The sequence below is a fragment of the Vreelandella sedimenti genome (assembly GCF_013416325.1).
GTDB classification, from domain to species: domain Bacteria; phylum Pseudomonadota; class Gammaproteobacteria; order Pseudomonadales; family Halomonadaceae; genus Vreelandella; species Vreelandella sedimenti.
This window is the reverse complement of the sequence record NZ_JACCGK010000001.1, coordinates 115,343-446,393: the sequence shown is the minus strand read 5'-3', so window position 1 is coordinate 446,393 and position 331,051 is coordinate 115,343. Positions and strand designations below refer to the sequence as shown.

At 56.0% G+C, this 331,051-nt stretch carries 301 protein-coding genes, 3 pseudogenes and 1 riboswitch (1 of these 305 only partly in view); of the genes and pseudogenes, 157 read left to right on the top strand and 147 right to left on the bottom strand.

What is annotated here, in order from left to right; genetic code table 11:
• Positions 1-344 precede the first annotated feature (344 nt).
• From HZU72_RS02000 to HZU72_RS01980, 5 genes are all read left to right on the top strand, one after another.
• The gene (locus tag HZU72_RS02000) at positions 345-1,364 is read left to right on the top strand and encodes a TRAP transporter substrate-binding protein (RefSeq protein ID WP_022521929.1); all 1,020 of its coding nucleotides are present in this window, start codon (positions 345-347) and stop codon (positions 1,362-1,364) included.
• Between the two features lie 97 nt (positions 1,365-1,461).
• Positions 1,462-2,073 (top strand): TRAP transporter small permease subunit, encoded by a 612-nt coding sequence (locus tag HZU72_RS01995; RefSeq protein WP_180090107.1) that lies wholly within the window; start codon positions 1,462-1,464, stop codon positions 2,071-2,073.
• Complete coding sequence (locus HZU72_RS01990; protein ID WP_009287507.1) at positions 2,073-3,374, top strand: TRAP transporter large permease; 1,302 nt, start codon at positions 2,073-2,075, stop codon at positions 3,372-3,374. Before HZU72_RS01995 ends, HZU72_RS01990 begins: the two co-directional genes overlap by 1 nt.
• A gap of 42 nt (positions 3,375-3,416) precedes the next feature.
• The gene (gene araD1 / locus HZU72_RS01985; RefSeq protein ID WP_180090105.1) at positions 3,417-4,415 is read left to right on the top strand and encodes an AraD1 family protein; all 999 of its coding nucleotides are present in this window, start codon (positions 3,417-3,419) and stop codon (positions 4,413-4,415) included.
• Between the two features lie 30 nt (positions 4,416-4,445).
• The gene (locus HZU72_RS01980) at positions 4,446-6,020 is read left to right on the top strand and encodes an aldehyde dehydrogenase (NADP(+)) (protein WP_180090103.1); all 1,575 of its coding nucleotides are present in this window, start codon (positions 4,446-4,448) and stop codon (positions 6,018-6,020) included.
• 109 nt (positions 6,021-6,129) lie between these two features.
• Here the strand turns inward: HZU72_RS01980 and HZU72_RS01975 are convergent, their stop codons facing one another.
• The 4 genes from HZU72_RS01975 to gbd form a co-directional block, all read right to left on the bottom strand.
• Positions 6,130-7,623 (bottom strand): tripartite tricarboxylate transporter permease, encoded by a 1,494-nt coding sequence (locus HZU72_RS01975; protein WP_180090101.1) that lies wholly within the window; start codon positions 7,621-7,623, stop codon positions 6,130-6,132.
• Positions 7,611-8,105: a tripartite tricarboxylate transporter TctB family protein gene (locus HZU72_RS01970; protein WP_180090098.1), complete on the bottom strand. Its 495-nt coding sequence runs from the start codon at positions 8,103-8,105 to the stop codon at positions 7,611-7,613. Before HZU72_RS01970 ends, HZU72_RS01975 begins: the two co-directional genes overlap by 13 nt.
• 9 nt (positions 8,106-8,114) lie before the next feature.
• On the bottom strand, positions 8,115-9,041 hold the full coding sequence (locus tag HZU72_RS01965) for a tripartite tricarboxylate transporter substrate binding protein (protein WP_223828101.1): 927 nt from the start codon (positions 9,039-9,041) through the stop codon (positions 8,115-8,117).
• 189 nt (positions 9,042-9,230) lie between these two features.
• Complete coding sequence (gbd, locus tag HZU72_RS01960) at positions 9,231-10,364, bottom strand: 4-hydroxybutyrate dehydrogenase (protein WP_180090094.1); 1,134 nt, start codon at positions 10,362-10,364, stop codon at positions 9,231-9,233.
• A gap of 551 nt (positions 10,365-10,915) precedes the next feature.
• Between gbd and HZU72_RS01955 the strand changes: the two genes are divergently transcribed.
• From HZU72_RS01955 to HZU72_RS01935, 5 genes are all read left to right on the top strand, one after another.
• Complete coding sequence (locus tag HZU72_RS01955; RefSeq protein ID WP_180090092.1) at positions 10,916-12,445, top strand: UxaA family hydrolase; 1,530 nt, start codon at positions 10,916-10,918, stop codon at positions 12,443-12,445.
• 28 nt (positions 12,446-12,473) lie between these two features.
• The gene (locus HZU72_RS01950; protein WP_180090090.1) at positions 12,474-13,439 is read left to right on the top strand and encodes a GntR family transcriptional regulator; all 966 of its coding nucleotides are present in this window, start codon (positions 12,474-12,476) and stop codon (positions 13,437-13,439) included.
• 113 nt (positions 13,440-13,552) lie between these two features.
• A complete protein-coding gene (locus HZU72_RS01945; RefSeq protein ID WP_180090086.1) occupies positions 13,553-14,431 on the top strand; it encodes an NAD(P)-dependent oxidoreductase in 879 nt (292 codons plus the stop codon).
• Positions 14,432-14,469: 38 nt separating this feature from the next.
• Positions 14,470-15,525 (top strand): Ldh family oxidoreductase, encoded by a 1,056-nt coding sequence (locus tag HZU72_RS01940; RefSeq protein WP_180090084.1) that lies wholly within the window; start codon positions 14,470-14,472, stop codon positions 15,523-15,525.
• Positions 15,526-15,593: 68 nt separating this feature from the next.
• Entirely contained in the window at positions 15,594-16,490 is an 897-nt protein-coding gene (locus tag HZU72_RS01935; RefSeq protein WP_180090082.1) for an NAD(P)-dependent oxidoreductase, read from the top strand.
• A gap of 48 nt (positions 16,491-16,538) precedes the next feature.
• Here the strand turns inward: HZU72_RS01935 and HZU72_RS01930 are convergent, their stop codons facing one another.
• From HZU72_RS01930 to HZU72_RS01915, 4 genes are read right to left on the bottom strand one after another with little or no spacing between them, the layout of a single operon-like run.
• Positions 16,539-17,477 (bottom strand): Gfo/Idh/MocA family protein, encoded by a 939-nt coding sequence (locus HZU72_RS01930; RefSeq protein ID WP_235975912.1) that lies wholly within the window; start codon positions 17,475-17,477, stop codon positions 16,539-16,541.
• Positions 17,478-17,512: 35 nt separating this feature from the next.
• On the bottom strand, positions 17,513-18,283 hold the full coding sequence (locus HZU72_RS01925; RefSeq protein ID WP_180090078.1) for a FadR/GntR family transcriptional regulator: 771 nt from the start codon (positions 18,281-18,283) through the stop codon (positions 17,513-17,515).
• A gap of 31 nt (positions 18,284-18,314) precedes the next feature.
• Positions 18,315-19,259: a DMT family transporter gene (locus HZU72_RS01920; protein WP_180090076.1), complete on the bottom strand. Its 945-nt coding sequence runs from the start codon at positions 19,257-19,259 to the stop codon at positions 18,315-18,317.
• Positions 19,260-19,276: 17 nt separating this feature from the next.
• Complete coding sequence (locus HZU72_RS01915; RefSeq protein ID WP_180090074.1) at positions 19,277-21,079, bottom strand: IlvD/Edd family dehydratase; 1,803 nt, start codon at positions 21,077-21,079, stop codon at positions 19,277-19,279.
• 327 nt (positions 21,080-21,406) lie between these two features.
• Here HZU72_RS01915 and HZU72_RS01910 point away from each other — a divergent pair, with 327 nt between their 5' ends.
• Entirely contained in the window at positions 21,407-22,483 is a 1,077-nt protein-coding gene (locus tag HZU72_RS01910; protein ID WP_180090072.1) for a TRAP transporter substrate-binding protein, read from the top strand.
• A 55-nt stretch (positions 22,484-22,538) separates the two neighbouring features.
• Here the strand turns inward: HZU72_RS01910 and nanR are convergent, their stop codons facing one another.
• The 8 genes from nanR to HZU72_RS01870 all read right to left on the bottom strand — a co-directional run bounded on the left by nanR (position 22,539) and on the right by HZU72_RS01870 (position 30,696).
• Positions 22,539-23,261, bottom strand: a complete 723-nt coding sequence (nanR, locus tag HZU72_RS01905; RefSeq protein ID WP_022521913.1) for a transcriptional regulator NanR — start codon at positions 23,259-23,261, stop codon at positions 22,539-22,541.
• A 64-nt stretch (positions 23,262-23,325) separates the two neighbouring features.
• The gene (locus HZU72_RS01900) at positions 23,326-24,402 is read right to left on the bottom strand and encodes an Ldh family oxidoreductase (protein ID WP_180090070.1); all 1,077 of its coding nucleotides are present in this window, start codon (positions 24,400-24,402) and stop codon (positions 23,326-23,328) included.
• A 62-nt stretch (positions 24,403-24,464) separates the two neighbouring features.
• A complete protein-coding gene (locus HZU72_RS01895) occupies positions 24,465-25,844 on the bottom strand; it encodes a TRAP transporter large permease (RefSeq protein WP_180090068.1) in 1,380 nt (459 codons plus the stop codon).
• A 38-nt stretch (positions 25,845-25,882) separates the two neighbouring features.
• Positions 25,883-26,416, bottom strand: coding sequence for a TRAP transporter small permease (locus tag HZU72_RS01890; protein WP_180090065.1), 534 nt, complete (start codon positions 26,414-26,416; stop codon positions 25,883-25,885).
• A 127-nt stretch (positions 26,417-26,543) separates the two neighbouring features.
• A complete protein-coding gene (locus tag HZU72_RS01885; RefSeq protein ID WP_180090063.1) occupies positions 26,544-27,545 on the bottom strand; it encodes a sialic acid TRAP transporter substrate-binding protein SiaP in 1,002 nt (333 codons plus the stop codon).
• 198 nt (positions 27,546-27,743) lie between these two features.
• The gene (locus HZU72_RS01880; RefSeq protein WP_180090061.1) at positions 27,744-28,937 is read right to left on the bottom strand and encodes a four-carbon acid sugar kinase family protein; all 1,194 of its coding nucleotides are present in this window, start codon (positions 28,935-28,937) and stop codon (positions 27,744-27,746) included.
• Entirely contained in the window at positions 28,934-29,935 is a 1,002-nt protein-coding gene (gene pdxA / locus HZU72_RS01875; RefSeq protein WP_180090059.1) for a 4-hydroxythreonine-4-phosphate dehydrogenase PdxA, read from the bottom strand. Before pdxA ends, HZU72_RS01880 begins: the two co-directional genes overlap by 4 nt.
• A complete protein-coding gene (locus HZU72_RS01870; RefSeq protein ID WP_180090057.1) occupies positions 29,932-30,696 on the bottom strand; it encodes an SDR family NAD(P)-dependent oxidoreductase in 765 nt (254 codons plus the stop codon). Before HZU72_RS01870 ends, pdxA begins: the two co-directional genes overlap by 4 nt.
• A 237-nt stretch (positions 30,697-30,933) precedes the next feature.
• On the opposite strand from HZU72_RS01870, the gene HZU72_RS01865 reads away from it, so the two are divergent.
• The 3 genes from HZU72_RS01865 to HZU72_RS01855 are packed head-to-tail and all read left to right on the top strand — an operon-like array spanning position 30,934 to position 34,869.
• On the top strand, positions 30,934-32,097 hold the full coding sequence (locus HZU72_RS01865) for a fumarylacetoacetate hydrolase family protein (RefSeq protein WP_180090055.1): 1,164 nt from the start codon (positions 30,934-30,936) through the stop codon (positions 32,095-32,097).
• 46 nt (positions 32,098-32,143) lie between these two features.
• Complete coding sequence (locus HZU72_RS01860) at positions 32,144-33,445, top strand: L-fuconate dehydratase (RefSeq protein WP_180090053.1); 1,302 nt, start codon at positions 32,144-32,146, stop codon at positions 33,443-33,445.
• Entirely contained in the window at positions 33,445-34,869 is a 1,425-nt protein-coding gene (locus tag HZU72_RS01855; RefSeq protein WP_180090051.1) for an FAD-binding oxidoreductase, read from the top strand. The genes HZU72_RS01860 and HZU72_RS01855 overlap by 1 nt, the downstream gene beginning before the upstream one ends.
• 14 nt (positions 34,870-34,883) lie before the next feature.
• Here the strand turns inward: HZU72_RS01855 and hpaI are convergent, their stop codons facing one another.
• From hpaI to HZU72_RS01830, 5 genes are all read right to left on the bottom strand, one after another.
• Positions 34,884-35,654, bottom strand: coding sequence for a 4-hydroxy-2-oxoheptanedioate aldolase (gene hpaI / locus HZU72_RS01850; RefSeq protein ID WP_180090049.1), 771 nt, complete (start codon positions 35,652-35,654; stop codon positions 34,884-34,886).
• A 16-nt stretch (positions 35,655-35,670) separates the two neighbouring features.
• Complete coding sequence (locus HZU72_RS01845) at positions 35,671-36,966, bottom strand: TRAP transporter large permease (protein WP_180090047.1); 1,296 nt, start codon at positions 36,964-36,966, stop codon at positions 35,671-35,673.
• Complete coding sequence (locus HZU72_RS01840; RefSeq protein ID WP_180090045.1) at positions 36,963-37,505, bottom strand: TRAP transporter small permease; 543 nt, start codon at positions 37,503-37,505, stop codon at positions 36,963-36,965. The genes HZU72_RS01845 and HZU72_RS01840 overlap by 4 nt, the downstream gene beginning before the upstream one ends.
• 140 nt (positions 37,506-37,645) lie before the next feature.
• Positions 37,646-38,626, bottom strand: coding sequence for a TRAP transporter substrate-binding protein (locus tag HZU72_RS01835; protein ID WP_022521900.1), 981 nt, complete (start codon positions 38,624-38,626; stop codon positions 37,646-37,648).
• A gap of 312 nt (positions 38,627-38,938) precedes the next feature.
• Positions 38,939-39,835: a LysR family transcriptional regulator gene (locus tag HZU72_RS01830; RefSeq protein ID WP_180090043.1), complete on the bottom strand. Its 897-nt coding sequence runs from the start codon at positions 39,833-39,835 to the stop codon at positions 38,939-38,941.
• A gap of 148 nt (positions 39,836-39,983) precedes the next feature.
• Here HZU72_RS01830 and HZU72_RS01825 point away from each other — a divergent pair, with 148 nt between their 5' ends.
• On the top strand, positions 39,984-41,189 hold the full coding sequence (locus HZU72_RS01825) for a CaiB/BaiF CoA transferase family protein (protein ID WP_180090041.1): 1,206 nt from the start codon (positions 39,984-39,986) through the stop codon (positions 41,187-41,189).
• Positions 41,190-41,224: 35 nt separating this feature from the next.
• Positions 41,225-42,166 (top strand): hydroxymethylglutaryl-CoA lyase, encoded by a 942-nt coding sequence (locus tag HZU72_RS01820; protein WP_180090150.1) that lies wholly within the window; start codon positions 41,225-41,227, stop codon positions 42,164-42,166.
• Between the two features lie 22 nt (positions 42,167-42,188).
• On the opposite strand, the gene HZU72_RS01815 is transcribed toward HZU72_RS01820, so the two are convergent.
• The 4 genes from HZU72_RS01815 to speB (HZU72_RS01800) all read right to left on the bottom strand — a co-directional run bounded on the left by HZU72_RS01815 (position 42,189) and on the right by speB (HZU72_RS01800) (position 47,749).
• Positions 42,189-43,634 (bottom strand): aldehyde dehydrogenase family protein, encoded by a 1,446-nt coding sequence (locus HZU72_RS01815; protein ID WP_180090039.1) that lies wholly within the window; start codon positions 43,632-43,634, stop codon positions 42,189-42,191.
• 9 nt (positions 43,635-43,643) lie between these two features.
• Complete coding sequence (locus tag HZU72_RS01810; protein WP_235975910.1) at positions 43,644-45,302, bottom strand: 5-guanidino-2-oxopentanoate decarboxylase; 1,659 nt, start codon at positions 45,300-45,302, stop codon at positions 43,644-43,646.
• A 10-nt stretch (positions 45,303-45,312) separates the two neighbouring features.
• Positions 45,313-46,695, bottom strand: coding sequence for a YjiH family protein (locus HZU72_RS01805; RefSeq protein WP_180090037.1), 1,383 nt, complete (start codon positions 46,693-46,695; stop codon positions 45,313-45,315).
• A 103-nt stretch (positions 46,696-46,798) separates the two neighbouring features.
• Complete coding sequence (gene speB, locus HZU72_RS01800; RefSeq protein ID WP_180090035.1) at positions 46,799-47,749, bottom strand: agmatinase; 951 nt, start codon at positions 47,747-47,749, stop codon at positions 46,799-46,801.
• Positions 47,750-47,971: 222 nt separating this feature from the next.
• Here speB (HZU72_RS01800) and HZU72_RS01795 point away from each other — a divergent pair, with 222 nt between their 5' ends.
• Positions 47,972-49,393 (top strand): sigma-54 interaction domain-containing protein, encoded by a 1,422-nt coding sequence (locus tag HZU72_RS01795; protein ID WP_180090033.1) that lies wholly within the window; start codon positions 47,972-47,974, stop codon positions 49,391-49,393.
• Positions 49,394-49,446: 53 nt separating this feature from the next.
• Here the strand turns inward: HZU72_RS01795 and HZU72_RS01790 are convergent, their stop codons facing one another.
• Positions 49,447-50,358, bottom strand: a complete 912-nt coding sequence (locus HZU72_RS01790) for a LysR substrate-binding domain-containing protein (protein WP_180090031.1) — start codon at positions 50,356-50,358, stop codon at positions 49,447-49,449.
• A gap of 103 nt (positions 50,359-50,461) precedes the next feature.
• Between HZU72_RS01790 and HZU72_RS01785 the strand changes: the two genes are divergently transcribed.
• The 15 genes from HZU72_RS01785 to HZU72_RS01715 all read left to right on the top strand — a co-directional run bounded on the left by HZU72_RS01785 (position 50,462) and on the right by HZU72_RS01715 (position 65,323).
• Complete coding sequence (locus tag HZU72_RS01785; protein ID WP_180090029.1) at positions 50,462-51,286, top strand: phytanoyl-CoA dioxygenase family protein; 825 nt, start codon at positions 50,462-50,464, stop codon at positions 51,284-51,286.
• Positions 51,286-52,314, top strand: coding sequence for an isopenicillin N synthase family dioxygenase (locus HZU72_RS01780; protein ID WP_180090027.1), 1,029 nt, complete (start codon positions 51,286-51,288; stop codon positions 52,312-52,314). Before HZU72_RS01785 ends, HZU72_RS01780 begins: the two co-directional genes overlap by 1 nt.
• A complete protein-coding gene (locus HZU72_RS01775) occupies positions 52,311-53,087 on the top strand; it encodes a hypothetical protein (RefSeq protein ID WP_180090025.1) in 777 nt (258 codons plus the stop codon). The genes HZU72_RS01780 and HZU72_RS01775 overlap by 4 nt, the downstream gene beginning before the upstream one ends.
• 39 nt (positions 53,088-53,126) lie before the next feature.
• Positions 53,127-54,266, top strand: a complete 1,140-nt coding sequence (locus tag HZU72_RS01770) for an ABC transporter ATP-binding protein (RefSeq protein ID WP_180090023.1) — start codon at positions 53,127-53,129, stop codon at positions 54,264-54,266.
• A 58-nt stretch (positions 54,267-54,324) separates the two neighbouring features.
• Complete coding sequence (locus tag HZU72_RS01765) at positions 54,325-55,434, top strand: ABC transporter substrate-binding protein (protein WP_180090021.1); 1,110 nt, start codon at positions 54,325-54,327, stop codon at positions 55,432-55,434.
• 22 nt (positions 55,435-55,456) lie between these two features.
• Positions 55,457-56,293, top strand: a complete 837-nt coding sequence (locus HZU72_RS01760; protein WP_180090019.1) for an ABC transporter permease — start codon at positions 55,457-55,459, stop codon at positions 56,291-56,293.
• Positions 56,294-56,303: 10 nt separating this feature from the next.
• Positions 56,304-57,116 carry an ABC transporter permease gene (locus HZU72_RS01755; protein ID WP_180090017.1) on the top strand — a complete coding sequence of 271 codons (813 nt, stop codon included), beginning with the start codon at positions 56,304-56,306 and terminating at the stop codon, positions 57,114-57,116.
• Between the two features lie 18 nt (positions 57,117-57,134).
• On the top strand, positions 57,135-57,905 hold the full coding sequence (locus HZU72_RS01750) for a class II aldolase/adducin family protein (protein ID WP_180090015.1): 771 nt from the start codon (positions 57,135-57,137) through the stop codon (positions 57,903-57,905).
• Positions 57,906-58,029: 124 nt separating this feature from the next.
• Positions 58,030-59,160, top strand: coding sequence for an ABC transporter ATP-binding protein (locus HZU72_RS01745; protein WP_180090013.1), 1,131 nt, complete (start codon positions 58,030-58,032; stop codon positions 59,158-59,160).
• Positions 59,161-59,189: 29 nt separating this feature from the next.
• A complete protein-coding gene (locus HZU72_RS01740) occupies positions 59,190-60,470 on the top strand; it encodes an ABC transporter substrate-binding protein (RefSeq protein ID WP_180090011.1) in 1,281 nt (426 codons plus the stop codon).
• A gap of 63 nt (positions 60,471-60,533) precedes the next feature.
• Positions 60,534-61,418: a carbohydrate ABC transporter permease gene (locus HZU72_RS01735; protein ID WP_180090009.1), complete on the top strand. Its 885-nt coding sequence runs from the start codon at positions 60,534-60,536 to the stop codon at positions 61,416-61,418.
• A complete protein-coding gene (locus HZU72_RS01730) occupies positions 61,415-62,257 on the top strand; it encodes a carbohydrate ABC transporter permease (RefSeq protein ID WP_180090007.1) in 843 nt (280 codons plus the stop codon). The genes HZU72_RS01735 and HZU72_RS01730 overlap by 4 nt, the downstream gene beginning before the upstream one ends.
• A gap of 64 nt (positions 62,258-62,321) precedes the next feature.
• On the top strand, positions 62,322-64,148 hold the full coding sequence (gene recQ, locus HZU72_RS01725) for a DNA helicase RecQ (RefSeq protein WP_180090005.1): 1,827 nt from the start codon (positions 62,322-62,324) through the stop codon (positions 64,146-64,148).
• A gap of 96 nt (positions 64,149-64,244) precedes the next feature.
• The gene (locus HZU72_RS01720) at positions 64,245-64,646 is read left to right on the top strand and encodes an MbcA/ParS/Xre antitoxin family protein (protein ID WP_180090003.1); all 402 of its coding nucleotides are present in this window, start codon (positions 64,245-64,247) and stop codon (positions 64,644-64,646) included.
• On the top strand, positions 64,643-65,323 hold the full coding sequence (locus HZU72_RS01715) for an RES family NAD+ phosphorylase (protein ID WP_180090000.1): 681 nt from the start codon (positions 64,643-64,645) through the stop codon (positions 65,321-65,323). The genes HZU72_RS01720 and HZU72_RS01715 overlap by 4 nt, the downstream gene beginning before the upstream one ends.
• A 3-nt stretch (positions 65,324-65,326) precedes the next feature.
• Here the strand turns inward: HZU72_RS01715 and mtnA are convergent, their stop codons facing one another.
• Positions 65,327-66,352, bottom strand: a complete 1,026-nt coding sequence (mtnA, locus tag HZU72_RS01710) for an S-methyl-5-thioribose-1-phosphate isomerase (RefSeq protein ID WP_180089998.1) — start codon at positions 66,350-66,352, stop codon at positions 65,327-65,329.
• A 118-nt stretch (positions 66,353-66,470) separates the two neighbouring features.
• Between mtnA and mtnB the strand changes: the two genes are divergently transcribed.
• From mtnB to HZU72_RS01695, 3 genes are read left to right on the top strand one after another with little or no spacing between them, the layout of a single operon-like run.
• Positions 66,471-67,061, top strand: coding sequence for a methylthioribulose 1-phosphate dehydratase (mtnB, locus tag HZU72_RS01705; protein WP_180089996.1), 591 nt, complete (start codon positions 66,471-66,473; stop codon positions 67,059-67,061).
• A complete protein-coding gene (mtnC, locus tag HZU72_RS01700; RefSeq protein WP_180089994.1) occupies positions 67,058-67,744 on the top strand; it encodes an acireductone synthase in 687 nt (228 codons plus the stop codon). Before mtnB ends, mtnC begins: the two co-directional genes overlap by 4 nt.
• A gap of 11 nt (positions 67,745-67,755) precedes the next feature.
• Entirely contained in the window at positions 67,756-68,304 is a 549-nt protein-coding gene (locus tag HZU72_RS01695; protein WP_180089992.1) for a 1,2-dihydroxy-3-keto-5-methylthiopentene dioxygenase, read from the top strand.
• Between the two features lie 212 nt (positions 68,305-68,516).
• Here the strand turns inward: HZU72_RS01695 and mtnK are convergent, their stop codons facing one another.
• Positions 68,517-69,779, bottom strand: coding sequence for an S-methyl-5-thioribose kinase (gene mtnK / locus HZU72_RS01690; protein WP_180089989.1), 1,263 nt, complete (start codon positions 69,777-69,779; stop codon positions 68,517-68,519).
• A 63-nt stretch (positions 69,780-69,842) separates the two neighbouring features.
• Positions 69,843-71,087 (bottom strand): GGDEF domain-containing protein, encoded by a 1,245-nt coding sequence (locus tag HZU72_RS01685; protein WP_180089987.1) that lies wholly within the window; start codon positions 71,085-71,087, stop codon positions 69,843-69,845.
• 194 nt (positions 71,088-71,281) lie between these two features.
• Between HZU72_RS01685 and HZU72_RS01680 the strand changes: the two genes are divergently transcribed.
• On the top strand, positions 71,282-71,566 hold the full coding sequence (locus HZU72_RS01680; RefSeq protein ID WP_180089985.1) for a YrhK family protein: 285 nt from the start codon (positions 71,282-71,284) through the stop codon (positions 71,564-71,566).
• Between the two features lie 14 nt (positions 71,567-71,580).
• On the opposite strand, the gene HZU72_RS01675 is transcribed toward HZU72_RS01680, so the two are convergent.
• On the bottom strand, positions 71,581-71,847 hold the full coding sequence (locus HZU72_RS01675) for a DksA/TraR family C4-type zinc finger protein (protein ID WP_180089983.1): 267 nt from the start codon (positions 71,845-71,847) through the stop codon (positions 71,581-71,583).
• A 79-nt stretch (positions 71,848-71,926) separates the two neighbouring features.
• Positions 71,927-72,679 (bottom strand): DeoR/GlpR family DNA-binding transcription regulator, encoded by a 753-nt coding sequence (locus HZU72_RS01670; protein WP_235975908.1) that lies wholly within the window; start codon positions 72,677-72,679, stop codon positions 71,927-71,929.
• Positions 72,680-72,813: 134 nt separating this feature from the next.
• On the opposite strand from HZU72_RS01670, the gene HZU72_RS01665 reads away from it, so the two are divergent.
• Genes HZU72_RS01665 through HZU72_RS01645 form a run of 5 tightly spaced genes read left to right on the top strand, consistent with a single transcriptional unit; the run spans position 72,814 to position 78,152 of the window.
• Positions 72,814-73,818: an ABC transporter substrate-binding protein gene (locus HZU72_RS01665; protein ID WP_180089979.1), complete on the top strand. Its 1,005-nt coding sequence runs from the start codon at positions 72,814-72,816 to the stop codon at positions 73,816-73,818.
• Positions 73,819-73,820: 2 nt separating this feature from the next.
• Positions 73,821-75,551 carry an ABC transporter permease gene (locus HZU72_RS01660; protein WP_180089977.1) on the top strand — a complete coding sequence of 577 codons (1,731 nt, stop codon included), beginning with the start codon at positions 73,821-73,823 and terminating at the stop codon, positions 75,549-75,551.
• Positions 75,539-76,630: an ABC transporter ATP-binding protein gene (locus HZU72_RS01655; protein WP_180089974.1), complete on the top strand. Its 1,092-nt coding sequence runs from the start codon at positions 75,539-75,541 to the stop codon at positions 76,628-76,630. Before HZU72_RS01660 ends, HZU72_RS01655 begins: the two co-directional genes overlap by 13 nt.
• Positions 76,627-77,718 carry an MBL fold metallo-hydrolase gene (locus HZU72_RS01650; protein WP_180089972.1) on the top strand — a complete coding sequence of 364 codons (1,092 nt, stop codon included), beginning with the start codon at positions 76,627-76,629 and terminating at the stop codon, positions 77,716-77,718. Before HZU72_RS01655 ends, HZU72_RS01650 begins: the two co-directional genes overlap by 4 nt.
• Entirely contained in the window at positions 77,706-78,152 is a 447-nt protein-coding gene (locus HZU72_RS01645) for a phosphatase domain-containing protein (RefSeq protein ID WP_035561221.1), read from the top strand. Before HZU72_RS01650 ends, HZU72_RS01645 begins: the two co-directional genes overlap by 13 nt.
• On the opposite strand, the gene HZU72_RS01640 is transcribed toward HZU72_RS01645, so the two are convergent.
• From HZU72_RS01640 to HZU72_RS01630, 3 genes are all read right to left on the bottom strand, one after another.
• Positions 78,149-79,312, bottom strand: a complete 1,164-nt coding sequence (locus HZU72_RS01640; protein WP_180089970.1) for an MFS transporter — start codon at positions 79,310-79,312, stop codon at positions 78,149-78,151. The genes HZU72_RS01645 and HZU72_RS01640 overlap by 4 nt on opposite strands.
• Positions 79,303-80,310 carry a GlxA family transcriptional regulator gene (locus HZU72_RS01635; protein ID WP_180089968.1) on the bottom strand — a complete coding sequence of 336 codons (1,008 nt, stop codon included), beginning with the start codon at positions 80,308-80,310 and terminating at the stop codon, positions 79,303-79,305. Before HZU72_RS01635 ends, HZU72_RS01640 begins: the two co-directional genes overlap by 10 nt.
• Positions 80,311-80,430: 120 nt before the next feature.
• Positions 80,431-81,114 (bottom strand): GntR family transcriptional regulator, encoded by a 684-nt coding sequence (locus HZU72_RS01630; protein ID WP_180089966.1) that lies wholly within the window; start codon positions 81,112-81,114, stop codon positions 80,431-80,433.
• A 155-nt stretch (positions 81,115-81,269) separates the two neighbouring features.
• Here HZU72_RS01630 and dctP (HZU72_RS01625) point away from each other — a divergent pair, with 155 nt between their 5' ends.
• The 19 genes from dctP (HZU72_RS01625) (at position 81,270) to HZU72_RS01535 (ending at position 101,603) form a co-directional block, all read left to right on the top strand.
• On the top strand, positions 81,270-82,265 hold the full coding sequence (gene dctP, locus HZU72_RS01625) for a TRAP transporter substrate-binding protein DctP (RefSeq protein ID WP_180089964.1): 996 nt from the start codon (positions 81,270-81,272) through the stop codon (positions 82,263-82,265).
• 100 nt (positions 82,266-82,365) lie between these two features.
• Positions 82,366-82,887 (top strand): TRAP transporter small permease subunit, encoded by a 522-nt coding sequence (locus tag HZU72_RS01620; RefSeq protein ID WP_027957005.1) that lies wholly within the window; start codon positions 82,366-82,368, stop codon positions 82,885-82,887.
• 2 nt (positions 82,888-82,889) lie between these two features.
• Positions 82,890-84,224: a TRAP transporter large permease gene (locus HZU72_RS01615; protein WP_180089962.1), complete on the top strand. Its 1,335-nt coding sequence runs from the start codon at positions 82,890-82,892 to the stop codon at positions 84,222-84,224.
• An 11-nt stretch (positions 84,225-84,235) separates the two neighbouring features.
• Complete coding sequence (locus HZU72_RS01610; RefSeq protein ID WP_180089960.1) at positions 84,236-85,639, top strand: malonyl-CoA decarboxylase; 1,404 nt, start codon at positions 84,236-84,238, stop codon at positions 85,637-85,639.
• Positions 85,636-87,174, top strand: coding sequence for a malonate--CoA ligase (locus HZU72_RS01605; protein WP_180089958.1), 1,539 nt, complete (start codon positions 85,636-85,638; stop codon positions 87,172-87,174). Before HZU72_RS01610 ends, HZU72_RS01605 begins: the two co-directional genes overlap by 4 nt.
• A 158-nt stretch (positions 87,175-87,332) precedes the next feature.
• The gene (locus HZU72_RS01600; RefSeq protein ID WP_235975897.1) at positions 87,333-87,791 is read left to right on the top strand and encodes a DUF2170 family protein; all 459 of its coding nucleotides are present in this window, start codon (positions 87,333-87,335) and stop codon (positions 87,789-87,791) included.
• A gap of 63 nt (positions 87,792-87,854) precedes the next feature.
• Positions 87,855-88,550: a PspA/IM30 family protein gene (locus HZU72_RS01595; protein WP_180089954.1), complete on the top strand. Its 696-nt coding sequence runs from the start codon at positions 87,855-87,857 to the stop codon at positions 88,548-88,550.
• A 44-nt stretch (positions 88,551-88,594) separates the two neighbouring features.
• Positions 88,595-89,317: a DUF2491 family protein gene (locus HZU72_RS01590; protein ID WP_180089952.1), complete on the top strand. Its 723-nt coding sequence runs from the start codon at positions 88,595-88,597 to the stop codon at positions 89,315-89,317.
• A gap of 43 nt (positions 89,318-89,360) precedes the next feature.
• Positions 89,361-89,774, top strand: coding sequence for a DUF350 domain-containing protein (locus HZU72_RS01585; RefSeq protein ID WP_179916319.1), 414 nt, complete (start codon positions 89,361-89,363; stop codon positions 89,772-89,774).
• Between the two features lie 25 nt (positions 89,775-89,799).
• Positions 89,800-90,408: a DUF1190 domain-containing protein gene (locus HZU72_RS01580; RefSeq protein ID WP_180089950.1), complete on the top strand. Its 609-nt coding sequence runs from the start codon at positions 89,800-89,802 to the stop codon at positions 90,406-90,408.
• Positions 90,409-90,427: 19 nt separating this feature from the next.
• Complete coding sequence (locus HZU72_RS01575; RefSeq protein ID WP_180089948.1) at positions 90,428-91,594, top strand: glutathionylspermidine synthase family protein; 1,167 nt, start codon at positions 90,428-90,430, stop codon at positions 91,592-91,594.
• Between the two features lie 160 nt (positions 91,595-91,754).
• On the top strand, positions 91,755-93,797 hold the full coding sequence (locus HZU72_RS01570) for a methyl-accepting chemotaxis protein (RefSeq protein WP_180089946.1): 2,043 nt from the start codon (positions 91,755-91,757) through the stop codon (positions 93,795-93,797).
• Between the two features lie 12 nt (positions 93,798-93,809).
• Complete coding sequence (gene cheB / locus HZU72_RS01565) at positions 93,810-94,877, top strand: chemotaxis-specific protein-glutamate methyltransferase CheB (RefSeq protein ID WP_180089944.1); 1,068 nt, start codon at positions 93,810-93,812, stop codon at positions 94,875-94,877.
• Complete coding sequence (locus tag HZU72_RS01560; protein WP_180089942.1) at positions 94,874-96,316, top strand: CheR family methyltransferase; 1,443 nt, start codon at positions 94,874-94,876, stop codon at positions 96,314-96,316. Before cheB ends, HZU72_RS01560 begins: the two co-directional genes overlap by 4 nt.
• A 2-nt stretch (positions 96,317-96,318) precedes the next feature.
• Positions 96,319-98,445: a hybrid sensor histidine kinase/response regulator gene (locus HZU72_RS01555; RefSeq protein WP_180089940.1), complete on the top strand. Its 2,127-nt coding sequence runs from the start codon at positions 96,319-96,321 to the stop codon at positions 98,443-98,445.
• A 69-nt stretch (positions 98,446-98,514) separates the two neighbouring features.
• Positions 98,515-98,871 (top strand): response regulator, encoded by a 357-nt coding sequence (locus tag HZU72_RS01550; protein WP_180089938.1) that lies wholly within the window; start codon positions 98,515-98,517, stop codon positions 98,869-98,871.
• A 69-nt stretch (positions 98,872-98,940) separates the two neighbouring features.
• Positions 98,941-100,620, top strand: coding sequence for a diguanylate cyclase (locus HZU72_RS01545; RefSeq protein WP_180089936.1), 1,680 nt, complete (start codon positions 98,941-98,943; stop codon positions 100,618-100,620).
• Positions 100,610-101,170 (top strand): chemotaxis protein CheW, encoded by a 561-nt coding sequence (locus HZU72_RS01540; RefSeq protein ID WP_180089934.1) that lies wholly within the window; start codon positions 100,610-100,612, stop codon positions 101,168-101,170. Before HZU72_RS01545 ends, HZU72_RS01540 begins: the two co-directional genes overlap by 11 nt.
• Position 101,171: 1 nt before the next feature.
• Positions 101,172-101,603 carry a hypothetical protein gene (locus HZU72_RS01535; protein ID WP_180089932.1) on the top strand — a complete coding sequence of 144 codons (432 nt, stop codon included), beginning with the start codon at positions 101,172-101,174 and terminating at the stop codon, positions 101,601-101,603.
• Here the strand turns inward: HZU72_RS01535 and HZU72_RS01530 are convergent.
• The 11 genes from HZU72_RS01530 to HZU72_RS01480 form a co-directional block, all read right to left on the bottom strand.
• Positions 101,600-102,805, bottom strand: a complete 1,206-nt coding sequence (locus tag HZU72_RS01530; protein WP_180089930.1) for a molybdopterin molybdotransferase MoeA — start codon at positions 102,803-102,805, stop codon at positions 101,600-101,602. The genes HZU72_RS01535 and HZU72_RS01530 overlap by 4 nt on opposite strands.
• The gene (gene moaB, locus HZU72_RS01525; RefSeq protein WP_180089928.1) at positions 102,798-103,319 is read right to left on the bottom strand and encodes a molybdenum cofactor biosynthesis protein B; all 522 of its coding nucleotides are present in this window, start codon (positions 103,317-103,319) and stop codon (positions 102,798-102,800) included. Before moaB ends, HZU72_RS01530 begins: the two co-directional genes overlap by 8 nt.
• 5 nt (positions 103,320-103,324) lie before the next feature.
• On the bottom strand, positions 103,325-103,657 hold the full coding sequence (locus HZU72_RS01520; RefSeq protein ID WP_180089926.1) for a DUF1244 domain-containing protein: 333 nt from the start codon (positions 103,655-103,657) through the stop codon (positions 103,325-103,327).
• 104 nt (positions 103,658-103,761) lie between these two features.
• Positions 103,762-104,862: a formate dehydrogenase subunit gamma gene (locus HZU72_RS01515; protein ID WP_180089924.1), complete on the bottom strand. Its 1,101-nt coding sequence runs from the start codon at positions 104,860-104,862 to the stop codon at positions 103,762-103,764.
• Between the two features lie 11 nt (positions 104,863-104,873).
• Complete coding sequence (gene fdh3B, locus HZU72_RS01510) at positions 104,874-105,488, bottom strand: formate dehydrogenase FDH3 subunit beta (RefSeq protein ID WP_022521832.1); 615 nt, start codon at positions 105,486-105,488, stop codon at positions 104,874-104,876.
• A gap of 64 nt (positions 105,489-105,552) precedes the next feature.
• Entirely contained in the window at positions 105,553-108,405 is a 2,853-nt protein-coding gene (locus tag HZU72_RS01505) for a molybdopterin-dependent oxidoreductase (protein ID WP_180089922.1), read from the bottom strand.
• Positions 108,406-108,429: 24 nt separating this feature from the next.
• Positions 108,430-108,630 (bottom strand): twin-arginine translocation signal domain-containing protein, encoded by a 201-nt coding sequence (locus HZU72_RS01500; protein ID WP_180089919.1) that lies wholly within the window; start codon positions 108,628-108,630, stop codon positions 108,430-108,432.
• Between the two features lie 93 nt (positions 108,631-108,723).
• Positions 108,724-109,353: a TorD/DmsD family molecular chaperone gene (locus tag HZU72_RS01495; protein WP_180089917.1), complete on the bottom strand. Its 630-nt coding sequence runs from the start codon at positions 109,351-109,353 to the stop codon at positions 108,724-108,726.
• Positions 109,354-109,357: 4 nt separating this feature from the next.
• Positions 109,358-111,085, bottom strand: coding sequence for a 4Fe-4S dicluster domain-containing protein (locus HZU72_RS01490; RefSeq protein WP_180089915.1), 1,728 nt, complete (start codon positions 111,083-111,085; stop codon positions 109,358-109,360).
• Between the two features lie 208 nt (positions 111,086-111,293).
• Positions 111,294-111,932 (bottom strand): DUF3306 domain-containing protein, encoded by a 639-nt coding sequence (locus HZU72_RS01485; RefSeq protein WP_180089913.1) that lies wholly within the window; start codon positions 111,930-111,932, stop codon positions 111,294-111,296.
• Entirely contained in the window at positions 111,929-112,369 is a 441-nt protein-coding gene (locus HZU72_RS01480) for a DUF3305 domain-containing protein (RefSeq protein WP_180089911.1), read from the bottom strand. The genes HZU72_RS01485 and HZU72_RS01480 overlap by 4 nt, the downstream gene beginning before the upstream one ends.
• A gap of 211 nt (positions 112,370-112,580) precedes the next feature.
• On the opposite strand from HZU72_RS01480, the gene HZU72_RS01475 reads away from it, so the two are divergent.
• Genes HZU72_RS01475 through HZU72_RS01455 form a run of 5 tightly spaced genes read left to right on the top strand, consistent with a single transcriptional unit; the run spans position 112,581 to position 117,416 of the window.
• Positions 112,581-113,456, top strand: a complete 876-nt coding sequence (locus tag HZU72_RS01475; RefSeq protein WP_180089909.1) for a formate dehydrogenase accessory sulfurtransferase FdhD — start codon at positions 112,581-112,583, stop codon at positions 113,454-113,456.
• Positions 113,453-114,079: a molybdenum cofactor guanylyltransferase MobA gene (gene mobA, locus HZU72_RS01470; RefSeq protein ID WP_180089907.1), complete on the top strand. Its 627-nt coding sequence runs from the start codon at positions 113,453-113,455 to the stop codon at positions 114,077-114,079. The genes HZU72_RS01475 and mobA overlap by 4 nt, the downstream gene beginning before the upstream one ends.
• Positions 114,076-115,347, top strand: a complete 1,272-nt coding sequence (gene moeA / locus HZU72_RS01465) for a molybdopterin molybdotransferase MoeA (protein ID WP_180089905.1) — start codon at positions 114,076-114,078, stop codon at positions 115,345-115,347. Before mobA ends, moeA begins: the two co-directional genes overlap by 4 nt.
• Complete coding sequence (moaA, locus tag HZU72_RS01460) at positions 115,344-116,396, top strand: GTP 3',8-cyclase MoaA (protein ID WP_235975888.1); 1,053 nt, start codon at positions 115,344-115,346, stop codon at positions 116,394-116,396. Before moeA ends, moaA begins: the two co-directional genes overlap by 4 nt.
• Positions 116,397-116,399: 3 nt before the next feature.
• Positions 116,400-117,416: a CobW family GTP-binding protein gene (locus HZU72_RS01455; RefSeq protein ID WP_180089903.1), complete on the top strand. Its 1,017-nt coding sequence runs from the start codon at positions 116,400-116,402 to the stop codon at positions 117,414-117,416.
• Here HZU72_RS01455 and HZU72_RS01450 read toward each other — a convergent pair.
• Positions 117,413-120,121 carry a bifunctional diguanylate cyclase/phosphodiesterase gene (locus HZU72_RS01450; RefSeq protein WP_180089901.1) on the bottom strand — a complete coding sequence of 903 codons (2,709 nt, stop codon included), beginning with the start codon at positions 120,119-120,121 and terminating at the stop codon, positions 117,413-117,415. The two genes, HZU72_RS01455 and HZU72_RS01450, sit on opposite strands and share 4 nt — an antisense overlap.
• 204 nt (positions 120,122-120,325) lie before the next feature.
• Here HZU72_RS01450 and HZU72_RS01445 point away from each other — a divergent pair, with 204 nt between their 5' ends.
• The gene (locus HZU72_RS01445) at positions 120,326-121,228 is read left to right on the top strand and encodes a LysR family transcriptional regulator (RefSeq protein WP_180089899.1); all 903 of its coding nucleotides are present in this window, start codon (positions 120,326-120,328) and stop codon (positions 121,226-121,228) included.
• Between the two features lie 31 nt (positions 121,229-121,259).
• Here HZU72_RS01445 and HZU72_RS01440 read toward each other — a convergent pair whose 3' ends face one another.
• Complete coding sequence (locus tag HZU72_RS01440; RefSeq protein ID WP_180089897.1) at positions 121,260-122,777, bottom strand: NCS1 family nucleobase:cation symporter-1; 1,518 nt, start codon at positions 122,775-122,777, stop codon at positions 121,260-121,262.
• Between the two features lie 585 nt (positions 122,778-123,362).
• Here HZU72_RS01440 and HZU72_RS01435 point away from each other — a divergent pair.
• The 6 genes from HZU72_RS01435 to HZU72_RS01410 all read left to right on the top strand — a co-directional run bounded on the left by HZU72_RS01435 (position 123,363) and on the right by HZU72_RS01410 (position 131,982).
• Complete coding sequence (locus HZU72_RS01435) at positions 123,363-124,229, top strand: nitrilase-related carbon-nitrogen hydrolase (RefSeq protein ID WP_035580851.1); 867 nt, start codon at positions 123,363-123,365, stop codon at positions 124,227-124,229.
• Between the two features lie 62 nt (positions 124,230-124,291).
• Positions 124,292-125,731 carry a dihydropyrimidinase gene (gene hydA, locus HZU72_RS01430; protein ID WP_180089895.1) on the top strand — a complete coding sequence of 480 codons (1,440 nt, stop codon included), beginning with the start codon at positions 124,292-124,294 and terminating at the stop codon, positions 125,729-125,731.
• Between the two features lie 47 nt (positions 125,732-125,778).
• Positions 125,779-127,158, top strand: coding sequence for an NAD(P)-dependent oxidoreductase (locus tag HZU72_RS01425; protein WP_180089893.1), 1,380 nt, complete (start codon positions 125,779-125,781; stop codon positions 127,156-127,158).
• A complete protein-coding gene (preA, locus tag HZU72_RS01420) occupies positions 127,155-128,489 on the top strand; it encodes an NAD-dependent dihydropyrimidine dehydrogenase subunit PreA (RefSeq protein ID WP_208457906.1) in 1,335 nt (444 codons plus the stop codon). The genes HZU72_RS01425 and preA overlap by 4 nt, the downstream gene beginning before the upstream one ends.
• 175 nt (positions 128,490-128,664) lie before the next feature.
• Positions 128,665-129,516 carry an ABC transporter substrate-binding protein gene (locus HZU72_RS01415; RefSeq protein ID WP_180089891.1) on the top strand — a complete coding sequence of 284 codons (852 nt, stop codon included), beginning with the start codon at positions 128,665-128,667 and terminating at the stop codon, positions 129,514-129,516.
• Positions 129,517-129,768: 252 nt separating this feature from the next.
• Positions 129,769-131,982, top strand: coding sequence for a TonB-dependent hemoglobin/transferrin/lactoferrin family receptor (locus HZU72_RS01410; protein WP_180089889.1), 2,214 nt, complete (start codon positions 129,769-129,771; stop codon positions 131,980-131,982).
• Between the two features lie 237 nt (positions 131,983-132,219).
• Here HZU72_RS01410 and HZU72_RS01405 read toward each other — a convergent pair whose 3' ends face one another.
• Both HZU72_RS01405 and HZU72_RS01400 read right to left on the bottom strand, forming a co-directional pair.
• Positions 132,220-135,267, bottom strand: coding sequence for an efflux RND transporter permease subunit (locus tag HZU72_RS01405; RefSeq protein ID WP_180089887.1), 3,048 nt, complete (start codon positions 135,265-135,267; stop codon positions 132,220-132,222).
• Between the two features lies 1 nt (position 135,268).
• The gene (locus tag HZU72_RS01400) at positions 135,269-136,363 is read right to left on the bottom strand and encodes an efflux RND transporter periplasmic adaptor subunit (protein ID WP_180089885.1); all 1,095 of its coding nucleotides are present in this window, start codon (positions 136,361-136,363) and stop codon (positions 135,269-135,271) included.
• Positions 136,364-136,543: 180 nt separating this feature from the next.
• Here HZU72_RS01400 and HZU72_RS01395 point away from each other — a divergent pair, with 180 nt between their 5' ends.
• Positions 136,544-137,167 carry a TetR family transcriptional regulator gene (locus HZU72_RS01395; RefSeq protein ID WP_180089883.1) on the top strand — a complete coding sequence of 208 codons (624 nt, stop codon included), beginning with the start codon at positions 136,544-136,546 and terminating at the stop codon, positions 137,165-137,167.
• Positions 137,168-137,268: 101 nt separating this feature from the next.
• Here HZU72_RS01395 and HZU72_RS01390 read toward each other — a convergent pair whose 3' ends face one another.
• The 3 genes from HZU72_RS01390 to HZU72_RS01380 are packed head-to-tail and all read right to left on the bottom strand — an operon-like array spanning position 137,269 to position 140,530.
• Complete coding sequence (locus HZU72_RS01390; RefSeq protein ID WP_235975885.1) at positions 137,269-138,171, bottom strand: amino acid ABC transporter substrate-binding protein; 903 nt, start codon at positions 138,169-138,171, stop codon at positions 137,269-137,271.
• A 12-nt stretch (positions 138,172-138,183) separates the two neighbouring features.
• Positions 138,184-139,077 (bottom strand): amino acid ABC transporter substrate-binding protein, encoded by an 894-nt coding sequence (locus tag HZU72_RS01385; RefSeq protein ID WP_180089881.1) that lies wholly within the window; start codon positions 139,075-139,077, stop codon positions 138,184-138,186.
• A gap of 10 nt (positions 139,078-139,087) precedes the next feature.
• On the bottom strand, positions 139,088-140,530 hold the full coding sequence (locus tag HZU72_RS01380; protein ID WP_180089879.1) for a diguanylate cyclase domain-containing protein: 1,443 nt from the start codon (positions 140,528-140,530) through the stop codon (positions 139,088-139,090).
• Positions 140,531-140,806: 276 nt separating this feature from the next.
• On the opposite strand from HZU72_RS01380, the gene codB reads away from it, so the two are divergent.
• From codB to HZU72_RS01365, 3 genes are all read left to right on the top strand, one after another.
• Complete coding sequence (gene codB / locus HZU72_RS01375; RefSeq protein ID WP_180089872.1) at positions 140,807-142,072, top strand: cytosine permease; 1,266 nt, start codon at positions 140,807-140,809, stop codon at positions 142,070-142,072.
• A 15-nt stretch (positions 142,073-142,087) separates the two neighbouring features.
• Positions 142,088-143,341: a cytosine deaminase gene (gene codA, locus HZU72_RS01370; protein ID WP_180089870.1), complete on the top strand. Its 1,254-nt coding sequence runs from the start codon at positions 142,088-142,090 to the stop codon at positions 143,339-143,341.
• Positions 143,342-143,431: 90 nt separating this feature from the next.
• Positions 143,432-143,908 carry a YbaK/EbsC family protein gene (locus HZU72_RS01365; RefSeq protein ID WP_180089868.1) on the top strand — a complete coding sequence of 159 codons (477 nt, stop codon included), beginning with the start codon at positions 143,432-143,434 and terminating at the stop codon, positions 143,906-143,908.
• 21 nt (positions 143,909-143,929) lie between these two features.
• On the opposite strand, the gene HZU72_RS01360 is transcribed toward HZU72_RS01365, so the two are convergent.
• Positions 143,930-144,379 carry a GNAT family N-acetyltransferase gene (locus tag HZU72_RS01360; RefSeq protein ID WP_180089866.1) on the bottom strand — a complete coding sequence of 150 codons (450 nt, stop codon included), beginning with the start codon at positions 144,377-144,379 and terminating at the stop codon, positions 143,930-143,932.
• 92 nt (positions 144,380-144,471) lie between these two features.
• Between HZU72_RS01360 and HZU72_RS01355 the strand changes: the two are divergent.
• The 4 genes and pseudogenes from HZU72_RS01355 to HZU72_RS01340 all read left to right on the top strand — a co-directional run.
• Positions 144,472-145,350 (top strand): annotated as a pseudogene (locus HZU72_RS01355) (aminotransferase-like domain-containing protein); the annotation flags it as partial.
• A 312-nt stretch (positions 145,351-145,662) separates the two neighbouring features.
• On the top strand, positions 145,663-146,346 hold the full coding sequence (pcsA, locus tag HZU72_RS01350; protein WP_371829531.1) for a phosphatidylcholine synthase: 684 nt from the start codon (positions 145,663-145,665) through the stop codon (positions 146,344-146,346).
• Between the two features lie 14 nt (positions 146,347-146,360).
• Complete coding sequence (locus tag HZU72_RS01345; protein ID WP_180089862.1) at positions 146,361-146,963, top strand: DNA-3-methyladenine glycosylase I; 603 nt, start codon at positions 146,361-146,363, stop codon at positions 146,961-146,963.
• A gap of 21 nt (positions 146,964-146,984) precedes the next feature.
• Positions 146,985-147,389: a VOC family protein gene (locus tag HZU72_RS01340; RefSeq protein ID WP_180089860.1), complete on the top strand. Its 405-nt coding sequence runs from the start codon at positions 146,985-146,987 to the stop codon at positions 147,387-147,389.
• Between the two features lie 8 nt (positions 147,390-147,397).
• Here HZU72_RS01340 and HZU72_RS01335 read toward each other — a convergent pair whose 3' ends face one another.
• Both HZU72_RS01335 and HZU72_RS01330 read right to left on the bottom strand, forming a co-directional pair.
• On the bottom strand, positions 147,398-148,354 hold the full coding sequence (locus HZU72_RS01335) for a zinc-dependent alcohol dehydrogenase family protein (protein ID WP_180089858.1): 957 nt from the start codon (positions 148,352-148,354) through the stop codon (positions 147,398-147,400).
• 95 nt (positions 148,355-148,449) lie between these two features.
• The gene (locus HZU72_RS01330; protein ID WP_180089856.1) at positions 148,450-149,892 is read right to left on the bottom strand and encodes an aminotransferase-like domain-containing protein; all 1,443 of its coding nucleotides are present in this window, start codon (positions 149,890-149,892) and stop codon (positions 148,450-148,452) included.
• Between the two features lie 166 nt (positions 149,893-150,058).
• Here HZU72_RS01330 and HZU72_RS01325 point away from each other — a divergent pair, with 166 nt between their 5' ends.
• Positions 150,059-150,271, top strand: coding sequence for a YjiS-like domain-containing protein (locus HZU72_RS01325; RefSeq protein WP_180089854.1), 213 nt, complete (start codon positions 150,059-150,061; stop codon positions 150,269-150,271).
• Positions 150,258-151,130, top strand: coding sequence for a PhzF family phenazine biosynthesis protein (locus HZU72_RS01320; RefSeq protein WP_180089852.1), 873 nt, complete (start codon positions 150,258-150,260; stop codon positions 151,128-151,130). Before HZU72_RS01325 ends, HZU72_RS01320 begins: the two co-directional genes overlap by 14 nt.
• Before the next feature lie 79 nt (positions 151,131-151,209).
• Here the strand turns inward: HZU72_RS01320 and HZU72_RS01315 are convergent, their stop codons facing one another.
• From HZU72_RS01315 to HZU72_RS01300, 4 genes are all read right to left on the bottom strand, one after another.
• Positions 151,210-151,608, bottom strand: a complete 399-nt coding sequence (locus tag HZU72_RS01315; protein ID WP_180089850.1) for an Hsp20/alpha crystallin family protein — start codon at positions 151,606-151,608, stop codon at positions 151,210-151,212.
• 37 nt (positions 151,609-151,645) lie between these two features.
• A complete protein-coding gene (locus HZU72_RS01310; RefSeq protein ID WP_180089848.1) occupies positions 151,646-152,107 on the bottom strand; it encodes an Hsp20/alpha crystallin family protein in 462 nt (153 codons plus the stop codon).
• Between the two features lie 189 nt (positions 152,108-152,296).
• Positions 152,297-152,572 carry a PAAR domain-containing protein gene (locus HZU72_RS01305; RefSeq protein WP_180090141.1) on the bottom strand — a complete coding sequence of 92 codons (276 nt, stop codon included), beginning with the start codon at positions 152,570-152,572 and terminating at the stop codon, positions 152,297-152,299.
• A 113-nt stretch (positions 152,573-152,685) separates the two neighbouring features.
• A complete protein-coding gene (locus HZU72_RS01300) occupies positions 152,686-153,738 on the bottom strand; it encodes a class I fructose-bisphosphate aldolase (RefSeq protein WP_180089846.1) in 1,053 nt (350 codons plus the stop codon).
• Between the two features lie 321 nt (positions 153,739-154,059).
• Between HZU72_RS01300 and HZU72_RS24100 the strand changes: the two genes are divergently transcribed.
• The 4 genes from HZU72_RS24100 to HZU72_RS01280 are packed head-to-tail and all read left to right on the top strand — an operon-like array spanning position 154,060 to position 156,172.
• Positions 154,060-154,803 carry an iron chelate uptake ABC transporter family permease subunit gene (locus tag HZU72_RS24100; protein WP_328735687.1) on the top strand — a complete coding sequence of 248 codons (744 nt, stop codon included), beginning with the start codon at positions 154,060-154,062 and terminating at the stop codon, positions 154,801-154,803.
• Positions 154,734-155,624 (top strand): ABC transporter substrate-binding protein, encoded by an 891-nt coding sequence (locus tag HZU72_RS01290; protein ID WP_180089406.1) that lies wholly within the window; start codon positions 154,734-154,736, stop codon positions 155,622-155,624. The genes HZU72_RS24100 and HZU72_RS01290 overlap by 70 nt, the downstream gene beginning before the upstream one ends.
• Before the next feature lie 24 nt (positions 155,625-155,648).
• Positions 155,649-155,945: a hypothetical protein gene (locus tag HZU72_RS01285; protein ID WP_235975876.1), complete on the top strand. Its 297-nt coding sequence runs from the start codon at positions 155,649-155,651 to the stop codon at positions 155,943-155,945.
• A complete protein-coding gene (locus HZU72_RS01280) occupies positions 155,930-156,172 on the top strand; it encodes a hypothetical protein (RefSeq protein ID WP_180089404.1) in 243 nt (80 codons plus the stop codon). The genes HZU72_RS01285 and HZU72_RS01280 overlap by 16 nt, the downstream gene beginning before the upstream one ends.
• Here HZU72_RS01280 and HZU72_RS01275 read toward each other — a convergent pair.
• On the bottom strand, positions 156,144-157,106 hold the full coding sequence (locus HZU72_RS01275; RefSeq protein WP_180089844.1) for a LysR family transcriptional regulator: 963 nt from the start codon (positions 157,104-157,106) through the stop codon (positions 156,144-156,146). The two genes, HZU72_RS01280 and HZU72_RS01275, sit on opposite strands and share 29 nt — an antisense overlap.
• Before the next feature lie 159 nt (positions 157,107-157,265).
• Here HZU72_RS01275 and HZU72_RS01270 point away from each other — a divergent pair, with 159 nt between their 5' ends.
• The 7 genes from HZU72_RS01270 to speB (HZU72_RS01240) are packed head-to-tail and all read left to right on the top strand — an operon-like array spanning position 157,266 to position 163,400.
• Positions 157,266-158,093: a transporter substrate-binding domain-containing protein gene (locus tag HZU72_RS01270; protein WP_180089842.1), complete on the top strand. Its 828-nt coding sequence runs from the start codon at positions 157,266-157,268 to the stop codon at positions 158,091-158,093.
• Positions 158,094-158,142: 49 nt separating this feature from the next.
• A complete protein-coding gene (locus HZU72_RS01265) occupies positions 158,143-158,799 on the top strand; it encodes an amino acid ABC transporter permease (protein ID WP_180089840.1) in 657 nt (218 codons plus the stop codon).
• 13 nt (positions 158,800-158,812) lie between these two features.
• Positions 158,813-159,511, top strand: a complete 699-nt coding sequence (locus HZU72_RS01260) for an amino acid ABC transporter permease (protein WP_180089838.1) — start codon at positions 158,813-158,815, stop codon at positions 159,509-159,511.
• Positions 159,498-160,316: an amino acid ABC transporter ATP-binding protein gene (locus tag HZU72_RS01255; protein ID WP_328735679.1), complete on the top strand. Its 819-nt coding sequence runs from the start codon at positions 159,498-159,500 to the stop codon at positions 160,314-160,316. The genes HZU72_RS01260 and HZU72_RS01255 overlap by 14 nt, the downstream gene beginning before the upstream one ends.
• Positions 160,317-160,373: 57 nt before the next feature.
• Complete coding sequence (locus tag HZU72_RS01250; protein ID WP_180089836.1) at positions 160,374-161,093, top strand: DUF1989 domain-containing protein; 720 nt, start codon at positions 160,374-160,376, stop codon at positions 161,091-161,093.
• 20 nt (positions 161,094-161,113) lie between these two features.
• On the top strand, positions 161,114-162,403 hold the full coding sequence (locus HZU72_RS01245) for a M20 family metallo-hydrolase (protein ID WP_180089834.1): 1,290 nt from the start codon (positions 161,114-161,116) through the stop codon (positions 162,401-162,403).
• Between the two features lie 10 nt (positions 162,404-162,413).
• Positions 162,414-163,400 carry an agmatinase gene (gene speB, locus HZU72_RS01240; RefSeq protein WP_180089832.1) on the top strand — a complete coding sequence of 329 codons (987 nt, stop codon included), beginning with the start codon at positions 162,414-162,416 and terminating at the stop codon, positions 163,398-163,400.
• A 129-nt stretch (positions 163,401-163,529) separates the two neighbouring features.
• Here the strand turns inward: speB (HZU72_RS01240) and HZU72_RS23725 are convergent, their stop codons facing one another.
• Positions 163,530-163,958, bottom strand: a complete 429-nt coding sequence (locus HZU72_RS23725) for a hypothetical protein (protein WP_235975874.1) — start codon at positions 163,956-163,958, stop codon at positions 163,530-163,532.
• A gap of 20 nt (positions 163,959-163,978) precedes the next feature.
• A complete protein-coding gene (locus HZU72_RS23720) occupies positions 163,979-164,452 on the bottom strand; it encodes a nucleoside recognition domain-containing protein (RefSeq protein ID WP_235975872.1) in 474 nt (157 codons plus the stop codon).
• A gap of 125 nt (positions 164,453-164,577) precedes the next feature.
• Here HZU72_RS23720 and HZU72_RS01230 point away from each other — a divergent pair, with 125 nt between their 5' ends.
• Positions 164,578-165,036 carry an Lrp/AsnC family transcriptional regulator gene (locus HZU72_RS01230; protein WP_180089830.1) on the top strand — a complete coding sequence of 153 codons (459 nt, stop codon included), beginning with the start codon at positions 164,578-164,580 and terminating at the stop codon, positions 165,034-165,036.
• Positions 165,037-165,326: 290 nt separating this feature from the next.
• Here the strand turns inward: HZU72_RS01230 and hydA (HZU72_RS01225) are convergent, their stop codons facing one another.
• The 12 genes from hydA (HZU72_RS01225) to aptA all read right to left on the bottom strand — a co-directional run bounded on the left by hydA (HZU72_RS01225) (position 165,327) and on the right by aptA (position 179,628).
• Positions 165,327-166,736, bottom strand: coding sequence for a dihydropyrimidinase (gene hydA, locus HZU72_RS01225; RefSeq protein WP_180089828.1), 1,410 nt, complete (start codon positions 166,734-166,736; stop codon positions 165,327-165,329).
• 84 nt (positions 166,737-166,820) lie between these two features.
• The gene (locus HZU72_RS01220; RefSeq protein WP_180089826.1) at positions 166,821-167,222 is read right to left on the bottom strand and encodes an allophanate hydrolase-related protein; all 402 of its coding nucleotides are present in this window, start codon (positions 167,220-167,222) and stop codon (positions 166,821-166,823) included.
• 15 nt (positions 167,223-167,237) lie between these two features.
• Entirely contained in the window at positions 167,238-168,119 is an 882-nt protein-coding gene (locus HZU72_RS01215; protein WP_180089824.1) for a DMT family transporter, read from the bottom strand.
• Positions 168,116-171,088, bottom strand: coding sequence for an FAD-dependent oxidoreductase (locus HZU72_RS01210; RefSeq protein ID WP_180089821.1), 2,973 nt, complete (start codon positions 171,086-171,088; stop codon positions 168,116-168,118). Before HZU72_RS01210 ends, HZU72_RS01215 begins: the two co-directional genes overlap by 4 nt.
• 9 nt (positions 171,089-171,097) lie before the next feature.
• Positions 171,098-171,976, bottom strand: a complete 879-nt coding sequence (gene dapA / locus HZU72_RS01205) for a 4-hydroxy-tetrahydrodipicolinate synthase (RefSeq protein WP_180089819.1) — start codon at positions 171,974-171,976, stop codon at positions 171,098-171,100.
• A gap of 19 nt (positions 171,977-171,995) precedes the next feature.
• Positions 171,996-173,276: a TRAP transporter large permease gene (locus HZU72_RS01200; RefSeq protein WP_180089817.1), complete on the bottom strand. Its 1,281-nt coding sequence runs from the start codon at positions 173,274-173,276 to the stop codon at positions 171,996-171,998.
• The gene (locus tag HZU72_RS01195; protein WP_180089815.1) at positions 173,273-173,794 is read right to left on the bottom strand and encodes a TRAP transporter small permease; all 522 of its coding nucleotides are present in this window, start codon (positions 173,792-173,794) and stop codon (positions 173,273-173,275) included. Before HZU72_RS01195 ends, HZU72_RS01200 begins: the two co-directional genes overlap by 4 nt.
• 53 nt (positions 173,795-173,847) lie before the next feature.
• Positions 173,848-174,819, bottom strand: coding sequence for a TRAP transporter substrate-binding protein (locus HZU72_RS01190; RefSeq protein ID WP_180089813.1), 972 nt, complete (start codon positions 174,817-174,819; stop codon positions 173,848-173,850).
• A gap of 260 nt (positions 174,820-175,079) precedes the next feature.
• Complete coding sequence (locus HZU72_RS01185) at positions 175,080-175,745, bottom strand: GntR family transcriptional regulator (protein ID WP_180089811.1); 666 nt, start codon at positions 175,743-175,745, stop codon at positions 175,080-175,082.
• A gap of 251 nt (positions 175,746-175,996) precedes the next feature.
• Positions 175,997-176,617, bottom strand: coding sequence for a TetR/AcrR family transcriptional regulator (locus tag HZU72_RS01180; protein WP_180089809.1), 621 nt, complete (start codon positions 176,615-176,617; stop codon positions 175,997-175,999).
• Positions 176,618-176,711: 94 nt separating this feature from the next.
• Positions 176,712-178,208, bottom strand: a complete 1,497-nt coding sequence (locus HZU72_RS01175; protein WP_180089807.1) for a CoA-acylating methylmalonate-semialdehyde dehydrogenase — start codon at positions 178,206-178,208, stop codon at positions 176,712-176,714.
• A 46-nt stretch (positions 178,209-178,254) separates the two neighbouring features.
• Entirely contained in the window at positions 178,255-179,628 is a 1,374-nt protein-coding gene (aptA, locus tag HZU72_RS01170) for an omega-aminotransferase AptA (protein ID WP_180089805.1), read from the bottom strand.
• A gap of 325 nt (positions 179,629-179,953) precedes the next feature.
• On the opposite strand from aptA, the gene HZU72_RS01165 reads away from it, so the two are divergent.
• Genes HZU72_RS01165 through HZU72_RS01145 form a run of 5 tightly spaced genes read left to right on the top strand, consistent with a single transcriptional unit; the run spans position 179,954 to position 185,303 of the window.
• Complete coding sequence (locus HZU72_RS01165; protein ID WP_041158699.1) at positions 179,954-180,196, top strand: hypothetical protein; 243 nt, start codon at positions 179,954-179,956, stop codon at positions 180,194-180,196.
• Positions 180,197-180,211: 15 nt separating this feature from the next.
• Positions 180,212-181,735, top strand: coding sequence for a sodium:solute symporter family protein (locus HZU72_RS01160; protein ID WP_180089803.1), 1,524 nt, complete (start codon positions 180,212-180,214; stop codon positions 181,733-181,735).
• Between the two features lie 11 nt (positions 181,736-181,746).
• Positions 181,747-182,613, top strand: coding sequence for a FadR/GntR family transcriptional regulator (locus HZU72_RS01155; RefSeq protein ID WP_235975869.1), 867 nt, complete (start codon positions 181,747-181,749; stop codon positions 182,611-182,613).
• Between the two features lie 18 nt (positions 182,614-182,631).
• Positions 182,632-183,906 carry a Zn-dependent hydrolase gene (locus HZU72_RS01150; RefSeq protein WP_180089801.1) on the top strand — a complete coding sequence of 425 codons (1,275 nt, stop codon included), beginning with the start codon at positions 182,632-182,634 and terminating at the stop codon, positions 183,904-183,906.
• Positions 183,907-183,908: 2 nt separating this feature from the next.
• Positions 183,909-185,303, top strand: coding sequence for an amidase (locus tag HZU72_RS01145; protein WP_180089799.1), 1,395 nt, complete (start codon positions 183,909-183,911; stop codon positions 185,301-185,303).
• On the opposite strand, the gene HZU72_RS01140 is transcribed toward HZU72_RS01145, so the two are convergent.
• The 7 genes from HZU72_RS01140 to frdA form a co-directional block, all read right to left on the bottom strand.
• Complete coding sequence (locus HZU72_RS01140; RefSeq protein ID WP_180089797.1) at positions 185,300-186,706, bottom strand: AMP-binding protein; 1,407 nt, start codon at positions 186,704-186,706, stop codon at positions 185,300-185,302. The genes HZU72_RS01145 and HZU72_RS01140 overlap by 4 nt on opposite strands.
• Positions 186,703-187,665, bottom strand: a complete 963-nt coding sequence (menC, locus tag HZU72_RS01135; protein ID WP_180089795.1) for an o-succinylbenzoate synthase — start codon at positions 187,663-187,665, stop codon at positions 186,703-186,705. The genes HZU72_RS01140 and menC overlap by 4 nt, the downstream gene beginning before the upstream one ends.
• The gene (gene menB / locus HZU72_RS01130) at positions 187,665-188,525 is read right to left on the bottom strand and encodes a 1,4-dihydroxy-2-naphthoyl-CoA synthase (RefSeq protein ID WP_180089793.1); all 861 of its coding nucleotides are present in this window, start codon (positions 188,523-188,525) and stop codon (positions 187,665-187,667) included. The genes menC and menB overlap by 1 nt, the downstream gene beginning before the upstream one ends.
• A gap of 47 nt (positions 188,526-188,572) precedes the next feature.
• Positions 188,573-188,968 (bottom strand): fumarate reductase subunit FrdD, encoded by a 396-nt coding sequence (gene frdD, locus HZU72_RS01125; RefSeq protein ID WP_235975864.1) that lies wholly within the window; start codon positions 188,966-188,968, stop codon positions 188,573-188,575.
• Positions 188,969-188,985: 17 nt separating this feature from the next.
• Positions 188,986-189,381 carry a succinate dehydrogenase/fumarate reductase transmembrane subunit gene (locus tag HZU72_RS01120; protein ID WP_180089789.1) on the bottom strand — a complete coding sequence of 132 codons (396 nt, stop codon included), beginning with the start codon at positions 189,379-189,381 and terminating at the stop codon, positions 188,986-188,988.
• A 180-nt stretch (positions 189,382-189,561) separates the two neighbouring features.
• On the bottom strand, positions 189,562-190,314 hold the full coding sequence (locus tag HZU72_RS01115) for a succinate dehydrogenase/fumarate reductase iron-sulfur subunit (RefSeq protein ID WP_180089787.1): 753 nt from the start codon (positions 190,312-190,314) through the stop codon (positions 189,562-189,564).
• On the bottom strand, positions 190,311-192,098 hold the full coding sequence (gene frdA, locus HZU72_RS01110) for a fumarate reductase (quinol) flavoprotein subunit (RefSeq protein ID WP_180089785.1): 1,788 nt from the start codon (positions 192,096-192,098) through the stop codon (positions 190,311-190,313). The genes HZU72_RS01115 and frdA overlap by 4 nt, the downstream gene beginning before the upstream one ends.
• Positions 192,099-192,360: 262 nt before the next feature.
• Here frdA and HZU72_RS01105 point away from each other — a divergent pair, with 262 nt between their 5' ends.
• The gene (locus HZU72_RS01105) at positions 192,361-193,830 is read left to right on the top strand and encodes an anion permease (RefSeq protein WP_180089783.1); all 1,470 of its coding nucleotides are present in this window, start codon (positions 192,361-192,363) and stop codon (positions 193,828-193,830) included.
• A gap of 6 nt (positions 193,831-193,836) precedes the next feature.
• Here HZU72_RS01105 and menH read toward each other — a convergent pair whose 3' ends face one another.
• The 3 genes from menH to HZU72_RS01090 are packed head-to-tail and all read right to left on the bottom strand — an operon-like array spanning position 193,837 to position 197,646.
• On the bottom strand, positions 193,837-194,589 hold the full coding sequence (gene menH / locus HZU72_RS01100; protein ID WP_286902319.1) for a 2-succinyl-6-hydroxy-2,4-cyclohexadiene-1-carboxylate synthase: 753 nt from the start codon (positions 194,587-194,589) through the stop codon (positions 193,837-193,839).
• Positions 194,579-196,315: a 2-succinyl-5-enolpyruvyl-6-hydroxy-3-cyclohexene-1-carboxylic-acid synthase gene (gene menD / locus HZU72_RS01095; RefSeq protein ID WP_180089778.1), complete on the bottom strand. Its 1,737-nt coding sequence runs from the start codon at positions 196,313-196,315 to the stop codon at positions 194,579-194,581. The genes menH and menD overlap by 11 nt, the downstream gene beginning before the upstream one ends.
• A 5-nt stretch (positions 196,316-196,320) precedes the next feature.
• Entirely contained in the window at positions 196,321-197,646 is a 1,326-nt protein-coding gene (locus tag HZU72_RS01090; protein WP_180089776.1) for an isochorismate synthase, read from the bottom strand.
• Between the two features lie 226 nt (positions 197,647-197,872).
• Here HZU72_RS01090 and HZU72_RS01085 point away from each other — a divergent pair, with 226 nt between their 5' ends.
• Entirely contained in the window at positions 197,873-198,799 is a 927-nt protein-coding gene (locus tag HZU72_RS01085; RefSeq protein WP_180089774.1) for a 1,4-dihydroxy-2-naphthoate polyprenyltransferase, read from the top strand.
• 62 nt (positions 198,800-198,861) lie between these two features.
• On the opposite strand, the gene hmuQ is transcribed toward HZU72_RS01085, so the two are convergent.
• Entirely contained in the window at positions 198,862-199,164 is a 303-nt protein-coding gene (gene hmuQ, locus HZU72_RS01080; RefSeq protein WP_180090135.1) for a heme-degrading protein HmuQ, read from the bottom strand.
• A gap of 144 nt (positions 199,165-199,308) precedes the next feature.
• Between hmuQ and HZU72_RS01075 the strand changes: the two genes are divergently transcribed.
• Positions 199,309-199,968 (top strand): deoxyribodipyrimidine photo-lyase, encoded by a 660-nt coding sequence (locus tag HZU72_RS01075; RefSeq protein WP_235975862.1) that lies wholly within the window; start codon positions 199,309-199,311, stop codon positions 199,966-199,968.
• Here the strand turns inward: HZU72_RS01075 and gabT (HZU72_RS01070) are convergent.
• Together gabT (HZU72_RS01070) and HZU72_RS01065 are read right to left on the bottom strand one after the other, a co-directional pair.
• Positions 199,965-201,236, bottom strand: a complete 1,272-nt coding sequence (gene gabT, locus HZU72_RS01070) for a 4-aminobutyrate--2-oxoglutarate transaminase (protein WP_180089772.1) — start codon at positions 201,234-201,236, stop codon at positions 199,965-199,967. The two genes, HZU72_RS01075 and gabT (HZU72_RS01070), sit on opposite strands and share 4 nt — an antisense overlap.
• 11 nt (positions 201,237-201,247) lie before the next feature.
• Positions 201,248-202,699, bottom strand: a complete 1,452-nt coding sequence (locus tag HZU72_RS01065) for an NAD-dependent succinate-semialdehyde dehydrogenase (RefSeq protein WP_180089770.1) — start codon at positions 202,697-202,699, stop codon at positions 201,248-201,250.
• Positions 202,700-202,837: 138 nt separating this feature from the next.
• Between HZU72_RS01065 and HZU72_RS01060 the strand changes: the two genes are divergently transcribed.
• The 5 genes from HZU72_RS01060 (at position 202,838) to HZU72_RS01040 (ending at position 207,643) form a co-directional block, all read left to right on the top strand.
• Complete coding sequence (locus tag HZU72_RS01060; protein WP_180089768.1) at positions 202,838-204,256, top strand: aminotransferase-like domain-containing protein; 1,419 nt, start codon at positions 202,838-202,840, stop codon at positions 204,254-204,256.
• Positions 204,257-204,393: 137 nt separating this feature from the next.
• Entirely contained in the window at positions 204,394-205,098 is a 705-nt protein-coding gene (locus HZU72_RS01055; RefSeq protein ID WP_208457905.1) for a transglycosylase SLT domain-containing protein, read from the top strand.
• Between the two features lie 11 nt (positions 205,099-205,109).
• Positions 205,110-205,850 carry a sulfite exporter TauE/SafE family protein gene (locus HZU72_RS01050; protein WP_180089766.1) on the top strand — a complete coding sequence of 247 codons (741 nt, stop codon included), beginning with the start codon at positions 205,110-205,112 and terminating at the stop codon, positions 205,848-205,850.
• A gap of 69 nt (positions 205,851-205,919) precedes the next feature.
• Positions 205,920-207,107: a M24 family metallopeptidase gene (locus HZU72_RS01045; protein WP_180089764.1), complete on the top strand. Its 1,188-nt coding sequence runs from the start codon at positions 205,920-205,922 to the stop codon at positions 207,105-207,107.
• 161 nt (positions 207,108-207,268) lie between these two features.
• Entirely contained in the window at positions 207,269-207,643 is a 375-nt protein-coding gene (locus HZU72_RS01040) for a hypothetical protein (protein ID WP_180089762.1), read from the top strand.
• Between the two features lie 114 nt (positions 207,644-207,757).
• On the opposite strand, the gene HZU72_RS01035 is transcribed toward HZU72_RS01040, so the two are convergent.
• On the bottom strand, positions 207,758-209,314 hold the full coding sequence (locus tag HZU72_RS01035; RefSeq protein ID WP_180089760.1) for an RNA/DNA-binding domain-containing protein: 1,557 nt from the start codon (positions 209,312-209,314) through the stop codon (positions 207,758-207,760).
• Positions 209,315-209,562: 248 nt separating this feature from the next.
• On the opposite strand from HZU72_RS01035, the gene HZU72_RS01030 reads away from it, so the two are divergent.
• Genes HZU72_RS01030 through HZU72_RS01020 form a run of 3 tightly spaced genes read left to right on the top strand, consistent with a single transcriptional unit; the run spans position 209,563 to position 212,989 of the window.
• Positions 209,563-210,957, top strand: coding sequence for a YfcC family protein (locus HZU72_RS01030; protein WP_144809517.1), 1,395 nt, complete (start codon positions 209,563-209,565; stop codon positions 210,955-210,957).
• 18 nt (positions 210,958-210,975) lie between these two features.
• Positions 210,976-211,677, top strand: a complete 702-nt coding sequence (locus HZU72_RS01025; RefSeq protein WP_180089758.1) for a DUF1028 domain-containing protein — start codon at positions 210,976-210,978, stop codon at positions 211,675-211,677.
• A 52-nt stretch (positions 211,678-211,729) separates the two neighbouring features.
• Entirely contained in the window at positions 211,730-212,989 is a 1,260-nt protein-coding gene (locus HZU72_RS01020) for an allantoate amidohydrolase (RefSeq protein WP_180089756.1), read from the top strand.
• 20 nt (positions 212,990-213,009) lie between these two features.
• On the opposite strand, the gene HZU72_RS01015 is transcribed toward HZU72_RS01020, so the two are convergent.
• Complete coding sequence (locus HZU72_RS01015; protein ID WP_180089754.1) at positions 213,010-213,765, bottom strand: FadR/GntR family transcriptional regulator; 756 nt, start codon at positions 213,763-213,765, stop codon at positions 213,010-213,012.
• A 53-nt stretch (positions 213,766-213,818) separates the two neighbouring features.
• On the opposite strand from HZU72_RS01015, the pseudogene HZU72_RS01010 reads away from it, so the two are divergent.
• Positions 213,819-214,007: pseudogene (locus tag HZU72_RS01010) on the top strand (alkene reductase); the annotation flags it as partial.
• Between the two features lie 72 nt (positions 214,008-214,079).
• Here the strand turns inward: HZU72_RS01010 and aguA are convergent.
• From aguA to HZU72_RS00995, 3 genes are all read right to left on the bottom strand, one after another.
• Positions 214,080-215,210 carry an agmatine deiminase gene (gene aguA, locus HZU72_RS01005; RefSeq protein ID WP_180089753.1) on the bottom strand — a complete coding sequence of 377 codons (1,131 nt, stop codon included), beginning with the start codon at positions 215,208-215,210 and terminating at the stop codon, positions 214,080-214,082.
• The gene (locus tag HZU72_RS01000; RefSeq protein ID WP_180089751.1) at positions 215,207-216,553 is read right to left on the bottom strand and encodes a Na+/H+ antiporter NhaC family protein; all 1,347 of its coding nucleotides are present in this window, start codon (positions 216,551-216,553) and stop codon (positions 215,207-215,209) included. Before HZU72_RS01000 ends, aguA begins: the two co-directional genes overlap by 4 nt.
• 74 nt (positions 216,554-216,627) lie before the next feature.
• Entirely contained in the window at positions 216,628-218,028 is a 1,401-nt protein-coding gene (locus HZU72_RS00995) for an aminotransferase (protein WP_180090131.1), read from the bottom strand.
• A 160-nt stretch (positions 218,029-218,188) separates the two neighbouring features.
• Between HZU72_RS00995 and HZU72_RS00990 the strand changes: the two genes are divergently transcribed.
• Together HZU72_RS00990 and HZU72_RS00985 are read left to right on the top strand one after the other, a co-directional pair.
• Complete coding sequence (locus tag HZU72_RS00990; RefSeq protein ID WP_180089749.1) at positions 218,189-219,436, top strand: M20 family metallo-hydrolase; 1,248 nt, start codon at positions 218,189-218,191, stop codon at positions 219,434-219,436.
• Positions 219,433-220,932, top strand: coding sequence for an aldehyde dehydrogenase (locus HZU72_RS00985; protein WP_180089747.1), 1,500 nt, complete (start codon positions 219,433-219,435; stop codon positions 220,930-220,932). The genes HZU72_RS00990 and HZU72_RS00985 overlap by 4 nt, the downstream gene beginning before the upstream one ends.
• Before the next feature lie 4 nt (positions 220,933-220,936).
• On the opposite strand, the gene HZU72_RS00980 is transcribed toward HZU72_RS00985, so the two are convergent.
• The gene (locus HZU72_RS00980; protein ID WP_180089745.1) at positions 220,937-221,782 is read right to left on the bottom strand and encodes a helix-turn-helix transcriptional regulator; all 846 of its coding nucleotides are present in this window, start codon (positions 221,780-221,782) and stop codon (positions 220,937-220,939) included.
• Positions 221,783-221,949: 167 nt separating this feature from the next.
• Here HZU72_RS00980 and HZU72_RS00975 point away from each other — a divergent pair, with 167 nt between their 5' ends.
• Positions 221,950-222,417, top strand: a complete 468-nt coding sequence (locus HZU72_RS00975; RefSeq protein WP_180089743.1) for a TspO/MBR family protein — start codon at positions 221,950-221,952, stop codon at positions 222,415-222,417.
• A gap of 29 nt (positions 222,418-222,446) precedes the next feature.
• Positions 222,447-223,049 carry a cell division protein ZipA C-terminal FtsZ-binding domain-containing protein gene (locus HZU72_RS00970; protein ID WP_180089741.1) on the top strand — a complete coding sequence of 201 codons (603 nt, stop codon included), beginning with the start codon at positions 222,447-222,449 and terminating at the stop codon, positions 223,047-223,049.
• A 30-nt stretch (positions 223,050-223,079) separates the two neighbouring features.
• Here the strand turns inward: HZU72_RS00970 and HZU72_RS00965 are convergent, their stop codons facing one another.
• Both HZU72_RS00965 and HZU72_RS00960 read right to left on the bottom strand, forming a co-directional pair.
• Positions 223,080-224,669: an ABC-F family ATPase gene (locus HZU72_RS00965; RefSeq protein ID WP_180089739.1), complete on the bottom strand. Its 1,590-nt coding sequence runs from the start codon at positions 224,667-224,669 to the stop codon at positions 223,080-223,082.
• Between the two features lie 114 nt (positions 224,670-224,783).
• A complete protein-coding gene (locus tag HZU72_RS00960) occupies positions 224,784-225,638 on the bottom strand; it encodes a sirohydrochlorin chelatase (RefSeq protein ID WP_180089737.1) in 855 nt (284 codons plus the stop codon).
• 130 nt (positions 225,639-225,768) lie between these two features.
• On the opposite strand from HZU72_RS00960, the gene HZU72_RS00955 reads away from it, so the two are divergent.
• Positions 225,769-226,341: a gamma-glutamylcyclotransferase gene (locus HZU72_RS00955; RefSeq protein WP_180089735.1), complete on the top strand. Its 573-nt coding sequence runs from the start codon at positions 225,769-225,771 to the stop codon at positions 226,339-226,341.
• 107 nt (positions 226,342-226,448) lie between these two features.
• On the opposite strand, the gene HZU72_RS00950 is transcribed toward HZU72_RS00955, so the two are convergent.
• Positions 226,449-226,742: a hypothetical protein gene (locus tag HZU72_RS00950; RefSeq protein ID WP_133731554.1), complete on the bottom strand. Its 294-nt coding sequence runs from the start codon at positions 226,740-226,742 to the stop codon at positions 226,449-226,451.
• A gap of 228 nt (positions 226,743-226,970) precedes the next feature.
• Between HZU72_RS00950 and HZU72_RS00945 the strand changes: the two genes are divergently transcribed.
• The 7 genes from HZU72_RS00945 to HZU72_RS00915 all read left to right on the top strand — a co-directional run bounded on the left by HZU72_RS00945 (position 226,971) and on the right by HZU72_RS00915 (position 235,215).
• Entirely contained in the window at positions 226,971-228,644 is a 1,674-nt protein-coding gene (locus HZU72_RS00945; protein WP_180089733.1) for an isovaleryl-CoA dehydrogenase, read from the top strand.
• 143 nt (positions 228,645-228,787) lie between these two features.
• Positions 228,788-228,889: riboswitch (glycine riboswitch) on the top strand.
• Positions 228,890-229,053: 164 nt separating this feature from the next.
• Positions 229,054-230,316 carry a D-amino acid dehydrogenase gene (locus tag HZU72_RS00940; RefSeq protein WP_180089731.1) on the top strand — a complete coding sequence of 421 codons (1,263 nt, stop codon included), beginning with the start codon at positions 229,054-229,056 and terminating at the stop codon, positions 230,314-230,316.
• 67 nt (positions 230,317-230,383) lie between these two features.
• Entirely contained in the window at positions 230,384-231,310 is a 927-nt protein-coding gene (locus HZU72_RS00935) for a LysR family transcriptional regulator (RefSeq protein WP_180089729.1), read from the top strand.
• Between the two features lie 127 nt (positions 231,311-231,437).
• On the top strand, positions 231,438-232,517 hold the full coding sequence (gene dctP, locus HZU72_RS00930) for a TRAP transporter substrate-binding protein DctP (RefSeq protein ID WP_371829530.1): 1,080 nt from the start codon (positions 231,438-231,440) through the stop codon (positions 232,515-232,517).
• A gap of 111 nt (positions 232,518-232,628) precedes the next feature.
• Entirely contained in the window at positions 232,629-233,120 is a 492-nt protein-coding gene (locus HZU72_RS00925; protein ID WP_180089727.1) for a TRAP transporter small permease, read from the top strand.
• Positions 233,117-234,391, top strand: a complete 1,275-nt coding sequence (locus HZU72_RS00920) for a TRAP transporter large permease (RefSeq protein ID WP_180089725.1) — start codon at positions 233,117-233,119, stop codon at positions 234,389-234,391. The genes HZU72_RS00925 and HZU72_RS00920 overlap by 4 nt, the downstream gene beginning before the upstream one ends.
• A gap of 62 nt (positions 234,392-234,453) precedes the next feature.
• Positions 234,454-235,215 (top strand): M15 family metallopeptidase, encoded by a 762-nt coding sequence (locus tag HZU72_RS00915; RefSeq protein WP_208457904.1) that lies wholly within the window; start codon positions 234,454-234,456, stop codon positions 235,213-235,215.
• Positions 235,216-235,244: 29 nt separating this feature from the next.
• Here HZU72_RS00915 and HZU72_RS00910 read toward each other — a convergent pair whose 3' ends face one another.
• The 4 genes from HZU72_RS00910 to HZU72_RS00895 form a co-directional block, all read right to left on the bottom strand.
• The gene (locus HZU72_RS00910) at positions 235,245-236,012 is read right to left on the bottom strand and encodes an amino acid ABC transporter ATP-binding protein (protein WP_180089723.1); all 768 of its coding nucleotides are present in this window, start codon (positions 236,010-236,012) and stop codon (positions 235,245-235,247) included.
• On the bottom strand, positions 236,005-236,670 hold the full coding sequence (locus HZU72_RS00905; RefSeq protein ID WP_180089721.1) for an amino acid ABC transporter permease: 666 nt from the start codon (positions 236,668-236,670) through the stop codon (positions 236,005-236,007). Before HZU72_RS00905 ends, HZU72_RS00910 begins: the two co-directional genes overlap by 8 nt.
• 24 nt (positions 236,671-236,694) lie before the next feature.
• The gene (locus tag HZU72_RS00900) at positions 236,695-237,336 is read right to left on the bottom strand and encodes an amino acid ABC transporter permease (RefSeq protein ID WP_071694451.1); all 642 of its coding nucleotides are present in this window, start codon (positions 237,334-237,336) and stop codon (positions 236,695-236,697) included.
• A 65-nt stretch (positions 237,337-237,401) separates the two neighbouring features.
• Positions 237,402-238,259: a transporter substrate-binding domain-containing protein gene (locus HZU72_RS00895; protein WP_180089719.1), complete on the bottom strand. Its 858-nt coding sequence runs from the start codon at positions 238,257-238,259 to the stop codon at positions 237,402-237,404.
• A gap of 271 nt (positions 238,260-238,530) precedes the next feature.
• Between HZU72_RS00895 and pdxR the strand changes: the two genes are divergently transcribed.
• Complete coding sequence (pdxR, locus tag HZU72_RS00890; protein WP_180089717.1) at positions 238,531-240,018, top strand: MocR-like pyridoxine biosynthesis transcription factor PdxR; 1,488 nt, start codon at positions 238,531-238,533, stop codon at positions 240,016-240,018.
• An 8-nt stretch (positions 240,019-240,026) separates the two neighbouring features.
• On the opposite strand, the gene HZU72_RS00885 is transcribed toward pdxR, so the two are convergent.
• Positions 240,027-241,373 (bottom strand): aspartate aminotransferase family protein, encoded by a 1,347-nt coding sequence (locus HZU72_RS00885; RefSeq protein ID WP_208457903.1) that lies wholly within the window; start codon positions 241,371-241,373, stop codon positions 240,027-240,029.
• A 223-nt stretch (positions 241,374-241,596) separates the two neighbouring features.
• On the opposite strand from HZU72_RS00885, the gene HZU72_RS00880 reads away from it, so the two are divergent.
• On the top strand, positions 241,597-242,358 hold the full coding sequence (locus HZU72_RS00880) for an SDR family NAD(P)-dependent oxidoreductase (protein WP_180089715.1): 762 nt from the start codon (positions 241,597-241,599) through the stop codon (positions 242,356-242,358).
• 129 nt (positions 242,359-242,487) lie between these two features.
• Here HZU72_RS00880 and HZU72_RS00875 read toward each other — a convergent pair whose 3' ends face one another.
• Together HZU72_RS00875 and HZU72_RS00870 are read right to left on the bottom strand one after the other, a co-directional pair.
• Complete coding sequence (locus tag HZU72_RS00875; protein ID WP_180089713.1) at positions 242,488-245,595, bottom strand: efflux RND transporter permease subunit; 3,108 nt, start codon at positions 245,593-245,595, stop codon at positions 242,488-242,490.
• Positions 245,582-246,742, bottom strand: coding sequence for an efflux RND transporter periplasmic adaptor subunit (locus HZU72_RS00870; protein ID WP_180089711.1), 1,161 nt, complete (start codon positions 246,740-246,742; stop codon positions 245,582-245,584). Before HZU72_RS00870 ends, HZU72_RS00875 begins: the two co-directional genes overlap by 14 nt.
• Positions 246,743-246,843: 101 nt before the next feature.
• Here HZU72_RS00870 and HZU72_RS00865 point away from each other — a divergent pair, with 101 nt between their 5' ends.
• The gene (locus tag HZU72_RS00865) at positions 246,844-247,512 is read left to right on the top strand and encodes a TetR/AcrR family transcriptional regulator (RefSeq protein WP_180089709.1); all 669 of its coding nucleotides are present in this window, start codon (positions 246,844-246,846) and stop codon (positions 247,510-247,512) included.
• 16 nt (positions 247,513-247,528) lie between these two features.
• Here HZU72_RS00865 and HZU72_RS00860 read toward each other — a convergent pair whose 3' ends face one another.
• The 10 genes from HZU72_RS00860 to ltnD form a co-directional block, all read right to left on the bottom strand.
• Positions 247,529-248,401: an NAD(P)-dependent oxidoreductase gene (locus tag HZU72_RS00860; RefSeq protein ID WP_180089707.1), complete on the bottom strand. Its 873-nt coding sequence runs from the start codon at positions 248,399-248,401 to the stop codon at positions 247,529-247,531.
• Positions 248,402-248,429: 28 nt separating this feature from the next.
• Positions 248,430-249,887, bottom strand: coding sequence for an aldehyde dehydrogenase family protein (locus HZU72_RS00855; protein ID WP_180089705.1), 1,458 nt, complete (start codon positions 249,885-249,887; stop codon positions 248,430-248,432).
• 50 nt (positions 249,888-249,937) lie between these two features.
• Positions 249,938-251,215, bottom strand: a complete 1,278-nt coding sequence (locus HZU72_RS00850; RefSeq protein ID WP_180089703.1) for a TRAP transporter large permease — start codon at positions 251,213-251,215, stop codon at positions 249,938-249,940.
• Positions 251,212-251,775: a TRAP transporter small permease gene (locus HZU72_RS00845; RefSeq protein WP_180089701.1), complete on the bottom strand. Its 564-nt coding sequence runs from the start codon at positions 251,773-251,775 to the stop codon at positions 251,212-251,214. Before HZU72_RS00845 ends, HZU72_RS00850 begins: the two co-directional genes overlap by 4 nt.
• Positions 251,776-251,835: 60 nt before the next feature.
• Entirely contained in the window at positions 251,836-252,855 is a 1,020-nt protein-coding gene (locus HZU72_RS00840; RefSeq protein WP_180089699.1) for a TRAP transporter substrate-binding protein, read from the bottom strand.
• Between the two features lie 104 nt (positions 252,856-252,959).
• Positions 252,960-253,922 (bottom strand): D-erythronate dehydrogenase, encoded by a 963-nt coding sequence (gene denD, locus HZU72_RS00835; RefSeq protein ID WP_180089697.1) that lies wholly within the window; start codon positions 253,920-253,922, stop codon positions 252,960-252,962.
• A gap of 63 nt (positions 253,923-253,985) precedes the next feature.
• Positions 253,986-254,783 carry a 2-oxo-tetronate isomerase gene (otnI, locus tag HZU72_RS00830; protein ID WP_180089695.1) on the bottom strand — a complete coding sequence of 266 codons (798 nt, stop codon included), beginning with the start codon at positions 254,781-254,783 and terminating at the stop codon, positions 253,986-253,988.
• 43 nt (positions 254,784-254,826) lie between these two features.
• Positions 254,827-255,486, bottom strand: coding sequence for a 3-oxo-tetronate 4-phosphate decarboxylase (gene otnC, locus HZU72_RS00825; protein ID WP_180089693.1), 660 nt, complete (start codon positions 255,484-255,486; stop codon positions 254,827-254,829).
• Entirely contained in the window at positions 255,483-256,781 is a 1,299-nt protein-coding gene (gene otnK / locus HZU72_RS00820) for a 3-oxo-tetronate kinase (RefSeq protein WP_180089691.1), read from the bottom strand. The genes otnC and otnK overlap by 4 nt, the downstream gene beginning before the upstream one ends.
• Before the next feature lies 1 nt (position 256,782).
• Positions 256,783-257,718: an L-threonate dehydrogenase gene (gene ltnD, locus HZU72_RS00815; RefSeq protein WP_180089689.1), complete on the bottom strand. Its 936-nt coding sequence runs from the start codon at positions 257,716-257,718 to the stop codon at positions 256,783-256,785.
• Between the two features lie 194 nt (positions 257,719-257,912).
• On the opposite strand from ltnD, the gene HZU72_RS00810 reads away from it, so the two are divergent.
• A complete protein-coding gene (locus HZU72_RS00810) occupies positions 257,913-258,962 on the top strand; it encodes a LacI family DNA-binding transcriptional regulator (protein ID WP_180089686.1) in 1,050 nt (349 codons plus the stop codon).
• A gap of 13 nt (positions 258,963-258,975) precedes the next feature.
• On the opposite strand, the gene HZU72_RS00805 is transcribed toward HZU72_RS00810, so the two are convergent.
• From HZU72_RS00805 to HZU72_RS00780, 6 genes are all read right to left on the bottom strand, one after another.
• Entirely contained in the window at positions 258,976-260,376 is a 1,401-nt protein-coding gene (locus HZU72_RS00805; protein ID WP_180089684.1) for an amidase, read from the bottom strand.
• Positions 260,377-260,399: 23 nt separating this feature from the next.
• A complete protein-coding gene (locus tag HZU72_RS00800; RefSeq protein WP_180089682.1) occupies positions 260,400-260,867 on the bottom strand; it encodes a RidA family protein in 468 nt (155 codons plus the stop codon).
• A gap of 40 nt (positions 260,868-260,907) precedes the next feature.
• Positions 260,908-262,182, bottom strand: coding sequence for a TRAP transporter large permease (locus tag HZU72_RS00795; protein ID WP_009285971.1), 1,275 nt, complete (start codon positions 262,180-262,182; stop codon positions 260,908-260,910).
• 15 nt (positions 262,183-262,197) lie between these two features.
• Positions 262,198-262,719 (bottom strand): TRAP transporter small permease, encoded by a 522-nt coding sequence (locus tag HZU72_RS00790; protein WP_039857381.1) that lies wholly within the window; start codon positions 262,717-262,719, stop codon positions 262,198-262,200.
• Between the two features lie 62 nt (positions 262,720-262,781).
• A complete protein-coding gene (locus tag HZU72_RS00785; RefSeq protein WP_180089680.1) occupies positions 262,782-263,783 on the bottom strand; it encodes a TRAP transporter substrate-binding protein in 1,002 nt (333 codons plus the stop codon).
• Between the two features lie 77 nt (positions 263,784-263,860).
• Positions 263,861-264,856 (bottom strand): asparaginase, encoded by a 996-nt coding sequence (locus HZU72_RS00780; protein ID WP_180089678.1) that lies wholly within the window; start codon positions 264,854-264,856, stop codon positions 263,861-263,863.
• Positions 264,857-265,072: 216 nt separating this feature from the next.
• On the opposite strand from HZU72_RS00780, the gene HZU72_RS00775 reads away from it, so the two are divergent.
• Positions 265,073-265,831 carry a FadR/GntR family transcriptional regulator gene (locus tag HZU72_RS00775; protein WP_180089676.1) on the top strand — a complete coding sequence of 253 codons (759 nt, stop codon included), beginning with the start codon at positions 265,073-265,075 and terminating at the stop codon, positions 265,829-265,831.
• A 68-nt stretch (positions 265,832-265,899) separates the two neighbouring features.
• Here the strand turns inward: HZU72_RS00775 and HZU72_RS00770 are convergent, their stop codons facing one another.
• Entirely contained in the window at positions 265,900-267,195 is a 1,296-nt protein-coding gene (locus HZU72_RS00770; RefSeq protein ID WP_180089675.1) for an amidohydrolase, read from the bottom strand.
• A gap of 15 nt (positions 267,196-267,210) precedes the next feature.
• A complete protein-coding gene (locus HZU72_RS00765) occupies positions 267,211-268,080 on the bottom strand; it encodes a GNAT family N-acetyltransferase (protein ID WP_180089673.1) in 870 nt (289 codons plus the stop codon).
• Between the two features lie 235 nt (positions 268,081-268,315).
• On the opposite strand from HZU72_RS00765, the gene HZU72_RS00760 reads away from it, so the two are divergent.
• The 9 genes from HZU72_RS00760 (at position 268,316) to HZU72_RS00720 (ending at position 280,285) form a co-directional block, all read left to right on the top strand.
• A complete protein-coding gene (locus HZU72_RS00760) occupies positions 268,316-269,791 on the top strand; it encodes an aldehyde dehydrogenase family protein (RefSeq protein WP_180089671.1) in 1,476 nt (491 codons plus the stop codon).
• A gap of 52 nt (positions 269,792-269,843) precedes the next feature.
• Positions 269,844-271,175: an NAD(P)/FAD-dependent oxidoreductase gene (locus HZU72_RS00755; RefSeq protein ID WP_180089669.1), complete on the top strand. Its 1,332-nt coding sequence runs from the start codon at positions 269,844-269,846 to the stop codon at positions 271,173-271,175.
• Between the two features lie 168 nt (positions 271,176-271,343).
• Entirely contained in the window at positions 271,344-272,018 is a 675-nt protein-coding gene (locus tag HZU72_RS00750) for a haloacid dehalogenase type II (RefSeq protein ID WP_180089667.1), read from the top strand.
• Between the two features lie 34 nt (positions 272,019-272,052).
• The gene (locus HZU72_RS00745) at positions 272,053-273,327 is read left to right on the top strand and encodes an NAD(P)/FAD-dependent oxidoreductase (RefSeq protein ID WP_180089665.1); all 1,275 of its coding nucleotides are present in this window, start codon (positions 272,053-272,055) and stop codon (positions 273,325-273,327) included.
• Positions 273,328-273,504: 177 nt separating this feature from the next.
• On the top strand, positions 273,505-275,145 hold the full coding sequence (locus HZU72_RS00740) for an ABC transporter substrate-binding protein (RefSeq protein ID WP_180089663.1): 1,641 nt from the start codon (positions 273,505-273,507) through the stop codon (positions 275,143-275,145).
• A 104-nt stretch (positions 275,146-275,249) separates the two neighbouring features.
• Positions 275,250-276,206, top strand: coding sequence for an ABC transporter permease (locus tag HZU72_RS00735; RefSeq protein ID WP_035581174.1), 957 nt, complete (start codon positions 275,250-275,252; stop codon positions 276,204-276,206).
• Complete coding sequence (locus tag HZU72_RS00730) at positions 276,203-277,111, top strand: ABC transporter permease (protein WP_180089661.1); 909 nt, start codon at positions 276,203-276,205, stop codon at positions 277,109-277,111. The genes HZU72_RS00735 and HZU72_RS00730 overlap by 4 nt, the downstream gene beginning before the upstream one ends.
• 4 nt (positions 277,112-277,115) lie before the next feature.
• Entirely contained in the window at positions 277,116-278,774 is a 1,659-nt protein-coding gene (locus tag HZU72_RS00725; RefSeq protein WP_180089659.1) for an ABC transporter ATP-binding protein, read from the top strand.
• 50 nt (positions 278,775-278,824) lie between these two features.
• Positions 278,825-280,285 carry an NAD-dependent succinate-semialdehyde dehydrogenase gene (locus tag HZU72_RS00720; protein WP_180089657.1) on the top strand — a complete coding sequence of 487 codons (1,461 nt, stop codon included), beginning with the start codon at positions 278,825-278,827 and terminating at the stop codon, positions 280,283-280,285.
• Positions 280,286-280,359: 74 nt separating this feature from the next.
• Here HZU72_RS00720 and HZU72_RS00715 read toward each other — a convergent pair whose 3' ends face one another.
• The gene (locus HZU72_RS00715; protein WP_180089655.1) at positions 280,360-281,286 is read right to left on the bottom strand and encodes a 2-hydroxyacid dehydrogenase; all 927 of its coding nucleotides are present in this window, start codon (positions 281,284-281,286) and stop codon (positions 280,360-280,362) included.
• Between the two features lie 336 nt (positions 281,287-281,622).
• On the opposite strand from HZU72_RS00715, the gene gabT (HZU72_RS00710) reads away from it, so the two are divergent.
• The 3 genes from gabT (HZU72_RS00710) to HZU72_RS00700 all read left to right on the top strand — a co-directional run bounded on the left by gabT (HZU72_RS00710) (position 281,623) and on the right by HZU72_RS00700 (position 284,151).
• The gene (gene gabT, locus HZU72_RS00710) at positions 281,623-282,915 is read left to right on the top strand and encodes a 4-aminobutyrate--2-oxoglutarate transaminase (protein ID WP_180089653.1); all 1,293 of its coding nucleotides are present in this window, start codon (positions 281,623-281,625) and stop codon (positions 282,913-282,915) included.
• A 37-nt stretch (positions 282,916-282,952) separates the two neighbouring features.
• The gene (locus HZU72_RS00705) at positions 282,953-283,597 is read left to right on the top strand and encodes a hypothetical protein (RefSeq protein WP_180089651.1); all 645 of its coding nucleotides are present in this window, start codon (positions 282,953-282,955) and stop codon (positions 283,595-283,597) included.
• A gap of 65 nt (positions 283,598-283,662) precedes the next feature.
• A complete protein-coding gene (locus tag HZU72_RS00700; RefSeq protein WP_180089649.1) occupies positions 283,663-284,151 on the top strand; it encodes an Lrp/AsnC family transcriptional regulator in 489 nt (162 codons plus the stop codon).
• 3 nt (positions 284,152-284,154) lie between these two features.
• Here HZU72_RS00700 and HZU72_RS00695 read toward each other — a convergent pair whose 3' ends face one another.
• The gene (locus HZU72_RS00695; protein WP_180089647.1) at positions 284,155-285,048 is read right to left on the bottom strand and encodes a LysR family transcriptional regulator; all 894 of its coding nucleotides are present in this window, start codon (positions 285,046-285,048) and stop codon (positions 284,155-284,157) included.
• A gap of 187 nt (positions 285,049-285,235) precedes the next feature.
• Between HZU72_RS00695 and HZU72_RS00690 the strand changes: the two genes are divergently transcribed.
• Complete coding sequence (locus tag HZU72_RS00690) at positions 285,236-285,571, top strand: hypothetical protein (protein ID WP_180089646.1); 336 nt, start codon at positions 285,236-285,238, stop codon at positions 285,569-285,571.
• A 108-nt stretch (positions 285,572-285,679) separates the two neighbouring features.
• Here HZU72_RS00690 and HZU72_RS00685 read toward each other — a convergent pair whose 3' ends face one another.
• On the bottom strand, positions 285,680-287,815 hold the full coding sequence (locus HZU72_RS00685; RefSeq protein WP_180089644.1) for a PhoX family protein: 2,136 nt from the start codon (positions 287,813-287,815) through the stop codon (positions 285,680-285,682).
• A gap of 210 nt (positions 287,816-288,025) precedes the next feature.
• Here HZU72_RS00685 and hemP point away from each other — a divergent pair, with 210 nt between their 5' ends.
• The 7 genes and pseudogenes from hemP (at position 288,026) to HZU72_RS00650 (ending at position 294,539) form a co-directional block, all read left to right on the top strand.
• Entirely contained in the window at positions 288,026-288,196 is a 171-nt protein-coding gene (gene hemP / locus HZU72_RS00680; protein WP_180089642.1) for a hemin uptake protein HemP, read from the top strand.
• A gap of 119 nt (positions 288,197-288,315) precedes the next feature.
• Positions 288,316-290,292 carry a TonB-dependent receptor domain-containing protein gene (locus HZU72_RS00675; RefSeq protein WP_180089640.1) on the top strand — a complete coding sequence of 659 codons (1,977 nt, stop codon included), beginning with the start codon at positions 288,316-288,318 and terminating at the stop codon, positions 290,290-290,292.
• Positions 290,293-290,324: 32 nt separating this feature from the next.
• Positions 290,325-291,380 carry a ChuX/HutX family heme-like substrate-binding protein gene (locus HZU72_RS00670; RefSeq protein ID WP_180089638.1) on the top strand — a complete coding sequence of 352 codons (1,056 nt, stop codon included), beginning with the start codon at positions 290,325-290,327 and terminating at the stop codon, positions 291,378-291,380.
• Positions 291,377-292,261, top strand: coding sequence for a heme/hemin ABC transporter substrate-binding protein (locus tag HZU72_RS00665; RefSeq protein WP_180089636.1), 885 nt, complete (start codon positions 291,377-291,379; stop codon positions 292,259-292,261). The genes HZU72_RS00670 and HZU72_RS00665 overlap by 4 nt, the downstream gene beginning before the upstream one ends.
• Positions 292,258-293,298 (top strand): FecCD family ABC transporter permease, encoded by a 1,041-nt coding sequence (locus tag HZU72_RS00660; protein WP_180089634.1) that lies wholly within the window; start codon positions 292,258-292,260, stop codon positions 293,296-293,298. Before HZU72_RS00665 ends, HZU72_RS00660 begins: the two co-directional genes overlap by 4 nt.
• Positions 293,299-293,351: 53 nt before the next feature.
• A pseudogene (locus tag HZU72_RS00655) lies at positions 293,352-294,053 on the top strand (ATP-binding cassette domain-containing protein); the annotation flags it as partial.
• 111 nt (positions 294,054-294,164) lie between these two features.
• Complete coding sequence (locus tag HZU72_RS00650; protein WP_235975860.1) at positions 294,165-294,539, top strand: YbaN family protein; 375 nt, start codon at positions 294,165-294,167, stop codon at positions 294,537-294,539.
• 7 nt (positions 294,540-294,546) lie between these two features.
• On the opposite strand, the gene HZU72_RS24095 is transcribed toward HZU72_RS00650, so the two are convergent.
• On the bottom strand, positions 294,547-295,053 hold the full coding sequence (locus HZU72_RS24095; protein WP_180089630.1) for an Lrp/AsnC family transcriptional regulator: 507 nt from the start codon (positions 295,051-295,053) through the stop codon (positions 294,547-294,549).
• 203 nt (positions 295,054-295,256) lie between these two features.
• Between HZU72_RS24095 and HZU72_RS00640 the strand changes: the two genes are divergently transcribed.
• The 3 genes from HZU72_RS00640 (at position 295,257) to mgtE (ending at position 298,164) form a co-directional block, all read left to right on the top strand.
• The gene (locus HZU72_RS00640) at positions 295,257-296,273 is read left to right on the top strand and encodes a 1-aminocyclopropane-1-carboxylate deaminase (RefSeq protein ID WP_180089628.1); all 1,017 of its coding nucleotides are present in this window, start codon (positions 295,257-295,259) and stop codon (positions 296,271-296,273) included.
• A 125-nt stretch (positions 296,274-296,398) separates the two neighbouring features.
• Positions 296,399-296,740 carry a DUF6482 family protein gene (locus HZU72_RS00635; protein ID WP_180089626.1) on the top strand — a complete coding sequence of 114 codons (342 nt, stop codon included), beginning with the start codon at positions 296,399-296,401 and terminating at the stop codon, positions 296,738-296,740.
• Positions 296,741-296,808: 68 nt separating this feature from the next.
• A complete protein-coding gene (gene mgtE / locus HZU72_RS00630; protein ID WP_180089624.1) occupies positions 296,809-298,164 on the top strand; it encodes a magnesium transporter in 1,356 nt (451 codons plus the stop codon).
• 67 nt (positions 298,165-298,231) lie between these two features.
• On the opposite strand, the gene HZU72_RS00625 is transcribed toward mgtE, so the two are convergent.
• From HZU72_RS00625 to HZU72_RS00585, 9 genes are all read right to left on the bottom strand, one after another.
• Positions 298,232-299,353 (bottom strand): Gfo/Idh/MocA family protein, encoded by a 1,122-nt coding sequence (locus tag HZU72_RS00625; RefSeq protein ID WP_180089622.1) that lies wholly within the window; start codon positions 299,351-299,353, stop codon positions 298,232-298,234.
• A 250-nt stretch (positions 299,354-299,603) separates the two neighbouring features.
• Positions 299,604-301,106, bottom strand: a complete 1,503-nt coding sequence (locus HZU72_RS00620; RefSeq protein WP_180089620.1) for a CoA-acylating methylmalonate-semialdehyde dehydrogenase — start codon at positions 301,104-301,106, stop codon at positions 299,604-299,606.
• A gap of 33 nt (positions 301,107-301,139) precedes the next feature.
• A complete protein-coding gene (gene iolE / locus HZU72_RS00615) occupies positions 301,140-302,042 on the bottom strand; it encodes a myo-inosose-2 dehydratase (RefSeq protein ID WP_180089618.1) in 903 nt (300 codons plus the stop codon).
• Positions 302,043-302,073: 31 nt separating this feature from the next.
• A complete protein-coding gene (iolD, locus tag HZU72_RS00610) occupies positions 302,074-303,921 on the bottom strand; it encodes a 3D-(3,5/4)-trihydroxycyclohexane-1,2-dione acylhydrolase (decyclizing) (protein WP_180089616.1) in 1,848 nt (615 codons plus the stop codon).
• 1 nt (position 303,922) lies between these two features.
• Positions 303,923-305,881, bottom strand: a complete 1,959-nt coding sequence (locus HZU72_RS00605) for a bifunctional 5-dehydro-2-deoxygluconokinase/5-dehydro-2-deoxyphosphogluconate aldolase (protein WP_180089614.1) — start codon at positions 305,879-305,881, stop codon at positions 303,923-303,925.
• 100 nt (positions 305,882-305,981) lie between these two features.
• On the bottom strand, positions 305,982-306,779 hold the full coding sequence (locus tag HZU72_RS00600) for a TIM barrel protein (RefSeq protein ID WP_235975858.1): 798 nt from the start codon (positions 306,777-306,779) through the stop codon (positions 305,982-305,984).
• A gap of 9 nt (positions 306,780-306,788) precedes the next feature.
• Positions 306,789-307,679, bottom strand: coding sequence for an ATP-binding cassette domain-containing protein (locus HZU72_RS00595; RefSeq protein ID WP_180089610.1), 891 nt, complete (start codon positions 307,677-307,679; stop codon positions 306,789-306,791).
• A 1-nt stretch (position 307,680) separates the two neighbouring features.
• Positions 307,681-308,811, bottom strand: coding sequence for an ABC transporter permease (locus HZU72_RS00590; protein WP_180089608.1), 1,131 nt, complete (start codon positions 308,809-308,811; stop codon positions 307,681-307,683).
• Between the two features lie 54 nt (positions 308,812-308,865).
• On the bottom strand, positions 308,866-309,822 hold the full coding sequence (locus HZU72_RS00585; protein ID WP_180089606.1) for a sugar ABC transporter substrate-binding protein: 957 nt from the start codon (positions 309,820-309,822) through the stop codon (positions 308,866-308,868).
• A 238-nt stretch (positions 309,823-310,060) separates the two neighbouring features.
• Here HZU72_RS00585 and HZU72_RS00580 point away from each other — a divergent pair, with 238 nt between their 5' ends.
• From HZU72_RS00580 to HZU72_RS00565, 4 genes are all read left to right on the top strand, one after another.
• Positions 310,061-310,924 carry a MurR/RpiR family transcriptional regulator gene (locus HZU72_RS00580; protein ID WP_180089605.1) on the top strand — a complete coding sequence of 288 codons (864 nt, stop codon included), beginning with the start codon at positions 310,061-310,063 and terminating at the stop codon, positions 310,922-310,924.
• Positions 310,925-310,967: 43 nt separating this feature from the next.
• Positions 310,968-311,963 carry an inositol 2-dehydrogenase gene (iolG, locus tag HZU72_RS00575; RefSeq protein WP_180089603.1) on the top strand — a complete coding sequence of 332 codons (996 nt, stop codon included), beginning with the start codon at positions 310,968-310,970 and terminating at the stop codon, positions 311,961-311,963.
• A gap of 89 nt (positions 311,964-312,052) precedes the next feature.
• Positions 312,053-312,856 (top strand): 5-deoxy-glucuronate isomerase, encoded by an 804-nt coding sequence (iolB, locus tag HZU72_RS00570; RefSeq protein WP_180089601.1) that lies wholly within the window; start codon positions 312,053-312,055, stop codon positions 312,854-312,856.
• A 105-nt stretch (positions 312,857-312,961) separates the two neighbouring features.
• On the top strand, positions 312,962-313,705 hold the full coding sequence (locus HZU72_RS00565; RefSeq protein WP_035583564.1) for a sulfite exporter TauE/SafE family protein: 744 nt from the start codon (positions 312,962-312,964) through the stop codon (positions 313,703-313,705).
• A gap of 11 nt (positions 313,706-313,716) precedes the next feature.
• Here the strand turns inward: HZU72_RS00565 and HZU72_RS00560 are convergent, their stop codons facing one another.
• The 9 genes from HZU72_RS00560 to HZU72_RS00520 form a co-directional block, all read right to left on the bottom strand.
• On the bottom strand, positions 313,717-314,610 hold the full coding sequence (locus HZU72_RS00560; RefSeq protein WP_180089599.1) for an EamA family transporter: 894 nt from the start codon (positions 314,608-314,610) through the stop codon (positions 313,717-313,719).
• The gene (phnX, locus tag HZU72_RS00555) at positions 314,607-315,425 is read right to left on the bottom strand and encodes a phosphonoacetaldehyde hydrolase (protein ID WP_180089597.1); all 819 of its coding nucleotides are present in this window, start codon (positions 315,423-315,425) and stop codon (positions 314,607-314,609) included. The genes HZU72_RS00560 and phnX overlap by 4 nt, the downstream gene beginning before the upstream one ends.
• On the bottom strand, positions 315,425-316,561 hold the full coding sequence (locus tag HZU72_RS00550; protein WP_180089595.1) for a 2-aminoethylphosphonate--pyruvate transaminase: 1,137 nt from the start codon (positions 316,559-316,561) through the stop codon (positions 315,425-315,427). Before HZU72_RS00550 ends, phnX begins: the two co-directional genes overlap by 1 nt.
• A 63-nt stretch (positions 316,562-316,624) precedes the next feature.
• A complete protein-coding gene (locus HZU72_RS00545) occupies positions 316,625-318,319 on the bottom strand; it encodes a putative 2-aminoethylphosphonate ABC transporter permease subunit (RefSeq protein ID WP_180089593.1) in 1,695 nt (564 codons plus the stop codon).
• Positions 318,316-319,440, bottom strand: coding sequence for a putative 2-aminoethylphosphonate ABC transporter ATP-binding protein (locus tag HZU72_RS00540; protein ID WP_180089591.1), 1,125 nt, complete (start codon positions 319,438-319,440; stop codon positions 318,316-318,318). The genes HZU72_RS00545 and HZU72_RS00540 overlap by 4 nt, the downstream gene beginning before the upstream one ends.
• Before the next feature lie 45 nt (positions 319,441-319,485).
• Positions 319,486-320,517, bottom strand: coding sequence for a putative 2-aminoethylphosphonate ABC transporter substrate-binding protein (locus HZU72_RS00535; RefSeq protein ID WP_180089589.1), 1,032 nt, complete (start codon positions 320,515-320,517; stop codon positions 319,486-319,488).
• 119 nt (positions 320,518-320,636) lie between these two features.
• On the bottom strand, positions 320,637-321,347 hold the full coding sequence (locus tag HZU72_RS00530; protein ID WP_180089587.1) for a UTRA domain-containing protein: 711 nt from the start codon (positions 321,345-321,347) through the stop codon (positions 320,637-320,639).
• Complete coding sequence (locus HZU72_RS00525; RefSeq protein ID WP_180089585.1) at positions 321,340-322,065, bottom strand: HAD family hydrolase; 726 nt, start codon at positions 322,063-322,065, stop codon at positions 321,340-321,342. The genes HZU72_RS00530 and HZU72_RS00525 overlap by 8 nt, the downstream gene beginning before the upstream one ends.
• Before the next feature lie 101 nt (positions 322,066-322,166).
• On the bottom strand, positions 322,167-324,842 hold the full coding sequence (locus HZU72_RS00520; protein WP_180089583.1) for a bifunctional diguanylate cyclase/phosphodiesterase: 2,676 nt from the start codon (positions 324,840-324,842) through the stop codon (positions 322,167-322,169).
• A gap of 197 nt (positions 324,843-325,039) precedes the next feature.
• Between HZU72_RS00520 and HZU72_RS00515 the strand changes: the two genes are divergently transcribed.
• On the top strand, positions 325,040-326,122 hold the full coding sequence (locus tag HZU72_RS00515; RefSeq protein WP_286902326.1) for an HDOD domain-containing protein: 1,083 nt from the start codon (positions 325,040-325,042) through the stop codon (positions 326,120-326,122).
• A gap of 89 nt (positions 326,123-326,211) precedes the next feature.
• Here HZU72_RS00515 and HZU72_RS00510 read toward each other — a convergent pair whose 3' ends face one another.
• From HZU72_RS00510 to HZU72_RS00495, 4 genes are all read right to left on the bottom strand, one after another.
• Positions 326,212-327,516, bottom strand: a complete 1,305-nt coding sequence (locus HZU72_RS00510) for a TRAP transporter large permease (protein ID WP_180089581.1) — start codon at positions 327,514-327,516, stop codon at positions 326,212-326,214.
• 110 nt (positions 327,517-327,626) lie between these two features.
• Positions 327,627-328,190, bottom strand: coding sequence for a TRAP transporter small permease (locus HZU72_RS00505; protein ID WP_180089579.1), 564 nt, complete (start codon positions 328,188-328,190; stop codon positions 327,627-327,629).
• Between the two features lie 168 nt (positions 328,191-328,358).
• Positions 328,359-329,342, bottom strand: a complete 984-nt coding sequence (locus tag HZU72_RS00500; RefSeq protein ID WP_180089577.1) for a TRAP transporter substrate-binding protein — start codon at positions 329,340-329,342, stop codon at positions 328,359-328,361.
• 56 nt (positions 329,343-329,398) lie between these two features.
• Positions 329,399-330,379: a LysR family transcriptional regulator gene (locus HZU72_RS00495; protein WP_180089576.1), complete on the bottom strand. Its 981-nt coding sequence runs from the start codon at positions 330,377-330,379 to the stop codon at positions 329,399-329,401.
• Between the two features lie 353 nt (positions 330,380-330,732).
• Between HZU72_RS00495 and HZU72_RS00490 the strand changes: the two genes are divergently transcribed.
• Positions 330,733-331,051, top strand: the 5' portion of a protein-coding gene (locus HZU72_RS00490; protein WP_180089574.1) for a 5-oxoprolinase subunit PxpA. Its footprint extends 434 nt past the window's final position; only the first 319 of its 753 coding nucleotides appear in the window; its start codon is at positions 330,733-330,735; the stop codon falls past the right edge of the window.

Genomic DNA, 331,051 nt, shown 5'->3' with positions numbered 1-331,051 from the left:
GGTCGGGGATGCCCTGGTTTTTCATCCAACTGCGGTACATAAAACCGTTCTTATCAGCCGTGCCAAACCATTCAGCACTGCGCAGCGGACGTTGACGTTGGCCCATGAGGTTAACTCCTTGTTTTAGTTAGGTGACGGCTGACGACCTGAGAGTTGGCGTCGAGAGTGGGTGCCGAATGCGCAAGACACTAAACTACCTCGCCAATATAGTCGACCATACAAAAGTATATGTTGAACAATTGCTCTTAATGTTCAACATTACTCTCCCACGTGGGTCATTGGCCCGTTGCATTACAGCGTTAACCACCACGCTCTCCACAACAAAAAACTTGAGGAATAGTGCTATGCTCAAATCGAAATACAGCTCGCTACTCACTGGTTCCGTGCTACTGCTGGGCCTCTCTGCGGCCCAGGCAGCCGAGTACGAATGGAAATTTCAGGCGTCAGAAACCTCGGGCGAACCCAGCTTTAAGATCAAACAAGAGTGGGCCGAGCGCATTACGGCAATGACCGATGGCCGTGTTGAAATCGAGGTAATGCCGATTAATTCCGTGGTTGGCCCTACTGAGACATTGACCGCCGTTAGCTCAGGGATTCTGCAGGGTCATATGACCGACCCCAGCTACTTCTCTGGCCAGGATCCGGCTTTTGGTATGCTCGGCAACCTTGTCGGTGCCTGGCAGAACCCCTACGATTTCCTGGAGTACATGAAATACGGCGGCGGTGAAGAGCTTTACAACGAACTGGTCGAACCCTATGGCGCCCACTTGATCAGCGCAGCGACCTTTCCGTTGGAGTCGGTACCCTCCACGGTGCCCATCGAATCCATCGCTGACTTTGAAGGGCTAAAAATCCGTGCCCCTCAAGGCATGGTGTACAACATCTTCGAGCGCATTGGCGCCACGCCCGTCAACCTGCCGGGCTCTGAGGTGTATACCGGCCTGGAAAAAGGCGTTATCGACGCCGCGGACTCCACGGTGCTCTCGAATAACGACGCCATGGGCCTGCACGCTTTCGCCCCCTACCCGCTCTACCCTGGCTTTCACTCCATGCCCATGATCGCTGTGTCGATCAATAAAGACATCTGGGATGGCTTGCCCGAGGAGCTACAGACGACCCTCAATACCGCCTTTGATGGCATGGCCTACGACCTGATTGCCCGCCTCAAGGAGCAGGATATTGAGACCCTGCAGCGGCTTCAGGATGACCCAGACGTTCACCCCTTCAACTTACCCGAAGAAGAGCGTCAGAAATTCCGCACCGCGGCTGAGCAGGAGTGGCAAGAGTGGGCGGGTGAAAATGAGATGACCCAGAAGATTTATGACTCGGCGACCGCCTTTTTGCGCTCGCGCAATCTGCTCTAACTCTGTGCTCTCAACTCTCTGCTCACAACCGGCCTCATTAATCTAACCAACGCAGCGCTCGGGCAAACACCCCGAGCGCTGCGCGTAGAGTCGCGCCATGTCTCAAAAAACGCCTGACAATCAAACCTCTTCGCCGAATACCCAGGATCTCCCCGAGATCCTCGAAACGGTGGAAGAGGTGTCTCCCGAACGTAATGCTTTAGACCGCTTAATTGCACGGGGCGGCCGTGCCGTTTCCTGGCTCGTGCTGGTCGCGATGGGCATCAGCGTCGTCGAAGTCTTTATGCGCTACGGTTTCAACAACCCCACCTCCTGGGTACATGAAACCGTCGTGTTTCTGATCGCTGTTATCTTTGTACTGGGCGGCCCAGCGGCCATGGCGCGCAATAGCCATATCCGCGTCAAGGTGCTTTACGACAGCGCCGGGCCTAGGTTGAAATGCTGGATGGATCGTTTCAACGACCTGCTCACCCTGATTTTCTGCCTGACGATGAGCTATGCCGCCTTTCATATGTTCTGGGGAGCTTCGCATAACCCGCTCGGTGAGTGGTCGCTGGAGCGCTCCGGCACCTCTTGGAATCCGCCCTTTCCCGCTATGGTCAAGGGCATGATTCTGTTTGCTCTGGTGTTGATGACGCTACAGGCCTGCCTGCATCTGTGGGAATCGATTAAAGCGAAACCCGCTGCCAACATCGAGGAGGCGCGCTGATGGATATTTCAACCGCAACGATCCTCATGGTCGGGGCCATTTTCGCGCTACTGGTCACCGGTCTGCCGCTGGCGTTTATCACCGGCTTGGTAGCGATGGCGTTCACCTTCGGCTGGTTCGGCGAAGCGGCGCTGCCCCTGGTCACCAGCCGCGTTTATGGGTTTATCACCGAGTATTCGCTGGTGGCGGTGCCCATGTTCGTGTTGATGGCATCACTGCTGGATCGCTCCGGAATCGCCAAAGACCTGTTCAACGCCATGCGCGTCTTCGCCGGTCGCCTGCCAGGTGGCGTGGCGGTGCAGACCATCGTGGTAGCGTTCTTCCTGGCCGCTCTTTCGGGCATTATCGGTGGTGAGATCGTGCTGCTTGGGATTCTGGCGCTGCCCCAAATGCTCCGCCTGGGCTACGACAAACACCTCTCTATTGGGGTGGTGTGTGCCGGGGGCGCCCTGGGCACCATGATGCCGCCCTCAATCGTGCTGATTATCTACGGTCTGATCGCCAGCGTATCGATTGCTGACCTGTTCGCCGCAGCCGTGACGCCAGCGGTGATTTTGATGGGTTGCTACATTGCCTATGTGCTGGTGCGCTGCCTGAGAAATCCCGCACTGGGACCACCGTTAGATAGAGATACCCAGGATAACCCTTTCGCCACTAAGCTGGACGCGGTTAAGGCCATTCTGTTACCAGGGCTGATCGCTTTTTTAGTGCTGGGCACTATCTACGGTGGTATCGCTTCGGTCACCGAAGCCGCGGCCATGGGTGTTTTCGGTGTACTGCTCGCCACTATTGTTCGCGGCGAATTCACCCCGGGTATGCTGCACCATAGCCTTGGGCAGACCATGAATACCTGCGGCATGATCATCTGGATCGGCATCGGCGCCGCCGCCCTGGTGGGCGTCTATAATTTAATGGGCGGCAACCGTTTTGTTTCGAGCTTGATCCTGGGACTCGATGTAGCGCCCATTGTGATCATTCTGGTGATGATGGCGATTATGCTCGTGCTGGGGCTATTCCTAGACTGGATCGGGATCGCCATGCTGGCTCTGCCGATCTTTCTGCCTATCGTTATTCAGCTCGGTTTCGATCCGATCTGGTTCGGCATTCTATTCGCCGTGAATATGCAGGTATCGTTTCTGTCGCCACCCTTTGGGCCCGCCGCCTTCTACCTTAAAAGCGTGGCACCGCCGGATATCAGCCTCAAGGATATTTACCTGTCCGTACTGCCCTTTATGGCCATTCAGCTGTGCGTACTCGCGGCGCTATTGATGTGGCCGCAACTGGCCATTTGGCCACTATGATGACCGCTACACTATTGACTGACTCTGCATAAGGAGACCGCCATGCGACTGATTCAGTGTGACCATCAGGGCCAGGTTCGTGCCGCCCTGGTCGAAAGCGAAGAGCAGGTCAGACTGCTCGACTGCGACACTTACACCCTGGCCAATCGGGCCATTGCCGCCGGCAAGCCACTTAGCGACATGCTGACGGAAGCATTGACCGACACACGCCTGGATTATCAAGCGCTGGTCGACAATAAGCGGCTGCTACCCCCGCTGACGCATACCGACCCGGCCCACTGCCTGGTCACCGGCACCGGCCTTACCCACCTGGGCAGTGCCGACACCCGCTCGGCGATGCACGCCTCTTCTCAAAAACAGGCCCAAGCTGCTGAAGAGGATATGACCGACTCCATGCGCATGTTCAAGCTGGGTGTGGAGGGCGGCAAACCCGATACAGGCCAGTTAGGTGCGCAGCCGGAGTGGTTCTACAAGGGCGATGGCCAGTGCGTGGTGGCGCCAGAAGCAGAGATTCCATCCCCCGCCTTCGCCGAAGATGCAGGCGAGGAACCTGAGTTGGCGGGCCTCTATGTGATTGGTGATGACGGCCAGCCCTGGCGGGTCGGCTACGCCCTCGGCAACGAATTTTCTGATCACGTGACCGAGCGCTTCAACTATTTGTGGTTAGCTCACTCCAAGCTACGCGCCTGCAGCTTTGGTCCCGAACTGTTGATCGGCGAACTGCCTGCTCATCTGGAAGGCACCAGCGCTATTCATCGCAGTGGTGAAACAGTGTGGGAGAAACCCTTTCTCACCGGCGAGGCCAACATGGCCCATAGCCTGGCCAACCTGGAGTATCACCACTTTAAATACCCGGGCTTCCGCCGCCCCGGCGATGTGCATGTGCACTTTTTCGGTACCGCGACACTGAGCTTCGCCGACGGCATCAAGGTGCGCGAGGGCGATCGCTTTGAGATCAAAATCAATCAGTTTGGTCGCGCCCTGCGCAACCCACTACGGGTGGAAGCAGACGCACCGACCATCAGCGTAAAGTCGCTTTAACGTACTCTAACCACCCCAGCAGGAGGAAGTATGACTCTGGAAGGTAAACTACTGATCGGTCAGCAGGCCATCAGCGGCCAACAGGCTGACATTCATGCGGTAAACCCCGCCACCGGCGAAACACTGGCGCCCGCCTACCCCGGCGGCAGTAAGACCGAGGTCGAACAGGCCTGCGCATTAGCCGAGGCGGCTTTCGATAGCTATCGCGAGACCACCTTAGAGGCGCGGGCCAGCTTTCTTGAAACCATTGCCGTCGAGATCGAAGGGATCGGCGATGAACTGATCGAGCGTGCCATGGCCGAAACCGGCCTTCCCCGCCCGCGTTTAGAGGGCGAACGTGGGCGTACCTGTGGCCAGTTGCGGCTCTTCGCCTCGGTAGTGCGTGCAGGTGAATGGCTGGATGTACGTATCGATCCGGCCATGCCCGATCGTGAGCCGCTTCCCCGCGCAGACCTGCGTCAGCGCCATATCGGCCTGGGCCCGGTGGCAGTGTTTGGCGCCAGCAACTTCCCGCTCGCCTTTAGCGTTGCCGGTGGCGATACCGCCTCCGCGCTGGCCGCCGGCTGCCCGGTAGTGGTCAAGGGCCACTCTGCCCACCCCGGCACCTCCGAGCTGGTAGGCCGCGCCATTCAACGCGCGGTTGCCAAGTGCGAACTCCCCGAGGGCGTTTTCTCGCTGCTGTTTGGCTCGGGCCGCGAAATCGGTCAGGCGCTGGTTGCCGACCCTCGAATCCAGGCAGTGGGCTTTACCGGTTCACGCAGCGGCGGCACGGCGCTCATGGCCACCGCCCAGGCGCGGCCGCAGCCGATCCCGGTCTACGCCGAGATGAGCTCCATTAACCCGGTGTTTCTACTTCCGGAAGCCCTCAAGGCACGCGGTAAAGCGATTGCTGAGGGGTTTGTCGGCTCACTCAACATGGGTGCCGGGCAGTTCTGCACCAACCCTGGGTTGGTCATTGCGGTTCAGGGCCCTGAACTGGACGCCTTTGTTGCGGCGGCCGGGGAAGCGGTTAAGGGCAGTGCTGCCCAGACCATGCTGACGCCGGGTATCCATGATGCCTACCAACAGGGCGTAGGCCGACTCGCCAGCCACGGCAAGGTGACCGAGGTGGCACGCGGCCAGGCAGGTGAGACAGCTCACCCCAGCCAGGCCGGACTGTTCGTTACCCAAGCCGAGGCGTTTCTGAGTGACCCCGCGTTACAGGAAGAGGTGTTCGGTTCGACGTCATTGGTGATCGCCTGTGCTGACACCCAGGAAGTGGCCCGTGTTGCGGCTCAGTTGGAAGGTCAGCTCACCATTACACTGCAGATGGATGACGGTGACTTGGCGGCTGCCAAACAACTGCTGCCGACGCTGGAGCGCAAGGCCGGACGTATCCTGGCCAACGGCTGGCCGACGGGTGTAGAAGTGTGCCACGCCATGGTGCATGGCGGCCCTTATCCTGCCACCTCGGATTCACGCACGACCTCAGTAGGTAGCGCAGCGATTTTCCGCTTCCTGCGCCCAGTGTGCTATCAGGCACTGCCGGAAGGGCTACTGCCCGACGCTATTCGTGATGGCAATCCTGCAGGAGTATCGCGTCTGGTCGATGGCAAGCGTGAATAATGTAATAAAGCCAGCGATGGCTTCACGATAGCCTTATAAAACAAACTTACGAACTAGCGCAGCGAGGCCATATTTGCCTCTCTGCGCTTATTTCATAGTAACTGACAGACTATCCTGATTTATGCTGCTGATAGCGATAAGCTTTGATCAAAAGCGGTGAGCACCATAGTAGAATCACCGCAATGCCAAGCCCCGCACTGATTGGTCTTGCAAAGAAGCTCGTTAAGTCACCACCGGTACGCAACATTGCGCTCATGAAATTATTTTCAACAACGGAACCCAACACTAACCCAAGAATGGCTGGCGCCATTGGAAAGTCATTCACCGCCAATACATAAGCCACTAGCCCTACAATAAGCATTAACCAAATATCCACAACGCTATTATTGATAGCGAAAGCCCCCACAATGCAAAAGCATAATATTATGGGCATGAGTACCCGGCTGGGTGTTAGAATGAAAAACTTTGAAAGTCGGATAGCCATATAGCCAATAGGCAGCATCATCAAGTTAGCTAAAATAAACACCATAAACAGCGCATAGATCAACCCACTCCCATCCATAAAAATAGTGGGCCCAGGATTCATCCCTTTCATATATAAAACGCCAATTACGATGGCCGTAATAGAGTCACCAGGAATCCCAAAGACTAAAGCGGGCACCCATGCACCACTGATACCGGAATTATTAGCGGAGCTTGCATCCATGATGCCTTCTATATTACCGGTGCCATATTTGGCACTCTCTTTTGACCTACCCTTTCCCACACCATACGAGATCCAGGCCGCAATATCTGCACCCGCGCCCGGCAGTGCACCAATCAACGTGCCGATTGAGCTACCACGTATCATGTTACGCCAGTAACGTTTAATATGCCCAGGTACATTGTGGAAGACACTATCGTTATCGACGATACTGATTGTTTTCTTCTCAGATTTTGAAGCGTAATAGCTCATCAGTTCATTTAGAGCAAACATACCAATCATAACGGGTATAAAGTTAATACCGGCCATAAGGTCGGGCACTCCAAATGTAAAACGTGGAGCACCACTCATCATATCAAGCCCTACGGTTGAAAGCAGAATGCCAAAAAGAAGTGAGAGAAATGCTTTTGTTCTAGAACCAACTGAAATAAAAATTGAACAGCTTAACCCAAGTACCGCAAGCCAAAAGTACTCAAATGCACTGAACTGCAGCGCTACCTCAGCAAGGGATTGAGCTACAACAATTAAAACGATGGTGCCAAAAATACCGCCAAAAACAGAACATACTAAATTAATACCTAAGGCCTCTCTTGCCCTACCTTTTTTCGCTAATGCGTAGGACTCCCCTACATAAGCAGCCGATGCAGGCGTGCCCGGTATATTTAGATAGGTGCCCGGGATATCACCCGCAAAGATCGCCATCGCCGATGTCGTTACAATGGCAGCAATAGCCGGGATGGTATCCATGTAGAAAGTCAAAGGTACTAATAGTGCTACTGCCATTGTCGCAGTAAGGCCGGGGACTGCACCTACAAATATACCAAACAGTGACGCCGCTAAAATAACCAGCAAGGTTTCAAAGTTTAAAACCAGCCCAACCCCATTCATTAAGATATCCATGGCAGGCTACCCCCTAATAGAAGACCTTGCGGCAATGGAACGAGCAAGTAGCGCGAGAAGATAAAATAAATAGCTGACGACACTACTAGAGACGTTGCCAATGCTATGTAGGGTGATGTTTTTCTTAATAACATTAGCAAAAGCATAATGATCATTATCGTCAACATTGCACCAAGGTAGTCGCTTGCCAGGATATAAAAGACAATCGATATTGGTGGCAACAACATTGCCCAATTCGTTTTCTCAGGCAGTGAGCCAGCGAGGGATGGACTACCGTGTGCTTCTTGCGCGACAGCTTTTTTTCTAAGCCATAATGCATTTAAGGCAAGTACAGCCCCACCGAGGCAAAATCCCCCCCCTATGAGGGAGGGGAAAAGCGAAGGTCCATACTGAAGGCTTGGTAGAGTAGGAAACTGCTGGGCAGTAATGATCGTAACAATCCCAGCAATAACGAACCCTATTCCGGCGAAAAAATCCCGCATTGTCATTCCTCAGTTAGCTAAGCCAACTTGTTCAACAATTTCACCGAATACGCTATCCATATCTTCCATGAGTTGGCCAAACTCTTCCGCGTTACGCCACTCGGTACCAAAACCTTGCTGACTCATAAACCCTTGATAAGTATCACTGTTGTAAGCAGCCTCTAGTGCTGATTCAAGTGTTGCTACTACTTCTGGATCCATGCCTTTAGGCCCTGCAATTCCACGCCACTCGCCCACTTGATAGCTACTACCGATTAACTCATTAGTGGTGGGAACATCAGGGAAGCTGGGTATACGCTCTGGAGACATTACCGCAAAGCTCTTCACGCGACCGGCCTCAATCATTGAGCGGGCTTCGGGTACCGAGCTTGGTACAATATCAATCCCTCCAGACACCAGCTCAGTCATCGCTGGTGCTGCTCCTTCACTAGGAATCCAAATCACTTGGTCGGCGGGAATACCTTGATCCATCAAAAAGCCAGCAAAGGCTAGATGCCACACACCGCCTTGGCCAGTACCCGAAGCAGTAAACGTGCCTTTAGGCTCAGAGCGTATCGCTTCAAGGAGCTCTTCAAGGGTTTCATAAGGAGAGTCGGCTGCTACCTGTATGCCTGGAAAGTCATAGTTGATTTGAGCAATGGGCGTAAAGTCTTCATACGTAAGGTTCGTTAAACCCAACCAATGCATCATGTTAACTTCGCCAGTAGCCAAGCCAATCGTATAACCATCTGGCTCAGCATTTATCATGGCGGTATGACCAACAACGCCACTGCCCCCGGTTCGGTTAACAACATTAACGTTTTGGCCCAGTTCTTCTTCCAGAGCACGAGCGATAGTTCGCGCCGTCGCATCAGTGCCACCACCAGCAGCCCAAGGCACAATCAACGTGAGGGGGCGCTCGGGGTAATCCGCAAGGGCAGAGCCAGACGCTGTCATAACAGCTGCTGCTATACTTGAAGCAAAAATAGCTTTAAGGGAATGGTTTGTAATTATCATATTCATTTTCCTTTAGTAATGTATTGCTTACAATTAATTATCATTTTTGGAACTGTATGCCTTATTACTTTACCTTTTTCTTGCCAAAGACCTCCTTCACGGACTATTAAGTGGATAAAACTTTATTTATCAGAAAACTTCTTTGAGCATGTCATAAAAGTCTTCCTTAGAGGGCACACGCGGATTGGTCGCCGTGGAATGGTCTTCCAATGCCCACTGAGCTAGTCGATCCAAGTGCTCTTCCATGACGCCCATTTCGCTCAAGCTAGCAGGCATCCCCAATTTCACATTGAGCTTTTCAAATGCTTCAGCTAAATCGTCGTTAGGATTGAGACCCATCGCGTCTTTGAGGCAAGCATATTTTTCCTCACAGCCGGGGTGGTTAAACCTTAGAACAGTCGGCAACAACACAGCATTGAGCGTACCGTGGTGAAGTTTTAGTTCGTGCAGACCGCCTAGCGCATGGGATAAGGAGTGCACTGCACCCAGCCCCTTCTGAAAAGCCATAGCGCCTTCAAGGGCTGCCATCATCATTTCATTTCTAGCCGTTAAGTTTTCGCCGTTTTCAACTGCCTCTACTAGATATTTGCTAGCGCGCGTCAGCCCATCCAAAGCAATCGCGTCAGCCGGAGGATTCACCTTGGGGCTTAAAAAGGTTTCAACGCAGTGAGCAATCGCATCCATACCCGTGGCGGCGGTCAAAAAAGGTGGTAGACCTAGCGTCAAACGCGGGTCACAAATAGCGACCGAAGGAATGAGATAAGGAGAAAGAAAGCCAAGTTTGCGATTGTCTTTCATGGTAATCAATGAGGCTCTTCCCACCTCACTACCGGTTCCCGCCGTTGTCGGTATTGCTATTAATGGCAGCACATCGGCTTTAATTTTTGTTACACCTCCTTCAATCGCAGCGTATTGGCGTAACGGGCCAGGATGATTAAAAAGTAAGGCGACCGCTTTAGCTAAATCAATGCTGGAACCACCGCCAACGGCAATAATGCCATCACATTTGCTTGCACGCAGGTAAGTAAGCGCTTGCTCTACCGCGACTTCCGTAGGGTTGGATGGCGTATCATCGAAAACAAATGCGCTATCATCAAGCTGAGCAGACTCAATAACGTGTGTGATAAGAGGGGTAGCACTGAGCCCCTTATCAGTCACAAACAATGGTCGCTTTATCTTCAGCAATTGCAGCTCATTGGCTAATTCCGTAATAGCACTATCACCGAACTGAATTTTTGTTAAATAATTGATTATGTGGGGCATTGTCACTTCTCATTATTGTTTGGCTCGTGAACCCAGTAATCGTCTTAGCAAAGGTGTCATACAGTATGACTGCGTGACAACAGTTTAGTAATGTATTTTGCAGCTGCCAAGGCCTTTACAAAAAACGCCTAGCAAAACTGTGAACGGTGGCTCAAAGATGAGCATGTTCACGCTGCCCATCCACCAAGCGGATTACCTTCAGGGGATTGCTGTCCTTCAGCGCCTCCGGCAGCAAGGCCATGGGGAGATCTTGGTAACACACAGGCCGTAAGAAGCGGTGGATGGCCGCGCGGTATCCAAATCTACATCATCCATCTGCAGCGTAATGTTGAGCTGACCTTCCAACTGAGCAGTAATCGGCAATTAGCGTTGTGGGCCGTGTGTATGAAAGCAATCTAGACCAGATGACTATTGCGCTCAATGATCATTATATAGAACAATAGTCTAATCGACGTACGCGGCCGGCTTGCTAGAGTGCATCCACAATGATCGCTTTTAAGCTTGCGCCTGGCCCTTGCAGCAAAAGCCCAATAATCAGCTTGAGGTAAACGATGAATCTCATTAATTCCCCGTCAGTTATTATTCATCTCAATCCGCGGGATAACGTAGGTGTTGCCTCAAAAGCAGTTCCAAAAGATATACCCATTGATAAAAAGGGCACGCTTGCTCAAGAAAATATTGATGCGGGACATAAAGTTGCGCTCACGCATATCAAAAATGGCGAGACCGTTTTTAAATATGGCCAACTGATTGGGCTGGCTGCGCGGGATATTGATCCTGGTGAGCATGTGCACACCCACAACCTCACCATGATTGAACTCAGTTCTTCATTGGAAGATTTTCAGCCCCATCAAAAAACCGTCACCGTTAGCCATTCACGAACGTTTCAGGGCTACCAACGGGCTGATGGTAGCGTGGGAACGCGTAACTATATTGGTATTCTCTCTACCGTGAACTGTTCTGCCACGGTGGCTAAAGCCGCTGCGGACGTGCTCAATCAGTCTGGGGAATTAAGCCAAATGGGGTTCGATGGTGTAGTGGCCATTACCCATGGTTCTGGTTGCGCCATGAATACTGACTCAGAAGGTTTTGCCTTTCTTGAGCGTGTTATCGCGGGGTATGCCCAGCACCCCAACTTTGCCTTTGTACTCATCATTGGCCTGGGTTGTGAGACCAACCAGGTAAAAACATTAGTCAAAAGAAAGGGGTTGGAAGATGCCTCGCGGCTGGCTTACTTTAATATTCAAGACGCGGGAGGGACACGCACTAGCATCAAAACGGCCTGTGATCACATCATGCAAATGGCCACCCAACACGGCCAACAACAACGCACGCCCGCCTCTCTTGAACATTTAGTGGTTGCATTGCAGTGTGGCGGGTCAGACGGCTACTCAGGTATTACCGCGAACCCAGCTTTGGGCCATGCCGCCGATCTTATCGTGCAACATGGTGGCAGCGTTATACTCGCCGAAACCCCCGAAATCTATGGCGCTGAAAACCTCCTGATAGACCGCTCCATCAATGAGAACGTCGCCCAGAAACTACTCGATCGGATTACCTGGTGGAAACATTACACCGAGATAAATGGCGCTGAGCTAAACAACAACCCTTCCCCAGGCAATAAAGCGGGTGGGCTATCAACTATCCTAGAGAAATCATTGGGCGCGGTAGCTAAAGGCGGAACGTCGAGCCTTAACGACGTGCTGCTGTATGCTGAGAAAATGACCACGCGCGGTTTTAACTTTATGGATAGCCCTGGCTATGACCCGATTTCGGTCACGGGACAAATAGCCTCCGGTTCTAACGTAGTCTGCTTTACCACTGGACGAGGTTCAGTCTCAGGCTTCAAACCCGCCCCCTGCCTTAAGCTCGCAACGAATACCTCCATGTATGAGAAAATGCATGAAGACATGGATATAAACTGTGGCGTTATTGTTGATGGCACCGACAGTGTAGAGAGTGTTGGAGAGCAGATTTTTGAGCGCATTATTGCCATCGCTTCGGGCGATATGAGCGCCAGCGAATCACTGGGTTACGGTAATAATGAATTCGTTCCCTGGCTGGTAGGTGCCGTCACCTAAACACCCATTAAAGAGCAATTAACTGACTATGACACAAACGCTGCGCGACCAGCTCTACACGGCTCTTAAGCAGAGTATTGTTGGGAAACGTCTTGAACCCGGTTTAGTACTGCTTGAGGGAAATATAGCGGAGCTGTTTGGTATTAGCCGCTCGCCCGTTCGGCAAACATTAAGCCGGTTGCACGAAGAGCAGTATATCTGCCGTTTTGAGGGGCGCGGCTATTTAGTAGGCGCATCGCCAGGTGAGGTAGTGCGGCGTGCGCTCAGTGAGCATGATTTCAAACAACTTGGCCATGCCCCAAAAGTAGACCGTATCGTTTCTTGGCGGGCGCATATCGACAGCGTTGAACATGACATCGTTTTATGTTCGATTAAGGGTGCGTTTGAACTCAATGAGCTGCAGCTTTCCAAAACGCTCAATGTCAGCCGCACGGTCACTCACCAAATCTTGCTCTATTTACAGTCTATCGGTTTAGTCGAAAAGATTAAATATAACAGCTGGAGCGTGGTGCCTCTGAATGATCAGCGGTTACATAATCTTTATGAAGCACGTCGCCAATTAGAGCCTTATATGATTGCGCGAGCCACACAACATATGCCAGAAAGTGCCATTAAAGGCTATATCACCAAACTCAAACACGCTGCTGAGAGCTATCCTGATATAAAGGGGGAGCTACTAGATGAGTTAGAAAACGACCTCCATCATGCTGCCGTTAGTTTAGGTGATAACCAGGAGGTCATGAATATGCTCCGGCGCACGCATCCTATCTTATTAGTCAGTAAACACCTGCTTGGACGAGTACTAAAGCTTCCCGATCAAGACCCTTTCTTCGATGAACATTTATGGATATTTGAAAAAATGCGCCTGCAACAACCTGCGCAAGCAGGCGAAGCCTTGGCAACCCATTTAGAGCGTTCAGAATCCAAGGTGCTCGACCGGCTAATTAACTTCCGAGAATCAGGTGATATCGATATACCGCTTTACCTACGCTAATAATCAAATAACGAACGTGGATGCCCCATCTCTCCAATTGAAGCAATGTATCGACCTGCTAAACAAGGATTACGGGAAGCCTTGACGGGCTCATCTAGATAGAGGAACTAATAATGACAACGTCACGTACTATCGGATTTATTGGCACGGGCATTATGGGTGCGCCGATGGCAGCACGCTTGGCACATGCAGGACACCAAGTGCTTGTCTGGAATAGAACAAAAAGCAAAGCCAACCGTTTAGAGTCGGTGGGTGCCGCCATCGTAGAAAAGCCCGAAGAGGCCGTTGCCGAAAGCGATGTCGTTATCGTTATGCTTAGCTCTGGGCCTGTGTGTGATGAAATGCTGCTGGGCCCTAACGGCCTACTCAATGCCATGCAGCATGACGCCACACTTATTGTCATGAGTTCAATACCTGTCGAAACCGCTCGCCGTCAAGCAGAAGAAGCCGCCAAGAGCCAGATTAATTACTTTGATGCGCCGGTTTCTGGCGGTGAGCGGGGAGCGATCGACGGCACACTGGCCATTATGGTGGGCGGAGATGCCGTAAGTTTTAAAGCAGTAGAACCCATACTCTTATCTCTCGGCAGGCCCGTTTATGTTGGCCCTGCAGGTAGCGGGGAACTTGCTAAGCTCGCCAATCAAATGATTGTGGCCAACACCATTGCTACCGTGGCAGAAGCCATACTATTGGCAGAACAGGGCGGGGCAAGCCCCGAGCGAATGCTCAGTGCGCTTGAAGGTGGGTTTGCTGACTCGACCATTTTGCGTATACACGGTCAGCGTATGATTCAAGAAAACTTTACCCCGGGTGGGCCAGCGAAATGGCAATTGAAAGATACTCAGACCGCGATGGCTTTTGCCGACACGCTACATCTTAAGCTACCGGTTTCGTCATTGGTCAACACACTTTTTGAAGAGCTCGTCGATCAAGGGGATGGCGAGTTAGACCATAGCGCCTTAATCAATCAACTCAGACGGCGCAATGATTAAGAGAGCCTGACAACAACAAATTTAGGAGAATAAATACAATGAACCACCATTACGACGTTCAGGAAATTACGCAATTCAGCACCGCTTTACTTGTGGCAGCCGGGCTCGATGAAGAAAAGGCTCAAGCAGTTGCCGAGATACTCGTCGAAGGCGATTTGATGGGACACACGACTCACGGGCTTCAGCTACTATCCCCTTACCTTGGCGAGATTCAGTCTGGCCGGATGCCTGTGTCAGGTGAGTATGAGGTAATCTCCAAACGCGCTGCCGTGCAGACATGGGATGGTCATTATCTTCCCGGCCCCTGGTTGATCATTAAAGCAATGGAAACCGCCGAATTGATGGCCCGCTCCTGCGGCACAGGGACGGTCGTGATTCGATGCTCAAATCATATCGCCTGCTTGGCGGCCTATCTGAAACGTGCCACTGATCAAGACCTAGTGGTGGTGATCGAGTCATCCGATCCTGCGACTAAGTCGGTTGCCCCATATGGCGGTTTGCAAGCGACACACACCCCTAACCCTATCGCTGTGGGCTACCCGACAGCTTCAGGCCCGGTTCTGTTAGATGTCAGCACATCCATTACCACTAATGGCATGGTCGGCCGACTTCACAAACAAAACAGCCAACTGCCGTACCCGTGGCTTAAGGATCACCAGGGCAATGCGACCGATCAACCTACCGTGCTGTTCGATGAGCCTAAGGGGAGCATCATGCCAATTGGTGGTCTTGACCATGGCCACAAGGGATATGCGCTGGGGCTAATGGTGGAAGCCTTAACGTCTGGGCTCGCTGGATTTGGCCGTGTGCAGGCGCCTTCACAATGGGGTGCCTCGGTCATGGTGCAGGTCATGGATCCCGAAGCCTTTGGTGGGCTCGATGCCTTCAAACGCGAAACCGGCGCTTTGGTGGATGCTTGCCGTAACAATCCTGTTGAGGAAGGTAGCCCTCCAGTACGAATTCCTGGCGAGCGTGGGCTTGCCCTCCATAAGCGTTATGCGCAGGAGGGCGTGCCTCTTCCAGACGGTGTTCCCGAAGCTCTAGCCGATTGGTCGGAACGTCTGGGGGTTACTTTCCCTCAGGCGCTGCAGTAACAGCCGCTCATGCGTAAGTCTAGTGGGCGATATTTCAGGTGTGGTGAACCAACTCATCAGAGGCGACTATGAAACATGAACGCATCGGATTCATTGGGCTTGGCTTAATGGGCAAGGAAATGGCCAGACATATCGTACGTAACGATTATCCGCTAACGCTGATGGCCCATAGGAATCGATCCCCCCTTGAAGCGCTATGCAAGGAAGGCGCGACGGAAGTTAGCACTCCCGCAGAGATCGCAAGAAATAGCGATATTGTTTTTATCTGCGTGAAGACATCCGAACAGGTTAGCGAAATCGTCAGCGGGGCTGACGGTTTAATGGTGGGAAGCCATGAAGGGCTTATTATTGTCGACTGCTCTACGGCTCATCCCGAATCAACTGAGCGCCTTGCGAAAACCGTAGAACATCAAGGGGTGATACTCGTTGACGCGCCTTTAGCACGTACACCTCGTGAAGCCAGAGATGGACGGCTAAATGTCATGGTGGGTGGCGATGCCTCCACAGTGGCGCGCATTACGCCTGTCATGGAAAGTTTCGCGGAAAACATCTTTCATGTGGGTAAGGTTGGTTCAGCGCATAAACTGAAACTGATTAATAATTTTCTCTCGTTAGGGGCTGCTGCTCTAGTCAGTGAGGCGGCCACTATGGCGGCTGGCATGGACGTTTCACAAGACAAACTCCTGGAAATTTGCTCACAAGGGGGAGCCAACAGCGCGATGCTCGCTCCCGTTATGGAGTGGGTACTGCAGAAGGAGTGCACGAAGTTACAGTTCAGTCTTGGTAATGCTGAAAAAGATATGCGCTACCTGACTGAAACGTTAAACGCCTATCAGCTAGCCCCCCATATGCTGCCACCGCTTTGCGAGTTTCTTACGTTAGCTCGATACGACGTGGGGGAAGATAGCTTCGTTCCCCAAGCGTACGACAGCTGTATAAAACGAAATAAGATCGTATCCGATTGAGGCCACTAAGATAGCTTCTTGGCTACCTCATATTTTCATATAAAGCCTTCACTCGATAAACGCTTCGGTAGCCTCACGGTGACCGTATAGAAACGCATCGGCGACCTGGCGCAGCGGGGCCACATCCACCTCGCTGCGCCCGCTTGCGACCAGCTCGGCAAAGCGCGCGTAAAGGCCTTGATATTCGCGCTCCTCCTCTTCAATGATCAGCTCATTGTCGATGGCCAATCGACAGCCGCCCTGAGTGAGACTTAGACGGCTGCCATCACTGTCGATATGCATATCCCACGTTGGCGGGCCGCTTTGTAAGAAGTCGAAATCAGCTTCGATCACCGCGCCTTCTGGGTCTGTAAAGGATAGCTTTGCCGCAATCGGAGTTTGCGCATTGCTCGGCACCAGCAGCCGCGCCCGTTGCAGGAAAAACGGTTGAGGCAAGATGGCGGTCGCAATCGACAGTGCATTAATACCGGGGTCGAAAACACCCATGCCACCGGGCTGCCAGATCCACGCCTGGCCTGGATGCCATACCCGCACGTCCTCTTTCCATTCAATCTCCACCCGCTGAACCTGGCGATCGGCTAACCACTGCTGGGCCTGAGCCACTCCGGGGGCAAACCGCGAGTGCCAGGCGGCAAATAGGCTAACGCCCTGCTTCTGAGCGCAGGCAATCAAGTCCTCCACTTCGCTTAACGTCGCCCCTGGCGGCTTCTCAAGCAGCACGTGCTTGCCACGCATCAGCGCTGCCCGCGCCTGGGAGTAGCGCAGGTGCGTCGGCGTGCAAATTGAGACGGCGGTAATTTCAGGGTGGGCTTCGAGCATCGCTTCCAGGTGTTGATAGGCGGGTAGTTCCGGCAGCGAGGCGTGGGGATCCGCCGTGGCGACAAGATGGCAGTTTGGGGTGGCGGCTATGGCAGGAAGATGCTGGTCTCGGACAATTTTACCCACGCCCACTAGGCCGAGATTAAAGCCAGAGTTGAAGTCAGACATACGCTTGCCTTTGTTTTTAACCATTGAAAATGGGTTCAGGAGGTGGTGTGGGGCAGCTCAACGCTGCGCCCTAATGAACTGACGCTGTGTTCAAGCCCCAACGCTGCGGCGGTGCCCGCCAACACCGCTTGGGATGCTAAAAACGCCTCCCGAGGGCGGCGCAGACGAATGCTCTCCATCAACTGACGGTGGCGCTCCAGGCTTTCTTCAGGATCTGGAGCGTTCTCGTTGGACATGGAGATCAGCATATAGATGGAGGGGCGCAGGATATGCGATAGCTGCGCCCAAACAATATTGTGGGTCGCCTTGAAAATCGCCTCGTGAAAAGCGACATCACACTCGCTGTGCAGCCGCCGCTCCTCTTCGCAGGTTGCATTACGCAGATTCTGCCCCAGGCCTTCAAACGCCTCTTCGATTGCAACCAGATCCCGCGCCTTGGCGCGCTTGGCGGCAGTCATCGCCACATAGGGTTCAACGTCTAATCGAAAGGCAAGAATTTCACGTTGAATATCCGGGTTGGGTGCGGCGTAGCGGGTTAACCAGTCGGTCACCTGGGCATCGAGAATATGCCACTCTGAGTACTCACGTACTTTGGAACCATGGCCGGAGATACGCTCGATAATTCCGGCATCAACCAGTTGGCGCAGATCGCTGCGCACCGCTGAGCGGTTAATCGCAAAGCGTTCGCATAGATCCATTTCCCGGGGCACCAGGTCACCAGGGTGATAGCGACCACCGAAGATCTCCTCGGCGAGATGTTCGGCGATACTGGGACGAACGGCTGACTTACTGAGAGATGACGTCACTGCGATAAGACCCTATTTCGATTCCTGCCAATCATAACGTACTTGACCGGTCCACTGTTACCGGTGGCGAAGGTTCGAGACCTGCCCGCATCCTCAGCTCTAACCGCCGTTCATAGAGGCCCTTAGCACTCAATGTGCCCAGCACCAGAACGCCGCCGACCATGGCCATCGGCGCTGGCTGTTCGGCCAAAATCCACCAGGCCAACAGCGTGCCTATCACCACTTCCAGCAACAACAATAGGCCCACTTCAGCCGAAGGCAGATAGAGCGGCCCACGCTGCAGCAGCGTGACCCCGCACGGCACAATGATCAGGCAGAGTAGAATCACCACGGCAAGCTGGTTAGCGGCAGGCAGGGTCGGCTCACTCCCTGCCAGCCAAAACAGCCCCGCGATGCTGCCGACAATAATGCCGTTAAACACCAGCATCGGGCTCATATCCACCCCCGGACGGGTACGACAGAGGGTAAAGTTAATCGCCAGGGTTGTCGCCGCCATCAAGGCGAAAGCGTTGCCAACCCAGGAACCTGCACCCGCGTCATCCAGGGCGATCATCGCGATACCCAGCATACAAATAAAAATCGCCAGCCAAGTGCGCCTGGGCAGACGTTCCTTGAGGATGAACCAAGAAAGCACGGCAGCGATTAACGGCGAACTGGCCAATATCATCAACACGTTGCCCGCTTTGGTGTACTGATTACCCAGCACAAAGCCACAGGTGGTCAGGCTGAACAGCAGCGCTACGGCAATGCCCGTCCAGCCGCAGCGCCGATAAGCCGCCAGAGTGCCACGGCCATAGCGCAGTAGGGCGATCAGCAAAAAACCCAGCCCAGACAGAAAGCCGCGCCACATTAGTATCTCTGCATCGGGCAGGTCGGCTACCTTGATCAGCAAGGCATCCGGCGCCATGATCATGGCGCCACCACCGGTCAATAGCAGGCCCTGCTGGCGAAGCGAAAAGGTACTCCAACGACTCATGTGTGGTAACGATTCCTTTAGTGATTATCCCTGGGCGGATGCTGGCGGGCCACATCGCGATACTTAGTCGCTGGCTCCAACGTCATACCGCGATCCAGCGGTTCGACCATACTACGCTGGATCTCTTGCCAGGGGGTCTGATGGCCTGGGTAACGGTAGCCGCCTTGCTGAGCTAAGCGCTCGCGGCGCGCCTCCAACTCACTCGCCTCAATCAGCAATTGTACCTCACCGCGCTTAAGATCGACCCGCAGCCGGTCGCCGCTTTCCAGCAGTGCCAAGCCGCCACCCGTGGCCGCTTCTGGGGAGGCATTAAGAATCGACGGCGAGCCGGAAGTGCCCGACTGGCGGCCGTCGCCCAAGCAGGGCAGTGATTCGATGCCCTGTTTGATCAGCGCCTCCGGGGGCTGCATATTAACCACTTCGGCACCACCAGGATGCCCTACCGGCCCTGCACCGCGCATTACCAGAATAGTGCGTGCATCAATGTTCAGCGCTGGGTCATCAATACGGGCGTGGTAATCCTCGGAGCCATCGAATACCACCACCTTGCCTTCAAAGGCTTCCGGGTCGCTGGGGTCATTCAGAAAGCGCTCGCGGAAATCCCGTGAGATCACGCTGGTTTTCATCAGCGCCGAATCAAAAAGATTGCCCTTGAGATTGAGGAAGCCCGCATGATCCACCAATGGATCGTTATAGCGACAAATCACGTCAATGTCTTGAGTTTCACGGCCCTGCAGATTATCGCCGATGGAGCGGCCATTGACCGTCAGCGCATCGCTGTGCAACTTATCCGCCGTTTGTAATTCGTGCAGAATCGCAGGAACGCCGCCGGCGCGGTAGAACTCTTCACACAGGAAAGCACCGGCAGGCATGACGTTGGCCAGCAGCGGGATTTCATGGCCCAGGCGCTGCCAGTCATCATTATTAATTTCAATGCCCGCATGGCGGGCAATCGCATTGATATGCACCGGCGCATTGGATGAACCACCCAGTGCCGAGCACGCCACGATGGCGTTCTCAAACGCTTCGCGGGTCAGAATGTCCAGCGGGCGCAGGTCTTCCCACACCATATCGACAATCCGCGTACCCGTGTCGTAGGCCACCATCGCGCGCTCTTTATAGGGCGCAGGAATCACCGCCGATCCCGGCAGGCTCATGCCCAGGACTTCCGCCATGGAGTTCATGGTAGAGGCGGTGCCCATGGTGTTGCAGTGGCCTATCGAGGGTGCTGAATCGCTGGCACGGGAAAGGAACTCTGCGTAGTCGATATCCCCTGCTGCCAGCCGCTTGCGAAGCTCCCAGATAATCGTACCTGAGCCCACCCGTTCGGCGCCGCGCCAACCATTTAGCATCGGACCACCGGAGAGCACAATGGCCGGAATATTCACCGTTGCCGCGGCCATCAGCGCAGCCGGGGTGGTTTTATCACAGCCAGTGGTCAATACCACGCCGTCTAGCGGGTAGCCGTGGAGCACTTCCACGATTCCCAAGTAAGCGAGGTTCCGATCCAGCGCAGCAGTGGGTCGGCGCACGTTCTCATGAATAGGATGCATGGGAAATTCAAACGGCACGCCACCTGCGGCGCGAATTCCGTCTTTAACCCGCTTAACCAAGTCAATGTGGTGGCGGTTGCACGGGGTTAAATCAGAGCCCGACTGGCAAATACCAATGATCGGCTTACCGCTGGTCAACTCATCCAGAGTAATACCGTAATTTAGGTAGCGCTCAATACATAGCGCCGTGGTTCCGGGGTGATCAGGGTTATCGAACCAGTAGCGTGAACGCAACTGCTCAGGAGTTATTCGCTGAAAATTGGCCATGGTTCCGCTCCACGCCTAAAGTAAATATACAAGTCGGCAGGCGCGCTTTAGGCACTCAAGCTGCCCACCAACAATATCGATGAAGAAAGCTTCCTAAAATGTAGGGAAGAGTTGCCATGACGGTACGCGTTCTTACCCGCGGCGTCGATACATACAAAAGTATATGTTGAACATATATCAAAAACGTTAGACATTCACCTAAGGGAGCGGCACTTACACCTCTATAAGCGAGTGACGCTTACACACAACAACAATCAACCACGCTGCAGCTCGCTAGGAATATCCCCTTAGCGTAGCGACCTGCAGCACGCCAGGAGAGTGACGACTATGCACCATCTTTGGAAACGCACCCTATTAATGACCGGCGCTACACTGCTCAGCTCAGGCATTGCCTACGCGCAAACGCCTGACCTTTCCGATCCGCCAGAGATAGAGGGCGGCACCGTGGGTGACCACGGCAGCGTCACTCTGCGCATGGGATTGGGCTTGGCGGAAAGCTCGCCTCAATATATCTCTAGCCAATACTTTGCGGATATTCTCGACCAGCGCAGCGAAGGGCGTATCAGCGTTAATATCTTTCCCAACAGCCAGCTTGGCGATGACGTGCAGATGATGGAAATGCTGCAAACCGGTACGCTGGATATGACCTACCCTTCCTCTTCACCCGCCACAGGTTATGTCGAGGAGCTGGCAGTCTTTGACCTTCCTTTCCTGCTGCCTACCCGGGAAGCGGCTATAAAGGCCATGCGTAGCGATGCTGCCCAGGAAATGCTCGATGCCTTCGATGGCAGCGGTCTAAAAGCCCTGGCGTTTTCTGAAAACGGCTTCCGCCAGCTCTCCAATAGTGCACGTGAAGTCGCTTCGCCAGAAGATGTGGCGGGCCTGGACGTGCGTGGCTTGTCTATTCGCACCATGGAGAACCCAGTGCACTTGGCTATTTGGGAGGCGCTGGGCGCCAACCCGACCCCGATGGCATTTGGTGAACTCTTCTCCGCCATGGAACAAGGCGTTGTCGATGGCCAGGAAAACCCTTGGAGCACCATCCTGACCTCCAATTTCTATGAGGTGCAGGACTACGGCTCCGAAACCCGTCACGTTTATACACCCTTCATCAAGATGATCTCTCAGCGTACCTGGGATCGCCTCGATCCAGAGTATCAGGAACTTGTTCAGGAAGCCGCGCTGCAAGCAGCGGATTACGAAATCCAGCTTTCCAGCGAGTACGACGACTGGGCACGGGATCAGCTTGAAGAACGCGGCATGCAAATTACCCGTCTTAATGACGAGCAGATTGCCGCTTTCCAGGAAGCCGTGCAGCCGGTTTACGAAGAGTGGGCACCGCGAATCGGCGAAGACCTCGTGGCTGAATTCCAAGAGATTGCTGAATCGACAATGACCGAGTGATCCCATCCCTGCCGCCGAATAAAAAAGGCGGCAGGATTAATTGGTAGCATGAGAACTAAGAAGCGTCCGAGAGGCGCTTTTTAAGCTGCATATAGGTGCCGTAGTGACGGTCGAGGTGGCGCCGCATGGCTGCTTCGGCCGCATCTGGGTCACGAGACTCTATCGCTGCGATTATTTCGGTATGCGCAGCGGTAGCCGCTTTGTCTTCGTCCTTCTGTTGCAGTACCAGCGCACGGCGATCGTCCAACCACTCCGAGAGCGCCACATGGATAGCATCGAAAATGGGGTTACGGCCAATGCTGGCCAACACGCCATGGAAGTCATTATCAGAGCGTTTAAAGCGTGCTTCATCACCTATTGCATCGCGATTATCCGCTAATGCATCGCGCAGCCTCGCTAGATCCTCTTCGCTGGCATTGCGCGCCGCGTAGCGAGCCAAAGATATCTCGAACATGGCCCGCGCTTCCTGGAAATACTGTTGACCATCGGGCTTAGAAAGCAGCTGTCGTGTTACCCCAGAAAGCCTGGCCATCACCGCCTCAGCGGTGGGACGAATTACCCTGGCACGGGTACCGCTGTTGATGGCGATAAGTCCTAGCTGTTGCAGGTGGAACAGTGCTTCACGCACCGCGGGTCTGCCAACACCAAACTGCTCCATCAACTCCCTCTCTGAAGGCAGTTGATCGTTTTCACTCAGCCGCCCCTCAAGAATCTCCGCCTCAAGCTGCTCAGCGACCTGTTCTGATAGCGTTTTACGCTCGATCCGGTATCTGCTCATAGGCAGTCACCCCTGGTTAACCTGGAATTTTCCGCCATTTTACTGCATTTCTGTTCATTATCCTTCAAACCAACCGAGAGAGCGGCGCTATTTGGTATTGCTCGGCGATCTCGGCATAGGCGATTTGATTGGCAGAATCGAGCGGAATGCCTTCGGCGTCGCGCTGGGCCTGGCAGCGCCACTCGCGATCACCTGGTGCCATTACCTGGGCATTGGGAGCAGCAGGCTGGGCGCGCAGGTCGGCTAGATACTCGGCCATTCCGTGCGCAAAAGTGCCTGAATCCACAAACGCATCCGGTTTCATGACCAGAAAGAAGTGCCCTACTCCGCGTGGCGTCGACATATCTGGCCCACCCATGGGCAGCAGTTTGAAGCCATGCTGCATGCCCGACAGCATCGAACTCAGAACCTCAACCATGCCACCCAACCCCGCGCCCTTGAAGCCAAAGCCGCTACCACCCAGCGGTAACAGTGCGGCCACTTCACCAGGAACGCGGCTTACCTGCCCGGCAGCATCCGCCGCGACCTGGTCGGGCAGTTCACGCCCAATCGCCCCGTACTGCTGCACGCGATTCCAGGGCACCGAGCTGGTCGCCATATCCAGCAGGTAAGGCGACTCGCCCGCCACCGGCGCCGCAAAGGCGATGGGGTTGGTACCGTGAAAGGGCTTGGCGCCCTCATGCAAAAGCACGAACGGATCCGAATTGCAGAACGCCATGCCGAGGTATCCGCGCTCAGCCGCTGCCAACGCATAGCACCCCGCCGCGCCGAAGTGCGACGAGTTGCCCACCGCGACAGCGCCCATCCCCACCGTTTCGGCCATCGCCATGGCATGCTCCATGGCGGTATAACCCGCGAGGTGCCCCAACCCGTCGTCAGCATCCAGAAAACCGGTCGCCGCAAGTCGCTGGTGGAACTGCATCTCGGGCGCGCCGTTGATCCGCCCGCCCTTGAGCGCCTGCAGATAGTGGGGCAGCAGACGCAGGCCATGGCTGTCGATTCCCATACGTGAGGCGGTAATCAGCGCGCGAGTGACCGCGCTTGCTGATACCTGATCAGCACCTGCCGCCTTCAGAACGGCTTGCATGAAGCGGGCAAGGTCTTCGCGAGCGACGCGAAAATTTGACGACGTATCTCTCATTAAACGATAGCTCCTGGTTTCAGTCAGGCTATTGGCTGACCATTGGCCAGCCTCGGTAATGCTTAACGATAAATCAGTGTTGGCAGCCACAGAGAGATGGCTGGAATGAAGGTAACCAATAGCAATGCAATGACCAGCGGCACCAGGAACGGCAGCGTGCCACGCATGCATTTCTCGAAGGAAATTCCAGACACTCGCGACAGTACATACAGCACCATGCCTACCGGCGGCGTTAGCAAGCCGATCATCAGGTTGAGCACCATGATTACGCCGAAGTGCACCGGATCGACACCCGCAGTAATGGCCACCGGCAACAATACCGGCACCAGGATGGTGATCGCCGCAATGGTCTCCATAAAACAGCCCACCAGAATCAGCACAAGGTTGATGATGATCAGCGTAGCGATGGGGTTATCGGCAAATGGCCCGAGCAGGGTCACGACATGCTGCGTGACCTGATTGCTGGTCAGGATCCAGGCAAATATCGAGGCACCAGCGACGATCAGCAGGATCACGGCAGTGGTTTCAATAGTTTCCATGCTCACCTTAAGCAGGCGGCGCCAGGTCAGGCTACGATAAACCACTCCCCCCAGCACCAAGGCGTAGACCACCGCAGCAATCGCCGCTTCGGTAGGCGTGAAGGCCCCCGACATTATGCCGCCGACGATGATGACCGGTGTTAATAGTGACAGGAAGGCGCGCTTGAACGTATGACCAAGCACCGGAAACGAGAACACCGCATCGCGGGTATAGCCGCGCCGCCGTGAAATGATCGTGATCATGGCCATTAGTACCAGCCCCATTAACAGGCCCGGTACCAGACCGGCGACGAACAGCTGGCCGACCGACACCGAGGCCATTACGCCGTAGATAACCATCGGCAGACTCGGCGGAATAATCGGGCCGATGGTCGAAGATGCCGCGGTGATACCCACCGAGAATTCCTCGTCGTAACCGGCATCTTTCATGGCCTTGATTTCAATGGTGCCTAGCCCCCCAGCATCGGCGACTGCGGCTCCTGACATGCCGGAAAAAACAATGCTGGCGCCTACGTTGACGTGCCCCAGACCGCCACGCATCCAGCCCATCAATGCCTTGGCAAAGTCAAATATCCGCACGGTAATGCCGCCGTTGTTCATTAGGTTACCGGCAAGTATAAAGAACGGAATCGCCAACAGGGGAAAGCTGTCGACGCCGTTGATCATGCGATGCATCACGACAACATCGGGCACTCTGCCGGTCAGCAGCACATACAGCAGGCACGAGCCGGCAAGACTAATGGCAATCGGCACCCCCATCACCAGCAGGGTAAAGAGCGCCGCAAACAGGAACAGTAAATAGTGTTGGGTGACGGCCAATGCGATACAGCCGAGTATCGCGACAGCCGCGACCAATGGCGGCACTATCGCACCGCCGCGCCTCACAGCCAGAATGTTGGGCATTGGGGTGATCTCCGAGAGAGTAGCGTGTTGGCGTGTTGTTATTGGGTATTGAGCAGTTCACTGGTACCCGAGCGCCAGTGACGAATAGCCACCTCCACCCCTCTCACCAGCATCATGATAAAGCCCACCATCACCAAGTAGTAAAGCCAGCTTTTAGGGATATCCACCGAAGTCATCATGGCACTGGTACGATCAGCCAGTTTGAAGGTGATCCAGGCCATGCTGGCGAAGAAGGCAATATTGATCAGGTCTACCAGCGTCGACATCACGCGTCCCAGCCACCCTGGCATGTAGCGATAGAAGAATTCCACTGCGATATGTGATCCCTTCCGCACGGCCATGGTGCTGCCCATAAAGCCCACCATGACCAATAGATAGCGCGCCATCTCCTCCGTCCAGGCGATGGAATTACCCAGCACATAGCGGCTGAAAAACTGCATAAAGACATCCAGTGCCAGTAGCCAGAAGATCCCAAGCGTCAGGAAATCCTCCAGGGCATAGTCGTGAATGTTGAAGGAATCATCGTCGAGACCTGCAAGGCTGGTCTCGTCAGTAGAGTCAGTTTGGCTCATGGAAGGCTCCCGCTTCGCCCCACCCGAGGCTTGGGCGGGGCGAGTCTTGGTCTACGAAAAAACGATCCCGGAAACGTACGGATTCTGGAAAACTCAGGCCTCGCGGCCTTGCTGTCCGATAGTCTGATTACTGGCCGATAGCCTGCAGACGATCATAGGTTTCCTGGTCCCAAGTCGCCGCTTCACCGTTATGGGCAGGAATCGTGGCTTCGCGGAAGGGTTCTATATCTACTTCGTTGACGGTCACACCCTGCTCTTCGAACCAAGCCACCAGCGCTTCCTCGGATTCCAGAATATCTTGGGTGATGCGCTCGCCGGCTTCGGTGTAGACCTCACGGAAAATCTCGCGATCCTCCTCGGAGAGGCGATTCCACAACGGGCCACCAGCGATGGTGATTAGCGAATCGGTGATATGCCCGGTCAGATTGATATAGTCCTGCACCTCATGAAACGCCTTGGCGCGAATGGTCGGCAGTGGGTTTTCCTGAGCATCCACCACACCTTGCTGCAGCGCCAGATAAACCTCGGAGAAAGCGATTGGAGTGGGGTTGGCGCCCACTGCTTCGGGGAACATCATGTACATTGGCGCATTGGGCGTACGAATTTTCAGGTCTTCCATGTCCTCCGGCGTATTGATCGGTTCGTTGGAGGTTACATGGCGACGGCCGTAGTAGTTCATGGCCAGCGGTACGTTACCGGTTTCATCCTGATAGCCCTGGGCGATTTCCTTGAACAGGTCGCTATCGGCATAGGCCTGCCAATGGTCAAAATCGCGGAACATATAGGGCGCGCCAGCGATACCCACCGGGCCATAGAAACGACCGGCAAATTGGTTGCCGGTGTAGATCAGATCAACCGTGCCCAGCTGTAGGCCTTCGTTGATGTCCGACTCCTTACCCAGTGACGACGCCGGGTGGACACTGATCGAATAACGGCCATCAGTACGCTCCTCGATTTCATCTGCCGCCCACAGTGCCCACTCGTGGTAGGGCTCGGATGTTTCATAGACGTGGGCAAAGGTGAGTTCCTCTTGCGCATGCACAGCACCGGTCACTGAGAGACCACCGGCGATAAGCGTAGCGGTCAGCAGGCGGGCCATCTTAAGCGAGTGTTGGCGTTTGTGACTCATCGTGTACTCCTCACAACCATTGGATTTGTTGTTGGATAGTGTGATTTGCTGCTATTTATTGTGATGTATTGGTTATTTTTTAAGCGGCGGCAACCAACGTAACCGATCATAGCGCTGTATACGTGTCATACCATCAGCTTCAAACTTAGTTGGCTGCCCGTAATCGCGCAACTATCCAGGTAACGATTTTAGTAGTGCCTATGATGATTCAAGCCGTGGAGCGAACTGATGGTGTAAGCGCACAAGCAACTGAGGGTCGCCAAAGCCACCTGCTTTAGTCATCACTCGCTTTCGCCTATCGCCATCCATACTCCCTAGTGTCACCCCTGGTGACCACTCCGTCTCGACAGAGATACAATTCACCCCCAGTTGGGTCAACACGGCCATGGCGATATCCCCGCCGGTTAGAAATAGCAAACACGGATCATCGTCCCGCCAGGCAGACGTAATGTCGGCCACTTTGGAAGCCATCGACTCGGCGACTTGGTTTGCCGTGCGTTCCTCACTCTCTCCGGGCACGACCACATAGGCCCCGAAGACGGGGCTACTATTACAGGGTGTAGCAGAGGGCTCGGTACACGCTTTAATCACGGACAAACCGGGCGCGTATTGTCGCAACTGTTGGAGCTGTTCGGCAGCAAGAGGGCTTCTTGAACCGATAGCATAAAGCACTGCATTGACGCTATTCAACGCTCGAAACGGTGCATCAGGCCACCCGAAAAAGCGCTGGGCGATAGCCGTTGCCAGCCCCGCAGCCCCCGCCATCGCTCGGCGGTAGCCAGCACTCAACACGAGCTGATAGAGCGCAGCAAGCTCCTCGTCGCTTTCGGCATCGGCGATACAGTCCCCGTTAGGGAGTTGAACGCCCCGCCCAGAGCGATAGCGCTGCAGCGGTCGTCCGCTGACGGCAAATGCCTGGTCAATGGGGCCGATCAGGGGCGTTGAGAGGGCATCCTGTTGGTAGGTGGTATCAGCCAGTGGAATGCCGTCCACCCACACTTCGGCATTACGCACTGTTCGCCCCTGGGCCGGTACCGCGGGAGCCAGCAGCAGAGGAAAGCCAAGCGCTTCCCGCAGTACCGTGCACTCTGCGACTACTTGGCCACGCAGGGTTGAATCGACTTTCTTGAACCACTCCTGCGGCGCTACTCGCTTGAGTAAACGCACTGCTTCACTCACTCGAAGCGCCGCCACCTCAGATTGCAGATGGCGGGATTGGGTATTCACGGCAATGACCTCTGGCCACTGGCCTTGCCATGCCTCTAGCGTTGTCGCTAATGCCTCCAGGCTAATCACCACGCGGACATCTGCACCTCGCGCGGCAAAGGGTGCTGAAGTGTCCAGCGCGCCCGAAAGATCATCGGCAATAATCGCCAATCGGCAGCCGCTCATGCCTTGGCGCCGCTGGCTAACCGTCGCGCATAGGCAATCGCTGACCCCATGTTGGTGGCATCGGCTTTGCCCTGCCAGGCAATGTCGAAGGCGGTGCCGTGATCCACCGAGGTTCGCTGAAGCGGCAAGCCGAGGCTGACATTGACCGTGCTATCAAAAGCAATCAGTTTGACGGGGATATGGCCCTGGTCGTGATACTGGGCGATAACTAAGTCGAACTCGCCTTTCGAAGCGCGGTAAAACACCGTATCCGCAGAGATCGGCCCGCTCACATCAAAACCCCGTTCCCGCAAGCGCTCCACCGCCGGGGCGATACAGCGGCGATCTTCGTCGCCAAAAATCCCCCCTTCACCGCAGTGCGGGTTGAGGCCTGCCACGGCAATGCGCGGAGCCTTCATACCCAACGCGAGCAAGTGTGCGTGTCCTGCTTCAACGGTGGCAATGATGCGTTCAGGGGTCACTCGGTCGATCGCATCACGTAGCGACACGTGAGTGGAAACATGCAGCGTCGAGAGCGTCTCAGATGCCAGCAGCATAAACGACGAAGGCGCACCGGTCAGCGATGCCAGCATCCCGGTGTGGCCATCATAATGGTGCCCGGCTTCATGCAACGCCGCCTTGTTCAGCGGGGCGGTGACAATCACCTGCGCCCGCCCCGCCTGCACCAATTCCACGGCTTTATGAACGCAGCGAAACGCCATATCACCCGCACCGGCGCTAATTTTACCATCAGCAATCTCAACCCCTTCCGGCACCTCAACCACACCGACCGCCACACAATCCTTATCGCTCTCCGCCTGCTCCAATGGCACGAACTCAAGCACAGCACCAACACTCGCCGCCGCACGGCGATAAATAGCCGGGTCACCGATGACCATCGCCATGGCACGTTCGGTGGCGGACATAGCACTCAGCGCGCGGCAAATAATCTCAGGGCCGATGCCAGCAGGGTCGCCCATGGTGATAGCAATTTCATAACCGCGTGGGGAGCTATTCATGGCATTAACTGCCCACCGTTGACCTCGATGATTTGACCCGTGACATAACCACTGAGCGTATCGGTCGCCAGAAAAACGTACGCGCCCACGCACTCTTCCGCCGTGCCCAAACGTCCCATGGGAATCGATGCCCGAGCTGCGTTTAGATGAGCATCGCTTGAGTGGCGCTCATGAAAATCGGTCGCAATCGTACCGGGGGCCACAGCGTTCACGCGGATATTATCCCCGGCAAGCTCCTTGGCCATATTTCGCGTTACCGTGCTCACAAAGCCTTTTGCTGAGGCGTATAGGCCAGCGCCTCCCCCGCCGCCATTACGTGCGGCAATCGAGGTAGTGTGAATAATATTGCCGCCACCTGCGCGGCGAAAATGCGGTAGCGTCGCCCGGCTAGCCATAATCACTGAACGGACATTGAGATCCATGACCCGGTCATATTGGTCATCGTCCATCTCATCTAAGCCAACCCGGCCCATCATGTCCCCCGCGTTATTGATCAACAGGTCTAAACCGCCCAGACGCTCGGCGGCATCGTCGACGAGTTTTTGGGTCTCGCTGGTGTGGCTAACGTCTGCTTTAACGGTAAAGGCGTCCCCACCCGCATCGCGAATCGCCCTGGCCACCGCTTCAGCGGACGCTTCACTGTTGTGATAGTGCACCGCTACGTGCGCTCCCAGCGCCCCCAATTGCTTCGCCACAGCCGCGCCAATTCCACGGCTGGCACCGGTGATAAGTACTCGCTTACCTTTCCACTCGTCTAACATGAAATTCTCCTTACCACTTTTGCTTTTATTGTGAGAGCCACACTTAGCGAAACCGTCGTCCTCTAGATAGATTTAACTATCGACCCGAAATGGAGCGGTGCGCTAAAGTAAGCAACGAACTGGCATACCTGTCATACAAAGCGACATCTATAACATGATAGGCGATGGCGTGTTTAGCGCCAGTCGCCTCCCACGGCTAACGATTTAAACTAATTCTAAGAACGAATGGAGAAGCACATGAATCCACTTTCATCGACGGACACACTTCCCGCCGACCTGGGTAACGCTCTGCTGGTTGGCCGCGTTTGGCTGGAGGGCAGCCATCCTGGCCCCGCGCTGGTGACCGTCAACAACGGTCAGGTGATCGACATTACCGCCTATGGGCCCACCATGGCTGACCTGCTGGAACGCGACGACCTACAAGCGGTAGTGCAGCGAGCGGAAGGCCCCAACCTAGGTAGTGTCGAGGCACTGCTGGAAAACTCTCAGTTCCCCCAACCACAAGCGCCCTACCTGCTAGCCCCTTGCGATGTTCAAGCCGTTAAAGCCTGCGGCGTCACCTTCGCTGTGAGTTTGTTAGAGCGAGTGATCGAAGAGCAAGCGGGCGGCGACCCTACACGAGCGGTGGAGCTGCGCAACGACCTGCAGGCACTGATCGGCACCGACCTTTCCAAGATTGCGCCGGGGTCTGAAGAGGCGATGTCGCTTAAAAAAGCGCTTCAGGCCCGCGGTGGGTGGTCGCAATATATGGAAGTTGGCATCGGCCCCGATGCGGAGGTATTTACCAAAGCCCAGCCGCTCTCATCAGTCGGTTTTGGCACCCCGGTGGGCTTGCACCCGTCCTCGCAGTGGAATAATCCTGAGCCGGAAATTGTTCTGGCAGTAGATAGCCGTGGCCAAGTGCGCGGCGCGACTCTGGGTAACGACGTTAATCTGCGCGATGTGGAAGGGCGCAGCGCTTTGCTGTTAGGTAAGGCAAAAGACAACAACGCCTCCTGCTCCATTGGCCCCTTCATTCGCCTGTTTGATGACCATTTCGATATCGACAGCGTGCGCAACTGCCAAGTATCACTACGTATCGAGGGTGAGGATGACGACTTCCTGCTCCAGAGCGAGAGCGATATGCGCGAAATCAGCCGCGACCCGCTGGACTTGGTAAGCCAAACCATCGGCGACCACCACCAATATCCGGACGGTTTTATGCTGTTCCTGGGCACCATGTTCTCACCGATTCAGGACCGCGACGGGGAAGGCCAGGGGTTTACCCACCACCAGGGTGATCGCGTCACTATCGCCACCCCTTCGCTAGGCGCCTTGGTCAACCGGGTAGGCAGAAGCGATCAGCTGCCGCCCTGGACCTACGGCATTCGCGAACTGATGCGCCACTTAGCGCGCCGCTGATTCTAACAATCAATACGCCACTCATATCACAGCCTAGGAGCGCACAATGACAACTATCACTCGCGTCGAGATCCAGGATATTCGTTTTCCCACCTCGCGTTCTCTGGATGGCTCCGATGCCATGAATGCCGCGCCGGACTACTCCGCCGCCTATGTCATCCTGCACACCGATGACGGCAGCCCCGAGGGGCACGGCTTAACCTTTACCATTGGCCGCGGCAACGAGATTGTGGTTACCGCTTTGCACTCCCTAGCGTCGCTGATCGAGGGGCGAACACTTGAGTCGATGACCGACAATATGGGCGCGTTCTGGCGAGAAATTACTGGCGACAGCCAGCTGCGTTGGATCGGCCCTGATAAAGGCGCAATTCACCTAGCCACCGCCGCCATCGTTAACGCCGTGTGGGATATGTGGGCGAAAAACGAAGGTAAGCCGGTTTGGAAGCTGCTGGTGGATATGACCCCGGAACAGCTGGTTCGCTGCCTTGATTTCCGCTTCGTCACCGATGCGTTAACGCCAGAAGAAGCGATCTGTCTGCTACGCCGCCAGGCTTCCGGCAAAGAAGCCCGCGAAGCCGAAATGCGCCACGATGGCTACCCCGCCTACACTACTTCAGCGGGCTGGCTGGGCTACAGCGACGAGAAAGTACGCGGTCTGGCTCGGGAAGCGCTGGCCGAAGGCTGGACTCATTTCAAACAGAAGATTGGCGGCGACATCGAAGAGGATGCCCGCCGAGCGGCGCTGCTACGCGAAGAGATCGGCTGGGACAACGTGCTGATGATGGACGCCAACCAGGTGTGGGAAGTCGACGAGACGATTACCAAGATGCGTCGGCTGGCCGAATTTGACCCGCTATGGATAGAAGAGCCCACCAGCCCTGACGACATTCTCGGCCACGCCGAAATCCGCCACCGGGTAGCGCCTATCGGCGTCGCCACTGGCGAGCACTGTCAAAACAAGGTGATGTTTAAGCAGTTCTTCCAGGCGGATGCCATCGACTACTGCCAGTTGGATGCGGCACGCTTGGGCGGTCTTAATGAGGTTATCCTCGTGGTGCTGATGGCCGCTAAATTCGGCGTACCGATTTGCCCTCATGGCGGTGGCGTTGGGTTATGCGAATACACCCAACATATCTCGCTGTTCGACTACATTGCGGTATCCGGTAGCCTTGAAGGTCGTGTGCTGGAGTACGTAGACCACCTTCACGAGCACTTTATCGACCCGGTAGTGATCAACCGTGGCCGCTATCAGGTGCCCGAAGCGCCGGGTTACAGCATTGCCATGCACGCAGAATCCCAAGTACAGCACCGCTTTCCCGAGGGTGCAGCCTGGCAGGAAGAGAGTTAATGACAGACACCACTACCTTTCTAAATGAGTTAACCACCTTGCTCGGCGAGCGGGGTTTACTGCGCGAACCGGACGTCATGGCGCGCTATGTGAGCGATTGGGCAGGCGATACGCTGGGCATGCCGCTGGCCATCGCCCGCCCAGCCAATACTGCGGACGTCGCCGAGGTAGCCAAGCGCTGCTATGAGCATGGGATCGCTATGACGCCCCAGGGCGGCCATAGCGGCCTGGTGGCAGGCGCCTTACCCGCCGACAATGGACAGGAATTAGTGATCAGCTTAGAGCGTTTGAATAGCGTGCGCGCCATTGACCCAGTCAACTTCACCATCACGGTAGACGCTGGCTGTATTCTTGAGAACGTTAAGCTGGCCGCCGCCGAGCATGATTGCGATTTTCCTCTCTCGCTAGGTGCTCAAGGCAGTTGTCAGATTGGCGGCAATATCGCGACTAACGCAGGCGGACTTAACGTGTTGCGTTACGGCATGATGCGCGAATTGGTGCTGGGGCTTGAGGTAGTACTGCCTGATGGGCGCATCTGGGAAAGCCTGAACACACTGCACAAGGACAATCGCGGTTACGACCTTCAGCAGCTGTTTCTGGGTAGCGAAGGTACCTTGGGCATCGTCACCGGGGCGGTGTTAAAACTATCACCGCGCCCAACCCAAAACCGGACGGCGCTACTGGGCCTGCCCTCCATCCAGGCGGTCATCGACCTGTATGGCCTGGCGCGCCGGGAGTGCTGCGATCTGCTAACGGCTTTTGAGCTGATTCCCCGCCGCTGTATCGAGCTGGCGATTGAAGCGACGCCAGAGCTACGTGATCCACTTGAAGACGCCTACCCCTGGTACGTGCTGATGGAGGTTGCTGCCACGGGGCCAGTCGACCTGAGTGCCTTGCTGGAAGCGCTGCTGGAAACCGGCATGGAGCGCGAGCTGGTGCTGGATGGCGCCCTGGCCGCTAGCGACACCCAGTCCGCCCAGCTGTGGCAGTTCCGCGAAAGCATGCTGGAAGGCCAGCGGCGGCGCGGTGAGCACCTGCGCACCGATATCTCGGTGCCCATCTCGGCGATACCCGACTTCGTTGCCCGGGCAAGCGAGGTGGTGATGGCGGCGTCACCCGAGTGCGAAATTATTGCCTACGGCCATGTGGGCGACGGCAATCTGCACTTCAACATTCTACCGCCCACGGCAATGGCGGATAGCGATAAGAAAGCTCACCTGCACGGCCTGGAGGAGCGGCTGTTTGAGGTACTCGACGGTTTCAACGGCAGCATCAGCGCCGAGCACGGCATTGGCCGCACAAAGCAGGCACCCTACCTGGCGCGGCTATCGCCTGTTGAGCGGGAACTGGTTAGCGGCGTTAAGGCGCTGTTCGACCCTAAGGGGCTGATGAATCCAGGCAGGATCTTGCCTGCCGTGGAGTAACCCCGACGCTTTGTTCATTCGTGCCTGAACCGCTCCGCTAGACCGCGCAGAGCATTGGCGTAAAGCAGCGTATCAATCCCGACACCAACGAAGGTACAGCCCGCGGCGAGATAGCCGCGGGCTGCTTGCTCGTCTACCGTGACGATACCCGCTGCCTTGCCCGCAGCGCGTATCTTGTTAATGGCATCACTAATCGCGTCTGTCACTTCAGGATGGCTGGCATTGCCGAGATGCCCCATAGACGCCGACAAATCCGCCGGGCCAATAAACACCCCATCGACACCGTCTACTGCGGCGATAGCCTCCAGGTTGGCAAGCGCCTGGGGGCTCTCCACCTGCAGCATTAGGCAGATTTCGTCATCAGCGCGGGAGAGGTAATCTTCTGCCTGCCCCCAGCGCGAGGCGCGTGCCAGCACATGACCAACGCCGCGAATACCGCGGGGTGGGTAACGCGTGGCCGCCACCAGTTCAGTCGCCTGTTCGGCCGTTTCCACCATGGGGATCAGCAGGTTCTGCACGCCAATATCCAGATAGCGCTTGATCAGCACCGCATCGCCGGTAGGCGGACGTACCACCGGGTGGCTTTGATAGGGGCCCAGCGCCTGCAGCTGAGCAAGCAGGCTCGATACATCGTTAGGAGCATGCTCGGCGTCAAGCAGCAGCCAGTCAAAGCCTGCCGTGGCGGCAATCTCCGCGGTGTAGGCGCTCGCCAAGCCGAGCCAAATCCCCGTTTGGGGCTGCCCCGCCAGCAGTTGCTGCTTAAACGCGTTGTGCAGCATTTTCATTCGCTCTCCTTTTACATCAATACCCCATAACGTCTGGCAGCCAAGTAGCCAGCCCCGGCACGGCGATGAGCAGTAGAATAGTGGCGATAATCGGCAGTAAGAACGGCATGATCGCTGTGACGACCTGGCCGTAGCGCAACCGTGTGATGCCCACCATCAGGAACAGCACCGTGCCAAAGGGCGGGGTAATAACCCCTACTGAAAGCGTGATCACCATCACAATACCGAAGTGTACGGGGTCTAATCCGGCGCTTAGTGCTGCGGGCACCACAATGGGGGTAAAAATCAGGATGCTTTCGATCACCGACATAAAGCAACCGATCAGCAGGAAGAACAGTGCAAAGCAGAGCAGCAGCAGGATGGTGGGCATATCGATGCTGGCCACCTGCCCCGCCAACGCTTGGGGGATCCCCATGCGCACCAGTATCCAGCCATAGAAGCTGGAGACCGCAATAATTAGCAGGATGACCGCGCTGAACATCAAGGTACGACGAAAGGCATTGAATAGATCCCGCCAGTTCAAGTCACGATAAACCAGCCCGCCCAAGATCACCGCGTAAAGCGAGGCAATGGCACCAGCTTCGGTAGGCGTGAAGAAGCCGCCCCAAATACCACCCACAATAATCGCTGGCATCATCAGCGGTAGAATGGCGCGTTTGCCAGTGCGGGCCACTTCGCAGGCATCAAAGGGTGTGGGCTTGGGCATCACTACCTTGCCACTGACAGCCAGCAGCACGGTCATCCCCATCAACAGCAGTGCCATCAAAATACCCGGCAACAGCCCCGCCATAAACAGCCCGCCAATGCTCACATTGGCCAGCCAGCCGTAAACCACCAGCGCAATACTCGGCGGCAGAATCGGCCCAATAACACTGGAAGCAGCGGTAATACCGGTGGAGTAATCCAGCGCATAGCCACGCTCTTTCATGGCTTTGATTTCGATGCTACCAAGCCCTGCGGCATCGGCAACGGCAGTGCCCGACATAGTGGCAAAAATGGAGCTAGCCACCACATTCGCGTGACCCAGGCCGCCCTTGGTAAAGCCCACCAGCGCGGTGGCGAAGTCAAAAATGCGCGTGGTAGTGGAGCCGATATTCATAATATTGGCGGCCAGAATAAACAACGGTATCGCCAGCAGGGTAAAGTTATTAAGCGTTTGCACCATGCGCAGCGGGAGCAACTCGACGGGCAGCCCGCCGGTGCCGGTAGCCATCAGGGCGATAAAGGAGGTCACGCCAATGGCGACCACCACGGGCAAGCCAATGGCCATCAGTACTAACAGGCCACCGACGAAAATCAGTAGTTCGGTCATGGTTGAGAGGCCTCCTCTTCATGGGACGTTTCCAACCACGCCACCGGGCCGCGCAACGTTTGCCAAAGGGCAATCAGCGCCATGCCCACAAAGCTGAAAAAGATGCCGTAATAGAGATAGCTGAAGCTGATACTTAACGAGACCGTTTTATTGTTGGCGCTCATGTCCGACATAATCCATGCACCCCAGGCAGCAAGGGCAAAAAAACCGCAGGAAACCAGTGCAGTAAACCGATACTGAATATTTTTACCCAGCCCTGAAAGCCTGTGGCTAAACAGATCGACTACCAGGTGTTCACTGCGCACCCACGCCGATAGCGAGCCAAAGCCAATCGCGTAGATGGCCAACATAGACGCTACTTCTTCGGTCCAGGGCATGCCCAGCCCCAACAAGTCGCGGGCAATGACCGCCGCCACGATCAATAGCAGGATGGCCGCCATTAACGCCACGCCTACCCCATCGCACAGGCGGGTGACGCCGCGCAACATATAGAAAGCGATTCGATCCGGCCCTTGGCTGGGCGCTACAGCGTCTTCCACAGCAGAACTCCTTACCCTGACGTCTTTTTTTGGTTATGAAAACTTATTTGTCATGACAAACTTGCTTGTCTTCCAAAACTTTCTTGTGTTGTAAAACAGCGACGGCCCAATGGGCCGCCGCTGTTTTTGCCAAAGGTGTGTTACTCGCTCTGGTTACCCAGGGCATCTTCACGAACACCGTCTGCCATTTCGGCCATGACACGATCAATCGCCGGTAACGCGGCTTCGCGGAAAGCGGCAATATCAGGCTCAATAACCGTCATGCCTTCATCCTGCAGCGCTTCCAGGTAGTACTCATCGAGTTCGCGTTCACGCTCTGTGCCATGCTCACGGGCGACATGAATGGCCTCTTCGATCAATGCCTGATCGTCTGATTCAAGCCCTTCCCACCAGCGCGCACTTGCCACCCAATTCCACGGAAACTGAACATGGCTGGTCATAATGATGTGGTCCTGAACTTCCCATAGACGACGGGTATAGGGCGATGAGAGCGAGTTCTCATGGCCGTCAACCTGACCGGTCTGCATGGCAAGGTAAATTTCGGGCGCGGGCACATTGACGACCTGGGCGCCGATCTCTTCCCACACTTCCATCCATACTGGCAGCGCAGGAAGGCGCATGCGGAAACCGTCAAGATCTTCCGGCGTTTCGATGGCTTTATTGGCGGTCATGTGGCGCGGGCCACGGTGCTGGGTGCCGAAGTATTTAAGGCCGCCCTGACTCTCCGCCTTTTCAATCAGCGCCTGGCCGGAGGGGCTCTCCATATAGGCATCGACTTCGTCCCAGGTTGAGAACACAAAGGGCACAGTAATGGCATCATATTCAGGCGCGTATTGCTGGCGCCAGTTACCGCCAGTGATAGAGAGCTGGGTTTGACCAAGGTTCAGTAGTTCCAAAACGGCATTTTCGCCGCCCAATGAGCCCGCCAGGAAGGGACGAACATCGAAGCGACCCGGTGCCTGTTCTTCTAAGTACTCAGCAAAGCGCTCTACTGCAGCGCTTTCCGAACCGCCCTCACTCATGGTGTTGTTAACTTGGATTTCGATGGGATTCGCCAAGACGAACGGCGCCGTCGTTAGCATGCCTAGGGTAGCCAGCGTGGCAAGCAGTTGTTTCCGCATGGGATAGACTCTCTACGGTTGTCGTTATTGGATGTGGTTCTTGTAACTTTCAGGTAACGCTTACGTGATCTTGAAACATGCATCCCAAGGGCTCAAATCGACGTTCAAGAAGGCTGACTTCGTAAAACACGATGGCTAGAAACGCTGCTATAACGGGCTTTTAAATCCACCCCATCACGGCCGTACGACCAAAGATGAATACCTAGCTTCTTTAATCAACCGCTGTTTAGCTTGCTTTAGGCCCTTGAAAGAGTAGCTATGGGTGCTTTGCTTTCTCAAACCACGAAGCCATAAGGAGCGTTTCTTAAGCTATTACTCATCCTCTTTCTGGGTAAGGTGATCCACCAAATGCCGGGCAGTCACATGCAGGGAGGCGTAACGGCGCATGCCAATCACCAGTTCTCGCTGAGCCCAAGGGTCGCTAAGCGGGATGCTTTTCAGCTGCAGATCGCCTAAGTCACGGTAGATGGTTTGCTCAGGCAGTACGCCAACGCCCATACCATGGTGGATCATGCGGCAAATGGCATCGAAGCTGCGTACCTGAATACGCATGCGCAGCGTTTTACCCGCTAGGTTAGCCTGCTCGTTCAACAGCGACTGCAGCGAGGCATCCTGCTGCAAGCCGATAAAATCGAAAGCTAGCGCTTCATTAAAGGCAATGCTTTCACGCCCAGCCAAAGGATGATCGATAGGGGTCATTAACACGAGTCGATCTTGTCGATAGGAGAGCTGTTGAAGGTCGGGCGCCGCAACATGGCCTGCAAAGATACCGATATCGGTCAGCCCGTCGCGAACGGCAGCGATAATTTCGCTGCTGACCCGCTCCTGAAGATCAATTTTGATTTCAGGGTAGAGGCGTGAGAAGGCGCTGAGATCCTGGGGAAGAAAGGCAATGATCGCCGAAGTATTGGAGTGGATACGCACATGACCGCGAACGCCTTCGCCATACTCGCTGAGTTCGGCCTGCAGGCGCTCAATGTTATCCATAATACGTCGGGCATGATGCAAAAACGCCTGACCTGCGGGAGTCAGTTCTACACCTCTGGGGCGACGATAGAGCAGCGTTGTGCCGACTAGCGTTTCCAGGTCACTTATTCGCTTACTCACCGCAGCTAGTGCTAGGTGTTCACGCTCCGCCGCCGCCGTCAGACGGCCCTCATCCGCCACGGAGATAAACAGTTTAAGGGTGACAAAATCAAAGCGGCGCATCCTACGAACTCCTTGAAAACAAGCTCCCTATGGTAGCTCACACCTTCGCCAGCCACGAACCCTTTGTTACCCATTGCCTAATTGTCGCTCCCGGTTAGCTCACGCATGCTGGCTAATAGAGATAACCCAATGATAAGAGAGAGCCTTAATGAATGCTTCCGAAGCGCGCCAGCTTCCGCTACAGGGCTTAAAAGTTCTTGAGCTTGGCCAACTGATTGCGGGGCCTTTCGCCACCAAACTGCTGGGCGAATTCGGTGCCGACGTGATTAAAATCGAACCGCCGGGCACCGGTGATCCACTTCGCAAATGGCGAATGCTTGAAGAAGGCACCTCGCTCTGGTGGCACGTCCAGACCCGCAACAAGCGCTCGGTGGCGCTGGACTTGCGCAGTGAAGAGGGCCAAAAGCTGGTGCGACAGCTCGCCGCCGAGGCTGACGTGGTGGTGGAAAACTTCCGCCCCGGCACGCTAGACAGCTGGGGGCTGGGCTGGAAAGCACTCTCCAAACTCAACCCACGACTGATCATGGTGCATATTTCCGGCTATGGGCAAACGGGGCCTTACCGCGATAAACCCGGTTTTGGCGTGATTGGCGAAGCCATGGGTGGTCTGCGTTACCTCACCGGCCAGCCGGGAGAACCTTCGGTGCGTGTGGGGGTGAGCATCGGCGACTCGCTTTCCGCGCTTTACGCCGTGATTGGTACCCTGCTGGCAATTCAGGAGCGCAACCGCAGTGGCCTGGGTCAAGAGATCGACGTCGCGCTGTATGAGTCGGTGTTTGCTATGATGGAGAGCCTGCTGCCTGAGTTCGATGCCAGCGGCCAGGTTCGCGAACCGAGCGGAAGCGCCCTGCCCGGCATTACCCCATCCAACGCCTACCGCTGCCAAGGCGGTGATTACGTACTGATTGCGGGCAATGGCGACAGTATCTTCAAGCGCCTGATGAGCGTGATTGGCCGTGAAGATTTAGCCAACGACCCGGTCCTGGCCCATAACGATGGGCGTAGTCAGCAAGCCGAGATGATTGATACCGCCATTCAAGCATGGACCGAAGAGCGCCCACGGGATGCCATCCTTCAAGCTCTGGATGACGCCCGCGTGCCCGCAGGCTACCCCTACACGGCCAAAGATATCGCCTTTGATCCTCACTATGTGGCTCGGGAGATGATTCAAACTTTTACACGGCCTAATGGCAAACCGCTAAAAGTACCCGGCGTATTGCCAAAGCTTAGCGCTACCCCTGGGCGAATCGGCGACGGCGGCCCCACGCTTGGCCAGCATACCGACGATGTCTTGGATGAACTGGGCATTGATCATGAAACCCGCGCCAAACTGCGCCAAGCGGGCATAATCTAAGAAGAGTACTTAAGGACAGCACTATGCATAAGCCTATGAGCCAACCATCGCCCTGCCCTGCAAAGATCGAAATCAATGAAGTCGCCCCCCGGGACGGCCTGCAGATTGAGGCGCGCTTTGTGCCCACCGAAGAGAAAATCCGCTGGATCGATGCGCTCTCCACCACCGGCCTGCGCCGCATCGAAGCAACCTCGTTCACCTCCCCCAAAGCGATCCCCAACCTGCGTGATGCCGCTGATGTAGTGACCGGCATTCAGCGCCGGGAAGGGGTCGATATCACCGTACTGGTGCCCAATGTAAAGGGCACCGAGCGGGCACTTGCCTGCCAGGTGGATGAAATCAATCTGGTGATGTCTGCCAGCGATAGCCATGGGCTGGCTAATCTGCGCATGACGCCGGAACAATCCCTTGAACAGTTCGCGGCAATTCTGGATGCCAGTAAAGAGAGCGGTGTATTTATCAATGCCTCCCTATCGACGACCTTTGGCTGCCCCTTCGAAGGCGACGTCCACGAAGCGCGGGTGCTGGAACGGGTTGAGAAGCTTATCGACCTTGGTATTCAGGGCGTCACGCTGTGCGATACCACCGGTATGGCCAACCCTGCCCAGGTCAAACACCTATGCGAAGCCGTGCTTGAGCGCTGGCCAGAAACACCGTTCACGCTGCACTTCCACAACACTCGCGGCATGGGGCTGGCCAACGCCCTTGCGGCTTGGCAGGCGGGTATCAGCCGCTTCGACTCCTCATTAGGCGGGCTGGGCGGCTGCCCCTTCGCCCCAGGTGCAACGGGCAACGTATGCACTGAAGACCTGGTTCATATGTTTGAAGCCATGGGCGTCGATACCGGTGTCGATCTGGATGCACTGCTTGAAGTTGCCGCCACCCTCCCCGACCTCATCGGCCACGACGTGCCGGGGCAGGTGGTAAAAGCCGGGAAATCGACTCGGCGTTATGCGATACCATCAGTTCATGCCTAAAGCTCACGCCTAAGCGTTTTCGCTAGGCAGGCCCAATCACATGCTTCACTTCAAGGTAGGCACTTAACCCCCAAGGGCCCAATTCTCGACCAATGCCACTGCGCTTGAAGCCACCCCAGGCGGTTTCAGGCAGCACCAGTTGTTCGCTGTTGTACCAGATGCTGCCCGCCTTGAGCTGTCGACCAATGCGTTTTGCCCGCTCAGGGTCGCCGCTAATCACCGTGGCTGCCAGACCAAAAACGCTGTCGTTGGCAAGCTGAACCGCCTCAGCTTCGCTTGCCACGCTGTGTCCGCAGAGCACCGGGCCGAAAATCTCCTCTTTCCACAGGCGGCTCTCAAGCGGCACGTCCCGGTATAGCGTGGGAGCCAAAAAGTAACCCTGGGCGGGCAGCGTGCGGTGTTTGTCGTCGCGCACTACTGTAAGTCTTTCCTGTTCGGCAAGGTCCAAATAGCGTTGTACGGCGTCGCGCTGTTTGGCGCTGGTTAGTGGGCCTAAGTTGGTACCTTCGGCAAGCGGGTCACCTAGCGTTAGCGCATCCATTCGCTCGGCAAGAGCGGCATAGAGCACTTCCGCGACGTCTTCGTGTACCAATAGGCGCGAAGTTGCTGAGCAGATTTGTCCGGCATTGAAGTAAATGCCCGCCATCACCCAGTCAGCGGCTTGCGCCGGGTCGGCGTCTGCCATCACCAAAATGGGGGATTTGCCGCCTAGCTCCAGCGATACGCTTGCGGTGCGGGCGCTGGCCGCCTGCATGACCGCTTCGCCCACGCGGTTACTGCCGGTAAAGGAGATTTTGTCCACACCAGGATGGTGGGTGAGCGGTGCACCGATGCCCTCGCCGTCGCCGTTGAGCAAGTTAAGCACACCTGCGGGCAGGCCAATCTCCAGCGCGATTTCTGCCAGCACTAGCTCCGGAAGTGGGGTTATTTCCGATGGTTTGAGTACCGCGGTACAGCCCGCCGCCAGTGCAGGTGCTAATTTCCAAGCGCTGGTCACTAAAGGAAAGTTCCACGGTGCAATCAGCCCCACCACACCTACGGGGTCGTGATAAGTGCGCGCTTCAACTCCTTCCATCTCCACACTGACCAACTCGCCCTGGCGGGCATCCAGTGCCTTGGCCTGCCCGGCATAGTAGCGGTAGCAGGCAATGGCATCCTCCAGATCGATCTCCGCCTCTGCTAAAGGCTTGCCATTGTTGGTCGCCGACAGCGTGATAATCGAGTCACGACGGGCTTCCAGTGCATCGGCAACCCCTTCCAAAAACTTTGCACGTCCGGCACCACCCAACGCCTGCCAATCAGGCTGCGCCTGTTGGGCGGCTTGGACCGCCGCATCGACGTCGGCTGCATCCCCGGCGGTTACTTGGGCAATACGCTCTTCGCGGTAAGGGTTCATCACATCGAGCAGGCGCGTGCCGTTTGAGGGCACCCACTGGTTGTTGATAAATTGCTGGTTGAGTAACGGCATGATGGAATCCTATTCAGAAAATGCGCATGCACGCTGCCAGGCAGCGGCGTCAATTTCGATCAGTAGTGGCCCGTTGGGCTCGCGGTTGTCAAGCGCGTTGGCAAGTTCGGCGGGGCTCTCTACCAGCATGCCGGGGCAGCCAAATCCTTCGGCCAGGGTGAGGAAGTTGGGCGCCTGAATATCCACCCCTAAGCGCGCTACGCCGTTGGCATCCATGTAGCGCCGGATCTCTTCGTAACCGGCGTTGTGCCACAAAACGATCACCACTGGCAGACGGGCTTCCACGGCGGTGGCGATTTCCGACAGCGTGAACATCACACCACCATCTCCCACCAGCGCCACTACGGGTAGGCCAGGCCGCGCCAGCTGTGCTCCCAATGCCGCGGGCAACCCATAACCCAAGGTGCCGTAACCGGTAGAGGCATTGAAGTAGCGGCGTGGAGCAGGCTGGCTGACCAAGTGATTACCGGCATACACCGGCGCGGTGGAATCGCCTACCAAAATGGCTTCAGGAAGGTGGTCGGCAAGCGTTGCATAGAGGGGCACGAAATCGCTAAACGCGGGATCGTTCGCTAAGTCTAAGGTGTCCAGAGCGGCGGCCGTTCGCTCAGCGCCTTGACGCTTCAGCGGCGCCGAAAAATGCGTCAGTAGAAGCGCCAAGCTGCGCCCAGCATCGCCTACCAGGCCCAGCGTGGTGCGCTGGTTGCGCACCAGTTGCTCCGGATCAAGATCGATCCGAATCAGCGTGCCGTTGAGGTGAAAGCCGTCGTCAAACACCACATCGTAATCTGTCTCGCCAAGCTCGGTGCCGACCGCCAGAATCACATCGGCGTTGGCCGCAAGCTCACGCACGGCGGGTAGCGCCGCGTTAGCCCCCAAATCCAGCGGGTGGTCGCGGCCTAGCAGCCCTTTGGCATTAATCGTCGTTACCGTGGGGGTATCAAGCTTTTCAATCAATGCTCGCGCTGCTTCCGGCGCTGAAACGCAGCCTCCGCCCAACAGCACCAGGGGCTGCTTCGCTGCTTTTAGTAAGCGTGCAGCCTCGGCCAAGCCTTCTGGATCAGGCGCCGCGCGGTAAAGCGTGGGCGCTTTCCAACTAGCCGGAACGCTGACCGGCGCATTGAACAGATCAATGGGGATTTCGATATGCACCGGGCCTGGGCGCGCTCCGTTGAAAACGGCAAAGGCGCGCGCCAGCACCTCGGGTAGCGTATTGGCGTCCAACAGCGTGTGGCTGAATCGCGCCACTCCGCTGATCATCTGCTGCTGGCTGGGCAGCTCGTGCAGCCGCCCTTGGCCCATGCCCAGCGTATCGCGGCGGTTAACGCTGGAGATCACCAACATGGGGATCGAGTCCGCCAGGGCCTGACCCATGGCGGTGGCAATGTTGGTCATGCCTGGGCCGGTGATAATCAGGCACACCCCCGGTTGGCCGCTGGCGCGGGCATAGCCGTCGGCCATAAACCCGGCGCCCTGCTCATGGCGTGGCGTAACGTGCCTCACATCGCTGCCTTCCAGCCCGCGATAAAGCTCCACCGTATGCACACCGGGGATGCCGAACAGGGCACGTACCCGGTAAGTATCGCGCAGCAGGTGAATCAGCAGTTCGGCACAGGTCATCGTCGCTTGATTGCTCGTTGCATCAGTATTCGTTGCATCAGCGTTCATTGCAGGTCCCTTAGAAGAAAAACGTATGGGCCATGAAGGCAATGATCGGCAGCGTAATGGCAGTACGTAGCAGGAAGATGGCAGCCAACTCCCAGAGCTTGATGGGAATTTTCGACTTGAGCAGTAGCGCGCCGATTTCCGACATGTAGATCAGTTGGGTGAGCGACAGGCAGGCAATCACAAAGCGGGTGAGTTCGCTTTCGATATTGGTCGCCAGCACCGCGGGCAGGAACATATCGGCAAAGCCCACCAGGGTGGCGGGCGCCGCCGCTTCTGCCTCGGGAATCCGCAGCAGCTCTAGCACCGGCACCATGGGGTAGGAAAGCCAGGTAAACAGCGGGGTAAATTCCGCTAGAATCAGCGCCACCGTGCCAATAGCAAACACCAGGGGAAGTAAGCCGAGGAAAATATCCATCACGTTGAGGAGCGCCAAACGTGCCAGTTCACGGGGGCCGGGAGCACCGGCGGCGCGATTGGTGGCCTGAATCAGGCTGTAACGGAACAGACCCACTTTTTCAGTGCGCTCCTCATTCAGTTGGCAGCCCACCGGTTCGTAATAGTCATTGGATTTGCGCGACAGGGGCGGCAAGCGCGGCACAATGACCGCAGCGATTAACCCCGAAACCACCACCGTAAAGTAGAATTGCACAAACAGGTGGTTGATATCGACAAAACTGGTGACGAGCAGCGCAAACGCAATCGACACCACGGAAAAATTGGTGGCAATCACCGAGGCTTCCCTGCGGTTATAGAATCCCTGCTCGTACTGCTGCGTGGTGATCAGCACACCGACAGTGCCCGAGCCCATCCATGAAGCGGTGGCATCAATGGCGCTGCGTCCCGGCAAGTTAAAAATTATCCGAAACGGTTTACGTACCATGCTGCCGATGAACTCCATAAAGCCAAACTCGACCAGAAACGGCAGCAGCAGCGCGGCAAAGAAAAAGAAGGTGAGCAGTACCGGCGCCAGGTCATTGAGCATCACCCCACCGGTAAATGACGCAGTCACGAACTCAGGCCCGAACTGAAAATAGGTCATCACAGCGAACAGCGCGCCTAAAACGCGCATCGCAAGCCACACCGTCCCGACATGAAACATTTCGCGCAGCATGCCCTTTTTGGCCCAGGAAGGGTTAGCTAGCTTGGCGTAAATCGTCGCTACCACCGACAGGCAGAGCACAACGACGGCAATGGCCGGCAGCGCCGAGCCCAGCAAGGCCTGCAAACTATCGGCCATGAGCCCCATGCCGATGTTAATGGTATCGCCCACTTGAAAAGGGACGAGAAACAGCAGCACCCCAATTAGCGAAGGAATGATAAATTTCAGTAAGTGTGCGCGGGGTATCGGTGCCGACGAGGTCGGCTGTTCCGATTTAACGTTGCTATACGACATAGGGTTCACCTATTGGAAGTGATTATTGGAGGTGGACTGGCGGCGTGGCTAGGTCAGTACTTTTTATTTAGTCGCTATTTCTTTGATAGCTATTCGGTCGGCGTCACTCGCTGTGTTTAACGCCCGGCAGTACGCAAAGCATTTCATACAGCAGCGTGGCGCCCATCAGCGCGGTGTTGCCGCTGGGGTCATAAGGCGGAGATACTTCCACCAGGTCACAGCCGACAATATTAAGCCCAGCGGCACCGCGAACCAGCTCCAATCCTTGGCTAGAGGTCAGTCCTCCCATCTCCACCGTGCCGGTACCGGGGGCAACAGAAGGATCCAAACCGTCAATGTCGAAACTGATGTACACCGGGACATCGCCCATCTGCTCGCGCACTTCCTGCATCAACGGTGCTAGCGAGCGGTACCAGCACTCTTCGGCAGGCACGACGCGAAAACCCTGACCACGACACCAGTCAAAATCTTCAGCGGCATAGCCGGTACCACGCAGGCCGATTTGCACTACCTTGCCGTGGGCCAATAAGCCCTCCTCCTGGGCACGACGAAACGGTGTGCCGTGGGCAATTGGCTCACCGAACATGTGCTCGTTGACATCGGCATGGGCATCGATATGAATCAATCCCACCGGGCCGTGCTTTTTGGCCATGGCGCGAAGAACTGGCAACGTCAGGGTGTGCTCCCCACCCAGGGTCAGTGGAATACAGTCATGTTTCAGCACCTCATCGTAAAAGGCGGTGATGATGTCGACGCTTTTAGGCAGGTGGAAGGTATTGATGGGTACATCGCCGATATCGGCGACCTGCAGGCTTTCAAAGGGCGCGGCGCGGGTCGCCATGTTGTAGGGGCGCAGCATGCGCGACTCGTCGCGAATCTGGCGCGGCCCAAGCCGCGTGCCGGGGCGGTTTGAAGTGCCTATATCCATAGGAATGCCGATAAATGCCGCATCCAGACCCTCGGCTGTCTCTTGGGTGGGCAGGCGCATCATGGTGGCAGGGCCTGCAAAGCGCGGCATGGTGTTTCCGCCCAGGGGCTGATTAAACTCCGACATACACATCTCCTTATATTTTTGGCGGTGAGCACGATGTAGGTATTGGCCTAGCTCTTTTCACTAATCTTCTAAAGACACTGCACAGACCATGCCAAGTCGTAGATGCCTATAAAGTGGTGGGATTAGCGGCCAAACGATGCAAAAATGAATCAGCCAAGTGCTTTTTTAATTCATTTTTGAATCAAAGATTCAAAAATGAATCGCTCAGAGGAATCGGCTGCGATGAGTGAAATAGATAAACGTGTGCTGCGAACCATTGTGGAGACCGCAAACGACCACTTCTTTATCGTCAGTGGCGATGGGCAAATAGTCGATATTAGCCCGGGAGCCGAAGCGGTTTACGGCGTTTCGCGAGAAGAGCTGCTCTCCAGCAGTGTTCAGCAACTGCAAACCGCTGGGGTGCTTAAGCCCTCCATCACCATGGAAGTGATGCGCACCCGCCGGCCTGCGCAGCTTATGCAGGTCACCGGAACAGGCCGCCGGGTGATTGCCGAAGCCTACCCTGTATTCGTCGACGGCAAGCTGGAGCGCATTATCAGCCGCTCGCGGGATTTAACCGACTTACAGTTATTGCAGGACGAATATGCGCTGCTGCAAAAACGCTTTAGCGAACACTTAAAGCGCAGTCAGGTAGCGCCAGACGCTGAAGAGCAGGCGTTGGATGACGCCCTGGACAATTTGCAGGTGCGCAGCAGCGTGATGCGCGAAATTGCACTGTTGCTTAAGCGGGTAGCCCCTTCGGATGCCAATGTGCTGATGCTGGGGGAATCAGGTGTGGGTAAAACCGCCTTTGCCAAACAGCTACACCGCTGGAGCCAGCGCTGTGACGGCCCCTTTATTGACGTTAACTGCGCGGCGATTCCAGAGAATCTGTTTGAGTCCGAGATGTTTGGCTACCAGCCCGGCGCTTTCAGCGGTGCCGCTCGCCAGGGCAAAGCCGGGCTTTTAGAGCAGGCCGAGGGCGGTACGCTGTTTTTGGATGAAATAGGCGAGCTGCCGCTGCTAATGCAAACCAAACTGCTCAAGGTGATTCAGGACGGTAATTTGACCCGGCTGGGTGACACCCGCTCACGCAAGGTCAATTTTCGCTTGGTCGTGGCGACCAACCAGGATTTGGGCAAGCAAGTAGAGGCCGGACTTTTCCGTCTGGATCTTTACTACCGCCTCAATGTGATCCCGGTCACCCTGCCGCCGCTGCGTGACCGCCGGGAGGATATCCCCGACCTGGTTGAAGCGTGCTTAAATCGGCTCAACCAGCGCTATGGCCGGCAAAAAATCCTTGATACCCGCGTTTGGTCGACGCTGATGGGTGGCGAATGGCCGGGTAACGTCCGCGAGCTGGAGAACTGGCTAGAGAGAGCCTGGCTTTCCAGCCCCACCGATCAAATCGAGGAGCCCGCTGCACTCCCTCACGCCGAACAGCATCCGGCAAACTTTCCGAGCGCCTCGCCAGCAAGGCCGGCAGTAGCACTTGAGCCCCAGGAAACCCTCAAGCAGTACCTAGCGCGGCTGGAGCGCGAAACCCTTGAAGAGCTGTGCAACACGCTCCCAAGCACCTACGCCATTGCCGAGCGGCTGGGCATCAGCCAATCCAGCGTGGTGCGTCGGTTGCAGCGCTATGGATTGAGTGCCTCCCAGCGATAATCTAGCCTATCAAATTGGCGTAACACCTGTGATTCAAGTTCATCAATTTGTATTTATGGAGTTTGTTTTACGGCCAAGGTGCGTTCGATACGCGCCTGTATCCAGTCACAAAATAGAAGGATACGTGGCTCGTTCAGCCGGTGTGGCGAGCAGACCAAATAATAGGCGTTTGGCGCTGGCACTTCAGCGTCGAATAAGCGCACCAGATGACCACGGGCAAAATCCTGCGCGCAAACTATCCGATCTCCCAGCGCGACACCGAAGCCTGACGCAGCCGCCTCGAGTGTCAGATGGGCTCCTCCCAAGTGAGTACTTCTTCTCAAATCATGAGAATCAGCGCCCACCCTAGCCAACCAGCGTTTCCAGTTACCGCCATCATCTTCATGCAGCAGCCAGCTTCCACGAAGCTCGCTGACCTGATGGGGTTGGTCGTAGGTAGAAAAAAAGTGAGGATGACAGACCGGTGTCATATTGAAGTTGGCCAACAGTTTAACGTGCTTGCGCTCCCATTCACCATGTCCATAAACCACCGCCACGTCATAGTCGCTAGTGGCTATCCCCTCATCATCAAGGTTCTGCGGCATAACAGTCAGATCGATATCTGGAAAGGCACTGCGAAAGGCTTTCAACTGATGGGCCAGCCATTTAGTGGCCAGGGTAGGTGCACAGATGATCTGCAGTCTTCCTTCAACACTGGGCAGCCCCAGCTTTATGGTGCTTTCTGCCAATAGGCGCAGAGCCTCTCGCACCTGACGCGAGTAAACCAGTCCTGTCTGATTGAGCCGAAGTTGGCGGCGATCGCGGTGGAACAGCACCATCCCCAGAGATTCTTCAAGCATTTTTAGCTGATGGCTTACCGCCCCGTGAGTTACGTGCAGTTCTTCTGCAGCAAGCTTAACACTCTGCAGGCGCGCCACCGCTTCGAAGGCACGTAACGCATTCAAGGGAGGTAACGCTCGTCTCATAACAATTTTTCTCACATAAAAAGACAAAAAATATGAATTTTATTATCAACTATCTTTTGCCAACCTAAAAGTTATCGGCACATCGAATTTGAGAGAGGTTGTCATGCAAGCTAACAGCACAGAACAGGACTTTACTCCCGATGATCCTCGTGTGTTTGACCAGTATTTACAGGATGGGGTTATTTGCCTACGTAATGTTCTGAATGAAAGCTGGCTTACTCGGCTCAAAGAAGGCACCCGCGACGCTATCGAACAGGGCGGCCCTCACCACTTCCGTTTTGGCCCCCCTAATGCGCCCGGTTTTTTCTTCGGTGATGTCATGCTCTGGCAACGCTGGCCTAGCTTTTGTGAGTTCGCCTTTGACGGCCCGCTGGCGAGTTTAGCCGGTCATCTGATGAATTCTCAGAGTGTGACCTTTTATCATGACTTCTTGCTCGTTAAGGATGCTGGTTCCAGCAAGCCGACACCTTGGCATCAAGATCAATCTTATTGGTGCGTAGGTGGTGACCAAGCATTGACGATTTGGGCTCCTCTAGATGCTGTCAGTTCAGCCAATACGCTTGAGTTCGTACGCGGCTCTCATCGCTGGAACACTCTCTATGCTGCCGTGCCTTTCGCCGATGAAAGCTCTTTTGATGGTAGCCGCGATGGCCGCCCAGAAGTGCCGGATATCGCTCTCTGCTGTAGTGACGAGGATATCGTCAGTTGGTCTCTACAACCTGGGGACTGCCTTGCGTTTCACGCGCGTACACTACATCGAGCTCCTGGCAACCCACTCCCCCATCCCCGCCGAGTACTGTCGACATGCTGGGCGGGGGATGATGCGCATTACATTGAAATAGCAAGCGACCTCGCACCGCCGATCAAGGGTGATGGTTTGATACCCGGCGCACCGCTGGCTTGTTCCACCTTCCCGAGGATTTTTTAATGCCTAATTCAACATATGCACCAAACCCTGATCGCTTGGCTCGAGAAAAAGGTCGCCACTTTACAGCGGTACCCGTCATTGATCTTGCCCCCGCTATCGGCCCCGATGCTACGCCTTCTTCACGACAAGCGGTGGCTGATGAAATCGGTCTTGCCTGTGAAAAAATAGGCTTTTTCTATGTTGCGAACCACGGTGTCAACAGTGACAAGATCTCGGCAGCATGGGCAGAGGCAAAGCGTTTTTTTGCGCTGCCTCTAGAGCGCAAAAATGAGATCCATATCAGCAAGCTACCAAACCATAGGGGATATCTAGGGATTGGTGAAGAGACACTTGATGCCTACGCTGCAGATAGTAAAGAAGTATTCAAGATTGGGCTTGAGCTACCGGCTGATGATCCAGATTTTATTAACGGCATCATCATGTACGGTCCGAATACTTGGCCCCGTGATCTACCTGGATTTCGCGAAAATATTTACAGTTATTATCAGGAAATGTCGGCGCTATCGAAGGAGCTTTTCCGACTGTTCGCCCTGGCTATTGGCATCGACGAATACTTTTTCGATGACAAAATCGACAAGCCTATGGCGCAACTTAACCTGATTCGTTATCCCGCACACGAAGGTGAGCCCCGAGTGGGTATCGGCGCGCACAGCGATTACGAATGCCTAACACTGCTCGCTCAGGATAACAACGGAGGTTTAGAAGCCCGTAATGCTGCTGGAGACTGGATCGCTGTGCCCCCCATTGAGGGTACTTTTGTCGTCAATATCGGTGACATGATGGCGCGCTGGACCAATGACCGCTTTGCATCCACCATTCATCGTGTTTATAACCGCTCCAGCAACGAGCGCTACTCGATGCCCTTTTTCTGTGGCTGCAATTACCACACATTGGTCAGTTGTTTACCTCACTGCTCAAGTTCCGATAATCCCCCCCATTATCCCGATACTTTTGCCGGTGAACATTTAGTTGGGCGACTGGATGCTACCAATGCTCATCGTCAGAAAACCAGCGGTGCAGGAGTATGAACGCAACCGTACCCGACTGGCTAAGAGGCGTTTGGCAACGAACACGTATCGACTATAGCGACGGTAGTCGTGATACCTCAAGCAGAGTGTTCTGGCTACAAGGGCTAAGCTGCTATGGAGATCTGCGTATCGCGACAACTCGGCCTATAGTGACGCGTCTTGGTGCGTCCCGCGATGATGATCTCGCTCTGGCGCACCAGCAGGGGGCTACTGGGCACTGTCATTACCTTGATGGGCAAGCAGTTTGGCAGCGCGAATGGGGCTATCAACCAGTAGTCGACTTCCCGGAACCTGGCGACATCGAGTTGCGCGATAGCTGCATAATCGAACGCGCTCCATCCGGTGCTTACGAAGAAGAGTGGCACCGCTTAACGCCTAAAGATCCAGATATACATGTTTGGCTTCGTGAAGATGGGCATGCACGTCTGCTGGTCATAGATGCCTTTGCCATGCTGATTGAACGCCGTTCGCTTGTCCTGCCACCTCTTCCCCTTGCCAACCTGCTGCGTGAATCATCACAAGACGCCCAGACCCTGCTTAACTGCGAGATTTCCTATGCCGAGTATGGCGCTAACAGCAACTTCCTGATTCGTCACTCGACTCTGCCCTGGCGTGAAGGACAGTCCCTTAGCCTGTGTAATCAGCAGGGGAAAATACTCCCCTCTGGATGGCGACTGGAAGAACACTATTCTGGCATTTCCAGACACCTCTCTGATACTTCTGCCTCTTCCTTGGCGCTACCGCCCAATCCTGGTACGGGCTTTGCAGGCTAATACATCAACGTTATTCCCTTGAACCGCTCAGGAGCCGTCATGAATAGCCTTTCCCAGTCACCCACTCACGAGCTAATTAGCGACACGGCTCAGCATGGTGACGTACAAATTAACATACAGGGCATTCAGAAGCGTTTTGGAAGTTTTCTGGCTCTCGACGATATTTTCATTGATGTCCAACGGGGCGAATTTCTAACCTTACTCGGCCCCTCTGGGTCTGGTAAAACTACCCTACTGATGATTCTGGCAGGCTTCAGCACTCCCTCTGCCGGACGTCTGACCAGAGCGGGACAAGACCTCACTCAGCGGCCAGCCGAAAAGCGTAACTTTGGCATGGTATTTCAAGGCTATGCACTGTTTCCGCATATGAGCGTTGCGGACAATGTCGCCTTTCCGTTACGTATTCGTGGCGTAGCTGCCGCTAACCGACGCCAGCGAGTGAAGCACATGCTGGAGACCGTGGGTCTGAGCGAGCATGCTCACAAGAAGCCGCACACTCTCTCCGGTGGTCAGCAGCAAAGGGTAGCGTTGGCTAGGGCACTGGTCTTTGAGCCAGAGATGCTGCTGCTTGACGAGCCATTTTCGGCGCTAGATAAAAACCTGCGCGGCCAGTTGCAAGAGGAAATGAAACGTATACACCAGGAAATGGGTACCACCTTTGTCTTCGTAACCCATGACCAGAGTGAGGCACTTGCCCTTTCATCGCGTATAGCCATCTTCAATAAAGGTCGCTTGGCTCAACTTGATACACCAGAACGCCTTTACAACCGGCCTCATGACCGCTTTGTTGCAGAGTTTCTAGGCCGTATGAACTTATTGCCGCTAAGCCATCCCAAACGCTCCGGGCAGCGTGTCAGCGGCCAGTTCGAAGGTACCCTGTTGACAGCGAACAACCTACGCCATATTCCTCACAACAACCTGATGCTAGGCATCCGCCCCGAACAACTGAGTATTGCCCTTAGCTATAAAGAAGCCGCGAGTAATGGCGGCAACTGCCTGATGGCCACGCTTCAGGAGCGCACTTACCAAGGCCACAGTTTCGACCTGACACTTAGCACCCCCCAGGGCCATGTATTGACCACCAGCGTTACCAACTCACATCCGGCCGCTCGAGCCACACCAGGCACCCCATTATGGCTTTACTGGCCAGTTGATGCCGGCATCGTGATCGAGGCTTGAATATTTTACCCACAGACTTACAGCGTGACTTGCGCATCGCCCCACTGGAGTAATCATCATGCATCGGACACATCAACAGGACTGTATTGAGCTTCTTGTCGAAAAGGCGCGTCGTGGTCAAATCGACCGCCGTAGCTTTCTTAAGGCGGCGGGTATGCTAGCGGCATTACCGCTTGCCATGCGCAGTGGTATTGGCTGGGCACAGGATCGCCCAGTTATTATCGTCAACTGGGGCGGCGATGCTATCGATGCATATCGGCAAGCCTGGACCGATAGTTTTACCCGCGAAACCGGCATTCCGGTGCGCATTGATGGCAGCGGCCCTACAGAAGGGGCGATCCGTGCCCAGCTAGCCTCAGGCCGCCCCAGTTGGGACGTGGTAGATGCTGAGCCGTTTACTTCCTTGACCCTGGGCCGTGAAGGACTGATGCGGCCACTAGACTTCAATACCATTGAACGAAGCAAAGTGAATGAAGAGTTTGCCACAGAGTTCGGTGTGGCGGGCTACCTGTACAGCTATGTTATCGCCTGGGACAAGGAGCGTTTCGATTCAGCCCCACAAACCTGGGCAGACTTTTGGGATGTTGAGCGTTTCCCCGGTAAGCGCACCATGTACAAATGGATGAATGGCGTTCTCGAAGCTGCCCTGCTGGCCGATGGTGTCGCTGTCGAGGATCTCTACCCTCTCGACGTAGCAAGAGCACTCGACAAGATTGATGAGCTGCGCCCTCACATTCTAGCTTATTGGGGCTCCGGCGCGGAAAGCCAGCAGTTGTTCCTCGATGGAGAAGTCAGCATCGGACAGATATGGAATACCCGTGCCATTGTGCTTGAACGCGATACGGAGGGCAGGGTGGGCTGGCACTATGATAATGCCTGTGTCACTCCCAGCAGTTGGGCAGTCCTTGGCGACAATCCAGCAGGTTCAGAACCCGCCATGCGCTTTATCAATCATGCACTGGAACCGGAAGGTCAGATTGAGCTACTCAAGTTGCTAGGTAACGGCCCATCAAACCCAGCTGCTGAGGCATTGATTCCCGAGGAACTCATCGAACTAAACTGTGGTTCAGTCGATAATCTTGCTCGCCAATTCAAGCTCGACATTGAGTGGTACGCCGATCACTACGGCAGCGTACTAGACCAGTTTCTGTCACGCACTGGTGCCTGACTTTATGTGAGGGCATGCAAATATGATTACCCGCCTTCCCGAACGTTGGCAGTACCGTCTGTTGTTGTGGCCACTGCCGATTCTACTGCTGCTTTGCTATGTGATCCCCTTTGCCGGCATCGTCACCTGGAGCGTGACGCTGCCGGAGCTAGGAGTAGATAACTATGCACGCCTGGCGAACGACCCTTCAATACACGCCGTGCTATGGCGCACTCTCCATCTGTGCGCCATTGTAGGGGTCTGTGCACTACTGCTGGCCTTTTTGATGGCCTACTGCTGGCTTTACAGCTCATCCCGATGGCAACGCTGGGTAGAGCTGTGCATTTTCCTGCCTTTTTTTATATCGGTACTAGTACGTACTTTCGGCTGGCTCGTAGCACTGCGAAATAATGGATTAGTAAATAGTTGGTTGCAGGATCTGGGGCTAATTGACTCTCCACTAGCGCTCACCCGCAATACTCTTGGAGTAATCATTGCCATGGTTCATTTCATGGTGCCTTTTGCCTTCTTTCCACTCCTCTCTTCGATGCGCCAGATTGATGACCGAGTGCTATTGGCCGCCCGCGGTCTAGGCGCCTCACGTTTGCGGGTATTCATTTCGGTGTTCCTGCCTCAAACCCTGCCCGGGCTGCTAGGTGCTTTCATTATGGTCTTTGTATTCTGCCTGGGCTTTTTCATTATTCCCGCCATTCTTGGTGGTGGTAGCACATTGATGGCGGCGGAATACGTTTTCTTGCAGATGTTTCAGACCTACAACTGGGGAATTGGAGCCGCCTTGTGCGTACTGATGCTGGTACTGGTATCCGGATTGGTGTGGCTACTTATGCGGTTTTCGCGGGTCGAGCGACTAGTCGGTTGAGGAGAACATTATGAATATCTATCGGGTCGGCTGGCTCGCCAAGCTCCTAGCGCTTATCACTATGGGGTTTTTAATGCTCCCCCTTGCGGCAGTGATACCCGTGTCATTCACCGGCAAGCGCTATCTGTCGATGCCCGAGGGCGACTGGTCACTACGCCATTACATTACACTGTTCCACTCATCGGAGTGGATCGGCAGCATCATGAATAGCGCTATCGTTGCTATCTCAGCTGCTTTGCTGGCCACCCTGCTATCTACCGCTTTTGTCATCGCTGTTTGGTACCGCAATAACAAGTGGACACGCTGGCTGATCGGACTCTGCATGTTGCCGCTGATCGTCCCCCCAGTCGTATCGGCTATGGTGCTCTACTTTATGACTACCAATGTTTCGCGCATCGCCCCCGGCCTTGGGTATGATTCTCTACCCGGAGTGATTCTCGCCCATACGCTGCTGATCGTTCCTTTCGGCGTCATTAACATGTTGGTCGCCATCAGTAGGGTTGATCGACGGATTGAACTCGCGGCGCGCAACTTGGGGGCTGGCCTGTGGCAAACCACCTGGATGGTGTTGCTCCCTAACCTGCGCCTCTCCATGCTGACGACTTTTCTGCTCTGTTTCATTCTCTCCTGGGAAGAGATTGCCGTAACGCTGTTCATCACCAGTTGGGAGGTTATTACCCTGCCTCGTCAAATATGGAGCGGGTTACGGGACAATGTCGACCCAGTAGTAGGGGCCATTTCTACCCTGCTAATTATCTTGACCTTGACGCTGCTGTTTCTGCGTATGGCCATACAAGGCTGGCGCGCCGCACAGCGGCATTAATGACTCGAAAGGATTTTCATGAATAACATACCGCTAAACGTTCGACAGCACATTAGTAACAATGAGTGGCAAGCACGCTGCGAACTGGCGGCACTTTATCGACTGCTTGCCTATTACCGCATGACCGACCTGATCGATACGCACCTGACATTACGCCATCCTGATACCCCCGAGCATTTCCTGATCAACCACTATGGCATCCCCTTCGATCTAATGCGTGCATCCGATCTCGTACGCATCGACCATGACGGCAAGGTAGTGGACACCCTCAACCCACAAGGACGAGTCAATGCGGCGGGATTCGTGATCCACTCTGCCATCCATGCTGCCCGCCCCGAACTAGATTGTGTAATCCACACGCACACAGCGGCAGGAATGGCCGTGTCGGCCCTGCAAGAGGGATTGCTACCACTCACCCAACATGCGATGAAATTCCACGGTAAGCTGGCCTACCATGAGTATGAGGGCGTTGCTCTGGATACTGCTGAACGGCAGCGCCTCGTGGTAGATCTGGGGCCACATAAGGCAATGATTCTACGCAATCATGGTCTACTGGCAGCCGGCGAGAGTGTTGCAGAGGCCTTTATGGAAATATATTTTTTGGAGCGCGCCTGTCAGGCCCAGGTTCAGGCCTTATCCGGTGGACGAGCACTCCATATACCTAGCGAAGAGGTTAAGCGACACACTGCAGCCCAGTTCGATTCGGAAGATGAGAAAGAGATCACTCATTTGGCGTGGCAGGCAGCGCTTCGTTTAATCGAGGATCAGCATGACGATTACTGCAGTTAAGCGCCAAGTGATTTTCTGCTTGACACAGCGTCTGTCATAAACCATCCATGTAAGTGTCATGAAACGGCAACACCTTCAACACAAGCTGAACCAATAACAACCAACAGCCGGTGATGTGTGTGCTATGTCAAACCAATCGCGTATTCGCCTGGAACGCGTCACTAAACGTTGGGGCGCGACCACTGCCGTCGATGAAATCTCCTTCGATGTCACGCCTGGGCAATTTGTCATTCTGCTGGGCCCCTCAGGCTGCGGTAAATCCACCACGTTACGCATGATCGCGGGCCTGGAAGAGGCCAGCAACGGACGTATTCATATCGGCGAGCGCGACGTCACACGCCTGCCGCCCGGCGACCGTGGGCTGAGCATGGTGTTTCAGTCCTACGCGCTGTTTCCGCATTTAAGTGTGGCTGACAATATCGTGTTTGGCCTGCGCAGCCGCAAGGTACCCAAAGCCGAGCAGCGCGAGCGGCTAGCCAAAGTGGCCGAACTGGTTGATTTAACCGATTATCTGAACCGCAAACCTGCCCAGCTTTCCGGCGGCCAACGCCAGCGGGTTGCTTTGGCGCGCTCGGTTATTTCCGAACACCCGATCTGCCTAATGGATGAACCGCTATCCAACCTGGACGCCCGGCTGCGCAGCGACATGCGCCGGGAAATAAAAGCATTACAGAGCCGCCTGAATATGACGGTTATCTACGTTACCCACGATCAGGTGGAAGCCATGAGCATGGGTGATCGTGTGATTCTGATGCAGCACGGCAAAATCGTGCAGGACGGCACCCCAGACGAGCTCTATAACCGCCCCGCTAGCGCTTTTGCCGCCAGTTTCATTGGCAGCCCCGCCATGAACCTGCTGCCCCTAGTGGCCGGTGAGAATGGCGCCGTTATCGAAGGCGAACCAAGTACCCCCGTAGCCCCCTTGGATGCCGTTGGTGGACACTTGGGCATCCGCCCGGAAGATATCGAACTGCGAATCGCACCCGGTTCCGGCGTACCCGCTAACGTATTAAGTGAAGAGTATCTGGGAGCGGACACCATTGCTTATGTCGCGGTGGGATCGCACACCCTACGCGTGCGGCTTAGCGGCAAGCAGGCACTGACAGGCCAGCCATGCAGCCTCTATTGGACTTCACAGAATACACACCTTTTCGATGCCGAAGGCCTGCGGCGGGATGACCTGACGCCGACCCCATTACCCAGCTCATCTCGAAGCATTCCTCGTCCACCGGCGGTGGGCTCTTTCCAACACTGACAGCAGTATTGACACTTGCGGAGTCTCTTATGCGTTTGCGTACCCCTTTTGCAATGACCGCCCTGGCAGCGGGCTTATTAAGCGCCGCCCAGGTAAACGCGGATAGCGTCGATCTGACCATGTACTACCCGGTCGCGGTGGGCGGTGCGCTCACCGATGTCGTTGATAATCTGGTGGAAGAGTTTGAGAGCGAATACCCAGATATTAATGTGGAAGCGATCTACGCCGGTAACTACGACGACACCCGCGTGCGCGCCATGTCGGCGATGGAAGCGGGTGAAACGCCCCAACTGTCGGTCATGTTCTCCATCGATCTGTATGAGCTGATTGAGCAGAACGCCATCGTCGCCTTTGACGACCTGGTAGAAACCGATGAAGAGCGCGAATGGCTCGATGGCTTCTATCCAGGGCTGATGGAAAATGGCCAACTGGATGGCAAAACCTACGGTATTCCCTTCCAGCGCTCCACCATCGTACTGTTCTGGAACAAGGACGCCTTTGAAGCCGCCGGCCTAGACCCAGAAACACCCCCGGAAAACTGGGAAGAGATGGCCGAGATGGCGGCGACCGTGCGCGAAGCCTCCAACGGCGAGCAGTGGGGCGTGATGGTGCCGTCGACTGGCTACCCCTACTGGATGTTCCAGGCCTTTGCCTTTCAGAACGGCCACCGGCTAATGAGCGAAGATGGCACCGAGGTCTACTTCGACGACCCCGCAGCGGTTGAAGCGCTGGAGTACTGGGTATCACTGGCCACCGAGCACAATGCCATGCCCGACGGCACCATTGAGTGGGGCACCCTGCGCCAGAACTTCCTGGAAGAGTCTACGGCGATGATGTGGCACACCACGGGCAACCTGACCGCCGTACGTAGCGAAGCCAATTTTGATTTTGGCGTCGCCATGCTGCCGATGAAAACCCAGCGCGGTAGCCCCACCGGCGGCGGCAACTTCTACATTTTTGAAGACGCCACTGAAGAAGAACAGCGCGCGGCGATGACCTTCATTCGCTGGATGACCGCCCCCGAGCGTGCCGCTGCCTGGTCGATTGAGACCGGCTACATGGGCGTTAGCCCCGCCGCCTACGAAACCGACGCGCTACAAGGCTATGTGGAAGAATTCCCACCCGCCGCGGTCGCTCGCGACCAGCTTGAACATGGCACGGCGGAGCTTTCCACCTATCAGGGTGGCCGCATTCGCCGCGCCTTGGATAACGCCGTGCAAGCCGCACTAACCGGTCAGATGACGCCGCAAGAAGCGCTTAGCCAGGCACAGCAAGAAGCCGACAGCGTGTTGCGCCGCTACGCCCGCTAATCGCTAGACATTTCATTGTTCGCCGGGGCATGCCCCGGCTTTTCCAACTTGCGGTACGTCTCTATGTCATTCACCAACCACCGCAAAATGCAGCTCTATGGCGCGCTTCTGCTGCTTCCCGCTGCGGTACTGCTGACGACTTTTGCTTATTTACCGACCGTAACAACAGTCATTAATAGCCTGTTTTTACCCGGCTTTCGCGGTGCGCCCACTGAATTCGTAGGCCTTGAAAATTATCAGGTGTTGTTCGATGACCCGACATTTTGGAAAGTAGCGCGTAACAACTTAATTTACGCCGTCGGTACGATTCCTACGTCTATCGCGCTGGCCTTGGGTATGGCGCTATTCGTTAATGGCAAGCTTCGCGGGCGGTGCTTTGTGCGCATGGCCTACTTTACGCCGACTATTCTCCCCATGATCGCCGCGGCCAATATCTGGATGTTTTTCTACGCGCCGCAGATTGGCCTATTCAATAAACTACTCGGCATGCTGGGCTTTTCTGGAGTGAACTGGCTGGGCGATCCAAGCGTTGCACTAAGTTCGGTGATCGTGATGTCGGTGTGGAAAGAAGCCGGCTTTTTTATGATCTTCTACTTAGCGGCGCTACAGAGCATGCCACCCGAGTTAAAAGAGGCAGCTGACTTAGAAGGCACTAGCCGCTGGAGCTTCTTTTGGCGCGTCACCTTTCCGCTACTCATGCCCACCACGTTATTTGTGCTCATCAATGCGCTGATTAACTCGGTGCGGGTCGTGGATCACCTATTTATCTTGACCAAGGGCGGGCCCAACAACGCCACCAACCTGCTGCTCTACTACGTTTACGAGAATGCGTTCTCGTTCTTTGACCGCACCACGGCAGCCACCATTACTGTGGTTATCCTGCTGGTACTCGCGGTAGTGGCCACGCTTAAGTTCACGATTTTAGATCGCAGGACGCACTATCAATGAATACGTCCACTACCTATGCGCCCCGCTCCCGCTGCGTCTCAATTCCAGCGCTGGAAACAGTGGCCGCGTGGCTACTGGCGATTATTTGGATTTTTCCGCTGCTGTATGCCTTTTGGGCCGCCTTCCACCCCAGCGAGTTTATGGTGAACTTTGAGCTCTTCGCCCCGCTGACGCTGGAGAACTTCACTAACGCCTGGTCTCAAGCGCCCTTTGCCCGCTACTACTTGAACACCTTTGCGTTGGTGACGGGGGTGGTGATCGGTCAGTTTGTAGTCTGTACCCTGGCGGCGTTTGCCTTTGCGCGCTTTCCAATTCCCGGTAAGAACGTTTTATTTATGCTGGTGCTGATTCAGCTTTTTGTGTTTCCCGAAGTGCTGATTGTCGAGAACTACCGCATCGCCAGTGAGCTGGGGCTGATCAACACCATCACCGGGATTGGCTTACCTTACGTGGCCAGCGCCCTGGGTATTTTTCTGCTCCGTCAAACCTTTAAAACCATCCCAAGGGAGCTGGAAGACGCCGCCCGCATCGAAGGCTGCAACTGGCTGGAAATTTTGTGGAAGGTGTACGTACCGCTAGCCAAGCCCACCTACCTTGCTTACGGGCTGGTCTCGATTAGCCACCACTGGAACAACTTTATCTGGCCGTTAGTGGTCACCAATTCGGTAGAGAGCCGCCCGTTAACGGTCGGCCTTGGGGTTTTCTCTGCCCCGGAAACTGGCGTTAACTGGGCCACCGTTAGCGCCGCAACACTACTCAGTATCGCCCCGCTGCTGGTCGCCTTCCTGCTGTTCCAGCGCCAGTTCGTTCAGTCATTTTTACGGGCGGGGATTCGCTAGGCAGACGCCCCTCAGGTTTTTCGTGCGACAATTCTCCCTCAAGCACGAGACAAGGAGAGCATTGATGCACGGCGACCCTCACCCGGCAGCCCTCAAAGTATTGCAGGAGGTATTTGGCTACGACAGCTTTCGCGGCCCGCAGCAGGCTATTATTGAGCATGTAATGGCCGGAGGCGATGCGCTGGTGCTGATGCCCACCGGCGGAGGCAAGTCGCTGTGCTATCAGATCCCTGCACTGCTGCGCGAAGGCACCGCGATTGTGGTCTCGCCGCTGATCGCGCTGATGCAGGATCAGGTGGCGGCACTCGAGCAGAACGGGGTCAGGGCGGCTTACCTGAATTCCAGCCTCGATTATCACGAGGCAGTCGAGGTGGAGAATCGCCTGCGAGCAGGGGAGCTGGATCTTTTGTATGTCGCGCCCGAGCGGCTGGCCACGGCGCGTATGCAGATGCTGCTGGAGCAGACCCGGATTGCGCTGTTCGCCATTGATGAAGCCCACTGCGTCTCACAGTGGGGCCACGATTTTCGCCCCGAGTATCGCCAGCTCTCCCAGCTTCACCAGCGCTTTCCCCAGGTTCCGCGCATCGCCCTGACCGCCACTGCCGATGTGCCCACCCGAGTCGATATCATGGAGCATCTGCAGCTCCAGGAAGCGGCGCTTTACAACAGCGGCTTTGACCGGCCCAACATTCGCTACCATATCGCCGAAAATCAGGGCAACGCCAAGGAACAGCTGCTGCGCTTTATTCGCGAGCACCACGAGGGCGAGGCGGGTATCGTCTACTGCCTTTCCCGGCGCAAGGTGGAGGAGACCGCCGTCTGGCTGGAACGCCAGGGGCTGACTGCACTGCCCTACCACGCGGGGCTTCCCCCCGAGCAGCGCCAGCACCACCAGACCCGCTTTCTGCGTGAAGATGGCGTGGTCGTTGTGGCCACCATCGCCTTTGGCATGGGCATCGACAAGCCGGACGTGCGTTTTGTGGCCCACCTTAACCTGCCCAAGAGCATCGAAGCCTACTACCAGGAGACCGGCCGTGCCGGGCGCGACGGCCTGCCCGCCGATGCCTGGATGGCCTACGGGCTACAGGACGTGATCACGCTGCGCCAGATGCAGCAGGACTCCAGCGCCGCCGACCATCAAAAGCGTATCGAACAGCAGAAACTCGACGCCATGCTGGGGCTGTGTGAAATCATCAGTTGCCGCCGCCAGGCGCTTTTGCACTACTTTGGCGATCATCTGGACGCACCCTGCGGCAACTGCGATAACTGCCTGTCCCCACCCGATACCTGGGAGGCCACCGTGGCGGCGCAAAAGGCGCTCTCCTGTGTCTACCGCACCGAGCAGCGCTTCGGCGTGACCTACCTTGTGGATGTACTGCTAGGCAAAAGCAACGAGCGCATCACCCGCTTTGGCCACGACCGCCTCAGCACCTATGGCATAGGCAAAGACCTCACCGCCAGCGAATGGAAGGCGCTCTTTCGCCAACTGATTGCTAGCGGCTTTTTAAGCGTGGATATGGAGGGGCATGGCGGCATCAAGCTCACTGCCAATGCCAAGCCGATCCTGCGCGGCGAGCAGGCTTTAACTTTGCGCAAACCAAGCAAAGCCAAAACCACCAGAAGGGGAAGCAAAGGAGCCTCTGCACCACAGGGCCACGGCCTGCTGTGGGAAGCCCTGCGTCAGCACCGCCGGGAACTGGCCGAAGCACAGGGCGTGCCTGCCTATGTGATCTTCCACGACGCCACCCTGGCTGAAATGGTCGAGCAGAACCCCCAAAACGTAGCGGCACTAGGCGCGATCTCCGGCATCGGCGCGCGCAAGCTGGCGGATTACGGCGAGGGCTTTCTGGACGTCATTCTGGCGCATCAGGAAACCGAGCAAAGCAGCTAAACCAGCGCGCCAGAGAATTAAAAAACGCTCAAATGGTCGATATTTTCAAAAATCGCTCACTTGGAGTAATCTATACATAAGTGAGGAGGAAAATAGATGGCTATTCAGCACAACACAGCCGACAAGCGCCGCGAAATGGGGGCCGCTGCGATGCGCACCTACCCCAACATTTCACACGCATGGGGTTTGAAAGAGAGTGAAGCTGCTCTTCTGCTCGGGGTGCCTGATTCCACCTACCGGCGTTGGAAGCAGGCACCAGGGAATGCCCGCCTGGATGCTAACCACCTCGAGCGGATGTCGTTGATTCTCGGCATCTATAAAGCACTGCATATACTATTACCTAACAAAGAAGCGGCTAACAGTTGGTTGCAGCGAGCCAACCGCAACCCTCTTTTTGCCGGTCATGCACCCATGGAGCGTCTGTTAAATGGACACGTCTCCGACCTTTACGTTGTTCGCCAACATTTAGATGCCGCGCGTGGTGGGGGGCATGCGTGACATTCCCGTTGAGCAATGTCACTTGGCGTCCCAGCTACCGGGTTATTCCCTCGCGCTTTCCTCCCATTGATTTATTCGAAGGCATCAACAGCAACGCTGATGACTGGGACTTACTCAATGAGCTGGAGGGTGAAACCTCTGCAAGGCTGCGTGAGGAAGCGGGAGCTATTCACTTAGTTCGTGATGACGACCGTCGCTACGGCCCCGGCTGGACGCCCGTCATGGCGGCCTTCTGCCACCTCCCCGCGACCGGTTCGCGTTTTAGCGATGGCACCTTTGGCGCCTACTACTGCGCACTCACCGAAGCTACCGCCATTGCCGAAACCGTTTACCACGCAGAGCGCTTTATGGGGGAGTCAAACGAACCGTCCATGATGCTTCAGCAGCGTGTTTATCTGTCGGATTTAACGGGCCAACTAATTGATTTACGCCGACAGGATGCGGCCCAAACGCTTCTCAGACCGGATAGCTGGGCGGCCGGGCAAACCTTGGGTAGAAAAGCCTGGGAGGAACAAACCGACGGCATTGTTTACCCCAGCGTTCGAGACCCGGGAGGCGAATGTGCCGCGGTGCTTCGTCCCCCCGTGCTCTCCGCCACACGGCAAGGCCGCCATCTCGGGTATGACTGGGATGGGCTGCGCATCCGCCATGTCTATGAGCTAACGCTATTAGGTTAGCGATTAACTTTCGCCCCGCCCCAGGCAGTGTTCGCCGCGTGCGATCGCAGCGGCATCAAATACGCCGGTATCCAATACCCAAGCCGTCACGAGTTTGGCAGGAGTGACGTCAAAGGCCGGATTCCATACCGGGGCGTTGTCGGGTGCCCAGATAATCTCACCAAAGGCACCAGTGACGCCGCGGATCTCGGCGGGGTCGCGCTGTTCAATAGGAATGTCCGCACCAGTGGCACAAGCGGGATCAACCGTGGTGTAGGGAGCCACCACATAGAACGGCACCTGGTGGTAGTGAGCGATCACCGCCAGCATGTAAGTACCCACTTTATTGGCGAAGTCGCCGTTGGCACAGATACGGTCAGCGCCCACCATCACTTTATCTACCTTGCCCGCTGACATCAGGCTGGCAGCCATGCTATCGGTAATTAACTGGTAGGGAATACCCAGGTCGGCCATTTCCCAGGCGGTTAAGCGGCCACCTTGCAGCAGCGGGCGAGTTTCATCCACAAACACATGCAGCTCAACACCGCGCTGTTTGGCCACCGCCAGCGCGCCAATAGCTGTGCCCACGCCAGCGGTCGCTAGCGCGCCGGTGTTGCAGTGGGTGAGCACACGGTCGCCCGATTGTAATAAGTCAGCGCCCCGTTCGGCCATCTGTTGGCACAGAGCACGGTCTTCTGCAAACAGCGCGGAGGCGCGCTCTGCCAGAGCGTTGGCGCCTTGCTCAAAGCAGGCTTCCATGGCATCCAGGCAGTACATTAAGTTAACCGCCGTGGGACGCGTGGCGCGTAAGCGATCACTTACCAACTGCCAATCACTTTGTGGGTGGCGAGCAGCGTATTGGGCCAGCACAAAGGCGGCGCTCAAACCAATCAGCGGCGCACCGCGAATCGCTAAGCTGTTCACCGCTACCTGCCACTCTTCTGGCGAGCCACAGCGCACCCACTGCTCCGTCTGGGGCAGTTGGGTTTGATCCAAATACTCAAGGTGGTCGGCATAGACCCGTAAACTGCGTGACTGTAAGTGGGGCATTGATGGACTCCTTGAGCACTTGAGTAGCGGAACAGAGTAGCAGAACAACGGCGCGGCTTATCAGGCGCGAAGCTTATCATATAGAATGGCTGCCATTAGAAGAGGCGACGCAGATCCTATGATGACGCTACAAACTGAACTGCTGGCCGCCATTTCATGGGCGGCGCAGCAAGGCTGGACGCCAGCCACCGGCGGTAATTTTTCCGCCCGTACCGAGGCGGGCTATCTTGTCACCGCTTCTGGCCGGGATAAAACCCGCATTCACGCCGATGACCTGTTGTTGTGCGACCTTGATGGAAAGGTGCTTGAAGGTAGCGGCAAGCCTAGCGCAGAGAGTGACCTGCATGCCGTGCTCTACCGCTTGGACAGTACCATTAACTGCGTGTTGCATACCCATACGGTAGCCAGCACGGTACTCTCGCGTCGCTTCCCCCAGGGCATCGAGCTAAGCGGCTTTGAGATGCAAAAGGCGCTAGCAGGCAACGTTACCCACGACGCTACCATTACGTTACCAGTGGTGCCCAACGCCCAGGATATGGAAGAACTGGCCGAGCACGTACGCAGCGGCTGGCCGATGCCCTGGGGCTTTTTGGTCGCAGGGCACGGCATATATGCCGTGGGCGATAGCATCGCCAGTTGCCGCCGTCACCTGGAAGCGATTGAATTTTTACTTGCCTGTGTGCTTGAAGAGAGTCGGTGGTCTACATGAGTAACCCAACTGTTCGCGCCATTGTGACCGATATTGAAGGCACCACCACGGATATTAACTTCGTCCATAAGGTGCTGTTTCCCTACGCCCACGCCAAGTTGCCCGACTTTCTACGTGCGAATGCAGACACACCTGCAGTTGCCGAGCAAATTGATGCCGTACGCAGCGAAATGGACGCCCCTAACACCCCACTTGAGGCAGTGATCGACCAGTTGCTGCACTGGATCGAGACCGACCAAAAAGTGACTCCGCTAAAAGCACTGCAAGGTATGGTGTGGGCCGATGGCTACCAGCGCGGCGACTTTAAAGGCCATCTATATAGCGATGTAGCACCGGCACTGCGCCAGTGGAAAGACGCGGGCAAAGCGCTGTACGTCTACTCGTCCGGCTCGGTGCAGGCGCAGAAGTTGCTGTTTGGTTATAGCGATGCAGGCGACCTAACCCCGCTATTTAGCGGCTACTTTGATACCCATATTGGCCATAAGCGCGAGGCTGCCGCTTACCATCGCATTGTCGCCGAGCTTGACCTGTCGCCGGCAGCGGTGCTGTTCTTGTCTGACGTGGTCGAAGAACTGGACGCCGCCAAAAAGGCAGGCATGCAAACCCTGCAGTTGGTGCGCGAAGGCACCCAGCCTGGCAACACCCATGCTTGCGTTACTCGCTTTGATGAAATTGCGCTTTAGGAGACCCTACGATGTCGCAACTGAAAGTATTTGCTGATCAGAACCCGAATGATGCCCTGATCGACACCACCGACGGCGAGCAGATTACCACTGAGCTAAACAAGGTGGGCGTGCTGTTTGAGCGCTGGGCAGCGCCGGGCGAGATTACCGACGACGCCACCCAGGAAGATGTTTTGGCGCTCTATAAAGACGACATCGACCGCGTCAAAGCCATGGGCGGCTATCAAACTGTCGATGTGCTGCATATGGTGCCCACGCACCCAGACAAAGACGCCATGCGCCAGAAGTTCTTGAACGAACATCGCCACCACGAAGATGAAGTACGTTTCTTCGTCAAAGGACAAGGGCTATTTTGTCTGCACATCGATGACAAGGTGTATCAGGTACTGTGTACCCGCAATGACCTGATCAGCGTACCCGCCAACACGCCCCATTGGTTCGATATGGGCCCAGCGCCAGAGTTCACCGCGCTGCGCTTCTTCGATAATGTGGAAGGCTGGGTGCCCCACTGGACTGAAAGCGATATCGCCGGGAAATTTGATCGCTTGGATCAGTTGTAAATGGTGAGGAGTGAGGGGTAAATCGTAAGGTGAAAGATGGCAAGCAGCTGTAGCGCCAGCGCACCCGCGAAGCAACCCGCGAGCGTTGCCGAAGATGCCCCCAGGCCGGATGACGCCCGGTGGCATCATCCAGGCGGCTGGCGCCGCCGTCGCGGGTGCCTAATACGCTCGTCCCTCGCGAGATTCGTTACGCCGCGCTACGGGGCAGGCGTTTACAGCACCTCTTGCTGGTTATACGCCCTGGCTAAATCCGCCAGCGCGGTAAGGTCACTATAGGCTTCCGGCTCCATAATCAGCGTTTGGCCCATCAGCACATTGCGCGCTTCAAGCTTGGCGCGCAGCGCGGTGTCTTCAATCTCTTCGAAATCGGCGTTGTGGGCCAGCGATAAAACCCGGCGGTGCATTTCGATGCCGCAGTAGGCCAGCGCATCCAGGCGAATCTCTTCCAGTAGCGCATCACAGGCGTCGTCGGCGCTATTGCCCTGCTCTTCAAACAGCGATTTGGGAAATAGAATGCCCGTCCGCTCGGTTTGCCACAGGTGGCGGAACTCGGCATCAAAGTGGCTAAAGCACGCCTCGATCACATCAAGAATCCACGCCTGATACTCATCAAGCTCACCTTCTTGTCGGTGAGCAGGCTGGCTGAAGTAGGCCATCAGAAAGTTGGCCACCGCCATACCCAGGTCAAAAGCCATCGGCCCGTACTGAGAAAACTCGGGGTCAATGACCCGCACGTCGGTATCAGTGGCCATAATCGAGCCGGCGTGCAGATCACCGTGCAGCATGGTTTCGGTGTTTGCGGTGAACTTCATCAACAGCCGCTGCACTTTGGCCTTTAAACGCGCGTTGCGGCGCAATTCATCCACCACCGGTGAAAGCTCCGGGGTGTGGTGATTCATTTCAGCGCCGTAATAAGGGTCGGTAAATACCAGTGACTCGGTGATGGCAGGAATCGCCACATTACCGGAAAACAGCCCCACGTCCGCCTTTTTCTCTGGGCTACTCAGCGAAAGCTCTGAGCCACGAAACGCCGTGCGGGCGCAAAATTTGCCAATGGTTTCGCCAAGTTGAGCGACGCGCTCACCGTTGATCAACTTACGGCGCAAGATAGTGTGGGGGTGCAGATACTCCATCACAAACAGCGCCTGGGGCTTGTCGAAGTAGTAGACTTCAGGGGCGATGCCCGGTGCACGCTTAGCCTGACGCACCAAGGCGTAGTACTCAAAGTGGGCGCGATAGACTGGCAGCGGCCAACTCTCGCCGACCATACGTACATAGGGAAGCGCCTGCTTAACCACTACACTGCCCACGTTACCGGAGACGATAAACACTAGGTTAAGGTTGCCGTCACCCACCTCGCGAATGTTCCAGCTCGCGGGTTCTCCGCCCACGCGTCTAACTACCGCCTCAACATCACCAAGCCGCTGGGATAGAGTGTCAACGCTTAGCGCGCGGTAATGTTGATCAATCTCCACAGTTCTCTCCTCACAAACGTTTACGTGTTTGGCTAGGGCCTGTTGGCCCGTTAACCTCCGCTATTAGGCCGATACGCTTAAGCCATCAATAGCGCTATCGCCAGATGATGAATCAATCGCACTAGCCACCCATACACGGTTGCGGCCTTGCCTCTTGGCTTCATAAAGCGCTTCATCTGCCTGGGATAATAGTTCGGCTGGGGCAAGGCTAACTTTCGGGTAGAGTACTGCAACACCAACGCTAACGGTAACAACGCTTTGCGCCGAGACACCGTGATTAGGAATTTCCAAAGCCTCCACATTGTGCCGAATACGCTCGGCCGCCGGTTTTGCCGCCTCAGGCGATGCATTGGCTATTAGCACTACAAACTCTTCACCACCAAAACGCACCACTAAATCGGCATCACGGCTATTGGCCTGCATGGCAGTAGCGACTTGACGCAAACACTCGTCACCCTGAGGATGCCCATAATAGTCGTTGTAAGCTTTGAAATGATCGATATCGATTACCACCAGCCCTAAACAAAGGCCTTTATCGGTAGCCTCCTGCCAGCGCACAGGAAAAACCGTATCGAACTGGCGCCGGTTGGCAAGATTGGTTAAAGGATCGGTCACCGACATGCGCGACAGTTCCTGGTTATCTTTTAAGTAATAGCCAGCGCGGATCTTTTCTTTCAGTACATGCAAATAGGAGGTTCGCTCACTCTGTTCGAAGCGATAGTTGGCCACTAACGTAAACAGCGCCTGAGCGATAATAGTAAATATCGCTAGCCGCTTCGCCTCTGGCGGCATGGGGTCATAAGATAGAACAAAAAGCAGTATTATAAATATGCAAATGGCAGATGACACACAGGCATAGTTAAACCGTAGTGAGTAAACAATATTACCCACCAGCAAAATAAGGCCGAAAGAGAAAACATCCAAGTAAGAGTAAGGAACGGTGGATTCTGCAAAGATCAAACATGAAATCACCGTAGCAACAATCACCGTGCTCGCCATTAACGTTTCACGTTGGGCTGGAGACACGCCACGGTAAACCCACCACAGAATTGGCAGACCAAAAGGCAGCATTACCCCCACCCTTAACGTCAGTGCCGTGGTGAAAGTATCCGGTCGAAAACTGTGGTCGTTGATCAAAAACAAGCAGTAGATGATCGCCGATATCAACCCAGCCACGACCATGCTACGGCTACGTTGGTGCTGAGTATCTTCTTCAAACCTTGCTTCCACTTCATCAGCAAAACGTAACCGCCAAGGCCCTCTACGCAACTCATCTTCCACCGCTGTCAGCAGCGTGTCATTGATCATTACTCGCCCTCAATGCCTCATCCGGTTACTTGTGGCTTTCATGCATCATTAATGAACACCAGAAGCCTAATACTACCTTTGAGTACGACAATAGTGTGCCACAATAACGTTTAGTTAAAATGAATATTGGTACACATGTTAAACGAAACTCATTCCAATTTTCATTAATTAAACATTCAACCAGGAGACTAATGATGCAACGCCAACAGGATCCGGTGACTAACGACTGGACTTTCATCATTGGGCATCGCGAACTCGTTGTGCACCAGCGCTATGAGGTGCTTAGCATGATCAACGACTTTATGCTGGGCATTTGGTTTACGATCGGCAGTGTCTGCTTTTTTTACCAGGGTGCGGTGCAAACTGTCGGCGTGTGGCTGTTTGTGATAGGGAGCATTCAACTGCTGATGCGCCCAGCGATTCGTCTTCACCGCTATGTCTATTTTAAGCAGTTGCCGGACACCGACCAGGACGCTTAGACGCCCAAGTCCGTTCAACGCAGTTGGCTATCTTTACTGCCACGACGATTGTAGCCACTAAAGGCCGACTGCTTTTTGTCCAGTTCACCCTGACACACCACACACAGCCGAACGCCTGGAATCGCTTTACGGCGCGGTTCAGGAATAGGATCGCCACACTCGTCGCAAACCTCAAGACTTTCGCCGCGGGGCAACTGGCTACGCGCACGCTGCACCGCATCCTCTAGTGTGCTTTCCATCTGCTCTTGTTCGGCGCCATCTTTTGCCCATCCACCTGCCATGGTCTCCTACCTCCCTTTTTTCAAAAACAACTGTTCAACATTGATCTTTAAGCATAGCAGTAAGCTGGACTACTCATTGTTAGCCTAAAAACCGAACGCCTTGGGCAGCCAAGGGGCTGCGAAGTTTGTCTGGCAGCGGCACATCGGTCACTACGGCATCATAATCACCCAGTTGACCCGCGGCGCAGCGTAGTGGCAGGTCGAACTTGGTTTTATCCAGTACTAACACGCGATAACCGGCATGGGCCAACAGCGCCTCACGGGCCATCACTTCGTCATCGTTGTAGTCATAAAGCTGGCCATAGCTATCCATTCCCCCCACCGACACAATCCCCACATCTGCACGGTAGCGTTGAAAAAAACGCCAGGCATCGCCGCCAATCACGTCCTGGTCACGACGACGCACTCGCCCACCCGCCACCACTAGCTCACACTTCAACTGGCACAGCTTAATCAGCGCATGCAGGTTATTGGTCATGATATGCAGACCTTGCTTATCACTCAGCGCATCGGCCAACTGCTCAACCGTGGTGCCCGTGCCTAAGAACAGTGCTTGATGATCCTGTACCAAGCTCGCTGCCCGCGCCGCAATCTGCCGTTTACCCGCCACGTTAACGATCTGACGCTGGTCGTAGCCGATGTTTTCCTGCTCGGGAAACGGCAGCACCTCACCTTGGCGGCGCAGCACCAAGCCCTTATCAGCTAGGTGGCGAATATCCCCACGCAGGGTTTGCACAGAAACCCCAAACTCGCCTGCCAGGCTGTCTACCGATTGGCGCCCTTGTGAGTGGATTCGCTGTAACAGCTGTTGTCGACGTTCGAACTGGCGCATAGCCCCTCTCAGCACAACGAAAGCAAAAAGTGCGGCAAACGAAAGCCATAAAATGTTGAACGAAAGCATAGTGTCACTTTGTTGTAAGCAGATGACAGTAGCTTAGGTGGGGTTCACTCACTGGAGGTTTACCCATGTTGAAGCGCCCCCTGTTATCTATTCCGACATCTGCCCTTACTGCTGCTGTCGCGGTAGCCAGCTTTTCCCTTTCGGCTCAGGTAGCGGCGAACGAAACGCTAACGCTCTACACCAGTCAGCCCAATAGCGATGCCCAACAGACTGTTGACGCCTTTGAAGCGGCCTATCCCGACATTGAAGTGGAGTGGGTACGCGACGGTACCACACGCTTGATGACCCGGCTGCGCTCGGAGCTTTCAGCCGGGGTGAGCAATCCCGACGTACTGCTGATTGCCGACAGCATGACCATGGAATCACTCAAGCAGGAGGGCCATTTACAGCCTTACCTAAGCGATGAGCGCCAAGCCTATGACGCTGACCTGTATGACCCAGAAGGCTACTACTACGGCACCAAGCTGATCACCACCGGGATTGTCTATAACACCGGCGCCGAGCATCAGCCGCAAAGCTGGCAAGACCTGCTGGGGCCTGACTACGAAGGGTTGGTCACCATGCCTAGTCCGCTTTACTCCGGCGCGGCACTGATCCATATGGCGGCGATCACTGCCAACCCTGACCTTGGCATGGCGTATTACGAAGCGCTTCATGAAAACCGCACCGAAGCCCAGGGTGGGAACGGTGGCGTCTTTAACGCCGTGGCCGCGGGTACCAAGCCCTACGGTATCGTGGTGGACTTCCTGCCGATCCGTGAAGCCGCCAAAGGCTCGCCGGTCGAATTCGTGTTCCCGGAAGAGGGCGTGAGCGCGGTGACTGAGCCGGTCGCCATTATGCAGGGCGCAGAGAATGTCGAGGCCGCGCAAAAGTTTGTTGATTTTGTGCTTTCCCAGCAGGGCCAGGAGCTGGTCAGCCAGCAGGGCTACCTGCCTGCCCACAACGACGTTACCCCACCGGAAGGTTTCCCCGAGCGCAATAGCATTACCCTGATGCCGGTTGATACCGAGCAGGCATTGGCGCAGGAAGAAGAACTCAAACAGCGTTTTAGCGATCTCTTCGGCGGGTAATCATGACGCCCGCTCTCAACTATGACAATAAGTACGGTAGCGACAACAAGTACGGCAGCCAGCACCGCTGGCTGCTTTCAAGCCTGCTGATCGCCATTGTAATGCTAAGCCTGGCACCCAGCCTGCGTCTGCTGATCGAGGCGTTAAGCGATCTTGCTCAGGGCCGCCAGTCGCCGCTGTGGCAAGTGCTCAGCAGTGCCAGCACTTGGCGAGCACTCTGGCATAGCCTGTATACCTCGGGGCTCGGCATGCTGATCGCTATGGTGCTGGGCAGTCTATTCGCCTTTGCCATCACGCTCACCAATGTGCGCGGAAAATCGTGGCTGGTGTTCTGCTTTATGCTGCCAATGATGATTCCGCCCCAGGTTACCGCCTTGAGCTGGCTGCAGCTCTTTGGTCCGGCCAGCCCGCTACTGAAAAGCATAGGCTTGGCGCCACCACTGGGCAGCCCGCAGCCGCTCTACTCCGCTGAAGGGATCGCTTTACTGCTGGGCATCCAGAGCGCCCCGCTGGTATTTCTGGCCCTTCGTACCAGCCTGCTTTCGCTGCCCCGGGAGCTTATTGAAGCCGCTCGCATTAGCGGCGCCAAACAAACCCAAGTTTGGGGTCACATTATTTTACCCGTGACCCGTAGCGGCTTGATCGCCGGAGGCGCGATGGCATTTATCTCGAGTCTCGGCAACTTCGGCATCCCCGCCATGCTGGGTATTCCCGCAGGCTATTACGTGCTGCCCACGCTGATCTACCAGCGTATGGCCAACTTCGGCACCGGGGTGTTGGCAGAAATGGCTGCGCTCTCCTTGCTGATTGGTTTACTGGCACTGGCCGGAGTGGCGTTGCAGCAGCAATTGATGAATCGCAGCCGCTTCGGGCTGGGCGGCCATAGTGGACGCTCACACGATTTCACCCTGGGAAGTTGGCGCTCGCTGGTGACCGCCACGCTCGTCGGAATATTGCTGATTATTCTGGTCGCACCGCTACTTGCACTGATCATCAGCTCGCTGGTACCCGCCATGGGCGTGCCATTAAACGCCGAGACAGCCACCCTGAACGCTTACGCTGAAGTGGTGGGTCGCCAAGGTGCCACATGGCGAGCGGTGAACAACAGTCTGTGGCTGGCGGGCAGCGCGGCTGTGGTGCTGATGCTGCTCAGTCTGCCATTAGCTTACCGGCTACAGCGCCTGCCGGAACGTTGGCGGGGTGTGGTGCTCAGTGCCATTGAGATTCCCTATGCGCTTCCCGGCGTAGTATTGGCCATTGCCTGCATCCTGCTATTTGTTCGCCCGCTGCCGATTATCAATGTAGCGCTCTACGGCACCCTGGGGCTGATTTTTATCGCTTACCTGGCGCGCTTTCTGGTGGTCTGCGTTAAGCCCGTCGCCGCCAGCCTGGCGCAGCTGGATCCTTCGCTTGAAGAGGCGGCACAGCTCGCGGGGGCAGGCCCCTGGCGGCGCCTGGGCAGCATTATTTTACCCCTGGTCGCGCCCGCGCTGTTCGCAGGCGGCCTGCTGGTATTTCTGCTGGCGGTCAACGAACTTACCGTGTCAGCCCTGCTATGGAGCGCCGGTAACGAAACCCTCGGCGTGCTGATTTTCAACCTCGACGAAGGCGGCGAAAGCGTGCTGGCCTCTGCGGTGTCAGTGCTGGTGGTAGTAATGGTCGCCTCGCTGATGCTGACACTCAGTTTACTGGCGCCGCGTTTACCCAAAGGAGTCATTCCATGGCAGAGTTAGGCATGGCAGTGCCATCTAGTGCAGGGCTATCGATCGATCGTGTCACCAAGCGCTTTGGCGAACAGACGGCCGTTGATGCGCTGTCGCTGACGATCAATCCAGGCGAGTTTGTCGCCCTGCTCGGCCCCAGCGGCTGTGGCAAAACCACCATGCTACGCATGCTGGCAGGCTTTGAAACGATCAACGACGGTACGATTCAATTAGCCAATCGCACCCTGGCCAGCGCCGATACCCATGTGCCGCCTGAACAGCGCAATATGGCCATGGTATTCCAGTCCTATGCGCTATGGCCGCATATGAGCGTGGCTGACAACGTGGGCTACCCAGTCAAGCTACGAGGCCTGCGCGGAGCGGCGTATCACCACAGGGTGCAGCAGGCCCTGGCCCTGGTGGAGCTTGATGCCTACGCCGATCGCATGCCCCAGGCCCTCAGTGGCGGCCAGCGCCAGCGGGTGGCCCTGGCGCGCTGCCTGGTCAGCGACCCTTCAGTGGTACTGCTGGATGAGCCATTGGCCAACCTTGACCGTCACCTGCGCGCCACCATGGAACACAGCTTCCGCGATTTTCACCAGCGAACTGGCGCCACGCTGGTCTATGTCACCCACGACCAAACCGAAGCCATGGCGCTGGCGGACAAAATCGCCGTGATGAAAGCGGGCAAGCTGGTTCAGTGGGGCGCCCCTGAAACCCTTTACAGGCAGCCGCGAACCGCCTGGGTAGCAGGCTTTATCGGCCAGGGCAGCCAATTAAAGGTCGCCGCCGGTCACCCTGGAAAGCACCTTGAGAGCGCGACCCTAATGCGCGGGCTGAACGCCATCGAATCCGAACGAACCCAAAGCGTGCTGGTGCGCCCGGAACATATTCAGATCAGCGCGGCAACCGCTTCCTCCGCAACTCCCACTCATAACCAGCTTGCCGCACAGGTGGAAAACGTTATTTTCCGCGGCGAGCGCTATGAGCTCACCCTGCGCCTGCCCAGCGGGGAAACACTGCTGGCCTACCACCACACCGCACCTGACCTGGGTAGCCAGGTTGCCGTCGACCTTCAGCAGGGCTGGTGCCTGGAGCCCGACCAATGAGTATCAATATCGAGATTCTCAGTGGTTTAGGCGCCAAAGGGCCTGCTGCAATAGTGGTAGAAGCCCAGGGAAAACGCCTACTGCTAGATGCAGGCGGTGAACTCCACCCGGATGACACCATTACTTGGGCGAACAACCTGGCTGTGGATGCCGTACTGATCAGCCATGACCATATCGACCATATCGGCGGCGTGGCCGAGCTAGCAGAGAGCGTGCCACTTTATTGCACGCCGCTGGTAGCCAAGGCACTGCCTCACAACCGCGCATGGCGCCCCTTGCCCGAACGCGGCACGCTAGAAGTGGAAGGCATCACCGTTACCACCGGCCAGGCGGGGCACTCGCTAGGCGGTGTGTGGCTACATCTAGCGGTGGAGGGCGGTGTTTACTATAGCGGCGACGCCTGTTTTGAGTCGTCTGTGTTTCCGTTTGATACCCCGCCGAAAGCGGCTATTGCACTACTGGATGCCTCCTACGGCAGCTACGACCAGCCCCAAGCGTACTGTGTTCAGGCTATTAGTGAGCGCCTTGATCAGCCGCTGGCGTTTCCGGTGCCGGAAACCGGCCGCGCCCTGGAAATGGCACTATGGCTGGCGGAAGAGGCGGATCAGCGGCAGTTAACGCTCGCCATCGACCCCGTGATTCGCGACAACCTGGCCGCGCTCTTGGCTCTGCCTGCAACACTGCGTCGGCCTGGGCTCGACCACTCGATTCGCTCGCTGTTAGCGCGGCAAAACGCTTGCCCGCCAACCCTTCAGTTGATGTGCGATCGCAGCGATACGCCGGAACAGTGGCCCGATCACCACCTACTTCACACAGGTTATCTGACCCCTGACCGCCGCGCAGAGCTAGCGGCAGGCCAAATCAGCTGGCAGCGCTGGAATGTTCACCTACGTGCGTCGCACCTGGTGGCGCTTGCCGATCAGTTAGACGCCACCCAAGTGGTACCGCTATTTACCCCGTTTAGCGATAACGCATTAACCGCTTGGCAGGGACTACTAGGCGAGCGCCTCTGCACCGCCCAGCGTTTATCTGCTCCTTCACGTCTAGTCACCCTTTCCAGTTTAGGGAGTTTTGCATGTCCGCAGTAATTGTTGATGTTGACGGCACCTTAGCCGAATTTCACCCCCACCAGGTCAGTGACTGGGTGCTGGGCAGCCAAAAACAGTGGGAGCCCTTCTTTGCCCATATGGCCGAAGCGCCGGTGATCGAAGCGGTGGCCAAGCTGGTTAAAATCCTGAAGGCCCAAGGCCAGCAGATTGTGATTTGCAGCGGTCGCCCGGATAGCCACCGTGAGCATACCCAGCGCTGGCTAGAGCGCCACACCATCCCCTTTGATGCCATGTATCTACGCCCTGAGGGCGATGACCATGTGGATGATGAAGCGGTAAAAGAGGCGTTACTGGAGCGCATGCGCAGCGACGGCTTTGCGCCTTGGCTGGTGCTGGATGACCGTGACGCTGTGGTCGCCCAGTGGCGCGCGCTCGGGCTTACTTGCCTGCAGTGCGCGCCAGGGGATTTTTAAGCGTTTTCCAGCCGGGTTCGGTGCTGCCAGACCAGCACCGCCAAGGGCACTAGCGCGATGGGGATCAACACTAGGTTAAGCGTCGCCCAACCCAAGCCGCTGACCAAGGGCCCAGCGAGCAACGCAGTGATAGCGGCGGTGCCAAAGACTAAAAACTCGTTGGCGGCCTGAGTGCGCGCTTTATCCACCGGGCGGTAACTCTCAGTGAGCAGCCCGGTGGCGGGCAGAAAGGTAAAATTCCAGCCCAAGCCCAGCAAAATCAGCGCCACGTTGAAACCGGCTAAACTGATCCCCAACTGAGCGACCAAGGCACTTGCCACCAGCAGCAGGCAGCCTGCCACAATAACTTGCTTGGCGCCGAAGCGGGTGGCCAAATGGCCAGTAAAGAACGAGGGTAAAAACATCGCCACCACGTGCCACTGAATGGTCATTGAAACGTGGTTAAAGTGATGCCCAGCCCCCGCCATGGCGAGCGGCGTGGCGGTCATGGCCAAATTCATCATGCCGTACCCGACCATCGCCGCGCTCACCGACACAATAAATCCAGGCTGGCGGAGTATCTTACCCAGCGGCAGTGCGTTGCCTTCGCCGTGGGTGCGGGAAGCAGGCGGCAGTTGCGTCAGCATCAGCACCACTAACGCCAGTGCGTAGAGCGCTGCCAAGCCTACAAAACTGCCCAGAAACGGCACTTCACCCAGCTCACGGCTCACCCTGGCTAGCCATGGCCCGGCAAACGCGGCCAGCACACCACCCCCCATCACCAAGCCAATCGCCCGGTCACGCATCGGCGTGGGGGCGGCTTCCACCGCGGCAAAGCGATAGAGCTGGCCAAAGCCAATGCCGATTCCGATTAGCCAGGTCGACAGCAAGAACAGCCCAAAGCGCTCGCCAATCAACGCCTGCACGGCGACCAGTGCACCTACCAATCCCAACAGATTGCCCAGTATAAAGCCGCGCTTTCGGCCCAGCCTGGCCATAATTAACGAGGCGGGAATGGTGGCGCACATCAGCCCCAGCCACTGGGTGGCGACCGGCGCGGTCGACCATGACGCACTTGGCGCCAAAGACGCCCCAATCAGCGGCGAGACGGCAATCAGCAAGACATTACCGGTAACCAGTAGCGCCTGGCAGAGCGACAATAGAGTGACGGTTAAAGGCATGAAACGCTCTCCTGAATAGAATCATCTGTATGGGAAGACGCAAAGCGCTGGCGATATACCGAGGGTGATACGCCGTAGTAGCGCTGAAACTGGCGGCGCAGCTGCTCCGCGCCGCCCAACCGCCAGCGTTGTGCTAGGCGCTCAAGGGATACGTTTTCGCGCCCGTTGAGCAGCGCCAAGCGCGCTTGCTCAAGGCGTAGTTGGGTCAGGTAAGCACCGGGGGTGGTATTTAAGTAGCGCCTAAATAGCCGGGTTAAATGGCGCGGGGAGACCGCCATCAGGTCGGCCATGCTCTCAAGCCCGTGATCAACGCTGGGGTCGGCGTGGAGCTGATCCAGCAAGCGGCGCAGCGGCCCCGCCTCTTGTTGGTGTCGCAGTATCTCGCTGAACTGCGACTGCCCACCTGGGCGCTGCAAAAACACCACTAGCTCGCGGGCCACTCGACCGGCCAGATCAGCACCGTGATCTGCCTCTACCAGCGAAAGCGCCAAATCAATCCCCGCCGTTACACCGGCGCTGGTGTAGCGGCCGTTGCTTTCGATATAGAGTGCATCGGGCTCTACGCTTAGTGCGGGGTACTCATCCGCCAGTTGAGGTGCATGGCGCCAGTGAGTGGTAACGCGGCAGCCTTCCAGCAACCCTGCAGCGGCTAACAAAAATGCCCCAGAGCAGATAGAGCCGAGCCGCCTCACCTCTGGAGCGACCTCACAAAGCACCTGCTTCACTGCGGCTATTTCACACTGCTGCATCACGCCACTGCCACCCGCCACCAACAGCGTATCCAGGGGCAGTAAATGAGTAAGTTGATGGTAGGTGTGCGTAGCATGCACGGCTAGGCCGCCATTGGTGACTACCGGGCCGACGGCATCGGCGACCAGGGTCAACTGATAGAGCGGCTGGGGGCTTAGCGTATTGGCGCTGGCAAACACCTGCCAGGGACCGCTGACATCCAGCAGTTGGCAGTCGGGGTAGGCAAATAGAGCAACATGGCGAGTCACAGTCTCTCTCCGCTAACGGGGAATCGAAGCATTAGAGAGAGTGTCAGCGCTGCGCCTTATGTCGGCAAGGACGATTACCCCACCGATATGGACATCTTTATAAAAAGCAGTACATTCGGATCAGCCCGTTCTCTCTAACGGTGACTCCATCCTGCGTACGCTGGAAACGAAATCGCTAAAGCGCTCGCCTTGAATCAATACATGGTCGCTCAGTGCTTGCTGGGCCGCCACGGGGTCGCCCTGTTCAATGGCCTCCACAATGGTTTGGTGCTCGCTGAGGGAATTATTTACCCGCTGGCGCACCTGGAGCTGCAGGCGCCGGTAAGGCTTTAAACGTTGTTTAAGTTGGCGCGCTTCGCTGGCCAAAAAAGTGTTGTGGCTAGCGGTGTAGATACAGTCGTGAAAGCCTTCGTTTTCGTAGTAATACTCGTCGCTGTCGCCGGCCAGGGCCGCTGCTTCGCAGCGCTGATGCGCTTCGCGTAACGCGGCCAGCTCTGATTCGGTAATCCGGCGTGCTGCCAAGCGGCCGCACATGCCTTCAAGCTCCGCCATCACCTCGAACATCTCGATCAGTTGATCAATACCCACTTTCGCAACGAAGGTGCCCTTCTTCGGGGAAACGGTGACCAAGCCGCTGGCGACCAACTGTTGAAAGGCTTCGCGCACAGGCGTTCGCGAAACCTGAAACTCGCGCCCCAAGGCCTCTGGATCCAGGCGCTCTCCCGGTAAGCGACGGCCATTGATGATGTCATCCTCAAGAGAATCTCTTAATCGCTGAGCATTGGATCGCTTGGTGCCGGTCATATTTACCTCCTTGGATCGCGGCTCGTCTTAGCCGTTTTAATGCTGTCATACAGTTGACATTAGCATACATAGCGCCTATTGATATATATATCAGCTCGACTGATAGATACATATAGTCCATCCAAACACACAACAACAACTGTTGGAGACGCCTCATGCAACGCTATGTGATCTCAACTGCTGCCGCCCTCGGTCTCGCCATTGCGGCTTCCCACGCCTCTGCCGATACCGTGCTACGCGCGTCGCATCAATTCCCTGGGGGTCAGGGAGACGTTCGCGACGAGATGGTGCAAATGATGGCCCGCAAAGTAGTCGATGCGGATGTAGGGCTGACCATAGAAGTTTATCCGGGCCAGTCACTGTTCAAAGCGCGTGAACAGTGGGGCGCTATCGCTCGTGGTCGCCTCGATATCACCTCTCTACCGCTGGATTACGCTAGTGGTCGGCATCCGGAATTTTCGGCTACGCTGATGCCGGGCTTAGTGCGTAATCAGGCCCATGCTCAACGTCTGAATGACTCTGAATATATGGACATGATTAAAGAAGTCATTCGCGAAGGCGGCGCTCGAGTACTTGCAGATGCCTGGTTATCCGGTGGCTTTGCATCTAGCGAACAGTGCGTTACCTCCCCGGATACCGTCGAGGGCCAAAATTTCCGTGCTGCCGGACCTGCGTTTGAACAAATGCTTGAGGCCGCTGGCGCCTCCATTGCCTCCATGCCCTCTTCCGAGGTTTATACCGCCATGCAAACCGGTGTGCTGGATGCCGCCAATACCTCGTCGATGTCGTTTATCTCTTTCCGGCTTTATGAACAGGTTGAATGCTTGACCGAGCCGGGTGACTTCGCGCTCTGGTACATGTACGAACCCATTCTTATTTCTGAGCAGGTATGGCAAGAGCTTAACGAGGAACAGCAGGCGGCGCTGATAGAAGCCGGTGAAGCCGCAGAAGCCTTCTTTGCTGAAGAGGCCGCCGCCATTGATCAGGAAATGGTCGATCTTTACGAGGAGAACGGCGTCGAGGTGGTCAGCATGAGCGAAGACGACTACAACGCCTGGCTCGATATCGCCAAGGAAACCTCTTACAAAAACTTTGCCGACAATGTTCCCAATGGCCAGGCCATTATCGATGCAGCGCTGGCCGTCGAGTAAGCAACCCATAAACGCCTAACGGCTCGGCTGCCCTTCGGGGTGGCCGTTTTCAACTGATGCTTGCTTAGCTTGGCGAAATAACCAGCTTGACGAGGGAAATATGGCACCTGCAACGACTCACAATGCCCTGGCGCGTGGGGGCATCATTGGCGGCTACATTCGCGTCATGGATAAGCTTTCGCGGCTGTCTGCCTATTTAGCCTGCGCCATGTTTATCGCTGGCGTATTAGTGATTTGCCAGATGGTATTTATTCGCTACTTACTCGGAATGAGCACCAGTTGGCAGACCGAATTCACCATCTTTTCAGTAACGGCGGCAATGTTGATGGGTAGCCCTTATGTACTGATGACCGGCGGGCACGTGGCTATCACTATTGTGCCCGATGCGCTGGGTGGTATTACCCGCACCATCATGCGCTTGATCGCTTCGCTGTTTGGATTAGGTTTCTGTGCCGCCCTGGCGTATGCCAGCTGGGTCTATGTTTTTGAGGCACTTCACGGTGAGTGGACGACGGGTTCCGTATGGAATCCACCGCTGTGGCCCGCCCTGCTGCCCATGGCCGTCGGCGCCACCCTGCTGTCGCTGCAATATGTAGCTGAAATTCTGCGTGGGGAGAGCTAAGCATGGATCCCATTACCTTAGGCATTATTGTCGCCATCGCGCTGATTACGCTGATGGCCATTGGCACCCCTATCGCTTTTGCCCTGGGCGGTGTATCGCTGCTGGCACTAATCTACGACCGTGGCCTTGCTGAGCTCACCTACTTCGGGGAAACCTTTTTTGACCGCATCGCCGAGTTTGGTTTTGTCGCCATTCCGATGTTTATTCTGATGGGCGCCGCGGTGGCCTCCTCTCCCACCGGGCGCGATCTGTATCGCTCGCTGGATCTATGGATGGGCAAGCTGCCCGGCGGCTTGGCGGTTTCCAATATCGGCGCCTGCTCTATCTTTGCTGCGCTCTCGGGATCGTCACCAGCCACCTGTGCGGCGATTGGTAAAATGGGCATTCCCGAAATGCGCATGCGCGGCTACCCGGATGGCGTGGCGGCGGGCTGTATTGCCGCGGGTGGCACCCTGGGCATCCTGATTCCGCCGTCGGTCACCATGATCATCTACGGCATCTCCACCGAAACCTCTATTGGTCGACTGTTTATTGCCGGGGTGGTGCCAGGCTTTATGCTCGCGGGCCTGTTCATGATATGGACGATGATCGCCTGCAAGCTGGCCGGTGGCTATAACAACCCGATGGCGGAGTCCGTCGAACGGTTAAAACAGAACGTTAAGCAGAATGTTGATACCAACCTGAAAGCGTTAGTGCGCGTTCTGCCTTTCCTGGGCGTGGTCGCGGGTATCCTGTTTGCCTTGTATGGCGGGGTGGCAACACCTTCAGAAGCAGCAGGCGTAGGCGCATTCCTCTGTTTGGCGCTGGCTATTCTGATCTACCGCATGTGGCAGCTGGGCCCGATAAAACTGATTATGCGCGACTCGCTACGCGAAAGCGTGATGATCATGCTGGTAATCGCCACCGCCGAAGTGTTCGCCTATGCGCTCTCCTCGATGTTTATCACCCAAACCGTTGCCGCCGCGATTGCTGATCTGGAGATCAACCGCTGGGCGCTGATGGGGGTGATTAACCTCTTCCTGCTGGTGGCCGGTTTCTTCCTGCCACCCGTGGCAGTGATCGTGATGACCGCGCCCATTCTGTTACCTATCATCCTGGCGGCTAATTTCGACCCCTACTGGTTTGCGGTGATTTTGACCATCAACCTGGAGATCGGTCTGATCACACCGCCAGTGGGTCTCAACCTGTTCATTATTAAAGGCATCGCGCCGGATATTTCGCTGCGCGACATTCTGATGGGAAGCTTGCCCTACGCGCTATGTATGGTGCTGGGTATCTTGCTGCTGTGTCTCTTCCCAGGCATCGCGCTTTGGCTACCTAACTTGATCATGGGTTAAGGAGTTCGACCATGAACATGCTGTTTTTGCAGGAGCTGTTCAACAACATCACTCAGCGTGATGCACTGTTGCGGCGCCGCCAGCCCGAGAATTTAACGCCCGACCATGGGCAGTTGGTTAACGCCTGCCACAGGCTGTTGGAAAGCGATGGAGAAGCCTCCAGCATCGCGCTGGCAAGCCGCGCCTTGGCGATTTATCAGCGCCTTTCGGCAGCTGAAAAAAGCAGCTTCTTTGCCCGCCTAACGGCTGACTTTGCGGCCGATCCCGGCCCCATTGACGCCGCCTACCTGGCGTATCTAGAGGTGCGCGACAACCAATCGCTACAGCGCCTGTTTGAAGCCTGCGAGCCCCGGCGCCAAGAGCTTTTTCGGCGTTTAAACCTGGCCAGCGACGGCACCTATGAGCTGGTTAAAATGCGTGAAGACCTGCTGGGGCTACTACGCGAACAGCCGGAATTAGCGCCCATCGACGACGATTTCGCCCATCTGTTTGGCTCCTGGTTCAACCGCGGCTTTTTGATGCTCAAGCGCATTGACTGGAACACCCCCGCTTCGATTCTAGAGAAGATCATCCGCTACGAAGCGGTACACGAAATTCAGGACTGGGACGATCTACGCCGGCGCTTAGATGCCCGTGACCGTCGCTGTTTCGCCTTCTTTCACCCCGCCATTGGCGACGAGCCGCTGATCTTTGTGGAAGTGGCCCTGCATAAGGGCCTGCCGAGCCGTATCCAGCCCATCTTGTCAGGGGAGAGTTCTGGAGAGAGTTTTGGAGAGAGCTCTGGAGAGAGTCGTCATACTAAAAAAGCCATCGATGAGCCCGAGGATGCCGATACAGCGGCGTTCTTTGGCATTAGCAACTGCCAGACCGGGCTGCGCGGGATCTCCTTCGGTAACTTTTTGATCAAGCAGGTGGTGCAAGAGCTCTCCCAGGAGCTACCGCAGCTTAAATACTTCGTCACCCTCTCGCCGGTGCCTGGCTTCGCCCAGTGGTTGCAGGAGCAGCGTGATGATGAGCAGCTTCCCTCTTCTCTGCATAAATCACTCAAAGGGCTTGAAACCCCAGGATGGCATCAGGACAAAGCGCTTGAAGAGCAGCTTAAAGCCGCGATTCGCCCACTGGCCGCCCGTTACCTGGTCGAAGAGAAGAACCGCCACGGCCTGCCGCTCAACCCGGTGGCCCGCTTTCACCTCGGCAATGGCGCTGAACTTCACCGTATTAATTGGCTAGGCGATATCTCCGAGAAGGGCTTTAAACAAGCCGCAGGACTGATGGTTAACTATCTGTATGTGCTGGACGATATCGAGCGCAATCACGAAAACTATACCGCCAAGGCGACCGTTGCTTGCTCGAATGAGGTGCGCGACCTCGCCAAACGCGCTCGCAAGCTGGCCAAAGGAGAGACCACCAAATGAGCCACAACCTATTTGAAACCTTTGCTGCCAAAATGCGCGAGCGGGCAGAGGCCGATTTTATTACTACCCGCGATGGCCGCCGCTATCGCTACTCCGATGCGCTGACCATCAGTGCACAGCTTGCTGGCGCACTAACCGAGTTAGGCGTTAAGCAAGGCGACCGCGTCGCCGTGCAGGTGGATAAAAGTCCTGAGGCGATACTGCTTTACCTGGCCTGCCTGCGCATCGGCGGCGTCTATTTGCCCCTCAATACGGGCTATACCGGCGATGAGATTCGCTACTTTTTAAATGATGCCGAGCCGGCGCTGTTTGTTTGTCGCCCCAAGATAGAAGAGCAAGCGCAGTCGCTTGCTGCTGAAACCGGCTGCCCGGCGGTGGTCACCCTGGGCAGCGCCGCCGATGGCAGCCTGATGGAAACCGCCCAAGCGGCAACGCCGCGTGAAGATATCGTGGCACTTGGCGAGCGCGACCTGGCTGCTATTCTTTATACCTCGGGCACCACTGGGCGCTCCAAAGGCGCCATGCTAACGCACAAAAACCTCGCCTCGAACGCCGAGACCCTGGCCAAAGCGTGGCACTTCAGCGCTGATGATCGGCTGATTCATGCGCTGCCAATCTTCCACACTCACGGCTTATTCGTTGCCTGCAACGTCACTTTGATGGCGGGCGCCAGCATGCTCTTCCTGCCCAAGTTCGATGCCGATGTGATCTTCGAAGAGCTGCCCCATGGCAGCGTGATGATGGGCGTTCCCACTTTCTATACACGGCTGGTTCAGGACGAACGACTGACCCCAGAAGCTACCGCCAACATGCGGTTGTTCGTTTCCGGCTCTGCCCCACTCACTGCCGAGACCCACGAGGCATTTGAAGCCAAAACGGGGCATGCGATTCTTGAGCGGTACGGCATGACAGAAACCAATATGAACCTCTCCAACCCCTATGAAGGCGCCCGCCGAGCAGGCACTGTGGGCATGCCGCTACCCGGCGTGGAGATGCGCATTACCAACCGAGAAACCGGCGCTGAGGTGCCGTTTGGCGAGATTGGCATGCTGCAGATTCGCGGCCCGAACGTTTTTATCGGCTACTGGCGAATGCCCGAAAAGACCCGAGAGGAGCTGTTAGACGATGGCTTTTTCATTACCGGCGATCTCGCCATGGTCGACGACCAGGGCTATGTGCATATTGTTGGCCGTGACAAGGATCTGGTGATTTCCGGCGGCTACAATGTTTACCCCAAAGAAGTGGAGCAGGTGATCGACGAGCTCGAACAAGTCGCCGAATCCGCAGTGATCGGACTGCCGCACCCTGACTTTGGCGAGGGCGTTACCGCAGTGGTCGTTCGCCAGCAAGGCGCTGATCTTGGAGAAAACCAGCTTGAAGAGGAGAAAGTAATCACCCATTTAGATGGACGGCTCGCTAAGTATAAGCAGCCTAAGCGGGTCTTCTTTGTCGATGAATTGCCGCGCAATACGATGGGCAAAGTACAGAAAAATGAACTGCGTAAGCGGTTCAACGACACCTACCAAACGCCTTAGTCGCGACTCCTAGGCGCTACTCATTCCTGAACGTTTGCCCCAACTCTTTAGCCTGACACGATAAGGGAAAGAGGCGGGGCGTTTTTTTGCGAAAAGGAACCATTTGCTCTACTAAATGTTAAGGTAAGGTCACTTAACGAACGATGGAGCAGATCGCCTTGACTACGCCTACCGTTACCGACGGCATCACCGCCAGCGAGCTATATAAATTAGTCAGCCAGCCAGCGTCCAACAACGCTGAAGAGACGACCCTTGAGTGGCCTGAAGGCACTATCAGCTTTGATGAAGCTAATCAGACGCTGATCTGGGAGCTTAACGATTACGGTAACCTGTCGATGACCCTATCGCGCAGCGAAAATGAATGGGTCGCCATGGCACCCATTGCTGCCGTAGATGGCGTCAAAAACAGCGCTGAGCTTAACGAAGTATTGCTGCGTCAGGGCATTTCGCTACCGCTGGCCTCTGTGGGTATTGTCGAGATCGACGGGCAAGACCTTTATGTGGCTTACGGGCAGCTGTTTGGCGATTCAAAGCTTGAGTCAATTTGCGCCGAACTACACGCCACGGCCAGTGCCGCGATGGACGTCGCCGAACTGATACAAACGCATTTCGTCTAACGCTAACAGCTGCCCATCTATCAGCATTGTCACCATTACAGCAACTTACCAGTGAGATTATCTATGTTAAGCAAAATCATGACGGCCCTGCGCGGCAAAGCGAATGAAACCGGTCAAGCTGTGGTGGATTCCCAGGCACTGCGCATTTTAGACCAGGAAATCCGCGACTCGGAAAATCACCTGAGCCAGTCTAAAACTGAACTCACCCGCCTGATGGGCCAGCGCCAGCTAAACAGCAATAAAGCTGACACCCTGGAAAGCAAAATAGCCGAGCTGGAAAAAAGCGCCGAGGCCGCGCTGGATAAAGGCGAAGAAGCACTAGCCGTGGAAGTGGCTGAGCGCATGGTGGCGCTGCAGGATGATCTGGAAGCAGAGCGCGCCATTGTTAGCGAGTACGATGCCAGCATTGAAAAACTGCGCAGCGCGATTCGCGGTACCGACAACCAGCTTCGCCAGCTTAAGCAGCAGGTCAGCGTGGTGAAAGCGACAGAGTCGGCACAAAAAGCCCAATCCGCCGTGGCGGCTCGCCATTCGGGCCAGAACAGCGCGATGGGCAGCGCGATGGAGTCACTGGAGCGTATTAAAGAGCGCCAGCAGCTTAATTCGGCGCAAATGCAAGCCGCTGACGACATGGCGGCAGAAGAGAGCGGCAGCTCGCTGGAAGCCCGCTTGAAAGCAGCCGGTGTAGGCGGTCAAAACCGCAAAGCAGACGACGTGTTAGCGCGCCTGAAAGCAAAGAAAAACGCCGCACAGGAATAACGTTAAGTGCAAGTCAGCGTTTAAATTTATTAGGGAGCCAGGCCATGTTTAACACCCTCAAGGCACTTTTTCGCGCTACCACGGAGAAGCCGCCCGAGCCTAACGCAGGCCGCCCGGTGGCCGCTGGCCTGCCTATGGGTATCAGCCAGGAAGACCTTGAGGGCCTGCGCCTGGATGGGCGCGTCAACATTAAACTGATCGGCCTACGTGCCCATCCCGATGCGCTGTTTCGCTGGAACGACGATGCCTACCATCATATTGCCGCCGTGGGGCACGTCGATCTTGGCCAAGGAGCTCACCTGGTGCGCTTCTATCTGGATAACGACACCTGGCTGCAGGCCAATATCGAGAACGGTCAGGTGCTTGAATATAAGCTGTTCGACTTTTACCGTGTTGCTCATCTCGCGGATGCCGAATTTGATAATTTGATCAACGGTGAAGATAAACAGTCCGACAGCATCGGCGCACAAACCATCGCGCTCACCTCAACCACTGAGGAGGCGCGCAGTTGCACCTATCAGCGAGTGTGGGGAAATGACGACAGTCTATGGTCGCCACCGGTGGTTTTCGAAGAGCAGGTAATGACCACCGCGAGCGTGTCGGCTCGCCATGTGACCCACCATGCAATGCTCTATGAGCGTACCATCGAAGGTGCTGAGCGTATGGAGTACTTACTGCTGAGCGCAGAAAGCGATGGCGAAGGCAGCTTTATGGTGGTGCACAACGTGGGGTTAGATGTGGCCTCCGTCGATATCGACGCTGTTTGACACGCAAGTGAATTTTTAAGCTACTGAAAAGGAAGCAACCACCATGGTGAATTACCTCTACGGCCTGCCATCATTTATCGCCTATCTAGTCACGGCGATAGTGCTGCTCGCCGCCTTTATGTACTGCTACAGTCGGATTACTCCGCACCACGAGTGGACGCTGATTCGCGAAGGTAATGCAGCTGCTGCCTCCGCCTACGGCGGCTCCATTTTAGGCTTTACCATTCCGCTATATAGCGCGATGGCGCACTCAATCAACTTTATCGATTTTGTGCTCTGGGGCGTAGTGGCCTTTATTGTTCAGTTGGCCACCTTCTTCGCCGTTAAGCTGTTTCTGCGTAAACAGGGCGAAAGCCTGTCTCAGCACATCACCGAAGGTCACCAGGCCTACGGCATTTTGATGGCCAGCGTGGCCGTGGCAGTCGGCTTACTCAACGCCGCTTCGATGACTTGGTAACGACGACGTGGTAAAGGAGAGCCTGATGTCAAAACACGATAGTACCCCTCATTTGCCGCGCCGCAAGCGCAGCGGGCGCTTGTCACTGGCGATGATGGGCGCCAGCGCCTTTGGTCTTACCGCCTGTGGCCAACCGCCCCAGGAAGAGCAAATCACCGAGATAGAATTTGACGAGCCGCGCAGCTTTGAAAGCGTTGAAGCCTGCGTCGCTGAAAATGTCTATACCCGTAGCGCCTGTGAAGATGCCTACGAAGCGTCCCTGGAAGCGGTGCCGCGCTATAGCACCCTGGAGGAGTGCGAAGCTGAGAATGGTGAAGGCGCCTGTACCGCACCGACCGAAGAGCAGTCACAAGCGGCTACGGGTAGCACCGGCGGCAGCTGGTTCATGCCCGCCATGATGGGATATATGGTCGGCAGCATGATGTCCAACACCAATCGTGGACGCTCCTTCGAGCGGGTTTACCAGGAGCCGGTGTACCGCAACCGTCAAAACCAGGGCAACTGGAACACCGCTACCAATCAGGCGACCCAGCGCGTTACCCAGCGTAATGATGCAATGCGTAGCTCGGTGGCGACCTCTCAGCGCCGAGGCTTTGGCTCGCGCTCTTCTGCCCGCGGCGGCTGGGGCTCATAACCCCCAGGCAAACATTACTATGCTGCGAATCGATATTCCTGAACGAAGCAACTGGAAAGCCCTGGCTCACGAGCTGGGCTTTCATTTTCATACCATCGACGGGGAGCCTTACTGGAAAGAGGACGCCTACTACCAGTTCACCCTAGAGCAGGTAGAGCGAGATATCGAAGCGCCTACCGAGGAAGTGCATGAGATGTGCATGGAGCTGGTGGACAAGGTTTGCCACTCCAATGCACTTATGCAGCGTCTGGCTTTGCCTGAACACATGTGGGACAGCATCCATAACTCCTGGAAGTCGGGTCAGCCGCACCTCTACGGACGAATGGATTTTGCCTATTCAGGCGATGGCCCGGCGAAACTGCTGGAGCTCAACTACGACACCCCTACCTCGCTCTACGAAGCGGGCTTTTTTCAGTGGGTGTGGCTTGAACAAGCTATCCAACAAGGCATCCTGCCGCGCCATGCGGATCAGTACAACTCGATTCAAGAGCGCCTGATCAATGCCATGGCGCACCTTGGCGATCGCATTGAAGCGCGTACGCTCTATTTCTCCTGCATCAAAGATAACGCTGAAGAGCGCGCCACCGTGCACTACCTGCAGGATGTCGCGGTACAAGCCGGTCTCAAGGCGCCGTTTATCTACACTGAAGATATTGGTCTGCGCCCTGGGGCTGAGCACTTTGTGGACTTGAATAACCAACCCATCCACGCCCTGTTCAAGCTCTACCCCTGGGAAGAGATGGCCGACGATGCGTTTGGCGAATATATCCCTCAGCTAAACACCCACTGGTTTGAGCCGCCCTGGAAAGCCATTCTCTCCAACAAGGGGATACTGCCCCTTTTATGGGAGCACTTTAAGGGCCACCCCAACCTGCTACCAGCGTTTTTTGAGGATGCCAACAGCCCACCACTGCCGGCAGGCTGGGTGCGTAAGCCATTCTTCTCTCGAGAAGGCAGCAATGTAGAGCTGGTTACCCCGGCGGGCCACCGCGAAGCCGTGGATGGCCCCTACACCGACAGCCCCTGGATTCGTCAGGCCTACCACCCCATGCCGCGCTTCGGTAATAACCACGCCTTAATTGGCAGTTGGGTAGTGGGCGACCGTGCCTGTGGCATCGGCATTCGTGAAGATGTTGGCCGTATCACCAAAGACTCCTCCTGCTTTGTGCCCCACGCGATCGTTTAAGCGCAAGTACCAAAACACGCAAACTAGACAGTCTTCATAAAAAAAGCTGAAATCGTTGCCACTACCCTAAGTAGAGTGGTAAGTATCACTCTACTTCTAACCCTAAGCGCTATTGAGCAGCGCCGTTAGGGCCACCGTTTATTTTGGAGCAACGGCGAACATGATGGCGCGCTGGAAATCCCTACCTCTACGGCTTCGTCTATTTCTCTCTTTTGGGACAGTCTTAGCACTCGCGATGCTTTTGGCGCTCTATCTTCAAGCGCGTTCACACAGCCAAGCGCGGCTGGATAACCTGCTTAATCAAGAGCTACCGGCACAGATCAAAGGGCTGGCAGCGCATATAAACCTCAGCCTTAGCCAGGATCTTGCTATCTCCGAAAGCTTGGCCAATAGCTACTTTATTGAGCAGTGGGTTCGCGAAGGCCTACCGGAAGAGCGACAAAACGATATTACGGCGTATCTAGCCCGCCTTATGGAGCAGTTAGACACCGAGCTACTTTTTATCGCCGCTCAACACCAGGGCCGGGGCTACTATTTTCAGCTGCGCAACGGTGAATTTCTGCAGCGCATTATCCAGCCCCCCGGCAGCGAAGATGACTGGTACTACCACTTTACTGACAGCGACAACGCTTACGAGCTAAATTTAGATAGCGACACTTTTTCACCCGACGATGCCTTTGTGTACGTCAATTATCGCAGCGCGGTAAATGCCGCCAACGGTCGACCGCTGGTCGTGGCCGGTGCGGGACTCGATCTCTCCCAAATGGCCAGTTTGGTTGATGACTTTCGCTTAGGCGGTAGCGGACATGCCTCGCTGCTCAGCGCCGAGGGTGAGCTGCTTGTTCGCAGCGGTGAAGCCAATCGTAGTGATGAATCAGTTCCTACTGTCGCAACAGCCACCGAGGCCTTACCAGAGCAAGCGTCGCAGCGTTTGCTGCAAAACGAGCAGCTACAGGTGCATGAAACGACGCGTGACGGCCAAGAAATGTTGGTCAGCACGATCTGGCTCCCTGAGCTGCAGCGCTACCTGATGGTGGAAGTCGATAAAGAGGCGTACCTGGCATCCACCCGCGAGCGCTTCCTGGAGTCCAGCGGTATAGGGCTACTCATTCTGCTCGTTGGGTTGCTGGTACTCTACCCGCTGACTGGCAGCCTCATCCGCCCGCTGATTAATTTCCAGCGCCAGCTCAAGGACATCACCCACAGCCTGGATCTTTCACGGCGGGTCAGCACCGATGACAAAGCCGAGCTTGGCGACTTAGCCAATCAAACCAACGAGCTCCTTGAGCGCCTCTCCCGCGCTATTGCGGCAGTGGCCAAAAACGCTCAGGCACTAACGCAAGTTGCAGACCGGCTGGCGAAAACCGCCGGGCTTTCCGGTGTGCACGGTAGCGATATCGATCATGAAGCAAGCCAAACCATGGCCGCAGCGGTTGAGGAGATGGCCTCTTCGGTAGCGGAAATCACTTCCACCATGGAGGAGCTCTCTACCTCATCAACCCAAATCGCCGACCACTCCCAATCAGTGGTCGACGTTGCCAATCAGACACTGGAGCGCAGCCGAAAAGGCAGTTCGGCCATGCAACTGCTACAGTCAAAAATGCAGGATATCCGTAGCGACAGCGAGCAGAGCCTGACAGAGATCATGACGCTGGGGGCGAAATCCAAACAGATCAACAAGGTTATGGAGCTGATCAACACCCTGGCCGCTCAAACCAAGCTGATTGCTTTTAATGCCGCCTTGGAAGCTTCAAGCGCAGGGGAATCGGGCCGCCGTTTTTCGGTTGTCGCCAGCGAGATACGCCGCTTGGCTGACAGCGTGACCGACTCGACTCAAGAGATTGAAGCGCATACCGATGATATTCAAACAGCGATTAATCGCTTAGTAGTGGCCTCTGAAAAAGGTGCCTCCTCAATCGAGCAGGGCGTTGAGGCAAGCATGAGTACCGCCCAGGATCTGGAGGCGCTGCTCAAGGCGGCAAGTCAAACCAGCAGCGCGGCCCAGCAGATATCGCTCTCCACACAGCAGCAAAAAACCGCCAGCAGCCAGGTGGTGATGGCGCTACGCGATATCGATACGGCCAGTTCTCGCAACGCACACTCAGTGCGCAGTATCACCGATATTAGCCAGGACATGATCCATATGTCGGCTGAGCTTAACGCGCTGGTGCAGGAGTTCACCCTAACAAATAAAGATCGCTGATAAGGATACCGGATGAGTGTAATTCGGGTAGTCATTGCCGACGATAGCCAAGTAGCCCGCGACGTGCTACGCGATATCCTCAGCCGGGACGATGATATTGAGATCGTGGGGGAAGCCACTAATGGCCGCGAAGCGGTGGAACTGGCCAAGCGCCTTGCGCCGCAGCTGATCACCATGGATCTCAACATGCCGGTGATGGACGGCTTATCCGCTATCGAAGAGATCATGTACAGCAAAGGGGTGCCCATTCTGGTAGTCAGCGACCGCTCCGATGCGCAAACGGCTTATCAAGCCCTTGAGGTAGGCGCGTTGGAAGTCATGCCTAAACCCACTCTGGAAGGAGTCGATGCCAAACGCTTGCTGGAGCGTGTACGCCTGCTTTCCGGCGTGGCGGTCATCACCCGTCTACGTCGACGCGGCTTAGCACCTACCCTCACTCCTCCAATACCGACGTTTGCTGTAACGCCACGGGGGGTGCCGCGTAACTTCCAGCACGTGGTCGCGATCGCCTGCTCAACCGGTGGCCCGCAAGCCTTGGTGCGGGTACTGCGGAGGCTACCCAGCGGGTTTCCAGCCCCCATTGTGATCGCCCAGCACATCAGTCATGGATTTATTGATGGCATGGCGCAATGGCTGGCATCCCTTTGCACTATGCCGGTTAGCGTGGGCCAAGAGGGCGAACGGCTACGCCCTGGGCATATTTACCTATCACCTTCCGAGCGTGACTTATGCGTATCCTCCCGCCACCGTTTCCAGCTTCAACCCAGTCCTGAATGCTCCCTGTACCATCCCTGTTGCGATGTGCTGCTGGAAAGTGTCGCGGAGGTCTACGGCAGTGATGCGATTGGCATTATTTTGACCGGCATGGGCCGCGATGGAGTGAATGGCATGCGGGCAATACATCGCGCAGGCGGAACCACTTTCGCACAAGATGAAGCCAGCTCGGTGATTTATGGCATGAACCAAGAAGCCGTCAAAGCGGGTGTCATACAGTATGAATTACCGCTCGATAGCCTTCCGGATCGGCTGCTACGCGATATCCGCGGCTGCATGGATAGCCGACCGGAGCCTTTGGCATGAGTGCGTTTGCTCCCTTCAAAGCCCTGGTGCATCAGCGCTGCGGGTTACACTTAGAGGGCTTGGCCGAAGCCCGGCTATTCCGAGCAGTAGCCAGCTTACAGGCCTCCACGGGGCTAACCGACACCACCCAGCTCCTCAGACAATTAAGCCGCGACCCGGCGCTATTCGATCAATTTGTCAGCCAGTTAACGGTCAACGAAACCTATTTTTTTCGCGAGCCTGACGCCCTGGACTGGCTGGTCAACACCTATTTACCGCAACGCCTAACGACAGAGCAGCCGCCGCTCTCTATCTTCAGCGCGGGCTGTTCTTCCGGTGAAGAGCCCTATAGCGTAGCGATGATGCTGTTTGAGCGCTTTGGCGAGCGTGCCAACGCACTGTTTACTCTTACCGGCGGCGACCTGGATCACCAAGTCCTCGCCAAGGCACGCCAGGCGGTTTATGGCGGCATGGCGTTTCGCGCCCTATCCCCCGCCTTCAAAAAGCGTTACTTCAGCCCCCACCAGGGCCGCTACAAGCTTCACGAATCGCTGCGCCGATGGGTAACCTTTCGCCCGTTTAACCTGTTAAACGCCAACGTAGACAGCCCCGGCGGCCCCTTTAATGTAATTCTGTTTCGCAATGTCTCAATCTACTTTGATCAGCAGACACGGCGCCACATTCATCAGCAGCTTAGCCAGTTGCTGGCTCCCAATGGCATTTTAGTCTGCGGCGTCACCGAAACCCTGGGTAACGATCTTGGCGTGTTTGAATTGACCGAAGCTCAGGGCGTCTTTTACTTTCGCCATGCAGAGCAACCCGCGATAGTGCCAGTGACTCCCCTTCAGCCCTCATTACTTACGATGGACAACATGGCTGACGACAGCATTACTGAAGACAGTATTAGCGTTGCTGAGAGCACAAATAAACAGCTAGCGTTAGACAGCTGCGCTGATGTGGCGCCCCAGGTGCCACGTCAACATGCAACGGAAAAGGAGCCGACGGACAGCATTAGCCACCAACTACACACCGCCCATCGGTTGCTCAACCAAAATGCGTTTGACGACGCCGCGACGCTGCTTGAGATGCTGCTTGAGCAACAGCCGTGGTCGATCGATGCGCTGGTGCTGGCTGGGTTGGTTGCCCGCTGGCAGCAGCAGCCCCAGCTCGCCTACGACCATTTCAAGCGGGCTATTTACGTCGCCCCGGAGTGTTGGCCGGCCCATTTCTACTTAGCTGAACTTTATCGCCAAGGCGAACTGACCGACAAGCCATTACAGCGCAAGCAGCGCTATGCCGTGGTGGTTCGTTTGCTAACCACCGCGCCCACCTCTGATGGAGGGCTAGACACCATCACCCCACCACTACCACCAGGCGATGCGCGCTTTCTAGCCGAACGTTATTTAGACGCGGTGAACCTAACACTGGCATCAACCAGTACCCCCCAGGGAGTGGGTTAATTATGGCGCTGGATATTCGCCGCTTTATACAACGCTTTGTGGAAGAGGCAGCCGACCACCTGCCCCGCTTGCGAGAAGGAATTAGCGCACTGGAGCAAGGCCATGCTGATCGCGAACAGATCAACGAGCTGTTCCGCGCAGCGCATACGCTGAAAGGCTCGTCGCGAATGCTTAAACTGGTACCGATCACCGCGCTGGCACATAGCACTGAAGAGCTGCTCAGCGCTCTGCGCGACAACACCCTAACCGCAACGCCGACGGTGACCAGCTTGCTCAGCCAGGCAGTGGACGGTCTTTCTGACTTAGTCAGTCGACTCGCCGAAGGAGCGACAGGTGACGACCTACCTACGGCTGATGAGGTGCTATGTAGCGCCCTGGAAGCGGCTGCCCTCGGGCAGGCCCCAATCCCACCCATTCCCGCAGAGGCGGCGCCGTCCTCTGTGCCTGCGCTACCGTCCTTCTCAACACCGCCTTCCTCCGCTGCGCTGGTGACGGAGAGCGAGCTGCGGCTCAGCGATACGGTGCGGGTTCGCCTGGATCGACTGGATGATGTTATTCGTTTGATGGGCGAAGTGCTTTCCGGCCACCATCATTTACATACCCTGGTTAACCAAGCCCGTGAGCTAAGCATCACGCTTCCTGTCGAACAGCAGGGACCTTTTCACGCCTTTCACCGTGAGCTGAAAGATAGCGTGTTAAGCCACGATTCGCTGATGAGCGACCTACACGACCGCGCACTGCAAATGCGCATGCTGCCGCTAAGCGTGGTGTTTGATCCACTCGCGCATATGTCCCGAGAACTGGCCCAGTCACTCGGCAAACAGGTCGACTGCCGGGTGCGAGGCAGCGAAATCGAACTTGATCGCCAGATGATTGATCGCCTATCGGATCCGCTTATTCACCTGCTGCGCAATGCCTTGGATCACGGCTTAGAGCTGCCTGCCGAGCGCCAGGCAGCGGGTAAACCTCCCCGTGGGCAGTTGATTATCGAAGCCTGGCAGGATGCTGGCTGGGTGGTGGTAGAGATGCGTGACGACGGCGCGGGTATTTCGCTTGAAGCGGTGCGTCAAAAAGCGCTCGCCAAACAGTTGGTGAGCGAAGAGCAGCTCCATGCGCTGAGCGAACAGGAAACGCTAGAGCTTATATTCCTGCCGGGCTTCTCTACCAAGAGCATGATTACCGACTTTTCTGGCCGCGGTGTGGGCATGGATGTGGTCAAGCGCACCGTGGTGGATGAGCTTAACGGCGACCTGCAGCTTGCCAGCGAACGCGGTAGCGGCACCCGCTTTACTCTGCGCCTGCCACTCTCGTTGGCGATGATGCGGGTACTACTGGTCAGCGTCGGCGGCATCAACCTAGGGGTAACGGCACCTTACGTATCAGAGTTGGTCGAGTGCTCATCACAATCATTTATTGATGCTGCGGGTCAGCGCACGCTGATTTTACGCAATGAATTTGTGCCGGTGGTATCGCTAGCCCAACTGCTTGAGCTACCTGAGACGGCGTCCGGTACTGATACCACCCTACTGCTGGTCGTCCACCAACGGCACCAGAAGCTTGCTCTGATTATTGACTCACTGATTGATGAACGCGATATGATCATCAAGCCACTGCCCGTACATCTTCGTTATTTACCGCTGGTCTCGGGCATGGTTTCCATGGGGCGCAATGCGCTGGTAAGCCTACTTCAGGTACCCGCTTTACTGGCAGCCACCCGACACGGTGCCCAACGTGCTAACGAAGAGCGTGTATCCTCCGCTCTCGCGAAACGCATTTTGGTGGTCGACGACTCACTGAATACCCGCGAAATAGAGAAAGATGTACTCGAAGCTTGGGGCTACCACGTCACCCTGGCCGAAAATGGCCGCGACGGTTTAGCCAAAGCACTGGCAGAGCCGTTTGATGCCGTCCTTACCGATGTTGAAATGCCGGTAATGGATGGCTTTGCGCTGACTGCCCGACTGCGCGAAAATGAGGTTTATCGTTATCGGCCAATTATTATTATCACCTCGCGGGAAAAGGAGGCTGATCGGCGACGCGGTATTGAGGTCGGTGCTGACGCTTATATCGTCAAAGGTAGCTTTGACCAAAATAATTTAGTTGAGACGCTCCAGGCCCTACTGGGTTAATCACGAGTGATACTGACACGACTGTTAATGACATAGCCATTAAAGACACAACTACCATGAGGTCATGGAATGCCTATCCTGGTCGTAGACGACGATCCGCTTGCCGGGGAAATGACGGCGGCACTGCTTGAGCATCAGGGCCATGAGACGCTGCTGGCCATTGACGCGATGGAAGCCGTCGAGCAGCTAGATAATCGCAGCGATATCAAGCTGATTGTCAGCGATATGCACATGCCCCTCATCAGTGGGGTAGCACTGCTGGCGATGCTGCGCGAGCAGGCTAATCACCTACCGTTTATTTTACTCACCGGAGACACTCCGGACACAACGCTTCAGCAAACACCAGGCCTGCATGCCTGTTTGCGTAAAGATGCCGAGCTGGCATCCAACCTGGAAGCCGCCGTAAAACAGGCGCTGGATGGGTAACCACTGCTAGAGGGAATGGATAACTGATGGAATGGATCGCCGCTTTCGTTCACTTACGTAGGTAGTTTGATGTCTAAGCCCGCCCCTTCGCTGCACGATAAGCTAAACCAGCTGCGTGAGCGTTTTATTGAGCAGCTTCCGTCCCGCTTAGCGCAAACCGCCAAGCTGTGGCAGCTGAGTCGCACGACGAGCGAAGAACAGTCGCGACTCGCGCCAGAGCTGCACCGTTTCTTTCATAGTTTGAAAGGAACCGGGAGGTCACTGGGATTTGAGCGGCTTGCCCTGCTGGCGGATCAGGCGGAAGAGGCGCTCACTACCTCCCCCGCCCGCGCCGATATCGACACGTTTATCAGTCAACTGCTTCTCCAGATGGGTCACGAACAACAGCACCTGCGTTCCCACCACGGTCAACAGCAAGCGCTGGCGGCCGTAAACAGCTTCGAGCTTACCAGTCAGGTTGAACCTCTGCGCAATAAGCGCCAGCGGTTAATTTATCTGTGCGACGATGAGCCCGAGCAGGTCGATCAATTAATCCATCACCTACGCTGCTTTGGTCACGAAGTCGCTCAGTTTATCGATACAGACACATTCTTTAACGCCGTGCTCACTCGTCGCCCGGACGCGGTCATCATGGACGTGCAGTTCCCCCAAGGCCAGACGGCAGGCACTGAAACCCTGACCAGCTTAAACAAACTGACAGGCCAACCGCTCCCCGCCATCGTTTTGTCGGCCCATAGCGACTTTCATTCACGCCTGAGTGCCGTTCGTGCAGGCTGCAGCGGCTACTTTACCAAACCGGTAAAACCGCTGGATCTGATGCTGGCAGTGGATGAACTGACCGCTCCGGCAGCGGAAGAGCCACTGAAAGTGCTGGTGGTGGATGATGAGCCCGAAGCAGCCGCTTACCACGCTCTGTTGCTTGAAGAGGGCGGTATGCTGGCTCACCAGGTTCACCATCCCGCCGATGCGCTCACGGTAATGGAGCGCTTTAGCCCCGATTTACTGCTGGTCGATGTGTATATGCCGGTGTGTTCTGGGGAAGAGCTGGCATCGATTATTCGCCAGCAGCCGGAACACCTGGGCCTACCGATTATCTATCTCTCCAGTGAAACCGACAGCCAAAAGCAAATATCCGCTATGTCTGCGGGGGTTGAAGCCTTTCTCACCAAACCCGTTCAGCCCGAAGAGCTGGTTTCTGCCGTGCGGCTGCGCGCCGAACGCCTGCGCCTGCTGCGCTCATTAATGACCCGCGACAGCATGACCGGGCTGTATAACCACAGCACCACCACCGAACTGATCAATAAAAACCTCGCTCAGGCTCACCGTGATAATAGCCAGCACGCCATGGCGATGATCGATATTGATCACTTCAAGCAGGTCAACGACACCCACGGTCATTTGGCGGGTGACCAGGTAATTATCACCCTGGCAAGACTATTACAGAGTCGCCTGCGTCTTTCCGATATTATCGGCCGCTACGGCGGAGAAGAGTTTGTTGTGCTGCTAAAGGGCATTAATGCCGAGAAAGCCGTCACATTAATCGATAGCCTGCGCGAGGATTTTGCTCTGGTCGACTTTCACGCCGGTGAGGTTCGCTTTCGCTGTACCTTTAGTGCAGGCATTAGCAGCTTCCCCGCACAACCTTCTACCGAGTCGATGCGTTTAAGCGCCGACCAAGCGCTCTATCGCGCCAAACACCAAGGTCGCAATCAGGTAGTGATATCGACGGAGCTGGCCGATGACCGCTGAATTTCCCCGCGACGGCGAAGCGAATGACCAGCCGCCCGCGACCCAAACCCTTGGCGAGGCATTGGCAGCGCACGGCGATGCTGAGGCAGTGGTGGATATTGATGAGCCTACCCAACAGCTAGTGCTCTTCCGGCTCAATGATCAGCCTTTTGCACTACCCGGCAGCGCGGTGAGTGAAATCCTATCTAGTGACCAGCCCGTCTATTACGTGCCGGGGCTGCCCGCCTCTACCGAAGGTGTGCTGCACCTGCGAGGCAAAATCGAGTCCGTCATTAGCCTGCATCAACTACTCGGTTTACCTGCACCGGAAGGTAACCAAAAGGGGATGATTCTATTAGTAAGCGCGGCGGGGATTACTAGCGGCGTGCGTATTGAACAGCTTGATGATGTGTCCGAGGTCACCCAGAGTATGCTGCAAGCGCCGCCAGAGACGCTTTCTGGCACGTTGCGCCCTTATGTCAGTGCGCTATGGCAGATAGATGAGCAAGAAGCGCTTGCCCTGCTTGACCCAGAGGCGCTCTTCGACGCCTACCAGCAGGGGCTTGGTTAAAGTGCCCTTGCATCGTGGCCATCATGAGCAGGCCCAGGTTGCCTTGGTGCTGTTTTGCGTAGGGCCTTACCGTACCGCCTTGGAAGCGCGCCATGTGCTGGCCATGACCGATCATCCCACGGCACTGCGCACCGCCAACGCTCAAACGCTGCTCTATGAAGGTGGCGACCATGAGACCCCACCTAACCGCTGGCTCACCCTGCGCGACGCTCAAGCAGCCAGCGACAACAACAGCACTTGGCAACTGGGCGTGAGCGGTGACATAACGCTTCAGCAACTGCCGGCCAACACGCTCTACCCGCTGCCTAAACTGCTGCTTTCCCGCCGATTTTCCACGGCGCTATGCGGGTTAACCTTCCACCAGCAGCAGCTAGTACTGCTACTCGATGCCCGCAAGCTTCATCCTTCGCTTTCTCAGGCCCCCTGCTCTTAGCAAGCCAACCACAAACAGCTAATGGCATCGCCCTCGGCTATGTCGCTATTGGCCGGAATCACTGCAAAAGCATCGGCGTTAATACAGGATGAAAGCACCCCGGAATTCTGATCCTCAAAGGCCGTCGCCGTCACTCCGCTTGGCGTGAACTCAAGTGTCACACGCATATAGTGCTCACGTGGGCCGGTAGAGGTAGCAAACCCCGCTTTCGCGGTCACCGCTGGTAGCGATGTTAGCGCTGGACAACCAAGCATTGCGCCCAGTAAGGGACGTAAAAACAGCCAGGCACCAACAAACCCCGAGACCGGATTGCCTGGCAAACCGACAAACCGCGCCTGGCTGACGTCATTGCGAGGCAAACGCCCCAGTGCTAGCGGCTTACCGGGGCGGATCGCCAACTTCCACATATCGAGCTGGCCAATCGCTTCCAGCGCAGCTTTGACATGATCCTCTTCGCCGACGCTGACGCCGCCGGTGGTGACCACCAGGTCTGCCTCAGCAGCGGCGGCCGTTAACAGTGCCACGGTGCGGGCATAGTCATCCGGCACACTAACGGTACTCACCACCTCGGCGCCAAAGTTCTCTAACAGGCGCCTAAGCATCGGCCGGTTGGAGTTGTAGAGTTGACCAGGCTTTAGTGGCGTGCCCGGTTCAATAATCTCATCGCCCGTCGAAAGCAGCGCCACACGGGGGCGTCGGCGCACGCTGACCTGAGTAATCCCCTGACCTGCCAAGTGGCCAAGAGCCGCCGCCTCGAGCCGCTCACCAGCATCTAACAGTATGCTGCCCTGGCGCACGTCACGCCCTTGGCGGCGGACATTATCACCTGTGGGAATGTCCGCAGGCATCAGTGCACGATCACCGTCAACTTGTACGCGCTCCTGCATCACCACGCAGTCGGCACCGGTAGGAATCTCTCCGCCGGTAAAAATACGTGCGCAGCTTCCTGGCGCAAGCGCTTTCGCCTGTGTGCCGGCGGCAATGCGTTGACTCACCGGCAGCCACTGCCCCGCATCAGCAGCGCGCAAAACATAGCCGTCCATCGCGCTGTTATCGAACGGCGGCACATCCAGCTGCGCTGTGACGGCTTCAGCCAACACACGCCCGGCAGCGGCTTCCAGCGGAACACTTTCTACGCCTATTACGCTGACGTCTACCAGTAGCGCTTCAAGCGCGGCTGATATCGGCTGCAAGTCACCCATGCTGCCCCCGGCCTGGGATGACCAGATTGGCGAAGTTGCAGGGTTTGTGGCAGCTATCCAACTGCTCTGCCAGAATGCCGTCCCAGCCGGTGCGGCAGGCGCCGGTTGAGCCGGGCAGGCAGAACACTACCGTGGCGTTGGCTAAGCCGCCGAGGCAGCGGCTCTGGATGGTGGAACTGCCAATTTCTTCACCGCTTAGCTGACGAAAGCGTTCGCCAAAGCCTTCGATGCGCTTATCCAGCAGCACCGAGATGGCTTCAGGGGTAGAGTCGCGCCCAGTGAAGCCAGTGCCGCCGGTGGTGATGACTACCTGCACATCCGAATCGGCGATCCAGTTCGCGACCACCGCGCGAATACGATAGACATCGTCAGGCACGATGCGCTTTTCAGCGAGAGTGTGACCGGCGCTGGTTAACCGCTCGACCAGCGCTTGGCCGCTGCGATCCGTCTCTTCTGTTCGGGTATCGGATACCGTGAGTACGGCTATGTTAAGGGGCACCATTGGCTCGCTCATCGACGTCACCCCTGTTTGGCTGCTTTCTTTTTGGCGTGATGCGCTTCCCAAGCCGCCATCTGCTCCGGCGTAGCAGGCGGCTGGTAAAGCTCCTTCCACTCGCTGTAAGGCATACCGTAAACGTACTCGCGGGCCTCTTCATAGTTCAGGCTTTCATCCCGGGCTTCCGCAGCGCTAACCAGCCATTTCGATAAGCAGTTGCGGCAAAAGTCCGCCAGTATCATCAGATCGATATTCTGGACATCTTTGTTATCGTCCAAATGCTGTAGCAAGCGGCGAAACGCAGCGGCTTCCAGTTCAGTGCGCGTAGCCGGGTCTAACTCATCAAACGTTGACATAACCGTTCCTCCCATAAATCACGTTTGGCTATTTAATAACTTAAGGTGAAGCATAACAAAAGACACCGCCAAAAGGCGGTGTCTTCGCTACCATCAAGCACGTATCAACTAGTTCGCGTTGCCGACGGCTCACTGCTGCCGCCAGATGACTTGCGTGCCGCCACCTCTTGTTCCGACAACGTTTGGTCTTTGACCTCTTCGTACCACAGATTATGGTGCTCTTTGGCCCAGGTCTCATCCACATAGCCCATGGTCATCCCCTCTAGCGCGCCTTCGGTACCCAGCGTGCCGATATAGATATGGCCTAAGGAGATGGCGGTGAGTCCTAGTGCACCGACTGCGTGGATAATGTTAGCCCACTGCATGGTGTCACGGCTCTGATCGAAGTTGGGGAAGTCGAGCACAAAGCCACTGGCAATCACAAGAATTCCCACGGTGGCTAACAGCCAGTACCAGGCTTTTTCACCACCGTTGGCAAAACCAGCATCCACATGCTTTTTGCCAATCATACCGCCGCCCTTCTTGAACCATACCCAGTCGTGCTTTTTGGGAATGTTGTCTTTGATCAAGCTGACCAGCAGGATCACCAGCAGAATGCCGAAGATCGGCCCCAGGTAGTTATGCAGCACTTTCGTGGCCGCAATCATCCAGGCCCAAATCCCATCGCCAAACAGTGGGCGAAACACGAATTTACCGAATAGCAGGGTCATCCCAGTCAGTGCCAGAATGATAAACAGCGTCGCTACCGTCCAATGCAGCGCGCGTTTCATCAGCGTCCAACGCAAGAGCAGGCGCCCCGTACGCGGCGCCTCAAGCTCCTTACGCCCGACAATGAAGTAGAACAGCGCGATCAGCGCCGCCATGCCAAATACCGCGATCAAACCAAACGGTGATACCCAGCGGTTACGAATCTCCCGCCAGGTTTCACCGCTTGAATTGATCAGGCTGTAGTTACTGTCAGCGCGAGAATCACGGTAGTTAGGTCCGGTTTCTCCACTACGTACTTGGCGCCACTGGTCGGCGGTAATGCCGGGGGCTGCAGTAGTCATTTCGCGATCAGGATCCGCTTGGGCAGCGGCCACTTGCGTGAAACCGAGGCTTAGCACCAGAGCAAGCGCCACCAACATAAAGCGACAAATACCCAGGGCGAGCCCTTTACCTGAGCGCGGCACCCCACCGGGCGCCTGTGCAGTCAACAGGTTCATGACACGCCTCCTTACCCTTTATGGGCAGCATCATAGGCTAGGTTGTCGGCACTGGCCTGAGGGTTATTAGACCAGGCGCCATCTTTGTGCCCGCGATGGACAACACGCTGACGGAAGATATCGGCCACGTCTTGGGCATCACCGGCAAGTAGCGCTTTGGTAGAGCACATCTCAGCACACAGCGGCAGTTTACCTTCGGCAATGCGGTTGGAGCCGTACTTCTCGTACTCTTCTTCTTTGCTTTCGGCAGGGCCGCCCGCGCAGAAGGTGCATTTGTCCATCTTGCCACGCTCACCAAAGGCATCCTGCTGGGGAAACTGCGGGGCGCCAAACGGGCAGGCGTAGAGGCAGTAGCCACAGCCGATGCAGAGGTCTTTGTCGTGCAGCACGATGCCGTCATCGGTTTTGTAGAAGCAGTCGGTGGGGCACACCGCCATACAAGGAGCATCGTCGCAATGCATGCAGGCGACAGAGATGGACATTTCATCCGCTTCACCGTCATTGAGCGTGACCACGCGGCGGCGCTGAATGCCCCACTCGACATCGTTGGCATTTTTACAGGCGGTGACGCAGCCGTTGCACTCAATGCAGCGTTCGGCGTCACACATAAATTTCATTTGAGCCATGGTGTTCTCCTCATGCCGGTGCGGGATGGCTCCCACACCGTCGTGCTGTCAGGTCGGTCGGGGCTTAAGCGCGCTCAATGCGGCAGATGGTGCACTTGGTCTCTTGCATCAGTGTCACCGGGTCGTAGCCATAGGTGGTGGCGGTATTGGCCGCTTCACCGATGATGTACGGATCAGACCCATCCGGGTAACGGTCACGCAGGCTCTCGCCTTGGAACATGCCGCCAAAGTGGAACGGCATAAACACCACGTTACGATCGACGCGAGGCGTGACCAGGGCTTTGACCTTCACACGGCCCCCTTCAGCCCCTTCAACCCAAACATCGTCGCCATCTTTGATGCTAAGGTCGTTGGCGTCCGCCGGGTTGATCTCGACAAACATCTCCTGCTGAAGCTCGGCAAGCCACGACATAGAGCGCGTCTCTTCCCCGCCCCCTTCGTACTCTACCAGTCGCCCTGAGGTGAGAATCATCGGGTAATCCCCGGTGTTGTCACGATCCTGGATGGTTTTGTACATGGTCGGCAGACGCATGATGGAGTCGAAATCGTCCCACGTGGGGAAGCGTTCAACCAGATCTCGGCGGGTGGTGTAAAGCGGCTCGCGGTGCTTCGGCACTTGGTCGGGGAAAGTCCAGACCACGGCGCGTGCCTTGGCGTTGCCGTAGGGCGCACAGCCATGCTCAATCGTGACACGCTGGATACCGCCAGAGAGGTCGGTTTTCCAGTTTTTGCCTTCCGCCGCCTGCTTCTCTTCGGCGGTCAGGTCGTCCCACCAGCCTAGGTCTTTGAGCAGTTGGTCGTTGAACTCTGGATAGCCGTCGTCGATATCGCCACCCACCGGCGCTGAACCTTCCGCCAGAAGGTTGACGCCGTCACGCTCGATACCGAAACGGGCGCGGAAGCCCATACCACCTTCCATCACCGGTACGCTAGTATCGTAAAGGTTAGGCGAGCCTGGGTGGCCGAACTCTGGCGTGCCCCAGCAGGGCCACGGCAAGCCGTAGTAATCACCATCCGCCGGGCCACCCTCTGCGCGCAGGTTCTCGAAGCTGAACGTGTGCCAGTTTTTCTGGTGCTCTTTGAGGCGCTCTGGGCTTTGGCCGGTGTAGCCGACCGTCCACATACCGCTGTTGATCTCGCGCAGAATGTCATCGATGAGCGGCTCGTCACCGTTCATCTGGTAGTTCTTGACCAGCTCATTACCGAAGCCCAGCTTACGAGCAAACAGGTACATGATTTCGTGGTCGGGTTTAGACTCAAACAGCGGTTCAATCACGCGGTCACGCCACTGAATTGAACGGTTAGTCGCGGTGACACTGCCTGTGGTTTCGAACTGGGTGGCCGCTGGCAGCAGATAAACGCCGTCGCTGCGGTCGTGCATTACGGCGGCAACGGTGGGATAAGGGTCAACGATGACCATCATCTCAAGCTTCTGCATCGCTTTTTGCATCTCGACGCCGCGGGTCTGGGAGTTAACCGCGTGGCCCCAGTAGAACATCGCTTTCAGCGCGGTACGTTGGGAGATGTTCTCGTCCTCCTCGAGCACACCATCGACCCAGCGCGACACGGTAATACCGGCGGTGTACATGGGCTTACCATCGGCATATTCGGTATCGTCATAGCGGCCTTTAAGCCACTCGTAGTCGAGATCCCATACCTGCGCCCAGTGCTGCCAGGCACCTTCCGCCAAACCGTAGTAACCCGGCAATGAATCGCAGCCAAGGCCAAGGTCAGTTGCGCCCTGTACGTTATCGTGGCCGCGCAGGATGTTAGCGCCGCCGCCCGCCACACCAATATTCCCCAGCGCCAGCTCAAGAATGCAGTAAGCGCGGGTATTATTGTTGCCGGTAGTATGCTGGGTGCCGCCCATACACCAGACCACACACCCGGGCCGGTTGTCGGAGAGGCGTTTCGCGACATCGTACATCTCGGCTTCAGGGACACCGGTGACTTCTTCTACAACGCTGGGCGGGAAGTTGGCGACTTCAGCGCGTACTTCATCCATACCGTAAACGCGCTGATTGATGTACTCATTGTCTTCCCAGCCGTTTTCAAAAATGTGCCACAACAAGCCCCAAATATAGGCGACGTCCGAACCGGGACGTAGACGCACATATTTGTTGGCCTTGGCAGCAGTACGGGTAAAGCGCGGGTCGACCACGATGATGTCGCAATTATTGCGCTCTTTGGCGATCAAGAAATGCTGCATCGCCACCGGGTGGGCTTCACTAGGATTAGAACCGATAAACAGCATCGACTTACTGTTATGCATGTCGTTGAGCGAGTTGGTCATCGCCCCGTAACCCCAAGTATTCGCCACGCCCGCCACGGTAGTGGAGTGACAAATACGCGCTTGGTGGTCAGTATTATTGGTGCCCCACAGCGAAGCAAGCTTGCGCATCAGGTACGCCTGCTCGTTGCTGAACTTCGCCGAGCCCAGCCAATAAACGCTGTCCGGGCCGTGCTCTTCGCGCAGCTCAAGCAGTTTGTCGCCAATTTCGTTAATGGCGTCATCCCAGCTCATACGCTCCCACTCACCCGCGACTAACTTCATCGGGTACTTAAGGCGCCGCGTGGAGTGGCCGTGCTGGCGCAGCGAAGCACCTTTCGCGCAGTGCGCGCCGCGATTGATGGGATGATCAAAAGCGGGTTCCTGCTTAGTCCAAATGCCCTCTTGAACTTCGGCATAAACGCCACAACCTACTGAACAGTGGGAGCAGATAGTGCGCTTGGTCTCGACCGGCGAGTCCAATACGGGGGTTTTGTCAGCCGATTCGGCGCGCCGCATCATTGGCGCGCCCATGAAACCTACAGCGGCCACACCGCCGGTGGCAGCGCCGCTGCGTTTGAGGAACTGGCGACGGGAAATACCCAGCCCGGAGGCCTTGGGGGTGTCTGTTTTGCGAGTTAAGCGCATGGCAAATCTCCTGGCATTCCGCCGTCAGTCACGCAGCGAGGCGTAATAAGCACGGACGTGATCAGTCTCACGGTAGTTAACCGTTGGTTTTTCGTTTTTCACCGGGGCAGTGTCAGCCTGTGCCAGAGTGACATGACCGACTGCCGCTGCGGCGCCAGCAGCGGCGGTTCCCAACCCAACGGTCTTCATAAACCGGCGGCGCTCAGGATTATGTGATTTGTGCATGAGATTCTCCTCTAGCATGCTCTTATCCAGGGTCTTTTATGCAGCTTCTTATACTGATTTTAGCTCTTTACTAATGTTTTTATGGAGCCTTCGCTAAGGTTCAACGATCCGCACCGGGGTGTGGCCCGCATCAACGCTTAAGCGAGCCTGCTCACTCTCCATAAAAGCGCTACCTAACTGCCCCAGCGCTGCATAGAAAGCGGTGTCTACCTGTCCCAGGTCGGCAAAACAGCTGGCCGCCCAAGGGGCTAAATGTTGGCTAAAGAAATAGCCCTGCTCTGAACTTTCAGCGTCAATCAGCATCGCCATGACTTCACACAGAGCCGCCAAGTGATCTTCAGGATCCCGAGTATGCTCACTGCGTTCAAAGCCGAGTACTTTTAGGTCTTGGCGCAGCGCCACCAGCGCCGCTTCCATCAGTTCGCCGTTGCGGTACCAGGAGGCATAAGGCACTACATCACCTTGAATCACCCCCACCAAGTGGCGAAAGTGGGCGCGTTGGAGTCGCTCAACGTCATCGCCGCCCTGTTCAGTATCGGCGGCAGCGACTGCCAGCGACTGCCAGCACTCTGCTAAGCGGCTGCCATCTTGCTCGATGGCTAGCTCAGCCAACCAGTTGAGTAACTCAGTATCCGGTGGTTGGCGCAGCAGCGTGGCTAACAGCCGGTAGATATCGGCGCGTAGCGCATCCGCTTCTTTCAGCGTGGGCAGTGCATCCGTCATCGGCTTATACCTTCAGTTGCGCGTCGGGATCGCGAATCATGGTTTTCCAAACATCCTTAACGCGGCAGTCTTCACACATTTCCAGACGAATTATCGCTTCGCCAGCAAAGTAGGGGTGGTTGGCCAACTTCTCTTTAATAGTAGCTACCGTGCTGACAGTGGCAAACGGCTTGCCGCAGTTGATGCATTCAAAGGCCGCTTCTTCGTGGCAGATATGACGCGTTTCGCGGGCATTGGATGCCAGGAAGCCGGGCATCAGGGTAATCGCATCTTCCGGGCAGGCCTGTTCACACAAGCCGCACTGCACACAATCCGCCTCAAGGAAACTCAGCGCGGGGGTTTTACCACCCGACTTTAGCGCTGGCGTTGGGCAATTGCTGACGCAGGCGTGGCACAGCGTGCAGGCATCGCGATCCACCTGAATGGTGCCGTAGGCAGCGCCTGCTGGCATAGCAGCCCGCTCGCCGCTGGGGTTACCCAATTCGGTCAACCGCGCTAGCACACGGTTCAAGCGGGCACGCTTTTCTGGCTCGGGCAGGCTTAGCGGTGACTCTGTCAACGGCGTGAGTGCCGGTAGCGCATCTCGGCCTGCATCATCGGCTATCTCGATCAGCTTTACGCGGGCACGATCATGGCCTAGTGCGTCCAATAGGGCATGCGCTTGAGTGAGTTGATCGGTCAAAAAGGCACTTAAGCGGGCAGGCATATTGGGATGAAGTTGAATACGTACTTCAGCGGCCCCGGAGGCCAGAGCGGTTAGCCACTGGTCGTGACCCGCGGCCCCCAGCTCTTCTAACGGTGCGTCGATGATATGGCCTGCGGGCATTACACCCGCAGCGCGCTCGGCATCTTGTGAGTCATGGGTAATAAAGCGCAGCACCGGCACCTGACCACCGGCTTCGCGGTAGGCTGCTAGCCATGCGGAGAGCGTATCTTGCTGGCGGCGCGTTTCCGGTAGACGAAATTCGATAGCGCCCGTAGGGCAAGCGCTGGTGCAACTTCCCACGCCTTGGCAGAGAAAGGGATCAATCTCAATATGTGACTCAATCCGTCCCTGAATGCTAGAGATGGCATCCGCGGGGCAAACATCCAAACAGCGGGTACAGCCAATGTTGCCGCTGGTGGAGTGGGCACATAAGTCGCTATTGACCTGAAAATATCGCGGCTTGTCGAATTCGCCCACCAGCCCGACAAAATCGTCGAGGATGTCGTTGCGCTGCTCGACATTCTGCCACTGCATTACCACATAGCCAGGGGGCGGCAGTTCCCAGCGCTGGGTATGAGAAGCCGAAGCAAGGTCAAGAATCAAGTCAAAGCCGTCACGCTCAATCAGCGCGCGAGCAATATCCAGCGGCGCATCTTCATCGTCAAGTTGAACGCTAAAGGCACCCAGGTAGCCATTGATACGCAGTTGGCTGAATTGCCCCTGGGTCAGCGTCTGGGTGATCAGCGGTTCGCTAGACCCGAGAGGACCGACAGCATCGTTACCTGGGGTGTTCGCGTCAGACTCAGTGACCAGTAGTGTAAGCGATGCCAAGCCGCGCCCCTGTAGAGCGCAAGCGGCAGGATGAACGTCGGCTTCGGTACCTATTAACAGCGCATGACCACGGCTGTGATAGGTCACATTAGCAGGCGTTAGGTTAGCTGGCCACGAGATACGTCGGCGTACCGTTTCCCGCGCCTCGGCATTGCGCTGGTCGTCTATCGACGCCAGTTGGATTCGTTGGTTCATGCGTTCTCACGGTCAGTGAATAATTCTTATTATATTTTTGAGTAATAATGATTAACTATTGTGGCATAACAGTGCGTTAAAGCTAAGTTCAGACTATGTGTAACGCAGGATTTTGCCAACCTCATTACCGTCAACGCTGCCAACGCTGGCGACTTCTCACATCTCTAAAGCATCTAAGATACTGACTTTTAATAGTTTAGCGCCGATATCATGTCTTCGTTTTAGTACCAGACAAATAATCAGACTGGTCGTCTAGAGAGGTGTTTTCGACAATTTTGCCACTGCTAGCGCGAGATGTTGAGGACTCGTCCTCCAACGCGACCGGATTCTCGTTTGTCTGTTCGTCGGCTGCCAGCTCTTTTGGGGATTCGGGCTCAGCATCGTCTAGCGATTTATCAACCACCTCTTCCACTTTATGCGTCCAGCGGCGCAGCTTGCTGGCGAGCTCGGAGCCCATGGGCTTTAACAGCTGATTGTAGTCGGCATCGTAGTCATCCAGGCCGTCGCGAACGTTGTAGTTGCCGGTGGCCCACAGACGTTTCAAAGCACGACGCCGCAGGGCTCCGCTTACTCCTGGCACCATAAAGGCGCTGAAGTCGCTGCCCGCTTCCAGCGTTTCAGGGTCGGGCAAAGTGTGGTCTAAGCTGCCGGGCTTAGGTGCTGGTTCTGAAGGCGATTGCTCTAAAAGCGATTGTTCTGAAAGCGACTGCTCTGGCGTTTCCTGCATGGCATCAGGTGAACCCTCCGATTTGGCCGCTAGTTCATCAACGGACTCTGCAACCGGCGGCGCACCTTGCTCTTGGGGAACGTTGCGTTTTAGGCGCGACCAGCGCTCTAGGCGGCTCATTGCGGCTGCTCCTTGGTGGGGGTCTCTTTGGCGCGCCCCGCTCCTTTGCGTTTTTTCTTGCGCATTTCCATCGGCGCTTCGCCGTGACGTGCGAGGTAGCTCTCAATCCATACCTGAATGGCCATGGGCATGGGTGCTTCGAGCACCTGCTGCTCGCCGTCCATCCAACCGGCTGCCACGTCCTGGCTAGCGGTAATCGCATCAGGCTTGGGCGTTTGCCCAGTAAACCCCGCCCGCACAAATAGCCGTGGGGTGGCAGACGTAAGGTTGAAACGGTAGGCAGCACGCTCGGTCATCGACAGCTGCAGGTTAAGCACATTGGGGCCCTGATCCCCCAGGGTAAGCTCTGCAATACGCCACTGGGTCAGCGTAAAGCTTTTCACCTGCTTCGGTTCGGCGACCAGGGTAATACTCAGTGAACGTAAATTATCAGACATCGCGTTAAACCCCTTAGCGAAGTATCTAAGCAAAGTACTCAAGAACAGTACTTGAGCACAGTACTTGAGAGAAGCACCTAGACTTTGAACGGATAGCAGTCGAACAGGTAGACAAGTAAGCCTCTCCAGCGCCATCATCGTCAACTCTGACCTTTTTGCTCAGGTATTTTATCAGGGTCAGATGCTTTCATATCAGCAGTGAGGATTGCGGATGCACGCCCTTCAGTTAAGCCGAGCCCGCTTACCGGCCACCACCGAGATCAGCATCGTTGACGAGTATGGTGATGCGCGCCAGCAGGCGATTGCCGCTGAAAGAGCGTTGACGGTCTATCTCAACAAGCGTGAAATTGTCACGTTGATGACCCTGGGTGACGATCCAGAGGCTCTTGTGGTCGGCTATCTGCGCAATCAGGGGCTGCTGAACGCCGCAGCTGATTTAGAAGCCGTGCAAGTCGATTGGGAAGTAGAAGCTGCGGTAGTGATTACTCGCCATCTGCCCGAGGATTTAGAGGCACGCTTAAGTACCCGCACGGTCACCACCGGCTGCGGCCAGGGCACGGTATTTGGTAAACTGCTCGACCAAACCGCTCTCACGGCGCTGCCCGATACTCCATTGGCACAATCCACGCTTTATCAATTACTGCAAAACCTCAACGCCTACAACGAGACCTACCGCAGCGCTGGCGCCGTTCATGGCTGCGCTCTGTGCCAGCAAACCGACGTGCTCGACTTTGTTGAAGACGTAGGACGGCATAACGCGGTGGATACCTTGGCGGGGCGTCAATGGCTACAACAGGCCGACAGTGCCAATGCGGATATTTTCTACACCACCGGGCGACTGACTTCCGAAATGGTACTCAAAGTGGCACAAATGGGCATTAGCGTGCTGGTCTCTCGCTCAGGCGTCACCCAAAAAGGCGTCGAACTGGCCGAACGCTTCGGCGTGATGTTAATTGCCCGCGCCAAAGGGCGCCATTTCCAAGCGATCAATACCCAAAACCGTTTAGCCCTGGACGCTATTCCACCACGTCCATCCCATGCCCGTTCATCGCAAGAATATCGCTCATCAAAAAAGGCAAGCTCATGACCCCTACTCACGACCTCACTGGCATGGTTCTCGCGGGCGGCGAAGGGCGCCGAATGGGCGGTCGTGACAAAGGGCTGGAGCCTTTTGCGGGCCTGCCACTCGTCGGCCATGTGGTGAAGCGCCTTGAAGGCCAGGTGGCCGAGCTACTGATTAACGCCAACCGCAATGCTGACGCCTACCGCTTTTTCGCCGATCGCGTTATAGCTGATCTTGTAATGGACGGTGCCGAAGGCGGCTTTAAAGGTCCGTTGATGGGGATCTATAGCGGCCTACGGGCGGCAAAAACGCCGTGGCTACTGGTCGTTCCCTGCGACTCCCCTGCCCTACCTGACGATTTAGTGGCACGCATGGTCAAAGGTATTGGCCAGCATGATATCGCTGTGGCCTTTGACGGAGATCGGCTTCACCCGGTAGTTGCGCTGCTGCGCACTTCGCTGGCCGATGATTTGGCCGCCACATTGGCCGAGGGCGAGCGCAAGATCGACCGTTGGTACGCTCGCCATGCTTGGTGCAAGGTTGATATGTCGGACTGCCCTGATGCCTTTGCTAACCTTAATACTGAGGAAGAAAAGCTGCACCTGGAAAAAGTACTAATGGGTTCTTCGAGCAAGGAGGTGAAATGACCCTCTCCTGCTTCGATCTTGGCGAGCAGATGCTTAGCGTGGATGAAGCGCGCCAGGCGCTCGCCACCTTGATTGAACGCCCGCTGGGCAGCGAACGGATTCCGCTGGCGCAAGCTCATGGTCGCCGATTGGCCACAACCGTGAAAGCCCCCATTAACGTGCCGCAAAATACCAACGCGGCCATGGACGGCGTAGCGCTAGCCTTGCCCAGAGAAGGTGTTGGAGCCAAGCAAACCCACTGGCCGCTGGCCGGTGAGGTATTGGCCGGGCAGTATCGCCGCGAATTAGTACCTGCCGGTCACTGTGTACGCATTACCACCGGTGCCCCACTGCCGCCGGGCACCGATACAGTGGTGATGAGCGAACAGCTCCGCGAACCGTTAGATGAGCAACCTGGGCATGTGATCATCGAGTCGCCAGAACGCCTCAAGCACGGCCAACATGTCCGCCAGGCCGGCGAGGATATTGCTTTCGGCGACACAGCCCTTCCTGCAGGAACACGGCTTGATGCCGCCTCGCTGGGGCTTTTGGCGTCACTGGGTTATGCCGAGATCAGCGTGAGTCAGCGCCCAAAGGTAGCGATTTTTTCCACTGGCAATGAAGTGATCACACCCGGCGAACCGCTGCCCCAGGCAGGGATTTATGATGCCAATCGCTTCACTCTGATGGGTTTGCTTGCCGAACACGGCGCCGACGTTATTGACCTGGGCATTCTGCCAGACGATTTAAACGCCCTCAAAACGGCGCTTGAGCAGGCCGCCGAGCAGAGCGATTTGGTGATCACCAGCGGTGGCGTTTCCGTTGGCCAGGCTGACTTTACTCGTGAGGCTCTGGAACAGTTAGGCCGCTTAGCTTTCTGGCGGGTAGCGCTGCGACCTGGGCGCCCCATGGCTTGCGGCTGGCTGTGCGAAAAGCGCACGCCGTTTATTGGCTTGCCCGGCAATCCGGTGGCGGTCATGGTAACCTTTCTACAGTTTGTTTCACCGCTGTTAGATCGGCTTAATGGGCAGCCATTGGCGCCACCACACCGTCTTTATGCCGTTACCGAAAGTCTCTTAAAAAGCCGCTTGAAGCGTACTGACTTTATCCGTGGCGTTTACCATACTGATAGCGAAGGACGGCTACTCGTGCGTAGTACCGGCGCCCAGGGTTCGGGCATTTTAACCTCGATGGTGGCTGCTAACTGTTTGATTGAGCTTGCCGACGACCAGGCAGGCGCGCAGCCGGGCGAGGTAGTCAGCATACAACCACTAACGGGATGGCTATGACCGAGCAACGACCCGCACAACCACAAGCTAACCAGCAGCGATCTGCCCAGCCAGACGCTGACCAGCAACTGATCGACGACTTTGGTCGGCGCATTAGCTACGTGCGCATCTCGGTCACCGATCGCTGCGATTTCCGCTGCGTGTACTGCATGAGCGAGGAGATGACATTCCTGCCCCGCGCCCAGGTACTGACGCTGGAAGAGATCGCCATGGTGGCGCGGGCCTTTACCGAACTCGGCGTGGAAAAAATTCGCCTGACCGGTGGTGAGCCATTGGTGCGTCGGGGTATTGAACAATTAGTCGATGAAATCGGCTCGATGCCAGGCCTTAACGATTTCACCATGACCACCAACGGCGCCAGCTTGCGTAAACACGCCAAGCAGTTGTACGCCGGCGGTTTACGCCGGCTGAATATCAGCCTGGATTCGCTGGATGCTGAACGCTTCAAGCAACTCACCCGCACCGGTGATTTAGCCAAAGTCATCGACGGTATTCATGCCGCTCAGGAAGCGGGCTTTAAACGCATCAAGCTCAACGCGGTGATCTTAAAAGGTCGCAACGACGACGAAGTAATCGACCTGGTCACCTTTGCGCGCCAGGAAAACCTCGATATTAGCTTTATCGAAGAAATGCCGCTGGGCGATGTTTCTGACCACTCTCGGGCGGAAACCTTCTACTCCAGTGACGATGTCCAAGAATTGATCGAAACGCGCTATCCACTGATCCCCACGACCGAAACCACACCCGGCCCATCGCGCTACTTCAAGATGGCCGATAGCGACAGCCGGGTTGGGTTTATTTCCCCCCATAGCCACAACTTTTGCGATACCTGTAACCGGGTGCGCGTGACGGTGGAAGGCCGTTTGCTGCTGTGCTTAGGCAACGAACACTCGGTCGATCTTCGCGCTGTGCTGCGCCGTCACCCCGGCAATATGCAGGCGCTAAAAGAGGCGATCATCAACGCCTTGCCGCTTAAGCCGGAACGCCATCACTTCACCACCGATGGCGATGTGCAGGTAGTACGCTTTATGAATATGACAGGAGGCTAGGCGTTGGCAGCGTCAGAAAGGTTGGCAAAAGTGCCGGTGCATATCATTACCGGCTTTCTCGGCAGCGGCAAAACCACGCTTATCCACAGCCTCATCGAGCAGAAGCCTGTGGATGAAAAGTGGGCCATCCTGGTCAACGAGTTTGGTCAAATCGGCATCGACCAGGCGATGTTTGACGTCCGTAACAGCATAGTTGTGAAAGGTCTGCCCGGCGGCTGCCTGTGCTGCCAGCTCGCCTTTGTACTGCAAGCGGCGCTGGTGAATTTACTCGCACGCAGCAAGCCCGACCGGGTAATCATCGAGCCCTCAGGCCTTGGCCACCCGGCAGGCCTGTTGGATCTACTGCGTGGGGAAGCCTTCCAGAAAGTGGTCGAGGTACGCGATATTATTGCTACTCTCGACCCACGCCGATTAGATGACGCCCGCGCTCGACAGCACGACACCTTCCGCGACCAGCTCGATATGGCCGATGCCGTGGCACTCACCATGCTTGACCAGAGCACGCCCGAGCAGCTAGGCGCCGCTCATGCGTTTGTGGCGCAGCGCTGGCCGCCGCGTAAATGGGTGCAAGAAGCTCCCCAAGGCGAACTACCCATAGGACTGTTGACCCAGAGCGGACGCGCCGAAGGGAGCGATATCAACGTACCCGCCAGCCACCAACAGTTGGCGGCAACACCCAGTGTGGAGGGGGCATTTTTTGATCTCCCGCCCCCGCCCGGCAAGCCCCAGTGTGAAACCGGCACTTCGCTGGGCTACACCAGCACGGGGCTACGTTGGCACCCAAGCGAGCGATTCGATTTGGATAGCCTGGCCAGATGTTTGGGAGAACTACCCAGAGAGGCGCGCATTAAAGGCGTCTTTCATACCGATAGCGGCTGGAAACGCTTTAACCGCGCCGAAGGCACGCTCAGCGTTGAAAGCAGCGCGTGGCGGCAAGACTCTCGTCTGGAAGTCATCCTTCCCGATACGAGCCCCGCCCTCGATATCGAAGGCCAACTCCGCTTACTGACGCTGGGTTAAGCGCCCGTCATCAATCTCTCGATTGCATCTGCGGTAACTGGTCGCCCAAACAGATAGCCTTGATATGCGTGACAGTCGTGCGCCAGTAGCCACGCCTGCTGCGCTTTGGTCTCTACGCCTTCCGCAATGACCTCTAGATTGAGGCTCTCTGCCAAGGCAATGGTACTCTCGACAATCGCTGCGTTGGCTTGGCTTTCGAGCACCTGCTGTACAAAGGATTGGTCGATTTTTAGCTGATCCAGCGGCAGTTGTGCTAAATAGGCCAGGGACGAGTAGCCGGTGCCAAAATCATCCAAAGAGAAGCGTACCCCTCGCGCTTTAAGGGCAAGCATTTTATCTCTGGCGTCGTCTCGCGCTTCCACAAACAGTGACTCGGTCACCTCCAGTTTGAGCCGCTGAAGCGGCGCTTGAGTGCGCGCAAATACCCCCTCTACGCGAGCCAGAAACTGCTCATCGCGAAACTGAAGCGGACTAATATTCACCGATATGGTCAGTTTGCTTAGCCGTGGATGCTGCGCCCAACGCGCTAATTGATAGCAGGCATCTTCCAACACCCATTCGCCTACATCGTTTATCAGCTCATTACTTTCCAGCAGCGGAATGAAATCACCTGGTGACACCATGCCGCGTTCGGGATGATGCCAGCGCAGCAGCGCTTCAACGCCAGTGATCACGCCATGGTGATCCACTTGGGGCTGATAATAGAGCTGCCACTGCTGGCTGGCCTGCGCTTGGCGCAGATCCGCCTCTAATTTCACATGGGCCAGCAGCGCAGCCTGCATCGAGGGGTCAAAAAAGCACACGCCATGGCGGCCGTTGTTCTTAGCCTGAAAGAGCGCCATATCTACCTGCTGCAGGTAGTCATCCACGCCGTACTCATTGCTGACCATGATCGCAATACCAATACTCCCCGTCACCGTGATGCTCTCTTCGGCCAGGGTGATTGGTTCGTTAAGAGTTGCCAGCAGCTTGTGCGCAATTCGCTCTGCCAGCCGGGTAGTTTGAGCGTAATTGCTATCCACGCCTTCGATTAATACCGCAAATTCATCGCTTCCCAGTCGCGCCAAGGTATCGGTATCGCGCAACATCTGCCCCATCCGCCGAGCAACGCTCTGCAATACTTGATCACCCGCATAGTGCCCCAGGGTGTCATTGATTTGTTTGAAGTTATCGATATCGATAAATAGCAGTGCGCCGCAGCGCTGATGGCGCTGAAGCTCTTTAAGGGCATTACCTATGCGATCCATAAACAGCCGCCGGTTGGCCAACCCGGTTAAGGTGTCATAAAACGCTAGCTGATGAATCTCCTGCTCAGCGGCTTTACGCTCGCTGATATCGCTCATGGTGGCCACGTAGTGAGTTAAGGTACCCTCAACGCTGTAGACAGCGCTAATGGTTAGCCACTCAGGAAATAGTTCACCATTTTTACGCTGGTTCCATATCTCGCCTTCCCAGTTGCCGGTTTTGATAACGCGCTTCCATAAACGGCGGTAAAAGGCGGCGTTTTGTAGTCCAGAGCTAAACATGCGCGGATTGTTACCCACTATCTCAGCTTCGCTATAGCCGGTAATGCGGCTGAAGGTTTCATTCACCTTAAGAATGATGCCCTGTGGATCAGTAATAAGGATGCCTAAGTGCGTCTGGAAGGCGGCAGCGGCTATTTGGGCCTCGGCACGGGCCTGCTCCCGTTCCTCAATACGCTGGCGCAATTGATGCGACAACGCTATACGATTCAGGTAATGGCGTGCCCCCCAAGCCCCCAACAGGGCAATGACGGCAATCACCAGTGTTAAAATCAAAGCGCGCTGCCGCCAGGCCGAGAGCAATTCGTCAAGGTCAACGCCGACCACGGCCAGCATCGGATACTCGCCTACTCTCAGCATGCGAAACAGCCGTGTTCGGCCATCAATAGGGGAGTCAATGTTGATCGACCATGTGGACTCACCACGGGTAAGCCACTCAGCCGTTTCTGGGCTCTCAATTTGACTGCCGATCGAAAACGGCCTCTCGGGGGGCGGGTAGCGAGCAATAAACTTCAATCCGGGGTCGACCAGGGCAATGCTCTCGCCGTCATAGACACTCATCTGCTCCAGGGCGTCGGCAAACACCTCAGGCACAATGCTAGAGATAACCACCCCGGCAAACTCGCCGGACGAGGTTTCTAATCGTCGGCCATGGTACAAATAGTAGCGTTGATCACTACTAGACCAGTAAAGCGGGGTAATCAGCTCCTCTTGTCCTGGCTGCTTAAAGGCATTAAAAAACGTCGTATCGCTGATATCAGCACCTGCTCTTCGGCTGCTGCGGCCACTCGCCAATACTCGGCCCTCGGCGCTCAACACAGCGATTTCGTCCACCATGGGCACATACAGAGTCAGGTTTTCTAGTGAGCGCTGAAGGGCCTGGGCATTATCGCTATCTGGCATGCCTTGCAGGGTTAGCATCTCAGCAAGCCCAAAAAGCGCTTGCCCGCTTTGTGCAAATACGCCTTTTGCCCACTCAGCAACCACATTAGCGCGGGCGGTAATCCGCGACTCGGCGGCCTCAATTTCTTGCCGATACTGTTCACTCAGCAGCCAGCCGAAAAGCACCATCATGACAAGCAGTGCTAGTAGATATAACGCAATTACATGGCGGCGCTGTTGGCGGTAAGTCTTGGTGGCTTTCAATACATCATCATTTACATCATTGGAGGTAGCGGACATCGCGCAGAAGCCTTATCCAGGAAACCCAGTGGGACACCTGATACAGTGTAAAAAGTAACCAAAAATGATACATAACACGCGCTGACACGTGGCTTTATCCGATAGTGCCGCGGTGCTTTTAGGATGTATATCAGTTTTTATCACCGTTAATGCCCTGAAAAGCGTAACGTTATGCATGGATAGCCTATCTACCAGGAAATTGTTATGGCATCGCTGGGCCAAATGAGCGACTACGAGATACGCCTAATCCGTATTTTTAAGACGGTCGTTGAGTGCGGTGGCTTTACCGCGGCGGAAACCACGCTGGGCATTAGTCGTTCGGCGATTAGCCAGCACATGAACGATTTGGAGGGGAGACTGGGGTTTTCGCTCTGCCAGCGAGGACGTGGCGGGTTTAGTTTAACCGAAGAGGGTAAAGAGATTTATCAGGCAGGATTAACGCTACTTACCGCGCTTGAAACGTTTAAAAGCGACGTTAACGCGCTGCATCACACGATTAAGGGCGAGTTGAATATCGGCATCACCGACAACCTGGTAACGCTACCCGCCATGCACGTGACCAACGCCCTGGCAGAGCTTAGCGCGCCGGAGCATGAGGTAACGCTGCACATTCATATGGAGCCTTCTGACGCGGTCATTCGGGGCGTCATGGATGGCCACTTGCACGTCGGCGTAGTGCCTTCAGTGAACCTGCCTACCAGCTTAGAAGCGCGGCACCTCTACGATGAGCCATCGTATCTTTACTGCGCGGCTGGCCATCCGCTGTTTACTGAGGATGATGATACGCTTCGCTGTGCAGATATCGCCCAACACTCGGCTATTTCACCCCGCTATCCGCTACCGATTGAGGCCCGACAGGCGCATGACGCGCTAAGCCTGCGAGCTTCGGCATCCGATCGCGAAGGCGCTGCTTTTTTGATTCTTACCGGGCGCTTTATCGGCTTTCTTCCTGAGCACGTCGCAGCCCAGTGGGTAGCGGCGGGCAAGATGCGGGCGCTACATGCCAACTCGCAGCACTACCGCATCCCCTTTGTACTGATTACCCGCCATGACCGCCGCCCCAACCGAGTGGTCGATGCGTTTCTACGTTTAATCAAAAGCAGCTAAGATAGAAAGCACGAAGCCGGGATTAAGCTATTTAACGCTGCTCGGCTGCCTCATTGGCCATTATCGGCGCAGGCCCCACCTGAGGTGATGACGCCAGCACTTGGCTTGCGACAAAATAAACGATGGCCCCCAGCGCCGAGCCGGTGAACCAGCCATAGTCGTAGAACCAGTTCATGGTGCCAGTTAACAGCGATAGTAAAGTAAGCGCCACAGGCACACCGAAGGCGATGAAACCGGCGATATTCACCGCAGGATAGGCATGGCTATCCATGTACAGGCTCGGCACATCCAAACGCTGCTTTTTGATCAGGAAGTAATCTACCGCCATGATGCCCGCGATGGGCCCCAACAGACTGGAGTAACCCAACAGCCAGTTGGAGTACATCTGCTCAAGCGAAACCCCAGGCGGAATAACGCCCGCTTTTTGCAGAAGATCGTAGCCCATCAATAGCACGCCCACCGCGCCGGTCATTAGCACACCACGCGTCTGGTTAATCAATTTAGGCGCTATATTCTGAAAGTCGTTGGTAGGCGACACAATGTTAGAAGCCGTATTGGTAGAAATCGTGGCGATAATGATCAACAGCATCGCCAATACCACCCAGAAGGGACTATCGATGTAGCCAATCAAACGTACCGGGTCGGCAACGGTTTGGCCCACCAGCGTCTCAGACGCCGCAGTTAATACCACGCCCAGCGCAGCAAAGAAGAACATCGTTAGCGGCAGCCCAATTACCTGACCAACAATCTGATCTTTTTGGCTTTTGGCAAAGCGGCTGAAATCGGGAATATTCAGCGACAGCGTGGCCCAAAAACCCACCATGGCGGTTAAGCCCGCGAAGAAGTAGCCGTAAACCGACGCTCCTTCAGGCCGCGACGGCGGCTGTGCTAGCAGCTCGCTCATCGACATATGCGGCCACGCCCACACCATCAGGCCAACCCCTACTGCCAACAGCAACGGTGCCGCCAGGGTTTCCAACCATTTAATCGACTCTGCCCCACGAATCACCACATAGAGGTTCATCGCGCCGAAGACAAAAAAGCCGATCACTTCACCTACGCCGCCAAGCGCTGCCCAAGCGGGAATCAATTCGGAAAGCAGCAGATGAATGGCTAGACCGCCAAACATGGTTTGAATACCAAACCAGCCACAGCCTACCAAAGCGCGCACCAAGCAGGGTATGTTGGAGCCTAAAATACCGAATGATGAGCGCAGCACTACCGGAAAGGGAATGCCAAACTTGGTTCCAGGAAAAGCATTTAAAGTAAGAGGAATCAATACGATCACGTTGGCTAACAGAATGGCGAACAGCGCTTCCCCCACGCTCAGCCCAAAGTAGGCAGTTAATACCCCGCCTAGCGTATATGTGGGCACGCAGATCGACATGCCTACCCAGAGTGCCGCAATATTCCACTTACTCCAAGTACGCTCGCTGGCCTGGGTAGGCGCAATATCCTCATTAAAGCGCGAACTACTGCGTACATCGTCCCCTACATCTAGCTCTATCAGCCCACCTCGATCCACCATCTGAGAGGTTGTTTCGGTCATTTTTTATCTCCTCAGCATTGCGTTATTGCGCTGCCTAGCTCCCACGGCCAGTGGAGCTTTTCAAAAAGGCGCTTAGAAATCATGGCTTTTAGAAGCCACAGCTCTTAGAAAACAAGCAATAAGCATGCCTACTTGAAAAATCAGGTCAATTAACTCATTGATTAAAAAGCTGCCTTTATGGACAACAATATTATTGTTAGCTTTTTATCTTTGCATCTTCCCACCCTCAAACAAAAACCAACTAAACAAAGCTAGATCAAAAAAAATATTTGCACCAACTTTAAACAACAAAAAACTAAATAAAGCCCTATGAAATATAACAAGCAATTGATTTTAAATGAATTAAAAGACAACCCAAAACAGTGCAAAGGTTCACCAAAAAAGTGAATAGCGCAACATAGAACAATAAAAACAAGCAAACTCAATGAGTTAAATACAATTTAACAAATCTCCTCTAAAGACTTGCTAAAACCATCTACCCAGCGCTACTTTCAACAAAAGCTGTCTATTTCGTCAGCTTTACAAAACTAGTTTCAAGAACACTACAAACATACGCTAAACATCAACACTCAGAGGGAGCGTCTCATGCAGAAGATGAAAATCGGGTTGATTCAGATGGGCCTGAAAACCAGCACCGATCTTGAACCAGAAGCTATTCGCGACGCCATGAACGAGGCACATCTGCCAATGATTCAGCAAGCAGCTGACCAGGGCGTGCAGGTGCTTTGCTTCCAGGAAGTGTTTAACCAGCCCTACTTTTGTCCTAGCCAGGACGGTAAGTGGTACGCCGCCGCAGAGCGGGTACCGGAAGGCCCTACCTGCCAGATGATGCAGAAGCTAGCCGCCGAGCACCGCATGGTGATCATCGTGCCTGTGTATGAAGAGACTGAAACCGGTGTTTACTACAACACCGCAGCCGTGTTCGACGCTGACGGCAGCTACCTAGGCAAGTACCACAAAACCCATATTCCCCAAGTAGCCGGTTTTTGGGAAAAATTCTTCTTCAAGCCAGGCCAGTCCAACTGGCCAGTGTTCGATACTGCCTACGGCAAAATCGGGGTGTATATCTGTTACGACCGTCACTTCCCCGAAGGCTGGCGTGCACTGGCACTCAACGGCGCCGAAGTAATCTTCAACCCCTCCGCCACCGTGGCCGGGCTTTCCCAATACCTGTGGGAGTTAGAGCAACCTGCCTCTGCAGCCGCCAATGGCTGCTTTATCGCCGCCATCAACCGTGTAGGCACCGAGGCACCCTGGAATATCGGTGACTTTTACGGTTCCAGCTACATCGTTAACCCCCGCGGCAAAATCGAAGCCCAGGCCAGCGAAACCGAAGATGAGCTGCTGGTGCACGAGATCGATTTGGACATGGTGCGCGAGGTGCGTAACAACTGGCAGTTCTTCCGCGACCGCCGCCCGGAAACCTATACCCGCCTAACCGACGGGGAATGATTTTGCTGGCAACAAACAGATTGCCGGTTAAATTTTCTAGTTAAAAACAACAGGAGCGAACGATGAGCTTATTAATCAAGGGCGGCACCGTGGTCACCCACGCCGACACCTACCGCGCAGACGTACTGTGTGTCGACGGTAAAATCCATGCGATTGGCACCGATCTAGATGTCCCTGAAGGGTGTGAAATGGTCGATGCCAGCGATCAACTGGTGATGCCTGGCGGCATTGATCCCCATACGCACATGCAACTGCCGTTCATGGGTACCGTGGCCAGCGAAGATTTCTATACCGGCACCGCCGCGGCCTTGGCCGGGGGCACCACTTCGATCATCGACTTCGTGATCCCGCAGCCGGGTCAGTCGCTCCTTGAGGCCTTCGAAACCTGGCAAGACTGGGCGGAAAAAGCCGCCACCGATTTTGCCTTCCACGTGGCGATTACCTGGTGGGACGATAGCGTGCGAGAGGAAATGGGCACCCTGGTTCATGAACACGGGGTGAACAGCTTCAAACACTTTATGGCCTACAAGGGCGCGATCATGGCCACTGATGACATCCTGGTGGAAAGCTTCTCGCGCTGTCTGGAGCTAGGCGCGGTGCCTACGGTTCACGCCGAAAACGGTGAGCTGGTCTATCACATGCAGCAAAAACTGCTCGCCCAGGGAATGACCGGGCCAGAGGCCCACCCGCTTTCGCGCCCGCCCCAGGTGGAAGGCGAAGCAGCCAGCCGGGCGATTCGCATTGCCAGCACCCTGGGCGCACCGATCTATCTGGTTCACGTATCCACCAAAGATGCCGTCGATGAAATTGCCTACGCCCGCCAACAAGGCCATCCGGTGTATGGCGAATGCTTAGCCGGGCACCTGCTCATCGACGATAGCGTCTACCAGGATACCGACTGGGGCCGCGCCGCCGCCCACGTTATGAGCCCGCCCTTCCGGCCCAAGGGCCACCAGGAAGCGCTCTGGCACGGCCTGCAGTCGGGAAACCTGCAAACTACCGCCACCGACCACTGCTGTTTCTGCGCCGATCAGAAAGCCGCCGGTAAAGATGACTTCACCAAGATCCCCAATGGTACTGCAGGCGTCGAAGACCGCCTCGCCGTGCTATGGGACGAAGGCGTCAACACCGGCAAGCTGTCGCCCCAGGAGTTTGTCGCGCTGACATCGACCAACACCGCCAAGATATTCAACCTCTACCCGCGCAAAGGTGCGATTCAAGTGGGCTCCGATGCGGATATCGTGGTTTGGGATCCCAACGGCACTCGGACGATTTCTGCCAAAACTCACCACCAGAACGTCGATTTCAACATTTTCGAGGGCAAAACGGTGCGCGGCATTGCTCGTCACACCATTAGCAAGGGCAAATGGGTGTGGCGGGATGGTGAGCTGCGCGCCGAGCGCGGTGCGGGCCGCTATTTGGAGCGCCCCGCCTACCCCGGTGTATTCGAGCTGCTCGCCAAGCGTGCCGAGCTTAACGCCCCAGTCGCCGTTAAACGATAACCGGCGCTTAATAACTGTTGTTTCTATAAAACAGCGGAGGCTCTACCGTGATTAGCCAACTGATCCATCTACCCAGCGCAAAAGAGGTCGACACCTACGACCCAGCTACGCTTGCAAGCAACTTTAGTGATCTTCACCCACCGTTAACCCGGCGCCAGGCGATGATCGAAAGCCAGCGCTGTCTTTACTGCTTTGATGCGCCCTGCGTCGAAGCGTGCCCGTCGGATATTGATATTCCTAGTTTTATTCGCCAGATCAGCGAGAACACTATCAACGGCGCGGCGGAAACCATTCTGGAAGCCAATATCCTAGGTGGCAGTTGCGCCCGGGTGTGCCCTACCGAAATTCTCTGTGAACGCAGCTGCGTGCGTAATCACGATGCCGAGTGCCAGCCAGTACTGATCGGCCTGTTACAGCGCCACGCCACCGATAACATGCAGTTCGATAGCCACCCGTTTAAACGCGCCGCCACCACTGGCCGCCATATCGCCGTAGTCGGCGCCGGCCCAGCGGGGCTCTCCTGCGCCCACCGTTTGGCTATGCTCGGGCATCAGGTAACGATTTTCGAAGCTGAGCAAAAGCCTGGCGGGCTCAACGAATACGGAATTGCCCGCTACAAAATGACCGACGACTTCGCCCGCAAGGAAGTCGAGTTTTTGCTGGAAATTGGCGGCATCGAGATCCAGTACGGCCAACGGCTGGGCGAAAACCTGGAGCTTGCCACGCTCCATAAGCAGTACGATAGCGTGTTTCTCGGTTTAGGCCTGGGCGCCAGCCGTGCCCTGGGTTTAACCGGGGAGCAAGCACCCGGCCTGATGCCTGCGGTAGACTACATCAAGGTTCTCCGCCAAACCGACGATCTAGGCAGCCTTGCGGTAGCCAAGCGCTGTATCGTGATTGGCGCTGGCAATACCGCCATCGATATGGCCACCCAAATGGCCCGCTTAGGCGCTACGGAGGTAACGCTGATTTACCGTCGCGGCATTGAAGCCATGTCCGCCACCGGCCATGAACAAGAGATTGCCAAAGCCAACGGCGTGCGGATGGTGACCTGGGCTCAGCCCGACGAGATTCTGCTGGATGATCAAGGCCGCGTGACGGGCATGCGCTTTGCCAAGACCCACGATCAGGCGGGCCGCTTAACCCCTACGGGGGAGATCTTTGAGATCGCCGCCGATGCTGTCTTCACCGCTATCGGCCAAGGCTTCGAAGGCGCGAGCCTAAGCGATGCCACCGCCGCTGAGCTTGCCCGGGACGGCGAGCGCATCCACGTCGATGAAATGTTCCGCACCTCGTTGCCCAATGTGTATGCCGGTGGCGACTGTGTGAAGCCCGGTCAAGACCTTACCGTTCAGGCCGTGCAACACGGCAAACTGGCAGCTCACGCCATTCATCAGGCGCTTGTCGCCAAGCAGGAGGCCGCATGAACACACTCACTTTTACACCACTGGGAAAGAAAAACAGCGGCGACAGCGTGGTTAATGGTGTTGATCTTTCGGTTAACTTTGCCGGTATTAAAGCCCCTAACCCGTTCTGGCTGGCCTCCGCCCCGCCTACCGATAAAGCCTACAACGTAGTGCGCGCTTTTGAGGCGGGCTGGGGCGGCGTGGTGTGGAAAACCCTCGGCGAAGAGCCACCCGCGGTGAACGTCTCCTCCCGCTATTCGGCTCACTACGGCAAAAACCGCGAGGTGATCGGTTTTAACAATATCGAGCTGATTACCGACCGCTCGCTGGAGATCAACCTTAAAGAAATCACCCAGGTGAAAAAGGACTGGCCCGATCGTGCGCTGATCGTTTCCATTATGGTGCCCTGTAATGAAGCAGCCTGGGCCTACATTCTGCCGCTAGTAGAAGCCACCGGCGCGGACGGCATCGAGCTCAACCTGGGTTGCCCTCACGGCATGCCGGAGCGCGGCATGGGCGCGGCGGTGGGCCAAAACCCCGACCTGATCGAGAAAGTCACCTACTGGTGCAAAAAGCACTATTCCAAACCGGTGATCGTGAAGCTGACGCCCAATATTACCGATATTCGCGTGGGCGCCCAGGCGGCGCTGCGCGGCGGGGCCGACGCGGTGTCGCTGATCAACACCATAAACTCGATTACCAGCATCGACCTGGACAACATGGTCGCCAAGCCCACCGTCGGCCACCAGAGCACTCACGGCGGCTACTGCGGCAGCGCTGTCAAACCCATCGCGATGAATATGGTGGCGGAAATCGCCCGCGACCCGGCGACACCAACGCTACCAATTTCCGGCATTGGCGGCATTTCCACCTGGCGGGATGCGGCGGAGTTTATCGCCCTAGGTGCTGGCAGCGTGCAGGTGTGTACGGCAGCGATGCTCAACGGCTTTAGGATTGTGGAGGAGATGAAAGACGGCCTCTCACGCTGGATGGCGGAAAAAGGCTACGACTCCATCGAGGCGTTCTCCCGTAAGGCGATACCGCAAACCACCGACTGGAAACACCTAGACATCAACTTCAAAACCATCGCGAAGATCGACCAGGATCTATGCATCGAATGTGGCCGCTGCTATATCGCCTGCGAGGATACCTCCCACCAGTCGATTGCCAAGTTCACCGAGCAGGACGGATCGCGCCGCTATGAAGTGATCGAAGAGGAGTGTGTGGGCTGCAATCTTTGCCAGATAACCTGCCCGGTGGAGAACTGCATCACCATGGTGCCCCAGGAAACCGGCCAACCCTTCCTGGCCTGGGATAACGACCCGCGCAATCCTTTCAGGGTCGCCTCTTAACCTCTTGACCCACTTTTTTAAACAGTCGTTAGCGCTACCCACCGCCCTCAGTTTGTGAGGGCGGTCGCGTTTTCTGCAACATACTGTTCCATCACCCAGTAGCGACAAAAGTCAGCATCCCTGAGAATATGAGAATTAATAGCATATAAAATACTTTCTCACAAAAGGAAACCCTATGAAGTTCGCTATCACTACCACCGCTATACTCTTAGCAACTGCCAGCGCCACCGTGAGCGCCGACCAGCGAATCGCCACCTTCGATTTAGGCAGTCTGGATACGCTGGATGCGCTAGGTTTAAACGAGCAGGTAGTGGGTGTACCGAAAGCCAGCCTGCCTGGCTATCTTGAGCAGTATGCAGCCGATGACGTCACCGATATTGGCGGCCTGCGCTCACCGGATATGGATGCTCTTGGCGAAAGCGAGCCTAGCCTGATTCTCTACACTGGCCGCCAGGGTGAGTGGGAAGAGGAGCTTGGCGACATTGCTCCCCTGCTCAATACCAGCCTGCAAGGTGACGATTACCTGGCCGCTTTTGAAGCCAATATTCGCGATTTGGCCAGCCGCTTAGACGCGGAAAGCGAAGCGGAAGAGGCGCTTGAAATCCTGCACGCCGAGATTGAGTCCCAGCGCGAAGCGCTAAGTAACGCTCCCCGCACGCTGGTGGTAACCCACAACGGCGGGAACCTGATGCTGAATCAGCACCCCGTGGTGCACGAGGTACTGGAGGTAGACGCACTTGAGATGCCCAACAGCGTGACATCAGAAACCCGTGGCACCCGTACCTTTACCCCGCTTTCCCCTGAAGCGATTGCCAAGATCAATCCAGAGATATTACTGGTCGTTGACCGCAGTGCAGCGATTGGTAATGAACCCGCCGATGCGGATAGCCTGAGCCAAACGCTGGCAGACGCCGGTGCAGATAATGCGCGGGTTGTTATGCTCACCCCTGCATTGTGGTACCTCTCTGGCGGTGGCCTACAGAGCCTGCGTCTGCAGATTGAAGAGGTTTCCGCCGCGCTTAACTAATCCGTTAACTAGACGCTTAACTAAGAAGCCCTCAACTAATCCAGCAACGCCACCAGCGTTAAATAAGTGGCGTTGCTGTTAGCCCCCTCCGACTCGGTTCTGAAGCGAGTCATTTTTTTCTAGCCGCTAGCGTTTTGCTTTCCACCTATTTCCTCAATTGGTGCAAGTTTTGGTATTGACAGCAGATCACCACTGTAAACTATTATCATTAACTTGCGTTAATCTAAATCAATTCTATTTGACGGAAATCGAATGAAACCACTCCCTGCGTCTTCCTGTAAACTATTCGGTTACGCGCTTCTTCCCTTAACTATCGCTTCCCCATTACCCTTAACATCGGTACAGGCAGATGATCTATCAGTCACGCCTGCATCAGCGGTCAGTGATAACGATGAGTCGGCGTTTAAACTCTCCAATGTTCAGGTCACTGCTGAGCGGCTGGTCACCGCGACCGAAAAAACCGCTAACGAAGAAGGTTCAGTCAGCGAGATTGATGCCCAACAGCTAAAAAATACCGTCGCTTATTCGGCCGATGATCTCTTTCGCTACGATCCCAGCATCTTGACGACCAACAATGGCCGATTTGGTCTCTCCGGCTTCAACGTCCGCGGACTCGACGAAAACCGGATCTCGCTTCAGCTCGATGGCCTTGAGATGGCCGAAAGCTATGGCCCGACCTCGAGCTATCTCGATACAGGTCGCCTGAGCACCGATGTCTCGTCTCTTTCCAGCGTATCGGTGGTCAAGGGCGGCAATGCCCAACAGGGATCAGGCTTCAGCTCGGTTTCATTACAGCTGCATTCGCCGCAAGATTTCCTCGCCCCAAGCGGGGACGACACCCATGCTAGCATTGAGGCGGGCTATCGTAGTGACAACGATGGTTTCTTCCAAAACGTTACATTTGCTGCTCGCCGGGGCGATTATGAATCCTTGCTAATTGCCACCAATCGCAATAGCAAAGCGACCGAGAACTACATCGGCAGCGGTGAAAACGACCAGACCCAGGGCGATGAACGCACCACTCCTGACCCTGGTGATGTGGATAACTATGATGTTCTACTGAAACTTCAGAAGTTCAACAATAGCGGGCAAATTGGGTTGGTCGCACAAAAGTATCGAGCAACGTCTGACCTACATCTTTTCTCTTCGGAAAATGCCCGATACGGCGATTATTATAGTGCCGATACGCTAACGCGTTATCGGCTTGGTATCTATCAGGATGCCGAGTATAAGAGCCCTCTGTTTGATGCACTCCATTGGCAAATCGACTGGCAACAAACCGAGACGATCAACGACAGCTCGATGGTCTACAACGGCTACAATCGCTTGATCAATCGCGACTTCGACCAGACCACCTGGCAGCTCAAGACGGATTTCAGCAAGCAGATCGACGTCGGCATTCCACAGCAACTGGCCTATGGGCTAACACTCAAACGCGATGACTATGAGAGTCTCAGCGAAGATTACAATCTGGATGCCGATACGGTAGAACAATCACGCTTTTCACCGCCGGGTACCGCTACCCGTGTTGGACTCTACCTTCAAGATCGGTTATCGCTGGCAGAAGATCGCGGCAGCCTGACGCCAGCACTTCGATTCGACCATTATGAGTACGATCTCGACAACGACAACCTTACTCCGCAATCCTACGATGGCGCCGAAGGCCAGGCGTTGACCGGCCAGATCGGAGGCACTTGGAATATTGCGTCAAGCACCGAGCTATTCGGTAAGACCGGCTTCGGCTTCCGAGCACCTTCTTATGAAGAGCTTTACTACGACTACGACGCAGGAAGAGGCTATCGAATCGTCGCCAATCCCGATCTTGACGATGAGCACAGCCGTTTTGTGGAAGTGGGAATCCGTAATCAAGGCAACTTAGGCAATGCCGAACTTACGGGCTTCTACACTGACTACCGCGACTTTATCGAGAGCTCGGTCTCGGTGAGCATCGACCCTGGGAACTATCCATCTGGAGAATACAGCACCGAGAACATCAATCGCGCCATCATACGAGGCGTCGAATTCAAGGGCCAGCTGGACTTAAATAAGGCCATCGGCGTCAATGATGGCTGGTATGCCCGCACCGCAGCAGCCTATATCGAAGGTAAAAACCTGGAAGATGGCAGCGCGATAGAATCCATCCCGCCCATTCAGGCCGTCGTCTCCCTCGGCTACGAAGACCCCAATCAGCAATGGGGTAGCGAGCTCGCGGGAACGTTCGTCAACCAGGTCAGCGCCCACGACGCAGAAGATGCGTACGCACCCGCCGCCTATCAGCTCTACGACCTGACCGGGCACGTGAGTCTAGGGGATCACCTAACAGTGCGTGGCGGCATCTTCAACCTGTTGGACAAGAAATATTGGGTGTGGGATGACGTAAGAGGTATCACGACAGACTATTCTGGGGCTGACCGCTATACGCAACCAGGGCGTAACTTCGGTATTAGTGCAGAGTATGTATTCTGAATCGTTAAGCAAATAGCGTAGTGAATGGATTAACCTAAATTTACCGATATTTTTAACGAGATACTTCTATAGGCCTGGACAGCATAGACTTTAGTCTGACTTGAATATTATTTTAATGAATGGAAATAGAAACGGTTTGCAAGCAGGCGTAAACGGCGGACGTTAAAGTATCGGTGAAGAGCACCTTAGCCGTGGCTTGACCAAGCCACGGCTAAGGCGAAGGAAGGCATCGTGAGGTTATTTATCAGGGTGTATGCGAATCTGGTACAGCACGCAATAAACCACCGGCAGCACTATCAGGGTTAATAGCGTGGCGACACCCAAGCCACCGATCAGCGCGACCGCCATGCTGGCGAAAAAGGCATCACTAATCAGCGGGATCATTCCCAACATAGTGGTCAGCGCGGCCATGGCGACCGGGCGCACGCGGCTGACGGCGGCTCGCACCACTGCGTGGTAGCGGTCTTGGTGCAGCGGCAGCTGCACGTTGATCTCCTCTACCAACACGATGGCATTTTTGATCACCATACCGATCAAGCTCAGCGTGCCCAGCAGCGCCATAAACGAGAAGGGTAACCCGGTAACCAACAAAGCGCCCACTACGCCAATAATCGTCAGCGGTACCAGCGACCAAATGGCCAACGGCTGGCGGAAGTTATTGAACAGCACCACAGTGAGAATAAACATCATCACTATGCCCAGCGGCAGCGAGGAAAATAACCCACTCTGCGCTTCGCCAGCGGTCTCAAACTCACCACCCCACTCCAACCGGTAACCTGCCGGTAGATCCAAGGCCTCCACCCGTGGGCGAATGTCGGCCAATACGCTGGCTGCGGTCACCCCGCTTAGCGGATCCGGCTCACCGTACACCGCCAGCATGCGTTCGCGATTGCGGCGCATAATCAGCGGATCCGCCACCTGTGTGGTGATATCGCCGATGACTTGTTCGGCGGTGATATAGCGGTTTTGCTCTGCGCTCCAGACGTTAAGTGAGCCTAGGTTATCCACATCGTGACGCTGTTCGGGGATTGCCCGCGCCACTATCGGAATCAGGTCGCTGCCGTCGCGGTAAATGCCCACCTGGCTGCCACTGGTACTCAGAGCCAGGGTGCTGGCCAGGTCTTCACGGGTCACACCCAGCCTACGTGCAGTATCTTCAAGAAAAACGGGCTCAATCGCCTGCACACGGTTACGCCAACTGGTGCGCACGCTGGTCATATTCGGTGTATCGATGAACATGGCCTCAACCTGATCGCCCAACTGGCGAAGCACCGCTGGGTCGCTGCCGTAGAAGCGTGCCTCTAGTTTGGCTTTCGGTGCAGGGCCAACCTCCAACGGGGCGATTTTATAGTCAATATCGCTATGGTCACGCTCAAGCACTTTCTCAACGTCGGCCATGCGGTCATGCTGGGTCGCCTTATCATCAGTTTCGACTATCAACTGCGCATAGCTTGCGTAGCGGTCTTCCGGGGAATAGGTGAGGGTAAAGCGCTGTGCTCCGCCGCCCACGGTGGTGGTCAGGTGGCGAACCCCCGGCATCTCCATCACGCTCTCTTCAAGTTTGCTAACGCGGCGTTGGGTTTCGAGAATATCGGTACCTTCCGGTGTGCGGTAATCGACAAAAAAGATCGGCGTATTAGAGGCCGGAAAGAAGGCATTTTTAACCGAACCAAAGCCGACCACCGCGCCGACCAATATCGCCACCATCAGCGCCAAGGTTAACCAGCGCCAACGAATACCGGTGATAATGACGCGGCCTACAAAACGATAAACCACGCCTTTATAGGGGTCTTCCTGTCCATCGCCGGGAGCAACATTGCGGAAAAACAGCTTGAAGTAGAACGGCGTTAACGTCAGCGCCGTGATCCAGCTCAGCAGTAGCGAGTAGAGCAGCACGAAAAATAACGAGCCGATAAACTCACCGGTGGTGTCAGGCGATAAACCGATGGGCGCAAAGGCGGCAATCGCGATCAATGTTGCGGCCAACAAGGGCCAGGCATTTTGGCGGATCACCTGGTGTGCAGAATCGCGAATCGTGCTGCCACGCTTTAACCCCACCAGCATGCCTTCGGTGACCACAATGGCGTTATCTACCAGCATTCCCAGGGCGATAATTAACGCACCCAGCGAGATTTTTTCCAGCTGCAAACCGTGAAAACGCATCAACATGAAGGTGCCGATAATCGTGATCAGCAGGATAAAGCCCATTAACAGACCACTGCGCCAGCCCATAAACAGCATTAGCACCACGATGACAATGGCCACTGCCTGGATCAAGCTGACCAGGAAGCCGGATACAGCGTCATCGACCACCTGGGGCTGGTTGTAAACGACGTTCAGCTCCATACCCAGTGGTGTGCGGGTTTGCAGTTCATCCAGACGCTGCTGTAGCCGTTCCCCCACCTCGACAACGTTCACCCCGCTTTCAAAGGAGACGCCCAACGAGATCGCCGGCCTGCCCATATCGCGGTAAAGCTGCTGGGGCTGCTCCGCCAGCTCACGGCTCACATCGGCAATATCGCTCAGCCGCACCAGCTCGCCGTCGCCCTCACTGACAATCAGGGCGCGCAGAGCTTCAATATCTGCCGCACTACCCGTAGGTGTGATGCGAAAACGGCGGCCATCCTGTTTAAGATGCCCTGAGTCTGCCACTGCATTTTGGGTCTCAAGCAGTTGCTGAAGGCGTGTTAACGGAATATTCAGTGCGCGCAGGCGTTCCCGATCAACTTCGATATAGATGCGCTCTTCGTGCTCACCGCTTAGCGACACTTTCGCGACGCCCTGCACCAAAGCGAGCTCGCGCTTGAGAAAATCAGCATGGTCAGCCAGATCCGGCATGCTATAGCCATCGCCCGTCAGGTTGACCATAAAACCAAATACATCGCCAAAGTCGTCGTTTACGCGGGATTGACTCGCCCCCGGCGGAAGCGCGGCTTGGGCATCCTGTACTTTACGGCGCAGCGAATCCCATAATTGCTCCAACTCCTCGTTCTGCACCGTACTTTCGAGCTCAACGGTGATCTGCGATAGGCCATCAGAACTCACCGAGCTGACCCGCTTGATCGATGACATCTCCTGGATCGACTCTTCGAGTGTCGAAGTGACTTCCTGCTCTACCTCTTCAGGCGTCGCACCAGGGTACTGCGTGGTGATCAACGCATTGCGAATGGTAAATTCGGGGAACTCCAACTGGCCCATGCCCAAAAACGACAGCGCGCCACCCGCCAGCAGCACCACGGTCATTAAATAGCTGGCCGCTCGGTGGCGTAGAAAGTAGTCGACCATATTAAAGCCCCTGCTCTTTTTCCCACGGGGTCACCCTGGTGTTCTCGGCTAAACGGTGGGCTCCGGCCGCCACAACGCGATCGCCCGCTGCCAACTTTCCGCTGATTTCCAGGCCGCTTGAGGTTAACCGACCGACCTCTACCGGTACCGCTTCAACGCTTTCCGGCTCGATGAATCGCCATACCTGGGCCTGGTCGGGATCATCACCGACATAGCTCACCGCGTCAGCGGGCAGTAGCCACAGCGGGGCGCTATTCTCGGTTTGCAGCGAGCTCAAATCGAGCCGCACGTTGGCACTCATACCGTCTAAAAGGGTGATATCGTCCGGCTGAGGCAGCGTTAGGGTGACTTCATAAGCCAAACTCTGCGCGCTGGCCTGGGTGGTGTAAGAGGCTAGCTGGGCGAGATAGGGTTTATCGCTATTGCCAAAGCGCACTTCAAACGCCAACGCATCACCGAAGGGCGTTCCATTACTTCGCGGTATGCGCTGCACAATCTGCTCGGGCAGATGAAACACCACGTCTAACTGCCCTGGCTGCTGGATCACCGCGACCGTTTCTTGCACTTGGATTATCTGGCGGTTATCCACTGGCACTTGGGCAATCACACCATCGTAAGGGGCGCGTAGCTTTGTATGCTCGACCTGCTCTTGGGCCTGCTCAAAGGTGGCCCGGGCGGCCCGCCACTCACTTTCCGACTCATCAAACTGGGATTGGCTGACCGCCCCACGCTGCAGGGTATAGCGCATGCGTTCTAACGTTGCCTCGGCTAGCTCCAAGCGCGAGCGGGCACTGTCCAGTTCGCTTTGCACATTGCGATCATCAATGCGCGCAATCACCTCGCCCTCGCTCACCCGCTGGCCGGGGCTCACATTGAGCTCCAGCAACTCCCCGGCCATACGAAATGACAAATTGCTGCGCGTAGAAGCTTCCACCCGCGCGGAAAACTGCCGTAAGGCAGCAGCATTTGCCGACTGCAGTGTCAGCAACTTGACTGGCCGTGTTGGATCAGTGGACTGCGCCTGGGGTTGCTCACAGCCCGTTAGCACGAGCAGAGCCAGTATGATGGGCAATGAACGGAGAAGAGTAACAGCCACGAGAGGCTCCTTGATGGCGGTCAGTGAGGATTTTTAAACCTGCACTCAGAACACAAGTTGAATAATATAGTCACTTCACTGACATTCATGAATGTCAGTGAAGTGTATAATAATCACCCACCCGCGACTTTGCTATCCATCACTGCCAAAATACCGCTTATTTTAATAATAGGAGCCGCTATGTCCCGTCGTAAGGCCGACGCCGAACGTACCCGAGAAATCATTCTGGACGCGGCAGAGACCACCTTTTTAGCCCAAGGCGTTTCGCGTACCACCTTGGCGCACATCGCCCAGGCAGCAGGCGTGACACGTGGAGCCATTTATTGGCACTTTGAAGACAAAGCTGCATTGTTCGATGCACTCTTGGAACGCGTGCGCGTCCCTCTGGATGAAATTGTCGATGAGGTAGTGGAGCGCCTAGGCTCAGCACCGGCAGACTGCTTGCGCGACATTGCTCTGCGCTCGCTGGCAGCCATTTCCCACGACCTGCCACTGCAGCGGGCAGCCACCATCGTGTTGCATCGCTGCGAGAAACTGGAAGAGGAACACCCGCGGATTTGTATGATCACTCGACTCTCTGAGCACGCAGAGGCGCGAGTAGAGCAATTGTTTGAACAGGCCCAAGTAGCCGGCACTTTACGCGCTGACCTAACCCCAGCCAGCGCCCGACGCCAATTTCATGGCTTTTTGATTGGCGTATGTTTCGACTGGCTGCAGGATCCCCAGCAGCATTCTCTGGCGGATGAGAGCAGCGGCATCGTGGAAACGTTAATGCGTGGTCTATTTAACACTCAAACCGTATGAGTCTGAACCCAATCTTAAAGCGCTGATAACTATAGGCATTTAAAACACTATTTCAGCCCAATTGAGAGGAGGTATTTTCTCCCTACTGACTCTTAATACGCTTAATCCACATCCAACTCGCGAGGGGCGATAAAGTGTTCAGCCAAGACGGCACTCATTGGTACATTAAGCGTAATGTCTTTGCCAGGAAGAGGTTGCTGAAACCATCGTTCGTAAAGCAACGGCATTTCCGGACTGGTATAAATATGTTGGAGGGCCTTATTTACCTCTGCTGCAAAGGCATCGTCACCCAATTGCATTAAAAACCCGAGAGGCTCTATCGACGTAATGGCTTCTTCGGAAAGCATGTACACGTCAGGGTGATCGGACTCAGCAATCATTGTGCTCAGTAATACATCATCCATCGCAAAAGCCGCTACACGTCCATCAGCAACTAAATCAAACGCTTCCTGCAATGTATCTACGGGCACCACCGATAAATTCAGTTGACGTTCTCGATTTACCTGATTGATCTGGCTGACATTGACGGTGCCACGCGCCACGCTCACGCTACGCCCGGCCAAGTCCTCCAAGGTGGTAAAGCCATTTGCCTTCAGGGCCACATAACGCGCCGAGACAAAGAAATGGCTAAGCGCAAACTGCGCGCTCTGCCGCCGCTGTTGTGTATTAGTACTGGCATTACACTCAATATCGATATCGCCGCTATTGAGCAGTTGCACCCGGTTACTGGGTGTACGGTACACATAGGCTATCTCAAGAGAAGGCAGACCTAATTGCACTTGCAGCTGTTTCGCTAAGCGTTGGCAAATATCGATAGAGTAACCAACGACGTTACCCTGATTATCTAAATAAGAGAATGGCGCTGTATCCCCATAGCCAACCCTTAACACTCCGGTTGCTTCTATGCGTTCAAGCGAATCGATAGGTGTCGTTGCATGTGCTGCCTCTCCACCAGACATCATTACCAGCAAACTACACCACCCAAGCAATAAACTTCGGCGCATAACACACCTCCTCTACTCTATGTACTGCTCAGGATTGGCGAAAATAGCGGCAAGCGCTGGCGCTAGCGGCAAGTTCAATACTCGGTTATCGGGAGGGAGCGGCTGCAAAAACCATTTTTCATAAAGAGTGTGAATAGTTTCGCTCTGATAAATGTTACGCAGCTCCTTATTGACCAGCTCAACAAAAACAGGATCATCAGGCGGCATCATTAAGCCATAGGGCTCGGCACTACTCAGTGTTGCTTGGGAAATATGAAAAGCGGCAGGGTCAGCGGCAGACGAAACCAAACCAGCTAACAAAATATCATCCATCACAAACGCGGAAGCCTGTCCTGAAGCCACCATATCAAATGCTTCTTCATGATTACGGCTTAGCATTACCGCTATAGTTAGCTCCTCGGTGCGATTGAGTTCGTTGAGCTGGGCAATATTGATAGTGCCTGTTGTTGATACCACGCTGCGGCCCGCCAAATCCTGCAAACTGTCCATATGCTGCTCGGCGAGGGATACATAGCGCGTTTCGGTCAGAAAATGAGGATATGAAAAAGCGGCTTGACGGCGGCGCTCAGGGGTATTGGTGGTCACTCCACACGCGATATCCACTTCACCATTACGTACTAATATGAACCGATTTGCAGGCGTTACCGGCACATAAGTTACCTTGAGATCACCTAAGCCTAATGTTTTCTCCAGACCTTCGATGACGTTTAAGCACAGGTCGATCGCATAGCCTATTGGCTGGTCGTTGACTAGGTAGGAGAAAGGGACTTCGCTGGTACGATGGCCAATAGCAATCTCACCAGCAGACGCAATACGCGACAACGTCGGCGAGGAGGCGATCTCCTCACTAGCAGTGACATCTTGCCACATAACACTAGTCATTAATAACGCTACTAGCCACTTCATAGGCTTACCTTTATTCGATGATCCCGGAACCCATTGTCATCCCTGCGGCATAGAGCATATAGCGGTCGCGCCCTTGCGCCTTGGCCGCATAGAGCGCCAGATCTGCGTGACGTAGCAGATCGTGGCTATTGCGGCCATCCGCGGGCGCGGTTGCAATGCCAACACTCACTCCAATGTTAATTTCCTGATTATTAAACTGATACGGTTCACGTAGAGTAGACACAATCGCTTCTGCCAGTACTTTTGCCTCACTGGCAGCACTACGCACAACGCCTTGAATGATGGCAAACTCATCGCCGCCTAGGCGCGCCACCAAATCATTGTCGGTCAGTAGCCTCTGTACCCGCTGACTGACTTCAACTAACAGAGCGTCACCCGCCGCGTGGCCCAGGCTATCGTTAACTGCTTTAAAATGGTCAAGATCAAACAGCATGACATTAAATACGTCGCCTTGAAGCAGTGAGTGCACAGCGGTTTTTAAAGCATTATTTAATTGCACGCGGTTGGGCAATTTGGTCAGCTCATCATGATGAGCAAGATGCTGAAAGCGGAGAGCTTCGTCTTTAACTTCAAGTAAGTGCTCACGCTCAATGACTTTCTTACGAAGCGCATCTATGGCCTTTGCCATCCGGCCAATTTCATCGTTACGGTCAGTATAAGGCGTGCTGTCAGCGGTCTGGTTTTTAGCGATTTCGGTGAGCGATCTAATTAATATCGGCACAGGTGTAAATAACTGACGCATCAAAATAGTGACTAGCAGGGCTGTTGCGACCAATACCACCAGTAGCGCTACAAATGCTTTACTGATCAGATCATTACGCATCTGATACAGCCCATCTTTCTGGCCTATAGTGGCTACCAGCACGCCTAACAGTTGACCATCAGGAGTAACAATGGGCAGCGAACTAATGAAGTGCTCTTCATTGCCAATGCTGGCAAATCCAACATAAAAATCAACGGCATCCGCTTTTGTTTGCCATGTATCTACCGCCAAGTTGGCAGGTGAGTCTGATGGTGTATTAAGCGCATCTGCCACTACGGTGAGAGAACCTTCTGATGTCTTAGTGAACAGCCATACATTGTTACGTGTTTGTGCACTTGCTAACGCTAATACATCAATCGGGCTAAACCCAGTTTCCAGAACCGACTCTTCATCGCCAATCGGGCGCTGGGAAATGATATGCGTGACTTGACCCGTGCCATCTGTCTGAACCGCCACGGACGTGTAAATACGCCTAATAGTCGCGCTCACTATCTGGGCATTCACCTGCGCTTCGCGCAACCACTGCTCCCGAGCTCCACGTTCAACCATAAAAAAACCCGACAGCGCCCCCGTTAAATACGCAAACAGCACACCCATCAGCATAAACATCACCACCTTACCCACCAGGGTATGATGCCAACGAAGTCTAGCCGAAGGCAGTGAAGCACTCCTATGCTGGGGTTCTGGCATCTACTCCGGTTCCTTCAAGGTTATAGCTGCAGCGGGCGTATCTGGGCGTAATCGCAATAAGCGACCATTGCTTTAACAAACAAGCTTTTTTGACCACTATTTCATTCGACAAACGTACACAAACAATTAGGTTTTATTTACTAAAGTATCATTAAAATGAGTTGGCATGTCTTAAAAAAATAACAAGCGTAATCATTCTTATTGACCTACTCTTTTGGCATATCTCTTGCTTTATAAATAGCTAACAGGTTCGCTGATTTATATTAGGAGAGCGTGATGCATCATTCTGACTATCCACTCAGTGAAGTCCCTAGCAGCGCCCGAAAGGGCCTATTATCTACCTCGGCAGTACTGCTTGGGTTTACGTTTTTCACTGCCACCATGTGGGCGGGCGGCACGTTAGGCCAAGCCTTTCCGGTTGGCCAACTGCTATGGATCATAGTGATTGGCAACTTGCTGCTGGGGATGTATGCGGCAGCCCTCGCCTATATTGCTTGTAAAAGCGGGCTCAATTCGGTGCTGATGGGGCGCTTCTGCTTCGGCGAAAAAGGCAGCAAACTCTCCGACTTTATTCTCGGTTTTACCCAGATCGGCTGGTACGCCTGGGGCACTGCCACGATTGCCTTAGTGTTAGTACGCACCACCGGGATGCCTGAATGGCTGGAAATCCCCTTAATGGTGCTATTTGGGTTTGGTTTCTGCGTGACCGCCATGATTGGCTATAAAGGTATGGACTGGCTGTCGCGCTTTGCTGTCCCCGCCATGATGCTGTTTATCGTCATCAGCCTGTTTACCGGCCTGGTGGATGTGCGCGGCTTTGCGGGACTAAGCCAGCAAACACCCACGGAAAGCATGAGCATAGCAGCGGCGATTACCGTGATTATCGGTACCTTTATTAGTGGCGGCACTCAAGCGACTAACTGGAGCCGCTTCGCCAAAACGCCGAAAATTGCCGTGATCGCGACCCTGGCGGCCTTTTTTGTCGGTAACGGCTTAATGGTGCTGACCGGTGCACTTGGCACCATGATTTACCAGCAGGCGGATATCGTGGATGTATTGATCGCTCAGGGCTTTGTCACCATCGCCGTGCTGATGCTGTTCCTGAATATCTGGACGACTCAGGACAACACTATCTACAACTTCGCCGTGGCGGGCTGCAATTTGCTGCGCACCGAAAAGCGTCGTTTGGTCACTGTGGGCGGCGCGGCGATTGGCACGGTGCTGGCGGAAGGCGGCATGTATAACCTACTCATCCCATTTCTGGTGTTACTCGGCACCTTTATACCGCCCATGGGCGGAGTGATCATGGCGGACTTTTGGCTTAAGCATAAAGGCCGCTACCCTGCGCTTGCATCCGCTACATTGCCCGATTTCAATCGTCGCGGGTTAGCTGCCTATGCCATCGGTGCAGGCGCGGCTTACTTTTCCCCGTTACTCCCCCCACTGGTGGGTGTGGCGGTGGCAGCAGGCAGCTACGCCGTGCTGCTTCGTTTAAACCACGCTACGCTGAGCGATACACTCCCTTCTACTGCTAAACAATAAGCGAGCCCTTTTTATATGCCCATGCAGATCATTAATGCCCGCCTTCGCCAGCGCCCCGAGCTTTACCGACTTGAGATTGAGAACGACACGTTCACCGCAATTACCGTGCAAGATGCCCCGCAAACCGCAATCGAGGGGCAGATTGATGCGGGCGCCAAGCTCATTTGTTCACCCTTTATTGAACCACACATTCATCTAGACGCCGCCCTTACCGCGGGTGAGCCCAGCTGGAACCAGAGCGGCACGCTGTTTGAAGGCATTGAGCGCTGGGGCGAACGCAAGCCCATGCTCACCGAAGCGGATATTCGCGAACGCGCGCTTAAAACCCTAAACCTGCTAATCGGCAACGGCGTTCAGTTTGTGCGCACCCACGCCGATACCAGCGACCCTAGCCTGGTTGGGCTTAAAACCCTGTGCGCCTTGCGCGATGAATTGAAAGATAAAATTGATATTCAGGTAGTCGCCTTCCCTCAAGATGGCCTGCTCTCTTACCCAGGCGGAGATCGGCTGATGGAGGAGGCACTAGAGATCGGCGCCGATGTGGTAGGCGGCATTCCCCACTTCGAATACACCCGCGAGCTGGGCGTGGCCTCCATGAAGCGAGTGATCGAATTGGCGATCAAGTACGACCGCCTGGTGGATGTGCACTGTGACGAGATTGACGACCCCAACTCGCGCTTTCTCGAAGTACTGGCCTGCGAGGCGCTGTTTAATGATTTGGGTAGCCGCGTTACCGCCAGCCACACCACGGCAATGCACTCTTACGACAACGCCTACTGCTCCAAGCTATTTCTGCTGCTAAAACGCTCGGGTATTAATTTTATCTCCTGCCCTACCGAAAGCATCCACCTACAGGGGCGCTTTGATACCTACCCGAAACGGCGCGGCGTGACGCGCGTCAAAGAGCTCAACGCAGCAGGCATTAACGTTTGCTTTGCCGAGGACTCCATCTTCGACCCCTGGTACTCCTTGGGTAACGGCAAGCTGTTGCGAACGCTGGATTTTGGCCTGCATATCTGCCAAATGATGGGCTATAAGGACTTCAGTCAGGCACTTTCACTGATTACCGACAACAGCGCCCGCACGCTCAATATTGAAAAGCGTTACGGCATCGAGGTCGGCAAACCCGCCAGCTTCAACCTGTTGGATGGCGAGGATGACTACAGCGTGCTGCGCACCCAAGGCGAAGTGCTGCTTTCCGTACGCCACGGCGAGATCATCATGCAGCGTGAGCCTGCCAAAATCACCACGCCTCAGTGGCTTAGCTAATCCGCCAAAGGCACGTTAGATTAGTCATTGAACCGTCTAATATTACCGACGAATGTTAATGCCGACTGTTAATAATCAGGAGAATCCAAAATGGGCATCGAAACCGTTCGCCAGTTTTTTGCCGAGCACGCGACGGATGTAAACATCGAAGAACTTGAAACCAGTACTGCCACGGTACAACTTGCCGCTGATGCCCATGGCGTAGCACCAGGTCAAATTGCCAAAACCCTAGCGTTCAAAGTCGGTGAAAAACCGCTACTCATTGTGGCCAGTGGCGATGTGCGTATCGACAACCGCAAAATTCGCGATACCTTCGGCGGCAAGGCCAAAATGCTCGACGCCGAAACGGTGATGGAACTCACCAGCCACCCGGTTGGCGGCGTTTGCCCCTTTGGCCTCGCCACCGACCTGCCGGTTTACTGCGATGAATCGCTCCACGCCTATGACGAAGTGCTGCCCGCCGCTGGTTCGCCCACAAGCGCTGTACGCCTAAGCCCCAAGCGTTTGGCAGAGCTAGTCAATGCCGAATGGGTGGATGTGTGTAAGTTGCCAGAAAATGCCACTTAAGCACGCATCTATAACCTTTTATTATTTAACGTCCAGTAAATAGCCGTAAAAAGCGGTGTTGCGCTGCCAGCCCAATGATTCATAAAGGTGCTGGGCGCGCTCGTTCTCAACCTGGGTCATTAGTATCAAACGTGAGACGCCGTGGTCATGGGCGAGCTGGGTAGCGGCCTCCATTAGTGCTCTGCCGGTGCCTTTATCGCGACACTGCGGTAGCACAAAGAGATCGTTTAGCGTCCAGCGAGCATTTAAGCCCACCGTGGAAACACCTGGGTAGAGCTGCACAAAACCGGTGAGCATGCCTTCGCAATTCTCGCTAACCAGAATGAATGAATCCCCTAGCCCCATGCGCTGATCTAAAAAATCACGCGCCGCTTGAATATTACTCGGCTGCTTATAAAACTGACGATAGCCATCAAGTAATGCGCTAAGAGGCTCTAAGTCATTGAGTACCGCCGAACGAACATTAACCATAACGACTGCTCCCTTTGGATGGTTATTCAACACAGCTTGCCGCTATAGTGGTCTACGATAAAGAGCCACTTATCGCTAAATTAAGGGAACCAGTGAAAAGACGTGACGCTGCCAGCGACTGGATTGCGGAGGCGCTAGCGCTAAGGCTAACTGCGAATGAAGCAGCCACGCTTGTTCAGCAGCTTTACTGCTCGCTTAAGGAGTGGATTCAACATGGTGAGCTAACGGCTGGCGATGCGCTTCCCTCTTCCCGCTACTTGGCTCGCGCTTTGGGTATTAGCCGTAATACGGTGCTGGCCACCATGGATCGGCTACTGGCGGAAGGGTTACTGATTGCCCGCCAAGGAGCAGGGCTCTATGTGGCAAACCTCCCCGCGCTGTTAACCCGAGCCGAGCTTCCACCACCTTTGCCTGTTCGCTTCTCAAGCCGGGGTAACAAGCTATTAACACTAAGCGGAACGTTGAGCCACGGTCATCGCGCCTTCGCCCCTGGCGTCCCGGCGCTCGACCTGTTTCCCCACGAGCAGTGGCAGCGCCTTCTACGGCGTCACTATTATCACGCGGAAATGGCATGGATGGATTATCAAACCAGCGGTGGTCTACCTGTACTCAAAGCGGCTCTTTGTGACTATCTAAGGCTCTCTCGCGCGGTGCGTTGCCAGCCAGAACAGATTGTGATTACCCAAGGAGCCCAGCAGGCGTTTGAACTGATTACCCAACTACTCACCGATCATGGGGATTCGGTTTGGATGGAGGAGCCGGGTTACGGTGGCGCCCAGGCCTGTTTTCTGGCGTCGGGATTAACGGTAACGCCCATCCCCGTCGATAAAGAAGGGTTAAACCCGTCACTTGCCCCGGAGAATGCGCCAGCACCTCGACTAATTTACGTAACACCCTCCCACCAATATCCCAGCGGCGTTACCATGCCAGTGAAGCGGGCATTACGCTTTCTCCACTTTCCCGCTATTACCTTTCCGAGAATCAGCGCCCTGGGTTAGTGCTCGGCTATGCGGGCTCGACTGAAAGCGAACTAATAAACGCAGGTGAGTGGTTAAGTGAGGCATGGCAGTGTTTGCACCATTAGTGGATGCGTAGCGTGTGAAGCCCGGTATCAATCACGTCATCACAGAATATGCTTCCGACATATTCTCTGGAAGCATTCTTGTAGTAGTGTATCTTTCTTTACAGGCTTATTTATAAATTCAATTTAAAGGGGACCACACGTTCCCAATGGGGTTAATGTGGTTCAATTACTCACTTCGCACACAGAATCCCGCGCCTCGATATGGAAGGCATGGAGCGTGCACATATTTACCGCCAGCGGTGTGCTGCTCGGTACGATGGCGCTGCTCGCATTGGTCGACGATAACCCGGTAGCCTGCCTCCTCTGGCTAGGCGCCGCGATGATGATCGATGGAATCGATGGCACCCTGGCCCGCAAGTATGAAGTAAAGGCCATATTGCCCCATTTCGATGGTTCAACCCTCGATATGGTCATCGATTACCTCACCTGGGCCTTTATCCCCGCCCTATTTATCTATTACTTTATTGCATTACCGCCCTATTTAGGGCTGCTATCCGTATTTATCATTCTGCTGTCATCGATGTTCTGTTTCTGCAATGTTGATATGAAAAGCCAGGATAATTACTTCGTTGGCTTTCCTGCCGCCTGGAATATCGCCGCAGCTTATTTCTATATTCTCGATTTCCCGCCTTTTATCACCTTTGCCGCTATCACCTTTCTGGCCATCCTCACCGTGACTAATATGAAATTCCTTCACCCCTTTCGGGTGCGCCAGTTCATGCCGCTCAATATCACCGTCACACTCGTGTGGTGCGCATGTACAACATCGTTAGTACTCTCCAGCCCCGAGCACGCCGCCTGGGCATTATGGGGGTGGGGGATTACATCGGTTTATTTCATCGGCATATGCCTGTGGCGTACTGCCCAAGAGTGGTTAAATTAATAGGTGAGCAGTTGATGGACAACGACTTTATCGCCCCCGATGGGCATCCCCGTTGCAAGTGGTGTGGAGGCGCGGCAGAATTTCTGCCCTATCACGATAATGAGTGGGGCTTCCCGGTAGACGATGATCAGCGGCTATTCGAGAAGCTCTGCTTAGAGAGCTTTCAATCGGGCTTAAGCTGGCGCACGATTCTTAATAAACGCGACAACTTTCGCGCCGCTTTTCACCACTTCGACTTCCATCAAGTCGCCAGCTTTAATGAAGATGATGTGCAGCGTTTGCTCCAAGATGCAGGCATTATTCGCCACCGTGGAAAAATCGAAGCGACCATCAACAACGCCCAACGTGCAAAGGAAATGGTTGAGCAGGAAGGCTCTTTGGCCGCTTTTTTCTGGCGCTATGAGCCGACCGAATTAGCGACACCACAGACTCAGACCACCTCGCCCGAATCCGTAGCAATGGCGAAAGAACTGAAAAAGCGCGGCTGGAAATTTTTCGGTCCCACCACCGCTTTTGCCTTTATGCAGGCCATGGGGCTGCTCAACGACCACTCGCTGGGCTGCATTACACGCGAACGCGTAGAGCAATCGCGGCAGCAGTTTCAGAGACCCGGCTAAAGCTATTTATTAGGAGCGCCCATGAAGCCGAAAATCAGTCTGATCACCCTTGGTGTACATGACCTGCAACGCGCCATCCGTTTTTATCGTGAAGGCTTGGGCCTGCCAGAGCATGAAACGGACAGCGATGAAGTCGCCTTTTTCAAAATGGAAGGGGCCTGGCTATCACTTTTCCCACGTGAAGCGCTGTCCAGAGACATCGGCATTTCTGATGATGCACCGAGCGGTTTCAGCGGTATAACGTTGGCTCATAATGTCGCCAGCCAAGCGGCTGTTGACCAAGTGCTTGAACAAGCAGTTGCCGCCGGTGCAGAGCTTATAAAACCTGGGAAAGAAGTGTTCTGGGGCGGTTATTCCGGTTACTTTCGCGACCCAGAAGGTCATTACTGGGAAGTCGCTTACAATCCGTTTATGGATCTGACATAAAGCAGCTTTCATTGCCCAAGAGTGGACAAGTCCAGAAGCACCTTCTGGCCACTCGGGCAAAGCGCCCTCTCGACAGCTTGCCGCCAGTACTGACCTGGAAACACTTGATAACCTGGCATCGCTGACTGGTCTAAAAGCTCCCAGATAGCCAAGAATTTTTGCTGCCAAACTTCCGCGGACATCCTGGACAAAGGGTCGCGCAAATGAAACTTCCTATAGAGAGCACTGGGTTTCGAATCCACTTGAATCGCCTGCCCCGTCAATAACCCGTAGGCGATAAACGTCGTTCCCGGCGCCATGAGTTGCAAGATTTTCGCCGCAACTGGCCCCCCTAAAGCATCGAACACCACATCCGACTCGCGGGCCACACGCGAGATCAGGGGCATATCCTGAATCGAGACCGGGTTGATACCGAGCTGTTCCAGGCGGGCAACTCGACTCTCGGAGCGGTATATGCCGACAACCTCCCTGGCACCGTGCTGATACGCCCACGCCCCAAGATAGTCAGCGCAATTGGAACCCGCTCCACTGAGAAGAACACGCTTTCCCTCGACAGGCCAAATCCCAAGCATGGTCAGGGCAGCCAAGGGATTAATGTAGGCCCGTGCGGAAACGGCGTCAGAAATGGTATCGGGGACGGGTACTGCGAGTGCCGCATCACAATCTAGAATCGTCTGCCAAGTGCCATCGCCTTGTAATGGGAGCACTCGCTTTCCGATCAGAGAGGCATGCTGTCTAGGTGCATCAATAACACGCCCCACCCCTTCGTAGCCGGCGACCGCGGGAAGCGTTATACGGTGCGAGTAAGCACCGCTGATGGGAATCAGATCAGACGGGTTCACTGGAGCACATAACATCTTCACCCTGAGCTTGCTCTGGCCCAAGCGTGGAACTTCCGAGGTTTCCAAGTTCAATGTTTCAAGCGGCCTTCCGAATGATCGGTAGATCAGAGAATGACGACGCATGGGTACCTCGAAAACTGAGGGTTCTCTACCAACAGACCGTGATACACCTTCCTCTTCATACGACTTTTAATTCCTTTATAAATGGGCGTGCCTGACTATTCTAAATTCACCGCATGCGCCTGAGCTTCTTCCACCATTTCAGTGGCAATTTCTCCCACGGTGCGCACGGCGTCTTCGATGGCAGGGGTTAGCGTAAACGCATAATTTAGACGCAGACATTGGCGAAATTTACCCGAGGCGGAAAACAGCGACCCCGGCGCCACGTGGATAGCATGCTGCGCCAAGCGTTGGTTAAGGCGTACGCAGTCCACGGCGGCGGGTAGCTCTATCCATAGCAAAAAACTGCCTTCGGGGTAGCTGATTCCCGCGCCCTTGGGGAAGTAGCGCTGAACCCAACTGATCATGATATCGCGCTGGCGCTGATATTGGCGGGTGGCGTAACGGATGTGGCGCTCGTAGTGCCCTTTGGCGACGAATTCCGCCACTGCCAGCTGCGGCAGCGTGGCTGAAGCACCGGTGGAGACATACTTCATATGCAGTGCCTGATCACGGTAGCGCCCTGGCGCCAGCCAACCCACCCGTAACCCAGGCCCCACGGTTTTAGAAAAGCCACTGCACAGCATCACGCGACCGTCGTCATCGAAGGATTTCACGGTGCGCGGTCTTGGCAGGCTAAATGACAAGTCGCCGTAGATATCGTCTTCGATAATGGCCACATCGAAGCGTTGAGCAAGCTGAAAAAGCGCCCGCTTGCGTGCTTCAGGCATGGTGTAACCCAGCGGGTTGTTGTAGGTGGGCGTGACCTGTATCGCGCGGATTGGCCACTGCTCTAACGCTAGCTCCAGGGCCTCCAGACTGATGCCGGTTTGTGGGTCGGTGGGTATCTCCAGCGCTTTTAAGCCGTTGGCCTTGAGTATCTGCATGGTGCCGTAAAAGCTGGGCGAATCGACAGCCACCACATCACCCGGCTGGGTTAGCGTGCGCAGTGCAATCGAGAGTGCCTCCTGACAGCCGGTCGTCACCATAATGTCGTCTGGGTGTAGCAAGCAACCGGAGGCAATAGCCAGCCGCGCTACCTGTTGGCGAAGCTCAGGGCTACCGTTCAACTTGTCGTAGTTGAACCCATGCAGGTCATTACTACGATGAAGGCCAGCGAGTATCTTCGACAGCGGTCGCAGCGTCTCATAATCAAAATTCGGTATGCCGCGCCCCAGAAGCAGCCGTACGTCATCACGCTGAGTGGCGACAAGCTCTAGTACTTGATCCCATTGAGAAATATCCAACGGGCGCTGCGCAGGTCGTGAGACCGACGGCAACACCGATGGCACGCGGCTAGGCAGCACGAAGTAGCCCGACTTTGGTCGAGACTCGATCAATGCAACGTCCATTAGTTGGCGGTAGGCCTCCTGAGCCGTTGAAATGCTAACGTCCAGCTCCTGGCACACCGCGCGAATAGACGGCAGCCGATCACCTACACGGTAAATACCGTGCTCGATACGCTCCCGCAAAATGCCAGCGACTTCTTCATAGCGTGTCATGACACTCATCCTCCTACACAGCCTGATAACGATACAGATACTCTAACCAGCGACCATACAGAGGTATAAAACGCCCTTCTGTATCCTAAAAACAGTAAACCCTATATCTGTATTCAAATGGTAGCACTGAGTAATCTGGTTGGGCATATAACACGGAGGATTAGCCATGCCACGCTTCAGCCTCACCCAGCTTCGTTATCAGCTAAGGTCTCAACTGCGCCAGTACCGTCACTACCGTCGTAGCCGCCGCCAGTTACTGGCGCTTGATGACAGGCTACTTGATGATATCGGCATTGACCGTATGCAGGCGCTCAAAGAGGGACATAAAGCGTTTTGGAAGCATACACCACTAGATGAGGGGCCTTATGAAAACCGCTGAGTATTACCTACTCGACGTCTTTACCGACCAGCCATTTACCGGCAACCCATTGGCGGTGTTTCTAGAGGCTGATGGGTTGGCAACCAGTACCATGCAGGCGCTGGCCAATGAGCTTAACCTTGCTGAAACGGTGTTTTTAAGTTCTGCCACTGCACCGAATCACTACCCGATGCAGATCTTTACGCCGACTCGTGAACTACCTTTTGCAGGCCACCCCACGGTAGGCACTGCGCATCTGCTAAGGGAGCTGGGTTTAGTGAACCGCGAGCAAGGCGTTGTGCTCCAGCCTCCCATCGGCGAGCTAGTGGTTAATTATGAACAAGATAGGGCAACGTTTAAGACTGCCCAACCCGCCATGATCACAGACAGCACTATTGACCGCACCACTGCCGTTGAGCTGCTGGGATTGGACATCCATCAGGTGATGGGGGATCCGGTGATTGCATCCTTCGGGCTGCCCTTTCATTTGATCGAACTCACTGACGTGGCAGCGTTAGAGAGCGTGCGTATTTCTACGACGGCTTGGGCAAGTGCTGTTATGCCTAGCAGTGCCATCCAGATTTACCTGTATGTGATTGCACAACAAGGCGGGGCAGAAACGGTAGTTCACAGCCGCATGTTTTGTATGCATGCCAGCATTTGCGAAGACCCCGCCACCGGCAGCGCTGCAGCGGCTTTAACCGGCTATTTGGCGTCACTGCAACAAGGTAACTTACAGTGCAAGATTCATCAGGGTGTTGAAATGGGGCGGCCCAGCGTTATCCATACCGCTGCCAATGGCGAGATTAAGCTCGGCCTTGTGGCGGTGGGCGGTAACGCAAAAGTGGTGGGTAAAGGCGAGTTTTACCTGGAACGATAGCCAGTCGACTCGCAAAAAAGAGTGCCCGCCATTTAGCGGACACTCGGCTTTTCGCTCAGTTTTACTCGGAGGCCAGGCTTCAGGCCGCCTGCACTTCGATACGGCGCGTGCGGTGGCTATCTTTCTTGGGCAGCGTTAGCGTCAATACGCCGTTGACGAGAGTGGCGGTAATGGCATCACTGTCCACTTCGTGACTGAGGTTAAAACGCCGCGCAAAACGCTGGCCGCGAACCTCGGCGTGCAGCGCGCTCAGCCCTTCGGGCATATTTAGTGCTATCTCACCCTCCAAGCTCAACACGTTGTTGTCGAGCTCTATTTTCAACGTTTCATTAGTAACGCCAGGCATGTCCGCCACCAGTTTGAGCGCGTTAGACTCCTCAATGATATCCACCGCTGGCAGCAGAGTTTCTTGAGAACGTTGCTCCTCGCCACGCTGTAAAAGCGGGGAGTGATTGGATGAACGAACAACGTTATTCATGATTTATCCCTCCTTATGCAAGGTTAACAAACATGATTTACGCCGCCTGAACATCAATACGCCGCGGCTTGAGCTCTTCACGTTTAGGCAACACGATCTCGAACACACCATGGGCATGGCGTGCCTCTGCCCGCTCGGCATCTAAGCCATCGGGGAGTGCAATCGCCCTTACAAACTCACCGCTGGCGCGCTCACGGCGAAATACCGGGCGCGAGCTGCCATCCTCATTGCCACTCGTCACAGAGTCTCGCTTGCCACGAAGTGTCAGCACATTGTCTTGGATATCAATGGTCAGATCAGAGTGTGCCAACCCCGCAGCAAACACATACACACGCACGGCATCATCGCTACGCGCCACATTGATCATCGGGAAACTACCCTGCGGCACCGCGCGAATATCCATCGCATTGCCATCGGGGAAGAAGCCGTCCAACAGTTGACTAAACCAGTCAAACTGCCGAGGCGAGCCGGTTTCAAAACGCTTGAGATCATCGAACATATCGAACACCTCCTACGTTAAGCAGACTGTGAGAACTGTCATAAGAGGCAGCCTCTTACGTATCCCACAGAAGCAGCCTCTACGATGTAAAAAATAGGAGCGGTCAGTCGATTTTCAAGGGTCTGGATGGCAATTTTTTGGGGATTCTTTTAACGGCCGTCAGCGCTCTATCAGTAGAGGCAGAAATCACTATTTACCTATGATGACTGTCCCCGATCCGGTTATTACGACATTACCGTGGGCAGCAACACTGCTTAGAACCGCAGTTGGTTTACCGTTGACGAGTACGGTGGGCGAAACTTCGTGGGTGATAGGACTACCACAAGCAGATTTATCGTCTAGTCTTGCGGCAGCCAACCCGTCGTAAAAAACATCAGGCGAGCCGCTTACCAACGGGTTTGTGCCGTGCCCTGGTATAGGGCACGAGGTAAGGTCAGTAATACGTGCTGCTGGCTTTCCACTTATGATATAGCTTCTTAAGCGTATGCCGTTTTAAACATTTCAATACGACGATTATTTAATATTCATCGAGTTTGCTGGTGCTCGCTTAAGGCCTACGGTTAGCCAACTGCCAGCCATTAGGCAACCGTAACGTCTTTAGCGAGATAGACATCCTGAATCGCATGCAGCAGTTCAACGCCTTCCGGCATGGGTTTTTGGAACGCCTTGCGTCCGGAAATCAAGCCCATACCACCGGCACGTTTATTGATCACCGCCGTGCGCACCGCTTCGCCGAGATCAGAGTGCCCCTTGGAGCCCCCGCCGGAATTAATCAAACCCGCGCGGCCCATAAAGCAGTTGGCAACCTGGTAGCGGGCCAAATCGATGGGGTGGTCAGTGGTTAGCTCACTGTAGACATTGTCGTGCGTATGACCAAAGCCTACTGCACGGTAACCGCCGTTGTTCTCAGGCAGTTTCTGTTTGACGATATCCGCCTTGAGGGTTGCGGCCATGTGGTTAGCTTGGCTGGTGAGGTCGGCTGCTACATGATAATCAGTGCCGTCCTGCTTGAAGGCTGGATTGCGTAAATAAGCCCACAAGACCGTTACCATTCCCAATTGGTGAGCTCGCTCGAAGGCCTCGCTAATCTCCATGATTTGCCGACGGCTCTCATGGGAGCCAAAGTAAATCGTCGCCCCCACCGCCACGCACCCCATGTCGTGGGCCTGGTCTACATCGGCAAATAGCGTCTGGTCGTATATCGCCGGATGGCTCAACGTTTCGTTATGGTTAAGCTTGAGCATCATCGGGATTTTGTGGGCATAACGCCGCGCCACCGATGACAAAACACCCAGCGTCGATGCCACGCCGTTACAACCACCTTCGAGTGCCAGCTCAACGATATTGGACGGATCGAAGTAGCGTGGGTTAGGGGCAAAAGAGGCGCCTGCCGAATGTTCAATGCCCTGATCTACCGGCAACAGGCTAAGGTAGCCAGTGCCCGCCAAACGGCCGTGATTAAACAAGCTCTGCATATTGCGCAGCACCGCTGGGCTGCGGTCGCTATCCGCCATAACACGGTCAATAAAGTCTGGGCCCGGTAGGTGCAAGCTCTCACGGGGTACGCCCTGGCATGTGTGATTAAGCAAACTATCGGCGTCACTGCCAAGCAAAGCGGCTATATCAGTCATAATGAGCTCCTTTATATTTTTATGTAACAAAAAGTAAGTGTATGCCAAAAACTGCTTAAATAAAGCGTATCGATTTAATAAAGCCTAGCGCTTCAATAGAGCATAGAGGAAGCACCACCGCAATCAGGTGGCGCTAGGTTTCCCAGCAGTTGACAAGACTACGACTAAAGGATGGAAATACAATCACGAATGAGTTTTAATCGCAAATAAGACTCCTCTTGTTTCCTTCGTTTCACATTTGAAATCACCTTTATCATGCCCGCCTCTTCGCCGCTTATTGCTCCGCTGGCATCCAGCTAACGGTGCTTTATTGTTACTCGTTTGCTGATTGTCGCAGGGTTAGCTATCGCCTTGGTCATCTCCCTGCTGGCTGATATCGCCACTGGCCCTACACACACCCCAATGGCTGATTTAATCGCGCTGATGTTTGATGCCCATGCTCAAGGCCCGATTCAGCAGGTCATTGTCTGGGCGATGACGGTACTACGCTCGGGAGATGAACACGCACGCAGCTTCGGCATTGCGGTAGAGCGTCTGCGGCTTATCTCGCTACTGCGGGTGAGCTTGCTTGCCGCTGCGGCGGTCGCGTTTGTGGGCACTATCGGTTTTATCGGGTTAGTAGGCCCGCATATGGCCCGGCTGTCGCTGGGTGAAGATCACCGATTTTACTTACCGGGCAGCGCCCTGGCGGGGACACTGGTGCTTTCGCTAGCCTCAATCGCCAGTAAAGCGCTGGTCGATGGGCTGGTGTGTTGGGCACTCGTCTCACGGGCGGACGTTTACCAGAACGTTGCTAAAGGCTTTCCTAAAACGGTGACCGACCTCGCCGGGCGCCAGGTAACGCTTTCAGCGCCGCCATCACGCCTATTCCTTACCCAGCCGCGCCAGTTCTATACACTGACCAGCCTGCTGGACAATCCGACAGAGCATCTGGCGGGCTGGGCCTATCCGCTGGCCGTGTTCGACCCCTCCATGGCCCAGCGTTTTACTACCCAGTGGCCCGCGCTTGCCCAGTTGCCTACGCTTTCACACGCGACCCCCAGCTCGATAGCGAAGCGCTACTGAACCTGGCCCCGGATCTGATGCTGTTTGATCTCTCACGTGCCAGCAGTGTTGAAGGCTCCCCTTTGGCGCGGCTACTCGACGAGTTGGATATTGCCTACCTGTTTATCGACTTTAACCGTCACCTGTTGGAAAACACAGCCAAAAGCCTGGCTCTTTTAGGCGAGGCATTAAACGCGACGCCACGGGTCAACCGTATGATATCTCTGATTGAACAGCGCTTGGCGCGTATCGACCAGGGTTTGGCAGAGCTGGAGCTAGCAGAGAATCCCTCTGAACCGCCCAGGGTACTGATCAATATCGCCCCTGGAGTAAAAGTTGACTGCTGCCGTACCAATTTAAGAAACGGGCTGGCCGACCTGGTCGCGCGGGCAGGCGGCAAGAATATCGCCGATGCTTTAACCCCCGGCGCTTCGGCGACGCTAAGCAACGAATGGGTACTGAGCCCCCCGCCCGAGGTCGTTATCAATACCGCGGGGCAGTGGGCAGCGGGGGATGGTATCAGCGTGGGGTTGGGGGTTAGCGATGCAGAGGTTGCCCAAGACCTGCGCTCGCTCAGTCAAGAACTGCCCGGCTGGCAGCATCTCGACGCCGTTCAGCAAGAGCGATTCTATGCCCTTTGGCACGGTTTCCACCAAGGCCCCCTCGCCATCGTGGCACTGGAGCGTATTACCCAGTGGCTGCACCCCGCGCTTTTTAGTGACCTCGACCCGGCCGCCACCTTCGACGCCCTGCTCCCCACCACGCCAGTACTAAGTCGCGAAGGTCACTTCTGGGGCACCCACCCTCAACGCTCAATAACGCTTGCTCACTCAACCCATTGACGATAAGAAGGATCGATACCACTCATGTTCCGCTCTCGAACCATTGCACTGTTTTCGCCGATGCTGCTTCTGAATCCGCTGCCCTATGTCTATGCTCAACAAACCGATGAGACCGCTTCAGAAACACTGATCGTCACCTCGGATCGCCTTACCGATGTAGCTCCGCAGAGCTATCGCGCCCAGCACTCTAGCCTGGCCAGCAAACAGCCGGTGTCGTTTTTGGAAGAGGCCCGCACCGTGGAGTCGATTACCGCCGTGTGCAATACACCGCCGGGGAAACCACCAGTACCGCCACTTTGGCTGGCATGCGCCACGACCTGACCGTCGGGATTGATCACGAACACCGCCGGGACTATTTGAGCGATGTGTATCGCGGCTCGGTGGTCACCGACCAGAATATTTATGATATGAGCTACGGTGGCCTGAACCTGCAGCTTAATGCCAAGAACCTGTTCGACACCACTTACTACCCCTCCCGCGGCGGCAGTACGCGCGTAGTGGTCGGCGACCCACTGGAAGTCAGCCTTCAGGCGTCGGTGAGGTTTTAAACAGCTCATCCCCCTTATAAGCCTCGACCAGATGCGATTGCTGCCAAAGACGGGCCACCAGCTCTTGAATAAAGGTGCGTACGATAAGTGAGGGACGCCGCCCGGCCCGGGTGACAACGCAGAAGGGAGAGGCAATCTCGACTTGCCCGGGCAGTAGTGCCTTGAGCTCGCCTCGCTCGACCCAATGGTTGGCATAGTAATGGGGAAGATTGCCGATAAAGTGGCCACTCAAGATCAACAGCGCCTGAGCCTCCATATTGGATGCATGGGCGCCCACCTGCGCATTGGGGAAGCTCTCAAGCTCCTGCAAATTGGCATAGGGCCTGACCACGAACGGATGCTCGATCACTTCTTCCACTGTCATCTGGTGGCCATCCCGCTCAAATAGTGGATGCCGCCGTGCACAGTAGATACCGTGCATCTCGGTATAGACCTGCCGATGCTGCAAACCCTCCATTTGCGCAGTTTCCGGAAGAATGCCCAATTGCACCTCACCATTGGCAATGTCGCCAATCAAGCGGTCAGGGCTGCCCACGGTAATGTTGAGGCGCGCCTTGGGGTTTTTGCGCAGGAATTCGCCAATCACCCCCTGCAAATCAAGATCCACATCCATAATGGTGTTATCGACTACCCCTAGCCGCAGCGTGCCGTAGACCGAGCTGCGTAGCTCGCTCATTTCACTATCAAAATCGTCCACCGATGAGAGCAGTAGTTTGGCACGCTCATAGACGATGGCGCCTCGCTCGGTCAGTTCAAACCCCTGCCTACCCCGACGACAAACGGTAAACCCCACCCGCTCTTCAAGCGCGCGGATATGGAAACTCACCGCGGACTGGCTCATGTGCAGTGCCGTCTGGGCACCAGCAAATCCACGATGTTCAGTGACGGCAAGGAACACGGAAAGGCTTTTCAGATCGGCGGCGGAGAGTTTCATCGGCATGCTCCACGTTAGTGCAAATAACATCAATAAAACGGGTATGAACATCGAAAGATAGCAATTTTATTGTTGCATCACACCTGCTTAACTCAAGGGGTTCTTGTTCAGTTGGCCTTCGCCGCTGGTTCGAGCCTCACTACTCCAAGGAGCATCCCCATGCAACGCATCCCTACCATTACCGCTGGCCTCCTTCTTGGCGTCAGCTTCGCCACCACCGCCCACAGTGACTTACTTGATGATATTCGCTCGGAAGGCACCTTTACCGTAGGCACGGAAGCCCGCTTTGCGCCGTTTGAGTATATTGAAGATGGCGAAATTGTCGGCTACTCCGCCGATATCATGGAACACATCATGCCCGAGCTTGAGGGCGTCGAACTGATCCGCATGGACCTGCCCTGGCAAGGCATTCTACCGGGACTGGAGCGCGAACGGTTTGATTACGTGATCACCTCGGTAACCGCCACGCCGGAGCGCATGGAACGCTACCACTTAAGCGCCCCGATTGCCGACGCCACCATGGCGATTCTTAAACGCGCCGGTGAAGAGGGTATCAGCTCACCGGAGGATATTGCCGGTAAGGTGGCCGCCGCCCAAGCGGGCTCGGCGCAGTTGGATGCGTTGGAAGCCTTGGCCGCCGAGCTAGAGGAAGCGGGCACGCCCGTTGAGGACATTCGCACCTATACAGGCGTTGACGAAGCCTATGCCGAGCTGGGAACCGGGCGTGTCGATGTGGTGATCAACAGTCTCCCCAACCTGCTCGAAGCAGAACGCACCCGTCCAGATGTGTTTGAAGTCGTGGGCACCTTCGGTGACCCGGTTTACTTCTCCTGGGCCGGGCGCGATAACGAAGAGAGCGCGTCGCTTAATGCCTTTATGGATGAGCAGATTCAACGCCTCAATGAAGACGGCACCTTGGATGAACTCCAGGAGAAGTGGTTCGGCAGCCCAATGGATTTACCGTTAGAACTGCCAGCGGCTGAGTAAAACAGCCTGACGTTAACCGAGCCGCGCTACTTCGCTTTCTGGATGACCCATGCTTGAGATCCTGCTCAACCACTACCCTGTGCTGCTTGAAGGCTTGGCCACCACCTTGGTGGTCTCGCTTTCCGCCATCGCCCTGGGCCTGGTGCTAGGTGTCTTGCTGGCCTTCGGCCTGACCAGTCGCCATGGTTTGGTACGCTGGCCCTGCGGACTTTACCGTAGCTTTTGGCGCGGCACCCCCATCCTGCTGCAACTGCTGCTGGTCTACTATTTGCTGCCCGAAGTCGGCATTGAGATCGCGCCGATTTCAGCCGCTATATTGACCCTGACCCTCAATACGGCAGCGTTCCAGTCGGAAATTTTCCGCAGCGGCATCAGCCATATTCCCGCAGGGCAAATCGAGGCGGCGCGCATGGCGGGCATCTCCTCCTGGCAAACCCGCAGGCGCATCATCATGCCTCAGGTCTTTCGCCTTACCCTGCCACCCCTGACCAACGAGATCATCACGATTCTCAAGAATTCATCGCTGATCTCGGTGATCGCAGTCACTGAACTGATGCGCGTTAGCGAGCAAATCGCCTCACGCACCTTTCAACCGCTAGAAACGTACTTGGCTGCCGCGCTGCTGTATCTCGCGGTCAATTTGGTGCTGGCACTACTCAGCGCTCACTTGGAACGCCGGATGACCGGCGGTTTGGCCACCGACTAGGAGAGTGCCCGCTATGTTTGATATTACCCTGCTATGGGAAGTGCGTGGCCTGATCCTGCAAGGTTTCTGGAACACGTTATGGATCTGCTTTACAGGCTGCCTACTGGCGCTTTCGCTGGGACTGGTACTCGCCGCGCTGCGGCTCGCCAACCCGCGCCTGTTCGGCTACCCGGTCGCCTGCTATGTAGAGCTTTGCCGCGGCACTCCTCTGCTGATTCTGCTGTTTCTGCTCTATTACGGCGGCCCCAGCATCGGCTTGACGCTGAGCGCCAGCGTCGCAGGCGTTATGGGGCTCGGCCTCTATGGTGCTGGCTATTTTGCGGAAATTTATCGTGGCGGCTTCAAGTCGATTCCCAAGGGCCAGTTGGAGGCGGCGCGGATGCTCGGCATCTCTCGCTGGCATGCGCTGACACACATTCAGATTCCGCAAATGGCACGCTTGATCGTGCCGCCTGGCACCAATCAGTTGATCATTCTGGTGAAGGAGTCCGCCCTGATCTCGATCATCTCGGTGGACGACCTGACCAAAAACGCCACCACGATCGTCAACCAGACCTTTCAAGTCATCGAGCCCTACTTGGCCGTTGCCCTGCTCTACTGGCTAATGATCGAACTGATTGCCCGTGGTGGCTATGCGCTGGAAAAACGCCTGGCCAATCGTCAACCGCGCCCTGCCTCTCAACAAGGAGCCACTCCCCATGCCCATGGCTGACACGCTCTCGCCATCATCGCCCCCGCGCCAAAAGTCGATTGTTGAGGCGCACGGCATCAGCAAACAGTTTGGCGACCTGGAAGTGTTGACCGATATCGACTTCAGTCTCGCTCCTTCCGAAGTGGTCTGTGTGATTGGCCCTTCGGGTTCCGGCAAATCAACACTGCTGCGCTGCCTGGCATTTTTGGAGCCCTATGATCATGGCAGCGTGTATATCGACGGCCAACTGCTGGGCTATGAGGACCGCAACGGCAAACGCGTGCGCACCAGCGAAAAGCGCGTAGACGACGTACGTGCGCCAGTGGGCATGGTATTTCAACACTTTCACCTTTGGCCCCATCGCACCGCGCTGGAGAACGTGACCGAAGCGCTGCGGCTGGTCAACGGCCTTTCCCGCCAGGAAGCCGACACGGAAGGCATGGCCATGCTGGAGCAGGTCGGCCTTTCTGATCGGGCAGGCCATTTCCCTGAGAGCCTTTCCGGTGGCCAGAAGCAACGAGTGGCGATCGCGCGGGCGCTCGCCATGAAACCCAGAGTGATGTTTTTTGATGAGCCCACGTCGGCGCTTGACCCTGAACTCGTCGGTGAAGTGCTGGATGTCATGAAAAAGCTGGCCGCCGATGGCATGACCATGGTGATCGTCACTCACGAAATGGGCTTTGCCGCCAATGTCGCCAACCGTGTGATCTTTATGGATCAGGGACGCGTCGTAGAGAGCGGCCCACCCGCCACGCTATTCCGTCAGCCAAAAAGCGAACGCCTTCAGCAGTTTCTCAACACCTGGCGCGAGCGCAACATCGATTAGCGATGCCTGCAACAACCACCCCAATGCAAGACTTTTCTATTGATCAAGGAGCACCCGATGAACGCTGATTCACGCTTTGACCACGCTCGCATTGAGCAACTGCCGCGCAGCAACAGCGAGCCCTGCGGCCACAACCATACGCTGGAAACACCGATCTCCCCAGACGGCACGCCGGTACTGGGTGAACGCTACGAAGTCGCTGCCCGCGGTGGACGGGCAGTCCGCCTGAAAGCAGGTCAAACCATCCGCATTATCAATACCCATGGTACCCAAGTGTGCGATACATGGGCGTTCAGCAGCGACAACGTCAACGAGTTCATGTCCTGGGAACACGGGCGTGCTTGGTTGAGCGCACTGATCCCCCGCGTCGGCGATCCGCTGATAAGTAACCGTCGCCGCCCAATCATGACCCTCACTGCCGACACTTCACCGGGTATTCACGACACGCTAATGGCCGCCTGCGACCTGTTTCGTTACATGACACTGGGTGTCGAGGGTTACCATGACAGCTGTGCCGATAATCTCCGCTTAGCCCTGAAAGCGATCGGTGTGGACACTCCCGAAGTTCCCCAGCCACTCAACCTATGGATGAATATTCCCGTTAATGAGCAGATGAAAGTCGACTGGTGCCCGCCGGTTTCCAAACCCGGTGACTATGTGGAGCTACGCGCCGAGATGGACTGTATCGTGGCCATGTCCGCCTGCCCGCAAGACATTATCCCCATCAATGGAGCAGAGTGCGTACCTGTCGAGGTACATTTCGAAGTCTACGAATAAACATCGCCTGGGAGAGCCTGATGACAAGCCGCCGTAATGAGCCAACCGACAAGCCCGCTATCGACCTGGCGACCCTCGCTGCAGCGGTAAGTCCAGAACGCCTAGCCAATGACCTGGCAACGGTAGCGATGATGGGCGGCCGTTCAGATGGCGGCGTGGCACGCCTAGCACTTGATGACAATGACACCCGCGCACGGCTATGGCTGATTGAGCAGGCCAGCGCCCTGGGTGCCAAGGCAAGCGTAGACGCTATCGGCAACGTGTTTCTTGATGTGCCCGGTAGCGACCCCGCGCTTGAGCCTGTCGTCACAGGCAGTCATTTGGATAGCCAACCGGCGGGGGGTAAGTACGATGGTGCGCTGGGCGTGCTGGCAGGACTCGAGGCACTACGTGCACTGAAACAGGCGGGCTTTAACCCACGCCGTCCTCTATCGCTGGTGAGCTGGACCAATGAAGAGGGCGCTCGCTTCTCCCCAGGCACCTCCGGTTCGGCGGTATTCTGCGGCGTACGCAGTCTGGAGGAAACCCGCCAGATTGAAGACAGCGAAGGCGTCAGCCTGGGGAGTGTATTGGATGCATGTCTGACGAAACTGGATTCAGCAGGCATTCCCCGCCGCCCGCTGACAACGCCGATGCACGCCTTTCTTGAGCTGCATATTGAGCAAGGCCCGATTCTGGAACGTGAAGGTGCTGCCGTGGGCGTGGTCGAAGGTATCCAGGGTGTCAGTTGGTTTGAAGTCACCGTATCCGGGAGCGCCAACCACGCGGGCACTACACCGCGGTCATCGCGCCGTGATGCGTTGGAAGGCGCTTGTGCGCTGGCAACTGCCCTGAGGGAAGCTGCCCGGGATGGGGAAGACCGTGTGCGATTTACCATTGGTAAGTTTGCCGTCAGCCCCGGCTCGGTGAACACCATTCCCGACCAGGTCACCTTCACTATTGATTTGCGCCACCCCGAAGCCGCCACGCTAAAGGCGCTGGAAGCCGAATTCAGTGACCTCGCTCAGCAGTCCTGGGCGGGCTGCAACGCCACGCTGACCCCGCTATCGCGGGTTGATCCCGTCGGATTTCCCGCGACCCTCACCGCCCTGCTTGATGATACCGCCCACGAGCTGGGCATGCCCGCACCGCGTCTAGTATCGGGTGCCTTTCACGATGCGATTCACCTCGCCAAACACTGCCCGACGGCAATGCTGTTTGTGCCCTGCCGCGATGGCCTTAGCCACCACCCTGATGAGCATACCGAACTCGATGATGCCGTGGCGGGCACTCAACTACTGGCCGCCAGCTTGGCGAGCTTAACCCGATAAGGAGAGCGAAATGGCTAAAGGCACCGACGGTACTCGCCGCAATGCCGCCACTGGCGAACACTATCTACCCCACCATGAGCCGCGCTACCGCGAAATAGCCAGTTTCTTGCGAGCACCGCTAGCCGACACATTGAAGGAACTTGATATTGCCCTGGTGGGCATCCCGTTTGATGGCGGTGTCAGCAACCGTCCAGGCGCTCGCCATGGCCCACGGGAGATTCGCAACCAGTCGAGCATGATGCGCAGCCTGCACCATGTTACCCGGCTGGATCCCTTTGCTCAGGCACGCATTGCCGACATCGGCGATGTACGCTTCTCATCGATCTACGACCTTGCGCAGGTCTCTGATGATATTGCCGCTTATTACTCAGCTATTCGCCGAGCAGGGGTTATCCCGCTAAGCGCCGGGGGCGACCACTCCATCACCTACCCCATCCTGCGCGGCTTGGCAGCCGATGACCCGGTAGGCTTGATCCATATCGATGCCCACACCGACACCTGGGACGAGTTTCAAGGCTCGAAATTTCACCACGGCGGTCCCTTCCGGCTCGCCTGCGAAGAGGGCCTTATCGATCCCAAACGCACGGTGCAAATCGGCATTCGCGGTGCCCAAAACACCACCCAGGGCTGGGATTACTCCGCAGCGAACGGCATGCGGGTGATGTTTATGGAGGAAGTGGATGCGCTGGGGATTGAAGCGACGGTCGCTGAAGCACGCCGCGTTATAGGCAATGGCCCAGTATATCTATCCTTCGATATCGACAGCATCGACCCCGCCTTCGCCCCTGGCACCGGCACCCCTGAAGTAGGTGGCCTCACCAGCCTGCAAGCACTTCAGCTAGTGCGCGGCTTTCGCGGTTTACCGCTTATCGGCGCCGATGTAGTGGAAGTCTCCCCACCCTTCGACCCCAGCGGCAACACGGCCCTGCTTGGCGCGACCGTTATGTACGAGCTTTTGTGTTTGATTGCTGAGCAGGTAGGCTCGGAGAGGGATTAATCTCCCGCAAAACGCTACGAGTGAAGTGGCTGAATCGAATAGTGGACAGTGTTTTTTTATCAGCTTGGGCGTATATATTTTGCGTTAATGGTAGCCAGTGTAGTTGCCTATTGATTGTTGATCGTGGTTTTAGGCCAGCGGGCAATCATAGCGGTAACAATAATGGCAAAGAGTAACCGTGCCCATAAAATGCCCGCTATATCGGCCCAGCATCAAGATCAGCAGCGTGTCTTCTATAACGCTATGGCAGAGGCCGAGAAAGCACAGTGCAAGCGTGCTATCGCGCTTGCTAAGCACCCCGTTCTGCACATACCGAATCAGCAGCCCTGCGCCATAGCTTAATCCCAACGTAAAACCAATCACCGTTACATTAGCTGCCGAACGGCCAATACCTAATAGCTTGAGGAGCGGTAGCAAGCCAAGATGAATCCAGCGCTCCAGGCCGAGCTTTTTCAGAAGTTTTAGGAGCACAATCAGCGCTAAAATAATCACAAAGATCAGCGCTAGCGTTTCAAGCTGTGCAATAGCCCAACTGCTTAGCGTTGGCGCTGTCGGCAAGCTTGGTTGCCATACCAATGCTACTGGCGCTGCAACAAACCAAAATACGAATAGAAGCAGTGCAAGAGCCAAGCAAGCAACAAAGCCCCACCTACGCGCAGAACTAACGTAGCCCACCACGGTACGCCAGCGCGCTTGGCAACGGCCCCCTCAACAGGAATTGAGTATCCTACCAGCATTAATGCACCCAGCACTGTCACTTGCTCGGCACTCAAGTGCATATCACCAGCTACTTGGAGAAATACCGCAATGGCGGTGTACAAGTTGGTAAAGAGCGCCGCCGACCACACAACGCCCAACTGCTCGGGCAAACCGAGTATGCTCATTAAGGGAACTAATACCTTTCCCAGCCAGCCGATAACACCCAAGAGCTCTAATGCTTTGACGATAAGCAATGCTGGAATCAGGATTTTGAGCAGCTTCAGGTACACGCGCAGCGCGTCTTGTAATAGGTGAGTTACCCAAGCCCATAGATGATGAATTTTTATCTGCATCAAGCCCCCGTTGCCATCATTTGAACAACGGTTATGATAATGGGGCTGGCGCAGAATATTCTTTTCAATTGCGTACTAACAATCACTATTCGTTCTTTATGAGCTCAGAAAAGACATTTTATTTCATGGACGCCATTGATCGACGAATCCTTGACCAGCTTCAGCGTAACTCCAGCCTGGCCAACCAGGCGCTAGCGGACGAGATAGGGCTTTCACCCTCTGCCTGTTTAAAGCGGGTTAATCGACTGCGCGATACTGGAATAATTGAGCGTGAGGTGGCACTAATCAACCCTGACGCCCTAGGGCAGTGCCTTCACATGGTGGTGGAAGTCACCATGGAGAGGGATGACAAATCACTCTACCAGCGTTTTTTAACAACAGCGCTGAGCGCCCCTGAAGTGAAGCAGTGCTATCAGGTAACCGGCGAGTGTGATTTTGTATTAATCGTGACAGTCGCTGATTTAGATGAGTACGACAGTTTCTGTGATCGCGTGCTCTATGGCGATGACAACCTGCGCAAGTTCCGCACGCTACTGTCGCGTAAGCGGCATAAGTTTGATGCGTCGGTGCAGCTCAGTCGTTGAGTGCTGCTCACGCCGTCAACCCAATCCCTCGCAAAATCACTTAGGTCACCGACTGAACGGCTTTTTCAAACTGTAGGTCGTCCAGCGGTTGGTCGTCGTTAAGCAGGTAGATCAGATAGACACCAAACAAAGCACCGGCGCGGAACGACGGTGCTGAGAAGATGCCATGGTTGGCGGTGTTGCAAGCGCCGACACTCCTTCCTTGTTATAAAGCGCTCATAATTCCTTTGTATTTGGAGTCTTGATGCCTTCGCTCACTAACACTCAATGTTTCAGGCCTCACAAACCCGTTATGTAGGTATCAGGCTTGATTTACCTCGAGAGATGAACTTACCTTTACCGGCGCTACCTACCGGCCGACCGTTTTCTGCTACCACCTCGCCGTTGGAAATTACAGTGACGGGATAGCCTTTTAACTCCATGCCTTCGTAAGGGGTGTAATCACAATTATGGTTAAGCATAGACTGCGATAGCGTTACGCATTTGTTAGGATCCCAAATAGCGATATCTGCATCGGAACCAATGGCGATGGTGCCTTTGCGAGGATACATGCCATACACCTTGGCATGGTTCGTCGCCGATAGAGCAACAAACTGATTCAGGTTGATGCGCCCTTCCGAGACACCTTTACGGAACAGAATTGGCAAACGCGTCTCAACACCAGGAATACCGTTGGGTACATACTTAAAACTGGTATCAGACCCCGCTTTTTTCTTACCAGTGTCGCTCTCATAGATAAATGGACAATGGTCAGAGGTAAATGTAGAAAAAACGTCTCTTGCCAGCGCATCCCAGCAGGCTTTCTGGTTGGCTTTATCTCTTGGCGGCGGGCTGCAGACATACTTGCTCCCCTCCATATTGGCGTTGTCCAAGTCGTCCGCAGTTAGCGTTAGATACTGAGGACACGTTTCAGCGTAGATGGGCAAGCCACGGCGCTTAGCCCACTCGATCTGCTCAATGACATCACCACCGGACACATGCACGACAAATAACGGCACATCCACCAGCTCGGCAAAGCTGATAGCGCGATGGGTAGCTTCGCGTTCGACCACGATAGGTCGTGATTCTGCATGGCCTCGTGGACCCGCTTGACCTGCCTGTTCAAGGCGCTCGGTCATCTGCTGGATAGCGTCGAAATTCTCCGCATGAACCATAGTCAGAGCCCCTTCGCGACGGGTTGCTTCCATCACTTTAAAGATTTCAGCATCGTTTAATGCCATGTCCTGATAAGTCATGAAAATTTTGACCGACGTAACCCCGTCCTGAACCACCTGGGGTAAATCCTTTTCAAGCGCCTGAGGCGTTGGGTCGGTAATAATGGCGTGCAGTGCATAATCGATATAGCACTTGCCCTTTGCGCGCTGGTGATGCTCTTCGACCGACTTAAGAAGCGACTTTCCTCGCTCTTGAAGGGAGAAAGGGATAACTGTCGTGTTTCCGCCGCAAGCCGCCGAACGCGTTCCTGACTCAAAATCATCAGCCATGACGCTGCCATCGCTGGTCGGCTGTGCCAGGTGCACGTGGCTGTCAATGCCACCCGGCATGACCAGTAAACCGGTGGCATCAATCTCCCGATCTGCCGCGCCTAACTTGTCCGCTAATGCCACCACCTTACCGTTTCTGACACCGACATCGCATAGCATGGTATCGCTTGCGGTAACCACGGTTCCGTTACGGATGATCAAATCAAATCCGGTCATAAAAGGTGCCTTTACTATTATAGTGATACGTTAAACTTCACTAGCTCAGCTATCTTTACTCGATGTTCGAGCAACTGTTAGAAGCTATACTTTTTTGGTAGCGAGATATTTAAGCCAGCCACCTTGGTCGCTAATATCCACAACATCATCGCCATCGATTTCCTCGGCACGCATTTTCATGCTCAAAGAGCCACTGCCATCTTCAAGTTCAATAACACCCAGTTCCAATTCAGAAGGTTCATTGGGAAGCAATGACTCTCGGAGCTGCGCATAAGTGACTTCATAGATCTCCCCTGGAATAGATTGCCCGCCTTCATCAACAGGCCATAGTCCAGGAAACTCGTCGCGCACAGAGTAAAAGCGATACTTTGAAGCAGTATTAACGGCGCCTAGAAACTTGGCTTCCTCTAAAGCAAAATTGATACTTCCGCCAGACATCGCCTGACCGTTAACAAACATCAAAACTGTCTTCGTTTGTTCACTCATAAGTTTTCTCCCTATTTAATGTTGATGGCGCTCATTGATAATGAGGTAACCACCTGCCATAGCGACAAGGCCTGCCCCGATAAACGTGGCTTTAGTGGGATAGTCGCCGAAAAACCAGTATCCAATGAGCGTGGCCCAAATAAGCTGTGAATATAAAAAAGGCGATACCAGAGACGCTGAGGCCGACCGCATGGCCTCGATCAGCGCGAAATGGCTAAGCGCCCCTAGCACGCCAATCAGCACGAACAAGGCAATGTCTTCGCTTTGCACAGGTACCCAGAAAAAGGGCACCGCCAGCGTGCTCACCAGGCCGCCAGCGGTGGCGGTATACAACAGTGACGTAAGCGCTGAATCCTGGGCGGCAAAGTAGCGCGTCGCCAATTGATAGAGCGCAAAGCAGACCGCCATGCCGACCGGCAACAGAAGATTGGCGTTCAGGCCTCCCACGTCGGGCTGTACGGCAATCAAGACGCCTGAGAATCCGCACACGGCCGCCAGCAGGCGCTTGGCGCCGACCTTCTCTTTCAAAAGCGGTATTGCCAGTAGCGTGACGATCAGCGGTGAGCTGAAGTTGACGACGTAGACCTGAGTAAGCGGCAAAACCCGCACCGACAGGTACGCAAACAGCGTGGCGCCAAGCAGCAGCAACCCCCGGCCAAACTGACCCCAGGGCGCACGGCTTTCGAGCTCGGCCCGAGTGAGCCGCCCCATGATGGCCAGCAGTGCTACCAGCACGATCAGGTGAACGCTGTAGCGCGACCACGCCAGCTGCACCGGCGAGTAGTGATCGCCCAGATACTTGGCCAGAGAGTCCATGCCCACGAAAAGTGCTGCAGCGGCGAGCATACAGGCAATGCCGTGAAGCGGACGCTGTGCTGGCATAGTTACCACGCTCATGTGACCGGCTGCCCTTCAAAACGATTGAGCGAAAAAGGCGTTAGATCCCAATCGCTCTTGCCACGCGTAATCAAATCCGCCGTGATACGCCCAACCAACGGCCCCAGGGTAAAGCCATTGGACGTGACGGCGTTGTAAAAGCCCGGGCGGTGAGGTACCTCTCCCAATATGGGCGCACCGTCTATGTTGATATTGATCGCCGCCCAGGTGCGCAACACGCGCAGCTGATTCAACGCTGGCAGCACGTGCTGGGCAACCCACAGGTTGCCTTCGATACTTTCCAAAAGCGGGCGTTGATAGCCAAAGGGAATACTCAGCCCCGCCGGCCATCCGCCACCAATGATCACGTTTCCGTTGGCCGCCTGCTTCAACGTCAGGTGGCGGTCGGCGTGGGCAAGTAGCACATCCACGATGGGATCGGCGGCTTCGGTGACGATCATCTGCAAAGGGGCCGCATGAACGGGTACGTGCACCCCGGCTAGTTTGCCGATCGCCCCCGCCCAGGCGCCGGCGGCATTCACTACCTTATTCGCCCGATAGCAACAGCCGCTACTGGTGGTGACCAACCACTTGCCGTTGGTATGTTCCACCTTGTGAACCCCATCACCGGTAAAAAAGCGAGCCCCGGCCTGCTTGGCCGCCCGAACCAGGGCGGGAGTGGCGAGCAGCGGGTTAATTTTCCCCTCCTCGCTACACCACGCCCCTCCGACCACAGCATCAGTAATCGCGGGCAGCTTACGCTCGATATCGCCGCGGCCAACAATCTGTGTATCGATTCCCAGCGAGCGCTCCAACGCCGCTTTTCTTTCAAGAAAGCGCATCTGCGCGTCGCTTTCAGCCACCATGATGCCGCCACTGCGTTTGAACTCGATATCGCTATCGAGCTCGCAAGCCAAGGCCTCCCAAAGCGAGGCGCTGGCTTTTTGAAGCGGCAGCGTGCTGGCGGCGGGACCGCCTCCCCTTTCGGCTTTCGCGCCAAAGTCGAACGACAGCAGCTGAACGTGCAGGCTGCCCGCGTTGGCGCCAGATGCCTGCCCGTTGGGCAGGCCGCGATCGAGTACCGCCACCTCCACCCCTTGTTTAGCCAGCTCCATAGCGGTAGAGCTTCCAGCAACGCCGGCGCCTATCACCAGCACGTCGACCTCGATAAGGGGTCGATAATCGGTAGGCTGATGGCGAGCAGGCATTACCGGCGGCATCACGCGCCGGTGCCCGGCCCACTCGCCCTTTTCGATGGCCAGGGCCCCGATGGCAACCGGCTTGATCGGATTTTGCGGTGCCGGCAGATCAAACTGACTGCTCAATTTTTTATCGGTGGCGATCAGCATGCTAACCGTCGAGGCACAGTAGCGCCCCTGGCAGCGCCCCATGCCCGCGCGGGTCTGACGTTTGATCGAGGCCACGTCGCTACACGCATCGCGCCCACTCAGAATCTCTTTGGCGGTAATGCCTTCGCAGCGGCAGACGATCGTATCATTGGTAACGCCCGCCAGCGGCTTGAGCGGCGATGCAAAGGCGCCCCACAGCGCCTTTTGAAAACGTCGATGCTTTCGCTGTCGGGCCTGCCATGTCGAGGTGGGAGCATTCGTGTGATAACCACAGTGATTGGCAGCGGCAATGCCCGAAAGCGCCCCCTGGGCGAGGGCCAGTTGGGCGCCGCCGAATCCGCCAGCCTCACCGGCAACGAAAACGCCCTCGACGTTGCAGCTGCCGTCCGCCGCGCGCTCAGCTGAAAGCACCTTGAGGGCTGAAGTCGTGGCGGGCGCATAGAGGTGCTCGACCCCTAGCAGCCGGCTGATTTCGGCCTGCGGCTGGAAGCCATAGCCAAGACCTACCGCCTTGACGTCAAGCTGCCGGGTCGGTTGCCCCAGTTCGCCCACGGAAGTAACCGGCGCCAGCACTACGCTTTCGACGGCGCTTTCGCCCTTGATCTCCGCAATCGCGTAGCCATCGAAAATAGGTATGCGAGCACGCTTGAGGATAAGCAGGTAGCCAAGCCCGGCGCCGATCAAGGACGGCGCATGGCGAGTCGCCTGCCCGGTCTGGGTAAATGCAGTCAGTGACGTCAGCTTTGCACTTTCCACTACCCCCGCCACTTCGACGCCCGCCGAAACCAGTTCTGCCGCGACCTGCAGGTTGAGCGGCCCGTTGCCCGCGACCAGAATAGGCCCGGGCGGTGCCGTGCGGTAGGAGCGCAGTAGCGTTTGCAGTCCGCCGGTGGTCATCACGCCGGGAAGCGTCCAGCCGGGTACGGGGTAGGGCCGCTCGGTGGCGCCGGTGGAAATGACAATGGACCGGGGCTCGACGATCAGCGCCTGGCCGTTTCGCTCGACCCCGATTTGAAGCTGATCGGCACGCTCACGAAACGCTCCCCAGACCAGCGTATTGCGCCACTGCTGAACGTCCGCTTTTTCGAGTTTATCGATTAGCGCACGACCCGCCTGCATCTGCTTATCCGGCGCATTGCCGTCTTGTGTTGAATAGGCCGATGACAACTGCTTGAAATACTGACCACCCAGACTTGTGCGCTCATCGATCAAGAGTACGCTCGCCCCCGCCTCCCGCGCCGAAAGCGCGGCCTGCAAACCGGCAGGCCCTCCCCCGATGACCAGCACATCGGTCGTCACCACCTCAGACGACGCTGCTCGGACAGCGCTTTGACGCTGCTTCTCGATATCGAACGGGGTTTTGTAGGGATGGCGCTTGACCGACTGATTCTGCTGAACAGGCGTCATGCAGGCGCGCACACCGGAGTGGCCGTCAACGCTGACCAGGCACTCGAAACACGCGCCCATGCCGCAATAATGACCATGGACTCCCCCCAGGCGGCCTTCCCGATGAGACAGGTGCCCCACGCCAACAAGTGCAGCCCCCAGGCTTTGACCTTCAACGGCGCTGACCTCCTCGCCTTCGAAAGTAAAGGTAATCTCTTTAGCTTTTTTAGATATCCTGCTTCCCAGCGCGTCCATTAAAGCCTCCTATTTCAAAGAAAGCTTGCGAACGATGTCATCAGCCCACACCTTGTCTTCACGGGGCGAGGGAAGCCGCGGAGGACGCGGATGCCCAACGCTTTTCCCCATCGACTCGAGCAGCGCCTTGGTGCCGGATACGTAGCGATGGCCGAACACGAAATCAATGACCGGTAGAATGTGGTGATACACCTCCCTGGCGCGATCCAGATCCTTTTCCACCACCGTGGCGGTGTATAGATCGGCAAACTCCTTAGGCATAACGTTGGAGCCAACGGCTACCCAGCCGATCGCGCCTTCCACGTAGGATTCAAACCCCAGCACCCCGCCAAACACGCCTATCTTATCGCCGCATAGCCTCAAAATGTCGCGCACGCGCGTAATCTCTAGCGTCGACTCCTTGATGTAAGCCACGTTTTCGATCTCGGCAAGCCGTGCCACCGTTTCGGGCATCATGTCCACGTTGGCCGCATTGGGGTTGTTGTAGATCATAATTGGCAGCGAGACGGCGTCGGATACCTGCTTGTAGTGGTGATAGAGCTCGACTTCGGTGGGACAGCTGTAGTAAGGCGGAATGATCATCAGTCCGTCCGCGCCAAGCTGTTCGGCTTCCTGGCTGTAACGAATAACATCATTGGTATTTTCAGCGCCGGTACCTACCAGCACGGGAACGCGACCGCCGGCTTGATCGATCACGGTCTTGGCCACCAGACGGCGCTCGTCGTCGGTCATTGAAAGAAATTCACCGGTACTACCAAGCGGGATCAACCCGTGGATGCCCTGCTCAATCTGCCAATCGATAAACGTGCGCAGTCTCTCTACGTCGACTTCCAGGTCTTTATCGAAAGGTGTAATAAGAACACTATAAGTACCAGCAAACTGGGACATTTAATTCTCCGACTCAACGTTAACGGGTTCTAAATAAATCGGGTAAGGCGGTCACGACAGATGGGACGTAAGTCGCCAGCAGAAGCACGGCCAGCATGAAACTCAAGGGCAGGATGATTTTGCCCGCTACGCGCATGATGGGGCGCTGGGCGATACTGCTGGCGACAAACAGCGTGATGCCGTAGGGCGGCGTGATCATGCCGATGGAAAGGTTGATGATGATCACCACGCCCAGATGCAGCGGGTCGATACCGTAGCTCTGCGCCACGGGCATCAACACCGGCACCAGGATCAATATGGCGGCAATGCTTTCCATGAACATGCCGACAAAAATCAGCCCGACATTGAGCAGAGCCAGAAATACCCAGGGATTGTCGGACAAAGACTGCAGAAAACCCACAAGCAGTTGGGGCACGCCTTCTCTGGCGACCAGCCACGAGAAAATGTTCGCCACGGCAATGATCATCATCACGGATGCCGAGATACTCGCCGCCCGCAGTATCAGGCGAGGCAGATCACGAAACTTGAGCTCTTTATAGATAAAGAGCCCCACCAGAAGTCCGGTCGCAACAGCGACCGAGGCGGCTTCGGTCGGAGTAAAAACGCCCCCGACAATACCTCCGATGATGATGATGGGCATCAGAAAAGCCGGAATGGCCCTCAAGGCGGTCGCCCCCAGTTCCTTCAAGGAGAAAGGCTGCACCTGGCTATACACACCGCCATAACGCCGGGCGTGAAAATACCCCGCCAGCAACAGCCCCAGCGCCATTAAAAACCCTGGTACGACACCGGCGATAAACATATCGCCTACCGAGACATTACCTACCGAGGCCAGCACGATCATCATGATGGAGGGAGGAATGACGGGCCCCAGAGAGCCCGCCGCGGCCATCAAACCGGCGGCAAAGTCGATATCGTAACGGCGCCTTCTCATCTCGGGCAGCATTAGAGAGGCGGTGGCCGCCGTATCCGCAGAGCCAGAACCCGACACGGCGGCAAGGCCAGTGCCCGATACGACGGACACCAGCAGCAGCGACCCTCGAATCCAGCCGACCAGCGCGGTTGCAAAATCGATCATGCGACGTGCAATACCGCCGCGCTCCATCAAAAGCCCTGACAGGACGAAAAACGGAATGGCCATGATGGTAAAACTGTCCAGACCCGCGAACAGACGCTGGGGAATAATGCTGCTAGGTATCCCCTCGCCCACCAGCACAAGACTCGCCGAGACGCCCATGGTAAAAACGATGGGGGCACCGGCAATTAAAAGCAGTACGAATAACACCATGACCATGATCATAATGCGGTTTCCTCATTATTATTGTCAGCGCACTCTTTAGCGAAAATCTTCTTTAAATAGGCAATACTGAATTCGAGGAAGAAATAGCCAAGCCCTACCGGCAGGGAGAGATAAGGTATCCACATGGGAATACCCAATGCCGACGAAGTCTGAATCTGACCAATTTGAAGTAGCCGCTGGCTGGCGAGAATAGCCAGCCATAAAAACCAGCTGCCCAAAAGCAGAATAAAAAGTGCGGTAATTCGCTTGAGGATATCGGGCAAAACGTCATACAGGATATCAACGCCAATATGTAACTTTTCACGCATGGCAATACCGTCGGCCAAAAAGATAACCCATATCTGGGCGAAGGTAGCCGTTTCTGCCGCACCAGCCACGGAAAATCCGAAGACATACCGTCCTGCCACAAGCGTCAGTATTGCGACGACCATATAGCTGAAAAGGACAACGACACATACGGCAATCAAGAACCTGATACCGTGCAGCACTCGCTCAGCCACTTGCACTATAGGTGCCATAATTACCCCCTGAAGTAGCAGGGCTATATCAATAGCCCTGGCTCTCTAAACTGCTAGCGTAGTTGCTCAATGACGTCCAAAAGCTCTTGCTTCTGATCCGTATCGACGAATTCGCTATAGACCGCCTGAGACCTTTCGCGGAAGGGTTCGATTTCAGGCTGGGTAAACTCAACGCCGGCACTTAAAAGCTCTTCACGGATGCGCGCGTCCATCTCGGCATACACCTGTCGCTCGTATTGAGCGGACTCTTTACCTGCAATCATCACAGCCTGCTGCACATCTTCGGGCAGACTTTGGAAGCGCTCCTCAGACATGATGAGATCCGCAACCAACGTGGTCCAGCTCACTTCGGCAAGGTATGGCGCTACTTCGTAAAATCGCTGCGCCTGATAGTTGGTGAAGGCAGCTTCAGCGCCATCCACCACACCGGATTCTAGCGCCGCATAAAGCTCGCTGTAGGCAAGCGGCGAGGCATTAGCCCCAAACTCGTTGAAAGCGGCAACATGGGCCGGAATCTGCATGGTTCTAATGCTTTGCCGCTCCAGGTCTTCGATACGGTTAACTGGCTCCTTGGTCACGATATGTCGAACGCCCGCCTCGTAAAAGCCCAGTAGCTTGAAGCTGCTCTCTTGCATGGAGTCGGCTAGGCGCTCGCCTACCTCACCGTCCATAACGCGATACATGTGCTGACGGTCATCAAACAGGAAAGGCAGATCGAAAATCGACAGTTCAGAAACGAAGTTGGTCAAGACACCGTTAGTGGGGACAGCAATATCCAGAGTACCTAAAAGCAACCCCTCAATCATTTCGCGCTCGTTACCCAACTGATTGTTAGGAAATATCTGCACTGTAACTTCACCGTCTGTTTCGCGCTCTACAACTTCAGCAAACTTCTCCAAGCCTTTTTGATAAGGCTCAGTTAAATTGGCCGAGTGCCCAGCTCTCAGCACGATGCTTTCAGCCCAAGAAAACGTGGAGTAAACAGAGGCAAGTGCAACAATCCCAACAGCTATAGATTTTTTCATAATTATCTCTCTTAGACGTTGACAGTCCATTTGTAGACCAGTGGTATACCAGCTGTCAAATCATAATGCTGGGTAAGCAAATTTGCTGTTATGCTCCAAAACGGTGAGGGAAAAATCGAACTGCACAAATGATGTGCACTTGTGAGTTTTTGAAGACTTTTTTAACTTGTGAACTTCATCAACAAGCTAAAAAAAGCTTTTCTAACGCTTAACTGTAGGCCACTGCGCACCAGATTAGCACTTGCAACCTTAACTAAAAATTATATCGCTTCAAAAATATTTCTCTTCGTTTCACGCAAATGATCGTGCATGGCCTTACGCGCCTTTTCAGGATTACCTTCTACGATGGCTTCAATAATGGCCATATGGGCGTCATAACCTGGAAAAGTTCTAGCGGGCAGAGTCTGGTTTTCGAATATTTGTGTTGTCTTTCTCAGCTCGGAGATAATTTTGAACAGCACTTCATTCCCTGTTGCCTGTGCAATACCCATATGAAGCGTCTGATCAAATTCCCACTGCTGCTTGGGCCCTAACTGCTTGGAGCTACTAATTAAGTTGAGTTTTTCCACCCAGTCTGCGATCACCTTGGTTTTCGACTTAGCTGCCGCTAGGGCCGCCGCTTCTGGTTCAAGCAACTCGCGTACCTGTAGCGCAGCCACATATTCATTGATGGCAATTTTTTTTACGCCGATAGTACGAGCATTCAATCGTATCAGCCAACCTTCTGCCTCAAGGCGTCTTAGGGCTTCACGAACAGGCGTACGTGACATATCAAGCTCATCTGCCAAGCGCCTCTCTTGGACAATATCGCCCCCCGATAGCTCACGAGCGAGGATCATTTGCATGATGGCCTCATATGCAACGCTAGATAATCCACCCTGCTCGGCTCGCTCGCTTTTCTCATTATCATTAAATGCTAGAAACACACATTTCCCTCTCTGTTTAAAAATACGAATAGCACTTTGTCTCGACTATTTTAGCGAGCTTTGTGAAACCATCACTAGGACTATTTTGGCTGCGTTGACCTCAATCACCTATTACAATGCTCAAAAAATCACCATAGTCAAAACAAAGCTTTGATGACATAAAAACTACCAACATAAGCATTTTCAGATTGAAAATTTTTTTAAACCACTTAATTACCAGTAAAAATTAAAACGGTTTTTAGTTTATTTGGCTAAGCCGTCAGCCCAATCCCGCGCAATATCACCGAGGTGACCGACTGTACAGCTTTTTCGAACTGCAGGTCATCCAGCGGTTGGTCGTCGTTGAGCAGGTAGATTTGGTAGTCAAAATCAGCGTAGTGCTGGGTGGAGGCCCAGATCATATAGAGCAGATAGGAAGGCTCGACGGGGTTGATCTGCCCGGACTCCACCCATTCGCGAATTTTTGACTCTTTAAGCTTGGCCCATTCGTAGAGGTTGTCACGCAGGCGCTCTTTAAGAATAGGCGCGCCCTGCATCACCTCGGCTGCCCATATTTTTGAGCCATGAGCGCGATTGCGAGAGTGGTTCATCTTGGCGCGGATATAGGTGGAGAGCACTACGCGGGGGTCATCGTAGAGCTCGAAGCAGAGCGCATCCTGTTTCCACACCTCGAGAAGCTCTAACAGAACATCTTGATACAACGCATTTTTGGTCGAGAAGTAGTAGTGCACGTTGGACTTGGGGATCTCTGCCAGTTGTGCGATTTCGCCCATGGAGGCACCTGCGTAGCCTTTTTCGGCAAACAACTGCTCTGCCGCCTGGAGAATCTTTTTTACGTTGGTTTGCCGAATTTCGTCCTGGGTTCTCGCCACGCTGTTCTCGTCCCTATACGTCTGAAGTACGCACCAAAAAAAGCACCATCGCAGGGCGACGGTGCTGAGAAGATGTCCTAGTTACTCTAAGACGTCAACTTTGATTGTTGGGGAACGAGAACTCGGCCCGGGTGGCCTCGCTCACCGACGGCCAGCGCTGGGAGACCGCCTTGCGGCGAGTATAGAAGCGCACCGAGTCCGGCCCGTAGGCGTGAAGATCCCCAAACAGCGAGCGCTTCCAACCACCAAAGCTGTGGTACGCCACGGGCACCGGGAGCGGCACATTCACGCCCACCATGCCAACCTCGATACCGTCGGTAAAGCGGCGGGCAGCTTCGCCATCGCGGGTAAACAGGCAAGTGCCGTTGCCATACTCGTGGTCGTTGATCAGGTGCATGGCGTCATCCAGGCTACCCACGCGCACCACGCAAAGCACCGGCCCAAAGATCTCTTCCTGGTAGATGCGCATTTCGGCGGTGACGTTATCGAACAAGCAGCCGCCCACGAAATAACCCTCTTCATAGCCTGGGACTTGAAGGTCGCGACCATCGGCAACCAGTGTCGCGCCAGCCTTTACGCCATCTTCGATGTAGCCGAGGACTTTATCCCGGTGCTCAGCGGTCACCAGCGGCCCCATATCCAGATCCCGCTTGGTGCCAGGGCCAACTTTTAGTTGAGCGATTTTAGGAAGTAGGGTTTCAACCAAGCGGTCTGCGGTCTCATCACCCACGCATACCGCTACCGAGATCGCCATGCAGCGCTCCCCGCAGCTACCATAGGCCGCACCCATCAGCGTGTTGGCAGCGTTTTCCAGGTCGGCATCCGGCAGCACCACGGCGTGGTTCTTCGCCCCACCCAACGCCTGAACGCGTTTACCCGCGGCGGAACCACGAGAGTAGATCGCCTCAGCCACTGGCGTTGAACCGACAAAGGAAATAGCTTTAACGGCCTTGGCATCCAACAGCGTTTCCACCGCTTCGCGACCGCCGTGGACTACATTCATTACACCTTTGGGCAGCCCCGCTTCTTGAAGCAGTTCGGCTACCGCCATGGCCGCCGAAGGGTCTTTCTCCGAAGGCTTCAATATAAAAGTATTACCACAGGCAATCGCCATGGGGTACATCCACAGCGGCACCATGGCGGGGAAGTTAAACGGGGTAATGCCCACCACCACACCCAATGGCTGGAAGTTTGACCAGGCATCAATGCCTGGCCCTACATTGTGGGAATACTCTCCTTTGAGCAGCTCTGGCACCCCACAGGCGTACTCGACGTTCTCAATGCCGCGCTTGAGTTCGCCCATGGCGTCTTCGGGAGTTTTGCCGTGCTCTTCACTGACCAGCTGTACCAATCGGTTAGCGTTCTCTTCAAGCAATTGCTTAAAGCGGTACATCACCTGAGCGCGCTTAGCGGGCGGCGTATCGCGCCAGGCGGGAAACGCCTCTTGGGCGGCGGTAATGGCGCGCTCTACATCGGCGACATTGGCATCCGCCACTTGGCGAATCACTTTGCCTGTGGAGGGGTTGGTGACATCCAGCGTACGCTTACTTTCAACTAACTCGCCGTTAATCAGGTGGGAAACAACGCTCATATTTAAACTCTCTGAAATTTAGGTCAGTCGGTTATGCCAGCGAATCTTAGGCTAACGCATCCAGGGTGGTGGCCACGGCGTCGAACAGCCGCTCTAGCTCGGCCTCGGTGGTGCCAAAGGGAGGGCCAAACTGCAGCGTGTCGCCGCCGTAACGCACGTAGAAGCCTGCTTCCCAGAGCGCCATGTGAGCATCGCGGGGACGGATCGTTGGGTCGCCTTCCCGGGGCGTTAGTTGGATGGCACCCGCTAAGCCGTAGTTACGAATATCGACAACGTGATTGCGCCCTTTCAAGGCGTGTAGCTTCTGCTCAAAGGTAGGTGCGATGGCGCTGACCTGAGCAGGGAAGTTTTCACGCTCCATCATCTCAAGCGCCGCCAGACCCGCCGCGCAGGCCACCGGATGGGCGCTGTAGGTGTAGCCATGGGAAAACTCAACAGCGTGCTGGGGGCCACCGGCGTGCATAAAGGTATCGAAAATCTCGCTGGAAGCGATCACCGCGCCCATGGGAATTGCGCCGTTAGTGATCTGCTTCGCCACGTTCATGATATCCGGCGTGACGCCAAAGGCCTCGGCGCCTGTGGTCGCGCCGCTGCGCCCAAAGGCGGTAATCACTTCATCGAAAATCAGCAGGATGTCGTGGGCAGTGCAGATCTCACGCAGCCGATCCAGGTAACCTTTCGGCGGTACAATTACCCCCGCCGAGCCGGACATCGGCTCAACAATTACCGCGGCAATGGTGGAGGCATCATGGAGAGCGATTTGATCGAGCAATGCATCGGCAAGCTCGGCACCGGTTTCCGCTTGGCCACGGGTGAAGGCGTGACCCGCTTGAAGGGTGTGCGGCAGGTGAGTTACATCCATCAACTGACCGTAGTGTTTGCGATTGCCACCGATCCCACCCAGACTGGTGCCGCCAATGTTGACCCCGTGGTAGCCCTTGGCGCGGCCAATCATGCGGGTCTTCTCTGGCTTACCTTTTAGCCGCCAATAGGCCTTGGCCATTTTGACCGAGGTATCTGCGGCTTCTGACCCCGAGTTGGTGAAAAACACATGGTCAAGCCCGGCAGGCGTCAGGCTTGCAACCTTTTCCGCCAGCCTGAACGCCAACGGATGGCCAATTTGAAAACCAGGTGCAAAGTCGAGACTGCCTAGCTGCGCCGCCACGGCTTTCTGTATCTCTTCACGGTTATGCCCCGCACCGCAGGTCCATAGCCCGGAAAGCGAATCAAACAGCTTACGGCCCTGGTCATCAATGTAGTAGCGCCCTTCCGCCCCGGCGATAACCCGCGGATTGGCATGGAAGTCGCGGTTAGCACTAAACGGCATCCAGTAGTGCTGATTAAGCGCCGTTTTAGAAGACCCCTCCTCCATAGAAGAGCTCGATGCTTCAGGCTTCGTTTTGCTTTTTATTCCAAACATGCTGTCCAGCTCCATCGCTATAAGACTTGGTCTCAGCATGCGCCAGCAAACACGTTTATAAAATTACGCTTTTCTTTTGTTCACGTTAGAGAATCTATACGTAACAAGGCATCTTGACGTGCTTCTTGAACTTGACGCCGGTTAAAAAAGCATCTACTCATTATATTTATACGAATAAATACAACAAATCCATGGAGCACGCCCAGCCAGTACTTGGCACCGATAACGTTGCTTCCAAGAAGCTCGCTGTTGGTGGCTGCGTACTGAAAATACCGCTCACAAACTCAATATAAACAATTCACTATGGACATAGGGCAAACTCGCTATGAAATATTTAACTCCCCTCAAGCTGTCGATTTACAGCGTCATGCTTTTCAGTTTCTTTATGCTGGAAAGCCCCGTCATTATGTTGGCTAACCGCATAGAGCCCCTGTTGATGGGTATCCCCTTTTTGTTGGTATGGAACTTGTTTTGGTGGTTTGTGCTAACGGCGCTTTTTTTGGTGGCCTATTTCACCAACTGGGGCAGCCCAACATCGACACCGGAAAGCGCCACTAAACAACACTAAGACGGGGGATTAAACATGACCGGCAGTCTATTAATTATTGCGGCGTTTATGATTATCCCCTTGATGGTGGGGGTTTTATCAGCACGCCAATCGCAAGAAACCAGTGAAGACTTTTTTGTTCAAGGCCGCGCCATGGGCAGTATTGCGGTATTTTTCACCGTGGCGGCGACATGGTGGAGTGCGTTTGCGTTCCTCGGCTCTAATGCCACCTTCTATACCAATGGGCCGGTATTTCTTACCGCGTTAGCCTGGAACCTGCTGTTTGGCTTTATGTATTACTGGATTGGTAAGCGGGTTTGGTTTTTAGGCAAACGATTTAACTATTTAACGCCCTCGGACTTAATGGGTGACTTTTATAACAGCGAAGCGCTGCGTATTACCGTTGCCGCTATTACACTGATTTTTACCGTACCCTATCTACAAATACAGCTAACTGGCGGCGCCTATTTAATCGAAGTCGCCTCGGGTGGGCTGATTCCTTTCTGGCTCGCCGCGCTGCTGTTCTACTTCATTATTATTATCTACGTATGGATTGGCGGCATTCGTGCTATCGCCTGGACTGACGTAATTTATGGGGCTCTGCTGTTCTTCGGCATGATGTACGCAGGCTACTATATTTCCACCCAAGTAGGCGGGCCAGCAGCGCTATTTAGCCAGCTTCAGCAAACATCTCCTGAACACCTCACCATGCCAGGGCCTAACGGCACGATGGGATACCCCATGTGGTTCTCGCTGTTTGCCATTACGGCTATTGGTGCTTTTATGGGCCCACAAATCTGGTTGCGCATGTACTCGGTCAAACATGGCAAGCTGTTTAACTTAATGCCCTTTTTGCTTGGCTTAGCCGCCTTTGCCTATGTGGGTTCGGTGCTATCTGGCTACTCCGGCGTGCTGCTTGAGCCCAATGTAGAAAATCCCGATCAAATTCTGCCCATCATGCTGATGGAGTATGCCCCCTACCTGCTTGCCTCGCTGATTATGGCGGCGGGCGCGTCTGCTGCCATGTCTACAGCGAATTCGCAGATTCATGCGGTTTCCACCGTAGTGACGATGGATATCTATAAGCGCTATGTGAACCGTGAAGCAAGCCAGGCACGGATCGTTTATATCGGTCGTTTATCGTTAGTAGGCTTCTCTCTGGCAGCTTATATCATGGCGCTAACCGTTCCCGGCGTGTTGGTGACTATTGGCATTGCTGCGCTGGCAGGTACCGCACAGCTGGTTATTCCTACCATTGGTGCTATCACCTGGAAAAAAGCCCACCCCACTGCGGCTCTCGCTGGGCTTTGGGCCGGCGTTGCCTGTGTACTACTGATGACCTTTGGCCCGCTAAGTGCCCCCTTTGGTTACCACGCAGGTATTTGGGGGCTATTGCTGAATGCGGTGCTGTTTGTGGGCCTAAGCCATGCGCTGCACCGCCGCGATACAGCAGTAGTGGAACGGTTTACCCAGGCACGCTACGACTATGATGCCGAGTACCACCCCGAGCGCTTGCCTGCATACACCCAAGAAACGACCAACGCCGCTAACTACAAATAAGGAGTGGGTTGATGGCTCAAGCCCCTGTTTCAAAGACAGTTTCAAAGACAGTTTCAACCACTGGTTCAGCCGCTAAGCGCCGACCCAAGCTTGCCGAGCTGATTAGCGATGATATCAAGCGCTGGATTGCCGCCGAGTCATTAGGGGAAGGTGATCGGCTGCCGAACGAAAAAGCGCTGATGGAGCTTTACGGTAGTGCCAAAGCCACTGTGCGCGAAGCGCTCAAGATCCTTGAGGTTGAGGGGCTGATCACCTTAAAAACCGGGCCTAGAGGGGGCGCGGTGATTAATCAGCCAGGCATGGAGCCCGCCAGCCGCATGCTGCGTAACTTTCTGCATTTCCAGCAACTGGATGGCAAGCAAGTTTACCAGTTGCGCAAACTGTTGGAAGTAGAGCTGGCGGCGTCAGTAGTGGGAAGGCTAACCGAGCACGACTTCCAGCAGTTGGAAGCCAATATGTCGGCCTGCGCCTGTTGCGCGAGCGATGCAGAGGATCACCGACACCAGCGCTTTTTGGAGCTCGAATTTCACCAACTGCTGGCCCGTGTCTGCCCTAACTCTTTGCTCGCATTTATGTGCCAGTTTTTAAACGACATGCTGCGCGACTTGGTGGTGATCAAAAAAGCCTACGTTCCCGAACGCAAGCAGTTCGATCACGCCAATCAGGACTACCACCGCCAGCTGGTGGAAGCCTACCGCGCTGAAGATACTCAGCGTGTGCGTCAGGTAATGGCCGAACATATGGCCGATGCCGAGCACCACATGAGCGCGCTGGAAGCTGAAATGGCCGCGCAAATGCTGATCAGCAATGATTCTCCCAATATTCAGAACCATCGATCCAAGCTACATGACTTACCAACGGAAAACCTGTCCGTTTAACCTTGCGAGGATACTGAGATGAACACCTACGTTTCGCCAACATCTGATATCACCAGCCTACGTACAGACAGTGACCGCCTCTGGGAAGCATTAATGGAGATGGCCAAGCTGGGCGCCACCCCTAAAGGTGGCGTCAATCGTCAGGCGCTTACCGATCTAGAACGTCAGGGACGTGATCTATTTATTCAATGGTGTCGCGCAGAGGGCTGCACGATTCGTATCGATAATATCGGCAATATCTTCGCTCGTCGGGAAGGCAGCGACCCTAACGCTAAAGCGGTAATGGCAGGCAGCCACTTGGATAGCCAGCCTACCGGCGGCAAGTACGACGGCTGCTTCGGCGTGCTCTCCGGCCTGGAAGTGATTCGCACCCTTAACCAACACAACATCACCACGCAATCCCCTATCGAAGTAGTAGCCTGGACCAACGAAGAGGGCTGTCGCTTTCCGCCCTGCATGATGGGCTCCGGCGTATTCACCGGCGAGCTGGAATTTGACGCCATGATGGCGCGCACCGCCGCCGATGGCGTCACGGTAAGCGATGCCCTGGACGCCATTCACTACCGCGGTAGCGATAATGTCTCACCAGATGAGATAAAAGCTTACTTTGAACCGCACATTGAGCAGGGGCCGATCCTGGAAGATACCGACACTACCATTGGCGTGGTGATCGGCGGGCTTGGGCAGAAGTGGTTCGACTTAACGCTGACCGGACTTGAAGCCCACGCAGGCCCTACGCCGATGAACCTACGTCGGGATGCCATGATGGGCGCAGCCGAAGTCACCCAAGCGCTCAACCGTATCGCCTTTGATCATCAGCCCCACGGGCGTGGCACAGTGGGCTGTATGACGCTGCACCCCGGTTCGCGTAACGTGATTCCCGGTCAGGTCAAAATGACCCTGGATATGCGCCACTGGGAGCCTGAAGCGCTTGAGACAATGGGTCAGGCAGTCACCGCCGCTGTTGAGGAGATTTGTCAGCGCCATGGCCTTGAATACCACCTGGAACCCACTGCCAACTTCGCCCCTGAATACTTCGACAAAGCGTGCGTGGACGCAGTACGCCAAAGTGCAAAGCAGCTCGAACTTTCCCATATGGATATCATTAGCGGTGCAGGCCACGATGCGATGTTTGTGGGCCGTGTTGCTCCCGCCGCGATGATCTTCATCCCCTGCAAGGATGGCATCAGTCACAACGAGATCGAAAGCGCCACACCGGAGCACGTTCACGCAGGCTGTAACGTTTTACTGCACGCCATGCTAAATGCTGCCGGTGTAGAAAGTGGGGAGTAACGATGGCTGACTCTTTTGAAACCCTAACAGCAGTCGACGCATTAACACGTTTCGGTGAGGGTTCGCTCTCGCCAGAAACGCTGGTTGATGACTGCTTGGCACGGATTGCCCGCGATAACCCCAAGGTAAATGCGTTTACCTGTGTGAACGAGGTAGAAGCCCGGCGTTTGGCAGCAGCATCCGCACAGCGCTGGCAGGCAGGTACGCCGCTTGGCCCGCTGGACGGAATACCTGTCACCATCAAGGATTTAACCCTAACCAAAGGCCTGCCCACACGGCTGGGCTCGACGACCACGTCACCGGATGGCCCTTGGGAGGTAGATGCACCGATCAGCCGACATCTACGTAACGCCGGGGCTATCGTGATAGGCAAGACCACCTCGCCGGAGTTTGGCTGGAAAGGTGTCACCGATAACCCACTCCACGGTACCACTCGCAACCCGTGGAATACGCAACTCACGCCGGGTGGCTCATCCGGTGGCGCGGGGGCCGCCGCTGCGCTGAACCTCGGCCTACTGCACCAAGGCAGCGACGCCGGGGGCTCTATCCGCATACCGTGCAGTTTTACCGGCACCTTTGGTATTAAACCGACCTTTGGCTGGGTGCCCCAGTGGCCCGCCAGCACCATGAGTACGCTCTCTCACTTGGGGCCAATGACCCGCACCGCGGCTGATAGCGCACTAATGCTTAGCGTAATGGCGCAGCCCGATGCTCGGGATGGCTACTCCGGCAATCCGCTTGGGCCGGACTGGCTAACGCCTCCCCCTGCGGATCTACGCGGCTGGCGAATCGCCTTTAGTGCTGACCTTGGCTATGTAGACGTAGCCCCCGATATTGCTAGGCGCGTTGCGGAGGCCGTTGGTCATCTCGAAGCGCTTGGCGCCACGGTGGAGCGTGTTGATCCTGGCTTTAGCGATCCACTCAAAACGTTTAATACGCTCTGGTTTGCGGGAGCCACTCAAGCAATCGAAAAACTAGACGAACAGCAGCAGGCGGCACTCGACCCCGGGTTTCTGGATATCGCCAGGCGCGGGCAAGATGTACCGCTTTCCGCCTACCTCGCCGCCCGACGAGAACGCAGTGAATTAACAGCTCATATGGCGACGTTTCATGAGCAATATGACCTGCTGGTCACGCCCACCATGCCAATTGCGCCCTTCGCTGCAGGTCACAACGTACCACCGGGTGACCGCTATCGCGACTGGATGGATTGGACGCCGTTTAGCTACCCCTTTAACCTCACCCAGCAACCCGCCGCCTCACTGCCCTGTGGGCTGGAAAGCCAAGGGCTGCCGGTAGGGTTGCATCTTGTGGCGGGCAAATACCAAGACCTCAAGGTGCTGCATGCCGCCCAGCTACTTGAACGCTACTTGCCACCGCTGACACCGCCCAATTAATGGTTAACCAGCCCCCGCGCCAGCTCAGCGAACTGCCTGCGGGAGGGTTTAAAGCCCACCCCTGGCGGCCAGGCTAGCCAGGCGTCGGGCACCATAAAGCCGGGTAGCGCCTCACGAACCCAGGCACTTAGCGCCTGTTCTGTCACGGCTTCTCCATGCCAATCGATAAACGCCACCGGGCGCTCCCCCCACTCCGAGTGGGGCACCTGTACCACTAGCGCCTGGGCAACGCCGGGGTGGTCGACCAAGCACTGCTCGATAGCTTCCGGCTGAATATTCTCGCCGCCTGAGATAAAACCGTTATCGAGCCGCCCCTCCACCACCAGCGAGCCTTCCGAAGTGAAGAGCCCTTTGTCGCGGGTAGCAAACCAGCCCTCGTCGTTGAGGGCTGAATCAACCACGCCGTCATTCAAATAACCGCAGAACAGGGTCTCACCACGCACCTGTATCTCACCCTCAACAACCCTCACTTCACGACCCGGCAGCGGCCTACCGACGACGCCCGGCGCTGTGGGTATGCCGGTGCAAACCTGGCTGGCCATCTCGGACAGCCCATAGCTAACCTTTGGCGTTAGCCCCAGTGATGTCATCTTCGCCACCAACGGAGCGGGTATCGCCGCCCCGCCCAGCAGCAGCTCCCGCAACTGGGTGTGTTTGAGTGTAAAGCCCGCTTTCAGCAGTCGCCAAAGCTGAGTAGGCACTAGGGAAAGGTGGGTAATCGATTGTTGCTCAAGACGCGCGGGGAGCGTGTGCGGCTCGTCATCGAGAATAACCCGCCCACCGGCGAGAAAAACGCGGAACGGAATAGCGTAGCCACCGATATGAAACAACGGCAGCGAGAGTAGCCAGCCACTGTTTTGATCAACGGGAATAAACGACGCCGAACCGCGTGCGGAGGCCAAATGATTGGCAACGCGATGCAGCACCGCCTTGGGCGTGCCGCTGGAGCCAGAGGTAAAAATCGTGTTGCAGAGCTGACTGCCATCAAGCGCTGGCGGCTCACCTGCGCCAACTTCCGCCAGGAAGTCCAGGGTGATCGGCGTTAGCTGTGAAGAAGTTAACTGTGAAGAGTAATCGGTGTCACTTTCCGTTTGGCAAACGCGGCCAGCCTGCAAGCGCTTGGCCAGGCCGAGCTGCTGGGCAACAGGAAAGGCAGGGTTAAGCGGGCAGAAAACCACCCCGGCCCGCAGGCAGGCCCACGCCAGCAGCAAGGATTCAAGCGAGCCTTTGGCAGGGACGACTAGCCGATCACCTGGCACAAAACCTTTCAGTGCCAATTGCTGCGCTAGAGACGCTACGCGGCGATTGAGCGTTTGATAACTAAGTTTTACTGAACCCGCCTCTATCGCAATATGCTCCGGGGTCTCTTTGGCCCAGTAGTGGATGGGACAAGTATCTTTCACGCTGAATTTTCCATTTTAGAGAGACAGTGCAAGCTTTCTGTCATCACTTCGCTTCTTGCCGTGGTCACGCGCTCGGTAAGCCAATGGCCCGTATCCAGCCCCGGCGGCTCAATGGGCGCCCATTCGCTGGCCAACCGAGCAAGCAGCCCAAGGCCAAGATCGGATTCAAAGCTGGAGGAGATCACCACGCGTAGATTACCCGCCCGTGCCCGTTGAACGAGTGCCTCGCAAGCGCTTAGCGAGCCGATCAGCGTGGGTTTGATTACCAAGGCTTTGAGCTGCGGGTGGCAGTACCACTCTTCCCGGCGGGATAGCGTTTCATCCAGGGCCATGGCCACCCCGGTGGCTTCTGCGACGGCGACGGTGTCAGCAAAGCCAGCGCAGGGCTCTTCCAGGTAGTCGATTTGCGCAAGGGGTAGGCGCTCACAGAAGCGCTGGGCCTCTTCCCGCGTCCAACCGCCATTGGCATCCAGAATCAGCTTGGTGTTGGGTAATCGGGCAGCCAGCTGTTCGATCAGCGCCAGCTCCTCTTCCATAGCATAGCGTGCCACTTTCAGTTTGAGCCGAGACGGTGGCGATGCTAGCCAATCGACGGTTGAAAGAGACTGAATCAGCGCCGCAGGTGAGCCCTGAAACAGTGGGTAGGGCGGTAAAGGCGCAGGAAGATTGTTTGGCCACGAGCGCTGGGTGCAGTCAAAACCAAACTGCACCGATGGCAGCGTTGGGGAAACTTTTTCGCCTCCTCTTAAGGCAGCCAAGCAGGCCAAACTTTCGGATTCAGCTTCCGCCAGAGTTTCAGTCGAAAAGCCTGGTAGCGGGGCAATCTCGCCCCACTGCCCGTTAATGGAAATTAGCAGCCCTTCTCTGTTCACCAGCCGCTTTCCTTTAAACGTCACCGGCTGGCGGAACGGTAGAGAGTAGCGGTAGAGCGCTAGGCTATGCTTGAAAACTGGCTGCATTAAGGGTTACGCGGGTAGCGGGAAAAATCTGGCCGGCGCTTTTCGTTAAAGGCGTTACGCCCCTCCTGCCCCTCTTCGGTCATGTAGTAGAGCATGGTGGCATTGCCCGCCAGTTCCTGCAGCCCGGCCTGGCCGTCGCAGTCGGCATTGAGCGCGGCTTTTAGGCAGCGTAGCGCCATGGGGCTGTGCTGCAGCATTTCCCGGCACCAGCGCACGCTCTCTTTTTCCAGCTCGTCTAGCGGCACCACGTGGTTGACTAGCCCCATTTCCAACGCTTGGTCGGCGCTGTACTGGCGGCACAGAAACCAGATCTCCCGGGCCTTTTTCTGGCCCACTATGCGCGCCATATAAGAGGCGCCGTAACCGCCATCGAAGGAGCCTACTTTAGGGCCTGTCTGGCCGAAAATCGCGTTGTCGGCGGCAATGGTCAGGTCGCACATTAGATGCAGCACATGGCCGCCGCCAATGGCGTAGCCCGCCACCATGGCCACCACCGGCTTGGGGCAGGTGCGAATATCGCGCTGGAAATCCAGCACGTTGAGGTGGTGGGTGCCCTCCTCATCCTGGTAGCCGCCATAGTCACCGCGAATGCGCTGGTCACCGCCGGAACAGAACGCTTTGTCGCCTGCTCCAGTGAGCAGAATGGTGCCTATAGAGCTGTCGCGGCGGGCGCAATTCAGCGCTTGGGCCATTTCACTAACCGTTAGCGGGCGAAAGGCGTTGCGTACCTCGGGGCGATTGATAGTGATCCGCGCAATGCCATCGGCAGCGGTGTGGTACAAAATATCCTGATAGCCATCTGAGCGATCCTGCCACTCTACCGGCGCATAGAGTTCCGTTTCAGTGAGTCCGTTAATCATGCCTATCTCTTCTTATCTGTTGGGGCGAAATACTGACAGCGAGCCGTTTAACCCAGCATGCCTGCGACGACTAGACCCAGCGCTACAGTGCTTAACAGCGCAGCACTACCGTACATTAGCTTTTTGTTGAGTGCGTCATTGCCCACGCTGATATCAAACATCCCATGGCGCAAGCGGTGTGCAGCATGAAAAAGCGGCAAACAGACCACCGCCCCAACAAACAGGAAGCCCGGCACGCTGAACAGCAGCGATGATACCCGCTCATAGCTCAACGCTTCGGCGGGCAGCAGGCCAAGGGGCAGTAGAACGGCAATAAAGAGAATCACAGCGGGCAGCAAGACGGCAAAACAGACGCCGCCCGCGCTAAACAGTCCCCACCAGAGCGGCTCATCAAAAGCTTGTTTGTGCTGAGTGCTGTTTTTGCCCATGCTTGGTTTATTCATGGCTAGCTTTTCCATATTTAGGCCCTCCCGAATAGCCAGAAAAACAGCAGCGCGACTGCTACTACGCCAGCCCACTGCCCAGCAACAATGGCCTTATCAGGCAGGCTGTGTCCGGCGATGCGCAGCGGCATTACCCGTGGGAACAGCACAAAGAAGGTGGCGGCGTGAAACAGGCTGGCGGCCAGCGCGAGAAGATTCAGCACTAATACGGTGGGAAAGCCCATAAAGGCGATCCACCCTTGCCAGCTTTCTGCCCCTTGCAGAAGAGCAACCATACCGGCGAGTAAGCAGAGCGTGAAAAACAGCAGCGGCAGTACCGTGGCTTCACGCAGCATGTAGAGTTTAAAAAAGCGGTGCTTGAGCCACCAGTTGCGTTTCAGTGGCGGTAGGCGTTGCGATGATGATTTATCCATATCTTATCTCCTACACTTTTCTAACAGGGCTATTTCGGTTGGTTACGGAGATCCAATATCGTTGAGTGGGGCAGGTTGGAGCGAGGGTCTTTCGCCATGGATGGCGAAAGTAGCGCCCACGGATGGGTTCACAGCGCCCTCGCGGAAACCTGCCGCACGGCAGCGAGACCTAGTTGCCCCCTACCCTTTGAACAGCGCAATGAGTGTGTGTTTGGCCGCTTCGACCTTGCCCTGATTTACCGCAGCGGCCGGGTCAACGTGTTTGGGGCATACCTTGGAGCAAAAGCCCACAAACGTGCAGCTCCACACCCCCTCATGGCGGTTAAGTTCGGCCATACGCTGCTTCTTGCCGTGGTCGCGGCTGTCCAGGTTGTAGCGGTGGGCCAGCGTTATCGCCGCCGGGCCAAGGAACTCAGGATTCAACCCAAACTGCGGGCAGGCTGAGTAGCAGAGGCCACAATTAATGCAGTTAGCGAACTGCTTATAGCGGGCGAGCTGCTCGGGGGACTGCTGATAGGTTTCCGGCGCCTGGGGGTCATACGGTTTTACCGGGTTGTCATCGATCAGATAGGGCTTAACCGCGGCCAGGTGCTCAAGGAATATCGCCATATCCACCACCAAATCCCGCTGCACCGGGAAGTGGGATAGCGGCTCGATGCGAATATCTCCCTCGTAATCGCGCAGGAAGGTTTTACAGCCGAGCTTGGGAATGCCATTCACCATGACCCCGCAGGAGCCGCAAATCGCCATCCGGCACGACCAGCGGTAGCTCAGCGTGCTATCGAGCTGTTCTTTAATGTGGTTGAGGGCATCCAGCAAAGAGGTGCTGTCGTCCACCGGCAGTTCGTACTGCTGCCAGTAGGACTCAGCCGAACTGTCTGGCAAATAGCGTTTAACGCTGATTTGTTTGGTGCTGATCTGCTGGGTGTTCATGCCTTGCCCCCCTTGCCCGCATCGCCATAAGCCCGCTCCGCCGGGGCGGAAAACCGCACATCGACATCCTGCCAGTGTAGCTCGGCATGGGCATCGCCTTGATAAAACACTTGGCTGTGCTTGAGGTAGTTAACGTCGTCGCGTTTCTGCATACCTTCATCCAGGCGCTGATGGGCACCCCGGGATTCACGACGTTCAAGCGCCCCTAAGCAAGAGGCTTCGGCAATATCCAGGCCACACTCCAGTTCAAGACACTCCAGTAGCTCAGTATTGAATATCTTGCTGGTATCGTTAACGCGAACCTTATTAAAGCGCTCACGTAGCTGACGCATGGTATCCAGCGAATGGCGCATGCCCTCTTCAGTGCGGTAAATACCGCAGCCACTCTCCATGGCTTGCACCATGGCGTGCTTGAGTGCTACCCAATTCTCTGCACCCTCGGTTCCGTCACAGAGCCGCAACAGCTTGGCTTGTTGGCGATCGCCAGGGGCTTCCAGCAAGCGCTCATCAGCCCACTCGGTTTTGGCCGCTCGCTGGCTCGCTTGTTCACCGGCTAAGCGGCCAAACACCAGCAGCTCGGTCAGCGAGTTGGAGCCCAGGCGGTTGGCACCGTGCAAACCAACAGAAGCACACTCCCCGGCGGCGTAAAGCCCGGCAATGGAGGTTTCGCACTGAGGGTCGGTCTCAATCCCACCCATGGTGTAGTGAACCGCCGGGCGAATGGGAATGGGTTCTTTCACCGGATCAACATTGATATAGGATTTAGCCAACTCGCAGATAAACGGCAGGCGCTCCAAAATATACTTTTCACCCAAGTGGCGCAGATCGAGATAAACCACGTCGCTGTCGCCAAACTTGCCGGTGCGGCCCGCCTGCTGTTCCTGCCAGAAGGCCTGGGAGAGCTTGTCCCGCGGCCCCAACTCCATGTATTTGTTTTCCGGCTTGCCCAACGGGGTTTCCGGGCCAAGACCGTAATCCTGCAGATAGCGATAGCCCTCTTTATTGAGCAGAATGCCACCCTCACCACGGCACGCTTCGGTGATCAAAATCCCGGAGCCAGGCAGGCCGGTGGGATGGTACTGAACAAACTCCATATCTCGCAGCGCCACACCGTGACGATAAGCCATCGCCATACCGTCGCCGGTGACAATGCCCGCATTGGTATTGAATCGGAACAAGCGCCCCGCGCCGCCGGTGGCGAGAATCACCGCTTTAGCGCGTAGCAGGGTCAGTTCACCGGTGGCAATCTGCAGCGCAATCACGCCAATCACGCCACCTTCATGTACCGCTAGATCGAGCACAAAGAACTCATCAAAGCGCTCGATCTCTGGGTACTTCAGCGAGGTCTGAAACAGGGTGTGGAGCATATGGAAGCCGGTTTTGTCGGCCGCAAACCAAGTACGGGCGGTTTTCATACCCCCGAAGCGGCGCACCTGCACTTGGCCATCGTCTTTACGGCTCCAGGGGCAGCCCCAGCGCTCCATCTGCACCAACTCTTGATAAGCGTGATGAACAAAGTAGTCGACGACGCCCTGTTCAACCAGCCAGTCACCGCCTGACACCGTGTCATCGAAATGCGCCTGGTGGGAATCTTCGGCACTAGTGACGGCGGCAGCGCCGCCTTCAGCCGCCACGGTATGGGAGCGCATGGGGTAAACCTTGGACAGCAGCGCTATGCGCTGGGGAGTGCCCTGCTCCTTGGCCTGCTCAGCGGCCCCGATGGCAGCGCGCAAGCCTGCGCCACCCCCACCGACAATCACGATATCGAAATCTCGCTGCTGCATGAAAAGCCCCTTCATTAGCCAAGTCACAGGTGGTGGTAGCGACACTCTTCGGTGCCCTTTCATTATTCGAACTTACCACGCCCCTGGCAGGCCCTGCTCATTAGTCGAAAGAACTATTGACGTGAATCAAGCAAGTGGCAAATCGAGTGGATATTGCTGTTCCCCGCCTGCCTCGGCCACTACTCTTCAAACCACTCACTACAGGGCAGAAACTATCCGCCAAGTAGTAAAACAGCTAGACAGAACTCAAGAGAGGTGCTGCATGACGACCACTGCTCAACCCTCACCGCGATGGAAGCTATTAGCGCCGCTAGCCGTCGCTATCATCATCGCGCTGATACCCACACCCCCGGGGCTAGCTCCTCATGCGTGGTACTTTTTAGCCATTTTCCTCGGCTGTGTCGTTGGTCTTATTCTTGAACCCTTACCGGGCGCCGTGGTGGGTCTGGTTGGCGTCACCCTGGTGGCACTGCTTTCGCGGTGGGTGCTGTTCTCACCGGAGCAACTGGCGACCGACGGATTTAGTGCTGCTAACCAAGCATTCTCGTGGGCAGTGTCGGGGTTTACCAACTCCACCGTCTGGCTGATTTTTGGTGCCTTTATGTTTGCCCTGGGGTATGAAAAAACCGGGCTCGGCAGGCGGATATCACTCTGGCTGGTCAAGGCAATGGGGAAACGCACGCTAACCCTTGGCTACGCGGTGATGATTGCCGATGGCATTCTGGCACCCTTTACGCCCTCGAACACCGCACGTAGTGCGGGCACGATCTATCCGGTGATTCGCAACCTGCCGCCGCTTTACGATTCGCACCCCAATGACCCCAGCATGAAGCGCATGGGTAGCTTTTTGATGTGGACAGCCCTGGCGTCTACCTGCGTAACGAGCTCGCTGTTTTTGACCGCCCTGGCGCCCAACCTGTTGGCGATCGCGTTAACCGAAAGCACTACCGGTATCCAGGTCAATTGGGGGCAGTGGTTTATGGCCGTCGCGCCGGTAGGCATTCTGCTGCTGCTTCTGGTGCCACTGCTGAGCTACTGGCTATGCGCGCCTGAAGTGAAAGCGGGTAGTGAAATCTCCGACTGGGCGGGCCAGGAGTTAACCAAACTGGGGGCACTGTCCCGCCATGAAATAATGCTGGTCATGATGGTGGTCACCGCCCTGTTGCTATGGATTTTTGCGGGCGACATTATCTCTGGATCGCTGGTGGGTCTACTGGTGATTTGCGGCATGTTGTTAACCGGCATTGTGACCTGGAGCGATATTCTCGATAACCGAGCAGCCTGGAATACCTTTGTATGGTTTGCCACCCTGGTGGCACTAGCGGGCGGGCTCAGCCAAGTCGGCTTCGTTAACTGGTTTGGCAATGTGGTGGGCGGTCAGATAAGCCACTTCAACCCGCTAATGGCCATGGTGGCGTTGGTGGTCATTTTCTATCTACTGCACTACTTCTTTGCCAGCGTGACGGCCCACGTTACCGCCCTGCTGCCGGTGATTCTGGCAGCGGCATCAGGCATTGCCGGTCTGGATATGCAGATGTTTGTTCTGCTACTGCTACCCACACTTGGCTTTATGGGCATTCTCACCCCCTACGGCACTGGGCCAAGCCCGGTTTACTACGGCAGCGGCTACCTCCCCAGCGCACTCTTTTGGCGCCTAGGAGCAATCTTCGGGCTGCTATATCTAGTGGTTTGGCTGGTGATCGGCCTGCCCTGGTTAATGCTGATCAGCTGATAAACATTAGCCTAGCGTGCGATACCAGGCATTGAACTGCTGAGCGATCATCTCTGGTTGCTCAGCATGAAGATTGTGGCCCCCTTCCAGCGTGATATGGCGCAGGTGCGGGGCCATCATTGCTAGATGAGACGCCAAAGTGTGGAACTTGGCGTCCCGCTGCCCCGAAAAGTAGCTCACCGGAAGCGTGGTATTTTCCAACCATGACCATCGTGACGGCTGATGACCCAAGGAAGTTGACCGCAGCATGCTGGCGATGGCTGGCCCACGATTCGCTAGCCGACGTTGAATCTGCCGACCGCGCTGGCCCTCAGTTAAGTCGGCAAATACCGCCTGCTGGTACCAGTCGGCAAGTACGGTTTCCAATGGTTCCTGCTCAAAGCGTGTTGCCCAGCGTTCATCGTGGGCAATTCGGGCAGAGCGCTCACTGGCAGGCAGCCCGGGGTGGGCACTTTCCAGCCAGAGCGCTTCCAGCCCCGGCGGCTGACGGCTGGCATGGTACAGCGCCAAACGCCCGCCCAGGGAGTAACCCAGAAGGCAGTAGCGGCTAACGCCTCGATATATCAATGTGTCGCAAAGCCAACGATGAAACGCCTTAAACGAGGCCACCCGTATCTGGTGATTCTCACCGTGGCCTGGCAAGTCCAACGCTAGGCAGTTGACGCCTTCCAAGTCAGCGATGACCTCATCCCAGTCCTGACGATCCCCCAACAGGCCGTGGAGCAGTACCAGAGTCGGCGCCTGCGGTTTACTGCTCACGCGGCTCCCCCCGAATCTCTTCACCAAGATCCTTGAGACCATCAGCTACCTGCTGATGGGGCACGTTAATCTCGATCAACGTAACGCCCGCCTTCAGAGCCTCTGTATAGGCTGCCGAGAAGGCATCCAATGAGTTGGGTGCTGAATAGCCAAGCCCAAACATCTTCGCCGCATACTCGAAGCTCAAGCCATGGGGCTGGCGGTAATAGCGCTCCAGCAGATCGCCCCGCTTGGGCACCGGCAGCATATGAAAAATACTGCCGCCATCATTATTAAGGATCACCACCACCAGAGGCTGCGCTGCCTGCTTTACCAGTGCGAGGCTATTGAGATCATGCAGTGCGCTGGTATCGCCCAGCACAATGGTAGTGGGTTCTGAGCAGGTGCAACTGAGTCCAAACGCTGTAGCGATTAAGCCATCGATGCCCGAGGCGCCGCGATTGGCGAATACCTGCAAGGGCGTTTGGCGATGCGTACCCAGCATATTCATTAGCCGCGCGGGTAGGCTATTGCCTACGAAAAGCTGCCCTTCAGCCTGCTGCGCGAGCTGGTGGCAAACACCCAACTCTGAGAAGGTCGTACAGCGCTCCTCGACAAGCTGACTAGTGCGGCGTTGAAGGCTAGCCAGCTGATGCCAAGGCGATTGTTCAGTGTGCGTTGGCAAATCAGCGATAAAGTCGGCAGGCTGGCATATCAAACGGCGCTTAACGCAGTAGTCAGGATCCAGCCGCTGGGGCAGCGGATCAACCAACCAGGCATCCTGCCACGGCTGCTGGGCAATAAATTGCGTTAGACGCTTGGAAATTAACTGGCCACCAAACTGCAGCAGCACCTCTGCTTGGGCGAGTTCAGCGCTGAAACGCTCATCATGCAGCGCCAGATCAAAGTGAATCAGATTGTGAGGGTCAAAATGAATTTGGCTCTGTATATCGGCCAGTAGCGACCAACCCAACTGCTTGGATAGCTCAACAATCTGCTGCGCCTGCTGGGAGTCATCAATCCTGCCAACCACAATCAGGCCACGCTGCTGTGCAAACGCTTTCCAATCGCTTTTGACAGTTGGCATCGCCGTGCGGGTCGGCCAATCACTCCACGGCTTTGACGTCGTCAGCCAGTTCCCCAGCGGGGCAAGATAATCACTGCCATCCACCAGGCAGTTGCCGGGATAAAGCGGTTCGCGGTAACGGCAGTTAATGTGAATCGGCCCGGGCATACGGCGCTGCTGGTCGACGGCTTGATCAATAGTGCTGAGTAGAAACGCTGCTTTTATCTCAGCATCGGGCGGCGGCAAGTCGTGGTGAACAATCGTGTGGCGGGAGAACATATCCCGCTGGTCGATTGCCTGATTGCTGCCGTTATCCAGCAGTTCAATGGGGCGGTCGGCGGAGAGCACAATCAGCGGCACGCCGAGCAGGTTGGCTTCCACCACCGCCGGATAGAGGTTGGCCACGGCGGTGCCTGAGGTAGTAATCACAACCACGGGCCGGTAACTGCCCCGGGCAATGCCCAGCGCCATAAACCCCAGCCCCCGCTCGTCAAAATGGCAGTGGCAGCGCAACCCGGCATGCTCGCTGGCGGCCATGGTCAACGGTGATGAGCGAGAGCCGGGCGCCACCATCACATCGCGCACGCCCAAGCGATAAAGCTCCTCCAGCATTAGCGCCGACCAAACATGATTAAAGGTGGCGTGCTCTTGCGAAAAGCCGCTCAATACAAGTGTTGCCATGTGTGTTATCCCATCCCTAGCAGCGACATAATATCGGCGATTTTGGTATCCAGCTCGCGCCACTCTTCGTCCGCCTGGGAGCCCGCCACAATGCCGGCACCGGCATAAAGACGGATCATTTCTGAATCGATATAGGCGCAACGAATGGTCACGGCGAGGTCGCTACTGGCGTGGCTGATTCGACCAAACACCCCCGAGTACCAGCCGCGTTGATGGCGCTCATGCTGTCGAATAAACGCCAGCGCCGACTCGCGGGGAACGCCGCCCACCGCCGGGGTCGGTGGCAGTGAGGAAAGCAACGACTGGTCGGTGACGCTGTGGTGTAATTCAGCATGAATCAGACGGCGAATATGCTGCAAAGAGCGCAACTTAATAATATGCGCCTCGCCCATTTGGACTTGTGAAGAAAGCGGCTCAAGCTGGGTCAGAATTTGCTGATAAACGCACTGGTTTTCCAGCGTGTTTTTCTTATCTGCCAGTAGCTCAGCGGCAAACGCCTGATCTTGCCCGGCGTCACGCCCTCGGCGCGTCGTGCCTGCCAGCGCCTCGGTGATTAAACGCCGACCGTCACGCTTATATAACTGCTCCGGCGGGCAGCCGATAAACGCCTCATGGGGTGTCAACTGGATGCCAAAGTGAAAACAGTCAGCGGCACCGGCCTGCCAGCGTGACAGTAGTGCCCAAGGGTTAGGCGTTTCAGATGTTGTCAGGCGCGTTTCACGGGAAAGCACCACCTTGGGCGTATGCCCTAAGTGGTCGGGGTTCGTCACCTGCCCCACCCAAGCCGCCCACTCTTGTTGGCTGGGGCGGTCTTCACGCTGGTAAACCAAAGGCTGCAGGCGAGGCAGCGGCTGCTCTGCTACCAACGCGTCTAAACAGGCATAAGCCTGGGCGATTTCGGCACAGGAGGAACGGTCATCGAAACGTAGATTCAGTGATAGCGTCGCGCCACCTTGATGGCGTTTAAGCTCGATACGCGGCAGCAAAAAGTGGCAAGCTGGAAAGTGCTCCCACCCCGGCATACCAGGGTCGAAGGCCATGCCGCCAAAATAGTTGGGCTGTTGGCCGCCTGCTTCAGCCAGCGCAGCAAGGTCCGCCTGCAGCGCCGCTAACGAATCAAACGCCTTAATCGCCCCCAACATCGCGCACTCAACGGCGTTCGTATCACGCGCCTTCCAATAGAGGCGGGGATAAACGCTCTGCACGCTTAGCCACCCCATCAGGTTATCCACCTGACAGGGAGTGCTTAGGCGCATAAACCCTTTTTTAGCGCTATCACTAAGTGTATCAAGCTGGTACTTGAGAGCTTCAATAGGGTGTGTGGAGTGCATATTTCGCCTTTTAGGCAAGCGTGACTAGCGACGCATATTTGCATTGTCTAAATAAGTCACCAAACATCGCGTAAACTCTTGGTGTGGTGCTCCTGCAGTGTGGGGCAAGGCGACACGATTTGCTTTGACTTAAGTCTACTTTTTAACAGTTAATCATACATTGCCGAATGCTTGATAATTGCCATGCCAGACAATGTTTAAACGAAAATCGAGGAATATCGTCATAATGGAACGACTCGCTAAGCGCCGCCACTACCAAGCCTGGTTGCTAGCCGCTCGCCCCCGAACACTTCCACTGGCGTGCGCTTCTATACTATTGGGTACTGGGCTAGCGGCTAGCGTGGACGCCTTTAATGGCGCGGTGCTTTTGCTTGCCCTGCTGACGGCCATTGCGCTACAGGTACTCTCTAATCTAGCCAATGACTATGGCGACGCGGCTTCCGGCGCCGATGACCAATCACGCATTGGGCCGTCTCGGGCAGTCTCTTCTGGCTTGCTGACGCCACAGGCAATGCGCGCCGGGATGGTTATTACGGCAATCGTAGCAGCGCTGTTAGGGCTGTTATTGCTGGTGACCGCCTTTGGCAACCAGTGGGGACAGATTGTCACTTTCCTGCTGCTAGGTGCCGCCTCTTTATTGGCAGCCGTGACCTATACCGTTGGTCTGGGTGGAACGCCCTATGGCTATCGTGGATTGGGCGATATTGCCGTCTTCATATTTTTCGGCCTGTTAGGCGTTCTAGGCACCTATTACCTGCATACCCACCAGCTAAGCTGGCTGCCGTTACTACCCGCCGCCGCCTGCGGGCTGTTAGCAACCGCCGTGCTCAATGTGAATAACGTGCGCGATATCGAAAGCGATGCACGCAATGGCAAAATCACCCTGGCAGTTCGGCTTGGCCGCGCCAACGCGATTAACTACCACTGGGCGCTGCTGGGCATCGCGCTGCTGCTTACCCTGATCTACTTGGTTGCCCTGCCGGTACCGCTGTTGGGGTGGAGCTGCCTGCTGGTGGCCAAGCCACTGACGGATGCGGCCAGAACGTTAAGCCATACCCGTGATGGCGAGATGCTAACCAATATGCTGAAGAAAACAGCCATTTCAACCCTGCTCTACAGCGTGCTGCTGTCTATTGGCTTAGCGTTGTTTTAGTGAACGCTAACAGCGGGGCAGCCACCCCGCTGACAGTCTGCTTCGTTTTAGCTGGGCATGCCTTACAGCACTACCTCATAACCTTCAAACTTAGGCGGGTCAAGATAAATACCTTCGGGTGACTTGGCATTGGCATGGGCCTTCCGGAATGCGTCTGACTTAGTCCAGGCGCGGAAGGCTTCTTCCGATTCCCATACGCTGTGGGAGATAAACACGGTGTGATCTTCCTGGCTTTCACCCTGCAGCATCTTGAACTGTTTGAAGCCCGGCACTTCATCCAGGTGAGAGTCGCGGTTACGCCACACCTCTAAAAAATCCTCTTCACGGCCTGGGGCAATCCGAAAACGGTTCATAGCGATATACATCATTACTCTCCTACGGGTTTGTCCCTGCAGAGTTGATCCTGCTGGGTTGATTACGCAAACGCTACCTTGATGGTAACGTCATGGCATAGTGGCGAATAGACTTAGCGGCGAATAGCTCTCAACCGTCGGGTATCCGTATTATTAATGGCTAAGGCACCTATCCAGGTCGTTTGGTTCAAACGCGATTTACGTATTCATGATCACGCGCCGCTTGCCAACGCCGCCATGGCTGGCCCAGTGTTGCCCGTATTCGCCATTGAACCCGGACAGTGGCAAGCGCAAGACAGCGCCCTGCGCCATTGGCAGTTTGCCGCTGACTCACTGATAGACCTTTCAAACGCATTGGAAACACTGGGCCTGCCGTTGTGTCTTTGGCAAGGCGATATTGTCGATTTGCTGAACGCTCTGAAAACCCATTACGGCGAGTTTGCTCTTCACTCTCATGAAGAGACAGGCAACGCCTGGAGCTTTGTCCGCGATCTTAGCGTCAAGGCATGGTGCCAACAGCACGGCGCGCCAAGCCCTGGGCGCTGCCCGAAAGCCTGCAACAGCGGTTTGGTTTCCAGCCTGGAGAACACTACCCGCGGCCCCACGACTTTGAAGCCGAAGCGCGCCACTGGAAAAAGATGCTGTATGAGCTCCGTCGTACGCCGGAAGCCAGAGAAGCCAGCAAAGCCATTGTGGATAAGCTCGTCAGCCAGCGGCGGCCATCCGCTCAGCGCGCTAAAAAAGCAAAGCCCACCCATCGCCAGCAGCTTTCGCTGTTTGACGAGGGCGGGCTTTGTGATGCTTAAACGCTATTAACTAAGCGCCTCCAAAGACTGCTCAATAATGCTCAAACCTTCTTCCAACACCGCAGTCGACACCGTCAGCGGTACCAGAATACGGATGCTGTTGCCGTAGAAACCGCAGGAAAGCAGGATCAGGCCTTTTTCGCGGGCTTTGGCGCACAGCGCGCCGGTCATTTGCGCATCCGGTTTGCCGTCGCTATCAAGCAGCTCAAACGCCGCCATGGCGCCGAGCTGGCGGCCTTGGGCCACGGCGGGGAAGCGCTCTTCCCATACCGCGAAACGCTCGGCGAGCATTTTGCCCATCTGCTCGCTGCGCTCAAGAATATTCTCCTCTTCGATCACCTCAATCACCGCCAGCGCCGCGGCGCAGGAGAGCGGGTTGCCGCTGTAGGTGCCGCCTAGTGAGTTAGGGCCGGAAGCGTCCATTACTTTGGCGGTGCCCACAACAGCCGACAGCGGCATGCCGTTAGCGAGGCTTTTGGCGGTGGTGAGAATATCCGCCTCAATACCGCTATGTTCGAGGGCAAACAGCTTGCCGGTGCGAGCAAAACCAGACTGCACTTCGTCAGCAATCAGCAGAATGCCGTGCTCGTCGCACAGCGCGCGCAGCGCTTTCAGGTAGTCCGGTGAGGCTATGTAGAAGCCGCCTTCGCCCTGTACCGGCTCAATTACAATGGCCGCCGTGCGGTGCGGGGCGATATCGGTCTTGAACAGCGTGCGAATGGCATCCAAAGACGCTTCTTCGCTGATGCCGTGCAACGGGTTCGGGAAGGGTGCGCGGAACACGTCGCCCGGCATCGGGCCGAAGTCGTTCTTGTAGGGCAGCACCTTGCCTGTCATCGCCAGGGTCATCATGGTGCGGCCGTGGAAGGCGCCATCGAACGTAATAATGCCGGTGCGGCCAGTGGCGGCGCGAGCGATCTTCACTGCGTTTTCCAGCGCTTCGGCACCGGTATTGACCAGCATCGCTTTGCGCTCAGGGCCGCGCACCGGGCTTAGTTCACACAGCTTTTGGCACAGCTGTACGTAGGGCGCGTAGGAGATCACCGCCGCGCTGGTGTGCATAACTTTCTTGAGCTGCGCTTCGACGGCGGCAACGATTTTTGGGTGGCGATGGCCCAGGTTCAGCACGCCAATCCCACCGGCGAAATCGATCCAGCGGTTGCCATCGGCGTCCCACAGTTCAGCATTTTCAGCGCGCTCGGCAAACTGGGTCGTCGGCGTGGCAGCACCGTTGGCCACGTAGCGGTTTTTCAGGTCATTCAATTCTTGGTTAGTCATCATCGTTCTCTTTAGAGGCCGCCAACGCAGACATATTTAAGTTCAGTAAACTCATCCAACCCATGGTGTGAGCCTTCACGACCCAACCCAGACTCTTTCACGCCGCCAAACGGCGCCAGCTCGGTGGAGATCAGCCCTTCGTTGACGCCGACCATGCCGTACTCAAGCGCTTCCATGGTGCGCCAGATGCGACGGTAGTCGGTGGCGTAGAAGTACGCCGCCAGGCCGAACGGCGTATCGTTGGCTATCTGGATGGCCTCTTCATCGCGCTGGAAGCGAAACACCGGCGCTACCGGGCCGAAGGTCTCTTCGTCGGCCACGGCCATCTTGGTGGTGACATCCGCCAGCACCGTGGGGGTAAAGAAGCGCTCGCCTGCGGCGTGGGGTTTGCCACCGCACAGCAGCCGCGCGCCTTGGTTTAAGGCGTCGTCCACATGACGCTGCACCTTGTCGACCGCTGCTTGGTTGATCAGCGGGCCAATAATGCTGCCTTCCGCCAGGCCGTCGCCGACTTTTAGCGCGTTCACCCGCTCGGTGAGCTTGGCAATGAACGCATCGTAAATCCCGTCCTGCACCAGGAAGCGGTTGGTGCAGACGCAGGTTTGTCCGGCGTTACGGAATTTGGAGGCAATGGCGCCATCAACGGCGGCATTCACATCGGCGTCATCAAAAACGATAAACGGCGCGTTGCCACCCAGCTCCATCGCGGTTTTCTTCACCGTACTGGCGCACTGGGCCAGCAAGTGCTTACCCACCGGGGTAGAGCCGGTAAACGAGACTTTGCGCACCCGTGAATCCGTGGTGAGCACTTCACCCACGGCGGCCGGTTTAGAAGCAGTAATGACGTTAATGGTGCCCGCAGGTAGGCCCGCTTCCAGCGCCAGGTAAGCCGCGGCAAGTGCTGTGAGCGGCGTGGCTTCAGCGGGTTTGATCACCACGGTGCAGCCCGCGGCCAGGGCCGGGGCGCACTTACGGGTGATCATCGCCAGCGGGAAGTTCCACGGGGTAATCGCCGCCACCACGCCGATCGGCTCGCGTAGTACCAGCAGGCGCTTATCCGCGCCATGGCTGGGCAGGGTTTCCCCTGCCATGCGCTTGGCCTCTTCGGCGAAAAACTCAATAAACGACGCACCGTAGATCACTTCGCCTTTGGCTTCTGCCAACGGCTTACCCTGCTCTAACGTCATCAGGCGGGCCAAGTCGTCGGCGTGCTCATGAATCAGCTCAAACCAGCGACGTAGCAGTGCTGAGCGCTGTTTGACTGGCGTGGCCCGCCAGGCGGCACCGGCGTTGTAGGCGGCGGCCACCGCGTCACGGGCATCGTCGGCACCCATATCCGCAACTCGTGCAATGGTTTCACCAGTTGCGGGGTTATCCACCGCAAAGGTTTGTTGGCCTGTACGCCGCTCGCCACCCACCAAGGCTGGAACCGCATCGTGCAACCACTGTTCGATAAAGCTCATGGTCTTCTCCTGATTAATAACACTGCGTGCACGCTAGCAGTAATGTGGTTGCAGGCGAATGCACCACTTTTGCGTTCAACCAGACCACTTTTCTGTTTTACTGGAAAATTGGTGAACATCGTGACGGTGAGGATAAGGATGGATGGCCAGTCAGCTGTACAACAACTTGTAAAACACTATGCGCAACAACCTGAACGCTTAAGTAAGCAAGTGCGAATTGAGCAAGCGCTTAGACAAGCGGTTACCCAGGAGTGGCCTAATCAGACTCGCCTACCTTCTCACCGGCAACTAGCGTCAGCGTTAGGTGTTGCTCGGTATACACTGTCACTAGCCGTTGCGACGCTGCTTAAAGAGGGTCTGCTTACGACTTCTCATGGCAGTGGCACTTGGAGCTGCAAAGTGTCGGCCCCTGCTGTCTCAAAACCCACAAGTGTGCAGCTATCAAAACGTGCACAACGAGTATTGCGTTGGCCGGGGGCGAGTACTGTTCAAAGCGGCGCCTTCGTGCCCGGCATTCCCGATATCGCCCAGTTCCCGATGCGTAAATGGCGGCAGCTCTACGCCAGCGTGACGGTGCCGCAAAACGCCCTGCTGCTCTCCTACTCCACCGGTGGCTACGGCCCATTAAAGCGCGCAATACGCGATTTTCTGGCGCGCTGGCGCAATATTAGTTGCGACACGGAACAGATCATCATCACTGACGGTACCCATAACGGCATTGAGCTAAGCGCCGTGGCACTGGCTGATGTGGGCGACACTGTTGCCATGGAGTCGCCCTGCTATTGGGGAGCGCGCAACGTGTTTACCGCCGCAGGTTTGGAAATCGAACCGGTGGCGTGGCTGCCAGGTCAGGGGCACATACTTCCGCCTGCTCCTGGCCCAGTAAAGCTGGCTTACCTGACCGGCTCGCACCATTACCCGCTCAGCGTGCCTACCAGTGCGGTGGATAAACAGCGCTTATGCGATGAATTAGATCCTGCTTATATTGTCGAAGATGATTACGAATTTAACCGCGACGACCATTCCAACCTGCTCTTCGACCCACACTCGGAGCGCCACTTGCTGGTGGGCTCGTTTTCCAAGATGATGTTTCCAGGTTTGCGCTTAGGTTATTTAGTGGTTCCGCGTCATTTAGCGGGGCCAATTAACCGCCTGCGCAGTGAACTATTCCGCGAAGGACGCATGCTGGATCAAGCCGTACTGGCACAATTTATTTTTGATGGCGATTTAGATGCCTGGTGCCGACGCATTCAGCGCGACTACTTAGGACGCCAACAGGTGCTGCATGACCAACTGCGCTCGCTGCCGCAGGTGCGCAGCGTTTCGCCGCCGAGCAGTGCTATTAGCCTATGCGTCGAATTTGAGCCGCATATCAATGACGTACAGATTGCTCAAACGCTATTAAAAGAGCTCTTAATTGTGCGTCCTTTGAGTCCGGTATGCGCTAAGGTCGACTCACGATCTGGTCTCGTAATGGGGGTGGGCATGCTTTCGGGTGAAACGTTAGTGCGCGAAGCTCAACGGCTGCGCCGCTGTTTGGAGGCACTGTTACGCTAGGGCGAGCTAGGACTATTGATAAAATACAGTTACCCAATACTTACCCACAGGCTCCCAAGGGCTTATCCACAAGAGACTGTTCACAAAAGCCTATTCACAAGAACTAATCCACAAAAGATAATTCACAAGGACTTGCTATGCGTCACCCGGTTGAAGGTATCACTGAGTACTTTAGCGCTGATTTCTCGTCTTGCTTCCCAGCGGCTTTCACTAAGCTGCGCCTATGGGTAACGCTGAGCCTTTTAACTCTGCTTTCCGGCTGCGCCACCTTTGCGCCCAACCCGCCCCAGGATCAAAGTAATATCTGCGAGATATTCCGCGAGCAACCAAGCTGGTACGACTATGCCCAGGAGTCAGAGGAGAAGTGGGGCACACCGATCGCCACTCAGATGGCATTTATCCAGCAAGAGTCTTCATTTCGGAGCCATATTCGTCCTGATCGAAAATACTACTTAGGCTTTATTCCCGGCCCCCGCCCCTCTTCTGCCAAAGGCTACGCCCAGGCCCAAGACCCCGTTTGGGAGGAGTATGAGGATCAAGCGGGCAGTCTGTTTGCCCGGCGTACTCATATGAAACACGCCACGGATTTTATTGGCTGGTACAACCGTCGTTCCCAGCAGCAAGCAGGCATATCGCTAACCAATCCTGAGCACCTCTACTACGCCTATCACGAAGGCGCAGGCGGCTACCAGCGGGGTTCTTACCGCAGCAAACCACAGGTATTGAGCGCGGGGAGACAAGTAGCAGCTCGCGCTAACCGTTACCAAGCCCAGCTCAATGCTTGCGAAGCGGAGTTTCAATGCCGCAAGTTTTACCAGGTCTGGCCATTCTGTCGTAGTTAAGGAAGAACACTATGAGCCTATGGATAGGCATTGCTTTTGTTAGCGTGGTGTTTTTTACCTCGATGCTCTCCGGGGTATTTGGTATGGCAGGCGGATTGGTACTGCTGTGGTTTCTGCTGCTGATCTTTCCCGCAGGCACGGCAATGGCGGTGCACGGCGTTATACAGCTTACGGCGAATGGGTCGCGAGCATGGCTATCGCGACGTTATATTGTCTGGCCTATCGTCGCTTTTATGACGCTGGGCGTACTAAGCGCCGCGGGCCTGCTTCTGCTTTTCAACTACAGCCCCAACGCCGCCAGCGTCTCACTTTTGATTGGCCTAATGCCGATTTTGGTATGGATGCCCAAGCGCTGGTTTCACCTGGATGCCAACCGCGCCAGCCACGCGCTGTGCTGCGGCATCGCCTCTGGCGGTTTGACGATAGCGGCAGGGGTTTCCGGGCCGCTAATCGATATATTCTTTGTGCGCTCACGCATGGATCGCCGCCAAGTCGTGGCGACCAAGGCAATGATTCAGGTAGTGGCTCACAGCATTAAAATCATCTTCTATCTCAGCGCCGCCATGGCGCTTAGTACCGGCGAATGGGGCATTGTGCTGCTAGCGGCGCCGTTTGCGATCTTTGGCACCCACACCGGCAACCGCATTTTACACCGCCTCACCGATGCCAACTTCCGCACCTGGACGCGCTGGATCGTGACCGGTATTGGGGTTTTCTATTTTCTGCAAGGGCTCTTTCTGCTCACCCGCTAGCGTTGAGGGAGATAAAAGCGAGCTCAAAGCAGGTGCCTATACTGACCTTACCTATTAATGGAGGTCGCTATGGATTACCACCAATACCGCACAGCCCTTGCGGAAACACTCGCTCAAAGTGAACTGCCTTTTCCCGCTGCCGAATACCAGGTGCGCCTGGATAAGGTGCGCAAGGGTATGGCAGAGCATGGATTAGACGCGCTGCTGCTTACCGACCCCGCCGATATTAATTACCTCACCGGCTACCACACCTTTGAAGTTTCGGTGCACGCTTGCCTGGTCTGCACTCAAGCGCGGCTAGTGCTACAAGTCGCTTCGATTGAAACCGGTGCGGCGGTAGTCACCGCCCGGGTCGATGAGATCATCGGTTACCGCTGGGAAAACTTGGATGAAATCGTCACGCCGCTGGCAGACCTGCTTTCTCCTTGCTCGAAAATTGGTATTGATGGCTGGAGCAGCGGGCTGCGTTTTGGAGTGATCGATGCGCTGATGCAGACTATTGGCCGTGAGCGTTTTAGCGAAGCAGGCGCAGTGGTCGATACGATTCGACTTATAAAAAGCCCTGCCGAACTCGATATGCTGCAACAGAGTGCCCGAATCACCGCTCTCGGGTTAGAGACCGCAATACAGAGCATTCGCCCCGGTAAGACCGACAACGATATTGCCGCCGTAGGCGCCAAAGCGCTGCTCGAAAACGGCAGCGAGTTTATGAGCCTGCAGCCCATTGTGACCAGCGGGCACCGCATTGGCGTGATTCACGTCAACCATAAACGGCGTGTTATCCAGGCCAATGAGCCGGTTTTCTTAGAGTTTGGCGCCGCTTATCAACGCTACACCGCCCCCATGATGCGCACCGCGGTAACAGGCGTGCCAAGCCCAGTTCTCTCCGCTACCCGGGATCTATGCCGCTCAATTTTTGAAGCGCTGTGCAGCGCCATGCGGCCTGGCAACACCTTTGATGCCGCCGCCCAGGCTGCCGACGCCCTGCTCGCACCTCAGCGCGACCAGTATTTCTTCTCCGGTGTATTTGGCTACGCCGTGGGCGCGCAGTTTCCACCTAGCTGGGTGGAGGGCACCGGTTTTATCGCCAAAGGACAGGCGCGTACTTTTGAAACAAATATGGTTTTCCACCTGCCGCTCTGCCTACGTGTGCCCGGCCAGTGGGGCGTTGGAATAAGCGACACCGTGGTGGTTACTGAAAATGGAGCAAAACCACTGACCAATAACGACTGGCAGCTGTTTGAGGCGCGCTCATAAGCTACTGCGCCTTATAGCCATAGCATTGACAGGTCGATGGAGTAGCGCTATCGTCAACAAAGATGCAAATGAGAAACACTCTCTTTATTTCAGATAGTAGATGGTCGGGTCTATGCCCACATTATGCCCACAGGAAGCAACCAGCGTGAGGGAGCAGTGGAATGACTAGCGAGCAGCGGCAACTTCGCCAAACGGTCATATTTTTGCGCACCTCTTTTGAAGCGGTGCAGCACTCTATTGCCGGCCGCCTGGAAGACCCGCTGCCCTGCTGGATGGATACCAGCATGCTTTCCATGCTGTCGCGGGAGCTCACTCGCTGCTGCCAACAGTCCAAGCCGCTGTTTGCCCCAGCCGTCACCGAACAGCTCTATATCGCCTCGCAACAGTGCGAGCTGCTACTCAAACAGTGCCCAGGGGTACTCAGCAGCGCGGTCTGCTATCGCCAACTGGGTGCCATTATGCTGCCGCTCTCTAGTGCTCTCCAGCAGATCGACACTCCCGCCAAACGGCGTTGGCCTTGGACGAAGTGGAATTGAGCGAGCATTGGAGAGGCCAGAAGAAGTATCTATTGGCGCTTGCCAGCATGCCCCCGGTGTCAAGATAGCAGGCAATAGAAAAGCTCTAGACCTTGGAAGTGATAAGGGCGGTGTTTATTGATGCGTATTCTTGGTGGCAAGCACTTGCTTACCTAGGTCTGTTAATCGATATTTTTGCAGGCGACTACGAGGTTTGTCTGGAACCGTCATCTCGATTAAGCCCTGTTTCATTGCGATTTGCTGATAACGTTCTCTGAAATGCTTCTCGTCTTGTAGCCCCAACGCTGCCATCAACTCAGCTCTTCCCACCTCACCTTCAAAGGATTTGAGCAGACGTAAAATCTCGGGGGTGACTTCGGGGGTGACTTCGGGGGTGACTTCGGGGGTGACTTTGACCTCTGCTTCCTGATCGACCAAAAATCCCTCGTGAACGGGTAAGCGAATTAAAAAGTAGCTGCGTTCATCGTCGGTTTCGAACACTGGCGCCGGAGAGCCGTTCGCCTTCATCACCCGAAGAATTTTTGGCACGCCCGTTGAACGGCCTTCGGTTAAATCCAGCTCTTTTAAAAACTCGCCGATACGCCGGTTGCGGTAGCGGCGGCTGACTGCTTTACCTGCCTGCAGGTCTTGCAATCGAATAGAGCGGTCTGGCCCTGGGAAGCTGAGCACCACAAGCTCCTGACCATCAATACGAACTTCAATGGGCTCACGAATTTCATAAGAGCGGTGATAAACCGCATTCACCACCGCCTCTTCAATAGCGATCAGCGGAAAATTCCAGAAACGCTCGGCCTCTGGGCGATCAGCGTGTTTTGTTACGCCCTCTTTTAGATAGTTGCGATTAATGTAGTCTAATGCATCGCGAGTGATACGCCCCAGTGGCCCCTGAAATACCTTCTCTTCAAAGTGGTCGCCACCGGCACCGTCTGGAAAATACACCACATCTATCTGAGTCGCGGGGAAAAACTGCTTGGGATGCTCGTTAAAGAACAAAAGCCCTACATTTTTTGGAAAAGCCATTTCGCTTGGCCCACCAACCACGTTCATTCGGCGGCCCAGGGTTTCAATATCCAGGTCTCGGGCTTCACCCACTAACTCGCTGCTAATGTCGTGCAAAAAATCACGCATCAAATAGGGAGAAAGATCGCTTAAATTCGCCGTTTGGCGATAGCGATCATCAAAGGGCACGGTTGCCGCCAAATTTAGCAGCTCGCGCTCATCCCGCCCCGATGCTTTTACCGTGCTGGTATGTTTGCGCAGGTAATAGGCCCAATCACTCTTCTTACTCAAGCTGGTTTTAGCTTTATAGGGACGTGTTTCGCCGCCCGGAGCCCATAGCACCAAAATTGTTTTGCCCTGGATCTCATAGGTCGCGGTTAACGGGTGATAGTGCGGCGCAATCGCTGAGTGCCCAAGATTTAACAGCTCTTTTTGAATAGCATCGATTTGCTCCGGTAACAGACCAGCAGGCGGTAGCTGCGGTTGGCCATTCTTTTCAGCAACGCCCACCAGTACATAACCACCACCCAAATTGTGAAAGTCATTAGCGAAGGCACACAAGGTATGCAGGATGGACTCAGGGTTCCATCCTTCCTTGTATTCAATGCGTTCGCTTTCCACCGTGCGGTGATGGAGCAAGTCATCAATGTTGATGGGGAGTTTAGGTGTCATGCCGCCTGCTCAAGCGTTTGGTTGACGTCATACAGCACGTGTAAGGCCATATAACGTTTAAGTTAACCTCATGATGTAGAACGGTGCATGTAAATGCAATTGTCCGGTAGTTGGCAGACTGTTTGGTCGAAGCTCGCTGTGCTTCTAAAAAATAGCTCTTGCTTGACCCTGCTATTTATCATGATAAATTCAAGGTGAGACGCCAACGAGCGTCAACGCTGAGACACATCACAAGCAAGGGTATCCTCATGGCTGAACAACACACCGCGACAGCCTCTGGCTCGCGTAAAAAGTGGTATCAGGCGGTTCCCGACCCCATGGTGCTAATCTTTATTATTCTGGTTGCTACCTATTTTCTGACCTTTATTATCCCCGCCGGTGAATTTGAACGAGTTACCCAAGATGGCCGAACGGTGGTGGTGCCGGGCTCTTTTGCCTATTTAGAAGACGTTGCCAACATCCCACTCTTCAATATTTTTGTGGCGATTCCTGAAGGGCTTATCTCCGCCTCGCAGTATCTATTCATCGTCTTTATCGCCGGTGGTCTGTTTCATATTTTGCAAAAGACCGGTGCGTTAGAGAACGCGATCGGCGTAGCGGTTAACCGTGTTGGCGTTGAGCGGCGTAACGTGATTATTGTCGTCGGTACCTTTATCTACGGCTTTTTTGGTGTCGCCGTCGGGTTTGAAAACAACATTGCATTAGTCCCCATTGCGGTTCTCATCGCCAGCGCCATTGGCTGCTCCAGTTTGGTGGGTACCGCTATGGCCGTTGGTGGTATTGGGATCGGTTTTGCACTCTCGCCCATCAATCCCTATACCGTTGGGGTTGCTCAAGGTATCGCGGAACTGCCGACCTTCTCTGGCGCTTGGCTGCGTACGTTGCTGGTGCTTTCGTCACTGGCACTGCTCTCGCTGTATATCTGCAAACGCGTCGTCAAAATGGAGTTTGAAGAGCCGGATAACGCGGAAGCGCTGAGCAAACCGCTTAGCGAATACTCTCTCACCAAGCGAAACATTCTGACCATGGTCGTGTTCGTGGGTGGTCTGGTCGCTATGCTCATTGGCGTGTTCACTCGCGGTTGGTATATCAATGAAATTGCAGGTACTTTCCTGCTCCTGGCGATCATCATTGGCGCCTTAAACGGCCTATCGGCCAACGGTATTGTTAAACAGATGATGGAGGGTGCTGCCAGCGTAACCGCAGGCGCGCTGGTGATCGGGGTGGCGGCCTCTATTCAGGTCATTCTTGAGCAAGCAGTGATTATTGACACTATCGTTAACTCGCTGAGCGCCATGATCGACGGCATTCCGTCAATATTTTCCGCAATTATGGCCAGTGTAGTGCAGGGTATTATCAACCTCTTCATACCTTCCGGTTCCGGTCAGGCACTGGTGACAATGCCCATTCTGATTCCAGTGGCGGATCTTGTGGGTATGAGCCGTCAACTGATGATCACTGCGTTTCAAGTCGGCGACGGTTTAACGAACCTGATTGTTCCCACATCTGGCGGCACACTCGCCATGCTGGCACTGGGTCGCGTCTCATACGCCCAGTGGTTGAAGGCGATTATGCCCTTTATGGCGTTGGTGTATGTATTAGCCTGGGTAGGGTTGGTGATTGGCCACTTGGTGGGTTACTGAACAATAGAGGAAACCGCGATGACGCTTTCTCTCGTTCATTGCAATCCTGCCACAGGCACCGTCGCGGCCATCACCGCTACAGGCGGAGTGGCGGTGGGAGGCTATGTGCATCACTGTTGGCGAGGCACTGGGGCATGCGTCACCCAAGGGCGCTTTACCAACCCGTGGTACCCAGCTCGGATATATGAAGCACTTGCCGCAGGCGCAAGTGCCCGGCAGGCGCTTCGCGCCGCCGTTAGCGAGGACAACGACTCAGGGTTCCGCCAATGCTTGGTGATGGATTCTCAGGGCCGCACATCAGTACATTCAGGTGCAGAGAATGTGCCTGAAGTGGCTGAAACCTGCTTTCCCAGCGTCGCTGCCGCTGGGAATATGCTGCAGAGCACCGAAGTCGTGCGAATTTTTGCAGAGCAATTTTTACGCCTTAGCGCCACTAATAGCAGCGCTGCCATTCAACGCAACGAATCGCCCCGCTTCCCTATTCATCACGACCAACATCTGCTTACGCATCTTATTGACGCTCTCGATGCTGCTCTATCAGCGGGCGGCGATAAACGCGGTGCACGCTCGGCCGCGCTGCGTATCGAATCTTTTCATCAAGCGCCTATCGATTTGCGCATCGACTGGTCGGAGGACGTCGTAGGCGCATTGCGGGCGTTAGTCGATGAGTTTATGGCCGAGAACTTTCAAGCCTTTTGGCGTCAACTGCCGCTGCGCTAAAAGCATTTCTACTCTTTTGCTGGCCCCTCTGCCAGCCCCTATTGGAGAGTTTATGACCAACACGGTTGCTTACACTGCTTTTAATCAAGGCGAGCTGGGAAAGGCATTAATTGATCGCCTGGACGAAGCTGCCCAATACTCTGAGCCAGGCCCCGGTGTCACACGACTGTTCTGCTCCCAGGCGCATCGTCAGGTACTGCCGCTAATCAGCCGCTGGATGGAACATGCGGGGCTTACTCCCCAACTGGATGCCGCCGGCAATCTTGTGGGTCGCTGCCCCAAAGCTCAAGCGGGTGAGAAAACCTTCATTATGGGGTCTCATCAAGATTCAGTGATAGAAGGCGGCAAATACGACGGCATGCTGGGTGTGGCCCTACCGCTATTGGCCTTGGAAGCGCTTAAACGCGATGGCGTGACGCTGCCCTTCGGGATAGAAGTGGTCGCGTTTGGCGACGAAGAGGGCGTTCGCTTCCCTACCACGCTGGTCGGCAGTAAGGCGCTGGCTGGAAGCGTGACACCCGATCAACTGGAAGCCCAGGATGCCGAGGGAATCTCTCTGCGAGAGGCATTAATAGCCTTCGGTTGCACGCCTGAGGACATCCCCGCTACCGCCCGCGAACCTGCCAATGCGCTGGGATTTTTAGAAGTACATATTGAACAAGGGCCAATCCTGGAGCAGCGGGATCATGCGGTGGGCATTGTCACGGCGCTAACGGGTATTGAACGCCACAAGGTCACGCTAAGCGGCAAGGCCGGTCATGCAGGTACTACGCCAATGAACATGCGTCATGACGCGCTAGTCGGCGCGGCGGAAATGGTGCATGCCATCGATAGCGCACTGCAGAATACCGATGAGTTGGTCGGCGTGGTGGGCAGACTCGATGTTCATCCCAACGCGGTCAATGTGATCCCCGCCCTGGTAACGTTCACGGTAGAGTTACGCTCCCCAGAGTCGGCTACTCGCCAATCTGGAAGGGAAGCCGTAACAGCAGCTTTGGAGACAGTGGCGAAACGCCGTGGATTAACCATTAATATTGAAAACACCTACAGCGCCGATGGGGTGGCCTGTGCGGACTGGATGATGACCGCCCTCGAACAGGCGTGCACCCAGGTTGGCCAACCGGCAGAGCGAATGTTTAGCGGCGCTGGCCATGATGGCTTAGCGATGCAGGCATTAACCGATATCGGCATGCTGTTTGTACGCTGTAAAGATGGGCTTAGCCACCACCCAGACGAAGCTATTACCGCCGAAGACGGCGAAATCGCAACGCGAGTAATAATGACATTTTTACAGCAGTTGCCACGTCCATAGCGTTTTCCGCCCTTAGCTCGTTACGCTAGTGGCTCAGGTAAGAAGCCTCGGCGCACCTGAGCCTCCTGCTGGTTCATCACTTGTTGGGCATCGAGCATATGCTCGCGCATGATGTTATAGGCGCTTTCGGCGTCACCCAGCTCAATGGCATCCAAAATTTCCGCATGATAGCGACAGCCTGTCTGTCCTAAATCGTGGGTAACTGGCTCATAGAGACGGTGATAAATCGTCAGATCAGAGAGCACCTGAATGGTGAAGCGGATAATAAATGTCAGCAGTTGATTGCCACCGGCCAGTTCAGCGAGCATTAGGTGGAAATGCAGCGAATCAAGGTGTTGCTGACGCTCAGTCTCACTATCGTCCGCAGGGTCTGCGTAACTGTGCAGGCTTTCACGTAAGCGTGTCATATCGCTGGCGGCCACTTTCCCCGCTAACGAAGCGGCTAGCTCAGGCTCTAGCGCCAAGCGTATCTGATAGATATCCTTGATTGATATTTCTTTGAAAAATAGGTAATTACTTAATAGCGATACCGCTTTGGCCTCGCTCATCTCACGCACAAAAGCGCCGCCTCCAGGCCCTGTGCGAGTTTCGACCAACCCCTGGGCTTCCAGTACTCGCGTGCTCTCGCGCACTGTCCCTTTCGACACCTGCAGGGTCTCCATCAGCTCCGACTCGCTAGGTAGCCGGTCACCTGGCTTCAGATGCCTATCTACGATCCAACATTTAATGGTTTCCGCCACCTGATAAGGGCGGCGCTGAGGCGCATTTTTTAACATGCTATCAACAACATCCTTGGTAATAAGCAGCAAGAGTACCAGAGAGAATGAAACGCATCAGCGAGAGCACCACTGATGCCGTGGCCTTTGGACGCCCCTACATCGCTAACCCCGACTTGCCGGAGCGCTTCCCCGTCAACGCCCCACTCACCGAGCCGAACCACGAAACGCTCTATGGAGGTGATGAGAAGGGTTACACCGACTATCCATTTATGGATAATGGCTATGACCGTATCCAGTAACGGCCAAAAGTGATTTTTATCACCGTGCCCTGTTCAGCCTGTGACTGAACAGGGCGTTTTTCCTGCGAAACGCTACACTCGTGGTTGCTGCTGAGTGATGCAGTGAATGTTTCCGCCGCCAAGCAGTATTTCTCTTGCCGTAACGCCGATCACCCTCTTCGTGGGAAATAACCGGGATAGAATGCCTTTAGCCTTTTCATCGTAACGAGGATCCAGCAAGGGCATTACAATGACCGAGTTACTTATATAAAAGTTGACGTAAGAACCTGCCATGCGATCCCCAGGTAAGCGGGGATGCGAGCTGTTCAGGCGATCAATCCCACTGGCTTCATCGTCGGCAATATGGAGCGGGCCTGGCTGGGGCAGTTTATGGATAGTGAGCCGCCTGCCTTGAGCATCCGTGGCATTTTCCAGCACACGCAATGCTTCCCGACAAATAGCGCTCTGGGGATCTTGCTCATCCTCACACCACGTTAGCGCCACATGGCCAGGCGCAATAAAGCAGCACAGGTTATCCACGTGGCCATCGGTCTCGTCGAGATAACAGCCACGTGGTAACCAGATGATGTGACTGACGCCTAAATACTCCTGCAGCCAGTGTTCGATCGTGGCGCGGCTCATCTCCGGATTACGGTTAGGATTCAGCAAGCACTCTTCCGTGGTGATAAGCGTACCTTCACCATCCACATGAATGGCTCCTCCCTCTAGTACGAGCGGGGCCTCGAAGCGTTGAATACCCAGCATTTCACTGATTTTACAACGAATCCGCTTGTCTTTGTCCCATGGGAAGTAGAGTCCCTCCTTCAACCCGCCCCAGGCATTGAACTCCCAGTCCACCATGGCGAGTCGCCCATCGGGATGGGTAATGAAGGTAGGCCCTACATCGCGCATCCAAGCATCATTGCTGGACAGCTCAACCACTCGAATATGCGCAGGTAGTTGGTTACGGGCATTTTCATACTGCTCATCGTTAACCCCCACGAAGACCGTCTCGCTCTCAGCAATCGCCACAGCCACATCCACAAAGGCTTGCTGAGCGGGCTTCGCACCGTAGCGCCATGTATCTGGGCGCTGTGGCCACAGCATCCAGCAGGCTGCATGAGTCGCAAACTCCGCCGGCATTGAAAAGCCTAATGCGCTGGGTGTTGGCTCACCCGCCAGAGGTTCGGTGGCCGTTGTAGGAAAGGTCGGCGCGTGTTTCATATATTCCCCACCACTATAAAGAAGCCCGTTGCCACGGCAGCGGCTATTAAGACATAGGGAAGTTGCGTTAACGCATGGGCCATTGGCGTACACCCCGCCCCTTGGGCAGAAAGGACGGTAGAATCACCGTAAAAGCAGGCGTGGCTGCCAAAGGCACTGGCGGAGATTAAAGCCCCCACCACGAGCGGCATATGCGCATCCATACTACTGGCAAGCGGTAATACGATAGGCATCGCCACGGCAAACAGTCCCCAGAAGGAGGCGGTCGCAAAAGCGAGAAAGGCCATGGTGACGAAGACAACCGCCGGTAGCATACCCGCGGTCATTAAAGGCTGAACACTATCGATCACATAGTTGGTTAAGCCAAGTAGGTCATTGACCTCCTTAAGCACAAACCCAGCCACCAGCGTGCCGAGTGGCATAATCATGGCTTTGAAGCCATCCAGCGCGGTGTCAAACGTATCATTGAAGCTTAACAGCCGTTGCACCGCGATAAGCACTAGCGTCACTGCAAGCGCCACAATCACGCCTCTCAGTACATCAATCTCAAAATACCAGGTGAAGAAAATCAGCGTCGCAATGGGAAGCAGAAAATTGAGCAGATGAGGGCGTTTTTTGCCTGTATCTTCTATTTCCAACGCGCTGTCGTCAGCGCCATCTGGTTGCAGCTGGCCAGCTTCAGCGCGGGCCTCAGCTGCTCGCATTGGGCCAAGGTTGGGGATAATGCCCAGTGCCACTAAGGGCACCAGCGCCGCCGCTATCCAGGCGTAAAACATAAATGGTATGGCTTGGATGTACAGCTCCATGCCGTTACCAGCGATATTGTTCTCTTCCAGCAAACCTGCAAAGAACACAGCCCAGGTAGAAAAAGGTACGAGAATACAGATTGGCGCTGCGGTGGAATCAACGATATACGCTAACTTCTCACGGGATATGTTAAAACGATCAGTGACTTTCTTCATGGAAGCGCTAATGGTCAGCGCATTGAGATAGTCATCGACAAAAATTATTAGTCCCAGCCCCCACGTCGCTAACAAGCTTTGTCGACGGGTATGGATGCGCCGGGTAACGGCATCACCAAAACTTAACACACCGCCCGTTTTTACCAGCAAGGCAATCAAGCTACCAAATAGCCCGCACACCAGAATAATCCACGTCACCGTGTCATTACCCAATACCGATAGCAGTATATCCGACCCTTGGGTAATGACATTGAGGGGTTGAAACATTAATAAGCCTACCAGCGCACCTGCCAGAAGGGACTCAATCGTGCGCTTGGTAATAATCGCCATGACTAAAACCACTAGCGTGGGTATAAGGCTTAAAATTCCATACTCTTCCATTGGTTATTCCCCTTTATCGTTGTCGTAGGTCACTACTGAAGACGGGCGCTAACGCCCGCCTCTCATAGCAGTGTTTATAGGTAACCATCCGCTTTAAGTGAGCGCGTGGTGGCGGCAAAAGCGTCATCAAGAATCGCTACGACTTCGTCGACTACTTGGCACGTCCAGATCAAGGGCGGAGAAATGATATTGAGATGGCCAACCGGCCGAATAATCAAACCACGTTTCTGTGCTTCAGCAGCCACGCGGTCACCTACGCGCGCGTCAACGGGGAGTAATTCTTTGGTTGTTTTATTAGCCACATTTTCAATCGCCATCATGAAATGACTGCCACGTATATCACCTACCGTTTCATGAGAGGCGAGCGTTTTGAGCTTGGATTCAAGATAGGGGCCAACTTCGCGAACATTCTCACAAATGCCTTCACGCTCAATGATTTCGATATTCTTAAGCGCTGCAGCACAACTAACGGGATGCCCGGAATAGGTGAAGCCGGTACTCAATACCCCACCGGGGCCTTGAGGGGTACTTAATACCTCATAAAGAGCGTCAGATATCAGCGTTGCACCTAATGGGGCATACCCAGATGAAAGCCCTTTCGCCACATTGATAATATCGGGCTGGGTCTCAAACACGGCTTCTGAAGCAAAGAAGTGCCCTAAACGACCAAAGCCTGTCACCACTTCATCAGCAATGAACAGAATATCGTTGGCACGGCATATGGCCTGCACGCAGGAATGGTAACCCTGCGGTGCCACCAATACGCCGCCCGCGCCCATAATGGGCTCAGCAATAAAGGCCGCTATGTTATCCGCCCCTAGCCGGTCAATGGTTTGTTCGAGCTCGTCGACCAAGTGATCACAATACTCGGCCTCACTCATCCCCTCTGGACGGCGATAGCAGTTGGCTTCGCTCAGATGGGTCACCAGATCAAGCGTATCGAACTGCCAGTTATTGCTGGCGATACCGGTCAGGCTCGCCGCCATGTAGGTGGTGCCGTGGTAAGCGTGGGTGCGCGACAATATCCGCTTTTTCGAAGGCTTGCCCAAGCGATTGAAGTAGTAATGCACAAGCCGGATGGTGGCATCGTTCGCCGTTGACCCGCCGCAGCTATAAAACACATGGTTCAAGTGGGCAGGTGCCAGCTCTGCGAGCTTGGCAGCCAGCTCGGTGGCCGGGGCATTGGAGAGATTGTTAAAAGTGGAAAAGTAGGCCATGCGTGTGGCTTGCTCGGCCATCGCCTGGCCAATTTCGGCACGGCCGTGACCTACATTGACGCACCACAAGCCCGCAATCCCATCGATATAGCGGTTGCCGTGTACGTCTTCGACATAGATACCATCACTGTCGGTAATCAAGTCACAGCCTTTTTCATGGAACAAGCTGAAGTCGGTGAAGGGGTGAATAAAGTGATTTTTATCTTTTTGCCAAAGGTCTTGCGCATCGTAAGAGGCTTGCGCCTGCTGCTGAGTCATCATTATGCCCTCGCTTATTAGGAAGCCGTTGTAGAGGTGGCTTCACAGGCTAGCGGGGAAAACAGTGTCAGGAATATATCCCCATTGGGGTATATCGGCTGCGCGAAAGGCCTCCTATGGTGGATCTCCTTAACCCAACAAACACAACAGGAGACACGCCATGCAAGTGTCCATCGATGGCCAGCGACTGTGGTCAAGTTTAATGGCGATGGCTGAGATCGGCGCTACCCCCAATGGCGGCAGCAACCGCTTGGCATTGACACTCGAAGATACTGCCGGCCGGCAGCAATTGATCGAGTGGTGCGCCGATATTGGCTGCCACGTGCGCAGTGATGCAGTGGGTAATCTTTTTTTTCGTCGGCCCGGCACACGTGACGATCTGGCGCCCGCAGCTGTCGGCAGCCACCTGGATACACAGCCGAAAGGGGGTCGTTTCGACGGCGTGTTGGGGGTTCTCGCGGGCCTGGAAGTGTTTCGCACCCTGCACGACCAGCAAGTCGTTACCGAGCGCCCGCTGGAGCTGATCGTTTGGACGAACGAGGAAGGCAGCCGTTTTGCCCCCGCAATGGTGGCTTCCGGTACTTATGCGGGGGTGTTTACTGTGGAGGAGACCCTTGCTCGCCAGGACGAACAGGGGATCAGTTTTGGACAGGCCCTTGAGGAGACAGGCATGAAGGGAAGCCTGCCTATTGGCGAGCCTCGGTTAGCCAGTTTTCTGGAACTGCATATCGAACAGGGGCCGGTGCTTGAAGAAGAGGCCTTAGACATCGGTGTGGTCACCGGGGTGCAAGGGATGCGCTGGTTTGACCTGACGATTGAAGGTAACGCTGCCCATGCGGGCACCACCCCAATGGCATATCGTCACGACGCCCTGGCTGCGGCTGCCCGGCTCATTGATCGGCTATACGCCATCGCCGCCACCGACACCAGCGGTGACAGCAAGGTGACCTTTGGCTGCCTGGAGATCGATACGCCTTCTCGCAACGTGATTCCCGCCCAGGTCACCATGACTGTCGATCTTCGGCATGTGCACGATGATCAACTAGACGCGCTGGAGGCCCGCTTCCATGGCGAGCTCGACGCCTTGGTAGAGACCTTTGGTGTCGTGGTGACGCGGCAACGCCTCTGGAACTCCCCGGTGGTGGCATTTAACGACCACTGCATTGCATCCATCGAACAGGCGACCAGGGCGCGAGGCATTGCTTACCGCCGTATGCTCAGTGGTGCGGGCCACGATGCGGTGTATGTGGCACGGGTGACGCCCACCGCGATGATTTTTATTCCCTGCCGCGATGGCATCAGCCATAACGAAGCGGAGTACTCAACGCCAGAGCAGTGTGCACTTGGCACCCAGGTGCTGTGCGACGCGCTACTGTTTAACGCTAACTATCTTGAGGCTACCCAATGAGCACAACTTCCCCCACGAACCTAGCCGAGTGGCAAGCACTGGCAGACACACTCTCCTTTGAAACCCGCGCCTATATCAACGACACCTTTGTCGATGCGCAGCGTGGAGCCACTCTCTCCACGGTGAACCCAGCCACCGGCGAAGTGTTGGCTGAGATCGCCAGCTGCGATGACGCCGATGCCGAGCTTGCTACCCACGCGGCCCGGCAGGCGTTCGACCGAGGAGAGTGGTCGCACCTCGCGCCAAGCCAGCGCAAAGCCACACTGCTTGAACTTGCAGCGTTAATGCAGGCCCACAAACACGAGCTTGCCCTGCTGGACACTCTGGACATGGGGAAGCCGATTACCAGTGCGCTGGGGGATATCGACGGCGCCATTGGCTGCCTGCGTTATACCGCCGAAAGTATCGATAAGCTGTACGGTGAGGTGGCGCCAACGGGTGATCATCACCTCGGCTTGATTGTGCGCGAGCCACTCGGGGTGGTGGTATCCATAGTTCCCTGGAACTTCCCATTGATGATGACCGCCTGGAAGATTGCACCGGCATTAGCGGCCGGTAACAGCGTTATTCTCAAACCGTCAGAAAAGTCGCCGTTATCAGCGCTACGCCTTGCCCAACTAAGCCAACAAGCGGGCCTGCCCGCCGGGGTGTTTCAAGTACTCCCCGGCTATGGCCATACCGTGGGTAAAGCGCTGGCCCTGTCGATGCAGGTCGACTGCCTCGCCTTTACCGGCTCCACTCAAGTGGGCAAGCAGCTCATGCAGTACGCGGGTCAGTCTAATTTGAAACGCGTTTATCTGGAGTGCGGTGGCAAAAGCCCCAACATCATCTTTGCCGACTGCCAAGACCTGGACGCCGCAGCTCAGCATGCTGCCGCGGCTATTTTTCATAACCAGGGAGAAGTCTGTATCGCTGGCTCGCGGCTATTGGTGGAAAACCGCATCCGCCATGCCTTCGTCGAGAAAGTGGTGGACGCTGCGGTAACCATGCAACCGGGCGACCCTCTCGACCCGCAAAGCTTTATGGGGGCGATGGTGGATGACACTCAATACCAGCGGGTGCTTGATTATATCCGCCAGGGGAAAGAAGAAGGTGCCACGCTACGCTCGGGCGGGCAGCCTTTAGATGGCCCTGGGCTCTTTATTCCCCCTACCGTGTTTGACGATGTCACCCCAGCCATGACGATAGGTCGCGAGGAGATCTTCGGGCCGGTGCTGTCTGTCTTTGGCTTCGATACCGAAGAAGAGGCATTGGCGCTTGCCAACGACAGCGACTACGGCTTGGCTGCCGCCGTCTGGAGCCAGGACATTGATCGTATTATGCGCGTCTCACGCAAGCTGCACTCCGGGCAAGTCTACGTTAACAACTGGGCAGGCCCGGACATGACAGTGCCGTTCGGTGGGGTTAAGCAATCCGGTAATGGGCGGGATAAATCGCTTCACTCGCTTGACGAGTATACCGAGATCAAAACCATCTGGATGGCGCTAAGAACCTAGCACCCTAACCTCTCAACTGCCGGGAAATGAGGGCCACGTGTTCAAGAAATAGCTGGAACAACTGCGATTGACTGGAGACATCCAGACGCTGGTAAATATGCTTACGGTGTACCTTCACAGTGCCATCGCTGATATCCAGTTCCCGGGCTGCTGATTTGGTGGAGTGCCCCGCGAGCAACAGACGAACGATTTCCTGTTCACGTGCGGTTAAAACCTCCCGGCCAAAGCTTGCGAAGGCAGCTTCCACCGGGGCGTCCTTTTCCAATGTCGGCTGGAAGAGGACGCCCTGCCACTTCCAGAACTCCATCAACAAGGTTTCGATCATCGGCACCACATTCTTTAACACCTGCAACGCACGTCGTTTCAAGGGAGCTTCTGCCTGAAAGCCCAGCGATACCACCATCAAGACATCATCCCCCACACGTGCGAAGAGACCAACCTCATCCGCCAATCCTAACGCGCGATAATAGTGGGCATAGTAATCACTGGACTCAAAACGATCAGGGGCTAGCTCCCGCAACCGGTGGACACCGCTATCCAGGCCACCACTCATGGCGGTAAAAAAAGGATCCAATAAATACGCACCGCTGAGGTAGCGATCTATCGCTTGGGGGCGATTTTCTGACGGGTAATCATCATGAATCAGTAGTGGTCTATGACGCCCTTTGTAGGTATTGATCAGAATCGTATCGAACCCGGTTATCGCGCGCAGCACTTGCTCCAGACGAATGGGGAAATCGCGTTGTCCCGATGAGCGTACCAAGCTCGCCATATGCCGATGCCAAGCTGCACTTCCCGCACTTGCCAGAAAAGTGCTATCGATATCACCAGTTGTTGAGCAGTATTTCATGAGCAGCACTTCATCAGGTTGTTTGACAAAACAATACTGCCTTGCGCGAACACGGTAAACTCAGGCAATACAATTGGCTCATTGCGGCTCTTGATTACTTTGTGTTGAGCCTCTTAGATAAACGCTGCTAGGCTATTGATTCTTTCGTTTGAACACACAGGTGATGAATGCTTGCTTCGCTATTAGCGCTGCTGGTATCACTGCTGCTCGTCGGCCTTGCCGCCTCGACTGGTGCGCGCTTTCGGCCTGACGGTTGGTACCGCGAACTAAGTAAGCCAAGCTGGACACCACCGAATATCGCTTTTCCTATCGCTTGGGGCATACTGTATTTGTTGATGGCTATTGCCGCATGGCGTATTTATATGGCGGATGACTCAGCATGGCGCTCAGCAAGCTTAGCGGCTTACGCGCTGCAACTTATGGTCAATGCCGCGTGGTCATGGCTGTTCTTTGGGCGTAAACAAATTGTCGCTGCGCTGGTAGATATCATGGTGTTACTGGCACTAATTACGGTCACCATCACACTGTTTTTCCAGGTGAACATACTAGCCGCGTGGCTTATGGTGCCCTACTGGCTCTGGGTAGCACTTGCGCTAGCTCTCAATGCCACTATTTTTCGGCTAAATAAAGCCTGAGCGCTGATTTAAAAAAGGATTCTGAGAGTATGGATCGCACCACTACTATAATAGTACTCGCCTTCGCATCGCTGGTATTAGGCGCAATGGCAACAGCGATATTTATTTATGTCATTGTGCCCTGGCGCCGCCGACGGCGCGCAGCGAAAGCGAAAGCCGCTGCCCCTCGTCCGATACAAGTAGACGGCTCTGAAGAAGCCCAAGAACCTGACACCCCCGCACCATCAAAGCCAACTAAAAAAGTTAAACAGCATTCGCTTTTTATTATCTTTGATCAGCCTAGTGAAGATTCAGACGAGCGCCTAACCCAGTGGCTACGGGAGAAAGACGCTCACTACGACGCTCTCAAGAAGATATTTTTAATCGACGGCCAACAGCCTTCCAACCCAGTCACTATCGCCAACGCCTTTCCACCAGGGGAAATGCCTGACCTACTGCGCGGGGAAACCCATGAGCCCATCAAAGGTATTAGCTTATTAGTGAAACCACCGCTACGTAAGCGACGTAATCAACAAATGCATGTCTACGTAGAACTCGCCAAAGAGATGCAGACGGTGTTTAGCGGCAAAATGCTCAATGACGAGCGCGAACTCGCCACCGACAGCACCTTTGAGCAAATTATCGGCGAATAGACTTACAGAGCTATGCTGACAAAAACAGCGTCACACCACTCCCTGGCTGCGCAGGTAGTCGTCGTAGCTGCCGCTGAAATCGACAATGCCTTCCGGCTGCATATCAATAATACGCGTGGCCAGTGACGAGACGAACTCGCGGTCGTGGCTCACAAACAGCAGCGTACCGGGGTAGTTCTCCAGGGCCAGGTTCAACGCCTCGATAGACTCCATATCCAGGTGGTTGGTCGGCTCATCCATCAGCATTACGTTGGGCTGAGTAAGGATTAACTTACCAAACAGCATGCGCCCCTGCTCGCCACCGGAAATGACCTTCACCGATTTACCAATATCGTCGCTGGAAAACAGCATCCGCCCCAGGGCACCGCGAACCACCTGCTCGCCACCTTGAGTCCAGGCCGACATCCACTCAAATAACGTGGCATCAACGGCAAAGTCGTCGCTGTGATCCTGAGCAAAACCCCCCACCTCAGCGGCTTCGGTCCACTTCACTTCGCCAGCATCTGGGTGTAACTCGCCCGCCAGGGTTTTCAGCAGCGTGGTTTTGCCGATGCCGTTGGGGCCGATAATCGCAATGCGCTCACCGGCTTCCACGGTCATGGAAAGACGCTCGAACAGCGGCTTGTTGCCATCATAGCTCTTGGTAATGCCATCCACATTGACGGCATTACGGTGGATCTTCTTCGCCTGATCAAAGCGGATAAAGGGGCTTACGCGGCTGGAAGGCTTGATATCTTCCAGCTTGATTTTATCGATTTGACGCGCCCTAGATGTAGCCTGCTTAGCTTTCGAGGCGTTAGCGGAGAAGCGGCTCACGAACTGCTGCAGCTCGGCAATCTGGGCCTTTTTCTTGGCGTTATCCGAGTGCTGACGCTCACGAACGGCGGTGGCGGCAGTCATGTAATCATCGTAGTTACCCGGGAACAGGGTAATTTCGCCGTAATCCAGATCCGCCATATGGGTACAGACGCTATTCAGGAAGTGACGGTCGTGAGAGATGATGATCATGGTGCTGCTGCGCGCTTTGAGAATATCTTCCAGCCAGCGGATGGTGTTGATATCCAGGTGGTTGGTCGGCTCATCCAGCAACAGTACATCCGGGTCAGCGAATAGCGCCTGGGCGAGCAGCACGCGCAGCTTCCAGCCGGGAGAGACTTCACTCATCGGGCCGGTGTGCTGCTCAATGGGAATGCCCAAGCCCAGTAGCAGTTCACCTGCACGGGGCTCGGCGGTGTAGCCGTCCAGCTCGGCGAAGCGCACTTCCAGGTCAGCAACGGCCATCCCATCCTCTTCGCTCATTTCTGCCAGCGAGTAAATACGCTCGCGCTCGGCAGCCACTGACCAGAGTTCGACATTGCCCATGATCACGGTGTCGATGACGCGCTCGTTTTCAAACGCAAACTGATCCTGACGCAGCTTACCCAGCCGTGTACTGCTATCCAGCATCACCTGGCCAGAAGTGGGCTCCAAATCGCCACCGAGAATTTTCATAAAAGTGGATTTGCCACAGCCGTTTGCGCCAATCAGGCCGTAGCGGTTGCCGTTATTGAACTTAACGGAGACATTTTCAAACAGGGGCTTGGCCCCAAACTGCATGGTGATATTGGCGGTAGCGATCACAAAAGGAGCCCTGGTTAGCGCATTGTCAGTAACGACGACAGCTTACAACGAATAGAAAGGCTCGCGATTCTACGCGCTATTAGGCGTGTATTCACCCATCAAACCCTAGTGGCGTCAGGCGATTGCCGGGATATCGAGTAGAAAGCGTTGATCATCAAGCGCTTGGCGCAGTCGCGAGTGCAATATATCGTCGATCCCTTGATGCTCCCCCACCAGCTTCGTCGTGGTAACGGAAAGCCCTGGATACTGCTGTTCAGCCGCTGCACAAATCTCGGCAATATCGCCGCCCTCCCCTGCGTGACGCCCCGGCGAAAGAAACAGCATCGCCAGGATAACAGGGCCTGTCTTGAACTCGGGTAGCGCCAGCAAGTTTTCCAGTAGCGGCTCGTTAAAACGGTACTCATCACCCTCGCGCCGTTCCATGGAGGCAGCGGCAACACACGCTACGTCATCGGATAGCAGCACACTAAGCTGCCCCCCCAGGCGGTTGCGTACGGCGGTCACCTCAGGAATCGGGCTGCCATGATCCACCAGCGCCACATGGGGCTTAGTACCTGGGCGCAGCTTGTCGCGCACGTTATCGGCCAGCAGGTGGGCTAAACGCAGGTCGTTATCGCCGTACTCATCCACCAAGGGCTGGGCCACCCGCACCTTAACGTGGGGAAAGCGCTCCTGCATCGTGGCCATACGCTCGGGTAGATAGCCCGTCAGCGCTTTGCTGGGGCCAAAAAAGAATGGCAGCACGATAATCTCCGTTGCCCCCTGTTCAGCACTGCATTCAGCGGCAGGGCCAAGGGTAGTGGCGGGAATGCCTCCCACCTCATCCGCAGGAATCTTGTTGGAGTGCAGTAACGAGGCCGCCTGCACGGTTTCGCCTACAAGCCCGCTAAGCGAAGCCGCCACGCGGCGTAAATTCAGCGTTGCCTGCGCTCGTAGCGAGCCGTTATCCACTAGAAAAATCGCGCGCATGGCAGCCTCCAGTCGTGGTCTTGTCTATCGGGTGGGTGATCAACCGTGACATGTTAAGATGATGGTTTTACACCGTCGTTGACCCTCATGTTACTTGAAAAATGTGTCTTAAAAACGTTGCCTGATACCGATGCTTGATACCACTGCACTTAACCAGCAAAGAAACTTCTTCGAAGGCCATGCGGCTATATGGCTATTCGGCTACGGCTCGTTGATTTGGAAAGCTGACTTTGCCTACCTGGAGCGCCGCCCGGCGTATATACACGGCTGGGAGCGGCGATTTTGGCAGGGCTCCCACGATCATCGCGGCACGCCTGAAGCGCCTGGGCGGGTGGCAACGCTGATCCGCGCCAAAGATTCGATTTGCCACGGCATGGCCTACCGCATTGCCCCGGAAGTGCTCGCGCCGTTGGATGTGCGGGAGAAGAACGGCTATTTGCGGGAAAAAGTACCGCTGACGTTTATGGACGAGAAAGGCAACGGAACAGAACAGAGCGAAGGGCTTATTTATCTGGCCAGCGATGACAACCCGGCCTTTTTGGGCGACGCACCGCTTGATGAGATCGCCCAGCAAATTGCCAACGCCCATGGGCCCAGCGGCCCCAACCGCGACTACTTGGTCAACCTCGCCAAGGCGCTGCGGGAGCTGGGTGCGGAGGATACGCATATTTTTGCGCTAGAGAGGCAACTGAGGCGTTTTTGATCTCACCGGCTGCTTTTTACCTATTAGCCATTTTTTGCAAAAAAATTTATAAACAAACCCCATACTCGCTCGTCTTACTAGATAGAAGGATAAAATCCTCTCCAGGTCTACATCATCAACCACGAAAGAATAAACAGCCCCAATACGGTACGTACAATACCGCCGATTAGCGAGCCACGCAGAAACGCGCGCAAACCGCCCCACAGGATCAGCAGCCCAATCACCAATACAGCAATGCTGAAAAAGGAATCGTTGATCCCCAGCGAACGTGTCAGGCCATCGATGAAATCGCCGAACGCACCGAAGAAGTTGGTGAAAATGCCTAACAGAAACTCCACCACCACGCGGATAGCTTCGCCGATAGTTTCGCCAATTTCGTCAAAAAAGCCGTTTGTCTGCATCGCGTTTGCTTGCATCGATAGTACCCATGACTGAGAAGGATAAGCGGCATTGTCGGTTAAATACGCTGACTGAGCAAAGCAGGATCCATCCCTACCCCTTTTCGCCCTCCGTTTTTAGCGACTTTTCCGGCCAGCAACTACGCTCTCATAAGCGCTCCAAAATATATGAACCGTAAAATGTTCGTTTAAACAATCACCCTTATCGTCGTTACGCGCTAGGTGCCTACCATGAACCACCATTACCCCCTGGCCGATCAACTCCAAGCTAATACCCATCAGGTGGAAAACCAGCCGCCGACGCTTGCAAACTACAATAGTTACATAGCTGATCGTGCTCTTCAGGAAGGCGTTAACCGTGAAAGCGGGTCTGACGACGATGCCCCACTCAAGGCGTTTGGCCAGTGGGCGGGCTCCGCTGAGGCGATTGCTTTGGGGGTTGAGGCCAACCGTTACTCCCCCCAGTTAGTGACCCACGACCGGCAAGGCCATCGGGTCGATTTGATCGAGTTTCATCCCGCCTATTATCAACTGATGCAAACGGCGATAGAGCACGGCTTGCATGCCAGCCCCTGGCGAAACCCTCAGCCCGGTGCGCATGTTTATCGGGCCGCCAACTACTTTTTACAGGCCCAGGTAGAAGCGGGCCATGGCTGCCCGATTACCATGACCTTTGCAGCCCTGCCCGCGCTGCGCCATCAACCCAGCCTGTTTGAGAGTTGGGGCGCTAAAATCACCGCCCCACATTACGACCCGCGCAACGTCCCCTATTTCGAGAAACAGGGCCTCACTCTCGGCATGGCAATGACCGAAAAGCAAGGGGGCTCCGATGTGCGTTTGAACACCACCCGCGCCTACCCGATTGATCAAGGCGGGCCAGGAGAAGCCTACGAACTGGTCGGCCATAAGTGGTTTGTCTCGGCGCCCATGTGCGATGCCTTCCTGGTGCTCGCACAGGCGCCCGGCGGCTTAAGCTGTTTCTTGCTGCCACGCTGGCGGCCCGACGGCAGTAAAAACCCGCTTCATATACAGCAGCTAAAACGTAAAATGGGCAACGTATCGAATGCCTCCAGCGAGACCGAGCTGCGGGGCGCCTTTGCCTGGATGGTGGGCGATGAAGGACGCGGCGTGCGCACCATCATCGAGATGGTCGCCATGACCCGCTACGACTGCATGATTGGCTCAGCTGCCGGAATGCGCCAAGCCACCGCCCAGGCCATTCACCACGCCTCTCATCGGCATGCCTTTGGGGCGCGGCTCAGCGAACAGCCGCTGATGCAGAACGTACTCGCTGACTTGGCCATTGAGAGCGAAGCCGCCACCACCTTAATGCTGCGTATGGCCCGCGCCATGGATCATCAGGACAACGAGCATGAGCGCTTGCTTTCGCGAATCGCCACCCCCGTCGGCAAGTACTGGATCTGTAAACGCACGCCCCACCACGCTTACGAAGCAATGGAGGTGATTGGCGGAAGCGGTGTAATGGAGACCCACATAATGGCGCGACTGTTTCGCGAGTCGCCCATCAACGCCATTTGGGAAGGCAGCGGAAATGTGCAGTGTTTGGATATCCTGCGCGCGATTGAAAAACAGCCCGAAGTGCTTGACGCTTACTTCGCCGAGCTTGCCAAAGCGCAAAGCGCCAATGGGCATCTTGACCGCTTTATCCACCAATTACAGCGACAGATGCAGGATACCCAAGCGCTCCAGTACCGTGCTCGCCAGTTGGCGGACGGCATGGCCCTAGCGTTACAAGGCGCCCTGATGGTTCAGCACGCCCCCGCTTATGTGGCCGATGCATTCTGCGCTGGTCGGCTTGCCGACCGCAGTGGCCTCAATACAGGCACGCTAACCACCGGGCTGGATTGCGCGGCAATCATCCAGCGTGCCCGGCCCGTGGAATAAAACCCTTGGAGTGAGCCCTTGGAGTGAGTCCTTGGAATAAGCCCCGTGGAATAAGCGTTCACAACTATGGTCGTCTTCCATGCTAAAACTGATCGCGTAAAACTAATCACATTAAAAAACTATCTACATTAAAAGCCAGCAACAACGTGATAGCGGGAGAGCTTGGCGCATCAATAACCGATGACGCCAGCGCCGAAGGAGCAACAGCCCCGGAAACTCTCAGGCAACCGGACCGCTATCACCATCACTTTCCGAAGAGCGGCTGATGACTGCGTCACTCAGCCCACCGAAGGAGCAAGCGCGCCAGCGAGTGCGTGAATCTCTCAGGTTCCATGACGGAAGGGGTACGCCCAGCAGCAGTTACGCCGTTAGGTGGTATTCCCGACGCTCATACAATCTGGAGAGAGTTATGCAACGTATTGCCGTTATCGGTGGTGGTATCACCGGCATTACCAGCGCCTACGCCCTGGCCAAACGTGGCTACGACGTCACCGTGTTTGAAAAGCATCGTTACGCCGCCATGGAGACCTCATTCGCCAACGGCGGTCAGCTCTCGGCCTCCAACGCCGAAGTGTGGAACCACTGGCCAACCGTGATCAAGGGGCTGCGCTGGATGCTCAGAAACGACGCCCCGCTACTGGTTAACCCCCGCCCAAGCTGGCACAAGCTCAGTTGGTTTGGCGAATTTATCGCCTCGATACCCCGCTACGCTGCCAACACCACCGAGACCACGCGACTGGCCATTGCGGCCAGAGAGCACCTGTTTCAGTGGGCGAAAGACGAGCAGATCGGCTTTGACCTCAAGCAGAAAGGCATTCTGCATATCTACCGCGACAAAGCGGGTTATGACCACGCCGCAAAGGTCTCCAAGCTGCTCAGCAAAGGCGGCCTGGAGCGCCGAGCAGTCACCCCTGACGAGATGCGCACCATCGAACCGACACTGGCGGGCAACTACTACGGCGGCTTCTATACCGAAAGCGACGCCACCGGCGATATTCATAAGTTTACCCACGGCCTGGCTCAAGCCGCCGAGCGCCGCGGCGTAACGCTTAAATATGGTCATAGCGTCCAGGATATCGGCGCCGATCAACAGCACGCCTGGATCACCGCCACGCTTGAAGGCGAGGCTGACGGTGAGCCGGTGCGCGAAACCTTTGATAGCGTGGTGATATGCGCCGGAGTGGGCAGCCGCGCCCTGGCTGCCAAGCTTGGTGACCGTGTGAATATCTACCCGGTAAAAGGCTATTCAATCACCGTGCAGCTCGATGACGCCGCCTCCCAACAGGCAGCGCCCACCGTGAGCCTGCTCGATGATGAAACCAAGCTGGTGACCAGCCGCCTGGGCGATGACCGATTCCGTATTGCGGGCACCGCCGAGTTTAACGGCTATAACCGCGATATCTGCGACAACCGTATCCGCCCGCTAATCCGCTGGGTCGAAGAGTGCTTCCCCGGCGTCAGCACCCGCCGGGTCGTACCCTGGGCGGGCCTGCGCCCGATGCTCCCTAACATGATGCCCAAAGTCAGCCGCGGAAAATTACCCACGGTGTTTTACAACACCGGCCACGGCCACCTGGGCTGGACCCTCTCCGCCATCACCGCGGATATGCTTGCAGATGCAGTAGAGGATAAAAACGTTCACTCACAGCAAGCCACCCAACCGCTAATCTAATCCCAATCGTGACATGTCCGGACAGGCTTCCGGTAAGATATAAAACACTCCACGACAGGCGTGTTTTATGTTTAACCAACGTGCATTAACCTACCTCAATGAAGTGATTCGCCGCGGCTCGCTCAGGCGCGCCGCGGCCCACCTGAACGTCGATGCATCTGCCGTTAGCCGCCAACTAAAAGCACTAGAAGAAGAGTTGGATACACAGCTATGCGAGCGGCACGGAAGAGGGATGCGCGCAACCGCAGCGGGCCAGCTACTGGTGCACCATTTTCATGCCCAGCGGGCTTCAGAAGAAGCGGTGCTCTCCCAGCTAATGGCACTTCAAAGCCTAACGAAAGGGGAAGTTCGTATTGCCGTCGGAGAAGGGTTTATCGCTGACCTGATCGCCGCACCGTTAGGCACTTTTATGTCAGCGTTTTCAGGTATCAATGTCGAAATTCGCATGGCGGGTGTCAACGAAGCGATGTCGTTACTCAAAGATCGCGAAGTGGATATAGCGCTACTTTATGCACCGCCGGTAGACCCGCAACTTTTCTGCCACGTGGAAACGCGCCAGCCGCTCGATGTTATTGTGCCCCCCAATCACCCACTAAGTGATCTTAACCGCCCGGTAACGCTGCATGACTTAAAGGAGTGGCCCCTGGCGTTAATGGATAACCCTTTTGGTATGCGGCAAATGGTCAATATGGTGGCCCACCAGGAGCGCATTCATCTTGAAGCACGCCTGCATACCAACTCTGTTTCGGTGCTAAAGAATTTCGTCCGCTCAGGCATCGGCGTTACGTTTATGCCCGAACTCACCGTAGCGGATGAGATTGAGCGCGGTGAGATCTTCACACTACCGATGCAGTACCCGGTGATGAACGGTACGCGGGCACAAATTGTTAGTCTGAAAGGGCAGGAACTCCCGGTCGCCTCAATCACTTGCATCGATCATTTGCACAAAGGCATGCGCTTTTTCTCCGCCGATGCACCACGACTGTTGCAATAAAAGCCACAGTTTAGGTATTGCATAGTCAACACCTCAATACATAGTCTTCTATGTAAGCACTCCTTATAAATCCAATAACATGCCCTTAGCGCCTCATAGCTCACGACAATAAACCAGGAGACTATCTATGTGTAATCAGCTTATGTTTAAACAACCTGTGCTTACTCAACCTACATTGACTCAACGCTTTTCACTCAAGCAACTCATCTCAGCTTGCCTGATTGGCTCTGCCTTGATGGCGGGAAATTCTTTCGCGGCTACCACGATTAATCTGAGCTATAACGGCGCCCCTGACCCGGAAAAGAATGCTGTCCACGTCTTTGCAGAGAACCTTAAAACGTTGGTAGACGAAAAAACTGACGGTGAGATACAGCTTGAGCTCTACCCGAATAGCATGCTGGGTGATGAAGAGGAGCGCATGGAACAAACCATGAATACGCCCATGCTCAACGTGGCGTCATTTGCAGGCGTCTCTCCTCTCGTTGATGAGATCTTCGTCAGCGCTATTCCGTTTCTGTTCGACGACTTTGCGGCGGCGCGTAGCTTCTTCGATGAAGGAGCGTATTGGCAGGAAGTCAGTAATGCTCTGCAGGAGCGTGCTGGTGTCGCTATGCTGGCGGTCGTCGAAGAGGGGGGCTTTTTGGCATTCACCAACAACGAAAGGCCTATCAGTCACCCTGACGACTTCGAAGGGCTGCGTTTCCGGGCCATGGATCCCAGCCAGGTAGCCCTCTATGAATCCTTCGGTGCCTCCGGCACTCCCATCCCCTGGACAGAGACCTACATGGCGCTGCGCACAGGGGTAGCGGACGGCCAGATGAACCCGCCGATGTATATCAGCCTGGGCAGCCTCTACGAAGTGCAGGACTATCTGACCTTGGCCAATATCCAGTACTCCAACCAGTTCCTTGTCGGCAATAGCGACATGATCGCAGGCTGGGACGATGAGCTTCGTAGCTCCTTTATGGAGGCCGTCGCCGAAGCTAATCACAATGCCCGTGAGCACAACGAGGAACAGGTTGAGGCGCGTATCACCTACCTGGAAGAGCAAGGCATGGAAGTGATTCTCCCCTCTGAAGAGGAGCTCAGCGCTTTCCGTGACATTGGCCAGCCCGCTTATCTTGAATGGCTTGAAGAACGTGATATCGAGCAACGCTGGATCGATATGGCGCTGGAAGATGCAGGCATGAGCGAACTGCTCGACTAACGGTGTTAACAACAGGGGCTGGTATCTTACCGGCCCTCTATTTCCAGTACTTAATATCCCAGTACTGAATGTTCTAGTGCTTAACGTTTCTGTACTTCATGGAAGGCTGCCATGTTTAATACACTTCGATCCCGTCTACTGGCGATCAGCCGCCCGGTGTCCCTAACCCTGGCGGGCGCGCTGTTATGCCTCAATGTTGCGGCCATTCTGTTTGGGGTGTTTGCCCGCTACATCGCCGGTGGCGCCCCTATTTGGACAGATGAGATATCGCGATTTTTGATTATCGCCACCGTGATGCTCGCGGCTGGCACCGTCTGGTCGGAAGGGGGTCACATGCGCGTTGGCCTGTTGGAGAAGCTGCTGCCAACCCCCTTCGCGCGTTTGCTGAATGTGTACCAGTGGCTACTCACCCTACTGATTGCAGCGGGGGGAGCCTGGATCAGCTATCGCTATGCACTCTCCGTCAGCATGTTTACCACCTCAGGACTTGGCATTAGCCGCACGGTGCCCCTCCTCTCGCTACCCGTTGGCTTTTTATTACTGGCTTGGCATGCGCTTCTCTATGGCCCCGCGCCGCTAAAAACCGTTGAGGACACCTTATGATTGTGACGATGCTGGTGGTTTTCCTCGGCCACGTTCTGCTTGGACTTCCTCTGTTCATCGCACTGCTGACCACCGCGATAGTGGGCTTTCTGTTTGTCGACCCCTCGATGATTCCACGTATGCTGCCCCAGCAATTCTTTGGCGGTATCAATGTGTTCTCCTTGATGGCTATTCCGTTATTCATCTTCGCTGGCAACCTGATGAACGTCAGCGGCTTAACCGAGCGCCTGATGGGGTTCGCCCGACTAATAGTGGGACACTTGCGGGGCGGTATGGGCCACGTCAACGTGGTGTCGAGCGTTTTCTTCGCTGGTGTCAATGGCTCAGCGGTGGCGGACACCTCGGCACTGGGGTCGCTGTTAGTACCTGCCATGGAGAAGGAGGGCTACTCAAGAGCCTTTGCCGCAGGATTGACTGCCGGTAGCTCGCTGATCGGCCCGATTATTCCCCCCAGTATCTTTATGATCCTCTACGCCTCACTGACGAACACCTCAGTAGGTGATCTATTTCTGGCGGGCGTGGTTCCGGGTCTGCTGTTGGGGGTTGCCTTTATGGGCATGAACGCCTGGTATGCCTGGCGCCACCGATTACCCAAAAGTGGCCAGTTGCCCTCAATCGGCCAACTTGGCATAGCCTTCGCAGCCGCTCTGCCTGCGCTTATCGCTCCCTTTATTATTGTTGCTGGCATCGTGCTGGGCTTTGTGACGCCTACAGAGTCGGGCGCGTTGACAGCACTGTATGTGGCCTTATGTGGCTTTGTGCTGGGTGGTTTACGCTTGAAAGAGTGCTGGCAAGCCATCCTTGATACGGCACGTTTAACCTCGGCGATTTTTCTCATCATGGCGGCCTCGGCGACGATTAGCTGGCTGCTCTCCTATGCGCAAGTGCCTACGCAATTTGTATCCCTACTATCACCCTACGTGGACAATAGCGTGGTTATTTTATTGCTGCTTAGTGCGATCACCTTCATCACGGGCATGTTTATGGAAGAGGTGTCGGCATTGATGCTACTGACGCCGATCTTTGCGCCGGTGGCTATGATGGCGGGTATCGACCCCATTCATCTGGGCGTCATCATCACACTGAACATTACCATTGCGTTGATCACGCCACCGCTGGGCGCCTGTGTGTTCGTGGCCGCCGCGGTTAGTCGGCTTGAGATAGTGTCGCTATTTAGAACCATTTGGCCCTTTGTACTGACGGCAATTGCGGTGCTTATTCTCCTCATTCTTTTTCCACCGCTGACGCTGTGGCTGCCTACTCAATTTTGACAACCAGTTTAATAACCTGATTTTGATAACCAGCTTGGATAACACTCTGCTTGGATAACATAATGCCTTTGAGCACACTATTGAAGGCCTTGCCGCCTATACCCAGCCACCCAGCCCCCTGCTGGGAGCAGTTGCGCCGTGCGCCTATTGAAGATAACGGCGAGCGCCTGGTACCGATGAGCCTCGCCCCGGCACCGGTCAGCGTGTTCCCCGCCTATGCTCGGCTGGGTATTCCGGGTGCGGTGTCAGAGTGTTTCGTTCGTGAGGGGGTTTATCGGGCGCTACTCGCTGCGGCACGTAGCTTACCCGAGGGCATCGGGTTGATCGTACTGGATGGCTGGCGGCCATGGCGGGTGCAGCAGTACTTGTTCGATACCCTGCATGAAGCCATCCACCACCACCATCCAGATCTCAGCGAAGCGGAGCTATTGGAGCGTACAAGAGAGTTTGTCTCGGTGCCCAGCCGCGATCCTTTAGCCCCCAGCCCGCACCTCACCGGCGGTGCCGTCGATGTCACGCTTTGTGATGCCGATGGCCTGCCGCTGGATATGGGCACCCTGTTTGATGAAGCGCTCCCCGCCTCCCATAGCGACTATTTCGAAAAGCTGGAAATGCTTACCACGCAGCAACATAAGGCGCGGGATAACCGCCGCCTGCTCTATCACACCCTGCAACAACAAGGCTTCACCAACCTGCCCAGCGAGTGGTGGCACTTCGATTACGGCGATCAATTATGGGCCTACTACGGGCCGCATGATCATGCACAGTACGGCCCGGCAGAGCTGGATACCATAGAGAGCCGCTGGCGCAGGCAGTTGGGGTAATGATCTAGCCAGCGCCAGATTCAGTGAGTTCACACCGCTGGTGCTTCAAGTTCCAGAAAGCGCCGTACTCGATCGGTTTTAGGGTTCTCAAAAAACTCGCTGGGGTGGGATTTTTCAATGATGATGCCTTTGTCGAGAAAGACCACTTGATCGGAGACTGCCCGGGCAAACTCCATTTCGTGGGTCACCAGCACCATGGTGTAGCCCTCTTTGGAGAGGTCTTTGATCACCCCAAGCACTTCCCCCACCAGTTCGGGGTCGAGGGCTGAAGTGGGCTCATCGAACAGCATCACCTTAGGCTGCATGGCGAGTGCCCGCGCAATCGCCACCCGCTGTTTCTGACCACCAGAGAGCGTGTAAGGGTATTGTTCACGCTTGTCAGCCATGCCGACTTTTTCGAGCAGCGCCATAGCCCGCTCGTCAGCCTCGGTTTTGCTTAGCCCCTGAACATGAATAGGCGCCTCGGTGACATTGCGCAGCACGCTTAAATGAGGCCAGAGGTTAAAGCCCTGAAACACCATGCCAAGTCGCGCACGCATGCCTGCCAGCTCACGGCGCGACATGGGTTTTCCTGAGTCACTCACGCCGATGCGATCACCAGCAATACGGATGTCACCCCGGTCGGGTTGCTCAAGCCAGTTAATGCAGCGTAGCAGGGTAGATTTACCCGAACCCGATGATCCCAAAATACTCACCACTTCGCCGGGTTGCACTTCCAGTGATACATCCCGCAGCACTTCGGTGCCATCGAAGCTTTTGGAAAGATTACGAATACTAACAGCGGCGGTCTCAGGCATTTTCGAATCCTCGCTTGGCGCCAAAACGGCCAATCATTTTGATAAACAGTTCTAAACCAATACTGATCAGCCAGTAGAAGCCGATCACCACGATGAACGCTTCCATAGGAATGAAGTAGGTGCTCGACAGGCTGCTTGCCGCCGCGGTGAGTTCGCGCACGGTGATGATCACCAGAAAGGCGGTGTCTTTGAGTAGGATAATCAACTGATTGCCCAATAAACCGCGGGTTTTCAAAATTAGCTGCGGCAAGATAATGCGCATAAACATTTGGGGCTGCGAAAACCCTTGAGCGATGGCTGCCTCTACCTGCCCTTGGGCGAAGGTAGCGCGGCAGCCGCGCAGAATCTCCGCGAAGTATGCGCCATGGTAGATCACCAGGGCGATAATCCCGGCCGTCCAGGCACTCATGCGGATGCCTGCACTGGGTAAGCCGTAATACAGCAGGTAGGCCAGGATCAAAAATGGCAGCATACGCATGCCATCGATAAAAATCCGCAGCGGAACCTTTAACCGTGGGCGGGAACCCTCCAATAAAAACACCATGGCGCTGCCCATTAAAAAAGCCAGCACGGCGGATAAACCAAATAGCTTTAAGGTGTTATAAAAACCACTTAAAAACACATCGTACGACGACCAAAGAATGTCCCAATTACTCATAGAGGCTCCCTCTTAATGGCCAAGTTAGACGGCCAACCGACTGGCTTTGCGCTCAGCCAGGCGTTGAAGCCAGACAAGCAGGCTGATGATCAGCATGTACAGCACCGCAGCCGCTAAAATCGGCGGCAAAGGGTCGTAGGTGACCGCCGAAATACGGTTGGTCACTCGAGTTAGATCTACCACGCCGATGACCGCAATGGCGGGACTGCCTTTGATCAGAAATGACATCTCGTTCACCAACCCTGGCAGGCTGGTAATGGTTATTTGCGGTAACATAATGCGGCGGAAATAAACCCAGGGAGTCATGCCAATGGCCAGGGCCGCTTCGCGCTGTTCTTTAGAGAAGTTGTTAAATGCAGAGCGCCAGATTTCAGCGTTAAAAGCAGTGGTATTGAGGGTTAACGCGATAATACCGGCCACATTGCGGTTGAGATTAATGCCCATGGTCGGTGCGGTTAGGAATATAAACAGCACCAGTGTAACCAATGGCGTGGCCCTCGCCAGGCTAATATAAACGCCTAGCAGCTGATGCAGAACAGGGATTTTGGCCACTCTTAGCAAGGCAATCAGCAACCCCATTACCACACCGATGGCGATGGATATGCCGGAGATCCAAAGCGTTGTCCAGGCCCCCTGGATAAGGAGCCCCCATGCGCTACTGTCCATGCTCACCCCCTAATTCGCTATAAGAAAACCGCCGCCCATACCGGGCGGCAGGCGAATGTGATGGCTTACATACCGGCCATTTCGTGGAACTCTTCCACTGAGGTGATAGGGGTTGTCGGCAGGTCGTCAAAGGACTCGCCAAACCACTTTTCCTGCAGCTCGGCTAGGCGGCCAGAATCACGCAGGTGGCTCATAAAGTCGGTGATATAGGTCAGCAGTTCTGGGCTGTCTTTAGGCATCGGCCAGGCCACGAAGCCTGGGCCGGAGACGGCTTGGCCCGCTTCAAATACGTCAGAGCGCTCACGGATCAGGTCATTAACCGGCACGATAGAGTTAATCACGTAATCGACACGACCGTTGGCCAGGTCAGCGTAGATTTCTGGATAGGCCTCATACTCCATCACGTCGCCCAGCTCGCCACCGCTCTCTTCCAGCATGACCTCCAACTCTGGCAGGCGCGATAGCAGTGCACTGCCCGCCTGAACACCCAGGGTCATGCCACTTAAGTCTTCAATGCTGTTGATACGGTCATCACCTGCCCGCTTGATGTAAAAGTGCTGTGCCGAGGCAAACGGCGGCGCGTAGTTAAACACCCGCAGGCGTTCGTCGGTCACCGACGCGCCGGTAAGCGCCATGTCGTATTGGCCCGATGAAACCGAGGCCAAAAGCCCCGTCCAAGGCAAAATATCCTGGCGGATGTCGAAGTCAGCGTACTCCTCCAGTTCAATCAATATATCTTTGATAAAACCATCGGGATCGCTGCCACTCATAAAGTTGAACGGCGCGTAGTTATCTTCGGTGGCCACGCTCATATAGCCACGGCTCTCTATTTCATCTAAATCCGCAGCGGCAACGGTCAGTGACGCACTTAAAGCAAGTGCCCCGATGCTTATTGCGGAGGCTAAGGCAGTTATTTTTTTCATCGTCTGATATCCCCTAGGTTTTCAAAAATACGCTTTTAAAAAATACATTTTTAGAAAAAGCAGTCAAAAAATCGCTCGCCCCACTGTTTGCAGTAGCTGACTTCACCCTAGATTTTTATCCTCTCTGCGATTAGAGCCAGTTAGCGCAAATTAAAAGGACAGTTACCGATAGCCGCTGCCGACAACAGAACTGGCACGAAAGATGCTTTGTTTAAGGAGAGATGCTTGAGTGAATAGGCTAGACGGCCAGGGTTTTGAAGAGGAGAAGTGCATGACATCACTGTGTCTTGAGGTCGACCCTAACGCTGGCGCCTGCCTGCAAGAACAGCTACGCAAAACGCTGCTGGAAGCGATTCGTATGGGAAGCTTACCCAGCGAGGACGCGCTACCCTCCTGCCGCAAGCTTTCGCAACAGCTGGGTATTTCGCGTAATACGGTGGCGATTGTTTACGAAAAGCTGGTTGAGGATGGCTATTTAATAAGTCGCCCTCGTAGCGGCTACTATTTACACCCTGATTATAACGAGCCTCAATCAACGCTTAATTCATCCCTAACAGCGTTAACCGAAACCAATAACGGCGCAATAAGCGCACCAAACTGGCACAAACGCATTGCTCAGCGCCCTACTAACTACCAAGGCATTCTCAAACCCGGTAATTGGTCGGAATATGCCTATCCGTTTATTTACGGCCAGCTAGATACGCGACTTTTTCCGTTAGCCCAGTGGCGCGATGTTTCTCGGCGTTTACTAAGCTCACAGCGCGATAAACCCTGGTTGCGCGATCGTATTGACCAGGACGACCCGCTCCTGATTGAGCAATTGCGAAAACGTATTTTGCCGCGCCGGGGAATTTTTGCTCGCTCAGAAGAGATTCTGATCACCATGGGGACGCAAAATGCACTCTATTTGATTGCTCAGCTGCTCTGCCATCGGGGCACCCGTGTGGCGCTAGAAACTCCCGGTTACCGCGAGGCAATGAATGTGTTTGCCCAGCGCGGTGCCAGCCTGCAGTTGCAAACAGTGGATACGGAAGGCATGCGTCTTGAGGGGTCTCAGCAGTGTGACTATCTGTACGTCATGCCCAGTCATCAGGTGCCCACCGGGGTGACCATGAGCCACGAGCGACGCGAAGCTCTGCTGGCCCAGCTAGCCCATCGCGACCAAATCGTGATTGAGGATGACTACGACGCCGAGATTCATGGCGACCAGTTCGCGCTGCCAGCCCTCAAAGCCAGCGCGCAGAGCGCCCGAATTATCTACATGGGCAGCTTATCCAAAGCGCTCTCGCCTGGGCTGCGCATGGGTTATGTCGTGGCCGATGCTGAAGTGATTGACGAGCTGCGGGCGCTGCGCCGTATGATGTACCGACACCCTCCCGCTGCGTTACAGCACCAGCTGGCGCAGTTTATTTCTCAAGGCTATTACGAGCGCTACCTCAAGCTTCATGTGGAGGAAATCGACCGGCGGCGCGACACGATGCGGCTCGCTATTGATCAGGCATTGCCCGGCTGCCTCAGTCACAGCAGTAGTCGCTCCAGCGCCTTCTGGATGGAAGCGGATGCGGGCATAGACACTCAGCGGCTAGCCTGGCATGCCGCCCAGCGGGGTGTGCTCATTGAACCCGGCTTCCAGCACTTCTTCGATGCCGCCCCGCCGCGGCGCTTTTTCCGGCTAGGGTTTGGCGCCATCGAGAGGGAACGTATCGACCCAGGCATACAGCGCCTGGGCCTAGCCTACGATAACGCCCTGAGTACTTAACCTATCATCTAGCGTGATGCCGTATAGTTTTTCAGCACGCGATCCAAGATGGCTAAACCCTCCTCTACTTCAGCAGCCGTTACGATACACGGCGGTACCACATGGATGCGGTTCTCAACGGTAAAGACCAGCAGTCCGTTTTCCATTAATTGCTGTTTGAGTTTCAGCACTTCCGCCCCTGGCAGTGGCGTTTTGTAAACCGGGTCGCTGACGAGCTCCAAAGCATGGAACACACCAACACCCCGCCAATCACCAATGATAGCGTATCGTTCGGTAAGCTGTTGCAAGCCTGCGGCTAACGGGCCATTACCCACCTCGTCAGCGTTTTCAACCACGCCCTCTGCATCCATCGCATCCAGGGTCGCGACTATCGCCGCCATTGCCAGCGGGTGACCGGAATACGTCAGACCGCCGACAAAAAAGTGGTCATCGAAATAGCGTGAGATGGGTTCAGAGATAATCACGCCCCCGGCAGGCACATAGCCCGAGTTCACCCCTTTGGCGAAGACGATTAAGTCCGGCGTCATGTCGTAATGTTCAAAAGCGAACCAGCGCCCCGTGCGACCAAAGCCGGCCATCACTTCATCTAGAATCAGCACAATGCCGAACTCATCGGCGAGTTTTCTAACGCCCTGAAGATACGCCTTCGGAGGTAACAGCACGCCAGCAGTACCGGGGATGGTTTCCAGCAGGATGGCCGCCACCGCATTAGCACCTTCGCACTCAATCACCCGGCGCAGGTGTTGCAACGCCCGCTCACACTCCTCCTCTTCATTGCGCGCCCAAAACTCACTGCGATAAAGATAAGGGTTGAAGAAGTGCACGTGGCCGCTGGCATACTCATTGGGCACACGCCGCCAATCACCGGTGGCGGCAATCGCTGAACCGGTATTGCCGTGATAGGAGCGGTAAGCGGATAGTATTTTGCTTCGCCCGGTATAAAGGCGCGCCATACGGATGGCGTTCTCGTTGGCATCAGCCCCCGCATTGGTGAAAAACACCTTACTAAAGCCAGCGGGCGCTTTGGCGATAATACGCTTGGCTGCTTCGCCCCGGGCTAAGTTGGCATGGGCGGGGGCAATGGTACACAGGCTCGCAGCCTGGGCTTGAATCGCGCTAACCACCTTGGGATGCTGATGGCCGATATTGGTATTGACTAACTGGCTACTAAAATCCAGATACGAGCGCCCCACATAGTCCCATACGCGACACCCTTCAGCCCCTGCAATCACCATCGGGTCTAAACTGCCTTGCTGTGCCCAGGAGTGGAACACATACTGGCGATCTAAGGTGTGTACATAAGTATTATCCACGCCGCTTTTAGGTGGATGTGAAGCGGCAATATTGGTATTCATAGCAAGCACCCTAAGTAATCCGTTAAGAAATAGCGTGCTTGCCAGCCTAGTGAGTCAACCGTTTAGGCTGTAGGGCCAGTCGTTACATACCAGAGGGACAGACGAGTGATGTCACAGTCACAGGCACGAACTGGCTCTAAAGGCTTGAACCAGCGTTGCTTACAGTGATGTCAGAACTCGACCCATCGACTTTTAATCATTTGAATAACGTGGAGAAATTGCAATGCCTAGCGTACTTATCACCGGAGCGACATCAGGGTTTGGCAAAGCGGCTGCCCAGCGCTTTGCCAAAGCGGGCTGGTCATTGATTTTAACCGGGCGACGCGTAGAGCGCCTCAAATCACTTGAGGAGGAGCTTTCCCAGCAGGTGCCCGTGCTAACGCTGGCGCTGGATGTCCGCGATAGTGACGCGGTGACTGACGCCATTAGCAACTTACCGGAAGCGTTTCTGCCGCTGACGTGTTTAATCAATAACGCGGGGTTAGCTCTGGCACCGGAGCCGGCGCAAAAGGTGGCGCTAGAGGATTGGCACACCATGATCGACACCAATATCACGGGGTTGGTCAATGTGACACACGCAGCGCTGCCGCTGCTGTTGAAAACCGGTAAAGGCGCGAGCATTCTCAATCTCGGCTCGGTGGCGGGACAGTGGCCCTATCCGGGCGGGCATGTGTATGGCGCGTCGAAAGCCTTTGTTCAACAGTTCAGCTACAACCTACGCTGCGACCTGTTAGGTACTGGCGTGCGAGTCACTGACCTGGCGCCCGGCATGGCAGAAACCGAGTTTACGCTGGTCAGGACTAAAGGCGACCAGGCCGCTTCGGATGCACTTTACCGGGGTACGACGCCACTTCAAGCGGAAGATATCGCCGAGCAGCTTTACTACTTGGCCACGCTGCCCGCCCATATCAACATCAACCGCTTGGAAATTATGACCGTTCGTCAGGCATGGTCAGCGTTTGCTATAGATCGCGACCCCGCTTAAGCCTGCTGCGCCGATTTTAATAGGCCACCCGTTGAAATGCGATAACGCCCTTTCTCTTTGACTAGATAAAGGGCGTTATCCACTCGTTTCATTACGCTTTTGACCGATTGTTGATACATTCTATTTTACTCATCCTTGTAAAATAGTCGTGCGATCATGAGGCTCAACGTCAACAGATCTCGATACCCACAGCCGATAAAGGGCAGGGGTAAAGAAAAACGACACTAGCGTCGCCAAGAGTAGTCCAAAACCAACCGTTTGCGCGAATGGGGGCCACAGCCCACCAGTGGCCAACATCAGCGGAATTAAGCCTGCAAAGGTAGTGACCGTGGTCGAAACGATATGCCGACTGGTAGGGCCACTGATCACCGCCAGCATGGCATCGATATCGCCTCGGCGGGCGGCTTCATCGTCATCAAAGGCAGCAATAATGATAATGGTGGCATTGATCGCTACCCCCACCAGCCCCATGATGCCGACGATAATCACGAAACCAAACGCATGCCCGCTTAGGAGCAGCGCCACAATGCCCATACCCATCGCCTGGGCGCCGGCAATAAACACAATGGCGGCCCGTCGGAAGGAGTTAAATGCCAGCACCACGGTGGCCACCATGGCTATGACCAGCAGCACCACCGAGGCAAGCAACTTGCCCACGGCGTCATCTCGCTCGGCGGCTTCACCACCGGTTTCGATTCGGTAACCAGGGGGCAATTGAAACGCCCCTGACGCCAACGCTGCTTGAAGCTTGGCATCCAACTGAGCCATGGAGACCGCCGGAAGAGCGTCGGCCACCAGGTACCCTTGTACCAACTGCATCCGTTCAGCGTTACGGCGGGTAATCACGCTCCAGGCAGGCGTGAGTGACACCTCTGCCACCGCCGCCAGTGGCAGTCCCTCAGCTACTTGATCGCTGACCAGGCGCAGCGCCGCCAGCTGTTCGGCGTTAGTGCGCCACTCATCGGCGTAGCGCACCCGCACCGGCAGTTGCTGCGTGTCCTCCAGCAACATGCCTGCTGATTGCCCCGAGAGCGCGGCCCCCACTTGTTCCGCTAGCCGCTGCGGCGTTAGCCCCGCATCACTCAGTGCGGTGTGGTCGATATCCAGGGTTAACCTGGGCAAATCACGCTGCATGCCGGCGCGCACATGGGTCACCTGAGGCAGTTGGTGCATTAGGCCCGCTAGCTCAAGTCCCAGCGATGACAGCACTGCCAGATCATCACCATAGACACGTAGCTCAATCGGGGCTTTAAACGGCGGCCCCTGCTCATACTTGCGCACTACGCTTTGGGCCTGGGGGAAATGCCGATCAAGCGCCTGCTGTAAGGCGGGCACCCGTTCATTAGTGATTTGTAAAGAAGCTGTGTCCACAATCAGGTGCAAAAATGCCGGGTTGTTATCCTCATTGGTAAGCACGTTGTAGTACATCATTGGCGCGCTTTCACCGACAAACGCCGAGACGCGGGTGATGCCCGGCAGCTCACGAATCATGGCATCGACTTCATGGGCCAGTGCTTCGGTGTTGGTCATACTGCTGGCGGGGGGCAGGCGCACCTCGATGTGAAACTGGTCGCGGTCTGCGGGAGGAAAAAACGCCACGTCCAGCGTGGGCATCAACGCCATGCCACCCACGGGCACACACAGGGTGATGATCATGGCGGCCCAGGGGTGACGCAGCGCGCTGCGTACCGTACGGCGGAAGCCGCGCTTGAGCATCCCACTGACGCCGTTATTTCGAGGCGTTGGAGGTTTATCAGCGACCCTGGCTAACAGCATGGGTGACAGCGCAGGCACCAGCAGCAACGAAACCAGATAAGAACTTACCAGTGCGACCATCACCGCCATGGCCAGGGGCCCTACGAATTCCCCCGCAGGGCCTGGCATCAACACAATCGGCATAAACGCCAATATGGTGGTTAAGGTGCTGGCCAGCAGCGGCACCGCTAAGTGGCGTAATGTGTCCCGGGTAGCGGCAAGCGCTGAATCATCTTTCAAAAAGCGCTCGCGCAGGGCGTTGGTCATCACAATGGCATTGTCGACCATCAGCCCCAGCGCCACGATAATACCGGTAATGCTCATCTGGTGAATATCGATACCCAGCGGCTGGAAGAGCGCCAGAGTGAGCAGGGCCGTGGCGGGAATCGCCAACCCCACCGTCACCGCCGAGCGCCAGCCCATGGTGATGAACAGGATCGCCACCACCAGCGCTAGCCCCATCAGCAGGCTTCCAGCCACGTCACTTAAGCGCTGGTTGGTGTAACTGGCCTGTTCGAAAACCTCTTCAACCGCGATGCCGACAGGCAATTCATCGGTGAACACCGCCAACTGCTCTTGTGCTTTTTCCACCCAGTTATCAATTCGCTGGCCGGTAGCCATACGTGCGCCGACATACACCGCTCGTTCGCCGTTAAGCAGTGCCACTGAGGCGGGCGGGTCTTGCACGCCCCGGCGTAGCTCAGCCAACTCGCCAAGTCTTACGGTATGCCCCTGCCGAGTCGTCACTTCTATCTCGCGTAGCCTATCGAGCGCATCAAACTCACCGCTTAGCCCCACTGTCAGCCGGTGGCCGTCGGTGACCACTTCACCTGCGGTACGTCGTCCATCGCTTGCCTCAATAGTGGCCGCTAATTGCCCGACGGAGAGCCCCAATGCGTTCAGTTCAAGCGGGTTAACCCTCACCTCTACCTGCTCCCCCGCCACGCCGAAGCGGTGGGTATACTCCGTGCCAGGGACGTTTCTAAACGCTGCTTCCAAACGCTCGGCGTAGCGCTCCATCAGTTGGGGATTGGGCGGGGTATCCAGTGTCCAGCGCAATGCGGCCACGATGCTAAATGCGTAGCCCCGATCATCCAGCAGTTCCGGCGTTTGCACACCGTCAGGCAGGGTAGGGGCGACATCGGCCAGCTTGTCGCGCACGCGGCTCCACACCGGCGTTACATTGGTCACGGCATCCTCAAGCTCAAGGCTAATCACCGCAATGCCCTGGCGTGAGGTGGATTCCAGCACGTTAATCTCAGCGATAGTGCGCAGCTCATCCTCAATGGGACGCGCCACTAAAGCTTCGACCTGCTCGGGGGTCGCACCAGGAAAAGGCGCAAACACGGTAGCCATTCGCGCCACCAAATGGGGGTCTTCCGCGCGAGGCAACGTTTGAATGGCCGACAGCCCGGCGACAACGAGAAGGCCCAGGGCTAGCGCTAACAGTCGACGGTTAAATAACCACTCAAGGCGATTCATAGGCCACTTCCTCGCTTAGCGTGACCTGCTGACCTGGCGTTACACGGTGGGTGCCACCGGTAATCAGCCGCATGCCCGGCGCCAGCGTGCCGCGTACAAAGGCCTGGTCGCCTTCGCTATGCAGTAGCTCCACGCTGGCCTGGGCCACACGGTAGTGATCGTTCTCTAACGGCTCGGCCACCAATACGTTCCACAGGCCACGGTCGGCGGCTTGCAGGGAATCCAACGGCACCCAGTATCCGTTTGCGGGCTCTGTGATCCTGTAGCGCAGCTCTGCCAGATCGCCGGGCACGGCGTGATCTGGGGCTTCCAGCGACACCACCAGCGTTTGGGTGCGGCTGTCGCTATCCACCTGAGGAAGTCGGGCACGTACCTCACCGCTGACTTCCTCACCATTCACCATCAATTCAACGGCCTCATCGGGAGTAAACGTCGCGGCCAGCGCTGCGGGTAGGCCAAGATGCGCTTCTAACTGCTCGACGTCGATAAGATCGAAAGCGGTAGTGCCGCTACTCACCAAGCTGCCGACACTGACATGGCGCTCGATCACTCGTCCGGCGAAGGGCGCTTTTAACGTGCTGTCATCCAAATCGGCGGTAAGGCTATCGCGCTCGGCTGCCAGCGCCGCCAGGCGAGCCTGGAGGGTCAGTCGATCTGTCCGGGCCTGATCCAGCGCCGTGCGGCTGGCAAAGTTACTCTGGTTTAGCTGCGCTTCACGCTCCTCCTGGCGCTGAGCCAGAGCAAGGCTGGCACGGGCTTCTTCACTGCGTGCAGCTACCTCTGCTAAGCGGCTTTCCAATCGACGGGTATCCAGCGTGGCAAGCACATCCCCCTGTTCAACCGCATCGCCTCTGTCTGCTGACACAGCACTGACCCGCCCCGCGGGTTCGAACGCCAGCGATACCGACTGGCGCGCCACCACACGGCCGGTTAAGCGCACATCGCGTTGCAGTTGTTCGGCTTGTTCCAGAGCCTTGCTCGCCACCTGTAGCAGGGCATTATCAGCGCCTTGCTGGCGGGCCTGCTGAGCACTGCTGTGCTGACTGGAGAGAAAAAACACCGTCGCCAGTGTGGCACCTACCATCAACAGCGCCGCCAGCGTGCCGCGAAACAGGTGGTTCCAGGAAGTTTTTAGAGGAGTGCCCATGCTGGCCTCGAAATGGTTTATTCTTGAACGATACCGTTCACTATAATATGTGTACGCTCACGTTCAATATTTATTTACTCGATGGGCACGGACTGCACCGAATGACAGATTCTCAACATACACCGCCTGAACCAAAACGCCGCGCTGGACGACCCAAGGATATGGCTAAACGGAATGCCATGATGGATGCGGCGGCGTGTCTGTTTTTTCGCCACGGTTTAGAGGGGGTAACGATGGAAGCCGTTGCCCGAGAAGCGGGGGTTTCCAAAGTCACAGTGTACGGTCACTTTATGACCAAAGAGGCACTGTTTGGCAGTGTGATACGGCGCGAAACCGAAACCATCCGCAGGGGGTTAGATAAACTGCCCGATACCCACGAGGGGGTTCGCCAATCACTGATCGAAGTCGGCATGAGCTTAGTACACTTTTTGCTGGAGCCCCATGTGCTGGCGGTTGAGCGAGCAATGAGCGCCCAGGGCGAGCAGTACCCGGAGCTGTTAAAGGCTTATTTCGAGGCGGGCCCCTGGGCAATGCAACAATGGCTACAAGAGAAGTTAGAAAGACTGGCCAGCGCCGGGCATTTAACGCTTGGCTCGCCCTCCATTGCAGCCGACCAACTGTGCAGCATGTGGCAGGGTATGCTGGTCACAGAAGTCAGCATGGGCGTACGGCAACTGCCCAGCGATGAAGAGCTTCACCGCCAAATCAGCAGCGCCGTGAATGTGTTTTTGGCAGCGTATGGGGAACCTAGGTCAAGCACAGCTCATTGAGAAATCACTATCTGTTTTAACGCCGCTCTAGCACACCGATTAGCGCGGGTATTGGCAGGCTTTGATCTTCAACCGATGTATACAGGTTGCGGACGGCTTCAGCGATCCCCCCCTCCACGGCAAGGTCTTCGGTCATCGTGTGGTAGTAACCAAGATCTTTGCTGGCATTGGCAACGGTAAACTTGAAGCCTGAAGGGTCATTATCAGCGATATAGGGGCGCAGCCGCTCGAGCACGACGCCACCTCCGCCCCCAGCCCCTAATACCTCCAGCAATGCGCTATCGCTAATACCCGCTTTACGAGATGCCGCTGTAGCCTCGGCCAATACTGCCGAAAATCCCAAAGAGACAAAGTTATGCAGCAGTTTAAGAGTATGCCCCGCGCCCACATCGCCCGCATGGGCAATATTTTCGGCAAAGCCCTGCAGCAGAGGCAGTGTTTCATCGAACAGCGCCTTCGGCGCGCCAACGATCAAATTGAGTCGCCCTTCCGCTGCTTCTTTCGGCGTGCGCGTCATGGCCGCATCCATAAAGCGCCCGCCAGCCTCTGTGACTCTGGCAGCGACTTTTTCTGTTGAACTGGGCAGCGCAGTGGAGCAATCCACCACGACACATCCGGGCTTTAACCCCGCTAATACGCCGTTGGGTTCAAACAGCACGGCTTCTACTTGAGGTGAGCCGGTGACGCACAGAATCACCACCTCAGCACTCTGGGCCACCTCTCGTCCTGTATTCAGCGAGATGGCACCGGCTGCCAATAAGTCATCTACTGGCTGGTTACCGGAGTGGTTCAGAAACCTGACCTGATGGCCTGCACGTAGCAGGCTGCTGGCGATCCCATGGCCCATGAGGCCCACGCCGACGATGCCTACTTGGCTGACTGATGTCATTGTTATCACCTTAAAGCTGGTTCGTCCGTTAATGTTTGATCGCGATAGTTTTAATCTGTGTGTAGCTTCGCAGGCCCTCAAAGCCTTTTTCCCGGCCGTGTCCGGAGCGGCCAACGCCACCAAATGGTAGCTCTACACCACCGGCGGCACCGTAGTTATTGATGAATACCTGACCGCTGCGAATCCCTTTGGCCAAACGGAGCTGACGGCCGCCATCGCGCGTCCAAATACCGGCACAGAGGCCAAAATCGGTGGCATTAGCCAGCGCCAGCGCTTCCGCTTCGTCCTCAAACACCTGCACCACCAGCACTGGGCCAAATAACTCTTCTTGAAGCACTTCATGCCCAGCAGGAATATCAGTGAGTAGTTGAGGCACTACGAAGTGGCCGCCACTTGGCGCGCTTGCCGCTAACTGGCCTTTTGCCGCCACGCGAATACCGTCGGCTTCGGCGGCCGCCAAGCGCGCTTCCAGCTTGGCTTTTTGACGCGCATTGATCAGTGGGCCACAGTCAACGTCCGCTTCGCCGGCGTCACAGCGCAGGGCAGCGAAGCGCTCGCTGAGGTTAGCAACCACGCTCTCAGCGATCTCCCTCTGCACCAGCAAACGGCTGCCTGCGGAGCAGGTCTGACCAGCATTCTGAATAATGCCGCGCACTACTGCGGGCAGCGCGGCATCAAGATCCGCATCAGCAAACACTAATTGGGGAGACTTACCGCCAAGTTCCAGGGTGACGGGTACATGGTGCTGCGCGGCCGCCTGAGCGACATGGGTGCCGGTCTCTGGCGAGCCGGTAAAGGAGAGGTGATCAATGTTTGGGTGGGCAGCAAGGGCAGCGCCCGCTTCAGCACCAAGCCCTGGCACCACGTTGAGTGCACCCGCCGGAAGGCCATGATCCACTGCCAGTTGCGCTAAACGCAATACGCTCAAACAGGCATCCTCTGCGGGCTTAAGCACAACGGTATTACCCGCGGCCAGCGCCGCGGCCACACAGCGCCCGAAGATTTGCGATGGATAATTCCAGGGAATAATTTGCGCACACACGCCATAGGGCTCACGCAAGGTCATGACCGCGAAATCGGTCTCAAAGGGGATGGTTTCACCGTGAAGTTTATCCGCCGCCCCGCCATAAAAGCGAAAGTAGCGTGCGCAAGCACCAATATCGCCCCTGGCTTGAGTCAAGGGCTTCCCGGTATCAGCACACTCAAGCTGTGCCAGTTGCTCGTGATGCGCCTCGATAATATTTGCAAAGCGTAGCAACCATTCGCTGCGCTGCCTTGCAGACCACCGGGCCCACTCGCCTAGCTGGCCAGAAAAGGCCCGCCGTGCGGCTTGTACCGCCGCTTCTACATCGCCTATTTGGCAACGGGCGATACGGGTCAGCGGTTCGCCACTGGCCGGGGCTTCCACCTGTAACGTTGTGGTGGTGTTCACCCACTCTCCAGCCACCAGCGCCTGCTGCGGTGGCAACGTTAATGCATCTGGCATATCGCACTCCTCTTATTATGATTGTTTTATTGACGCTAAAAACGGCGGGGTTAACCGTAAAAAGCAGTCACCAGCCCCATGGAAATCCATGGCATGTAAGTGATCGCCATTAGGCAGGCCAGCACCACCAAGACAAAGCGCAACAGCCATGGCAGCATTTGATCGATCGATATTTTGGCAACCGCACAGGCAGCAAAAAGGTTTACGCCTAGCGGCGGCGTAATCATGCCAAGCGCCAGATTAACCACCATGACTAGACCAAAATGAACGGGGTGGATACCGAACTGAATGGCGATGGGCGTCAATATCGGTGCCAACACCAGAATAGCGGCGGAAGTTTCGATAAACATGCCGACAACTAACAGCAATGCATTGACCACCAGCAAAAACATCAGAGGATCATTGATGGTGTTGGTAACCAGATTGGCAATTTGCGCGGGCAGCCCCGTTCGGCTTAGCAGAAAGCTGAAGAGCGAGGCGGCGGCAATAATCAGCATGACGGCAGCTGTTGAGACAACGCTCTGGCGCATAATCGGCCACAGGTCATCGACCTTCAGTTCACGGTAGTAGAAGCCTCCCACGATCAGCGCAAAAAACACGGCCACGGCGGAGGCTTCAGTCGGGGTAAATATCCCGCCATAGATACCGCCAATCACGACCACCGGCATCAGCATCGCGACCCAGGCGCGCTTTGCCGAGATCATAAAGCCAGTGCTGTCTTTATAGTCGTCCTTGCCGTAGCCACGCACTTTGCAGAACAGGTAGAGAAAGAGTATCAGCGCACTGCCAATCAGTATGCCTGGGCCGATACCCGCCAGGAATAGCTGACCGATGGAGGTATCGGTACTCACGCCGTACAGGATCAATGGAATGGAGGGCGGGATCAGTACCCCAAGCTCTGCAGAAGAGGCTTGTATGGAGGCGGCTAACGGCTTGGGATAGCCATGCTTTACCATGGCAGGAATCAGGATGGCACCAATAGCGAAGGTCGTTGCCACGCTGGAGCCGGACACCGCCGCAAACATCATGCAGGTCAGTACGCAGGACATGGCCAGCCCGCCCTGCACGCGGCCAACGATGGACTTCGCCAGATCCACCAGGCGCTGTGAGATGCCCCCGGCGGCCATCAGATTGCCGGCTAGGATAAAAAAAGGAATCGCCATTAACGGAAATTTATCGATGCCGATAAACATCTGCTGTGGCACCAGCAGCAACGGCAGACGTGTGAAGAATTCGATACCGATAATCGAGGCCAGGATAATGGAAATCGCAATCGGCACCCCGAAGGTAAACAGGATGATCAGCGACAGACCGATAACCATGTTCATGGCTGCACCTCCCGGTCAGGTCGCGGCGCGCCATGGAATGTTTCAACCTCCGGCACGATCTCGCTATTTTCAGGACCTACCTTTTCCCGGCCAGTGAGCTGTGCGAGCAGCCTCGCCACCACGGCGACAATGGCAAAGCAGGAGCCCGTGGGAATCGCCGCATAGGCCCACGACATCGAAATATTCATTCCCGACATGGTTTGATTGCTCACCCGCATCGTCATTTGGATGCCGTAATGGATCAGCACCCCAAGCACCAGCAGGCAGCACACCACAATGAGTACCTCTAAAAGGGTGAGAAAACGCGCAGGGACCACTTTATAAACGACTTCCACCGCCATCATGTAACCACCCCGAAAGGTGGCGGCAGCGGCCATAAATACACACCAGATCATGGCGGCACGAGAGGCGACTTCCGTCCAGGTAGAAGGAGCGTTAAACACAAATCGGGTGAGCACCTGATAAAAGCTGAGGGTTACCGATATCGCCAGCATCACCACTGCAATCAGCATTGCGAGCCGGGTTAACTGATGCTCAAAACGAAGAAATACCGCTAGCATAAGAGATCACCATGCCAAAGCGGCCTTCGGCTACGCCGAAGGCCGGGGAGGAAGAAGCGCTCAGCAACCGCTGGCTTTGTCCTGAATGCGCTCCAGCATTTCGGTGCCGTACTCAGAAGTAAATATCTCATAGGCGGGCTGAACCGCTTCCTGGAAAGGAGCAACATCAATGTCGGTCTTTACCGTCATACCGTTCTCTTCCAGCAGCGCCACGCCTTCACGCTCTAGTCGCGAGACCTCTTCACGGGTTGCTTCAGCAGATGCGACAGCAGCCTCCCTAAACCAGCCACGCTCTTCGTCACTTAAGCCGTCTAGCAGAATCGGCGACCCCAGGACGATGGCCGGCGAATAGACGTGCCCGGTTAGCGATAGGTAATCCTGCACTTCCCAGAAGTTGGTGGCGACGATGACCGTAATCGGGTTCTCCTGACCATCGACGGTGCCCTGCTGAAGTGCCGTGAACAGTTCCGGGAAGGCCATCGGCGTTGGCCGAGCACCCATCTGGCGGAAAGCCTCCTGATGCACCTCGTTCTCCATGGTGCGAACGCGAAGGCCCTCGGCATCTGCTGGTGTGGCGATTTCTCGCTGGCTATTGGTCAGATGGCGGAAGCCATTTTCCGTCCAAGCTAAGCCGACCAAATCGTGATCGCCCATTTTTTCCAGTAGTTCGTCGCCAAGCTCACTATCCAGCACGCAACGCGCCTGGTCGTAGTTCTCAAACAGGAACGGCAGGTCGAGCACATAGGTTTCGGGAACAAAGTTACCTAGCGGGCCGGTAGAGGTAATCACCACATCGACGGTGCCGATTTGCAACCCTTCGATCATCTCCCGCTCGCCGCCCAGCGACCCCGACGTATGCTCGGTCACCGTGAACTCGCCATCAGACAAACGCTCCAGCGTCTCTTTAAAGGCATCTGCACCCACTGAATAGTGAGAGCTGTCAGAAAGGGTGTGCCCCAGGTTCACTTCCGTCGCCGCATGGGCTTGTAGTGCAATGCCAACGGTAGCAATACCGCTAATCGCCGCCACCAGGGCATGGCGTGTAAGTGTTGGTGTCGTTGTAGAGTGTTGCTTAGTCATTGAAGTGCCCTCTTTATGTTGTTGTGAGGGTGGAGTGTGGAGCGACACACGCTATTGGTAACGTCGCCCCAGGCTGTTGCCTGCCGAGTGTGGCAGACCGGAACTCACGACGGTTCAGTAACGAACGCATCAATAATCTGTTTAAAGTTATCATCGCCCACAAAACCAAGCTGCTTGGCTTTCGCGGTTTCAAAACGCGCAGGCCAGCTCGCCACAATGGCTTCAATGCGCGGGTCAGGCTCATGGCGTACCAGCGAAAGCGCTTTCTCGCCGGCCACATCACGCAGTGCTGCCAGCATATCGGCCACCGTGACGGTAATGCCGGGTAGCATAAAGGCGCGAAAAGTGGCCAGGGCTTCGCTCGGCACTTCCGCACCATGGATCAGCGCCGCCACCACTCTGCCCGGTGACATCACAAACATCGGCAGCTCGGTAGGCACCGGGCAAACCGCCTCTTCGCCATTGAGCGGCTCACGCAGAATGCTGGAGGCAAAGCTGGAGGCCGCGGCATTAGGCCGACCGGGTCGAATCACAATCGTCGGTAGGCGCAGCACTAAACCATCAATGAGCCCTCGGCGGCTGTAATCGTTGATGAGCAGCTCGCACATGGCTTTTTGTGCACCGTAGGAGTTTTGCGGATGGAGTGCCGTCATATCATCCAGTACCTCCGGCAACTCACCGCCGTAGGCCGCCACGGAGCTGGCCATAATCAAGCGAGTATCGGATAGCTCCTGTTCCCGGCAGCCTTCCAGCAGCGCCCGCGTGGCATCGAAGTTAACCCGCATACCGAGTTCCAAATCGGCTTCTGCGGCGGAGCTTACGACCGCCGCCAGGTGGTAGATCACATCGGGTCGCTGCTCTAACACGCTATCCAGCGCGCCGGGTTGGGTAATATCCAGCGCCACTGATGTCACAGCAACGCTTTCCGCTGCAGGCTGCGGCGCTTCGATCTGGTCAATCAGTGTCAAGCGCGTAATGGGCTGCTGGCAAAGCTCACCGCGTTCAAGCAATTGGTTGACTAAACGCTGGCCGAGAAACCCGGCTGCGCCGGTAATGGCAATATGCATCGTGAGGATCCTGTTGTAGTTTTGTTATTGTTCATTCAGTTGGGGCAGATTAGTGAGTGCCGATCAGCGTGTGATTAGGCCCCACGCCTCGCCCCACCCCAGCCCCGCGCGAGTGTCGGCCTGGGGGCGATACTCGCAGCCGATCCAGCCGTTATAGCCCAGCGCGCTTAAGCGCTCGAAGATGGCCGGGTAATGCACCTTTCCCACATCCGGCTCGTGGCGCCCGGGTACGCCTGCGACTTGAATATGCCCTATGGCGCTGAACTGGCGCTCAAGGTGGCGAATCAAGTCGCCGTCCATAATTTGGCAGTGGTAGAGATCAAACTGTAGCTTTAGATTTTCTGCCCCAACCTCTTCCAATACCGCCATCGCCTGCGCCTGGCGAGAGAGAAAAAAGCCGGGCATATCGCGCGTATTAATCGGCTCGATCAGTATGTCCCGACCAACCTTGGCCGCTTCACTCGCAGCAAAGCGTAGATTGCGGATATAGGTAGCGTGGTGTTCAGCCTGGATCGCGGCATCGACGTCTTCCGGGAGCAGCCCCGCCATGGCATGCACCCGAGGGCAGTTGAGCGCTTCGGCGTAACGTAGCCCTTCAATCACCGAGTCACGAAACTCTCCTTCTCGGCCCGGCAAGCTCGCTAAGCCCCGCTCACCTGCATCCCAATCGCCTGGCGGCAGATTAAACAGCACTTGCTCCAGTTGGTTTTTATTCAGCGCATCTCTTAACTCATCGGCGGTATAGGCGTACGGGAACAGGTACTCAACGCCTTTAAAGCCCGCGTCCGCAGCGGCAGCAAAGCGACTCATAAAGACGTGTTCGTTAAACAGCATGCTGAGGTTGGCGGCTAATCGAATCATCGTGGTGCTCTTGTTGTTAAGTACGTCATTATTAAGTGCGTCGTTAATCCCGTGGAAAACGTGCCTCAAGCTCGGCCACCTGCTCGGGTGTTAACCCTCTTGGGTTCTCGCCCCTTAACAGCAGATAGAGCTTGGCAGTCTCTTCCAGTTCTTCGGTGGCGTAGACCGCTGCCTCAAGGTTTTTCCCCGCCACCACTGGGCCGTGGTTAGCCAGCAGCACCGCGCTATGCTTGCCCGCTAATCCCCGCACTGCATCGCCCAGCTTGGGGTCGCCAGGAATGTGATACGGCACCAGCGGCAGTTTCCCCACCCGCATCACGTAGTAGGCTGTGAGTGGTGGTATGCAGTCGCAGGGATTCACATCAGGCAAGCAAGAGACCGCCACCGAGTGAGTGGAGTGCAGGTGCACAATCGCACCGGACTGCGGGCGCTCCTCGTACATCGCCATATGCAAAAACTGCTCTTTGGTAGGCTTATCGCCACTCAGCAGTTGGCCGTTGTTATCCAGATGGGAGATCCGTGCAGGATCCAGCCGCCCCAAGCAGGCGTTGGTGGGTGTCATCAGCCAGCCGCCGTCATCCAGACGCACGCTGATATTGCCGCTGGAGCCCATGGTCAGGCCGCGGTCAAACAGCGATTTCCCCAGAGTGCTGATCTGCTCCCGCAAACTGTTTTGGGGATGGCGATGCAAGTGGATGCTCATTCCAGCACCTCAAACGCCCGGGTAAAGAAATCGACGCCACCGAAGTTGCCAGATTTCAGCGCCAGCGACAGCGGCACATCGCGACCCGTTATTAAAGTTTGCGTCCAGGGCACGCCAGGGTCGATCTGCTCACCGATGCGCAGGGTGGTAATACCCAACGCTGAGACCACCGCGCCTGACGTTTCGCCCCCGGCGACCAGCAACCGGCCCACGCCTTCCTCTACAAGTTTGACAGCCAACTGGCTCAGCGCCTCTTCAACTAACGCACCCGCATGCGCAACGCCAAGGGCTTGCTGGGCTGCGTTAACCTTTTCAGTATCAGCCGAGGCATAGAGCAGTACCGGCGTCTCTTGAGATAAACGCTTGCGGGCAAAGGCCAGCGCCTGTTCCTGCTGTTGCCCCCCTTCGGTCAACGCCAAGGGATCAAGGGCAAAGCCACCATCAGGGTGCTGGGCCAGAAAATCCGCTACTTGTGCAAGTGTGGCACGGGAGCAACTGCCGGAGAGCACCAGCGCACCACCCGAGGCAGGCGATAAACGCCCCGGCTCACTGATCGTGCCCAGCCAGCCCTGTGCACGATATTGGGCGGGCAACGCCTGCCCCAAACCAGAACCGCCGGTCACTAAAGGCAGTGAAACGGTAGCTTCAGCCAGAATTTCCAGATCCTGTTCGTCCAAGGAATCACAGATCACATGGCGAACTCCCTGATCTGCCAGCATCGTTAAGTGAGCACAGGTCGCCTCTGCGCCTTGAACCAGAACCGCGCGGTTGGCTAAGCCCACCGGGTGCGGCGTTTGACGGGAGAGTACTCGCACGAGATCCGCGTCCTGCATGGGGTTCAGTGGGTGGTGCTGCATACCGCTGTCGTTGAGCAAGCGGTCGCCCACAAACAGATGGCCCTGGTAGACCGTACGGCCGTTAATCGGGAAGGCGGGCACCATCACTGTTTGGTGCGCACCCAGAGCTTCCAGCAACGCATCCGCCACCGGGCCGATATTGCCTTGGTCGGTGGAGTCAAAGGTGGAGCAGTACTTGAAGAACAGCTGCCGGGCGCCCTGCTGACGAAGCCACTCAAGGGCAGCGAGTGAGTCCGCCACGGCTTCGTCCACCGGGCAGGAACGCGATTTCAGCGCCACGATTACCGCATCGATATCAGTGAGGTCGACCTCTTGCTGAGGCACGCCAATCACCTGCAGGCAGCGCATACCGCCGCGCACCAGGTTATTGGCAAGGTCGGTCGCTCCAGTGAAGTCATCGGCAATGGCGCCCAGTACGATGTTCGCTCCCATCCCCATTTTATTCGGCTCCCTGGGCGTCGTTGGCAGCTTCTGGCAACGCGATGCCCGATAATCGCTGGTAGACTTTTATCACCGCCGAGTCATCTTCGCGCCCAAAACCTGCACCGCTGGCAGCGGTAAACTGCTGCAGAGCGCTTGAAGCGACCGGCGTTGCCAGCGCCAGCTCGCGGCCGGTTTGATGCACGATGTTGAGATCTTTGACGAAGATATCCACCGCAGAAAGCGGCGTGTAGTCACCACTCAGGATATGCGGCACGCGGTTTTCGAACATCCAGGAGTTGCCCGCCGAGTGGGTAATAACGTCATATATCACCTCTGGGTCGAGTCCCATACGAATGCCCAGCGCCATGGCCTCAGCGGCGGTGGCGATATGCACACCTGCCAGCAGTTGATTGACCAGTTTCATACTTGAGCCAACGCCAGGCGCATCGCCAAGGCGATAAACCTTGGCAGCCATGGCGTTTAGCACTGCTTCGGCGTAGGTAAATGCCTCCGTTGCCCCGGATGCCATTACCGATAGTTCACCACTTTTGGCTTTAGCAGCACCGCCGCTAATCGGCGCATCCAGCAGCAGCAACCCCTCTGCCGCCACACGCTCACCAAGCTGTTTGGCCTGACTGGGCGCCACAGTGGCGCACTGGATGATCAGACTGCCCCGGGCCAAGTGGCTTACCACCCCCTGCTCACCGAACAGCACTTGCTCAACCTGCGCCCCGTTAACGACAACCACCAACACGATATGGCAGTGAGCAAGCTCGGCAGGAGTGGCTACGCTTTGCCCCCCTGCTGCCACGAAGGCATCGCGTGCCCCAGCGGAAATATCACACCCGGTCACATTAAATCCCTGCTTGAGCAAAGCGGTGGCCGTACCCATGCCCATGGCGCCCAGGCCAATAAGACCTACTTGAAGTGATTGCTTATCGTGTTGGCTCACCTAACGGCACCTCTTGGTTGTTGAGACTGTTGTTGAGACGGCTGTTGAGACTGTTACTGAGAACGTTGTTGTGTTTGTTGCTATCGTCGCGGTGCAATTAGAAGCTAAATGGTAGCGCTGTCATGATAGCGCTACCATTCGTTTTAGATTATTGTTGGCGTTACGACAAGCTGAAAATCAGGGACGTGCGACCAATGTCTAAAGACTCGCCCAACGCTGCCTCTCCCAGCCCTGCCAGGCAGCGCCGAAGCTCCGACCAAGTCACGCTCAGCCAAGTGGCGCAAGCGGCAGGGGTATCACCGATTACCGCATCTCGAGCACTGAACAACCCTGATAAGGTCAGCGATAGTGCACGCCTGAGTGTTCTACAAGCCGTAGAGAAACTGGGCTACGTACCCAACTTGGTAGCCGGTAGCCTGGCCTCCTCCCGCTCGCGGCTGATTGCGGTGATTGTGCCGTCGCTGATCAATAGCGTGTTTGTGGAGGTCATCAAGGGGCTGCAGGAAACGCTGGAAGCCGAGGGCTACCAGATACTGCTGGGTAACACCGACTACGATCTAGACCGCGAGTATCAATTGGTGCGCACTTTTCTGGGCTGGTCATGCTCTGCACTGGTCACCGCTGGGCTGCGCCATAACAAGGCGTGCCATACGCTGCTGGCGAACTGGGATCACCCCATTATGGAGGTGATGGAGCTGGGCAAAGGCATGGATCTTAACGTTGGGCTGGATCACGTGGCGGCAGGCCGCTGCATGGCCGACCATCTTCTCGACAAAGGCTACCGCCATATTGTTTATGTGGGCGCACGGCTCTCGCAGGATTATCGCGCCAGCATGCGCTACGAAGGCCATAAAGCGGTGCTAAAGGAGAAAGGGATCGACGCCCCACTACTGGAACTAGACACCTTAGGCAGCCTACAGGCGGGCGCTGAAGGGCTGGCCCAAGTTCTCGCGCAATACCCTCATACCCAAGCCATTCACTTTGCCAACGACGACTTGGCGGCAGGCGCCCTGCTGGCTGCTCAACGTCAAGGGCTAAACGTTCCAGGGGATATCGCCATTGCCGGGTTTAACGGCCTGCCCCTTGGTCAGCACGTAACTCCTCAGCTCACGACCATTCTTTCACCCAGAGAAGAGATGGGCCGCTTAGCCGCCAAAGAACTCATTCGGCGGCTAAGCGGTAAAAACGTCTACCGCCGCCAGCACGATGTGGGCTTTACGCTCCAAACCGGCGGGAGTACTTAGGCCGCCTCAACGCTCATATCGCTGGTGGTTGACCAAGAATCTCCAAGCCTGATCCCAGCTCGTTTTCAATTGCCTGACCGATTGCCAGCAGGCTGGCGTCTTGCCACGGCCCGGCCAGCACTTGCAGGCCAACGGGCATACCTGCGGCGTCTTTCCCAACCGGCAGCGTTAAGGCACACAGGCCTAGGAAATTAGCGATCACCGTGTTGCGCAGGGCATGCATGTTGGCTTTGGGATAGGCACCTTCGGGCTGAAGACTCTCGATAGTGGGCGGGGTAATCGCCACCGTGGGAGTAAGGACTGCATCTACATCGGCCATGCGAGCGGCGGCAGAGGCGGCAAGCGAGTCCAGCACCGTGCGACGACGCACATACTCCCAGGCAGGCATGTCATCTGCCGCTTTAACGCGGGCGGCGACGTTAGGATCCAGGGAATCAATCATCTCGGGTAGCTCGGTGTTTAGAAACGCCGCCAATTCCGGCGCAGCCACACCGCCCAGCTTGAAGAGTTCGTACGCTTCGTCGATGCCAGGCAACTCGAGGGTCACTATTCGCGCCCCGGCGGCTTCCAGCTGCTTAATGGCACCGCGTACGGTTTCCGCGATACCTGGACTGCAGTCGTCCCAGAAAAACGTTTCTGGTACTCCAAAGGTCAACCCGGCAAGCGTCGGTGTTGCTGGCATTCGATCATCCTGACCGCTAAGGCCGCCATCCAACGCATCGAACGCAAAGGCAAGGTCATCTACCCGACGCGCCAGTAACCCTGGGGTATCCAGCGTGCTTGAAAGCGGTACGATCTGCTCGGTCGACCAGCGCCCGGCGGTGGTTTTCAATCCCGCTACGCCGGTCATTGAGGCGGGAATACGCACTGAACCGGCGGTATCGGTGCCTAATGCCAAACTTGCCGTACCGCCCACCAGTGAAACACCCGCCCCGGAGCTTGAGCCGCCAGGCGTGCGGTGCTGATGTGCATCCCAGGGGTTGCGCGGTGCGCCCCAATGGGCATTGGTGCCCAAGCCGCCAAAGGCAAACTCAACGGAGTGGGTTTTACCCATAACAGAAGGTAGCTGTTTCAATAGCGTGCCCACCACTGGGCCGGGCCGCTCCCAACGCTTCGGCAGGCGTTGAGAAGAGCCCGCATAAGTGGGCAGCCCGGTCACGGCGTAGATATCCTTGATCGATACCGCCAAGCCCATTAGCGCCCCCGCATCACCACCCTGGGCGAGCACCGCATCGGCAGCTTTTGCCATTGCCAGTGCCTGCTCACCGTTCCAGGTGAGGTAGGCATGGTCGTGTTTGCCGCGCTGCTGATAAGCAGCGACTGCCGCTTCGGCCAGCGCGGTAGCGGTCAGCGTGCCCGCCCGCAGACGCTCGCGCTGCTCACGTAACGGTAGAAAAATGGGTGAATCCTGCATGCTTTACGTACCTCTTTGGATGCTTAACGCACTTCAAAAATCGCTTCGACTTCCACCGCCGCATTGCCGGGCAGTGTCGCCACCCCAATGGCGGTTCTAGCGTGACGCCCTGCATCGCCAAATAGCGCGACAAAAAGCTCTGATGCCCCGTTGATCACCAGCGGCACATCGTGAAAGCCCGGCGCCACATTGACGAAACCATTCATGCGCACGCAGCGCACCACGCGGGGAAAATCGCCATCCACGGCATCGCTTAACGAGGCCAGCAGGTTCAAGGCACACGCCTGGGCCGCCAGCTTGCCGGTTTCAAGATCGAACTCAGCCCCCACCTTGCCGGGATAGAGAACATCACCGTCACGCTCGCAAATCTGCCCGGCTAAAAACAGCTGGCTGCCCAACTGGGACCAGGGTAGAAACAGGCCACGCGGCCTTGGAATCGCCGGTAACGTAAGGCCCTGCTCCGCCACCGCTTGTTCAATCGTATTGCTCATGGTTCGTTGTCCTTATTGTTTAGCTTCATTAAGCCAGCTGTTAATAGATTAATGAGGGCAGCCAGGTACTCAGCCACGGTATATAGGTGATGATGATCAGCGCTAACAGCATCAAGCCAATCAGCGGTAAGCAGGCCTTGAACACTTCCTGCAGCGACATCTTGGAGATCGCCATAGCGACGAACAGGTTCAACCCTACCGGCGGCGTAATCATCCCCACCGAGAAGTTGATCAGCGTGATCACCCCAAAATGCACCGGGTCAACGCCGACCTGGGCCGCAATAGGCTGCAGTAGCGGCGAGAGCACAATGATGGCCGAGGCGCTATCGAGGAAAAAGCCAGCAACGATCATCACGACATTAAACAGCGCCATGACCTGAAACGGATCGTCTGTCCACGACAGCACCTCGCCTGCCAGTTGGCTAGGCGTACCGGTAATGGCGAGCAGCCAAGAGAAAGCAGAGGCACCTGCAGTAATCAGCAGCAGCGTCGCGGAAATCAATCCAGAGCTTCTTAACGTTCCCACCAGTTCCGTTACGTTAATGGTGCGATAGACCACCATGCCGACGAACAGACCATATACACAGGCGACCGCCGCCGATTCGGTCGGGGTAAAGACGCCACTGTAGATGCCCCCCAGTAGAATCACCGGCAGTCCCAGGCCCCAGGCAGCATCTTTAAAGGCAACTAAAATTTGCCGCAGCGAAGGGAAAGGAGCGCGCTCATAGCCTTTGATGCTGCTAAAGACGATGCAGTAGGCGATGAGAATCGAGGCAATCACAATAGCGGGCAGCAGACCTGCTGCAAACAGCCGCCCCACCGAAGTACCGGTCACTGAGCCGTAGATAATCAACGCAATACTCGGCGGCACGATCGGTCCCAAGGTACCAGCAGTGGCGATCAACCCAATCGCAAAGCGCTTATCGTAGCCAGCAGCGACAAGCGCCGGGAACATGATCGAGCCAATCGCCACCACCGTGGCGGGACTTGAACCGGAAATGGCCCCGAAGAAGAGGCATGACAGCACCGTGGCCGCTGCCAAGCCCCCTGGCACCCACCCTACCAACGCCTTGGCAAGATTGATCAACCGGTCGGAAAGCCCACCAATCCGCATAAGCTCCGCCGCCAGAATAAAGAACGGAATCGCCATCAGCGAAAAGTTGTTCATGCCGGTAAACATGCGCATCGGCACGATGACCGGATTGGTGGCGCCAAAGAATTCAATGGCAAGAAACACCGCCAATGCCAAGGAAGCAAAGATGGGCAGCCCGAGCAGTAGAACGGCAAAAAAGATCGGTAATAATGCAGTAATCATGGTCGCCCTCCAGGGTTAAATGAGCTTATCCGACTCAGCCACAAGCTCTTCGGAAAGACTCACCGGAGGCTTTTTCCAGACTTCATTGATGACCCATAGATAACGCAGAATCAGCAGCACACCAGAAACGCCAATCGGCAGATAGAACCATGCCATCGGCAGGCGAAGTGCGGCGGTTAACTGCCCGCGATCCAGCGTGCTGAAATAGAGAACAAAGCCGTAATAGGTCATAAAGCCTGCGAACACGATACCTATCAGTGCTGCGATCATGTGCAGCCAGCGGTTCACAGCGGGCGAGGCAATGGCATTCAGCACATCCACCGAAATATGCGTGCCATGGCGCACACCCATACTGGCGCCTACAAAACTCATACAGATAATGGAGTAAATAACGACTTCTTCAGCCCAAAATAGCGAACCGCTAAAGCCGTAGCGATACACGACTTGGATGGTAGTGAGGATGGTCGCAATCGACATGAAAACGACCATCGCCACACTCTCCAAGCGATCAAGACATTTGTTGAGCGCTTCGAACATGAGATATCCACACCCTGAAAGGGGTAAGAAGAGAAGAGCTAAGTCTTAGCCGACCCGTTGGATCAATACTCGATACCCACGGCGTCATATACCTTATGCAGCAACTCCGTGGTGACGATTTCTTCATACTCTTCGTGCACCGGCATGCTGGCTTCAATAAAGGCGTTGCGCTGCTCTGGGGTGAGCTCATTGATCGCAATTTCGTCTTTGATCTCTTCCATGATGGTCTCTTCGTCCTGCAGCGTTAGCGCACGGGACGTGTCTCGGCCATTATCGAAGGCTTCCAGCATCACCGCCTGCAGATCTTCCGGCAGCGAGTCCCAGGAGTCCTGGTTTATTACCGCCGCATAGGCGTGATAAGCGTGATTGGTCAGCGAGAGATAATCCTGCACCTCATGGAAACGCATGGTGTAGATGTTGGCCAGTGGGTTTTCCTGCCCCGACACCACGCCCTGCTGCAGGCCGTTGTAAACCTCGGTGAAGGCCATAGCGGTGGCGTTAGCGCCCAGGTTTTCATAGGTGGAGATGATGATCGGCGCCTGCATGGTGCGCATGCGGATACTCTCCATATCTTCTGGGTTTTCGATCGGGCGATCATTGTTGGTAATATGCCGGAAACCCGCTCCCCAAAAGTTGACGCCGTACATGTTATGGCCATTCAGGGTATCGAGGATTTCGCGGCCCACTTCACCATCCAGGGTTTCCACCATGGTGTCGTAATCGGCAATCAAGAACGGCAGATCCAAAATCTGCATGCGCGGCTCAAAGTTGCCCAGGGTGGCCGTTGGCGGGATACCGATATCGACCAGGCCCATCTGAATCTGCTCAATGATTTCAACGTCGCCACCCACCTGAGCGGCCGGCAGCACGTTAATCTCGATACGACCGTCGGACTTCTCCTCTACCTCCTCTTTAAAGCGCAGCGCCGCCTGGCCGTTCGGCGTCTCTTCAATCAATACGTGAGCGAAGCTGAAGGTATAGTCGGCCGCATGGAGTTGAGCCGCGCTTAGAGAAGCGACAGCAATAGCAGCAGAGAGGGTGGCTTTTGTCAGCGTTAGTTTCATGTCCAGCACCTTATTTAGTTATGATGAATTGCTTTTTAGTTTCCTGTTACTGCAGTTGAGCAAGGTTAAAAGGCCGCTCACGCCATTAAGCGTTCCATCGCATCCCCCAGCGCTTCGCGCGGGGTACTACTCAGCAGCAAGGCAAGTGCAAGCCTTGCCTTGCGTGCACTGATATCGTTGAGCGCGATCACCCCAGCCGAGACCAAATCAGCCAGGCTGCCGCTAAACTCATAACTGGTGTTCACCGGCCCTTGAGCGCAACTACTCACTACCGCTATAGGGACACCTGCGCGAATCAATGCTCGTATTTCGTTCATCCAGCCAGGTGGCACATGGCCCCGGCCTAAGCCATCGATCACCACCCCGTTCGCCCCACTCTCCACGCAGGCTTTCAGCAGTGCTGGCGAGGCATCCAGATAGGCGGGCAGTAGATCGACACGCGGCAGCGGAACACCCCAGCCTTCAATGGGGGGCTCAATCGACGTCCCTGTGTGATAAAGCTTGAGCCGTTGACCGTCGATATACCCCAGCGAACCAGCGCCGGGGGCGTCAAATCCATGCAACTGGAAACTGCTCACTTTGCGGGCATAGCGCGCAGCAAATAGCGACTCGTTGAACACCAAGACACAGCCAAGCTGACTCAGTTGGGGGCTGACCGCCGCCACGATGGCATCGCAGATATTTTTAAAGGCGTCGGTACCTAACTGGTGAGGCGCCCGCTGGGAACCAGTGATGACACAAGGTTTATCCGCTGGAAGCGTGAGCGATAAAAAGTAAGCGGTCTCCTCCAAGGTATCGGTACCGTGGGTGATCACCAGACCGTCCACATCGGCTCGCGACAATACTCTTCGCCCTTGGCAATGGAGTTCAGCAAGATCGGCGAGAGTGACGGCATTACTGGGTTTCTGCAGGATCGACATCACCTCTAACGTGACATCGACACCCTGCGGTAGCGCTACCTGATCCAGTAACTGCTCGCCGCTTAAAGCCCCTGACTGGCTTCGCCCTGAGTCACTGGGCTTGCTGGCAATAGTGCCGCCCGTGGTCAATACCACGATGTGCTTTTTTGTCATTCAGGTTCCCATTTTTTATGCTTTTTGCCACACACAACAGACATCAGATGTCTGATTTCAGACTAGACTAAAGAACAAACCATTAGCAAGGCAGTCACATAAAACAATAGAAGATAAGAATATTTCTTTTAAATATATGCAAACGGCTGTCTTAAGCCGCTAGGCTTAGGGCATTGATAAAATGCAGGAAACACCGATGAGCCACGCGAGGCCCACATGAGTTTTAAACGCCAGCCCGAGATTAACTCGACCAGTACAACCTCTTTTGGGGATTCGATGGATCGCAGTTCAGTTGCGCTGCAACTGCTAGAGCGTATTAAAAGCGCTCTTATACGAGGCGACCTCAAGCCAGGGGATTACCTGCCCTCGGAAACGGAGCTCACTCACACCCTGGGCATTGGTAAATCCAGCGTGCGTGAAGCCATCAAGATGCTGCAAGCGATAGGGATCGTTGAGGTCAAACGGGGCCAAGGCACCATGATCCGCCGTGAACCAGGCACGCCGCTCGTCGACCCGATGGCTTTCGGGATGATCCTGGCGCGAGGCATGACACGGGACGTATTGGAATTCCGTCTTATGTTTGAACCAGCGTATACCCTTCAAGCCATGCATAGCGCCACAGCAGAAGATCATCAACGTATTCAGCAGAGTATCGACGCCATGGAAGAAGCCATCCGAGCGGGTGCTCAAACCTCCAAGCACGATATTGCCTTCCATCGCGCCATTCTGCACAGCACCCATAACCCCATGACCATCCGCGTCGGCGAAACCTTATTGCAACTGATCGAAGCCGCACTGGAAACCTCCATGCGCTCACTACCGGAAACCGCTTTGAAGGACCATAAGGCTATCTATGCTGCCTTCAAAGCAGGCGATACTGCCGGTATTCATGCAGCGATAGCCGTTAGCAGCGATAGCTGGGAAACCAACCTTACCTATGAAGGAGACAGCGAATTGAGTGCGGCACCACGTTAGCGGAATGCGAGCTACTTTATCCTTCTTGGCATTGTAAATTTGTCTCGTTTTGTCACAAAGTTAATCTATTAAGGATCAAGAGCTATCTGCAGCAACGCGCCTACTGCCAGTGGTATCACTGACTCATCAAAGTCAAAGCAGGCGTGGTGATGACCAGCCGCAAGATCAGCACCGAAGATCATGTAGGTTGCCTGGCCGCCGCGCTCCATTACTCTAGTCATTAGCGAGGTGGCATCTTCAGAGCCCGCTGGCGTTATATCGTGTCTCGCTAACTGGGTGATACCAGAGTAACCGGCGAGGCAAGAAGCAATTTTTTCTACCAGTTCAGGGCTGGCAGCACATGCACTAGCAGCGCCTACGCGTTCAATAGAGACACTCACTCCCTGCATAGCGGCAGCGCCTTTTAGTACCTCGAGGGCACGACTTTCCAAGTAGCCATTTATATCCGCTGTGGCGCCACGGGTTTCCAGCCGTAACAGCGCACTATCGGCAATGATATTGCGCCCACTACCGGCATGCAGTTGACCAACATTAATCCGCGCAGCGCCTTTGCTGTGGGGGGCAATGGCATGCAAACCAAGAGCAGCCTGGGCTGCCGCCAGCAAGGCATTTTGGCCTACCTCTGGTTGCCCGCCGGCGTGGGCTGCTGTGCCTGAAAAGTGCGCATCCAGTTTGGTGGTGGCAAGAAAGCTATCGGCGGCGCAAATTACATGGCCGCTGGCATGGCCGAGCCCCAAGTGCGTCGCAACTAGCCTATTAACATCATCCACCACTCCCGCTTCGACCATGGATTGGGCGCCTCGAACGCCCTCTTCGGCGGGTTGAAAAATCAATTTTATTTTGCCACACAGCTGGCTAGAAAACTGGCACAGCAGTTCCGCCATCCCCAGCCCAATAGTGGCATGGCCATCATGACCGCAGGCATGCATAGAGCCTTGATTGAGCGAGTGAAAACCCTCCTGGTAAGGACGGTGATCATCCTCAGTGGACTCAACGATTGGCAGCGCATCAAGGTCAAAACGGAATGCTTGGGTTGGCCCAGGTCGCTGTGTATCCAGTGTACCCACCACGCCGGTAAAGCCCCCTTCCAAGGCAGGCAACCAGCGCTCAACAGCACCCTGAGTGCGCGCACGCGCCAATGCTTCGTTCAGCGTTTGTATATCAGGCACGCCCATTCGCGCACGCTCACTCACCACCGTTTGCCCCAACTGAACGGCAAAGCCCAGTTGGCTAAGCCTCTCAGCCACATGACTGGCGGTGCGGAATTCCATCCATCCCTGCTCGGGGTAGCGATGAAAATCACGCCGTTGGGCATAGAGCTGAGTAGCGATGGCGTTGGCAGCATCCCTTATATTAGCGTCCATAAGATGCCTCCAAGGCTAACCCATTGCCTGAGTAATCAAGCCAAAGCGCGTTAGTGGCCCTTCCCCGACGGCATCGCCACAGCGCATGCGGGTAATCTGGTCGACGCAGTTAAGTCCTAAGGCCGTCAGCCAGCTATCGTCGTCGGGATCGACTAAGTCGATGCGTATAAAATCACCCTCAGCGTCCGCCAACAGCGCCAATACCAACGCCTGAGCCTGTTCGGCACTGCGCGCTAGAATGGGGCCAATATGCTCACCGCGCCCATAAGTACGCTTTAGCGCTAACCCTTCAATAACGCCCGCATTTTCAATCACCACCCCTTTGTTAGCAGATTGAACGGCCACCGCATGAGCCGGGCTGTCGGGAGAGAGCGCGAGCAGCGCCGCCTGATCGCTTGCCTCCATCGCGCGTAAACCCGGCTGCAGCGGCGCAGACGGAACCTCGGTGACCCTCCCCTGGTATTGGCAGATCCGATTGCAGGGCTCAAAGCCCAGTTTTTGGTACAAGGGCAGGCCTGCGGTCGTGGCGACCAACAGCAGCGTCCGCTTGCCCGCTAGGGCCATCAGCCGCGTCATCATCTCGCGCCCGAGCCCCCAGCCCTGCCACTCGTCGCTAATAATCACCAGCCCCAGGTTAGCCACAGCCCCTTGGTTGAAACAGAGCCCGGTTCCCACTAACTCACCGTCGACGCTTTCCAGCACGACGCCCTCTCCTACATCAAGCATCTGGCGCCAATCATCGATGCGGTGAGGCCAGCCGAGCTTGAACGACAGGCGATGCGCCGCCTCAAGATCGTTCAGGGTCATGGTTCGCCACGTTAAGTCCTCACGTTCAAAGCGGGAGGGAGGGTTAGCAGAAGCAGACATCGAAGAGGAGTGGGGCATCGCACTATTTTCCTTGCGCTGGGGTTGATCGGTTTGCCGCTACTTTGGCACTCGCGCAAGCGCTGTGCCACGTCGTAAAGGTCGCTTTGCGCAATTCAGCAGATTTAACCGTCACTGCTATAGGTGAGCGCATCACCTGCGCCCAAACGCCCTGTACTCAGCACCCCATGCTGGGTCATCCGACCTAGGATGGTAGCTAAACGAAAATACTATTGGACTACCTTCAAGGACTCTCATGCCAAGTTTCGATCCTGCCCGCATTGCCTTGCCCTGTGCGCACTTTATTCAGGGACAGCGCGTAACTGACCCCAGCGCGCTCAGCGTATCCCGCCCCTCCGACGGCGCCGTTTATGCCGAACTGCCCATGGCCGATGCCAATCGCGTCGATGATGCCGTCACCAGTGCTCACCAAGCGTTTGTGCGCGGCGACTGGTCACGCTGCGCGCCGCGGGAGCGGGCACGCATCATGCGCCGCTGGGCAGACCTGATTGAGGCCGATATTGACTATCTCGCCCCGCTGGAATCCCTCGGCTCCACCCGGCCGATTGATCAGACCCGGGCCTGGGATGTGCCCTACACCGCTGAGGGCATTCGCTTCTTTGCGGAATTCGCCGACAAGCACGGCGGCGAGGTAGCAGCGACCGCCCACGACCATCTGGGTATGCAGATTGCCGAGCCGTTGGGCGTCGTCGGGGCCATCGCGCCCTGGAATTTTCCCCTCAGCATGACCTGCTGGAAAGTCGCCCCCGCTTTGGCCGCAGGCAACACAGTGGTGCTCAAACCCTCCGAGATGACCCCTTTCACCGCCGTGCGGCTGGCCGAGTTAGCCATTAAGGCGGGCATGCCTCCAGGTGTGTTCAACGTCATTCAAGGCAATGGCCCCGTGACCGGCGACGCGCTATGCCGTCACCCCTATGTGGCCAAGGTCACCTTCACCGGCTCAACGGTGACAGGGCGCACCATCATGGGCGCCTGTGCAGAAACCGGACCCAAGCCGGTCACCCTGGAGCTAGGTGGCAAGAGCCCGCAACTGGTGTTTGCCGATATCCCGGATATTGATCGCACCGCTAAAACCCTCGCTGCGGCGATTACCGGCAACGCTGGGCAAGTATGCGTCGCAGGCTCACGGCTATTGATCCAACACGAACTGTTGGAGCCCATGATTGAGCGCTTGAGCAAGCATTTTAACGCCCTCACCCCTGGCCCTACCTGGCAAACAGGTGGTTGGTTTTCACCGATTATTTCCGCTACCCAGTTGACCCGCATTGAATCCATTGTGGCACGCTCCCGCGAGGCGGGCGCTGAATTGCTGGGCGGTGGAGAGCGCTTTGAACGCAATGATGGCGGCCACTTTTACCAACCCACCCTGCTGCATACGAACGACCGCCACAATCCCGCCGTGGAGGAAGAAATCTTCGGTCCGGTGCTGACCATTCAAACCTTCGAGAGTGAAGAGGAGGCGTTAGCGCTGGCCGAGCACGATGTTTACGGCTTAGCAGCTGGCATTCATACCGCTGACCTGGGGCGCGCGCTGCGCACAGTGCGCAGACTTTCGGCGGGCACGGTATGGGTTAACCGTTACGGCCGCAGCAACGACTACATTCTGCCCACTGGCGGCTATAAGCGCTCAGGCGTAGGCCGTGATCTAGGCCGTGCCGCCTTTGACGCCTGCCTGCAGCACAAAAGCGTGCTGATTGATCTCGACCAGTGAGTGACGCAGCGAATTCGATGGTTACTTTATCTACCAAATAGAGGTAGCAAGCATGTTTATCAACGTAGACGCCGTGCACGACTCTCCTGCCCTGCCCGAACAGGTTGATGTGGTGGTTATCGGTGGCGGCATTGTGGGGACGACCGCCGCCTATGAGTTGGCTCGCCAAGGGGTATCGGTGGCGCTGCTGGAGAAGGGGCTTATCGGCGCTGAGCAATCAAGCCGCAACTGGGGCTGGGTACGCCAGCAGAATCGCGATATGTTCGAACTGCCGCTAGCCATGTATAGCCTCGATCGTTGGCAAGCGTTCTCCACCGAGATTGGGCGCGACGTGGGGTTTCGTCGCAACGGCATTGTTTACACCACCGATAGCCAAGCTAGCCTTGCTAAATGGGAGGCGTGGGGGCAACAGGCCCAGGAACAGGGCTTTACCAGCCATATGTTGAGTGCCGAAGAAGCCCGTGAGCGGGCGCCTGGCACTACCTCAACCTGCATTGGTGGCGTCTGGTCGCCCAGCGATGCCCAGGCCGAGCCCTCGATGGCCTGCTCGGCCATCGCTACTGGGGCCCGTGAACACGGCGCCTACCTTCACCAAAACTGTGCGGTGCGCGGCCTGGACCTGCATGACGGGCGTGTGGGCGGCGTTTGGACGGAGCACGGATTGATCAAAGCCTCGACGGTCATCTGTGCAGGCGGGGCCTGGAGTTCTCGCTTCTGCCGTCGCCACGGCGTTGAGCTACCTTCGGCCAATATCATGGGCACCGCACTGCAAACCACCGCCGCGCCGGAGGTCACACCGGGCTGTCTGATCACCCCCAAGGTCGCACTGCGCCGCCGCCTGGATGGCAGCTACACCTTGGCGCTGCCAGGGCTTGGCCGGGTGGAAATCAGCCCCCAAGGGATTCGCTATGCGAGCAAATTCTACGCCGCCTACCGAAGCAAATTAGCCAAAAAGCTGCAAATCCGCATTGGCGCGTCTTTCTTCAATGGGCCAGAAGCGGCGGGTAGCTGGCAGTTTGATCAGGTATCGCCGTTTGAGCGCCAGCGCGTGCTTGACCCCACCCCTGACATTCCTCAGGCACGTGCTGCCCTGGCTGCCCTGCAGGCCGAGTACCCGGCGCTCAAAGGTGTCCATATTGCCCGCGCCTGGGCCGGCATGATCGATACCACGCCGGATATGATACCGATCATCTCCCCGGTGGATGCCATCCCCGGCTTTATCGTCGCCGCTGGCTTTAGCGGCCACGGCTTTGGCATTGGCCCGGGGGCCGGCCGGTTAGCGGCTGATTTAGCCACCAATTCCGCGCCGGTGGTTAATCCCCTCCCTTACCACATCAAACGTTTCTCCGATGGCAGTCGTATCCGCCAGCCAGAAATGATGTAAATGGGCCGCCGCATTGTGTGCTGCATGGGCCAAAAAAAAAGCGCGTTTGTGTTAGTCAGGCGCGCACTTTCAGCGTCTGGCGCCTGCTCGAGAATGCTGTAATGAAATGAGTGGCTGCGCTAAGAACTCTCCCACCACCACGATGATGACAAAAGAGGATCAAACAACATGAGCGAGATTATGCGCCCTAAGTACATCACCTTTGATTGTTACGGCACACTCACCAACTTCCAGATGGGGCGCATGACGCGCGAAATTTTTGCCGATCGTATCCCTGATGCAGAACGCATGGAACGTTTCGTACAAGACTTTGGCGCCTACCGTTATGACGAAGTGCTCGGCGAGTGGAAGCCCTACGCTGAGATTCTCTGCGCGGCGCTTGAACGCACCTGCAAACGTTGGGGCATCGAATACCGTGACAACGAAGGCATGCTGTATTACCAGGCCGTACCCACCTGGGGCCCGCACCCAGACGTGATTAAGGGACTGGCGAAAATTGCCGACAAAATCCCCCTGGTGATTTACTCCAACGCCGATGACAGCCAAATCATGGCTAACGTGCAAAAGCTTGAGGTGCCTTTTCACAAGGTTTTCACTGCCGATACGTTCAAAGTCTATAAGCCCCGTTTAGCCGCCTTCGAAGCCATGATCGATAGCTTGGACTGCCACCCTGATGAGCTTCTGCACGTTTCATCAAGTTTCCGCTACGACCTTATTTCAGCCCATCTAATGGGTATTAAGAATAAAGCCTTTGTGGCACGCAATCACGAACCCTATTGCGACGGCTATGGGGCCACCAAAATTAACGATATCCGCGACTTGCCAGCACTCGTCGGTCTTTAAGCCGTCTGTTGCGCGAACCGTGCAGGAGTCGCCCATGCAACTAAACTCCTATTGGCTGTCCACGGCTCCCACCTTTAGCGCGGGCCAGCAGGCATTCACTCAAGAGCACTACGATGTTGCAGTGGTTGGCGGTGGTTTTACCGGGCTATCCGCTGCCCGCACGCTAGCCCGAGGCGGTGCCCGTGTAGCGCTACTGGAGGCGAGCCAACTCATTGGTGAAGCTTCAGGGCGCAATGGCGGCCAGTGCAACACCGGCGTGGCCCAAGACTACGCCAGTCTGGTCGAACAATTTGGCCGCGAGCGGGCGATTGCCCACTACACCACCTACGCCGAGGCAGTCTCCAGCGTCGAGCAGGTGATTGCCGAAGAGACCATTAACTGCGACTACCTGCGCCACGGCAAGCTAAAACTGGCGGCTAAGCCGGAACACTACGACAAACTTGCGCGCACCTGCGACGCCATTCGCCGTGATGTGGATAGCGGCGTAGAGATGCTCTCCGCAACCGCCGTTAGAGAGGAGGTCGATTCGCCGCTCTATTATGGCGGACTGCTGCAACATAACGGTGGCCAAATGCATATGGGCCGCTTTGGCATCGGCTTAGCCGAAGCGGCGGCCAGTCATGGCGCGCATCTTTTTGAGCATACGCCGATGACCCGCTTAACCCGTGAGAAATCAGCGTATCGATTAGGCACACCCAGTGGCGATATTCGCGCCGAAAACGTACTACTGGCCACCGGCGCATCGCAAACAGGCCCGCTGAGCTGGTTTCGCCGCCGTCTGGTACCGGTGGGTAGTTTTATCGTCGTCACCGAGCCTCTTTCAGCAGCGCAGTGTGCCCAGTTTCTTCCCCAGCGGCGCTCTTATGTCACCAGTCGCATTGTCGGTCACTACTTCCGCCTTACCGCCGATAACCGGCTGCTGTTTGGCGGGCGGGCTCGTTTTGCCATGTCCGGTAGCCAATCGGATGCCAAAAGCGGCGAGATACTGCGCCGGGGGCTGGAAGAGGCCTTTCCCCAACTGAAAGGGGTGCGTCTCGACTACTGCTGGGGTGGTTTGGTCGATATGAGCAAAGACCGGTTTCCCCATGCAGGACAGCACAACGGCATGTACTACGCCATGGGCTATAGCGGCCATGGGGTACAGATGTCGGTGCATATGGGGCATGTGCTTGGCGACGTTATCCTGGGCAACCGCCAAAACCATCCTTGGCAGGACACCAAGTGGCCAGCTATCCCCGGTCATTTTGGAAAACCGTGGTTTTTACCCCTGGTGGGCAGTTGGTACCGACTACAGGATCGATTGCATTAAGCCACCATCCTAGCCCGCACATTGCTAACAAGACACACCAAGAGAGCGACTAATCAAAACAGCTATTAATAAGACAGCTATTAACAAAAACAGCCACTAACAGAAATGGCTATAAAAAAAGCTAAGCACGCGCTGCCAGACTCACAAAAACACTTAATCGCAGTAAGGAGAAGGCTTATGACACGTGAAAAAAATCCTAATGATCTGTTTGTTTCTCCCGAACAAAGCATGCAGGTTTACAACGCCATGCAGCGCGGGCTGTCTCGACGCGAGGCCATGAAAGTTATTGGCGCGGCGGGTGTCTTTGCCGCCGCGTCTGGCGCCTTTCCCGGTTTCTCTTCAGCTTGGGCGGCGGACAGCGAAAGCGCAACACCCCAGTACGGCGGCAGTATTCGCGTCGCGGCACACTCGGCGTCCACGAAAGACACCCTGGATCCCGCCTTAGGGGCGACGGCCATCGACTATGTCCGCGCCTACATGTTTTATAACGGCCTAACCCAATACGATGAAGATCTGACGCCCCAGCCCTGCCTGGCGGAGTCGTTTGAGAATACCGATAACGGCAGCCACTGGATCTTTACCCTGCGGCGCGGCGTTACCTTCCACGATGGCAAACCACTGACACCCCAGGATGTGATCTTTTCGATCATGCGTCATAAAGACCCTGCCACCGGTTCAAAGGTCGCCTCCATGGTCGAGCAAATCGACAGTATCAGGGCCCTGGATGATCAGCGTGTCGAGCTCAACCTCTCCTCGCCCAATATCGAGTTGCCCTCTATCCTGGCCGTTTCGCACCTAGTGATTGTGGCCGATGGAACCACCGACTTCTCGAAAGGGCTGGGTACCGGCGCCTTTAAGTGTCAAGAGTTTACCCCCGGCGTGCGTTCGATCGGCGTTCGGAATGAGAACTACTGGCGCGATGGCTATCCCTACCTGGATTCCATCGAGGTGGTGGGGATTAGCGACGAATCGTCACGGGTCAATGCACTGCTCTCTGGCGATGTGCAGATGATCAATGAAGTCAGTGGCAACTCCGCAGAGCGCTTGAAAACCAGTGACGGCTATCAGGTAAAAGCGACGAACGCCGGTAACTACACCGACCTTGTCATGCGCTTTGACCAACAGCCCACCAGTCGCCCCGAATTCCGCGAGGCGATGAAGTACCTCTTCGACCGCGAGCAGATCAAACGCGTCGCCCTGCGCGGCTATGGCGAGGTTGCCAACGATCAGCCGATTATCTCCAGTTCCCCCTACCACTTCGATGGGTTACCCCAGCGCGAGTACGACCCGGAGCGGGCCGCCTCCTTGCTTGCCAAGGCGGGGGTTAGTGGAGCAACAGTACCGCTGGTGGCGTCGCCTGCGGCTTCCTCGTCGGAAGATATGGCCGTGCTACTCCAGCAGTCCGCGGCACAGGCAGGGCTTAACCTGAATATCAACCGGGTTCCCTCCGACGGCTACTGGTCGAACCACTGGATGAAGCACCCACTTGGGTTCGGCAATATCAACCCGCGCCCCACGGCGAATATTTTGCTCTCCCAGTTCTTCCTCTCCAGCGCTGCCTGGAACGAATCCGGCTGGCAGAACGAGCAGTTCGATCAACTGGTGATTGCCTCCCGAGGTGAACCCGATGAGGCCACCCGCAAGCAGATGTATGCCGATATGCAGACCATGATTCATGAAGAGGGCGGCATCGGCATCCCCGTCTTCCTAAGCAGCATCGAAGGCTTTGATGGGCGCATTGGCGGGATGGATCGCACCGTCCCCCTGGGCAGCTTCATGGGCTATATGTTCGCCGAGCATATCTGGTGGAAAGGCTAATTCCTGCTCTCCCTACTGTGATCACAGGCCATGGACATCATCACCAGGGCGTTTAATTTCTACCCTGGTGATGATCAACATGGCCCTTGAGCCGGAGAAGAAAGATGCGCGACTCTCTCTTTGGACTGGTGCTAGGTCGCTTGGCCTCCAGTCTTATTACCCTGCTGCTGGTATCGCTGGTGATCTTTGCGATTACCTCGCTGCTGCCAGGCGATACCGCCCAGCAGGTGCTGGGGCAGTTTGCCACCCCGGAACAGGTGGAGGCGCTGCGTGCCCAGCTAGGCCTTAATCAGCCGCCCTTACTGCGCTACTGGCAGTGGCTGAGTGGCTTTGCCACCGGCGACCTGGGCCGCTCCGCTAGCAATGGCGTGGATGTCATACAGTTGGTCAATGACCGGCTCCCCAATTCGTTACTGCTAGCCGCGATTACCACCGCTATCTCTGTCCCTGTGGCGCTGACTATGGGTATCGCTGCCGCCATGCGCCGGGGTGGCGTGCTTGACCGCACCCTGAACCTGATCACCCTGTCGATGGTGGCGGTACCCGAGTTTCTGGTCGCCACCCTGGCGGTGCTGATTTTTGCCGTGCAACTCGGCTGGTTACCGGCACTCTCCTATGTCTCCACCGTCGACAGTTTCGGCGCCTTTATGAAAGTTTACGCCATGCCGGTGCTCACCCTGTGTAGCGTATTAATTGCTCAAATGGCGCGTATGACCCGAGCCGCTTTAATCGACCAACTCGACAGCGCTTACGTTGAGATGGCGCGGCTCAAAGGCGTTCCGCCCATGCGGCGCGTGCTGCGTCATGCGCTGCCTAACGCCGTCGGCCCGATTGCCAACGCAGTGGCGCTGAGTCTTTCGTACCTGCTCGGTGGCGTCATTATTGTCGAAACCATCTTCAACTATCCAGGCATCGCCAGCTTAATGGTCGATGCGGTTTCCAACCGGGATCTCGCCCTGGTACAGGCCTGCGCCATGATCTTTTGCGGCGCTTATCTGCTGCTGGTCATGCTGGCCGACCTGTGCGCGATCCTCTCTAACCCGAGGCTGAGAAACCGATGAATAACACCAAGGTAATTCCATCCGCCAAGGGCAACACGCATCAACATGCCATGGCGGGCAGTCGCCTGCCGATTACTTCACCAAAACAACGCAATCGTTCTCGGTTGCAACTAACCCGCTGGATCGGTCTTGGCTTATTTAGCTTCTGGCTATTAGTGGCCATATTTGGGCCCCTGTTTGCACCCTACCCAATGGGGGCCTTTGTATCTGATCAGATATACGGCGGGGCAAGTGCTGCCCATCTGCTCGGCACCGACTACATGGGTCGCGATATGCTCAGCCGTATATTGACAGGAGCGCGCTATACCGTGGGGCTGGCGCTGGTGGCCGCGTTACTGTCAACTCTGGTTGGGGCGGGCTTTGGCATGCTAACAGTGTTACTGCCGCACTGGCTTGAAGAGAGTATCCGCCGGGTATTCGACACGCTCATCTCGATCCCCAGCAAAATGATGGCCCTGGTGATGGTGTCCGCCTTTGGCACCTCTATTCCTCTGCTTATCCTGGCGGCAGTGCTCAGCTATGCGCCGGGCTCTTTCCGCATTTCCCATAGCTTGGCCAAAAATCTCGCCACCCTGGAGTACGTGCAGGTCGCTAGTACCCGGGGAGAAGGACGGCTGTACATCGCCGCTGTGGAAATCTTTCCCAACATGATCCAACCCGTGCTCACCGATATGGGCATGCGCTTTGTGTTTATCGTCCTGCTGCTCAGTGGCATGAGCTTTCTGGGTCTGGGCGTGCAGCCGCCGGTCGCCGACCTGGGCTCTCTGGTGCGTGAAAACATCGGCGGTCTTAGCCAGGGGGCGCTGGCAGTGATTGCCCCGGCACTGGCGATTGGCTCATTAACCGTCGGCGCTAACCTGTTGATCGACAGTCTCTCGAACAGCCGCGATAACCAGAAGGAGTGACGCTATGCAAGGTGAATCACTGATCGTACGCGATCTTGATATCTGTGCGACCCCGCCTGGAGAGGTTGAGCGCACGATCGTCAGCCAGATTAGTTTTGCGCTCAAGCCAGGCGAGGTGATGGCGTTGATCGGCGAGTCCGGTTCGGGCAAGACCACTATTGCGCTGGCCATGATGGGTTACGCCCGGCGCGGCTGTCGGATCGCCGGTGGCAGCGTGCAACTGGGCGAGACCGATATACTCACGCTGCCTGCGCTGGAAACCCGCGCGCTGCGCGGACACCGGGTGACCTATATCGCCCAAAGCGCAGCCGCAGCCTTCAACCCCTCGCGCCGGCTAATGGATCAAGTCATCGAAGGCGCGCTGATCCATGGCGTTATGGATCGACAGCAAGCCCAGCAGAAAGCCATTCAACTATTCGCCGAGCTGGCCCTGCCCGACCCTGAACATATTGGCGACCGTTACCCTCACCAGGTCTCCGGCGGCCAGCTACAGCGTCTTATGGCCGCGATGGCCTTGATTACCGACCCCGCGCTAGTGATTCTGGATGAGCCCACCACCGCACTGGATGTGACCACTCAGGTCGATGTGCTGCGGGCCTTCAAGCGAGTTATGCGCGAGCGTGGTACCACGGCGCTGTACGTCTCTCACGACCTCGCTGTCGTCGCACAGATTGCTGATCACGTCTTGGTGCTTCAAGCAGGTGAAGAGCAGGAGCAAGGGCCCATTGGGCAAATTCTGGACAAGCCGGGCCATGCCTACACGCGTAGCTTATTGGCGGCGGCTCGTCCGGAGACCCGCGTGCCCTCCAGACTTGCGTCCAGCGGCGACGAACTGTTGCGCATTGATGATCTGCAAGTGGGCTATGGGCACCGTAACCGCAGCGGCGAACCGGACAATATCGTGCTTGATCACATTCGACTGCGGATTGATCGAGGCCAGGCCCTAGGCGTGATTGGCGAGTCCGGGTCAGGCAAGTCGACGCTTGCCCGGGCAGTCGCTGGTTTGGTGGCCCCTTCACGGGGTGAAGTACAGTTCAACCGCCGGGAGCTATCTCCCACGCTGCGCGGACGCACATCAGAGCAGTTTCGGCGTATCCAGATTGTCTTTCAGAGCGCCGACAATGCGCTCAACCCAGCCCACACGGTTAGGCGACTACTCAACCGACCGCTGGAAACCTATTTCCAGATGAGTCGCGATGCTCGCCGACAGCGAGTGGAAGAATTAATGGATCTGGTCAAACTGCCGCGCACCCTGCTCGACCGCAAGCCCAGCGAGCTTTCTGGTGGCCAAAAACAGCGCGTCAATCTCGCCCGAGCGCTCGCTGCGGAACCTGACCTGATTCTTTGCGATGAAGTGACGTCGGCGTTAGATACCGTCGTCGGTGCTGCCATTCTTGAACTGTTGGCAGAACTGCGCCGTGAGCTTGGCGTTGCCTACCTGTTTATCAGCCACGATATCTCGACGGTACGCTCGCTGTGCGACGACGTCATGGTGCTTTACCAGGGTGAGTGTGTGGAATTCGGCCCCTGCAGCACGGTTCTCAATCACCCCCAGCACGACTACACCCGCAAGCTGATTGGTTCGGTGCCTGAGCTCCAACCAGGCTGGTTGGAGGCGTGCCAATGGTCGACCCATACACAGCCGTCAACTTCGCCCGTTTAAACACTAGCCCCTATTGATGACCTAGACCTATTGATAACAAGGAGAAAAGCATGCCGACGCTGCCCCTCAATGACCATGACCTGCTACGCGAGCAGGCCTTTATCAACGCCCAGTGGTGTGATGCCGACGATGGGGCCACGCTCACCGTCACTAACCCCGCCACCGGCGAAGAACTGGCCCGAGTGCCCAGCCTGGGCGCCAGCGAAACCCGCCGTGCCATTGAAGCCGCCGAAGCAGCCTGGCCTGCCTGGCGTGCCCGCACCGCGGCGGAGCGCGCGGCACTGTTGGAACGCTGGTATACGCTGATACTGGAAAACAGCGACGATCTGGCGATATTAATGACCCTGGAACAGGGCAAGCCGCTGAGCGAAGCGCGGGGAGAGATCCAGTACGGCGCAAGTTTTATCAAGTGGTTTGCGGAAGAGGCGCGGCGTGCCTATGGCGAGACGATCCCCTCCCCCAGCGCGGATCGCCGCATTGTGATCCTCAAGCAGCCGGTAGGCGTGTGCGGTGCGATTACGCCCTGGAATTTCCCTACTGCCATGATTACCCGCAAGTGCGCCCCGGCGCTGGCGGCGGGGTGCCCGATTGTGATCAAACCGTCAGAACTGACGCCGCTGTCAGCGCTGGCCTTGGCGATACTCGCGGAGCGTGCTGGCTTTCCTCCGGGGGTGATCAATATTGTTACCGGGCTGCCCGAAGGGATTGGTGGCGAACTGACCTCCAACCCCACCGTGCGCAAGCTCTCCTTCACCGGCTCTACCCGGGTGGGCAGCTTACTGATGCGCCAGAGTGCCGACGATATAAAGCGCCTCAGCCTGGAACTGGGCGGCAATGCCCCGCTGATCGTGTTTGACGATGCTGACCTGGAACTCGCAGTCGCCGGGGCTATGGCGAGCAAGTTCCGCAATGCCGGGCAGACCTGTGTTTGCGCTAACCGTATTCTGGTTCAATCCGGCATCCATGACCGCTTTGTCGCCCGCTTGGCGACGGAAATCGCGGCGCTGCGCTGTGGCGACGGGATGGAGGAAGGCACCACTATCGGCCCACTTATCAATGACCAGGCGGTGAGCAAAGTCGCCCGCCATCTCGATGATGCCTTATCCCATGGTGCGGAACGGGTGCTCGGCGAGGTGCCCAGTGGCCAGGATCGCTTTGTGACGCCGGTACTGCTCACCAAGGTAACCGAAGCCATGCTGGTCACCCAGGAAGAGACCTTTGGCCCCGTTGCGCCCATTATGCAATTTGACAGCGAAGAAGACGCCATCCGCATTGCCAACGCAACACCCTACGGGCTAGCCGCCTACTTCTTTACCGAGAGTGTGCGCCGTGCCTGGCGGGTTGGCGAAGCGCTGGAATTCGGTATGGTCGGCCTCAACACCGGTTCCATTTCCATGGAAGTAGCGCCGTTTGGCGGTATGAAACAGTCGGGGCTGGGCCGTGAAGGTGCTCGCCAAGGGCTAGATGAATATTTAGAAGAGAAAGCGTTTCATATGGGCGGACTGAGCTAATGTACACATAACTACCGCTGACATCACCCCAGTCGCTCGCCGATACCCAGGGCGAGCGACTGGGAAACGCTATTCTAGTAACCACGCTGCAGATCGACACGCCCAACCATTGGTTCGCCGCGTTGATGACGACGCAGGTTGTCCAGCAGGACAGGGAAAGCGCTATCGGGCTGCGTCATCGCGGCCACATGGGGCGTCAGCAAAATACGCTCGTCCTGCCAGAAGAGATGATCGTCGGCGGGCGGCTCTTCGCTCAACACATCCAATACCGCCGCACTTAACTGCCCGTCGTCGAGGGCTTGCGTCAGGTCGTGTTCAACCAAGTGCTCACCACGGCCAATATTGATCAAGGCCGCACCTTTAGGCATACGCGCAAATAGGTCTGCGTTGAGGATTCCTCGGGTGGCGTCGGTCAGTGGCAGCACGCAGATCACAATATCGCTTGAGGCCAGAAACCCATCCAGCGCTTCCTCACCACTATGACAATGAACATTAGCTAGCTCTCGTGGCGAACGCGCCCACCCGCTCACGTCAAAACCGTAACCAGCTAGATGGGTGGCAATAGCGCAGCCCAACTGGCCTAAGCCAAGAATCCCGATACGCCGCTTTTCGGTGGGCACAAGCATATGCGCTTGCCACTGCCCCTCGCGCTGCTGGCGCGCATAATCACCCATCCTGCGGTGCAGCCATAGCGTTGCAAAGGTGGCGTACTCAATCATTCCGCGCTCAATGGCAGGGTCGAGCATCCGCACGACCGGCAGCTCTGGAGGCAGTGCGTCAAACTCAAACTGATCGACACCCGCGGAAGTGGCAAACAGCACCTCAAGGGACGGCAGGCACGCCATTATGTTCTCCGGGGGCATCCACGCTAGCAAGTAGCGGATCTCGTCCGGGTCACCCATATCGGGCCATTGGCGGAACTCAATATCCGGCGCGTGTTGGGCAAAAAGTTCTTTCCACCGGGCGCCGCGCACCGGGTCAGATTTATACAGAAGTGCCATAGCAGCGTCTCCTTAGCTAAAACGTCATCCTACGGTGGTTTGAGAGGCAGCGGATACCGTTTTGGCGGCTGTGGAGCGAAGCAGTGCGTCTAAATCGACGCTTAAGGCGCAGATTACACTGCGCTCCCCATGACAGTGAATCATGCTGCACAAGCTAGACAATACGAAGGATTACGCGGTTGCTGACGCCATGCCAAGCGTATCTGGTTTGCTAACAGCGGTAAGCTCAAAAACGTATGGGTGTTGGCGTTCGCTCTCCACGTTCTAAAGGCAGCGCCAACACACCACAACATGACCATCGTGACTATATCGCGACAATGTTTAAGGAGCCCGCAGATGAATACCGATGCCCACCCTTCTCACTCAATGCTACGCCAGCGGGAGCAGTGCATTCCCCGCGGTGTGGTCAATGCCCATCCTATTGTCATTTCCCATGCTCGCGGTAGCGAAGTCTTCGACGCGGATGGCCAACGCTATCTGGATTTTGTCGGCGGGATCGGCGTACTCAACGTAGGCCACAATCACCCCCGCGTCGTCGCTGCGGTTCAGGCCCAGGCGGAACGTATTTCCCATATGAGTTTCCAGGTGGCGGCCTACCCAGGCTATATAGAACTGGCTAGCCAGCTGGCTCAGTTGGTCGGCGGTGACAACGCCTACCAAAGCGTGCTCTTTACCTCCGGCGCTGAAGCGGTGGAAAACGCCATCAAAATTGCCCGTTCCCACACGGGACGCCCCAACGTGATTGCCTTTCGCGGTGGCTTTCATGGACGCACGCTGCTGGGCACCACGCTAACCGGCATGAGCCAGCCCTATCGGCAAAACTTTGGCCCTTTTGCCCCCGCTATTCACCACGTTAGCTACCCGGATGCGCTGCGGGGTGTTAGCAGTGAGGATGTGCTTGCCGAGCTGGATACGCTGTTCGCCACTGAAGTCGTACCCGACCAGGTTGCCGCTATCCTGATTGAGCCCGTTCAGGGTGATGGCGGTTTTCTTCCTGCCCCAGTCGCGTTTATGCAGGCGCTTCGCGATTTAACCGATCGCCACGGCATCGTGCTGATCGCCGATGAGATTCAGACCGGCTTCGGGCGCACGGGCAAGATGTTTGGCTTTGAACACAGCAATATTCAGCCTGACCTTGTCACTGTTGCTAAAAGCCTGGGCGGAGGCTTGCCGATTTCAGGCGTGGTTGGGCGCACTGAGATCATGCAAGCTCCCGCACCGGGTGGGCTCGGCGGCACCTATGGGGGCAGCGCGCTGAGCTGCGCGGCAGCACTGGCGGTGCTGGATATTTTTGCAGACGAGCAACTGCTTGAGCGTGGTATCGCCATGGGAAAACGCCTGGAAACAGGGCTGCGTCGGCTGCAAGCCAAGCATCCTGTGATTGCCGAGGTACGTGGGCAAGGCCCGATGCTTGCTATCGAGTTTCTCAAGGGCCCACGGGTAACACCTGAAGACGCTGCGCTAGTGCAACAGGTCATTGATCACTGTCGTGAAGCGGGTTTGCTGGTGATTAAGTGCGGTGTATACCGCAATGTGATCCGCTTTCTGGCACCGCTGACTACCAGCGACCAGCAAACCGACGAAGCACTAGAGATTTTGGCCAACGCGCTATCCAACGCCACGCACTAATGCTTGTTAATCGCCAACGCCGGGAGAGCAGGACATCATGCCATTGACTGACTATACGACGCTATGCATGGATGCCCATGGCGTGCTGATTGATCGGGATAGAGGCATTGTGCGGGGCCTAGCGCCACTGTTAGCGATGCTGCCCAACCCGCCACCACAGAAGCAGGTATTAGCAGACTATGTGCATGCGCTGCACGAGTTGACGGATGAGCAGATGGGCGCCGTTTCTGCCCACTGCACGGTCTATCGCACCCTGGCGAGCCGTTGGGGGCTGGAGGCAGATTGGCAACAAGGAATTGAATTCGCCAGTGCGCTGGGCTTTGGATCGCTTTATGAAGATGCCCCTGGCGCTATCCACTACCTGCGCAAGTTCTATCAGCTCAGAGTAGTCACTTCCCTGAATGAGCAGGAGTTCTTTGCTTTTAATCAGCGCATTGGCCTTTCCGGTAGTGAGCGGCTCACCACCGGCAGCTTTGTGGCCGCGCGTGCCAAGCTGCGGGAGATGGAGGCGGATAGCCAGGTTCTGCTCTTAACGGCTGGCCCCCCATCAGTGAATAGCCGAGGCGGGCACTGCCGTATCACGCGCAGTGCCAAAGCCGAGCATCCCCAAACGCAGTCATTTATCTCGCTAAGTGATTTTATTTATCAACACCAGCTTGCTCTACGCGGAGAATTGCTTTAGACAAAGGTATTAGTCAAAAACCGCGGGGCGACTTCCACCGCCCCCTAATAAGTAAAGGACTTTACATGGTGGCTAGCGTTCGTCTTGATCGTATCGACATAAATATTCTTGTTCAGCTTCAAGCAGATGGACGGATGACCAACGTCCATTTGGCCGATGCTGTCGGGCTATCGCCCAGTCCCTGCCTACAGCGAGTCAAACGATTAGAAGCCGCTGGTTATATCACTTCGTTTCAAGCCCGACTCAATCTATCGAAAATGATGGAAAGCGTTACCGTCTTTACGGAGGTCACCCTGTCAGATCACCATCGAGAAGACTTTCTACGCTTTGAACAAAAAATTCGGCAGGCCGATGAAGTCATGGAGTGCCACCTTATCAGCGGCGGTTATGACTATTTACTGCGCTTTATAGCGCGCAGCATCGCCCATTACCAACGAGTGATGGAGGCACTTATTGAGGACGAAATCGGCATTGAAAAGTACTTCAGCTATATCGTTATCAAGACGCCTATCAATAAAGAGCAACTCCCGCTTCGTACCTTAATGGAGGATTAGCCTTCACCCCTCACGAAACGCCTCCACCACCCGCTCGGACAACACTTCGCTGGCATCACCACTGCCTGCACGCTTCACCAGCGCTACTTGATAATCCCCTAGCGGTGGCAGTGATTCGTTGTGGAGACGCTTGAGCGGTGGTCGAATCAAACTTTTTGGAAAAGCCGTCACGGCTAGGTCAGCCAGCATAGCGGCTTCCTGCCCTGCGCAATGGTCGCAGGAGTATGCGATTCGGTAATTAACCCCGGCATGATCAAGGGCGTTGAGCGCGATCCTACGCCACGCGCACCCCTGTTGGGCCAAGGTCACTGGCAGTGGCGTTCGCTGTATGGCAACACCATCCTCACGGCCCGCCCACACTAACGGTTCGCTATGAACAATGTCGCCGCGTGGCGCCTGACCAGGCTCTACGCTCATCACCAGCGCAAGATCGAGCTCTCCATCATCCAGCTGGGCGAGCAAATCTTTGCTGCGCCCCACCACGACATCGACCTGCACCGCTGGGTGCGAGCGGGCAAACTGAGCCAACACAGTGGGCAGGATACGCCCTACCACGTCGTCGGTTATCCCCAGCCCCACGCGCCCTTCTATGGCGGGGGCTAAAAACTGGGTGACGGCTTCGGCATTGAGCTTAAGCAGCCTCCGTCCGTAGCCCAGGAGTACTTCACCTTCGGCAGTAAGCCGCACATAGCGCGCCTCGCGCACAAACAGCGTTTGCCCGAGCGTTTCTTCCAGGCGTTTGATCTGCATGCTTAACGCGGAAGGGGTACGAAACAGCTGCTGGGCGGCGCGGGTGAAGCTGCCGCTCTCCGCAATTGTCACAAAGGTACGCAGCACCTCGCTATCCAGTAGCGGTAAGACAGCCCGGCTGGGAGCCATAGTCGATAGTTGATTCATTACGCCAACCTTTCAGAAAATCTTAACACTCAGTGTAGATCTTTTCGTTTGATTGATCCAAGGCAAAGCGCCAAGCTGATAAACAGAGGTCGCGACCCTCCCACTTATTAATCACAGATCACATCGGTTCAGTCGGTGCCCAGCCGCCGCATACTGTATAGCCGTTGTGAAGAAAAGGAGGTGCGCGATGAAGTGTGAATGCCCAGCCCAACATGCCCATAACGCCTGGGAAAAAGCTCGCCAATTGGCGCCGCCGCCCAAGCCACCACAATTGCATTTTTACATGCCTGCCATGCCGTCAATGAGGTTAATTCGCGCGCTCGATATGGCCTGGTGGCACTGCCGGCGGCGTTGGCTTTTCCGCCGCCATATAGTGCCGCTACTGACCCACGACGACCAATTACTGCGGGATATTGGTCATAGCCGCGAAGATATTCTCTGGGCCAGCCAGCTTCCACTGAAGGTCGATGCCATTCACGCGTTAGAAGCCCGGCAGAAAAAGCGGCAAGTTCAGCAGGCCTAGAATCAAAAAAGCTTCGAACCTGTGAGAGGTTCGAAGCTTTTAATGAAGCCCTTAATAGCGTTTTAAGCACCTCATATAGTTACTAAGCTTTGCGCTCAACGCCTGCTTTTAAACTCCTATCGGCCCGCCATCGCGTTTTTGAATAACAACGGTCGACGCCCGAGGGCGTACTTGGCCGCTGGCTGCAACGGTGGCGTCTTGCACTAACTCGCTACCATCCGCGGGCCAGTTACCGGGGTGCTGAATGTTAACAAACAGCGCGGTTTTATCCGGCGTGGCAAAAATACCAGTAACTTCACAGCCGTTCGGCCCTACCGCAAAGCGCTTAAGCTGTTGCTGGTTGCTGCTGTTAATCACCGGGCCGGTTCCCTGGATGTCGTCTAGCCCATTAGGTACCACGGCAAGCAGCTGATCGTTGGTGTACTCGGTTACCCCATCATAACCGTTATCGGTCTGGATCCAGAGGATCCCCTGACCGTCTTCTCGCTCGTCGAACCAGAGTCCGTCGGGGCTGGCGAACTGATTCATTTCTGTCAGGCCTGAGTGGTTATCCGCATCGTCAGCGGCCGCGCCAAACACAAACACTTCCCAAGTAAAGGCGTTGGGCAACCGGCTTTCGCGCCAACGAATAATATGCCCCGCTTCGTTATTGGCGCGAGGGTTGGCAGCATTAGTGGGCGCTAAATCGTAACCAACACCTGCTTGTTCCAAATGCTCACCGTCATTAGTGTAAGTTGGGGCTGTCTCTTCAGCGGTGCGCTGCGTGTTATTGGTGAGGGTGAGATACACTTCACCGGATGCCGGATCGACGGAAGCCCACTCAGGACGATCCATTGGCGTGGCGCCCAACAAATCCGCTGCATCGCAGGTGTTGATGATAATACCTGCCGCATCGTCGTCGGCTAGCCCCAACGCCGCCGCCAGCGTGCGACCATCGCGCGTTTGAGCACTGGGCGTTAGCGGTAGCCACTCACCGCTGCCATTGGCATGGAAACGAGCCACATAGAGGGTGCCGTTATCCATATATTTGTTGCCAATGGCAAGACGATCGTACTCTTCACCTGGGCGGTTGGCATCGGCGGGATCCCAGGCAGCATCAGAAACATATTTATATACGTACTCGTTGCGGGAATCGTGGCCCGAGTAGTAAACCACTGGCTGACCGGCTTCCAGCTTGCCTAACCAACACCCTTCATGGCGGAAACGGCCAAGTGCCGTACGCTTAACCGCCAATGCATCACTATAAGGATCGACCTCCACCTGGTAGCCGAAAGTACGTGCTTCGTTGCGATAATCATCTTCAGCACGCTCGCCGCGCGGGGTAATGTCGAAGCGAGTAAATTCGTCATTCTGTTCAGAGGCGTCTCCCTCCGAAGTATCCCAACCATAGCGGCTTTTATCGGTGGGAATACCAATCCGCGCGTCGTCCTGGAAGCGTTCGCCATGATTAACGAACACATTGGGCCAGTTCTCTTCACAGGCAATATAGGTGCCCCAGGGCGTTACCCCGTTACCACAATTATTGTTGGTACCACGGGTTTGGGTACCCTCAGGTGAAAAGCGCGTTTTGACGTAGTCACTGCCCGCCACTGGCCCGGAAAGTTCCATCACCGTCGCACTGGTGAGGCGGCGGTTATAATGCGAACCTGGCACATGCGCCCATTGGCCGCTGGCGTTCTTTTCGACCTCAACAAGGGTGACACCGTGGGCGTTGATCTCAGTGCGCGACTCCGCTGCCGGCCGCTGGCCCTCATCAGCATTAGTGGGGCCTCCTTGAGGCGCCCATAGCGCTGCTTGGTCGATATACTCATTGTTGAGCGCCAGCACAAAACGGCGCGAGGCGTTGTCGGTATCCAGGGCAAAACCGGCCATACCGTCGTGGTGCATGCCCACACTCTCCGCCTGACGCTCAGCGGTCATCGGCTGTTCGGGCTGCCAGGCAACATTTTGGTTCAGCGGTGTACCCCACGGCACCAAGACTTGGGCAACATAACCTTCCGGCACCACCACGGCATCGGTGCGTGAACCGTGAACCGCCTCAAACGCCAGTGTCAGGGTTGTTTTGTGGTTGCTGCTTGAGGCAAGCGCTTGAGCAGCACCGCCAAAACTGAGCATCGAGGCAGCCGCCATGCTCAAACCACCGCGCATCACATCACGCCGGGATACATGGCGCGCCAATACCTCCACGAAAGGTTGGTTGCCGCTGTGGTTAAACAGGCGATGATCTTCGATCTCTTTACTCATTTTAGTCTCCCCCTGATCGTTTGTAGGTCAACGATTGAACGTTAGGAGACACTAAAGAGGCTCAATGACAGCACGATGACGGAGCGCCTGCATTTAGATGAAGAAAGGTCGAATGCTAGTCACCTTTACTCCCCAAACCCTATTGAGGGATGTCTGCAACTCTGCTAAATTAACGCTAATAGTTATCATTAACACAGGAGTTACTCTCTCATGCAGTTACCCGCTAAGGGCACTGGCCAGGGAGATACGCCGGTCTCGACGCCCCGCGAGGTGGATAGCAGAGAATTACTTGGCAACTCAGACCAGTTGGTTATCCACCATGAACAGCGCCGCTATGTGTTGCGCCGTACTAAAAGCGGCAAGTTAATCCTTAACGCCTAAAGCTCTTAATATTTTAGCCCCTGATTAATTTAAAGATTTATACAGCAAAGCAAGCCAGGTAGCCCATCGCACCCAGCCAGCGACCTCTTCCACTTAACCCTGTTGGAAATCTCTGGCTTATGCACCACACACGCGCTTTTGGTGGCCTCTGTTTAACGCTGCTCCCACTGCTAGCCGCTCAAGCAGACGACGCCGAGCTTAACCCAGTGACGGTCACCGGCACCCGGGCGCCTACTGACCTTTCCAGGGCACCGCTGATTATCGATATTATTAATCGCGATGATGCGGTACTGGCCACCGCCAGCCGAGTCGAAGACGTGCTTAGCCGCCAACCCGGCCTGCATGTGGCTGGCCAAGGGCGTCGAAATGGCCAAACTTTGAGTATGCGCGGCTTTGGCAGCAAAGGAGTGCTGGTGCGTTTGGATGGCGTTCGTCAGGATATCTCCACCGGCCATATCGGCAACTTTTTCCTCGACCCTGGCTTAATTCAAGAAGTACAGATAGCGCGCGGTGCGCTCTCCAGTCTTTACGGCAGCAATGCCATGGGCGGTGTCGTCAGCTTCACCAGTGTGGATGCCAACGACCTGCTTGCTCCCGGCGAAGATAGCGGCGTACGCCTTTCCGTAGGCGGTGCGACGGCTAGCGACGAGATGCGGGGGAGCCTTACGGCCTTTGGCCGCCGCGATACCGCCAACGGCCAGGTGGATGGCCTGTTTTCAATCGGCCGCAGTGAATCCGGCGATATTCGCCGCGCCGGGGGCGATGAAGCCGAAGAAGATGCAACGCTCAATAGCCTGCTACTAAAAGGCGGTTGGGAGCCAAGCGGCGACCAGCGGCTGTTTATGAGCTGGCAGCACTACGACGAACGCGCCACCCAGCCCGCCAACCCACAGCAGCGTTCAACCGATGCCAGCAATCCGCTGCGTGACCGCGATGTGGAAAGCAACAACGTCCAGTTGGGCCACCGCTGGCAGCCCAGCGCTGCCACCGAAATCACTTCGCAGCTTACCTTTAGCCAGCAGGATATTGACGAGCCCCATGCCAACCGCACTCTAGAGCGGGCCGGTCTCCAGAGCGACGGCTACCACAGCATGGATCACGACTGGCTCTCGCAAACACTGGTGTTCGGCGCCGAGCTGGAGCAGGCACGCCAACGGCCAGATGGCGAAGCGAATGGCTTCCCCAACGCCGATATCGACACCCAGGCAGCCTATCTCGACACCACACTCAGCGCAGGACGATATCTAGCCGATGGCGGCACCGGGCAGTTCGACGTTGGCCTGGGAGCCCGCTACGACCGTTACGACGCCAGCGGCCAAAATGAATCCGATAGCGTCCACGACCAAGTGTCACCGCGCTTTCGTCTTGCCTGGCGGCCCGATGACGCCTTGATGCTGTTCTCAGGCTACGCCGAAGCATTTCGTGCCCCCAGCCTTTCCGAGCTTTACGCCAACGAGCGCCACTTCGCCGGCTTCTGCGCCGGGCCTTTCTTCTGTACACCAGATAACTACTGGATTCCCAATCCCAACCTGTCGCCGGAATCCAGCCATACCTGGGAGAGCGGCGTGGTTTGGCATCAGGGCGACTGGCAGGTTCGTGCCAGCTATTTCGACACCCGCGCCGACGATTTTATCGACACCCACGTCGACATCATGGCGGGCACCACCCAGGCAGTGAACGTTCAGCGCGCCCAGCTATGGGGCTATGACGCCCGAGTGACCTGGCAGCCCAGCGCCTTCCCGCTACTCGCTAGCTTTGTGGGCCTTTCGGAAGTCTCCGGTAAAGACCGCGACTCTGGCGAACCACTGGGCAGTCAAACACCGCTGGAAGCGACCCTGGGTAGCGAGGTGGCACTGTACAGCAGCGATGTGCGCCTCGGCTGGCAAGCGCGCTTTGCCCAGTCTTTCGATCAACAGGGCGACGATGAACGCCTGCCCGGCTATGGCCTGCACGATGTTCATCTCGCTTGGCAAATCACTCCGGCCGTGGATACCTCGCTGCGCCTTGCCAATCTGGCTGACAAGGTGTGGTACCGCCCCGACGGTAGTCTAGGCGATGGGCGCAGCCTGTTCGCCACCCTCAACTGGCAGTGGTAAACCCAACCAGTGAACCATAAAAGAGGTGCGTTATGATTCCATCCCAACAGATCGCCATTATCGAAGCCCTTGATGCGGCGCGCGCCGCGCAGCCGCGCCTTCCCGCCATTGAGATTGCCGAACGCTTATCGATCAGTGAAGGCGAGCTACAGGCTGCCCGTTTAGGCCGTGACGTATGGACGCTGCCGCTCTCGCCCAGCGATATCGCTGCCTACCTGCCCCAACTGGGGCGGGTTAAGGCGTTGACCCGCTCCCGGTTGGCCGTGCTAGAGCAAACCGGCGACTACCCTGAACTAAGCGGCGGGGAGCATACTGGCCTGTTGCTCGACCCTGGCGGCCTGGATTTACGGCTGCTCTACACGAACTGGCACTGGGCCTGCCTGATTCGTGACCCTATGCCGGCCACCAGTGCGCAAGAGGCGCAGTGGCGCTGGAGCCTGCAGATATTTAATCAACATGGCTGCGCCGTTCACAAATGCTTTGCCCTGGAGAACCCACTGCCGCGTCCCTGGGGTGCCTTAGCGGCCTTGGGCACCCGGGACACTCCGGCATTTACCCAAAGCATGCCCCGCCTAAACCGCCCACTGCCCGAAGCGCCGACCCTCGCTAGCGAGTGGGGCGCGATGCGCGATGTGCACCAGTTCTTTGCCCTCCTCCAGCGCCATCATCTGGAGCGTATTGAGGCCAACCAGTTAATGGAAGGACGCTACACCCAAACGCTGCCCGTCAATTCCCTGGAAACAGTGCTTCAGCACGCCAGCCTTCGCGCGCTGCCGTTGATGCTGTTTGTCGCTAGCCCCGGCTGCGTGCAAATACGCACCGGCACATTGCCCGCCCCTCAACGCGCCCGCGGCTGGCTAAACCTTTTTGGCGAGCAGTTCACCCTGCACCTTGATGACACTGCGATTGACCAAGTGTGGCAAGTTAGCAAACCCAACCGCGACGGCGGCGTGACCAGCATCGAGGCCTTCGATACCGAAGGCTCGCTAGTGCTGCAACTTTACGCGGAACGCCAGGAAGGCCGGGCGGAGCGCCGCGAGTGGCGGCAATTGCTGGATGAACTCGGCAGCCAAGAGGCGGTGGCATGACCTCCTACTATATAAAGACGCGATTGTTGGGGATAGCTGTATTGGGATGGCTACTGGCTGGCACACCTTTGGCCCATGCTAACGAGCGTTGGGTGGTGCTGGGCGGCGATATCGCCGAAACCGTTGCCGCCCTGGAGGCCAACATTAATGTCATTGCTCGGGATGACACGGTGGTGTATCCAACGTCTATGGCGGCGCTGCCCTCGGTGGGTTATCTGCGCCAGCTCTCCGCTGAAAGCGTCCTGTCGGTTAAACCTGACCAGGTGTTAGCCGCCGGGCACGCAGGCCCCAAGGAAGTGCTTGAGCAGTTGGGGGCTGTCGGTGTCAGCGTAGAGCTCATCAGCGCACCGCCCACCCTTAATGCGATTGCCGATAAAGTCCGCGCCGTCGGCCAAGTAACTGACCGTCGCGACGCGGCAGAGGCCTTGGCAAACGCGTTGAACGCCAAACTTGACCGGCTAGCCAGCCTGTCTGCTCTACCCCCCACTCGCGCCATGTTTATCATGCAGCATAGCGGCTTAACACCCCGGGCGGCAGGCAGCGACACGGCGGCGCATACCGCGCTCGAAGCAGTGGGCCTGGCAAATGCCTTCGCCGAGATGCAGGGCTACCACAGCGTGGGCGCCGAAGCCCTGGCTCGGCAGGCGCCGGAGATTGTGGTTGTCTCGGAACGGGGCTTGGCGGCAATGGGCGGTGAAGCGGCGCTATGGCAACTGCCCGGCATGGCGTTAACACCTGCAGGCCGCGCACGGCAATTTATCGTGATTAACGACCAAGCGCTGCTGGGCTTTGGCCCTCGTGCCCCTGATCAATTGCTCACCTTGCGTCAGGACGTCGAAGCTCTACTAGGCATAACCGCCACTGCTCTGATAAGCCCATGATTGCAATACTTAATGCCTACCGCTATCGCATGCTGATTCCAGTTAACCGCACAACCCGCGTGCTCGCAGGATTAACCGCTGCGCTGTTGCTGGCCTTAGTCTGGGCTGCCGCCTCTGGCGCGCTGGGTATCTCGCTCTGGGAAGTACTCCGCGGCCAGGAAGACCCGTTCAGTGTGCAAGTTTGGTGGCAGTTGCGCCTGCCACGCCTACTGCTGGGTGTAGCGGTGGGGGCGATGCTTGCCGGTAGCGGCGCCGCCATGCAGGGACTGTTTCGTAACCCGCTGGCAGACCCCACCCTGCTCGGCCTTGCCAGTGGTGCCGGGCTATTTGTAGCGCTGTGGATTGTGTTCTTTCAAGACAGCGGCGCAGGCAGCCTTTACGGTCAGTTTGCGGCAGGTTTCCTGGGCGCCTTATGCGTCTGTTTGATCGTATTTGGCATCGCCAAGCGCCAGGGCGGCGGCAGTGCTGCGGTAATGACCCTTTTACTGGCTGGTTTGGCCATCAACACCCTAGCCGGGGCTGGCGGTGGGGTTTTAGCCTTTATCGCCAGCGATGAACAGCTACGCCAGCTTAGTTTATGGGGCATGGGTACGCTCACTAACGCCCTGTGGCGCACCACGGCGCTCGCCCTGGTACTCATTGCCGCTGCCCTGTGGCTGTTAATGCGTAGCGCTCGTGAACTCGACCTGCTCCAGCTAGGCGAAGCTACCGCGCATGCGGCGGGGCTGGATGCAAGCCGCTTAAAACACCGGGTGGTGGTCGCGACCTCGCTGGGCGTAGGCCTATGTGTAGCGCTAACGGGCGTGATTGGCTTTTTGGGCCTGCTGGTACCCCACTGCCTGCGGCTTTGGTTAGGGCCTAGCCATCGGCTGCTGCTGCCCGCCTCAATGCTCGGCGGCGCGTTGCTGCTGGTCGTTGCTGATACGCTAGCCCGCACCATCGCTGCCCCGGCAGAAATCCCCGTGGGTCTGCTGACTAGCCTGCTCGGCGGCCCCTATTTCCTGTACCTACTGATGCGCAGGAACCGAGCATGCTAACGCTCCATCAGGCTGGCTTGACTAACACTCCCGCTATCGCCCCACTAGACGGCACGATTCGACCCGGCGAGCTGCTTGCCATTGTCGGCCCCAACGGTGCGGGCAAGAGCACGCTGCTCAGTATGCTGTCGGGCTTTCGCAGCGCCGAACAGGGCGAGCTACATCTGGATGGCAAACCCTTGCGCGCATGGCCCATCACCGAGCTTGCCAACCGGCGGGCGCTGGTCGCCCAGCAGGAACTTCCTGGCTTTGACTGGCAAACTAACGAGCTGTTGAGCCTAGGCAGTAACCCGTCCAAATCTCTGGTCGCGGCGCTACTTGACGACCTGGATATTACCCACCTCGCCAAGCGCAGCGTGCTCTCGCTTTCCGGCGGAGAACGCCAGCGGGTGATGATCGCCCGAGGCGCCTGCCAGCTACTTTCGAGGTGTTCTCCCACCGCCAAGGAGGGCGGTATTTTACTGCTGGACGAACCGACCAGCGCCTTGGATATCGGCCAGCAGCAGCGGCTGATGCGCCAACTACGCAGCTGGGCCACCCAGCACCACATGGCCATTGTTTGCGTGCTTCACGACCTGAATCTCGCCAGCACCTACGCTGACCGGGTATGGCTGCTGCATCAAGGGCAGCGTATTGACCATGGCCTACCCAACCAAGTGCTCAACCCCGCGACCATTGCCAAGATTTACGCGGCCGAGCTGCAGCGCATTGAGGGCGGCACCCACGGCAAGCCCCTGCTTGCCCTGGCGCCTTAAGACGGCTTTCAGCAGCCAACGAGTCGAGTGGCAAAGCCCTCATATAAGTCCATACTTATCCATACGTAACGGGCAATATAGGCATCACCGTGTGCCAATTGGGGAGCAAGAATGAGACTGATCAGCCTCATGTGGGTAATTCTGGCAGGGTTGAGTTTTAGCATCGGAGTACTAGGCATTTTTCTACCCCTGCTGCCTACCACCGTGTTTATGCTAATAGCGGTTTACTGTGCTTCCAAAGGCTCACCGCGTTTTGAAGCCTGGATCCGCTCCCGCCACTATGTCGGCCCCCTACTGGTTAACTGGGAACAAGAGCGCGCGATACCCAGGCGCGCTAAGTTGGCGGCTGTTAGCATGATCGCATTGAGTGCGCTGATCACCAGTTGGTCACTCGGCCCCGGCTGGACTCGCTGGGGCGTGATCGCCCTACTGGTGCTGACTGCCGTTTGGTTGGCCACCCGGCCAGAGCCTTCGTCTTCGCCTTAACACGCGACTAAATTGGCACCTTATGGGTCGAGACCACCTCCCGCAGCCCCATGAACGAGCGGATCTGGCGTACCCCGGGTAGGTAGAGCAGCTGTTCGGCGTGCAGCCTATTAAAGCTTTGGCTGTCCCGGGTGCGCACCAGCATGAAGTAATCAAACTCCCCGGTCACCACGTGACACTCCATGCAGCCTGACACCTTCTGGGCCGACTCTTCAAAGGCGGCGAAGGATTCCGGCGTCGAGCGATCCAGCACTACGCCAATCAATACCACCATACCTGCCTGGAGCTGCTCCGGGTCTAAATGCGCCACCACCCGGCTGATCACCCCATCCCGCTTGAGCTTTTCCACCCTGCGTAAGCACGCCGCCGGGCTCAAACTCACCTGCTCTGCCAACGCCACATTGGAGAGCGTGGCATCTTCCTGAAGCAGCTTAAGAATACGCCGATCTGTTCGGTCTAGTTCAGTGGCCTGATCATCAGGCTCAGGGCGTGAACGGGAGGATTTTGAGCGCACTATTATTTACCTTTTTTATCAAAAAACACTATTTAAAACCATATAAAACATTTTATATCAACTTTTATTGCTTTAAACAAGCCAACTTTGCAACACAAAAATCATAGCTAACACTTACTATTAATAGCAGAAAGCACGCCAATTGTTCACAACAACCTTAGCCGCCCTATATCGCACCCAATGTTTTCAAGCTGGAGATTGCTATGAACCTCGAACGCTTCCCACGTTACCCGCTTACCTTTGGCCCCTCTCCGATTACGCCGCTCAAGCGGCTAAGCGAGCATTTAGGCGGTGAAGTGGAGCTCTACGCCAAGCGCGAAGACTGCAACAGCGGCCTCGCCTTTGGTGGCAATAAGACCCGCAAGCTGGAGTACTTGATTCCCGAAGCGATTAAGCAGGGCTGCGATACGCTGGTATCGATTGGTGGTATTCAATCCAACCAGACCCGCCAGGTTGCCGCGGTGGCCGCTCACCTGGGTATGCAGTGCGTATTGGTGCAAGAGAACTGGGTTAACTACTCCGATGCAGTGTATGACCGCGTGGGCAACATCGAGATGTCACGGATTATGGGCGCCGATGTGCGCTTGGATGACGCGGGTTTCGATATCGGCATTCGCCCCAGCTGGGAGCAGGCGATGGAGGATGTTCGCCAGCGCGGTGGTAAGCCCTTCCCGATTCCCGCTGGCTGCTCCGAGCACCCTTACGGCGGTTTAGGCTTTGTAGGTTTTGCTGAAGAGGTGCGTCAGCAGGAGAACGAGCTGGGCTTTACGTTTGACTATATTGTGGTGTGCTCGGTCACCGGCAGCACCCAGGCAGGCATGGTGGTGGGGTTTGCCGCAGATGGCCGTGCCCAGCGAGTGATTGGCATTGATGCGTCAGCCAAGCCCGAACAAACTCGCGAACAGATCCTGCGTATAGCTCGCAACACCGCAGAACTAGTGGAGCTAGAAGGTGGCATCGCCGATGACGACGTGATACTTGATACCCGCTACGGCGGCCCAGAATATGGCCTACCTAATGAAGGTACACTGGAAGCTATTCGCCTATGCGCCCGCCTGGAAGGCGTACTCACCGACCCGGTTTACGAAGGCAAATCCATGCACGGTATGATAGACATGGTGCGCAACGGTGAATTTCCCGCTGGCTCAAAAGTGCTCTATGCCCACCTAGGCGGCGTACCTGCGCTGAATGCCTATAGTTTCCTATTTAGAAACGGGTAATAAAACACCTACCTCGAACCGTCTGATCCAGCGCCTCAATGACGCCGATCAGGCGGTTACTGCTGTACAAATAATGCACACCCTTTAGTCTTGGCGTATAAGATGTTCACTCATGAGGATACGCCATGTCTTCAACGCTTCCCGCCCATCTCACCCTTGACGAACTTGCCCACTACCCAGCACCGCTGCCCGAGATCGAAGTACACGGGCTCGATAGGGGCTGGTACATCGTTCGCCTGCATCAGGGTAACGCCATCAGCGTGCTTACCGACCAGAATGGCGAGACGCAACGCTTTACCGGTACGCAGTGGATTGGCCGTGCGCTGGCGCCGTTGGGTTTCACCCACGGGACACTGACCTGGGCCGACGCCGATGATGAGATGATTGGCACCGACGTACCGCCCGTTTCTGCCCAGCAGCGCATGGCCTATGGTGTTCGCGTGGCGTTCAACCATACCTGTCTATAACATTCATAAAGCGAGCCGCCAGGAGTTTGCACTTCTTTAATATTTAGCTTCCAACAAGGACGGACTCTATGCGCGATGATGAAAAATACACCAATTCCGAAGAGCAGCTACTCCACCTTCAAAACCTGCTAGATGACCCAGACACAACGGCACTAAAAGCGTATTTCTCTGAACTCGATATTTTAGACATCGCGCGAACACTGGAGTCCTTCCCGGCTAAAACGCGAGATTTTCTTTGGGAGTATGTTCCCGACGACTTTATCGGCGAGGTTCTCGCCGAAGTTGACGAAGACATCCGTGCTGACTACATCGAAGACTTATCGGCCAGCGATGTAGAAGAAATTGTTAAAGGCTTGGATGCTCAAGAAGTTGCTGAAGTTTTAGATGTTGCTGATGAAGCCATAAAAACCAGCGTCTACGCCAGCTTAGAGCAAGAGATCCGCGCCCAGGTTGAGAATCTTCACGCCTATGACGATGACGTGGTTGGCCGTTACATGGATCCCGAGACAGTCAATGTAAAACAGGGCGTGTCGTTAGAGGCCGTGCAGCGCTATATTCGCATCCACCATCTGCTCGACGATGAGTCGCAGCAGATCATGATTACGGATAAGGACAAACGCTTACTCGGCACTTTGACCCTGATTGATTTAATCAAGCAACCACAAGATGCGGTGGTTGATGATTATATGGATGACTTTTTCACCCTAAATGATCAAATGAAAGTCAGTGATGCGGCGGCGTTATTGCGTTCTAAAGAGCTGCCCTTTGTGCCCGTTTGCGATAGCGATGGGTTATTGGTAGGCCAGCTAAACGCCGCCGACGTACTTGAAATTACCCAAGACGACGCTGACATGACGCTAAAGCATATGTCCGGCGTCAGTAACGAAGAGGAAGTCTTCACGCCCGTTTTACGCAGTGCAAAAAGTCGTGGCATTTGGCTGGGTATTAATCTGTTAACGGCTTTTTTAGCTGCGTTCGTTATCGGGCAATTCGAAGCGGCATTAGATCAAATTGTAGCGCTGGCCATTTTGATGCCGGTGGTAGCGAGCATGGGAGGTATTGCTGGTAGCCAAACGCTCACTGTGGTTATACGCGGCCTGGCGCTGGGGCAGCTCGCGGGTAACAACGTCCGCTGGCTATATAACAAAGAGATGTGGGTGGGGATGAGTAACGGCTTGGTTTGGGCATTAGTGGTCGGCTTGATTTCCCATCTCTGGTTTGGCGACGCCATGATCACGCTGGTGATCACCCTGGCCATCTTTATCAATATGAGTCTCGCCAACTTATCCGGCGTACTCATTCCCATGGTGTTGAAAAAGCTCCAGATCGACCCCGCGTTATCCGGTGCGGTTATTTTGACGACTGTGACCGATGTGGTCGGATTTCTTTCATTCTTAGGGCTCGCGACGCTGATTATTTTGTGATTTTTTCTTTCCAGTCGGCATTTGGGCCTTTATAGAAAGGCCCAAACGCTTAGTGCAGTAGCAACGACTATACCATCACCCACTGCCCCATCTGATCTGACTTTTCGATGGCATCTATTAATCGATTAACCCGCGCGGCTTCGCTGAAGTCTGGATAGAGGGGACGATCGTTGATGATACCTTCCACCAGGTCGCGCACTTCGATAATCTTCTGATCGTTATAGCCCAGACCATGGCCCGGTGCGGGACTGAAGGCCGCATAGTCAGGGTGTTCGGGGCCCGCTAACAGGGTGGTGAACCCGCGCCTGCCATGGGCGTCGCCATGGCGATATAGCTGCAGCTCGCTCATGCGCTCCTGGTCAAACACAATGGCGCCTTTGGTGCCCGTTAGCGTGTAGGCCAAGCCCATTTTGCGACCAGCAGCCACCCGGGAGGTTTCGATATTACCGATTAATCCCTGGTCAAACCGCAGCATGGCCTGTGCTTGATCGTCGTTTTCCACCGATGCCATCCCACTGCCATTAGCATTGGGGCGCGAAGCAATAACGGTTTGTAGCTGGCCGCAAACCTCGGTAATGCGCTGCCCGGTTAAAAACTCGGCCATATTGAGAATATGCGACCCCACATCACCTAACGCACCGGCGCCTGCGGTCGCCCGCTTGGTATGCCAATCGTGGGGCTTTTGCGGGTCGAGCAGGTAATCCTCGTTGTGCCGACCACGAAAGTGAATCAGCTCTCCGATATCGCCGCTGGCAACAATCTGGCGGGCCAGCTGGGTGGCGGAATTGCGAATGTAGTTAAAGCCCACCAGGGTTTTGACGCCCGCCTTTTCAGCCGCGACGACCATCTCGTTGGCGTCTGCCGTGCTAAGCGCCAGCGGTTTTTCGGCGTAAACATGCTTACCAGCGGCAATGGCAGCCAGTGCCATCTCTTTATGCAGGAAATTAGGCGCGCAGATATCCACCACATCTACGACACTGTCGGCCACCAGAGCGCGCCAGTCATCGGTGGCGCGGGCAAATCCCCAAGCTCGCGCTCGGCTCTCCGCGGTGGCAAGATCAACATCCGCCAGCAGTTCGCAAACGGGTTTGGCGGGTAACTCAAAAACGCTGGACGCAGCGTTAAAGGCAATGGCGTGGGCTTTGCCCATAAAGCCGGTGCCGATGAGGCCAATTTTGAGGGTTTTCATTATCGTTATCCCTGTTAACAAGTTCATTGCCGGTAAAAAAATAACTGTTTTTACAAGCACTCGATGAAAGGGGTGTGAGGGCAGGTTGAAGCGAGGGTCTTTCGCCATAGATGGCGAAAGTAGCGCCCATGGACGGGTTCACAGCGCCCTCGCGGAAACCTGCCCTCATCACCTGATACACTGGCCGGTTTTAAAACAATAACGCCGGGCTGGGCCCGGCGTTGACTGGTGTCTTGCCCCCGTAGACTGTTTACATGGTCGGCATGGTGAAGTGGTTGGTCTCTTCACGAATACCGCTGGGCCAGCGCTGGGTGATGGTTTTCATCCGGGTGTAGAAACGCACACCGTCCGGGCCGTGCATATGCAGCGGGCCAAACAGCGAGCGCTTCCAGCCGCCGAAGCTGTGGAACGCCATGGGCACTGGAATCGGTACGTTAACGCCGACCATGCCGACCTGGATCTGCTCGCAGTACTGGCGCGCCGCATCGCCATCGCGGGTAAAGATCGCCGTTCCGTTACCGTATTCGTGGGCGTTGATCATGCTGACCGCTTCGTCGAAGCTCGCCACGCGGGTAATTGCCAGCACCGGGCCGAAGATCTCCTCGGAGTGAATACGCATGCAGGGCGTGACATGATCAAACAGGCTGCCGCCGATAAAGTAGCCATCGCCTGCGCCGTCAATCGTTGTCTGGCGACCGTCGACCACTAGCTCTGCGCCTTCATCCACGCCGGTTTGGATATAGCCTGCCACTTTGTCACGGTGCTCGCGGGTGATCAGCGGCCCCATATCGTTATCCGGGCCATCGACTAGGCCAGGCCCGACCGTCAGCTTATCCAGTTCGGCCACCAGTTTTTCGCGCAGGCGATTGGCGGTTTCTTCGCCCACGGGCACCGCCACCGAAATCGCCATGCAGCGCTCGCCAGCAGAGCCATAGGCCGCGCCCATCAGGGCACCCACGGCTTGATCGAGATCTGCATCGGGCATGATCACCATATGGTTTTTGGCACCGCCAAGGGCCTGAACGCGCTTGCCATGCTTGGATGCGGTAGCGTAGATATACTCGGCGATGGGCGTGGAGCCCACAAAGCTTACCGCCTGAACACACTCATCGGTGAGCAGTACATCCACCGCTTCTTTATCACCATTGACGACATTAAAGACGCCATCCGGCAGACCCGCTTCTTTAAGCAGCTCGGCTAAACGCAGCGGCGTAGAGGGGTCTTTCTCTGAAGGCTTCATGACGAAGGTGTTGCCGCAAGCCAGGGCGATGGGGAACATCCACATGGGCACCATGGCGGGGAAGTTGAACGGTGAGATACCTGCGCACACGCCCAGCGGCTGCATCATCGAGTAGCTATCGACGCCAGTGCCGACGTTCATGGAGTGCTCGCCCTTCTGCAAGTGGGGAATGCCGCAGGCAAACTCAACCACTTCCAGACCGCGGGTCACTTCGCCTTTGGCGTCTGAAAACACCTTGCCGTGTTCGCTGGAAATCAGTCGCGCCAGCTCATCGGTGTGCTCCTCAACCAGCGCTTTAAACTTGAACAGGATGCGCGAGCGCTTTAGCGGCGAAGTTTTTGACCAAGCGACAAAGGCATCATCGGCGATGCGCACTGCTTCGCGGGTCTCATCGGCGGTGGCCAGCGCCACCTGGGCGCTTTGCTCACCGGTCGCCGGATTATAAACCGGCGACGTGCGCTGGCTCTGACCGGCAGAGAGCTGACCATTGAGATAGTGGGATAGCGTCTTCATACGAGCTCCTGATTAAAAGGCGGCGGGTGCTTTTTAGCTGGCAATGTCGAAACCTGCCTGCTCGGCAAGTTGGCGTAAGTTGCGGTAACCGAGGCGGGCATATGTCAGCGGATGGGCAACTTCCGGGTCTTGTTCGGCTTCAACCACTAACCAGCCCTGGTAGCCCTGTTCGCACAGGTGGGTTAAGGCGGGCAGGAAATCCACATTGCCATCCCCCGGCACCGTAAACAGGCCGTCTAACACGCCGTTTAAAAAGCTTTTGTCGCGGTTGCGTACCGCGTCCAGCACTGGGAAGCGCAGATCTTTGCAGTGCACATGATGGATACGCTGGCTGTAGCGTTTGGCGACGGCGAGCGGGTCACCGCCAGCACCTCGCAAATGGCCAAAATCAAGCAGCAGCCCCACGCCTTCGCCGGTGTTGTCCATCAAGCGTTCAACGTCGGCCTGGCTTTCGATCACCGTGCCCAGGTGGTGGTGATACACCAGTTGAATGCCCTGGGACTTCAGGTAGTCGCCCACCACCTCCAGGCCATGCAGCAGGCGCTGCCACTCTTGCTCGGAAAGGTGCGGACGCTGGGAGAGCGGGCGCTCCTGATCGCCGTGTACACAATGGGTGACTTCACACAGCACCATTACTTTAGCGCCGCACTGCTTGAGCAGGTTCATATGATCCTGAATGGCTTCAATCTCTTCTTCAGGAGTGCGCTCCAGCAAGCGTGCGGAGTACCAGCCCGAAACGAGCACCAAGTCGTGAGCGCTAAGCACCTGACTCAAAGCGTCGGGCGTGCGGGGAAATTTATTACCCAGTTCAAAGCCGCTAAAGCCTGCTTCGCGCCCCTCTTTCAAACAGATTTCCAGCGGTGTTGCGCCACCCAGGCTGGGCAAGTCATCGTTCGTCCAGGTGAGCGGGTTAATGCCTAAAGTAACCGTTGGCATAGCGTATTCCTTGTGATTATGTTTGTTGGTATTAATGGCATTGGCGCTGCTTGGCCTCGCGATAGCCCTGATAAGCTTTATTGACCGCTTCACGCTCGGAAACCTCGGGCACGGCGACGTCCCACCAGGCACCGCCTTCCTGAGTGCTGGGTAATGGGTCAGTATCCAGAGCAATCACATAGGTCGAGGTGGCGCTGCGAGCGCGCACCAGCGCCTGCTCCAGCTCCGCAATGCCGCTTACCGATTCAGACTCACAGCCCAACGCTTTGGCATGGGCGGCAAAATCAGTTTTGGGGGCGCCAGCCTCCACAGTGCGGCAATCTTGCAGCAGGTTGTTGAATCCTGCGCCGCCTGTGGCCTGCTGCAAGCGGTTGATGCAGCCATAGCCGCGGTTATCCAACACCACCACAATCAGCTTGTGGCCTAGCATCACCGAGGTCGCCAGCTCCGAGTTGTGCATCAGGTAGCTGCCGTCGCCCACCATCACCACCACTTCGTTGTCGGGCTTGGCCATCTTGACGCCCAGCCCGCCCGCAATTTCATAGCCCATGCAGGAGAAGCCGTACTCCACGTGGTAACTGCCGGGGCCTGAGCATTGCCAGAGCTTATGTAGCTCGCCGGGCAAGCCACCGGCCGCGCATACCACGGTGGTATCGTCGCCTGCCTGACGATTGACGGCGCCGATCACCTGGGCATCGGTAGGCAGCGCCAGCCCTTGGTCGGCGGTCACACGGCGCACGATTTCGGCCCATTCGCGCTTGAGCGTTCCGGTTTGTTCGCGCCATTCATTGCTGCCGCGCCATTCACCCAGCGCCGCGTCGAGTTGACCCAGCCCGACCAAGGCGTCGCAGCTTAGCGGCAGCGCTTGATGCTTGAGGCTGTCGAAACGGCCAACGTTGAGGGCGATCAGCATTTTTTCGCTGCCTTCAAACAGTGCTCGTGAGCCAGTGGTAAAGTCTTGCAGTCGCGTGCCCACCGCCAAAATGACATCCGCCTGCTCCGCCAACTGATTGGCGGCTGCGCTGCCGGTCACCCCAATGGCACCCACCGCGCAAGGGTGGCTATCGGCCAGTGCGCCCTTCCCCGCCTGGGTTTCAGCCACAGGGATGCCGCGCGCTTTGGCAAACTCTGCCAGGGCGTCGCAGGCAGCAGCGTAATGCACGCCGCCACCGGCGATAATCAGCGGGCGTTTGGCCTGTTGCAGCGCGGCGATGGCTTGACGAAGCTCGTAAGCATCCGGCGGCGAGCGGCGAATGCGATGTACCTTGGGGGCAAAAAACGCCTCCGGGTAATCGTAGGCAAAGGTTTGCACATCCTGGGGCAGCGCCAGAGTCGCGGGGCCGCAGTGCTCAGGGTCAAGCAGGGTGGCAATCGCCTGGGGTAAGCTGGTCAGCAGCTGTTCCGGGCGATTAATACGGTCGAAGTAGCGCGATACCGGGCGAAAACAGTCGTTGACGGTAATGGTCGGGTCACCGAAATGTTCCACCTGCTGCAATACCGGATCCGGTTCGCGGGTGGCAAAGGTGTCCCCCGGCAGCAGCAAGATCGGCAAACGGTTGGCGTGAGCGAGTGCCGCAGCGGTGACCATGTTGGTCGCACCTGGGCCGATGGAACTGGTCGCAGCCATTAACCGTTGGCGGCCATTGGCTTTAGCAAAAGCAATCGCCGCGTGGGCCATGGACTGTTCGTTATGGGCGCGGAAGGTGGGCAGCGTGTCTTTTACCTGATAGAGCGCTTCACCCATTCCCGCCACATTGCCATGACCAAAAATCGCAAACGCGCCTTCAAACAGCGCCACCTCTTGGCCATCAACCTCAATACGCTGGGCGGCGAGGTACTTGACCAGCGCCTGGGCCATGGTGAGTCGAATGGTGCTCATCTTACGCCTCCTCGGTGTTAGCCAGGGTTTGCGGCTGCGCCTGCCTTAATTGCCGCCACGCTTTTATCAGTTCGGCATAGTTCTGGGCGACCCGCTCTACCAAGCTAGCGTCGTCGATACGCCCGGCCAGCCAATCACGACTCGCACTGGCAAATAGCGTGCGGCCAACGGTGAACCCCTTACAGCAGGCATGATTGGCCGCTGCTTTAAAGCCGCGTTTCATTTCGTCCATAGGGGCGTCGAGCCCGAGCAGTACCACCCCACGGCAGTAAGCATCCTCGCGCTCAATGGTTTCACTCGCCGCCTTCCAGGCTGCATCTGACATGGCAGGTAGTTTCCACCAGTCAGGACGAATGCCGAGGTTGTAGAGCCGCTGAAGGCTGCGCGGCAAGGTAGTGTCGTCATTGGGCATGTTCGCGGGGGGAATGACCTCAATTAGCAGTTCCAGCCCATAAGCACAGGCCGCCTGGTAGAGCTGGCGTAGCCGCTCCTCCTGCTCCAGGCGCAGTGAGATTTCATCGTCAGGGTGGTAGAACACCAGGCATTTAATGATCTGTTCTCTAGGCCAGTTACGCAGGCAGGCACCTAAATCATCGCCATGCTGGAAACGCAGCGGGCGTGAGCCTGGGAGCTCTACCGGTCGACCAATCCACCAGCCTTTTCCACTGGCTTGATTGAGCGCGTCTTGACCCAATACGTCGTCTACCAGAATCGCGGGGGTGGTAATACCGCCCAGCTTGGCACCCTCTTCGGCGGCGGTGACCAGGAGTTTTTTAAGTGCTGGCAGCCGCGCGCTGTCGGCATACTCTTCGCGGGCCATATCGGTGAGCTGGCGGCGGTGGTCAAACGCCAGCCCGAGTACTTCAGGCCACTGAACGGGCACTCGGGTGGTGACGCGGTGTAAATGATTCAGGCGTTGATCGATATCCGGACGGGGCACCTCATCGCGGCGTGCCAGGTAATCGAATAACTCGTCCTCTGTGGGCATGGCCGGGGCACAGCCGTGGCGGGAGACCACCAGCGCGCCACAGGCATTGGCGTAACCCGCGCTGGTTTGCCAGGGTTCATTGCGTAGCCAGCCACGTAGCAGCCCGCTCATAAAGGCATCTCCGGCGCCCAGTACATTGAGCACCTCGACCTGTACGCCCTTAACTAAAATGCCGTCTTCAATGCGTTCAGGAATAGCACCTTCAAATACCACACAGCCCATGGGCCCCAGCTTGCATACCAGGGTGGCCTGGCTAACCTCGCGCACCGCGCGCAGGGCCGCTAAAGTGTCCGTGCTGCCGCCGGCAATATGAAACTCCTCTTCGGTGCCTACAATTAGATCAAAATCTGGCAACCAGCGTTGAAGATCTGTAGTGACTTTTTCATCCGCGATAAAACGGGTTTCACCATCGCCAGGGTTAGTCAGCCCCCACAGCACGGGGCGATAGTCGATATCCAGCACCCGCTTCACGCCATAATGGGCGGCGGCGTCCAGTGCCTTGCGGCAGGCTCGGCGGGTGGTATCGGTAGAAAGGTGGGTGCCGGTGATCGCCAGCGCCTTGGCCCGGGCGATATATTCAGGGTCAATAGCGTCGGCGTCGATGGCCATATCCGCACAGTCACGGCGATAAAACAGTAGTGGAAAACTCTCGCGATCTTTTAACGCCAGCAGCACCAGGCCGGTGTGGCGCTCAGGGTCGGTTTGTAGCGCGGTGGTATCTACCCCCACCCGCTCCAGCTCTTCGCGCACGAAGTTGCCCATCTGCTCGTCGCCAACTCGCGAGAGCATGGCGGATTTTAATCCTAGGCGCGCAGTGCCGTAGGCCATATTGCCCGAGCTGCCGCCGAGGTACTTGGCAAAGCTGGCTACATCTTCCAGGCGACTGCCAATCTGCTCGGCGTAGAGATCAACCGCCACGCGCCCCAGGCAAATCAGGTCAAGCGGTCGGTGTTGACTATTGTTATTCAGCATAAATGTCTCCCCACGTCACAAATTCGTGGTACTGGTCACAAGATGGCACTGGGCATGCAAGCGTCTTGGGTGGCAATCGATAAGGCTTATCAACCGCTGCTTAAATTGAGAAGGCAGCACGGAATCGCTCGAGCGCGAGGTCGTCGTCGCCAGAGGCCCAGCCTTCCAGCCCTACGGTGCCTCGGTAGCCCATGTCGTTCAGCGCTTTGGCAATGGCCGGGTAGTTAATCTCGCCAGTCCCCGGTTCGCAGCGCCCAGGCACATCAGCCACCTGCACTTCACCAATGTACGGCCCGCAGCGGCGAATCAATTCGATCAGATTACCCTCGCCAATTTGGGCGTGATAAACGTCCAACATAATGCGCAAGCTGGGCCGATCAACACTTTCCACCAGCGCTAGAACATCTTCCAAGCGCGCAAACGGCACACCGGGGTGATCAACGTCGGTATTGAGGTTTTCAAGCACAAAGGTGACGTCGTTCTGCTCGCCCAGATCCGCCAGTCGATTGAGTGTGTCGCGGGCTTTTAGCCACATAGCGCCAGTCATCTGCTGGCAAGGCTGAACGGGCAACCCATTACCATCTAGCCCGGTGCCGTGAAGGTTAAGGCGCGGAATGCCAAGGCGCTTTGCTACCTCGACCGACTGAGCGGAGGTGCGTAGCAGTTCATCTGCCCCAGCTGCATCCGCCAGGGTGCCGGTGACATAGCCGGTCATGGATGAAAACGTCGCCCCGCTATTGGCCAGTGCATCAATGTCGTGCTTAGTCCAGTCCCAGATTTCGACTTGAAAGCCCAAATCAGAAATGCGCTTAATTCGTTCCAACACGGGTAAATCGCGGAAAACCATTTCAGCGCAAACGGCCAGCGTGAACGGGGATGATGGGGTAGGTTTAGTCATCATGGCTCCTTAATAGCCGCTCGCCGTTCGCGGTGAAGGGGGTTCAGTGCTGCCTGTTTCATCCGCAGGCTGAGTGTCTTGATCGGCTAAGCTGGCCTTCTTGGCTTTATCGTCCCGCTGGAATTCCGCAAGCTCCGCATCCAGGCTTTCAAGCTCAGCGCCACCCGCCATCATATTGAGCACTTCTTCGCGGCTGACTTCTTCTTTGCGGAAGGAGCCCAAACTGCCGCCGCGTGACAATAGGGTGAACGCATCGGCCACTGGGTAAGCATGATGAACGTTGTGGGTAATAAAGATGACCGCAAGGCCATCGGCGCGGGCTTTGGCAATGTAGCGTAGTACGACGGAGGCCTGCTTGACACCAAGCGCTGACGTGGGCTCATCAAGGATCAGCACTTTGGCGCCAAAATAGACGGCACGGGCAATCGCCACACACTGGCGCTCCCCGCCTGAAAGCGTACCCACTGGCTGGCTTGGGTCGCGTACATCGATACCTATTTTAGCCATTTCCTCTTTGGCAACCCGGTCGGCATATTTCCAATCAATCCGCTTTAAAGGCCCCCAACCTACCGTCGGTTCGCGACCCATAAAAAAGTTACGGGTAATCGACATCAAAGGCACCATCGCCAGATCCTGGAAAACGGTGGCGATACCGGCGTCTAGTGCATAAGCCGGGGACTTGAAACGAGCGGGTTTTCCATCCAGTAGCATCTCGCCATGGGTGGGCTGGTGAACACCGGAAAGGGTTTTAATCAACGTTGACTTGCCAGCACCGTTATCCCCCAGCAGGCACATTACCTCACCGGAATAGACCTGCATCGAGATATCACTGATGGCGATAACGCTGCCGAAGTGTTTGCTGACACTGCGCATTTCAATCATTGGAGTGCGTGCAGTCATGTTATTTAGCCTCCATCGCCTTTTTGCGCATGTAATTGTTGAATAGCACCGCCACCAGTAACATCACGCCCAGGAAAACCTGGAACCAATCCGTGTTAACGCCAGTGTAAAAAATGCCCATTTGCACCATACCGAAGATCAGCGCACCCAGCGCTGCACCTATAGCAGAGCCATAACCACCGGTCAGCAAAGCACCGCCAATGACGACGGCAATAATGGCTTCCAGTTCTTTTAGCAGACCACGGATGGTGTCCGCCGAACCGGTATCCATCACCTGAATGCAGGCAAAGATGGTTGCGGAGAAAGCGGTGAACATGAACAGTGAAATCTTGACGCGGTGGACGGGGACGCCCGAATTGCGCGCCGCATTGGCATCGCCGCCGCTGGCGAAGATCCAGTTGCCGTAAGGCGTGCACAGCAGCACCCAAGTCGCTACAGCGGTTAAGCCCAGCCACCAGACAATCGAGACGGGAATGCCGGTGACCGTGGGGTTGCCCGCAAAGTTGGTCGCCATCCAGCCATTTGCCGCCATCCAGCTAAATAGTCCCGTAGCGACTTCTCCAGAGAAAAGCGCCGCGAACCAATCTCCGGGGATATGATCCTGCACTCCCCCCACCTGAGTACGTCCCGTCAACAACCGGCTAGTACCGATAGCCAGGCCACGCAGAATGAACAGGAAGCCTAAGGTAACGATAAATGACGGCAACCCCGTTTTATTGACTAGATTGCCGTTAATCCAGCCCACCAGGCCCGCACAGGCGAACGCCAATAAAATAGCGGCCCATAGTGGCCAGCCATACTCCACCGCAGGGATGGCAATTAGAATGCCCGCCAAGCCAATCATCGAACCTATCGAAAGATCAAACTCTCCGCCGATCATCAGCAACGCAGCCGCCGTGGCGATAATGCCGAGCTGAGCGGCGACTTCAAGAAAATTAATAATACCCGCTGGGGTAAACATCCCAGTGCCGCTGGAAGCAGCGATAAAAAAGGCAAGCACCAACACGGCACCAGCCAGCGCTCCCAACTCCGGGCGATTAAGCGCTTTCTTCCAGAAAGAGACTCTCTGGATACGCTCATCTTGATCAACCGTTGCTGGCGCAACCGATTGTTTCGTTTCAGTGGAATTCATGGTGACCGACTCCCAAGGCTCGACACCGCCGAGCCTTTTCCGATTAGGTAGTTATCAACGGATGCCCTGGCTACTCAACTCAATGACCTGTGCAGCGTTCTCTTGAGTGACAAACCCTGGGCCGGTGGCAACATCCCCTGCGGGTAGCAGCCCGTTCTTGACGAACTGATCGAGGAACATAACGGGCAAGTAGCCCTGCATGTACTGCTGTTGGTCGATCGCAAAGTCCAGCTCCCCCGCATCCAAAGCCTCCAAAATACCGGGTGATAGATCAAAGGTACCGAGGGTGAACATATCGGTTGCCCCCTGCTCGCGCATGGCCCGAATCATCGGATCAGCGGCCAATGCACCCAAGGTCAGCACACCACGCACATCACTGTTCTCGTTGAGGTACGCGACAATGGCATTGCGAATATTGGTGGGGTCGTAGGTAGTCGCTAGCTGCTCAGCATTGCCGTCAAAGCCCTCGACAAATCCATCACAACGCTGATCAAGTCCCTGATTACCTTGTTCATGGTTAACACAGACGCCTTTCTCAACGCCCAGTTCCTGCATGCGCTCGGCGGCCTGTTTGCCCGCCTCGTATTCACTCTGCCCAATGTGCAGCCGGGCACCATAATCCCTTGCCACGTCGCCGCCGGAGTTAATGGTGATCACTGGAATGCCGTTGTCGACAGCATTTTGTACAGCACCACCCAGGGCATTTTCGTCGGTGAAAGAAAGGATCAAACCGTCTGGTTGAGACGCTACCGCCGCCTGTACAAGCTGTTGCATCTTGGCCATATCAAAGGTGGACGGTGCACGGTATTCCAGCTCTGCGCCCACGAGATCAGCAGCTGCCTCTGCGCCGTTTTTCACCACTGACCAGAAAGGGTCAGAGGGGACACCATGGGTCACCATGACGAAACGGCTCGCTTCTTGTTCCGGTTCTTGTGCTTGTGCTTGTGCGGCACCTGCCATTAATGCCGTGGTGGCGGCAGAGGCTAGAAGCCATTGAGATAGACGTGCCATAAATAATTCCTCTTAACGTTATCGTTGTTGGTAGGGAAGTGACATTAAATGCCTTGGCGCTATGGAATATAGGTTCCAAGTAGCAATTACTGCAAATTATTTATTCTATACTTTGGTATAAATGGAATATTTATTCCAATCAACTAGACTGCATGACAGCCAGCCACTTTGCTCAGTGCTACTTCCCAGTCGTGCATGAGTGAATGAGTGGTACATGAGTTAACGCTAAGGAATTTGTATGTCGCAGCCACCACAAAGCTACCGTGAGCTGGAAATTCTGATCACTGCCGAGTACGCCACGCTAAGCAAACGTTTGCAGCAAACCGCGCGTTTTATGCTTGATCACCCCCAGGAGGTTGCTTTAGCGACCGTGGCCAAAATTGCCGAGCAGGCAGATGTCACTCCATCCACCTTAATTCGCTTGGCCAATAGCTTGGGCTTTAAGGGCTTTTCCGAAATGCAGCAGCTGTTTCGCAGCCGTCTGGTCGATGAGCTGCCTAACTACACCGAGCGAATCCGTGCGGTACGCAGCGCCACCGGAGAAACACCGGATAGTACCCAGCTGTTATGGGAATTCGCCGATGCCAACCGCGCCGTGCTTGAGCAGCTACCCAGCCGCATTAATCCAGAGAGCCTGGAAAAAGCGTTGGATATTTTTGAGAAGGCGCACGCCATTCATGTGATGGGCGCACGACGAAGCTTCATGGTAGCCAGCTACATGACCTATGCCTTAGCGCATGTGGATAAACCTGCGCTGCTGGTCAATGGTTTGGGAGGGATGTACGGCGAGCAACTACGCGCTATGAGCCAACATGACGCCCTGTTAACCATCAGCTTTTCTCCCTATGCCGAAGAGAGCCAAAAAGCCTGCGAGGATGCCCATCAGCGCGGTCTACCTATTGTGGTGATTACCGACTCGAATCTCAGCCCGCTGGCCCGCTTCGCGGATGTCGTCTTCGTGGTCAACGAAGCCGAAGTGAAAAGTTTCCGTAGTTTGACCGCGTCGCTCTGCTTGACCCAGACCTTGGCAATTGCCCTGGGCGTGCGGCAAGACAAAACACGCGACAAAGAAAAAGGCCATGACAAAAAGCGCAAGGCCTAAACACCAGAAACAAGCCAACAGCAAAAACAAAACAGGAGAGCTTATGAAACTCGCACTCATCGGCGCTGGACGCATCGGCAAGGTGCACGCCCAGGCCATTTACTCGCACCCGAACGTTACGCTGGCCGCCGTGGCTGATTTTCATCAGCCTGCCGCAGAAGCGTTGGCCGAGCAGTACGCCAGCCGAGCGGTCTCTGTGGATGAAATCTTCGCGGACGACGCCATTGATGCCGTACTGATTGCTTCAAGCACGCCCACCCACGCGGAGTATCTGGAGCGTGCCGCACGCGCGGGCAAGGCGGTTCTATGCGAAAAGCCCATCGCCCTGGATTTAGCCCGCACGCGAGATGCTCTGCAGGTACTCAGTGAGCATCCAGTGACCTGTGCACTAGGCTTTAATCGTCGCCACGATCCTCAGTTTGCGGCACTGAAAAAAGCGATTACCGGAGGCCGTATTGGCGCGCTGGAAACGCTGACTATCATCAGCCGCGACCCCTCTCCCCCGCCCGCTGAGTATATAGGCGATTCTGGCGGCCTGTTTCGGGACATGATGATTCACGATCTAGACATGGCGCGCTGGCTACTCGATGAACCCATCGAAAGTGTCTTTGCCGTTGGTAGCAGCATTATTGACCCTGCTATTGGCGAGGCGGGCGACGTGGATACCGCGATGGTTACTCTCACCACGGCCAGCGGAAAACTATGCCAAATCAGCAACTCACGACGCGCCTGCTACGGCTACGATCAGCGTATCGAAGCCTTTGGTAGCCAAGGCATGCTGCAGGCCCAAAACGAAAGCGACACCCGTCTGCGCTTCACTGGTGAAGCGGGGCAGGTGGAGGAGAAACCCAAGTGGTTCTTCCTAGAGCGCTATGCCCAGGCCTATCAACTTGAAATTGGTGATTTTGTTGCCGCTTGGCAAGAGAAACGTGCACCACTCGCAGGTGCCCAGGATGGCTTAGAGGCGTTGCGCTTAGCCGATGCAGCGGAGCGTTCATTGCGTGAAGGGCGCAAAATTCTTCTCGACGCCTCGGTGTAAACAGACACCAATGTACCTATTTTTCAGACCATTCATATCGTAAACGGCTAGCTGCCAACAGAGCAGCTAGCCATCAGAAGGAGCGACATATGGCTTCCCTACTGGTACGCCCCACCGCCCCAGACAGCCAAGGCAGCGTGATTAACGTTACCCCTGAATCGGCTGGCTGGACGCACGTTGGCTTTCGGGTGCATAAACTCGCCAAAGGCCAGCGCCTGGAGGCCAGCAGCGATGATCAGGAAATCTGCCTGGTGCTGCTCTCCGGTCGCGCCAATGTGGTCTGCGGCGAGCACCGTTTTGACGACATCGGCGAGCGCATGGATATTTTTGAGCAGATTCCGCCCTATGCGGTTTACCTGCCTGACCATGTTAGCTACTCGGTGGAGGCGACAACGGACTTAGAGCTAGCGGTGTGCGCCGCCCCTGGGCATGGCAACCATGCCCCACGGCTCATCGTGCCTGACAATATCAAGCAAAGCACCCGTGGCCAGGGCACCAACACCCGCCATGTTCACGATATTCTGCCGGAAACCGAGCCCGCCGATAGCCTATTAGTAGTCGAAGTATTCACACCCGCGGGTAACTGGTCGAGCTACCCACCCCATAAACACGATGTGGATAACTTACCCCAGGAATCACTCCTGGAAGAAACCTACTACCACCGCATTAACCCTGAACAAGGGTTCGCCTTTCAGCGCGTTTATACCGATGATCGCAGCCTAGACGAGACGATGGCGGTGGAAAACGGCTGCTGTGTGTTGGTTCCCAAGGGTTACCACCCTGTGGGCGCCTCTCATGGTTACTCGCTCTACTACTTAAATGTGATGGCGGGGCCCAAGCGGGTATGGAAATTTCACAACGACCCCGACCACGAGTGGCTAATGAACGCTTGATGGAACGACACTTCGCCCGCTAACATTTATCTAATGTTATGCTAACTAGCCCCGCTAATGCGGGGCTTTTTTGTGGTTCACTTTTTTGCGTATCCAGAGGCCTCAATGCTCCCCGACTACTCCGTCATCGCCTGGTTGTTAATTGCATTTTCCGTTTACCTGACCGGTGTTTCAAAAGGTGGCTTTGCGGGTGGTTTTGGCACGCTCTCGGTACCGCTAATGGCGCTGGCGATCAGCCCCGCCCAGGCAGCGGGCTTACTACTGCCGCTACTGCTGGTGATGGACGTGTTTGCGGTGAAAGCATGGTGGGGCAAGCAATCAAACGCCGAAGTCTGGCGCTTTGTGCCGGGCTTATTCATTGGCGTGGCAGTCGGCACGCTGCTGTTTGGCAGCCTGAGCGAGCAGGGCTTGCGCCTGACACTTGGCGTTATCACTTTGCTGTTCGCCGCTTACATGCTACTCAAGCCCGTCGCCAAAAAGCCCATTTCTTCCCGTTGGGCCCTACCCGCAGCAAGCGTCTGCGGCTTTACCAGCTTTATGGCCCATGCGGGAGCGCCGCCGCTAAACGTGTATCTACTGCCGCGCAAACTCTCTAAAGAGACCTTTATCGCCACCTGCGCGGTATCCTTTGCGGTGGTCAACGTGATTAAACTGGCCCCTTATATGTGGCTTGGTGAGATCAACGTCACCAGCGCTTGGGCGTCGCTGCTGCTAGTGCCCATCGCCTGGATCGGCGTGCGCAACGGCCTCTGGCTACAAAGCCGTGTAAACGAAGCGCTGTTTTATCGATTGGTGATTTTAGCCATGTTTTTGGTCGGTTTTAATCTAATTTGGCAGGCGCTGAAATAGTTATCGCTGACCTAAAGCACCACCAACACCAGCCCCGCCAACATCACCAGCGTGCCTACGGCTTTCGCCCTGGAGGCAGGCTCTTTTAGCCATAGCACGCCCATCAATACGCCCACAGGAATAGACAGCTGGCGCAGTGCCACCACATAACTCACCTCTTTGGTAAGCGCCATGGCGATTAATACTAGACCGTAAGTGCAGGTCATCATCAACCCGGTAACGATCAGCATGGTAAATCCCTGCTGACGGAGCGCGGGTAGCCGGCGCCGTTCTGCGGGCAGCAGCGCCAGCAGGGGTACCGCCCAGGTGAGCGTCATCAGCGCTTGCAGCACCATAAACACCGCCCCGGCGGTTAACCCGCTGTGCCCTGCCCCCTGCATTAGCCCGAGGGCCTGCTTATCGATTAGCGAGTAGCCTACGGTGCCTGCTGCCGCTAGTAGCGCAAACCCCATGGCCGGGGTGAGATAGGTGGATATCCTACGCGCCTGCGGATGGCTAAGGGGTAGGCAGAGCGCGCCTGCCACGACTAGCACCATGCCAAGACCGTCCCAGCGATCCAGCACCCGACTACCCAACAGCGCAATGGATACCAGCGGCACTAGCACTACCGGCAATGCCCGGGCGATGGGGTAGAGTACGCTAACGTCCCCTCTCGCGTAGGCCCAGGCTAAGCCGCCCATGTAGAGCATTTGGCATAATCCCGAAAGCGCCAACCAGCCCCAGAATGCACTTGGTAACGCAGTGAGCGTCGGCCCAAGCAACACCAGCGGCAGCATCACCGCCCCACCCGCGCCGTAAGCCAGGGTAAAAGAGGCTAACGACGGCGCATTGCGTTTGCCCAACACGTTCCATCCGGCGTGCATACATACCGAGACCAGCACCAGAGCAAGCGCGGCTGGACTCAAGGACGCTCTCCCTGTTGAAGACGTGTAGTGATGGCATCGACCACGCTGGGTAGCTCGGCAATGGTCTCAATGCAGTAGTGCGGTGCTGAGGGGGCAAACTGCGCGGCCACCCGCTCGTGGGCGGCGTGGCGCTCGGCATCACTCAACGCTTGATATTGCGCATAGGTTAGCCCCAGCGCATTGCCCGAGCAGGTAAGCGCCACCGTCCACATGCCCGCGCTGCGCCCTTCAAGAATGCCCGGCGTGGTGTCATCGACTTTAACGCAGGCGGCGACATCGCTAACACCCAGGGCAATCACATTGGCCAGCGCCTGGGAGGGGTGTGGTCGCCCGTTAGGCACTTCATCGGTCGCCACCACATGATCTACTTGCAAGTCGTTGGCCGCTGCTAGGGCGACAACTTTTTCCATCACTACTAATGGATAGCCGGAGCAAGAACCAATCTTAAGCCCCTGGTCACGCAGCGTAGCTAAGGTGTCTAGCGCGCCGGGAATCAGCGTCGAGTGATCGGCAATTTTGGCAATCTGCAGCGGCATAAAGCGCTCGTAAAGCGCCGTTACATCGTCATCAGAAGGCGCGTGGCCTAACGCCTGAACAAAGCGTTCGGCGATGTCTGGGTGATTGCAGAGTGTACGAATATGGTCCCATTTGCCCATGCCCATGGGGCCACGAGCTTCTTCCAGACTAATCGCCACGCCCAGTTCGGCAAAGGCTTCAACAAAGATCTGGGTAGGCGCAAAGGAGCCAAAGTCGACCAGCGTGCCCGCCCAGTCACAGATAATCGCCTGAAGGCGTTGAGGCGTTTGATACTGCATTATGCGCTCCGTGAGTGTGAAGAAAGGAAGACGCCCATCTCACTCAGCGCGTCTTGCATAGCCACCAGCAGCGTTTCCATTACCGCCGCATCCAGTTGGCCGATACAGCCGATACGAAAACTCTCCACTTCGGTCAACTTGCCGGGGTAGATCAAAAATCCACGCGACTTTAGCGCCGCGTAGAAAGCGTTAAACTCAAACGCTGGGTCGTTAGGGCTTAAAAAGGTAGTGATGATCGGCGATAGCCATCCGTCTTCTAACAGCGTGCCGAAGCCTATCGCCCGCATGCCTTTTACCAGCGCATCACGATTGCGGGTATAGCGCGCGCAGCGCCCTCGCACACCGCCCTCTTCCCGGTGCTGGGCAAGCGCAGTCTGAAAGGCCACCACGGTGTGGGTGGGCGGGGTAAATCGCCACTGACCGGTGCGTTCCATATATTCCCACTGGGCGTAGAGATCCAGACTCAGCGAGTGGGCTCGCCCCTTTCCTGCTTCAAGCAACGCTTTGCGAATAATCACAAAACCAAATCCTGGCACGCCCTCAATGCACTTGTTGGCAGAGGAAACCAGCACATCGATAGGTGTTTTCGCGAGGCTGATGGGTACGCCGCCAAATGAACTCATCGCATCGACGATGAGTGTTTTACCATGAGTGTGTACCACCTCTGCAATCGCCTCTAACGGGTTCAAAATGCCCGAGCTGGTTTCGCAATGGACTAAAAATACCGATGTAATCTCTGGGTATTGCTCCAGTAGCACCGCCACTTCATTGGGCTGGGGTGGCAGGTAATCACCCTTATCCAGCGTCACGTAGCGGCGGCCCATCATATGGAGCAGTTGAGCGGCACGCTTACCGTAGGCACCGTTCATCAGCACCAGTACTTTGTCATTTGGGTCGGTAGCGCAAGCCAGCGCGCTCTCAACGGCAAAGGTGCCGCTGCCCTGCATGGGCACACAGGCGTACTCGCCGCTCGCCGCTTCCGCCATGGCAAGCAGTTGAGTGCGCACGTCGGCCGTTACCTGATTAAAGTCGTCATCCCAGGAGCCCCAGTCACGCAGCATGGCCGCTTTGGTCGCGTGGGAGGTGGTCAACGGCCCCGGGGTTAACAGATAAGGCTCTTTGATTGAGTTAGTCATTTTGGTATATACCAGATTTTTTAAACACTTTAATCGCAAGCAAAGCGGCTGTCTAGGTGTCGTCTAGCTCACCAAGCGCCAGCGTTGAGCGTTATTTAACAGCACATGAGTAAGTACCGCATGCAGCAGTTTAACCACCAAGGATGTCAGGAAAATCAGCACCGCCATGGCCGCAGCGCTGGCAAAGTAGCCAGCTTCATCCAGGTGCAGCACCGCTACCGACGCAAGCCGCGTATCGCTGTTATAGAGAAACACCACCGCCGACACCGTCGTCATGGCATTGACGAATAGGTAGACCGAAATATCCAGCACAGCAGGCAGGGACACCGGCAGCGTGATGCGGCTGAACGTGGTCCAAAACGGCACTTTTAGTGAGGCCCCCACCGCTTCAAACTCAGGGTCAAGCTGCTTGAGTGCGGTCACAGAGGTGAGGTGACACACCGTATAAAAATGCACCAGCGTGTTGAGCACCAGAATCACCATCGTGCTGTAAAGCCAGTTAAGGGGATTACCTGCCTGGTTAAAAAAGAAGATATAGGCAAGACCCAGCACCATGCCAGGCACTGCCATGGGCAGCATGGCCATAAAGTGCAGCCCTTGGCGCAGCGGGCGATAGCCCTCGCTCTTTTCGATGAGCCAGGCGTTAAAGAAGATTACCAGCGTGCCCACCAAAGCCACGCTAAACGCTAACTTAAGCGAGTTAAACCACGCCCCCCAGCCACCATCGGCCATGCCTTGGAAGGTGTAGTGTTCCAGCGTGAAGGACAGGTTATAGGGCCAGAATTGTATCAGCGAGGCATACACCGCTGTACCGATGACGAGCAGAATGACGCCCGCTACCGTGTAGCAAAGCAGTGTAAATATCCAATCTCGCAGCGGGCTGGGGCTAGGCTGCCACGGCACGGCCCGTGCCGAGAGTTGCGCCACTTGGCGCCGCTGAATCCAGCGGTCAACGATAAACGAGAGCACTGCAGGCAGCAGCAGAATCACGCTCACCACCGCCCCCATCTGAAAGTTCTGCTGCCCCACCACTTGGCGATAGACGTCGGTGGCCAGCACACTGAACTGGCCGCCGATGATTTTAGGCACGCCAAAGTCGGTAATCGCCAGGGTAAACACCACAAACAGGCAGGAAATCAGCCCGTAGCGCACGCCGGGCAACGTAATAGTCAAAAACGTACGCCACTTTGGGGTACCTAGCGCGTCGGCCGCTTCGTAGAGCCGCGCATCGCTGTTGGTCAGCGCGGTGGTCAGCAGCATTAGCGCGTGAGGGAATATCCAGAAGCTCATACCCATGACAATGCCGATGGGTCCATAAACCGACTGGCCGGCCAGTAAATCGCGCAGAAATCCCTGATTGCCAAACAGATAGACCAGGCTAATAGCGGGCAGCAGCGATGGCGCCAAAATGGGCAGAATCGCCAACATCCGAAATAACCGCTTGCCCGGCATGCAGGTTCGGGTGATCCCGTAGGCGCATAAAAACGCTAACCCGACCACCACACCGGTAGTCATCAACGCCACCCGCAACGAGTTGGCAATCGAATTGACCAGCGTCGGGGTTTGAAAGTAGTGCGCAAAGTTGGCCAGTCCGATAAAGTCGCCGGCGCGGTCTTGCAGGCTCTTGATCAGCATGGTCAGTAGTGGGAATAACAGTCCCACCACCAGCAACGCAACGCCAGCGAGTAACGCCAATAAGCGGATCAACGACTCTAGCGACGGCTTGGTCGCCGATTTTACAAAGCTCTCGGCCATCATTGCTGGCTGCTCCCGGCGGGGTAAAGACGGGCGGCTTCGGCGGGCAGGTGAATACCTAGAACCTGCCCCTGGTAAAGGCATAGGTCGGTACTATCGCGGCTAGGCACATCGGCAATGAGCGTTTGGTCAGCATCCGTTAGGCGCAAAGTGACCCGCTGAAAGGGACCTAAAAACTCGATGCCGATCACCTCACCATTCAGCGCTCCCGCTTGGCGGCTAAGTGCCACCGTTTCAGGCCGAATAGCCAGTTGGGCGGCTTGGCCCACTTTTAGGGTATGCGATAGGCAGGCGCAGGACGTGGTACCCAGCAGCGCTTGGTTATCGCCCTGAGCGGTCACTTCCAGGAAGTTCATGCTGCCGATAAACGAGGCCACAAAGGCGCTGGCAGGCTGGTGGTAGATCTCGGCTGGGGTACCCACTTGCTCGATCACGCCGTGGTTCATCACCACGATGCGGTCGGCCATGGTGAGTGCCTCTTCCTGGTCGTGGGTCACCATGATTGTGGTCACCCCCAGGCGCGCCTGCAGGGCTTTAATCTGGCTGCGCAGGTGGCCCCGCACCCGGGCGTCCAACGCCGAAAGCGGCTCGTCCAGCAGCAGCAGACCGGGCTCGGTGGCCAGTGCCCGCGCCAGCGCAACGCGCTGCTGTTGCCCACCGGAAAGTGCCGCCGGGTACTTCTTTTCACTGCCGGTTAAGTTCACCAGCGCGAGCAGCTCATTAACCCGAGCATGGATGTGCGACCGCTCTACCCGCCGGTTACGCAACCCATAGGCCACATTGTTAAACACCGTGAGGTTGGGAAACAGCGCATAGGACTGGAACACAATGCCGAAATCCCGCGCCTGGGGGGGCAGCGAGGATATATCCTCGCCGCGCTGAATAAGCGTGCCCGCGGTTTGCTGGGCAAGACCCGCAATGGTGCGCAGCAGAGTTGTTTTGCCACAGCCGGAGGGTCCCAAAAAGCAGACAAATTCGCCCTCGTTAATGGTCAGGGAAATACCATCCAGCGCGGTAAAACTACCAAAACGCTTAGTGACTGCTTCAATGGTTAAATGGGAAGTAGTGGGAGTCATCACCGTTGGTGTGTCGGCCGCCAGCAGCGATGTCATTGTCGTGTGCATAACATCTCCAAGCCCCGGCGCATGGCCGGGGCAACTGATCGCGGTTTATTGTTCGGTTTTACCATCGTAACGGCGCTGCCATTCGGCCAGTACGCGCTCGCGATTGACGGCAGCCCACTGGAAGTCGGCGTCGATCATAAGGTCGGTGATATCAGCAGGGTAATTGTCGATCGGCTGTGCCACACCTGGGTAGGCAACCACTGCATAGCCTTCGTTATACAGTTCGTTGGCCTCGCGGGAGATTGCCCAGTCCATGAGCGTTTTCGCGGCTTCCAGCTTGTCGGTACCGGCCATAATAGCGGCGGCTTCCATATCCCAGCCCAGCCCTTCTTCAGGGAAGATAACTTCAATAGGCGCCCCCTGGGACTTCAAGCGCGCACCGCGGAAAGCAAATGATACGCCCACCACGGTTTCACCGGTGGCCGCCAGGCTACAAGGGGCGGAGCCAGAATGGGTGTAACGGGCGATGTTGCTATGCAGGCGATCCATATAATCCCAGCCCTGATCCTCTTCCCATAGCTGCAGCCAGCTGGCCACATCCAGATAGCCGGTACCCGACGAGTTGGGGTTAGGCATAATCACATGGCCTTCAAACTCTGGCTGGGTGAGAGCTTCCCAAGAGGTCGGCATCGGCACGCCCTGGCGCTCGCCCTCAATGGTGTTGTAGCAAATAGCAGCGACCCAGGCGTCCATACCAACCCAAGCCGGGTCTTCACCATCACGATAGGCCACATCGACAAATTTGGGGTCGAGATTCTCAACGCCAGCGGGAGCGTAGCGCTCCAGCATGCCCTCCTCTTCCAGAACCAGCAGGCTGGTAGCGGCCAGGCCCCAGATCACGTCGGCCTGGGGGTTGTCTTTCTCGGCCAGCAGGCGGGCGGTAATCACGCCGGTGGAGTCGCGCACCCAGTTAATATCGATATCCGGGTGGGCCGCGCTGAAGCGTTCAGCGTATTTTTGCAGGTCGTCCGACTCAACGGCGGTATACACCGTTAATTCAGTTGCTTGGGCGTTGGAGGCAAGCGCAACAGCAGCGCCTGCTAGCAACGTTGAAGGGAATAAACGGCGTGGCATCATGATGATAGTCTCCTGGCTAATTGGTATAGACCAGAAGTCTGAAGGCGTTAAATGACACTGCGATGACGCTTGTTTGAACGTTTTTTTAAGGGGTGATGACCGCGACCAGGTTGTCGCCGCTAGCGCTGACCCGATAGTTCCACGCTGATACACAGTGAGTCGTGGAGCCAGTGCTCCTCGTCAAACTCAATGGGGCGCTGCTGATCGTCTAAAATGGCACGGCTAATGTTCAGCCCGGCGGTGCCGGGTGCCACCAGCAGCTCTTCGGCATCAATCGGCGAAAGCGCTTCAGACACCATGCGGATAGAGCGATTGGCTAAGTAGTGCCCCCAGCGTTCGCGCAGCAGCCCCCACAGCGACTGCCCGGTGTAGATGTCCAGCAACTCTGGGGCGCACGTTGGCACCACCCACAGCGACTCCACCAGCACGGCGCGATCATCCACATAGCGACGGCGGCGAATATGATGAAACGGCTGGTCATCCGGCAGGTTCAGTGCCCGCGCGGCAGGCAGATGGGCACGGGTTTCCAGCTTCAACACTGCCGTTCGCGGCTGCCGCCCCTGTGCACGTACATAGTCATTAAAGCCCGCGTCACGGGTGGGGTCGTAAACTAAACGGGCGGGGGAAATAAACCAGCCGCGCCGGTTGCTGCGGTGGATTAAGCCCTCCATTTCCAACTGTGAAAGCGCTTGGCGCAGGGTCACACGAGTGGTGGCAAAGCGCTCGGCCAATGACCGCTCTGCAGGGAGCTTTCCTTCCCACAGGGCAGCATTTTGGTCGATCAAGGTACGAAGCTGTTCGGTTAACTTTAGATAGTAGGCATCAGACATGCGCCGATTTTCCTGGCAGAGCATTAGGCGACGAAGCGCTCGGGGGAGCCCGCCAGTCTAAGCGCCGCCAACCTTCAACGCTAGCCACCTCAGCAAGCACTGGATCGGGATTGACCGCTACAGGGCAATCCACGTACTGCAACAGCGGGAGGTCGTTGCGGGAGTCTGAGTAGAAAGTAGTGTGGCTAGGGGTGAACTGCTGCTCGGCCAGCCACTGTTTTAAACGCAGCACCTTACCGCCGCGATAAGAAAAAATACCCTCGCTGCCACCGGTATAGCGCGCGTCTTCATTGATGCCGTGTTCCACGCTTAGCTCTACCGCCAGCACGTGTTCAATACCCAGAGTGGTCGCTATCGGCTCGACCAGATGCCGTGACGAGGCGGAAATCAGTACCAGGGTATCGCCTGCTTGGCGGTGCGCTTCCAGGCAGGCCCAGGCTTGTTCAAAAATACGCGGTTGTAGGTGCGTGGCCACAAAGCGCTCGACCTCTTTTTGCACATCTTTCACCCTGCGCCCTCGCAGCGGTGCTAGGGTCATGGCCAAATACTCTTCAAGCTTTAGCTTCCCCGCATGATAGGCCTGGTGCATTTGCTCCGCCCGCGCCATAAACGCTTCGGCATCGCTGATCCAGCCTTGCTCTATCATCCATAAATTCCAGCGGTCGCTGCAGTCTCCGTCCAGGAGGGTGTCGTCAAGATCAAACAGGGCCAGGCGCATGGGAGCACTCCTTTCATCGCGGGTTGGCGGCGCGTAGGGTATGCCAAAGGTGATGACAAGACGATGACGCTAATAGAAGACGACGATGAGCAAATAGAAGGCTAAGTAGTTAACCACTGCATCGCAAACTCATCGGCAGGCAGGGGACGGCCAAACCAGTACCCTTGCGCCTCATTGCACCCCATTTCGGCAAGCAAATTCGCTTGGTCGCGCGTTTCTACGCCTTCCGCCACGGTTTTCATCTCTAGCGCTTTTGCCATGGCGATGATGGTCTGAACAATGGTGCGGTCATTTTTGTTTTCGAGCATTTCGCGCACAAAGGAAATATCAATTTTCAGTGCGTCGGCGGCGAAGCGCCGCAGGTAAGAAAGCGACGAGTAACCGGTGCCAAAATCATCGATAGAGAGTGCATAGCCCGCTTGGCGCATGGTGTGGGTAATCTCAACGGCCTGATCCGGGTCACGCATAAAATCGCTTTCGGTGAGCTCCAGGGCAATAGCACTCGACGAAACGCCGGCGGTGAGTTGCGCAATGTGGCGGGTAAGATCAGGATCGGCAAACTGTTGAGCGGAAATATTGATCGATAGCCTCCCTGGCAACTCTCCTCCAGGCTGGTTACGCCATGTTATTAGCTGTCTTGCGGACTCTTCCAGCACCCAGTCCCCCAAGGCACGAATCAAACCGCGCTCTTCGGCCAGGGGAATAAACTCGCCGGGGCTCACCCAGCCCCACTCAGCATCGTGCCAGCGGCACAGGGCTTCTGCACCGGTCAACTGGCCACTGGTAAGGTTCACCTGGGGCTGAAAGTAGAGCTCTAACGTGTGTTCAGTGATTGCCGCGCTGAGTCGCTCGGTCATCTGTTGGCGCCGATGCAGCGCGTGACGCATCGTTTGGGAGTAGGGACAGATACTATTTTCGCGCCGCTTGGCGTGATGAAGGGCAATGCTGGCAGCGTTAAATAGTTCGCCCGCCTCGCTCACATCCTGCGGATAATGAGCAAAACCGATGCTGACATCGAGATGAAAGACGCGCCGCTCCAAATGGAGCGGCGGCTTCACCACTAAGCGTAGCTGCTCCACCAGGCTGCCAATGTCACGGGGGGTGGTACTGGCCACCAGCAGGGCAAATTCATCCCCTGATAAACGCGCCAGCGAACCGTATGAGTGGCTGATCTTCGCTAAACGATCGGCCACTGTCACCAACAGTTGATCGCCCACTTGGTGACCATGCAGATCGTTGACCTCTTTAAAACGGCGGATATCCAATAACAGCAGAGAAAGCCCATGCTTGCCTTGCTGGGCCTCTTGCCACATTTGCGCTAGCAACTCCATAAAGCGGACGCGGTTGGGTAATCCGGTGGTACTGTCGGTATAGGCCAACTGGTGCATGTGACGATGGTCGCGCCGACGCTCAAGCTCTGCCGCAGCCCCGGTCGAAAGAATTTGCAGCACAGAGGTGGCGAACGCATTGGTGGTCAGCGGCTGTCGATAAAACACCATCATCACGCCAATGGCCTCGCCGTTGGCATTATCCAAACGCCGCCCAATCCATGCTCTTGTGGGTAGCAGTGTGCCTGGTAATAACAGCGGCGGGCCATCATGCATGACTGCTTCACGCTCCAGCACCACCTGCTCGCTGGGCGAGCCTCGCAGCGCAAAAGAGTGCTGTTCTCGCTGAGCTCCGTCAACCACCATGCTGACAGTCGTTGCCTGCCCATAGACATTTTTATCGCCCTGGGGTGAAGTATGCAGCAATGCAATAAAGCCCGCGTCGGCTTCCAGCACCTTGACCAAGGTTGCAATTAACTGCTGAAAATAACCATCCCCGACTTGGGTCGTGACCGTAGAAGCCACTTGAACCACGGCGTTTTGCACTCGCTGTGACTCTTGCTGATCGGTCACATCAGAGATAAACCCTTCCAAGCATACGATTTCGCCCGCCTCATCCATGACGGCCTGACCCTGCTCCCACATCCAGCGGTAACCACCGTCGCGATGGCGCAGTTGGTAGACCACACGGTAGGGGCCTCTGTTGGCAATGGCCAACTGTACCTCCTGAAAGAGCTTGTCCTGATCATCTGGATGAATCAGGGCAGCAAAACTGATCAGCCGGTTACCCTGCAATTCGTCAGGCCGGTACCCGGTCAGCGTTTCGGCCCCTTGGCTCACCAGTTGCATAGTCCAATTGCGGTCATTCAGACAGCGATAGGCCATGCCCGGAAGATGGTTGAGCAGCGTATCCAAACGGCGCTCGCTTTCCCGTGCGACCTCTTCACTCTTTCTTAATGCCTGCTCCGCCTTTTGTCTGCCCAGCTCCGCCCCCGCCTGGGCGGCGGCGATGCGTAGTATCTCATTGGCTAACTCACCCAGTTGCATGGGGGCGTTTTTGAGCACCGCTAACAGGCCAATCAGCGAGCCATCCGACGCATAGAGCGCCCGCCCCAAATAGCTTTCGGCACCCAGTTCACAAAGCAGTTTATCGTCAGGAAAGCGTGACTGAACATCACGCGTATAAAGGCAGCACTCGCGCCCCAAAGCGGTTTCGCATGGAGTACCGGTCAGCGAATAAGTAATATTGCTGAGCAAGCCCCCATTTGACCAGACAGCCAATGTTTCAGCCTGGTGCAGTTGAGTAACATCGGCGACTAACACATGATCAACGCCTAGTATCGTCGCTAAGCGCTCCACCAACGTGGCATAAAAACGCGGGCTCCCACTGTGCCCTACGCCTTCTGCCAATTGGCGGAATATATCGGCCGCGTCGTTCTTTGTGTGCATTTTTGCACTCACTTTTTTTAATTCTGAAGCAACTTGGGCGCCTGCCACTGACCTCATAAAGTATATATAGCGACCTACAAAGCATAAACCGCTCTTCTTCAACTATAACAACGTCAACACTAGCTGGGTATATGGTAAAACTAGGACATCACCTCATGATGGCTGGCAGCTACGCTACAAAGTGCGCAGGAGATAACGTGACTAATACATCGACCAAGGATGAATCACTGTATGGAATGCTAACTGAAGCACTGCCTGGTTTTCTGATCAGCGACTTTCTCAAGTGCCAACGCTTACCTTCGCTTCCCTCAATCGCATTACGCATCCTCAGATTAACGCAATCTTCAAAAGCAACTATCAACGATGTTGCCGATACCATTGAGCATGATCCAGCATTGACCACTCGGTTAATATCGCTCGCCAATAGCGTCCACCACACCCGCTCCGCCAGTTTGACACAAACGTGTCTTGAGGCTATCCAGCGTTTAGGTCTAGATGCAACGTTAACGGTGGTGTTGAGCTTTAACCTTTTTCAGTACCCCAGTAAAGGGCCTCAGCATACTCATATTTGGCGGCGGTCTATTATGTCTGCGCTGATAGCGCGCCAACTTGCTGAACAAGCGTGCCCTAAACAGGCAGGTAATGCATTTACAGCAGCGCTGCTACAGGATATTGGCATATTGGCACTGAGTGCGACCTACCCCGAGCAAGCAGACGAACTCTATAGTGATAGTGCTATCTCCCATACCCAGCTTATTGAAGAGGAGCAGCGTTACTTTGGTGGTGACCACACCGTCATTGGGGCATGGCTGGCAGCCAAATGGGGGCTCCCATCGGCGATGGTCAACACCATACGTTTTAGTCATGCCCGCTATCAAAGCGATAGCTTAATGGAGATGTGTGTTCGTCTATCCGGCCCCACGGCGGATGCCTGCCTATCAAGCGCTCCTGAAGAACAGCTGGCCATCCTGATAGCCGATATAAGCACTACCGCGGATGTGCCCTCTCTGTCATTTAAAAGCGTTCTACAAGAAGTTCAGCCCAAAATGGAGTTGATCACTAAAACACTGATGATTGACACCCCCGCGGCTATTGATCCCAAAGAGCTGCTTGAAAATGCTCAGCAGCTCTTGCTAAACCATACGCTTATACTCAATAGCCGCAGAGAAGCCCAACACAAAGCATTAACGATGTTGCGTAAAGGGTACAGCGACCCGGACGGATTCAACAAAAACATTTCTTTCAAAAAGCTCAATAAACAATCCCGTACTCAATCTTAAATCGCTGGCCAGAGCATGCATGCTATCAAGCGCTCCGGCCAGCGCTGTTTTTCTACTTCATGCTTAACACTTTTTCTTTTATAAACGCCTCACCGAGTCATTGCCTCGGGTAGATAGAGCGCGATACCCGGAAAGATGTGCATTAAGGCAATCGCCAACAGCATGAGTAGAAAGAACGGCAGCGTGGCTTTGGTAATGGTCAGAATATCTTTACCTGTTAGCCCCTGGATCACGAACAGGTTGAAGCCTACCGGCGGGGTAATCTGGGACATCTCAACCACCACGACCAGATAAATACCGAACCAGATCAGATCGAACCCAGCGGCGCTCACCAGCGGCATAATAATCGCGGTGACGAGTAGGATCAGCGAGATACCGTCGAGAAAACAGCCCATCACCAGCAGCAGCAAGGTAAGCGCAATCAGCAGCATGGTAGGTGACAGCCCCATCTCACCAATCGCCTGCGCCAGCTTCATGGGCACCTGGGTAAAGCCCATCGCCGAGGTTAAAAACGACGCACCGGCAATAATAAAAGCGATCATGCAGGCGGTACGCACGGCGGCAAACAGCGAGCTTTTAAAAATGTTGCGATCAAAGTGACCGTTAAAGCGCGCAATCACGATTGACAATACCACACCGACTGCCGCGGCCTCAGTAGGCGACGCTAACCCGCCATAGATCGAAAAGATAATCCCGCCGATCAACAGCAGAATAGGCACCAGCGACCAGGTATTGCGCAGCTTTTCAGCAAAGCTCATACCGGATTCATCTTCGCCGGTAAGCCCTTCACGGTTGCCCTTGAGCAACGCCCACAAAATGAGGTAGCTCATAAACATGGCCAGGATCATCAGTCCCGGGCCAATACCGGCCATAAACAGCCTGGAGATCGACTGTTCGGTGACCACACCGTAAACGATGAGCACAATGGAGGGTGGAATCAAAAGTCCCAAAGTGGAGGCGCTGGCCAAGGTGCCAATCGCCATATTGCTGTCGTAACCCCGCCGCTCGAGCTCTGGCAGGGTCATTTTGCCCACCGTGGCACAGGTGGCCGCCGAAGAGCCGCACACCGCTGCAAACATGCCGCTGCCAATAATATTGGTGTGCAGTAAGCGCCCCGGCAGGCGGTTCAGCCAGGGCGACAGGCCACGAAACATATTGTCCGCAAGCCCAGAGCGAAACAGAATTTCCCCCATCCAGATAAACATAGGCAGCGCAGTGAGATCCCAACCGTAGCTGGCGCCCCAAAAATCGGAGGCTAAAATAGAGCCCGGCGAGAAAGAGCTAAAGAACTCTAGCGCTATCCAGGCAGTGCCGATTAACGCAAAGGCGATCCACACCCCGCTCCCTAGCAGAACCACGAGGGTGAAAATGGTGGCGAGACTTAGTAGCAGCACAAGGATCTCTCCAATTTAAACGGCAGAAGCAGTGTTAACAGTGACCCAGTTAACCGCTGCGTACTCAACACAGACGACGTACTCAACCAAGACATAGCTATCGTCACCATTTAGTGGCCCTCGCTTTCATCTGGGGCCGTCGCTTCACGAAAACTCGCAGGATCGCGAATGGCAATCCGTAGTGCCATAAACAGGGCTTCAGCCAACGCCAAACAGAGCAGCCCTACGCTGGTCGCGAGCACAAGCTGGGGTATCCAAAGCGGAATCGACACAAAGCCTGAAGAGACATCGTTGTATTGCAGACTCTCCCTCGCCAACCCAATGAGGCCGTAACTAAGCATTAGGCTGATCGCCAGGGCAATGATGAGACCAAACACTTCAAACCACACACGGATTGCCGACGGTAGCCGGCTAATCAACAACGTCACGCGAATATGGGCGTGATGCACAAAGGTGTAAGCCAACCCCAGAAAGGTCGCCCCCACCAATAGATAAGAAGCAATTTCCGAAACGCCGGTAATACTCATACCCAGGCGGCTCAGCCCCACGAGCACCAGCAAGGCGTCTACCAGGCGGAAGGTCACCTGAAGCGCTATCAGCGTGCAAATGGCAACCATGCAGGCCGCCGCACCCCAAGCACCCAGGCGATAGAGTTTGTCGAATTTAAACGTCATGTTCGCAGCCTCACGAAGCACGCGGGAAAACGTACTTAGAAAACGTACTTAGGAAAAGCGCGTAGAAAAAGCAGGGACAGCGCCAACATCACCGCCCCTGCGGAAACCATCACGATAGAGCCTAGTTAAAAAGTACTTAGCTTAAACCGTGTTTAGGCTAAATAGCGCTTAGCTGTCGCGCTGCTCGCGATAGGATTCCAGCGCCTTTTTGGCTTCATCGTCAGCACGGGACTGCCAATCTTCAAACAGCTGGTCACCGGCTGCTTGAAGCGCCTCTGAAACGGCTTCGTTTGGCTCGGAAACTGAAATACCGTTCTCTTGCAGTGCAGCCAAGCTGGCGTCGTTATCTTCGCGGCTCATCTCCCAACCACGTTTCTCAGCCTCAGCGGCGGCTTCCATCAGAGCTTCCTGAGTCGCTTCATCCAGGCCATCAAAACTGCGTTGGCTAATGAAGACGATATTTTTTGGCAGCCACAGGTTAGCGTCGGTGTAATCAGTCACGTAATCCCACGCCGCCATGGAGTTACCGGTAGAGCTTGAGGTGATCATGGCATCCACACGGCCAGTGCTAAACGCAGTGGGTATATCAGACTCTTCGGTCTCGGTGGGGCTACCGCCCAGGTTATCGACAAAGCGCTGGGTATTGATGTTAGGTGCACGAACGCGCAAGCCTTCAAACTGCTCAGGGTCAGTAAGAGGTTCAGAGGTATAGATACCTTGTGCAGGCCAAGCGACTGCGTAGAGCGGAATCAACCCTTCATAGGCAAACAGCTCGGTGATCATCGGTTTGGTGGCTTCCCACAGCGCGTAGGCGTCGTCGTAGCTACCCGCCACACCTGGCAGCGTATCAACTTCAAAGATCGGGTCGTCATTGGAAAGAACCGAGAGGAATACTTCACCTGCATCAATAGTGCCACGACGCACCGACGGCTTAATTTCACCATGCGATACCAACGAGCCGCCGCTATGTACGGTAATGGTTAACTCGCCATCGGTAGCTTCGGCCACGTCCTCAGCGAACTGCTTGTTGTTTTGGGTATGAAAGCTGGCATCACCGTAAGGCGTGGCCATGGTCCATTCCGCAGCATGAGCCGACACCGTTAAACCGCAGGCGGTCGCCAGTAGCAGTGAAGTCGTGATTGTCTTGCGCATCGTAAGAACCCTCTTATTTCTATTAATAGTATGGTGCTTCTAATAGTGCGTTGCTTCTAATGCATTGCTTCGGTGGTACCAGAGGAGGCGCTGGCGGTAACCCAGCGCCCGGAGAAAAGTGTTGTTGTCATATCGGCACGGCGCGCCTGGGCATAGCTGCAGGCACACTGCTGGGCCAAGCGGGCAACGCCGCGACAAAAGCGCGGATGGTTAGCGTTGCGCCATATCACATCATAGTGCATGGCCGGTAACGGCACCGGTAGCGAGAGACGGTAGAGCTCCCCTCGCTGCCATTCATCCAGCACAGTGGCGACAGGCAGCGCGCCAATCCCCAGCCCTTCGGTGGTCATTCGTACAATGGTCATTAGTGTGCTGACGCTATGGATACGAGGATTAGCGACTCCCTGTTCTGCTAAATAACTCACTAACTCTGCATAGGGGCGAGCCTGCTTACCAAATGAAATAAACGGCAACTGCTTGCCCCAAGTGTCGGCACTTTCGCCCAACTGCTTGACGTGCCGTGGAGAGACAAACATACCCATTTCATAAGGGCTCAAGGATTCGTACTCGATCTGCTTTTGCGGTGAATAGCCATTCATCGCCAAGACAATATCCAATTCGTTGCCCAGTAGCCGCTCATTGAGCACCGGTGAGTAATCGACCGTCAGTTCAATAGTCAAACGCGGATACCGCTCGGTTAAACGGCGCATAAATTCGGGAAACCAGCTATGGGCGATGGTTTCAATCGTGCCGAGCCGCAATGGTGCAGAAAATGCCTCTTCGTCATCGAAAAGCTTCATCGCTTCGTCACGCTGGTGCAGCATCCGCTCAGCGTGCACAAAGAACTCGCGGCCTCGCATAGTAGGCTGAATAGGCCTGGCGGCACGCTCCAGCAGCAACTCTCCTACCGTGGTTTCCAAGCGTGAAATACGCTCAGAAACAGAGGGCTGAGTAAGGTGCAGGCGGGTCGCCGCCTTACGGAAGGAGCCGAGCCTCACTGCCCATACGAACGCCTCAAGTTCCTTAAAATCGAGCATAGTGACTCGCCTGCAAATGACTTTCTGGGGTAAAAAATCGCTGTCGAGCTGACACGTAAAGAGAGCTGCGGAGTGCTAATGCTCATGATGGTCTGATTACTATGCAACTTTAAGACCACTCCCAGTAGCGCTATTTCACCAACGTTATTATCACGCCCCGCTCCTAATGTGATAAGCGTATCGTGCCCAAGCGTCAACCCTTTTTCCAATAAATAACAATATGATAGAAGCACCCGATAGTTAGTATCGCCAAAAACGATTGGCACTGGGCAAGCCATGTTCATATATTGGTGGTGGACTACAATCAGCGCTAACCAATCAAACGCACCCACTGCATCGACACAGGAGTCGCTATGGCCATCCCCCTGCTTAATTGCGATATGGGCGAAAGTTTCGGCAACTGGCACCTCGGCCTGGATGCCGATGCGATGCCTTTCGTCGACTGCGCCAACATCGCCTGCGGCTTCCATGCCTCCGACCCCCATGTCATGCGCCGCACCGTCAAGCTAGCGGTACAAAATGGCACCCGCATTGGCGCGCACCCGGGTTACCCGGATTTGATGGGCTTTGGCCGCCGCTCAATGGCCTGCTCGCCGGAAGAAGCGGAAGATATGGTGCTCTACCAAGTGGGGGCTTTGGCGGGTATCTGCCAAGCGGAAGGCACCCAACTGA

Excerpts from the sequence above, each read along its gene's own strand:
- HZU72_RS02000 (WP_022521929.1), top strand. The coding sequence starts at position 345 with ATGCTCAAATCGAAATACAGCTCGCTACTCACTGGTTCCGTGCTACTG.
- HZU72_RS01995 (WP_180090107.1), top strand. The coding sequence starts at position 1,462 with ATGTCTCAAAAAACGCCTGACAATCAAACCTCTTCGCCGAATACCCAG.
- HZU72_RS01990 (WP_009287507.1), top strand. The coding sequence starts at position 2,073 with ATGGATATTTCAACCGCAACGATCCTCATGGTCGGGGCCATTTTCGCG.
- araD1 (WP_180090105.1), top strand. The coding sequence starts at position 3,417 with ATGCGACTGATTCAGTGTGACCATCAGGGCCAGGTTCGTGCCGCCCTG.
- HZU72_RS01980 (WP_180090103.1), top strand. The coding sequence starts at position 4,446 with ATGACTCTGGAAGGTAAACTACTGATCGGTCAGCAGGCCATCAGCGGC.
- HZU72_RS01975 (WP_180090101.1), bottom strand. The coding sequence starts at position 7,623 with ATGGATATCTTAATGAATGGGGTTGGGCTGGTTTTAAACTTTGAAACC.
- HZU72_RS01970 (WP_180090098.1), bottom strand. The coding sequence starts at position 8,105 with ATGCGGGATTTTTTCGCCGGAATAGGGTTCGTTATTGCTGGGATTGTT.
- HZU72_RS01965 (WP_223828101.1), bottom strand. The coding sequence starts at position 9,041 with ATGACAGCGTCTGGCTCTGCCCTTGCGGATTACCCCGAGCGCCCCCTC.
- gbd (WP_180090094.1), bottom strand. The coding sequence starts at position 10,364 with ATGCCCCACATAATCAATTATTTAACAAAAATTCAGTTCGGTGATAGT.
- HZU72_RS01955 (WP_180090092.1), top strand. The coding sequence starts at position 10,916 with ATGAATCTCATTAATTCCCCGTCAGTTATTATTCATCTCAATCCGCGG.
- HZU72_RS01950 (WP_180090090.1), top strand. The coding sequence starts at position 12,474 with ATGACACAAACGCTGCGCGACCAGCTCTACACGGCTCTTAAGCAGAGT.
- HZU72_RS01945 (WP_180090086.1), top strand. The coding sequence starts at position 13,553 with ATGACAACGTCACGTACTATCGGATTTATTGGCACGGGCATTATGGGT.
- HZU72_RS01940 (WP_180090084.1), top strand. The coding sequence starts at position 14,470 with ATGAACCACCATTACGACGTTCAGGAAATTACGCAATTCAGCACCGCT.
- HZU72_RS01935 (WP_180090082.1), top strand. The coding sequence starts at position 15,594 with ATGAAACATGAACGCATCGGATTCATTGGGCTTGGCTTAATGGGCAAG.
- HZU72_RS01930 (WP_235975912.1), bottom strand. The coding sequence starts at position 17,477 with ATGTCTGACTTCAACTCTGGCTTTAATCTCGGCCTAGTGGGCGTGGGT.
- HZU72_RS01920 (WP_180090076.1), bottom strand. The coding sequence starts at position 19,259 with ATGAGTCGTTGGAGTACCTTTTCGCTTCGCCAGCAGGGCCTGCTATTG.
- HZU72_RS01915 (WP_180090074.1), bottom strand. The coding sequence starts at position 21,079 with ATGGCCAATTTTCAGCGAATAACTCCTGAGCAGTTGCGTTCACGCTAC.
- HZU72_RS01910 (WP_180090072.1), top strand. The coding sequence starts at position 21,407 with ATGCACCATCTTTGGAAACGCACCCTATTAATGACCGGCGCTACACTG.
- nanR (WP_022521913.1), bottom strand. The coding sequence starts at position 23,261 with ATGAGCAGATACCGGATCGAGCGTAAAACGCTATCAGAACAGGTCGCT.
- HZU72_RS01900 (WP_180090070.1), bottom strand. The coding sequence starts at position 24,402 with ATGAGAGATACGTCGTCAAATTTTCGCGTCGCTCGCGAAGACCTTGCC.
- HZU72_RS01895 (WP_180090068.1), bottom strand. The coding sequence starts at position 25,844 with ATGCCCAACATTCTGGCTGTGAGGCGCGGCGGTGCGATAGTGCCGCCA.
- HZU72_RS01890 (WP_180090065.1), bottom strand. The coding sequence starts at position 26,416 with ATGAGCCAAACTGACTCTACTGACGAGACCAGCCTTGCAGGTCTCGAC.
- HZU72_RS01885 (WP_180090063.1), bottom strand. The coding sequence starts at position 27,545 with ATGAGTCACAAACGCCAACACTCGCTTAAGATGGCCCGCCTGCTGACC.
- HZU72_RS01880 (WP_180090061.1), bottom strand. The coding sequence starts at position 28,937 with ATGAGCGGCTGCCGATTGGCGATTATTGCCGATGATCTTTCGGGCGCG.
- pdxA (WP_180090059.1), bottom strand. The coding sequence starts at position 29,935 with ATGAATAGCTCCCCACGCGGTTATGAAATTGCTATCACCATGGGCGAC.
- HZU72_RS01870 (WP_180090057.1), bottom strand. The coding sequence starts at position 30,696 with ATGTTAGACGAGTGGAAAGGTAAGCGAGTACTTATCACCGGTGCCAGC.
- HZU72_RS01865 (WP_180090055.1), top strand. The coding sequence starts at position 30,934 with ATGAATCCACTTTCATCGACGGACACACTTCCCGCCGACCTGGGTAAC.
- HZU72_RS01860 (WP_180090053.1), top strand. The coding sequence starts at position 32,144 with ATGACAACTATCACTCGCGTCGAGATCCAGGATATTCGTTTTCCCACC.
- HZU72_RS01855 (WP_180090051.1), top strand. The coding sequence starts at position 33,445 with ATGACAGACACCACTACCTTTCTAAATGAGTTAACCACCTTGCTCGGC.
- hpaI (WP_180090049.1), bottom strand. The coding sequence starts at position 35,654 with ATGAAAATGCTGCACAACGCGTTTAAGCAGCAACTGCTGGCGGGGCAG.
- HZU72_RS01845 (WP_180090047.1), bottom strand. The coding sequence starts at position 36,966 with ATGACCGAACTACTGATTTTCGTCGGTGGCCTGTTAGTACTGATGGCC.
- HZU72_RS01835 (WP_022521900.1), bottom strand. The coding sequence starts at position 38,626 with ATGCGGAAACAACTGCTTGCCACGCTGGCTACCCTAGGCATGCTAACG.
- HZU72_RS01830 (WP_180090043.1), bottom strand. The coding sequence starts at position 39,835 with ATGCGCCGCTTTGATTTTGTCACCCTTAAACTGTTTATCTCCGTGGCG.
- HZU72_RS01825 (WP_180090041.1), top strand. The coding sequence starts at position 39,984 with ATGAATGCTTCCGAAGCGCGCCAGCTTCCGCTACAGGGCTTAAAAGTT.
- HZU72_RS01820 (WP_180090150.1), top strand. The coding sequence starts at position 41,225 with ATGAGCCAACCATCGCCCTGCCCTGCAAAGATCGAAATCAATGAAGTC.
- HZU72_RS01815 (WP_180090039.1), bottom strand. The coding sequence starts at position 43,634 with ATGCCGTTACTCAACCAGCAATTTATCAACAACCAGTGGGTGCCCTCA.
- HZU72_RS01810 (WP_235975910.1), bottom strand. The coding sequence starts at position 45,302 with ATGAACGCTGATGCAACGAATACTGATGCAACGAGCAATCAAGCGACG.
- HZU72_RS01805 (WP_180090037.1), bottom strand. The coding sequence starts at position 46,695 with ATGTCGTATAGCAACGTTAAATCGGAACAGCCGACCTCGTCGGCACCG.
- speB (WP_180090035.1), bottom strand. The coding sequence starts at position 47,749 with ATGTCGGAGTTTAATCAGCCCCTGGGCGGAAACACCATGCCGCGCTTT.
- HZU72_RS01795 (WP_180090033.1), top strand. The coding sequence starts at position 47,972 with ATGAGTGAAATAGATAAACGTGTGCTGCGAACCATTGTGGAGACCGCA.
- HZU72_RS01790 (WP_180090031.1), bottom strand. The coding sequence starts at position 50,358 with ATGAGACGAGCGTTACCTCCCTTGAATGCGTTACGTGCCTTCGAAGCG.
- HZU72_RS01785 (WP_180090029.1), top strand. The coding sequence starts at position 50,462 with ATGCAAGCTAACAGCACAGAACAGGACTTTACTCCCGATGATCCTCGT.
- HZU72_RS01780 (WP_180090027.1), top strand. The coding sequence starts at position 51,286 with ATGCCTAATTCAACATATGCACCAAACCCTGATCGCTTGGCTCGAGAA.
- HZU72_RS01775 (WP_180090025.1), top strand. The coding sequence starts at position 52,311 with ATGAACGCAACCGTACCCGACTGGCTAAGAGGCGTTTGGCAACGAACA.
- HZU72_RS01770 (WP_180090023.1), top strand. The coding sequence starts at position 53,127 with ATGAATAGCCTTTCCCAGTCACCCACTCACGAGCTAATTAGCGACACG.
- HZU72_RS01765 (WP_180090021.1), top strand. The coding sequence starts at position 54,325 with ATGCATCGGACACATCAACAGGACTGTATTGAGCTTCTTGTCGAAAAG.
- HZU72_RS01760 (WP_180090019.1), top strand. The coding sequence starts at position 55,457 with ATGATTACCCGCCTTCCCGAACGTTGGCAGTACCGTCTGTTGTTGTGG.
- HZU72_RS01755 (WP_180090017.1), top strand. The coding sequence starts at position 56,304 with ATGAATATCTATCGGGTCGGCTGGCTCGCCAAGCTCCTAGCGCTTATC.
- HZU72_RS01750 (WP_180090015.1), top strand. The coding sequence starts at position 57,135 with ATGAATAACATACCGCTAAACGTTCGACAGCACATTAGTAACAATGAG.
- HZU72_RS01745 (WP_180090013.1), top strand. The coding sequence starts at position 58,030 with ATGTCAAACCAATCGCGTATTCGCCTGGAACGCGTCACTAAACGTTGG.
- HZU72_RS01740 (WP_180090011.1), top strand. The coding sequence starts at position 59,190 with ATGCGTTTGCGTACCCCTTTTGCAATGACCGCCCTGGCAGCGGGCTTA.
- HZU72_RS01735 (WP_180090009.1), top strand. The coding sequence starts at position 60,534 with ATGTCATTCACCAACCACCGCAAAATGCAGCTCTATGGCGCGCTTCTG.
- HZU72_RS01730 (WP_180090007.1), top strand. The coding sequence starts at position 61,415 with ATGAATACGTCCACTACCTATGCGCCCCGCTCCCGCTGCGTCTCAATT.
- recQ (WP_180090005.1), top strand. The coding sequence starts at position 62,322 with ATGCACGGCGACCCTCACCCGGCAGCCCTCAAAGTATTGCAGGAGGTA.
- HZU72_RS01720 (WP_180090003.1), top strand. The coding sequence starts at position 64,245 with ATGGCTATTCAGCACAACACAGCCGACAAGCGCCGCGAAATGGGGGCC.
- mtnA (WP_180089998.1), bottom strand. The coding sequence starts at position 66,352 with ATGCCCCACTTACAGTCACGCAGTTTACGGGTCTATGCCGACCACCTT.
- mtnB (WP_180089996.1), top strand. The coding sequence starts at position 66,471 with ATGATGACGCTACAAACTGAACTGCTGGCCGCCATTTCATGGGCGGCG.
- mtnC (WP_180089994.1), top strand. The coding sequence starts at position 67,058 with ATGAGTAACCCAACTGTTCGCGCCATTGTGACCGATATTGAAGGCACC.
- HZU72_RS01695 (WP_180089992.1), top strand. The coding sequence starts at position 67,756 with ATGTCGCAACTGAAAGTATTTGCTGATCAGAACCCGAATGATGCCCTG.
- HZU72_RS01685 (WP_180089987.1), bottom strand. The coding sequence starts at position 71,087 with ATGATCAATGACACGCTGCTGACAGCGGTGGAAGATGAGTTGCGTAGA.
- HZU72_RS01680 (WP_180089985.1), top strand. The coding sequence starts at position 71,282 with ATGCAACGCCAACAGGATCCGGTGACTAACGACTGGACTTTCATCATT.
- HZU72_RS01675 (WP_180089983.1), bottom strand. The coding sequence starts at position 71,847 with ATGGCAGGTGGATGGGCAAAAGATGGCGCCGAACAAGAGCAGATGGAA.
- HZU72_RS01670 (WP_235975908.1), bottom strand. The coding sequence starts at position 72,679 with ATGCGCCAGTTCGAACGTCGACAACAGCTGTTACAGCGAATCCACTCA.
- HZU72_RS01665 (WP_180089979.1), top strand. The coding sequence starts at position 72,814 with ATGTTGAAGCGCCCCCTGTTATCTATTCCGACATCTGCCCTTACTGCT.
- HZU72_RS01660 (WP_180089977.1), top strand. The coding sequence starts at position 73,821 with ATGACGCCCGCTCTCAACTATGACAATAAGTACGGTAGCGACAACAAG.
- HZU72_RS01655 (WP_180089974.1), top strand. The coding sequence starts at position 75,539 with ATGGCAGAGTTAGGCATGGCAGTGCCATCTAGTGCAGGGCTATCGATC.
- HZU72_RS01650 (WP_180089972.1), top strand. The coding sequence starts at position 76,627 with ATGAGTATCAATATCGAGATTCTCAGTGGTTTAGGCGCCAAAGGGCCT.
- HZU72_RS01645 (WP_035561221.1), top strand. The coding sequence starts at position 77,706 with ATGTCCGCAGTAATTGTTGATGTTGACGGCACCTTAGCCGAATTTCAC.
- HZU72_RS01640 (WP_180089970.1), bottom strand. The coding sequence starts at position 79,312 with ATGCCTTTAACCGTCACTCTATTGTCGCTCTGCCAGGCGCTACTGGTT.
- HZU72_RS01630 (WP_180089966.1), bottom strand. The coding sequence starts at position 81,114 with ATGACCGGCACCAAGCGATCCAATGCTCAGCGATTAAGAGATTCTCTT.
- dctP (WP_180089964.1), top strand. The coding sequence starts at position 81,270 with ATGCAACGCTATGTGATCTCAACTGCTGCCGCCCTCGGTCTCGCCATT.
- HZU72_RS01620 (WP_027957005.1), top strand. The coding sequence starts at position 82,366 with ATGGCACCTGCAACGACTCACAATGCCCTGGCGCGTGGGGGCATCATT.
- HZU72_RS01615 (WP_180089962.1), top strand. The coding sequence starts at position 82,890 with ATGGATCCCATTACCTTAGGCATTATTGTCGCCATCGCGCTGATTACG.
- HZU72_RS01610 (WP_180089960.1), top strand. The coding sequence starts at position 84,236 with ATGAACATGCTGTTTTTGCAGGAGCTGTTCAACAACATCACTCAGCGT.
- HZU72_RS01605 (WP_180089958.1), top strand. The coding sequence starts at position 85,636 with ATGAGCCACAACCTATTTGAAACCTTTGCTGCCAAAATGCGCGAGCGG.
- HZU72_RS01595 (WP_180089954.1), top strand. The coding sequence starts at position 87,855 with ATGTTAAGCAAAATCATGACGGCCCTGCGCGGCAAAGCGAATGAAACC.
- HZU72_RS01590 (WP_180089952.1), top strand. The coding sequence starts at position 88,595 with ATGTTTAACACCCTCAAGGCACTTTTTCGCGCTACCACGGAGAAGCCG.
- HZU72_RS01585 (WP_179916319.1), top strand. The coding sequence starts at position 89,361 with ATGGTGAATTACCTCTACGGCCTGCCATCATTTATCGCCTATCTAGTC.
- HZU72_RS01580 (WP_180089950.1), top strand. The coding sequence starts at position 89,800 with ATGTCAAAACACGATAGTACCCCTCATTTGCCGCGCCGCAAGCGCAGC.
- HZU72_RS01575 (WP_180089948.1), top strand. The coding sequence starts at position 90,428 with ATGCTGCGAATCGATATTCCTGAACGAAGCAACTGGAAAGCCCTGGCT.
- HZU72_RS01570 (WP_180089946.1), top strand. The coding sequence starts at position 91,755 with ATGATGGCGCGCTGGAAATCCCTACCTCTACGGCTTCGTCTATTTCTC.
- cheB (WP_180089944.1), top strand. The coding sequence starts at position 93,810 with ATGAGTGTAATTCGGGTAGTCATTGCCGACGATAGCCAAGTAGCCCGC.
- HZU72_RS01560 (WP_180089942.1), top strand. The coding sequence starts at position 94,874 with ATGAGTGCGTTTGCTCCCTTCAAAGCCCTGGTGCATCAGCGCTGCGGG.
- HZU72_RS01555 (WP_180089940.1), top strand. The coding sequence starts at position 96,319 with ATGGCGCTGGATATTCGCCGCTTTATACAACGCTTTGTGGAAGAGGCA.
- HZU72_RS01550 (WP_180089938.1), top strand. The coding sequence starts at position 98,515 with ATGCCTATCCTGGTCGTAGACGACGATCCGCTTGCCGGGGAAATGACG.
- HZU72_RS01545 (WP_180089936.1), top strand. The coding sequence starts at position 98,941 with ATGTCTAAGCCCGCCCCTTCGCTGCACGATAAGCTAAACCAGCTGCGT.
- HZU72_RS01540 (WP_180089934.1), top strand. The coding sequence starts at position 100,610 with ATGACCGCTGAATTTCCCCGCGACGGCGAAGCGAATGACCAGCCGCCC.
- HZU72_RS01530 (WP_180089930.1), bottom strand. The coding sequence starts at position 102,805 with ATGGGTGACTTGCAGCCGATATCAGCCGCGCTTGAAGCGCTACTGGTA.
- moaB (WP_180089928.1), bottom strand. The coding sequence starts at position 103,319 with ATGAGCGAGCCAATGGTGCCCCTTAACATAGCCGTACTCACGGTATCC.
- HZU72_RS01520 (WP_180089926.1), bottom strand. The coding sequence starts at position 103,657 with ATGTCAACGTTTGATGAGTTAGACCCGGCTACGCGCACTGAACTGGAA.
- HZU72_RS01515 (WP_180089924.1), bottom strand. The coding sequence starts at position 104,862 with ATGAACCTGTTGACTGCACAGGCGCCCGGTGGGGTGCCGCGCTCAGGT.
- fdh3B (WP_022521832.1), bottom strand. The coding sequence starts at position 105,488 with ATGGCTCAAATGAAATTTATGTGTGACGCCGAACGCTGCATTGAGTGC.
- HZU72_RS01505 (WP_180089922.1), bottom strand. The coding sequence starts at position 108,405 with ATGCGCTTAACTCGCAAAACAGACACCCCCAAGGCCTCCGGGCTGGGT.
- HZU72_RS01500 (WP_180089919.1), bottom strand. The coding sequence starts at position 108,630 with ATGCACAAATCACATAATCCTGAGCGCCGCCGGTTTATGAAGACCGTT.
- HZU72_RS01495 (WP_180089917.1), bottom strand. The coding sequence starts at position 109,353 with ATGACGGATGCACTGCCCACGCTGAAAGAAGCGGATGCGCTACGCGCC.
- HZU72_RS01490 (WP_180089915.1), bottom strand. The coding sequence starts at position 111,085 with ATGAACCAACGAATCCAACTGGCGTCGATAGACGACCAGCGCAATGCC.
- HZU72_RS01485 (WP_180089913.1), bottom strand. The coding sequence starts at position 111,932 with ATGAGCCGCCTAGAGCGCTGGTCGCGCCTAAAACGCAACGTTCCCCAA.
- HZU72_RS01480 (WP_180089911.1), bottom strand. The coding sequence starts at position 112,369 with ATGTCTGATAATTTACGTTCACTGAGTATTACCCTGGTCGCCGAACCG.
- HZU72_RS01475 (WP_180089909.1), top strand. The coding sequence starts at position 112,581 with ATGCACGCCCTTCAGTTAAGCCGAGCCCGCTTACCGGCCACCACCGAG.
- mobA (WP_180089907.1), top strand. The coding sequence starts at position 113,453 with ATGACCCCTACTCACGACCTCACTGGCATGGTTCTCGCGGGCGGCGAA.
- moeA (WP_180089905.1), top strand. The coding sequence starts at position 114,076 with ATGACCCTCTCCTGCTTCGATCTTGGCGAGCAGATGCTTAGCGTGGAT.
- moaA (WP_235975888.1), top strand. The coding sequence starts at position 115,344 with ATGACCGAGCAACGACCCGCACAACCACAAGCTAACCAGCAGCGATCT.
- HZU72_RS01450 (WP_180089901.1), bottom strand. The coding sequence starts at position 120,121 with ATGTCCGCTACCTCCAATGATGTAAATGATGATGTATTGAAAGCCACC.
- HZU72_RS01445 (WP_180089899.1), top strand. The coding sequence starts at position 120,326 with ATGGCATCGCTGGGCCAAATGAGCGACTACGAGATACGCCTAATCCGT.
- HZU72_RS01440 (WP_180089897.1), bottom strand. The coding sequence starts at position 122,777 with ATGACCGAAACAACCTCTCAGATGGTGGATCGAGGTGGGCTGATAGAG.
- HZU72_RS01435 (WP_035580851.1), top strand. The coding sequence starts at position 123,363 with ATGCAGAAGATGAAAATCGGGTTGATTCAGATGGGCCTGAAAACCAGC.
- hydA (WP_180089895.1), top strand. The coding sequence starts at position 124,292 with ATGAGCTTATTAATCAAGGGCGGCACCGTGGTCACCCACGCCGACACC.
- preA (WP_208457906.1), top strand. The coding sequence starts at position 127,155 with ATGAACACACTCACTTTTACACCACTGGGAAAGAAAAACAGCGGCGAC.
- HZU72_RS01415 (WP_180089891.1), top strand. The coding sequence starts at position 128,665 with ATGAAGTTCGCTATCACTACCACCGCTATACTCTTAGCAACTGCCAGC.
- HZU72_RS01410 (WP_180089889.1), top strand. The coding sequence starts at position 129,769 with ATGAAACCACTCCCTGCGTCTTCCTGTAAACTATTCGGTTACGCGCTT.
- HZU72_RS01405 (WP_180089887.1), bottom strand. The coding sequence starts at position 135,267 with ATGGTCGACTACTTTCTACGCCACCGAGCGGCCAGCTATTTAATGACC.
- HZU72_RS01395 (WP_180089883.1), top strand. The coding sequence starts at position 136,544 with ATGTCCCGTCGTAAGGCCGACGCCGAACGTACCCGAGAAATCATTCTG.
- HZU72_RS01390 (WP_235975885.1), bottom strand. The coding sequence starts at position 138,171 with ATGCGCCGAAGTTTATTGCTTGGGTGGTGTAGTTTGCTGGTAATGATG.
- HZU72_RS01385 (WP_180089881.1), bottom strand. The coding sequence starts at position 139,077 with ATGAAGTGGCTAGTAGCGTTATTAATGACTAGTGTTATGTGGCAAGAT.
- HZU72_RS01380 (WP_180089879.1), bottom strand. The coding sequence starts at position 140,530 with ATGCCAGAACCCCAGCATAGGAGTGCTTCACTGCCTTCGGCTAGACTT.
- codB (WP_180089872.1), top strand. The coding sequence starts at position 140,807 with ATGCATCATTCTGACTATCCACTCAGTGAAGTCCCTAGCAGCGCCCGA.
- codA (WP_180089870.1), top strand. The coding sequence starts at position 142,088 with ATGCCCATGCAGATCATTAATGCCCGCCTTCGCCAGCGCCCCGAGCTT.
- HZU72_RS01365 (WP_180089868.1), top strand. The coding sequence starts at position 143,432 with ATGGGCATCGAAACCGTTCGCCAGTTTTTTGCCGAGCACGCGACGGAT.
- HZU72_RS01360 (WP_180089866.1), bottom strand. The coding sequence starts at position 144,379 with ATGGTTAATGTTCGTTCGGCGGTACTCAATGACTTAGAGCCTCTTAGC.
- HZU72_RS01345 (WP_180089862.1), top strand. The coding sequence starts at position 146,361 with ATGGACAACGACTTTATCGCCCCCGATGGGCATCCCCGTTGCAAGTGG.
- HZU72_RS01340 (WP_180089860.1), top strand. The coding sequence starts at position 146,985 with ATGAAGCCGAAAATCAGTCTGATCACCCTTGGTGTACATGACCTGCAA.
- HZU72_RS01335 (WP_180089858.1), bottom strand. The coding sequence starts at position 148,354 with ATGCGTCGTCATTCTCTGATCTACCGATCATTCGGAAGGCCGCTTGAA.
- HZU72_RS01330 (WP_180089856.1), bottom strand. The coding sequence starts at position 149,892 with ATGACACGCTATGAAGAAGTCGCTGGCATTTTGCGGGAGCGTATCGAG.
- HZU72_RS01325 (WP_180089854.1), top strand. The coding sequence starts at position 150,059 with ATGCCACGCTTCAGCCTCACCCAGCTTCGTTATCAGCTAAGGTCTCAA.
- HZU72_RS01320 (WP_180089852.1), top strand. The coding sequence starts at position 150,258 with ATGAAAACCGCTGAGTATTACCTACTCGACGTCTTTACCGACCAGCCA.
- HZU72_RS01315 (WP_180089850.1), bottom strand. The coding sequence starts at position 151,608 with ATGAATAACGTTGTTCGTTCATCCAATCACTCCCCGCTTTTACAGCGT.
- HZU72_RS01310 (WP_180089848.1), bottom strand. The coding sequence starts at position 152,107 with ATGTTCGATGATCTCAAGCGTTTTGAAACCGGCTCGCCTCGGCAGTTT.
- HZU72_RS01300 (WP_180089846.1), bottom strand. The coding sequence starts at position 153,738 with ATGACTGATATAGCCGCTTTGCTTGGCAGTGACGCCGATAGTTTGCTT.
- HZU72_RS01285 (WP_235975876.1), top strand. The coding sequence starts at position 155,649 with ATGTTCCGCTCTCGAACCATTGCACTGTTTTCGCCGATGCTGCTTCTG.
- HZU72_RS01280 (WP_180089404.1), top strand. The coding sequence starts at position 155,930 with ATGCGCCACGACCTGACCGTCGGGATTGATCACGAACACCGCCGGGAC.
- HZU72_RS01275 (WP_180089844.1), bottom strand. The coding sequence starts at position 157,106 with ATGAAACTCTCCGCCGCCGATCTGAAAAGCCTTTCCGTGTTCCTTGCC.
- HZU72_RS01270 (WP_180089842.1), top strand. The coding sequence starts at position 157,266 with ATGCAACGCATCCCTACCATTACCGCTGGCCTCCTTCTTGGCGTCAGC.
- HZU72_RS01265 (WP_180089840.1), top strand. The coding sequence starts at position 158,143 with ATGCTTGAGATCCTGCTCAACCACTACCCTGTGCTGCTTGAAGGCTTG.
- HZU72_RS01260 (WP_180089838.1), top strand. The coding sequence starts at position 158,813 with ATGTTTGATATTACCCTGCTATGGGAAGTGCGTGGCCTGATCCTGCAA.
- HZU72_RS01255 (WP_328735679.1), top strand. The coding sequence starts at position 159,498 with ATGCCCATGGCTGACACGCTCTCGCCATCATCGCCCCCGCGCCAAAAG.
- HZU72_RS01250 (WP_180089836.1), top strand. The coding sequence starts at position 160,374 with ATGAACGCTGATTCACGCTTTGACCACGCTCGCATTGAGCAACTGCCG.
- HZU72_RS01245 (WP_180089834.1), top strand. The coding sequence starts at position 161,114 with ATGACAAGCCGCCGTAATGAGCCAACCGACAAGCCCGCTATCGACCTG.
- speB (WP_180089832.1), top strand. The coding sequence starts at position 162,414 with ATGGCTAAAGGCACCGACGGTACTCGCCGCAATGCCGCCACTGGCGAA.
- HZU72_RS23720 (WP_235975872.1), bottom strand. The coding sequence starts at position 164,452 with ATGCAGATAAAAATTCATCATCTATGGGCTTGGGTAACTCACCTATTA.
- HZU72_RS01230 (WP_180089830.1), top strand. The coding sequence starts at position 164,578 with ATGGACGCCATTGATCGACGAATCCTTGACCAGCTTCAGCGTAACTCC.
- hydA (WP_180089828.1), bottom strand. The coding sequence starts at position 166,736 with ATGACCGGATTTGATTTGATCATCCGTAACGGAACCGTGGTTACCGCA.
- HZU72_RS01220 (WP_180089826.1), bottom strand. The coding sequence starts at position 167,222 with ATGAGTGAACAAACGAAGACAGTTTTGATGTTTGTTAACGGTCAGGCG.
- HZU72_RS01215 (WP_180089824.1), bottom strand. The coding sequence starts at position 168,119 with ATGAGCGTGGTAACTATGCCAGCACAGCGTCCGCTTCACGGCATTGCC.
- HZU72_RS01210 (WP_180089821.1), bottom strand. The coding sequence starts at position 171,088 with ATGGACGCGCTGGGAAGCAGGATATCTAAAAAAGCTAAAGAGATTACC.
- dapA (WP_180089819.1), bottom strand. The coding sequence starts at position 171,976 with ATGTCCCAGTTTGCTGGTACTTATAGTGTTCTTATTACACCTTTCGAT.
- HZU72_RS01200 (WP_180089817.1), bottom strand. The coding sequence starts at position 173,276 with ATGATCATGGTCATGGTGTTATTCGTACTGCTTTTAATTGCCGGTGCC.
- HZU72_RS01195 (WP_180089815.1), bottom strand. The coding sequence starts at position 173,794 with ATGGCACCTATAGTGCAAGTGGCTGAGCGAGTGCTGCACGGTATCAGG.
- HZU72_RS01190 (WP_180089813.1), bottom strand. The coding sequence starts at position 174,819 with ATGAAAAAATCTATAGCTGTTGGGATTGTTGCACTTGCCTCTGTTTAC.
- HZU72_RS01175 (WP_180089807.1), bottom strand. The coding sequence starts at position 178,208 with ATGAGCGTTGTTTCCCACCTGATTAACGGCGAGTTAGTTGAAAGTAAG.
- aptA (WP_180089805.1), bottom strand. The coding sequence starts at position 179,628 with ATGTTTGGAATAAAAAGCAAAACGAAGCCTGAAGCATCGAGCTCTTCT.
- HZU72_RS01165 (WP_041158699.1), top strand. The coding sequence starts at position 179,954 with ATGAAATATTTAACTCCCCTCAAGCTGTCGATTTACAGCGTCATGCTT.
- HZU72_RS01160 (WP_180089803.1), top strand. The coding sequence starts at position 180,212 with ATGACCGGCAGTCTATTAATTATTGCGGCGTTTATGATTATCCCCTTG.
- HZU72_RS01155 (WP_235975869.1), top strand. The coding sequence starts at position 181,747 with ATGGCTCAAGCCCCTGTTTCAAAGACAGTTTCAAAGACAGTTTCAACC.
- HZU72_RS01150 (WP_180089801.1), top strand. The coding sequence starts at position 182,632 with ATGAACACCTACGTTTCGCCAACATCTGATATCACCAGCCTACGTACA.
- HZU72_RS01145 (WP_180089799.1), top strand. The coding sequence starts at position 183,909 with ATGGCTGACTCTTTTGAAACCCTAACAGCAGTCGACGCATTAACACGT.
- menC (WP_180089795.1), bottom strand. The coding sequence starts at position 187,665 with ATGCAGCCAGTTTTCAAGCATAGCCTAGCGCTCTACCGCTACTCTCTA.
- menB (WP_180089793.1), bottom strand. The coding sequence starts at position 188,525 with ATGATTAACGGACTCACTGAAACGGAACTCTATGCGCCGGTAGAGTGG.
- frdD (WP_235975864.1), bottom strand. The coding sequence starts at position 188,968 with ATGAATAAACCAAGCATGGGCAAAAACAGCACTCAGCACAAACAAGCT.
- HZU72_RS01120 (WP_180089789.1), bottom strand. The coding sequence starts at position 189,381 with ATGGATAAATCATCATCGCAACGCCTACCGCCACTGAAACGCAACTGG.
- HZU72_RS01115 (WP_180089787.1), bottom strand. The coding sequence starts at position 190,314 with ATGAACACCCAGCAGATCAGCACCAAACAAATCAGCGTTAAACGCTAT.
- frdA (WP_180089785.1), bottom strand. The coding sequence starts at position 192,098 with ATGCAGCAGCGAGATTTCGATATCGTGATTGTCGGTGGGGGTGGCGCA.
- HZU72_RS01105 (WP_180089783.1), top strand. The coding sequence starts at position 192,361 with ATGACGACCACTGCTCAACCCTCACCGCGATGGAAGCTATTAGCGCCG.
- menD (WP_180089778.1), bottom strand. The coding sequence starts at position 196,315 with ATGGCAACACTTGTATTGAGCGGCTTTTCGCAAGAGCACGCCACCTTT.
- HZU72_RS01090 (WP_180089776.1), bottom strand. The coding sequence starts at position 197,646 with ATGCACTCCACACACCCTATTGAAGCTCTCAAGTACCAGCTTGATACA.
- HZU72_RS01085 (WP_180089774.1), top strand. The coding sequence starts at position 197,873 with ATGGAACGACTCGCTAAGCGCCGCCACTACCAAGCCTGGTTGCTAGCC.
- hmuQ (WP_180090135.1), bottom strand. The coding sequence starts at position 199,164 with ATGTATATCGCTATGAACCGTTTTCGGATTGCCCCAGGCCGTGAAGAG.
- HZU72_RS01075 (WP_235975862.1), top strand. The coding sequence starts at position 199,309 with ATGGCTAAGGCACCTATCCAGGTCGTTTGGTTCAAACGCGATTTACGT.
- gabT (WP_180089772.1), bottom strand. The coding sequence starts at position 201,236 with ATGACTAACCAAGAATTGAATGACCTGAAAAACCGCTACGTGGCCAAC.
- HZU72_RS01065 (WP_180089770.1), bottom strand. The coding sequence starts at position 202,699 with ATGAGCTTTATCGAACAGTGGTTGCACGATGCGGTTCCAGCCTTGGTG.
- HZU72_RS01060 (WP_180089768.1), top strand. The coding sequence starts at position 202,838 with ATGGATGGCCAGTCAGCTGTACAACAACTTGTAAAACACTATGCGCAA.
- HZU72_RS01055 (WP_208457905.1), top strand. The coding sequence starts at position 204,394 with ATGCGTCACCCGGTTGAAGGTATCACTGAGTACTTTAGCGCTGATTTC.
- HZU72_RS01050 (WP_180089766.1), top strand. The coding sequence starts at position 205,110 with ATGAGCCTATGGATAGGCATTGCTTTTGTTAGCGTGGTGTTTTTTACC.
- HZU72_RS01045 (WP_180089764.1), top strand. The coding sequence starts at position 205,920 with ATGGATTACCACCAATACCGCACAGCCCTTGCGGAAACACTCGCTCAA.
- HZU72_RS01040 (WP_180089762.1), top strand. The coding sequence starts at position 207,269 with ATGACTAGCGAGCAGCGGCAACTTCGCCAAACGGTCATATTTTTGCGC.
- HZU72_RS01035 (WP_180089760.1), bottom strand. The coding sequence starts at position 209,314 with ATGACACCTAAACTCCCCATCAACATTGATGACTTGCTCCATCACCGC.
- HZU72_RS01030 (WP_144809517.1), top strand. The coding sequence starts at position 209,563 with ATGGCTGAACAACACACCGCGACAGCCTCTGGCTCGCGTAAAAAGTGG.
- HZU72_RS01025 (WP_180089758.1), top strand. The coding sequence starts at position 210,976 with ATGACGCTTTCTCTCGTTCATTGCAATCCTGCCACAGGCACCGTCGCG.
- HZU72_RS01020 (WP_180089756.1), top strand. The coding sequence starts at position 211,730 with ATGACCAACACGGTTGCTTACACTGCTTTTAATCAAGGCGAGCTGGGA.
- HZU72_RS01015 (WP_180089754.1), bottom strand. The coding sequence starts at position 213,765 with ATGTTAAAAAATGCGCCTCAGCGCCGCCCTTATCAGGTGGCGGAAACC.
- aguA (WP_180089753.1), bottom strand. The coding sequence starts at position 215,210 with ATGAAACACGCGCCGACCTTTCCTACAACGGCCACCGAACCTCTGGCG.
- HZU72_RS01000 (WP_180089751.1), bottom strand. The coding sequence starts at position 216,553 with ATGGAAGAGTATGGAATTTTAAGCCTTATACCCACGCTAGTGGTTTTA.
- HZU72_RS00995 (WP_180090131.1), bottom strand. The coding sequence starts at position 218,028 with ATGACTCAGCAGCAGGCGCAAGCCTCTTACGATGCGCAAGACCTTTGG.
- HZU72_RS00990 (WP_180089749.1), top strand. The coding sequence starts at position 218,189 with ATGCAAGTGTCCATCGATGGCCAGCGACTGTGGTCAAGTTTAATGGCG.
- HZU72_RS00985 (WP_180089747.1), top strand. The coding sequence starts at position 219,433 with ATGAGCACAACTTCCCCCACGAACCTAGCCGAGTGGCAAGCACTGGCA.
- HZU72_RS00980 (WP_180089745.1), bottom strand. The coding sequence starts at position 221,782 with ATGAAATACTGCTCAACAACTGGTGATATCGATAGCACTTTTCTGGCA.
- HZU72_RS00975 (WP_180089743.1), top strand. The coding sequence starts at position 221,950 with ATGCTTGCTTCGCTATTAGCGCTGCTGGTATCACTGCTGCTCGTCGGC.
- HZU72_RS00970 (WP_180089741.1), top strand. The coding sequence starts at position 222,447 with ATGGATCGCACCACTACTATAATAGTACTCGCCTTCGCATCGCTGGTA.
- HZU72_RS00960 (WP_180089737.1), bottom strand. The coding sequence starts at position 225,638 with ATGCGCGCGATTTTTCTAGTGGATAACGGCTCGCTACGAGCGCAGGCA.
- HZU72_RS00955 (WP_180089735.1), top strand. The coding sequence starts at position 225,769 with ATGCTTGATACCACTGCACTTAACCAGCAAAGAAACTTCTTCGAAGGC.
- HZU72_RS00950 (WP_133731554.1), bottom strand. The coding sequence starts at position 226,742 with ATGCAGACAAACGGCTTTTTTGACGAAATTGGCGAAACTATCGGCGAA.
- HZU72_RS00945 (WP_180089733.1), top strand. The coding sequence starts at position 226,971 with ATGAACCACCATTACCCCCTGGCCGATCAACTCCAAGCTAATACCCAT.
- HZU72_RS00940 (WP_180089731.1), top strand. The coding sequence starts at position 229,054 with ATGCAACGTATTGCCGTTATCGGTGGTGGTATCACCGGCATTACCAGC.
- HZU72_RS00935 (WP_180089729.1), top strand. The coding sequence starts at position 230,384 with ATGTTTAACCAACGTGCATTAACCTACCTCAATGAAGTGATTCGCCGC.
- dctP (WP_371829530.1), top strand. The coding sequence starts at position 231,438 with ATGTGTAATCAGCTTATGTTTAAACAACCTGTGCTTACTCAACCTACA.
- HZU72_RS00925 (WP_180089727.1), top strand. The coding sequence starts at position 232,629 with ATGTTTAATACACTTCGATCCCGTCTACTGGCGATCAGCCGCCCGGTG.
- HZU72_RS00920 (WP_180089725.1), top strand. The coding sequence starts at position 233,117 with ATGATTGTGACGATGCTGGTGGTTTTCCTCGGCCACGTTCTGCTTGGA.
- HZU72_RS00915 (WP_208457904.1), top strand. The coding sequence starts at position 234,454 with ATGCCTTTGAGCACACTATTGAAGGCCTTGCCGCCTATACCCAGCCAC.
- HZU72_RS00910 (WP_180089723.1), bottom strand. The coding sequence starts at position 236,012 with ATGCCTGAGACCGCCGCTGTTAGTATTCGTAATCTTTCCAAAAGCTTC.
- HZU72_RS00905 (WP_180089721.1), bottom strand. The coding sequence starts at position 236,670 with ATGAGTAATTGGGACATTCTTTGGTCGTCGTACGATGTGTTTTTAAGT.
- HZU72_RS00900 (WP_071694451.1), bottom strand. The coding sequence starts at position 237,336 with ATGGACAGTAGCGCATGGGGGCTCCTTATCCAGGGGGCCTGGACAACG.
- HZU72_RS00895 (WP_180089719.1), bottom strand. The coding sequence starts at position 238,259 with ATGAAAAAAATAACTGCCTTAGCCTCCGCAATAAGCATCGGGGCACTT.
- pdxR (WP_180089717.1), top strand. The coding sequence starts at position 238,531 with ATGACATCACTGTGTCTTGAGGTCGACCCTAACGCTGGCGCCTGCCTG.
- HZU72_RS00885 (WP_208457903.1), bottom strand. The coding sequence starts at position 241,373 with ATGAATACCAATATTGCCGCTTCACATCCACCTAAAAGCGGCGTGGAT.
- HZU72_RS00880 (WP_180089715.1), top strand. The coding sequence starts at position 241,597 with ATGCCTAGCGTACTTATCACCGGAGCGACATCAGGGTTTGGCAAAGCG.
- HZU72_RS00875 (WP_180089713.1), bottom strand. The coding sequence starts at position 245,595 with ATGAATCGCCTTGAGTGGTTATTTAACCGTCGACTGTTAGCGCTAGCC.
- HZU72_RS00870 (WP_180089711.1), bottom strand. The coding sequence starts at position 246,742 with ATGGGCACTCCTCTAAAAACTTCCTGGAACCACCTGTTTCGCGGCACG.
- HZU72_RS00865 (WP_180089709.1), top strand. The coding sequence starts at position 246,844 with ATGACAGATTCTCAACATACACCGCCTGAACCAAAACGCCGCGCTGGA.
- HZU72_RS00860 (WP_180089707.1), bottom strand. The coding sequence starts at position 248,401 with ATGACATCAGTCAGCCAAGTAGGCATCGTCGGCGTGGGCCTCATGGGC.
- HZU72_RS00855 (WP_180089705.1), bottom strand. The coding sequence starts at position 249,887 with ATGCCAGATGCATTAACGTTGCCACCGCAGCAGGCGCTGGTGGCTGGA.
- HZU72_RS00850 (WP_180089703.1), bottom strand. The coding sequence starts at position 251,215 with ATGAACATGGTTATCGGTCTGTCGCTGATCATCCTGTTTACCTTCGGG.
- HZU72_RS00845 (WP_180089701.1), bottom strand. The coding sequence starts at position 251,775 with ATGCTAGCGGTATTTCTTCGTTTTGAGCATCAGTTAACCCGGCTCGCA.
- HZU72_RS00840 (WP_180089699.1), bottom strand. The coding sequence starts at position 252,855 with ATGACTAAGCAACACTCTACAACGACACCAACACTTACACGCCATGCC.
- denD (WP_180089697.1), bottom strand. The coding sequence starts at position 253,922 with ATGCATATTGCCATTACCGGCGCAGCCGGGTTTCTCGGCCAGCGTTTA.
- otnI (WP_180089695.1), bottom strand. The coding sequence starts at position 254,783 with ATGATTCGATTAGCCGCCAACCTCAGCATGCTGTTTAACGAACACGTC.
- otnC (WP_180089693.1), bottom strand. The coding sequence starts at position 255,486 with ATGAGCATCCACTTGCATCGCCATCCCCAAAACAGTTTGCGGGAGCAG.
- otnK (WP_180089691.1), bottom strand. The coding sequence starts at position 256,781 with ATGGGGATGGGAGCGAACATCGTACTGGGCGCCATTGCCGATGACTTC.
- HZU72_RS00810 (WP_180089686.1), top strand. The coding sequence starts at position 257,913 with ATGTCTAAAGACTCGCCCAACGCTGCCTCTCCCAGCCCTGCCAGGCAG.
- HZU72_RS00805 (WP_180089684.1), bottom strand. The coding sequence starts at position 260,376 with ATGCAGGATTCACCCATTTTTCTACCGTTACGTGAGCAGCGCGAGCGT.
- HZU72_RS00800 (WP_180089682.1), bottom strand. The coding sequence starts at position 260,867 with ATGAGCAATACGATTGAACAAGCGGTGGCGGAGCAGGGCCTTACGTTA.
- HZU72_RS00795 (WP_009285971.1), bottom strand. The coding sequence starts at position 262,182 with ATGATTACTGCATTATTACCGATCTTTTTTGCCGTTCTACTGCTCGGG.
- HZU72_RS00790 (WP_039857381.1), bottom strand. The coding sequence starts at position 262,719 with ATGTTCGAAGCGCTCAACAAATGTCTTGATCGCTTGGAGAGTGTGGCG.
- HZU72_RS00785 (WP_180089680.1), bottom strand. The coding sequence starts at position 263,783 with ATGAAACTAACGCTGACAAAAGCCACCCTCTCTGCTGCTATTGCTGTC.
- HZU72_RS00780 (WP_180089678.1), bottom strand. The coding sequence starts at position 264,856 with ATGACAAAAAAGCACATCGTGGTATTGACCACGGGCGGCACTATTGCC.
- HZU72_RS00775 (WP_180089676.1), top strand. The coding sequence starts at position 265,073 with ATGAGTTTTAAACGCCAGCCCGAGATTAACTCGACCAGTACAACCTCT.
- HZU72_RS00770 (WP_180089675.1), bottom strand. The coding sequence starts at position 267,195 with ATGGACGCTAATATAAGGGATGCTGCCAACGCCATCGCTACTCAGCTC.
- HZU72_RS00765 (WP_180089673.1), bottom strand. The coding sequence starts at position 268,080 with ATGCCCCACTCCTCTTCGATGTCTGCTTCTGCTAACCCTCCCTCCCGC.
- HZU72_RS00760 (WP_180089671.1), top strand. The coding sequence starts at position 268,316 with ATGCCAAGTTTCGATCCTGCCCGCATTGCCTTGCCCTGTGCGCACTTT.
- HZU72_RS00755 (WP_180089669.1), top strand. The coding sequence starts at position 269,844 with ATGTTTATCAACGTAGACGCCGTGCACGACTCTCCTGCCCTGCCCGAA.
- HZU72_RS00750 (WP_180089667.1), top strand. The coding sequence starts at position 271,344 with ATGAGCGAGATTATGCGCCCTAAGTACATCACCTTTGATTGTTACGGC.
- HZU72_RS00745 (WP_180089665.1), top strand. The coding sequence starts at position 272,053 with ATGCAACTAAACTCCTATTGGCTGTCCACGGCTCCCACCTTTAGCGCG.
- HZU72_RS00740 (WP_180089663.1), top strand. The coding sequence starts at position 273,505 with ATGACACGTGAAAAAAATCCTAATGATCTGTTTGTTTCTCCCGAACAA.
- HZU72_RS00735 (WP_035581174.1), top strand. The coding sequence starts at position 275,250 with ATGCGCGACTCTCTCTTTGGACTGGTGCTAGGTCGCTTGGCCTCCAGT.
- HZU72_RS00730 (WP_180089661.1), top strand. The coding sequence starts at position 276,203 with ATGAATAACACCAAGGTAATTCCATCCGCCAAGGGCAACACGCATCAA.
- HZU72_RS00725 (WP_180089659.1), top strand. The coding sequence starts at position 277,116 with ATGCAAGGTGAATCACTGATCGTACGCGATCTTGATATCTGTGCGACC.
- HZU72_RS00720 (WP_180089657.1), top strand. The coding sequence starts at position 278,825 with ATGCCGACGCTGCCCCTCAATGACCATGACCTGCTACGCGAGCAGGCC.
- HZU72_RS00715 (WP_180089655.1), bottom strand. The coding sequence starts at position 281,286 with ATGGCACTTCTGTATAAATCTGACCCGGTGCGCGGCGCCCGGTGGAAA.
- gabT (WP_180089653.1), top strand. The coding sequence starts at position 281,623 with ATGAATACCGATGCCCACCCTTCTCACTCAATGCTACGCCAGCGGGAG.
- HZU72_RS00705 (WP_180089651.1), top strand. The coding sequence starts at position 282,953 with ATGCCATTGACTGACTATACGACGCTATGCATGGATGCCCATGGCGTG.
- HZU72_RS00700 (WP_180089649.1), top strand. The coding sequence starts at position 283,663 with ATGGTGGCTAGCGTTCGTCTTGATCGTATCGACATAAATATTCTTGTT.
- HZU72_RS00695 (WP_180089647.1), bottom strand. The coding sequence starts at position 285,048 with ATGAATCAACTATCGACTATGGCTCCCAGCCGGGCTGTCTTACCGCTA.
- HZU72_RS00690 (WP_180089646.1), top strand. The coding sequence starts at position 285,236 with ATGAAGTGTGAATGCCCAGCCCAACATGCCCATAACGCCTGGGAAAAA.
- HZU72_RS00685 (WP_180089644.1), bottom strand. The coding sequence starts at position 287,815 with ATGAGTAAAGAGATCGAAGATCATCGCCTGTTTAACCACAGCGGCAAC.
- hemP (WP_180089642.1), top strand. The coding sequence starts at position 288,026 with ATGCAGTTACCCGCTAAGGGCACTGGCCAGGGAGATACGCCGGTCTCG.
- HZU72_RS00675 (WP_180089640.1), top strand. The coding sequence starts at position 288,316 with ATGCACCACACACGCGCTTTTGGTGGCCTCTGTTTAACGCTGCTCCCA.
- HZU72_RS00670 (WP_180089638.1), top strand. The coding sequence starts at position 290,325 with ATGATTCCATCCCAACAGATCGCCATTATCGAAGCCCTTGATGCGGCG.
- HZU72_RS00665 (WP_180089636.1), top strand. The coding sequence starts at position 291,377 with ATGACCTCCTACTATATAAAGACGCGATTGTTGGGGATAGCTGTATTG.
- HZU72_RS00660 (WP_180089634.1), top strand. The coding sequence starts at position 292,258 with ATGATTGCAATACTTAATGCCTACCGCTATCGCATGCTGATTCCAGTT.
- HZU72_RS00650 (WP_235975860.1), top strand. The coding sequence starts at position 294,165 with ATGAGACTGATCAGCCTCATGTGGGTAATTCTGGCAGGGTTGAGTTTT.
- HZU72_RS00640 (WP_180089628.1), top strand. The coding sequence starts at position 295,257 with ATGAACCTCGAACGCTTCCCACGTTACCCGCTTACCTTTGGCCCCTCT.
- HZU72_RS00635 (WP_180089626.1), top strand. The coding sequence starts at position 296,399 with ATGTCTTCAACGCTTCCCGCCCATCTCACCCTTGACGAACTTGCCCAC.
- mgtE (WP_180089624.1), top strand. The coding sequence starts at position 296,809 with ATGCGCGATGATGAAAAATACACCAATTCCGAAGAGCAGCTACTCCAC.
- HZU72_RS00625 (WP_180089622.1), bottom strand. The coding sequence starts at position 299,353 with ATGAAAACCCTCAAAATTGGCCTCATCGGCACCGGCTTTATGGGCAAA.
- HZU72_RS00620 (WP_180089620.1), bottom strand. The coding sequence starts at position 301,106 with ATGAAGACGCTATCCCACTATCTCAATGGTCAGCTCTCTGCCGGTCAG.
- iolE (WP_180089618.1), bottom strand. The coding sequence starts at position 302,042 with ATGCCAACGGTTACTTTAGGCATTAACCCGCTCACCTGGACGAACGAT.
- iolD (WP_180089616.1), bottom strand. The coding sequence starts at position 303,921 with ATGAGCACCATTCGACTCACCATGGCCCAGGCGCTGGTCAAGTACCTC.
- HZU72_RS00605 (WP_180089614.1), bottom strand. The coding sequence starts at position 305,881 with ATGCTGAATAACAATAGTCAACACCGACCGCTTGACCTGATTTGCCTG.
- HZU72_RS00600 (WP_235975858.1), bottom strand. The coding sequence starts at position 306,779 with ATGACTAAACCTACCCCATCATCCCCGTTCACGCTGGCCGTTTGCGCT.
- HZU72_RS00595 (WP_180089610.1), bottom strand. The coding sequence starts at position 307,679 with ATGACTGCACGCACTCCAATGATTGAAATGCGCAGTGTCAGCAAACAC.
- HZU72_RS00590 (WP_180089608.1), bottom strand. The coding sequence starts at position 308,811 with ATGAATTCCACTGAAACGAAACAATCGGTTGCGCCAGCAACGGTTGAT.
- HZU72_RS00585 (WP_180089606.1), bottom strand. The coding sequence starts at position 309,822 with ATGGCACGTCTATCTCAATGGCTTCTAGCCTCTGCCGCCACCACGGCA.
- HZU72_RS00580 (WP_180089605.1), top strand. The coding sequence starts at position 310,061 with ATGTCGCAGCCACCACAAAGCTACCGTGAGCTGGAAATTCTGATCACT.
- iolG (WP_180089603.1), top strand. The coding sequence starts at position 310,968 with ATGAAACTCGCACTCATCGGCGCTGGACGCATCGGCAAGGTGCACGCC.
- iolB (WP_180089601.1), top strand. The coding sequence starts at position 312,053 with ATGGCTTCCCTACTGGTACGCCCCACCGCCCCAGACAGCCAAGGCAGC.
- HZU72_RS00565 (WP_035583564.1), top strand. The coding sequence starts at position 312,962 with ATGCTCCCCGACTACTCCGTCATCGCCTGGTTGTTAATTGCATTTTCC.
- phnX (WP_180089597.1), bottom strand. The coding sequence starts at position 315,425 with ATGCAGTATCAAACGCCTCAACGCCTTCAGGCGATTATCTGTGACTGG.
- HZU72_RS00550 (WP_180089595.1), bottom strand. The coding sequence starts at position 316,561 with ATGACTAACTCAATCAAAGAGCCTTATCTGTTAACCCCGGGGCCGTTG.
- HZU72_RS00545 (WP_180089593.1), bottom strand. The coding sequence starts at position 318,319 with ATGATGGCCGAGAGCTTTGTAAAATCGGCGACCAAGCCGTCGCTAGAG.
- HZU72_RS00540 (WP_180089591.1), bottom strand. The coding sequence starts at position 319,440 with ATGCACACGACAATGACATCGCTGCTGGCGGCCGACACACCAACGGTG.
- HZU72_RS00535 (WP_180089589.1), bottom strand. The coding sequence starts at position 320,517 with ATGATGCCACGCCGTTTATTCCCTTCAACGTTGCTAGCAGGCGCTGCT.
- HZU72_RS00530 (WP_180089587.1), bottom strand. The coding sequence starts at position 321,347 with ATGTCTGATGCCTACTATCTAAAGTTAACCGAACAGCTTCGTACCTTG.
- HZU72_RS00525 (WP_180089585.1), bottom strand. The coding sequence starts at position 322,065 with ATGCGCCTGGCCCTGTTTGATCTTGACGACACCCTCCTGGACGGAGAC.
- HZU72_RS00520 (WP_180089583.1), bottom strand. The coding sequence starts at position 324,842 with ATGCACACAAAGAACGACGCGGCCGATATATTCCGCCAATTGGCAGAA.
- HZU72_RS00505 (WP_180089579.1), bottom strand. The coding sequence starts at position 328,190 with ATGACGTTTAAATTCGACAAACTCTATCGCCTGGGTGCTTGGGGTGCG.
- HZU72_RS00500 (WP_180089577.1), bottom strand. The coding sequence starts at position 329,342 with ATGCGCAAGACAATCACGACTTCACTGCTACTGGCGACCGCCTGCGGT.
- HZU72_RS00495 (WP_180089576.1), bottom strand. The coding sequence starts at position 330,379 with ATGCTCGATTTTAAGGAACTTGAGGCGTTCGTATGGGCAGTGAGGCTC.